The 392,430-nt window shown below is 71.5% G+C and carries 343 protein-coding genes, 3 tRNA genes, 10 pseudogenes and 1 riboswitch; of the genes and pseudogenes, 167 read left to right on the forward strand and 189 right to left on the reverse strand.

The features are described 5' to 3' along the window. From ACIQFU_RS10845 to ACIQFU_RS10865, 5 genes are all read left to right on the forward strand, one after another. Nucleotides 1–507 (forward strand): flavodoxin-dependent (E)-4-hydroxy-3-methylbut-2-enyl-diphosphate synthase (locus ACIQFU_RS10845; protein WP_402550547.1); only part of this gene is annotated, 507 nt, incomplete at its 5' end. Between the two features lie 28 nt (nt 508–535). Further along, the gene (gene dxs, locus ACIQFU_RS10850) at nt 536–2,488 is read left to right on the forward strand and encodes a 1-deoxy-D-xylulose-5-phosphate synthase (protein WP_402550548.1); all 1,953 of its coding nucleotides are present in this window, start codon (nt 536–538) and stop codon (nt 2,486–2,488) included. Beyond that, nucleotides 2,489–3,874, forward strand: a complete 1,386-nt coding sequence (locus ACIQFU_RS10855) for an aspartate aminotransferase family protein (RefSeq protein WP_402550549.1) — start codon at nt 2,489–2,491, stop codon at nt 3,872–3,874. It abuts the gene before it with no gap. Nucleotides 3,875–3,939: 65 nt separating this feature from the next. Continuing rightward, a complete protein-coding gene (locus ACIQFU_RS10860; protein WP_402550550.1) occupies nt 3,940–4,554 on the forward strand; it encodes a helix-turn-helix domain-containing protein in 615 nt (204 codons plus the stop codon). Continuing rightward, complete coding sequence (locus ACIQFU_RS10865; RefSeq protein WP_402550551.1) at nt 4,551–4,670, forward strand: DUF6126 family protein; 120 nt, start codon at nt 4,551–4,553, stop codon at nt 4,668–4,670. The genes ACIQFU_RS10860 and ACIQFU_RS10865 overlap by 4 nt, the downstream gene beginning before the upstream one ends. Before the next feature lie 25 nt (nt 4,671–4,695). On the opposite strand, the gene ACIQFU_RS10870 is transcribed toward ACIQFU_RS10865, so the two are convergent. Next, the gene (locus ACIQFU_RS10870; RefSeq protein ID WP_402550552.1) at nt 4,696–5,493 is read right to left on the reverse strand and encodes a tyrosine-protein phosphatase; all 798 of its coding nucleotides are present in this window, start codon (nt 5,491–5,493) and stop codon (nt 4,696–4,698) included. A gap of 424 nt (nt 5,494–5,917) precedes the next feature. After that, nucleotides 5,918–6,075: riboswitch (cyclic di-AMP (ydaO/yuaA leader) on the forward strand. A gap of 4 nt (nt 6,076–6,079) precedes the next feature. Between ACIQFU_RS10870 and ACIQFU_RS10875 the strand changes: the two genes are divergently transcribed. Both ACIQFU_RS10875 and ACIQFU_RS10880 read left to right on the forward strand, forming a co-directional pair. Beyond that, nucleotides 6,080–7,030 (forward strand): peptidoglycan DD-metalloendopeptidase family protein, encoded by a 951-nt coding sequence (locus ACIQFU_RS10875; RefSeq protein WP_402550553.1) that lies wholly within the window; start codon nt 6,080–6,082, stop codon nt 7,028–7,030. A gap of 234 nt (nt 7,031–7,264) precedes the next feature. Further along, complete coding sequence (locus tag ACIQFU_RS10880; protein WP_402550914.1) at nt 7,265–8,050, forward strand: SGNH/GDSL hydrolase family protein; 786 nt, start codon at nt 7,265–7,267, stop codon at nt 8,048–8,050. A 30-nt stretch (nt 8,051–8,080) separates the two neighbouring features. Here the strand turns inward: ACIQFU_RS10880 and ACIQFU_RS10885 are convergent, their stop codons facing one another. Next, a complete protein-coding gene (locus tag ACIQFU_RS10885; protein ID WP_402550554.1) occupies nt 8,081–8,707 on the reverse strand; it encodes a TetR/AcrR family transcriptional regulator in 627 nt (208 codons plus the stop codon). Nucleotides 8,708–8,855: 148 nt separating this feature from the next. Here ACIQFU_RS10885 and ACIQFU_RS10890 point away from each other — a divergent pair, with 148 nt between their 5' ends. After that, nucleotides 8,856–10,049 carry an MBL fold metallo-hydrolase gene (locus tag ACIQFU_RS10890; RefSeq protein ID WP_402550555.1) on the forward strand — a complete coding sequence of 398 codons (1,194 nt, stop codon included), beginning with the start codon at nt 8,856–8,858 and terminating at the stop codon, nt 10,047–10,049. 144 nt (nt 10,050–10,193) lie between these two features. Here ACIQFU_RS10890 and ACIQFU_RS10895 read toward each other — a convergent pair whose 3' ends face one another. Both ACIQFU_RS10895 and ACIQFU_RS10900 read right to left on the reverse strand, forming a co-directional pair. Continuing rightward, the gene (locus ACIQFU_RS10895; RefSeq protein ID WP_402550556.1) at nt 10,194–10,874 is read right to left on the reverse strand and encodes a DUF6338 family protein; all 681 of its coding nucleotides are present in this window, start codon (nt 10,872–10,874) and stop codon (nt 10,194–10,196) included. A gap of 41 nt (nt 10,875–10,915) precedes the next feature. Then, nucleotides 10,916–11,362, reverse strand: a complete 447-nt coding sequence (locus ACIQFU_RS10900; RefSeq protein ID WP_402550557.1) for a hypothetical protein — start codon at nt 11,360–11,362, stop codon at nt 10,916–10,918. A 196-nt stretch (nt 11,363–11,558) separates the two neighbouring features. Here ACIQFU_RS10900 and ACIQFU_RS10905 point away from each other — a divergent pair, with 196 nt between their 5' ends. The 3 genes from ACIQFU_RS10905 to ACIQFU_RS10915 all read left to right on the forward strand — a co-directional run bounded on the left by ACIQFU_RS10905 (nt 11,559) and on the right by ACIQFU_RS10915 (nt 26,471). Beyond that, on the forward strand, nt 11,559–14,351 hold the full coding sequence (locus ACIQFU_RS10905) for a CHAT domain-containing protein (RefSeq protein WP_402550558.1): 2,793 nt from the start codon (nt 11,559–11,561) through the stop codon (nt 14,349–14,351). A 116-nt stretch (nt 14,352–14,467) separates the two neighbouring features. Then, the gene (locus tag ACIQFU_RS10910; RefSeq protein WP_402550559.1) at nt 14,468–23,956 is read left to right on the forward strand and encodes a hypothetical protein; all 9,489 of its coding nucleotides are present in this window, start codon (nt 14,468–14,470) and stop codon (nt 23,954–23,956) included. Between the two features lie 1,309 nt (nt 23,957–25,265). Next, a complete protein-coding gene (locus tag ACIQFU_RS10915; protein ID WP_402550560.1) occupies nt 25,266–26,471 on the forward strand; it encodes an oxygenase MpaB family protein in 1,206 nt (401 codons plus the stop codon). A gap of 30 nt (nt 26,472–26,501) precedes the next feature. On the opposite strand, the gene ACIQFU_RS10920 is transcribed toward ACIQFU_RS10915, so the two are convergent. The 4 genes from ACIQFU_RS10920 to ACIQFU_RS10935 are packed head-to-tail and all read right to left on the reverse strand — an operon-like array spanning nt 26,502 to nt 30,069. Further along, a complete protein-coding gene (locus ACIQFU_RS10920; protein WP_402550561.1) occupies nt 26,502–27,665 on the reverse strand; it encodes a TetR/AcrR family transcriptional regulator in 1,164 nt (387 codons plus the stop codon). 45 nt (nt 27,666–27,710) lie between these two features. Then, nucleotides 27,711–28,871 (reverse strand): NAD(P)-dependent alcohol dehydrogenase, encoded by a 1,161-nt coding sequence (locus ACIQFU_RS10925; RefSeq protein WP_402550562.1) that lies wholly within the window; start codon nt 28,869–28,871, stop codon nt 27,711–27,713. Next, on the reverse strand, nt 28,868–29,377 hold the full coding sequence (locus ACIQFU_RS10930; protein WP_402550563.1) for a DUF4334 domain-containing protein: 510 nt from the start codon (nt 29,375–29,377) through the stop codon (nt 28,868–28,870). Before ACIQFU_RS10930 ends, ACIQFU_RS10925 begins: the two co-directional genes overlap by 4 nt. 20 nt (nt 29,378–29,397) lie before the next feature. Then, nucleotides 29,398–30,069, reverse strand: coding sequence for a TetR/AcrR family transcriptional regulator (locus tag ACIQFU_RS10935; protein WP_402550564.1), 672 nt, complete (start codon nt 30,067–30,069; stop codon nt 29,398–29,400). Nucleotides 30,070–30,372: 303 nt separating this feature from the next. Between ACIQFU_RS10935 and ACIQFU_RS10940 the strand changes: the two genes are divergently transcribed. The 3 genes from ACIQFU_RS10940 to ACIQFU_RS10950 are packed head-to-tail and all read left to right on the forward strand — an operon-like array spanning nt 30,373 to nt 34,418. Beyond that, entirely contained in the window at nt 30,373–31,398 is a 1,026-nt protein-coding gene (locus ACIQFU_RS10940) for an LLM class F420-dependent oxidoreductase (protein WP_402550565.1), read from the forward strand. Then, the gene (locus ACIQFU_RS10945) at nt 31,395–32,543 is read left to right on the forward strand and encodes a long-chain specific acyl-CoA dehydrogenase (RefSeq protein ID WP_402550566.1); all 1,149 of its coding nucleotides are present in this window, start codon (nt 31,395–31,397) and stop codon (nt 32,541–32,543) included. Before ACIQFU_RS10940 ends, ACIQFU_RS10945 begins: the two co-directional genes overlap by 4 nt. Before the next feature lie 39 nt (nt 32,544–32,582). Continuing rightward, complete coding sequence (locus tag ACIQFU_RS10950) at nt 32,583–34,418, forward strand: AMP-dependent synthetase/ligase (RefSeq protein WP_402550567.1); 1,836 nt, start codon at nt 32,583–32,585, stop codon at nt 34,416–34,418. 84 nt (nt 34,419–34,502) lie between these two features. Here ACIQFU_RS10950 and ACIQFU_RS10955 read toward each other — a convergent pair whose 3' ends face one another. Continuing rightward, nucleotides 34,503–35,642, reverse strand: coding sequence for an acyl-CoA dehydrogenase family protein (locus ACIQFU_RS10955; RefSeq protein ID WP_402550568.1), 1,140 nt, complete (start codon nt 35,640–35,642; stop codon nt 34,503–34,505). A 74-nt stretch (nt 35,643–35,716) separates the two neighbouring features. Here ACIQFU_RS10955 and ACIQFU_RS10960 point away from each other — a divergent pair, with 74 nt between their 5' ends. Further along, nucleotides 35,717–36,313, forward strand: a complete 597-nt coding sequence (locus ACIQFU_RS10960; RefSeq protein ID WP_402550569.1) for a TetR/AcrR family transcriptional regulator — start codon at nt 35,717–35,719, stop codon at nt 36,311–36,313. Between the two features lie 23 nt (nt 36,314–36,336). Here ACIQFU_RS10960 and ACIQFU_RS10965 read toward each other — a convergent pair whose 3' ends face one another. After that, the gene (locus ACIQFU_RS10965) at nt 36,337–37,842 is read right to left on the reverse strand and encodes an aldehyde dehydrogenase family protein (RefSeq protein WP_402550570.1); all 1,506 of its coding nucleotides are present in this window, start codon (nt 37,840–37,842) and stop codon (nt 36,337–36,339) included. 440 nt (nt 37,843–38,282) lie between these two features. Here ACIQFU_RS10965 and ACIQFU_RS10970 point away from each other — a divergent pair, with 440 nt between their 5' ends. From ACIQFU_RS10970 to mnhG, 17 genes are all read left to right on the forward strand, one after another. Further along, nucleotides 38,283–40,199, forward strand: a complete 1,917-nt coding sequence (locus ACIQFU_RS10970) for an ATP-binding protein (RefSeq protein WP_402550571.1) — start codon at nt 38,283–38,285, stop codon at nt 40,197–40,199. A 113-nt stretch (nt 40,200–40,312) separates the two neighbouring features. Further along, nucleotides 40,313–40,747, forward strand: coding sequence for a roadblock/LC7 domain-containing protein (locus ACIQFU_RS10975; RefSeq protein ID WP_402550572.1), 435 nt, complete (start codon nt 40,313–40,315; stop codon nt 40,745–40,747). A gap of 2 nt (nt 40,748–40,749) precedes the next feature. Then, on the forward strand, nt 40,750–41,124 hold the full coding sequence (locus ACIQFU_RS10980) for a DUF742 domain-containing protein (RefSeq protein ID WP_402550915.1): 375 nt from the start codon (nt 40,750–40,752) through the stop codon (nt 41,122–41,124). Then, the gene (locus tag ACIQFU_RS10985) at nt 41,102–41,731 is read left to right on the forward strand and encodes a GTP-binding protein (protein ID WP_402550573.1); all 630 of its coding nucleotides are present in this window, start codon (nt 41,102–41,104) and stop codon (nt 41,729–41,731) included. Before ACIQFU_RS10980 ends, ACIQFU_RS10985 begins: the two co-directional genes overlap by 23 nt. After that, nucleotides 41,728–42,303: a GAF domain-containing protein gene (locus ACIQFU_RS10990; RefSeq protein WP_402550574.1), complete on the forward strand. Its 576-nt coding sequence runs from the start codon at nt 41,728–41,730 to the stop codon at nt 42,301–42,303. Before ACIQFU_RS10985 ends, ACIQFU_RS10990 begins: the two co-directional genes overlap by 4 nt. A gap of 188 nt (nt 42,304–42,491) precedes the next feature. Continuing rightward, nucleotides 42,492–43,520, forward strand: a complete 1,029-nt coding sequence (tdh, locus tag ACIQFU_RS10995; protein ID WP_402550575.1) for an L-threonine 3-dehydrogenase — start codon at nt 42,492–42,494, stop codon at nt 43,518–43,520. A gap of 39 nt (nt 43,521–43,559) precedes the next feature. After that, nucleotides 43,560–44,753 carry a glycine C-acetyltransferase gene (locus tag ACIQFU_RS11000; protein WP_402550576.1) on the forward strand — a complete coding sequence of 398 codons (1,194 nt, stop codon included), beginning with the start codon at nt 43,560–43,562 and terminating at the stop codon, nt 44,751–44,753. A 30-nt stretch (nt 44,754–44,783) separates the two neighbouring features. Further along, a complete protein-coding gene (locus ACIQFU_RS11005) occupies nt 44,784–45,686 on the forward strand; it encodes a LysR family transcriptional regulator (RefSeq protein WP_402550577.1) in 903 nt (300 codons plus the stop codon). Nucleotides 45,687–45,760: 74 nt separating this feature from the next. Then, nucleotides 45,761–46,120, forward strand: coding sequence for an MmcQ/YjbR family DNA-binding protein (locus tag ACIQFU_RS11010; RefSeq protein ID WP_271321574.1), 360 nt, complete (start codon nt 45,761–45,763; stop codon nt 46,118–46,120). A gap of 165 nt (nt 46,121–46,285) precedes the next feature. Beyond that, complete coding sequence (locus ACIQFU_RS11015) at nt 46,286–47,626, forward strand: MFS transporter (protein ID WP_402550578.1); 1,341 nt, start codon at nt 46,286–46,288, stop codon at nt 47,624–47,626. A gap of 105 nt (nt 47,627–47,731) precedes the next feature. Continuing rightward, nucleotides 47,732–47,805 (forward strand) — tRNA-Pro (locus tag ACIQFU_RS11020). Between the two features lie 116 nt (nt 47,806–47,921). Beyond that, complete coding sequence (locus tag ACIQFU_RS11025) at nt 47,922–50,825, forward strand: Na+/H+ antiporter subunit A (RefSeq protein WP_402550579.1); 2,904 nt, start codon at nt 47,922–47,924, stop codon at nt 50,823–50,825. After that, a complete protein-coding gene (locus ACIQFU_RS11030; protein WP_402550580.1) occupies nt 50,822–51,586 on the forward strand; it encodes a Na(+)/H(+) antiporter subunit C in 765 nt (254 codons plus the stop codon). The genes ACIQFU_RS11025 and ACIQFU_RS11030 overlap by 4 nt, the downstream gene beginning before the upstream one ends. Continuing rightward, the gene (locus ACIQFU_RS11035; protein WP_402550581.1) at nt 51,583–53,289 is read left to right on the forward strand and encodes a Na+/H+ antiporter subunit D; all 1,707 of its coding nucleotides are present in this window, start codon (nt 51,583–51,585) and stop codon (nt 53,287–53,289) included. Before ACIQFU_RS11030 ends, ACIQFU_RS11035 begins: the two co-directional genes overlap by 4 nt. Continuing rightward, on the forward strand, nt 53,286–53,885 hold the full coding sequence (locus ACIQFU_RS11040; protein ID WP_402550582.1) for a Na+/H+ antiporter subunit E: 600 nt from the start codon (nt 53,286–53,288) through the stop codon (nt 53,883–53,885). Before ACIQFU_RS11035 ends, ACIQFU_RS11040 begins: the two co-directional genes overlap by 4 nt. Nucleotides 53,886–53,911: 26 nt before the next feature. After that, nucleotides 53,912–54,199: a monovalent cation/H+ antiporter complex subunit F gene (locus tag ACIQFU_RS11045; protein WP_402550916.1), complete on the forward strand. Its 288-nt coding sequence runs from the start codon at nt 53,912–53,914 to the stop codon at nt 54,197–54,199. Continuing rightward, nucleotides 54,196–54,561: a monovalent cation/H(+) antiporter subunit G gene (mnhG, locus tag ACIQFU_RS11050; RefSeq protein WP_402550583.1), complete on the forward strand. Its 366-nt coding sequence runs from the start codon at nt 54,196–54,198 to the stop codon at nt 54,559–54,561. Before ACIQFU_RS11045 ends, mnhG begins: the two co-directional genes overlap by 4 nt. Nucleotides 54,562–54,574: 13 nt before the next feature. Here the strand turns inward: mnhG and ACIQFU_RS11055 are convergent, their stop codons facing one another. The 8 genes from ACIQFU_RS11055 to ACIQFU_RS11090 form a co-directional block, all read right to left on the reverse strand. Then, a complete protein-coding gene (locus ACIQFU_RS11055; RefSeq protein ID WP_164713147.1) occupies nt 54,575–55,102 on the reverse strand; it encodes an NUDIX hydrolase family protein in 528 nt (175 codons plus the stop codon). 80 nt (nt 55,103–55,182) lie between these two features. Then, nucleotides 55,183–56,331 (reverse strand): amidohydrolase family protein, encoded by a 1,149-nt coding sequence (locus ACIQFU_RS11060; RefSeq protein WP_402550584.1) that lies wholly within the window; start codon nt 56,329–56,331, stop codon nt 55,183–55,185. Between the two features lies 1 nt (nt 56,332). Then, a complete protein-coding gene (locus ACIQFU_RS11065; protein ID WP_402550585.1) occupies nt 56,333–57,733 on the reverse strand; it encodes a glutamine synthetase in 1,401 nt (466 codons plus the stop codon). Between the two features lie 112 nt (nt 57,734–57,845). Next, nucleotides 57,846–58,727 (reverse strand): hypothetical protein, encoded by an 882-nt coding sequence (locus tag ACIQFU_RS11070; RefSeq protein WP_402550586.1) that lies wholly within the window; start codon nt 58,725–58,727, stop codon nt 57,846–57,848. Nucleotides 58,728–58,833: 106 nt separating this feature from the next. After that, entirely contained in the window at nt 58,834–59,484 is a 651-nt protein-coding gene (locus tag ACIQFU_RS11075) for an endonuclease (protein WP_402550587.1), read from the reverse strand. A 2-nt stretch (nt 59,485–59,486) separates the two neighbouring features. Then, the gene (locus ACIQFU_RS11080) at nt 59,487–59,819 is read right to left on the reverse strand and encodes a DUF3140 domain-containing protein (protein ID WP_402550588.1); all 333 of its coding nucleotides are present in this window, start codon (nt 59,817–59,819) and stop codon (nt 59,487–59,489) included. Continuing rightward, a complete protein-coding gene (locus ACIQFU_RS11085; RefSeq protein ID WP_402550589.1) occupies nt 59,765–60,085 on the reverse strand; it encodes a WhiB family transcriptional regulator in 321 nt (106 codons plus the stop codon). The genes ACIQFU_RS11080 and ACIQFU_RS11085 overlap by 55 nt, the downstream gene beginning before the upstream one ends. A gap of 63 nt (nt 60,086–60,148) precedes the next feature. After that, the gene (locus ACIQFU_RS11090; RefSeq protein ID WP_402550590.1) at nt 60,149–60,958 is read right to left on the reverse strand and encodes a lysophospholipase; all 810 of its coding nucleotides are present in this window, start codon (nt 60,956–60,958) and stop codon (nt 60,149–60,151) included. Between the two features lie 179 nt (nt 60,959–61,137). Here ACIQFU_RS11090 and ACIQFU_RS11095 point away from each other — a divergent pair, with 179 nt between their 5' ends. From ACIQFU_RS11095 to ACIQFU_RS11105, 3 genes are all read left to right on the forward strand, one after another. Then, entirely contained in the window at nt 61,138–62,325 is a 1,188-nt protein-coding gene (locus ACIQFU_RS11095; protein ID WP_402550591.1) for a thiolase family protein, read from the forward strand. Between the two features lie 90 nt (nt 62,326–62,415). After that, the gene (locus ACIQFU_RS11100; protein ID WP_402550592.1) at nt 62,416–63,939 is read left to right on the forward strand and encodes a long-chain fatty acid--CoA ligase; all 1,524 of its coding nucleotides are present in this window, start codon (nt 62,416–62,418) and stop codon (nt 63,937–63,939) included. A 62-nt stretch (nt 63,940–64,001) separates the two neighbouring features. After that, on the forward strand, nt 64,002–64,775 hold the full coding sequence (locus ACIQFU_RS11105) for a sulfite exporter TauE/SafE family protein (RefSeq protein ID WP_402550593.1): 774 nt from the start codon (nt 64,002–64,004) through the stop codon (nt 64,773–64,775). On the opposite strand, the gene ACIQFU_RS11110 is transcribed toward ACIQFU_RS11105, so the two are convergent. The 3 genes from ACIQFU_RS11110 to ACIQFU_RS11120 form a co-directional block, all read right to left on the reverse strand. After that, nucleotides 64,702–66,822 carry an MDR family MFS transporter gene (locus tag ACIQFU_RS11110; protein ID WP_402550594.1) on the reverse strand — a complete coding sequence of 707 codons (2,121 nt, stop codon included), beginning with the start codon at nt 66,820–66,822 and terminating at the stop codon, nt 64,702–64,704. The two genes, ACIQFU_RS11105 and ACIQFU_RS11110, sit on opposite strands and share 74 nt — an antisense overlap. A 109-nt stretch (nt 66,823–66,931) precedes the next feature. Next, the gene (cobF, locus tag ACIQFU_RS11115) at nt 66,932–67,705 is read right to left on the reverse strand and encodes a precorrin-6A synthase (deacetylating) (protein WP_402550595.1); all 774 of its coding nucleotides are present in this window, start codon (nt 67,703–67,705) and stop codon (nt 66,932–66,934) included. A 57-nt stretch (nt 67,706–67,762) separates the two neighbouring features. Beyond that, nucleotides 67,763–68,302, reverse strand: a complete 540-nt coding sequence (locus ACIQFU_RS11120) for a DUF309 domain-containing protein (RefSeq protein ID WP_402550596.1) — start codon at nt 68,300–68,302, stop codon at nt 67,763–67,765. A gap of 100 nt (nt 68,303–68,402) precedes the next feature. Here ACIQFU_RS11120 and ACIQFU_RS11125 point away from each other — a divergent pair. Beyond that, nucleotides 68,403–68,476 (forward strand) — tRNA-Pro (locus tag ACIQFU_RS11125). A 483-nt stretch (nt 68,477–68,959) separates the two neighbouring features. Further along, nucleotides 68,960–69,388 (forward strand): hypothetical protein, encoded by a 429-nt coding sequence (locus tag ACIQFU_RS11130; protein ID WP_402550597.1) that lies wholly within the window; start codon nt 68,960–68,962, stop codon nt 69,386–69,388. A 305-nt stretch (nt 69,389–69,693) separates the two neighbouring features. Here ACIQFU_RS11130 and ACIQFU_RS11135 read toward each other — a convergent pair. Next, a pseudogene (locus tag ACIQFU_RS11135) lies at nt 69,694–69,792 on the reverse strand (IS5/IS1182 family transposase); the annotation flags it as partial. Between the two features lie 7 nt (nt 69,793–69,799). Here ACIQFU_RS11135 and ACIQFU_RS11140 point away from each other — a divergent pair. Beyond that, nucleotides 69,800–70,114 (forward strand): annotated as a pseudogene (locus ACIQFU_RS11140) (aldo/keto reductase); the annotation flags it as partial. Nucleotides 70,115–70,133: 19 nt separating this feature from the next. Here ACIQFU_RS11140 and ACIQFU_RS11145 read toward each other — a convergent pair. Genes ACIQFU_RS11145 through iolC form a run of 5 tightly spaced genes read right to left on the reverse strand, consistent with a single transcriptional unit; the run spans nt 70,134 to nt 75,671 of the window. Then, nucleotides 70,134–70,919 carry a GntR family transcriptional regulator gene (locus ACIQFU_RS11145; RefSeq protein ID WP_402550598.1) on the reverse strand — a complete coding sequence of 262 codons (786 nt, stop codon included), beginning with the start codon at nt 70,917–70,919 and terminating at the stop codon, nt 70,134–70,136. Between the two features lie 59 nt (nt 70,920–70,978). Next, a complete protein-coding gene (iolD, locus tag ACIQFU_RS11150; protein WP_402550599.1) occupies nt 70,979–72,850 on the reverse strand; it encodes a 3D-(3,5/4)-trihydroxycyclohexane-1,2-dione acylhydrolase (decyclizing) in 1,872 nt (623 codons plus the stop codon). After that, complete coding sequence (iolB, locus tag ACIQFU_RS11155) at nt 72,847–73,743, reverse strand: 5-deoxy-glucuronate isomerase (RefSeq protein WP_402550600.1); 897 nt, start codon at nt 73,741–73,743, stop codon at nt 72,847–72,849. The genes iolD and iolB overlap by 4 nt, the downstream gene beginning before the upstream one ends. Nucleotides 73,744–73,798: 55 nt before the next feature. Continuing rightward, entirely contained in the window at nt 73,799–74,695 is an 897-nt protein-coding gene (locus tag ACIQFU_RS11160) for a deoxyribose-phosphate aldolase (protein WP_402550601.1), read from the reverse strand. Nucleotides 74,696–74,708: 13 nt separating this feature from the next. After that, entirely contained in the window at nt 74,709–75,671 is a 963-nt protein-coding gene (gene iolC, locus ACIQFU_RS11165) for a 5-dehydro-2-deoxygluconokinase (protein ID WP_402550602.1), read from the reverse strand. A 252-nt stretch (nt 75,672–75,923) separates the two neighbouring features. On the opposite strand from iolC, the gene ACIQFU_RS11170 reads away from it, so the two are divergent. The 5 genes from ACIQFU_RS11170 (at nt 75,924) to ACIQFU_RS11190 (ending at nt 80,497) form a co-directional block, all read left to right on the forward strand. Continuing rightward, nucleotides 75,924–76,946 carry a sugar ABC transporter substrate-binding protein gene (locus ACIQFU_RS11170; RefSeq protein ID WP_402550603.1) on the forward strand — a complete coding sequence of 341 codons (1,023 nt, stop codon included), beginning with the start codon at nt 75,924–75,926 and terminating at the stop codon, nt 76,944–76,946. Continuing rightward, nucleotides 76,946–78,022: an ABC transporter permease gene (locus ACIQFU_RS11175; RefSeq protein WP_402550604.1), complete on the forward strand. Its 1,077-nt coding sequence runs from the start codon at nt 76,946–76,948 to the stop codon at nt 78,020–78,022. Before ACIQFU_RS11170 ends, ACIQFU_RS11175 begins: the two co-directional genes overlap by 1 nt. 6 nt (nt 78,023–78,028) lie before the next feature. Next, nucleotides 78,029–79,057, forward strand: a complete 1,029-nt coding sequence (locus tag ACIQFU_RS11180) for an ATP-binding cassette domain-containing protein (protein WP_402550605.1) — start codon at nt 78,029–78,031, stop codon at nt 79,055–79,057. Nucleotides 79,058–79,059: 2 nt separating this feature from the next. Next, nucleotides 79,060–79,962: a sugar phosphate isomerase/epimerase family protein gene (locus ACIQFU_RS11185; RefSeq protein WP_402550606.1), complete on the forward strand. Its 903-nt coding sequence runs from the start codon at nt 79,060–79,062 to the stop codon at nt 79,960–79,962. Between the two features lie 121 nt (nt 79,963–80,083). Next, a complete protein-coding gene (locus ACIQFU_RS11190) occupies nt 80,084–80,497 on the forward strand; it encodes a VOC family protein (RefSeq protein ID WP_402550607.1) in 414 nt (137 codons plus the stop codon). Between the two features lie 30 nt (nt 80,498–80,527). Here ACIQFU_RS11190 and ACIQFU_RS11195 read toward each other — a convergent pair whose 3' ends face one another. Beyond that, on the reverse strand, nt 80,528–81,532 hold the full coding sequence (locus ACIQFU_RS11195; protein WP_402550608.1) for a Gfo/Idh/MocA family oxidoreductase: 1,005 nt from the start codon (nt 81,530–81,532) through the stop codon (nt 80,528–80,530). 71 nt (nt 81,533–81,603) lie between these two features. Next, nucleotides 81,604–82,767, reverse strand: a complete 1,164-nt coding sequence (locus tag ACIQFU_RS11200) for a phytanoyl-CoA dioxygenase family protein (protein ID WP_402550609.1) — start codon at nt 82,765–82,767, stop codon at nt 81,604–81,606. A 130-nt stretch (nt 82,768–82,897) separates the two neighbouring features. Between ACIQFU_RS11200 and ACIQFU_RS11205 the strand changes: the two genes are divergently transcribed. After that, nucleotides 82,898–83,932 (forward strand): LacI family DNA-binding transcriptional regulator, encoded by a 1,035-nt coding sequence (locus tag ACIQFU_RS11205; protein ID WP_402550610.1) that lies wholly within the window; start codon nt 82,898–82,900, stop codon nt 83,930–83,932. 63 nt (nt 83,933–83,995) lie between these two features. Next, the gene (locus ACIQFU_RS11210) at nt 83,996–84,640 is read left to right on the forward strand and encodes a TMEM175 family protein (RefSeq protein ID WP_402550611.1); all 645 of its coding nucleotides are present in this window, start codon (nt 83,996–83,998) and stop codon (nt 84,638–84,640) included. Here the strand turns inward: ACIQFU_RS11210 and ACIQFU_RS11215 are convergent. Both ACIQFU_RS11215 and ACIQFU_RS11220 read right to left on the reverse strand, forming a co-directional pair. After that, a complete protein-coding gene (locus ACIQFU_RS11215) occupies nt 84,618–85,781 on the reverse strand; it encodes a Gfo/Idh/MocA family protein (protein WP_402550612.1) in 1,164 nt (387 codons plus the stop codon). The two genes, ACIQFU_RS11210 and ACIQFU_RS11215, sit on opposite strands and share 23 nt — an antisense overlap. 153 nt (nt 85,782–85,934) lie before the next feature. After that, nucleotides 85,935–86,287: pseudogene (locus tag ACIQFU_RS11220) on the reverse strand (cupin domain-containing protein). A 75-nt stretch (nt 86,288–86,362) separates the two neighbouring features. Here ACIQFU_RS11220 and ACIQFU_RS11225 point away from each other — a divergent pair. The 6 genes from ACIQFU_RS11225 (at nt 86,363) to ACIQFU_RS11250 (ending at nt 92,070) form a co-directional block, all read left to right on the forward strand. Continuing rightward, nucleotides 86,363–87,013 (forward strand): GntR family transcriptional regulator, encoded by a 651-nt coding sequence (locus ACIQFU_RS11225; RefSeq protein WP_402550613.1) that lies wholly within the window; start codon nt 86,363–86,365, stop codon nt 87,011–87,013. A gap of 48 nt (nt 87,014–87,061) precedes the next feature. Next, nucleotides 87,062–87,814, forward strand: a complete 753-nt coding sequence (locus tag ACIQFU_RS11230; protein WP_402550614.1) for a PIG-L deacetylase family protein — start codon at nt 87,062–87,064, stop codon at nt 87,812–87,814. Continuing rightward, on the forward strand, nt 87,811–88,518 hold the full coding sequence (locus ACIQFU_RS11235; RefSeq protein ID WP_402550615.1) for a 4-carboxy-4-hydroxy-2-oxoadipate aldolase/oxaloacetate decarboxylase: 708 nt from the start codon (nt 87,811–87,813) through the stop codon (nt 88,516–88,518). Before ACIQFU_RS11230 ends, ACIQFU_RS11235 begins: the two co-directional genes overlap by 4 nt. After that, nucleotides 88,515–89,654 (forward strand): 4-oxalomesaconate tautomerase, encoded by a 1,140-nt coding sequence (locus ACIQFU_RS11240; protein ID WP_402550616.1) that lies wholly within the window; start codon nt 88,515–88,517, stop codon nt 89,652–89,654. Before ACIQFU_RS11235 ends, ACIQFU_RS11240 begins: the two co-directional genes overlap by 4 nt. Beyond that, the gene (locus tag ACIQFU_RS11245) at nt 89,635–90,585 is read left to right on the forward strand and encodes a VOC family protein (protein ID WP_402550617.1); all 951 of its coding nucleotides are present in this window, start codon (nt 89,635–89,637) and stop codon (nt 90,583–90,585) included. Before ACIQFU_RS11240 ends, ACIQFU_RS11245 begins: the two co-directional genes overlap by 20 nt. 177 nt (nt 90,586–90,762) lie before the next feature. Continuing rightward, complete coding sequence (locus ACIQFU_RS11250) at nt 90,763–92,070, forward strand: MFS transporter (protein WP_402550618.1); 1,308 nt, start codon at nt 90,763–90,765, stop codon at nt 92,068–92,070. A gap of 162 nt (nt 92,071–92,232) precedes the next feature. On the opposite strand, the gene ACIQFU_RS11255 is transcribed toward ACIQFU_RS11250, so the two are convergent. Next, nucleotides 92,233–93,210, reverse strand: coding sequence for a bile acid:sodium symporter family protein (locus ACIQFU_RS11255; RefSeq protein ID WP_402550619.1), 978 nt, complete (start codon nt 93,208–93,210; stop codon nt 92,233–92,235). A gap of 351 nt (nt 93,211–93,561) precedes the next feature. Between ACIQFU_RS11255 and ACIQFU_RS11260 the strand changes: the two genes are divergently transcribed. After that, nucleotides 93,562–93,635 (forward strand) — tRNA-Pro (locus ACIQFU_RS11260). A gap of 223 nt (nt 93,636–93,858) precedes the next feature. On the opposite strand, the gene ACIQFU_RS11265 is transcribed toward ACIQFU_RS11260, so the two are convergent. After that, nucleotides 93,859–94,938 (reverse strand): hypothetical protein, encoded by a 1,080-nt coding sequence (locus ACIQFU_RS11265; protein ID WP_402550620.1) that lies wholly within the window; start codon nt 94,936–94,938, stop codon nt 93,859–93,861. Nucleotides 94,939–95,010: 72 nt separating this feature from the next. Between ACIQFU_RS11265 and ACIQFU_RS11270 the strand changes: the two genes are divergently transcribed. Further along, complete coding sequence (locus ACIQFU_RS11270; protein WP_402550621.1) at nt 95,011–96,834, forward strand: LuxR C-terminal-related transcriptional regulator; 1,824 nt, start codon at nt 95,011–95,013, stop codon at nt 96,832–96,834. A gap of 24 nt (nt 96,835–96,858) precedes the next feature. Here the strand turns inward: ACIQFU_RS11270 and ACIQFU_RS11275 are convergent, their stop codons facing one another. Then, a complete protein-coding gene (locus ACIQFU_RS11275) occupies nt 96,859–100,248 on the reverse strand; it encodes a CHAT domain-containing protein (RefSeq protein ID WP_402550918.1) in 3,390 nt (1,129 codons plus the stop codon). A 193-nt stretch (nt 100,249–100,441) separates the two neighbouring features. On the opposite strand from ACIQFU_RS11275, the gene ACIQFU_RS11280 reads away from it, so the two are divergent. The 3 genes from ACIQFU_RS11280 to ACIQFU_RS11290 are packed head-to-tail and all read left to right on the forward strand — an operon-like array spanning nt 100,442 to nt 103,037. Then, nucleotides 100,442–101,875 carry a S8/S53 family peptidase gene (locus ACIQFU_RS11280; RefSeq protein WP_402550622.1) on the forward strand — a complete coding sequence of 478 codons (1,434 nt, stop codon included), beginning with the start codon at nt 100,442–100,444 and terminating at the stop codon, nt 101,873–101,875. 8 nt (nt 101,876–101,883) lie between these two features. Further along, nucleotides 101,884–102,522, forward strand: a complete 639-nt coding sequence (locus tag ACIQFU_RS11285) for an RNA polymerase sigma factor (RefSeq protein ID WP_402550623.1) — start codon at nt 101,884–101,886, stop codon at nt 102,520–102,522. Further along, nucleotides 102,519–103,037, forward strand: a complete 519-nt coding sequence (locus tag ACIQFU_RS11290) for a hypothetical protein (RefSeq protein WP_402550624.1) — start codon at nt 102,519–102,521, stop codon at nt 103,035–103,037. Before ACIQFU_RS11285 ends, ACIQFU_RS11290 begins: the two co-directional genes overlap by 4 nt. Nucleotides 103,038–103,061: 24 nt before the next feature. Here the strand turns inward: ACIQFU_RS11290 and ACIQFU_RS11295 are convergent, their stop codons facing one another. The 4 genes from ACIQFU_RS11295 to ACIQFU_RS11310 form a co-directional block, all read right to left on the reverse strand. Further along, entirely contained in the window at nt 103,062–104,285 is a 1,224-nt protein-coding gene (locus ACIQFU_RS11295) for a cytochrome P450 (protein WP_402550625.1), read from the reverse strand. An 80-nt stretch (nt 104,286–104,365) separates the two neighbouring features. Further along, nucleotides 104,366–105,163, reverse strand: a complete 798-nt coding sequence (locus ACIQFU_RS11300; protein WP_402550626.1) for an N-formylglutamate amidohydrolase — start codon at nt 105,161–105,163, stop codon at nt 104,366–104,368. A 151-nt stretch (nt 105,164–105,314) separates the two neighbouring features. Beyond that, nucleotides 105,315–107,534, reverse strand: a complete 2,220-nt coding sequence (locus ACIQFU_RS11305) for an NADP-dependent isocitrate dehydrogenase (protein ID WP_402550627.1) — start codon at nt 107,532–107,534, stop codon at nt 105,315–105,317. Between the two features lie 143 nt (nt 107,535–107,677). Continuing rightward, nucleotides 107,678–108,757 carry a mechanosensitive ion channel family protein gene (locus ACIQFU_RS11310; protein ID WP_402550628.1) on the reverse strand — a complete coding sequence of 360 codons (1,080 nt, stop codon included), beginning with the start codon at nt 108,755–108,757 and terminating at the stop codon, nt 107,678–107,680. A 544-nt stretch (nt 108,758–109,301) separates the two neighbouring features. Here ACIQFU_RS11310 and ACIQFU_RS11315 point away from each other — a divergent pair. From ACIQFU_RS11315 to ACIQFU_RS11325, 3 genes and pseudogenes are all read left to right on the forward strand, one after another. Next, a pseudogene (locus ACIQFU_RS11315) lies at nt 109,302–110,743 on the forward strand (FGGY family carbohydrate kinase). Between the two features lie 481 nt (nt 110,744–111,224). Beyond that, a pseudogene (locus ACIQFU_RS11320) lies at nt 111,225–112,633 on the forward strand (FAD-dependent oxidoreductase). Continuing rightward, nucleotides 112,630–113,898, forward strand: a complete 1,269-nt coding sequence (locus ACIQFU_RS11325) for an NAD(P)/FAD-dependent oxidoreductase (RefSeq protein ID WP_402550629.1) — start codon at nt 112,630–112,632, stop codon at nt 113,896–113,898. The pseudogene ACIQFU_RS11320 and the gene ACIQFU_RS11325 overlap by 4 nt, the downstream one beginning before the upstream one ends. Nucleotides 113,899–113,927: 29 nt before the next feature. Here the strand turns inward: ACIQFU_RS11325 and ACIQFU_RS11330 are convergent, their stop codons facing one another. After that, on the reverse strand, nt 113,928–114,827 hold the full coding sequence (locus ACIQFU_RS11330; RefSeq protein ID WP_402550919.1) for a YbhN family protein: 900 nt from the start codon (nt 114,825–114,827) through the stop codon (nt 113,928–113,930). Between the two features lie 189 nt (nt 114,828–115,016). Here ACIQFU_RS11330 and ACIQFU_RS11335 point away from each other — a divergent pair, with 189 nt between their 5' ends. Continuing rightward, a complete protein-coding gene (locus ACIQFU_RS11335) occupies nt 115,017–116,897 on the forward strand; it encodes an ABC transporter ATP-binding protein (RefSeq protein ID WP_402550630.1) in 1,881 nt (626 codons plus the stop codon). Nucleotides 116,898–116,912: 15 nt separating this feature from the next. Here the strand turns inward: ACIQFU_RS11335 and ACIQFU_RS11340 are convergent, their stop codons facing one another. The 9 genes from ACIQFU_RS11340 to ACIQFU_RS11380 all read right to left on the reverse strand — a co-directional run bounded on the left by ACIQFU_RS11340 (nt 116,913) and on the right by ACIQFU_RS11380 (nt 131,704). Then, complete coding sequence (locus tag ACIQFU_RS11340; protein ID WP_402550631.1) at nt 116,913–118,694, reverse strand: SpoIIE family protein phosphatase; 1,782 nt, start codon at nt 118,692–118,694, stop codon at nt 116,913–116,915. 116 nt (nt 118,695–118,810) lie between these two features. Continuing rightward, on the reverse strand, nt 118,811–120,415 hold the full coding sequence (locus ACIQFU_RS11345; protein WP_402550632.1) for a glycoside hydrolase family 13 protein: 1,605 nt from the start codon (nt 120,413–120,415) through the stop codon (nt 118,811–118,813). 146 nt (nt 120,416–120,561) lie between these two features. Continuing rightward, entirely contained in the window at nt 120,562–121,437 is an 876-nt protein-coding gene (locus ACIQFU_RS11350) for a carbohydrate ABC transporter permease (RefSeq protein ID WP_402550633.1), read from the reverse strand. Nucleotides 121,438–121,455: 18 nt separating this feature from the next. Next, on the reverse strand, nt 121,456–122,415 hold the full coding sequence (locus ACIQFU_RS11355) for a carbohydrate ABC transporter permease (protein ID WP_402550634.1): 960 nt from the start codon (nt 122,413–122,415) through the stop codon (nt 121,456–121,458). Nucleotides 122,416–122,482: 67 nt separating this feature from the next. Then, nucleotides 122,483–123,898 (reverse strand): extracellular solute-binding protein, encoded by a 1,416-nt coding sequence (locus ACIQFU_RS11360; protein WP_402550635.1) that lies wholly within the window; start codon nt 123,896–123,898, stop codon nt 122,483–122,485. Between the two features lie 151 nt (nt 123,899–124,049). Further along, on the reverse strand, nt 124,050–125,063 hold the full coding sequence (locus ACIQFU_RS11365) for a LacI family DNA-binding transcriptional regulator (RefSeq protein ID WP_402550636.1): 1,014 nt from the start codon (nt 125,061–125,063) through the stop codon (nt 124,050–124,052). A 99-nt stretch (nt 125,064–125,162) separates the two neighbouring features. Beyond that, nucleotides 125,163–129,449 carry a discoidin domain-containing protein gene (locus tag ACIQFU_RS11370; protein ID WP_402550637.1) on the reverse strand — a complete coding sequence of 1,429 codons (4,287 nt, stop codon included), beginning with the start codon at nt 129,447–129,449 and terminating at the stop codon, nt 125,163–125,165. Between the two features lie 261 nt (nt 129,450–129,710). Continuing rightward, nucleotides 129,711–130,721 carry a LacI family DNA-binding transcriptional regulator gene (locus ACIQFU_RS11375; RefSeq protein ID WP_402550638.1) on the reverse strand — a complete coding sequence of 337 codons (1,011 nt, stop codon included), beginning with the start codon at nt 130,719–130,721 and terminating at the stop codon, nt 129,711–129,713. Between the two features lie 38 nt (nt 130,722–130,759). Beyond that, a complete protein-coding gene (locus ACIQFU_RS11380) occupies nt 130,760–131,704 on the reverse strand; it encodes an endonuclease/exonuclease/phosphatase family protein (protein WP_402550639.1) in 945 nt (314 codons plus the stop codon). 424 nt (nt 131,705–132,128) lie between these two features. On the opposite strand from ACIQFU_RS11380, the gene ACIQFU_RS11385 reads away from it, so the two are divergent. From ACIQFU_RS11385 to ACIQFU_RS11395, 3 genes are all read left to right on the forward strand, one after another. Continuing rightward, on the forward strand, nt 132,129–133,853 hold the full coding sequence (locus tag ACIQFU_RS11385; RefSeq protein ID WP_402550640.1) for a carbohydrate-binding module family 20 domain-containing protein: 1,725 nt from the start codon (nt 132,129–132,131) through the stop codon (nt 133,851–133,853). A 180-nt stretch (nt 133,854–134,033) separates the two neighbouring features. After that, a complete protein-coding gene (locus tag ACIQFU_RS11390; protein ID WP_402550641.1) occupies nt 134,034–135,137 on the forward strand; it encodes an NlpC/P60 family protein in 1,104 nt (367 codons plus the stop codon). Nucleotides 135,138–135,141: 4 nt separating this feature from the next. Continuing rightward, a complete protein-coding gene (locus ACIQFU_RS11395) occupies nt 135,142–136,074 on the forward strand; it encodes a hypothetical protein (protein WP_402550642.1) in 933 nt (310 codons plus the stop codon). 64 nt (nt 136,075–136,138) lie between these two features. On the opposite strand, the gene ACIQFU_RS11400 is transcribed toward ACIQFU_RS11395, so the two are convergent. Beyond that, nucleotides 136,139–136,648 carry an SRPBCC family protein gene (locus tag ACIQFU_RS11400; protein ID WP_402550643.1) on the reverse strand — a complete coding sequence of 170 codons (510 nt, stop codon included), beginning with the start codon at nt 136,646–136,648 and terminating at the stop codon, nt 136,139–136,141. Nucleotides 136,649–137,221: 573 nt separating this feature from the next. On the opposite strand from ACIQFU_RS11400, the gene ACIQFU_RS11405 reads away from it, so the two are divergent. From ACIQFU_RS11405 to ACIQFU_RS11415, 3 genes are read left to right on the forward strand one after another with little or no spacing between them, the layout of a single operon-like run. Further along, a complete protein-coding gene (locus tag ACIQFU_RS11405) occupies nt 137,222–138,568 on the forward strand; it encodes a uracil-xanthine permease family protein (RefSeq protein WP_402550921.1) in 1,347 nt (448 codons plus the stop codon). Continuing rightward, nucleotides 138,565–139,992, forward strand: coding sequence for an amidohydrolase family protein (locus ACIQFU_RS11410; RefSeq protein ID WP_402550644.1), 1,428 nt, complete (start codon nt 138,565–138,567; stop codon nt 139,990–139,992). The genes ACIQFU_RS11405 and ACIQFU_RS11410 overlap by 4 nt, the downstream gene beginning before the upstream one ends. Further along, complete coding sequence (locus ACIQFU_RS11415) at nt 139,989–140,699, forward strand: sulfite exporter TauE/SafE family protein (protein WP_402550645.1); 711 nt, start codon at nt 139,989–139,991, stop codon at nt 140,697–140,699. The genes ACIQFU_RS11410 and ACIQFU_RS11415 overlap by 4 nt, the downstream gene beginning before the upstream one ends. A gap of 48 nt (nt 140,700–140,747) precedes the next feature. Here ACIQFU_RS11415 and ACIQFU_RS11420 read toward each other — a convergent pair whose 3' ends face one another. The 3 genes from ACIQFU_RS11420 to ACIQFU_RS11430 all read right to left on the reverse strand — a co-directional run bounded on the left by ACIQFU_RS11420 (nt 140,748) and on the right by ACIQFU_RS11430 (nt 143,175). Further along, entirely contained in the window at nt 140,748–140,939 is a 192-nt protein-coding gene (locus tag ACIQFU_RS11420) for a hypothetical protein (RefSeq protein ID WP_402550646.1), read from the reverse strand. A 220-nt stretch (nt 140,940–141,159) separates the two neighbouring features. Continuing rightward, complete coding sequence (locus tag ACIQFU_RS11425; protein ID WP_402550647.1) at nt 141,160–142,200, reverse strand: substrate-binding domain-containing protein; 1,041 nt, start codon at nt 142,198–142,200, stop codon at nt 141,160–141,162. An 84-nt stretch (nt 142,201–142,284) separates the two neighbouring features. Further along, entirely contained in the window at nt 142,285–143,175 is an 891-nt protein-coding gene (locus ACIQFU_RS11430) for a LysR family transcriptional regulator (RefSeq protein WP_402550648.1), read from the reverse strand. A gap of 290 nt (nt 143,176–143,465) precedes the next feature. Here ACIQFU_RS11430 and ACIQFU_RS11435 point away from each other — a divergent pair, with 290 nt between their 5' ends. Continuing rightward, entirely contained in the window at nt 143,466–144,698 is a 1,233-nt protein-coding gene (locus ACIQFU_RS11435; RefSeq protein ID WP_402550649.1) for a hypothetical protein, read from the forward strand. Nucleotides 144,699–144,756: 58 nt separating this feature from the next. Here ACIQFU_RS11435 and ACIQFU_RS11440 read toward each other — a convergent pair whose 3' ends face one another. After that, nucleotides 144,757–145,542: a hypothetical protein gene (locus ACIQFU_RS11440; protein WP_402550650.1), complete on the reverse strand. Its 786-nt coding sequence runs from the start codon at nt 145,540–145,542 to the stop codon at nt 144,757–144,759. Between the two features lie 159 nt (nt 145,543–145,701). Further along, entirely contained in the window at nt 145,702–146,823 is a 1,122-nt protein-coding gene (locus tag ACIQFU_RS11445) for an FAD-dependent oxidoreductase (protein ID WP_402550651.1), read from the reverse strand. An 837-nt stretch (nt 146,824–147,660) separates the two neighbouring features. On the opposite strand from ACIQFU_RS11445, the gene ACIQFU_RS11450 reads away from it, so the two are divergent. From ACIQFU_RS11450 to ACIQFU_RS11465, 4 genes are all read left to right on the forward strand, one after another. Further along, nucleotides 147,661–148,077: a hypothetical protein gene (locus ACIQFU_RS11450; protein WP_402550652.1), complete on the forward strand. Its 417-nt coding sequence runs from the start codon at nt 147,661–147,663 to the stop codon at nt 148,075–148,077. A gap of 248 nt (nt 148,078–148,325) precedes the next feature. Next, complete coding sequence (gene panD / locus ACIQFU_RS11455) at nt 148,326–148,745, forward strand: aspartate 1-decarboxylase (protein ID WP_030186950.1); 420 nt, start codon at nt 148,326–148,328, stop codon at nt 148,743–148,745. A 48-nt stretch (nt 148,746–148,793) separates the two neighbouring features. Continuing rightward, nucleotides 148,794–149,138 carry a GNAT family N-acetyltransferase gene (locus ACIQFU_RS11460; protein WP_402550653.1) on the forward strand — a complete coding sequence of 115 codons (345 nt, stop codon included), beginning with the start codon at nt 148,794–148,796 and terminating at the stop codon, nt 149,136–149,138. Between the two features lie 24 nt (nt 149,139–149,162). Then, a complete protein-coding gene (locus tag ACIQFU_RS11465; protein ID WP_402550654.1) occupies nt 149,163–149,813 on the forward strand; it encodes an aspartate/glutamate racemase family protein in 651 nt (216 codons plus the stop codon). Nucleotides 149,814–150,348: 535 nt separating this feature from the next. Here the strand turns inward: ACIQFU_RS11465 and gndA are convergent. Next, complete coding sequence (gene gndA, locus ACIQFU_RS11470) at nt 150,349–151,788, reverse strand: NADP-dependent phosphogluconate dehydrogenase (protein ID WP_402550655.1); 1,440 nt, start codon at nt 151,786–151,788, stop codon at nt 150,349–150,351. Between the two features lie 304 nt (nt 151,789–152,092). On the opposite strand from gndA, the gene ACIQFU_RS11475 reads away from it, so the two are divergent. Then, nucleotides 152,093–153,358 carry a transglycosylase family protein gene (locus ACIQFU_RS11475; RefSeq protein ID WP_402550656.1) on the forward strand — a complete coding sequence of 422 codons (1,266 nt, stop codon included), beginning with the start codon at nt 152,093–152,095 and terminating at the stop codon, nt 153,356–153,358. On the opposite strand, the gene ACIQFU_RS11480 is transcribed toward ACIQFU_RS11475, so the two are convergent. Continuing rightward, nucleotides 153,348–154,484 carry a DMT family transporter gene (locus ACIQFU_RS11480; RefSeq protein WP_402550657.1) on the reverse strand — a complete coding sequence of 379 codons (1,137 nt, stop codon included), beginning with the start codon at nt 154,482–154,484 and terminating at the stop codon, nt 153,348–153,350. The genes ACIQFU_RS11475 and ACIQFU_RS11480 overlap by 11 nt on opposite strands. Nucleotides 154,485–154,712: 228 nt before the next feature. Here ACIQFU_RS11480 and ACIQFU_RS11485 point away from each other — a divergent pair, with 228 nt between their 5' ends. The 8 genes from ACIQFU_RS11485 to ACIQFU_RS11520 all read left to right on the forward strand — a co-directional run bounded on the left by ACIQFU_RS11485 (nt 154,713) and on the right by ACIQFU_RS11520 (nt 168,908). Beyond that, entirely contained in the window at nt 154,713–155,474 is a 762-nt protein-coding gene (locus ACIQFU_RS11485) for a (2Fe-2S)-binding protein (RefSeq protein ID WP_402550658.1), read from the forward strand. 130 nt (nt 155,475–155,604) lie between these two features. Then, nucleotides 155,605–156,768, forward strand: a complete 1,164-nt coding sequence (glgA, locus tag ACIQFU_RS11490) for a glycogen synthase (RefSeq protein WP_402550659.1) — start codon at nt 155,605–155,607, stop codon at nt 156,766–156,768. A 50-nt stretch (nt 156,769–156,818) separates the two neighbouring features. After that, a complete protein-coding gene (gene glgC, locus ACIQFU_RS11495; protein ID WP_402550660.1) occupies nt 156,819–158,039 on the forward strand; it encodes a glucose-1-phosphate adenylyltransferase in 1,221 nt (406 codons plus the stop codon). A gap of 187 nt (nt 158,040–158,226) precedes the next feature. Beyond that, complete coding sequence (locus tag ACIQFU_RS11500; RefSeq protein WP_402550661.1) at nt 158,227–160,851, forward strand: PA14 domain-containing protein; 2,625 nt, start codon at nt 158,227–158,229, stop codon at nt 160,849–160,851. A 149-nt stretch (nt 160,852–161,000) separates the two neighbouring features. Beyond that, nucleotides 161,001–163,391 carry an RICIN domain-containing protein gene (locus tag ACIQFU_RS11505; protein ID WP_402550662.1) on the forward strand — a complete coding sequence of 797 codons (2,391 nt, stop codon included), beginning with the start codon at nt 161,001–161,003 and terminating at the stop codon, nt 163,389–163,391. 40 nt (nt 163,392–163,431) lie between these two features. Further along, complete coding sequence (locus tag ACIQFU_RS11510) at nt 163,432–165,753, forward strand: GH92 family glycosyl hydrolase (protein WP_402550663.1); 2,322 nt, start codon at nt 163,432–163,434, stop codon at nt 165,751–165,753. A 209-nt stretch (nt 165,754–165,962) separates the two neighbouring features. Next, a complete protein-coding gene (locus tag ACIQFU_RS11515) occupies nt 165,963–167,303 on the forward strand; it encodes a wax ester/triacylglycerol synthase family O-acyltransferase (RefSeq protein WP_402550664.1) in 1,341 nt (446 codons plus the stop codon). 102 nt (nt 167,304–167,405) lie between these two features. Beyond that, nucleotides 167,406–168,908 (forward strand): SDR family NAD(P)-dependent oxidoreductase, encoded by a 1,503-nt coding sequence (locus tag ACIQFU_RS11520; protein WP_402550665.1) that lies wholly within the window; start codon nt 167,406–167,408, stop codon nt 168,906–168,908. 7 nt (nt 168,909–168,915) lie between these two features. On the opposite strand, the gene ACIQFU_RS11525 is transcribed toward ACIQFU_RS11520, so the two are convergent. Next, a complete protein-coding gene (locus ACIQFU_RS11525; protein ID WP_402550666.1) occupies nt 168,916–169,359 on the reverse strand; it encodes a hypothetical protein in 444 nt (147 codons plus the stop codon). Between the two features lie 477 nt (nt 169,360–169,836). Between ACIQFU_RS11525 and ACIQFU_RS11530 the strand changes: the two genes are divergently transcribed. Together ACIQFU_RS11530 and ACIQFU_RS11535 are read left to right on the forward strand one after the other, a co-directional pair. Next, on the forward strand, nt 169,837–170,013 hold the full coding sequence (locus ACIQFU_RS11530; protein WP_115740673.1) for a hypothetical protein: 177 nt from the start codon (nt 169,837–169,839) through the stop codon (nt 170,011–170,013). A 55-nt stretch (nt 170,014–170,068) separates the two neighbouring features. Further along, nucleotides 170,069–170,551, forward strand: a complete 483-nt coding sequence (locus ACIQFU_RS11535; RefSeq protein ID WP_402550667.1) for a GNAT family N-acetyltransferase — start codon at nt 170,069–170,071, stop codon at nt 170,549–170,551. A gap of 5 nt (nt 170,552–170,556) precedes the next feature. Here ACIQFU_RS11535 and ACIQFU_RS11540 read toward each other — a convergent pair whose 3' ends face one another. Both ACIQFU_RS11540 and ACIQFU_RS11545 read right to left on the reverse strand, forming a co-directional pair. After that, entirely contained in the window at nt 170,557–171,900 is a 1,344-nt protein-coding gene (locus ACIQFU_RS11540; RefSeq protein WP_402550668.1) for an amidase, read from the reverse strand. A 112-nt stretch (nt 171,901–172,012) separates the two neighbouring features. After that, nucleotides 172,013–173,059, reverse strand: coding sequence for a LacI family DNA-binding transcriptional regulator (locus ACIQFU_RS11545; RefSeq protein WP_402550669.1), 1,047 nt, complete (start codon nt 173,057–173,059; stop codon nt 172,013–172,015). 255 nt (nt 173,060–173,314) lie between these two features. Here ACIQFU_RS11545 and ACIQFU_RS11550 point away from each other — a divergent pair, with 255 nt between their 5' ends. The 5 genes from ACIQFU_RS11550 (at nt 173,315) to ACIQFU_RS11570 (ending at nt 180,953) form a co-directional block, all read left to right on the forward strand. Continuing rightward, on the forward strand, nt 173,315–174,607 hold the full coding sequence (locus tag ACIQFU_RS11550) for an ABC transporter substrate-binding protein (protein ID WP_402550670.1): 1,293 nt from the start codon (nt 173,315–173,317) through the stop codon (nt 174,605–174,607). A gap of 6 nt (nt 174,608–174,613) precedes the next feature. Then, complete coding sequence (locus tag ACIQFU_RS11555) at nt 174,614–175,549, forward strand: carbohydrate ABC transporter permease (RefSeq protein WP_402550671.1); 936 nt, start codon at nt 174,614–174,616, stop codon at nt 175,547–175,549. Beyond that, entirely contained in the window at nt 175,546–176,475 is a 930-nt protein-coding gene (locus ACIQFU_RS11560; protein ID WP_402550672.1) for a carbohydrate ABC transporter permease, read from the forward strand. The genes ACIQFU_RS11555 and ACIQFU_RS11560 overlap by 4 nt, the downstream gene beginning before the upstream one ends. A 66-nt stretch (nt 176,476–176,541) precedes the next feature. Beyond that, on the forward strand, nt 176,542–177,789 hold the full coding sequence (locus tag ACIQFU_RS11565) for a glycosyl hydrolase (protein WP_402550673.1): 1,248 nt from the start codon (nt 176,542–176,544) through the stop codon (nt 177,787–177,789). Between the two features lie 140 nt (nt 177,790–177,929). Beyond that, nucleotides 177,930–180,953 (forward strand): alpha-mannosidase, encoded by a 3,024-nt coding sequence (locus ACIQFU_RS11570; RefSeq protein ID WP_402550674.1) that lies wholly within the window; start codon nt 177,930–177,932, stop codon nt 180,951–180,953. A 19-nt stretch (nt 180,954–180,972) separates the two neighbouring features. On the opposite strand, the gene ACIQFU_RS11575 is transcribed toward ACIQFU_RS11570, so the two are convergent. After that, nucleotides 180,973–182,385, reverse strand: a complete 1,413-nt coding sequence (locus ACIQFU_RS11575) for a lipase maturation factor family protein (RefSeq protein ID WP_402550675.1) — start codon at nt 182,383–182,385, stop codon at nt 180,973–180,975. 116 nt (nt 182,386–182,501) lie between these two features. Between ACIQFU_RS11575 and ACIQFU_RS11580 the strand changes: the two genes are divergently transcribed. Together ACIQFU_RS11580 and ACIQFU_RS11585 are read left to right on the forward strand one after the other, a co-directional pair. Further along, nucleotides 182,502–184,592, forward strand: a complete 2,091-nt coding sequence (locus ACIQFU_RS11580; RefSeq protein WP_402550676.1) for a SpoIIE family protein phosphatase — start codon at nt 182,502–182,504, stop codon at nt 184,590–184,592. 40 nt (nt 184,593–184,632) lie between these two features. Continuing rightward, nucleotides 184,633–185,496 (forward strand): Fpg/Nei family DNA glycosylase, encoded by an 864-nt coding sequence (locus ACIQFU_RS11585; RefSeq protein WP_402550677.1) that lies wholly within the window; start codon nt 184,633–184,635, stop codon nt 185,494–185,496. Nucleotides 185,497–185,601: 105 nt separating this feature from the next. Here the strand turns inward: ACIQFU_RS11585 and ACIQFU_RS11590 are convergent, their stop codons facing one another. The 3 genes from ACIQFU_RS11590 to ACIQFU_RS11600 all read right to left on the reverse strand — a co-directional run bounded on the left by ACIQFU_RS11590 (nt 185,602) and on the right by ACIQFU_RS11600 (nt 187,635). Then, a complete protein-coding gene (locus tag ACIQFU_RS11590; protein ID WP_402550678.1) occupies nt 185,602–186,252 on the reverse strand; it encodes a zf-HC2 domain-containing protein in 651 nt (216 codons plus the stop codon). Nucleotides 186,253–186,423: 171 nt separating this feature from the next. Continuing rightward, nucleotides 186,424–186,939: a hypothetical protein gene (locus tag ACIQFU_RS11595; protein WP_402550679.1), complete on the reverse strand. Its 516-nt coding sequence runs from the start codon at nt 186,937–186,939 to the stop codon at nt 186,424–186,426. A 141-nt stretch (nt 186,940–187,080) separates the two neighbouring features. Next, nucleotides 187,081–187,635 carry a sigma-70 family RNA polymerase sigma factor gene (locus ACIQFU_RS11600; RefSeq protein ID WP_007389266.1) on the reverse strand — a complete coding sequence of 185 codons (555 nt, stop codon included), beginning with the start codon at nt 187,633–187,635 and terminating at the stop codon, nt 187,081–187,083. A 253-nt stretch (nt 187,636–187,888) separates the two neighbouring features. Here ACIQFU_RS11600 and ACIQFU_RS11605 point away from each other — a divergent pair, with 253 nt between their 5' ends. Continuing rightward, nucleotides 187,889–189,043 carry a CapA family protein gene (locus ACIQFU_RS11605; protein ID WP_402550680.1) on the forward strand — a complete coding sequence of 385 codons (1,155 nt, stop codon included), beginning with the start codon at nt 187,889–187,891 and terminating at the stop codon, nt 189,041–189,043. Between the two features lie 79 nt (nt 189,044–189,122). On the opposite strand, the gene ACIQFU_RS11610 is transcribed toward ACIQFU_RS11605, so the two are convergent. Both ACIQFU_RS11610 and ACIQFU_RS11615 read right to left on the reverse strand, forming a co-directional pair. Next, the gene (locus ACIQFU_RS11610) at nt 189,123–190,529 is read right to left on the reverse strand and encodes an amino acid permease (RefSeq protein WP_402550681.1); all 1,407 of its coding nucleotides are present in this window, start codon (nt 190,527–190,529) and stop codon (nt 189,123–189,125) included. 147 nt (nt 190,530–190,676) lie between these two features. After that, entirely contained in the window at nt 190,677–191,138 is a 462-nt protein-coding gene (locus tag ACIQFU_RS11615) for a universal stress protein (RefSeq protein WP_402550682.1), read from the reverse strand. Nucleotides 191,139–191,248: 110 nt separating this feature from the next. On the opposite strand from ACIQFU_RS11615, the gene ACIQFU_RS11620 reads away from it, so the two are divergent. After that, a complete protein-coding gene (locus tag ACIQFU_RS11620) occupies nt 191,249–192,088 on the forward strand; it encodes a polysaccharide deacetylase family protein (RefSeq protein ID WP_402550683.1) in 840 nt (279 codons plus the stop codon). A 33-nt stretch (nt 192,089–192,121) separates the two neighbouring features. On the opposite strand, the gene ACIQFU_RS11625 is transcribed toward ACIQFU_RS11620, so the two are convergent. Then, nucleotides 192,122–192,790 carry a class F sortase gene (locus tag ACIQFU_RS11625; protein ID WP_402550684.1) on the reverse strand — a complete coding sequence of 223 codons (669 nt, stop codon included), beginning with the start codon at nt 192,788–192,790 and terminating at the stop codon, nt 192,122–192,124. Nucleotides 192,791–193,121: 331 nt separating this feature from the next. Here ACIQFU_RS11625 and ACIQFU_RS11630 point away from each other — a divergent pair, with 331 nt between their 5' ends. Next, nucleotides 193,122–193,616, forward strand: coding sequence for a hypothetical protein (locus ACIQFU_RS11630; protein WP_402550685.1), 495 nt, complete (start codon nt 193,122–193,124; stop codon nt 193,614–193,616). Nucleotides 193,617–193,698: 82 nt separating this feature from the next. Here ACIQFU_RS11630 and ACIQFU_RS11635 read toward each other — a convergent pair whose 3' ends face one another. The 3 genes from ACIQFU_RS11635 to ACIQFU_RS11645 all read right to left on the reverse strand — a co-directional run bounded on the left by ACIQFU_RS11635 (nt 193,699) and on the right by ACIQFU_RS11645 (nt 195,331). After that, nucleotides 193,699–194,217, reverse strand: coding sequence for a hypothetical protein (locus ACIQFU_RS11635; RefSeq protein WP_402550686.1), 519 nt, complete (start codon nt 194,215–194,217; stop codon nt 193,699–193,701). A gap of 201 nt (nt 194,218–194,418) precedes the next feature. Further along, entirely contained in the window at nt 194,419–195,183 is a 765-nt protein-coding gene (locus ACIQFU_RS11640) for a hypothetical protein (protein ID WP_402550687.1), read from the reverse strand. Between the two features lie 16 nt (nt 195,184–195,199). Beyond that, nucleotides 195,200–195,331, reverse strand: coding sequence for a hypothetical protein (locus ACIQFU_RS11645; protein ID WP_402550688.1), 132 nt, complete (start codon nt 195,329–195,331; stop codon nt 195,200–195,202). A 756-nt stretch (nt 195,332–196,087) separates the two neighbouring features. Between ACIQFU_RS11645 and ACIQFU_RS11650 the strand changes: the two genes are divergently transcribed. The 3 genes from ACIQFU_RS11650 (at nt 196,088) to rmdA (ending at nt 200,203) form a co-directional block, all read left to right on the forward strand. Further along, a complete protein-coding gene (locus ACIQFU_RS11650) occupies nt 196,088–197,023 on the forward strand; it encodes an SCO0930 family lipoprotein (protein WP_402550923.1) in 936 nt (311 codons plus the stop codon). A 226-nt stretch (nt 197,024–197,249) separates the two neighbouring features. Then, nucleotides 197,250–198,062: an SAM-dependent methyltransferase gene (locus ACIQFU_RS11655; RefSeq protein WP_402550689.1), complete on the forward strand. Its 813-nt coding sequence runs from the start codon at nt 197,250–197,252 to the stop codon at nt 198,060–198,062. Beyond that, complete coding sequence (rmdA, locus tag ACIQFU_RS11660; protein WP_402550690.1) at nt 198,059–200,203, forward strand: cyclic Di-GMP phosphodiesterase RmdA; 2,145 nt, start codon at nt 198,059–198,061, stop codon at nt 200,201–200,203. The genes ACIQFU_RS11655 and rmdA overlap by 4 nt, the downstream gene beginning before the upstream one ends. 231 nt (nt 200,204–200,434) lie before the next feature. On the opposite strand, the gene ACIQFU_RS11665 is transcribed toward rmdA, so the two are convergent. Beyond that, nucleotides 200,435–201,295 (reverse strand): LysR family transcriptional regulator, encoded by an 861-nt coding sequence (locus ACIQFU_RS11665; protein ID WP_402550691.1) that lies wholly within the window; start codon nt 201,293–201,295, stop codon nt 200,435–200,437. 187 nt (nt 201,296–201,482) lie between these two features. Between ACIQFU_RS11665 and ACIQFU_RS11670 the strand changes: the two genes are divergently transcribed. Further along, nucleotides 201,483–202,382 (forward strand): NAD(P)H-binding protein, encoded by a 900-nt coding sequence (locus ACIQFU_RS11670; RefSeq protein ID WP_402550692.1) that lies wholly within the window; start codon nt 201,483–201,485, stop codon nt 202,380–202,382. A 13-nt stretch (nt 202,383–202,395) separates the two neighbouring features. Here the strand turns inward: ACIQFU_RS11670 and ACIQFU_RS11675 are convergent, their stop codons facing one another. Further along, entirely contained in the window at nt 202,396–203,280 is an 885-nt protein-coding gene (locus ACIQFU_RS11675) for a LysR family transcriptional regulator (protein WP_402550693.1), read from the reverse strand. Between the two features lie 131 nt (nt 203,281–203,411). On the opposite strand from ACIQFU_RS11675, the gene ACIQFU_RS11680 reads away from it, so the two are divergent. The 6 genes from ACIQFU_RS11680 to ACIQFU_RS11705 all read left to right on the forward strand — a co-directional run bounded on the left by ACIQFU_RS11680 (nt 203,412) and on the right by ACIQFU_RS11705 (nt 209,655). Beyond that, the gene (locus ACIQFU_RS11680) at nt 203,412–204,083 is read left to right on the forward strand and encodes a succinate dehydrogenase (RefSeq protein WP_402550925.1); all 672 of its coding nucleotides are present in this window, start codon (nt 203,412–203,414) and stop codon (nt 204,081–204,083) included. A gap of 1 nt (nt 204,084) precedes the next feature. Next, entirely contained in the window at nt 204,085–206,034 is a 1,950-nt protein-coding gene (locus ACIQFU_RS11685; RefSeq protein ID WP_402550694.1) for a fumarate reductase/succinate dehydrogenase flavoprotein subunit, read from the forward strand. Continuing rightward, on the forward strand, nt 206,031–206,780 hold the full coding sequence (locus ACIQFU_RS11690; protein WP_402550695.1) for a succinate dehydrogenase/fumarate reductase iron-sulfur subunit: 750 nt from the start codon (nt 206,031–206,033) through the stop codon (nt 206,778–206,780). Before ACIQFU_RS11685 ends, ACIQFU_RS11690 begins: the two co-directional genes overlap by 4 nt. Before the next feature lie 218 nt (nt 206,781–206,998). Beyond that, nucleotides 206,999–207,772 (forward strand): GNAT family N-acetyltransferase, encoded by a 774-nt coding sequence (locus tag ACIQFU_RS11695; protein WP_402550696.1) that lies wholly within the window; start codon nt 206,999–207,001, stop codon nt 207,770–207,772. Beyond that, nucleotides 207,769–208,644, forward strand: a complete 876-nt coding sequence (locus ACIQFU_RS11700) for a lysophospholipid acyltransferase family protein (RefSeq protein ID WP_402550697.1) — start codon at nt 207,769–207,771, stop codon at nt 208,642–208,644. Before ACIQFU_RS11695 ends, ACIQFU_RS11700 begins: the two co-directional genes overlap by 4 nt. Before the next feature lie 72 nt (nt 208,645–208,716). Then, nucleotides 208,717–209,655, forward strand: coding sequence for a DUF2382 domain-containing protein (locus tag ACIQFU_RS11705; RefSeq protein WP_402550698.1), 939 nt, complete (start codon nt 208,717–208,719; stop codon nt 209,653–209,655). Nucleotides 209,656–209,700: 45 nt separating this feature from the next. Here ACIQFU_RS11705 and ACIQFU_RS11710 read toward each other — a convergent pair whose 3' ends face one another. Together ACIQFU_RS11710 and ACIQFU_RS11715 are read right to left on the reverse strand one after the other, a co-directional pair. Next, a complete protein-coding gene (locus tag ACIQFU_RS11710) occupies nt 209,701–212,046 on the reverse strand; it encodes an ATP-binding cassette domain-containing protein (RefSeq protein ID WP_402550699.1) in 2,346 nt (781 codons plus the stop codon). Nucleotides 212,047–212,090: 44 nt separating this feature from the next. After that, complete coding sequence (locus ACIQFU_RS11715; protein ID WP_402550700.1) at nt 212,091–213,110, reverse strand: LLM class flavin-dependent oxidoreductase; 1,020 nt, start codon at nt 213,108–213,110, stop codon at nt 212,091–212,093. Between the two features lie 122 nt (nt 213,111–213,232). Between ACIQFU_RS11715 and ACIQFU_RS11720 the strand changes: the two genes are divergently transcribed. Then, nucleotides 213,233–213,724, forward strand: coding sequence for a hypothetical protein (locus ACIQFU_RS11720; protein ID WP_402550701.1), 492 nt, complete (start codon nt 213,233–213,235; stop codon nt 213,722–213,724). A gap of 40 nt (nt 213,725–213,764) precedes the next feature. Here ACIQFU_RS11720 and ACIQFU_RS11725 read toward each other — a convergent pair whose 3' ends face one another. Beyond that, nucleotides 213,765–213,980, reverse strand: coding sequence for a dodecin (locus ACIQFU_RS11725; RefSeq protein ID WP_402550702.1), 216 nt, complete (start codon nt 213,978–213,980; stop codon nt 213,765–213,767). 249 nt (nt 213,981–214,229) lie between these two features. Here ACIQFU_RS11725 and ACIQFU_RS11730 point away from each other — a divergent pair, with 249 nt between their 5' ends. Continuing rightward, on the forward strand, nt 214,230–215,498 hold the full coding sequence (locus tag ACIQFU_RS11730) for an extracellular solute-binding protein (RefSeq protein WP_402550703.1): 1,269 nt from the start codon (nt 214,230–214,232) through the stop codon (nt 215,496–215,498). A gap of 45 nt (nt 215,499–215,543) precedes the next feature. Here ACIQFU_RS11730 and egtD read toward each other — a convergent pair whose 3' ends face one another. From egtD to egtA, 4 genes are read right to left on the reverse strand one after another with little or no spacing between them, the layout of a single operon-like run. Then, nucleotides 215,544–216,515, reverse strand: a complete 972-nt coding sequence (gene egtD / locus ACIQFU_RS11735) for an L-histidine N(alpha)-methyltransferase (RefSeq protein ID WP_402550704.1) — start codon at nt 216,513–216,515, stop codon at nt 215,544–215,546. Further along, nucleotides 216,512–217,312 (reverse strand): ergothioneine biosynthesis protein EgtC, encoded by an 801-nt coding sequence (gene egtC / locus ACIQFU_RS11740; protein ID WP_402550705.1) that lies wholly within the window; start codon nt 217,310–217,312, stop codon nt 216,512–216,514. The genes egtD and egtC overlap by 4 nt, the downstream gene beginning before the upstream one ends. Continuing rightward, complete coding sequence (gene egtB, locus ACIQFU_RS11745; RefSeq protein ID WP_402550706.1) at nt 217,312–218,646, reverse strand: ergothioneine biosynthesis protein EgtB; 1,335 nt, start codon at nt 218,644–218,646, stop codon at nt 217,312–217,314. The genes egtC and egtB overlap by 1 nt, the downstream gene beginning before the upstream one ends. Beyond that, on the reverse strand, nt 218,643–219,944 hold the full coding sequence (gene egtA, locus ACIQFU_RS11750) for an ergothioneine biosynthesis glutamate--cysteine ligase EgtA (protein WP_402550707.1): 1,302 nt from the start codon (nt 219,942–219,944) through the stop codon (nt 218,643–218,645). The genes egtB and egtA overlap by 4 nt, the downstream gene beginning before the upstream one ends. Before the next feature lie 286 nt (nt 219,945–220,230). On the opposite strand from egtA, the gene ACIQFU_RS11755 reads away from it, so the two are divergent. Continuing rightward, nucleotides 220,231–221,070, forward strand: coding sequence for a TIGR02452 family protein (locus ACIQFU_RS11755; protein WP_402550708.1), 840 nt, complete (start codon nt 220,231–220,233; stop codon nt 221,068–221,070). On the opposite strand, the gene ACIQFU_RS11760 is transcribed toward ACIQFU_RS11755, so the two are convergent. Beyond that, complete coding sequence (locus ACIQFU_RS11760) at nt 221,055–221,519, reverse strand: type II toxin-antitoxin system PemK/MazF family toxin (protein WP_402550709.1); 465 nt, start codon at nt 221,517–221,519, stop codon at nt 221,055–221,057. The genes ACIQFU_RS11755 and ACIQFU_RS11760 overlap by 16 nt on opposite strands. A gap of 100 nt (nt 221,520–221,619) precedes the next feature. On the opposite strand from ACIQFU_RS11760, the gene ACIQFU_RS11765 reads away from it, so the two are divergent. The 3 genes from ACIQFU_RS11765 to ACIQFU_RS11775 all read left to right on the forward strand — a co-directional run bounded on the left by ACIQFU_RS11765 (nt 221,620) and on the right by ACIQFU_RS11775 (nt 223,562). Beyond that, nucleotides 221,620–222,510, forward strand: a complete 891-nt coding sequence (locus ACIQFU_RS11765) for an NAD(P)-dependent oxidoreductase (protein ID WP_402550710.1) — start codon at nt 221,620–221,622, stop codon at nt 222,508–222,510. An 88-nt stretch (nt 222,511–222,598) separates the two neighbouring features. Further along, nucleotides 222,599–223,021 (forward strand): PPOX class F420-dependent oxidoreductase, encoded by a 423-nt coding sequence (locus ACIQFU_RS11770; RefSeq protein WP_402550711.1) that lies wholly within the window; start codon nt 222,599–222,601, stop codon nt 223,019–223,021. A 112-nt stretch (nt 223,022–223,133) separates the two neighbouring features. Further along, entirely contained in the window at nt 223,134–223,562 is a 429-nt protein-coding gene (locus ACIQFU_RS11775) for a VOC family protein (RefSeq protein ID WP_402550712.1), read from the forward strand. Nucleotides 223,563–223,602: 40 nt separating this feature from the next. Here ACIQFU_RS11775 and ACIQFU_RS11780 read toward each other — a convergent pair whose 3' ends face one another. Both ACIQFU_RS11780 and ACIQFU_RS11785 read right to left on the reverse strand, forming a co-directional pair. Further along, nucleotides 223,603–224,886, reverse strand: a complete 1,284-nt coding sequence (locus ACIQFU_RS11780; RefSeq protein WP_402550713.1) for an MFS transporter — start codon at nt 224,884–224,886, stop codon at nt 223,603–223,605. Between the two features lie 84 nt (nt 224,887–224,970). After that, nucleotides 224,971–225,849, reverse strand: a complete 879-nt coding sequence (locus ACIQFU_RS11785) for an alpha/beta fold hydrolase (protein ID WP_402550714.1) — start codon at nt 225,847–225,849, stop codon at nt 224,971–224,973. Between the two features lie 175 nt (nt 225,850–226,024). Between ACIQFU_RS11785 and ACIQFU_RS11790 the strand changes: the two genes are divergently transcribed. Continuing rightward, a complete protein-coding gene (locus tag ACIQFU_RS11790; RefSeq protein WP_402550715.1) occupies nt 226,025–228,001 on the forward strand; it encodes a BTAD domain-containing putative transcriptional regulator in 1,977 nt (658 codons plus the stop codon). A 33-nt stretch (nt 228,002–228,034) separates the two neighbouring features. On the opposite strand, the pseudogene ACIQFU_RS11795 reads toward ACIQFU_RS11790, so the two are convergent. Continuing rightward, nucleotides 228,035–228,415 (reverse strand): annotated as a pseudogene (locus ACIQFU_RS11795) (3-hydroxybenzoate 6-hydroxylase); the annotation flags it as partial. A 76-nt stretch (nt 228,416–228,491) separates the two neighbouring features. On the opposite strand from ACIQFU_RS11795, the gene ACIQFU_RS11800 reads away from it, so the two are divergent. From ACIQFU_RS11800 to ACIQFU_RS11815, 4 genes are all read left to right on the forward strand, one after another. After that, nucleotides 228,492–228,926 (forward strand): PPC domain-containing DNA-binding protein, encoded by a 435-nt coding sequence (locus tag ACIQFU_RS11800; protein ID WP_402550716.1) that lies wholly within the window; start codon nt 228,492–228,494, stop codon nt 228,924–228,926. A gap of 107 nt (nt 228,927–229,033) precedes the next feature. Further along, a complete protein-coding gene (locus tag ACIQFU_RS11805) occupies nt 229,034–229,459 on the forward strand; it encodes a CBS domain-containing protein (RefSeq protein ID WP_402550717.1) in 426 nt (141 codons plus the stop codon). A gap of 53 nt (nt 229,460–229,512) precedes the next feature. Continuing rightward, complete coding sequence (locus tag ACIQFU_RS11810; RefSeq protein ID WP_402550718.1) at nt 229,513–229,857, forward strand: DUF6343 family protein; 345 nt, start codon at nt 229,513–229,515, stop codon at nt 229,855–229,857. Nucleotides 229,858–229,931: 74 nt separating this feature from the next. Beyond that, nucleotides 229,932–230,951, forward strand: coding sequence for an RNA polymerase sigma factor RpoD/SigA (locus tag ACIQFU_RS11815; RefSeq protein ID WP_402550719.1), 1,020 nt, complete (start codon nt 229,932–229,934; stop codon nt 230,949–230,951). Nucleotides 230,952–230,979: 28 nt separating this feature from the next. Here ACIQFU_RS11815 and ACIQFU_RS11820 read toward each other — a convergent pair whose 3' ends face one another. Further along, nucleotides 230,980–232,419, reverse strand: a complete 1,440-nt coding sequence (locus ACIQFU_RS11820) for an FAD-dependent oxidoreductase (RefSeq protein ID WP_402550720.1) — start codon at nt 232,417–232,419, stop codon at nt 230,980–230,982. Between the two features lie 14 nt (nt 232,420–232,433). Continuing rightward, nucleotides 232,434–233,687 carry a polysaccharide pyruvyl transferase family protein gene (locus ACIQFU_RS11825; RefSeq protein WP_402550721.1) on the reverse strand — a complete coding sequence of 418 codons (1,254 nt, stop codon included), beginning with the start codon at nt 233,685–233,687 and terminating at the stop codon, nt 232,434–232,436. 152 nt (nt 233,688–233,839) lie between these two features. Between ACIQFU_RS11825 and ACIQFU_RS11830 the strand changes: the two genes are divergently transcribed. Further along, nucleotides 233,840–234,793, forward strand: a complete 954-nt coding sequence (locus tag ACIQFU_RS11830; protein WP_402550722.1) for a TerC family protein — start codon at nt 233,840–233,842, stop codon at nt 234,791–234,793. A gap of 22 nt (nt 234,794–234,815) precedes the next feature. On the opposite strand, the gene ACIQFU_RS11835 is transcribed toward ACIQFU_RS11830, so the two are convergent. Next, complete coding sequence (locus ACIQFU_RS11835) at nt 234,816–235,655, reverse strand: helix-turn-helix transcriptional regulator (RefSeq protein WP_402550723.1); 840 nt, start codon at nt 235,653–235,655, stop codon at nt 234,816–234,818. A 102-nt stretch (nt 235,656–235,757) separates the two neighbouring features. On the opposite strand from ACIQFU_RS11835, the gene ACIQFU_RS11840 reads away from it, so the two are divergent. After that, entirely contained in the window at nt 235,758–236,465 is a 708-nt protein-coding gene (locus ACIQFU_RS11840) for an SDR family NAD(P)-dependent oxidoreductase (RefSeq protein ID WP_402550724.1), read from the forward strand. 5 nt (nt 236,466–236,470) lie between these two features. On the opposite strand, the gene ACIQFU_RS11845 is transcribed toward ACIQFU_RS11840, so the two are convergent. Beyond that, nucleotides 236,471–236,674, reverse strand: coding sequence for a hypothetical protein (locus tag ACIQFU_RS11845; protein ID WP_402550725.1), 204 nt, complete (start codon nt 236,672–236,674; stop codon nt 236,471–236,473). A gap of 142 nt (nt 236,675–236,816) precedes the next feature. On the opposite strand from ACIQFU_RS11845, the gene ACIQFU_RS11850 reads away from it, so the two are divergent. Next, complete coding sequence (locus ACIQFU_RS11850) at nt 236,817–237,722, forward strand: LysR family transcriptional regulator (RefSeq protein ID WP_402550726.1); 906 nt, start codon at nt 236,817–236,819, stop codon at nt 237,720–237,722. A 58-nt stretch (nt 237,723–237,780) separates the two neighbouring features. On the opposite strand, the gene ACIQFU_RS11855 is transcribed toward ACIQFU_RS11850, so the two are convergent. Further along, nucleotides 237,781–238,344, reverse strand: coding sequence for an NAD(P)H-dependent oxidoreductase (locus ACIQFU_RS11855; RefSeq protein WP_402550727.1), 564 nt, complete (start codon nt 238,342–238,344; stop codon nt 237,781–237,783). A 139-nt stretch (nt 238,345–238,483) separates the two neighbouring features. On the opposite strand from ACIQFU_RS11855, the gene ACIQFU_RS11860 reads away from it, so the two are divergent. Continuing rightward, nucleotides 238,484–239,164: a TetR/AcrR family transcriptional regulator gene (locus ACIQFU_RS11860; RefSeq protein WP_402550728.1), complete on the forward strand. Its 681-nt coding sequence runs from the start codon at nt 238,484–238,486 to the stop codon at nt 239,162–239,164. A 96-nt stretch (nt 239,165–239,260) separates the two neighbouring features. After that, nucleotides 239,261–240,295: a LacI family DNA-binding transcriptional regulator gene (locus ACIQFU_RS11865; RefSeq protein ID WP_402550729.1), complete on the forward strand. Its 1,035-nt coding sequence runs from the start codon at nt 239,261–239,263 to the stop codon at nt 240,293–240,295. Between the two features lie 21 nt (nt 240,296–240,316). Here the strand turns inward: ACIQFU_RS11865 and trxA are convergent, their stop codons facing one another. Beyond that, the gene (gene trxA, locus ACIQFU_RS11870; RefSeq protein WP_402550730.1) at nt 240,317–240,745 is read right to left on the reverse strand and encodes a thioredoxin; all 429 of its coding nucleotides are present in this window, start codon (nt 240,743–240,745) and stop codon (nt 240,317–240,319) included. Between the two features lie 87 nt (nt 240,746–240,832). Between trxA and ACIQFU_RS11875 the strand changes: the two genes are divergently transcribed. Then, nucleotides 240,833–242,266: a dihydrolipoyl dehydrogenase family protein gene (locus ACIQFU_RS11875; protein WP_402550731.1), complete on the forward strand. Its 1,434-nt coding sequence runs from the start codon at nt 240,833–240,835 to the stop codon at nt 242,264–242,266. Between the two features lie 107 nt (nt 242,267–242,373). On the opposite strand, the gene ACIQFU_RS11880 is transcribed toward ACIQFU_RS11875, so the two are convergent. Both ACIQFU_RS11880 and ACIQFU_RS11885 read right to left on the reverse strand, forming a co-directional pair. After that, nucleotides 242,374–243,030: a peptide deformylase gene (locus ACIQFU_RS11880; RefSeq protein WP_402550732.1), complete on the reverse strand. Its 657-nt coding sequence runs from the start codon at nt 243,028–243,030 to the stop codon at nt 242,374–242,376. Nucleotides 243,031–243,135: 105 nt separating this feature from the next. Beyond that, complete coding sequence (locus tag ACIQFU_RS11885) at nt 243,136–243,483, reverse strand: tetratricopeptide repeat protein (RefSeq protein WP_402550733.1); 348 nt, start codon at nt 243,481–243,483, stop codon at nt 243,136–243,138. Nucleotides 243,484–243,622: 139 nt separating this feature from the next. On the opposite strand from ACIQFU_RS11885, the gene ACIQFU_RS11890 reads away from it, so the two are divergent. Then, entirely contained in the window at nt 243,623–244,588 is a 966-nt protein-coding gene (locus ACIQFU_RS11890) for a pirin family protein (RefSeq protein WP_402550734.1), read from the forward strand. A 491-nt stretch (nt 244,589–245,079) separates the two neighbouring features. On the opposite strand, the gene ACIQFU_RS11895 is transcribed toward ACIQFU_RS11890, so the two are convergent. The 4 genes from ACIQFU_RS11895 to ACIQFU_RS11910 all read right to left on the reverse strand — a co-directional run bounded on the left by ACIQFU_RS11895 (nt 245,080) and on the right by ACIQFU_RS11910 (nt 248,733). Further along, a complete protein-coding gene (locus ACIQFU_RS11895; RefSeq protein ID WP_042799867.1) occupies nt 245,080–245,442 on the reverse strand; it encodes a helix-turn-helix transcriptional regulator in 363 nt (120 codons plus the stop codon). A gap of 137 nt (nt 245,443–245,579) precedes the next feature. Further along, the gene (locus ACIQFU_RS11900) at nt 245,580–246,803 is read right to left on the reverse strand and encodes an MFS transporter (RefSeq protein WP_402550735.1); all 1,224 of its coding nucleotides are present in this window, start codon (nt 246,801–246,803) and stop codon (nt 245,580–245,582) included. A 7-nt stretch (nt 246,804–246,810) separates the two neighbouring features. Continuing rightward, the gene (locus ACIQFU_RS11905) at nt 246,811–247,269 is read right to left on the reverse strand and encodes an ArsI/CadI family heavy metal resistance metalloenzyme (protein WP_016325517.1); all 459 of its coding nucleotides are present in this window, start codon (nt 247,267–247,269) and stop codon (nt 246,811–246,813) included. A gap of 69 nt (nt 247,270–247,338) precedes the next feature. Next, the gene (locus ACIQFU_RS11910; RefSeq protein WP_402550736.1) at nt 247,339–248,733 is read right to left on the reverse strand and encodes an NAD(P)-binding domain-containing protein; all 1,395 of its coding nucleotides are present in this window, start codon (nt 248,731–248,733) and stop codon (nt 247,339–247,341) included. A gap of 156 nt (nt 248,734–248,889) precedes the next feature. Between ACIQFU_RS11910 and ACIQFU_RS11915 the strand changes: the two genes are divergently transcribed. Beyond that, the gene (locus ACIQFU_RS11915; protein WP_007445854.1) at nt 248,890–249,249 is read left to right on the forward strand and encodes a helix-turn-helix transcriptional regulator; all 360 of its coding nucleotides are present in this window, start codon (nt 248,890–248,892) and stop codon (nt 249,247–249,249) included. A gap of 117 nt (nt 249,250–249,366) precedes the next feature. Beyond that, entirely contained in the window at nt 249,367–249,708 is a 342-nt protein-coding gene (locus ACIQFU_RS11920) for an ArsR/SmtB family transcription factor (protein ID WP_402550737.1), read from the forward strand. A gap of 125 nt (nt 249,709–249,833) precedes the next feature. Here the strand turns inward: ACIQFU_RS11920 and ACIQFU_RS11925 are convergent, their stop codons facing one another. The 8 genes from ACIQFU_RS11925 to ACIQFU_RS11960 all read right to left on the reverse strand — a co-directional run bounded on the left by ACIQFU_RS11925 (nt 249,834) and on the right by ACIQFU_RS11960 (nt 260,136). Further along, complete coding sequence (locus ACIQFU_RS11925) at nt 249,834–250,523, reverse strand: ATP-binding cassette domain-containing protein (protein ID WP_402550738.1); 690 nt, start codon at nt 250,521–250,523, stop codon at nt 249,834–249,836. Beyond that, a complete protein-coding gene (gene pstC / locus ACIQFU_RS11930) occupies nt 250,511–252,322 on the reverse strand; it encodes a phosphate ABC transporter permease subunit PstC (protein ID WP_402550739.1) in 1,812 nt (603 codons plus the stop codon). Before pstC ends, ACIQFU_RS11925 begins: the two co-directional genes overlap by 13 nt. Before the next feature lie 3 nt (nt 252,323–252,325). Then, the gene (locus ACIQFU_RS11935) at nt 252,326–253,198 is read right to left on the reverse strand and encodes a phosphate ABC transporter substrate-binding protein (protein ID WP_087805141.1); all 873 of its coding nucleotides are present in this window, start codon (nt 253,196–253,198) and stop codon (nt 252,326–252,328) included. 319 nt (nt 253,199–253,517) lie between these two features. Next, nucleotides 253,518–253,808 (reverse strand): hypothetical protein, encoded by a 291-nt coding sequence (locus ACIQFU_RS11940; RefSeq protein ID WP_402550740.1) that lies wholly within the window; start codon nt 253,806–253,808, stop codon nt 253,518–253,520. Nucleotides 253,809–253,870: 62 nt separating this feature from the next. After that, nucleotides 253,871–255,406, reverse strand: a complete 1,536-nt coding sequence (gpmI, locus tag ACIQFU_RS11945) for a 2,3-bisphosphoglycerate-independent phosphoglycerate mutase (protein ID WP_402550741.1) — start codon at nt 255,404–255,406, stop codon at nt 253,871–253,873. After that, nucleotides 255,403–256,725, reverse strand: a complete 1,323-nt coding sequence (aroA, locus tag ACIQFU_RS11950; RefSeq protein ID WP_402550742.1) for a 3-phosphoshikimate 1-carboxyvinyltransferase — start codon at nt 256,723–256,725, stop codon at nt 255,403–255,405. Before aroA ends, gpmI begins: the two co-directional genes overlap by 4 nt. A gap of 55 nt (nt 256,726–256,780) precedes the next feature. Beyond that, nucleotides 256,781–259,303 carry a molybdopterin-dependent oxidoreductase gene (locus tag ACIQFU_RS11955; protein WP_402550743.1) on the reverse strand — a complete coding sequence of 841 codons (2,523 nt, stop codon included), beginning with the start codon at nt 259,301–259,303 and terminating at the stop codon, nt 256,781–256,783. Nucleotides 259,304–259,413: 110 nt separating this feature from the next. Continuing rightward, nucleotides 259,414–260,136 (reverse strand): CTP synthase, encoded by a 723-nt coding sequence (locus ACIQFU_RS11960; RefSeq protein ID WP_042799411.1) that lies wholly within the window; start codon nt 260,134–260,136, stop codon nt 259,414–259,416. Between the two features lie 744 nt (nt 260,137–260,880). Between ACIQFU_RS11960 and ACIQFU_RS11965 the strand changes: the two genes are divergently transcribed. Together ACIQFU_RS11965 and ACIQFU_RS11970 are read left to right on the forward strand one after the other, a co-directional pair. Beyond that, nucleotides 260,881–262,446, forward strand: a complete 1,566-nt coding sequence (locus tag ACIQFU_RS11965; RefSeq protein ID WP_402550744.1) for an MFS transporter — start codon at nt 260,881–260,883, stop codon at nt 262,444–262,446. A 68-nt stretch (nt 262,447–262,514) separates the two neighbouring features. Next, nucleotides 262,515–262,916, forward strand: a complete 402-nt coding sequence (locus ACIQFU_RS11970) for a helix-turn-helix transcriptional regulator (protein WP_161270343.1) — start codon at nt 262,515–262,517, stop codon at nt 262,914–262,916. Between the two features lie 75 nt (nt 262,917–262,991). Here ACIQFU_RS11970 and aepY read toward each other — a convergent pair whose 3' ends face one another. The 4 genes from aepY to ACIQFU_RS11990 all read right to left on the reverse strand — a co-directional run bounded on the left by aepY (nt 262,992) and on the right by ACIQFU_RS11990 (nt 273,011). After that, nucleotides 262,992–264,095 (reverse strand): phosphonopyruvate decarboxylase, encoded by a 1,104-nt coding sequence (aepY, locus tag ACIQFU_RS11975; RefSeq protein WP_402550745.1) that lies wholly within the window; start codon nt 264,093–264,095, stop codon nt 262,992–262,994. After that, entirely contained in the window at nt 264,092–264,787 is a 696-nt protein-coding gene (locus ACIQFU_RS11980) for a DedA family protein (protein WP_153176562.1), read from the reverse strand. Before ACIQFU_RS11980 ends, aepY begins: the two co-directional genes overlap by 4 nt. A gap of 83 nt (nt 264,788–264,870) precedes the next feature. Further along, on the reverse strand, nt 264,871–265,911 hold the full coding sequence (locus tag ACIQFU_RS11985; protein WP_402550746.1) for a ketoacyl-ACP synthase III family protein: 1,041 nt from the start codon (nt 265,909–265,911) through the stop codon (nt 264,871–264,873). Nucleotides 265,912–265,937: 26 nt separating this feature from the next. Then, nucleotides 265,938–273,011 (reverse strand): SDR family NAD(P)-dependent oxidoreductase, encoded by a 7,074-nt coding sequence (locus tag ACIQFU_RS11990; RefSeq protein ID WP_402550747.1) that lies wholly within the window; start codon nt 273,009–273,011, stop codon nt 265,938–265,940. Nucleotides 273,012–273,509: 498 nt separating this feature from the next. On the opposite strand from ACIQFU_RS11990, the gene ACIQFU_RS11995 reads away from it, so the two are divergent. After that, nucleotides 273,510–273,671, forward strand: a complete 162-nt coding sequence (locus ACIQFU_RS11995) for a hypothetical protein (protein ID WP_402550748.1) — start codon at nt 273,510–273,512, stop codon at nt 273,669–273,671. 35 nt (nt 273,672–273,706) lie between these two features. After that, nucleotides 273,707–275,188: an NAD(P)-binding domain-containing protein gene (locus tag ACIQFU_RS12000; protein ID WP_402550749.1), complete on the forward strand. Its 1,482-nt coding sequence runs from the start codon at nt 273,707–273,709 to the stop codon at nt 275,186–275,188. 58 nt (nt 275,189–275,246) lie between these two features. Here ACIQFU_RS12000 and ACIQFU_RS12005 read toward each other — a convergent pair whose 3' ends face one another. Beyond that, nucleotides 275,247–276,026, reverse strand: coding sequence for an SDR family NAD(P)-dependent oxidoreductase (locus ACIQFU_RS12005; protein WP_402550750.1), 780 nt, complete (start codon nt 276,024–276,026; stop codon nt 275,247–275,249). Between the two features lie 84 nt (nt 276,027–276,110). On the opposite strand from ACIQFU_RS12005, the gene ACIQFU_RS12010 reads away from it, so the two are divergent. From ACIQFU_RS12010 to ACIQFU_RS12025, 4 genes are all read left to right on the forward strand, one after another. After that, the gene (locus tag ACIQFU_RS12010) at nt 276,111–276,464 is read left to right on the forward strand and encodes an ArsR/SmtB family transcription factor (RefSeq protein ID WP_402550751.1); all 354 of its coding nucleotides are present in this window, start codon (nt 276,111–276,113) and stop codon (nt 276,462–276,464) included. A gap of 492 nt (nt 276,465–276,956) precedes the next feature. Next, the gene (locus ACIQFU_RS12015) at nt 276,957–277,232 is read left to right on the forward strand and encodes a DUF5988 family protein (protein WP_016325497.1); all 276 of its coding nucleotides are present in this window, start codon (nt 276,957–276,959) and stop codon (nt 277,230–277,232) included. 55 nt (nt 277,233–277,287) lie between these two features. Beyond that, entirely contained in the window at nt 277,288–278,883 is a 1,596-nt protein-coding gene (locus tag ACIQFU_RS12020) for a methylmalonyl-CoA mutase (protein WP_402550752.1), read from the forward strand. A gap of 42 nt (nt 278,884–278,925) precedes the next feature. Further along, nucleotides 278,926–279,348, forward strand: a complete 423-nt coding sequence (locus ACIQFU_RS12025; protein ID WP_359734383.1) for a cobalamin B12-binding domain-containing protein — start codon at nt 278,926–278,928, stop codon at nt 279,346–279,348. A gap of 89 nt (nt 279,349–279,437) precedes the next feature. On the opposite strand, the gene trxB is transcribed toward ACIQFU_RS12025, so the two are convergent. Further along, nucleotides 279,438–280,430: a thioredoxin-disulfide reductase gene (gene trxB / locus ACIQFU_RS12030; protein ID WP_402550753.1), complete on the reverse strand. Its 993-nt coding sequence runs from the start codon at nt 280,428–280,430 to the stop codon at nt 279,438–279,440. Further along, entirely contained in the window at nt 280,427–280,840 is a 414-nt protein-coding gene (locus ACIQFU_RS12035) for an arsenate reductase ArsC (protein ID WP_402550754.1), read from the reverse strand. The genes trxB and ACIQFU_RS12035 overlap by 4 nt, the downstream gene beginning before the upstream one ends. A 92-nt stretch (nt 280,841–280,932) precedes the next feature. Here ACIQFU_RS12035 and ACIQFU_RS12040 point away from each other — a divergent pair, with 92 nt between their 5' ends. Genes ACIQFU_RS12040 through ACIQFU_RS12050 form a run of 3 tightly spaced genes read left to right on the forward strand, consistent with a single transcriptional unit; the run spans nt 280,933 to nt 283,470 of the window. Beyond that, entirely contained in the window at nt 280,933–281,241 is a 309-nt protein-coding gene (locus tag ACIQFU_RS12040) for an ArsR/SmtB family transcription factor (RefSeq protein ID WP_402550755.1), read from the forward strand. Then, the gene (gene arsB, locus ACIQFU_RS12045) at nt 281,238–282,347 is read left to right on the forward strand and encodes an ACR3 family arsenite efflux transporter (protein WP_402550756.1); all 1,110 of its coding nucleotides are present in this window, start codon (nt 281,238–281,240) and stop codon (nt 282,345–282,347) included. Before ACIQFU_RS12040 ends, arsB begins: the two co-directional genes overlap by 4 nt. A gap of 58 nt (nt 282,348–282,405) precedes the next feature. Beyond that, complete coding sequence (locus ACIQFU_RS12050) at nt 282,406–283,470, forward strand: ArsO family NAD(P)H-dependent flavin-containing monooxygenase (RefSeq protein WP_402550757.1); 1,065 nt, start codon at nt 282,406–282,408, stop codon at nt 283,468–283,470. A 172-nt stretch (nt 283,471–283,642) separates the two neighbouring features. On the opposite strand, the gene ACIQFU_RS12055 is transcribed toward ACIQFU_RS12050, so the two are convergent. Together ACIQFU_RS12055 and ACIQFU_RS12060 are read right to left on the reverse strand one after the other, a co-directional pair. Beyond that, a complete protein-coding gene (locus ACIQFU_RS12055; protein ID WP_402550758.1) occupies nt 283,643–284,959 on the reverse strand; it encodes a hypothetical protein in 1,317 nt (438 codons plus the stop codon). Next, the gene (locus tag ACIQFU_RS12060; RefSeq protein ID WP_402550760.1) at nt 284,956–287,259 is read right to left on the reverse strand and encodes a Piwi domain-containing protein; all 2,304 of its coding nucleotides are present in this window, start codon (nt 287,257–287,259) and stop codon (nt 284,956–284,958) included. Before ACIQFU_RS12060 ends, ACIQFU_RS12055 begins: the two co-directional genes overlap by 4 nt. A 706-nt stretch (nt 287,260–287,965) precedes the next feature. Here ACIQFU_RS12060 and ACIQFU_RS12065 point away from each other — a divergent pair. The 4 genes and pseudogenes from ACIQFU_RS12065 to ACIQFU_RS12080 form a co-directional block, all read left to right on the forward strand. After that, nucleotides 287,966–288,196 (forward strand): annotated as a pseudogene (locus tag ACIQFU_RS12065) (transporter); the annotation flags it as partial. Nucleotides 288,197–288,316: 120 nt separating this feature from the next. Continuing rightward, the gene (locus ACIQFU_RS12070) at nt 288,317–289,495 is read left to right on the forward strand and encodes a tyrosine-type recombinase/integrase (RefSeq protein WP_402550761.1); all 1,179 of its coding nucleotides are present in this window, start codon (nt 288,317–288,319) and stop codon (nt 289,493–289,495) included. Continuing rightward, entirely contained in the window at nt 289,492–292,122 is a 2,631-nt protein-coding gene (locus ACIQFU_RS12075; protein ID WP_402550762.1) for a tyrosine-type recombinase/integrase, read from the forward strand. Before ACIQFU_RS12070 ends, ACIQFU_RS12075 begins: the two co-directional genes overlap by 4 nt. Further along, nucleotides 292,119–292,700 (forward strand): DUF6262 family protein, encoded by a 582-nt coding sequence (locus ACIQFU_RS12080; RefSeq protein ID WP_402550764.1) that lies wholly within the window; start codon nt 292,119–292,121, stop codon nt 292,698–292,700. The genes ACIQFU_RS12075 and ACIQFU_RS12080 overlap by 4 nt, the downstream gene beginning before the upstream one ends. Before the next feature lie 76 nt (nt 292,701–292,776). Here ACIQFU_RS12080 and ACIQFU_RS12085 read toward each other — a convergent pair whose 3' ends face one another. Next, a complete protein-coding gene (locus tag ACIQFU_RS12085) occupies nt 292,777–293,346 on the reverse strand; it encodes a hypothetical protein (protein WP_252103532.1) in 570 nt (189 codons plus the stop codon). 149 nt (nt 293,347–293,495) lie between these two features. Beyond that, nucleotides 293,496–294,503 carry a hypothetical protein gene (locus tag ACIQFU_RS12090; protein WP_402550766.1) on the reverse strand — a complete coding sequence of 336 codons (1,008 nt, stop codon included), beginning with the start codon at nt 294,501–294,503 and terminating at the stop codon, nt 293,496–293,498. A gap of 529 nt (nt 294,504–295,032) precedes the next feature. Here ACIQFU_RS12090 and ACIQFU_RS12095 point away from each other — a divergent pair. The 3 genes from ACIQFU_RS12095 to ACIQFU_RS12105 all read left to right on the forward strand — a co-directional run bounded on the left by ACIQFU_RS12095 (nt 295,033) and on the right by ACIQFU_RS12105 (nt 298,093). Further along, nucleotides 295,033–295,719: a DUF5655 domain-containing protein gene (locus ACIQFU_RS12095; protein WP_402550768.1), complete on the forward strand. Its 687-nt coding sequence runs from the start codon at nt 295,033–295,035 to the stop codon at nt 295,717–295,719. Between the two features lie 470 nt (nt 295,720–296,189). Further along, nucleotides 296,190–297,370, forward strand: a protein-coding gene (locus tag ACIQFU_RS12100) for an IS3 family transposase (RefSeq protein WP_402550769.1) whose coding sequence is annotated in 2 segments (ribosomal slippage) — nt 296,190–296,474 and nt 296,477–297,370 — 1,179 coding nt in all. Because the reading frame shifts where the segments join, the coding sequence is not laid out codon by codon here. Nucleotides 297,371–297,520: 150 nt separating this feature from the next. After that, entirely contained in the window at nt 297,521–298,093 is a 573-nt protein-coding gene (locus ACIQFU_RS12105) for a hypothetical protein (protein ID WP_252105426.1), read from the forward strand. Between the two features lie 356 nt (nt 298,094–298,449). Here ACIQFU_RS12105 and ACIQFU_RS12110 read toward each other — a convergent pair whose 3' ends face one another. The 15 genes from ACIQFU_RS12110 to ACIQFU_RS12180 form a co-directional block, all read right to left on the reverse strand. Next, the gene (locus tag ACIQFU_RS12110) at nt 298,450–299,562 is read right to left on the reverse strand and encodes a DnaB-like helicase N-terminal domain-containing protein (RefSeq protein ID WP_402550771.1); all 1,113 of its coding nucleotides are present in this window, start codon (nt 299,560–299,562) and stop codon (nt 298,450–298,452) included. Beyond that, entirely contained in the window at nt 299,562–300,806 is a 1,245-nt protein-coding gene (locus ACIQFU_RS12115; protein WP_402550773.1) for a DNA cytosine methyltransferase, read from the reverse strand. Before ACIQFU_RS12115 ends, ACIQFU_RS12110 begins: the two co-directional genes overlap by 1 nt. Further along, a complete protein-coding gene (locus ACIQFU_RS12120; RefSeq protein WP_402550927.1) occupies nt 300,803–301,699 on the reverse strand; it encodes a hypothetical protein in 897 nt (298 codons plus the stop codon). Before ACIQFU_RS12120 ends, ACIQFU_RS12115 begins: the two co-directional genes overlap by 4 nt. Before the next feature lie 260 nt (nt 301,700–301,959). Next, nucleotides 301,960–302,469, reverse strand: coding sequence for a hypothetical protein (locus ACIQFU_RS12125; RefSeq protein WP_402550774.1), 510 nt, complete (start codon nt 302,467–302,469; stop codon nt 301,960–301,962). A 489-nt stretch (nt 302,470–302,958) separates the two neighbouring features. Continuing rightward, nucleotides 302,959–303,420, reverse strand: a complete 462-nt coding sequence (locus tag ACIQFU_RS12130; protein ID WP_402550776.1) for a hypothetical protein — start codon at nt 303,418–303,420, stop codon at nt 302,959–302,961. A gap of 493 nt (nt 303,421–303,913) precedes the next feature. Then, entirely contained in the window at nt 303,914–304,387 is a 474-nt protein-coding gene (locus tag ACIQFU_RS12135) for a hypothetical protein (protein WP_402550778.1), read from the reverse strand. A gap of 59 nt (nt 304,388–304,446) precedes the next feature. Beyond that, nucleotides 304,447–304,974, reverse strand: a complete 528-nt coding sequence (locus ACIQFU_RS12140) for an XF1762 family protein (protein ID WP_402550780.1) — start codon at nt 304,972–304,974, stop codon at nt 304,447–304,449. Continuing rightward, the gene (locus ACIQFU_RS12145; RefSeq protein ID WP_402550781.1) at nt 304,971–306,761 is read right to left on the reverse strand and encodes a type IV secretory system conjugative DNA transfer family protein; all 1,791 of its coding nucleotides are present in this window, start codon (nt 306,759–306,761) and stop codon (nt 304,971–304,973) included. The genes ACIQFU_RS12140 and ACIQFU_RS12145 overlap by 4 nt, the downstream gene beginning before the upstream one ends. Nucleotides 306,762–306,793: 32 nt before the next feature. Continuing rightward, nucleotides 306,794–307,579: a DUF317 domain-containing protein gene (locus ACIQFU_RS12150; protein ID WP_402550783.1), complete on the reverse strand. Its 786-nt coding sequence runs from the start codon at nt 307,577–307,579 to the stop codon at nt 306,794–306,796. Between the two features lie 2 nt (nt 307,580–307,581). After that, the gene (locus ACIQFU_RS12155) at nt 307,582–308,148 is read right to left on the reverse strand and encodes a hypothetical protein (RefSeq protein WP_402550784.1); all 567 of its coding nucleotides are present in this window, start codon (nt 308,146–308,148) and stop codon (nt 307,582–307,584) included. A 32-nt stretch (nt 308,149–308,180) separates the two neighbouring features. Further along, nucleotides 308,181–309,008, reverse strand: coding sequence for a DUF317 domain-containing protein (locus ACIQFU_RS12160; protein ID WP_402550786.1), 828 nt, complete (start codon nt 309,006–309,008; stop codon nt 308,181–308,183). After that, nucleotides 308,999–309,352 (reverse strand): hypothetical protein, encoded by a 354-nt coding sequence (locus tag ACIQFU_RS12165; RefSeq protein WP_402550788.1) that lies wholly within the window; start codon nt 309,350–309,352, stop codon nt 308,999–309,001. Before ACIQFU_RS12165 ends, ACIQFU_RS12160 begins: the two co-directional genes overlap by 10 nt. A 27-nt stretch (nt 309,353–309,379) precedes the next feature. Continuing rightward, the gene (locus ACIQFU_RS12170; RefSeq protein ID WP_402550789.1) at nt 309,380–310,183 is read right to left on the reverse strand and encodes a DUF317 domain-containing protein; all 804 of its coding nucleotides are present in this window, start codon (nt 310,181–310,183) and stop codon (nt 309,380–309,382) included. Further along, on the reverse strand, nt 310,180–310,566 hold the full coding sequence (locus tag ACIQFU_RS12175; protein ID WP_402550791.1) for a hypothetical protein: 387 nt from the start codon (nt 310,564–310,566) through the stop codon (nt 310,180–310,182). The genes ACIQFU_RS12170 and ACIQFU_RS12175 overlap by 4 nt, the downstream gene beginning before the upstream one ends. A gap of 278 nt (nt 310,567–310,844) precedes the next feature. After that, a complete protein-coding gene (locus ACIQFU_RS12180) occupies nt 310,845–311,606 on the reverse strand; it encodes a hypothetical protein (protein WP_402550793.1) in 762 nt (253 codons plus the stop codon). A 292-nt stretch (nt 311,607–311,898) separates the two neighbouring features. Here ACIQFU_RS12180 and ACIQFU_RS12185 point away from each other — a divergent pair, with 292 nt between their 5' ends. Beyond that, the gene (locus ACIQFU_RS12185; protein ID WP_402550795.1) at nt 311,899–312,255 is read left to right on the forward strand and encodes a hypothetical protein; all 357 of its coding nucleotides are present in this window, start codon (nt 311,899–311,901) and stop codon (nt 312,253–312,255) included. Between the two features lie 32 nt (nt 312,256–312,287). On the opposite strand, the gene ACIQFU_RS12190 is transcribed toward ACIQFU_RS12185, so the two are convergent. The 4 genes from ACIQFU_RS12190 to ACIQFU_RS12205 all read right to left on the reverse strand — a co-directional run bounded on the left by ACIQFU_RS12190 (nt 312,288) and on the right by ACIQFU_RS12205 (nt 314,037). Continuing rightward, the gene (locus tag ACIQFU_RS12190) at nt 312,288–312,749 is read right to left on the reverse strand and encodes a hypothetical protein (protein ID WP_402550796.1); all 462 of its coding nucleotides are present in this window, start codon (nt 312,747–312,749) and stop codon (nt 312,288–312,290) included. Further along, nucleotides 312,709–313,119, reverse strand: coding sequence for a hypothetical protein (locus ACIQFU_RS12195; RefSeq protein ID WP_402550797.1), 411 nt, complete (start codon nt 313,117–313,119; stop codon nt 312,709–312,711). The genes ACIQFU_RS12190 and ACIQFU_RS12195 overlap by 41 nt, the downstream gene beginning before the upstream one ends. Next, a complete protein-coding gene (locus ACIQFU_RS12200; protein WP_402550798.1) occupies nt 313,116–313,553 on the reverse strand; it encodes a hypothetical protein in 438 nt (145 codons plus the stop codon). The genes ACIQFU_RS12195 and ACIQFU_RS12200 overlap by 4 nt, the downstream gene beginning before the upstream one ends. A gap of 97 nt (nt 313,554–313,650) precedes the next feature. Beyond that, nucleotides 313,651–314,037, reverse strand: coding sequence for a hypothetical protein (locus ACIQFU_RS12205; RefSeq protein ID WP_402550799.1), 387 nt, complete (start codon nt 314,035–314,037; stop codon nt 313,651–313,653). Between the two features lie 114 nt (nt 314,038–314,151). Between ACIQFU_RS12205 and ACIQFU_RS12210 the strand changes: the two genes are divergently transcribed. Continuing rightward, a complete protein-coding gene (locus ACIQFU_RS12210) occupies nt 314,152–314,703 on the forward strand; it encodes an AAA family ATPase (protein WP_402550801.1) in 552 nt (183 codons plus the stop codon). A gap of 203 nt (nt 314,704–314,906) precedes the next feature. Here ACIQFU_RS12210 and ACIQFU_RS12215 read toward each other — a convergent pair whose 3' ends face one another. The 4 genes and pseudogenes from ACIQFU_RS12215 to ACIQFU_RS12230 form a co-directional block, all read right to left on the reverse strand. Next, entirely contained in the window at nt 314,907–317,336 is a 2,430-nt protein-coding gene (locus tag ACIQFU_RS12215) for a tyrosine-type recombinase/integrase (RefSeq protein ID WP_402550802.1), read from the reverse strand. Next, nucleotides 317,329–318,525 carry a tyrosine-type recombinase/integrase gene (locus ACIQFU_RS12220; RefSeq protein ID WP_402550803.1) on the reverse strand — a complete coding sequence of 399 codons (1,197 nt, stop codon included), beginning with the start codon at nt 318,523–318,525 and terminating at the stop codon, nt 317,329–317,331. The genes ACIQFU_RS12215 and ACIQFU_RS12220 overlap by 8 nt, the downstream gene beginning before the upstream one ends. Nucleotides 318,526–318,748: 223 nt before the next feature. Then, nucleotides 318,749–320,548 (reverse strand): hypothetical protein, encoded by a 1,800-nt coding sequence (locus tag ACIQFU_RS12225; protein WP_402550805.1) that lies wholly within the window; start codon nt 320,546–320,548, stop codon nt 318,749–318,751. Continuing rightward, nucleotides 320,545–321,288: pseudogene (locus tag ACIQFU_RS12230) on the reverse strand (AAA family ATPase); the annotation flags it as partial. The gene ACIQFU_RS12225 and the pseudogene ACIQFU_RS12230, both read right to left, overlap by 4 nt. A gap of 71 nt (nt 321,289–321,359) precedes the next feature. Here ACIQFU_RS12230 and ACIQFU_RS12235 point away from each other — a divergent pair. Then, nucleotides 321,360–322,189 (forward strand): IS5 family transposase gene (locus ACIQFU_RS12235; protein WP_402550928.1). Its coding sequence is split into 2 segments (ribosomal slippage): nt 321,360–321,687 and nt 321,687–322,189, totalling 831 coding nucleotides; the frame shifts between segments, so codons are not numbered across the junction. 24 nt (nt 322,190–322,213) lie between these two features. On the opposite strand, the gene ACIQFU_RS12240 is transcribed toward ACIQFU_RS12235, so the two are convergent. From ACIQFU_RS12240 to ACIQFU_RS12340, 21 genes and pseudogenes are all read right to left on the reverse strand, one after another. Further along, a complete protein-coding gene (locus ACIQFU_RS12240; RefSeq protein ID WP_402550807.1) occupies nt 322,214–322,426 on the reverse strand; it encodes a DUF4287 domain-containing protein in 213 nt (70 codons plus the stop codon). A gap of 178 nt (nt 322,427–322,604) precedes the next feature. Then, nucleotides 322,605–323,000, reverse strand: a pseudogene (locus ACIQFU_RS12245) (hypothetical protein); the annotation flags it as partial. Between the two features lie 193 nt (nt 323,001–323,193). After that, a complete protein-coding gene (locus tag ACIQFU_RS12250; RefSeq protein WP_402550930.1) occupies nt 323,194–323,415 on the reverse strand; it encodes a hypothetical protein in 222 nt (73 codons plus the stop codon). After that, the gene (locus tag ACIQFU_RS12255; protein WP_402550809.1) at nt 323,412–324,713 is read right to left on the reverse strand and encodes an MFS transporter; all 1,302 of its coding nucleotides are present in this window, start codon (nt 324,711–324,713) and stop codon (nt 323,412–323,414) included. The genes ACIQFU_RS12250 and ACIQFU_RS12255 overlap by 4 nt, the downstream gene beginning before the upstream one ends. A gap of 19 nt (nt 324,714–324,732) precedes the next feature. Then, entirely contained in the window at nt 324,733–325,917 is a 1,185-nt protein-coding gene (locus ACIQFU_RS12260; protein ID WP_402550810.1) for a hypothetical protein, read from the reverse strand. Beyond that, a complete protein-coding gene (locus ACIQFU_RS12265; protein WP_402550811.1) occupies nt 325,914–326,372 on the reverse strand; it encodes a hypothetical protein in 459 nt (152 codons plus the stop codon). The genes ACIQFU_RS12260 and ACIQFU_RS12265 overlap by 4 nt, the downstream gene beginning before the upstream one ends. A 38-nt stretch (nt 326,373–326,410) precedes the next feature. Continuing rightward, a complete protein-coding gene (locus tag ACIQFU_RS12270) occupies nt 326,411–327,517 on the reverse strand; it encodes a hypothetical protein (RefSeq protein WP_402550813.1) in 1,107 nt (368 codons plus the stop codon). Next, a complete protein-coding gene (locus ACIQFU_RS12275) occupies nt 327,510–328,250 on the reverse strand; it encodes a glycosyltransferase family 2 protein (protein WP_402550931.1) in 741 nt (246 codons plus the stop codon). Before ACIQFU_RS12275 ends, ACIQFU_RS12270 begins: the two co-directional genes overlap by 8 nt. Before the next feature lie 46 nt (nt 328,251–328,296). Then, nucleotides 328,297–328,731, reverse strand: a complete 435-nt coding sequence (locus tag ACIQFU_RS12280) for a hypothetical protein (RefSeq protein ID WP_402550814.1) — start codon at nt 328,729–328,731, stop codon at nt 328,297–328,299. 216 nt (nt 328,732–328,947) lie between these two features. Continuing rightward, nucleotides 328,948–330,009 (reverse strand): hypothetical protein, encoded by a 1,062-nt coding sequence (locus tag ACIQFU_RS12285; protein WP_402550815.1) that lies wholly within the window; start codon nt 330,007–330,009, stop codon nt 328,948–328,950. A gap of 23 nt (nt 330,010–330,032) precedes the next feature. Beyond that, a complete protein-coding gene (locus ACIQFU_RS12290; protein ID WP_402550817.1) occupies nt 330,033–330,947 on the reverse strand; it encodes a hypothetical protein in 915 nt (304 codons plus the stop codon). A gap of 339 nt (nt 330,948–331,286) precedes the next feature. After that, nucleotides 331,287–331,712, reverse strand: a complete 426-nt coding sequence (locus ACIQFU_RS12295; protein ID WP_402550818.1) for a hypothetical protein — start codon at nt 331,710–331,712, stop codon at nt 331,287–331,289. A gap of 74 nt (nt 331,713–331,786) precedes the next feature. Continuing rightward, entirely contained in the window at nt 331,787–332,281 is a 495-nt protein-coding gene (locus tag ACIQFU_RS12300) for a hypothetical protein (protein WP_402550820.1), read from the reverse strand. Then, a complete protein-coding gene (locus ACIQFU_RS12305) occupies nt 332,278–333,060 on the reverse strand; it encodes a ParB N-terminal domain-containing protein (RefSeq protein ID WP_402550822.1) in 783 nt (260 codons plus the stop codon). The genes ACIQFU_RS12300 and ACIQFU_RS12305 overlap by 4 nt, the downstream gene beginning before the upstream one ends. A gap of 83 nt (nt 333,061–333,143) precedes the next feature. Beyond that, nucleotides 333,144–334,658: a VirB4 family type IV secretion system protein gene (locus ACIQFU_RS12310; RefSeq protein WP_402550824.1), complete on the reverse strand. Its 1,515-nt coding sequence runs from the start codon at nt 334,656–334,658 to the stop codon at nt 333,144–333,146. 28 nt (nt 334,659–334,686) lie between these two features. Beyond that, nucleotides 334,687–335,148, reverse strand: a complete 462-nt coding sequence (locus ACIQFU_RS12315) for a DUF6238 family protein (RefSeq protein WP_402550825.1) — start codon at nt 335,146–335,148, stop codon at nt 334,687–334,689. 104 nt (nt 335,149–335,252) lie between these two features. Then, on the reverse strand, nt 335,253–336,725 hold the full coding sequence (locus ACIQFU_RS12320; RefSeq protein ID WP_402550827.1) for an SCO6880 family protein: 1,473 nt from the start codon (nt 336,723–336,725) through the stop codon (nt 335,253–335,255). Nucleotides 336,726–336,806: 81 nt separating this feature from the next. Beyond that, a complete protein-coding gene (locus ACIQFU_RS12325) occupies nt 336,807–338,180 on the reverse strand; it encodes an ATP-binding protein (RefSeq protein ID WP_402550829.1) in 1,374 nt (457 codons plus the stop codon). A 38-nt stretch (nt 338,181–338,218) separates the two neighbouring features. Next, nucleotides 338,219–338,911, reverse strand: coding sequence for a hypothetical protein (locus tag ACIQFU_RS12330; RefSeq protein WP_402550830.1), 693 nt, complete (start codon nt 338,909–338,911; stop codon nt 338,219–338,221). Beyond that, a complete protein-coding gene (locus tag ACIQFU_RS12335; RefSeq protein WP_359911876.1) occupies nt 338,911–339,225 on the reverse strand; it encodes a DUF6112 family protein in 315 nt (104 codons plus the stop codon). Before ACIQFU_RS12335 ends, ACIQFU_RS12330 begins: the two co-directional genes overlap by 1 nt. 120 nt (nt 339,226–339,345) lie before the next feature. Then, nucleotides 339,346–340,470, reverse strand: coding sequence for a C40 family peptidase (locus ACIQFU_RS12340; RefSeq protein WP_402550832.1), 1,125 nt, complete (start codon nt 340,468–340,470; stop codon nt 339,346–339,348). A gap of 472 nt (nt 340,471–340,942) precedes the next feature. Between ACIQFU_RS12340 and ACIQFU_RS12345 the strand changes: the two genes are divergently transcribed. The 16 genes and pseudogenes from ACIQFU_RS12345 (at nt 340,943) to ACIQFU_RS12420 (ending at nt 352,417) form a co-directional block, all read left to right on the forward strand. Further along, on the forward strand, nt 340,943–341,698 hold the full coding sequence (locus ACIQFU_RS12345; RefSeq protein WP_402550834.1) for a DNA-methyltransferase: 756 nt from the start codon (nt 340,943–340,945) through the stop codon (nt 341,696–341,698). A 244-nt stretch (nt 341,699–341,942) separates the two neighbouring features. After that, entirely contained in the window at nt 341,943–342,494 is a 552-nt protein-coding gene (locus ACIQFU_RS12350) for a DUF4913 domain-containing protein (RefSeq protein WP_402550933.1), read from the forward strand. Continuing rightward, the gene (locus ACIQFU_RS12355; protein WP_402550835.1) at nt 342,491–342,976 is read left to right on the forward strand and encodes a hypothetical protein; all 486 of its coding nucleotides are present in this window, start codon (nt 342,491–342,493) and stop codon (nt 342,974–342,976) included. Before ACIQFU_RS12350 ends, ACIQFU_RS12355 begins: the two co-directional genes overlap by 4 nt. A 19-nt stretch (nt 342,977–342,995) precedes the next feature. Then, the gene (locus ACIQFU_RS12360) at nt 342,996–343,742 is read left to right on the forward strand and encodes a hypothetical protein (RefSeq protein ID WP_402550836.1); all 747 of its coding nucleotides are present in this window, start codon (nt 342,996–342,998) and stop codon (nt 343,740–343,742) included. 149 nt (nt 343,743–343,891) lie between these two features. After that, entirely contained in the window at nt 343,892–344,245 is a 354-nt protein-coding gene (locus ACIQFU_RS12365; protein WP_402550838.1) for an SH3 domain-containing protein, read from the forward strand. A gap of 93 nt (nt 344,246–344,338) precedes the next feature. Then, complete coding sequence (locus tag ACIQFU_RS12370) at nt 344,339–344,821, forward strand: hypothetical protein (protein WP_402550840.1); 483 nt, start codon at nt 344,339–344,341, stop codon at nt 344,819–344,821. Then, a pseudogene (locus ACIQFU_RS12375) lies at nt 344,818–345,268 on the forward strand (hypothetical protein). Before ACIQFU_RS12370 ends, ACIQFU_RS12375 begins: the two are co-directional and overlap by 4 nt. Further along, nucleotides 345,265–345,678, forward strand: a complete 414-nt coding sequence (locus ACIQFU_RS12380; protein WP_402550842.1) for a hypothetical protein — start codon at nt 345,265–345,267, stop codon at nt 345,676–345,678. The pseudogene ACIQFU_RS12375 and the gene ACIQFU_RS12380 overlap by 4 nt, the downstream one beginning before the upstream one ends. 40 nt (nt 345,679–345,718) lie before the next feature. After that, nucleotides 345,719–346,564, forward strand: a complete 846-nt coding sequence (locus tag ACIQFU_RS12385; RefSeq protein ID WP_402550843.1) for a winged helix-turn-helix transcriptional regulator — start codon at nt 345,719–345,721, stop codon at nt 346,562–346,564. Further along, nucleotides 346,561–347,079, forward strand: coding sequence for a regulator (locus tag ACIQFU_RS12390; RefSeq protein WP_402550845.1), 519 nt, complete (start codon nt 346,561–346,563; stop codon nt 347,077–347,079). Before ACIQFU_RS12385 ends, ACIQFU_RS12390 begins: the two co-directional genes overlap by 4 nt. Continuing rightward, nucleotides 347,076–348,311: an MFS transporter gene (locus tag ACIQFU_RS12395; protein ID WP_402550847.1), complete on the forward strand. Its 1,236-nt coding sequence runs from the start codon at nt 347,076–347,078 to the stop codon at nt 348,309–348,311. Before ACIQFU_RS12390 ends, ACIQFU_RS12395 begins: the two co-directional genes overlap by 4 nt. 31 nt (nt 348,312–348,342) lie before the next feature. After that, nucleotides 348,343–348,645, forward strand: coding sequence for a hypothetical protein (locus ACIQFU_RS12400; RefSeq protein WP_402550848.1), 303 nt, complete (start codon nt 348,343–348,345; stop codon nt 348,643–348,645). Between the two features lie 46 nt (nt 348,646–348,691). After that, nucleotides 348,692–349,915 (forward strand): ATP-grasp domain-containing protein, encoded by a 1,224-nt coding sequence (locus tag ACIQFU_RS12405; RefSeq protein ID WP_402550850.1) that lies wholly within the window; start codon nt 348,692–348,694, stop codon nt 349,913–349,915. Continuing rightward, complete coding sequence (locus ACIQFU_RS12410; RefSeq protein ID WP_402550852.1) at nt 349,912–350,784, forward strand: DUF317 domain-containing protein; 873 nt, start codon at nt 349,912–349,914, stop codon at nt 350,782–350,784. The genes ACIQFU_RS12405 and ACIQFU_RS12410 overlap by 4 nt, the downstream gene beginning before the upstream one ends. Before the next feature lie 26 nt (nt 350,785–350,810). Further along, on the forward strand, nt 350,811–351,299 hold the full coding sequence (locus tag ACIQFU_RS12415; protein ID WP_402550934.1) for a hypothetical protein: 489 nt from the start codon (nt 350,811–350,813) through the stop codon (nt 351,297–351,299). 77 nt (nt 351,300–351,376) lie between these two features. Further along, nucleotides 351,377–352,417, forward strand: coding sequence for a SpaA isopeptide-forming pilin-related protein (locus ACIQFU_RS12420; RefSeq protein WP_402550853.1), 1,041 nt, complete (start codon nt 351,377–351,379; stop codon nt 352,415–352,417). Nucleotides 352,418–352,551: 134 nt separating this feature from the next. Here the strand turns inward: ACIQFU_RS12420 and ACIQFU_RS12425 are convergent, their stop codons facing one another. Continuing rightward, nucleotides 352,552–354,075, reverse strand: coding sequence for a gamma-glutamyltransferase (locus ACIQFU_RS12425; RefSeq protein ID WP_402550855.1), 1,524 nt, complete (start codon nt 354,073–354,075; stop codon nt 352,552–352,554). Between the two features lie 228 nt (nt 354,076–354,303). Between ACIQFU_RS12425 and ACIQFU_RS12430 the strand changes: the two genes are divergently transcribed. From ACIQFU_RS12430 to ACIQFU_RS12440, 3 genes are all read left to right on the forward strand, one after another. Continuing rightward, nucleotides 354,304–354,657, forward strand: coding sequence for a DUF317 domain-containing protein (locus tag ACIQFU_RS12430; RefSeq protein WP_402550857.1), 354 nt, complete (start codon nt 354,304–354,306; stop codon nt 354,655–354,657). A gap of 92 nt (nt 354,658–354,749) precedes the next feature. Beyond that, entirely contained in the window at nt 354,750–355,040 is a 291-nt protein-coding gene (locus ACIQFU_RS12435; RefSeq protein ID WP_402550858.1) for a hypothetical protein, read from the forward strand. 15 nt (nt 355,041–355,055) lie between these two features. Beyond that, nucleotides 355,056–355,862 carry a DUF317 domain-containing protein gene (locus ACIQFU_RS12440; protein WP_402550860.1) on the forward strand — a complete coding sequence of 269 codons (807 nt, stop codon included), beginning with the start codon at nt 355,056–355,058 and terminating at the stop codon, nt 355,860–355,862. A 158-nt stretch (nt 355,863–356,020) separates the two neighbouring features. Here the strand turns inward: ACIQFU_RS12440 and ACIQFU_RS12445 are convergent, their stop codons facing one another. From ACIQFU_RS12445 to ACIQFU_RS12485, 9 genes are all read right to left on the reverse strand, one after another. Then, nucleotides 356,021–356,716 carry a hypothetical protein gene (locus ACIQFU_RS12445; protein WP_402550862.1) on the reverse strand — a complete coding sequence of 232 codons (696 nt, stop codon included), beginning with the start codon at nt 356,714–356,716 and terminating at the stop codon, nt 356,021–356,023. A gap of 79 nt (nt 356,717–356,795) precedes the next feature. Then, on the reverse strand, nt 356,796–357,236 hold the full coding sequence (locus ACIQFU_RS12450; RefSeq protein ID WP_402550864.1) for a hypothetical protein: 441 nt from the start codon (nt 357,234–357,236) through the stop codon (nt 356,796–356,798). 136 nt (nt 357,237–357,372) lie between these two features. Next, nucleotides 357,373–359,106 (reverse strand): relaxase/mobilization nuclease domain-containing protein, encoded by a 1,734-nt coding sequence (locus tag ACIQFU_RS12455; RefSeq protein ID WP_402550866.1) that lies wholly within the window; start codon nt 359,104–359,106, stop codon nt 357,373–357,375. Next, the gene (locus tag ACIQFU_RS12460) at nt 359,103–359,729 is read right to left on the reverse strand and encodes a plasmid mobilization protein (protein WP_402550868.1); all 627 of its coding nucleotides are present in this window, start codon (nt 359,727–359,729) and stop codon (nt 359,103–359,105) included. Before ACIQFU_RS12460 ends, ACIQFU_RS12455 begins: the two co-directional genes overlap by 4 nt. A 318-nt stretch (nt 359,730–360,047) precedes the next feature. Continuing rightward, on the reverse strand, nt 360,048–360,239 hold the full coding sequence (locus tag ACIQFU_RS12465; protein WP_402550870.1) for a hypothetical protein: 192 nt from the start codon (nt 360,237–360,239) through the stop codon (nt 360,048–360,050). Further along, nucleotides 360,236–361,822, reverse strand: coding sequence for a hypothetical protein (locus tag ACIQFU_RS12470; protein ID WP_402550871.1), 1,587 nt, complete (start codon nt 361,820–361,822; stop codon nt 360,236–360,238). Before ACIQFU_RS12470 ends, ACIQFU_RS12465 begins: the two co-directional genes overlap by 4 nt. Then, a complete protein-coding gene (locus ACIQFU_RS12475; protein WP_402550873.1) occupies nt 361,819–362,460 on the reverse strand; it encodes a WhiB family transcriptional regulator in 642 nt (213 codons plus the stop codon). Before ACIQFU_RS12475 ends, ACIQFU_RS12470 begins: the two co-directional genes overlap by 4 nt. A gap of 160 nt (nt 362,461–362,620) precedes the next feature. Beyond that, nucleotides 362,621–363,337: a hypothetical protein gene (locus ACIQFU_RS12480; protein WP_402550874.1), complete on the reverse strand. Its 717-nt coding sequence runs from the start codon at nt 363,335–363,337 to the stop codon at nt 362,621–362,623. Nucleotides 363,338–363,339: 2 nt separating this feature from the next. Beyond that, complete coding sequence (locus tag ACIQFU_RS12485; protein WP_402550875.1) at nt 363,340–364,236, reverse strand: helix-turn-helix domain-containing protein; 897 nt, start codon at nt 364,234–364,236, stop codon at nt 363,340–363,342. Between the two features lie 1,439 nt (nt 364,237–365,675). Between ACIQFU_RS12485 and ACIQFU_RS12490 the strand changes: the two genes are divergently transcribed. Both ACIQFU_RS12490 and ACIQFU_RS12495 read left to right on the forward strand, forming a co-directional pair. Further along, nucleotides 365,676–366,500: a helix-turn-helix transcriptional regulator gene (locus tag ACIQFU_RS12490; protein WP_402550877.1), complete on the forward strand. Its 825-nt coding sequence runs from the start codon at nt 365,676–365,678 to the stop codon at nt 366,498–366,500. Between the two features lie 720 nt (nt 366,501–367,220). Beyond that, nucleotides 367,221–367,676 (forward strand): DUF6228 family protein, encoded by a 456-nt coding sequence (locus tag ACIQFU_RS12495; RefSeq protein ID WP_402550879.1) that lies wholly within the window; start codon nt 367,221–367,223, stop codon nt 367,674–367,676. A 217-nt stretch (nt 367,677–367,893) separates the two neighbouring features. Here ACIQFU_RS12495 and ACIQFU_RS12500 read toward each other — a convergent pair whose 3' ends face one another. The 19 genes from ACIQFU_RS12500 to ACIQFU_RS12590 all read right to left on the reverse strand — a co-directional run bounded on the left by ACIQFU_RS12500 (nt 367,894) and on the right by ACIQFU_RS12590 (nt 386,443). After that, the gene (locus ACIQFU_RS12500) at nt 367,894–369,033 is read right to left on the reverse strand and encodes a hypothetical protein (RefSeq protein ID WP_402550880.1); all 1,140 of its coding nucleotides are present in this window, start codon (nt 369,031–369,033) and stop codon (nt 367,894–367,896) included. A gap of 1 nt (nt 369,034) precedes the next feature. Further along, the gene (gene fxlM / locus ACIQFU_RS12505; protein WP_402550881.1) at nt 369,035–371,131 is read right to left on the reverse strand and encodes a methyltransferase, FxLD system; all 2,097 of its coding nucleotides are present in this window, start codon (nt 371,129–371,131) and stop codon (nt 369,035–369,037) included. A gap of 18 nt (nt 371,132–371,149) precedes the next feature. Next, a complete protein-coding gene (locus ACIQFU_RS12510; RefSeq protein ID WP_402550883.1) occupies nt 371,150–372,409 on the reverse strand; it encodes a lanthionine synthetase C family protein in 1,260 nt (419 codons plus the stop codon). Next, nucleotides 372,396–375,497: a lantibiotic dehydratase gene (locus ACIQFU_RS12515; RefSeq protein ID WP_402550884.1), complete on the reverse strand. Its 3,102-nt coding sequence runs from the start codon at nt 375,495–375,497 to the stop codon at nt 372,396–372,398. Before ACIQFU_RS12515 ends, ACIQFU_RS12510 begins: the two co-directional genes overlap by 14 nt. A gap of 86 nt (nt 375,498–375,583) precedes the next feature. After that, nucleotides 375,584–375,763 carry an FxLD family lanthipeptide gene (locus ACIQFU_RS12520; protein WP_402550886.1) on the reverse strand — a complete coding sequence of 60 codons (180 nt, stop codon included), beginning with the start codon at nt 375,761–375,763 and terminating at the stop codon, nt 375,584–375,586. 37 nt (nt 375,764–375,800) lie between these two features. Beyond that, nucleotides 375,801–375,932 carry an FxLD family lanthipeptide gene (locus tag ACIQFU_RS12525; RefSeq protein WP_402550887.1) on the reverse strand — a complete coding sequence of 44 codons (132 nt, stop codon included), beginning with the start codon at nt 375,930–375,932 and terminating at the stop codon, nt 375,801–375,803. A gap of 106 nt (nt 375,933–376,038) precedes the next feature. Then, nucleotides 376,039–376,218: an FxLD family lanthipeptide gene (locus ACIQFU_RS12530; RefSeq protein WP_402550888.1), complete on the reverse strand. Its 180-nt coding sequence runs from the start codon at nt 376,216–376,218 to the stop codon at nt 376,039–376,041. A gap of 204 nt (nt 376,219–376,422) precedes the next feature. Then, entirely contained in the window at nt 376,423–376,890 is a 468-nt protein-coding gene (locus ACIQFU_RS12535; protein WP_402550889.1) for a DUF6082 family protein, read from the reverse strand. Between the two features lie 74 nt (nt 376,891–376,964). Next, complete coding sequence (locus ACIQFU_RS12540; protein WP_402550890.1) at nt 376,965–377,540, reverse strand: DUF6624 domain-containing protein; 576 nt, start codon at nt 377,538–377,540, stop codon at nt 376,965–376,967. Beyond that, nucleotides 377,537–378,052: a hypothetical protein gene (locus ACIQFU_RS12545; RefSeq protein WP_402550891.1), complete on the reverse strand. Its 516-nt coding sequence runs from the start codon at nt 378,050–378,052 to the stop codon at nt 377,537–377,539. Before ACIQFU_RS12545 ends, ACIQFU_RS12540 begins: the two co-directional genes overlap by 4 nt. Nucleotides 378,053–378,183: 131 nt before the next feature. After that, nucleotides 378,184–378,657: a LuxR C-terminal-related transcriptional regulator gene (locus tag ACIQFU_RS12550; RefSeq protein WP_402550892.1), complete on the reverse strand. Its 474-nt coding sequence runs from the start codon at nt 378,655–378,657 to the stop codon at nt 378,184–378,186. 138 nt (nt 378,658–378,795) lie between these two features. Further along, a complete protein-coding gene (locus ACIQFU_RS12555) occupies nt 378,796–380,049 on the reverse strand; it encodes an acyl-CoA dehydrogenase family protein (protein WP_402550894.1) in 1,254 nt (417 codons plus the stop codon). Nucleotides 380,050–380,132: 83 nt separating this feature from the next. Further along, entirely contained in the window at nt 380,133–380,774 is a 642-nt protein-coding gene (locus tag ACIQFU_RS12560) for a GAF domain-containing protein (protein ID WP_402550895.1), read from the reverse strand. After that, on the reverse strand, nt 380,774–381,364 hold the full coding sequence (locus tag ACIQFU_RS12565) for a GTP-binding protein (RefSeq protein ID WP_402550896.1): 591 nt from the start codon (nt 381,362–381,364) through the stop codon (nt 380,774–380,776). Before ACIQFU_RS12565 ends, ACIQFU_RS12560 begins: the two co-directional genes overlap by 1 nt. Before the next feature lie 43 nt (nt 381,365–381,407). Further along, entirely contained in the window at nt 381,408–381,815 is a 408-nt protein-coding gene (locus ACIQFU_RS12570) for a DUF742 domain-containing protein (RefSeq protein ID WP_402550897.1), read from the reverse strand. Continuing rightward, entirely contained in the window at nt 381,812–382,327 is a 516-nt protein-coding gene (locus ACIQFU_RS12575; RefSeq protein ID WP_402550899.1) for a roadblock/LC7 domain-containing protein, read from the reverse strand. Before ACIQFU_RS12575 ends, ACIQFU_RS12570 begins: the two co-directional genes overlap by 4 nt. 61 nt (nt 382,328–382,388) lie before the next feature. Continuing rightward, a complete protein-coding gene (locus ACIQFU_RS12580; RefSeq protein WP_402550901.1) occupies nt 382,389–383,906 on the reverse strand; it encodes a sensor histidine kinase in 1,518 nt (505 codons plus the stop codon). Nucleotides 383,907–383,932: 26 nt separating this feature from the next. Continuing rightward, the gene (locus ACIQFU_RS12585) at nt 383,933–385,834 is read right to left on the reverse strand and encodes a glycoside hydrolase family 15 protein (protein WP_402550902.1); all 1,902 of its coding nucleotides are present in this window, start codon (nt 385,832–385,834) and stop codon (nt 383,933–383,935) included. Between the two features lie 234 nt (nt 385,835–386,068). After that, on the reverse strand, nt 386,069–386,443 hold the full coding sequence (locus ACIQFU_RS12590) for a DUF6415 family natural product biosynthesis protein (protein ID WP_402550903.1): 375 nt from the start codon (nt 386,441–386,443) through the stop codon (nt 386,069–386,071). A gap of 303 nt (nt 386,444–386,746) precedes the next feature. On the opposite strand from ACIQFU_RS12590, the gene ACIQFU_RS12595 reads away from it, so the two are divergent. After that, entirely contained in the window at nt 386,747–388,135 is a 1,389-nt protein-coding gene (locus tag ACIQFU_RS12595; RefSeq protein ID WP_402550904.1) for a Tat pathway signal protein, read from the forward strand. A 66-nt stretch (nt 388,136–388,201) separates the two neighbouring features. Continuing rightward, nucleotides 388,202–388,684: an SAM-dependent methyltransferase gene (locus ACIQFU_RS12600; RefSeq protein WP_402550906.1), complete on the forward strand. Its 483-nt coding sequence runs from the start codon at nt 388,202–388,204 to the stop codon at nt 388,682–388,684. Nucleotides 388,685–389,157: 473 nt separating this feature from the next. On the opposite strand, the gene ACIQFU_RS12605 is transcribed toward ACIQFU_RS12600, so the two are convergent. From ACIQFU_RS12605 to ACIQFU_RS12615, 3 genes are all read right to left on the reverse strand, one after another. Further along, a complete protein-coding gene (locus ACIQFU_RS12605) occupies nt 389,158–389,529 on the reverse strand; it encodes a DUF6415 family natural product biosynthesis protein (RefSeq protein ID WP_402550908.1) in 372 nt (123 codons plus the stop codon). A gap of 246 nt (nt 389,530–389,775) precedes the next feature. After that, on the reverse strand, nt 389,776–390,957 hold the full coding sequence (locus tag ACIQFU_RS12610; RefSeq protein WP_402550909.1) for a helix-turn-helix domain-containing protein: 1,182 nt from the start codon (nt 390,955–390,957) through the stop codon (nt 389,776–389,778). A 56-nt stretch (nt 390,958–391,013) separates the two neighbouring features. Next, nucleotides 391,014–391,655 (reverse strand): HAD family hydrolase, encoded by a 642-nt coding sequence (locus ACIQFU_RS12615; RefSeq protein WP_402550911.1) that lies wholly within the window; start codon nt 391,653–391,655, stop codon nt 391,014–391,016. Nucleotides 391,656–392,027: 372 nt separating this feature from the next. Here ACIQFU_RS12615 and ACIQFU_RS12620 point away from each other — a divergent pair, with 372 nt between their 5' ends. Continuing rightward, nucleotides 392,028–392,225: a helix-turn-helix transcriptional regulator gene (locus ACIQFU_RS12620; RefSeq protein ID WP_402550913.1), complete on the forward strand. Its 198-nt coding sequence runs from the start codon at nt 392,028–392,030 to the stop codon at nt 392,223–392,225. Nucleotides 392,226–392,430 lie beyond the last annotated feature (205 nt).

Here is a 392,430-nt window from a genome sequence, read left to right on the forward strand (position 1 = left end):
GGCGTCACCGAGGCGGGCCCGGCCTTCCAGGGCACCATCAAGTCGGCGGTCGCCTTCGGCGCGCTCCTCTCCCAGGGCATCGGCGACACCATCCGGGTCTCGCTCTCGGCCCCGCCGGTGGAGGAGATCAAGGTCGGTATCCAGATCCTGGAGTCGCTGAACCTGCGCCGACGTGGCCTGGAGATCGTCTCCTGCCCGTCCTGCGGGCGTGCCCAGGTCGACGTGTACAAGCTGGCCGAGGAGGTCACGGCCGGTCTGGAGGGCATGGAGGTGCCGCTGCGCGTCGCCGTCATGGGCTGCGTCGTCAACGGCCCCGGCGAGGCCCGCGAGGCCGACCTCGGCGTCGCCTCCGGCAACGGCAAGGGGCAGATCTTCGTCAAGGGCGAGGTCGTCAAGACCGTCCCCGAGTCCAAGATCGTGGAGACCCTGATCGAGGAGGCGATGAGGATCGCCGAGCAGATGGAGAAGGACGGCGCGTCGGGGGAGCCGGCCGTCACCGTGAGCTGACACACCACGGACCGAAGGGGGCCCGAGCGTGACGATTCTGGAGAACATCCGGGGACCACGCGACCTGAAGGCGCTGTCCGAGGCGGAACTCGGTGAACTGTCCGACGAGATACGTGACTTCCTGGTGCACGCGGTCGCCCGCACCGGTGGTCACCTCGGACCCAACCTCGGCGTGGTGGAACTCACCGTCGCCCTGCACCGGGTCTTCGAGTCGCCGGACGACCGCATCCTGTGGGACACCGGCCACCAGAGCTATGTGCACAAGCTCCTGACCGGCCGTCAGGACTTCTCCAAGCTGCGCAGCAAGGGCGGCCTGTCCGGCTACCCCTCGCGCGAGGAGTCCGAGCACGACGTCATCGAGAACAGCCACGCCTCCACCGTCCTCGGCTGGGCCGACGGCCTCGCCAAGGCCCGCCAGGTCCAGGGGGAGCGCAGCCACGTCGTCGCCGTCATCGGTGACGGCGCGCTCACCGGCGGCATGGCCTGGGAGGCCCTGAACAACATCGCGGCGGCCAGGGACCGGCCGCTGATCATCGTCGTCAACGACAACGAACGCTCGTACGCCCCGACCATCGGCGGCCTCGCCAACCACCTCGCGACCCTGCGCACCACCGACAGTTACGAGCGGGCCCTGGCCTGGGGCAAGGACGTGCTCCAGCGCACGCCCGTGGTCGGGAACACCGTCTACGAGGCCCTGCACGGAGCCAAGAAGGGATTCAAGGACGCCTTCGCCCCGCAGGGGCTCTTCGAGGACCTGGGACTGAAGTACCTCGGCCCGATCGACGGGCACGACATCGGCGCCGTCGAGTCGGCGCTGCGCCGCGCCAAACGCTTCCACGGTCCGGTGCTGGTGCACTGCCTCACGGAGAAGGGCCGCGGCTACGAACCCGCTCTGCGCGACGAGGAGGACCACTTCCACACCGTCGGAGTGATGGACCCGCTCACCTGCGAGCCGCTGAGCCCCGCGGGCGGCCCGTCCTGGACCTCCGTCTTCGGCGAGGAGATCGTCCGGATCGGCGAGGAACGCGCGGACGTCGTGGCGGTCACCGCGGCCATGCTGCACCCGGTCGGGCTCGCGCCCTTCGCCGAACGGTTCCCGGACCGGGTCTGGGACGTCGGCATCGCCGAGCAGCACGCCGCCGTGTCCGCCGCCGGTCTCGCCACCGGCGGACTGCACCCGGTCGTCGCCGTGTACGCGACCTTCCTCAACCGTGCCTTCGACCAGCTCCTGATGGACGTGGCGCTGCACCGCTGCGGCGTCACCTTCGTCCTGGACCGGGCCGGCGTCACCGGTGTCGACGGGGCCTCGCACAACGGCATGTGGGACATGTCCGTCCTCCAGGTCGTCCCCGGACTGCGCATCGCCGCCCCGCGCGACGCCGACCAGCTGCGCGCCCAGCTGCGCGAGGCGGTCGCCGTGGACGACGCGCCGACGCTGCTGCGCTTCCCGAAGGAGTCCGTCGGCCCCGCCGTACCCGCCGTCGACCGGATCGGCGGCCTGGACGTCCTGCACGCCGCGGACCGGCCCGAGGTGCTGCTCGTCGCCGTCGGCGTGATGGCGCCCGTCTGCCTTGGTGCCGCCGAGCTGCTGGAGGCCCGCGGCATCGGCTGCACCGTCGTCGACCCGCGCTGGGTCAAGCCCGTCGACCCGGCGCTCGCCCCCCTCGCGGCCCGGCACCGGCTGGTGGCCGTCGTCGAGGACAACAGCCGCGCCGCCGGGGTCGGCTCCGCGGTGGCCCTGGCGCTCGGCGACGCCGAGATCGACGTCCCCGTACGCCGCTTCGGCATCCCCGAGCAGTTCCTCGCGCACGCCAAGCGCGCGGAGGTGCTCGCGGACATCGGCCTCACCCCCGTCGACGTCGCCGGCCGGATCAGCGCGAGCCTGGCCCTCGCCGAACCGGCCGGCACGCAGTCGGGGGAACCGGCAGTGGAACAGTCCGGCGACGGACGGATCGTCATGCCAGCGCAAGGAGAGAACTGAATGACCAAGGAGTTCGACCTCGCCGCGCTCTTGGCCGAGCGCGGAGCCGAGCGGTACGAGCTGCACGCCAAGCACCTCAACCACCAGCTGCCGCGCATGCTGCACACCATCGGCTTCGACAAGGTCTACGAGCGGGCCGAGGGCGCGCACTTCTGGGACGCGGACGGCAACGACTACCTGGACATGCTCGCCGGGTTCGCGGTCATGGGCCTGGGCCGCCACCACCCCGTCGTCCGCAAGGCGCTGCACGACGTCCTCGACGCCTCGCTGGCCGACCTCACCCGCTTCGACTGCCCGCCGCTGCCCGGCCTGCTGGCGGAGAGGCTGCTCTCCTACAGCCCCCACCTGGACCGCGTCTTCTTCGGCAACAGCGGCACCGAGGCCGTCGAGACCGCCCTGAAGTTCGCCCGCTACGCCACCGGAAGACGGAGGATCCTGTACTGCTCGCACGCCTTCCACGGGCTGACCGCCGGCTCCCTCTCCGTCAACGGCGAGGACGGGTTCCGCAAGGGCTTCGCCCCGCTGCTGCCCGACACCGCCGTCCCGCTCGGCGACCTGGACACCCTGGCGCGGGAGCTGAAGAAGGGCGACGTGGCCGCGCTGATCGTGGAACCGGTCCAGGGCAAGGGCGTGCACGAGGCCCCGCCCGGCTACCTGCGCGCCGCGCAGGAGCTGCTGCACCGGCACAAGGCGCTGCTGATCGCCGACGAGGTGCAGACGGGGCTCGGCCGCACCGGCAAGTTCTACGCCTACCAGCACGACGACGGCGTCGAACCGGACCTGGTCTGCGTCGCCAAGGCGCTGTCCGGCGGATACGTGCCGGTGGGGGCCACCCTGGGCAAGGACTGGATCTTCCAGAAGGTGTACTCCTCGATGGACCGCGTGCAGGTCCACTCGGCGAGCTTCGGGTCCAACGCACAGGCCATGGCCGCCGGGCTCGCCGTGCTGTCGGTCATGGACAACGAGGAGATCGTGGCGAACGCCGCCGCGGTGGGGGAGCGGCTGAAGTCCCGGCTGGCCGCGCTGGTGGACCGCTACGAACTGCTCGCCGACGTCCGGGGCCGCGGACTGATGATCGGCATCGAGTTCGGCCGGCCCAGCTCCCTGAGGCTGCGCAGCCGCTGGACGATGCTGCAGGCCGCGCGGAAGGGGCTGTTCGCGCAGATGGTGGTCGTGCCGCTGCTGCAGCGTCACCGGATCCTGACCCAGGTGTCCGGCGACCACCTGGAGGTGATCAAGCTGATCCCGCCGCTGATCATCGACACCGACGACGCCGACCGGTTCGTCGACGCCTTCACCGAGGTGATGGAGGACGCGCACAGTGGCGGTGGCCTGATGTGGGACTTCGGCAAGACCCTGGTCAAGCAGGCGGTGGCCAACCGATGAGTGGGTCCGTTTGCCTCTGAGGCAAGGAATTTGCCTCGCGGGCAAGGATCGGGCTGAATGGACGCATGAGCTCCTCCGAGACCGGCCCCGCCGAGGGGGCGGTCGCCGCCGTCGCGCCCCAGCTGCGTGAGCTGCGGCGGCGGGCCGCCCTCACCCTCGAGGCGGCGGCCCGTGCCGCGGGGCTGTCACCCGCCCACCTCTCCCGTCTGGAGACCGGGCAGCGCCAGCCCTCACTGCCGATGCTGCTCGCCCTCGCCCGCATCTACGGTACGACCGTCGCCGAGCTGCTGGGCGAGACGGCCGCCGACCGTGACGCCGTCGTGCGCGGCGCCGGCATGGAGCCCACCACCGCGGGCGGCTGGACGTACTGGCAGGCGGGCGCGCCGGGCCGCGGCATGCAGGCCCTGCGCGTCCAGGTGCCCCACGGCTCCCAGGGCGACGTCGTGCGGGTGCACCCCGGCGAGGAGTGGCTGCACGTCCTCAGGGGGCGGCTGCGGCTGCGTCTCGGGGACACCGAGCACCGGCTCACCGCGGGGGACAGTGCCCACTTCGACTCCATGACCCCGCACCGGATCGCGGCCGAGGACCCCGACGGGGTCGAGCTGCTCTTCGTCCACACCCTGCTGCAGAGCCCGACGGCCGCGCTGTGCCTCGGCCCGACCCCTGGAGAGACGCCATGAGTGCCATCGAGGACAAGTTCCCGCGCGCCCTGTGGGTGCGGCTGGTCATCTACATCGCCCTGGGGCACGTCTTCGGCGGCTTCCTCTACCTGCTGTTCGAGGTGGGCGGCAAGTAGAGCCGTCCGCGAGCGGGTGGCTCAGTCAGTCCACCATCCGCTCGCGCAGCCGCTCCCGGGTGCCCGGAGAGAGCCGCAGCCCCTGCTCCAAGTAGGCGTCGACGCCGCCCCACGTGTCCTCGATCGTCTCGAAGGCCGCGGCCAGGTACTCGGCGCGCGCGTCGAACAGGGGGCTGAGCAGCTCCATGACCTCGGGGGAGTAGGCGGAGGCGGCGGAGCCGCTGCGGCGCACCTTGTAGCGCCGGTGCGTGGCGTTCGACTTCAGGTAGTCCTCGACGACGGCCTCGCGCTCGACGCCCAGCGCGAGCAGGGTGACCGCGACCGACAGACCCGCCCGGTCCTTGCCGGCCGCGCAGTGCATCAGCGCGGGGACGCTGTCCTCGGCGAGCGCGTGCAGGACCCGGGAGTGCTCGGCCGTGCGCTCCGTCATGATCAGTCGGTAGGAGCCGACCATCCGGTCGACACCCTTGCCGTCGGCCAGGATGTCCCGCAGCTGGTCGAGGTCTCCGTCGCGGACCATCTTCCAGAACTCGGCGCCGTCGGCCGGGTCGCTCAGCGGCAGATTCACATTGCGCACGCCCGGCAGCTCGACGTCCGGGCCGTCGAGCTTCTGGTCGGCCGCGTTGCGGAAGTCGAAGATCGTGTGCAGGCCCAGCGAGGTCAGGAACGCGGCGTCCTCCCCCGTGGCGTGTGCCAGGTGGCCGCTGCGGAACAGCACCCCCTGTCGCACCCGCCGACCGTCCACGGTCGGCAGTCCGCCCACGTCCCGGAAGTTGCGCACCCCGGTCAGCTCGGGTTCGGTCGACGGGACCTGCTGCGTCACGGGGACTCCTCCCACTCCGCCCCGCCGTCGCTGCTCGCCGGCGGGCACCACTCGACGATACGGCATGACCGATGCGCGAAACCGTTCGAGGAGGGGCATTGTGGGCCGGTAAAGGCATTCTGTCCGAATTGGCGGCTTGGTTATAACTGGCCCTGAAATGGCGGAGGGTGGGAAAGGGGCGCGTGAGCAGCGTCATATCCGTGACCGAGCGTTGTCCGTCATGTTCACGTAATTCGACTGCTTCTCAAGGGCATTCAGAGAAAGCGGTGCGACGGAAATCGACGCAGGGTTACCGGTTGTTCCCGTAAAGGATCAATCGAAACGCCCGTCGCGGGAACCTCTCGCTTGTCCCTGCGCGTCCTGGTCCCTTACGTTCACCACCGATCCGGACGGACGCCTAATCCTGCCGCCGACCGGAGCCCGCACTCATCCACCACCCGTACACGGCAGGAGCGGGGGACCCACAGGTAGAACTGCCTGTTCCGGTTCCCGGAACGGCTTGGGGTAAAGCCGCGTTTCGGCGCGGCCGGGCATCTCCAGCCCGCACCCGACAGCTCACCTCGCAGGCGCCGGAGAGGAATTCGCCATGCCCGCGAAGGGTAAGCACCGCCGTACCAGGGCCATGCGCCTGACCCGCACCATCGCCGTCGCCGGAACCGGTGGCGCCGCGCTCGCACTCCCGCTGATGGGCGCCGCCTCCGCCAACGCCGCCCCCGCGCACTCGGTTTCCGAGCAGGCCGTGCAGTCCATCGCGACGTCGGCCAAGAAGTCCGCCGCCGGCGGTACCGAGAAGAACTCGGATTCCCGGACGTACACCGTGAAGAGCGGTGACTACCTTTCGAAGATCGCCGACGACCAGCACGTCGACGGCGGCTGGAAGAAGCTCTACGCGGACAACCGCGAGGCCGTCGGGTCCGACCCGTCGCTGATCCACCCCGGCCTCGAACTGTCGATCGCCGGCCAGGCCGCCAAGTCGTCGGCGCCGTCCTCCGCGCAGTCGCAGAAGCCCGCCGAGAAGCCCGCCGCCGAGAAGCCGGCCCAGAAGTCGACGGACGCGGCGAAGACCTCCTCGGACGCCTCCGGCTCCTCGGAGTCCTCGAACACCGGCACCCAGTCCACGGGCACCACCAGCGGCTACACCTCCCCCGTCGCGGGCGGCACCGTCGGTACCCCGTACCACCAGTCCGGCAGCATGTGGTCCAGCGGCTACCACACCGGCACCGACTTCGTCGTTCCGACCGGCACCTCGCTGAAGGCCGTCGGCGCGGGCACCGTCGTCTCGGCCGGCTGGGGTGGCGCGTACGGCAACCAGGTCGTCATCAAGCTCGACGAGGGCCACTACGCCCAGTACGCCCACCTCTCCTCGCTCTCCGTCTCCGCCGGTCAGTCGGTGACGGCGGGTCAGCAGGTCGGCCTCTCGGGCGCCACCGGCAACGTGACCGGCCCGCACCTGCACTTCGAGATCCGCACCACGCCGGACTACGGCTCGGACATCGACCCGGTCGCTTTCCTGCGCTCGCACGGCGTCTCCGTCTGACGACCGGCTGACGCAGCCTCCGCGCCCCGAAGGGCGGACCCCGATCCCCGGGTCCGGCCTTCGGTGTGTCCGGAGACCGGTACCTGCGGACCCCGTCGTATTCCGGAATTGACGAACACTTTAGGCGTGGCCTTTCTCACCGCCCGTCAATCCCTTCCTACGGTCGCGTAGGTCACATTCCAAGGTGAATCATGGGCCGACGTGGCAGACGATTCGAAGAGTGACAGCAGAGCAGTGATCGGGTCGTACGTGGCGGTGGGGGACAGCTTCACCGAAGGCGTCGGCGACCCCGGCCCCGACGGGGCGTTCGTCGGCTGGGCCGACCGACTGGCCGTACTGCTCGCGGACCGGCGCCCCGAGGGCGACTTCACGTACACGAACCTCGCCGTGCGCGGCAGGCTCCTCGACCAGATCGTGGCGGAACAGGTCCCGCGGGTCGACGCCCTCGCGCCCGACCTGGTCTCGTTCGTGGCGGGCGGCAACGACATCATCCGGCCCGGCACCGACCCCGACGAGGTCGCCGAGCGGTTCGAGCAGGCGGTGGCCGCGCTGACCGCCGCGGCCGGCACCGTCCTGGTGAGCACGGGCTTCGACACTCGTGGGGTGCCCGTCCTCAAACATCTGCGCGGCAAGATCGCCACGTACAACGGGCACGTCCGTGCCATCGCCGACCGCTACGGCTGCCCGGTGCTCGACCTGTGGTCGCTGCGCAGCGTCCAGGACCGCAGGGCGTGGGACGCCGACCGGCTGCACCTGTCGCCGGAGGGCCACACCCGCGTGGCGCTCCGCGCCGGACAGGCCCTCGGCCTGCGCGTCCCGGCCGACCCGGACCAGCTCTGGCCGCCCCTGCCGCCCCGCGGCACGCTGGACGTGCGGCGCGACGACGTGCACTGGGCGCGCGAGTACCTGGTCCCGTGGATCGGGCGCCGGCTGCGCGGCGAGTCGTCGGGCGACCATGTGACGGCCAAGGGAACGCTGTCGCCGGACGACATCAAGACGCGGATCGCCGCGGTGGCCTGAAGCGGGGGCGGGCGGCCGGCGCCCGTGCGGTCATCCCGGACGTCGCGCGGCTGTCAGGGCCGCCCGCTCCAGGCCCAGTTCCCGGGCCAGCGCCTCGTCCACCCACTCCTGCGCCCGGGCCCGCGACACCGTGCCCGCGTACGACGTGAGCTGTACCGCCAGCCCGTCCAGCAGCGCCGTGAGACGCAGGGCGGCGGCGTCCGGCTCGGGGCAGGAGAACTCACCGGCGGCCGCGCCCTCAGCGATGACCTCGGCGATCGCCGTCTTCCACTGGCGGTCCAGCTCGCGCGTGACCTCCCGCAGCGCGGGTTCGCGCGGCGCCGCCGCCCACCCCTCGATCCACAGCCGCCAGCCCTTGGCCTGACCGGTCGGCGCGTACCACCGCACGGCCGCCCGCAGGCGCCGAAGCGCCGTCGTACGACGGACGAGCAGCCTGCGGAGATGGGCGAGATCGGCCTCGGCGGCGTGGGTGAACGCGGCGGCGACGAGCCGCTCCTTCGTGGAGAAGTGATAGAGCACCAGGGCGTTGCTGACACCGAGCGCGGCGGCCACGTCGGCGATCCGCAACGCCGCCACGCCCCGCGCCGATATCTGTTCGATGGCCGCGCGCAGCAGCTCCTCGCGCCGCTCCGCCACGCTCAACCGGACTCTCCCCACGCACGTCACCCTATACAGGCCCCGTACGTGCGGTGACGCCCTGCCGGTCCGTCGTGAACCGGGAACACGGATGTGACATCCGTCGTTCGAGGTGACGTAGGACGAGACGAACATGATGAGAGCCTGAACCACTCCACCTGGAGGTACCGTGGCCGCTTTCCGTTTCCCGAGTCCCGGGTTCAGCGTGCCGCGGCCCGCGGCCTTCGGCGCGGACCCGGGCGGCGAGCGCATGGCGCGCATCCGCAGATCGCCGCATTTCCGCGACGGGGTCTTCCAGAACCCCGGGGGCACCGCCCGGACCCGGCCCTCCGGCTCGGCCGCCGAGTTCGCCAAGATCTACTTCAACAAGGAGGCGCGGCTCCTGCGTGCACCGGCGGGCCCGATCCCGGTGCACGCCACCACCCTCGCCGACCTCGCCCGGCCGCCCGCCACCGGACTCCGGCTGACCTGGATGGGCCACTCCAGTGTGCTCGCCGAGATCGACGGTCAGCGGGTGCTCTTCGACCCCGTGTGGGGCGAGCGCTGCTCCCCGTTCCCCTTCGCCGGCCCCAAACGCCTGCACCCGGCCCCGCTGCCGCTGGCTGCCCTCGGCCCCGTCGACGTCGTCGTCATCTCGCACGACCACTACGACCACCTGGACATGTCGACCGTCAAGGCGCTGGCCGGCACGGACACCGTGTTCGCCGTGCCGCTGGGTGTCGGCGCCCACCTCGAACACTGGGGCGTCCCCGCCGACCGGCTGCGCGAGCTGGACTGGCACGAGGCGACCCGCGTCGGCGGCCTCACCCTCACCGCCACCCCGGCCCGGCACTTCTGCGGACGGGGGCTGCGCAACACCCAGCACACCCTCTGGGCGTCCTGGGTCGTCGCCGGGGAGGAACACCGCGTCTACCACAGCGGGGACACCGGCTACTTCGACGGCTTCCGGGAGATCGGCGCCGCGCACGGCCCGTTCGACGCGACGATGATCCAGCTCGGGGCGTACGCCGAGTTCTGGCCGGACATCCACATGACGCCCGAGGAGGGTGTCCGCGCCCACCTCGACCTCCAGGGCGGTGGGCCGCACGGTGCCCTGCTGCCGATCCACTGGGGCACCTTCAACCTGGCGCCGCACGCGTGGGCGGAGCCGGGGGAGTGGACGAAGGACGCGGCGCAGGAGGCCGGGCAGGCGGTGGCGTTCCCGCGGCCGGGGGAGCCGTTCGAGCCGGCGGGGGAGCTGCCGGTCGAACCGTGGTGGCGGGCGGTGTCACCGCCGATCGCGCACCCCTGGCGGCGCCCCCGGGTCGTCGAGGGCGTGGCCGGGACGAGCAAGGGGGACCTCGACCTCGCGGGGGAGCGGTGAGGTCCGTCAAGCGCGAACCGGGCCCCACAGGTGTGGCCGTGGCCTGAGGGCGCTGCTGTGCCGACGGACTGGGCCGGTCGTCTCAGCCGCCTGCTCACGCGCGGCTCGGTGTTCTGCCCATGGGAGTCGGTGAGGCCCAGTGCATCATGGGGAGCGCCGAGCGGCGGTCGGGTGCGGTGCGGGGGAGGCGGGCGTGGGTGCGAGGTCGGTTCCGTAGACGACGGCGATCTGCGCGCCGGGTATGACGACGAACCGCGCCGGATGGCGGAACCTGCCCTGCCCGGGCTGAGTGATCGCCAGCGGCCACTGGAGGACGAGGTCGCCCTCGCCGAGCAGTTCGCGCTCGCCGTCCAGACTCAGCAGCTTCCCCTCCCAGAGCCGACCGTCGGTCAACTGGACGGCGAGCCAGAGGGAATGACCCGGTGGGGTCAGCTCGACGGCCCTACGCATCGGTGAGTACGGGGTGTGCCGGATTGCCGTGCCGCGGTGCCGGGCCAGGGCCAGTCCTCCCACCGCCGTGCAGAGCACCCCCACCGAGAGCGCGAGGACGCCCGAGGAGACGGCCTGCCAGGGGTGACCGCTGAGGTACGAGGCCCCCGTGAGTAGCCCTTCGAGCGGCAGCAGCGCTGTCCAGCGCGTGGCCAGCAGCAAGGCCGCCAAGGTCCCGACGGCGCTGCCCATGGTTCCCACGCACACCAGGTCGACGAGTTCCAGGAGAGGGTTCCGCCGGCGCCGGGGCAGCCGCACCTCGACGATGCGGATGTAGACGTAGCCGGGTGCGGCCGAGAAGAGCAGTACGACGAGCGCGACGAAACTGGTCGGCATCTCCGGTACCTGGCCTCTCTGCCGGACGCAGCGCCGGCTGGTCAGTTCGCGCTGCCTCCGGAAGCGGCGTGGCCGTCACCGGCGGTCTGTCCGTCGCCGCTCTGCCGCGGTTGCCGCAGGAGTTGTGCGTCCGGGGTGCGGAAGGGGTCCGGGAGCCCGGCAGGGCCCGGGTCCTCCTCGGCCGGCATGTCGACACCTCTCGGCTCCCTCCCCGTGTCGTCGCTCAACTCACTCTGATGCACCAGGTCCTGGAGATCCTCATGGGTGTCGACGAGTTGCCCGAGCCGCTCGTCGAAGTCCTGGTCGTCCAAGTCGGCGGAGCCGCCGTAGAACTCGGTCAGCGCGACTCGGGTCGACGCCGCCAGGCGGTACGGGCCGAAGCGGTGGACGGCGGACCGGACCTGCGCGTCGGTGACGGTCCGCGCAGGACCGGGAAAGGGCGGGTCGGGAAGGAAGGGATCAGGGGAGTCGGAACGGCCGGATCGCACTGGTGCTGACACCTCCACGGGAACGGGCACACGGTCGTCCGGTCATCCTGCCAGTAACGACTGCCGAGTTGACCGTCTTTTTCGTGCTTTCCCGGGCACGAATCATTCACTGTTACGTAATGTGGAAGGTGAGAACGCGACTGGATCCGGCCGTCCGGAGACATCACCAGGCGCGCCGACCGGGCGGAGGAGCACGGTGGTCGGGGAGAGATTGCCCGGTGAATACCGGGACTTCACCATACGCCTGGAGGAGACGCGGAGAGAGGCGGACAAGGTCCACTTCGACGTCTGTGCGGAGGAGGTCCGGGATCCGTCGTGGATCTCGGTCGACATGGCCCGGCAGCTGGCCGGGGAGTTCGCCCAGCGTGCGTCCAAGGGACGCGGTCTGGCGTCCGCAGTGGGGGACAAGCTGCTTCCCGGCGCGGTGGGGAACCTCTTCCAGTGCGCCCTCGCCGACACCGTGACCGGGCGGTCCGGGCTCCGGTTGTGCATCGAGACCGACAGTCCGGAACTGGCCGCGGTTGCCTGGGAGGTCAGCTGTGTGCGCACCGGGGGACGGGAAATCCCGGAGGAATGGGAATACCTCTTCCTCGTGCCAGGGGTCTCCGTCGTACGCCGCCCCCTCGTCCAGACCGGTGAGGTGTTCGCGGACCGGCCTGCCGGTGCGGTGCTCCTGAGTACCGCCCTGGACCTGTCCGACCCGCACGAGACGTTCGGCCTGCCGGTCCGGGACGCGAACCCCCAGGGGCACGGCTCGGTGATCAGGCTCAGGGACGCGGGCAGACAACTGGCGGAGCTGGGACTCGAGGTCATACCGCCCAGGGACCCGATCAGCGCCGACGAACTGCGCGCCGAACTCGATTCGCCCACCTCGGTGTTCTGCTTCGGGGGCCACGGGACACCGGATGGGATCGTGCTCGCCGGGCCCGGGCCCGGGGGCCGGGCGGACCCGACGCTGATGCCCGCGGGGGAACTCGCCGGACTGCTCCGGGAATCGGGTGTGGGGGTCGCCGTACTCATCGCCTGTCACACGGCCACCGAGCTGGCGGCGGGCTCTTCGGCCGCGCGCGAGGGCTGGGCGAGCGTCGCGGCGACCCTGGTGCGCGGTGGAGTGCCCTGGGTCGTCGGCATACGGGGCCTGATCATGGAGAACACCGCGGCCGAACTCACCCGCGAGTTCGTGCACGGGCTCGCCGTGGACGGTTCCGTCGACAACGCGCTCGCGCGGGCCCGGCGCGGGATGTCGACGGGCGGATGGCTGCCCGTGCTGTACACCTCCGTTCAGGAGGAGCAAGAGCCGGAGACCCGGGCTCGGCGACGACCGCCGGGCCAGGAGGCGGGACCGCGCGTGCTCCGGGCGTTCCCGGTCGTGCCGGGGAGTTCGGGCGACGCCCGGCGGCTCGTCTGCGACAACGGACCGTGCCGTCTCGACGTGCTGTGGGGGCTGGACCGGGGGCCCTTCCGCGGGGTGCTGGCCGACCACCCGGGAGCCGATCTCGTCGATGAGCTCAAACGCCTGGAGGAGGAGACGCTGTGGTGGGCCACCCGGCGGTCCCAGGACGGGCCCGCCCTGGGGCAGGCGACGAAGGCTCACCCCCCGTTGCCGAGGCGGAGGTGGTACGAGGTGTCGTGCGAGGGCGTCGAGACGCCTCGGTCCCTGGAAGCGCTCAGAGCCCTGGTCACGCACAGCCACGGGTGGACGACCCGCCTCGGGTGGGACCCGAGTGGCTCCGCGATGGGGTTCGTGGTGCGCTGCGCGGTGCCGGTCCACGCTCCGGCCGGCGAGCAGCGGAACGAAACCGCCGTCGACCACCCGCGTCGGGCGGCGGAACTCGCGGGAGCGATCGGTGCGCTGCTGCCCGGTGCCGCGCTGATACTCCAGGTGACCGCGCGGGGCGAGGACGCCGAACCGAGCCGCGGGGAGCAGCGCCTGCTGAGAACCGCTGAAGCGGCGGGCCGGCTGCTGCCCCCGCGCAACGACGGCTCGGGCATCGAGCCGGCGGTGATGACCCGTGTGCGGTGGGGGGATGCCGCCTGGCAGAACGCCACGGAGCCGGAACAGGGGGAGGGCGGCGCCGCCCAGGACCCCCCGGGCTCCGAGGCTTCCGCACTGCTGCGGCGCTACGTCCGGGAGGAGAACCGACGGAGCGCGGTGGAGGAGCTGTGGGAGGACGCCGGGCGCCTGCTCCGGCAGATCGCCGCGGAGGGGCCCGGTTTCCTGAACGACCCGTACTTCCTGGCCCAGTTGTTCCGGTCGGACACGCGTGCCGACGTACGGGCACGGATCAGCCTTCTGGCCAGGTGGCGGGACGACGCGACGCGGTACGCCTCCCTTGCCGCGGCGACCACGAGGGAGGAACACCTGGCAGTCTGGCTGGAGGCCGCGGAAGGGCTCCCCGCACCGGCGGGCGAGCCGACGGCACGTCCGGCCCCGGCGGGTGGCCCAGTCGCGGACACCTGCCCGGTCGACCCCGGTCGGCTGCCGCCCGCCCTGTTCCCCCCGCCCGTCGTGACCTGTGTGGCGCTCGGGCTCCTCCGGCGCGGGGACGACCCCGCGCGTGCCGTGCCGTCGCCGGACTGGGACGAGCTGGTCCTCCCGGACCTGCGCCGGGTCTTCGAGTACCTGCGGTTCGCCCCCGAAGCGCCGGACACGTACGCCCGCCGCGAGGCCGACCGGGAGTTCCTGCTCGGCCTCGGCACCTATACGGCATCGGTGACCGCGGTCCGGTCCGGGATCGGCCGCTCCGTGCCGGTCGGTGAACTGGCTCCCGGGGGACGGCTCTCTCCGGCGGGCTGGGCCGCCCTCACGTCGCGCCCGCTGGACACCGAGTCGGTACGGCTGCTGAGCGAGGAACCCGCGGACTGGATGCGGCGCCTCGTCGGCTTCCACCACGCACGAGCCGAACCCGACGGCACCATGCTCCGTTCCGTCGAGGGCCTGCGCCGTGAGCTCCTCAACCCGCGCCCTCCGCTCATACCCGCACTCTGACTGACCGGTCGTCGAGGGGCACCTGACCGCGCACGGCCCCGGTCCGGCCTCCCCTCACCCGCCCCCGTTGATCCGCTTTTCCGCAGTCGCTCCGCTCCGCAATGCAAGGAGAGCCCGTGCTTGCCGCCTGGTACTTCTGTTCCTGCCGTGGTCTCACCATCCGGCAGAGCGCCGACTACCTGGACATCGTCGAGATCCTGCGCTCGAAGAAGAGCCGCCCGGACCAGCTGGCCGCCGCCGTCGAGAAACTGGCGGAGTGCGAGCCCGCCCTGCGGCTGCACGGACTCGTGCACATCTTCACGGCGCCCCGGCGCGCGGAGTTCGGCCCCGACGCGCTGACCGCCGCGGCCCAGCTCTGCGACGGGCTCGCCGAGTGGGCCGTACCCGCCGAGTCGGTGGCCCGACGGGCGTTGGGCGCCCTGCTCAAGGAAGCCCTTGGCGCCTCCCAGGACCAGGGGTTCGTCGAACGGGTCGAGGGAGCGCTGCGAGACTGCCGGCCACGGTCCGCCGTCGCCCGGGAAACCGTCCCCTACCAGAACCTCGACGACACCGTGCGGGAGATCCTCGCGCTCACCCTCCTGGTGGCAGCTGTCCAGGAGAGGGCGGCGGACGTCGCCACGCTCTGGACGGACGGAGACCGCCCCGACGTCGTCACCCACGCGCTGGCGAACCAACTGGGCCGGCTGCCCCTACTGCTCGCGGTCGACGCCGTACTCGCCTCGTCCCACGAGGAGGCGGACGACATGGTCCGCGCGGCGCTGCGGCGCGCGGGCCGGGGCTCGGCCGACCTCGAACCCGATCTCCTGACGGCTCTTGCCCGGTCCTGGTTCCCCCTTTCCCCTCTCCGCCAGGACGTCTCGGCCACCGCCGACCAGGAGGACTGGATCGTGCCGGGCCCGCAGGACCTCGCGGAACGTTTCGAGGACGAGCTGGGCACCGGACTGCTCCTGCGAGGCTGGACCAGAACCGGTGGCGGGACCAGACCGGGACACTCCACACGCGCTGAGGCGCTCGTCCGCCTGGGCTGCGAGCCCGACCGCACCGCCGCCGAGCGGGTGCCCGCCGCGCTGTGGCAACACACCCTGTGGGAGCTGTTCGCCGAACACGATCCGGTGCGGGCGCTGGAGTCCGCGGCGCGATGGTGGGGCGCACCCGCGAGGCACGAGAAGCGGACGCTGTCCGACGGCGGCGCCCTCGCGGTCCTCGCGTCCACCGCGGTGACCGACTCCGGGCGGCAGGCGGCCGTCGAGTGGATCACTACCATGGTCGGCGGAGGGTTCCGGCCGGGAGCGGAACCCCCGGTCACCGGACGGAACGATCCGAACGGCCTACCGCCGTACACGGTCTGCTCGCCGTGGATGTGGCGCAGCGACAACCGTTACTCGCTGAGCCGTTACCAAGGGTCCCCGGACAGATTCCCGACCTGGTACGAACGGCTGGACGATCTCGACCTGCTGCGTGTCACGGCGCTGGCCCCGGTGGCGGTGCGGCTCCTGCGCGAGGCCGACGCCCCCGCTTCCGGGCCGCTGACGGACCCCGCCGTCGCCTTCCTGTTCCACGCCAAGGACGTGTTCACCGACCCGCGCCGGCGCCACTTCCTCTCCTCGCTGCGCACCGAGTCGCACCCCGACAACCTCACGGTCCGCCCACCGCTGGCGGCCCTGATCCTGCACGCCCACCTCACCGTGGGACGCGCCGGCCGCGGCAGGTATGCGGAGATTCCCGTGTCGAGGTTCGCGGCCTTCCTGGTCGGCGGTCCCGGCGACACCAGCGGGACCCTCGACGACGGGCAGTGGAACCGGCTGTTCTCGCGTCCCGCCCTCAACGCCGCGCGTGACTGGATAACGGACTCCGCGTCCGGCGCCCGGCGCGACGCCGACGTGGAGCACGACGGAGCCGGCTGGTTCGACGGCGGTGTCCCCCACGCGCGCCGGGTGCTGACGGCCGCCGTCCGGCGGCTTCTCCCCCTGGACCGGGAGGAGGACGCGAAGTACCTGAAGGAGGCACAGGGCCAGGGCCGCACCGCGCCCCGCACGTACATGTCCACCACGCCCTTCCTGATGTCCCTCGCGGGGGACTTCTCCCTGGACCTCGTGCCGGAGGCCCGCGACGAGATCGACCGGGACTGGATGACCCCCGCCCGGCTGGAACAGCTGCTCACGCACCACCGCGGCACCAGGAAGAAGAACGAGAGCCAGGGCAGGACGACGGGGCCGGGAATCATCTCGGAGACCCTGCTCGTCGCCGACCGCTACCCCGTACAGCGGTGGCGGAGGCACCAGGAGGCGATCGCCGAACTCGTTCCCGACCCTTACGACCCGCGGCAGTGGCGGCCTGGCCGGGAGACGTTCGACAAGTTGCTGGAGACGATGGGCGCGACCCCGCTGACCATGCACACGCTGCGGCTGGCCGCGCTGCTGGAGGCGGGAAGCCTGGTCGACGTCCCCGAGAGCGAGGAGTGGATTGCCTCCTGGCGGCGGATGATGGACGCCGTCACCCACCGCAGGTACCTGAGCCGCGTCGTCCGCGGGGTGGCGCTGGAGATGTTCCGCACCCCCGACCACGGCATCGACGCCCAGGACCGGGTCATGGGCGTGCTGGAGCGTGTCGTCGACAGCATCGTGGCCTTCAGCGCCGAAGCCCCGCGCTATTACCAACTGCTCCTGTCCGAAGAGGCGTTGAGGCCCTCCGAGGCAGCGGTGCAACCGCTGCCGCCGGAAGGCATGAACCGGTTGCGCACGCGGGCCGTGGAGGCCGTCCGGCGCCGCCAGTGGCACGCGGCCCGTACGCTCGAGCCGACGACCGGTCCGTGGGAGGTCATCGATCGGCGACTGGCCCGCGCCGAGATCGACGCCGAGGTCCGCGCCTTCGTCGCCGCCTCGGCCGTCAGGAGCTTGACCTCCGACCCGGGGCAGACCCTGGGGCACGTCTTCGTCCGGGCGTGGGAGCAGCACGCGCTGAGCCCCGCACAGCTCCCCGGTGACGAGCGGTCGGATCCCCGGCTGGTCGTCTCGAAGGGCCTGCGGCACTGGACCGGGGAGTCGTGGGCCGGCCTCGCGCCGTGGAGACTGAGCCCCGCGTCGGGCGTACGGCCCACCGACCTCGTCCCGCTCTCCCCGGACGAACGGCACGAACTCCTCGCCGCCTGGCGGGCGAACCCGCTGCCGCGTCCGGTCCTCGGCATGGTCGCCGCCCGCGACGACGCGCACGCCGGCGTACAGGTCAACTGGGGTGCCGGGGCCCCGGTGACCGCCGATGACCACGGGCGGCTGCGGATCGGCGACCCCTGCGTGGTCCAGGTGCGGTGGGACGAGGAGGACCTGACCTGGCGGCAGGCGCGGGGTGACACGGCGGTGCCCGCGGGCCGCGCCGACCCGGTGGACGGCGAGGTGCGTGCCGCCCGGGTGACGTACCGGGGCGGCCGGCCGCAGGTCGTGGTGGACGGGGTCGTGGGCGATGTACTCGACGGCGATCCCGTCGCCGTCGTGCGGTGGGAACCGGACCTCTCGCAGATGGTCCACGGACGCACGGCCCCGCCCCACCCGGACGCGCCGTCGGAGACCCTCGCCCGGTGGGACGCCCCGACAGGGCGCTGGCTGCCCGTCGACCGCTCGCTGACGGAACTCGTCGCGGACGACCTCCCCTACCGGGCACCGGAGCAACGGCCCGCCGGGGTCCTGGTCTACGCCGGCGAGGGAGAGCCGGACCACCGGAAGGAATACGGCACGCGGCGCTTCTCGACCGTCGCCGGCCGCACCTACCTGCTGCGGAGCGACGACTGGCAGGACCCCGAAGCGCTCGCGGCCGCACTCGTCCCGCCGGGACGCGATGCGGACGCCGCCGGCCTGGAGGCGGCGCAGGAGCAGGAGTCGGCGCCGGCCCCCGGCATGCTCGTCTACGTGGCGCTGGGAAAGGACCCCGATCAACGCCTGATGCTGCTCCAGGACCCGCCCGGCGAAGCGCGGTCGCGCTGGCCGGGTCTCGCCAAGGGCGCCTGCCGCGACACCCGGAACCTGGACTGGCTGGGGCTGTTCGACGAACCGGAGCCCCGGCTGTGGCGGGCCACCCTCGGCACCGAGGACGGCGGCGCCCCTGCTCCCGGTACGACCCTCCACTGGCGGGTCAGGGTCGACGACGCCACCGGTTATCCGGCGGATGCGGGCTTCCCGTCCTCCGTGGTCGTCGAGGGATTAGAGGAAGGCGAGGGCGGGGAACGGCTGTTCCGGCCGCGTCCCTGGGACGAACGGGCCGCCCGAGCAGCGACGGTGACCGGCGACCCGGTCCGGGTCGAGCACCTCGACGACGCGGACCGTCCTCCGAGCGGAGATCGCTTCGACGAGTTCTGGCGTGTCCGGCACGGCGACGTGCTCCCCGTCCGGTCGCTGGGCCGCTCCGGCTCCCGCGGGCCGAGGATCGAGGCCCTCGCGGGCGCCGGCCTCCCCGTCCGGCTGGACCGCTCCGGGCTCCTCCAGGAGGGGGCGTCGGCCGCCGGACTCGTGGTCCGCGTCGAGGAGGTCGGCCCCGCACCGGAACGGTCCGGCCGGGACGCGTCGCCCTTCCCGGAGGAGGAGCTGGCCGCCCGCGCCGGGGCCGACGCGTTTCCCGACGGCGAGGCCGAGGGCGTCGTCGTCAGGCTGGCACGCCCCGCCGACGGGACCATCGCCTCGTACGGCGTCTGGCTGCGCGCACCGGGGGAGCGGCCGCGGCTCTGCGAGCTGCCCGCCACGGCCTTCCGGACGCAGGTGACCGACCTCGGCACCACGTTCCGCGGGACACGCTCGAAGGACGGCTGGCTCTTCACCCCGCGCCAGGTGTCCGGCGCCCCGCTCTACCGGGTGAGCGAGGCGGCGGCGGAGCCCGGGGAGCCATGGCGGTTCCACGCGCTCGTCCGCCGCCGGGGGGACACGGACCTCGCCCTGTACACCCGGGGCGACACGGGCGACGTCCTCATGGCCCCGGCCCCGGCACGGCCTCCCCAGGCCCGGATCACCGTCCGCACCGCCCTCGGCACGCGCTCCGTCGAGGCCGGCGAGGTGTCCCTGCCACTCGTACTCGCCCGTGTCGACGCCGCCTACTCGGTGGGCACACTGCCCGCCTTCCTCACCGGGAAGAGCGCCGTCACCGGCAAGACCGCGGTGACCGGCACCCACTTCGTCCTCACCTCCGACGGCCGGCCCCGGGACGGGGCGGCCGCTACAGGCCTGACCGGGTTCCGCCGGTGCTTCGACGTGGGCCCAGGCCCCCGGCCCGTCCCGCGCAACGCCCCGGCCCGGCCGCGGACCCGGGAGGATCTCTGGCGTCAGGCGGCCGCGGAGGGCAGGCCCCGCACCGAAAGGGGGGAGCTCCGCGACGGCGCGCTGCACGTGGGAGGGCACCGCATCCCGCTGCTCCCGGGGGACGCTCCCCTGGTCAGGGCCGTCCGGTATCCCTACGACGAGGTCAGGGCACGGATCGTCGTGGAGGACGGCGTCCTGGCGGCGTCGACCGAGCAGGCGCCGCCCTTCGACGCCGAGGGCTTCGCCCAGTACCTGACCGACACGGCGTCCGTGCGGTACGGACGCACCTACTCGCTGAGGCGTCTGCACTACGTGAAGGCCGACCGGCGGGACGGCGGGACGAAGTACCTCTTCGAGTGGGGACGGGGCTACACGGTCCTGCTGCGCGCGTCGGAACTCACCTGCGACGGTCGGCCCTGCGGCGAGCCGTTCCCGCTCTACCACGGCGACCGCCTGGCGGCCGTGCGGGTCCGCCGCACCTCCGGCCCGTCCGGGGTCGCACTGGACTTCCGCAGGGACGACATCCGCATCCAGTCGGGCACCCGGGCCCACGACGAGGCACGGGACGCCCGTCTCATCCACCAGATCACCGTCATCGCCGATCCCCGCACGGGCGTGGTCCGGGTCAGGCGCATCCGGCTGACGCCGCGTTACGAACCGCGGGCCGAAGAGTCGTTCCAGGACGCGCCGATCGCGGCCCACCTCACCAGGGCCGACAAGGAGAAGATGCTGCGGCTGCTGGGCGACAGCGCCGCGGCGACGGAACTGAGCGTGCTGGCCGAATTCGACCAGCAGGCGTTCGGCGGAAGTGAGGGCAGGCGGCGCGTCTTCCGCTACAAGGAGCCCGGGTTCATCGGGGCAGGGGACTCCGGCGACCGGATCTTCATGGTCGCCACCGGCATCACGCGCGCCGCCGACGGCACCTATCTCACCCTGAGACTGCCGGACTCGGTACGGCAGGCCGAGGGCACCGAGCTGATTGTGCGCGTGTACCCGCGGGACTTCTCCGTACGGCCCGACCTGCTCGACCGGATCTACGACGAGACGCGTTCAGCCGGCGCGGACGACGGGACCGACCCGTTGCCCGGGTACGAGGGAGCCGTGTTCCTCGTCCAGGTGTGGCAGGGCAAGACGCCCGGCAGCTGGCGGGGCCGGCTCACCTCCGTCCCGGCCAGGGAAGAGAGGGCGCTGGTCAGCGCGGTGCGGCACGCCGGAGGCTCACTGCTCGCCGTGGTCGCCCACCCCGAGGGGAGCACGGTCGAGGTCGTCCCCGGAGTCGTCTTCGAGCTGCCCGAGGAGTCCCGCGTGCACGCGCGGAAGGCGGGAACGGGGGCTGTGGTCCGGCTCTCCTCGCGGGGCGGAAGGGGGCTGCACGTCGGCCTGGCACAGAAGACGGATCACGCCTACCTGCCCCGTGCCGCGCTCGTCGGGAAGACCCGCGGCCGACGGGACGACACCGGGGGCCCCTTCCGCGCCGGCGGCCTGCCCACCCTGCCCGTCACGGCGACGAAGCACCTCGCGGGCCGTCTGCGGAAAATCGAACACCCCCAGATCGCCCGCCTTCTGCCGGACCGGGCCGTGAAGGGTGCGGCGCTGGCATCGAGCCCCAACGGGGTGCGGGCCGGAAAGGTCGATGTCCGGGGCGCGACGCCGCGCCTGAGGCCCGTCGCGCTCGAGGCGAGCGACGCGCCGGAGGAGGGGCCCGTTCCCTGGTCCCGGCTCAGCTTCGCCGACGGCACCGCGGAGGACATCGCCGCGCGGTGGAGGGACGGACGGCGCCATCACGACCTGGAGACCGCTGCCACGCGCCACGCCCGGTGGCAGGCCCCCACGTTCTTCGACGTCGACGACAACGGAGACTGGACGCTCCGATACCGGTCCGACGAGCTGCGGAAGAACTTCGTCCTGCCCCCGACCGCGCTGACGGAGGCACCGCGACCGTCCGGCCCCGCCTGGTACACCGTGGCCGGGCCGGCCCGGTACGCCTCGGGCACCGCCCACGGTCTGTGGCTGGAACTCGGCCCCGGCCGGGTCGTCGAGGTGAGCAGGTACCTGGTCACGGGAATGCACGGACACCCCTTGGCCGACCTCGCCTGGGACCGGTTCGGCCCGGGTGACCAAGTGCGCCTGGAAGTGGTCCGCAGCGCCTTCGCCGCGCCCCGGGGGCTCCGGCTGCTGGACTGGCGTCCGGGCGCCCGCGCCGCCTGGTCGGCTGCCTCGGACCGCCGGGTGTGGCTGCCCGTCCGCCGCGTGAGAGACAGGAACGGAGTCGATCTGGGAGCGGGGCACTTCCGCTGCCGGTACCCGCTGGCCGACGTCACGTCCTGCTTCGACCCGGGCGGCTTTCTGCACTCGGCCACCACGGCTGTCCTGGACTGTTCCACCAACACCTTGACCGCCGCCCCCGACACCGGGCCGGCCGCCGGCGACTGCGCGCTGCTCGGCCTCGGCCCGGACGGAGCGCTGACCCTCCTCGGGCTGGAACACGGTCGTGTCGAGCTGGACGAGGCACCCGAGGGGTGGCCCGGCGGCGACTGGCTGCGCGGCCTGCTGGCGCGACGGCCGGCCGCGGTGCTGGACGGGCTCGGCTGTCTCCCGGTGACCGTGGAACACTGGTCGCGGGAGTCCGTCACCGTGTCACGACGGCTCCAGCCCGACGGGACCCTCCACGAGCGGGCGATCATGCTCTGTATCGGACTGACCGAGGTCGACGGAGACCTCCTGGTGCGCTGCGGCGGAGCGCTGCACCGACTCCCCCTGAGCGAGGCGGTCCCCGGGCTGCCGGAGGAACTGGCCCCCGAGGCCGCCGCGTTCCTGGGCGATGCGGTACGGCGCGGCCGAGGGGAGGGAGCGCGCGGCCGGCGGCTGTGGTGCCGAACGCAGGCGCCCAGCGGCGGCGACCGGGAGTCCGGCACCGGCCCGGTGCTCCGCGTCGGTCTGTCGGTGCCGGACGTCCCGTCTCTCGGGGACGAGCCGCTCGTGAGACCGAGGGGTGTGCTGGCCCCGCTGGACGGACCGCCGCACGGCCTGCTGGTCGAGGACGAGCAGGCCGGCGGCTGGTCCTGGCTGCCCGCCGAGCGGGCATCGTGGCTGCCGGACCCCACGGCCGGGGAACTGCGCGCCGCGCTCGTGGACGACGCGCGACCCCTCCGGGTCCGGCGCATGCAGGACGGCACTGTGTCGGTGACGGACGTACGGGAGGTGGAGCGCACCCGGCTCGGCCTGCGGCCGGGCTCCCGGATCCGGGCCCAGGCGGACGGCCACCGCGAGCTCACGGGACGGGGACCGCGGGCGAGGGTAGCCCGCGTACTGCCCACGGGCGTCCTCGTGCAGTTGCGTCCCCAAGCGCACGACGAGAAGGGCAACAGGAAGAAGGACGGCAGGGGAAGTGAGCGGGGGCGGGCGAAGGAGCTGCTGTACTGCGAGGTGGAGCAGCTGGAGGCCGGGCCGGACCGTTGCGCGGTCAAGGTCGTACGGGTCGGTGGCCGCCGCCTCAGGGTGGACCTTCCCCAGCGCCTCGCCCAGCTCTCCGCGACCGCTGTGGCGGCCGAACAGGCGTCCCTCGCCGCACGGTACGCCGGCCTGCCGCTCGTGACCACCGCGGTGCGTCTGTCCCAGGACCCCGACCTGCCGCTCGCGCCCGAGGCCCGGCAGGAACTGCGACGCTGGCTGACGGACCACGGCGAGGCCGCCTACCACCTCCGGCCCGATCCGGACACGCCCGGGGCACACTCGGATCTGGAACTGACGGAAGTCCTGGCCGTCCTCCTGCTGATGGAGCGGCACGGGCGCGACAGCGCGCCGCATGCCCGGGGCGCGGTTCTGCTTGCGCACCACCTGGGGCTGCGTGCCACCCGCTCCCTCCATGTCGAGCCACTGGTGAGGACCTGGGCCTCGCACGAGCGGCTCCAGGCCGACGCCCGCCTGAGGACCCTTCAGTTCCCCGCCGAGATGACCGACAAGCAGCTCGCCGCCGCCCGCGCCTTCGGGAACGGCCTGCTCGGCCGGACCGACGGCAGGGCGGGGGCGCACCCCGACGCTCCCGTGGCCCGGGCCGTACTGGCCGCCGTGGGGGAACTTCCACCGGGAGAGGATCTGACCGAAGGCGCCACGACGCTCGCCTCGCTCGCGGCTCTGGGCAGGGCCCTGCACCCTCCGCAGGGAGAGGCCACGGCCCAGACCGAGCTCACCCCCGGGCAGAGAAGCGTGCTGCGGAGCGCGCTGCGCAGTGCCTTCGGCGTCCCCGTCCCGCTCCTCGCCCCCGCCGTGCCGCTGGCCGAGACCCAGTTCCGCCTTGCTCGTGCGGTTCTGGAGGCCGACATCGAGTGAAGTGGGAGCGCAGCGTGATGGCGGCCGGTCTCCGAGCCGGCAACCGTGCCGTGCCGCGGAAGCGGTGGCGAAGGCCGTCAGCCGATGCGCGTCCTCGTCGGCGACACTGCCGCGCACCTCCTTCTCGGCGTTCGGCCTCAGGAACTCTTCGAACTTGAATAGGCCGTCCCCAGGCTGCCCCGGAGTCGTGCGACCGCGTGACGGCGCCCTTCACGCTGCCCGGGTAGTGCCGGTCCAGGTATGTCTCCCGCTGCGCGGAGGGGGCCGTAGTAGGCGGTCAGTCGAGTGTCGTGGTCCTTGGCCGACAGTGTCAGGGAGCACTTCTCTGTGAGCGCGCGTCCGGCCGGCTTCTCCGACACGGTCGTGAGCCGCAGCCGGGCCACCTCCTGCGCGCCAACGACGCCGCGGCAGGTACCCTCCGCGCGGGCGGCAGGGCGCTTTTGCCATGCGGTGCGGTCGACGCTCGAGGGCCGCGCTCCCAGCGCCCCCTCGCATCACGAGCGCGCTGCCGCGCGCCGGGCCGACTCGGTGGTGAACCGGGCCACTTGAAGCACCTGGGCGTCGGAGAGCTCCCTGACGTCCTCGCACGTATGGGCCAGGACGAGGAGGCTCTTGCCGGGCAGCGGCGCGCAGTCGACGAGGACTCCGGCCTCGGGCCGGTCGGTGACGGCGAAGAAACCGTTCCAGCCGAACCCGATCGGGGCCGCCGAGGTGTTCTCCGCCGAGCCGCTGCGGGACGGATGTTCAGCATGAGCTGCACGCCACTGAATTCCCCGTCACCGGCCCACGTCGCGCAGTACTCGGTCTCGTGACCCACCCACTGAGCCGTGTGACCCCGAATTCCAGGTCGGCGCCGCCGAAGGACTCCCTGCCCTCCTCCACCGCCGGCGCGCCCCGAAAGGTGTCGGCGGGGACCTCGCCCGAACCGTGGCTCCGCGGGCCGAACCACCAGAACAACCCGCCGGGCGCCAGGGCCAGCGCTCCGCTTGCCGCCCTGCCTCGTCGACGCCCTCGTATGCCGCGCACGTCTCGCCCTTTCCCCGTTGATCATCCGGTCGGGGACGCTACCGGGGGCGTCGGCAGGTGTTCGCCACTCGCTGCCACGCGTACCACCGGGCCGAGCCGGGAAGCCCCCGTCCCCCGGCCGGTCATGAACCCTCCGTCACCCCCATTGCTCATGGTGAACCGCCTCGCTATGTTAATGGAGAATCACATCACTGCGCATCATTTCGGAGCGTGGTGGGCATCTAACTGCCCCACAAAAATGACTCAGAGCACCGTCTGACCCTCAGGGAAGCGGGTTAAGTCAATGGAGAATCTCAGCAGGCGAGGAGTCCTGTCGCTCGGTGTCGCGCTCGGGCTCGTGGGCGTGGCGGACAGTGCCAAGGCATGGGCGTGGCCGGCGGCCGGCTCGGTGGCCGGCACCGGAACGGGCGCCGACCCGGAGTACGTCTGGGACGACGCGACCGACCCCCTGATGGCCGCGCTGATCAAGAACGGCAGCGTCCCGGCGATCAACACCGCGATGGAGGGCTGGGTGAACAACGGCGACCCGCTGCCCGGCGGCCTGCCGCCCGCTCTCACCGCGCATCTGCGCCAGGTCAACAAGCTGCCCTCCTGGGCCGACCCGGCCAAGCTGACCCGCGCGGCCGACTTCAACCGGCGCCGGGACACGTACCTGTTCATGCTGTACGGCCTCGGCAGCGGCATCATGAGCACCGTGATCCCGCGCGAGGCCAGGAGCGTCTACTGGTCGGCGGGCGGCGCCGACATGCAGGACCGGGCGGCCAAGACGTTCACCTTCGGCTACGACCTCTCCCAGCTCAAGGCCTTCGAGCCGACGGGGCAGTTCGTGGTCACCGCCAACAAGACCCGGCTGGTGCACGCCGCGGTGCGGCACCTGCTGCCCCAGTCGCCGCACTGGACGTCCGGCGCCGACCAGGACATCCCGATCAGCGCCGCCGACATCCTCGTCACCTTCCACAGCCTGGGCACCTACGTGCACAGCAAGCTCACCGAGTGGAAGATCCCCTTTTCGGCCGAGGACCAGGAGGCGTTCCTGCACTCCTGGCAGGTCGCCGTCCATCTGCTCGGTGTGCCGGACGAGTACATCCCCAAGACCTGGGCGGCCGCGCACGCGCAGTCGGAGCAGGTGCTCACCCCGATCCTCACCCCGACCACCGAGGGCATCGAGCTGGCCGAGGACCTGCTCGGCCTGACCGCGCAGATCGACCTCGGTGTCACCCGGGGGTTCCTGAACGAGTTCGTGCGTTACGTCCTCAGCGACGAGGTCGGCGACTGGCTGGGACTGCGCCGCGACTACGTGGCGGCGGCCCTGGTCCGCACCGCGTGGCCGGCGTACGTCAGGTTCCGCGAGGGGCTGTCGCCGGTCCTGCCCGGCACCTTCTACATGGTCGACCAGTTCATCCGCGCCCTGGCCATGCTGTTCCTCAACAAGGGGGCCTCGGGCAGCACCACCCCGATCACCATTCCCACCGGAAACAGGCCCGGCTGAGCCGGCGGCCCGTACGGCACCGGTGCCCGCTCACAGCCCCAGGGCGCCGACGACGAGAGCGGTCACCGCGTCACGGTGGTCGAGGCCGTCCCGCCACCGCAGTCCGCGCCCGGCCTCGACCACCACACCGAACCCCGCGTGCACCAGCACCCGCGCCTGCCGCGGGTCCAACCCGGGGCGGGCCAGCCGCAACTGCTGTTCCCAGACGGCGACGTGCTCCCGCTGGGCGAGGACCAGAGGCCGCCGCAGATCAGCCGGCAGACCGGCCAACTCGGCCTCGGCGACGCTGTTGAGCGCGGTGTACTCGAAGCAGTAGGCCACGTACGTCGCCGCCAGCGCGACCACGGCCTCGCGCGGGTCGTCCACCTCCCGCAGGCTCCGCTCCACCCACTGGGCCAGCAGTCCCGCCGCCTGGAGACACGCCGCCGCCAGGATGTCGACCTTGCCGGGGTAGTGGCGGTAGAGCGCGGACGGGGCCAGTCCCACCTCCCGGGCGATCTGGCCGTTCGTGACGTTCGCGAACCCGTCCCGGGCGAACAGCGGGACGGCGGCGGCGAGGATCTCCGCACGCCGGGTGCGCGGCACGGGCTGGGCGGGCGGCTCCACCGGGCGCGCGCCCTCGTGGACGGCGGCGGGATCGGTGGCGGCCACGCGCAGCGCGGAATCCGTCAGCAGACGCTCGGCCCGGCGCCCGGCGATCGAGGTGCGGTGCATCGTGATGGAACCGATCGCACCGAGGGCGGCCACTGCGCGCAACCGCTCGTCGGCCAGGGGATGTTCGCGCTGCACCGCCTCGTCCACCCGCCCGACGACCCGCCCGAACTTCTCTCCGAGGTGCCGGCGGTCCTCGCGGTTGAGGTAGCGGGCCTCCCACCGGTACACACCGCCCGACGCGCGACGCGCGACGGTGACCCGGGCGACGGCGAGGAGCACGTCCGCCAGGGGCGCGCCGGGCGGCACCTCGTCGAGCGCGGCGACCAGTCCGTCCGCCATGACGTCGGCGCACTCGGCGAAGAGCGCGTACTTGTTCGGGAAGTGCCGGTACAGGGCCGCCGCGGTGATGCCCACGCCGGCGGCGATCTCCTCCATGGACGCCCTGTGGTACCCGCGTTCGCTGAAGACCCGGCCCGCCGCCTCGACGATGAGCTGCTTGCGGTTGCGGGGCCGGGCGGCCGTGGCCGGATCGGCGGTCACCGGCGTACGGGCGGATGCGGAGGCGGGACCATGCGGTTCAGTCAATCACACCCCGCCCGGGCGGCCCGGGGCCTTGCGGGCCCTTGTCCCGACCGGCCCGGGGGCGTCGGCCGGGTCGGGGAAGGTGAGGACCGGCTTGACCGCGCTGCCGTCCCGCATGGCGGCCACGGCGGCGCCGATCTCCTCGAAGGCGAACGGGGTGACCAGCCGGTCCAGCGGGAAGAGGCCGCGCCGGTGCAGAGCGATCAGCTCGGGGATGAAACGGGCGGGGTCGGAGTCGCCCTCCATCACGCCGTGGAGGCGGATCCCCTTGGTCATCAGGCGCATCATGTCGAACGTCACCTCGCCGCCGAGGCCGAGGAGGGCGAGTTCTCCGCGCGGACGCAGCGCGGCGACGGCGCGGTCGATCATCTCCGGCCGGCCCGTGGTGTCCACGACGTGGTGCGCCCCGCCGTCGGTCAGCTCGCGCACCGCGGCGGCCAGACCGTCGCCCGGGGGCAGGGCGGCCCGGGCGCCGAGTGCGACGGCCAGGTCCCGCCGGGAGGCCACCGGGTCGACGGCCACCACCGGATCGCAGCCCACGGCCACCGCGGCCATCAGCGCACTCAGCCCGACCCCGCCGGCCCCGAGGACCACGAGAGAGGTCCCCGGTCCGGGACGCAGCCGGTTGAGTACGGTCCCCGCACCCGTCTGGCCCCCGCAGCCCAGCGGCGCGGCGAACGTGGCCGGCAGGTCGGAGGGCACCTTGACCACCCCGCGCTCGTGGACCACGGCGCGCGTGGCGAAGCTGGACTGGCCGAAGAATCCGCCGTGCAGAGGGGCGCCGTCGAGCCGGAGCGGGGTCGTGCCGTCGCCGCGCCCGCCGGAGAGGTTCAGGTCCCGCGCCGAGTCGCAGTACGCCGGATGCCCCGCCGCGCAGCGCGGGCACGCGCCGCAACTGGCGAACGTGAGACAGACGGTGTCCCCCGGCACGACACCGGTCACCTCGGTGCCCACCACCTCGACCCGGCCGGCGCCCTCGTGACCGAAGACCATGGGGGTGAGTCGCCGCGGCCAGCGTGCCTGGATCCCCAGGTCCGTGTGGCACACCCCCACCGCCGTCATCCCGACCAGCACCTCGCGCGGACGCGGTTCCTCCAGCTCCACCTCCCGCAGGTCGAAGGGCTCGCCCGGCTCCCGGACGACCGCGGCGCGGGCACGCCTCACGCGTCCTCTCCGGACCGCCGTCCGGCGGAGGCGGCACCGGCGACGCGCTCCAGGAAGAAGTAGTAGTAGGGGCCGTCGGCGGGAACGCCCTTGCCGTTCATGATGCCCATGAGGGTGGCGTCGTCGACCCGTTTGAAGTGGTCGAGGACCGGCCGGCCGTCGTAGACCATCGTGGCCGTCGACTCGCCCCGGAACTCCACGGTCCACAGGCTGGCCTCGCCCTTGCCCAGCTCCAGGTCGGAGTACAGCCCGCCCGCCGGGTCACGGCACATCAGCGGCTTGGCGTCGTGCACGGACTCGAACGTCTTGCCGTACCAACCGGCCTTCGCCAGCTCGCCGTTGAGGGGGTGGCCGGTGTCGAACTCGCCGCCCTTCCACTCGCCGAGGATCTCCTCGGGCCGGACGGTGTCCAGTGCGGCCCAGACGGCGTCCAGTGCGGCCGCCTCGACCCGGTCCCGCGTCTCACGGAGCGCCTGGAAGCGGGTACGGGCCTGGTGCCGGTCCATGCGGTGTCCTCTCGTCGATGTCATCGGGAGCTGTACGGCGCCGGGTCCCGGAGGGCGGGGGAGCCGACGGGGTGGCCCACCGTGCCCAGACTCAGCAGGACGTGGCGTTCGGCGACCTCTTCCGCGGTGAGCGGGCCGTCGGGACGGAACCAGTTGGCGACGCCCTGGCACATGATGAGGACCGCACGCACGGCGTCGGCCGGGATCGTGGTGGTGAACACGCCCTCGGCGCGGCCCGCTTCGACCGTGTCGAGCAGCATGTGCTGGAGATAGTCGCGCAGCGCCACGTAGCGGGCCCGGTTGGCGGGCTCCAGACTCCGTATCTCGGTGTCCAGGAACGCCAGCGACCTGCGGTGCGCCATGTAGAGCACGATCGACTCGACCATGCCGCAGAACCGTGCCAGCGGTGCGGGCCCGGCCTCCGCGGCCGCCGCGCGGCAACGGTCCAGGACGTCCCTGATGGAGGTCTCCAGCAGGGTCGCCAGCAGGGCCTGCTTGTTCTCGTAGTGGTAGTACAGCGCGGGCACGGTGACGCCGACCCGGCCGGCGATGTTCCGCACTGAAGTGCCGTGGTAACCGTGCTCGTTGAAGGCCTCCATGGCGTGAACCAGGATCGGGTGCAGGTCGAGCGGCCCGTAGGAGCGCCAGTGCTGCGCTGGGGCCTTGGTGTCCTGGCTCGGCTCGGTGTTCAACGACTCTCCTCGGGCTCACTACCTTCCTCGGCAGCTTAGCGATCGATAAGTGACTGCGGCAGATGTGTGCCGGTTTCGTGGGACCAGTGTGCGGCGACGGTTCGGTGACTCGTCAAGTGCCAGGGAAAATCCTGTCGTTCAGGACGTTGACCGATCGGCGGCGCGCTTCTACGTTCTTAGCGAACGCTCAGTAGGGTACCGGTCGCGCACACCGCCGACGTGACCCGCGACCGGGGTCTGCCGGACCTGCCCGGCCTGTATGGAGCCTTCCGACCTGTCCGCACTGCCGAAGGGCCGCTGCTGATGGAACTGTCCTCACCGCTGGCCTACTCGGGCGATCCGCGCGAGGCCGCGGACCGGGCCGCCGCCCTGGAGTCCGCGGGTCTCGACGCCGTCTGGGTGGCCGAGGCGTACGGCTTCGACTCCCCGACGATCATGGGCTACCTGGCCGCGAAGACCGACCGCATGCGCATCGGCTCGGCCATCCTCAACGTCTACTCGCGCACCCCCGCCCTCATCGCCCAGACCGCCGCCGGACTCGACGCCCTCTCCGGCGGCCGGGCCGTCCTCGGCATCGGTGCCTCCGGACCCCAGGTCGTCGAGGGCTGGCACGGCCGCCGCTACGACCGCCCACTGGGCCGCACCCGTGAGGTGATCGAGTTGTCGCGGCGGATCTGGCGGCGCGAGGTGATCGAGCACCACGGCATCACCGACCTGCCCCTGCCGCCCGAGAAGGGCGGCACCCTCGGCAAGCCCCTGAAGCTGCTCACCCACCCGGTCCGCGACACCATCCCCGTGTACGTCGCCGCACTCGGCCCGGCCAACGTCCGGAAGACCGCCGAACTCGCCGACGGCTGGCTGCCGTTCCTCTACGCCCCGGAACACGCCGCGAAGGTGTGGGGCCCGGCACTGGCCGAGGGCACCGGGCGGCGCGACCCCGCGCTCGGGCCGCTCGCCGTCGTCGCGGGCGGCCTGCTCGCCATCGGCGACGACGCCGCGGCGGTCCGCGACCTGATGCGTCCCACCGTCGCCCTGTACGTCGGCGGCATGGGCGCCCCGGGCCGCAACTTCTACCACGACCTGATCTGCGCCTACGGCTACGAGGCCGCCGCGTCCGCCGTCCAGGAGCACTTTCTCGCGGGCCGCAAGAAGGAGGCGGAGGCCGCCGTCCCCGCCGAACTGCTGGAGCGGATCTGCCTGGCCGGTCCCGAGGGCCACGTCCGCGAACGCGTCGAGGCGTTCCGCGAGTCGGGCGTGACGATGCTCAACGGCACGCCCGTCGGGGCGGAACCGGCCCGGCTGATCGAGCGAGTGAGGAGCTGGCTGTGACACTGCGCCGAGACCTGTACGGCCCCGACCACGAGGCCTTCCGCGAGACGGTGCGGACCTTCCTCGCCAAAGAGGTGACCCCGCACCACGAACGATGGGAGCGCAACGGCCTCGTCGACCGCGAGGTGTGGTGCTCGGCGGGCCGCCAGGGCCTGCTGGGCCTGGCCGTCGGCGAGGAGTACGGCGGCGGTGGCACCGACGACTTCCGCTACAGCGCCGTGCTCATCGAGGAGTTCGCCCGCGCCGGTGCCTCCGGACTGGCGCTGAGCCTGCACAACGACATCGTCGGCCCCTACCTGACCCGGCTCGCCACCGAGGAGCAGAAGCGGCGCTGGCTGCCGGGCTTCGTCTCCGGCGACATCGTCACCGCCGTCGCCATGACGGAACCCGGCGCCGGCTCCGACCTCCAGGGCATCCGCACCACCGCCACCGACCAGGGCGACCACTACCTGCTCAACGGCTCGAAGACCTTCATCTCCAACGGCATCCTCGCCGACCTCGTCGTCGTGGTCGCCCGCACCACCCCCGAGGGCGGCAGCGCGGGACAGAGCCTGCTCGTCGTCGAACGCGGCACGGAGGGCTTCGAACGCGGCCGCAACCTCGCGAAGATCGGCCAGAAGGCCCAGGACACCGCCGAGTTGTTCTTCGACGACGTACGCGTCCCCAAGGAGAACCTGCTGGGGGAGGAGAACCGCGCCTTCACCCACCTCATGGACAACCTCGCCCAGGAGCGGCTGGCCATCGCGGTCGGCGCCGCCGCGGCGGCCGAGGAGATCCTGGACGTCACCACGCGGTACGTGAAGGAGCGCGAGGCCTTCGGACGGCCGCTGGCCGGGCTCCAGCACATCCGCTTCGAGATCGCCGAGATGGCCACCGAGGCGGCGGTCACCCGCACCTTCCTCGACCGCTGCGTCACCGAGCACAACGAGGGCCGGCTCGACGCCGTGCACGCCTCGATGGCCAAGTGGTGGGCCACCGAGTTCCAGAAGCGGGTCGCCGACCGCTGCCTGCAACTCCACGGCGGCTACGGCTACATGAGCGAGTACCGGGTGGCCAGGGCGTTCCTCGACGGGCGCGTCCAGACCATCTACGGCGGCACCACCGAGATCATGAAGGAGATCATCGGCCGCTCCCTCCTCGGCTGAGCCGCCGGCCGTCCCCGTCCGACCCCCAAGGAGGCCCCGATGACTCCAGAGCCCCGTACCACCGGCGAACCCCCGGACACACCGGACCGGCCGGCGACCCTGCCCCGGCTGCTGGCCCGCAACGCCCGGGACCACCCCGCGCTTCCCGGGCTCTCCTGGCAGCCGGCGGACGGGGACGGCGGCTGGACGACGCTCACCTGGGCGGCGATCCACGAGCACACCGAGCGCCTGGCCGCCGGATACGCGGCACTCGGCGTCGGCCGCGGCGACCACGTGCTCCTGATGATGGCCAACCGGCCCGAACACTGGCTGTCCGACCTGGCACTGGTCCGCCTGGGTGCCGTGCCGGTCAGCGTCTACGGCACCGCGGCCCCCGAGCAGATCACCCACATCGCCCGCAACTGCCGGGCCCGCCTCGCCGTAGTGGAAGGGGCGGCGCAGGCGGCGCTGTGGGAGCCGCTCCTGACCGACGCGGACACCCCCCTTGAACGGCTGGTGGTGGCCGAGGTGGGCGCCGAGGGCGGCCACACCCCGTACGAGACCCTGCTCGGGGAACCGGCGACCGAGCCGTTCGTCAAGGAACTGGACGCGGCGAGCCCCGGGGACCCGCTGACCGTCGTCTACACCTCCGGCACCACCGGCGAGCCCAAGGGCGTCGTCCTGACCCACCGCCAGGTGATGGCCAACGCCCTGGCGCTGGACGCCGTGGTGGAGCTGCCGCCGCACGTCGAGCACATCTGCTACCTGCCGTTCGCCCACATCGCGGAGCGCATGCTGGGCATCTACCTGCCCTGTCACCGGGCCTCGCACGTCCACCTCTGCGCCGACCCGGCCGCCGTGGGCACGGTCGTGCGCAAGGTGCGCCCCGCGCAGTTCTTCGGCGTGCCGCGGATCTGGGAGAAACTGTGCGCCGCCGTGCGGGCCGTCCTCTCCCTGATGCCGGCCGAGCAGCGGGAGGCCATCGACGCGGCGTCCGCGGTGGCCCGGGAGCACGTCGGGTACCGCGAGCGGGGCGAGTCGCCGCCCGCCGAACTGGAGGAGCGCTACGCCCGCGCCCGAGAGGAGGTGCTGCTGCCGCTGCTGGCGGCGGGCGGCCTCGACCGGGTGACCTGGGCGGCCAGCGCCTCGGCGCCGATGCCGTTCGACGTGGTCGACTTCTGGGCCGGGTTCGGCGTCGTGATCATGGATGCCTGGGGGCTGACCGAGACCACCGGCGTGGCCACCACCAACAGCCCCCGGACCGGATTCCGGCTCGGCTCGGTGGGACGCCCCGTGGAGTCCGTGGAGGTACGGCTCGCCGCGGACGGCGAGATCGAGGTGCGGGGAGAGTCCGTCTTCTCCGGCTACCTCCGGCCGGACGGATCGGTGCGGTCGGCCCTGGACGCGGACGGCTGGCTGGCCACCGGCGACATCGGGCGGACGGACGAGGACGGCTACCTCTGGCTCACCGACCGGAAGAAGGAGATGATCGTCACCTCGACCGGCAAGAACGTCTCCCCGGCCCTGGTGGAGAACGCGCTCAAGGAGCACCCGCTGATCGGTCAGGCCCTGGTGCACGGCGACCGGCGCTCCTACCTCGTCGCCCTGCTGGTGCTGGACGCGGAGGCCGCCCCCGCCTGGGCCGCCGCCAACGGCGTCGAGGCGGACGGCACGGTCGCCGGGCTGGTGGGGCACCCGGCCGTCAGGGCGGAGGTGGACCGGGCGGTGGCCGCGGCCAACTCCCGGCTCAGCCGCACCGAGCAGGTGAAGCGGTACGAGCTGCTGGCCGGGGAGTGGGGCCCGGCGACCGGCGAGCTGACACCCTCGCTGAAGATGCGGCGCCGGGTCATCCGGGACAAGTACGCCGAGACGCTGTCCGGTCTGTACGGCGACTGAGCGCGGCCCACCGCGGGAACCCGACGGCGTCGCCCGCCCCCCCCCGGACGGAGGGCGGGCGACGCCGCTCGTTCACCGGCCGGCTCAGAGACCGTACGTCTTGCCGATCACGTCCCGCTGGATCTCGCTGGTTCCGCCGTAGACCGTGGAGACGACCGCGGCCCGCAGATGGCGTTCCATGTCGAACTCGGTCGTGTAGCCGTAGCCGCCCATCATCTGCATGCCCTCCAGGGCCGCCCGCTTGGCGACCTCCGTGGCCTTCAGCTTGGCCATCGACGCCTCCCGCGGGAACAGCCTGTCCGGCTCGGCGTCGCAGTCCAGGGCCACCTCGCGCACCAGCAGCCGGGTGCACTCGATCTCGGTGGCGAGGTCGGCCACCCGGTGCCGCAGCGCCTGGAAGGAACCGACGGGCCGCCCGAACTGCTCGCGCTCGCGGACGTAGCCGAGCGCGTCGTCGAACGCCCGGCGGGCCAGGCCCAGCATGTTCGAGGCCAGGAGCAGGCGCTCGTGGTTCAGTCCGGCCATCAGCTGCCGCCAGCCGTCGTTCACCCGGCCCACCACGGCGTCGGCGGGAAGCCGGACGTCGGTGAGGAACACGTCGTTCACCTCCCGGCCGCCCATGGTGTCGATGCCCCGCACCTCCACGCCCGGGGTGCCGGAGGGCAGGTGGAACATGGTCAGTCCGCCGTGCTTGTCCTCGCCGGTGCGGGCCACCAGCAGGATGCCCTCGGCACAGTGGGCGTTGGAGATCCAGGTCTTCTGCCCCTCGATCAGCCAGGTGCCGTCCGCCGCCTGCCGGGCCCGGCAGCGAAGGGCACCGACGTCGGAACCCGCCTCCGGCTCCGACATGGCGATCGACAGGACGTCGCCGCGCACGACGCCGGACAGCACCTCGTGGCGCTGCCGCTCGCTGCCGAACCGCTCGTACGCCTTGGCGGCGATGACGGTGGTGACGAAACCGCCGGCCGGGACCATCCCGTAGGAGGTCTCCTCCAGGAAGAGGCAGGCGTCGGCCAGCCCGCCGCCGGCACCCCCGTACTCCTCGGGCAGGCACACCCCGAGCCAGCCCAGTTCCGCGAGCCTGCCGTACAGCCCGGGATGGTGGGCGCCCCGGCCCTCGCCGGTCAGTGCGTCGCGCTGCTGCCGGGTGCCGCACTCGCGCTCGGCGAAATCTCTGACGGCCGCGACGAACGCGGACTGCTCCTCGGTGAGACGGCTTCCCATCAGGTCCTCCAGAAGTCGTGTGACAAAGTGCGGGTAGTTGTTTCTCGTTCTCTCGGGACGGAGGTGTCGGATTCGTGAGTACGGTCCTGGCGGCCGGGACGGAGGACCCGACGGCGCGACGCATCCTCGACGCCGCGCTGGAGCAGTTCACCGTCTTCGGCCTGCGCCGTTCCTCCATGGACGACGTCGCCAGACGGGCCGGTGTCTCCCGGGTCACCGTCTACCGGCGCTTCCAGAACAAGGACACGCTGGTCGAGCAGACGCTGCTGCGCGAGAACAGGCGGTTCTTCCAGCGGCTGGACGCGGCGGTGGCCGCCCTGCCGACCATGGAGGAACGGGTCGTCGAGGGATTCGTGGTCGCCCTGCGCCACACCCGCGCGCACCCGCTCTTCGGGGGCCTGCTGCGCCTTGAGCCCGAGGTGGTGCTGCCGTACCTCACCGTGCAGGGCGGCTCCTCGCTCGCCGCCACCGTCGACTACCTGACGGGCCACCTGCGCCGTGCCCAGCAGGCCGAGGGCCGGCCCGGCGACGATCCGCGGCCCGTCGCCGAACTCATGGTGCGGGTGGCGGTCTCCTTCCTGCTCAACCCCGCCGGCTGCATCGAGATGGAGGACGAGGACCAGGCCCGCGCCTTCGCCCGTCGCTACCTGGCCCCCCTCCTCAACGCCTGAACGGCCGGGCGCCGACCGGTGGTTCAGTGCCGCAGGTGCAGTGCCCGGGCCAGCCGCACCGCGCGCTCCCGGGTGGCGGCCGGCACCTCGAACGAGGTCAGCGCGACCGGCGGGGTGAACCGCTGCACGGTCGTCGACTGCACCGCCGTGAACGCCCGCAGTCCCTCCGCCCCGTGGATCCGCCCGAAGCCGGAGTCCCGCGAACCGCCGAACGGCAGCGCCGGTACGGCCGCGAAGCCCAGCACCGAGTTCACCGACACCGCCCCCGCGCGCAGCCGCGCCGCGATCGCGGCCCCGGTGCGCCGGCTGCCGCAGAAGACCGCGGCTCCCAGGGCGTACCGCGAGTCGTTGGCGCGGGCCACCGCCTCGTCCACGTCGGCCACCGCGTCGACGGCGACGACCGGCCCGAAGGTCTCCTCCGTCATCGCGGACGACTCCTGCGGCACCCCGGTCAGGACGACGGGCGCGACATACGGCGCCCGGCCCGACCCGGGGCCGCCCAGCAGGGCCCGCGCGCCCGACGACACCGCCGAGGCCACGTGCCGCTCCACGGTCGCGATCTGGCCCGGCAGGGTCATCGGCCCGTAGTCCGCGTCCCCGTCCGAGCCCGGCCGCAGCGCGCCGGCGCGCCGCACCACCCGTTCGCACAGCGCCTCGTGGATCTCGCGCACGGCGTAGACGCGCTCCACACCCGCACAGGTCTGCCCGGCGTTGCTGAACGCGCCCCACACGATCGCGTCCGCGGCGGCGTCCAGGTCAGCGTCCGCGGTGACGATCACTGCGTCCTTGCCGCCGCACTCGGCGAGGAACGGCGTCAGCGTCCGCGCGCACACCGCCATCACCTCGCGCGCCGTCCCGGGCGACCCGGTGAACGCCAGCTTGTCGACCCCGGAGCGGGCCAGCGCCTCCCCGGTGGCCGCGGCGCCGGTCACGGTGGCGAGCAGCCCGGCGTGCGCGGGCACGGCCCGGTCGAACAACTCGGCGAGCAGGACGCCGGTGCCCGGGGTCAGTTCGGAGGGCTTGAGGACCACGGCGTTCCCGGCCGCCAGGGCGTACCCGACGGAGCCCATCGGGGTGTAGCAGGGGTAGTTCCACGGGCCGATCACACCGACCACGCCCAGCGGCCGGTGCACCAGCGACGCCCGTTGGTGGACGGTGAACAGCCCGGTGCGCACCCGCCGCCGGCGCAGCACGCGATCGGCGTTGCGAGCGGCCCACCCCAGGTGCTCCAGCGTGAGGACGACCTCCAGCTCGGCGTCCCCGGCCGGCTTGCCGGTCTCCTCGGCGACGGTCCGGGCGACGGTGTCCAGTTCGGCGGCGAGCGTCCGCTTCCAGCGCAGCAGTTGCTCACGGCGCCGGGCCGCAGGCAGCGCGGCCCACCCCGCCTGCGCCTGCCGGGCCCGCGCCACGGCCCGGGCCACCTCCTCGGGGCCGTCGACCGGATGCTCGGCGAGAGGTTCGCCGGTCGCCGGGGAGCGGGTGGTGAACGTCGCGGCACGGGGTGCGGCGTCCGGGCTGGTGTCGGTCATCGGGCCCCCAGTGAGTCGAAGATACAAAATCCATATACTTGTTTCACGGGGGTGTGGGGGCGTCAATGGGTTCGTCGATACGGGTTCGTCGATACTCGCGGCAGGCCGTCGTGGGCATCGCCCGGTTCGCCCCCTGCCGGCGCCTGGCGTCCGAGGGGTCCCGTACCCGCCCGTGTGCCTCAACCGGGGTGCTCCGGCTTCCGGTTTCCGGTCACCGACGGTGACCGTTTCTGATCGAGTCGGACCGGTTCCCCGTCATGGTCGAACGGTTGCGTATCCGGCTTATCGGTCTGTCGTACGAGGCCTCATACCAGAGCGGGACGTTGGCCGAGGGACTTTGGCAACTGCCCACCGCACATGAGGGCCAGGCGACTACTGTCAGTGTCCGTCGGGCGACGTAGGGCCGACCAACCAGTACACGGACCAGTACGAGGACACCGATGTCTCACCTCCGCGCACCGGCCGCGCGCGCAGACCGCCGCGAGGGCGGGCGGCACGGCCGGCCGGCCCCACGTACCACCGCCGCGCCGCCCGAGACCCAGATACGGCCCCAACTACTGCGGCTCGCCGTCCTGCCGCCGGTCGCGGTCGCCCTCAGCGCCAGCGCGGTCGTCCTGTTCACCGTCCGGTCCACCGGCGCCCGGCCCGGCCCCGTCCTGTGGGGCTTACTGGCCGGGGCCCTCTCGGTGACCGTCGCGGCCGTCGTCATCGCCGCCGTCGCCGCCGGCCGCGCGGCGCGGTCGGTGCACGACCGCGTCGGCGCCCTGCGCCGCGGCACCGCACGCCACGAGGGGGAACTGCGGGCCGTCGTCGAGGCGTTGCGCCGGGGCGAGACCCCGTCCCCGCGCACACCGCGCGGTGGCCCGCCGGACGACGCCGACGACTTCGAACTGCTCGCCGCCGACCTCTCCCGCGCCCACGACGGGGCCGTCACCGCCGTCGTCCGGGCCGCCCAGCTCTCCAGCCAGGCGGGCAGCGAACAGAAGCTTGAGGTCTTCGTCAACCTCGCCCGGCGCCTACAGTCCCTGGTGCACCGGGAGATCTCCATCCTGGACGAGCTGGAGAACGAGATCGAGGACCCCGACCTCCTCAAGGGCCTCTTCCACGTCGACCACCTCGCCACCCGCATCCGCCGCCACGCGGAGAACCTCGCCGTGCTCGGCGGCGCCGTCTCCCGCCGGCAGTGGAGCAACCCGGTGGACATGACCGAGGTGCTGCGCTCTGCCATCGCCGAGGTCGAGCAGTACTCCCGGGTCCGGCTGGTCCCGCCGATCGACGGCACCCTGCGCGGCCACGCCGTCGCCGACGTCATCCACCTGCTCGCCGAACTCGTCGAGAACGCCACCCTGTTCTCAGCCCCGCAGACCCAGGTGCTGATGCGCGCCAACCTCGTCACCTCGGGCCTCGCCGTCGAGGTCGAGGACCGCGGACTCGGCATGCCCGTCGGCGAGCAGGACCGGATGAACGCCCTGCTCGCCGACCCCGACCAGGTCAACGTCGCCCGCCTGCTCGCGGACGGGCGCATCGGACTGTTCGTCGTCTCCCAGCTCGCCAAGCGGCACGGGATCACCGTCCGGCTGCAGACCAACATCTACGGCGGTGTCCAGGCCGTACTGGTCGTGCCGCAGGCGCTGCTGGGCACGGAGCCGGGCGCGCTTCCCGCCGGTGCCGCCCGTCCGGCCGAGGTCACCAGCGCCGGCCCGGTGCACGTGGCGCCGCCCCGGCAGCAGGTGCGGGCCGTGTCTCCCGCGGTGCCGCAGGCCCCGGACATGTCCGTCACCGGGCACATGCCGACCCCGGACGTGCCGGCCTTCGACGCGCCCCCTCCGGCCGCACCGACGCCGCTGCCCGCGGTACCGGATCCGGCCGCACCTCCGCCTGCCCCCGCGTTCACTCCCGCTCCTGTCCCCGCTCCTGTCCCCGCTCCTGCTCCCGCCCCCGCTCCCGAGGCGCCCGGCCCCGTCGAGGCCCGCAGGGCCGCCGGCGAACCAGCGCCGCTGCCCGTGCGCGGCACGCACCGGAACCGGCCCACCCCGGCCGCCGCCGTGCCCGGTGTGCGGCCCGAGGACCGGGGCGTCGTCGCCGAACACGCGGCCACCCCGCCCGTCCCGAGGCACAGCGCGGTGCGCGGCACCATGGGAAAGCCCCAACTGCCGCGCCGCCGCGCCCAGGAGCACATCGTCCCCCAGCTGCGCGGCGGTCCCGTACCCCGCCAGGAGCCCGAGCAGTACACCGGGCACGACCCGGGCCTGATGGCCGCCTTCCAGCGCGGCATCGGCCTCGCGGAGGGCCGGCAGCCCACCGGACGGGCGCCCCTGACAGCGACCCACGGCGACCCGGGTGCGCCCTCCGAATGACCACCCGCACCCCCACTTCCCACCCCGCCCGCACGACCACCCCACCCATGACCACCCCCACTCACACGACCCGCGCTCCCGCAGACCTTCGTACCCCAAGGAGTCGATCCACCATGGCGAGCGATGCGCCGACCGGCCAAGTGTCCGACCTCGACTGGCTGATGAGCGGCCTCGTCCAGCGCGTGCCGCACACGAGAAGCGCGGTTCTGCTGTCCGCCGACGGGCTGGTGAAGTCCGTCCACGGACTCGACGCCGACAGCGCCGACCACATGGCGGCCCTGGCCTCCGGCCTGTACTCCCTCGGCCGCAGTGCCGGTGTCCGCTTCGGCGACGGCGGTGACGTGCGGCAGGTCGTCGTCGAGCTCGACTCGACCCTGCTCTTCGTCACCACCGCGGGCTCCGGAACCTGCCTCGCCGTGCTGGCCGGACGCGAGGCCGACGCGGCCGTGCTCGGCTACGAGATGGCGATGCTGGTCAAGAGCGTCCGCCCCTACCTGGTCACCGCACCCCGGCAGCACACCGTCGAACCCCCGGCGATGAGGCCTTGACGGTGGCCGCGGCCGGCGACGGGCCCTGGCTCGACGACGCGGCCGGACGGCTGGTGCGGCCCTTCACCGTCAGCAACGGCCGTACCCGGCCCACCGTCGCGCTCGATCTGATGTCCCAGGTCATGGCCACCGGGGCGACCCCCCTCGGCTACCTCGGACCCGAGCACACGCAGGCACTCGACCTGTGCCCGGCGCCCCTCCCGGTCGCCGAACTCGCCGCCCGTCTGCGGCTTCCGGTGGCGGTCACCAAGGTGCTGCTCTCGGACCTCGTCGACTGCGGCGCGCTGACCACCAAACCCCCCGCCGCGTTCCACCACAATCCCACGGACCGGGCCCTTCTGGAGGCAGTGCTCGATGGACTACGACGACAGCTCTGACCACGCACACGGCGAAGGCGCCGACCCGTTCCCCACCGCCCTGAAGATCCTGGTGGCGGGCGGATTCGGCGTCGGAAAGACGACCTTCGTCGGCGCGGTCAGCGAGATCGCGCCGCTGAGCACGGAGGAACTGCTCACCACGGTCAGCGCCGCGACCGACAACCTCGACGGAATCGAGAACAAACTCGAAACAACCGTGGCCATGGACTTCGGCCGCCTCACCCTCGATGCCGAACACGTCCTGTACCTCTTCGGAACGCCCGGCCAGGAACGCTTCTGGTTCATGTGGGACGAGCTGTGCGAAGGCGCGCTCGGTGCGGTGATCCTCGCCGACACCCGGCGCCTGGAGGAGTCCTTCGCCGCCGTCGACTTCTTCGAGGAGCGCGGCCTCGGCTTCGTCGTCGCGATCAACCAGTTCGACGGCGCCCACCGCTACGACCCCGAGGAGGTGCGCGCGGCCATGGACCTGCACCCCGAGATCCCGATCGTGCGCTGCGACGCCCGGATCTCCAGCTCCGGCGTCCAGACGCTGCTCACCCTCGTACGCCATCTCATCGCCCACACCCCGGCCCCCGCCTCGGGGTTCGGGGCCGGAGTCCGCCCATGAGCTACGACCCGCCGCGCCCGGCCGGACGCCTGCTGCTCACCCCCGAGGACCGCGAGGCCCCCGCCCGGGTGCGGCGGCTGCGCCGGCTGGGCCTGGCGGAACGCGCCGATCCCGCCCTCGACGCGTTCGCCGCGCATCTCGCCGGCCTCGCCGAGGCGCCGTACGCGATGGTCAACTTCCTGGTGGAGGGCGGGCAGTTCTTCGCGGGCCTGCGGGTGCCGGACGTCCCCCCGGTGACGCGCGGGGACGGGACCAGTCCCGAGTTCGGCCGGGTCCAGCCCCGTGACCACGGCTTCTGCCCCCATGTGGTGGTCCGACGCAAGGCGCTGGTGCTGGAGGACGTGCGCGACTACCCGCGCTTCGCGGGCAACCCCGTCGTCGACGCCTTCGGGATCCGCTCCTACCTGGGTGCCCCGCTCATCGACAGCACGGGGACGGTCCTCGGCACCGTCTCAGCCGCCGACGTGCGGCCCCGCACCTGGGGGACCGCGGGCCTGGCGGCGATCAAGTCCGCGGCGGCCGACCTCGTACGGCGCATCGAACGCAGCGCTGAGGACGGGCTCCCGCTGTGAATCGCAGGACAACGGGGTGCTTGGGGCGTGCGGCGTGAAGGAAAGCTGCGGCCGGGCTTAAGAAAGGCTCGATGGACCGGGGGCGGTCCCGTACGGCAGATTGCTGTGCGATTCCCCTCCCCTTCCCGGACGCGGGCCGCCTCGGCATGCCCCGCGCCGGGACCTCACCCCCGTCAGGAGCCGTAGCGTTGAAGGCGCTGGTCAAGGAGAAGGCGGAGCCCGGGCTGTGGCTCAGCGACGTCCCGGAGCCCACCGTCGGACCCGGTGACGTACTCATCAAGGTGCTGCGCACCGGCATCTGCGGCACCGACCTGCACATCAGGGCCTGGGACGGCTGGGCGCAGCAGGCCATCCGCACCCCGCTCGTCGTCGGCCACGAGTTCGTCGGCGAGGTCGTCGGGACCGGGCGCGACGTCACCGACGTCAAGACCGGCGACCGGGTCAGCGGCGAGGGCCACCTGGTCTGCGGCAAGTGCCGCAACTGCCTGGCCGGACGGCGCCACCTGTGCCGCGCCACCGTCGGCCTCGGCGTCGGCCGCGACGGGGCGTTCGCCGAGTACGTCGCCCTGCCCGCCGGAAACGTCTGGGTGCACCGCGTCCCCGTCGACCTCGACGTCGCCGCGATCTTCGACCCGTTCGGCAACGCCGTGCACACCGCGCTGTCCTTCCCGCTGGTCGGCGAGGACGTCCTCATCACCGGCGCCGGACCGATCGGCCTGATGGCCGCCGCCGTGGCCCGGCACGCGGGCGCCCGCAACGTCGTCGTCACCGACGTGAGCGAGGAGCGGCTGGAACTGGCCCGCAAGGTCGGCGTCAGCCTCGCCCTGAACGTCTCGGCCGCGACCATCGCCGACGGGCAGCGGGAGCTGGGCCTGCGCGAGGGCTTCGACATCGGCCTGGAGATGTCCGGCCGCCCCGAGGCCATGCGCGACATGATCGCCAACATGACGCACGGCGGCCGGATCGCCATGCTCGGCCTGCCCGCCGAGGAGTTCCCGGTCGACTGGGCCCGGATCGTCACCTCCATGATCACCGTCAAGGGCATCTACGGCCGCGAGATGTTCGAGACCTGGTACGCCATGTCCGTGCTGCTCGAAGGCGGCCTCGACCTCGCCCCCGTGATCACCGGCCGGTACTCCCACCGCGACTTCGAGGCCGCCTTCGCCGACGCGGCGAGCGGTCGCGGCGGCAAGGTCATCCTCGACTGGACCGCGTAAGCCACCCCCGCAACTCCCGTATATCCAGGAGCTTCTGAGATGTTCGACTCCGTACGCGACGACCTGCGCGCCACCCTCGACGAGATCCGCGCCGCCGGCCTGCACAAGCCCGAGCGCGTCATCGGCACCCCGCAGTCCGCGACCGTCGAGGTCACCGCCGGCGGTCGCCCAGGCGAGGTCCTCAACTTCTGCGCCAACAACTACCTCGGCCTCGCCGACCACCCCGAGGTCGTCGCCGCCGCCCACGAGGCGCTGGACCGCTGGGGCTACGGCATGGCCTCCGTCCGCTTCATCTGCGGCACCCAGGAGGTGCACAAGGAACTGGAGGCCCGCCTCTCCGCGTTCCTCGGCCAGGAGGACACGATCCTCTACTCCTCCTGCTTCGACGCCAACGGCGGCGTCTTCGAGACCCTCCTCGGCCCCGAGGACGCGGTGATCTCCGACGCCCTCAACCACGCCTCCATCATCGACGGCATCCGCCTCAGCAAGGCGCAGCGTTTGCGCTACGCCAACCGCGACATGGCCGACCTGGAGGCGCAGCTCAAGGCCGCGGGCGAGGCCCGCCGCAAGCTGATCGTCACCGACGGCGTCTTCTCCATGGACGGCTACGTCGCCCCGCTCGACGATATCTGCGACCTCGCCGAACGCTACGACGCCATGGTCATGGTCGACGACTCGCACGCCGTCGGCTTCGTCGGCCCCGGCGGGCGCGGCACCCCCGAGCTGCACGGCGTCATGGACCGCGTCGACATCATCACCGGCACCCTGGGCAAGGCGCTGGGCGGCGCCTCCGGCGGCTACGTCGCCGCCCGCGCCGAGATCGTCGCCCTGCTGCGCCAGCGCTCCCGGCCCTACCTCTTCTCCAACACCCTCGCCCCGGTGATCGCCGCCGCCTCCCTCAAGGTGCTCGACCTGCTGGAGTCCGCCGACGACCTGCGCGTACGCCTGGCCGAGAACACCGCCCTGTTCCGCCGCCGGATGACCGAGGAGGGCTTCGACATCCTCCCCGGCGACCACGCCATCGCGCCCGTCATGATCGGCGACGCGTCGAAGGCGGGCCGCATGGCGGAGCTGCTCCTGGACCGCGGCGTGTACGTGATCGGCTTCTCCTACCCGGTCGTCCCGCAGGACAAGGCCCGCATCCGCGTGCAGCTGTCCGCCGCCCACTCCACGGACGACGTGAACCGCGCGGTGGACGCCTTCGTGGCGGCCCGGAAGCAGCTCGCGGCCTGACACCCCCGGTGACCTGAGAGAATCGATCCCATGATCGAGGCGCGGCGGCTGCACATCCTGCGAGCGGTGGCGGACCACCGCACCGTGACGGCGGCTGCCGCCGCGCTGTACCTCACCCCCTCGGCGGTCTCCCAGCAGCTGGCCGCCCTGGAGCAGGAGACCGGCCACCGCCTGGTCGAGCGCGGCGCCAAGGGCGTACGGCTGACCCCGGCCGGGGAGATCCTGCTCAGCCACACCAACGCCGTCCTCGCCCAGCTGGAGCGGGCCGAGGCCGAGCTGGCGGCCTACGGCTCGGGCGAGGCCGGCACGGTCACGGTCGCCTCCTTCGCCACCGGCATCGCACTCGTCGTCGCGCCCGCCCTGGCCCGCCTCGCCGCGTCGGCGCCCGGCATCCGCATCCGCGTCCAGGACGCCGAGGGCGACGCCAGCCTGCCGATGGTCCTCGACCGGCAGGTCGACGTGGCCGTCGCCGTCGAGTACCGCGGGGCGCCGCCCGCCGACGACCCGCGCCTGACCCACGTCTTCCTGTACGCCGAGCCCTTCGACGCGGTCGTGCCGGTCGCCCACCGTCTCGCCGACGCCGAGGAGGTCCCGCTGGCCGAGCTGGCCAAGGACACCTGGATCGGTCCCTACCCGGGCAACCCCTGCCACGACGTGGTCGTGCTGGCCTGCGAGAGCGCCGGGTTCCAGCCCCGCCTCGAACACTCCTCGGACGACTTCCGCGCCGTGGTGTCGCTCGCCGCGGCCGACGCCGGCGTGGCGCTCGTCCCGCGCTCGGCGCTGCACGGCACCGACCTCACCGGGGTGGTCGTCCGCCCCGTCGACGGAGTCGCGCCCACCCGCCGCGTCTTCGCGGCCGTACGCCGGGGCGCGGAGGAACATCCGCTGATCCGCCCGGTCCTCGACGCGCTCGGCGAGGCGGCCCGGGCCTGAGGGTCGGCGGTCCGCTGTACGGGGCCCTCGCGGTCACCGGGTGGTTGTCAGTGGCCGCCGATAGCGTGCCTGTCATGCCGGACGCAGAAGACGTACGCCGTATCGCCCTGTCCCTGCCGGACACGACGGAGAAGACGGCCTGGAGCATGCCCACCTTCCGGGTCGCGGGGAAGATGTTCGCGACGCTGCCCGAGGAGGAGACCTCCCTCGCGGTGCGCTGCCCGAAGGAGGAACGCGACGAACTGGTGCTGGCGGAACCGGAGAAGTTCTGGATCGCCGGCCACGAGGCGCAGTTCGCCTGGGTACGGGCCCGGCTGGCCGCCCTTGAGGGCGAGGACGAGCTGCGCGACATCCTCGCCGACTCCTGGCGGCAGGCGGCCCCGACCCGGCTGCTGGAGGCGCACCCCCGGCTGGGGCTGCCCGCCGGGGGCTGAAAACCCCTCGGGCGTTGTCAGAGCCCCGTGGCATGATCCGAAGACGTGCGTGACAGCCGGGACCGGAGGGGGGTTCCGGCTGCCGGACGCATGGTGCGAGCGGGATCGACGGGGGTGCACGGGGCGGTTCGCCGGCGGAACCGGCGGGGGAGGGGAGAGCGCACGATGGCCGGTACGTCGTCACAGACCGGGCACGGGAGCGGGGCCGCGGGCGGGAGTCCGACGGCGGCGCGAGCCGTCTGGTCGCGGGACTTCGCGCTGTTCTTCACTGCCCGGGCCGTGGCCCGGCTGGGCGACACCATGCTGCCCGTCGCACTCGCCGCCGGCCTGCTCCAGCACGGGTACGGGGCGGGCGCGGTCGGCCTCGCCATGGCGGCGACGGCCGCCGCCTTCGCCGGTCTGGTCGTCTTCGGGGGAGTCCTCGCCGACCGCTTCAGCACCCGCAAACTGATGATCGGCGCCGACCTGGTACGGCTCGGCACCCAGGCCCTGGCCGCCGCGCTGTTCTTCTCCGGTCACGTCGTGCTCTGGCAGATCTGCGCCATCGGATTCGCCAACGGCGTCGCGGGCGCCGTCTTCCAGCCCGGCGTCGCCAGCACCGTCCCCCGGCTCGCCACCGACGTCCAGGGCGCCAACGGCGCGATACGCGTCGCCGAGTCCGCCGCCCAGCTCGCCGGCCCCGCCGTGGCGGGTCTGCTGGTCGGTTTCGCCTCCCCCGGCGGGGTCTTCGCCGCGCACGCCACCACGTACGCGATCAGCGCCCTGTGCCTGCTGCTGCTCCGGCTGACCCCGCTCGCGCCGGGGAGCCGGGCGGTGTCCGGCCGCGGGAGCAGGGCCTTCCGTGCCGACCTGGTCCAGGGCTGGCGGGAGTTCCGTGCGCGCAGGTGGCTGTGGAGCGTCATCGCCGTCTGGTGCGTCTACATGATCGCCGTCTGGGGCCCGACCGTGCCGCTGGTCGCCACCGAGGTCGTCCAGGAACACGGACCGCGCGCCTACGGACTGGTCAACTCCGCCCTGGGTGCCGGCACCGTCGTCGGCGGCCTCCTCGCCCTGCGGCTCAGGCCGGTGCGCATGCTCCGGGCCGGCGCGATCGCCCTCGTCGGCTTCGCCGCCTTCCCCGCGAGCGTCGGTGCCGGGCTCGGCCTGCCCGCCATGGCGGCCGGAGCCGCCGTCGCCGGGGCCGGTATGTCCTTCTGGGGCGTGATGTGGGCGACCAGCGTGCAGACCCAGGTCCCGCCGGACGTCCTCAACCGCATCCACTCCTACGACGTGGCGGGATCCCTCGCGATGATGCCGGTCGGGCAGGCGCTCGCGGGCCCGGCCGCCTCCGCCCTCGGCGCCGACCATGTACTGCTCGTCGCGGGTGCGGCCAGCTTCGCCGTGTGCGCGGCCCTGCTCCTGATACCGGCGGTGCGCGGACTGGTGCGGGTGGACGCGGCTGCGGCGGGATCGGGTGTGACGCCGGCCGGGGCGGTGCGGGCGCCGTCCAGCACGCAGAAGTGCTGACGCGGCCGGACCACGCCCCGGAAAAGCGATGCGCGACCACCGGCCCGAGTGCGGTATGGTTTTCCTGCGCGTTCGGCCGGGGGAAACCCCAGGTCAGGCGGGCAACGGGACGTGGCGCAGCTTGGTAGCGCACTTGACTGGGGGTCAAGGGGTCGCAGGTTCAAATCCTGTCGTCCCGACTGGAGACAGTCTTTGATCGAGGGGCGGTTTCGGAGAGATCCGAAACCGCCCCTCGATTGTTCTCCCTGCGGCGTGCCTGGGCGCTCAGGCGAGATGCCCGATATATCACTGTCGGGTGTCCGTGCTCATCCTCTGCCACTTCGCGCTCGCGCTGTTCGCCGCGCCGTTGGTGAGATGGTGCGGAACCCGTGCCTTCCTCGTGCTGGCCCTGCCGCCCGCCGCGGCGACCGTCTGGGCCGCCACCCGGTGGAGCGCGGCGGCAGCGGGCGGCACCGACACCGTCGACTGGCGCTGGCTGCCCGCCTATGGCGTGGACTGGGCGCTGAGACTGGACGCCCTCGCCGAACTGATGGTGCTGCTCGCCGCGGGCGTCGGCACCCTCGTCCTGGTCTACTGCGCCTCCTACTTCGACGACCGCTCACGGCAGCTCGGCAGGTTCGCCGGGAACCTCCTCGCCTTCGCCGGGGCGATGCTCGGCCTCGTCCTCGCCGACGACCTGGTCCTGCTCTACATCTTCTGGGAACTGACGACCGTCTTCTCCTACCTGCTGATCGGCCAGACCAGCGACCACAAGCGCAACCGGCGCAGCGCCCTGCAGGCCCTGACCGTCACCACGCTCGGCGGCCTGACCATGCTCGTCGGCCTCCTGCTCCTCGGTCACGAGGCGGGCACCTACCGCATCTCCGGGATCCTCGCCGACCCGCCGTCCCCGTCGGCGGCACTGTCCACGGCGATCGTGCTGATCCTCGTCGGCGCCCTCTCCAAGTCCGCGATCTGGCCCTTCAGCCTCTGGCTGCCCAACGCCATGGCCGCCCCCACCCCGGTCAGCGCCTACCTGCACGCCGCCGCCATGGTCAAAGCGGGGGTCTACCTCATCGCCCGGCTCGCCCCCGCCTTCGCCGACGTCACACCCTGGCGCCCGCTCCTGCTCGTCCTCGGCTCGGTGACGATGCTCTTCGGCGGCTGGCGGGCGCTCAGACTGCACGACCTGAAACTCGTCCTCGCCTACGGCACCGTCAGCCAGCTCGGCTTCCTCACCGTCCTCACCGGCGCGGGCCGCCACGACACCGGCCTCGCCGCCACCGCCATGATCCTCGGGCACGCCCTGTTCAAGGCGCCGCTCTTCCTGGTCACCGGCATCGTCGACCACGCCACCGGCACCCGCGACCTGCGGGGGCTCTCCGGACTCGGACGCCGGCTGCCCGCCGTGTGCGCCGTGGCCGTGGTCGCCGGGCTGTCCATGGCCGCCGTGCCACCCCTGCTGGGCTTCACCGCCAAGGAGGCCGCATTCCAGGCGCTCCTGGACGGGAGCACCGGCGACCGCTGGGCGCTGGCCGCGACCGTCCTCGGCTCCGCCCTGACCACCGCCTACACGCTGCGCTACCTGTGGGGCGCCTTCGCCCGCAAGCCCGGCCTCCCCGACACCGACGCGCACCCCGTCCCGGCGGCCTTCCTGGCGCCGCCCGTCGTACTGGCCCTGGCCTGCCTCGTCCTCGGCCCCGGCGTGCCCTGGCTCCAGGGCCTGCTGGGCACCTACGCCGGGCAGTTCCCCACCCCCGCACACCCCTACCACCTGGCGCTGTGGCACGGAGCGGGCCTCGCCCTCGGCCTGTCCGGCGCCGCCTGGGCGGGCGGGATCCTGCTGTTCCTCGCCGCGACCCCCGTCGCGCGGGCCGGGCAGCGGCTCGCCTGGCGCTCCGCCGACCTCGTCTTCGGACGGATACTGCTCGCCCTGGAACGCACCGCCCTGCAGTGCACCGGGCTCGTCCAGCGCGGCTCGCTGTCGGTGTACCTGGTGACGACCATGAGCGTGGTCCTCGCCGGCCAGATCGCCGTGCTCGTCGTCGACGAGCCCTGGACCGGTGTCCCCGCCCCGAGGCTCTGGGACCATCCCTCCCAGGCCGGTGTCGCCCTGCTGACCTGTGCCGCGGCCCTGCTGTGCCTGCGCGTACGGCGCCGGATGAAGGCCGTCGTCTTCGCCGGTCTCACCGGCTACGGCACCGCCCTGCTCTTCGTCGCCCAGGGCGCGCCCGACCTCGCGCTCACCCAGTTCTGCGTGGAGACCGTCTCCATGATCGTCTTCGTGCTGGTGCTGCGCCGCATGCCGGTGCGCTTCGAGGAGACCTTCAGCCGGTGGCGGCGGCTGCTGCGCATGCCGGTGGCGCTCGCGGGCGGCGCCGCCGTCGCCGTGGTCGTCTGGATCATGGCGGGCCACCGCCGGGCCGACAGCGCGGGCGCCGCGATGGTCGAGGAGACCGCGCACCACGGGCTGAAGGACGTCGTCGCCACCATCCTCGTCGACCTGCGGGCCTGGGACACGATGGGGGAGTCCGCGGTGCTCGCCGCCGCCGCGATCGGCGTCACCAGCCTCATCTACCTGCACCGCCGCGCCGACGGCGCCGAGCAGCCCGTACTGCCGCTGCCCGGCGACCACCCGCACGCCGGACTGCACACCGCCTGGCGGGCGAGCCGCTACGAGTCGGCGGGCCTGCCCAGCGGCGACGAAGGGGCCCCGGAGCGGAACTGGCTCGCCGCCAGCGCCACCCTCGCCCCCGAGCGCCGCTCCCTCGTCCTGGAAGTGGTCGCCCGCCTCATCTTCCACCCCGTCCTCGTCCTCTCCGTCTACCTGCTGCTGTGCGCGGAGAACCTGCCGGGCGGCGGCTTCGTCGCGGGCCTGACCGCCGGCGTCGCCTTCATCGCCCGCTACCTCGCCGGCGGACGGCACGAACTCGCCGACGCCATGCCCTTCAAACCGGGCCTGTTCACCGGCCTCGGCCTCTTCCTGTCCACCGGCGTCGCGCTGGGCGGCCTCGGCGAGGGCACCGTGCTGCACGGCTGGACCTGGCACGGGCACGTGCCCGTGTGGGGCGACGTCCACATGTCCACCGCCGTCCTCTTCGACTGCGGGGTCTACCTGCTCGTGCTCGGCGTGGTCCAGGACATCGTGCGGGCCCTCGGCGCCCGGATCGACCGCCAGATCGAACGGGCCGCCCCGCGCCCGGAGCCGGGCCGCGCATGACCGTCAGCCTCTCCCTGCTGGTGGCCGCCGCCGTCCTCAACGCCGTCGGCGCCACCCTGCTGCTGACCCGGTCCCTGACCCGGATCCTGCTCGGCGCCGTCGTCCTCGGCAACGGCGTCAACCTGCTGGTCCTCGCCGCCACCGGCAGCGCGGGCGACGCACCGCTGCTCTACCCGCACATCATCCGCAACCGCGTCACCGACCCGCTGCCCCAGGCCATCGCCCTCACCGCCATCGTCATCACCCTCGCCACCACCGCCTTCCTGCTCGCCATGGCCTACCGCAGCCACCAGGTCACCGGCTCCGACGAGATCAGCGACGACACCGAGGACCGGCTGGTCGCCCTGCGCGCCGAGTTCCTCGACCGGCGCGGCGAACTGCGCGACCGGTACCGCGAGGCCCGCGCCGGGGACGGCGGCGCCGACGCCGAGCAGCGCGCCCGCTACCGCGAGGCACGCAAGCGGCTGCGCCGGCGGGTCCGCGAGGAACGCGCCTACCAGGCCCGCGCCAACGACGTCTCCGGCAACCTCTGGAACGACATCCTCGGCGCCGACCCCGAGGACTACCGGGAAGGCCGGGAGCTGGGATCCACCGACGCCGCCGGCCGCCCCGGACCGGCCCCGGCCCGCATCGTCGGGCCCTCCAACGACCCCGAGGAGACCGGCCGCGAACCCGACTCCCGCCCCGGCGAGGACGCCGGCCACCCGCCGCCCGAGCAGCCCGACGACCCGGGCGGCGCCGGCACGGAAGGAACCACGTGAACGCGCTCGTCCCGCTCCCCGTCCTGCTGCCCCTGTGCGTCACGGGCCTGAAGCTGGCCATCGGGCCCCGGCTGCACCGGTTCCAGCGCTTCATCAGCATCGCCGTGCTCGGCGCGGTCCTGGTGCTCTCCGTGGTACTCATGGTCGCCGCCGACCGGCACGGCCCGCTCAGCGTGCACCTGGGCGACTTCGCGCCGCCGGTCGGCATCACCCTCGTCGCCGACCGGCTGGCGGGACTGATGCTCACCGTCTCCAGCGCCGTCACCCTCCTCGTCCTCGTGTACTCCCTGGGGCAGGGCATGGCCGACCGCGACGACCAGGCGCCGGTCGGCGTCTTCCACCCCGCCTACCTCATCCTCGTGGCCGGCGTCTCCTGCACCTTCCTGGCCGGGGACCTCGTCAACCTCTACGTCGGCTTCGAGATCATGCTGGTCGCCAGCTTCGTACTGCTCACCATCGGCGGCACCGCGACCCGGATCCGGGCCGGGTCGACGTACGTGATCATCTCGCTGTTCTCCTCCGTGCTCTTCCTGGTCGCCATCGCCATGACCTACGCCGTCGCGGGCACCGTGAACTTCGCTCAGCTCGCCCAGCGGCTGCAGGAGGCGCCCGTCGGGGTGCGCACCCTGCTGGAGGCGATGCTGCTGACGGTCTTCGCGATCAAGGCGGCGGTGTTCCCGCTGGCGGCCTGGCTGCCCGACTCCTACCCGACCGCGCCGGCCCCGGTCACCGCGGTCTTCGCCGGACTGCTGACCAAGGTCGGCGTGTACTCGATGCTGCGCACCCAGACCCTGCTCTTCCCCGGCCACCGCCTGAGCGACGTGCTGATGCTCGCCGCGCTCGCCTCCATGGTCGTCGGCATCCTCGGGGCCGTCGCCCAGACCGACCTGAAGCGGGTGCTGTCCTTCACGCTCATCAGCCACATCGGCTACATGGTCTTCGGCATCGCGCTCGCGGGCGGGGGCGGGATCAGCGGGGCGATCGTGTACGTGGCCCACCACATCACCGTGCAGACCACCCTGTTCCTCGTCGCCGGACTCATCGAGCGGCGCGACGGCACCACGGAACTCACCCGCCTCGGCGGCCTGGCGAAGGCGGCACCACTGCTCGCCGTGCTGTTCTTCGTGCCCGCCATGAACCTCGCCGGCATCCCGCCGCTGTCCGGGTTCATCGGCAAACTCGGCCTGATGCGGGCCGGTATCGACGCCGGCGGCGCCTGGGCCTGGGCGCTGGTCGCCGGGTCCGCCGCCACCAGCCTGCTCACCCTGTACGTCATGGCGAAGGTCTGGAACCTCGCGTTCTGGCGCGACGCGCCCCCCGGCGCCGAGGAGGAGGGCGTGGTGCTGGAGTCCGCCGAGGACGACGACTCGGGCGACGACGAGGAGGGTGACGAGCGGGAAGGGGGAGCGGCGGGCTCCGGCAAGGCGGCGGGTTCCGGCGGGGTGGCCGGCTCCGGCGGGGTGGCGGGCTCCGGGGGCGATCTGCCGGTGCCGGCGGGCGCCGTGGTCGCCGCGGGCTTCCTGGGCCAGTCCATCACCACCACCAAGCGCCTGCCCTGGCCCATGCTCGCGGCCACCGGGGTCGCCGTCGCCCTCGGCCTGTCGTACACGGTGCTCGGCGGCCCCCTCACCACCTTCACCCAGGCCGCCGCCACCGAACTCCTCGCCCGCACCCCCTACATCGAGGCGGTGCTCGGCCGGTGAGCAACCTCTTCCGCGACCGTTCGCCCTACAGCTGGTCCTTCCGCGTGGGCCGCGGCCGGCGCGTGCTCGACCTGCCGCTCGTCGGCTGGCTCACCGTCATCTGGATCCTGCTGTGGGGCACCCCGTCCTGGGCCAACCTCGTCAACGGCGTCCTCGTCGCGGTCTGTCTGTGCCTGGCCTTCCCGCTGCCGGTCGTGGACATCGGCCTGCGGCTGCACCCGCTGGGCATCCTGCGACTGGCCGCCTACCTGCTCTACGACATGTTCTCCTCCAGCGTCGAGGTCACCCGGCAGATCTTCGCCAAGGGCCCCTACCACGCCGCGGTCGTGGCCGTCCCGCTGCGGGTGCGCAGCGACCTCATGCTCACGGCCACCGCCGTCGCCGTCTCCAACGTCCCCGGCGGCTCCGTGATCGAGCTGCGCCGGGAGACGGCCACCCTGTTCCTGCACGTCCTCGACGCGGCCAACCCCGGTGAGATCGAGGGCGCCCAGCGGCAGGTGTGGCGCATGGAGGAACTCGTCGCCCGCGCCTTCGGCACCGCCGAGGACATCGCCGACTCCGCCCGCCCCGTACCGGAAGGTGACCCCTCCCCGTGACCACCCTGCACGCCGTCGAGGACGCCATGCTCGCCGCCTCGCTCGCGATGATCCTCGTCGCCGGCGCCCTGCTGCTGTACCGGATCTGGTACGGCCCCTCCATGCTGGACCGTGCCGTCGCCCTCGACGTGCTCGCGGCGCTCATCATCGCCGGCATCGGCGTCAAGGCCGCCCACGACCGGGACTCCTTCTACTTCCCCGTGATGCTGGTGCTCGCCTTCCTCGGCTTCAGCGGCTCGGTGGGCATCGCACGCTTCATCGCCGTACGCGACCGGCCCTCGGTGCGGCCGGACGGCAGGCAGGACCACCGGTGAACGCCTGGGCGGACGCCGCCGACCTGGTGGGCACCCTCCTGCTGCTCCTCGGCTGCCTGCAGTGCCTGCTCGGTGTGATCGGCATGCTCCGCTTCCCCGACGTGCTCTCCCGCAGCCACGCGGCGACCAAACCGCAGACGCTGGGGATGCTCCTCGTGCTCGCCGGGGTGGGACTGCGCCTGCGTCACGGCACCGACGTGGGCACGCTCGCGCTCATCGTCTTCTTCCAGTTCCTCACCAGCCCGGTCGCCTCCCACCTGGTGGCCCGCTCCGCCTACCGCACCGGCCAGACTGGCTCCCGGGGCCTGCTCCGTGACGACCTGGACCCGCAGCTGAGCGACGGGGACCGGCGGGAGGAGTAGCCCCGGGGAGCGGTCAGCCCACGCAGCCCACGTGCGCCAGCGCCTGCTTCAGCAGCACCCCGTGCCCGCCCGGCATCTCGCTCCGCACCGCCTCGGACAGGGCCTCGCGCGGATCGAACCAGACCAGGTCGAGGGCGTCCTGGCGGGGGCGGCAGTCGCCGGTCACCGGCACCACGTAGGCGAGCGAGACCGCGTGCTGCCGGGGGTCGTGGTAGGGGGTGACACCGTGCGTCGGGAAGTACTCGGCCACCGTGAACGGCTGGAGCGAGGACGGCACCCGGGGCAGCGCCACCGGACCGAGGTCCTTCTCCAGGTGGCGCAGCAGGGCGTCCCTGACCCGCTCGTGGTGCAGCACCCGGCCGGAGACCAGCGTCCGGCTGACCGTCCCGTCGGGTCCGATGCGCAGGAGCAGGCCCACACTGGTGACTTCGCCGCTGTCGTCCACGCGTACGGGCACGGCCTCGACGTACAGGATCGGCATGCGGGCGCGTGCCATCTCCAGCTCGTCCGTCGTCAGCCAGCCCGGCGTGGTCTCGGTCATGTCAGACATCGCTTGATCATACTTTCAGCCGTTCGTGAGTCCCGGGCGGCGCTCCGGGACTGTGACCCGTCCCACGCCGCTCAGCCGTCGTCCGCCGGACCGCCGGGGAGCCCGTAGACCCGGCGGGCATTGTCCCGCCCGGCCCAGCGGACCAGGCGCAGCGCGTCCGGCAGGGACAGTTCGTCGGCGTCCAGCCGCTCCTGCAGCAGTCCCGCCAGCCCCTGGCGGAAGGCGAGCGCTCCCAAGTGGTGGAACTCGGCCACCCCGTAGGCGTCGGAGCTGTACAGCAGCTTGCGGAACGGGGTGATCTCCAGCGCCTCCGCGAGAATCGCGCCCGCCCGCGCCGGACCGACGTGGTGCAGGGTGAGACCCACGTCCAGGTGCACCCGCTCGAAGACCGCCGCCAGATAGGCCGCCTGGCGCTGGTAGGGCCAGCAGTGCAGCAGCAGGACGGGGATCGTGCCGGCGGTCAGGTGCAGCCAGTCGGTCAGCAGGGTGGGGTCCACGCGGTGCATGCGGATGTCGGCGTCCCCGAACCCCGTGTGCAGTTGCAGCGGCCGCCCGAGGTCCACGGCGGTCCACAGCAGGTCCCGCACGAGCACCGGGTCGTCGAGCCGGCCGCCGCCGCGCGCGAGCCAGCGCCGGGCTGCCTCGGTGATCTCGGCCGGCGAGGGACGGGCCGGGTCCAGGTCGAAGCCGGTGCGGTAGGCCGCGACCGACTTGACGCCCACCACGCCCGGCCGCCGCACCGCCTCCCACGCCGCCGTACGGAACGCCCCCGCGTACGCGTCCGGCTCGACTCCGCCCTCCGCCACCGACTCCGCGACACCCTCCAGCCGGACCACCTCGTACGCCGTCGCGCCCGCCGCCGCGGCCAGCTCGGCCGGATCCGTCACCGGGTGCGGGGCGTACCCCGTGTCCACGCAGAACACGCCGGTGCCCGCGGCCCGCAGGAACCTCCGGTTGACCTCGGCGGCGCCCAACTCCGCGCGCCGCGCCAGGTAGGCGTCGGCGGGGGCGTGGCGCGGCAGGTCCAGCAGCGGCGCGCAGTGCCGGCGTACGGCGAGACCGACGGGGCTGTCGAAGGGGGAGACGCCGGGCCACGCCTCGCCCTCGGTGAGCAGGGACTCGAAGCCCGCGCGGTCCAGGTCGCCGGTGACCGCGCCGTGGCAGTGGTGGTCCACCAGCTCCAGCCCGGCGAGCCGCTCCTGCACCGGTCCGGCGGCCATCTCAGTACTTCCAGCGGTAGGCCGCCGCCACGCCGTCGTCGTCCAGCCCCTCGACCGCCCCGGCCTCGCCCAGCCGTACGGCGGTCACCGCGTCGGCCAGCACCGGGCCCAGCGCGGTCCTGAGCACCTCGTCCGTGCGGAACGCCGCCACCGACTCCGCGAGCGTGACCGGCAGCCGCCGCACGCCCCGGGCCGCCGCCTCGGCGGGGTCGAGCCGGGCCGGGTCGCCGGTGATCTCCTCGGGCAGCGGCGCGGTCGAGGCCAGCCCGTCCAGGCCGGCGGCGATCACCGAGGCGAGGGCGAGGTAGGGGTTGGCGGCCAGGTCGACCGGCTTGACCTCCAGGTTCGCCGCGCGGTCGCGGACCCCGGCGGTGCCGGTGACGATCCGCAGCGCGGCCTCGCGGGTCTCCCGGCCCCAGGCGGTGAACACCCCCGCCCACTGCGAGGGGCGCAGCCGCAGGGCGCTGGCCGGACTCGGCGCGGTCATCGCGGTGAGCGCCGGGAGCCGGCCGAGTACCCCGGCCACGAAGGACTCGGCCTCGGCGGTCATGCCGTACCGGCCCGGGCCGCCCGCGTGCAGGTTCGTCCCGTCGCGCCAGGCGGACAGATGGAGATGCCCGCCGTTGCCGACGCCCTGCCCGAGGACCGCCGGGGCGAAGGAGACGCGCAGTCCGTGCCGCCGGGCCACCGCCCGGATCGTCTGCCGCACCAGCATGCTGTGGTCGGCCGCCGCCACCGGGTCGAGCGCGCCCACCGAGATCTCGAACTGCCCCGCCGCGTACTCGGGATGGAACTGCTCCACGTCCACGCCCTGCGCCGCGAGCGCGGCCAGCAGGTCGGCGGCGCAGTCGCTCAGCTCGATCTGCCGGGTGGCCCCGTACGCCGGTCCGGACACCGCCGGGACGAACGCGTCGCCGTCCGCGTCGCCCCGGCCCACGACCCACTCGATCTCGACGGCGGCCTTGAACGTGACGCCGTGCCGCCCGGCCGCCCCGGCCGCGGTCCGGCGGAGCACGGTGCGCCCGCACGCCGGATGCGGTGCGCCCTCCTGCGTGATCCGGTCGACCGGAGCCCACGCCCAGCCGGGCTGCGCCGCCAGCACGGTCAGGCGGTCCAGGTCGGGGTAGAGGCGCAGGTCGCCGTCGGGGGAGCCGAGGACGTCGGTGGTGACGATCGAGTCGTCGGCGAGGAAGGTGTCGAACACCGGTGACATGCCGACGCCCCAGGCCGCGGCGGAGGCGAGCTTCGCGGTGGGCACGGTCTTCACCCGGGTGATCCCGGCCGTGTCGACGTAGGCCAGTACGACGCCGTGCACGCCCTGCCCGGTCAGCTCGCCGCTCAGCGCGGTGGCCCGCTCGACCTCGCCGGGGCGCCCGCCGGGCACGGGGTCGCTCTCGCTCACGTCTCGGCTCCTTCGCGCGTGCGCCGTCCGTCGCGGACCATTGTGCCGTCCGGTGATCACGCTGTCCGGGTTTCGCCGGATGTGCGCACGACGCGGTGGAGGCCGCCCGGGGTCAGTCCAGGTTGGTGGGCTGCGGCGAGGGGGTCCCGCCGTCCAGGACGGTCTGCAGGCGCTCGGTGCCCTGGCGCACGCCCCGCTCGACGGAGGAGCTCTGACCGCCGTCCGGGCCGCCGGCCGTGACGGTCAGGGCGGAGGTGTCGACGCGTACGGCGGCGACGTCCAGGGTGAGCGTGACCGGGGTGCCGTCGGTGTCGCCCTGCACGGTCACGTGCAGGCCCTCGCGGGCGTCGCCCACGTCGGGCACCGAGGCCTCGGTCACCTGGACCGTGCGCTTGGCGCCGCCGGAGTCGGTCGCGGTGAACTCGTCGCACTTCTGCGGCAGGGAGTGCATCCACTTCAGGCGGTCGTCGAGACCGGCGCGGTCGTAGCCGGCGACCTGCTCCAGGAGCCGCGAGTCGCCCTGCTCGAAGCCGGTGAGCGCCGACGGCCCCGACGGCTCGCCCAGGAAGTTGTCGCGGTAGAGCCCGTCGAGCAGCTGCTGGCAGTCCGCCGCGTCGGCCTTGGCGGTGAGGAAGTCGGCCACGTCGACCTTGCCGACGAGCAGCCGGTCGCGCCACTTGTCCGCGTCCTCGACCTGGTTCCAGTCGTCCTCCAGGTCGGCCTCGGTGAGCAGGGCGGCCTTGGCGCCGGACTCGGTGAGGGCGCCCGCAGAGGCACTGGGGGAGGCGCTGGGCGAGCCGGTCGGGGAGGTCGTGGGGGAGCCGCTAGGGGTCTGCCGCGCCGCGTTCTGCTCGGCGATCCCGGCCTGTTCGGCGGCGGTGTCCGAGGCGCCGTCCGAACCCCCGCCGTCCGAGCAGGCGGCTGTGGTCAGCAGCGCGCCCGCCGCCAGGGCGGAGGCCAGGAGACGGGCGGGGTGGGACGGACGACGGCTCATCGCGGGATGCCTCCTGGGACGGGAAACGGTGTCCTCAGCGCATCACCGGGGCCGGGGGCGCACCAGCGCAGGGGGCTGTCCGGGTGACGGCGGCCCGGCCGCTCGCTCAGGCCGCGTGGTGGAGGGTGTCCTCGGCCACTTCCTTGTCCACCGCGGCGCGGACGAGCGCCGCCGCGAGGACGGCCGGTTCCGTCTTCCCGGCCAGCTCGACGAGCCGGTCCCGGTTCCCGGGCAGGCCGAGGCGCTCCGCGCCCTGGAGGGCCTTGCGGTCCAGGTAGGGCGCCGCCTCGGGCCACACCAGCTGGGCCTCCCGCAGGAAGATGTCCGCGCCGGTCGGTCCCACTCCGGGGAACTCCTGGAGCAGTCGCCGTACCGCGGAGACGTCGCCGTCCGCCTCGTCGCGCAGCCTGCGCAGGTCCCCGCCCCACCGCTCGGTCACCAGTTCGGCGGCGTCGCCGAGCTGGGTGGCGGTGCGCTCGTCGTAGCGCCGGTATCCGCCCCGGCCGAGCGCGTCCACCCGTTCCTGCCAGGTGGCGCCGGCCATGCGGCGCGGGTCGCGCAGCCCCGCCTCGCTCAGGGCGCGGGCGGTGGCGACCGCGATGGAGGCGCTGATGCGGGCGCTGAGCAGGTGCGCGAGGACCAGCAGCCGGTACAGGGGCTGCGGGGTGTCCTTCAGCCGGATGCCCGCCTCGTCGGCGTAGGTCTGCCCGTGCGCGTCGACGAGTTCGCGCACGATCCGCCGTTGGTCGCGGCTCACGGCTACGGCTTCAGCGGGTCGTGACCGACCGTCATGAGCTGGTGCCGCAGACGGGTGTCGTCGGACGCGGGCTCGTTCTCCACGTCGGCCCGCGAGGTCACGGTGTCCACGACCTTGCGCATCGCGCGCAGGTCGTCCTCCGTCAGGTCGGTGCGCCGCTTCTGGAGGATGGCGAGGACGTGCTGCCCGAGGGGCGGCCCGGCGTCGTCGGGCAGCGGTTCGGTCAACTCGCCGGAGTCGCGCACCCGGAGCCAGTCCGCGAGTTCCGCGGAGGTCATGTTCACCACGCGGTGGAAGTCCTCCCACAGTGCGTCGAGTTCGAGGGCGTCGGCCATGAGGGGTCCCTCATTTCGTCGTGCGTACGTGCGTGTTGCGCGGTCAGCCGGAGCAGTGCGACGCGCTCCGCCTCGTCGGTGCCGCCCCACACGCCCGACGTCTGCCCCGACTCCAGGGCGAAGGCCAGGCACTCGGGGGTCACCGGGCATCTGGCGCAGACCCGCTTGGCGGCCGCCGTGTCCCGCAGGGCGGGCCCGGCGGTGCCCACCGGGAAGAACAGATCGGGGTCCTCATCCACGCAGGCGGCGCGGCGCAACCACTCCATGCGGGCGCGGGTGCCCATGGGGCGCGGGGGGCAAACTCCCGGCGCGGTCCGGGGGCGCCCCGGTCAGCGGGCGAGTGCGCCGTCCAGGAAGCGGGTGACGTCCGCGAACACCGCGTCCCGGTTGGTCTCGTTGAAGAGCTCGTGCCGGCCGCCCGGGTAGATCCGCTCGGTCAGGTCGCCGCCGCTCAGCGGCTCGACGCCGACGCGGCTGCCGGGCAGCGGCACCAGCCGGTCGTCGTCCCCGTGCACCCACAGCAGCGGCAGCCGGCCGACGTCGCCGCCCTCGGCCACGGTCTCCAGCGTCCGCACGAACGCCTGAAGCGTCGGCCGCTTCATCGGCCCGTGCCACACCAGCGGGTCCGCCGCGTACGCCGCCCCGATGGCCGGGTCGCGGGAGAGCGAGGCCGGGCTGATCGGGGTGTCCGGGATCTCCTCCAGGGCGAGCAGCCGGCGCGGCAGCTCCCAGTCCCCGATGACGGGCCCGGACAGCACCAGCGCCGTCAGCTCGCCGGGGTGCCGCTGGGCGTAGCGGGAGGCGATGAGACCGCCCATGGAGTGTCCGACCATCACGAGGGGCAGGTCAGGGTGGGCGGCGCGGGCGAGACCGGCCGCGGCGCGCACGTCCGTGACCACGTCCTCGAAGTCCTCGATGACCACCCGCTCGCCGTCCGAGCGCCCGTGCCCCATGTGGTCCGGGGCGTAGACGGCGGCGCCGTGGCCGGTGAGGACGCCGGCCACCTCTTCGTAGCGGCCGGAGTGCTCGCCGTAGCCGTGGACCAGCAGCGTGACGTACCGGGGGCGCGCCGCGGACCACTCGCGGACGGTGATCCGTCCCCGTGTTCCGGTCAGGGTGTGCTCGCGGGCCTCGGCCATGTCTCCTCCGGCGGCGTCGGTGACGGTCCTCCGGAGGATCTTCCCAGGACGGCGTCCGGCGGTCTATAGTCGAAAACTAGCAGTGCTAATTAAGGGTAGTGCTCATCAAGGTTCGCGGTGGTCGGCGCGGCGGCGGTGCGCCGTGCGGTGACCGCGCGACGACGGTCAGGAGTCCCCACGTGCGTCCCGTCCACTTCGCGGCCGCCCGCCGCACCCCGATCGGCAAGCTGCGCGGTTCCCTGTCGACCGTGCGGCCCGACGACCTCGCCGCCGCCGTGATCCGGGGCCTGGTCGCCGGCGTGCCCGCACTCGACCCGGCCCGGGTCGACGACGTGTACTGGGGCGCCGCCAACCAGGCCGGCGAGGACAACCGCAACGTCGCCCGGATGGCCGCCCTGCTCGCGGGCCTGCCCGAGACCGTGCCCGGCGCCACCGTCAACCGGCTGTGCGCGTCCGGACTCGAGGCCATCACCACCGCCGCCCGCACCATCGCCGCAGGCGAGGCCGACATCGTGCTCGCGGGCGGCTCCGAGTCCATGAGCCGCGCCCCCTTCGTGCTGCCCCGCCCCGACGAGGCGCTGCCGCACCGCATCGAGACCGCCGACACCCGGCTCGGCTGGCGCCTGGTCAACCCGGCGATGAAGGACCTGCACGGCCTGCTGGCCATGGGGGAGACGGCCGAGGAGGTCGCCGAGCGGTACGGCGTCCCGCGCGGGCGCCAGGACGCGTTCGCCCTGCGCAGCCACCGTCTCGCCGCCGAGGCCCGCAAGAACGGCCACTTCGACGACGAGATCCTCCCCGTGGAGCGCCCCGACGGCGTGGTCGTCGACACCGACGAGTGCGTCCGCGAGGACACCTCCCTGGAGAAGCTGGGGCGCCTGAAGCCCGTCTTCCGCCCCGGCGGCACGGTCACCGCGGGCAACGCCTCCCCGATGAACGACGGCGCCGCCGGCCTGCTCCTGGTCAGCGAGGAAGCCCTGAACGACCTGGGCCTGGAGTCGCTGGGCCGCTATGTCGCGGGCGGCTCGGCCGGCGTCCACCCGGACGTCATGGGCATCGGCCCGGTCCCCGCCACCCGCAAGGTCCTCGCCCGGGCCGGCTGGAGCGTCGGCGACCTCGCGGAGGCCGAGTTCAACGAGGCCTTCGCCGCCCAGGCCCTCGCCTGCGTCGACCGGCTCGGCATCGACCCCGACCTGGTCAACCCCACCGGCGGCGCCATCGCACTGGGCCACCCGCTCGGCTGCTCCGGCGCCCGCATCCTCACCACCCTGCTCCACCGCATGCGCCGCACGGGGGCCGGCCGCGGGCTGGCCACGATGTGCGTGGGCGTGGGGCAGGGCAGCGCGGTCCTCGTCGAACGCCACTAGGACCGTCCCAGCCGTAGAGCCACCCTCCTTGAGCCACCCCCCTCAGCCACCCCCTCTGCAGAGCCGCAGCAAGGAACGGAGCAACACCCCATGGCAACCCTCTCCGTCGCCGCCGTCCTCGCCGAGAACGCCCGGCGCCGTCCCGACAAGGAGGCGCTGGTCGAGGGCGACCTGCGGCTGACCTTCGCCGAGGTGTGGCGGCGGGCCCGCGCCCAGGCCGGTGCCCTCGTCGGCCTGGACGTCCGGCCGGGGGACCGGGTGGCGCTGATGGCGCCGAACACCGCCGACTTCCCGCAGGCCTACTACGCCGTCGCCGCGGCCGGCGCCGTCGTCGTCCCCGTGCACCTGCTGCTGTCGGCGGCCGAGGTCGAGCACGTCCTGCGCGACAGCGGTGCCACCCTGCTGCTGTGCCACCCGGCGCAGGCGGAGACCGGGGCCGCCGCCGCGCGGGCGACCGGCGTACGGATGATCACGCTCGGCGAGGAGTTCGGCAAGCTCGCCGCGGACGCCGAGCCGCTGCCCTCGTACGTCACCCGCAACGCCGACGACCCGGCCGTGGTCTTCTACACCAGCGGCACGACCGGCGTCCCCAAGGGCGCCGTGCTCAGCCACTTCAACCTGGTGATGAACGCGACGGTCAACGCCTTCGACGCCAACGACATCCGCCCCGACGACGTGGCGCTCGGCGCACTGCCCCTCTTCCACGCCTTCGGCCAGACCGTCTCCCTGAACTCCACCTGGCGTGCGGGCGCGACCCTCGTCCTGCTGCCGCGCTTCGACGCGGCGCGCGCGATCGAGCTGATGGTGAAGGAGGGGGTCAACACCTTCCACGGGGTGCCCACCATGTTCGTCGCCCTCGCCGCCGCGGCGGCCGGTGCCGAGGCCCTGCCGCGACTGCGGGTGTGCGTCTCCGGCGGCGCCTCGCTCCCGGTGGCCGTCCTCGAACGGTTCGAGGAGGCGTTCGGGGCGAAGATCTACGAGGGGTACGGACTGTCCGAGACCTCGCCCGCGGCGTCCGTGAACCAGCCGGTGTTCGGCGCCAGGCCCGGCACCATCGGCCACCCGCTGTGGGGCGTGGACGTGGAGATAGCCCGCGCCGAGGTCGAGCACACGGTGGAACTGCTGCCGGCCGGTGAACTGGGCGAGGTCGTCGTCCGCGGCCACAACGTCTTCTCCGGCTACCTCGGCCGCCCCGAGGCCACCGCCGAGGCACTGGTCGACGGCTGGTTCCGCACCGGGGACCTGGGCACCAAGGACCAGGACGGGTTCCTCAGGATCGTCGACCGCAAGAAGGACGTCATCATCCGGGGCGGCTACAACGTCTACCCGCGGGAGGTCGAGGAGGTGCTGATGCGCCACCCCGGCATCGCCCAGGTCGCCGTCGTCGGACTCCCGGACGAACTGCACGGCGAGGAGATCTGCGCGGTGGTCGTACGCGCCCCCGGCGCCGAGCCCGGAACGGCGCCGGACGCCGGCGAGGTCACCGAGTGGTCCAAGCAGCACCTCGGGCGGCACAAGTACCCGCGCCGGGTGGAGTTCGCGGACGAACTTCCCCTCGGACCGAGCATGAAGGTACTGAAGCGGGAGCTGCGCGTGCGGTACACCGACCGCTAAGGATCAATGGGCGAGACGGTGCTTACGGCACCGGGTGGGTGCGCATAGCATCGATCCCCGCAATGGACACCATGACGCTCTGGCACCTCACCGGTTGGGAATTCGCCGCCCTCGCCTTCGCCGCCCTGCTCGTCGGCTTCTCCAAGACCGCGGTGAGCGGGGCCAACACGGTCAGCCTCGCGATCTTCGCCGCGGTCCTGCCGGCCCGCGCCTCCACCGGCATCCTGCTGCCGGTGCTGATCGCCGGTGACGTACTCGCCGTCCTCACCTACCGGCGCCACGCGCACTGGCCCACCCTGTGGCGGCTGTTCCCGGCGGTGGGCGTGGGCGTGGTCGTCGGCACCGTCTTCCTGGTGTGGGCCGACGACGCGGTCGTGCGCACGTCGATCGGCGTGATCCTGCTGCTCATGGCCGCGGTGACGGTGTGGCGCCGGCGGCAGGCCGACGCCGCCCAGCGGCCGGAGGAGGTCGCCTCGCGCACCGGCCGCGTCAAGGCCCGCTCGTACGGCGTCCTGGGCGGGTTCACCACGATGGTCGCCAACGCCGGCGGCCCGGTGATGTCGATGTACCTGCTGTCCGCGGGGTTCAGGAAGCTCGGCTTCCTGGGCACGTCGGCGTTCTTCTTCCTGATCGTCAACGTCTCCAAGCTGCCCTTCAGCGCGGGCCTCGGCCTGATCGACGGCCACTCGCTGCTGCTCGACGCGGCGCTGGTCGTGTTCGTCGTGCCCGGCGCGTTCCTCGGCAAGTGGGCAGTGGACCGGATCAACCAACGCCTGTTCGAGCGTCTGGTGATCGCGGCGACGGTTGTGGGCGGTCTGCAACTCCTGCTCGCCTGACCCGCTGCGGGAGACCGTTGGAGAGATCCTCCACCAGCAGGCGCTTGGCGATGGCGTCGACGGCGGCGCGCAGCTCCGCGTCCGTGGGGCGGCCGATGTCCCGCTCCACCCGGTCCTCCAGCCAGGTCGCCCACGCCCGGCCGATCACCAGCGCCTCGCGCGCGCCCGCCTCGGTGTGCGAGAGCAGGGAGCCGTGGCGGGTCAGGAACCCCTCCTCCACCATCCGGTCGAAGACCGGCAGCAGTACCTCCGGCGGCATCCGGCGGCGGGCCGCGATCAGACCGAGGCTGGCGTGCCCGACCAGCCGCGTGAACAGGTCCACCTGCATCACCGCCCAGGCGCCGGCGACATCCAGCCGGGTGTCGCTGTCCGCGACGATCCGGCGCGCGGTGTCCAGCTCCGTGCCGCCGACGATCTTCCCTACGGAGGCCTCCAGCGTCCGCCTGCTGCTCGCGTCGTGCGGTGAGGCGAAGCCCTCGCCCATGTCCGTGGAGCCCGCGCGGGCGCTGTCGCGCAGCGGGACCTGCTTGAGGAACAGGGCGACGACGAAGCCCAGGACGGCGACCGGCACCGTCCACAGGAACACGGTCGAGATGGTGTCCGCGTACGCGCCGACGATCGGCACCGAAGCCGGGGACGGCAGCCGGTGCACACCTTCGGGGCTGGTCGCCGCCCGGCCGATCACCGACGGGTCGGCGGCCCCGGTGCGGGCCGCCGCCGCGACGCCGTCGCGCAGGTTGGGGCCGAGCGCGTTGGCGTAGATGGTGCCGAACACGGCGGTGCCGAAGGAACTGCCCAGTGTGCGGAAGAAGGTGACGCCGGAGGTCGCGGTCCCGAGGTCGGTGTAGTCGACGGTGTTCTGCACCGCGATGGTCAGCACCTGCATGGACAGCCCGATGCCCGTGCCGAGGACGAACATGTACAGCGACTCCAGCCCCGCGCCCGTGGCCGGACCCATCAGCGACATCAGGTACAGGCCGAGGCCCATCACCAGCGTGCCCGCGACGGGGAACAGCCGGTACCGTCCCGTCTTGCTGACCACGTTGCCGCTGAACACCGAGGCGATCAGCAGCCCCGCCACCATCGGCAGCGTCCGCACCCCGGAGACCGTGGCCGAATCCCCGTCGACGTACTGCAGATACGTCGGCAGATACGTCAGCGCGCCCAGCATCGCGAAGCCGACGATGAAGCTGAGGACCGAGCAGACCGTGAACACCGGGTTGGAGAACAGCCGCATCGGCAGCATCGGTTCGGCCGCCCGGGCCTCCACCCGGCAGAACAGGCCGAGCGCGACCAGCCCGCCCGCGAACAGACCGATGATCACGGCCGAGCCCCACGCGTACTCGTTGCCGCCCCAGCTCGTCGCCAGGATCAGCGCGCTCGCGCCCACCGCGACCAGCGCGATTCCCAGGTAGTCGATGACGGGACGGGCGGCCGACTTCACCACCGGGATGGTGCGGGCCGCGGCGATCACCACGGCGACCGCGATCGGCACGTTGACGTAGAACGCCCAGCGCCAGGACAGGTGGTCGGTGAACAACCCGCCAAGGAGCGGACCGATGACGGTCGCGACCCCGAACACCGCGCCGATCGCGCCCTGGTACTTGCCCCGCTCCCGCAGCGGGACGACGTCCGCGATCAGCGCCATCGCCGTCACCATCAGGCCGCCCGCCCCGACGCCCTGCACCGCCCGCCAGATGATCAGCAGTGGCATGTTCGTCGCCAGCCCGCACAGGAAGGAGCCGGTGATGAACACGACCGCGGACACCTGGAAGACGACCTTGCGGCCGAACAGGTCGCCGAACTTGCCGACCAGGACCGTCGCCACGGTCTCCGCGAGCAGGTACGAGGTCACCACCCACGACATGTGCTCGGCACCGCCCAGGTCCGACACGATGGTGGGCAGCGCGGTGCCCACGATCGTCTGGTCCAGGGCCGCGAGCAGCACCCCGAGCATGATCGTGACGAAGACGACGTTGCGGCGCCGCCGGTCCAGCACGGGCGGCTGGGCGGCGGCGGTCCGCGGCGCTTCCTCGGCGACTGTCACGCGGCCACGATCACACCGGTGCACCGGCCACGCATGCGGGGACGGTCCGCCCGGGTACGCCCGAGGGCCCGGTCAGGAACCGGCAGGGACCGGGTCGGGGCCGGTCGAGTCAGCGGTCCCCGGGATTGCGCCGCAGCAGATACGTGTCCATGATCCAGCCCTTGCGCTCCCGCGCCTCGGCGCGCAGCCGCTCGATGCGGGGCGCGGCCTCGGCGATCGGACCGGAGTCGAGGATCTCGTCCGGGGTGCCCAGGTAGGCACCCCAGTAGATGTCGATGTCCTGGTCCGCGTACCGCCGGAAGGTCTGGTGGGCGTCCAGCATCACGACGACGTCGTCCGCGTCCTCGGGGAAGCCCTCCGCGAGCCGTCGCCCGGTGGTGATCTGCACCGGGCGAGCCACCCGGTTCAGCCCGGTCCGGTGCCGCGCGACCAGCGAGGAGACGCTGCTGATGCCGGGCACCACGTCGTACTCGAACGCCACCGAGCCGCGCTCCAGGATCTCCTCCAGGATGCCCAGCGTGCTGTCGTACAGCGCGGGGTCGCCCCACACCAGGAACGCGCCGCTCTCGTCCTCGCGCAGCTCCTCGGCGATCAACCGCTCGTAGACGCCGGCGCGGGCACTGCGCCAGTCCCCGACGGCGGGGGAGTACGCCGCGCCGCCCGCGCTCCGGTCCCGCTCGGGGTCGCGCGCCTCGACGATCCGGTACGTCCCCTCCGGCACGTGCGTCTCCAGCATGTCCCGGCGCAGCCGCACCAGGTCGGCCTTCGCCTCGCCCTTGTCCAGGACGAAGAACACGTCCGTGCTCCGCAGCGCCCCGACCGCCTGGAGCGTCAGCTGGTCGGGGTCGCCCGCGCCGATACCGATCACATGAATAGTCCGCACGCCCCGAGTCTGCCGTACGCCGCCGACAACGCCCCGGCCGGGCCGCCCCGGCGGGCTTCAGCCCCGCAGCCGGGGCGCCCGCGCCGCCGCGTCCACCGACAACCCGCCCTCCACGTCCCCCGCCAGCTCCCGGGCCCACCCGGCGACCGAGCCGAGCTCCATCCCGTACGGCCGCTCCCGCCCGGCTCCCGACGCCGCCCACTGCGTCACGGCCCCCGCCCCGCGCCGCAGCAGCCTGGCCCCACCGGTGACATTGCCGCGCGCCGCGTGCGTGAGCCCCACGGCCAGCTGCGCCATCCCCCGCCAGAGCTCGCGCTCCTCGTCGGGGCCCGACTTCCAGGCGTCCTCGAACACCTCGTGCGCGTGGAACGGCTTGCCGTCGTCCAGCAGCCGCTGCGCCTCGGCGACCGTCTCGTCCGGCGCCCGTACGATCCCCTCGGGCTGGCGGGCCACACCGTCGGCGCCGTACGGCAGGGGCCGCCCGAGCCCGTCCCGCGGCCGGGCATTGCGCGCCCGCCCCTCGTCGTCGCGGTCCCGCCCGTCGGCCGGGCGGTCCGGGGCGGTGCTGTCCATGGGGCTGTCGGCAGGGCTGTCCATGGCACCGATTGTCCCCCGCCCGAGCCCGCTTAGGCGTGGCCGGGTGTGTGGGGTAAAGTGCTGTCCGCGTGATCGCGCGGTGCACCGTGCGTGAGCACACCGGGACGTGGCGCAGCTTGGTAGCGCACTTGACTGGGGGTCAAGGGGTCGCAGGTTCAAATCCTGTCGTCCCGACTGGGGACAGTCGCAGATCAGGGCCGGTTTCGGAGACATCTGAAACCGGCTCTTGGTCGTTTTTGGGGACCAGGTGGGGACCAGCGTTCCTTGACCGGTCTCAGCGAGTGAGGACAGTCGTCGTGGGAAGTGCGCGCGGGGCGCGCAGCACCCTGAGATGTGCGGAGAGCTCCGACCCAGCGGCTGTGATCTTGTTGGTATCCGGGTCGAGGTGGCGCTGAGTGGTGATCACTGAACCGTGGCCGGTGGGCCGGTGAAGAGGCATGCGTCGGCGTCAGGGCTGACCCGGGCGGGGTTGACTTGGATGATGCCGTGGCGTGCGGCCTGTTCCATGACGCGGACTGGTGCTGTGACCGCATGGGTTCGCCGGGTTGGCCGTGTACTGCTCAACTCCTCGTCGATCCGGTGCTGATGACGCGTGGAGATCGGTGCAAGGTGACACCTTCCTGATCCATACTCTGTGGTGGCAGCTTCGGGGAGGGCATGTCCTTGCAGCACAGCAGTGCGATTACACGAGCAGTCGGGCGAGCAGCGGTCGTTGCCGTTGCCGCTGTCCTGATGAGCAGTTGTTCGTCGGACGATCCAGCGCAGGCCAAGGAGCGACAACGGGATTTCTGCACCAAGCTGGGGACCTGGCAGGACACGGCGCACGCCCCGGCAACCGGCGCGTCAGACGCCGATGCCGGTGACGGACAGAGTGTCCGGTCGCGCGAGTTCGACAACATCGAATTGGCAGGGCATGCGGTCATCGAGGCCTCGAAAAGGCTTGACCGGGCAAGCCTGGAACACGGTGGTGCCGACATCGTGGATGACACCGTCAACGCGGTTGGCGGCGACATCGGGGCTGAGGGTCGTGCAGTGTCTTACTGCGACAGCTCAGGCTTCGAGACCTTGGTCGGTTCGGCTGGCTAGTGCTGCCATCGTGTCGGACGAGTGATCCGGCCTTCTCCAAAGGGGTCGTTCACCGTCACGCCTGCTGCTGGTCGCCAGACTTCGACGGAGCGTAGCCAAAGATATCGTTGGGTCCGCGGTAGTGGACCTCCGGACATCGTCGGCGGCCGACAAGCGTTGAGGAGGCGCGTCCTGCCGTGAAGTCGAGCAGTGGACTCATGATCCGTCGACCGTGGATTCGAGTCCCATCCGCCCCACCTGGCCAAGAACCATGGGCCGTACAAGGCGTGATCCCGCAGGTCGGAGTGGTGTTCCGCCGTGGGTGATCATGCGGCTAGGGCAAGGCTGTGCATGCGGGCGACGGCGTGGTGGAGGCCGACGCCGTGCTGCCGACAGACGCGGAGGATCTTGTAGTTCTTCGTGCGGGAGAACCTGCGGGCCGAGCCGGGCCTCACCCCGGTCGCCTACTCGCCGCTGCTGGCGGGCACCTGCATTCGCGAGGACAAGCCGCCGCGCCCGGACTACGACCACCCGAGAACCCCGGCCCGGCCCGCGGTGCTCCGCGAGGTCGCCCGGGAGGCCGGGGCCACCGTCAACCAGGTCGTCCTCGCCTGGCAGATCGGCGCCGAACTGCCGATCGTGCCGCTGGCCGGGGCCTAGTCGGTGGCACAGTTGGAGGAGAACCTGGCGGCCGTGGACCTGGAGCTGGCGGCGGATCAGCGGGCCCGCCTGGACGTGGCCCACTGAATCCGGCCGGACGAACCCCTCAGTTCCTGACCAGGAGCTGGAAGTCGAACGCGTACCGGGACGCGCGGTAGACGTGCGTCCCGTACTCGACCGCGCGGCCGGTGTCGTCGTACGCGGTGCGTTGCATCGTGAGCAGCGCGGCGCCCTCGGGTTCGCCCAGCAGTTCGGCCTCCTCGCGGGAGGCGAGGCGGGCGCCGACGGTCTGGCGGGCGCTGTGCAGGGTGACGGCGGACGCGCGCATCAACCGGTACAGGCCGGTCGACTCCAGCCGGGCGTCGTCGAGTTCCAGCAGGTCCGCCGGAAGGTGGTTGCACAGCATCGCCACCGGCTGGCCGTGGGTGAGGCGCAGACGCTCCAGGACGGTGACCTCGGTGCCCTCCGCGACGCCGAGGGCCGCCGCGACCTCGGCGGCGGCCGGGACCCGCTCGTTGCGCACCACCCGGGTGCCCGGTCCCTGCCCGGCCGCCTCCAGGTCGTCGTAGAGACTGCTCAGTTCCAGCGGGCGCTTGACCTGGCTGTGCACCACCTGGGTGCCGACCCCGCGCCGGCGCACCAGGAGCCCTTTGTCGACCAGGGACTGGATGGCCTGCCGGACGGTCGGCCGGGACAGGCCGAGACGGACGGAGAGGTCGACCTCGTTGCCCAGCAGGTTCCCCGGCGCGAGCGCGCCGTGTTCGATCGCCGCCTCCAGCTGCTGGGCCAGCTGGTAGTAGAGCGGCACCGGACTGCTCCGGTCCAGGGCGAAGTCGAGGGCGCCGGTCGCGGGGGCGGTCACGGCACGTGCGGGGTCGCCGGGCTTCGCCATGGACGTACCTCCCTGGGGTGGGTGACTGGCTGTCGGGGCGGGGCGGGGCGACGGCGAGGTCAGAGGTGGTGGCGGCGGTCGGCGACCGCGCGCTCGTAGGTCTTCCGCGCGTCGGTCGCGGCCTCGCGGGCGGACACCTCGGCCACCGGCACGTCCCACCAGGCCTCGGCCGGGAGCGCGGCCGACGCGGGCGCCGTCTCGACGTACACGCAGGTCGGGCGGGTCGCCGCGCGGGCCGTCGCCAGTGCCTCGCGCAGCTCCCGCACCGTCTTGGCGCGCAGGACGTCCATGCCGAGGCTGGCCGCGTTGGCGGCGAGGTCGACGGGGAGCGGGGCACCGGTGAAGGAGCCGTCGGCGACGCGGTGGCGGTAGTCGGTGCCGAAGCGCTCAGCGCCCACCGACTCGGACAGGCCGCCGATGGACGCGTAGCCGTGGTTCTGGACCAGGACCAGCTTCACCGGCAGGTTCTCCTGGACGGCCGTGACGATCTCCGTCGGGTTCATCAGATACGTCCCGTCGCCGACCAGCGCCCACACGGGGGTGCCCGGCGCGGCCTGCTGGACGCCGAGCGCGGCCGGGATCTCGTAGCCCATGCAGGAGTAGCCGTACTCCAGGTGGTACTGGCGCGGGGAGCGGGCCCGCCACAGCTTGTGCAGGTCGCCGGGGAGCGAGCCGGCCGCGTTGATCACCACGTCCTCGTCGCCGACGACCGTGTCCAGCGCACCCAGCACCTGTGTCTGGGTCGGTACCGCGCCGTCGTCGGCGGCGTGGAAGGCCGCCTGGACGGTCTGCTCCCAACGGGCCTTGCCCGCGCGGTACTCCGACTCGTACGCCGCGTCCACGCGGTGGCCGGACAGCGCCTCCGTTAGCGCCGTGAGCCCTGCCCGCGCGTCGCACACCAGGGTGCCGGCGGCGAGCTTGTGGGCGTCGAAGGCGGTGATGTTCAGGTTCAGGAAGCGGACGTCCGGGCGCTGGAAGAGGGTGCCGGAGGCGGTGGTGAAGTCCGAGTAGCGGGTGCCCACGCCGATCACCAGGTCGGCGGTGCGGGCGAGTTCGTCGCTCACGGCGGTCCCGGTGTGGCCGATGCCACCGAGGTCGGCCGGGTGGTCGTGGCGCAGGGCGCCCTTGCCGGCCTGGGTGGAGGCGACCGGGATGCCGGTGGCGTCCACCAGTGCCCGCAGAGCCTGCTCGGCCTCGCTGTGGTGGACGCCGCCGCCCGCGACGACCAGCGGGCGGGCGGCGGAGCGGACCAGCCCGACGGCCTCGGCCAGTTCCGCCGGGTCGGGCGCGGGGCGGCGCACCCGCCAGACGCGGTCGGCGAAGAACTCCTCCGGCCAGTCGTACGCCTCCGCCTGCACGTCCTGCGGCAGCGCGAGGGTGACCGCGCCGGTCTCCGCCGGGTCGGCCAGCACGCGCACGGCCTTCAGGGCGGAGGAGAGGAGCGCTTCGGGGCGGGTGATCCGGTCGAAGTACCGGGAGACGGGCCGCAGGGCGTCGTTCACGGACGCGTCGGCCTCGACGGGGTGTTCCAGCTGCTGGAGCAGCGGGTCGGCGGCGTGCGAGGCGAAGTAGTCGCCGGGCAGGAGCAGGACCGGCAGGCGGTTGACCGTGGCCAGGGCGGCGCCGGTGACCAGGTTGGTGGCGCCGGGTCCGATGGACGTCGTCACGGCCTGCGCGGACAGGCGGTTGAGCTGCCGGGCGTGACCGACGGCCGCGTGGACCATGGCCTGTTCGTTGCGGCCCTGGTGGTACGGCATCACGTCCGCGTACTCGACGAGGGCCTGGCCGAGGCCGGCCACGTTGCCGTGGCCGAAGATGCCCCAGGTTCCGGTGATCAGACGGTGCCGTACGCCGTCGCGTTCGGTGTACTGCGCGGCCAGGAAGCGCACCAGGGCCTGGGCGGTGGTCAGTCGGCGGGTGGCGGCGCTCATGCGGACCTCTCCGGTGCGGTGTAGAGGGGGAGCCGGGGGTCGACCGGCTGCTCGGGCCAGGTGTCCCGGATCCAGGCGTGGTCGGGGTGGTCGCAGATCAGCCAGGCGCGCTCGGGCTCGGGACCGGCCATGACGTTGAGGTAGTACATGTGGTGGCCGGGGACCGCCATCGACGGTCCGTGCCAGCCGTCGGGGATCAGTACGACGTCCCCGTCGCGCACCTCCGCCAGCACGTCCGTGCCCTGCCCCCGCCCGGAGGGGGAGACGCGCTGGTAGCCGAGCCCCGGGGTGCCGTCGTGGTCCGCGAACTCGAAGTAGTAGATCTCCTCCAGCACCGACTCCTCGCCCGGGCGGTGCTCGTCGTGCTTGTGCGGCGGGAAGGAGGACCAGTTGCCGCCCGGCGTGACGACCTCGACCGCGATCAGCTTGTCGCACTCGAACGTCCCCGCCGCACCGAAGTTGTTGACCTGCCGCGAGCAGTTCCCGGTGCCGCGCAGCTCCACCGGCACCGACGACGCCGGGCCGTAGCGGGCGGGCAGGCGGCGGGTGCAGCGGGCACCGGTCAGGGCGAACCGGCCGCCCCCGGTGGACGTCACCGTCGTACGGGCCTCGCGCGGTACGTACGCGAAGTCGGTGACGCCGGTGAACACGCTGTCGCGTCCGGTGAGTTCGAAGGTGTCCTTGCCGAAGTCGTCGGCGACCGCGACCGTGCAGCCGCCGCTCAGCGGCAGGACGATCCACTCGCTCTCGCCGCTGTCGAAGGTGTGGCCGCCGCCGGGAGGCAGGTGCACCACACGCAGGCTGCTGTGGCCCCAGCCGGCGCTCTCGGGCGTCACGTCCACGGCGTACGGGCCGTTCGCCGTCGCCTTGCCCGCGGGAAGGTGATACGTCATCGTCCGCTCCTCCGCCTCTCCTCGGTCACCAAACGCCTGCTCACGGCAGTACCGGTCACAGCAGCCCCACGGCCGTGTCCACCGCCTCCTCCACGCTGCCCCCGGCCGGGTAGAGCAGCGAGCGGCCCACGACCATGCCCTGCACGGTGGGCAGTCTCAGGGCCTTGCGCCAGCGTTCGTAGGCCGCGGTCTGGTCCGCGGGGGAGCCCCCTATGTCGCCGCCGAGCAGGACGGCGGGCAGCGTGGAGGTCTCCAGGACCTCGGCCATGTCGTCGGGGTCGTGGGTGACGGGCAGTTTCAGCCAGGAGTAGGCGGAGGTGCCGCCGAGGCCCGAGGCGATGGCGACGGACCGCGTGACGGCCTCGGCGGACAGGTCGTTGCGGACCCGGCCCTCGACCCGGCGGGAAATGAACGGCTCTATGAACAGAGGCAGTTCGCGGGCGGCCATGGCGTCCACCGCGCGGGCGCTCGCCTCCATGGTGGCCAGCGAGCCGGGGTCGTCGTAGTCGATGCGCAGCAGCAGCTTGCCCGCGTCGAAGCGCAGCCGGGCGATGTCCTCGGCGCGGTGGCCGGTGAAGCGGTCGTCCATCTCGAAGGCGGCACCCGCGAGGCCGCCGCGGTTCATCGAACCCATGACGACCTTGTTCTCCAGCACCCCGAGCAGCAGCAGGTCCTCCAGCACGTCGGCGGTGGCGAGCACCCCGTCGACGCCGGGCCGGGACAGCGCGGTGCACAGGCGTTCCAGCAGGTCGGCCCGGTTGGCCATGGCGAGCCCGCGGTCGCCGACGCCGAGCGCGCCGCGCGCCGGATGGTCGGCGGCCACGATCATCAGGCGGCCGGAGTCGCCGATCAGCGGGCGGCGCTCCCGGCGCGCCGCGGCCTCGGCGATCGCCTCCGGGTGCCGGGCTCGGACCGCGGTGAGGTCCGGGATGCTGGAGATGCTCAGGGACAAGACGAAGCTCCGTTCAGGGGGTGGCTCGCGCGAGGAGGTCGTCGACCTCGGCCTCGGTGGGCATCGCGGAGGAGCAGGCGAGACGGGAGGCGACGAGGGCGCCGGCCGCGTTGGCGTACCGCATGATCCGCTCCAGGTCCCAGCCGGAGAGCAGACCGTGGCACAGGGAGCCGCCGAACGCGTCGCCCGCGCCGAGGCCGTTGACCACCTCGACCGGGACCGGCGGCACCTCGGCGGACCGGCCGTCGCGGTGCACGGCGAGGACGCCCTTCGGGCCCTGCTTGACCACGGCCAGCTCCACCCCGGCAGCCAGCAGCGCCTCGGCGCAGGCGCGGGGTTCGCGCACGCCGGTGGCGATCTCGCACTCGTCCAGGTTGCCGACCGCGACGGTCGCGTGCCGGAGCGCCTCGGCGTAGTGGGGGCGGGCCTGGTCCGGGTCGGCCCAGAACATGGGGCGCCAGTCCAGGTCGAAGACCGTGGTGCCGGACTTCGCGCGGTGGGCGAGGGCGGCCAGCGTCGCCGTACGGCTCGGCTCCTCGCTCAGTCCGGTGCCGGTCATCCAGAAGATCGAGGCCGCGCGGATCGCGTCGAGATCCAGCTCCTCCGGATGGATCTCCAGGTCGGGCGCCTTGGGGAGGCGGTAGAAGTACAGCGGGAAGTCGTCCGGCGGGAAGATCTCGCAGAACGTCACGGGGGTCGGGTACGCGGCGACCGGGGTGACCCACCGGTCGTCGACGCCGAACTCCTTCAGCGCGCCGTGCAGATAGCCGCCGAAGGGGTCGTCGCCCGTGCGGGTGACGACGGCCGTGGTGCGGCCGAGCCGGGCGGCGGCGACCGCCACGTTGGAGGCCGAACCGCCGAGAAACTTGCCGAAGGTCTCAACCTCCGCCAGGGGTACGCCCGTCTGCAGAGGATAGAGATCGACCCCGATGCGGCCCATCGTGATCAGATCGAAACGCGGGACTGACTCGGCCATGTGCGACGCTCCTCGGGCTGGGCGGGGGCCTGCCGCCTCCCAGGTGTATGACTCCTGGACGACGCTGTCAAGACTTTGTACTTACATTCGGACCTGTGAGTGAAATGATGTCTTGACAAAGTATTGACAGTGGGCGTCTCAAGGACTTGTATCCGGTCCCAGCGCAGCAACAGCCATTCTTCTCGGGTCTGGCACTCGGGTCTGGCACACGGCTCTCCCGTCGCACAGTCGCACAGTGAGGTGCAGGAAAAGATGGACCGCTCTTCGCACGCCCGCTCCCGCAGATTCGCCCCCGCCGTGGCCCTCGCCGCCGCCGCGGCCCTGACCCTCGCCGGCTGCTCCAGCAGCTCGGGCGGGAAGGAGGCCGACGACGAGGGCGACTCGGGGGCCTCCGCGGGCAAGGCGAACACCCCGCGCATGACCATCGCCCTGGTCACCCACCAGGCGCCCGGCGACACGTTCTGGGACATCGTCCGCAAGGGCGCCCAGACCGCCGCCGACAAGGACAACGTCAAGCTCGTCTACTCCGCCGACCCGAACGCCGGCAACCAGGCCAACCTGGTGCAGAACGCGATCGACCAGAAGGTCGACGGCATCGCCGTCACCCTGGCCAAGCCGGACGCCCTCAAGGGCGTCCTCGCCAAGGCCGAGAAGGCCGGCATACCCGTGGTCGGGCTCAACTCCGGTCTGGCGGACTGGAAGAAGCTCGGCCTGATGGAGTTCTTCGGCCAGGACGAGAGCGTGGCGGGCGAGGCGTTCGGCAAGAAGCTGAACGAGGTGGGCTCCAAGAAGGCCCTCTGCGTCATCCACGAGCAGGGCAACGTCGGCCTGACCCAGCGCTGCGACGGCCTGAAGAAGACGTTCGAGGGCTCGGTGGAGAACCTGTACGTCAACGGCGCCGACAAGCCCTCGGTCAAGGCGACGGTCACGGCCAAGCTGCAGCAGGACAGCGCCATCGACCACGTCGTCACGCTGGGCGCCCCGTTCGCCATGACGGCCGTGCAGTCCGTGGACGAGTCCGGCAGCAAGGCCGAGGTCGCCACCTTCGACCTCAACAAGGAGCTGACCGGCGCCATCGACAAGGGCGACATCGAGTTCGCCGTCGACCAGCAGCCCTACCTCCAGGGCTACCTCGCCGTCGACGGACTGTGGCTCTACAAGAACAACGGCAACTACAGCGGCGGCGGGGAGCAGCCGGTGCTGACCGGCCCGGCCTTCGTCGACAAGTCCAACGTCAAGGCCGTCGCCGAGTTCGCCTCGAAGGGCACCCGGTGATGAGCATGGCCCCACAGGCTGAGCCGGCGGTGGTCACGCCGCCGGCCCCCGGCCCGAAGGAGACCGACGGGCGGACCCGTGAGCGTCCCGTGGCGCTGCGGCTGCTCGCCCGGCCCGAGGTCGGGGTCTTCCTCGGCGCCGTCGCCGTGTTCGTCTTCTTCCTGATCGCCGCCCCCACGCTCCGCGACGGCGCCTCCATGGCGACGGTCCTGTACCAGTCGTCCACCATCGGCATCATGGCGCTGCCCGTCGCGCTGCTGATGATCGGCGGCGAGTTCGACCTGTCGGCCGGTGTCGCCGTGGTCACCTCGGCGCTCACCGCGGGCATGCTCAGCTACCAGCTGACGATGAACGTCTGGATGGGCGTGGTCGTCGCCCTCGTGGTCTCGCTCGCCGTCGGCGCCTTCAACGGCTGGGTGCTGGTGAAGACCGGACTGCCGAGCTTCCTGGTGACGCTGGCGACCTTCCTGGTCCTCCAGGGCGTCAACCTCGCCGTCACCAAGCTCGTCACCGGCAACGTCGCCACCGACGACATCAGCGACATGGACGGCTTCGACCAGGCCAAGGCACTGTTCGCCTCGTCCTTCGACGTGGGCGGCGTCGAGGTGAAGATCACGGTCGTGTGGTGGCTGGTCTTCGCCGCCCTGGCCACCTGGGTGCTGCTGCGCACCAAGTACGGCAACTGGATCTTCGCCGTCGGCGGCAGCCAGGAGTCCGCCCGCGCGGTCGGCGTGCCGGTCACCTTCACCAAGATCACGCTGTTCATGCTGGTCGGCTTCGGCGCCTGGTTCGTCGGCATGCACCAGCTGTTCTCCTTCAACACCGTGCAGTCGGGTGAGGGCGTCGGCCAGGAGCTGATCTACATCGCCGCGGCGGTCATCGGCGGCTGCCTGCTCACCGGCGGCTACGGCTCCGCCATCGGCCCCGTCTTCGGCGCCTTCATGTTCGGCATGGTGAACCAGGGCATCGTCTTCGCGGGCTGGAACCCGGACTGGTTCAAGGCCTTCCTCGGTGTGATGCTCCTCGGCGCCGTCCTCATCAACCTGTACGTCCGCCGCGCCGCGACCCGGAGGTGATCGGAAATGACCAGCAAGACCCCCGCCGCCCCCGGCACCCACGGCGCCGTCCTCGCCGACCCCGCGCCCGAGCAGGACCGCCCGCTCGTCGAACTGCGCCGCGCGGGCAAGGCCTACGGCAACGTCCGCGCCCTGCACGGAGTCGACCTCGCCGTCCACTCCGGCAGGGTGACCTGCGTGCTCGGTGACAACGGCGCCGGCAAGTCCACCCTCATCAAGATCATCTCCGGGCTGCACCAGCACACGGAGGGCGAGTTCCTCGTCGACGGCGAGGCCGTGCGCTTCAGCACCCCGCGCGACGCCCTCGACCGCGGCATCGCCACGGTCTACCAGGACCTCGCGACCGTTCCGCTGATGCCGGTGTGGCGCAACTTCTTCCTCGGCTCCGAGATGACCAAGGGCCCCTGGCCCGTGCGCCGCCTCGACATCGCCCGCATGAAGCGCACGGCCGACGAGGAACTGCGCAACATGGGCATCGTCCTGGACGACCTCGAACAGCCCATCGGCACCCTTTCCGGCGGCCAGCGCCAGTCCGTCGCCATCGCCCGCGCCGTCTACTTCGGTGCCCGCGTCCTCATCCTCGACGAGCCCACCGCCGCCCTCGGCGTCAAGCAGTCGGGCGTGGTCCTCAAGTACATCGCCGCCGCCCGCGAACGCGGCCTCGGCGTCGTCTTCATCACCCACAACCCCCACCACGCCTACATGGTCGGCGACCACTTCAGCGTGCTGCGCCTGGGCACCCTCGAACTCAGCGCCGCCCGCGCCGACATCACCCTGGAGGAACTCACCAACCACATGGCCGGCGGGGCCGAACTCGCCGCCCTCAAGCACGAGCTGGCCCAGGTCGGCGGCGTCGACGTGGCGGCGCTCCCCGACGACGCGGGCGATGCGGCGAAGGCCCCCGCGCCGGATACTGCCGACAGGACCGACACCACCGACACCACCGACAGGACCGACACCACCGACGGGACCGACAGGACCGAGAGCACCGCACCCGACAGCACCGCATCCGGTACCGCCGAAGGGAAGGCCTGAGCATGTCCTCTGCCCTCGACCGCATCCGCGTCGGCTCGGCCCCCGACTCCTGGGGCGTCTGGTTCCCCGACGACCCGCAGCAGGTGCCGTGGGAACGCTTCCTGGACGAGGTCACCGAGGCCGGCTACGACTGGATCGAACTGGGCCCCTACGGCTACCTCCCCACCGACCCGGCCCGGCTCACCGACGAGGTGACCCGGCGCGGGCTCAAGGTCTCGGCGGGCACCATCTTCTGCGGGCTGCACCGCGGTCCCTCCGAGTGGGACGCCACCTGGGAGCAGGTCGGCCGCGTCGCCGCCCTCACCAAAGCGATGGACGCGAAGCACCTCGTCGTCATCCCGTCCTTCTGGCGCGACGACAAGACCGCCGAGATCCTGGAGCCGCCAGAGCTGACCGGCGAGCAGTGGACCCACCTCACCCGGGGCATGGAACGCCTCGGCCGCGAGGTGCGGGAGACCTACGGCCTGGACATCGTCGTCCACCCGCACGCCGACACCCACATCGACACCGAGGAACACGTCGAGCGCTTCCTCGACGCCACCGACTCCGACCTCGTCAACCTCTGCCTGGACACCGGTCACTACGCCTACTGCGGCGGCGACAGCGTCAAGCTGATCGAGACCTACGGCGAGCGCATCGGCTACCTCCACCTCAAGCAGGTCGACCCGGAGATCCTCGCCGGGGTGCGGGAGGGCGGGGTGCCCTTCGGGCCGGCCGTGCAGCGCGGCGTGATGTGCGAGCCGCCGGGCGGTGTGCCGGAGCTGGGCCCGGTGCTCACGGCGGCCCAGGAACTGGGCGTGGACCTGTTCGCCATCGTCGAGCAGGACATGTACCCCTGCGAGCCGGACAAGCCGCTGCCCATCGCGGTGCGCACCCGGAAGTTCCTGCGGTCCTGCGGAGCCTGAGCCGGGTCCCGCCGGCGGGGGAGGGCCCCGCCGGCGTACCGCTCGGCGGGCCGTTGTCAGTGCTGCGCGCTAGCGTGCGCAGCACTGACACCTACACCTCGGCCCGTTCCGGGAGGCAGCCATGACCTCGCGTCTCAACCCGTACCTCAGCTTCGACGGCGACGCCCGACAGGCGATGGAGTTCTACGAGCAGGTGTTCGGCGGCACCCTGGCGCTGAGCACGTTCGGCGAGTCCGGCATGCCGGACCCCGCCTACGCCGACCAGGTCATGCACGCCATGCTGGAGACGCCGGGCGGCTTCACCCTCATGGCCGCCGACACCCCTCCCGGAATGGAGTACCGGCCGGGGAGCAACTTCTCGGTCAGCCTCAGCGGCGACGACGCGGCCGAGCTGCGCGGCTACTGGGAGAAGCTGTCCGCCGGCGGTTCCGTCGCCGTGCCCCTGGAGAAGCAGATGTGGGGCGACGTCTTCGGCATGTGCACCGACCGTTTCGGCGTCCCCTGGATGGTGAACATCAGCGAGCCGGCGAGCTGACCCCGCCGGCCCCGGCACCCTGTGCCCCGCTCAGCCCCGCCGCACCTCCGCGATCGTCACCGGACGGTGCTCGTGCAGCGACAGGGTGCACGCCTCGGCGATCCAGCCCGCCTCCAGCGCGTCCTCGACCGTGCAGGGGGAGGTGCGGACACCGGCGACGACCTCGGTGAACGCGGTCAGCTCGGCGCGGTAGGCGGCGGTGAAGCGGTCCATGAAGAAGTCGTGCGGAGTGCCGGCCGGGAAGGTCGTGCCCGGCTCCACCGAGCGCAGCGGCAGCTTGTCCTCCAGGCCGACGGCGATCGAGTCGTCGAAGCCGTGGATCTCCATGCGGACGTCGTAACCGCGGGCGTTGTGGCGGCTGTTGGAGACCACGGCGATGGTGCCGTCGTCCAGGGTGAGGATCGCGCCGGTGGTGTCCGCGTCGCCCGCCTCCCTGATGAAGTCGGCGCCGCGGTTGCCGCCGACGGCGTACACCTCGCTCACCTCCCGGCCGGTCACCCAGCGGATGATGTCGAAGTCGTGCACCGAGCAGTCCCGGAAGATGCCCCCGGAGGCGGCGATGTACGCGGCGGGCGGCGGCGCCGGGTCCAGCGTGGTCGACCGTACGGTGTGCAGCGTGCCCAGCTCACCGCCGAGCACCGCGGCCCGTGCGGCGGCGAACCCGGCGTCGAAGCGGCGGTTGTAGCCGATCTGGACCGGCACGTCGTGGCCCGCGAGCGCCTTGAGCACTTCGACGCCCTCCGCCATGGTGCGGGCGACGGGCTTCTCGCAGAAGACCGGCACGCCCGCATCCACGGCGGCGAGGATCAGGTCCGGGTGGGCGTCGGTCGCCGCCGCGACCACCACGCCGTCCACGCCCGCCGCCAGCACCGCCTCGGGGGAGTCCGCGACCTCGGCGCCGAACCGCTCGGCGGCGGCCCGCGCCGCGTCCGCGAAGGGGTCGGCGACGACCAGCGAGCCGACGGCGTCGAGTCCGGCGAGGGTCTCGGCGTGGAAGGCGCCGATGCGGCCGAGGCCGAGGATTCCGATACGCATGGGCTTCGCTGCTCCTTGTGTGGGGTGGTGAGGGGCGTCCGCGCCGGGTCCCGGGCCCCGCACGGCCCCGTTCACCGGCTCTCTCGTCGTTCGCGGCCCGCCCGCAGCTGCGCACGGAGCGCGTCGGGCGTCCACTCCTCGCGCAGCGCCAGCCGCACGAGGTCCGCCTGGGAGGGCGGGGCCAGTCCGTCGACCGGCGGATCCCGGTCGAGGTTCGTGGGGAAGGGGTACCCCTCCGCGCTCGCGGCGATCACCTGTTCCAGCCACCGCTCGCCCACGCCCTCGGCCTTCCGCCTCAGCAGCACCGGGTAGACGGCGTTCACCACCGCCTCCCGGTCCACCGTCTCCATGGCGCGGCCGAACGGCGAGGAGATCTGGAGCAGGTTGGCCATGCGGCGGACGTCCGCCGAGCGGTTGGTGCCCGCCGCGTGGAACAGCGCCGGGTTGAAGAACACGGCGTCGCCCTTGGCCAGCGGCAGCTGCACGTGGTGCGCCTCGAAGTACGCCCGGAACTCCGGCAGCCGCCAGGCCAGGTAGCCCGGCTCGTACTTCTGGGAGTGCGGCAGATACATGGTGGGGCCCGACTCCACGGGCATGTCGCGGTGCGCGACGGCGCCCTGGAGCGTGAGCACGGGGGAGAGGCGGTGCACGTGCGCCGGGTAGGCCGCGGCGGCCTCGGCGGACAGGAAACCGAGGTGGTAGTCGCGGTGCACCGTCTGGGCCGCGCCGCCCGGGTTGACCACGTTGATCTGCGAGGTGACCTGGTGGCCGGGACCGAGCCAGGCCCGGGCGACCAGGGACAGGGCGTCGTTGGCGTAGTAGTCGGCGAACGCCTCGGGGTCGTGCAGGGCCGCCTTCTCCAGAGCGTTCCACACCCGGTCGTTGGCCCCCGGCGCGGCGAAGTGGTCCCCGGCTGCCGCGCCCGAGGCGCGCTGCTCGGCGATCAGCGCGTCGAACACCTCGGTGGCCCGGTCGACCACCGCCGGGTCGGGGAAGGCACCCTCGAGGACGACGATGCCGGGTCCGTCGGCGAGGGCGTGGACGAGTTCGGCCGCCGTCTCGGGGTCGTCGCGCAGCCCTCCGGCGGCGTACACGGGCACGTTCTGCCGCACGGCCACGGCCCGCGGGCAGGCGGCCGGGTCGGTCGGCTGCTCGACGAGCGTGCGGAAGGCGCCGAGATCGCAGTCGTCCTCGGACAGCCGGACACGGTGGGCGTTGACGGGCGCTGGGGACATCGTCGTCCTTTCGCTGACAGGGGCGACGCGGTGCTGTCATTCTTGTCCTGACAAACGCGTCGAACAACCAGCAGGCGGCCATCAAAAACCCCTCAGGACGCGCCGCGCCGACGAAGCCGAGGAGCCGGTCATGGGGCACCCCTTCCCGATCCGGGAGATCGCACGTCAGGCGGGCCTGAGCGAGGCCACCGTCGACCGGGTGCTCAACGGCCGCGGCGGGGTGCGCGAGAGCACCGCGTACGAGGTGCGCCGGGCCATCGCCGACCTGGACCGCCAGCGCACCCAGGTCCGGCTGGTCGGCCGCACGTTCATGTGCGACATCGTGATGCAGGCGCCGGAACGCTTCTCCACCGCCGTGCGGACCGCGCTCGAGGCCGAACTGCCCGCCCTGCACCCGGCCGTGGTGCGCTGCCGTTTCCACTTCAGGGAGACGGGTCCGGTGGGCGAACTGACCGACACCCTGGACCGGATCGCCCGGCGCGGATCCCAGGGAGTGGTCCTCAAGGCCCCGGACGTCCCCGAGGTGTCCGCGGCCGTGGAGCGGCTGACCGCCGCCGGCGTCCCCGTCGTCACCCTGGCGACGGACCTGCCGGCCAGTCCCCGGGTGGCCTACGTCGGCATCGACGACCGGGCGGCCGGCGCGACCGCCGCCTACCTCACGGGGCAGTGGCTCGGCGACCGCCCGGGCAACATCCTCACCAGCCTCAGCAGCGGCTTCTTCCGCAACGAGGAAGAGCGTGAGATGGGCTTCCGCGGCGTCATGAGGGCTCGCCACCCAGGGCGGAGACTCGTCGAGATCGCCGAGGGGCAGGGCCTGGACGCCACCCAGTACGACCTGGTCCGGGCCGCGCTGGAACGCGATCCGGGCATTCGTGCGGTCTACTCGATGGGCGGCGGCAACATCGCCACCCTGCGCGCCTTCGCGGACCTCGGCCGCCCCTGCGACGTGTTCGTCGCCCACGACCTCGACCAGGACAACACCCGTCTGCTGCGCGAGCGGCGCCTGTCCGTGGTCCTCCACCACGACCTGCGCCAGGACCTGCGCGAGGCCTGCCGCCACGTGATGCGGGCCCACGGCGCCCTGCCGCCCGCCGGTCCGGCGCGGCCGTCGGTCATCCAGGTCGTCACACCGCACAACATGCCGCCCGACACCGCGACCGTGTGACGCGCGCCGCCGCCCCGGGCGTGTGACGCGGCCGTCCGGGCCCCCGCTCCTACCGTCGGGGGCATGTGGAAATCGACTCCGGCCGGCGGCCCCGAGCGGGTGGTGGCGCTGGCCGACGGCGTCTTCGCGATCGCCATCACCCTGCTCGTCCTGGACTTCTCCGTGCCCCGCGACCTGGACTCCGCGGCCTACCACGCCGAACTGCGCGACCTGGCGCCCAACTTCGGGGCGTACGTCCTCAGTCTGCTGGTGCTCGGGCTCTTCTGGCGCGACCACCGCCGGATCTTCGGCTTCGTCGAGCGGGTCGACGGCCAGCTGATCACCCTGTCCCTGGTCGGCCTGGGCGTCGCGGCCCTCGTCCCCTTCCCCACCAAGCTCATCTCCGAGTACGGACGGGACCCGGTCTCCGTCGCCGCCTACGCGGCGGCGGTCGCCGCCCTCGGCGCCGCCCACCTCGCGCTGCTCGCCGTGCTGGCGGGCCGGCCCTGGCTGCGCGGCGACGCCGCACCCGAGGAAGGGTTCCTGCTGTACGGCGCCGACATCGCGGCGTCGGTGGTGGTCTTCGCGCTGAGCATCCCGCTCGCCCTGGCGATCGGTCCCGCCGCCATGTGGAGCTGGCTCGTACTGGTCCCGGTCAAGGGCCTGCTGGGCCGGTGGGCGACGCGGGCCCGCCGCCGCGCCGCCGTCAGCCGGACACCTCGGGACTGACCCAGGTGCCGCGCTCCGCCGACCGCGTCATCGCGTCCAGTACGGCCGCGCTGTGCACGGCGTCCGTCAGGGTCGCGCCGTACGGCGTGCCCTCCGCGACCGAGCGCAGGAACCGGTGCGCCTCGACCACCTTCAGGTCGTCGTACCCCATGGCGTTGGCGGCGCCCGGCTGGAAGGCCGCGAACTCGCCGTGTCCGGGGCCGACGTGGACGGTGCTGACCGGCTGGTCCTGGTACGCGGTGCCGCGGCTGACGCCCAGTTCGTTCATGCGGCGGAAGTCCCAGTACACCGCGCCCGTGGTGCCGTGCACCTCGAAGCCGTAGTTGTTCTGCTCGGCGACCGATACCCGGCAGGCCTCCAGGACTCCGCGGGCCCCGGAGGCGAAGCGGAGCAGGCAGCCGACGTAGTCCTCGTTCTCGACCGGACCCGGCGCGCCGCCCGCAGCCCGGGAGTGGCCCGCCGTGGCGGCGGTCGGCCGGGCCCGTTCGGGCACGAAGACGGCCGTGTCGGCGGTCAGGGACGCGATCTCGCCGAGCAGGAACCGGGCGAGGTCGGCGCCGTGCGAGGCCAGGTCGCCGAGCACCCCGCTGCCGCCGCGCTCCCGCTCGAACCGCCAGGTGAGGGCACCCTCGGGATGGGCCGCATAGTCGCTGAAGAGGCGGATGCGGACATGGGTGACGGTGCCGATCTCCCCGGCGGCGATCAGGTCGCGGGCGGCCTCGACGGCGGGCGCGTTGCGGTAGTTGAAGCCGACCGCGCCCTGCACACCGGCCTCGGCCACCGCGTCCGCCACCGCGCGGGCGTCCTGGACGGTCAGTCCCACCGGCTTCTCGATCCAGATGTGCTTGCCCGCCCCGGCCATCGCCACGGCGATCTCGCGGTGCAGGAAGTTCGGGGCCGTGATGCTGACCGCCTGGATCCGCGGATCCGCGGCCACTTCGCGCCAGTCGCGGGTGGTCGAGGCGAAGCCGAACTGCGCGGCGGCCTCCTCGGCCCGCCCCGGCACCTCCTCGGCGACCGTCACCAGTTCGGGACGCAGCGCGAGGTGCGGGTAGTGGTGCCGGACGCGGGCGTACGCCTGGGTGTGCACCCGGCCCATCCAGCCGAAACCGACGACGGCGACACCGAGCGCGTCCACCATGAGAGCCCCTCTGCGAACCGGTCCCTGCTCTGTCCCGCCCACCCTCTGCGGAGCGTCGGCATCATGTCAACCTTTTGACAGGACAAAGGTCCGCGCCCGGATCCGGGCTGTCCAGCGCCGGGAACGCCCGGCGCGCGCACCTGGTCCGGCGCATCACCCGGTCCGGGGTGCCTGGCCGAGGTCGATCGCGTACGCCTTGCGCAGCGTCTCGTGCACCGTCCACGTCGTACGGTCGCCCGCGCGCAGCACGGCCAGGTCGCCCGGTCCGACGGTGAGGGTCGGGCCGTCCGCCACCTCGATGGTGGCCGAGCCGCTCAGCACGACGAACATCTCGTCCGCCTCGGTGTCGGTGACGACGCCCGGCGTGATCTGCCAGACACCCCGCACCCGGCGCCCGTCCGACGACTCCCAGACCACCCCGCCGGCCACCTCGGGCGTGCCGGACACGATCTGGCCGGGGGAGAGCGGCTCGGGTCGAGCTCGGCGTCGGGGATGTGGACGCGAATAACGAAAACAAAATTGTTGACAATCTTGTTTGGCTAGATTTACGTTCGACAGGCACTCACTCAGGGAGGGCAACCATGCCGAACCAAGCCCGTCCGGGCACCGGGGAGCAGGCGAAACAGCTTGCGCTCGGTCAGCTGCGGCAGGCGATCCTGCGCGGCGACATGGCACCCGCGCAGCGGCTGGTGGAGAACGAACTCGCCGAGCAGTTCGGCGTGACCCGGGCCAGCATCCGGGCCGCGCTGATCGACCTGGAGTCCCAGGGGCTCGTCGAGCGCATCCGCAACCGAGGTTCACGGGTGCGGGTGGTGACCGTGGAGGAGGCCGTCGCCATCACCGAGTGCCGACTGGTCCTCGAAGGGCTCTGCGCGGCCAAGGCCGCCGCCGCCGTCGACGACGGGCAGATCGCCCAGCTGAAGGACCTGGGCACGGCGATGCGCAAGGCCGTGGCCGGCGGGGAACCGCTGACCTACTCGGACCTCAACCACGAACTCCACGCCCGCATCCGGGAGTTCTCCGGCCAGCTGACGGCCGTGGAACTGCTGGAGCGGCTCAACGCCCAACTGGTGCGGCACCGCTTCCAGCTGGCGCTGCGCCCGGGACGTCCGCAGCAGTCCCTGAACGAGCACCTGGCCATGATCGAGGCGATCGGGGCCAGGGACCCACAGGCCGCCGAGGCGGCCGTCCGGGCCCACCTCACCAGCGTGATCGAGGCGCTGCGCGACTGACACACGCACCGAGGCGGGCGCCCCCTGTCCACCAAGGAGAAGTCACCCATGACGTACGGCAACGCGCCCGCCGCCGTCCCCCGCTCGACCCTCGTCGTCACCGCGCACGCCGGGGACTTCGTGTGGCGGGCGGGCGGCGCCGTCGCACTGGCCGCATCCCGCGGGGAGAAGGTCACCATCGCGTGCCTGACCTTCGGCGAGCGCGGCGAGTCGGCCAAGGCCTGGCGCGAGGGGAAGAAGCTGGCCGAGATCAAGGCGCTGCGCCGGGAGGAGGCCGAGAGGGCCGCCGCCGTCCTGGGCGCCGAGGTCCGCTTCTTCGACGCCGGCGACTACCCGCTGGCCGTCACCCCGGAACTGACCGACCGGCTCGTGGAGCTCTACCGGGCCACCCAGCCCGACGTCGTGCTCACCCACCCGGTCGAGGACCCGTACAACGGCGACCACCCGGCCGCCAACCGCATGGCCCTGGAGGCGCGGGTCCTCGCGCAGGCCATCGGCTACCCCGGCGAGGGCGAGATCATCGGCGCCCCGCCCGTCTTCTACTTCGAACCGCACCAGCCCGAGATGAGCGGCTTCCGGCCCGAGGTGCTGCTCGACATCACCGAGGTCTGGGAGACCAAGCGCAAGGCGATGGAGTGCCTCGCCGCCCAGCAGCATCTGTGGGACTACTACACCGACCTGGCCGTCCGCCGGGGTGTCCAGCTCAAGCGCAACGCGGGCCCCAACCTGGGGCTGGCGCACAAGACCATGGCCGAGGCGTACATGCGGCCGTACCCGCAGATCGCGAAGGAACTGGCATGAGCGGCGTCGTCGTCACCAACCCCCCGAAGGCCGCGGCCGAGGACGTCACGGCGCTCGCCGGGTACGGCGTGGCCACGGTCGGCGAGGCCATGGGCCGTGCCGGACTGCTCGGCCCGGAGATCCGCCCCGTCCAGCAGGGCGTACGGATCGCGGGCACCGCGGTCACCGTGCTCAGCTGGCCCGGCGACAACCTGATGATCCACGCCGCCGTGGAGCAGTGCGGCGAGGGTGACGTCCTCGTGGTCACCACCACCTCGCCGTCCACCGACGGCATGTTCGGCGAACTGTTCGCCACCGCCCTCCGGCGGCGCGGCGTACGCGGACTCGTCATCAACGCGGGCATCCGCGACACCCAGGAGCTGCGGGACATGGGCTTCGCCGCCTGGTCCCGGGCCGTCTGTGCGCAGGGCACGGTCAAGGCCACCGGCGGCTCGGTCAACGTGCCGGTCGCCGTCGACGGCCAGGTGATCCGCCCCGGCGACGTGGTCGTCGCCGACGACGACGGCGTGGTGGTCGTCCCCCGCGAGCGCGCCCGGCAGGTGGCCGAGGCGTCCGGGGCCCGCGAGAAGAAGGAGGCCGCCGCCCGCGCCGCCTTCCTCGAAGGCCAACTCGGCCTCGACCGCTACGGACTGCGCGAGAAGCTCGAGCAACTCGGCGTCACCTACCGGTCGTACGACGAGTACACCGCCGGAGAACAGCGGTGACCGGCACCGGCACGGGCACCGGCACCGGCACCGAGGGGGTGCGCTGCACGCTGATGCGCGGCGGCACCTCCAAGGGTGCCTACTTCCTCGCCGGCGACCTGCCCGCCGACCCCGGCGCCCGCGACGACCTGCTGCTGCGCGTCATGGGCAGCCCCGACCCGGGCCAGATCGACGGCCTTGGCGGCGCGCACCCGCTGACCAGCAAGGTCGCCGTGGTCTCCCGCTCGGCGGATTTGGCGGCGGACGTCGACTACCTGTTCCTCCAGGTCGCCGTGGACGCCCCCGAGGTCACCGATCGGCAGAACTGCGGCAACATCCTCGCCGGCGTGGGCCCGTTCGCCGTCGAGCGCGGCCTCGTACCGGCCGGCGAGGCCGAGACCTCCGTCCGCATCCGCATGCTCAACACCGGCGAACTGGCCGTCGCGACCTTCCCGACCCCCGGCGGGCGCGTCGACCACACCGGGGACACCGCGATATCCGGCGTCCCCGGCACCGCCGCGGCCGTCGTCATCGAGTTCCCGCAGGGCGCCGGCCCCCTCCTGCCCACCGGCAACGTCCGCGACACCGTCGCCGGTACGGAGGTGACCTGCGTCGACAACGGCATGCCGGTCGTCCTGATCCCGGCCGCCGCGCTGCAGGTCACCGGGTACGAGGCACCGGCCGACCTGGAGGAGGACACGGCGCTCGCCGACCGGCTCCGCGAGATCCGGCTGGCCGCCGGGCACCTGATGGGCCTCGGCGACGTCGAGGGCGCCACCGTGCCCAAGCCGACCCTGCTCGCACCGCCCCGGCACGGCGGCGCGGTCACCACCCGCACCTTCGTCCCCGTGCGCTGCCACACCTCCATCGGCGTCCTGGGAGCCGCGAGCGTGGCGGCCGGGCTGCGCGTTCCCGGCGGCGTGGGGGAGGGGATCGCCCGGCTCCCCGAATCCGGCGACCGCGTACGCGTGGAGCACCCCACCGGCTTCCTGGAGGTCGGGCTCGAACTCGACCCCGGGCCGCTCGTGGTCCGTCGTACCGCCGTCGTACGCACCGCGCGCAAGATCTTCGACGGCACCGTCTTCCCCCGGTCCGCCGCGACGGCACCGATTCCCGCACAACGCCCTGGAGGCCACCATGACTCCGCCGCTCGGTGACATCGCCCATGTCGGGCACGCCCAGCTCTTCACGCCCGACCTGGACGCGAGCGTCGCCTTCTTCACGGACTACCTGGGCCTGACCGTCAACGGGCAGGACGGCGACACCGTCTACCTGCGCACCTACGACGACTACGAGCACCACAGCCTCGTCCTCACCGCCCGTGCGCAGCCCGGCCTCGGCCGCCTCGCGCTGCGCACCTCCGGCGAGGACGCGCTGCGGCGCAGGGTGGCTGCGCTGGAGGCGGCGGGGCGGCCCGGCAAGTGGGTCGAGGACGAGCCCGGCATCGGCGAGCTGTACCTCACCACCGACCCCGACGGGCACGAACACGCCCTGTACTGGGAGAGCGAGCACTACCGGGCGCCGGACGGACTGAGGCCGGCCCTCAAGAACCAGCCGCAGGCCAAGCCCAACCGGGGCGTCGGCGTACGCCGCCTGGACCACGTCAACTTCCTCGCCGCCGACGTGCTCGCGAGTGCCGAGTTCCAGGAACGGCTCCTCGGCGCCCGGCCCACCGAGCAGATCCGGCTCGACTCCGGGAAGATCGCCGCCCGTTGGCTGACCTTCACCAACAAGTCCTACGACGTCGTCTACACCGAGGACTGGACGGGCTCCTCGGGACGCCTGCACCACATCGCCTTCGCCGCCGACACCCGTGAGGACATCCTGCGCGCCGCCGACCTCGCCGTCGACACCGGCGTGTTCATCGAGACGGGCCCGCACAAGCACGCCATCCAGCAGACGTTCTTCCTCTACGTCTACGAGCCCGGCGGCAACCGCGTCGAACTGTGCAACCCGCTCACCCGCTTGGTGCTGGCGCCCGACTGGCCGCTCATCACCTGGACCGAGGCCGAGCGTGCCAAGGGGCAGGCCTGGGGCCTGAAGACCATCGAGTCCTTCCACACCCACGGCACTCCGCCGGTCGCCTGACACCTTCCCGACCAGGTTCCACACAGGGGGTGGGCCGCGCACGTCCGCGCGCGGCCCACCCCCAAATCGTTGCTGAGATTGTTAACAAAAGCGTTGACACTCATGGAGCGCGGTCCTTAGCTTCGCCCCATCACACGTCCCCTCCAGGCACCGCCTCCTGGACGAGAGGAAACAACGATGTCCTCCTCACCCGCGCTGTCCGCCCGGGGCAGCAGACTCGCCCTGCTGGTCGTCGGCCTCTGCTGGCTGGCCGTCCTCTTCGACGGCCTGGACATGTTCATCTACGGCTCCGTGCTGCCCCACATGCTTCAGGAGAAGGCCCTCGGCATCACCTCGGGCCAGGCCGGCGACCTCGGCAGCTACGCCACCTTCGGCATGCTGGTCGGCGCGCTGGCCGCGGGCACGGTCGCCGACCGGATCGGCCGCAAGAAGCTGATGGTCTCCTGCGTCGCGCTCTTCTCACTGGCCTCCGGCCTGTGCGCGATCGCCGGGAGCGTCGCCGTCTTCGGCCTCGGCCGGACCCTCGCCGGCGTCGGTCTGGGCGGACTGCTGCCGACCGCGATCAGCATGGTCTCCGACTACGCCCCGCGGGGCCGCGCCGCGATCACCATCGGCCTGCTGATGACCGCCCACCACGCCGGCGGCATCCTCTCCGCCTACGTCGCCCTGTGGATCGTCGAACCGCTCGGCTGGCGCTCCGCCTTCTGGGTCTGCGTGGTCCCGCTGCTCTTCGTCCCGGTGCTCCTGAGGTTCCTGCCCGAGTCGCTCAGCTTCCTCGTCGCCCGGGGCCGCACCGAGGAGGCCGGCACGCTGGCCGGCCGCTACGACGTCGAACTGCCCGCCGCCCCTGCCGGCGAGCCCGCCGCCGCCCGCTGGGAGAGCCTCGCGGGTCTCTTCCGCGGCCGCGAGTGGAGCCAGACCCTGCTGTACTGGCTGGCCTCCTTCGGCGGACTGCTCCTCGTCTACGGCGTCGCCACCTGGCTGCCCACCCTGATGCGCGGCGAGGGCTACGAACTGGGCTCCGCGCTGACCTTCGTCGTGCTGTTCAACCTCGGCGGCATAGTCGGCATGCTGGTCGCGGGGCGCGCCTCCGACCGGTTCGGCGCCCCGCGCATCTCGGCGATCTGGTTCGCGCTGACCGCCTGCGGGGTCTTCCTGCTCAGCGTCCACATGCCGCTGGCGCTGACCTTCGCGGTGGTCTTCCTCACCGGCGTCTTCCTCAACAGCGCCCAGACCATGATCTACGCGACCGTCTCCATCGGCTCCGCCCCGGCCAACCGCGCCACCGCCGTCGGCTGGACCTCCGGCATGGGCCGCTTCGGAGCCGTCTTCGGACCCTGGCTCGGCGGCCAACTGCTCGCCGCGGACAAGGGCGACTGGGGCTTCACCGCCTTCGCGATCGCCGGCTTCTCGTCCATGGTCTTCATCGGCATCGCGGCCCTGCGCACGAGGACCACCGGCCCCCAGCCGGCCCCGGCCCACTGAAGCGCCCCCGAGGGGGCGCGGGGCTGTGACATTGTGCGGCTCCACCGCGCGAGCGCGACCGGCCACAACGCACCCGCGGCCGGCCACGCGCCCCCGGTGAAACGGTGCTGAGCCGTAAGCCGACCGCAGGTCACCGTGCCCCACCGCGCAGCCGACCGCAGGTCACCGCCCCCGCCGGGACAGCCACGCGGCAACCACCGCGCCGGAGACGTTGTGCCAGACGGAGAACACCGCGGCAGGCAGCGCCGCCAGGGGGCTGAAATGGGCGGTGGCCAGCGACGCGGCGAGGCCGGAGTTCTGCATGCCGACCTCGAAGGCCATGGCACGGCTGCCGGGCTCGCCCAGCCGGCCGAGGCGCCCCGCGCCGTAACCGAGGGCGAGTCCGAGCCCGTTGTGCAGCACGACGGCGACGAAGACCAGCCCCGCGGCCGACTTGATGGCGTCCGCACTGCCTGCCACGACGACGGCCACGATCACGGCGATCGTCAGCGCGGACAGCCAGGGCAGCGCCGGCAGCGCCCGCCGCACGAACCGTCCCGCGAGCACCCGTACGACGACGCCGGCGAGGACGGGCAGCAGCACCGTCTTGAGGATGTCCGTGACCATGGACCCGGCGTCCACCGGGAGGTACTCGCCGGCCAGCAGCAGCGTCAGCGGCGGGGTCACCAGCGGGGCGACCAGCGTGGAGACGGTCGCGACGGAGACCGACAGGGCGACGTCGCCGCGGGCCAGGTAGGTCACCACGTTGGACGCCGTCCCGCTGGGGGCGCAGCCGACCAGGATCACGCCCGCGGCGAGCTGGGGCGGGAGGTCGAGCAGGTGGGCGACCGCCCAGCCGAGCCCCGGCATGATGACGTAGTGCGCGACCAGCCCGAGCGCCACCGCCCAGGGGCGCCTGGCGACCCCGCGGAAGTCCTCCGGGGTCATGGTGATGCCCATGCAGAACATCACGACACCCAGCAGGTACGGCACCGCCTCGCTCCACCCGGTGAAACTCCCGGGGAGCAGCAGGCCGAGGGCGCCGGCCAGGAGGACGAGGACCGGGAAGACGGTCACAGCACGCCGCGCGGAACGGTCGCCGGTCGCGTCGTCGCCGAGGTGTTCGGTTCGTTCTGTTCGTTCGGTTCTTTCGGTACGCACCGTGCGAGACAACGCCTGGTGGGCGGCCCGACGCAACGCCGTCTCGCGATGTGATCAGCCCATCCGGTCCTCCGCGGCCGGCCGCGAACACCGCCGGAACGCCCTGTTCGTCGCCGTCGATCCCGCGTCCTCCGGTGGCAGAGCCGCGGACGGGGTACCGGTGGCACCGAAGGTGTGGCGCGACCTCACCGAGCGGGCGGCGGCGTCCGGTGTCACCCCACCCGGAACCGTGTAGCGGCCCCTGTACGTCGCCGGCCGCCCCGGAGGGGAGGGGCCGGCCGGCGACTCCGCCCCGCCGCCCGGATGAGGTAGGCTTGACCAGCGCGATCACGGAAATAACGGGTCGCACATCGGGACGTGGCGCAGCTTGGTAGCGCACTTGACTGGGGGTCAAGGGGTCGCAGGTTCAAATCCTGTCGTCCCGACGGTGTGCGAAGGGTCTTCGCGGGCGAAAGCTCGCGGAGACCCTTTTCGCCGGGGCACGGGCCGTCCCGCAGGTCACCTCGAACGAATGGCCGTGTCCGCCGCCCCCCAGCGGCGGACACGGCGTGGGCCGCGGAACGTCTGCCCTCCCCCGAAGGAGACGTTCCGCGGCCGGCCCCCGGCGCCGGTCCGTGGCCACGGCGCCCGGGCGTCTGCGGGACGCGGTCACCAGTACATGACCGCCGTCTCGCCCGCACCCCACGAGGAGTACAGGCGCACCCGGACGACATAGCGGCGGCCCTTGACGAAACGGGCCCTGATCGTGGCGTTGCGGGGGCTTCCGCCGTCGTCCTGTCCGGCGAAGTAGCGGGGCACGCCGTCCCGCTCCTCGAAGACGACGACGACGGCGTCGCTGTCGCCGAAGGTGCCCACGGTGTACTCGCGGGTCTCCGGCGGATCCACCCGGAAGTCCGCCTGCTCGCCGGGCCCGAGACCCAGCGGCACCGAGCGGAAGGGCACCAGCGGACCGGGCCGGCCGGTGGGCGGGTACCAGCGCAGGGCGAACTCCTTGTCGGCGGCGGAGAGAACACCGGGCGGGTGCAGACCGGAACGGTAGTGCTCGGGCTCCAGTATCAGACCCGACGGGAAGGGGTACTCCATGATCGACTGCGGGTCCCAGACCGGGCCGTTGGCCTCGTCGCCGTCGAGCTTGCGCAGGATGTTGTGGAAGGTCCGCTCCCGGCTCCAGTGGTTGGGCGGGCCCGCCAGCTCGGCGTAGACGGCCTCGTCGTCCCAGAGGATGCCGGCGAACGGGCTCTGGTGCTCGTGCAGCATGCCGAGCGCGTGCCCGATCTGGTGCAGGGCCGTCGCACGCTCACCCGGCGCGGTCAGGTCCCAGCCGAAGTTCATCGTACGGTCGTTGAGCCCCACCCGGAGCGCGTCCTTGCCCACCGCCGACCAGGATCCGTCGCCGGGCTGGAAGCCGATGCGCAGCTCCGCCTCCGACCGGTCGTGGACCTCTGTGAGACCGAGCCCGATGCCGAGGTCGCGCCATTCCCGGAAGCAGTCGCGCACCACGTCCCGCTGCTCCTCGGTCCCCACCCACGACCCGCGCCGCGGTCGGCCGGTACCCGGCATCGGGACCACCGAGGTGTCGATGTCGCCGCCGAGGAAGCAGTAGTGCAGCACGGTCGAGTTGACCCACATCCGCTGCCCGCCGACGAGCGCGGCGGCCCGCTCGGCGGCCAGCCCCGGCGCGATCACGGGGGCGGGCTGCCGCGCGAGCGAGCAGTAGCGTGCGGTCATGGCCGCCAGGGTGCCGTCCGGCCCGCCCCCGGCGCCTGAGTCGAGGGGTACTCAAGTCGCCCTGTATCAGGGATGAGTAGGCCGACTCATGTTCCCGTGACGACTTATCTGCGGGACGCGAAGAGGCTGGACGCCCCCTGGCCGTTCACCGGGCGGGCGGACGAACTGGAGCTGGTGCGCAGGTCGGTGGCGGCCGGACGGGGCGGCCTGGTGGTGACGGGCCCGGCGGGTGCGGGCAAGACCAGGCTCGTGACGGAGGCCGTGCGCGGCTCGGACTGCGCCCGGGCCGCCGGGACGCCCGAGACCCGGGACATCCCCTTCGCCGCCTTCGCCCACCTGCTGCCCGAGAGCGTCACCCTGCACCGGGCGGTGCACCTCCTGTCCGGCGTACGGCTGCTGCTGGTCGACGACGCCCACCTGCTCGACGGCTCCTCCGCCGCCCTCCTGCACCAGCTCGCCGTGCACGGCCGCACCCGCCTCCTGGTCGTCGCCACCGACGACGTCCCCGTACCGAGCGCCGTGTCCCGGCTGTGGTCCGGGGAACTGCTGCCGCGCCTCGCCCTGGAGGCGCTGCCCCGTGAGGAGACCGCGGAACTCCTCACGGCAGGCGCGGACACCGCCCTGGAGCCGCTCACCGTCGACCGGCTGCACCGCCTGTGCCGGGGCGACCTGCGCCTGCTGCGCGAGCTGCTGGGCGCCGCGCGCGAGGAGGGCCTGCTCGTGCCGGTGCCCGGCACGGACCGGCACGCGTGGCGGGGGCCCGTACCGATCACCCGTGCGGTACGGGAACGCACCGCACGGATCCTCGACCGCGTGCGCACCGAGGAGCGGGAGACCCTTGACCGGCTCGCCTTCGCCGAGCCCCTGCCCCTGGACCTGGACCTCGATGCCCTGGATCTGCGGACCCTGGAGAAGCTGGAGGCCGAGGGCCTGGTCACCGTCGACGACGACGGCGCCACCCGTCTCGCGCACCCGCTGCACGGCCCGGTGCTGCGCGCCGCCGCGGGCCGGCTGCGGGCCCGGCGCCTGGCCCGCACCTCCGACCGGACCGGGCCCGCCCTGGAGGCGGAGCGGTCGGCACTCGCCCTGCGCGTCGAACAGGCGGACGTACGGCCGGTCGAGACCCCGGTGGGGGACTGGCTGGCCGCCGAGGGAGCACCGCTGCCGGGCGCCTACGCGGCGCTGCGCGCCCGGTACGCACGGCTGCGCGGCCGGCTGCGCGACGCCGAGGCCTGGGCCCGCGCGGGCCTGCGGGACGCGCACGACGACGCGGCCTGCCGCGACGAACTCGCCCTGGCCGTCGCACAGTCCGGCGACGACCCCGCGAATTGCGGCGGTACGGCGGGCGCCTGGGCCGCCGCCGCCCGCGGCGACCTGGACGAGGCGGTCCGGACAGCCGCCGCGGGCGACCCGTACGACGCCGTCCGGTTCGGCGCGCCCGAGCGGGTGACCGGCAGGCTGGCCGGCGTCTTCGCCGCCCACGCCGACGCCCTCGCACACCAGGACGGCCCGGCGCTCGACCGGGTCGCCGGGGAACTGGAACGGCGCGGCTTCCTGCTCTTCGCGGCCGAGGCGAACGCCCAGGCGGTAGGCGCCCACCGCGACCCCCGGGCCGCCCGCACCGCCCGTACCCGTGCCGTCGCGCTCGCCCGGCGCTGCCAGGGCGCCCGCACCCCCGCGCTGTCCGGCCTGGTGCTCGGCGAACTCACCGCCCGCCAGCGGCAGATCGTCACGCTCGCCGCAGCGGGCCTGAGCAACCGGCAGATCGCCGAGCGGCTCACCCTCTCCGTCCGCACCGTCGGCAACCACCTCTACGGCGCCTACACCCGCCTCGGCGCGGGCGACCGCGCCGCCCTGCCCTGGCTGACGGAACTGCCCGAGCCGCTGCCCGCCTGACCCGGCGGCCGGGGCACCGGCCCCTCAGGCCGCCCCGAACGCCGTGAACGCCCACCCCGTCGCCTGGTGCACCGCGTCGTCGGGCAGCGAGGCCCGCGCGTCACGCAGCGCCTCCGCCAGGGACAGTCCCGCGTCCAGCCCCTTGTGCAGCGCGAGCATCAGCGGCACCACGGCGGCGTCGTTGACCGGCGCGGTGCACGCCACCACCCCGGCCGTCCCCAGCGGCAGCAGCGCGGTGACGAGGCCGAGCAGCTCGTCGGCGCCGACCGAGGCGAAGCGCGCGGTGTCGCAGCAGGGCAGGATGATCCGGTACGGGCTGCGGTCGAGCCGCTCGAAGTCGTGCACGATCAGCGGCCCGTCCGCCATCCGCAGCGAAGAGAACAACGGGCTGTCCGCCCGGAAGGTGCCGTGCGCCGCGATGTGCGCCAACGCGGCCCCGTCCAGCTCCCGCAACACCCGCGGCACCCGCGCCGCGTCCCCCTCCAGCACGGTGGGCCCACCGCGCGGGACCGGGGCGCCGGGGGCCCGGGCCGGGCGTACGCGCGGTGAACGGCCGTCCGCGGCACGCGCGTCGGCCCACGGCTCGGAACCCGGCACACCCTCCCCGCCCACCGCGGACGGCTGCCCCGGACCGGCCGCCGTGGCCGGACCGTCTCGGCCGGCCGTCACGAACACCTTCCCCTCGCCCACCACCGTGGCAGGAACTGCACCACCGGCCGCCCGGGGCCGGGCACGGTGATCGGCAGTCCCTGGCGGGGACCCGTCGTCGGGCCGTCGGGGTCGGGTGGCGGGGTCGGGTGCCGTGGTTTCTGTTTCGTTGCCGGCCGGTCCGGTCTGGGTCCGGTGGTCGTGTTGTCGGGGTGGGGTCCGGTGGCCGGTCGTTCCGGGCCGGGTTTCGTCGTTGGGTTGCCGGGGTCGGGTGGTGGGGTCGGGTGCTGTGGTTTCTGTTTCGTTGCCGGCCGGTCCGGTCTGGGTCCGGTGGTCGTGTTGTCGGGGTGGGGTCCGGTGGCCGGTCGTTCCGGGCCGGGCTCCGTCGTCGGGCTGCCGGGGCCGGGGCCGGGGTGTGGGGTCGGGCGCCGCGGCCGGGGTTGTGTCGCCGGTCGGTTCGGTTCGGGGACCGGCGTCGGTCGTTCCGGGGCGCCTCCCGTCGGTGGTCGTCCCGAGCGGTGAGTCGCCGTCGGTCGCGCGGCCTCCAAGCACGGCGTCGGCCGGCCCGTGTGGGGCCCCGTACCCGCCCCCGGTCGGCCCGTGTGGGGGCCAGTACCCGCCCTCGGCCGGCGGGGGCCACGTCTCCCCGTGCTCGGGCGCGCGCACCGCCCCGTACCGTTGCGCGAGTTCCGTGATCTCGGCGCCGCCGGTCGCCAGGCCCGGGCCGCGGACCAGGACCTGAAGGCCGCCGGGCGGGGGAGCGGTGTCCCTCGCGCGCAGCCAGCTGCTCGCCGACGGCGACACGCTCAGGACCCGGTCGCGCAGGACGGGCAGCAGGGCCCACGGCACCCGGTGCAGCCGGCCGGGCGGGACCACGACGACCGGACCGGAGCCGAGGTGTGCCGCGGCGGGGCCCAGCAGCAGGTGCTGAAGCCGTGCGCCCGCCGCCTCCACCAGCGGCAGCCGCGCCTCGGCGCCCGGATGGGCCAGCCGCCGCAGACCGGCCTGCACGTGCTCCGCCTCCGCCTCCGCATCGGCCAGCGGCCCGGCCTCGAACCGCCGTACCCGGCCCTGTCCGCACAGCAGCACCTGCACACGCCCGTCCAGCACCGCCAGCTCCACCAGCCGCACGTCGTCGCCCAGCCGTCGCAGCAGCCGACGGACGTCGAACCGGTCGCCGTCGCCCGGTGCCTCGCCCCGCATGTGCAGGGTGCGGGAGCGGATCTCCCGTTCCAGGCGCCGCTGTTCGCGCTCCAGCGCGGGCGCGGGCCGGCCGCCGTCCGACCGAGCCTCCTCCGCACGGGCCGCGAGCTCCCGGAACGCCGTCATGGCGGTCAGCAGGACCGGATCGGCCGGCGGCCGGGTCGGCGGCGCCGACAGCACGGTCGCCCGCCAGCGCTCGCTCCAGCCCAGCAGCCGCCGCGGCCCGCCCGAGACCAGCGACGCCCGCTGCGCCAGCGCCGCCAGTTCCGCGCCCTGCGCGGTGGCCCGGGCCCGCAGCTCCGAGGCGCCCAGCGTCATCCGGTGGTCGTCGAGTACGTCGAGACCGCGCCGGCAGGCCTCGAGTACGCCCCGCGGCGACCCGGCCGCCCGCGCCCGCAGTGCCTGTGCCGCCCAACCAGTCATCCGCGCCAGCGGCGGCCCGCTGTGCCGGCTGCGCGCGGCCACCGCCAGGTGCCGTTCCGCGTCGGCCGTCCAGCCGAGGTCCAGCGCGATCCGGCCCGCGAGCAGCGAGGCCTCCGGCGCCGCCGGAGCCCCGAAGTCCGCCAGCCGCTCCGCCACCGCCGCGGCGTCCGCGACCAGCCGGCCAGAACCGCGCCCCGTGGCGACCCGCGCCTCGATCAGCACCAGCCGGGCGTGCGTCTCGTACCAGGTGCGCCGCTGCCCGGCGAAGAGACGTACGGCGACGGCCGCGCGCGCCAGCGAGGTCTGCGGCTCTCCCGCGAGCCGGGCCGCCCGCGCGGCCACCAGCAGCAACTCCGCCTTGCGGGTGGACTGTCCGCCCATCCCGTCCAGCGCCGCGATCGCCCCGTCCGCCTCCGCCAGCGCCTCCGTGGCCAGACCCGCCGCCATCAGCACCTCGCAGCGCCGGATCGTGAGCATGAACGTCGGCGTGCCCAGCTTCGCGTACCGCTCCTCCGCCTCGTCGAGCAGCCGCAGCGCCGCCGGCACGTCACCCGACCGGAACGCCGCGAGACCCCTGCTCTCCACCGCGTCGGCCTTGTCGTGCTCCTGGCCCGTGGTGTCCCACAACGCCTCCGCCGCCGTGAAGTCGGCGTCGGCCCGCTCGACCGAGCCCTGCGCCAGATGCACCGTCGCCCTGAGCGTCAGCGCCCGCGCCGTCCAGATCACGTCGTCCACCTGACGCAGCACCGGGATCGCCCGCCGCACGTCCTCCAGCGCCTCGCCGTGCCGGCCGAGCACCCACCACACGTACGCCCGCCGGAACAGCACCCGCGCGCGCGTGTGCCCGCTCCCGCGCGCCACGCCCCGCTCGAACGCCTCCAGCCCCGCCCGCGTACGCCCGGCGTGCACCAGCGCGACCCCGAGCGTGGCCAGGACGTCCGCCTCCCGCTCGGCCGAGTCTGCGCGGGCGGCCAGGTCGCGGGCACGCCGCAGATGGGCCAGGGCCCGCCGGGTGTCGCCGAAGTCCCGCTGCCAGATGCCGATCACCTGATGGGCAACCGAGGCGTGCAGCGGCGAGGGATCGGCGCCGAGTACCTCCTCCGCCCGCGTCAGCGCTTCGCCCGGGGCGGCGAACACCATCGGCAGCAGTTCGAGAACCGAGTCGTTTCGCGCTGTCACCCCACGGATGGTAGTGCTCCGGAACCACGCCACACAGGTTCGAGTCTGTATCAATCGGCCACTCCGGGACTCTGATTGACGACCGCAGCCATCACCGTGGTCACGACCGCGGCCCAGACCGTCGTCACCGCCGCCGCCTCAGTGGAGGACAAGAATGGCACCACAGCGTTTCCGTGAGCAGTTCCACCAGATCCAGCGCTCGATGCCGGACGTCCCGCTGGCGATGGGCCCGGACGACTCCGCCGAGTTCCTCTACGAGAAGGGCGTCGTCCTCGCCCGCGACGGCGAGGAGGCCCGCATCGTCGAGGACACCGTGCGCGACCACTTCACCACCATGGCCGATCTCACCCCGGACCACGTCCGCCGCGCGAGCCCCGAGACCAACCGCACCGGCATCACCCGCATCCGGGTCGGCGACCCCGGCGAGGGCGCCCGCGACGGCGACCCACTCGTCGCCCACGCCCTGCGCTCCCTGCGGACCATGGAGGGCCGCGCGGGCCGCCGGCTGATCAGCCGCAACCACGTGGTCTCCATCGCCGTCAACGCCTGCCCCGGCGACGAGCCCGTGCCGGTCCCGCTGAGCGAGCCGCCCAACCCGGCCGCCGACGGGACGCCGTACGACGCCGCAACCGCCGTCGGCGTCCTCGTCGTCGACACCGGCCTCATGCGCGACTACCGGTCCTACCCGCTGCTGGTCCACACCGAGGGCGACGCCCAGATCAGGGAGTGCGACGACGACGGCGTCCTGTGCCAGTACGTCGGCCACGGCACCTTCATCGCCGGGCTCGTCGCCGCCGTCGCGCCCAACACCGACGTGACCGTGCGCAACACCCTCAACGACGCGGGCGCGATCCTGGAGTCCGAGCTGGGCGAGAGGCTCTTCGAGGCCGTCGACCGCGACGGCTGGCCCGAGGTCCTCAGCCTCTCCGCCGGCACCTCCAACGGACGCACCGACGGCCTGCTCGGCGTCCATGCCTTCATGGAGGAACTCCGCGACCAGCGCACCCTGCTGGTCGCCGCCGCGGGCAACAACGCCAGCGCCACGCCCTTCTGGCCCGCCGCCTACGCCACCCTGCCCGGCTGGGAGGACTCGGTGCTGTCGATCGGGGCGCTGCGCTCCGACGGCGAGTTCGGCGCCTGCTTCAGCAACCACGGCGGCTGGGTGCGGGCCTACGCCCCCGGCGAGCGCCTCACCAGCGCCCTCACCGGCTTCGGGACACCCGTGCCGTACGTCTACCAGCACTCCACCTACGACGCCTGCCGGTTCGGTTTCGGCTACGCCTGCACTTGCCAGTACCCCCGCCACAACGGGGTGCTGAGCGAGCCGGGCGAGGCGCCCGCCAAACCGGACCAGGTGATGTTCGAGGGGCACGCACAGTGGAGCGGCACCTCCTTCGCCACCCCGGTGGTCGCGGGCCTGGTCGCCTCCCGCATGACGGCGCACGGGGAGACCGACCCGCGCGCGGCCGGCCGGCATCTGCTCGCGGCCAACACCGAGTACGCCGAGGTGCGCGGGGCGCACGTGCCCGCACTGCTGCCGCCCACCTGGCACCCGGTCCCCGTGGACCCGTCGGCCGGTGGGTCGTGAACGGTCTGATGCCGGTCGGAACCACCCGCTCCACGGCGTACGATGGCACGTCGTACACGAGGGGTGGGACCGTGGACCGTGCAGATGTCGGGGCGCTCGTCCAGTCGGCGGCCGACGGGGACGCGGCGGCCTGGAAGTCACTGGTGGACGGGCTCGGCCCGCTCGTGTGGTCCGTGGCCAGGTCGCACGGGCTGTCCGACGCCGACGCGCACGAGGTGTACCAGACCGCCTGGTTCCGGTTCGCCCAGAACCTGGGGCGGATCCGGGAACCGGAGAAGACCGGCTCCTGGCTGGCGAGCACGGCACGGCACGAGTGCCTGAAGCTGCTCAGGGCCTCGAAGAGGTGGACGCCGACCGACGATCCGCAGCTGCTCGACGGGCCGAGCGAGGACCGCACGCCGGAGGAGTCGGTGCTCGACTCCGAGGAGGCCGCCGCGCAGACCGAGCGCGTACGGCTGCTGTGGCAGGAGTTCGAGGAACTGGGCGAGCGCTGCCGCCAGTTGCTGCGGGTGCTGATCTCCTCGCCACCGCCCAGTTATCAGGAGGTGTCCGCCGCGCTGGGTATCGCGGTGGGCAGCATCGGGCCGATGCGCCAGCGCTGTCTGCGCCGGCTGCGGGCCCGGTTGGAGGCACGGGGGACGAAATGAGCGGCCTGAGCGACGAGTACGACGAGCGCGACGCATACGACGAACGCGACGAACGCGGAGCGTCCGACGAGCGCGACGGGGAGCTGCACGACGGTCTGCTGGAGGAGGAACTGCGGCAGGCCGCCGCGATCCTGGACCCGGTCCCGGCCGAGCTGCGGCGCCTCGCGGTCGACGCCTTCGCCCTGCACGACCTGGATGCCCGCGTCGCCGAGCTGACCTTCGACTCGCTGGTGGACGGCATCCCCGTCAGGGGCGAGACGGACCCGCCGCGGATGCTGACCTTCAGTACGGACGGGGTGACCGTCGACGTGGAGGTGACCGCGGACGGCATGATCGGCCAGCTGCTGCCGCCCGGTCCGGCCGGCATCGAGGTACTGAGCGGCCCACGGGCGCACGCGCGGCTCACGGCCGACGACATGGGCCGCTTCACCGGTGAGGCCCCGCCCGCCGGCCCGTTCGCGCTGCGGCTGCGCACCGGCCGGGAGGTGGTCGTCACGGAGTGGCTGCGGGCCTGAGCCCACGGTCCGCCGGGCCGGGGGCTACCAGACGCAGGGCAGCGTGCGCGGTCCCCTGATCATGGTCTTGCGGCGCCAGGCCACCTGGTCGGCGGGGACCGCCAGGCGCAGCCCCGGCAGCCGCTCCAGGAGCGTGTCGACGAGCAGCTCGGTCTGCATCCGGGCGAGCACGGCACCCGTGCAGAAGTGGTGCCCGTTGCCGTACGCCAGGTGCGGGTTGGGGTCGCGGTCCAGGTCGATGCGGTCCGGGTCCGGGAAGACGTCCGGGTCGCGGTTGGCGGCCAGGTACGAGACGTACACCGGGTCACCGGCGGCGATGCGCGTCCCGTGCACCTCGACGTCCTCCAGGGCGATGCGGGCGAGGCCCACCGAGGTGCGGTGCGAGATCCAGCGCAGCAGCTCGTCCAGGGCCGGGCCGCGTGCCTCGGGCCGCTCCCGCATCCGCGCCATCAGCTCCGGGCGGGTGAGCAGCAGGTACAGCATCTGGCCGACGTTGTGCGTGACGGCCTCGCCGCCGATCTGCAGCGGCCCCGCGAGCCCGACGGCCTCCGTCTCGCCGACCTCGCCGCGGCCCACGGCGGCGCCGAGCATCGAGTACACGTCGTCGCCGTCGCTGCCGGCCCGGGCGCGGACGGTCTCGGTGATCCACCCGTACAGGCCCTGTTTGGCCCGCTCGGCGGCCTCGGCGCCCCCGGAGGTGGAGATGATCTGGCGGGTCCAGGAGTGCACGCGGTCCCGGTCGGCGGCGGGTACGCCCATCACCTCGCTGACGACGGTGATCGGGAAGGGTTCCAGCACCCGTTCGACCAGGTCCGCCGGCGGCCCCTCGGCGACGATCCCGTCCACCAGGCCGTCGAGGATCTCCTGCGCCCGGGGCCGCAGCCGCCTCGTCGCGCCCACGGTGAACGCGCCCGCGACGGCCCGCCGCAGCCGGTTGTGGTCGGGCTGGTCGGCGAAGGCGAGGGAACCGGGGCGCGGCTTGAAGTGCGGGGCGAGGCGCGTAATCTGACGCTTCGTCACCTCGCTGCGTCCGAAGCGCGGATCGTTGGTGACGGCCTTCACGTCGTCGTACCGCGTCGCGAGCCAGGCCCAGCCCTCGCCGTGCGGGAGCCGGACGCGGGTCAGCGGACCCTCGCGCATCAGCTCGGTGAGGACCGGGTCGAACTCGGGGCCGTCCAGGTCGAGGGCGGGCCAGTCCCGTACCGGGGGCGGCGACTGGCCGGTGAGCGTGGTGGTCTCCTGCGTCATCCCCCCACCCTCGCCGCGCACCCGCCCGGCTGTCGCGCGGGAGTGCTCCAGCCGGTGGTGGCCGGACCGGCTCGCGCCCCTCAGCCCGACACCGCGTCGACGAGCGCCGCCAGCGACTCGGCGAGCCGCGACAGCCCGGGCCCGGCCGGACCGCCCGGCTCCGTCATGTAGGTGTCCCGGCGGATCTCCACCATCAGCGCGCCGACCTCGGCCCGTTTCCCGTAGAAGTCCAGCGGTACGTACGTCCCGCCGAACGGGCTGTCCAGGCCGGTCTCCGCGCACGGGGCGAACGCCTTGCGGGCCGCGGCGAGCAGCCAGGGCGGCGTGTGGAAGCCGTCGGTGCCCAGGCAGACGGGCGGGCGCGGGCCCTCGCCGTGCAGTTCATAGGGGAGCGGCACGGCCGGGTAGGAGTGCACGTCGATGATCAGGGCCCGTCCGGTGGCCGCGAGCCGGTCGGCGACCGCCCCGGTCATGGCCCGCGCGTACGGCCGGAAGTAACGCTCGATCAGCGGCTCGGGGTCCGTGTCGTCCGGGCGCATCACCCGGCGGTGCGAGGTCCGGGTGTACACGGCGCCCATCCCGACGGCCGTCATCTCCTCCCGCTCGTCCGGGAACCGCTCCGGGTCGACCACCAGCCGCGACGTCCGGTTCACGAACCGCCACGGCGTGAGCCCGGCCAGTTCGGCGGCCCGCCCGGCGAGCTCGGCCGTGTGCGCGTCGGTCATGTGGTCCAGCTCCCGCTCCAGCTCCGCGTCGGACAGCACGATGCCGGGCCGGACACCGGCGGGGATCTGGCGGGAGGAGTGCGGCACGTGCAGCAGCACGGGGGAGTGCGGGGCACCGGACAGCAGCTCGAAGGCGGACGGGGTGTCGGTCACGGGGCGGCTCCGGGAGCGTTGTCGGTGGGGGTGCGGCGGGGGCGCGGACCCGGCGGAGCCGATCGTGCCACGGGACCGGTGAAGCGGCGGCACCCCGCCTCCGAGGGGACGGAGACGGGGTGCGCGGGGATCCGTGCGGGCCCGGTGAGGATCAGGCGAGGGACGCCAGCGCCTCGTTCCAGGTGGCCGACGGGCGCATGACCTCGGCGGCCTTGGCCGGGTCGGGCTGGTAGTAGCCGCCGATCTCGGCCGGCTTGCCCTGGACGGCGTTCAGCTCCTCGACGATCTTCTGCTCGCTCGCGGTGAGCGTCTCGGCGAGCGGGGCGAAGGCCTTGGCCAGGTCCGCGTCGTCGGTCTGCCCGGCCAGCTCCTGCGCCCAGTACAGGGACAGGTAGAAGTGGCTGCCGCGGTTGTCGATGCCGCCGACGCGACGGGTCGGGGACTTGTCCTCGTTGAGGAAGGTCGCCGTGGCACGGTCGAGCGTGTCGGCGAGGACCTTGGCGCGGGTGTTGCCGGTGGCCTCGGCGTACTGCTCAAGGGACGGCACCAGGGCGAAGAACTCACCCAGGGAGTCCCAGCGCAGGTAGTCCTCCTTGACCAGCTGCTGCACGTGCTTTGGGGCCGAGCCGCCGGCACCGGTCTCGAACAGGCCGCCGCCCGCCATCAGCGGGACGACCGACAGCATCTTGGCGCTGGTGCCCAGCTCCAGGATCGGGAAGAGGTCGGTCAGGTAGTCGCGCAGCACGTTGCCGGTGACCGAGATGGTGTTCTCGCCGCGGCGGATGCGCTCCACCGACAGCTTGGTCGCCTCGACCGGGTTGAGGATCCGGATGTCCAGGCCCTCGGTGTCGTGCTCCGTCAGGTACTGCTGGACCTTGGCGATCAGGTTGGCGTCGTGGGCGCGGCCCTCGTCCAGCCAGAACACGGCCGGGTCGCCGGTGGCGCGGGCGCGGGTGACGGCCAGCTTCACCCAGTCGCGGATCGGCGCGTCCTTGGTCTGGCAGGCGCGGAAGATGTCGCCGGCGGAGACCGTCTGCTCCAGCACCGCGTTGCCCGCGGCGTCCACCAGGCGGACCGTGCCGGTGGTGGGGATCTCGAAGGTCTTGTCGTGGCTGCCGTACTCCTCGGCCTTCTGCGCCATGAGTCCGACGTTCGGGACCGAGCCCATGGTGGAGGGGTCGTAGGCGCCGTTGGCGCGGCAGTCCTCGATGACGGCCTGGTACACGCCGGCGTAGGAGGAGTCCGGGATGACGGCGAGGGCGTCGTGCTCGCCGCCGTCCGCGCCCCACATGTGACCGGAGGTGCGGATCATGGCGGGCATGGACGCGTCGATGATGACGTCCGAGGGCACGTGCAGGTTGGTGATGCCCTTGTCGGAGTCGACCATGGCCAGCTCCGGGCCCTCGGCCAGCTCGGCGTCGAAGGACGCCTTGATCCCGGCCCCCTCGGGCAGCGACTCCAGGCCCTTGTAGATGCCGCCCAGGCCGTCGTTCGGGGTGAGGCCGGCCTTGGCGAGCACGTCACCGTACTGGGCGAAGGTCTTCGGGAAGAAGGCGCGGACCACGTGGCCGAAGATGATCGGGTCGGAGACCTTCATCATCGTGGCCTTCAGGTGCACCGAGTACAGGATGCCCTCGGCCTTGGCGCGGGCGACCTGCGCGGTGAGGAACTCGCGCAGCGCGGCGACGCGCAGCACGGAGGCGTCGACGACCTCGTCCTTCTTCACCGGCACCGACTCGCGCAGCACCGTGGTGGTGCCGTCGTCGCCGACCAGCTCGATCCGCAGGGTGCCGTCCTCGGCGATCACCGCGGACTTCTCGGTGGAACGGAAGTCGTTCTCACCCATGGTCGCCACGTTGGTCTTGGACTCGCCGGTCCAGGCGCCCATGCGGTGCGGGTGGGTCTTGGCGTAGTTCTTCACCGACGCCGGGGCGCGGCGGTCGGAGTTGCCCTCGCGCAGGACCGGGTTGACCGCGGAGCCCTTGACCTTGTCGTAGCGGGCGCGGACGTCGCGCTCCTCGTCGGTCTTCGGGTCGTCCGGGTAGGCCGGCAGTGCGTAGCCCTGGCCCTGCAGCTCGGCGACGGCCGCCTTGAGCTGCGGGATGGACGCCGAGATGTTCGGCAGCTTGATGATGTTGGCGGCGGGCGTCTTGGCCAGCTCGCCGAGCTCCGCGAGGGCGTCCGGGATGCGCTGGTCCTCGGTCAGGTACTCCGGGAACAGGGCGATGATGCGGCCGGCCAGCGAGATGTCGCGGGTCTCGACCGCGACACCCGCCTGCGAGGCGTACGCCCGGACCACCGGCAGGAACGAATACGTCGCCAGGGCCGGGGCCTCGTCAGTGTGTGTATAGATGATGGTCGAGTCAGTCACCGGGTGCTCCGCTCCACGTCTGCAACATTGCTCGACATCAAGATATCTCGTGACCGACCTCGGCTCGACAGGGGTGGCGCGGAGATTCCGGCCAGCCGGCCACGCGACCCCGGTGTCGAACGTGCGTGCGACACCGTGAGTGTTCAGGCGAGCGGGACGGCGTCCTCGCCCGCGCGCTGCTGGGGAAGCACCACGGCCCCCTGCTGGAGCGCGACCGTCCGGGCGGGCGACGGAATCCGGATGCCCTCGGCCCGGTAGCGCTTGTGCAGGCGCTTGATGAACTCGTGCTTGATCCGGTACTGGTCGCTGAACTCGCCCACGCCCAGGATCACCGTGAATCCGATCCGCGAGTCGCCGAAGGTGTGGAAGCGGATCGCCGGCTCGTGCTCCGGCACCGCGCCGCCGACCTCCGTCATCACCTCGGCGATCACCTCGGCCGTCACCCGCTCCACGTGCTCCAGGTCGCTGTCGTAGGACACCCCGACCTGGACCAGGACCGTGAGCCGCTGCTCGGGCCGCATGAAGTTGGTCATGTTCGACTTCGCGAGCTGCCCGTTCGGGATCACGACCAGGTTGTTGGACAGTTCGCGGACGGTGGTCTGGCGCCAGTTGATGTCCTCCACGTAGCCCTCCTCGCCGCTGCTGAGCCGGATGTAGTCACCCGGCTGCACGGTCTTCGAGGCGAGGATGTGGATGCCGGCGAAGAGGTTGGCCAGCGTGTCCTGGAGGGCCAGCGCGACCGCCAGACCGCCCACGCCCAGGGCGGTGAGCATCGGCGCGATCGAGACGCCCAGTGTCTGCAGCATCACCAGGAAACCGATGGCCAGCACCAGGACCCGGGTGATGTTGACGAAGATCGTGGCCGACCCGGCGACCCCGGAGCGCGACATCGTGACCGTCCGCACCAGACCGGCGACCACCCGGGCCGCCGTCACCGTCGCCACGAAGATCAGCAGCACCTGCAGTACCTGGTTGACGCTGTGCTGCACCGTCCGCGTCAGGGGCAGGGCGGCCGCCGCGCCGGCCACCCCGCCCGCGACCGCCGCCCACGGCGCCACCGTGCGCAGCGCGGCCACGATCACGTCGTCGCCGCTCCAACGGGTGCGCCCGGCGTGGACCGCCAGCCACCGCAGCAGCAGGCGCAGCAGGAACGCCCCCAGCAGACCCGCCCCCAGGGCGATGCCGGCGGGCACCAGGTGGTCCATGGTCAGGTCGTCGGTCACCGGCCGCCTCCAACGGAATGACTACGGGATGTCGGGGACACGCGATCCGGCCCTGGTCGCAAGACAGTTCGACCGGCGCGCGGGCTCATCCTGCCGTATCCCGGGCGTTCTCCGAACCGCGCCGGGGAGCGGACCGGGGCGTCTCAGACGATGCCCTCGGCCAGTTCCGCCTGTTCACGGTCGTCGCCGTAGTCCGCGGTGGTCGGGGTGCCGTACGAGTGGCGGGCGACGAACCACCACACCGTGGCCGTGCTCCGTCTCTGGCCATCACGCGTCCGCTGTCGGGAGCGGAACGGGCCGGACGGCAGCATGGAGTAACAACAGCCCTCCCCGGGGGCGGCGGTGGTGCGTCGGTCGTGCGGTCGGCGCACACTATAGAGGCGGAGGTTCCGCCTCTTTTCCGTTTTGGCACAGCGAGGCGCATGCGTTGTCACCAGCGTCAACTGACCGTCAGTCAGTCCTACTTGACGCGTTGTGTGCGCGGAGGCAGGCTGGCGCGCAGTGATCGCCGAGACCGTCGGCGCCGGAGCCGGGAGGTTGCGCGATGCCGGACGCGGTGCTCGCCGTCGACCAGGGCACGTCCGGCACCAAGGCCCTGGTGATCTGCCCCGAACGCGGCGTCGTCGGCACCGGGTTCGCCGAGGTCCGCCCCCGGTACCTGCCCGGCGGCCTGGTGGAGGCGGACCCGGAGGAGCTGTACGGCTCGGTGGTCGACGCCGGGCGCCGGGCGCTCGCCGCCGCGGACGAGCCGGTCACCGCGCTCGGCCTGGCCAACCAGGGCGAGACGGTGCTCGCCTGGGACCCCGGTACCGGCCGCGCCCGCTCACCGACGCACTGGTCTGGCAGGACCGCCGGGCGGAACCGCTCTGCGCCGAACTCGCCCATCACTCGGACGAGTTACGGGACCTGACCGGCCTGCCCCTGGACCCCTACTTCGCCGCGCCGAAAATGGCCTGGATACGACGGCACCTCACCCGCGCCGGCCACGTCACCACCTCCGACACCTGGCTGGTCCACCGTCTCACCGGCGCCCACGTCACGGACGCCGCGACCGCCTCCCGCACCCAGCTCCTCGACCTCGACCGCGCCGAGTGGTCGCCCCGCGCCCTGGAGCTCCACGGTCTCACCGGCGAACGGCTCCCGGACATCGTGGACAACGCCGCCCACGTCGGCACGACGAAGGCCTTCGGTCCCGAACTGCCGCTCACCGGCCTCGCCGTCGACCAGCAGGCCGCACTGCTCGCCCAGCGCGTCACCGAACCCGGCACGGCCAAGTGCACCTACGGCACCGGCGCGTTCCTCCTCGCCCACACCGGCGGCGCACCGCGGCGGGGTGCCTCGGGACTCGCCGCCTGCGTGGCCTGGCGGCTCGGCGGACGCACCGACCACTGCCTGGACGGCCAGGTGTACACGGCCGCCTCCGCCGTACGCTGGCTCACCGATCTGGGCGTCATCACCGGCGCCGCCGACCTCGACCCCGTGGGCGCCGCGGTCCCCGACACCGGCGGCGTCACCTTCGTCCCGGCGCTGGCCGGGCTCGCCGCCCCCTGGTGGCGCGGTGACCTGCGCGGCTCGCTCACCGGTCTCGGCCTGGACACCGCCCCCGGTCACCTGGTGCGCGCCCTGTGCGAGGGCCTCGCCGCCCAGGTCGCCGAACTCGCCGACGCCGCGGCCGCCGACCTCGGTGCCCCACTGACCGCACTGCGCGCCGACGGCGGCCTCACCCGCTCCGCGCTTCTCATGCAGACCCAGGCGGACCTGCTGCAGTGCCCGGTCGAGGTGTCCGCGCTGCCGGACGCCACCGCGCTCGGCGTCGGCGCCCTCGCCCGGCTCGGCGCGGACCCGGCTCTCACCCTCACCGAGGCACTCCCCGCCATCGGCCCCACCACGGTGTACGAGCCCCGCGTCACCGCCGACGAGGCCACCGAGCGCCGCACCCGGTTCCGCACGGCGGTCACGGCGCTGATCGCCGGGGGGTCGGTGTGACGGGTGGTCGCGGTGCCGGTTGTCCGGGCGCCGGTGTGACGCCGTACGGCCACCACCCTGCCCGCCGCCCCGCCTGCACGTCACGGCCCACGCCCGCCGCACCCGCGCCGGACGCTGCGGGAGCCGGGTCCCGGCCCGGCAACACCCGGCGCCCGTCCCGGCCCGCCGCGCAGCATGCCGCCGTGCCGCTTCCGGCACCGCACCCGTTGACGGCGACCGGCACCGAAGGCTCGACGGGGCGGGATCGTGCGGGGTTCCGGTCTGTCGTGGAGCGGCATGCCGGACCGTCTTCGGCGTCCGTGCCGCGCGGGCACGGGCGCCGGTCCGGGCGACGACCCCGCGCGGCGGCTCCCGGCGCCGGGAGCGTCGACGGGCGGGGTGCCTCCGGAGGTTCGCGTACCGGTCGGTCGTCGGGAACGCCGCTCCCGGGGGCGGGCACACGCGGTGGCCCGAGCGGCGCGTCGCGCGCAGGGAGTCCCGCATGACCGTCACCGCGTCGGGTGCCCTGCCCGTCGGCCCGTACGACGTGGTGGTCGTCGGTGCCGGGGTCGTCGGGTGCGCCATCGCACGGAGGCTCGCGCACCACCCGGGGCTGCGGGTCGCCCTCGTCGAGGCGCAGGACGACGTCGGGCAGGGCACCTCAAAGGCCAACACCGCCATCCTGCACACCGGGTTCGACGCCGCGCCCGGATCGCTGGAGGCCCGGCTCGTGCGGGAGGGCGCCCGCGAACTCGCCGCTTACGCCGTCGAGTCGGGCATTCCCGTCGAACGCGTCGGCGCCCTGCTGGTCGCCTGGGACGAGGAACAGCTCGCGGAGCTTCCCCGCCTGGCCGAGAAGGCGCGCGCAACGACTGCCACGACACCCGCCTCCTCGGCCCCGCCGACCTCTACGCCCGCGAACCCCACCTCGGCCCCGGCGCACTCGGCGCCCTGCACGTGCCCGGCGAGAGCGTCATCTGCCCGTGGACGACGACCCTGGCGTACGCCGTCCAGGCGGTCCGCGCCGGAGTTGACCTGCACCTGAACGCGCCGGTCACGCACGCCGGACGCGCGGACGGCATGCACCGACTCGACACCCCGCGCGGCCCGCTGCACGCCCGGCGGCTGGTCAACGCCGCCGGACTGCACGCCGACACCCTCGACCGGAACCTCGGCCACGAAGACTTCACCGTCACCCCGCGCCGGGGCCAACTCGTCGTCCACGACAAGTTCGCCCGCGCCCTCGTCCGCCACATCCTCCTGCCCGTCCCCACCGCCCTCGGCAAGGGCGTCCTGGTCGCCCCGACCGTCTACGGCAACGTCCTGCTCGGTCCCACCGCCGAGGACCTGGACGACAAGCGCGACACCGGCTCCACCGCCGAGGGCCTGAGCCGCCTGCGCGAACAGTGCCGCCGCATCCTGCCCGCCCTGCTGGACGAGGAGGTCACCGCCGTCTACGCGGGCCTGCGCGCCGCCACCGAGTACGACGACTACCGGATCGCCGCCCACCCCGGCCAGGGATACGTCACCGTCGGCGGCATCCGCTCCACCGGCCTCACCGCCTCCCTCGCCATCGCCGACCACGTCACCGGGCTGCTCGCCGGCACCGGCCTCGACCTCGGCCCCCGGCGCCCGCTCGAACCGGTCCGCATGCCCAACCTCGGCGAGGCCTTCCCCCGCCCCCACCAGCGGCCCGAACTGGTCGCCGCGGACCCGGAGTACGGCACCCTGGTCTGCCACTGCGAACGCGTCTCCCGCGGCGAGATCCGCGACGCCCTCGCCGGCCCGGTACCGCCCCGCTCACTGGACGGACTGCGCCGCCGCACCCGGGCCCGGGCGGGGCGCTGCCAGGGCTTCTACTGCGGGGCTGCGGTAAGGGCGTTGTTCGAGGAGGGGCGGCGGCAGGGGTGACAAGTCGACAGGTCGACGTACTGGTGGTGGGAGCCGGGCCCGCCGGACTCACGACCGCCGCCCGGCTCGCCCGGACCGGCGTCCGCGTCGAGGTCCTGGAACGCGAGCAGTCACCCGGAGGAGTACCGAGGCACTGCGCGCACCGGGGCTTCGGCAGTTGGCCGCACGCACTGACCGGCCCGGTCCACGCCCGTCTCCTCGCCGAATCGGCCGTGCGCGCCGGGGCGGACGTACGCACCGGCGTCACCGCCCTCGACTGGGCGGGCCCCCGCACCCTCACCACCGTCGGACCGCGGGGTGCCGAGACCCTCGCCGCCCGCGCCGTCGTCCTGGCCACCGGCGCCCGCGAACGCCCCCGCGCCGCCCGCCTCGTCCCCGGCACCCGGCCCGCCGGCGTGTACACCACCGGCGAACTCCAGCAGGCCGTCCACCTCCACGGACAGCACATCGGCACCCGCGCGGTGATCGTCGGAGCCGAGGACGTCTCGCACGCCGCCGCCGACACCGTACGGGCCGCCGGAGCCGAGGTCGCCGCGCTGCTCACGGAGCTGCCCCGGGCCCCCGCCGGCCGCATCCGGACCCTGGACGCGCGCCTCGGACACGGCACCCCCGTCCTCACCGGCACCACCGTCACCGAACTCCTCGGCCGCGGCCGCCTGACGGGTGTGCGCGTACGCCACCGCGACGGCCGCACGGCCACGCTGCGCTGCGACACCGCCGTGTTCACCGGCGACTTCGTCCCCGACCACGAACTCGCCCGGCGCGGCGCGCTGACCCTGGACCCCGCCACCCGCGGCCCCGCGGTGGACGGCTCCCTGCGGACCTCACGACCCGGCGTGTTCGCGGTCGGCAGCGTGCTGCACGCCGTCGAGAGCGCGGCCACGGCGGCCCGCGAGGGCGCGCACACCGCGACCGCCGTACGCGACTGGTTCACGGACGGCACGACTGCGGACCCGACAGACCCGACCCACCGCACACACCCCACGCACCCGTACTGGCCCGCCGGCGTCCCCCTGGTCGTCGGCCCGCCCCTGCTGCGCGTCGCACCGAACCGGGTCACCCCGGCCGACCGCCTCCCGTACCTCCTGCGCACGGCGGTCCCGCTGACCCGCCCCGTCCTGTACGTCACCCAGGACGGCCGCCTGCTGCACCGCGAGCGGTTCCACCTCACCACGGCCGTCCCGCACCGCCCGCTGACGCTGACGGCGCGCTGGACGCACCGCGTCGACCCCGGGGGCGGGCCGGTGCACGTCACCGTCGCCTGAACCACCCGACCCGCCTGGCCTGGGGTCCCTCAGATCACCCGCATCCGGACCAGTGCCGCCAGTGTCAGCGCCCCCGGCAGCAGCGGCAGCCACACCGTCAGCAGCCTGAACGCCAGCACCACCGCCGTGGCGACGGCCGCCGGCCCGCCCGCGGCCACCAGCGCCACGACCAGCGCCGCCTCGACCGAGCCGATGCCACCCGGCGTGGGCACCAGCGCCACCGCCACCGTCGCCGCGAGATACGCCACCGCCATGTGCCCGGCCGGCACCCCCAGTCCGAGCGACCGCCCCACCAGGACCAGCGCCGAGGCCTGCAGGGCGGGGAAGGCCAGCGCACCGCCCCACAGTGCCAGCGCCCGCGCCGGGCGGGCGTGCACCGACCGGGCCTCGCCCAGCGCCGTCCGCAGGAAGGAGACCAGCGCCCCGCGCAGCCGCGGCAGCAGCGCCAGCGCCACCGCCGCCATCACCGGGACCGTGCACGCGACGGCCAGCAGCGGCCCCACCGCGCCCTCCGGCAGCAGCGTGCCGAGCCGCAGCGCGCCGGGGAACGCGAGCAGCAGGGCGCCGAGCAGGGCGAGCCGGCCGACGCTCTCCGCCAGCAGATACAGCGCGAGCGCGGCCGAGGAACGGGCCAGCGGCAGCCCGCACACCGTCATGAACCGCAGATTCACCGCGCTCGCGCCCAGCCCGGTAGGCAGCAGGTGGTTGGCCGCGCCCGCAGCGAACTGCGCGGCCAGCAGCCGCCGCCGGGGCAGCCGCTCCACCACCGCGCCCTGCCGGGTGCACGCGGCGGCGACCCAGGTCAGACAGGTCGCGGCGGCCGCCGCCAGCAGCCAGGGCCAGCGGGCCGTGGCGAGATGGCCGAAGCCGTCGGCCAGCACCGACCGGTGCCGCACCGCGACCACGCCCACCAGGAGCAGCGGAAGCACACACAGCACCCGGCGGACCGGGACGCGGTGCAGGAGTGGCTTCTCGGAGACTCGAACCGCTGTCGTCACACCACAAGACATTCCCCCAGCCGCGCCAACTACGGATGGCCGACGCGCGGACACGGGCTTACGTACCGGGGGATGCGCCTCCTTGACCTCAAGGAAGGTCGAGGTTCTACGGTCATCCGCATGAGTATGGAGACCACGGCCTGGACGCAGCTGTACAGCGTCATGAACGCCAAAGACGAGCGCCGCCCCTTCGCCCGCGCCACGCTGCGCCGCATCGGCGCGTTCGCCCGCCCGCACCGCCGCCGCATCGTCCGCTTCGTGCTGCTCGGGATGGCGACCGCACTGCTCGCCGTCGCCACCCCCGTCCTCGCCGGAAAGGTCGTCGACGCGATCGTGTCGGACGGCGACGAGGGCACGGTCGTGCGCCTCGCCCTGCTCATCGCGCTCATCGCCCTCGCCGAGGCGGTGCTCGGCATCCTCTCCCGCAGGCTCTCGGCGACGCTCGGGGAGGGACTCATCCTCGATCTGCGCACGGCCGTGTTCGATCATGTGCAGCGCATGCCGGTCGCGTTCTTCACACGCACTCGTACGGGAGCGCTCGTCTCCCGTCTCAACAACGACGTCATCGGCGCCCAACGCGCCTTCAGCAACACCCTGTCCGGCGTGGTCAGCAACGTGGTCACGCTGCTGCTCACCCTCGCCGTGATGCTGACCCTGTCCTGGCAGATCACCCTGCTCGCCCTGGTACTGCTCCCGGTGTTCGTGCTCCCGGCACGGCACATGGGCAGCCGCATGGCCCGCATGCAGCGCGAGGCCGCCGCGCTCAACGCCGACATGGGCACCCGTATGACCGAGCGCTTCTCGGCGCCCGGCGCCACCCTGATCAAGCTGTTCGGCCGCCCGGAGGAGGAGTCCGCCCAGTTCGCCGACCGCGCCCGCCGCGTCGCCGACATCGGCGTGCGCACCGCCACCGCCCAGGCCGCCTTCATCACCGCGCTCACCCTGGTCTCCGCGCTCGCCCTGGCCCTCGTCTACGGCCTCGGCGGATGGTTCGCCCTGCGCGGCACCCTGGACCCCGGCGCCGTCGTGGCGCTGGCCCTGCTGCTGACCCGCCTGTACGCGCCGCTGACCGCGCTCGCCGGGGCCCGGGTCGAGGTCATGAGCGCCCTCGTCAGCTTCGAGCGGGTCTTCGAGGTCCTGGACCTGACCCCGCTCATCGACGAGAAGCCCGACGCGCGCCCGGTCCCCGACGGCCCCGTCGCCGTCGAGTTCGACGACGTCCGCTTCGGCTACCCGTCCGCCGACAAGGTCTCCCTCGCTTCGCTCGAAGAGGTCGCCTCCCTGGACACCCGCGGCGGTGAAGAGGTCCTGCACGGACTCTCCTTCCGCGCGGAACCGGGACAGACGATCGCGCTCGTCGGCTCGTCCGGCGCCGGCAAGTCCACCATCGCCCAGCTCCTGCCGCGCCTGTACGACACCGACGCCGGCACCGTCCGCGTCGGCGGCGTCGACGTGCGCGAACTGAGCGCGCGCTCGCTGCGCGGCACCGTCGGCATGGTCACCCAGGACGGCCACCTCTTCCACGACACCGTCCGGGCCAACCTGCTGCTCGCCCGGCCGGGCGCCGCCGAGGACGAACTGTGGGAGGCGCTGCGCCGCGCCCGCCTCGCCGACCTCGTACGGTCCCTGCCCGACGGGCTCGACACCGTGGTCGGCGAGCGCGGCTACCGGCTCTCCGGCGGCGAACGCCAGCGCATGACCATCGCCCGGCTGCTCCTGGCCTGCCAGCGCGTCGTCATCCTCGACGAGGCCACCGCCCACCTCGACAACACCTCCGAGGCGGCCGTCCAGGAGGCCCTGACCGAGGCCCTGCAGGGCAGGACGGCCGTCGTCATCGCGCACCGGCTGTCCACGGTCCGGGCGGCCGACCGGATCCTCGTGGTCGAGTCCGGCCGCATCGTGGAGAGCGGCACCCACGAGGAACTCCTCGCGGCCGACGGCCGCTACGCCCAACTGCACCGCACCCAGTTCGAGCGGCCCGCGCCGGCCCGGGCCGCGTAGGCGGGCCGCGGAGAGCTACTGCGGGCCGGGCGTCCCGGCCCGCACCGGCAGGTCCTGCTCGGCCCAGACGACCTTCCCGCCGGGTGTGCGGCACGAGCCCCAGCGCCGGCACATCATGTTGATCAGCTGCAGCCCGCGCCCGCTCTCGTCGCTCACGTCCGCGTGCTGGATCTGCGGCAGGTCGGGACCGGAGTCGGAGACCTCCACGGACAGCCGCTCGTGCCGCAGCAGCCGCAGCTCCCCGGGGGCGTTCCCGTAGCGCAGGGCGTTGCCGACCAGCTCGCTGACCACCAGCTCCGTGGTGTCGACCAGCTCGTCGAGGCCCCACCGCTCCAACTGCTCGCGCACCGCGCTACGGGCCTGCCCGGCGGCCTTGCCGTCCGGCGGGAGCGCCCGCACGTACACGTCGCAGTCCGGACCGAGCGGCCGGGCGAAGGCGACCAGGACGATCGCGTCGTCCGACCGGTCGCCACCGACCCGCTCGGCCACCGCACGGCACTCCGTGCCGTCCTCGGGCACGCCGTCGCCGACCGCCTCGCGCAGCCGCTCCAGCTGGGTGCCCAGGTCGGCCGTGCGCGACCTGATCAGGCCGTCCGTGTACAGCGTCAGCCGGCTCCGCTCGGGCACCGGCAGCTCGACCCGGTCGTACGGGATCACCCCCGTCCCCAGCGGCGCCCCCGTGGGCACCTCCAGGAACGAGACCGCACCGTCGGGCCCGGTCAGCAGCGGCGGCGGGTGCCCGGCGCTGGCGATGCGGAAGGTGCTGCCGTACGGGTCGTAGACCGCGCACAGACAGGTGGCGACCTGGTCCTCCTCCAGGTCGCGGGCGGCCAGGTCGAGCCGGGCCAGCAGCCGCTCGGGCGCGATGTCCAGTGCCATCAGGGTCCGGGCCACCGTGCGCAGCCGCCCCATGGTCGCGGCGGCGGCCAGACCGCGCCCCATCACGTCGCCCACCATCAGCGCGGTACGGCCGCTGGGCAGCGCGACCACGTCGAACCAGTCGCCGCCCACGGCGGCCGGATCGGCAGCCGGGTCGTAGCAGGAGGACACGTCCAGGCCGGGGGTGCTCGGGCTGGACCGGGGGAGCAGCGCCCGCTGGAGAGTGACCACGTGGTCGCGCTCGCGCCCGTAGAGCCGGGCGTTGTCGATGCAGACGGCGGCCTTGGACGCCAGCTCCATGGCGAGGGCCACGTCGGTCCGGTTGAACGGCGCCCGGTGACCGGCCCGGACGAAGTCGGCGAGACCCAGCAGCACCCCGCGGGCGATCAGGGGCACCGCCAGGTAGGAGTGGACGCCCGCCCGGCGCATGATCTCCGACGACTCGCGCGAGGGGGCGATCACGGCGAAGTCCGACCGCGTCATCCGGGACACCAGCACCGGCCGGCGGGTGGTGAGGCACCGCTGCCCCAGCCGGTCGGCGGTGTGCACCGACAGCTCGCCCACGGGATCGGGCGCGAGGTTCAGGCCCTCGACCTCCGACACCGCCATGGCCCTGAGCCGCGGCGCGCCCCCTCCCGGGACCCGGTCGCCCTCCTGGAAGCGCAGTACCGAGTCGAGCAGGTCCACCGCGGAGCCGTCGGCCAGCTCCGGCACGGTGTAGTCGGCCAGCTCCTCCGCCGTCCGCCGCACGTCGAGCGTGGTCCCGATACTCAGGTCCGCCGCGTTGAGCCAGGCCAGGCGGCGGCGGGCGCCCAGCGACTCCGACACCGACCGCAGCACGCCCCGCGCCGCCCGGTGCCCGCTCACGAGGGGATTCGGGGGGCGGCGCAGCCCGTCCAGCCACGGTCGTACCCGCACGCGTCGCCTCCTCCCACGGCCTCCGGTCCTGATTCTGCCCTGCCACGGGACGACCGGCGACGGCGGCACCCCCGTCGGAGCCCGCGCTCCGGCGGAAGGTGCCGTTCCGGTGTGGCTCAGGCGCGCAGCCACACCGCCGTGTCGCACGGCAGCCGGCCGGCCTCGTCCAGAGGCCCGCTGACGAGCAGTACGGCACCGTGCGCGGGCAGCTCCACCGGCGCGGGGGACAGGTTGACGACGCACGTCGTGCCGTCCGCGCGCCGGAACGCGAGGACGCCGTCCGGCGCGGGCAGCCACTCCAGCGGACCGGCGCCGAAATCCGCGGTGGAGCGGCGCAGGCGCAGGGCCTCGCGGTACAGCGACAGCATCGAGTCCGGGTCCGCGGCCTGACGGTCCGCCGCGTACGCCGGCCAGCCCGCCGGCTGCGGCAGCCAGGGCTCGGTCTCCGCGCCGAACCCGCAGTACGGCGCGTCGGCGACCCACGGGAGGGGGACGCGGCAGCCGTCGCGGCCCGGATCCACGCCGCCGGAGCGGAAGTGCATCGGGTCCTGGATCCGCCCGCGCGGGATGTCGGCCTCGGGCAGGCCGAGTTCCTCCCCCTGGTACAGATAGACGGAGCCGGGCAGGGCCAGCGTCAGCAGCGCGGCGGCCCGGGCCCGCCGGGTGCCCAGGGCCAGGTCGGTCGGGGTGCCGAAGGCCTTCTTGGCGAAGTCGAAGCCGGTGTCCGCGCGGCCGTACCGGGTCACCGTGCGGGTCACGTCGTGGTTGCAGAGCACCCAGGTGGCCGGGGCGCCGACGGGGGCGTGCTCGGCCAGGGTGTCGTCGATGGTGCGGCGCAGCCGCTCCGCCTCCCAGGGGCAGGACAGGAAGTTGAAGTTGAAGGCGGTGTGCAGTTCGTCGGGGCGCAGATAGCGGGCGAAGCGCTCGGCGTCGGGCAGCCACACCTCCCCGACGAAGACGCCCCCGTACTCGTCGGCGACCCGCCGCCAGGAGCGGTAGATGTCGTGCAGCTCGTCCTGGTCGATGTACGGGTGCGGGTCGACGCCCTCCACGAAGTCCGCGAGCGCGGGGTCCTTCGCGAGCAGGGCCGCGGAGTCGATGCGTACTCCGGCCACCCCGCGCTCGAACCAGAAGCGCAGCACGTCCTCGTGCTCGCGGCGCACCTCGGGATGGGCCCAGTTGAGGTCCGGCTGCTCCGGGGTGAACAGGTGCAGGTACCACTCGCCGTCCTCGACCCTGGTCCAGGTGCGGCCGGAGAACTGCGAGGGCCAGTCGTTGGGCGGCAGTTCGCCGTGCTCACCGCGGCCGGGACGGAAGTGGAACCGCTCCCGCTCCGCGCTGCCCGGACCCGCCGCCAGCGCCGCACGGAACCAGACGTGCTGGTCGGAGACGTGATTGGGGACGATGTCGACGATGGTGCGGATGCCCAGCTCCCGCGCCTCGGCGATCAGCTTCTCGGCCTCGCCCAGGGTGCCGAAGGCCGGGTCGATGGTGCGGTAGTCGGCGACGTCGTAGCCGCCGTCGACGAGCGGCGAGACGTACCAGGGGGTGAACCAGACGGCGTCCACGCCGAGTCCGGCGAGGTGGGGCAGTCTCGCCCGCACGCCCGCGAGGTCACCGGTGCCGTCGCCGTCGCCGTCGGCGAAGCTGCGGGGATACACCTGGTAGATGACGGCGTCGCGCCACCAGTCTTCGGCGCGGTGCGAGTTGGGGGCTGCCACGTGACGGTCCTTTCGGGCAGAGTGGATCTTCGCCGCCGGCCCGGACAGAGCGGGGCGTCGGACGGGCCGACGGCGAAGGCTGACGGGACGTGCTGCCGGGAGGCGGGGCGGACGGCGGCCGGCGCGAGCGCCGCGGCCATCGGTTCTCAGCCCTTGAGTCCTCCGGCGGTGAGTCCGCTCATGATGTTGCGCTGGAAGATCAGGAAGATGATGAGCGTCGGCAGTGAGGCCATGGTGAGCGCGGCGATCAGCACGTTCACGGGCACCCCGTTGGACAGGGAGTAGATCCCGACGTTCAGGGTCTGCTTGGCCGGGTCGGGCAGGGTCAGCATGGGCCAGAGGAAGTCCTTCCAGACGCCCACGATCGCGAAGATGGACACCACGCCCAGGATGGGCCGCGAGATCGGCAGCACGACCGACCACAGCGTGCGCATCGGCGAGGCACCGTCCATGGAGGCGGCGTCGAGCAGTTCCCGGGGTATCGAGTCGAAGAACCGCTTCAGCAGGAAGATGTTGAAGGCGTTGGTCACCGACGGCAGCCAGATCGCCCACGGCGTGTTGAGCAGGTTGCGTTCGAAGACCGGCACGTCCAGCACCGTCAGGTACTGCGGCACGACCAGCACGGTCGCCGGGATCATCAGCGTCGCCAGCATCAGACCGAGGACGGCCTTGCCGAAGACCGGCCGGAGCTTGGACAGCGAGTAGGCCGCCGCCACGTCGAACACCAACTGGAAGGCGAGCGCGCCGAACGCGTAGAACAGGGTGTTCCCCAGCAGGCTCGCCAGGTCCATGACGTTCCACGCCTGCGAGTAGTTGTCGGGCTGGAAGGACTCGGGGACCAGCGTCGGCGGAGTCTGCACGGCTTCCTGGGTGTTCTTGAAACCGCTGGAGACCATCCAGTACATCGGGCCGAGGAAGACCACCGTGAACAGGGCGACGACCAGGCCGAACACCACCCAGTACAGCGCCTTCCCGCGCGGGCGGGCGAGCTGGGCCGGTGAGACGAGAGTGCGTGTGGACATCTGTGGTTTCCCCCGGCTCTACGCGTCCTCGGCGCGGCTGAGCTTCACGTACGCCGCCGAGAACCCGGCAAGCAGTACGAGGAGCAGCAGGCCGAGGGCCGCCGCGGCACCGTAGTTGTTGAAGTTGAAGGCGTACTGGTAGATGAGGTAGACGACCGTGGTGGTCGAACCCTCGGGGCCGGCGCCGCCGGTGAGCAGGAAGGGCTCCACGAACACCTGCATGGTGGCGATGACCTGCATCAGCAGCATCAGCGAGAGGATGAGCCGCGTCTGCGGGATCGTCACGTGCCAGATCTTGCGCAGCAGCCCGGCACCGTCCAGCTCCGCCGCCTCGTACAGCTCGCCGGGGATGCCCTGGAGCGCGGCCAGGTAGATGAGCGCCGCGCCGCCCATGTTCATCCAGGTCGACGCGATGACCACGGACAGCATCGAGAGGTCGGGATCCTGCAGCCACTGCTGCTCGGGCAGTCCGAAGAAGCCGAACACCTCGTTGAGCAGGCCGTAACCGGGGTCGTACAGGTACTTGAACAGCAGCACCGAGGCGACCGGGGGCAGCATCACCGGCAGGTAGACGAGCAGACGCAAGTAGCCCTTGCCGTGCCTGAGTTCGTTGATGACGATCGCGACGACGAACGGCACGGCGAAGCCGAGAACCAGGGCCAGCACCGTGAACAGCGCGGTGTTGCGCCACGCCTGCCAGAAGGCCGGGTCGTTGAAGACCGTCTCCAGGTTCTCCAGGCCGACCCAGGAGACCTCGCCCTGGTCCGTCTTCTGGAAGGCGAGGAAGAACTCCCGGACCATCGGGTACCAGGAGAAGAAAGCGAAGCAGAGCACCGCTCCGATCAGGAAGCCGTGTGCGGTGAGATTGCGCTTCAGGCTCCTGGTGAACGCCCCGCCGCGCCGGGGCGGGCCGTCCACCGGCGGCTGGGCGTGGCGTGCTCTGGCCGCCTTGGTCGGGGTCAGGCTGGGGGCCGACATCGTCGCTCCTTGGGGCTGATCTCATGGGCCCCGGGGGGCGGTGCGGCCCGCCCCCCGAGGGAGCCGGTCACTGCGTGGCCAGAACCTGGTTGACCTGCTGCTCCGCGGTGGAGAGCAGCTTGTCGATGTCGGCGTCCTCGTTGGTGAGGATGCCGGACATCACGTTGTCCAGGACCTTGTAGACCTCCTGGGCCTTCGGCGGCTCGGCCAGGCCCGGAACCGGGTTGTCCATGAAGGTCTTGAAGTTCTCGACCGGCATGGTGGCGTGCGTCAGGCGGGCCGCGTCGTCCTTCTTCTTCGACTCGTTCAGCCAGAAGTTGGGCTGCGGGAGGCCGACCGGCAGCTTGTCCGTCTTCTTGCGGGCCCAGTTGAACTGCCCCTCACCGACGGTGAGCGTCTGGAAGTTCAGCCAGGCGATCCCCGCCTTGATCTTGTCGGACGAGATGCCCTTCTTGATCATGTAGTTGTTGCCGCCGGCGAGGGTGTTCTTCTCGCCCGGGATCGGTCCCATGCCGAAGTTCTCGTAGTCGGCGCCGAGTTGCTGGACCATGTACGTGATGTCGTCCGGCGCGGCGAGGAACATGCCGAGCTTGTCGGTGGCGATCTGCTTCTGCAGGTCGCCCCACTTGAGCAGCTGGGTCTTGCCCATGCTCTCGTCCTCCCAGCGCATGGCGTGGAGGTTCTCGGCCACCTCCTTGCCCACCTCGTTGTTGAAGGTCGCCTTCTTGCCGCTCTGGTCCACGACATCGGCGCCACGGCTGTACATCTGGGCGGTGAAGTGCCAGCCGCCGGTGTTGCCCGCGCTGTACTCCCCGAAGCCGGCGATGCCGTCGCCCAGGCCGGCGATCTTCTTCGCGGCGGTACGGACCTCGTCCCAGGTGCGCGGCGGTGAGTCCGGGTCGAGCCCGGCCTGCTCGAAGAGCTTGCGGTTGATCAGCAGGCCCATCGTGTAGTTGCTGGTGGGCAGGCCGTAGAGCTTGTTCTCGTGCTTGAGCGAGCCGAGGACGTTCGGGTCGATGTCCTTGAGGGCCGGGACGCTCTTGTCGTTGACGTACGCGGTGATGTCCTCGGCGCCGTCGTTGTCCAGTACCTGGGGCAGGTCGGTGAAGTACGTGTAGAAGACGTCGGGCTGCGACTTGGCCTTGAGCATCGCCGTGAAGCGCGGCGGCTCCAGACACTGGCCCGGGGTGGAGCGGCCCTCGACGGTGACGTTCGGGTAGGTCTTGTTGAACTCCTCGACGTCCTCCTGCCACTCCTTGAGCTCGGCCGCCTTCGCCTTCGGCGGCATGCAGTCGATGGTGATCGTCACCTTGGTCTTCGGGTCCAGCGGGGCGGCCGGGTCGGAGGACCCGCTGCCGCCTTCGGAACCGCCGCCGTCGTCACTGCTGCTCGTGCCGCAGGCGGCAAGAGCGGTCAGGGTGAGAGCGGAGACGAGCGTGATGGCGCCGGCACGGCGAGTACGGCGGAACCGAGCACTTCTCATGGGTGGTCCCCTTCGGGCATGAACGTGGAAGGCGCCCCACCGCCGATGCGTTGTGGGGCGCCGCTCACTCAACCACCGCGAACAAGTGAGCGCAATATCTCGCGCTCACTTCGTAATTGTTTGACAGTCCGTTGTAGAAGTTGAGGTTCCGCTACCGGGCGGAAACCTGTGCGGTGGAGCCCCGGACCACGAGTTCCGGTTCGAAGAGCAGCTCGCCGTGGGGGACTTCGGTGCCTTGGATTTGTGCGCAGAGGAGGTCGACGGCGGCGCGTCCCATGGCTTCGATGGGTTGGCGGACGGTGGTGAGGGGTGGTTCGGTGCAGGTCATGAAGGCGGAGTCGTCGTAGCCGACGACGGAGACGTCGTGGGGTACGCGGTGTCCGTGGCGGCGGGCGGCGCGGACGGCGCCGAGGGCGAGGGGGTCGCTGGCGCAGATGATGCCGGTGACGCCGCGGTCCAGGAGGCGGGTGGCGGCTGCCTGGCCGCCTTCCAGGGAGAACATGGCCCGTTCCACGTAGGCGTCGGGCAGGGTGCCCTTCGCCGCCTCCGCGGCCTGTTGGGCGGCGGCCAGCTTGCGGCGGGACGGGATGTGGTCGGAGGGGCCGAGGACGAGGCCGATCCGCTTGTGTCCCAGCGACGCGAGATGCCGCCAGGACTGGCCCACGGCCACCGCGTCGTCGCAGGCGATGCAGGGGAATCCGAGGTCGGCTATGGAGGCGTTGACCAGCACCACGGGGATGTTGCGCTCGGCGAGCAGCCGGTAGTGGTCGTGCGGGGCGTCCGCCTGCGCGAACAGCCCGCCGCCGGCGAAGACGACCCCGGAGACCTGCTGCTGCAACAGCAGCTCGACGTAGTCGGCCTCGGAGACGCCGCCCTTGGTCTGGGTGCACAGCACCGGGGTCAGCCCCTGCTGTGCCAGCGCGCCGCCGATGACCTCGGCGAACGCGGGGAAGATGGGGTTCTGCAGCTCCGGCAGGACCAGTCCGACCAGGCGGGCGCGCTCGCCCCGCAGCTGGGTGGGCCGCTCGTAGCCCAGGACGTCCAGCGCGCTGAGCACGGACTGCCGGGTGGCCGCCGAGACCCCCGGCTTGCCGTTGAGCACCCGGCTGACCGTGGCCTCGCTGACCCCAACCTTCTTCGCCACCTGAGCAAGTCGTCGCGTCACAAACGCAAGACTAGCGCAAGTCTCGCAAGAGACTTGCGCCAGTCGGTGACCTGTCCGACAAGGAACACTGTCGGACCCCGGTATGGACCGGGTACGGGTCTACGGGTTGCGAGTGATCTTGAAGGTGGACGTCGTGTTGCGGATGTCCACGGCGTTGTCGCCGAGCCTCAGTCCGTTGAAGGTGACCTCACCGACCGCCGGTCCCTGCCCGGCCTCGGGCATCTCGTTGGCCCACAGGCCGAAGCCGGACTTGGCGTCGAACTCGTCACCGCTCCTGTGCGCGCCCGTGACGGAGACGTCGGTGAAGACCGTGTCCTTGATCGGGAACTGCGGCTGGCCTCCCACGTAGTTCGTCTGGAACATGATGCCGCTGTAGGTCGGATCGACGATGTCGACGTTGTTCACCCTGATCCCCTGGAACACCTTGGACGCCGAGAACACCCAGATGCCGGGGAAGGTCTGTCCGCCCCAGAAGTGTCCGCCGGCCCGGACGATCGACACGTTCTCGAAGCTCGTCGGATCGGTCCCGAAGCCGTTCATCGGGTAGCCGAAGTCCAGCGAGCTGATGGTGATGCCCGAGTAGACCAGGGTGTCCGCGATGTGGATGTTCCGGAAGGTGTTGTTGTAGCCGCCGTAGACCGCGAGACCCGCGGCACGCCAGGTCAGCGTCGTCGTGAGGTTTTCGTACAGGTTGTTCTTCATGTCCGCGCCGCCCGCGTCGATCGCCGAGAAGAGCGCGAAGCTGTCGTCGCCGGTGGCCCTGGCGTCGTTGTTGGAGACCAGGTTGTCGGTCGAGCCGTTGGTCATGTTGACGCCGTCGGCGAACATGTTGCGGATCCGGGAGTTCCTGATCGTCATCCGGTCGGTGTTGGCGCCCCAGTACAGGCACACCATGTGCTCGTTCCAGATGTTGTCGATCACGATGTCCGAGGTGTTGGAGAAGTCGAACACCTTGCCCGGCCCGTCGATACGGCTCGTGTAGTTGCCGAAGTAGGCGAAGTTCGCGAACGTCGAGCCCTTCGCGCTCGCCTCGGCCCGGAACCCGATGTCGGTGTTGTCCTGCGTCGACGGCGCGTTGAACCGGGTGAACCAGGGCCCGGCGCCGACCACCTTCACCGCCTTGCCGTACACCTGGAACTTGCTCGACGTCTGGTAGTCGCCGGGCGGCAGGTACACCCCGACCAGCTTGCCCGAGGTGTCCATGCGGACCTGGTCGAGCGCGTTCTGCACGTCCTGGTGCGTGAAGCCGGCGGGCACCGCGTACGCCGCCGGATCGGGGTTCGCCAGCGCGGAGACCTGCTCCAGGTCGACGAAGTCGATCGCGTAGTCGGAGGTGTTCGACGCGTCCTTCTGCAGCCGGATCCTGCTGCCCGCCGGGACGGTCTCGCCCAGCATGAGGTGCGCCTCGTCGTAGATGTGCCGCGGGGCGCCCGCGCCGGGGGAGTTGCCCGGCGAGGCCTCGGCGCCGTACAGCCAGGCGTACTTCGAGGTCAGTGGCAGCGCCTTCTTCAGGACGCCGTCCACGTACACGTTGAGCGTCGCGTCGATGCCGCCGCCGCCCGGAGCGTCCGGGATCGAGAAGCGGGTCACCAGGGTGTTGGTGTCCGCTTTGGTGGTGAACTCGACGTACTCGCCGGTCTTGTCCAGGTGGACGGCCCTGCGGCCGGACGCCTCGCCCGCGATGTCGCCGATGGTGCGGTTGGGCCCGACCACGGTGGCACCGCCGCCGACCGTGCCGTCCTCCGCCTCGTACGTGTCGTACGGCATGTTCGCGCCGCGCCCGACGAACAGCGGCTGGGTGGAGGTGTTGTTCTCCCGCTTGACCGGCAGCTCGTTGGCGTCGTCGCCGACCGTGACCTTCAGGCTGTAGGAGCCGTTGGCCGCCTTCCAGGGGCCGAGGCTCACGGCCGGGGCCGTCGAGCCGGCGGCGATGACACCGGAGTGCGTGCCGGTCAGGGTCTTGACCGTGCCGCCCTCGGCGTCGACCAGGGTGAGTGTCACCGGGTGGCTGCCGCCCGCGGAGTCCTGGGTGCCCTGGTTCTTCAGCGCGAACTTGAAGGTCACGTCGTCACCGGCGGCCGGACTGGACGGCGAGGTGGTGACGGCGGCGACCAGGTCGGAGCTCTGCACCGGCTTGACCACCAGCGGATCGGGCCGCGTGTAGGTGTTGTTGGTCTCGTTCTGCTCGATGATCTCGTTCGCCTCGTCGGCGACCGCGCTCAGTTCGTACGAACCGGCGTCGCGGGCCCCGACGGACGCGCTGACCGTGGTCTGCGCACCCGCCTCCAGGGCGGGGACGTCGGCGGTGGCGACCTTGGTGTCTCCGAGCCTGATGGCGACCTTCCCGGCCGGGGCCTTCGCGGCGCCGCTGTTGCGGACCGTCGCCGACACCGTGATCTCGTCCGACTCGACGGGGGAGTCGGGCGACGTGGTCAGCTTCGTCACCTCGAGGTCCGGGTTGGGCGCCGGGGTGCCGACGACCTGGAACTCGGCGATCTGCCCGGCCGTCGCCCCGGTGTTGGAGGTGAACCTCAGCCGGACGTCCGCGACCCGGTCGCCGACGGGTATCGTCACGCTGTTGCCGCCGCTCGCCGGGTCGAAGACGTAGTCCTCGGCGTCCACCAGCGAGGTGAAGCCGGACGCGTCCTGGGCCCGGCCGAGCACCTGGATGTTCTGGGTGCGCTTCGACCAGCTGTTGTCCGGGTTGAGCTTGAGGACGACGCTGTCGACGTCCGCGTTCGCGCCCAGCTTCAGGGTCAGCGTGTTCGGGTAGCTGCCCGCCGCGCCCTCCCAGTAGGTCGACGTGCTGTTGTCGTTGGCGTTCTCGGCCACGTAGGTGTGGATGAAGGACGAGGCGCTGATCGGCTTGCCGACGGCCAGGTTCGAACCGTCCCTGGTGCCGTTGCGGATCACGGAGTTGCTGTCGCCCGACTCGTTGCCTGCCGCGTCCTTGGCCCGCACGAAGTAGGTCACGTTGGCCGACGCCGGCTGGCTGTCGGTGTAGGTGGTGACGTCTCCGGCGACGCTCTTGCGGAGCTGGTTGTTGGCGTAGATGTCGTACCCGGTGACACCCTTGTTGTCGGTGGAGGCGTCCCAAGTCAGCTTGATCCGACCCGCGTCCGGTTCGGTGAGGGTCAGGTTCGAGGGCGCGGTGGGTGCCTGGGTGTCGCCGGCCGAGGCGCGGCGGGTGACCGAGTTGCTGTTGCCCGACTGGTTGCCTGCCGCGTCCCTGGCGCGCACGTAGTAGGTGACCGTCGTGTCGGCCGGCCGGGTGTCGGTGTACGTGGTGACGTCGCCCGCGACCGAGGTCAGCAGGTCGCCGTCGGCGTAGACGTCGTACCCCGTGACGGCCGTGTCGTCCGAGGACGCGTTCCAGGTCAGCCTGATCTGCCCGGTGGCCGGCTCGGTGAACGCGAGGTTCGCGGGGGTGGACGGGGCCTGTGTGTCGCCCGTCTGCGGACCGTAGACCTCCAGCTCGGAGACCTGGGCCGCGGGCTGACCGGTGTTGGCGCTCACCAGAACCCGCACGTAGCGCGCGGTGGCCGCGTCGAAGGTGACCGTCGCCGACTGACCGCCGGCCGCGTCGAAGGTGTACGCCTTGGCCGCGGTCAGGTCGGTGAAGTCCGTGCCGTTCTCACTGGCCTGGATCTTCAGGGTCTGGCTGCGGTTCGGCCAGCCGTCCGGCAGCCGCAGGACGACGCGGTCGACGCGGCGGGAGGAGCCGAGGTCGGCCTGGAGCCACTGCGGCAGGGCGTTGTTGGCGCTCTCCCAGTAGGTGGCCTTGTTGCCGTCGTTGCCGTTGCCCGGGGTGTACGCGCCCGTGGAGCTGCTCGCCGTCAGACGCCGGCCGGCCGCGAGGTTGGTGGAGGACTCCCCGGCCGCGTGCACCTCCAGCTCGGAGAGCTGGGCCGCCTGCCACCCGGTGTTCGCCGTGATGTTCACCCGCACGAACCGCGTCTGCGTGGCGGGGAAGGACACGGTGACCGTGTTGCCCGAACCCGGGTCGAAGGCGTAGGTGGCGGACGTCTTCAGCGTGCTGAAGCTCGTGCCGTCGGCGCTGCCCTGGACGGAGAGCGTCTGGTCGCGGCTCTCCCAGCCGGCCGGCAGTCTCAGCACGACCTCGTCGATCCGCTCGGTGGCACCGAGGTCGGTCTGGACCCACTGGGGCAGGCTGCCGCCGCCGCTCTGCCAGTACGTGCCCTGGTTGCCGTCGGTGATGTTGGCGGCGCCGTACTCACCGTGCGAGCTGCTCGCCGCGGTGGCGTCTCCCACGGCGATGTTGGGGCCACCGGCGGCCGTGGCCGACAGCAGCGGTCCTCCCAACGCCAGGAGACTGGTCGCGACCACGGTGCACACGGCCCGCGATCTCCAGTTCCGGTTTCTCATCTGTCCCCACATCAGGTAGACACTCAATGTTCTCTGACATTTACGCGGAGCGCTCGCAGAGTTGCAGAGAAATGTTGAGTCGTCTACAGGATGGGCAGCGCGAAGTGGGCCCGCGGCAGGGCTCGGTGGTGCCGGTGAGGGCCGGAGAGGCGTCGGGGCACGGCTCGGATCAGCGGCTTTCACGAGCTACGTCGGATAGCCGCAAGCCACTGCCATTTCCCGCAAGAGACTTGCGGTCACAGGGCGGTGCTGAGAGGTCCCCTAGTCGGCGGCCGGCTGCGCCGTGGAGCCCCGGACCACGAGTTCCGGTTCGAAGAGCAGCTCGCCGTGGGGGACTTCGGTGCCTTGGATTTGTGCGCAGAGGAGGTCGACGGCGGCGCGTCCCATGGCTTCGATGGGTTGGCGGACGGTGGTGAGGGGTGGTTCGGTGCAGGTCATGAAGGCGGAGTCGTCGTAGCCGACGACGGAGACGTCGTGGGGTACGCGGTGTCCGTGGCGGCGGGCGGCGCGGACGGCGCCGAGGGCGAGGGGGTCGCTGGCGCAGATGATGCCGGTGATGCCGCGTTCCAGGAGGCGGGTGGCGGCTGCCTGGCCGCCTTCCAGGGAGAACATGGCCCGCTCGACGAACTCCCCGGGCAGCTCCGTGCCCGCGGCCCGGGCCGCGTCGCGGGCGGCGGCCAGCTTCCGGCGGGAGGGGATGTGGTCGGAGGGGCCGAGGACGAGGCCGATCCGCTCGTGGCCCAGCGACGCCAGGTGCCGCCAGGACTGCTCGACGGCGACGGCGTCGTCGCAGGCGATGCACGGGAAGTCGAGGTTCTCGATCGACGCGTTGATCAGCACCACCGGGATGTTGCGCTCGGCGAGCAGCCGGTAGTGGTCGTGCGGGGCGTCGGCCTGCGCGAACAGACCGCCCGCGAACACCACTCCGGAGACCTGCTGTTGCAGCAGCAGCTCGACGTAGTCGGCCTCGGAGACGCCGCCCTTGGTCTGGGTGCACAGCACCGGGGTCAGCCCCTGCTGGGCGAGGGCACCGCCGATGACCTCGGCGAACGCGGGGAAGATGGGGTTCTGCAGCTCCGGCAGGACCAGTCCGACCAGGCGGGCGCGCTCGCCCCGCAGCTGGGTGGGCCGCTCGTAGCCCAGGACGTCCAGCGCGCTCAGTACGGACTGCCGGGTCGTCTCCGAGACTCCCGGTTTGCCGTTGAGCACCCGGCTGACCGTGGCCTCGCTGACCCCAACCTTCTTCGCCACCTGAGCAAGTCGTCGCGTCACAGACGCAAGGCTAACGCAAACACCGCAAGCCGCTTGCTTCAGTCCCAGGAGATCTGGGCGACGACAGGAAGGTGATCGCTGCCGGTGGCGGGCAGGGTGCGCAGAGCGCCGACGGTCCCGGCGCGGGCCATCACCTGGTCGATCCGGGCCAGCGGCAGACCGGCGGGAAAGCTGAGCGCGAGGCCCCGCACGGCCACGTTCAGCGAGTCGGTCAGGGGACGCAGCGCCCGGTCGTCGACCGTGCCGTTGAGATCGCCCAGCAGGACCACCCGCCGCAGCTCCTCCGCGTCGAGGGCGTCGCCCAGCCGTCCTGCGCTGTCGTCCCGCCAGGCCGACGCGAGACCGCCCGCCCCTACCCGGACCGACGGCAGGTGCGCGACATAGACGGCGACTTCGCCCTGCGGCGTGTGCGCCACCGTCCGCAGCCCGCGTTCCCACTCCTCCTCGATGCCGCGAGGCTTGATGTCCAGTGGACGTGAACCGGAGAGCGGGTACTTCGACCAGAGGCCGACGGTGCCCCGGACCGTCCGGTACGGATAGTCCGGCGCGAGTGCCGTCGCGTACGCCTCCAGCGCCGGCGGCACCAGTTCCTCCAGGGCGACGAGGTCGGGCCCGGCTCCGGCGAGCGCGCGGGCCGTGCCCGCCGGGTCGGTGTTCTCGTCGCTGACGTTGTGCTGCACCACCACCAGGTCGTCGGCGCCGGGCTCCGGCGCGGGCAGGAGCAGCCCGCCGAAGAGGTACGTCCAGGCGGCCGCCGGCAGAAGCAGTGCCACCAGGGCGAGCGCCGAGCGGCGCACCAGCGACAGGACGAGCAGCACCACGACGACCACGCCGAGCCACGGCAGGAAGGACTCCAGCAGACTCCCCAGGCCGCCCACGCGGTTGGGCACCGAACGGTGGAACGAGAGCAGGAGAGCGGTGCACACCGCCACCCCGGCGAGTACCCGCCCCCGCCCTCCCGTCCAGGCAGCCCAGTCGGTCATCGCACCCCGTTCCCTCGTCCTCGCCGCCAGGTTCACCAGTCAGGACGAGGGAACGGCGGCGCGAGTTCCGGCGGCTGCGGGGGCGCTGTCACTCCTTGCGCTCCTTCCACGCGCGGAACTGCGCAGAGTGGTGGACCGAACCGCGGGCGGCCGGACCCCCAGATCTTGAAAGAGGGGACGGAAAGTTGCAGAAAGCTCTTACGGCAGCCCGAAGCTACCCGTACGCGGCGGCTTCGTAAAGAGGTCCTGCTTCAACTTTCCGGCGTGCGGGAAGGGTTGACCATCGTTGAACGTCGCCCTTACGGTCACGACCGCAACTCCTTGCAGTCTTCTTCTGCAACGTATTGCAAGGCGGGCGTCGACTCCCCAGACACCCGTCGGCACCCTGCCCCCGAGACACCCGCATCCTCACACGGGAGACTCCATGCACGGGAACACCAGCCCAGCGCGAAGAATCACCGCCACCGCGCTCGCCCTCACCGCCGGCGTGGCCGGCAGCCTCCTCGCCACCACGGCACCGGCCCAGGCGTCCCCACCCGGCGACAAGGACGTCACCGCGGTGATGTTCGAGTGGAAGTTCACCTCCGTCGCCCAGGCGTGCACCGACACCCTCGGCCCGGCCGGCTACGGCTACGTCCAGGTCTCGCCGCCCCAGGAGCACATCCAGGGCGGACAGTGGTGGACCTCGTACCAGCCGGTGAGCTACCGGATCGCGGGACGCCTCGGTGACCGCGCCCAGTTCAAGAGCATGGTCGACACCTGTCACGCGGCGGGCGTGAAGGTCGTCGCCGACTCGGTGATCAACCACATGTCGGCCGGCAGCGGCACGGGCACCGGCGGCTCGTCGTACACCAAGTACGACTACCCCGGCCTCTACTCGTCGAGCGACCTCGACAACTGCACCTCGCAGATCAGCGACTACGGCGACCGCTTCAACGTCCAGGAGTGCGAGCTGGTCGGTCTCGCGGACCTGGACACCGGCGAGGAGTACGTACGGGGGAAGATCGCCGGCTACCTCGACGACCTGCTGTCCCTCGGCGTCGACGGCTTCCGGATCGACGCCGCCAAGCACATGGCCGCCGCCGACCTCGCCGACATCAAGTCCCGGCTGAGCAACCTCGGCGTGTACTGGAAGCACGAGGCGATCTACGGCGCCGGCGAGGCCGTCTCGCCGACCGAGTACCTCGGCAGCGGCGACGTACAGGAGTTCCGCTACGCACGCGACCTCAAGCGGATCTTCAACAGCGAGAACCTCGCGTACCTGAAGGACTTCGGCGAGAACTGGGGCTACATGCCCTCGGACCGGTCCGCCGTCTTCGTCACCAACCACGACACCGAGCGCAACGGCGAGACCCTCACCTACAAGGACGGCGCCGACTACACCCTGGCGCACGTCTTCATGCTGGCCTGGCCCTACGGCAGCCCCGACGTCCACTCCGGCTACGAGTTCACCGACCAGGACGCGGGCCCGCCCAACGGCGGACAGGTGAACGCCTGTTACAGCGACGGCTGGAAGTGCCAGCACGCCTGGCGCGAGATATCCTCCATGGTCGCCCTCCGCAACACCGCGCGCGGCCAGGCCGTGACCGACTGGTGGGACGACGGTGGCGACCGGATCGCCTTCGGGCGCGGCTCCAGGGCGTATGTCGCCATCAACCACGAGGGCACCTCGCTGACCCGGACGTTCCAGACGTCGCTGCCCGCGGGGGACTACTGCGACGTCCAGTCGGGCAAGGGTGTCACGGTCGACGGGGCAGGCCGGTTCACCGCCACCCTGGGCGCCGACACGGCCGTCGCCCTGCACGTGGGCGCCCGCACGTGCGAGGGCGGAGGCGATTCCGGCAACCCCGAACCGGTGGCCTCCGGCGCCTCCTTCGCGGTCGACGCCACCACCAGCTGGGGCCAGAACGTCTACGTGACTGGAAACCGGCCGGAACTCGGCAACTGGAACCCGGGCAACGCCCTCGAACTCGACCCGGCCGCCTACCCGGTGTGGAAGCGGGACGTGGAACTCCCCGAAGGTACCTCCTTCGAGTACAAGTACATCCGCAAGGACGAGTCGGGCAAAGTCACTTGGGAGAGCGGCGCCAACCGCACGGCCACCGTCGGCAGCACCAGGACTGCCCTCAATGACACTTGGCGTGACTGACCGCCGCTGGTAGGGGAGTCGCGTGTGAGCAAACCGACACACGCGGGGAGACCGGGGTGGGCCGTTCGGGGGAAGGTAGCCTGTTCAAGGCTCGAACGGCCCACCGCGTGACCCGCGGTGCGACCGCGGCGGCGGCCGTCCGCCCGGGCCGCCCGCACGCGACCTCTGAGAGTGGAGTTCATGAACGTGTCGACCGGCGGCAGACGGTTACGGAGCCGGGGTGCCACCGCAGCCCTCGTCTGCGCGATCGTCCTGTTGCCCGGCCCCGGATACGCGGCCCCGGGCGAACCCGACCCGCACACCGACAAGTCGATCGAGGACATCCGCGCCGAACTGGACGGACTCTACCGCGAGGCGGAGGTGGCCACCGAGGAGTACAACGCGGCCAACGAGAAGGCGGCCAAGCAGGAGAAACGGCTGACGGCCCTCCGCAAGGACCTGACCAGTGCCGAGAAGCGGGTGAAGGACCTGCACGACCTCGCCGGTGCGGCCGCCCGCACCCAGTACCGCGGGGGCGATCTCGCCGCGACCGGCATCCAGTTGCTGCTCGGCGACCACCCGGAAGGGGCGCTGGACGAGGCGTCCCAGGCCCGCCAGGCCATGCGCGGCCTGGTCAACGTCTCCGAGACCCAGAAGGCCGCCCGGGAGGACCTGAGCGAGCAGACCGAGGCCGCCACGAAGGAACTGCGGGACCTGAGGGGCAGCCGCGCGGACAAGGCCGCGGCCAAGCAGAGGATCGAGAAGAAGATCGCCACGGCCGAGCGGATCGAGGCGGGACTCGAAGAGGAACAGACCCGCAGACTGGCCCAGTTGGAGAAGGAGCGGGCCAAGGAGGCGGAGGCCAGGTGGACGGAGTCCGGCGGCTCGTCCGGCGGCTCTGCGGGCAAGGACAAGGGCAAGGGGGGAGGCCCCGGCGGCGGCACGCAGGTGAGCGGAGCGGCCGGCCGGGCCGTCGACTTCGCCATGGCGCAGATAGGCAAACCGTACGTGTGGGGCGCGGTGGGCCCGTCCTCCTACGACTGCTCCGGACTCACCTCCGCGGCCTGGGCGGCGGCCGGACACCCCATTCCCCGTACCTCGCAGGCCCAGTGGGGCGGCCTGACCCGCGTCGGCCTGTCCTCGGCCCGCCCCGGCGACCTGATCATCTACTACAACGACGCCACCCACGTCGGCATGTACATCGGAGGCGGACGGATCGTCCACGCCCCGCGGCCGGGCCGCGGCATCACGACCGCACCGGCCGCCTCCATGCCCGTCCTCGGCGTCGTACGCCCCGGAGTCTGAGCGGATGACCCACTCGCTGACCCCCCGTGACAAGGGGAACCTGCCCGCGCTCGGTGCCGCGCCGCTGATCCGCCTCGACGCCTATGTCGCCGAGGACGGTTCGACGGTGGTCAACGGTCACCTGCTGGAGATGGGCGGCATGCGGCAGCCCAACGAGGCGATCCTCGACGCCGTCGCCATGTTCGCCCGCACCCTGGGGGCCCCGGTCGCGGCCACCGTCATCGACCGCACCGTGCAACAGGTGGCACGCCTGCGGGTGCACCCCGACGGCTCGAGCCGAACCATCGCCGACGAGGACGACCTGCCGCCAGGGCGCGAGCGCACCGCGGCGGAGGAGGCCGCGTTCCCCCCGCTCGCCCGCGTCGAGCGCATCATCCAGCACGCGCAGCGCGAGGAACTGCACGCCGCGTTCGTCCTCGCCAGCGCGCTGCGGGAGCACCTGACCCTGCGGCGCGGCGCCGAGGACGAACTCTCCCTGGAGGCCAGGGCGATCGAGGCCTACCTCGCGTATCTGCGCGGCGACCACATGCTCTCCACCGTCCTCGCGCTGACCGTTGCCCGGATCCGCTGCCGCACCGACCTGAACCGGGCCGCCCCCGACGTGGCCCGCGCCACCGCGGCGTGGCAACGCCTGTGGGACGAGGGCCAGGTGGCCACCCGCGGACAGGAACTCCTCCACATGTGGGAACGGCTGTCCGAGGCGGGCCTGCTGCAGGAACCGTCCCACCACGCCATGGCCCAGGCCGTACGGACCCGGCTGGAGCAGGGTGGCCGCTCCGTACCGCCCCAGTCCGCGCCCGTGGCGGCGGCCCTTTCCGCCGGCCCCGGCCAGGACCCGGCACCGGTCGCCCCCGAGGACAAACCCCTCAAGCCCGCCCGGCGCGGTCTGCGGCGTTTCACCCGGCGGGCCGGCCGGTCACCCGGACCGGCCTCCTGAGGACGGGACGCCCAGGATGCCGTCGGTGAGTGCGGAGGCGCGGCGGCCCGGGGCCCGCGTCCGGTCAGGCGCGCCGGGCCGCCTCCAGCTCCCGCTTGAGGTTGCGCAGGGTCCGGTCGATGTTGCCGACCTGGAACTCGGCGAACGTCCGGCCGCCGGTGACCACCCGGTCGAAGGCGGCGGCGACGGCGTCGGGCCAGGCGCGCCGGTCGTCGGTCCACGTCTCCGTCACCCGGGTGCCGTTCCCCTCCGGGGCGAAGCGGTACTCCCAGGTGGCGATCGGACCGCGCAGCCACGGCCGCCGCACCCCGATGGCGTGCACCCGGAAGGAGAACCGGAGCCCGGGGTCGGCCGCGGTGACCGTGCACCGGGTCACCCACCGGAACGCCCCGCGCTTGTTGCGCCCCACGAAGCCGGCGCCCTGCGTCGCGGGCCCCTCCGGCGTGCCCGCCGCGGTCCCGAGGTTCTCCGGGCTCCACCGGCCCATGTCGCCGGGACGGGACACCGCCGCGTAGGCCTCCTCGGGCGGGACCTCGACGAGAATGCTGCGGGACACGCTGAGAACGCGGGGCACGGCGACACCTTCCGGGAGAGAGGAACGGCGGAGCTACTGGCAAGTAGCCTCATGGTACGGCGGCCGGCGCGGACGGCCGGCCGGACGGTGCCGGCACCCTCCGGCCGACCGCAAGGAGGCCGGGACGTTCCGCGCCGAACAGGGCGCGGACTGGGTGCGGGCGGAGTGGGCGGCCGATCTGGGCCTCGCCGCCGTCGACGCGTCGCGTCGGCCGCCGCGTCCGGGCCCGCCGGGCGGTGCGGAACGCGCCGCCCCCGCCTTCGCCGCACCCGACGTCCGGTGCCGCCGGTCTTGACGTTGCGTCCGAGGGCTCCGCATACTGGCGGCCAAATCGATTTGGCCAAATCGATTTGGCTCTCCGTCCAGGGCCGGATCGCGGCTGAGAATCCGAACGTGCCCGTATGCCCGAACGGAGCCCGAAACGTGTCCAGTGCCCGTCAGAACCGTCCCCCGGCCGGTCCGGTGCCGATCACCGGTCCCACCCCGCACGACCCTCCGTCTCCGTCCGACCGGTCGCCGTCCAACCCGTCTCCGGCCGACGCCGGTCCTCTGTCCCCGCCCGCAGGCGCCGAGATGCGGGCCGGAGTGCATCCCGTGGACGAGGCACGTCCGTTCGGCCGGATCCTGCTCTTCGGCATCCAGCACGTCCTCGTCATGGCCGCGACCCCCATCTCGGCGATCTTCCTGATGAGCGCCACTCTCGGGCTCGACTCCGGTCTCACCGTGGACCTGCTCTCGGCGGCCTTCGTGCTCTCCGGCGTCGGATCCCTCGTCCAGTCGCTCGGCGTCTGGAAGTTCGGGCCCCGGCTGCCGTTCGTGATGCTGCCCGGCGGGGCGCCGCTCATCCTCTTCCTCGCCATCGCCGAACAGCACGGCCTGCGCACCGCCACCGGCGCGGTGATCCTCACGGCGGTGTTCACCTTCGTCGTCCTGCCGCTCTTCTCCCGGCTCCTCGCCTACTTCCCCGCCCTGGTCATCGGCACCATGATCGTCATCGTCGGCGTCAACCTGGTGAAGGTCGGTGCCGTGCTGGTCACCGGTCAGCCGGGATCGCCGGGCTTCGCCGACCCCGGCAACCTCGGCCTCGGCATGGCGACGATCGGGTTCACGGTCGCCTTCTACCTGTTCTTCACCGGCGTCCTGCGTCAACTCGCCGTCATGCTCGGCCTGCTGGCCGGCGCCGTCCTCGCGGCCGCGACCGGCGCGATCGACGGGGCGGGCGCCGACGCCCTGGGCGGCGGCCTGGTGAACCTGCCGCACCTGATGCCCTTCGGCTCACCCCGGTTCAGCCTCGTCGCCGCGCTGCCCCTGATGCTCTACACCCTGGCCTCCATGGCCGAGGCCACCGGTCAGACCGTCATCAACGCCGAGGCCGTCGGCAAGCGGATCGACACCCGCACCGACGTACCCAAGACCGTCCGTGGCGACGCGCTCACCTCGCTCTTCGGCGGCTTCTTCGGCCTGCCGCTCATGGTCACGAGCGGCGAGAACATCGGCATCGTCCGCGTCACCGGAGTGCGCAGCCGCTTCGTCACCGCCGCCGCGGGCGTCGTACTCGTCGCCATCGGCATCCTCGCCCCCGTCACCCGAGCCATCAGCGTGATCCCCACCCCGGTAGTCGGCGGCACCGCCATGGTCGTCTTCGGCGTCATCACCGTGCTCGGCATCCAGATGCTCGGCCGGTCCGACCTCGACAAGCACACCAGCACGTTCGTCTGCGCCGTCGCCCTCTCCCTCGGGCTGCTGCCCATCCTCGTCCCCGGCGTGTACGGGGGCTTCCCGCCCAACGTCCGCATCCTCCTCGAAAGCGGCGTGGCCGTCGGCACGTTCACGGCCGTCGTCCTCAACGTCCTCTTCCACCACGTCAGGCCCGGCGTCGTCGCCCGCCTGACCACACCGCGCACAGAAAGCGACCGATGAACCGACCCGACCGAGACGCCCTCGCCCACCCCGGCCCGCTCCTTGTCGTACCGGGCTCGGTGCTGTTGCCCGAAGGCCCCGTCGACGACTGGGCGGTCGTGGTCGACGACGGCCGCTTCACCGCCGTCGGCCCGGCGGACGAACTGACGCGCACCCACCCGCACCTGAACGCCGTCCGGGCGCCCGGGCACCTGCTGATGCCCGGCTTCGTCGACACCCACCACCACCTCACCCAGAGTTTCGGCGCGGCACTCGCCTTCGGCGAACCCTCCGAGATCTTCCGCCGCGTCTGGGTCCCGCTGGAGGGCGCGCTGGACGAGGAGTCGGCCTACACGGCGGCCAAACTGGCGGCGCTCGAGGCACTGCGCGGCGGCTTCACCACCGTCACCGACGCCGGCACCCGCGCCGGCGTCGACGTGGACGTGGTCGCCTCGGCCGCGCGGGACGCCGGTGTCCGCTGCGTACTCGGACTGATCTGCAACGACGCGGACGGCACGGGCGGCCAGGACGGCCCCGGAGACCCGGCCGTCCTGGAACACGCGGAGAAACACCTCGCCCGCTACGCCGACGACCCCCTCGTGCATCCCTCCCTGGCCGTGTCGATCCCCGAGGCGGCCACCGAGCACACCCTGCGTGCGACGGCCCGCATGGCCGCGGAAGCGGGTGCCGTCGTCCAGATCCACGTCAACGAACACCTCGCCGCCGTGGAACGCTCCCTCGTACGGCACGGACTGCGGCCCCTGGAACACCTGCACGGCGTAGGCGCGCTGGGGCCCCAGTTGCTCGCCGCGCACGCCACGCTCCTCACCCCGCGCGAGCTGACCCTGCTCGCCGACACGGGAACCGCCGTCAGCTACAACCCCGTCGCGAGTGCCTGGAAGGGCAACGCGGTCGCGCCCGCCACGGCCATGGCCGAGCGCGGCGTGCGCTTCGGCATCGGAACCGACGGCACCCGAGGCGACGGCTTCCGGCTCGCCGACGCCGCCGAGTTCGCCCAGCGGCTCGCGTACGGGCTGGCGACCGGCGACTCGTCGTGCGGCGCAGGCTGGACCTGGCTGGAGCGCGGCGCCCGCGGGGGAGCGGACGCCGTCGGCCTCGGCGCCCTCACCGGCACCGTGGAACGGGGAAAGGCGGCGGACTTCCTCCTCGTCGACATCGACACCCCTGAGCTGGCACTCTCGTGGGACCTGCCGTGGGAACTCGTCAGGCGTGGCAACCGGGACCAGATCACCGCGGTGTTCGTCGCCGGACACCTGCGGATGTGGCAGGGCCGGCCCACCGGCTGGGACGGGCCCGCGCTGGTGAGCCGGGCGGCCGAACTGGCCCGCGCCGCCGTCGCCGGGGCCGGCGTCACCCGGGTGCACCCGACGTCGACTGCGGCCCGGGCGCTGGGCGAGGAGCAGAAGGGGAGTGCACGGCGTTGAGCGCGCAGATGCTGGCGGTTCTCGCCGTCGCGGTGGCCGTCGCCGCGTTCGTCCAGGGCAGCAGCGGGCTGGGGTTCGCGCTGATCGTCGCGCCCGTCGCCGGGATCGTCGACCCCGGCCTGGTCCCCGTGTTCGTCCTGGCGTCGATGATCCCGCTCAACCTGTACGTCGCCTGGCGGGAACGGGCCTCGCTCGACCTGCGCGGCGCCGGCTGGATCACCGCGGCGAGACTCGCCGCCACGCCGGCCGGGCTTGCCCTGCTCTGGCTGATCCCGGAACGCAGTCTCGGCCTCTTCGTGGGCGTCGCCACGGTGCTCGCGGCCGTGGTCAGCCTGACGGCGCCCACGTTCGCGCCGGGGCGGGCGGCGTACGTCGGCGCGGGCGCGGTCACCGGACTGACGGAGACCGCGACCGGTGTGGGCGGCCCGCCACTCGCGCTGGTCTACCAGCACCGGCCGCCCGCCGAACTGCGCTCGACGGTCGCCGCCTGCTTCCTCGTCGGCGAGGTCGCCTCCCTGATCCTGCTCTTCGCGACGGGGAAGGCCGCACCCGCGGAACTGGGCCAGGCCGCTCTGCTCCTCCCGGCGATCGCCGTCGGAGCCTGGCTCAGCCGCCTGGTGCACCACCGCCTGGACGCCCGCAGGATGCGGCTGTTCGTCCTCGTCTTCGCGCTGGTGTCGGGGCTGGTGCTGATGCTGGGGGTCTGAGAGGACGGTTCGTCAGGCTCGTCCGGGTGCGCGTGCGTCGCGCCCGGCTCAGTCCCCCCGCGGCACCTCGATGTCGTAGACCAGCGCGTACACGATGTCCCGGGCCTGGCGCAGGTCGTAGCCCGTCGCGTCCACGATCACCTTGAGCGCCCGGATCGTGTCGCCGCCCAGCATGAACATGCGCGCATCGGCCTGCGCCTCGGCCGGAACCGCCAGGGCACGGGCTCGCCTTGGGTCCACGCTCCGCGGGATCCTCGGCAGCCCGCCGTCCCTTTTCCGGCCCCCCAACACCATCAGTCCCCCGTCCCTCATCCGTACGACCAGTTTCGTGGAGCGCATCCTATGCGGCCGGGAGCCGTCCTCCGAGGCCCTGTGGCCCGGCCCGGCCCGGCCCCGGTCTGGTCTGGTACTGGTCCGGTCCTGGCCCGTCCTGTCCTGGTCCGGCCAGGTCCCGGTCCGGTCAGGTCCCGGTCGACCGCGCCGACGAAGCGCGGGCGACCACCCGCGGCGGCGGGGACACCGTCACCGGCGCGCTGACGGTGTCCCCGCGGAGCCGGGCCAGGAGCAGTTCCACCGCGTCGGACGCGGCCCGGTCCAGGTGCAGGTCGACCGCCGTCAGCGGTGGCTCACAGGTGCGGGCGCGCAGGCCGTCGTAGCGGGTGACGACCATGACGTCGTCCGGCACGGTCCGCCCGCTGTCCCGGATCGCCCGGACCGCGCCCACCGCGAAGGCGTCGACGAGCGCGCAGACCGCGTCGGTCTCCGGGTGCTCGGCGAGCAGGGCGGCACAGGCGTCGTACCCGGCCTGCTCGCCGCCCGACTCCACGACGCGTGCCACGACCTGCTCCCAGCCGTACCGGTCGGCGGCCCGCTCGTAAGCGGTCAGCGCGTCGACGGACGAGTGCCGGGAACCGGAGCCCACGATCAGCGCCGGCCGCTCCGCCCCCTGCTCGTGCAGATGCCCGAGCAGCAGTTCCGCCACCAGGCCGCCGCGCAGGTCGACGTAAGGGGCGTCCTCGTCGGGCGAGACGGGCCGGCCCAGTGCCACGTAGGGCAGCCCGCGTTCGCGCAGCTGGGCCGCCGCCGCGTCGTCCACCTCCGGCTCGACGACGATGGCTCCGTCGATGTCCACCGAGTACAGCGCGGAACCGGACTGCACGGGCGGCACGAGCACGAGGGCGTAGCCGTGCAGCAGGGCGCTCTCCGCCGCGGCGGCCGCGACCTCCATGTAGAACCCGAGCCGAGAGGGCCCGCCCGCCACCGCGAACGGCATGGAGGAAGCCAGCGCGATGGCCTTAGCCTGTCCCCGCCGCAGGCGCTGCGCCCGCAGATTGGGGCGGTAGCCCAGCTCCGCCGCGGCCTGCCGGACCCGCTCCCGGGTCCGGGGATCGACCTTGCCCAGTCCGTTCAGGGCGTGCGACACCGTCGTGCGCGAGACACCGGCGAGGCGCGCGACGTCGGCGATCGTCGGCGGCCTCGGACCGGGTGCGGAAGTGACCATCTGCGCGAAGACTCCTCGCCGGTGTGGACGGTGGACGTCACCATCTTCGCCGACGCACGACCATCCGGAGGACACCGCCGGGCGTCACCCGGTACGTGGCCCCGCGTCCGAGACGGCGCGCGCGAGTTCGCGGACCGGCTCGGTCTCGCCCGCCGCCGGCCAGATGAGGGCCCAGCTCACCGTCGGCGCATCGTACGGGCGCAGGTAGCGCAGGCCCGGCCAGGGGTAGTAGCGAGCCGCGACTTCGTGGACGAGGGAGACCGCCGTGCCCGACGCGACCACGGCGGCGACTTCCTGGAACGTCGACACCTTCGGCCCGCGCCGGATCGGTCGGCCGCCGGGGGTGTGTGAAGGCACGAGTGTCTGCTGCCAGTACTCAGGGATGGGTGCCGCGCACTGCGGCAGGGTCCACTCGGCGAGGTCCTCCATGCCGACCGAGTCCTGGGCGGCGAGGGCATGTTCGGCCGCGACCATGAGAAGCGCGGGCGCGGTGACCACGACCGGGCCGACGGTGATGTCCGGCTCGCGGACGGGCAGCCAGGCGGTCGCCACGTCGACCGATCCGTCGCGAAGCGGTCCGAACGGGTTCGCGAAGGTCATCTCCTTGATACGGAGTTCCGTCTGGGGGTGCCGGGCACGGAACAGCTCCAGGATGTGTGCCTGGTCCTGCGCCTGGGGCCCGTGCAGACCGAGTGACAGCGTCTTCCTGTCCGCGGCGGCCGAGGCGGCGGCCGCACGGGTGCCGTCGAGTATCCGTCGGTACCCCGCGCCGAGATCCCCGCGCAACTGGGCGCCGATTCGGGTCAGTTCGACGCGGCGGCTGTTGCGCACGAAGAGGCGCGCGCCGATCTGCCGCTCCTGCTTGGCGATCGACTGGCTCACGCGCGCCTGTGACACGTGCAGCCGCTTCGCGGTCCGGCCGAAGTGCAGTTCCTCGGCCAGTGTCAGAAAGATCTCGATGTCCCGCAGCTCCATGTGCGCCCCCCCAGCTTCCACCGATAACCCTGGGCTTATCTGATCACGCGAAACCGGCCGTTGTTCGTGCCTTTGGCCTACGGCATCCTGAGATGCGGGTTGGCCGGGGGCGAGCGGTTCCGGGCAGAAGAGGGTTGACGGCGGATGAAGCCGGAACGGGGACGGGGGCTCTTTCGGTGCGCAGGGTGAGGGCGGCCACGGGCGTGACGAGTGTCGCGGCGGCGCTGACGATGGTGCTCGCGGGATGCGCGGGGGATGGTTCGGCGGACGACGGGGGTGGCACACGTCCGGTGCGTGAGGAGACTTCGGCCGCTCCCGCGCCCAAGGCGTACGATCCGCCGCGCAAGTTCACCGGGGGCGGGGTGCGGCTGTCCGCCACGGAGGCCGAGCACACGGAGACCACGCTGTGGAAGACCAAGGCGTTCGTCCTGACCGAGACCGGCCTGACCGCGTACGACACCCGGGGCAGCGGTGGTCCCGCCTGGTCGGTGAGGAAACCCAAGGGCATGTCCACGGGCGTGGACGAGCGTGCCAGGGTGTGGGAGAGCGCCCAGCCGTACGTGGTCCGGCAGGACGGGCGGACATGGGTGCTCTTCGCGTACCAGAAGTCCACGGAGGGCCGGGGCACGGCCAGGGGGACGTCGACGGTGAGCCTGCAGGCCGTCGACGCGGAGAGCGGCGAGCCGGCCTGGACGCTGGCAGTGCCCACCCCGGAGGCGATGAGCTTCGGTGACGACGCCGGTGCGGCCGTGGTCGGGGTCGAAGACGGCACGGCTGTGCTCACTGCCCGCACCACGCCCGACTTCGACGACGTGTACGACGACCCCAGGAGCATGGTCACCTACGGCGTCGACCTCGCTACGCGGCACGTCGACTGGCAGGAGACCGGTTTCGGCGCGCGAGTGGTCTCCGGCGGTGTGATCGCCGGTGAGCAGCTGCCCGAGAAGGCGGAGATCGGCCACGTGGACTGGACCGCTCCCGACGGCGGCATGCGGCTCGTGGGCCGGTCGGTCAGCGACGGGACGGTGCGCTGGAGGGACCCCCGCAACCTGTTCGGCCTGAAGATCGAGGGCATGGGGGCCGGCCTGATGTCGGCCGAAATGGTCCTGGAATTCGAGGAGAACCGCCAGACGTATGCGCTGCTCGACGCGGCCACCGGCCGGCGCCCGGCGGGGATGACCCAGGACAGTGCGGCCGACTTCGCCTACCAGGGCCGTTCGTGCGTCTACGACCAGCGGTCGGTCATCGTCTGCGAGTTCCCGTACGCCAGTATCGCCGCGCTGGACGCCCGCTCGCACAAGGTGCTGTGGAAGATCACGAAAGACGACCCGTCCAGGGAACTGCCGTCGATGACCACCGCCTGGCACGGGGCGGTCTACGCCGGAGTCGCCGGCCCCGACGGCGTCATTCTGGACGCGAGAACCGGCGAGGACGACGGAACCCACTCGGCCGGACACCTGACCCTCGTGAACGAGTACGGCGGTCTCGACCAGGACCTGACGGTGTACGAGGCCGTCGGCTGACACGGCGCGAAGCCGTGAACGGTCAGCGGTGCTCGGTCAGCGGTGCTCGGTCGGGTCCTCAGCGGCCTGGAGGCTGGTGTTGTGCTTCGTGGCCCGATCGGATCGAGAAGACGGGTGTACAGCGAGCTGAGCAGCACGTTCGGCTGATCGCGGCGATGGCGGCGGGCAGGCGCCAGTCGGCGTGGACGAAGGCGACGGGATCCGCGGCCTCGACGGCATGGTCCATCTTCACCGTGACCGGGCCACGTGCCTGCAGCGGGCGCAGTGCCTCGTTGAAGGTGCCCCTCGAGCCGGGCACCGGTCCGCCGGCCTTCGTGACTCCGTGCAGCCACCGGGCCGGCGGAACCGAGCAGTGGACGTTTCGGGCCGTCACGAGCCCCGGCCGCGACCCGTCCCAGGCCGCGGCGCGCGGTCCGCCGCACCCGAGCCCATGAGCTTCCCGGACCTGGTCGACGGCCTGCCCGCCCGGGGCGCCGACGCCGGCCGGGGACAGCTGTCGGTGCAGGGCGTCGTCGACGACGGCACCCGCCGCGACCGCCTCGACCAGGTCGTGGGCGCCGGCTTCCACCTGCTCGTCGGCGAAGACCACCTGGCCGCGCCGGAGAACGGCCGGCTGCTCGACGACCTCACCGCGGCGGGCGTCCGCATCGTCGTCTGCGGTGAGCGAGCCGCCGAGCACCCGGGAGCGGCCGTCGTCCAGGACGTGGACGGCACCTACCGCGCCTGGTTCACCGAGCCGGGCTGCTCGGCCGTCATGATCCGCCCCGACTTCTACGTGTACGGCGCGGCGAGCGGCTCCGACGCGGTGGCCGGGCTCGCGACCGAGCTGCTGGACGCGGTCCACGGCGGCGTGAGCGCGCCCAGGAGGCGCAGGCGGAGGCGGACGCCTGATGCCCCCCTTCTTGCGAGGACGGCTCCGGCGAGCCGGGCCCCCTGCCGGGTCCTCACATGTGGGGCCGGCCTTTCGTCGGGGCAGCTCGGTGGCGGCCGGCGGTGCGGCGGATCACAGACCGTTCTCGGTGAACAGGCTGATCAGACCCTGCGCCGTGTTGTCGGCGGAGTCCAGGCCGGGCATCTCGTCGGTGGCCGACTCGGCGCTGCGGGGGAACATGACCCGCTCGTACTCGGTCAGCGCCGCCTCGATGTCGCCGGGGTGCGCGGCGAGCGCCGCGCCCAGCTCCGCGCCGTCGAGCATCGCCAGGTTGGCGCCCTCGCCGTTGGGAGCGAAGAGGTGAGCGGCATCGCCCAGCAGGGTCACGCCCGGCACCCGGTCCCACCGGTGTCCGGCCGGCAGAGCGTGGAGGGTGCGCAGGGCCGGAGCGGCATCGCTGTCGGTGATCAGCGCGGTGAGCTCCGTCGCCCAGCCGTCGAATTCCCGGGCGATCCGTGCGGTGGCCGCGGCGGCATCGGTGAAGTCGATCGCGGCGAACCAGTCCCGCGGCCGGGACAGCCCCACGTAGGCATGCAGGGTGTCGTTCTTCTCCCGGTGGGCGAAGATCTCCTTGCCCGGTGAAGGGGCGATCAGCATGCCACCGCCGACGGCCTTCGCGGCGGCCGGGTGGCGTGTGTCTGCCTCGAACAGGTAGGTCTCGACGACCGATTTGCCGATGTACCCGGGTGTGGCCGAGGACAGCAAGGGCCGGACGAGTGACCACGCGCCGTCGGCGCCGACCAACAGGCGGGTGACGACGGCGCCTCCATCGGCGAACGTCACCTCGTGGCGGCCGTCGCCGAGGGAACGGGCACGGCTGACCTTGTGGCCCCACCGCACGGTGCCTGCCGGGAGTGAGTCGAGCAGGACCTGCCGCAGGTCACCGCGCTGCACCTCCGGGCGCCCGCCGGTCCCGTCGTCCGGTTGGTCGAGCAGGACGGTTCCGTCCTGGCCGAGCACCCGCAGCGCCTGTCGGCCTTCGAGGACGACGGCCCGGAACTCGTCGGTCAACCCGGCTTCCTCGATGGCGAGTTGACCGTTGTAGTCGTGGATGTCCAGCAGCCCGCCCTGTGCGCGCGCCGAAGGGGAGGAGTCGGCCTCGTAGACGGTGACCGGGATCGAGTGGACGTGCAGGACACGGGCCAGGGTCAGTCCGCCGAGCCCGGCGCCGACGATCGTGACAGGGGTGTGCATGGTGGCTCCTTCGGGTTCGGGCCGCCCGGTTCGCTCCGGCCGGCCACCTCTCGAAAGGTGCCGCCTCCCGCCGACGAGACACCGACATCCGACCGACAGCACCGACAGCGCTCCTGCAGGGCACCGACAGAACACCGACACCGGCGGGGCCGGCCCGGCCGATCGCGACGGCGTCCTGCCGGTCCTCGGGCAGGGTGCCGACTTGCGGTGGTGCAGACGGACATGAGGAACCTGTCTCAGCTGGCGCCAACTCGAAGGGCGCGATCATCGAGTGCGAGGGGACGTGGCACTGAACCTGTGGGATGCCAACCGTGATACGTGCCGGGCGCCCGGCACCCACGGTCGGCGACCACACAGCGGTGCCGCCTGCCCCGGCGCGAGAGTGCGCTCGGGAGGGCGGGACCGCCCGCAGTATCCGAGTCGGACTCGCCTACATCTACGGCGCTGGCACTTACACCGACGACTGGGGTGACGAAGGCGTCACGGACGCCGGGCGTCGCGTCTGCCGACGGAAGCGCCGGCTATGACTACCGGGCCTGCGGCTTCTGACGTCAGGCGCTCTCCGGCCCGACGGGGACGCATCCTCCCCTCCCGCCCACTGGCCCGCAGCCACCCGACTGCGGGCCTCACCCATGCCCGTTCCCCGAGGGCGAGCCGGTCCGGAAGTACCAAGGTGTCTACGCGATACGACCGGTCCGGCTGCCGGTTCAGAGTCGCTGGGACTGGGCCGTTTCGTTCGGATCACCGAACCCGTGACATGTGAGCGCGCTCAACGGGCGCGGCGCCTCCGACGGCCTCTGTAGCCTGGCGTCGCCGTTACGTCGGGGGGAGCTGACCGTGGAGAACGTGGTGTCCGTGGCCATCGGGGCCGCTGTCGGCCTCGTAGGGGTCGTGTTCGGGTCGTGGTTCACCGCGCGCCGACAGGACCGCATGTGGATCCGCGAACAGAAACTCAAAGCCGGGACCGGCTTCAACACGGCCGTAGTTCAGCTGCTGGACTACCTGAAGGAAGCACGGCTGAGTGACGACGGCCCGGGAGCCAACGAGTTGGCGAACCGGCTGCAGGAAGCACGCTCAGCCCTCTACCTGCTCTGCTCGAACGACACCGTCGATCTCGCCGATGCCCTCGCGCGTCGGGTCTGGAGCACCCGGCCCACCGAAGGCAGGGACGACCGCCGGGCCGAGTTCCGGGAGACGTTGGACCTCCTGCGTCGCTTCACTCACCAGCTCCGGCAAGAGATCGCCAGATCGTAGACCCCACTGGATCACCGGGCGGACCAGGGGAGGATGCCTGCGATGTGGGGCCTGCTTGCCTGGCGCATCGTCAGGCAAGTCAGCGTCTGGCGGGCAGGAGTGCTCGCAGATTCCGGGGCAAGGGACCTTCTCGTCCGAGTGGGATCGACGTTCCTCGGAATCTTCGAGTCCGACGAGTGCCGGTGTAAAGTGAACAACGCCCTTGACCTGCACAAAGCAGGCAGGGAGCCGTCTTCCAGGAGTCCAACATGCTGCGCACCATGTTCAAGTCCAAGATCCACCGCGCCACCGTCACCCAGGCCGATCTGCACTACGTCGGCTCGGTGACCATCGACGCCGATCTGCTGGACGCCGCCGATCTGCTGCCCGGTGAGCTCGTGCACATCGTGGACATCACCAACGGGGCCCGGCTCGAGACGTACGTCATCGAGGGCGAGCGAGGGTCCGGGGTCATCGGGATCAACGGGGCCGCGGCCCACCTCGTGCACCCCGGCGACCTGGTCATCCTCATCAGCTACGCGCAGGTCACCGACGCCGAGGCGCGGTCGTTGCGGCCCCGGGTCGTGCATGTGGACGGCGACAACCGTATCGTCGCCCTGGGGGCCGACGCGTCCGAGCCGGTGCCGGGGTCGGACCAGGAACGCAGCCCTCAGGCCGTGTCGGCCTGACGTACCGGTGTACTGAACTGCTGACCCGTGGGGACGAGGAGCGTGGCCGTGAGTGACATCGAGATCCGTGACGACCGGGCCGCCGGGCGGCTGGAGGCGGTCGCGGCCGGAGAGGTCGTCGGCCGGGTCGAGTACTTCGTGCTCGACGCGCCCGAGCGGGCCCTCGTCCCCGTCCACACCGTCGTCGAGCCGGCCCACGAGGGCAAGGGCATCGCCGGATCGCTTGCACGTGAGCTGTACGGGATCGCGCGGCGGGAGGGCGTCACGGTCGCCCCGCTGTGCCCGTACGTCGTGAAGTGGGCCGAGCGGCACCCGGACGAGGCGCCCGCCGCCGATCCCGAGTCGCTGCGCGCGGCCAAGGAGTGGCTCGTGGCGCACCCCGGGCTGTTCTGATCCCGCGACGGGGAGATCTTGCGCGTGCTGGCGCTCTTGCACACCTCACCCGTGCACGTCCCGGTCTTCGACGCGCTGCGTGACCTGGCGCATCCGGGGCTGGAACTGCGGCATCACGTCGACGCCGCACTGCTGGAGCGGGCGCGGAGCGAAGGACCCGACGCGGTGGCCGACGCCGTCACGGCCGTGCTGACGCGGGTGGTGGAGGAAGGGGCGCGTGCCGTTCTGTGCACCTGCTCCACCATCGGCGGCGTCGCCGAGACCGCCGTCGGGGTCGGCGTGCCCGTGCTGCGCGTCGACCGGCCGATGGCCGCCGCCGCGGTGGCCGTCGGTCCGCGTGTGCTCGTCCTCGCCGCCTTGGAGAGCACGCTCGCTCCGACGGCGGCGCTGATCGAGGAGGAGGCGCGGCGTGCGGGCCGTCCCGTGACGGTGCGTACCCGGCTGGTCGGCGGCGCCTGGTCGCGGTTCGAGGCCGGCGACACCGAGGGCTACCTGCGGCGGGTGACCGAGGCGGCCGACTCCGTGACCGGCGCTGACGTGATCGTCCTGGCCCAGGCATCCATGGCGGCGGCCGGGGAGCGGGCGTCCGTCCGCGTCCCCGTGCTGGCCGGCCCGGCGTCCGGACTGGCCGCGGCAGCGGCGGTGGCGGCACGACCGGGCACCCGGGCTCGTTGAATCCGTTCGGAGCGTTCGGAGCGTTCGGAGCGTTGGGCCCGGCCCGGCTGGCTCCCCGGGCGCCGCGGTTCGTACGGCCGGGTGAGTGGGGAGGCGGCCCTCGGGTAGGCGGGGGACAAGTCCAGAGAGCCGACGTCGACCGACTGGCCGGAGGACAGCGCCATGACAAACCCGTATCCGGATCCCGTCCCGCCCGGGCCCACCCCGGGACCCGCTCCCGGCCCGGACCCGGAGCCCCCACAGCCGCACCCCGATCCGGCGACGCCGCCGGTCCCCGGTCCGGAACCGACTCCTCCGCCTCCGCCTCCGGGCCCGGGTCCGCAACCCACGCCCCAGCCTCCCGGCCCCGGTCCGCAGCCGACGCCTCCGCCTCCCGGCCCCGGTCCGCAGCCGCCGCCCGATCCCCCGGGACCGCCCGGGCCCTCGCCGTCGCCGATCCCGCCGGGGCCAGAGCCCGTGCCCAGTCCCGAGCCGGGGCCGCCGCTCACCTGAGCGACGAGCGGGAGGCGCCCGCCCGTCGGACCCGGGCGAGGTACTACGCGGTGACCTCCGACCGGTCGCCGCCCCACAGCGTGTGGAACGCGCCGTCCCGGTCCGTCCTGCGGTACGTGTGTGCCCCGAAGAAGTCCCGCTGCCCCTGGGTCAGCGCGGCGGGGAGCCGCTCGGCGCGCAGGGCGTCGTAGTAGGCGAGGGCGGCGGCGAAGCCTGGGGTCGGTACGCCCTGGCGGGTCGCGGCGACCAGGACCTCGCGCCAGTCGTCCTGCGCGGCGGCGATCTCCTGGGCGAAGGTCTCGTCCGACAGCAGGCTCGGCAGGTCCGGCCGGGCGTCGTACGCGGCCCGGATGCGGTCGAGGAACGCCGCCCGGATGATGCAGCCGCCGCGCCAGATCGCGGAGACCGCGCCCAGGTCGATGTCCCAGTCGTACTCCTCACTGCCCGCCGCGATCTCGTGGAAGCCCTGCGTGTACGACACGATCTTCGACGCGTACAGCGCCTGCTCGACGCGGTCGGCGAAGGCGGCCGCCTCCGACTCGCCGAGCGGCGCCGCCTTCGGGCCCGCCAGGCCGCGCGAGGCGTCCCGCAGCGCCGCGTGCCCGGACAGGGAACGCGCGAAGACGGCCTCCGCGATGCCCGACACCGGCACACCCAGGTCCAGCGCGATCTGCACCGTCCAGCGGCCGGTGCCCTTCTGCTCCGCCTGGTCGACCACCACGTCCACGAACGGCTTGCCCGTCGCCGCGTCCACGTGCGACAGCACCTCCGCCGTGATCTCGATCAGGTACGAGTCCAGGCGTCCGGTGTTCCAGGTGCGGAAGATCTCCGCGATCTGCGCGGGGGAGTACCCGGCGACGTCGCGCAGCAGCTGGTACGCCTCGCCGATCAGCTGCATGTCGGCGTACTCGATGCCGTTGTGCACCATCTTCACGAAGTGTCCGGCGCCGTCGGGACCGACGTGCGTCACACAGGGCGCCCCGTCCGCGGCCTTCGCCGAGATCTTCTCCAGCATCGGGCCCAGCGACTCGTACGACTCCTTCGAGCCGCCCGGCATGATGCTCGGGCCGTGCAGCGCGCCCTCCTCGCCGCCCGAGATTCCGGTGCCCACGAAATGGATGCCCTGCTCGCGCAGTTCGCGTTCCCGGCGCCGGGTGTCCGCGAAGTGCGCGTTGCCCCCGTCGATGATCATGTCCCCGGGTTCGAGGAGCGGGGCGAACTCCCGGATCACCGCGTCGGTGGGGTCTCCGGCCTTCACCATGATCACCAGGCGGCGCGGCCGCTCCAGCGCCGCGACGAACTCCTTCGCGGTCTCGGTCGCGACGAAGTCGCCTTCGCTCCCGAACTCCTCCACCAGCGCGTGCGTGCGCGACGCCGTCCGGTTGTGCACCGCGACCGTGTAGCCGTTGCGGGCGAAGTTGCGGGCGAGGTTGCGGCCCATGACCGCGAGACCCGTGACGCCGATCTGCGCTGTAGTGCTCATTGGGTTGGCTCCTAGTGACCTTGGTGTCTGTGCTGCCCTGTGTCCGTGGTGCCGGTGCCCGCCAGTATGGCCGGTTCGCCGCTCGACCATGCTGACGTGCCGGTACGTCGGACGCACTTTCTGCTTCGCGGACTCCAGTACGGGCGGAAGGGGCCGGGTGCCTCAGCGGGCCGCCCCCTCGTCCGGCCAACGGCCGCCGGGTCCCGGCCATTCGGCGCGGCCAACCGGCCGGTTGCCGTCTTGTCATGGCCTGTTCGCGGCGCTTACTTTTGCCGCTCCTGACGCAATGTCGAGGGGGACCTCCATGGCCGTACGCGGCCGGCACCGCCGGTATCAGCCGAACAGGATCAACCGCGCCTCACTGACCGTCACCGCGGGGGGCGCGGGACTGGCCCTCCCCCTCGTGGGCACCGGCACGGCCCACGCGGCCGACGTGGCGACCTGGGACAAGGTCGCCGCCTGCGAGTCCACCGACGACTGGGACATCAACACCGGAAACGGCTACTACGGTGGCCTGCAGTTCACCCAGTCCACCTGGGAGGCCTTCGGCGGCACGCGGTACGCCCCGCGCGCCGACCTGGCCACCAAGGAACAGCAGATCGCCGTTGCCGAGAAGGTGCTCGACGCACAGGGCCCCGGCGCCTGGCCGGCGTGCTCGAAGCGGGCCGGGCTGACCCGCGGGGGCGACACGCCCGACATCCGGCCGGCCGGGGGAGCAGGGCCCGAAGAGGCGGGCGAGAAGTCCGCCGGCAAGCCCGCGGTCGGCCCCGCGAAGAAGGCCGGCTCTGTCAGGGACGTCCAGCCGCAGACCACGCCGCAGTCCCGGGCGGGCAAGGCCCGGATGTACACGGTGGTCACCGGCGACACCCTCTCCGGCATCGCCGACGTCCACGAGGTCCGGGGCGGCTGGCAGCGCCTGTACGAGTCCAACCGCGGCGCGATCGGCTCCGACCCCGACCTCATCCTGCCCGGCCAGCGGCTCTCGCTGCGCGGCGAGGGGGCCACCAAGACGTCCGGCGCCCGGACCGGGAAACAGGACGATCGGCAGAAGCAGGAGAAGCAGCAGGAGAAGCAGCAGGAAAAGAAGCAGACGGAGCAGAAGCGGGAGCCGAAGCGGCAGGAGCAGCAGAAGGCGCCGAAGAAGTCGTCCTCCGCCACCACCCACCACGCCGTCGTGGCCCCGGTCGACGCCGCCACCGGCACGCCCTATCACCAGGCGGGCTCCTCCTGGTCCAAGGGCTACCACACCGGTGTGGACTTCCCCGTCCCCACCGGCACCTCCGTCAAGTCGGTCGCGGCCGGGCGGGTCGTCAGTTCCGGGTGGGGCGGTTCGTACGGCTACCAGGTGGTCGTCCGGCACGGCGACGGGCGGTACTCCCAGTACGCGCACCTCTCGGCGATCTCCGTGAAGGCTGGGCAGTCGGTGGGCGCCGGCCAGCGTCTCGGCCGCTCCGGCGCCACGGGCAATGTCACGGGCCCGCATCTGCACTTCGAGGTGCGGACGGGGCCCGGCTTCGGTTCGGACGTCGACCCGCTGGCGTATCTGCGGGCCGGCGGCGTCAGGATCTGATCCGTACCCGCCGGCGGCCGAGCATGGACGGCGGGACGAACGGACCGCCGTAGAAGGGGCCGTAGGAGAGCGTCGTGTCGTCGCTCTCCGCCGGTGCCCGCACGTCGTACGCCTCCTCGGCTGCCGCGGTGTCCGAAACCGGCGACGGCACCGGGGAGGGCACGAACACCTTGGCGGACAACGGGGCAGCCACAGCCGCCGGAGCAGCCGCTGCCGCAGGGACCGCAGTCGCGGTCGCGGAACTGGCGTGCTGCCCCCGCTCCCCGATCCCGTCGCCGCCCTGGGCCACGGCGCCCTCCCGGGCGATCCGCTCCGTCGTCAGCATGATCAGCCCGCCCGCGGCCACCACGCCGCAGCTCAGGGCGAGCGCCGTGCCGGTCGTGCCGTAGCGGAACGTCTCGCCGAACATCGTGATGCCGACCACGGCGGCCACCACCGGGTTCACGACCGTCAGCGTGGCCAGTGGGGCGGCGAGGCCGGCGCCCCGGTAGGAGGCCTGCGAGAGGACCATGCCGGCCGTGGCCAGTACGCCGATCACGGCCAGCGCGGGCAGGTCGGCGGCGGACACCCCGCCGGTCCAGTCGACCGCGACCGTCTTGGTGAAGACCGAGGACATGCCGAAGGCTATGCCGGACGCGGTCGCCAGCAGGATGCTGCGGACCGCGGGATGCCGGTGCGCGGCCCGGCCGGCGATCATCAGCGCGACGATCGCACCGCCGGTGACCAGCGCCGCCCCGACCCGCTGCGCGGTGTCCAGCGACTGCGCGTCCGAGGCACCGACCAGGGACAGCAGACCGGCGAGACCGACCGTGGCCATCAGCGCGCCCCGCCAGGCCGTCGCACCGGCCCGGCGGCCCACGAAGAACGCCGCCATGGGCAGCGCGAAGACGATGGTGAGCGCTCCCAGCGGCTGCACCAGGCTGAGCGGGCCGAGCGCGAGGGCGACCACGTGCAGCAGACCGCCCAGGCCGTTGAGCGACACCGCCGCCCACCAGGCGGGCCGGCGCAAAGGAGCGTACTGGGCATCGGGGGACGACGTCGCGACCTGCTCCTGCACGATCGCTCCGCCCGCGTACGCCACCGCCGAGACGAGCGACAGCAGTACGGAGAACGCGAGGGCGCTCATCGGCTGCTCCTCTGCGTGAGGCGGGGGCGCTGGGCCCGTCGCGGCGAACGGTCGTCATCCATGGACAACACGATGCCGCCTCAGGGTCTTCCCGTCGTCGTCCCTGAGCATTCTTCGGGTCCTACTACCGATGGAGTACGGCGGCGCCGCCGTCCTCCCCAGGGTGGGCGACTTCCGGGCCCTGACCCCGGGAACAGCGCCTTGAGAGCCCTGATACTACTTCTCTGCGTGGATCTCGACCCCGGCCTCTCCGCCCTCCGCCCGCTCGGCGGCTTCTCCGTCCTGCGCGTCGCGGAGCCCGCGCCGTCACGGCGGACCGGCGCCCTCGCGCCCCTCGCACACGCCTACACACCGGGACACGCGGACGAGTCGACGGACGTTCATGTTCAGGTTCGGCGCCCCGACCCGCTGGGCCACCGCGTCCGCAAGGTCGCCGCCGCGCTCGGCGCCCCCGAGACCCGGGTCGCCGCCTCAGTGGCCCAGCAAGGGCTCGCGGCCCGCCTCTGGTCCGTGACCCTGGCCTGCGCCGCCCTCTACGGGCAGGTCCCCGACCTCGACCCCCGCCTGCTGCACTGGGACCCCGACGCCACCGCCCCCGACGACCTGTGGCTCGGCGAGGTGCGTGCCCTGCCGGCGGACGCCGCCACCGTCGCGGACGTCGTGCTCACCACCCACCTCGCGCCCCTCGCCGAGGCCGTGCGCGCCCGCTACGGCGTCGCCGCCGGGCTGCTGCGCGGCAACGCCGCCTCCGCCCTGGCCGGCGCCGGACGCGAACTGGAGCGCTGGGCCCGCCGCGAGAATCGCACGGAGACCGCCGCCCGCGTCCGGGAGCTCACCGCCGGCCTGCTGGCCCACCCGCTGCTCGCCGGGACCGGCACGCTCACCGGCACGTCCTTCCGGCGCCGCAGCTGCTGCCTCTACTACCGGGTGCCGGGCGGGGGTGTCTGCGGCGACTGCTGCTTCCCGAGTCCGCCCGGATCCTCTCGCTGACCGAGTCGCCCGCACCCGCCCGCTCCCGCGTTCTCCGTACCCGCCCGCTCCCCGCGCCCGCCGCGCTCTTCCCCCGGCGCCCGCTCTGGGTGACCATGAGGGAACCAGCCGCCGAGACGGGAGGTTCCGGGTGCGCGTGGGACTGCTGACCCGTGAGTTCCCGCCGGACGTGTACGGCGGAGCCGGAGTCCACGTCGAGTTCCTCGCCCGGGAACTCGCCCGCCTCGTCGACCTGGACGTGCACAGCTGGGGCGAGGGGCACGCCGACGGCGTGCTGCGCCACCGCCCCTGGTCCGCGCTCGACGGCGCCAACGACGCGCTGCGCACCTTCTCCGTGGACCTCGCCATGACCGCCGCCCTCGAAGGGCGCCAACTGGTGCACTCCCACACCTGGTACGCCAACCTCGGCGGCCACCTCGCCAAGCTCCTGTACGGCGTCCCGCACGTGATGACGGCCCATTCCCTGGAGCCCCTGCGTCCCTGGAAGGCCGAGCAGCTGGGCGGCGGCTACACCCTGTCCGGGTGGGCCGAGCGCACCGCGGCCGAGGCGGCGGACGCGGTGATCGCCGTGTCCGCGGCGATGCGCGAGGACGTACTCGGCTGCTACCCGGCCCTCGACGCCTCCCGGGTCCACGTCGTGCACAACGGCATAGACACCCGGCTCTACCGGCCCGACCACGCCACCGGCGCGCTGGACCGGATCGGTCTCGACCGCTCCCGCCCGTACGTGCTGTTCGTCGGCCGCATCACCCGCCAGAAGGGCGTGCCCCACCTGCTGCGCGCGGTACGGGACATCGACCCGGCCGCGCAGGTCGTGCTGTGCGCCGGCGCCCCGGACACCCCCGAGATCGACCAGGAGTTCCGCGAGCTCTTCGCCGCACTGAGCCGCGCCCGCGAGGGCGTGCACTGGATTCCGCGCATGCTGCCGCGCCCGGAGGTGATCCAGCTCCTGACGCACGCCGCCGTCTTCGTCTGCCCCTCCGTCTACGAGCCCCTCGGCATCGTCAACCTGGAGGCGATGGCCTGCGGCACTCCCGTGGTGGCCTCCCGGGTGGGCGGCATCCCCGAGGTCGTGGCCGACGGCGAAACGGGGGTACTCGTGCCGAGAGCGGAGGTCGCGGACGACGACTTCGAGGCGGGTCTGGCGCGCGCACTGGACTCCGTCCTCGGCGACCCGGCCGCCGCCCGGCGGATGGGAGAGGCCGGCCGGGCGCGCGCGGTCGAGGAGTTCGGCTGGGACGCGGTCGCGCGCCGCACGGTCCGGCTCTACGAGGAGATCCTCAAGCGGGCTTGAGCCGCCCCGACCGGGGCGGCCGAGGGTGAACGAGGGTGAGGGGAGCGGCCATGCGTCGTGGAGGTCCTTCGGTGCTCGGCATCGTGCTGGCGGGCGGAGAGGGCAAACGCCTGATGCCCCTGACCGCGGACCGCGCCAAACCCGCGGTCACCTTCGGCGGCACCTACCGGCTCGTCGACTTCGTCCTGTCCAACCTGGTCAACGGCGACATCCTGCGGATCTGCGTGCTCACCCAGTACAAGTCGCACTCCCTGGACCGGCACATCACCACCACCTGGCGGATGTCCAGTCTGCTCGGCAACTACGTCACCCCCGTCCCCGCCCAGCAGCGCCTCGGACCGCGCTGGTTCCTCGGCAGCGCGGACGCGATCCTGCAGTCCCTGAACCTGGTGTACGACGAACAGCCCGAGTACGTCGCCGTGTTCGGCGCCGACCACGTGTACCGGATGGACCCGCGCCAGATGCTCGCCCAGCACATCGAGTCCGGCGCGGGCGTCACCGTCGCCGGAATACGGGTCCCGCGCGCCGAGTCGCCGTCCTTCGGCGTGATCACCCCGGGCTCCGACGGGCAGACCGTCACCGGCTTCCTGGAGAAGCCCGCCGATCCACCCGGTCTCGCCGACGACCCCGGGTGCGTCTTCGCCTCGATGGGCAACTACGTCTTCACCACCAAGGCCCTCGTCGAGGCCCTGCACCGGGACGCCGAGGACGAGAACTCCGTGCACGACATGGGCGGTTCGATCCTGCCCCAGCTCACCGACCGGGGCGAGGCCGCGCTGTACGACTTCAGCGACAACCACGTGCCGGGGGAGACCTCCCGCGACCAGGGCTACTGGCGGGACGTGGGCACGCTGGACGCGTACTACGACGCGCACATGGACCTGATCGCCGAGCGGCCCGCGTTCAACCTCTACAACCGCGACTGGCCGGTCTACACCCACTCCACCCAGCTCTCGCCCGCCCGCTTCAACGGCGGTGGCATCGCCGGCGAGTCGATCATCAGCGCGGGCTGCCTGATCCGGGGGCAGGTCACCCGTTCCGTGCTCTCGCCGGGCGTGGTGGTCGACCCGGGGGCGGTCGTGCAGGGCTCGGTGCTGCACGACAACGTGCACATCGGCCGGGGCGCGGTGGTGCGCGGGGCGGTGCTGGACAAGAACGTCCAGGTGCCGCCGGGCGCGACGATCGGCGTCAACCCGCAGCGGGACGGCGAGTTGTACACGGTCTCCAAGGGCGGCGTGATCGCGCTGGGCAAGGGGCAGCGGGTGCCGTGACGGAAGGACGACGGACGGACCGCGGCCCCGGGCCGGGCGACACGCGCGCCGAGCCCGGGGCCGTTGTCATGTCCCTGGACGTCAAGCGGAATCCGTGCTGTCATGCCTCTGCACCTCTGCCGTTACATCGTTGTACGACATCGATGTCTGCGCCACCAGCCACCACCCGTTCTCGAGGAGAGGGTCAGTGCGCACCAAACGACTCAGAGACAGACTCGCGCTGCTGCTAGCCGCCGCACTGGGCGTCGCGGGACTCGCCGCCGTCCCGGCCGCAGGCGCCGCCGACACGGCCGGTGCCGACGGCACCGCGGAGATCCACGGCCTGAAGGGCGAGTACTACACCCAGTCCGCCCCCGGTGCCTTCGACTTCCACGAGCTCAAGGCCACCGGCTTCGACCCGCAGCTCGACTTCGACACCCTGGAGCCGCGACTCGCCTTCGCCACCGGGCAGTCGGACGACGTGAGCGTCCGCTGGACCGGCAAACTGGTCCCGGAGAAGTCCGGCGCCCACACCTTCTCGATCACCGGCGACAACGGCTTCCGCCTCTGGGTCGGCGGCGAACTCGCCATCGACCACTGGGTCGACGACTGGGACGTCGAACAGACCTCCCGGCCCGTCGAGCTGACGGCCGGCCGGTCCTACGACATCAAACTGGAGTACTTCGAGCACTACGGCGGCTCCAACCTCCACCTGCGCTGGACCGAGCCCGGCGGCGGCAAGGAGGCGGTCCCGCAGTCGGCGTTCCGTCTGCCCGACGGCTTCGACTACAACGGCGCGACGGCGACCACCGTCGAGTCCACCGGCCGCACCCTCAGGCTGGACTTCGCGAGCCCCCTCGCCGCACCCCCGGCCGGACTCACCGACCACCTCGAAGCGGTGATCGGCGGCACCACCTGGCCGCTCGGCGAGACCAGGCTCGACCCCGCCGACCCCAGCGCCCTGCTCGTCGCCCTCGATCAGCCCGTCGTCGGCGACAAGGACGGCGACGCGCCGGGCACGGCCGACGTCCGCTACGACGGGGAAGGCGGCCTCACCGACGCCGAAGGCAACGTTGTCAACGCCTTCTGGAGCAGCGGCGGCAACAAGTCCACCTACGAGCTGCGCACCGAGTGGGCCGACGAGGTCGGGCCGGACAACGCCCTTCCGGAGTACCCGCGCCCGCAGCTGACCCGCGACGACTGGCAGAACCTCAACGGCCGCTGGCAGTTCGCCGCCGCCGAGGCCGGCGAGCAGCCGCCGGCCGGCAAGAACCTCAAGGAGCGCATCCTCGTCCCCTACCCGGTGGAGTCGCAGCTCTCCGGCATCCAGCGGCACGAGGACCGCATGTGGTACCGCCGTACCTTCACCGTCCCGAAGAACTGGCACATCGGCCACGGCCAACGGCTGAAGCTCAACTTCGGCGCCGTCGACTGGCAGTCCGAGGTGTACGTCAACGGCGTCAAGGTCGCCGACCACAAGGGCGGTTACGACAAGTTCAGCGCCGACGTCACCGACGCGCTGAAGCCCGGCCGCACCCAGGAGCTGATCGTCGGCGTCTACGACCCGACCGACGCGGCGAACGGCGAGAACCCGCCGCTCGGCAAGCAGCGCCTGGATCCGAGCGGCATCTGGTACACCCCGAGCTCCGGCATCTGGCAGACCGTCTGGATGGAACCGGTCGCCCGGGACCACGTGGACTCGCTGAAGCTCACCCCGCACGTCGACGGGGCGGCGAGCACCCTGACCGTCGAGCCGAAGGGCGTGCGCGACGGCGTACGCGTCGAGGCCACGGCGTACGCGGGGCACCGCAAGGTCGCCACGGTCAGCGGACGCACCGGTGAGCCGCTGACCCTCAGGATCCGCGACCCGCGACTGTGGTCGCCCGACGACCCGTTCCTGTACGACCTGAAGGTCACCGTGGGCCGCGACCATGTCGAGAGCTACTTCGGGATGCGCTCCGTCACCGTCGAGAAGGTCAACGGCGTCCCGCGCACCCTGCTCAACGGTGAGCCCACGTTCCTGATGGCCACCCTCGACCAGGGCTTCTGGCCCGACGGCCTGCACACCGCACCCACCGACGAGGCCCTCGCGTACGACCTGAAGGCGCACAAGGAGATGGGCTTCAACTCGGTCCGCAAGCACATCAAGGTCGAACCCGACCGCTGGTTCTACTGGGCGGACCGGCTGGGCCTGCTGGTCTGGCAGGACATGCCGGCCATGACGGCGGGCGTGAACCCGTCCACCGCCGCCCGCGCCGAGTACGAGCGGGAGATGAAGGAGATCATCGACGAGCACGTCAGCAGTCCCTCGGTGGTCATGTGGGTCACCTTCAACGAGGGCTGGGGCCAGTACGACATCGGCCGCGTCGCCGAGCAGGCCAAGGCCTGGGACCCGACCCGCCTGGTGAACAACCAGTCCGGACTCAACCTCGGCGCCGACGGCCACGCCGGCGACATCATGGACGAACACGGCTACCCGAGCCCCGCCCTGCCACCGTCGCCCGACGGCGAACGCGCCCTGGTCAGCGGCGAGTACGGCGGCCTGGGCCTGGCCGTGCCCGGCCACGCCTGGTCGGTGCAGCAGTCCTACGTCGACGTCGACCCGGCGACGTACACCGACGACTACCTCACCAAGCTCGACGAGGTACACGCCCTCGCCTGCAAGGGCGGCAACGGCGCGGTCTACACGCAGATCACGGACGTCGAGGGCGAGCTGAACGGGCTGCTGACGTACGACCGCAAGGTCGTCAAGCCCGATGTGCGGCGCCTCAAGGCGGCGCACGAGCAACTGATCGACGACATCTCCCGGGCCACCCCGGCGAACTGCGCCTGATCACGCGAGAACCCCGGCGGGGCGCCTCCGCGCGCCCCGCCTCCCGCACTTCGGCTCCCCGCACCCGCACCCTCCGCACTTCGGCTCCCCGCTCCCGCGCTCAGGCACCCGTCAAGCACCCCGCCACCTCCCGTCCCGTCTGGAGCCCCATGACTCTCGACCGACGCCGCTTCCTGCACCGCGGCTCCCTCGTCGTCGGCGCGCTCGCCGTCGGTGTGCCCGCACTGGGCCGGCCCGCCGCCGCGGCAGGCCCTCTCGCCCCCGACGCCTTCACCCGGCTGGCGCCCGGCAGCGTCACCGCACGCGGCTGGCTCGCCGGACAACTCCGTCTCCAGCTCGACGGGTTGTGCGGCCGCTACGCCGAGCGCTCCCACTTCCTCGACTTCGCCACCACCGGCTGGGTCCACCCCGAGAACGCGGGGTGGGAGGAACTGCCGTACTGGCTGCGCGGATACGTCCCGCTCGCCGTCGCCACCGGTGACGCCGAGGCGCTCGCCCAGTCCCGGCGCTGGATCGACGCGATCCTCGCCACCCGCCAGGAAGACGGCTTCTTCGGCCCCCGGGCGCTGCGCACCTCGCTCAACGGCGGCCCCGACTTCTGGCCGTTCCTGCCCCTGCTCCAGGCGCTGCGCACCTGGGAGGAGTACACGGGCGACCAGCGGATCGTGCCCCTGTTCACCGGATTCCTGCGCTACATGAACGCCCAGGGCAAGGGCGCCTTCGACTCCAGCTGGGTCTCACTGCGCTGGGGCGACGGCATCGGCCTCGCGCTGTGGCTGCACCGCCGCACCGCCGACGCCTTCCTGCTCGACCTCGTCGAGAAGATGCACGCCTGGGGCGCCGACTGGACCGGCCCGCTGCCCAGCCCGCACAACGTCAACATCGCCCAGGGCTTCCGCGAACCCGCCCAGTACGCCCAGCTCTCCGGCTCCGCCGCCGACACCGGCGCCACCTACGACACCTACGAGCAGGTCATGGGCGGGTACGGGCAGTTCCCCGGGGGCGGCCTCGCCGGGGACGAGAACATCCGGCCCGGGTTCGGCGACCCCCGGCAGGGCTTCGAGACCTGCGGCGTCGTCGAGTTCATGGCCGCCCACGAACTGCTGGTCCGGATCACCGGCGATCCGGTCTGGGCCGACCGCTGCGAGGATCTCGCCTTCAACGCGCTGCCCGCGGCCCTCGACCCCGAGGGCCGCGCCGTCCACTACGTCACCAGCGCCAACAGCGTCGACCTGGACGACGTCCGCAAGACCCAGGGACAGTTCCAGAACGGCTTCGCCATGCAGGCGTACCAGCCCGGCGTCGACAACTACCGCTGCTGCCCGCACAACTACGGCATGGGCTGGCCCTACTTCACCGAGGAACTGTGGCTCGGCACGCCCGACCGGGGCCTGGCCGCCGCGATGTACGCCCCGTCCGAGGTCACGGCGGCCGTGGGCGCCGACGGCACCCGGGTGACCGTCACCGAGGACACCGACTACCCCTTCGGCGACACGATCACCCTCACCGTGTCGGCCCCGCGCCGCGTCGCCTTCCCCCTCAGCCTGCGCGTCCCGGGCTGGTGCGAGGGGCCGCGGCTGCGGGTCAACGGCCGGCCCGTGGACGCGGCCGACGGCCCGGCCTTCGTCCGCGTCGAGCGCACCTGGTCCGACGGCGACCGCGTCACCCTGCGCCTGCCGCAGCGCACCGCCCTGCGCTCCTGGCCCGGCAACCACGGCTCGGTCAGTGTCGACCGGGGGCCGCTGACGTACGCTCTGAAGATCGGTGAGCGCTACGTCCGGTACGCGGGCGACGACACCTTCCCCGAGTACGAGGTCCATGCGACCACTGCCTGGAACTACGGTCTCGTGCCCGGCGCCGCGCCCGCCTTCAGCCGTACCCGCGCCCGGGTCGCGGACAACCCGTTCACCCACGACACCGTGCCCGTCTCGCTGACCGCCGAGGCCCGCCGCATCCCCGAGTGGGTCGCCGACGACGAACACGTGGTCGCCCCGCTCCAGCCGAGCCCGGCCCGCTCCACCGCGCCGGTCGAGCAGGTCACCCTGATCCCGATGGCCGCCGCCCGGCTGCGCATCGCCTCCTTCCCGACCGCCGCCCCGGACGGCACCCCCTGGGTCCCCGAGCCGCCCTTCCGGCGCCTCCGGAACAAGCACAGCGGCAAGGTGCTCGCGGTCGACGGGATGTCCACCGCCAACAGCGCCCGGGTCGTGCAGTTCGCCGACACCCGCACCGGCGACCACACCTGGCAGCGGATCGACAAGGGCGACGGCTGGTTCCTGGTCCGCAACGGCCACAGCGGCAAGGTCCTCGGCGTCGACGGGATGTCCACCGCCAACAGTGCCCGCGTCGTGCAGTACGAGGACAACGGCACCGACGACCACCTGTGGACCTTCGCCGACCAGGGCGACGGCTGGTTCCTGATCCGCAACAGGCACAGCGGCAAGGTCCTCGGCGTCGACGGCATGTCGACCGCCGACAGCGCCCAGGTCGTCCAGTTCGACGACAACGGCACCGACGACCACCTCTGGCGCTTCGCCTGAGGAAGCAGGAGAAGGCCCAAGAAAGACGGAGGCACCTTCCATGAGCTGGACCCAACGGCTGCGCGGCGCGGCGACGGCCGCCGCCGCCGCGGCGCTCCTCGCGGGCGCCGTCGCCGTACCCGCCGCCCAGGCGGCCCCCGACGGACCGCTGACCGACCTCGTGAACCCCTTCATCGGGACCGAGAACGAGGGCAACACCTACCCCGGCGCCGCCGTGCCCTTCGGCATGGTGCAGTTCTCGCCGGACACCGGCCACAACACCGGCTACGACCACTCCGACACCCACATCCGCGGCTTCTCCCTGGTCCACCTCTCCGGCGTCGGCTGCGGACTCGGCGGCGACCTGCCGGTCCTGCCGACCACCGGCGACGTCACGGAGACGGACTACGCGAAGTACGCCGCCTCCTTCAGCCACGACGACGAGGAGGCGAGCCCCGGCTACTACCGCGTCGGCCTCGACTCCGGCATCGACGCGGAGCTGACCGCCACCGAACGCACCGGTGTGCAGCGCTACACCTTCCCGGCCACCGGCAAGGCCAACGTCCTGCTCAACGCCGGCCAGTCGCTGCACAAGAACATCTCGACCGAGGTCGAGGTCCTCGACAGCCGCACCGTGCGCACCGCGATCACCGGCAGCGGCTTCTGCCAGGACACCGAGCCGTACACCGTCTACACGATCACCCGCTTCGACCGCCCCTTCGCCTCCTACGGCACCTGGGACGACGGCACCGTGACCGCGGGCGCGAAGACCGGCGGCGACGGCGCCTACGTCCGCTTCGACACCACGAAGGACCGCACCGTCGAGGCCACCACCGCCCTGTCCTACGTGGACGCGCGCGGCGCCGCGCTCAACCTGCGCGCCGAGGGCGGGCACTCGTTCGACTCCGTGCGCCGGGGCGCACAGCGCACCTGGGAGAAGCGGCTGGACGACGTCCGGGTCCGGGGCGGCGACGACACCCTGCGCCGCACCTTCTACTCGTCCCTGTACCGGTCCTTCCTCGCACCCAACGTCGGCAGCGACGCCGACGGCCGCTACACCGGCTGGGACCAGGAGATCCACCGGGCCAAGGGCTTCACGTACTACCAGAACTGGTCCCTGTGGGACACCTACCGCACCCAGTCCCAGCTCCTGTCCCTGCTCGCGCCCCGCGAGGCCCGCGACATGGCGATCTCCGTGATCAAGATCGACGAGGAGAGCGGCTGGCTGCCCAAGTGGGGTTACGGCACCGTCGAGACCAACATCATGACGGGCGACCCGGTGACCCCCTTCCTCACCAACGCCTACCAGCAGGGCCTGCTGCACGGCTGGGAGGAGCGGGCCTACCGGGCGCTCAAGAAGAACGCCGACGGCGTGCCGCCCACCGAATCGCCCGCCGTCGGCCGGGAGGCCAACCGCGAGTACCTGACCGACGGCTTCGCCCCGTACGTCAAGGGCCGCCCGCACGCCAAGCCGGGCGACTCCGACTACGACCACGGCGCCTCCGCCACCCTGGAGTACGCCCTGTCCGACGCCATGCTCTCCCGCATGGCCCGCGACCTCGGCCACGGCGCGGACGCGCGGCGGTACGCCGAGCGGGCCCAGAGCTACCGCCACGTCTTCGACGCCGCCACCGGCTTCTTCCGCGCCCGCGACGCAGAGGGCGCCTTCACCGGCCCGGCCGACCCGGCGCAGAGCGAGGGCTTCCACGAGGGCACGTCCTGGCAGTACCAGTGGCTGGTGCCGCAGGACCTGCCCGGCATGATCGACCTCATCGGCGGCACCGAGGCGGCGAACGAGCGGCTCGACTCCTTCTTCGCCTACGACCAGCTCCTCGCCGACCCGGCGAAGACCGCCCGCGAGGTGTGGGTGAACGGGCCGTACGACTACTACAACGCCGACAAGTACAACCCGCAGAACGAACCCGACCTCATCGCCCCGTACACCTACCTGTCGACCGGGCATCCCTGGAAGACGACCGACGTGGTGCACGCGGCGCTCACCCTGTTCACCGACACGCCGACCGGCATGACCGGCAACGACGACCTCGGGACCATGTCCGCCTGGAACGTGCTGTCCTCGATCGGGATCTTCCCGATCCAGCCGGGCTACGACACCTGGGGCCTGTCCACCCCGGTCTTCGAGCGCGTCGACCTCACCCTCGACCGGCGCTACTACCCGCGCGGTGCCCTGACGATCACCGCGCCCGGCACCTCGGACACCGACCGGTACGTCCAGTCGGCCCGTACCGACGGATCGGCCTACGCCCGCACCTGGCTGACGACGGACACCCTGCGCTCCGTGCGGTCGCTCGCGTTCACGGTCGGCCCGCAGCCGTCCGGGTGGGGAACCTCGGCAGAGGCGGTGCCGCCGCCGCTGACGTGAGCCGACGTCGGCGCAGATGCCCCATGAGTCACAGCAGTCCCGCCCCTGCCGAAAGGGGCGGGACTTTTACCTGCTGTTAACTGTGCGTAGCTTGATCGTACTTGACCGTAATCGGCGGAAGGCGATTGACTGCTTGTCCACCCGATACTCACCCGGCACCCGACCGCTGCCCACCCGCCGTCCGTGCGTCGTCCTTGCGAGGCCAGCCCTTGACTCCCGATCCGCTCGCTCCCCTCGACCTGGCGTTCTGGAACATCGAGTCCGCCGAGCACCCCATGCACCTGGGCGCGCTCGGCGTCTTCGAGGCCGACTCGCCCACCGCGGGAGCCCACGCCGCGGACCTGCTCGCGGCCCGCGCCCCGGCGGTGCCCGGACTGCGCATGAGGATCCGGGACACCTGGCAGCCGGAGCCGGGCCTGCGGGCCCCGCTCTCCTTCGGCGGCGCGACCCGCGAGCCCGACCCCCGCTTCGACCCGCTCGACCACGTCCGGCTGCACGCTCCGACCACGGACTTCCACGCCCGGGCCGGCCGCCTCATGGAACGCCCCCTGGAACGCGGGCGGCCGCCGTGGGAGGCGCACGTGCTGCCGGGCGCGGACGGCGGGACCTTCGCCGTGCTCTTCAAGTTCCACCACGCCCTGGCCGACGGCCTGCGCGCCCTGACCCTCGCCGCCGGGGTCCTCGACCCGATGGACCTCCCCGCCCCCCGGCCCCGCCCCGCACGGCCGCACCGCGGGCTCCTGCCCGACGTGCGCACGCTGCCGGGCAGGCTGCGCGACGCCCTGTCGGACGTCGGCCGCGCCCTGGACATCGGCGCCGCCGCGGCCCTGTCCACCCTGGACGTGCGCTCCTCGCCCGCGCTGACCGCCGAGTCCTCCGGCACCCGCCGGATCGCGGGCGTGGCCGTCGACCTCGACGACGTGCACCACGTCCGCAAGACCACCGGCGGCACCGTCAACGACGTACTGATCGCGGTCGTCGCAGGCGCCCTGCGCCGCTGGCTGGACGAGCGCGGCGACGGCAGCGAGGGCGTCGCGCCCCGTGCCCTCGTCCCTGTCTCCAAGCGCCGCCCCCGCAGCGCCCACCCCCAGGGAAACCGGCTCTCCGGGTACCTGATGCGGCTTCCGGTCGGCGACCCCGACCCGCTCTCCCGCCTCGGCACGGTCCGCGCCGCCATGGACCGCAACAAGGACGCCGGTCCCGGCCGCGGGGCCGGAGCCGTCGCCCTCCTCGCCGACCACGTGCCGGCGCTCGGTCACCGGCTCGGCGGACCGCTGGTCTCCGGGGCCGCCCGGCTCTGGTTCGACGTCCTGGTCACCAGCGTGCCCCTGCCCAGCCTCGGCCTGCGGCTCGGCGGGCACCCGCTCACCGAGGTCTATCCGCTGGCGCCGTTGGCCCGGGGCCACTCCCTGGCGGTGGCCGTCTCGACCTACCGCGGGCAGGTCCACTACGGCCTGGTCGCCGACGGCAAGGCGGTGCCCGACCTCGACCGGCTCGCCCTGGCGGTGGCCGAGGAGGTGGAGACGTTGCTCACGGCCTGCCGTCCCTGACGCCGGCGGGTTTGGATCCGCGCCGCGCGCTGAATAAAATCCGCTGTTCGACAGCGGTCGCCCCCGAAGCGCCGCAACGGCGACCAGGGAACGGCAACGGCGATGACGGTGACACAGGACGGCTCGGCGACCACGGACGAGGTGGCCGCCACGGCGTACGGCCCAGGCATCGACCCGGAACGGCTCGCCGTCTGCCTCGACGTGCTCGGGGAACTCGACGGGCTGGACATCGACCACCCCGACGCGGTCGCGGTCCGCCGTGCCACCTCGCACATCTACCGCATGGTCAAGCAGCGCCGCCGCCAGGAGCGCCGGGCCGCCAAGACCGCCCACGACAAGGCGGTCACCGAGGCCACCGCAACCGGCTCCGCCGAGCGCATCGACGACGAGACCGAGGGACTGCTGCCCTCCTCGCGCACCGAGGAGGGCACGATCGCGGGGATACTCCAGCGCCCCCGCTCCTGCTACATCTGCAAGCAGCGCTACGTCGAGGTCGACTACTTCTACCACCAGCTCTGCCAGGACTGCGCCGCCGAGAACCGGACCCGCCGCGAGGCCCGCGCCGACCTCACCGGAAAGCGCGCGCTGCTCACCGGCGGCCGGGCCAAGATCGGCATGTACATCGCGCTCAGGCTGCTGCGCGACGGCGCGCACACCACCATCACCACCCGCTTCCCCAAGGACGCCATCCGCCGCTTCAAGGCGATGGACGACTCCGGGGACTGGATGCACCGCCTGGAGGTCGTGGGCATCGACCTGCGCGACCCCGCCCAGGCCGTGGCCCTCGCCGAGCAGGTCACCGCGCGGGGGCCGCTCGACATCCTGATCAACAACGCCACACAGACCGTGCGGCGCCTGCCCTCCGCGTACGCCGCGCTGGTCGACGGCGAGAGCGCCCCGCTGCCCGCCGGTGAACTGCCCGCCCACCACGTCATCGGCGCCTTCGACTCCGGTGCGGTGGACGGTCTGGCCGCGCTGCCGCTGGGCGCCTCGGGGCTCGACGCGCAGAAGGTGGCCGACCTCGCCCTGGTCGCCGGGAACGCCAGCGTCGTGCGGCACCGCGAGGGGACCGCCATCGACGCGGGCGGACTGGTCCCCGACGTGGTCGACTCCAACACCTGGGTGCAGACCATCGAGCAGATCTCGCCGGTGGAACTGCTCGAGACCCAGCTGTGCAACTACACGTCGCCGTTCATCCTCATCAGCGCGCTGCGCGTCTCGATGGCCGAGGCCGCGCGCAAGGCCCCGGCGGGGCGCGCCTACGTCGTCAACGTCTCGGCCATGGAGGGCGTGTTCGCCCGCGGCTACAAGGGCGCCGGCCACCCGAACACCAACGCGGCCAAGGCCGCCATGAACATGGTGACCCGGACCAGCGCCCAGGAGATGTTCGACACCGACAAGATCCTGATGACCTCCGTCGACACCGGCTGGATCACCGACGAGCGCCCCCACTACGACAAGCTGCGGCTGGCCGAGGCCGGCTTCCACGCCCCGCTCGACCTGATCGACGGCGCCGCCCGCGTCTACGACCCGATTGTGCGCGGCGAGGCGGGCGAGGACCTCTACGGCGTCTTCCTCAAGGACTACGCGCCCGGCAAGTGGTGAAAGGGCCTCAGTCCACGAGGCCCAGCCGCGAGTTCCGTGCCGCCGTCAGCTCCAGCACCGGACGCCAGTCCTCCAGGACCCCGGCGTCGAAGACGGCGGTGCGGGCCTCCTCGTCCGCCTGACGCAGGCTGACCAGGTCGTCGTCGTGGGCCCGGGCGCCGGGGCGGGCCTGACGGCGCACCAGGCGGGCGACGCGCGCGCCGAGCAGAGGCCGCACCGCGTCGGCGGCCCGGGCCGCCGGGTCGACCGGCCACAGCAGCCGGCCCACGGGCGAGACCAGTCCGGCGACCTGGAGCTCCTTGTCGGCCGGGCGGCGCCGGCGCAGCAGCGCGGCCGTCCGCAGGGCGTGCCCGTACGGATCCCCGGGCCCGCCGCCGGGCCCGGCGGGCGACCGCTCGCCCCGGCAGGCGTACAGCAGGTCCATCAGCTCCTCGACGCTGCGCAGTTCCATGCCTCGGTCCTCCCACGAGACAGCCGTCGCCGACCGGCACAGCAGACCATGGCGAGCTTGCGGGGCGGACAACGGCAACTTAACGGCGTCCGCGCCCTCCGCCGGCATTCGAAGGTGCGAACGTCGGTGTAGGCCGAACGAGTGAGTTGCGCGCGGTGCGGAAGCGGCGGAACCGGTGCACACTTGGGCCAACTGGGCGCGAGGCGAAGGGCAATGGTTCTCCCATCTTTTGAGCCCCATAGAGCGCACCCCCGCTCATTTGGTTAATCTGGACCGGACGGACGGCAGCACAGGGCACTACCCACACCCGAGGTCCGTCATGGGACGAGCCGGTTCACAACGGCCTGCTTCCGTACGAGATACCGGCGCCACCGCGTCCGAACTGCATTCGACCCACACTCGAGCGGGCGCCGGGTGCCGGACAGGAGACCGGCGTCGGCAGGCCCCGAGGGTGACCCGACACATAAGGAGTGCGCGGTGACACCGGAGACGACGACGAACCCAGAACAACGCACCGAGGAACGCACCGGACGAGCGGGCCGCCGGCCCGGCGAGATCGGCAGCCTCGACGTGTGGGCACGCTCCGCCCCGATCCGCCTCGCGGGCTACGAGGAGGACCTCGCCGAGCCGCACATCCTGCCGAGCGTGGACTGACCCGCCCGCCACCCGCCGAGCACCCCGAGCGCATGGGCGTGCCAGACTCACGCCCATGCTGATCAGGGAAGCCGCGCCCGGCGACTGGGCGCACATCTGGCCCTTCTGGCACCGCATCGTCGCCGCCGGCGAGACCTACGCCTGGGACCCGGACACCTCCGAGGAGGACGCCCGGGCCCTGTGGATGAACCCCGCCAAGCGCGTCTACGTCGCCGAGGACGACACCGGCGCCGTCGTCGGCTCCGCCTACGTCACCCCCAACTACGGCGGACCCGCCGCGCGCATCGCCAACGCCGGCTTCATGGTCGACCCCGGCCGGGCGGGACGCGGCACCGGCCGGGCCCTCGCCGAGTACGTCCTGGTGGCGGCCGAGGCCGACGGGTACCGGGGCATGGTCTTCAACGCCGTCGTCGAGACCAATCCGGCCGTGCGGCTGTGGACCTCGCTCGGCTTCACGATCCTGGGCACGGTGCCGGACGCCTTCGACCACCCCCGGCACGGGCGGGTCGGCCTGCACATCATGCACCGCGCCCTGTAGGCGCCTCAGCCGAGCGGCGCCGTCCGGCGCCAGGGCCGCAGCGCCTCGATCCGCTCCGCCAGCTCCAGCAGCGTCGTCTCCGTCCCCGGGCGCCCCACCAGCTGCACGGCGCAGGGCGCGCCCGAGTCCAGCGTGCCGAACGGCACCGACATCGCGGGCCAGCCGGTCAGGTTCCACGGCGGCGTGAACGGCGAGTACGCGGAGTTCGCCACCACGTTGCGCAGCCAGCCCCGCTCGTGCCAGGGGCCGGCCTCGGGGGAGCGGCGGGCCAGTGCCGGGGTGAGCAGGACGTCGTACTCGGCGAAGAACGGCTCCAGGCGCCCGCGCAGCCGCTCCCGCCCCGCGCCGTCCGCCACCCGGCCGACGAAGCGCCGCCCGAGGGCCGCGTGCACCCGTGTACGCCTGGTCAGCAGCCGCCGGTCCAGGTCACGCGCGTCCACCGACGTACCGGCCGTCCAGTGGGCCAAGGCCGTCACACCCAGTGACGCCGGGTAGGGCGGGTCGGCCCGCCGCACCTGGTGCCCCGCCTTCGTCAGAACCCCGGCCGCCTCGCGCACGGCCCGCGCGTACGGCCGGGAGACGGGGATGCCGGCCAGCGGGCTGCGCAGCGAGGCGGCGACGCGGAGGGCGCCGGAGTCCTCGCGGCCCGGCAGGGCGCGGTCGGCGAGGACCGACAGGAGCAGCCGGGTGTCCGCGACCGTCGTGGCCAGCGGCCCGTTCTCGGACATGCCGAACCAGTCGCCCTCGCCGATGCCGGCCGGTACGACGCCGTGGCCCGGCTTGAGCGTGACCAGACCGCAGTTGGCCGCGGGGATGCGCAGCGAGCCCATGCCGTCGTTGCCGAGGGCTAGGGGCACCATCCCGGCGGCGACCGCGGCCGCGCTGCCGCCCGACGAGCCGCCCGCCGAGCGGGCCGGGTCCCACGGGTTGCGGGCCGTCCCGAGCACCCCCTCGGTGGTGCCGAACACGCACAGTTCCGGAACGTTCGTCAGGCCCACGACCACCGCGCCGGCCGCCCGCAGCCGGGCCACGGTGACGTGGTCGGCGTCCGCGGGCGTGTGTGGTGTGGCGGCCGAGCCCACCCGTGTGGACTCCCCGCGTACCGCGAGATTGTCCTTGACCGCCACCGGTACACCCGCCAGCGGCAGTTCGCCCAGGTCACCTCGTGCGCCCACCTCCTCGGCCTCGGCGAGCGCCGCCTCGGCCCGCACCGCGCGGAAGGCGCCGACGCGGCCGTCCAGCCGCCCGATCCGGTCCAGGTGCTCCGCCACCACCTCGCGGGGCGTGGCCCGCTTCTCCCGTACGGCGGCGGCGATCTCGACGGCGGTCCGGCCGGCCCAGTCGGTCACGGAGGGCTCCTAGGGGTGCGGTGACGGGTTCGGGACTACTGGTGAGTACGCAGGACAGCACTCTGCCCGCCCGAGGCGCGCACGTCGAGAGCACGGGCCCGCCCGGCCGCGTTCAGATCCTCCGGGCCGGTCCCGTGCTGTCCCGCTCGATCAGTCTCGGCACCGGCACGCGCACCGTGCGGGCCGGACCGCCGTCGAGCAGGGCGGTCAGCTCCGTGGCCGCCGTGCGGCCGAACTCCACGCTGTCCCGGGACAGGGCGGACAGCCACGGCTTGACCATGCGGCACAGAGCCGAGTCCTCCCAGGCCACCACGGACACGTCCACCGGTACCGAGAAGCCGAGTTCGGCCGCGGCGGCGACCCCGGCGACGGCCATCACGTCGTTGTCGTAGATCAGGGCGGTCGGGGGAGTGGGCGCCTCCAGCACACGGCGGGTGACGGCCGCGCCCTCGGCGTCCGAGTAGTCGGTGGTCACCGACTCGACCTCGCCGAGACCGCGCCGCCCGGCCTCCGCGCGCAGGGCCCGCACGCGGCGCTCGGTGTGGGCGAGGCCCGCCAGCCCGGCGATGTGCACGATCCGCCGGTGCCCGAGCGCGTACAACCCGTCCACCAGCGCGGCCATCGCGCCCGCGTCGTCCGCCCACACCGTCGACAGCCCCGGATGACGCTCGTCCGGTGCCCCGCCGATCACCACGGCGGGCAGACCGAGCTCGTCCAGCAGGTCCGGGCGCGGGTCGTCGGTGCGCGGGTCCACCACGAGGACGCCGTCCACGCGGTGTTCGGCCCACCAGCGCCGGTACACCGCGCACTCGTCCTCGACGTCCTGCGCCACCTGGAACAGCAGCCCCAGGTGCCGGCCCGCGAGCACCTCCTGGATGCCCGAGACCAGTTGCAGGAAGAAGGAGTCGACGCCGAGGGTGTGCGCGGGCCGCGCCAGCACGAAGCCGACCGTCGCCGCGCCCTCCCCGGACAGGGCGCGCGCCGCCGTACTGGGCCGCCAGCCCAGTTGCTCGGCGACCCGGCGCACCCGGTCCCGGGTGATCTCGGAGACCCCGGGCCGGTCGTTCAGCGCGAACGACACCGCGCTCTCGGAGACCCCGGCCCGCCGTGCGATGTCCTTCATCGTCGGCCGGCGCGCGACGGGCCGCTTGGCCGGCATGCGCGCTCCTTTCCTCGCTGAGATCTGGTGAGCCAGTGAGCTGGCGGGCTGGTGAGTCGGTGAGCTAAAGCGCTTGAGTGCCAAGATCCTAAAGCGCATTAGTAGTTCGTGGCAAGTGCTCGCTCACACCGCTCTGACCTGGACTAATGCTGTGCCTTCTGCTTTAGTTGGCCGGAATCCATTGACTTTCCGCGGAATCGCCGTGCATGGTCGCTGGCATCCCACCGCCGACGTCCTTCAGGGAGACGTGTCACCGTGCCCACCTCGCGCAGAACATTCGCCGTCGCCGCCGTAGCCGCCCTCGTCCTGCCGCTCAGCGCCTGCGGCTCCGGAGGCGACGGCGGTGGCTCCACCGACGCCTCGGGCAGGGTCGAGGGCGACATCACCTTCCAGACCTGGAACCTGCGGGCCAACTTCAAGGACTACTTCGAGGGCCTGATCGCGGACTTCGAGAAGAAGTACCCCGGCACCCACGTCAAGTGGGTCGACCAGCCCGGCGAGGGCTACGCCGACAAGATCAGCGCCGACGCCGCCGGCGGCACCCTGCCCGACGTCGTCAACGTCTCCCCGGACCTCGTCGCCCCGCTGGCCAAGGCCGGCCTCGCCCTCGACCTGGACAAGGCCGCGGGCCAGTACGAGAAGGAGTACCTGGAAGGCGCCTGGGCCAGTCACCGGATACCGGGCACGGACGGCACGTACGCCTTCCCCTGGTACCTCAACACCGGCCCGCTCTTCTACAACAAGTCCCTCTTCAAGAAGGCCGGACTCGATCCCGAGCAGCCGCCGAAGACGTACGACGAGGTCTTCGACGCCGCCCTGCGGATCGCCGACAGGACCGACGGCGAGGTCGCCACGCTCGCCAACGTGCCCACCATCGAGGACTTCGGCCGGTACGGCGCGTCGCTCATGAACAAGGAGGGCACGGCCTTCGCGTTCAACGACGCCAAGGGTGTCGAACTCCTCACCCACTACAAGAAGCTGTTCGACGCCAAGGCCCTCGACCCGCAGGCGCTGACGGCCACCCCGGAGTCCACCGGCAAGAAGTTCCTCACCGGCGCCGTCGCCATGAACCCGGGCAGCGCGCTCGACCTGACCACCTTCAAGAACCAGGCGCCGAGCCTGTACAAGAACATCGGCATCACCGACCAGATCACCAGCACCGGTCACGTCAACATGTACGTGATGGGCCTGATGGTCAACGCGCAGAGCCAGCGCAAGCCCGCAGCGGTCGCCTTCGCGCACTACGTCACCGACGCGGCGCACCAGATGTCGTTCGCCAAGCAGGTCGCGATCTTCCCGAGCACCGACGGTTCGCTGGACGACCCGTACTTCACCAAGGAGGACGGCACCGACGAGACCCGCGTCCGGGTCGCCGCCGCCAAGTCGCTGGGGGACGCCGTCAACTACACGCCCGTGCTGTTCAGCGAGCAGATGAAGACCGAGCTGCGCAACGAGGTCGCCAAGGCGCTCCAGGGCAAGCAGAGCCCGAAGGAAGCCCTCGACAACGCTGTCAAGGCGTGCGACCGGCTCCTCCAGCAGCAGGGCTGAGACACCATGGCGAGTCCCACCACCCTCACCACCGGCACACCGGACGCCCGCAAGGGCGGCGGCGCCCGGCGTGTACGACGGCAACTGCCCGCCAGTCCCTGGCTGTTCGCCGCGCCCGGCCTGCTGATCACCGGCGCGTTCATCCTGTACCCGTTCGTCTCCACACTCGTCAACTCCTTCACCGACCGCCGCACGCTGGTCCCGGGCGAGTTCGTGGGCCTCGCCAACTTCCGCGAGCTGCTCCACGACGACATGTTCTGGATCGGCCTGCGCAACAGCTCCCTGTACGTCCTCGGGGTCGTCCCCGCGCTCGTGCTGCTGCCGCTGCTGCTCGCCCTGCTGGTGCAGAAGAATCTCCCCGGCATCACCTTCTTCCGCTCGGCGTTCTACACCCCCGTCGTCGCCTCGATCGTCGTGGTCGGTCTGATCTGGGTCTGGCTGCTCGACGAGCGCGGCCTGGTCAACTCCCTGCTGGAGACGCTGGGCGCCGGCCCCGTCGGGTTCCTCAGCGACCAGTGGCTGATCCTGATCAGCGCGATGGGCGTCACGGTCTGGAAGGGCCTCGGCTACTACATGATCATTTACCTGGCGGCGCTGGCCAACGTGCCCCGTGAACTGCACGAGGCCGCCGCCGTCGACGGCGCCGGAGCGGTCCGCCGCTTCCTCACCGTCACCGTGCCCGCGGTCCGCTCCACCATGGTCCTGGTCGCGGCGCTCTCCTCGGTCGCCGCCTTCAAGGTCTTCTCCGAGGTGTACCTGATGGCGGGGCCCAACGGCGGCCCGGCCGGCGAGGACACCACGCTCGTCATGCTGGTCCAGCGCACCGGCACCGGCCTCACCGGCCGGGTCGGCTACGCCTCCGCCATCTCCGTCGTCGTCTTCGTCGTCACCGTCGTCCTGATGCTGCTCGTCCTGCGCGCCGACCGGAAGGAGGAGTCGTGAGCCTCACCGAGAACACCACCCGGCCCGCGGAGAATGCCCCGGCCACCGGCCCGGCCCGGAAGCGGGAACGCGAACCCCGGATCACCGACGAGCACGGCCGCCGCATCCGAGGGTGGGAACTGGCCCTGCGCTACCTGCTCCTGCTCGGTGTCCTGGCCCTGACCATCGGCCCGTTCCTGTGGCAGCTGTCGACCTCGCTCAAGGGCCCCACCGAGGACATCTTCAGCTCCCCGCCGAAGTTCCTGCCCTCCGATCCCACCCTGCACAACTACGAGCGGGTCGCCGACACCATCCCCGTCTGGGACTACGCGCTGAACTCGCTGAAGGTCGCCGCGGCCAACGTCGTCACCAACTGCGTCGGCGCCGCCCTCGCCGGCTACGCCCTGGCCCGCCTGCGCTACCGCGGCCGGCGCGTCGCCACCCTGGTGTTCATCCTGGCCATGCTCGTGCCCGTGGAGGGCATCATCATCGCCCAGTTCACCACCATGCGGGAGCTGGGCCTGAACAACACCCTCGTCGGCGTACTGCTGCCCGGCTGCGTCAGCGCCCTCAACGTGCTCCTCATGCGCAACGCCTTCCTCAACCTCCCCTACGAGATCGAGGAGGCCGCCTTCGTCGACGGCGCCAACGTCTGGCAGCGGTTCTGCCGGATCGCGCTGCCGGCGGTGAAGGGCACCCTCGCCGTCGTCGCGATCTTCGCCTTCATGGGCGCCTGGGACGACTTCCTGTGGCCCCTGATCGTGCTGAGCGACCCGTCCAAGTTCACCCTGACCATCGGCCTGAACTACCTGCACGGCACCTTCGCCAACGACGAACGCCTCGTCGCCGCGGGCACGATCATCGCCGTGGCGCCGCTCATCGTCCTCTTCGCCTGTCTCCAGCGGTACTTCTTCCGCGGTGTCGGCGAAGGCGCCGTCAAGGGCTGACCGGCGCCCGCCGTCTCCGCCGCCCCGTCAAGGGCCCCCGTACTTCCCCCGCAACAAGGACACCGCATGCCTTCTGCCGTGCGCTTCGGCGTCAACTACACCCCGAGCGAGGGGTGGTTCCACCACTGGCTCGACTTCGACCTCGACTCCGTACGCGCCGACCTGGACTCCGTCGCCGCACTGGAGGTGGACCACGTCCGCGTCTTCCCGCTGTGGCCCTACTTCCAGCCCAACCGCTCCCTCGTCCGCGAGCGCGCGGTCGAGCACCTGGTGGCGCTGGTCGACGCGGCCGGCGAACGCGGCCTCGACGTCAACGTGGACGGCCTCCAGGGCCACCTGAGCAGCTTCGACTTCGTGCCGGCCTGGACCCGCACCTGGCACCGCCGCAACCTGTTCACCGACCCCGACGTCATCGACGGCCAGGCCACCTACCTGCGCACCCTCGCCGCCGCCCTGGCCGGCCGGTCCAACTTCCTCGGCATGACCCTCGGCAACGAGGTCAACCAGTTCTCCGCCGGGCCCCACCCCGACCCGGACCGCGCCACCAGCGCCCAGATCGACGCCTGGCTGGAGCGGATGCTGGCCGCCTGCGAGGAGGGCGCCCCGGGCCGGATGCACCTGCACGCCGAGTACGACGCCACCTGGTACCAGGACGACCAGCCCTTCACCGCCGCCCAGGCCGCCCGGCGGGGCGCCGTCACGGCCGTGCACTCCTGGGTCTTCAACGGCACCGCCCAGCGCCACGGCCGCACCTCCGTGCCCAGCGAGCACCACGCCGCCTACCTGATCGAGCTGAGCAAGGCCTGGGCCGACGACCCGCGCCGCCCGGTCTGGCTCCAGGAGGTGGGCGCCCCCGCGCCCCTGGTCCCCGCCGAGCACGCGGCGGCCTTCACCGAGGCGACCGTCGAGAACGCCCTGGACTGCCCCGACCTCTGGGGCGTCACCTGGTGGTGCTCCCACGACGTGTCCCGGACGCTGGCCGACTTCCCGGAGCTGGAGTACGGGCTCGGACTCCTCACCAACGACCGCCGGCCCAAGGACACGGCACGGGTCCTCGCGCGCGCGGCCCGTGCCGCCCGGGACGGCGCCCGCCCCGCCCCCGCCCCGCGCACCACGGCCCTCGCCGTGCCCGCCGACCCGGCCGCACGCTCGGCCTGCGCCCCCGGCGGTACCGTGTTCGACGCCTTCTTCCGGCTGGTCGCCGACGGCGCCCGCCCCACCACCGTCCTCGACACGCGCGCCACGGACACCGCACACCTCGCGGCCCGCGGCATCACCGAGGTCGTCACGCCCGACCAGGTGAACACCCCGTGACCGCCGCCCCGCGCGGCAGAACGAGGACGCCGCACGATTCGAAGCGCGTGCCGCTGGGGAGCTGTACCTGACGTCGGCCCCCACCACCGTGCCCCACCCACCCCCGGCAACCACTCGCCCCCCGACCCCGGAGCACCCGCATGCATGACGACCGCAACCTGGTCGAAGCCCGCCTCAAGCGCGTCCTCGACGAGCGCGTCCGCCCCGCCCTCCACCCCGAGTCCGTGCCACTGGACGTGGCGGTCTGGAACGCGCCCGGCGAGCCCGTCCCGGTCGAGGAGGGACTGGCGGCCGAACCGCAGCCCATCGAGGTCGGCGCCCGCTGGGGCGCGCCCTGGGGCACCAGCTGGTTCCGCGTCACCGGCACCGTGCCGAAGGAGTGGGCCGGGAAGACCGTCGAAGCGATCCTCGACCTCGGCTTCGACGAGAACATGCCCGGCTTCCAGTGCGAGGGGCTGGTCTACCGCCCCGACGGCACCCCGGTGAAGGGCCTCAACCCGCGCAACCAGTGGGTGCGGATCGGAGCCCCCGTCGAGGGCGGCGAGGAGGTCCGCCTGCACGTCGAGGCCGCCTCCAACCCCGTCATCCTCGACTACCACCCCTTCGTGCCCACCCAGCTCGGCGACAAGGACACCGCGGGCGACGAACCGCAGTACACCCTCGCCCGCATGGACCTCGCCGTCCTCGACGAGACGGTGTGGAACCTGGTGCTCGACCTGGAGGTGCTCGGCGAGCTGATGGCCGAGCTGCCGGTGGAGTCGCCGCGCCGCTGGGAGATCCTGCGCGCGGTCGACCGGGCCCTGGACGCCATCGACCTCCAGGACGTGAACGGCACGGCCGAGGCGGCCCGTTCCCGCCTCACCGAGGTGCTGTCCGCCCCCGCCGTGCCCTCCGCGCACCGCATCAGCGCCGTCGGCCACGCGCACATCGACTCGGCGTGGCTGTGGCCGCTGCGCGAGACCGTGCGCAAGGTGGCCCGCACCACCTCCAACATGACCGCCCTCCTGGAGGACGAGCCGGACTTCGTCTTCGCCATGTCCCAGGCCCAGCAGTGGGCGTGGGTGCGCGACCACCGGCCCGAGGTGTGGGCGCGGGTCAAGAAGGCGGTCGCGGACGGCCGGTTCGTGCCGGCCGGCGGCATGTGGGTGGAGTCGGACACCAACATGCCCGGCTCGGAGGCGATGGCCCGGCAGTTCGTGCACGGCAAGCGCTTCTTCCTCGACGAGTTCGGGGTCGAGAACGACGAGGCGTGGCTGCCGGACACCTTCGGCTTCGCGGCGGGCCTCCCGCAGATCATCAAGGCGGCGGGTGCCAAGTACCTGCTGACGCAGAAGATCTCCTGGTCCCAGACGAACAAGTTCCCGCACCACACCTTCCGCTGGGAGGGCATCGACGGCACCCGGATCTTCACCCACTTCCCGCCCGTCGACACCTACAACTGCTCGATGAAGGGCAGCGAGATCGCCCACGCGGCGAAGAACTTCAAGGACAAGGGCGTCGCCCGGCACTCCCTCGCCCCCACCGGCTGGGGCGACGGAGGCGGCGGCACCACCCGGGAGATGGTCGCCAAGGCGGCCCGGCTGCGCGACCTCGAAGGCTCGGCGACGGTCGAGTGGGAGACCCCGCACGCCTTCTTCGAGAAGGCCGAGGCAGAGAATCCCGAGCCGCCGGTCTGGGTCGGCGAGCTGTACCTCGAACTGCACCGCGCCACCCTCACCAGCCAGGCCAAGACCAAACAGGGCAACCGCCGCAGCGAACACCTCCTGCGCGAGGCCGAGCTGTGGGCGGCCACGGCGGCCGTGCGCGCGGGGTTCCCCTACCCGTACGAGGACCTGGACCGGATCTGGAAGACGGTCCTGCTGCACCAGTTCCACGACATCCTGCCCGGCTCCTCCATCGCCTGGGTGCACCGCGAGGCCCGCGCCACCTACGACCGCGTCGCCGAGGAGCTGAACGGCATCGTCGACGCCGCCCAGCGCGCCCTGGCCGGCGAGGGCGGCACCCCGCTGGTCTTCAACTCCGCGCCGCACACACGGGCCGGCGTCCCCGCGGGCGCCGCCGCGTCCCCCGCCACCGAGGGCCGGACCGCCCTGACCCCCCGCCCCGGGGGCGGCCACGTCCTCGACAACGGTCTGCTGCGCGTCGAGGTCGACGACCGCGGCCTGGTCGTCTCCGCGTACGACATCGCCGCCGACCGCGAGACCGTCGCACCGGGCGGGGCGGGCAACCTGCTCCAGCTCCACCCGGACTTCCCGAACATGTGGGACGCCTGGGACGTCGACGCGTTCTACCGCCACACGGTCACCGACCTCACCGACGCCGACGAGGTCGCCCCCGGCGACGACGGCAGCTCGGTGCGGATCGTCCGCTCCTTCGGTTCCTCCCGCGTGACCCAGGTGCTGACGCTGGCGCCGGGGGAGCGGCGGCTGGACGTGGACACCGAGGTCGACTGGCACGAGACGGAGAAGTTCCTCAAGCTCGCCTTCCCGCTCGACGTGCACGCCGAACGGTACGCGTCGGAGACCCAGTTCGGGCACTTCCACCGGCCCACCCACACCAACACCAGCTGGGAGGCGGCCAAGTTCGAGGCCTGCAACCACCGGTTCGTGCAGCTGGAGGAGCCCGGCTGGGGCGTCGCCGTCGTCAACGACTCGACGTACGGCCACGACGTCACCCGCACCGTCCGCACCGACGGCGACGGCGGTACGACCACCACGGTACGGGTCTCCCTGCTGCGCGCCCCGCGCTTCCCCGACCCCGAGACCGACCAGGGCGTGCACCGGTTCCGGCACGCGCTGGTGCCCGGCGCGGGCATCGGCGACGCCGTGCGCGAGGGCTGGCGGATCAACGTGCCGGAGCGGCACCTCACGGGCGGCGCCGGGGAGGTCGCGCCGCTCGTCACGGTGGACCGGGACGCGGTCGTCGTCACGGCCGTCAAGCTCGCCGACGACGGCAGCGGTGACGTCGTGGTCCGCTTCCACGAGGCCCACGGCGGCCGGGCCCGCGCCACGCTCACCACCGGGTTCACGGCCACCGACGTCCAGGTGACCGACCTGCTGGAGCGCCCGCTGGCGGACGCCGAGGCCCCCCAGTGGGACGGCGACCGGATCACCGTACGGCTGCGTCCCTTCCAGTTGACGACCCTGCGGCTGAAGCGCGCGTAGCGCCCTCGGCGGGCCCGGCTCACCCGGAAGGGGTGAGCCGGGTCGGCGGCAGGTACTCCCGCACGTACGTCCGCTCCCAGCACGCGCCCGTCTCCCGCAGCTCCCGCCAGGTCGTGTACCGGTACCGGAACAGCCGCGCGCGTACGAAGCGGGGCGGCGCGTCGGGCGGGAACGGGGAGCTGCGCAGCAGCCCCAGCGTGGCGCGGTCGTTCTCCAGCAGCCGCTCCACGAACGTGCCGAACCACGACCCGGCGTAGGAGGGCGACAGCGCGGCGAACCACATCAGCCAGTCCAGGCGCAGGTGGTACGGCGCGAACTGGCGCGGCCAGCGGTGTGGATCACCGGGTTTGCCCTTGAACTCGTACTCCCGCCAGTCCCCGTCCCCGCGGGCCACCTCGTCGGCGGTGCCCTCGACCACCACCTCGTAGCGCACCCGGCTGACCGAGCCGAAGGCACCGTAGGTGTTGACCAGGTGGAGCGAGTCGAAGGAGCGGTTCATCACCTGGCGGCGGGAGATCATGTTGCGCACCGGCCGGTGGCTCAGGAACACCAGCAGCGCCGCCACCGCCAGGACCACCACCTCGTACCAGAGCGGCGCGGCGGCCACGGCCGGGGGATCGGCCGGAAACCGGACCACCGACAGGGCCAGCACGACGGTGATCCAGTTGAGCCAGGAGAAGTTGCCCGAGAGCACCAGCCACAGCTGGGTCGCGATCATCACGGCCGCGGCGGCCGTCGACACGGGGTGCGGGGCGAACAGCAGGAAGGGCACCACCAGCTGGGTGACGTGGTTCGCGGCGACCTCGACGCGGTGCAGCGGCCGGGGCAGGTGGTGGAAGAACCAGCTCAGCGGGCCCGGCATCGGCTGGGTCTCGTGGTGGTGGTCCAGGCAGGTCAGCTTCCGCCAGCACTCGTCGCCGCGCATCTTGATCAGCCCAGCCCCGAACTCCACCCGGAACAGCAGCCAGCGCAGCAGGAACAGCACCACGAGGGGCGGAGCCACCTCGTCGTTGCCGAGGAACACGGCGACGAAACCGGTCTCCAGCAGCAGCGACTCCCAGCCGAACGAGTACCAGGTCTGTCCGACGTTGACGATCGACAGGTACAGCGCCCACGGCACCAGCCACAGCAGCATCGCGCCCCACAGCGGCAGCAGCGAGTCGAGGCCCGCCGCCAGTGCCGCCGACACCGCGCAGCCCGCCCAGGCGCAGCCCGCGAAGAGCCGGTCCGAGTAGCGCCACTGGAACAGGCTGGGCGCCCGCCCGAAGGGCACCCGCTCGACGAAGCGGGGCACGGGCGTCAGGCCCCGCTCGCCGAGCAGCGCCCTGAACTGCAGGGCGGCCGTCAGGAACGCGACCAGGTACATCACGGCCAGGGCCCGCTGGAAGACCAGCCGGGTCAGCCAGTAGTCGGGTGCGGTGAACCACTCCACGGCCGGGCTCCTCTCGTACCCGCTCCGTGTACCCGCCCGGCGGCCCGGACCTCCTTCTGCTCTGATCGGCGGACCAGGACTCGAAGATTCCGACAAATCCTGGCAAGGTGGGGTCCATGTCTGATCGGGGAGCGAGCGCCCCGTCACTCCCGGACGACTGGCCCGCCCACCCGGACCCGATCCTGGCGCTCAACCGCATGGGCAGCTTCGACTGGGACCTGGACGCCGGACTGTTCCACATGGACGCCCAGGCCCACGAGGTGTTCGACCTGCGCCCCGAGGAGTACGACGGGCGGGCCGAGTCGCTGGCGCTGCGGGTGCCCACGGCGGAGAGCCGCCGCATGGACACCATCGTCGCCCGGGCCATGAAGGACGGCAGCGAGAACTACGGCACCTACTTCCGGCTGCGCCGCCGCGACGGCACCCTGCGCTGGACCCACACCCAGGGCTACATCCGCCGCGACGAGACCGGCCGGCCCCGCCGCATCATCGGCATCGTCCGCGACGCCACCCAGGAGATGGCCGACATCGCGGTCAACCGCGAGCAGGCCGCGCTGGACGAGGCCCGACGGCGGCTCACCAACGTCGTCCAGCTCGCCACGGCCGCCCTCGCGCACGCCCGCACCGTGGACGACGTCATCGAGGTGCTGCGCGACACCCACGGCCTCACCCGGCTGGGCGCCACCAGCCTGGTGATGGGCCTGGTCGAGGCCGGCCGTATCCGGCTGGTCGCCGACGGCCCCGAGAACAGCTTCATCCCCGGCACCCGCGTCACCCGGATCGACGAGCCGTACCCGATGAGCGAGGCCGTACGGACCCTCAGTCCCCGCTTCATCGAGTCGCCCGAGGAGTTCGCGGAGCGCTACCCCCTGCTGTGGAACGACATCACCCACCTCAACATCACCGCGGCCGCCTACCTGCCCCTGATCGCCCAGGCCCGGCCGATCGGCGCCATCGGACTGCTCTACAGCGACCGGCACGGCTTCTCCCCGGAGGACCGCAACGTGCTGGTCGCCCTCGGCAGCGGCATCGCCCAGAGCCTGCAGCGGGCCATGCTCTACGAGCAGGAGATGGACCTCGCCGAAGGCCTCCAGCAGGCCATGCTGCCGCGCACCATCCCCAGCGTGCCCGGCTGCGACGTCGCCGTCCGCTACCGCGCGGCCTCCATCGGGGGCACCCTCGGCCGTGACATCGGCGGCGACTGGTACGACCTGATTCCGCTGCCCGGCGGCCGCGTCGGCGCCGTCATCGGCGACGTCCAGGGCCACGACACGCATGCCGCCGCCGTCATGGGCCAGCTGCGCATCGTGCTGCGCGCCTACGCCGCCGAGGGCCACCCGCCGGCCACGGTGATGGCGCGGGCCTCCGTCTTCCTGTACGAACTGGACACCGACCGCTTCGCGACCTGCCTGTACGCCGAGGCCGACCTGGGCACCGGAGTGGTCCAGGTGGTCCGTGCCGGACACATCGACCCGCTGCTGCGCTTCGGCGACGGCAGCTGCCGCCTCGTCCGCGTCGAGGGCGGGCTGCCGCTCGGCCTGTCCGCCGAGTTCGGGCGCCTCGCCTACCCGGTGGCCACTTTGGAGCTGGACCCGGGCAACACCCTGCTGCTGTGCACCGACGGCCTGGTCGAGCAGCCCGGCGCCGACCTCGACGAGGGCATGGACGTCCTCACGGCCCTGATCAGCTCCGGACCCCAGGACGTGCGGGATCTCGCCGACCGGCTCATCGACGTGGCCGACGAGCGCCGCGGCGACGACGACGTCGCGCTGCTCCTGCTGCGCCGCCACGGCCTCGGCGCCCCCAGGACCTTCGGCCGGGTCCAGCAGCACGTCTCGCCGGGCGACCCGGAGGGCCTCACCGAGGCCCGGCACATGGTCCGTGCCGCGGTCCGCTCCTGGGGCGCCAGGGCCCACAGCGACGAGATCGAGCTGGTCGCCGACGAGCTGATGACCAACGCCCTCATGCACACCGAGGGCTCCGCGATCGTCACCCTGCGGCTGCTCACCGGAACCGACCGGCGGCTGCGGGTCGAGGTCGAGGACTCCTCCAGCGCCCTGCCGCGCCGTCGCGAGGCCGGGGAGGACGGGGTCTCCGGGCGGGGGCTGCTCCTGGTGGACACGCTCGCCGACGCGTGGGGCGTGGAGGCACGCGGCGGCGGCAAGGTCGTCTGGGCGGAGTTCGTGGTGGCACACGGCGCGGGCTGACCCCACTGGCACTGTCGGCGGCCGGTGGCACTCTGGACGTATGCCTGAACTGCCCGAGGTCGAGGCGCTCCGCGACTTCCTGACCGAGCACCTCACCGGCCGCGAGATCGTCCGGGTCCTGCCCGTGGCGATCAGCGTCCTCAAGACGTACGACCCACCGCTGACGGCGCTGGAGGGCCACCGGGTGGCGGGCGTGCACCGCCGCGGCAAGTTCCTCGACGTCGAGACCGCGGGCGGACCGCATCTGGTGACCCATCTGGCCCGGGCCGGCTGGCTGCACTGGAAGGACAGCCTGCCCAGCGGCATGCCCAGGCCGGGCAAGGGCCCGCTGGCGCTGCGGGTCGCCCTGGAGACCGGCGCGGGCTTCGACCTGACGGAGGCGGGCACACAGAAGCGGCTCGCGGTGTACGTCGTGGCCGACCCGCGGCAGGTGCCCGGCGTGGCCCGGCTCGGTCCCGACCCGCTCGCCGACGACTTCGACGAGGCGCGCTTCGCCGGCCTCCTCGCCGGTGAGCGGCGGCAGCTCAAGGGAGCCCTGCGCGACCAGAGCCTGGTCGCGGGCGTGGGCAACGCGTACAGCGACGAGATCCTGCACGCCGCGAAGATGTCCCCGTTCAAACTGGCCGCCTCGCTGACCGGCGAGGAGACCGCCCGGCTGTACGCGGCCCTGCGCGACACGCTCACCGAGGCCGTGGAGCGCTCACGGGGCGTCGCCGCCGGACGCCTGAAGGCCGAGAAGAAGAGCGGGCTGCGGGTCCACGGGCGTACCGGGGAGCCCTGCCCGGTGTGCGGCGACACCGTCCGTGAGGTCTCCTTCAGCGACTCCTCGCTCCAGTACTGCCCGACCTGCCAGACCGGCGGCAAACCGCTGGCCGACCGCAGGATGTCCCGGCTGCTGAAGTGACGGCCCGAAGAACGGCGGCCCGAAGGACGGCGACCCGAAGGGCGGCGGTCGGAAGAACGGCGGCCCGGAGGACGGCGGCCCGCAGGGAGGCGGCCGCGGTGGCGGTCATCCGGCCGGGAGCGTCACCAGGTGCTCGCCGTCCGCCGTCCGCACCTCGTAGCGGTCGATCTGGTCCGGATGCAGCGCGGCCCCGCCACGCACGGTGTGCTGCCGGTCCCCGTCCCCCGGGACCATCCAGCTGGTGATCGTCTGCTCGGACCCGTCGCTGCCGACGGCCACGAGCCGGCACGAGCGCGGGCCGGCCCCGTCCTTGACCTCGAGTCGCACGCCCGTGCCCCAGGTCTCGTCCTCGGCCGTGATCCGCGCCCACACCCCGGACCGGGCGTCGGTCGCGGTGAGCGGCGCCGCCGGGTCGCCCTGGCTCGCGTACAGCACGGCGCCGGGCCCGGCCACGGCGCACACGACGGCGGCGGCCACGGCGTACAGCACCCGCCTGCGGCCCGCGCGGTGGCGCGTGGCCACCTCGGACAGCAGCCGGTCGAGCAGTCGCGGCCCCGGTTCGGTCAGGGGGTGGACGAAACGGGGTGTCGCCTGCCGGTACAGCATCAACTGGCGGGTGGCGGGACCGAATTCGGTCACCTGGACCGCGCACCGGGGGCACTCCATGAGGTGGTCCTCGAAGCGGAACGCTTCCGCCTCGTCCAGCACGCCGAGCGCGTAGGCGCCGACGTCACCATGCCTTTCCAGGGACCTCATGCCGAATCCTCGTACCGTTGGGTGCGGGTGGGGTTACTCCTTGCTCCCACCCGTACGCACCCGACAGCCGAATCACTCAAGCCGCGATCGAATCGCAACCTAGGTGTTCGGAGCGGTCCGGGGCGCGGATTGGTCCGTCTTCGGGGTGGGCCGGCGAGCCGGCCGGGACGGCTAGAACAGGTGGATGGCGAGGTGCCCGAGCGGCAGCCCGAGCTGCCAGGCCGGCGTCCACACCTTCGGTCCCTCGTCCTCCCCGGTCACCGCCGCACCGCCGGGGACCGCGTTCAGGTCCGGGGCGAGCAGTTCGGTGTCCTGGAGCCAGCGCCAGGCCGCCCGGGCCAGCTCCACGTCCGGCGAGTGGCGGCCGGCGGCGACCGCGTCGGCCGTGACCTCGGCCAGCCGCCCGTGCACCCACTCGTGCCACGGCTGGTCGTACGCCGTCAGGGACAGCCAGGTCTCCAAGTGGGTGACGACGCGGATGCCGCTCAGCTCGCCGTCCGTGTCGGACAGGAAGACGGTGAGCGCCAGCGCGTCGCGTCCGGCGCGGAACTCGAAGGACGTCGGCGGCATCAGATCGCCGGTCCGCAGCAGCTCGTCGGCGATGTACTCGGCGTACAACCACGCCATGGGGATGCTCAGTTCGCCCCCGCCGGTGCCGTCCGTGCTCTCTTGACCTCTGTGCAGCATCCCTTCCTGCCTTCCTCCGGTGCGTGCGCGTCGCCCGACCCGGGTCATGGGCCCCCGTCCGGAACACGGATGAGGACAGCCGACTGCTCAACCGGGGTCCTGGGCAAGGCGCTTTACGGAGGCTTGACCAAAGGGTCGGTTTCACCGCAGGTCGGCGGCGTATCCCGGTAGCACCCTGCGCATGGCGCGCAGCGCGTAGTACGCGCGGGACTTCACGGTACCGGGTGGGATGCCGAGGGCCGTCGCGGCTTCCGCCACACTCGCCCCCTGGAAATACACCAGCACCAGGACTTCACGGTGCTCCGGAGTGAGTGTCTTCACAGCCTCGCGCACGTCCAGGGCGGCGGCGGCCCGTTCGGCGTGGTCCGCGCAGACCCGCGCGTTCTCCAGGACGGCGTCGCCGACCTCCGGCGGGCGCGCCTGGCGGGCGCGGCGCGCGTCGATCGCGAGCCGCCGGGCCACGGTGAGCAGCCAGGGGCGTACGGAGTCGAAGTCGTCGGCGCGCAGGGCCTCGGGGTGCTGCCAGGCGCGGACCAGGGTCTCCTGCACGAGGTCCTCGGCGCGTTGCCGGTCGCCGTCGCTGAGCCGCAGCAGCAGCGCGAAGAGCGGCCGGCCGTGCTCGCGCTGCAGTGCGGCGAGCTCGTGCTCGGCGGTCGTCCCGTTCGCTGTGTCCGTGAGGGTGATTCCGGCCGTCATGGCCGTATGGCACCGCAGGGGCCCGGACGGGGACAGGGCGCACGCACGGGTGTGCGGCGGACGGTCGATCGCGTCGACGAACGGTTCGACGAACGGTCGGTGCCCGGTCGGCCGGGGTCCCCGCGCCCCCGTTCGCGCACGCCGGACGGGCTAATGGGCGTGTCGGAGCCGCCTGTGACGGGCCGTCACTCTTTACCTGTTTATAAGTAAATGTGACTTTTCATCGGTGTGTGCGACCCAGCGGAGTGAACGGATGATCACACGCAGTCGGCAGGTGGCCCTGGCCCTGACCGCCCTCCTCACCGCGGGCGCGGCCTGCCAGGCCCGCGACCACGAGCCGCCGAAACCGCCGGCGCCGGCCCCGCCCGCCGCCGTCGAGGGCGCCTTCACCCTGGTTGCCTCCGGTGACGTGCTCCCGCACGACTCGATCATCGAGCGGGCCCGCTTCGACGCCGGCGGCAGCGGCTACGACTTCCGCCCCATGCTCGCCGGCGCGCAGCCCCTCGTCTCGCGCGCCGACCTCGCCCTGTGCCACATGGAGACCGTCTACGGTGCGAACGGCGACTACAGCGGCTATCCCCTCTTCAAGTCCCCGCCCGAGGTGGCGAAGGCGCTGGCCGCCACCGGCTACGACGGCTGCTCCACCGCCTCCAACCACAGCGTCGACGACGGCGCGGACGGCATCCGGCGCACCCTGGACGCGCTCGACCGCGCCGGTGTGCGGCACGCCGGGACCGCGCGTACCGAGGCCGAGGCGGACACCCCGACGGTCCTGCGCGCGGGCCGTGCCCAGGTGGCCCACCTCGCCTACACCCTCCACACCAACGGCCACCCCCTTCCCGACGGGCAGCCATGGGCGGTCGGCCTGCTCGACGAGGCACGCGTCGTCGAGGACGCGAGGGCCGCGCGGAAGGCGGGCGCCGACGTCGTCGTCGTGTCGCTGCACTGGGGCACCGAATGGCAGGACGCGCCGGACCGGGACCAGCTGGCCCTGGCCCGCAGCCTGACCGCCGCCCGCACCGGGGACCGCCCCGACATCGACCTGATCCTCGGCACCCACGCCCACGTCCCGCAGGCCTACGAGAAGGTCAACGGCACCTGGGTGGTCTACGGCATGGGGGACCAGATCGCGGGCGAGATGGTCGACGACCAGGGTGCCCGCGACCCGCGCGGCAACCAGTCGACCATCGGCCGCTTCACGTTCGCCCCGCCCGGCCGGGCCGGCGAGCGCTGGAAGGTGACCAAGGCGGAGTTCGTCCCGCAGTTGTTCGACGTCGACGCCGGCCGGGTGGTGAACCTCAACCGGGCGCTGGAGAAGGGCGCCGAACTGCGGGGCGTGCGCGACCGCATCCGCGACGTGGTGCTCAGCCGGGGCGCCGCCGGGGACGGGCTGGTGATGGGCGAGTAGCCGGTGGCGGCGGAGCGGGTCGGCGACGACCGCCGGTGCGCGGGGTCCGGATGCTCTCGGCCGGGGCCCCGCGCGTCCTCTAACGGCGGGCCAGCTCCGACTTCCGGTACGAGTACGTGAAGTAGATCACCAGGCCGACCACGAACCACACGGCGAACCGCACCCAGGTCTGCCACTGCAGGAACGTGATCAGCCAGATCGAGAAGACGATGCCGAGTGCCGGCACGAACGGCATCCACGGCGTGCGGAAAGAGCGCGGCAGGTCCGGCTGCCGGTAGCGCAGCACGATCACCGCCGCGCACACCACCACGAACGCCAGCAGGATGCCGATGTTGGTCAGCTCCGCCGCCTCGCCGATCGGCAGGAACCCGGCGATCACGGCGGACGCGCACCCGACGATCCAGGTGACCCGGGTCGGCACGTGCCGCGTCGGATGCGTCTTGGCGAACCACTTGGGCAGCAGCCCGTCGCGCGACATGGAGAACCACACACGGGTGACGCCCAGCATGAACGTGAACATCACCGTGAGGATGCCGATGATGGCGCCGACCGCGATGATGTCGGCCAGCGAGCTGAGCCCCACGGACTTGAACGCCGTCGAGAAGCCGCTCTCCGGGTCGATGTCCTTGTAGTTCTGCATGCCGGTCAGCACCAGACAGGCCGCCACGTACAGGACCATCGAGATGATCAGGGAGTAGATGATCGCCTTCGGCATGTGCCGCTGGGCGTCCTTCGACTCCTCGGCAGCCGTCGACATGGCGTCGTAGCCGAAGACCGCGAAGAACACGGTGGCCGCACCCGTGAACGCCCCGCCGACCCCGAACGGGAAGAACGGGTGGTAGTTCGAGCTGTTGATGTGGAAGACGCCGACGCCGATGACCAGAAGCACCACCAGCACCTTCAGGACGACCACGACCATCTCGAAGCGGGCCGCGTTCCTGATGCCCAGGGTCAGCAGATACGCGATCAGCAGGCACAGCACGGCCGCGAACAGGTCGACCCTGTGCCCGTCGCCGGTGCCCGGCGCGCCCAGCATCCAGTTCGGCAGGTCGGCGCCCATCTCACCGACCAGGAAGCTGAAGTAGCCCGAGATGCCGATCGCGACCACCGCCACGATCGCCGTGTACTCCAGGAGCAGGTCCCAGCCGATGAACCAGCCGACCAGTTCGCCGAGGACCGCGTAGCCGTAGGTGTAGGCGGAGCCCGCCTTCGGGATCAGCCCGGCGAACTCGGCGTACGACAGGGCGGCCGCCGCGCTCGCGACGCCGGCGATGAGGAAGGAGACGAGGACGGCGGGCCCTGCCGTACCGTTGGCGACCGTGCCGGCCAGTGTGAAGATGCCGGCCCCGATGATGCCGCCGACGCCGATCGCGGTCAGCTGCCACAGCCCCAGCGAGCGCACCAGGCCCCCGCCGCTCTCCGTCTCCTCGATGTGCTCGATGGGTTTGCGGCGGAGAACACCCTCACCCATGCGGACCCGGGCCATGCGCCTCACCTCTTCGTGAACGGCAAACGGCTGACGGTGGATCATGATGACTCACACACGACCGCGACGGAAGTCACGACGCACAAAGGACCCGAGAAGCACACACCGTCCCGACGGATGCTCGCGGCACCACCGGCCCCACGGCTGCTACGGCACCACCGTCACCGGCCAGCGTCCCGACTTCACCAGCCGCACCGCCACCGAGCCGACGAACCGGTGACCGGCCTGCTCGGAGGCGCCCACCACCACCGCGTCCGCCTTCAGCTCGTCGGCCGTCTGCACCAGGCCGCTGTACGGGTCGCCGCGGAACGTGTGGAACTCCCAGCGGATGTCGAATATCCCCTTGACCTGCTCGGTCGCCTCCCGGATCTGGGTCACCAGCTCCTCGGCGATCTCGTCGGTGGTCTCCGCCACCGACACCCCGAGCGCGGCACCCCCCGCCAGCACCGGCTGCACGTACACCACCGCCAGCAGGGCGCCCTGCCGCCTGGCCAGCCCCCCGGCGTAGGCGGCGGCCCGCAGCGAGGAGTCGGAGCCGTCCACACCGACGACGATGACCTTCGGTCCGTCCGTGCCGCGTTCGAACTGATGGGAGTGCTGTTCCGTCACGCGGCGAGGTTATCCGAGTCTTCCGTGATCTTGAGCCGGGCGGGTGGTTTCATGCCGCCGCACCGGTGTTGCTCAGGTGCGGCGCACCCTCGCCGGGCGACTGATGAGACATGGAGAAGGATCAGTTGCTCACCCGCCGAAACCTGCTCACCGGCGTCGCGGCCCTGGGTGCGGCCGGCGCCGGTGGCGCACTCGCCATGGGCCTGGGAAACGGCCCGTCCCGGCCGCCCGCCCCCGTACCCGCTCCCGGCCCACCGCAGCGCAGCCCGCTCAAGCCCTCCGCCTACCGCCTCCAGCCCCTGACCGGATACGGGGCGCCGCGTGCCGCGCCCCGCCGGCCCCCGGTGCGCAGCGAGCCGATCCTGCAGATGTCCGGCCGGGGCCGCACCATGCTGCTCACCTTCGACGACGGCCCCCATCCCGAGTACACCCCCGAGATCCTGGACACCCTCGCGAAGTACGAGGTGCACGCGACGTTCTTCGTGTGCGGGGAGATGGCGGACTGGAACCGGGACCTGCTGACGCGGATGGCGGACGAGGGGCACGTGGTCGGCAACCACACCTGGTCCCACCCGCTGCTGACCAAGCTCAGCCGGAGCCGGGTCCGCTCCGAGATGGAGCGCACGAGCGAGGTCGTCGAGAAGGCGTACGGCGAGGCTCCCCGCTGGTTCCGGGCCCCGTACGGAGCGTGGAACCGTGCCGTCTTCCAGCTCGGCGCGGAACTCGGCATGGAGCCGCTCGCCTGGACCGTGGACACCCTGGACTGGACGACACCCGGCACCGGCACCATCGTCGACCGCGTCGAGGAAGGCGCGGCCCCCGGCGTCGTGGTGCTCTCGCACGACGCCGGGGGCAACCGCTCGCAGAGCGTCGGCGCCCTGCGGCGCTATCTGCCCGAGCTGCTGGGCTCCGGCTACCACCTCACCGTCCCCCGGCCGCGCCTGATCTGACCGCCGGCGGCGCACCCGCCCGGCCGGGGCCGCTCAGCGGACCTCGACCAGGCGGGCGAACGCGACGACGTTCCCGTCGTATCCGTTCTGCTTGGTGAAACCGCCGCCGCAGGTGATGACCCGCAATTCCGGGGTGCCCTTCGAGCCGTAGACCCGGTCGCCCGGGAAATTGTTCTTCTCGAACACTTCGATGCCGTAGATCTCGAAGACCGCCGTCTTTCCGTCCTGGCGGTGCACTTCCACCTTGTTTCCCTTTTTCAGGGCGCCGAGCCCGTAGAAGACGGCGGGGCCCTGCTGGTTGTCGACGTGACCGACCACGACCGAGGTGCCCTTCTCCCCGGGGGAGACCGCGCCGGTGAACCAGCCGGCCAGGTTCGGGTCCTCGGGCGGCGGCGCGTCGACCCAGCCGTCCGCGTCCAGGCCGACCCCCATGACCGGCGCGTCGACCTGGATGGCGGGGACGGAGACCCGGTCGGGCACGGAGTACGGCAGGGGCGTGACGCCGGAGGCGGGGGCGTCACCGGCGGCCGCGCGGGTGTCCGGAGCGGCGGCGGCCGACGCCGGCTGGGGCGGGCCCACGTCGAACTCGCCCGAGCCGTTGCGGATGAGCGCGAGACCGGTCAGCAGAACAAGCGCTATCACGCCCCAGGGAGCGCGCTTCCTCCGCCGCTCCTCCTCTTCGGCCAACTCGGAGTCGTACATTCGCCTTCCCCTCTCGACCCGGCCGTCGCCGGATCATCCGCGCATACGAGCACGCTAAGCGGCGTGCGGGGGACCGGCGACGGGGCGGCGGCGAACGGGTGGTGCGCGCGTCCTTCCGTGCGCCATCCGGGAGATGCCCGGCGGAGATTTTCTGACGGTGCGTGACCTGCGGCGATATCCACTCGCGCGGTTTCCGCCGGTCACCCCTCTCACCAGGACGGACCATTCCCGAAATGCGGGTGCGCGCAGGTCAACTGAGGGTCTTTCTGGGAGGCGCTTTCTCGCCGATCGACCGGGGACGGGACCCGGGGCGTCTTCCGCGGAGGATCACATGCGCAACACTCGTGCCCTCGCGGCAGCCGGCGCCGCGGTCGCTGTCCTCGGTCTGGCCGCCCCCGCGGCCACCGCCGGAGGGGACCACAACCAGCCGAGCAACATCGTCGCCCTGCCCAGCGTGATCGCCCGCGGCGGTCAGATGACCGTCACGGTCGACGGCTGCCCCCAGGGCGGCACGATGACCTCGGACGCCTTCCGCACCACCCACCTGACCCCCGTCCGGGGAGCCAACGAGACGTCCAAGGGCACCGCCACCATCAAGGAGGACGCCCGGCCGGGCTCGTACGACATCACCGTCAACTGCTCGGGCCGGCGGCTGACCCGGCCGGCGGCCTTCACCGTCATCGGCGGTGTCCGCGGCGGCCTCGGCGGCAGCAGCTCCAGCGGGGCGACCTCGACCGACATCGCGATCGGCGGCGGGCTGGTCGCCGCGGCCGTCGCCGGTGGCGGCCTGTTCTGGCTGCGCCGCCGGTCCGAGCGGCGGATCTGACCGCACGGCGGAGGACGGCAGCAGCACTTCGCCCCGGATCCGGTGGGATCCGGGGCGAAGTGCTGCGCGCGGTGCGGGTGGGTCAGGCCCGGTCCTCGCCGGTACGGCGGCGCGAGAGGTGGTACGCCGTGCCCACCGCACCCGCGATGAGCGCCGCGCCGAGCCCGATCTGCTTCAGGTCGAATCCCGCGACGCTGCCGCCCTGACCGGCGTGCACGCCCTTGTCGTGCCAGGGCTCGTCGGACGGGTGGTGCGAGCCGCCGCCGGCGATGGTCAGGTCCACGGTGCCGGTCTTGTCCCGGCAGGCGAACGTCACCCGGTAGACCGCCCCGCGCCGGGCGTCCCGGTCGACGCGGGCCGTCGCGGACGACTCGTCCCGGGGGATGGTGACCGTGTCGAAGACCGGCGAGGTGACCGTGACCCGCCCGTGGCAGCCCGCGGCGGTCCGGCCCACCCCCAGCGTGACCTCGCCGCCCGGCGCCACGGTGGCGGGGGAGACGGTGAAGCCGTACGTGTTCGAGCCCACGGCCCCGGCCGGCACGCAGGCGGAGAGGGCGGCGGCGCCCAGCAGTGCGACCGAGGCGACGGGTATCGCGCGCATGGTGAATCCTCCGGGTCCCCGAGGAGCAGCGGCGGACCTGTTCCGCTCGCGCCAGGAATGCACCTCGATGTCCGAAACGCTAGGAAGCCATGCACGTCGCCGCGATCGCTGTAGCGCGAATGGGGCAAGAGTGTGGGCCGCTCAGGGGACGGTGACGGCGTGTCGGCCGTCGCCGTCCCCGGGCGTGGTGTGGGTGCCCGGTCAGTCCCCGGCGCCGGGGAACAGGCTCAGGAACGGGTCGGTCGACGCCGAGACGCCCCTGCTGAAGGGTGCGTCGAAGTCCCAGATCAGGAAGAGCAGGAAGGCGATCAGCGCGGAGAACAGCCCCGCCAGGACCAGTTCGCGGGGTGTGCGCCGGATCTGCAGCGCGAAGACCATCCCGATGGTGATGACGGCCCCGGCGATCAGCCCGAACCACACCACCCCCGGCATGGTCGCCCCGGTCGACTGCGCCCGGGAGTTCCGGGCCTGGTCCGCGACGGCCACCTGGTCGACGAGGGGCTGGTACGCCTGGGCCTCGAAGTCCGACCTCGGCTCGTAGTCCGTGACGTCGGCGCGGACCCGGTCGAGCAGCTCGGCGCCGCGGTCGGTCAACTCGTCGTGGTCGGCCATGGCCTTCCACTCCGTGGTGACGACGTGTCCGACATAGGCGTTGACATCCGCACGGATGCGGTCACGGACCTCGGGCGGATAGACCCGGGCCCGTTCCGAGATCTCGTGCAGCGCGACGGCCTCCGTCTGCACGTCGGCCTCGGCGGCGCTGCGCGCCTCCCAGACACCGGCGATGGCCAGGCCCAGGACGATGGCGTACACCACGCCGATCCACATCGTCATGTACTCGATGACGTCGGGGGTCTCCGTGATGTCCTCGTCGTCGGACGCCGTGCGGTGCCGTAGGAGGGTGACGACGACCACCACGGCACAGGCGGCCAGCATCGCGAGGGTGAGAACAAGCCATTCCGGCAAGAGAGGCCTCCAGGAATCAGCGCGCACGGAGCGCGGCGACGGCGACCACCGCGGGCACCGTGATGAGCAGGACGAAGACGAGCGGCGACGTGGCCCCGCGAGAGGAACGCCGGGGCGGCCGGGCGGCGTGGTGGCGCGGGTAGTGCACCGGGCTGAGCGACGGCCGGGGCGTGGACGTGGGCGTCGGTGTGACCGACGGAGCGGGCGCGGGCGCCTCGGGCCGAACCGGCGGCGGACTCGGACGGGGCGTCGGCGCCGGGGTGGGCGCGGGCCGGGGCGGTGCCGGGCGCGGGGCCGGGGGAGGCGGTTCGGGTTTCGGCTTCGGCGGCGTGGGCGCGGGAGGCTTCGGTGCGGGCGGAGGCGGAGGCAGGGGGGTGGGCTCGGGCGGGGGCGGCTCGGGCGTCGGCGGAGGCGGAGGCGTCGGTGTCGGTGTCGGCTCGGAGCACGGCGGGAAGGTGGGCCAGGAAAGGCTCCCGGCGACCGCCACCGCGTCGGTGCCGTCCGGTCCGGTCGAGGCGTACGCACAGGCGTCGGCCTGCGCCGGGCCGACCGGTATGCCGACGAGGGTGAACGTCAGCGTCACCAGGGCCAACACCCGTCCGGCGGCAGCGGATCGGGTCGGTTCGGGTCCATGCACGACGCAGATCATGAAGCCTGGCGCACCGCCCCACGCCCGAGTGCCCGGCGAATGCCCCGAAGGAGGGACACGGCCCCACCAGGGGTTTGACGACGGCGGACCCGCATTCGCCGGAGCCCGGAAGCCTGTACGAGGGGCCGCGCGCCGGGGTCGGCCGGAAAGAAACCCCGCGCCCCGTTGAACACAACGGGCTCCTTCGTGCGTACCCAGTGTCGTGCGGCGGCCGGCAGGACGCCCCAACACCTTCGTGACGATCGGGGATTGACGATGAAGACCTCCTGGCGGAGCGCCTCACTCGTGGCGAGCGCCGCGGTGGTGCTGGCGCTGACGACGGCGTGCGGTCAGGACGGCGGCGGCGCGGCCGGCAGCCAGAACGTGGGCGCGACGGCCGCGCCCGGCGACGTCGGCGACCTCGGCGCCGGCGACGGAGTGGGCGCCGGTGCCGGACAGGCGTCGGCGAGCGCGCCGGAACCCGCGGGCAAGCTGTCGGTCACCGCCAACGCCGAGATCGGCGCGCTGGTGACCGACGGAGCGGGCCGGACCCTCTACCGTTTCGACGCCGACACCGCCGAGCCGCCCAAGACGACCTGCGAGAACGACTGCGCCACCAAGTGGCCGCCGGTGGCCGCCGACGACGCCATCGCCGGCGAGGGCATCGACGAGGACCTCCTCGGCGAGGTCACCCGCCCCGACGGCACCAAGCAGCTGACGATCGGCGGCTGGCCCGCGTACCGCTACGCCAAGGACACCGCCGCCGGAGAGGTCAAGGGCCAGGGCGTCGGCAAGAAGTGGTACGCGCTGGCCGCCGACGGCAAGAAGGCCAAGGCCGAGCCGGCCGCCGGGCTGTCCACCCGCAAAGACCCGAAACTCGGCGAGATCGTCGTCGACAAGAACGGCATGACCGTCTACCGCTTCATGAAGGACGAGGCCTGGCCGAAGCCGGTGTCGGCCTGCACCGGCGCGTGCCTGGAGAAGTGGCCGGCCGTGGCGCCCGTCGAGGCGAACGACACCAAGGGCGTCGAGAAGAAGGGGCTGATGAGCTTCACCCGGCCCGACGGCGCCGCCCAGCAGACGATCGACTGCTGGCCCATCTACACCTTCGCCGGTGACAAGAAGGCCGGCGACACCAACGGTCAGGGCGTCGGCGGCACCTGGTACGCCGTCAAGCCCGACGGAAAGCCGGTCGGCGCGCCGAAGAAGTAGCGACCTCCCGCCCGCCCGCCTTCGGCGCACGACCCCCGGGCCGTCCCCTCCGCACCCAGACGGAGGGGACGGTCCCGTTCGTGCGCTTTGGCATGCCTTCGCCCACGGCACGTGCCCGGGGCAGTGACCGGGAACGGACGGTCAATTTCCGTTTGGGCTCGCCCCTTTGGCGGGCGATCAGTAGCCTCAGCTCGAACACCGGATCGCCTATGCCTTGGAGAGCTAGATGGAGCGTCCCGCCTGGGCCCCACGCAGCATCGACATCTCGGTGCCCAGCGTGTCCCGGATCTACGACTTCTACCTGGGCGGTTCGCACAACTTCGAGGTCGACCGGGAAGCGGCCCGCAGGGCCATGGAGTTCATGCCGGGGCTCCCCAAGATCATGCAGGCCAACCGGGCGTTCATGCGCCGGGCCGTGCGTTTCGCGGCCGACCAGGGCATCGACCAGTTCCTGGACATCGGTTCCGGCATCCCCACCTTCGGCAACGTCCACGAGGTGGCCGCACGCAGCCGCCCCGGCGCCCGCGTGGTGTACGTGGACCACGACCCGGTCGCGGTCGCGCACAGCGAGGCCGTCCTGGCGGGCAACGACGACGCGGACGTCATGGCCGGCGACCTCCTCAAGCCGGCCGAGATCCTGGCCGGCCCCCAGGTGGAGCGGCTGATCGACCTGAATCGACCGGTCGCCCTGCTGCTGGTTGCCATACTGCACTTCGTGGAAGACGAGGACGACCCGTACGCGGCGGTGGCCGAGCTGAGCGACGCGCTCGCCCCCGGCAGCCTGCTGGTCCTCACGCACGCCTCGTACGAGAACATCCCGCTGCCCGCCGAGCGGGCCGGGGGCGCGGTGGACGTGTACAAGGGCATCCGCAATCCGCTGATCATGCGTTCGCGCGAGGAAATCGCGCGGTTCTTCGAGGGGTACGACATGGTGGAGCCCGGACTGGTCCCGATGCCGCGCTGGAGGCCGCTGGGGGAGCCCGAGGAAGAGGACCCGTACGCGTTCTCCGGGTTCGCCGGCGTGGGGCGTACGGCGTGAGCGCGGAGCCGGACGGGCCGGAGGACAGACTGCGCCGGTTCGCGACCATCTGGAGCCGGGCGGTCTTCCCGGTGACCTCGACCTCGTCCACGCGGCCCGAGTTCGAGGCGCAACTGCTGCCGCTGGCCCGCCGGCTGAGCGGGGTGCTGCGCGCGCGGAGCTTCGAGGCGGCCGACGCCAGGGAGGTCGGCGCCGCCCTCGTCGACTCGCACTGCACCGACCCGGAGGCGCTCTCCCGGACGCTGGACTGCGTCGACGCCTACCTGGTGCTCTACTGCGGCGAGGACGGCGACCCGGAGGACCTGCGGGCCCGTTCGGCGCGGCTGCAGCACGCGATGGCGGCCGGGTTCGCCGGGGCGCTGCGCGCCCGCACCCTCGCCGAACAGGAGGCCATCGCGCAGGCCGCCCTGAAGGCGCAGGGCGTGGTGGCCGAGGCCCTGCACGCCAGCGAGGCCCGCTTCCGCGCGGTCTTCGAGGGCGCCGCCATAGGCATCGGCATCGCCGACCTGGACGGCAACGTCCTCCAGGTCAACGACGCGTTGATGCGGATGTTCGGCATCGCCGACCCCACGCTGGGCGGCCGCCGGGCCACCGAGTGGACGCACCCCGACGACGCACCGCAGACCTGGCGGCTCTACGACGAACTGGTGCGCGGGGAGCGCGAGCACTACCACGTGGAGAAGGCCTTCTACCGGCCCGACGGCACCGTCCTGTGGACCAACCTCACCGTCTCCCTGCTGCGCGACGCCGACGGCACCCCGCAGTACCAGCTCGCGCTGATGGAGGACACCACCGAGCGGCGGCTGCTCAACCTGCGGCTGCGCTACGAGGCCACGCACGACGCGCTCACCGGCCTGCCCAACCGCAGCTTCTTCTTCGAACGCCTGGAGAAGGCCCTGAACGCGGGCCGGGGCCAGCGCTTCGGCCTGTGCTACCTCGACCTCGACGGGTTCAAGACCGTCAACGACAGCCTCGGCCACGCGGCCGGCGACCGGCTGCTCGTGGAGGTCGCCGACCGGCTCCAGGCCTGCGCCACGGCGCCCGGCGAGATGGTGGCCCGGCTCGGCGGCGACGAGTTCGTGGCGCTGACCACGGGACCCGACACCCGGCACGAGGTCGACGAACTGGCCGGGCGCATCATGAACGCGCTGCTCGCCCCGGTCAGCGTGGACGGCCGCGAACTGACCGTGCGCGGCAGCATCGGCATCGTCGAGGGCCCGGCGGGGGAGCGCAGCCCCGCGGAGGTGCTGCGCAGCGCCGACATCACCATGTACCGGGCCAAGTCGGCGGGCGGCAACCGCTTCGAGCTGGCCGACCCGGAGGCAGACGCCCGCGTCATCACCCGGCACGGACTGACCACCGCGCTGCCGGCCGCCCTGGAGCGCGGCGAGTTCTTCATCGAGTACCAGCCGCTGGTCCACCTCGGCGACGGCAGCGTGCGCGGCGCCGAGGCGCTGGTGCGCTGGCTGCATCCGCAGCACGGTGTGCTCGGCCCGGACCGGTTCATCCCGCTGGCCGAGCACACGGGACTGATCGTGCCGCTGGGCCGCTGGGTCCTGGAGCAGTCCGTACGGCAGGCCCGCCTGTGGCGCGAGCGGTACGGCGAGAGCGGTGCCGCGGGCCCGCTGCGCATCAACGTCAACCTCTCGCCCTGCCAGCTCACCCACCCCGGGCTGGTCCAGGACACCGTGGAGATCCTGGAGCGGACCGGCGTCACGCCCGACGCGCTGTGCCTGGAGGTGACCGAGTCGGCGCTGATCGGCGCCGACGACGATCTGCTGAAACCGTTGCGCCGGCTGGCCGAGATGGGCGTGGACATCGCTCTGGACGACTTCGGCACCGGCTACTCCAACCTCGCCAACCTGCGCCGGCTGCCGGTGAGCGTCCTCAAGCTGGACCGCTCGTTCACGCAGAGCATGCAGCAGTTCCCGGCGGACCCCGTCGACCTGAAGATCGTCGAGGGCATCGTCGCCCTCGCCCACAGCCTGGACCTCGCGGTCACCGTGGAGGGCGTGGAGACCGGCGCCCAGGCCGAGCAGTTGCGCATACTGGGCTGCGACACGGCCCAGGGCTGGTACTACGCCCGTCCGGGCCCGCCGGAGCGGCTGCACGAACTGGCCCTGGTCGACGCCACGGGCTGACCGGGGCCGCCGGCCCGCCCGCGCTCCGTCACGAGCGCCCGGGCCCCGCCCTGGACGGCCCGGCTCCCGCCGTGAGGGGCGCCCCGGCGTGCGGCTGGCCTCGGCGACCTCCGAGGGTGTTCGGGTGGCGTTCCGGGAGTGGGTGGTGGGCCTTGCCGTCGGGGTGGGTGTGGGGCGGCGGGGTCGTGCGGTGTCGCCGTCCGTTTGATGCGCCGTCAGGTAGGGCTCGGTTCACGCCTTGTCCGGGTGGGTCGGCTCATGCTCGGTGTGGGTGGCTTCGGCGACCTCTGTTGCCGTGCGGACGAGGGCCGCGGTGGCCGTGGAGTGGGACTGCTGGGGCCAGGCGAGGGACAGGACGACCGGTGGGGCGTCCAGGACCGGGCGGTAGGCGACGCCCGGGCGTGGGTAGCGCGCGGTGATCGACGCGGGCAGCAGGGTGACGACCTTTCCGAGGGAGACGGCCGTGAGCACCTGGGCCAGGTCGCCGTGGCCGCGCCGGGCCTCGTCGACGTGCCGCTCCACGCTGCCGGCGTCCAGGCCGAGGTCGGCGAGCTCCAGCCGGTCGCGGGCGGCGAGCGGGTGGTCCGCGGCGAGCACGGCGACGCGTGGTTCGGCGGCCAGCGTCTCCGTGTCCAGGCCGGTCCCGTCGAACGGCGTGTGGACCAGGGCGACGTCCGCCTCGCCGCTGCGCAGCAGTCCCGGCTGCTCCTGCCACCCGCACAGCCGGACGGCGACCGGTACGGAACCGGGCTCGGACGCGTAGCGCGCCAGGATCGGCTCCAGCAGCCCGGCGTCCCCGTCGGCCTTCACGGCCAGCACCAGCTTCCGTTCCCCGGCCGCGCGCCTGGCCCGCCGTCCGGCGGCGTCCAGGGCGTCCAGCGCTACGTGGGCCTCGGTGAGCAGGACGTCCCCGGCCGGGGTCCGGGTGACACTGTGGGTGGTCCGCTCGAACAGGGTGACGCCCAGCTCGGCCTCGAGGCGGCGGATCGCCCGGGACAGGGGCGGCGGGGAGATGCCCAGCCGCTCGGCCGCCCGCGCGAAGTTCAGCTCCTCGGCGACCGCCACGAAGTACCGCAGGGAACGCGACTCCATGCTCCGCCTCCCTCCGACTTGCGATGCCGCCCGGCATTGCCTTCAGGGTAACAAGCGGGACCCGGACGATCCTTCAGTTCCGCCGGGCCGGCGAACAGGATGGGAGGGCGCCGGGAAGCGACGGAACGGGCTTCCCGCCCCGGCGCGGACCCTCTCTCCTCCCCTCTCCCGAACCGGAGTTGTGCTCGTGATCGTCATCACCACCCCGACCGGCGGCATCGGCCGGCAGGTCCTCGACAACGTCCTGGACGGCCTCGGCACCCGGCGCGACGGGACCGCCCTGCGCGTCGTCGCCCGTGATCCAGGCCGTCTTCCGGCCCGGGCCCGGGAGCGGGCCGAGGTGTTCCAGGGCTCGCACGCCGACCCCGAGGTCCTGGGCGCGGCCTGCGCGGGTGCCGACCAGGTGTTCTGGCTGGTGCCGCCCGCGCCCGGCGCCGACAGCGTCGAGGGCCACTTCCGCGACTTCACGCTGCCGCTGTGCGACGTGATCGCGCGCCAGGGCGTCGCACGGGTCGTCGCCGTCTCCAGCCTGGGACGCGGAGTGGCGAAGGACGCCGGGCCGATCTCCGCCTCGCTCGCCATGGACGACCGGATCGCGGCCACCGGCGTGCACTACCGCGCCCTGTGCCCGCCCTTCCTGATGGAGAACCTGCTCGGGCAGGCGACCGCCCTGCGCGAGACGGGCGAGTTCCGCATGGCGTACGCCCCGGACCGGGTCCTGCGGACCTGTGCCACCGCCGACATCGCCGCCACGGCCGCGCGCCTGCTGCTCGACGACTCCTGGACCGGCCGCGCCGACGTCCCCCTGGTCGGTCCCGACGAGCTGACCCCCGCAGGCATGGCGGAGGTCCTGTCCGAGGTACTGGACCGCCCGGTGCGGGTACGGGAGACCACCCCGGAGGCGTACCGGGCGTCCGCCCTGCGGTTCGGGGCGAGCGAGGCGGGCGCCCAGGGGCTGGCCGACATGGCCTCGGCGATGGACGCCCAGGGCTTCTACGGCGTGGCCGAGCCCAGCACCCCGGACACCGCGACCACGAGCTTCCGCCGCTGGTGCGAGGAGGTCCTCAGGCCGGCCACGTTCGCCTGACAGGCTGGGACCGTCACCGCTCCAACAGCATCCGCTGCAGTTCCCGTGCCGCCCTCGGCGGAGCCACGTCGCTGCGGTGGGCCAGGGCGATGGTCCGGTGCAGCCCGGGCCGGGCCAGCGGGGTCACCCGCAGCCCGCGCCCGGAGCGGGCGGCCACCATCCGCGGGACGACCGCCATGCCGAGCCCGGCCCGCACGAAGCCCAGCACCGCGTCCATCTCGCCGCCCTCCACCGCGAAGTCCGGTTCGAACCCGGCCGAGCGGCACGCGGCCACGGTCAGCTCCCGCAGGTCGTAGCCGTGCCGGAACATCACGAGACGCTCGCCCTCCAGGTCGGTGATGCGCACGGCACGGCGCCCGCCGCCCGGCGGGGACGACTCCGGGGACGACACCACCACCAGGTCCTCCCGCAGCAGCTCCACCGTGGTCAGCGCCGGCGACGCGGTGGGCAGCGGCAGCACCACCAGGGCGAGGTCCAGCGCACCGCGCGCCAGCTCGCGCACCAGGTCGTGCGAGCCGCCCTCCTCGATCAGCAGCTGGATGCCGGGATAGCGGTCGTGGAAGGCGCGCAGCACATCGGGGAGCAGGCCGGTGCACAGGCTGGGGGTGGCGCCCAGCCGTACCCGCCCGCGACGCAGCTGCGCCAGCTCCAGCACCTCGTGCCGGGCGGTGTCCGCGTCGGCGAGGATGCGCCGGGCCAGCGGCAGTAGTGCCTCCCCGGCGTCGGTGAGGGTGATGTTCCCGCGCGCCCGCAGGAACAGGTCGGCGCCCAGCTCCCGCTCCAGCGCCTTGATCTGCTGCGACAGCGAGGGCTGCGCCACGTGGACCACCTCGGCGGCGCGGGTGAAGTGCCGGGTCTCGGCGACCGCCACGAAGTACTGGAGTTGTTGCAACTGCATACCGGGAGCATACGGCTTCGATAGGCAAGACCTATGGAATCCAGGCGTTCCATGTCTTGGACCGATGAGGCCTGGTCCCCGTAACGTCCTGTGACATGGCTCTGGCAACGCGGACGGACCGACGGCCGTCCATGGCGCGCACCGTGTGGGACTCGACCGTCGGCAAGAAGACAGTGATGGCGGTCAGCGGTCTCGTCATGCTGCTCTACCTGGTCGCCCACATGATCGGAAACCTGAAGATCTTCTTCGGGACCGAGGAGTTCAACCACTACGCCCACTGGCTGCGCACGGTGGGCGAGCCGTTCATGCACTATGAGTGGACGCTCTGGCTGATCCGCGTCGTGCTGGTGGTCGCCGTCGTCGCCCACGCCGTCTCCGCGTACCAGCTCAGCCGCCGCGACATCAAGGCGCGGCCCAGCAAGTACGTGCACAGGAAGCCGCGCTCCAGCTACGCGACGCGCACCATGCGCTGGGGCGGGATCATCCTCGGCCTCTTCATCGTCTGGCACCTCCTCGACCTGACCACCGGCACCGTGCACTCCGGCGGCTTCGAGACCGGCAAGCCCTACCAGAACGTCGTGGACACCTTCTCCACCTGGTACGGCAACGTCATCTACATCGTCGCGATGCTCGCCCTCGGCCTGCACATCCGGCACGGTTTCTGGAGCGCCGCCCAGACCCTCGGCGCGGGCAGCCGTACCCGCGACCGCGCCCTGAAGACGACCGCGAACGTCCTCGCGCTGCTGCTCACGGCCGGCTTCGTCGCCGTACCCGTGGGCGTCATGACCGGAGTGGTGAGCTGACATGACTACCTACGCCGACTACACGACCGGCGAGCCGGTCGCCGACACCAAGGCCCCCGCCGGACCGGTCAACGAGCGCTGGGACACGCGCCGTTTCGAGGCGAAGCTGGTCAACCCCGCCAACCGGCGCGGCAAGACCGTCATCGTCGTCGGCACCGGTCTCGCGGGCGGCTCCGCCGGCGCGACGCTGGCCGAACAGGGCTACCACGTCGTCCAGTTCTGCTACCAGGACTCGCCGCGCCGCGCCCACTCCATCGCCGCGCAGGGCGGCATCAACGCCGCGAAGAACTACCGCAACGACGGCGACTCGATCCACCGCCTGTTCTACGACACCGTCAAGGGCGGCGACTTCCGCTCCCGCGAGTCCAACGTGCACCGGCTCGCGCAGATCTCCGTCGAGATCATCGACCAGTGCGTGGCCCAGGGCGTGCCCTTCGCCCGCGAGTACGGCGGTCTGCTCGACACCCGCTCCTTCGGCGGCGTGCAGGTCTCCCGCACGTTCTACGCCCGCGGCCAGACGGGCCAGCAGCTGCTGCTCGGCGCCTACCAGGCCCTCAGCCGGCAGATCGCGGCCGGGAACATCGAGATGCACGCCCGCACCGAGATGCTCGACCTGATCGTCGTGGACGGCCGGGCCCGCGGGATCGTCGCCCGGGACCTGATCACCGGGAAGATCGACACGTACTTCGCGGACGCCGTCGTCCTGGCCAGCGGGGGCTACGGCAACGTCTTCTACCTCTCCACCAACGCCATGAACTCCAACGCGACCGCGATCTGGCGGGCGCACCGGCGCGGCGCCTACTTCGCCAACCCCTGCTTCACGCAGATCCACCCGACCTGCATCCCGCGCACCGGCGACCACCAGTCGAAGCTGACCCTGATGAGCGAGTCGCTGCGCAACGACGGCCGGATCTGGGTGCCGAAGGCCAAGGGCGACGACCGGCCCCCGAACAGGATCCCCGAGGACGAGCGCGACTACTACCTGGAGCGCATCTACCCGTCCTTCGGCAACCTCGTGCCCCGCGACATCGCCTCCCGCGCCGCGAAGAACGTCTGCGACGAGGGCAGGGGAGTGGGCCCCGGCGGCCAGGGCGTCTACCTGGACTTCGCCGACGCCATCGAGCGCATGGGGCGCAAGGCCGTCGAGGCCAAGTACGGCAACCTCTTCGACATGTACCAGCGGATCACCGACGAGGACCCGTACCGGGTGCCCATGCGGATCTACCCCGCCGTGCACTACACGATGGGCGGACTGTGGGTCGACTACGACCTCCAGACCACGATCCCCGGCCTGTTCGCCGTCGGCGAGGCCAACTTCTCCGACCACGGGGCCAACCGGCTCGGCGCCTCCGCGCTGATGCAGGGCCTGGCCGACGGCTACTTCGTGCTGCCGGCCACCATCAACGACTACCTCGCCCGCAACCCCCACAAGGACGACGTGGACGACGACCACCCGGTGGTGCAGGAGGTGCTGGCCGAGACCGAGGACCGGCTCAACCTGCTGCTGTCCGTGGACGGCGACCGCACCCCGGACTCCTTCCACCGGGAACTGGGCGAGCTGATGTGGGAGTTCTGCGGCATGGCCCGCACCGACTCCGGTCTGCGCAAGGCGCTGGAGCGCATCCCGCAGATCCGCGAGGAGTTCTGGCGGCGCATCAAGGTCCCCGGCACCGGCGAGGAGTTCAACCAGTCGCTGGAGAAGGCCAACCGCATCGTCGACTACCTGGAACTCGCCGAGCTGATGTGCCTCGACGCGCTGCACCGCGCCGAGTCCTGCGGCGGCCACTTCCGCGAGGAGTCCCAGACCCCCGACGGCGAGGCCGCCCGCAGGGACGACGAGTTCGGCTACGCCGCCGCCTGGGAGTTCACCAACGCCGGCGAGGCCCCCACCCTGCACAAGGAAGACCTGGTCTTCGAGTACGTCCACCCCACCCAGCGGAGCTACGCATGAAGCTCACCCTGCGCGTCTGGCGGCAGAAGAACGCCGACGCCGACGGCGCCATGTCCACGTACCAGGTGGACGGAATCTCCAGCGACATGTCCTTCCTGGAGATGCTCGACACCCTCAACGAGGAGCTCATCCTCAAGGGCGAGGACCCGGTCGCCTTCGACCACGACTGCCGCGAGGGCATCTGCGGCGCCTGCTCGCTGGTCATCAACGGCGACGCCCACGGCCCCGAGCGCACCACCACCTGCCAGCTGCACATGCGGTCCTTCGAGGACGGCGACACCATCGACATCGAGCCCTGGCGGGCCTCCGCCTTCCCGGTCGTCAAGGACCTGGTCGTCGACCGCTCGGCCTTCGACCGGATCATCCAGGCCGGCGGCTACATCACCGCCCCCACCGGCGCCGCGCCGGAGGCACACGCCACGCCGGTGCCCAAGCCGGACGCCGACCTCGCCTTCGAGCACGCGGAGTGCATCGGCTGCGGCGCGTGCGTGGCGGCCTGCCCGAACGGGGCGGCGACGCTGTTCACCTCCGCGAAGGTGAACCACCTGAACGTCCTGCCGCAGGGCGCGCCCGAGCGCGAGACGCGGGTGCTGGACATGGTGGGGCAGATGGACGCGGAGGGGTTCGGCGGCTGCACGCTGGCCGGCGAGTGCGCGACGGCCTGCCCCAAGGGCATCCCGCTGGTCTCCATCACCAGCATGAACAGGGAATGGCTGCGGGCCACGCGCAAGGTGGCGAAGAAGTAGCCCCCACGACGTTCGCCGACAGGTGCGGACGGACGGGGCCGGGAGAGGTGCTCCTCCCGGCCCCGTTTCGCTTGTTGGGGCCCCCGGACGGGGAGCCCGGCATTCAGGAAGCGCACATCCGCGCTCCCGGCCCTCGTCATGTGCAGTACAGCCGGCGTCGGAAGAACTGTGGCGGAGCCGTCCCCACGACCACCGTTCTCACGACCAGGAGAGCACCCATGACCGGCGTACTGACCGCGAACCGTCCCCCGAAGCCCGCCGCTCCCCGCCGCTACACCGTCGCCCTAGCCCGGGACGAGGAGGACGTGCGGGCCGCGCAGCGGCTGCGGCACGACGTCTTCGCCGGGGAGCTGGGGGCGCTGCTGGTGAGCCCCCAGCCTGGGTACGACGTCGACCCGTTCGACGCGTACTGCGACCACCTGCTCGTGCGCGAGGAGACGACCGGGCAGGTCGTCGGGACCTACCGGCTGCTGCCGCCGGAGCGTGCGGCCGTCGCCGGGCGACTGTACGCGGAGACCGAGTTCGACCTCGCGGCGCTGGACTCGATCCGGCCCTCGCTGGTCGAGGTCGGCCGGTCCTGTGTGCACCCCGACCACCGCGACGGCGCCGTCGTCGGCCTCGTCTGGGCCGGGCTGGCCCGCTACATGACCGACCGGGGCCACGAGTGGCTGGCGGGCTGCTGCTCGCTCCCGCTCGCCGACGGCGGGGCCCTCGCCGCCGGCACCTGGGACCGGGTGCGGGCCAAGCACCTGGCCCCCGAGGAGTACCGGGTACGGCCACTGCTGCCGTGGGTCCCGCGCCCCGCGGCGCCCGCCCCGCGCACCGAGCTGCCGGCGCTGCTGCGCGGCTACCTCCGGCTCGGTGCCTGGGTCTGCGGGGAGCCCGCCCACGACGCGGACTTCGGCGTGGCGGACCTGTACGTGCTGCTGCGGATGAGCCGGGTCGACCCGCGCTACCTGCGCCACTTCCTCTCGCCGGCCCCGGCCCGGTGAGCGGCTGGCTGCCCGTCGCGCCCTGCACCCCCGGGGCGTGCGTGGAACCGCCCCGTGCCGCGGCGTCCGTGCCGCGCGCCGTGCTGCGGCTCGCCGCCCTCGGCGTGCTGCTCCTGGCCGGGCTCGCCGCCGTGCTCGGGCCGCCCGGCCTGCGGCGCGGGCTGCCCCCGGCCCTGGTGCGGTGCTGGTGCCGGTGGGTGGTGCGGGCCGCCGGGGTCCGGGTCCGCGTCACGGGCACGGCCCCCGCCGAGGGCGGGCTGCTCCTCGTCGCCAACCACGTCTCCTGGCTGGACATACCGCTGCTCGCCGCCGTGCGCCCCGCCAGGATGCTGGCCAAGAGCGAGATCCGGCGCTGGCCGGTGGCGGGCGGACCGGCCGCACGCGCCGGGGTGCTGTTCATCGAACGGGACCGGCTGCGGGCCCTGCCGGACACGGTCGACACGATCGCGCGGGCGCTGGCCGCGGGCGCCGCGGTGGCCGTCTTCCCCGAGGGCAGCACCTGGTGCGGACGCGCCCGGGGCGTCTTCAGCCGGGCGGTGTTCCAGGCCGCCCTGGACGCCGGAGTGCCGGTCCAGCCGGTCCGGATCCGCTACCGCTCCGGAGGGCGGGCGGTGAGCACGACGCCCGCGTTCGTCGGCTTGGACACCCTGCTCGCCTCGCTGTGGCGAGTGGTGTCGGCGCGGGGGCTGACGGCCGAGGTGGAGGTGTGTCCGGCCCTGCCGCCCGGACGCCACCGTGACCGCCGCCGGCTCGCCGAGGCCGCTGAACACGCGGTCCACGGCCGGGCCGACGGTCGGGCGCACCGCCACGTCCACGATCACGCTCACGGTGACCGGGGGAAAGCACCTTCGAAAAGTATGTGTGGTTTGTGATGTTTGTGCCGTTTCCTCACCGCTGGATGCGGACAATCGGAAAGCAGGCACCCGAAAGGAGGGTGATGGCAGATGATCACCCGTGAAGAGATCGCCAACGTCCTGGACCAACCGGTCTACGACGGGGACGGCAACAAGATCGGCGACGCGAAGCATGTCTTCTTCGACGACATGACCGGGCGCCCCGAGTGGGTGAGCGTCAAGACGGGCATGTTCGGCACCGCCGAGTCCTTCGTGCCCATCCGCGACGCCGCGCTGGTCCAGGACCACCTCGAGGTTCCCTACGGCAAGGACCAGGTCAAGGGCGCGCCCTCGGTCGACGTCGACGCGGGCGGCCATCTGTCGGAGACAGAGGAGCACCGGCTCTACGACTACTACGGCATCAACTGGGACAGCGTGCTGTCCGAGGCCGAGCGCACCGACGACGGCCGCTGGGCCGCGGGCCCCGGCACGGCGGGCACGGCCGGAGCCGCCGGAGCGGCGGGCGCCGCGGGCGCGGCCGGTACGGCGGGCGGCATGACCGACCGCGAGGACGCCATGCGCCGCGAGGGCATGCGCGGCGACGAGGCCATGCGTGGCGACGAGGCCATGCGTGGCGACGAGGCCATGACTCGCTCCGAGGAGCAGATGCACGTCGGTGTCGAACGGCACGAGTCGGGCCGGGCCAGGCTCCGCAAGTACGTGGTCACGGAAGAGGTCCAGCAGACCGTTCCGGTGACCCACGAGGAAGTGCGCGTGGTGCGCGAGCCCATCACGGAAGCCAACCGTGACGAGGCCCTGGCCGGACCGGAGATCAGCGAGGCCGAGCACGAGGTCACGCTGCACGCGGAACGTCCCGTCGTGGAGACGGAGACGGTGCCGGTCGAGCGCGTCCGGATGACCACGGAGGAGCACACCGAGAACGAGACGGTGCGCGGCCAGGTCCGCAAGGAGCGCATCGAGGCCGAGACCGAGTCCTTCACGGAGGACGAGACCCGGCGGGGCGGCGACAAGCGGCGGGGCCGCGAGTGACCGTCCCCCGACGTCAGTGCGGGACCGTGCGCCGGTGAAATCCCTTCACCGGCGCTTCCCGCCGTCCAGGGCCCGGGCCAGATAGGGCGCCGTGGCGCTCCCCGCCGCCCGCGCCACCTCCGGCGGCCGCCCCTCGGCCACGATCCGGCCCCCGGCGTCGCCGCCGCCCGGCCCGAGGTCGATCACGTGGTCGGCGCCCGCGACCACACTCATGTCGTGCTCGACCACCACCACCGTGTGCCCGGCGTCGACGAGACCGTGCAACTGGCGCATCAGCACCTCGACGTCGGCCGGGTGCAGACCGGTCGTCGGTTCGTCGAGGAGATACAGGGTGTGGCCACGGCGCCCCCGCTGCAGCTCGTTCGCCAGCTTGATCCGCTGCGCCTCCCCGCCGGACAGCTCCGTGGCCGGCTGGCCGAGCCGCAGATAGCCGAGGCCGACGTCCAGCAGCGCGGTCAGAGCGCGGGCCGCCGCCGGTGTGTCCGCGAAGAACTCCGCCGCGCTCTCCACCGTCAGGTCCAGCACCTCGGCGATGTTCCGCCCCCGGTACGTCACTTCGAGCGTCCCGGGGTTGTAGCGCGCCCCGCCGCAGTCGGGGCACGGCGCGTACGTGCTCGGCAGGAACAGCAGCTCGACGCTGACGAAACCCTCGCCCTGGCAGGTCTCGCAGCGCCCTCCCGGCACGTTGAAGGAGAACCTGCTCACGCCGTAACCCCTCTCCCGTGCCTGGTCGGTGGCGGCGAAGACCTTGCGCACGACGTCGAACAGGCCGGTGTACGTGGCCAGGTTGGAGCGCGGGGTGCGGCCGATCGGCCGCTGGTCGACGGAGACCAGCCGGTCCACCCCCGCCGGTTCCCCGGTGATCTCACCGACCAGCGTCGACTTGCCCGAGCCCGACACGCCCGTCACCGCGGTGAGCACCCCGAGCGGGAACCGCGCGGTCACCCCGCGCAGGTTGTGCCGGGTCACCGGACCGACCGTCACCGTGCCCCGCGGGGCACGCGCCTCGCGCACGGGCGAGGGCGAACGGCCGAAGAGGTGACGGGCGGTGGCGGACCCGGCGACCTCGGCCAGCCCGTCGACCGGGCCGCTGTACAGCACCCGGCCACCGTGCTCGCCGGCCAGCGGCCCGACGTCCACGATCCAGTCGGCGCCGCGCATCACGCCCAGGTGGTGTTCCACCACGAACACCGAGTTGCCGGCCGCCTTCAGCCGCTCCAGCACCGTCAGGAGCGCTTCGGTGTCCGCCGGGTGCAGACCCGCGGAGGGCTCGTCCAGGACGTACACGACGCCGAACAGTCCGGACCGCAGCTGGGTCGCCAGCCGCAGCCGCTGCAACTCGCCCGCGGACAGGGTGGGGGTGGGCCGGTCGAGGCTCAGATAGCCGAGACCCAGCTCGACGACGGGTGCGATCCTGGAGGTGAGGTCCTCGGTCAGGACCTTGGCCGTCTCGCCCTCGGTCGGCAGCAGGGCGGCCAGCTCGGTGAGCGGCAGCGCGGCCAGCTCGGCCACGCTGCGGCCGCCGACGGTCACCGCGAGCGACTCGGCCCGCAGCCTGCCGCCGCCGCACACCGGGCAGGGCTCGCTGGTCAGGAAGCGCTCGGCCTTCGCCCGCAGCGTGGCGCTCTTGGAGTCCGCGAACGTCTTCATCACATAACGCCGGGCGCTCATGTACGTGCCCTGGTACGGCCGCTGGATGCGGCCCGCGTCCCGCACCGGGTGCACGGTGACCACCGGCTGCTCCTCGGTGAACAGGATCCACTCCCGCGCCTCGGCGGGCAGTTCGCGCCAGGGCCGGTCCACGTCGTAGCCGAGCGCGTCCAGGACGTCGCGCAGGTTCTTGCCCTGCCAGGCGCCCGGCCACGCGGCGATCGCACCGTCCCGGATCGACAGCGAGGGATCGGGGACCAGCAGTTCCTCGGTCGTGCGGTGCACCCGGCCGAGCCCGTGGCACTCCGGGCAGGCGCCGGCGGCGGTGTTGGGCGAGAAGGCGTCGGAGTCCAGCCGCTCGGCGCCCGGCGGGTAGTCGCCCGCGCGGGAGAAGAGCATCCGCAGGGAGTTGGAGAGGTTGGTGACCGTCCCCACCGAGGAACGGGACGTCGGGGCCGCCCGCCGCTGCTGGAGGGAGACTGCGGGCGGCAGCCCGGTGATCTCGCCCACCTTCGGGGCGCCCACCTGGTGGATCAGCCGTCGGGCGTACGGGGCGACCGACTCGAAGTAGCGCCGCTGGGCCTCCGCGTAGACCGTCCCGAACGCCAGCGAGGACTTCCCCGACCCCGAGACGCCGGTGAACACCGCCACCACATCCCTGGGGACGTCCACGTCGACGCCCTTGAGATTGTGCTCACGGGCGTCGCGCACCCGGACGTACCGGTCGTGGGGGCTGTGCATCGCGGGGGACTCCGTACGGTGGGGGAGGGACAAACCCCGCGATTCTATGCCGGGGCGGCGAGCGGTCCGATGCCGGTGACACGGGCGAGCCGCCGGTAGGAGCCGAGCAGTGCCGCACGGTCGTACGTGCTGGTGGTGACCAGGACCTCCTGCGCGCCCGTCTCCTTCACCAGCGTCTCCAGCGCGTCGGCGACCTGTTCCTCCGTGCCGGCGACGTGGCCCGCGAGTCCGGCGTCGTACAGGTCCCGCTCCTTGCCGGTCATCGTCCGGGCCTCGATCTCCTCGGCCGGGGGCAGCGGCGGGAAGGAGCCCTGCGTGCGGGCGTGGGCCATGGACCACGCCTCCGGGACCAGGAGCCGCCGGGCCGCCTCGGGGGTGGCGGCCACCGCGACGGTGCCGGAGACGACGACGTACGGCTCCGCGCCCCACTCGGAGGGGCGGAATCCGGCGCGGTAGCGGTCGATGCCGCGGCGCATCCGGTCCCGGTCGCGGAGGTCCCCGATGACCATGGGCAGGCCCGCACGGGCGGCGACGGCCGCGCCCTCGCCCATGGCCAGCACGAACGGCGGTACGGTCAGCCCCTCGGCGGGTCGGGCGTGCACACCCGTGGGCGAGGTGCCCCGGAACCAGCCGAGCAGCTCGGCCAGTTGCGCGTCGAAGTCCTCGGCGTCGTCCTTCTGCCGGCCCAGCGCCCTGCGGACGCCGTCGGTGAAGCCCACCGAGCGGCCGAGTCCCATGTCGATCCGGCCGGGGTGCAGCGACTCCAGCACGCCGAACTGCTCCGCGACGACCAGCGGCCGGTGGTTGGGCAGCATCACACCCCCGGTGCCGACGCGGATGCGGTGGGTGGCCCCGGCCACGGCGGCCGCGAGCACGGTCGGCGCGGAACCGGCCACTCCGGGTACGCCGTGGTGCTCCGCCACCCAGAACCGGTGGTAGCCGAGCCGCTCCGCCTCCCGGGCCAGCTCCACGGTGTCGCGGAGCGCCTCCCCGGCATCGCGGCCGGCGCGGATGCGGGAGCGGTCGAGGACGGAGAAGCGGGTGGTGGCGAGGCTGGAGGTCACATGGTGTTCAACGCCCGCACGCCGCACAGATTCCCGCAGCCGCGCGCCGCACGGATTCCCGGACCCCCGGACTGCGGGCATTCCCCGGCGCCCGTCCCCGCGGTGCGCTCTAGAGTGGACGCGTGAGCGACAGCAGCAGGCTCCCGGTGGCCGTGTTCGACCTGGACAACACCCTCGCCGACACCGTGCACCGGCAGCGGTTCCTGAAGCGCGGGCCCCGCGACTGGGACGCCTTCTTCGCCGCCGCGCCGCACGATCCGCCGCTCGCGGAGGGCATCGCCCTGGTGCGCGAGAGCGCGAAGGAGTGCGAGATCGTCTACCTGACCGGGCGGCCCGAGCGCTGCCGGCGCGACACGCTCGACTGGCTCGCCGCGCAGGGGCTGCCGGAGGGCGCCGTGCACATGCGCGGCGACGCCGACTGCAGGCCCGCCCGGCGCACCAAGCTGGAGATCCTGCGGCGCCTCGCACGACACCGCGAGGTCCGGGTCCTGGTGGACGACGACGAGCTGGTCTGCGACGACGCCGAACGGGCCGGTTTCCCCGTGCTCCGGGCGCGCTGGGCGGCCCGGTCGGCCGAACTGCGCGTGGCGCAGGAGCGCGAGGGGCGTACCTGACGGACGTGGGCGTCCGGGCGGCCCGAGGGCCCGTGGGGCGTCAGTCCGACTCCTCCAGGCGGAACCCGAGCTTCAGGCCGACCTGCCAGTGCGCGACCTGCCCGTCCTCGATCTGGCCGCGCACCTGCGTCACCTCGAACCAGTCCAGTTTGCGCAGGGTCCGGGAGGCGCGGGTGACGGCGTTGCGGACCGCCTGGTCGACGCCGTCGGGCGAGGTCCCGACGACCTCGGTGACCCGGTAGGTGTGGTTCGACATCGGGTGCTCCTTCCACGGGGCGGCGGTGTGCCGTGCGTCACTCCACCGTGCCCCAAGTCGGGACGGAGCGCGAGGCATCGGCCTTCGGGGTGGAAACCCTCCGGTACCCCCCTTGACCTTTGTATTGGTCCATACCAAAATCCCAGACACCCGTTCGAGCCTCGGGCTCGTCCCCCACGTCGGGTCTCCCTTCGCGTGTGCAGGACGCACCTGCCTCCGCCCTCTGTCCGTCAGTCAGAAGGACCCCTCGTGAGACGTCGCCTCCTCGCCCTTGTCTGTGTGTCCGCCTCCGTGCTCAGCGGCTGCGGCCTGATCTCGCAGGACGGCGGGAGCGGGCGCCGCACCGTCACCGTGTGGCTCATGAAGGACAGTGCCTCCCAGGACTTCCTCAAGCGCTTCACCGAGGGCTTCGAGGCCGACCACCCCGACCTCGACCTGGACATCCGCATCCAGGAGTGGACCGGGATCGGCGACAAGGTGCAGGCCGCGCTGAAGGCCGACGGGTCGGACGGACCCGACGTCATCGAGGTCGGCAACACCCAGGTCCCGCAGTACGCGGAGGGCGGGCGGCTGCATGACCTGACCCTGGAGTCGATGCGCGACTGGGGCATCCGCGACTGGCTTCCCGGCCTCGCCGAACCCGGGCTGTGGATGTCCCAGCAGTTCGGCGTCCCCTGGTACGCCGCCAACCGCGTCGTCATCTACCGCAAGGACCTCTTCGAACAGGCCGGCGTCAACGAGCCGCCCCGCACCCGCGAGGAGTGGATCGCCGCCACGGAGAAGCTCGACAGGAACGGCGACCAGGGCATCTACCTGGCCGGCCAGGACTGGTACACGCTCTCCGGATTCATCTGGGACGAGGGCGGCGAGCTGGCCACCCAGGCGGGCGAGGGCGGTGTCTGGACGGGCGCCCTCGACTCCGAGGCGGCCCTGCGCGGCATGGACTTCTACCGCGAACTGCAGGCCCTCGGCGACGGTCCGGTCGGCGCCGACGAGGAACACCCGCCGCAGGCCGGGGTCTTCGCCAAGGGACAGGTCGCGCAGATCATCGCGGTGCCGGGCCAGGCCCAGTCCGTCCTGCGCGAGAACCCCGGCCTCAAGGGCAAGATCGGCTTCTTCCCCGTGCCCGGCAAGAGCGCCGACAAGCCCGGTGCCGTCTTCACCGGCGGCTCCGACCTCGTCGTTCCGAAGAACACCGACCAGGAGGACGGCGCCCTCGCCGTGGTCGCGGCGCTCGCGGGCGAGAAGTGGAACACCGACCTGGCCCGCACCATGAACTACGTCCCCAACAAGACGACGCTCGCCAAGGCCGTCTCCGGCGAGGAGGGGGCCGAGGCCATGGCGGCCGGCGCCGCACAGGGCCGGGCGACCCCCGGCACGCCCCAGTGGGGCGCCGTCGAGGCGGACAATCCGATCAAGGAGTACATGACGAAGGTGCTCAAGGGGGCGGACGCGAAGTCGGAGGCCCGCAAGGCCTCCGACCGCATCACCGAACTGCTGGACGCCAACGCGCGCTGACCGCCACCGAGACCGGGCGGGCCCGTCCGGCTCGGCGGGGCCCGCTCAGCGCGCCACGCTCAGCGACAGGGCGAAACGCCCCTCCGCGTCCGTCCACCAGTGGGCCAGATCGAGCCCGGCCGCGTCCAGTTCGGACCGCACACCCTCCCGCCGGAACTTCGCGGACACCTCGGTACGCAGCTCCTCCCCGGCCGCGAAGTCCACGGCCAGGTCGAGCGCCTGGACCTTGACGGTCTGCGCGGTGCGCGAGCGCAGCCGCATCTCGATCCACTCCCGTTCGGCGTTCCACAGCGCCACGTGCTCGAAGGCCGCGGGCACGAAGTCGGCCTCCAGTTCGCGGTTCATCACGGCGAGCACGTTCTTGTTGAACTCGGCCGTCACCCCGGCCGCGTCGTCGTACGCGCGGACCAGCACCCCCTCGTCCTTGACCAGGTCCGTGCCCAGCAACAGGGCGTCGCCCGGGGAGAGCAGGGCGCGGACGGAGGCCAGGAACGCGGCGCGCTCCCCGGGCAGCAGGTTGCCGATGGTGCCGCCGAGGAACGCCACCAGCCGGGGGCCCGGAGTGTCGGGCAGAGTCAGACCTCCCGTGAAGTCGGCGATCAGCGCGTGCACCTGGAGGCCGGGACGCTCCGCGACGAGCGCCTGCCCGGCCCGGGTGAGGGCGCTCCCACTCACGTCGACGGGCACGTAGGCGCGCAGCCCGGTCCGCTCCGTCAGCGCGTCGAGCAGCACGCGGGTCTTCTCCGAGGAGCCGGAACCCAGCTCCACCAGGGTGCGGGCGCCGGTCGCCGCCGCGATCTCCCCGGCCCGGTCGACGAGGATCTCCCGCTCGGCCCGGGTGGGGTAGTACTCGGCCAGCGCGGTGATCGCCTCGAACAGCTCGCTGCCCCGCGCGTCGTAGAACCACTTCGGCGGCAGCCACTTGGGCGTGCTCGTCAGGCCCGCCAGGACGTCGGCGCGCAGGGCGGAGTCCGTGGCGTCCTCGGGCAGCGTCCGGGTCAGACGGAACTGGCTCACGTGCGGGGCTCCTTCGAAGAGACGAATGCGTCTGCGGGGGCGGTTTCGCCCGGGTCCTTGAGCGGAGTGAGCCGCACGTCCGTGCGGCTCGCCGCGAGCAGGGTGCGGTCGGGGACCTCCTGCCAGTGCGGGTCGTCGTCGTAGGGCTCCGAGGCGACGACCGTGCCGCCTCCTGGACGGGACCGGTACCACAGGGTGTCGCCCCAGGTGGTGGCGGTGACGGTGGAGCCGTTGGTGAGGAGCAGGTTGAGCCGGGAGGCGGGGGCCGCCGCGGCGACCTCCAGCACCGTCTCGGCCAGCGCCCGGCCCTCGTCGTCCCCGGCCCGCAGCCGGGCCAGGACCAGTGCCCACACGAGCGCCGAGTCGTTGCGCGCCTCCAGCGACAGCAGTTCCCCGGGCGGCAGTGCCGCGGCCACCGGCGCCAGCGAGTCCGGCCAGCCCGCCACGGCTCCGTTGTGGCTGAACAGCCAGGTTCCCGCGGCGAACGGCGCGGCGGCCGCCTCCGCGTCGGCGCCGGCCAGCGTCGCGTCCCGTACGGCGGCCAGCAGCGCGCCGGTCCGCACGACCCGGGCGAGGTCGGCGAAGGACTGGTCCGCCCAGATCGGGCCGGCCCGGCGGTACCGGGCGGGCACCGGGTCGCCCTCGGCGTACCAGCCGACGCCGAACCCGTCGGCGTTGACCGTGCCGTACCGCTGGTGCCGCGGCGCCCACGACTGTCGGTACAGACCGTGCGGCGGTGCCACCAGGAGGTCGCCGAGCGGCTCCGCGGGGCCCACATAGGCCAGGTGACGGCACATCAGGCGGCCTCCGCCGAACGGGCGGTGCGGAACCCGGAGAAGATCTGCCGCCGGATCGGGTAGTCCCAGTTGCGGAACGTGCCCCGGCAGGCCACCGCGTCCACGGCGAAGGACCCGCCGCGCAGCACCTTGTACCCGGGCCCGAAGAAGACCTCCGAGTACTCCTTGTACGGGAAGGCCCGGAAGCCCGGGTACGGGGCGAAGTCGCTCGACGTCCACTCCCACACGTCGCCGATCAACTGCCGTACCCCGAGCGGCGACTCACCGGCCGGGTAGCTGCCCGCGGGCGCCGGACGCAGGTGCCGCTGCCCCAGGTTGGCGTGCTCGGGGCCCGGGTCGGCGTCGCCCCACGGATAGCGCATGGCGCGGTCGCCGGCCGGGTCGTACCGGGCGGCCTTCTCCCACTCGGCCTCGGTGGGCAGCCGGCGCCCGGCCCAGCGGGCGTAGGCGTCGGCCTCGTACCAGGACACGTGCAGCACCGGCTCGTCGGCCGGCACCACCTCGGTCACCCCGAAGCGGCGCCGCAGCCACTGCCCGCCGTCCCGGCGCCAGAACAGCGGGGCGGTGACGGCGTGCCGGCGGATGTGGTCCCAGCCCTCGGGGGTCCACCAGCGCGGGTCGTCGTACCCGCCGTCGTCGACGAACGCCCGGTAGGCGCCGTTGGTCACCGGGACCGTGTCGATGAAGTACGGCGCCACCTCGCGCCGGTGCGCGGGGCGTTCGTTGTCCAGCGCCCACGGCTCGGCCGACGTGCCCATCGTGAACGGGCCGCCCGGCACCAGGACCTCGGCCGGTCCGGTGAACAGCCCCGCCGGCTCGGGGTCGGGCGCGGTCAGCGCCTGCGGCCCCTTGCGCAACTGGTGCGTGATCAGCATGGTCTCGTCGTGCTGCTGCTCGTGCTGGGCGATCATCCCGAAGGCGAAGCCCGCCTCCGTCAGCCGCGTCCCGTCGAACGCGGTGCGCTCCAGCACGTCCAGGGCCCGGCCGCGCACGTCGGCCGCGTACCGGCGGGCCTCGGCGGGCGACAGCAGCGGCAGGCTCGGGCGCTCGGAGCGGGGATGCTCGAAGGCGTCGTACAGGCTGTCGATCTCCGGGCGTATCGCCTCCTGCCCGGCGACCGCGCGCAGCAGCCACTGCTCCTCCTGGTTGCCGATGTGCGCCAGGTCCCACACCAGCGGGGACATCAGCGGCGACACCTGGGCGGTCAGGTCGGGGCCCTCCACACAGCTGGTCAGCAGCGTGGTGCGCTCGCGGGCCGTGACGAGCGTGGTCAGGGCCCGCTCCCGCAGGGCCTCGACGGTGGTGGTCGCGGGCGCGTCGGTGGGGTCGGTCATGAGCGGGTCTCCCTCCCGTACGGGCCACGGCCTGCGCCGCCCGGCATGTCCAGCAGATCGTCGGCGGGGCAGCGGCCCCTGAGCACGTAGCGCTCCAGGTACCCGGCGACGGCGTCCGTCACCTCGGTGCCCGCCCCGAGCCGGGGCAGCGCGGCGAGCGCCGCCCTGAAGCAGGTGACGGCCGCCTCGCACAGCTCGGGATCGGTCAGGGCGGCACGGGCCGCGTCCTCGTACAGCGGGTTGTGCGGCGCGGGCAGCCCCAGCGTGCGCTCGGCCAGGGGCTTGACGGCCCGGTAGGCGGTCTCGGTGGCCTCCGGGTCGTCGAACAGCGCGGCGGTCACCGCCAGCGGCACGATCCAGCCGTCGTCCCCGGGCTGCGCGTCGATCATCCGCAGCTCCAGATGGCCGCGCGGCCGAACCGGCGGGAAAAGCGTGGTCAGGTGGTAGTCCAGGTCCTCCCGGGTCGGCGGCCGCGGCACCAGCTCGCGGGTCCACTCCCGCAGCGTCAGCCCCTCCGGCACGTCCCACGGACCGCCGTCGCGGCGGACGCACATCACCGGGGCGTCCAGCACGTGCCGCGTCCAGGCACCGCGCGGGTCGGTGTTCAGCGGGGGGCCGCCCGCCCGGCCGGCGCCGATCTGCGTCCAGCGCAGCTGCCGGGTGGACCGCCAGCCGGTGGGCCGTCCGCCGGACAGCGGCGAGTTGGCGAACGCGGCCAGCAGGACCGCGCCCAGGTGATGGGCCAGCCACCACCTCCGCACGTGGCCCAGCGGCCCGGGCTCCTCGTGCCCGGCGTCCACGCACACCTGCACGGAGGCGGAGGCGCACATCATGAAGCGGCCACCGGGACCGGTGCGGTCGAGACATGCCTCCATGGCGTCGTAGCGCGGCTGCCGCAGGTAGCGGCGCGGCTCCTGCCAGGGATCGTGGCCGAGGCCCACCAGGGCGAGACCGTCCTCGCGCAGTACGGCGCGGACGGCGTCGAGGTCGGCGCAGACGGAGCGGACGCACTCCGACAGCGAGGCGGCGGGGAGCGAACTCAGCTCCAGCTGGCCGCCGGGCTCGACACTCAGCGCCGACCTCAGGGGCACGGCCCGCAGCGCGGTGTACACCGCGCGGAGCCGTTCGGGTGACACGGGGAGCCGCGGCGCGCGCAGCTCGTGGACGAGCCATTCCACCTCGACGCCGAGGAGTCTGGGCGGGCCGGTCTTGAAGCAGATGCCGTGGACCAGTGCCTCGACCTCGGCCTCACTGACGGCGGTACGTGGCCTGACACAGCCACCAACCGAATCGGACATGTCGGGATCCTCCTGAGATTCCACCATGCCGCCGGCCCTTCTGTGGTGGGCCGGGCCGGCACACTCGTCCCACCCAAGACCCTCGTGCCGCTCCGCACAAGGGTGCATATCGGGACGTTCCCGCTCGGTAATCTCCGCGATCCGCCCGTTCCCGGCGGATTTGCCCGTCGTTCGCCGGTCGGGAAACTCCGTTGCACCGCATCCCCAGCATCACCCAGGATTCCCGCATGAGCACGACGGGGGAGACCGCGCGGCACGCGGTCACGGCGTCCACGGGGGTGACGCCGTGAGCGCGCGCCTGCGGGGCATCGCACAGCAGACCGAACAGATCGTCGCCGCCGGGGCCTACCGCACGTCCGACGGCCGCGAGGTGTCCGTCGCGGCGGCGGTCGGGGCGGCCCGGGACGGTACCCGGATGCACGGACCGGGACCCGTCGAGGTGACCGCCCCGGCTCCGGTGCGCACGGTCTTCGAGGTCACGGGCGAGAGCAGCCTGGAGGCAGCCCGCCGCCTCGGCGGCGAGGTCGCCGTGCTCAACTTCGCCTCCGCGCGCAACCCGGGCGGCGGCTACCTCAACGGCGCCCAGGCCCAGGAGGAGGCCCTGTGCCGGGCCTCCGCCCTGTACACCTGTCTGCTGCGGGCGCGCGAGTTCTACGACCACCACCGCGCCCACCGCGACCCGTTCTACACGGACCGCGTCGTCCACTCGCCCGGCGTGCCCGTCTTCCGCGACGACCGCGGCCGCCTGCTGGACGAGCCGTACACGGCCGGATTCCTCACCTCCGCCGCGCCCAACGCCGGCGTGGTGCTGCGCACCGCCCCCGAACGCGCGGCGGAACTGCCCGCCGCCCTCGCCGTGCGCGCCGAGCGGGTGCTGGAGACCGCCGTGGCCCACGGATACCGGCGGCTGGTGCTGGGCGCCTGGGGCTGCGGGGTGTTCCGCAACGACCCCGTCCAGGTGGCGGGCGCCTTCCGGCAACTGCTCGGGCCCGGCGGACGGTTCGACGGTGTCTTCGAACGGGTGGCGTTCGGCATCCTGGACCGCGCACCGGGCGGCACCGTCCGGGCGGCGTTCGACCGCGCCTTCCCCGAGGGCGCGGCCCGCCCCGGTCAGCTCCAGCCGTAGCGCTCCCGCAGCCGCTGCCGTACGAGGCCGAAGCGCATCCGGTCCAGGGCGCACGCCTCGCGGCGCATCCCCGCGTCGTGCAGGCGCAGCACCCGGTCCACGTCGACCCAGGAGTCACGTCCGGACCGGTCCCACGGCCCGCTGCCGATCGGCACCCACTCCCGGTCCCCGTCGTGCCGCTTGCTGGACAGCTGCACGGCCAGCACCGTCCCGGCCGCCTCCCGGGCGACGACGAGGACGGGCCGGTCCTTGCCCCGCCCGTCCGCCTCCTCGAAGGGCACCCACGTCCAGACGATCTCGCCGGGATCGGGGTCGCCGTCGTGCGCGGGGGAGTACTCGGTGCGCACCTGGCCCACCTCCCGCGGGTCGGCCTCGGTGGTGGCGGAGGGACCGTAACGGCCGGGGACGGTCTCGCCGTTGCTGTCGATGTCGTCGGTGAAGGCGCTCACGGCCGTACCGTACGCGACGTTGCCGTGCGGACGCGCGGGGACCCGCGCCGAGTGGCAGGCTGGCCCCGGTACGAGTCAGTTCGAGGCAGAAGGCGACGTCATGACCGACCAGCTCACCGTGAGCGTCCTGGGCACCGGCATCATGGGTGCCGCGATGGCCCGCAACCTCGCCCGCGCCGGACACACCGTCCGCGTCTGGAACCGCAGCCGGGGCAAGGCCGAACCGCTGGCCGCCGACGGCGCGCACGTCGCCGACAGCCCGGCCGAGGCCGTACACGGCGCCGACGTCGTCCTCACGATGCTGTACGACGGCCCGGCCGCCCTCGACGTCATGCGCCGGGCCGAGCCCGGCCTGCGTCCCGGCACCGTGTGGGCGCAGTCCACCACCGCGGGCGTCGACGCGGTCGCCGACCTGGCCGCCTTCGCCCACGAGCAGGGCCTCGTCTTCTTCGACGCCCCCGTCCTGGGCACCCGCCAGCCCGCCGAGGCCGGCCTGCTGCTGGTGCTGGCGGCGGGGCCCGGCGAGGCCCGGGACACCGTGGCGCCCGTGTTCGACGCCGTCGGCTCCCGCACCGTGTGGACCGGAGAGGACGGTGCGGCCGGCAGCGCGACCCGGCTGAAGCTCGTGGCCAACAGCTGGGTCCTGGCCGCCACCAACGCGGTCGGCGAGGTCCTGTCGCTCGCCAAGGCGCTGGGCGTGGACCCGGACGGCTTCTTCGACGCCATCGAGGGCGGCCCGCTCGACATGGGCTACCTGCGTGCCAAGGCCCGACTGATCCGCGACGGCGCGCTCACGCCCGCCCAGTTCGCCGTCGCCACCGCCGAGAAGGACGCCCGCCTGATCGTCGAGGCCGGCGAGGCGAACGGAGTCCGCCTCGACCTCGCCGCGGCCGGTGCGCAGCGGTTCGCCCGGGCCGCCGCCCAGGGCCACGGCGACGAGGACATGGCGGCGGCCTACTTCGCCAGTTTCGAGGAGAAGGCGACCGACTGAGCCCGCCCGGGGTACCGGGTGCACGAGAGCACACCAAGACCGGCGACCGGACCCGGTGCCGGACCACACCGCATCCCGAGGAGCCCGCATGTCCAAGCCGCCGCTGCCGTCCGAGGCCGTCGAACTGCTGCGCCGCCCCAACCCGTGCGTCATGGCCACCCTGCGTTCGGACGGCGCCCCCGTCTCCACGCCCACCTGGTACGCCTGGGACGACGACGGCCGCGTGCTGATCAACCTCGACGCGGGCCGCGTACGCCTCGGACACCTGCGCCGCGACCCGCGCGTCACCCTCACCGTCCTCGCGGGCGACGACTGGTACACGCACGTCACCCTCATCGGCCGCGTCGCCGAGATGAGCGACGACGAGGACCTCTCCGGCATCGACCGGCTCGCCCGGCACTACACCGGCAACCCGTACCCGGACCGGGAGCGCCCCAGGGTCAGCGCCCGGATCGAGGTGGAGCGCTGGCACGGATGGGGCGAGATGAAGGACACCGACCAGCCCGGCTGAGCCTGGGCAAGGGGCGGGCACGGACGTATGATCGCCGCGCGGCATCGCGTGCCGGTCACCGTCCGGGTGAGGCATGGAGGCGCCGCGGAGATGCCCGTGGAGGCATTGACCCGTGTCAGTCGAGTTCAACCACACCATCGTTCTCTCCCGCAGCCGGGAGAAGTCCGCCCACTTCCTCGCCGGAATCCTGGATCTCGAGGTCGGCGAGCCGGCCGGGATGTTCCTGCCCGTGACGACCGCCAACGGCGTCACCCTCGATTTCGCCACCGTCGACATCGACATCCCCGTGCAGCACTACGCGTTCCTCGTCTCCGAGGACGAGTTCGACGGCGTCCTCGCCCGGCTCGTCGAGGGCGGCACCCCCATCCAGGCCGACCCGCACGGCCGGCACCCGCGCCGGATCAACCGCAACGACGGCGGCCGGGGCGTGTACTTCACCGACCCGTCCGGGCACGGCATGGAGGCCTTCACCCGCCCCTACGGCAGTGACCCGTCCTCGCCGCTGAACGGCGTCACCCAGGACGTGCGCGGGGCCCGCTGACGGCGTCCGTCCGCCGCGTCCGGAACCCGGCCCCGGGACCTCACCCGTCACCGGCGGGCCGAGCCGGGGCCGGACCGGACGCCTGCCGGCGCCGCGGCAGCAGGAGCGGGGTCGCCAGCATCAGCACCCCCGCGAGCGCGACCGCCGTACGCGTTCCGGTCAGCCCCGCCAGCAGACCCCACACCGCGGTCAGGGCCGCGGTCGTCAGCTTCCCGCTGATCGTCCAGGCGGACAGGGTGCGCGCCACCCTGTCCGCGGGCGTCAGCTCCAGCCGCCGGGTCGCGAGCACCGGGTTGTACACGCCCACGGAGGTGATCAGCCCGAACTCGACCACCATCACCAGGACCAGACCCGCCGTCCCCGGCCCGACGAAGGCCAGGCCGGCCGGCCAGCACACCCGCAGCACCCCGCTGACGACCAGCACCCGGTGCTCCCCGAAACGCGCCACGAGCGGGCGGGCCAGCCGCGAGCCGACCAGCCCGCCCACGCAGGGCACGGCGAAGGCGAGACCGTACTGCCAGGGCGCGAAGCCCAGCTCACCCAGCATGAGCACGGCGAGCAGCGGCGCGGTCGCCATGATCAGCGCGTTGACCAGGACCGTGTTGAGGAACAGCGGGCGCAGCACCGGCGAGGCGAGCACGAACCGCCAGCCCTCCAGCAGGTCACCGGCGCGCAAGCGGGCTGCTTCCGCGCGTCGCGGGTGCGGCTCCCCGCCGCCGATCGCACGGATCCCCAGCGCGGAGAGGAGATGGCTGACCGCGTCGGCCGCCACCGTCACCACCGGACCGAAGAGCCCGATCGCGGCCCCGCCGACCGGGGGACCGAGCATGGTGGCGGTCCAGGTCGTCGCCTCGAACCGGCCGTTGGCCTTCAGCAGCTCCCGCGGCGGCACCAGCGCCTTGAGACAGGAACCGGCGGCGGCCCGGAACGTGATGTCGGCCGCGGCGACGACGACCGACACGACCAGCAGCTGGGCGAAGCCGAGCCGCCCGAAGGCGTACGCGAGCGGCACGCTCAGCAGCACCGCGCACCGGACCAGGTCCGTCGCGATCATCACCGGCCGCTTGCGCCGGAACTCCACCCACGGCCCCAGCGGCACCGCCGCCACCGCGCCCACCGCGAGACCCGCCGCCGCGAGCGCCGCCACCCGCCCCGGACCGGCGTCCAGCACCAGGACCGCGATCAACGGAAAGGCGTCGAACGCGAGCCGTGTACCGAAGGTGCTGACCGCGTACGCGGCCCACAGCCACCCGAACCCCCGCCCCGACGCCCCGCCGCCCACCACGTCCGACTCGACCACACCCGACTCCGTCACGCCCGACATCAAAGCGAGCCGGGCCGGGCGGATCAAACAACCGGACGGGCGGACCCTACAACCGTTGGTTGTGCGAGTGCGGGCCCGGTGTCCCTAACGGGTCAGCAGCTCGCGCAGCGCCCCGGTGACCTCGTCCGGCGCCTCCTCCGCCATGAAGTGCCCGCAGTCCACGGTCTCGTGCCGCAGGCCCGGCGCCCACGCCCGCCACAGCGCGGCGGCGTCGTAGCCGAGAGCGGCGCCCCAGTCCTGCTGGAGGACGGTCACCGGCATCGCCAGCCGACTGCCGCGCTCCCGGTCCGCCCGGTCGTGGTCCACGTCGATGCCGGCCGAGGCCCGGTAGTCGGCCACGATCGAGGGCACCGCCTCGCGCGACGCCTTCAGATAGGCGGCGCGGACGTCGGCGGGCAGGGCGTCCGGGTCCCGGGTCCAGAGGTCGAGGAAGTGACCGAAGAACGCGTCCGGCGCGGCGCCGATCAGCTGCTCCGGCAGCCCGGGCGGCTGCGCCATCAGGTACAGGTGGAAGCCCACCGCCGCCGTCGTGCCGTGCAGGACGTCCCACATGTCGAGCGTCGGCAGCACGTCCAGCGCGGCCAGGTGCGTCACCGCGTCCGGGTGGTCGAGCCCGGCACGCACCGCGACCAGCGCGCCCCGGTCGTGACCGGCCAGCGCGAACCGTTCGTGCCCCAGCTCCCGCGCCAGGGCGACCACGTCGGCGGCCATCGTCCGCTTGGCGTACGCGGTGCCGTCCGGGTCGGCGGGCTTGTCGCTGGCGCCGTAGCCGCGCAGGTCGGGGCAGACGACCGTGTGGTCGGCCGCCAGGTCGGCGGCGACGTGCCGCCACATCAGATGGGTCTGCGGGAAACCGTGCAGCAGCACGACGGGGCTGCCGGTGCCGCCGACGGCCACATGCAGGCCGATGCCGTCGGCGACCGTCACACGGTCGTGGGTGAAGCCGGGGATGGTCGGTTCCATGGCTGGTCGTGCCCTTCTCTTTCGCGGTTCTCCGCGCTCCGTGCCCACGGCGCGCGGGCGACGTCCCCGAGCCTGGCGCGCGCGAATCAGCAACCGGTCAGCAACCGGCCGGGGCCCCTCCCGCACGCGTACCGTGGTGACCGCACGAACGGTGGCGGAGCGGAGCGGACGGAACATGGAAGCGGAAGCGGTCACGTTCGGTGTGCTCGGAGCGGTCACCGCCGGGCGCGGCCCCGAAGCGCTGGCCCTCAAGGGCCCCCGGCACCGGGCCGTGCTGGCCCGGCTGATCCTGGCCCGGCGGCGGGTCGTCCCGGTCGCCCGGATGGTCGAGGACCTGTGGGAGGCGCCGCCGCCGCGGGCCGTGGGCGCGGTCCGCACCTTCGTCGGCGACCTGCGCCGCGTCCTGGAACCCGACCGTCCGCCGCGCGCCCCGGCGCGGCTGCTGGTCACCGAGGGCCCCGGGTACGCCCTGCGCGCCGCGCCGGACGCCGTGGACGCGTGGCGCTTCGAGGCCGCCGTCGCCGAGGCCGACCTGCTCCCGGCGGCGCAGGCGCCCGACCGGTTGCGGGCGGCCCTGGGGGAGTGGCGGGGGCCCGCCTACGCCGAGTCCGGCACGGCGGACTGGGCCCGCGGCGAACGCTCCCGCCTGACCGAACTGCGGCTGCGCGCCGTCGAACGCCGGGCGGAACTGCTGGTGGAACTCGGCCGTGCCGCCGAGGCGGTGCCCGACCTCGACGCGCACCTCGCCGAACACCCCTGGCGCGAGGAGTCCTGGCGGCTGCTCGCGCTCGCCCTGTACCGGACCGGACGGCAGGCGGACGCCCTCGCCGTGCTGCGCCGCGCCCGCACCCTGCTGGCCGGACGGCTGGGCATCGACCCCGGACCCCGGCTGCGCCGCCTGGAGGCCGGCATCCTCGCCCAGGACCCCGACCTGGACCCGCCGGACGAACCGGCGGACGCGGCGGCCCGGCTGTGGGCCCGCACGACCGAGGCGTACGACCGCACGGTGGCAGCCGGTGCCCGGGCCCGCCTGGAATCCACCGTCGGCCTGCTGCGGAGCCTCGCGGTCACCGGCGGCGGTGGCCTCGAAGCCGCCCGGGAGCACCGGATGACGGCGGTCCAGGCCGCGGAGGAGACGGGCGACGCGGAACTCACGGCCCGGGTGATCGGCGCCTACGACGTCCCCGCCAACTGGACCCGCAGCGACGATCCCGAACTGGCCCGGCGGATCGTCGACGCGGCCGAACGCACCCTGGTCGCCCTGCCCGGGGACCCCGCCGCCGACGCGGCACGCTGCCGGCTGCTGGCCACCGTCGCCCTGGAATCGCGGGGCGTGCGCTCCCCGCGCGGACCGCGGGCGGCCGCCGAGGCCGAGCGGATCGCGCGGCGCCTGGACGACCCGGCGCTGCTCGCCTTCGCCCTCAACGGCGTGTTCATGCAGTCCTGCACCCGTGCCGGCCTGGCACCGCGCCGCGACGCGATCGGCGCCGAACTGACCGCCCTCGGCATCCGGCACGGCCTGGTCAACCACGAGGTGCTCGGCCACCTGATCCGGCTCCAGGCCCGCGCGGCCCTCGCCGACCTCACCGCCGCCGACGAGCACGCGAGGGCCGTGGACCGCCTCGCCGAACGGCACGAACGTCCCCTCGCGGCCGTCTTCACCGCCTGGTACCTGGCCCTGCGCGAGGCCGCCACGGGCAGCCCGTACGACAGCGCCGAAGCCGCCTACCGGACGGCCGCCGCGCGGCTCGACGGCGCCGGGATGCCGGGTCTGGAACGCGGGCTGCTGCCCCTCGCCCTGCTGGGCCTGCGCCTGGCCCGCGGCCGTCCCGCCCGGGTGGACCGGCACGCCGACTGGGGGCCGTACCGGCCCTGGGCCGAGCCGTTCGCCCTCCTCGCCGAAGGCCGTGACACCGAGGCCCGCGGCGCCCTGCGCGCCCTGTCCGAACCACCGCCCGACCTCCTCTACGAGGCCCTGTGCTGCGCCGAGGCCGCGCTCGCCCTCGACCTCGGCGACCGCCCGGCCCTGCGGCGGACGTACGACAGGCTGCTGCCCGCGTCCGGTGAACTCGCGGGCGCGGGCAGCGGGCTGCTCACCTTCGGACCGGTCGACGGATGGCTCACCGCGATCCGCCGGGCACTCGAGGCGTGAGGGCGGGCGAGCAGCGCGAGGAGACCGTCGTCGTCACGCGTTCTCCGGCACCGCCGCCGGTCCCTCGACACGCGCCGAGGCCGGCGGGACCGCTGTGAACATCGCCGGCTCCTCGTCGGGGGTGAGCGCGGTGGGGCCGTACACCCAGTCCGTGAAGCCGTAGTCGTGGACGTCCCGGTCGCGCATGACCGCGTTCCGCCGCAGCCGCCGGTCGCCGTCCAGGTGCCACAGCTCGCCCCGGGCGCGGGCGGTGGACTGCACCCGGCGGCAGTGCTCGACGCGGACCGCCTCGTACGCGGTGAGCACCGCGTCCCAGTCCGGACCGCCGGCCGTGCCCGCGCCGTGGCGGGCCAGGTGCCGGGCGAGCACCCAGCCGTCCTCGATCGCCATGATCGCGCCCTGCGCCATGTACTGGGCGGACCTCGTGGCGGGACCCGCGCCGGGGCGCTGACCGGGGTTGCCCGCGCCCGCCGCGGGTACCCGCCGGGCCATGAAGTGGCAGCAGGTCCAGGACGGTCCGTCCGCGGTGTACGTGGTGGTGCTCGACCAGGGCGAGGACGCGGTCGCCGATCTGACCGCCTTCGCCCGCGAACGGTCACTGGGAGCCTCCCAGGTGACCGCCGTGGGTGCCTTCTCCGAAGCGGTCGTCGGCTGGTTCGACCGGCAGGCCAAGGACTACCGGCCCATCCCGGTCCGGGAGCAGTGCGAGGTGCTGTCCCTGATCGGGGACATCGCCGTCGCCGACGACGGACCCACCCCTCACCTGCACGCCGTACTGGGCCTGTCCGACGGCTCCACCCGCGGCGGCCACCTGCTGTCCGGGCGGGTCTGGCCGACACTGGAGATCGTCGTGCGGGACAGTCCGGCCGAGCTGGCCAAGACCCACCGCCCCGACATCGGCCTGGCTCTGATCGACCTGGGCTGAACCGGGCGGCGCACAGCCGAACCGGGCGGCGCACAGCGGTTTACCGGCCCGGGTGCGGGCTACGCGGCCCGCAGGCAATCCCGTACCGACACCCCGGGAGGCGCGAGATGACACGGCGCATCCGAGACGTGATGTCACCGGCCGCGGTGGCCGTCGAGCCCATGACGACGGTGGCGCGAGCGGCCCGGCTGATGCGCGAGGAGGACGTCGGCGACGTCCTGGTGACCTACGACTGCGATCTGTTCGGCGTGCTGACCGACCGCGACATCGTGCTCCGCGGCGTCGCCGACGGACGGGACCCGGACACCACCACGGTCGGAGCGGTGTGCACACCTCCGCCCGTCGTCACCCTCGAACCCGAGGACACCACCGACCGCGCCGCCGAGCTGATGCGCCGCCACGCGGTGCGCCGGCTCCCGGTCGTGGAGCACGGCGGCGTCCCGGTCGGCGTGGTCACCCTCGGCGACCTCGCCGCCACCGACGACCCGCACTCCGCGCTCGCGGACATCAGCCGGGCCGCACCCGGCCACTGACGCACGGCGGGCGGCACCCGCCACCGAGTCCCCGACCACCGGGGAGGAACGGCATGAGTGACAGACACAGTCCGCACCGGGCCGAGGAACCCGTCCCCCGTTCCCGCTCCGGCGCCCTCGGCCGCCGCTCCCCGCGTACCGGCACCGAACCGGTCCGCGCGCAGAGCCCCCTGGGGCTGAGACTGCTGCTGTCGGCGGTCTTCCTGCCGCTGTTCCTCGCGGGGGCCGCGTACTTCGGCCAGTGGGCGGCCGACACCGCCGCCGGCGACAGCCCGGGCCGCGGCATGCTCGTGGTCGTCGCTGTGGTCTGCGGAGCACTCGCCCTCCTCGCGGCGGCCGACCTGCTGGTGGTGATCCGCCGCCTGCGGAGCGAACGCGGCACGCCCGGACCGCACTGACCCCAGGACCCGAGAAGGCCCGAGAAGGCCCAAGAAGGTCTGACGAGACCCGAGGAGGGGACGGAGGAAGCGACATGGCGCCCACGGCACGCACACCCGCGGCCCGCACCCGGGACGACCGCCGCGCCGCCACCCGCACCGCGCGGCTGCGCGACCGGATCCCCGAACCCGACGAGGAACCCGACCTGCTCGGCCAGTACCTGACCCAGATCGGGGCCACCCCGCTCCTGACCGCGCAGGACGAGGTCCGCCTCGCCACCCGCATCGAGGCCGGTGTCCGGGCCAGGGAGGAACTGGAGGCGGCCGGCACAGGCGAACCCGCCCCCGCGCCGGGGCGGCGCCGCGCACTGGAGGAGACCGTCCACGACGGGCAGGAGGCCAAGGACCACATGGTGCGGGCCAACCTGCGCCTCGTGGTGTCGATGGCCAAGCGCCACGCCCACCGCGGGCTGCCCCTCCTGGACGTCATCCAGGAGGGCAACCTCGGACTGATCCGGGCCGTGGAGAAGTTCGACCACACCAAGGGCTTCAAGTTCTCCACGTACGCCACTTGGTGGATCCGCCAGGCCATCGAGCGCGGCCTGGCCACCCACGCGCGCACGGTACGGCTGCCGGTCCACGTCGTGGAGCAGCTACAGAAGCTCGCCAAGGTCGAACGGAAGCTCCGCGCGAGCCTGGACCGCGAGCCGGACGTCGAGGAGGTCGCCGCCGAGAGCGGCATCGACGCGGACAAGGTCGTCTGGCTGCGCAGGGTCGGACGGGACGCCGTCAGCCTGGACACCCCCGTCGACGAGACCGGCGACACCGTCGTCGGCGACCTCATCCCCGACACCGAGGTGCTGCGCGCCCCCGAGGTCGCCGAGTTCCAGGCGCTCGCGGCGGAACTGCGGGAGGCCGTCGGCACCCTCGCCCCCCGCGAGTCCCTGATCCTCAGCCTGCGCTACGGCCTGCACGACGGGCGCCCCCGCACCCTGCAGCAGGTCGCCCGGCACGTGGGCCTCACCCGCGAACGCGTGCGCCAGCTGGAGAAGGCCTCCCTGGCCCACCTGCGCGCCCCCGAGCACCGGGAACGCCTGCTCGACTGGGCGAGCTGAGCCGGACCCGGAGCGGGTCCGGGGGGCGTCAGCCGGGCGGCTCCGTCCGCAACCGGGCCCCCTGCCGCAGCAGTTCGCGCTGGACCAGCCGGTAGGGCAGCCCGCGCGGTCCGCGCCCGTGCCGGACGGTCAGCGCCGCGCACACCCCGGCCGCGTGACCGGTCGCCATGGCGATGGGCATCACCCGGTACGACGAGTGCGCCACGTGCGTCCCGGAGATGCAGCGCCCCGCGACCAGCAGCCGGTCGGTGTCCCGGGGCAGCAGACAGCGCAGCGGGATGTCGTAGAAGCTGCCCCGCGGCACCCGCTTGAGCACGGTGCCGGAACCGCGCGGGTTGTGGATGTCGACCGGATAGGCGCCGTGCGCGATCACGTCCGGGAAGGTGCGCGCCGCCAGGATGTCGTGGCCGGTCAGCTGGTAGTCGCCGAGCACCCGCCGGCTCTCCCGCACGCCGACGTGGGTGCCGCTCTGCACGACGTACGACTCCTCGAAGCCCGGCACCCGGGTGCGCAGGAAGCGGTCGATCTGCGCCAGTTGGTGCCGGGCCGTGTACTCGGCGCGGGTGAGGTCCCACACGCTGGTGCCGAGGACCCGGTTCACCCGCGTGCTGTTGACGGCGATCTCACGCGGGTGCGGGGTCGCGAAGAACAGGATGTCCTCGCGCGGCAGCCGCAGCTCCCCGTTGGCCCTGGCCTCCTCGATCAGGTCCCACAGCCCGTGCACGCCCCGCCACTGGTCGGGGTGCTCGCGCACGTAGGCGGCGAAGTCCGGCCGGGCGAAGTCGGCGACGCGGAACATCAGCGTCATGGGCTGCACCAGCCCGTCCTCGGGCCGCCCGATCTCGTACGGAGCCCCGCAGGCCGCCGCCACGTCGCCGTCGCCGGTGCCGTCCACGACCACACCCGCGTCGATCACCACCGGTCCCGACTTGGTCTCGAACACCACCCGCCGGCCCGAGCCGTCGTCCAGTGGCAGGGCTCCTGAGGCGAACGCGTGGAACAGCGTCCGCACCCCCGACTCGTCCATCATCTCCAGCAGGCACAGCTTGAACAGCTCCGGGTCGAAGGGGACCGTGTACCCGGTCTTCGCGGAGGGCGGCAGACAGCCGCCGCGCCCCATGAGCCGGTCGAGCAGCTGCCACAGGACGCCCGCGACCACCGGCTCGCCCTCGCCGTGGTCCGTGGGCAGCAGCCGCGAGGTGTCCCCGGCCTCGGTGAACGCGGCCTGCCTGTGCTCGTTGTGGAAGGACATCAGCGGCATGACCAGCGCCGCCGTCGCGTTGCCGCCGAGGAACCCGTACCGCTCCACCAGCACGACGTCGGCCCCGGCGTCGGCCGCGCCGACCGCGGCCGCGAACCCGGCGGGGCCGCCGCCCACCACCAGGACGTCGCAGCGGCCCCCGTGCCGGGCGGTCCGGGGCGGCAGCGTGACGGTACGGGAGCCGCGGGGCTCTTCCAGGATCGGCATCGCTCACCTCCGGGTCAGGCGTTCAGCGGCCGTGCCTCGGCGCGGTACGGTTCGGCACCCCCCGGCCCGCCGCCGGCCGGCCCGGCGTCCGCCGCGGGGGCGCCGTCCGAACCGCGCGGCGCGGCGATGCCGTCCAGCAGGGACCCGCACCGCTCACAGGTCTCCCGCGCCGACGCGGACAGCTCCGCCACCCGGGACATCAGGTCGTCCCGGCGCTGCGGATACTCGTCCCACAGCCGGTCCACCTCGGCCAGCAGCAGACCGGCCTGCTCCCGAGCCACCCCCACCAGCGCCGGGGCGCCCAGCCGGCGCGCGAAGTCGAAGACCTTGCCGGAGTACGGCAGCGGCAGCACCGGCACGCCGGTGAGCGCGGCGAAGACCACGAAGTGCAGCCGCATGCCCACGGCCACGTCGAGGTGGCGCATGAAGCCGAGGACCTGCCCCGGGCTGTAGTCGCCGTGCAGGATGCGGCCCTGGTCCGGGGCGGTCATGTGGGACAGAACCGCGTGCGCGTGCCGCACGTCGTGCCGCTCCATCGGCAGGAACACCACCCGCGCGTCCAGCCGGCGCACCAGGAAGTCCGCGACGTCGGCGAGCAGGGCGTGGTAGTCGCCCTCGGCCAGCTTCTCCGCCGCCCGTCCCGGCTCGCGCACCGACATGCCCACCAGCCGGGCGCCGGACGGTAGGCCCTCGTCGCGCATCATCGCCCCGGTGAACGGCTCCGGCGCCAGCAGCAGCGCCGGGTCCGCGGTGACCGCGACCTCGCGCTCCAGGCCGACCTCCTCGAGGACCAGCCGCGACTCCTCGTCGCGCACCACGACGTCGTCCATCTCCGCCAGCACCGTGCGCACCGCGTCCCGGTCCTCGGCGTCCGTCAGCGGGCCGGCGCCGACGGCGTAGGCGAAGGTGGGCACGTGCCGGATCTGCGCGGCGCGCACCAGCCGCAGATAGCGGCGCGCCTCGCCGTCGTAGAGGATGCCGCCGCCGCCCAGCACCAGCAGGTCGAGGCGGGGCAGCACGTCCACGACGTGGTTGCGGCTGACCCCCTCCCACGGGACGACCTCGTCGGCGTCGGGGTGGTGGGAGCGGGTGTGCTCCGCGTCCCGGCTCAGCACGACGAGGTGCGCGTCCGGCCGCCGGGCGCGCAGACAGCTCAGCACGCACGTCAGGATCGCCTCGTCGCCGACGTTGAAGCCGCCGTAGGAACCCAGCACGCCGATGCGCGGGCCCGGCCGGGCGGGATGCGGATGCGAGGGCCGAGCAGTCATCCGGAGCTCCCGTCACGTCGGCGGAGTCGGCCGGTGCGCGCCGGTCTCGGTGCGCGGGGCCGCGCACGGTGCCGGGTTGCCTGCCCGGCATCCCGGAAACACCCTGATCAGGAGCAACCCCGAACGCGGCCCGTTCCGCACGAGGAGCACCGGTGAACGTCTCCCTCAGCGTCTGGTCGCTGACCGTCGTGGGCCTGTGCGTCCTCGTCGCCGCCGACTTCTTCGTCGGCCGCAAGCCGCACGACGTGTCCCTGCGGGAGGCCGGGATCTGGACGGCCGTCTGGGTGGCGCTGGCCTGTCTGTTCGGGGTGGGACTGATCGTGTTCGGCGGCGGCGGGCCGGGCGGCGAGTTCTTCGCCGGCTACATCACCGAGAAGTCGCTCAGCGTCGACAACCTCTTCGTCTTCGTCCTGATCATGACGAAGTTCGCGGTGCCCTCGCAGTACCAGCAGCGGGTGCTGATGGTCGGCGTCCTGGTGGCGCTGGTGCTGCGCGCCGCTTTCATCGCGGCCGGCGCCGCGATGATCTCCGCCTTCTCCTGGGTGTTCTACCTCTTCGGCGCCTTCCTGATCTGGACCGCCTGGAAGCTGGTCCAGGACGCCCGCAGGGGCGGGCACGAGCAGGAGGAGTACGAGGAGAACAAGCTGCTGAAGTCGGTCGAGCGCCGTTTCGGCGTCGCCGACCGCTACCACGGCACCAGACTGTGGGTCGAGGAGAACGGCAGGCGGGTCATGACCCCGATGCTGGTCGTGATGCTCGCCATCGGGTTCACCGACGTCCTGTTCGCCCTCGACTCCATCCCCGCCATCTACGGTCTGACGCAGGACCCGTACATCGTGTTCACGGCCAACGCGTTCGCCCTGATGGGCCTGCGCCAGCTCTACTTCCTCATCGGCGGCCTGCTGAAGAAGCTCGTCCACCTCTCCTACGGCCTGTCGGTCATCCTCGGCTTCATCGGCGTCAAGCTGGTGCTGCACGCCCTGCACGAGTCCGGCGTCCACGTGCCCGAGATCGGCATCCCCTTCTCGCTCGGGTTCATCGTGCTGGTCCTCGCCCTCACCACGGCGTCGAGCCTGTGGGTCACCAGGGGAGAGGAGCGGACCTGACACCTGCCTGCGGGCCCGGCGGCTACTCCACGAGCTCCTGGGTGCCCAGGACGGTCAGCAGGGCGAGCCGCTCCGCGTCGGCGGTGTCCGGTTCGGCCGTGTAGACCATGATCCGCAGGTCGCCGCCGGCCACGCCGAGCACGTCGCAGTCCAGGGTGACCGGCCCGACCCGCGGATGGTCGACGGTCTTGCGCGCCGCCTCGTGCCGGCCCACCGCGTCCGCCCGCCACAGCTCGGCGAACCGCTCGCTGCCGGCGCACAGCTCGCCGACCAGCCGGGTGAGCCCGCGGTCCGCGGGATAGCGGGCCGCGGTGGCGCGCAGGTCCGCGACGAGCGCCGCCTCGAAGGCGCGCCGTTCCCCGGGCGTGTACCGGGTCCGGCTGCCCGGGCCGACGAAGTTGCGCCACACGCCGTTGCGCTCCAGGCCGCGCCACCGGGAGGGGTCGCCCATGAGCGCCGCGTAGGGCGGGTTGGCGAGCAGCAGCGTCCACGCCGCGTCGTACACGGCCACCGGAGTGCCGGCCAGGCGGTCCAGGAGCCGGTGGACGCTCGGCGGGATGTACGCGGGCACCGTCTCGGGCCCCGGCGGCACCAGCCCGGCCAGCCGGAACAGGTGCGCGCGCTCCTCGGCCGGCAGCCGCAGCGCCCGTACGAGGGCCTCGACGACCTGTGCCGACGGGTGGGCCGCCCGGCCCTGTTCCAGGCGGGTCACGTAGTCGACGGAGACACCGGCCAGCAGGGCCAGCTCCTCGCGCCGCAGCCCCGCCGCCCGCCGGTGGCCGCCCGGGGGCAGCCCGGCCGCCTCGGGCGGGACCCGGTCCCTGCGCAGTCGCAGCGCCCGCCCGAACTCCGTAGCCGTCATGCCTCCAGTGAACACCGCGGGCGTCCGGTCTTCCTGGTACCCGCGGTCCCAGGAAGACCGGACGCCTGGCTGCCCGCACCGGCGCGGCACAGGCTTGAGGTCATGACGACCACACTGATCACCGGAGCCAACAAGGGCCTCGGCCTCGAGACGGCCCGCCGCCTCGTCGCCGCCGGTCACACCGTCTACGCCGCCGCCCGCGACCCCGAGCGCGGCCGCCGCGCCGCCGCGGAACTGGGCGCGCGTCCCCTCGTCCTGGACGTCACCGACGACGCGTCGGTGGCCGCCGCCGCGGAGACCGTGGCTGCCGACGGCGGCCTCGACGTCCTGGTCAACAACGCCGGCGTCGAGCAGCGCGGCGAACACAACACCGTGACCGGCGCGCCGGACACGACCGCCGACCTGCTGCGCACCGTCTTCGAGACCAACGTCTTCGGGCTGGTGCGCGTGACCCACGCCTTCCTGCCGCTGCTGCTCCGCTCCACCGCGCCCGTCGTGGTCAACGTGAGCAGCGGGCTGGCCTCACTGGCCGGACTCGGCTCGCCCGAGAGCCCGGGGTACGGCTACCCGGGCCTCGCCTATCCGGCGTCGAAGACCGCGGTGAACGCCCTGACCGTGCAGTACGCGAAGGCGTTCCCGGGGATGCGGATCAACGCGGTCGAGCCCGGCTTCACCGCGACCGACCTGAACGGCAACACCGGCACGCAGAGCGTGGCGGAGGGCGCCGAGGTCATCGTCCGCACGGCGCGGCTGGGCCCGGACGGACCCACCGGGGGTTTCTTCGACGCGGCGGGTCCGCTGCCCTGGTAGCAGCGTCAGCAGCCCGCCGGGGTGGGCCTGCCGCGCGAGACCACACGGGTGCCGTGGGCGTCGACGACGCGGGCCTGGAGCGAACCGCAGGCGCACCGGGTCCACAGGGTGCCGCCCGCCCCGGTGGGGTGGGCGGAGAGCACCCGGAAGGGCTCGGCACCGTCGGGCCACCCGCAGTGCGGGCAGACGACACCGGTCGTGCTGGGCATGGCGACTCCTCGTGCGTCAGTGGTACGTGGGGATGCCGGTGTGGGAGTTCGGTCCCACCGTGGCGCCACTGACAAGGGTGCGGCCACCGATCCGTTCACGTCCAGGTTGACTTTACGGACTCCACCGTGAAGCGTGTACTTCATGATTGATCTGCGCAGGCTGCACGTGCTACGGGCCGTCGCCCACTACGGCACCGTCACCGCGGCGGCCCGAGCCCTGCACTTCACCCCGTCGGCCGCCTCGCAGCAGATCCGGCAGCTCGCCCGGGACCTGGACGTCGACCTGCTGGAGCCGCAGGGGCGCGGGGTCCGGCTCACGGCGGCCGCCGAGAGCCTGCTCGAACACGCGGACGCGATCGAGGCCCGCTGGGACGAGGCCGAGCAGGATCTGCGGGCGGGGGAGGGCGCACCCGCGGGACCGCTGCGGGTCACCGGGTTCCCGGTAGCCGTCGCCGTCCTGCTGGCCCCGATGGCGGCGCGGCTGCGGGAGCGGCATTCCCGGCTGTCGGTGCGGATCCGGGAGGTCGAGGTGGCGGAGAGCTTCGACCTGCTCTTCGAGGGGGAGAGCGACCTGGCGGTGGTGGAGGCGACCCCGGCGAGTCCGCCCTCGGCCGACGCGCGCTTCGACCAGCGGCCCCTCCTGGACGAACCGTTCGACCTGGTCGTCCCCGCGGACCATCCGCTGGCCGGACGGGACGGGGCCGACCTCGCCGACGCGGCGCACGAGGCCTGGATCGCGCCCCTTCCGCAGAGCCCCTGCCGGACGCACGTGATGTCGGCGTGCGGTGCCGCCGGGTTCACCCCCGACGTGGTCCATCACGCGGTGGACTGGAACGTCACCGCTCACCTGGTCGCCCACGGGCTCGGCGTCGCCCTGGTGCCCCGGCTCGCCCGGCTGACCCCCGAGCTGCCCATCGTCCGCGTCTCCTGCGCGAACCGGCCGCACCGCAAGCTGCTGACCTGCACGCGCAGCGGCGGTCACCGCCGTGCCGCGGTCGCGGCCGCCCTCGAAGAGCTGCGCACCCTGGCCGCCGACGCGGTGGCCTGACACACGTCGGGACCGGAGCTCGGGCGAGCTCCGGTCCCGACGTGTCCCCGCCCGGCGGTCAGGCGGCGAGGGTCTCGTCCGCGTGGCCGTGCAGCCGGGCGACGACCTCGGTCAGCTGCGCGGCGACCTCGGCGTCGTCCGCGGGGTGGGTCTCGGCGAAGCGGGTCACCGAGCCGGGGATGGACAGCTTGATGTCCTCGATCACCTTGCCGCCGGCGATGCCCACGGCCTTGCGGGCCTCGTCCTGCGCCCACACGCCGCCGTACTGGCCGAAGGCGGTGCCGACCACGGCGACCGGCTTGCCGGTGAAGGCCCCGGCGCCGAACGGGCGGGACAGCCAGTCGATGGCGTTCTTCAGGACGGCCGGGATGGTGCCGTTGTACTCGGGAGAGAAGAGCAGGAAGGCCTGCGCGCCCTGGGCGGCCTCGCGCAGCTTCGCGGCGGCGGCCGGGACGCCGCCCTCGACGTCGATGTCCTCGTTGTAGAAGGGGATCTCGGCGAGCCCCTCGAACAGCTGCACCTCGGCGCCCTCCGGCGCGAACTTGACGGCCGCCTCGGCGAGCTGGCGGTTGTGCGAACCGGCGCGAAGGCTGCCGACGAGCGCAAGGATGCGGACAGACATGAGTACTCCCAGTACTGGAACAGAGGGTGACGGGCGGGCCGAAACACTGCGGTTACGATCCGGACCGAGGTCCGTTTAATTTCTAACACCTCAAACGGACCGCGGTCCAGTTTTCATCCCGATGCTTTACGCTGGCTTCATGTGCGCCGTCCCGCCGCCCGTCCCGCAGCCTCAGGAGAACGCCGGCTCGCCCGAGTTGCTGCAACTCGGCACCGGGTTCGACGAGGACGAGCCCTGCCTGCGCGCCGACGCCGCGCGCAACCGCGCCCGGCTCCTGGAGGCCGCCGAGCGCCTGGTCGCCGAGCACGGCGCGGCCGCCCTCACCATGGAGGCGGTGGCCACCGCGGCCTGCGTGGGCAAAGGCACGGTCTTCCGCCGTTTCGGCGACCGCACCGGGCTGCTCGCGGCGATGGTCGACCACTCCGAGCGCAAGTTCCAGGCCGCGCTCCTGAGCGGTCCGCCGCCGCTGGGCCCCGGCGCGCCACCGGTCGAGCGGCTGCGGGCCTTCGGCTGCGCGCTGCTGAGCCGCTCCGTCGACCAGCTCGACCTGCTCCTGGCCGGGGAACCCAGCGCCGAACGGCGCCACACCTTCCCCCCGCGCCGCTTCCTGCGCCAGCATGTGGCGCTGCTGCTGCGGGAGGCCGTGCCGGACGCCGACAGCGAACTGCTCTCGCACACTCTGATGGCCTACCTCGACGCGGCCCTGATCCACCACCTCACCCAGCAGTGCGGGCTGCCCGCCGAACGGGTGCGGGCGGGCTGGATCGACCTCGTGGCGCGGATGACCCGCACCGAGCCCCCGGCCCCCGGGAGCGAGTGACCCGGCGCCGCCCCGACGGCCTGAACCCGCCCCGTCACGCCCCGGGTCGCCCCGCCCGCCGCCCCGCGTCCGGCTTCTGCCAGGATGCCGTACGTCATGGTGCAGATACCGAATCAGCCGGCCCCCGAGCCTCCCGCACCGCGCTCCGCCCCCACGAGCACCGATGTGGCCCGCCTGGCCGGCGTCTCGCGCGCGACCGTCTCCTACGTCCTCAACAACGCCGACGCCGTACGGATCAGCGAACCCACCCGCCGCCGCGTCCGCGAGGCCGCCCGGGAACTCGGGTACGTCCCGCACGCCGCGGCCCGCTCACTGCGTACCGGACACAGCCGCATGGTCCTGATGCCGGCGCCGTCCTTCCCCGCCGGCCCGCTCTACAGCCGCTTCCTCGCCGAACTCCAGTGGGCCCTGGGGTGCCTCGACTACACCGTCGTGCAGTACGGCACCGTCGGCGTGCACGGCGACGAGGCCGCCCGTGCCTGGGCCGAACTGCGGCCGGTCGCCGTCCTCGCCCCCGGCTCCGACCTCGGCCCGAGAGGCGTGGAGATCCTCAAACGCTCCGGCGCCCGGGCGGTCCTCACCCTCGGCCCCGAGGCCGTCGACGGAGCCCACGCCCTGCTCACGGACCAGGAGGGCGTCGGCCGCGGCGCGACCCGCCACCTGTACGACCGCGGACGCCGCGGCATCGGCGTCGTCGTTCCCGCGGAACACGGCCTGGACGTCTTCTCGGCACCGCGCCTCGTGGGCGCCCGCCACGCCGTCGCCGGCACCGACGCCACCGTCACCGAACTGCCCCTCGCCTACGACGAAGAGGACGCCGCCCGCCTCGCGGCGCGCTGGCGCCTTCTGGGGCTCGACGCGGTCTTCGCGTACAACGACGAGTACGCGATGCTGCTGATGCGGGCCCTCCAGGACGAGGGCCTCGCCGTCCCCGGCGACACGGCCGTCATCGGCGCCGACGACCTGATGCTGGGCCGGCTGCTGCGGCCCCGGCTGAGCACCGTCCACCTGGAGTTGCCCGCCGGCCGCGACCTGGCCGCACTCGTCGACCGGGCCGTGCACGACCCCGGCGCCGCGCCCGAGCGCCACAAGGTGCTGGGCGCCACGGTGGTGCACCGGGAGTCGAGCTGACCGGCGGGGCCGGACCGCCCGCTACTGGGCCTCCTGGCCGTTCTGCCCGGCCTGCGCCTGCTGCTCGGCGACCGCCTTGCGGACCTCGTCCATGTCCAGCTTCCTGGCCTGGCCGATCACATCCGTCAGGGCCTCCTCCGGCAGCGCGCCCGGCTGCGCGAACACGGCCACCTGGTCCCGCACGATCATCAGCGTCGGAATCGACTGGATGCCGAAGGCCTGCGCCAGCTCGGGCTGCGCCTCGGTGTCCACCTTGCCGAACACCAGGTCCGGATTGGCCTCGGCGGCCTTCTCGTACACCGGGGCGAACTGACGGCACGGACCGCACCACGACGCCCAGAAATCGATCAGCACGAACTCGTTGCCCGTGACCGTCTCGTCGAAGTTCTCCTTGGTGAGTTCCACGGTGCTGGTCATGAGGTGATACCTCTTCCTGGTTTCGGGGGACAAGCCGTCGGCACAACACTGCCGACCTGGTCGGTATTCCGCGCACGTACCCATGTGGCCACCTCGCACACCACCCACCAGACTGACCCCATGACGCAATCGGATTCCCTCACGTACGACGTCGTCGTGATCGGCGCCGGCCCCGTCGGCGAGAACGTCGCCGACCGCACCCGAGCGGCCGGACTGTCCACCGCGATCGTGGAGAGCGAACTGGTCGGCGGCGAATGCTCCTACTGGGCGTGCATGCCCAGCAAGGCCCTGCTGCGCCCGGTCCTCGCCCGCGCGGACGCCCGCCGCCTGCCCGGCCTCGCCGGGGCGGTCCGGGAACCCCTCGACGCCGCGGCCGTCCTCGCCCGCCGCGACGAGTTCACCTCGCACTGGAAGGACGACGGCCAGGTCCAGTGGGTCGAGGGCATCGGCGCCGACCTGTACCGCGGCCAGGGGCGGCTGGCCGGGCCGCGCACGGTGGAGGTGGCCGCTCCCGACGGCACCCGCCGGACCCTGACCGCCCGGCACGCGGTCGCCGTGTGCACCGGCAGCGCCGCCTCGCTGCCCCCGCTGCCCGGACTCGCCGAGGTGCGCCCCTGGACCAGCCGCGAGGCCACCAGCGCGAAGAGCCCGCCCGGCCGGCTGATCGTGGTCGGTGGCGGAGTCGTCGCCGTCGAGATGGCCACCGCCTGGCAGGCCCTCGGCTCCCGGGTGACCATGCTGGTGCGCGGCGACGGCGGCCTGCTCGCCCGGATGGAGCCGTTCGCCGGGGAACTGGTCGCCGAGGCGCTCACCGAGGCCGGCGCGGACATCCGCACCGGCGTCTCCGTCGAGTCCGTCACTCGCGAGAACGGCACCGTCGTCGCCGTCACCGACACCGGTGACCGCCTGGAGGCCGACGAGATCCTCTTCGCCACCGGCCGGACGCCGCGCACCGGCGACATCGGCCTGGAGACCGTCGGACTGGAGCCGGGTTCCTGGCTGCCGGTCGACGACAGCCTCCGGGTGGAGGGCAGCGACTGGCTCTACGCCGTCGGCGACGTCAACCACCGCGCCCTCCTCACCCACCAGGGCAAGTACCAGGCGCGGATCGCGGGCGCCGCCATCGCCGCCCGCGCCTCGGGGGTGCCGATCCTGGAGTCCGACCCGTGGGGCGCGCACGCCGCGACCGCCGACCACGACGCCATCCCCCAGGTGGTCTTCACCGACCCCGAGGCCGCGTCCGTCGGCCTGACCCTGGCCGAGGCCGAGCAGGCCGGACACCGCGTCCGGGCCGTCGACGTGCCCATCGCGGTGGCGGGTTCGAGCCTGTACGGCGACGGCTACAAGGGCCGGGCCCGCATGGTGGTCGACCTGGAGGACGAGATCGTCCGCGGCGTCACCTTCGTCGGTCCCGGCGTCGGCGAGATGATCCACTCCGCGACCGTCGCCGTCGCCGGCCGGGTGCCGGTCAGCCGCCTGTGGCACGCGGTTCCGTCGTACCCGACGATCAGCGAGGTGTGGCTGAGGCTCCTGGAGACCTACCGGGACAACTGACGGGGCCGGGACCGACGGGACCCGTCGCGTGGGCGTGAGCCCGGTGGCCGACCGGACCACCGGGCTCGGACGGCCGGGCGCTGACCACCGGGCTCCGACTTCCGGGCTCAGACGGCCGGGCCGGGCAGCTCGAACCCCAGTGCCGCCGCCGCCCGCTCCGGCGTCGGCTGGGACCACAGGTCGGCCATCGCGGCGTTGGACGCCAGTGAACGCGGCTCGGCCCGGTCCAGGTAGAGCGTGCCGTCGAGATGGTCCGTCTCGTGCTGCACGATCCGGGCCGGCCAGCCCGCGAACACCTCGTCCACCGTCCGCCCGTGCTCGTCCAGCGCCAGCAGCCGCACCTCGGCATGGCGCGCCACCACCGCCTGCCACCCCGGCACGCTCAGACAGCCCTCGAAGAACGCGGCACGCCCGGCGCCGACGGCTTCGTACGACGGATTGACCAGCACGCGGAACGGCTGGGGCACCCGCCCGCGCGCCACGCGCACCTCGTCCGGTACCGGCGCCGGATCTTCGATCACCGCGATCCCGAGCCCCACCCCCACCTGCGGCGCGGCCAGCCCGACACCCGGCGCCGCGTGCATGGTCAGGCGCAGCGCCTCGACGAACCGGGCGAGCAGCGCGGGCTCCAACTGCCCGTCGAACGGCTCGGCCGCGCGCCGCAGCACCGGATCCCCGGCCGCGACGATCGGCAACGGTCCGCCGACGGCGAGCAGTTCCTCGACCCGCTCGGCAAGCGGGGTACGTTCACGCGGAGTTCCCATCGCGCCAGCATGCCACGGGGTGACGGGCCCGCCACCCCGTGGCATGGCGCGACGGGCCCGCCGCCGCGGACCGGGCGGGCACGGGCACAGGGGCACCGGCCTCGCTCAGAGCCCGGCGAAGTCGCCGGCGAGGGCGGAGGCGATCCGCAGCTGGGCGTCGGCCTCCTCCTGCCGTCCCTGCCGTTCCAGGGTGCGGCCAAGCATCAGCCGGGCGTACTGCTCGACGGGGTCGCGCTCGACGACGATCCGCAGCTCGGCCTCCGCCCGCCGCAGCTGGGCCGAGTGGTAGTAGGAGCGGGCCAGCAGCAGCCGCGGCCCGGTCTGCCCGGGCACCTCGGCGACCAGTCCGTCCAGGACGCGGGCCGCGGCGGCGTAGTCCTTGGCGTCGAAGAACATCCGCGCCCGCTCCCAGCGCTCCGCCGGCGTTCCGTGGTCGTAGTACGTCGTGTCCACTCAAAACCTCCTTCGGTCTCCTGCAACCACGCCATACGGTTGAACATTCCACTACCGCCCGGCGCCGCCGTCGCCCGCCACGGTGACGCCCCGAGGACCGGCCCACGCGGAGCACCGGCCGGGGGCTAGGTTGGGCGGCATGAGCAACCTTGACCGGGACGCGGTCCCCAGCCTGTGCGGCGGCCGTGGCTTCGTGGTGACGGAGCCCGTGCGCGAACTCCTCAGCCCCCGCAACGTCAAGCTCGGCGAGTCGACCGAGGTCCGCCGCCTGCTGCCCAACCTGGGACGGCGCATGGTGGGCGCCTGGTGCTTCGTCGACCACTACGGTCCCGACGACATCGCCGACGAGCCCGGCATGCAGGTGCCGCCCCACCCGCACATGGGCCTGCAGACGGTGAGCTGGCTGCACGAGGGCGAGGTACTGCACCGCGACTCCACCGGCAGCCTGCAGACCATCCGCCCGCGCCAGCTGGGCCTGATGACCTCCGGCCGCGCGATCAGCCACTCCGAGGAGAGCCCGCGTGCGCACGCCCGCCTGCTGCACGGCGCGCAGCTGTGGGTGGCCCTCCCGGACACTGACCGCCACACCGACGCGCACTTCGAGTTCCACGCCGAGCTGCCCCGGGTCACGGCCCCGGGGCTGGCGGCCACCGTGCTGCTCGGCACCCTCGACAGCGCGACCTCGCCCGGCACGACGTACACGCCCCTCGTCGGCGCCGACCTCGCCCTCACCGGCGGCACGGACGTACGCCTGCCGCTGGAACGGGACTTCGAGTACGCCGTACTGGCCATGAGCGGCGAGGCCCACGTCGACGGCGTCCCCCTGGTGCCGGGCTCGATGCTCTACCTCGGCTGCGGCCGCGACGAACTCCCCCTGCGGGCCGACTCGGACGCCGGCCTGATGCTCCTGGGCGGCGAGCCCTTCGAGGAGGAGCTGATCATGTTCTGGAACTGGATCGGACGGTCGCAGGAGGAGATCGTACAGGCCCGCCGGGACTGGATGGAAGGGACACGGTTCGGTGAGGTCAAGGGGTATGACGGCGTCCCGCTGCCTGCCCCTGCGCTGCCGACGGTGCCACTGAAGCCGCGCGGAAGGGAACGCTGACCTGCGAGAATGGCTGATGAGCTGGTGCCGGCCAGTCGGCCGGCCGTCCTCCGTCGTCACTCATGGGTGCCTTGCGGGCGAGGGGCGGCAGGGCGTGCTGTTAGCTCGATGCGCTGCGCCATGCCTGCTGAGGGTGTCGCCATCTGTGGGTGGCTGTGGCAGGACACTTGCTAACCTTTTGCTCACTCTACTGACGCGTCATCATGTTCCGGTGGCCTTCGTGGCTGACCTCTGGGCGCGGTGGCGTCGTCAGCGTGGCTGGATGACCACCGGGTGGATAGCGAGCCTGTGGGCGACGGGTACACGCTCTGCCGCACGGACTCGCTGCTTGGCCCATCGTATTGTGGGGGTTCTACAAGCGGCGTCAATGGCTGTGACGGTGAGGCTTGTGGTGCTGCCTTGTTGGAGGAGAGCCGTATCGGAGCGCTCGTAGCAGGCTTCTCGGCGGCTGGTCGTACCGCGTACATGAGCCTCTGAGAGGGATCAGTGAATCACGGCCCTGTCGTGGCCTGGGGAGCTGGGTCCAGAATGGAGCGGATCCGGCGCAGTCCTTCGTGGTTGACGGAGAACCAGGCCCAAGTACCGCGCCGTTCGCGGTCCAGGAGCCCTGCCTCAGTCATGATCTTCAAATGGTGACTGACTGTGGACTGCCGCAGCCCCAGGCTGTCGGCCAGATCGCACACGCAGGCCTCGCCATCGGGGGCCCGTTCCAGGAGTCGGAACAATTGCAGGCGGGTGGGGTCGGCGATGGATCTCAGTATCGTGGACAGCTGTTCGGCTTCTGATCGCTCCAGGGGCTGGCAGTTCAGCCCGGGCCCGCATGAGCCGCCTTCGAAGAACCCGTCATCCGACATCTGCAGATCTATGACAGTCACCCGTCAACCATAGACGCAGTGTGATCACCTTGACACGATCGAATACGGCCGGACTGCGAGTTCACCTGATGTTGGGCAGATGCTAGGGCAGGCCCCTCCGTTTCGGTCCTTGGTGGCTATGGCCTTGTGGCAGCCGTAGTTGGTGCCGTGTACCAGGCGATGAGCGCAGCGGCGGACGAGGTCAACGCGAGAACGGCGAACAGGTGAGGGTAGCCGCCGAGAGGGGCGGCCAGGGCGGTGCCGGCGAACGGAGCGAGTGCGGAGGCGGTCGTCGTGGGGGCGGCGAGGATGCCGGAGAGGCGGCCGTAGCGATTGGCGCCCCATCGGTCTGTGATGGCGGTGGCCTGCAGCAGGGTCAGGTTGCCGCGGACGGTGCCGGCGATTACAGCCAGCGCCGCAAGCACCCCGTAAGGGCCGGGAATGAGCGCGAAGGCCGCGGTGGTCAGTCCTCCCATGCCGATCAGCACTGCTGCGCGTAGAGCGGGGGAGCTGCGGCGGGCCAGTGAGGCGTAGAGGGTGCGGCCGAGGGTCTGGCCGGCTCCGCCCAGCCCCAGGGCCCAGGCGGCTTCGGCAGCGGTGTAGCCGCGGTCGAGCAGCAGGGGGACGAGGGTGATGACGACGGCGTACGCTGCGAACGCCGACAGGGTCAGAGCCGTTGCCAGAAGAAGGAAGGGACGGCTACGCGTGATGACGACTGTAGATGCGGTCTCACCTGTTGTGCTCGGGGATGGGGCGGGGGGCCATGGGCCGCGCAGGGCATAGGCGTGTAGGGGCACCGTCACTGTGGCCAGGACGAGAGCCAGAAGCAGGTAGGTGTGCCGCCAACTGAAGTGGCTGGCCAACTCGGCGGTGAGTGGTGCGAAGACGGTCGATGCCAGGCCGCCGGCAAGAGTGACGATCGTCAGCGCACGTACGTGGTTGGGGGCCCACCAGCGGGTAAGCGCCGCGAACGCGGGTTGGTAGAAGGTGGAGGCCATGGCGAAACCGGCCAGTAGCCATCCGGCGGTGAACAGGGTCAGGTTGGGGGCGCTGGCGATGATGACCAAGCTGACTGTGCCGACCACCGATCCGACGGTCATGACGGTGCGAGGGCCTCGGGCATCGAGGATACGGCCGATGCTGATGCCCGCAACAGCCGACATCAGCAGGGCAGCGGAGAACGCGGCCGTGGTTGCGGTGGCGCTCCAGCCGGTGGCCATGGTGATCTGTGGGTTGAGGACCGGAAAGGCGTAGTAGACGATGCCCCAGCTGGTGATCTGAGTCAGGCACAGGGCGGGGAGAGCCGCCCCCGGCCGCGCCGGCCGGTCGAGGGCGGTGGTCGCGGGGGAGCGGTAGCTCATGCGCCGGTCAGCAACAACTGGTTGTGGTGGTCTGCGGCCCGGTCTGGACGGCATCGGTGGACGCGCAACAGGTGCTGCTGGGTTGCTTGGCCAGGGTGTCGGCGTCCGCCTTCACGACGTACACCTCCCACGCCTCCTGGCCGGGGCCGTGTACCCACACCTTGTCCTGCAGGGCGTAGCAGCAGGTGGTGTCGTTCTCTTCGCGGGTGCTCAGCCCGGCCTGGTTCAGCCGGGCGGTGGCTGTCGCAACGTCCTCGGTGGATGCCACCTCGACACCGAGGTGGTCCAGGCGGGTGTCCGCACCTCCTTCTCCCTCGATCAGAACCAGCTTGAGCGGCGGCTCGGTGACGGCGAAGTTCGCATAGCCATCACGTAGTTTGGCCGGTTCAGTGTCGAACAGCCTGCTGTAAAAGGCGATGGCTGACTGCAAATCGGGTACTCGCAGGGCGAGTTGTATCCGGGACATGGGGACATTGCTCCTGCCGGTTCAGTGGGGCGCTTTTCCCGTGGCCGCAACGGCTGCGGGTGGGGACGATCAGGCGTTGCTGCTGCTGTCGGGTGTCGTGGCAGGTCCGGGGGAGATGGTGGACAACTGGACCAACTGAGGAGCCGAGGGAGAGCAGCAGCCTTGCGTGTCGGGCTCGGCGGCGTAGTCCGTGTCGAAGAGTCCCGAGCCTCCGCAGACGCCGGTTTCCGGCAGGACCAGCTCGACGCGGTCGGCCGCTTCGGTTTCGCCCGCCAGGGCGGCCGCGATGGAGCGGACCTGCTCGTAGCCGGTCATCGCCAGGAACGTGGGAGCGCGTCCGTAGCTCTTCATGCCGACCAGGTAGACACCGGAGTCCGGGTGGGACAGTTCTCGATGGCCGTGCGGGTAGACGGTGCCGCACGAGTGCTGGTTGGGGTCGATCAGTGGAGCGAGCTCGACCGGTGCCTGCAGGCGTTCGTCCAGGCGCAGGCGGACCTCGGAGAGGAAGGACAGGTCGGGGCGGAAGCCGGTCAGGACGATGACCTCGTCCACTGCCTGGAGCCGCCGACCGTCTTCCGCGACGAGGATCAGCCGGCCCTCGGCACCGCGTTCCACGGCCTCGGTGCGAAAGCCCGTGACCGCCTCTGCGTGGCCCTCGTCGACGGCGGCCTTGGCAGCCAGACCGAGGGCACCGCGCGCGGGCAGCTGGTCCGCTTCGCCGCCGCCGTAGGTGGAGCCCGAGAGGCCGCGGCGCAGTACCCACACCGTCTTTGTCGTCGCGCTGTTCTGGGACCGCGCGAGTTCGGCCAGTGAGGCGAGCGCGGTGAATGCCGAGGCGCCCGAGCCGATGACCGCTGTGCGCCTTCCCGCGTAGCGTGCGCGCACCGCCGGGTCCGTGAGATCGGGGACGCGGTAGGTGACATGCTCGGAGGCCATGTGCTCACCGAGGGCGGGCAGACCGCTGCTGCCGGCGGGGGAGGGCAGGGACCAGGTGCCGGAGGCATCGATCACTGCGGAGGCGGTGATCCTCTCTTCCCGGCCGTCCGCGTGCTTCACCTGGACGACGTACGGCTGTGCGTCGCGGTCGGCGTCCACGACGCGGTCCCGGCCGGCCTTCGAGACGCCGGTGACTCGGGCTCCGTAGCGGACCCGGTCGCCGAGGGTGTCGGCAAGCGGCTGCAGATAGTGCTGCACCCAATCACCGCCGCTGGGGTAGGTGCTGCTGTCGGGCCTGCTCCACCCGGTGAGGGAGAGGAGCTTTTCGGCGGTGGGGTCCACGACCTCGCCCCATGTGGAGAACAGGCGGACGTGGGCCCACTCGCTGACGGCGCTGCCGGCGGTGGGGCCTGCTTCCAGTACGAGCGGAGGGAGCCCTTGTTCCAGCAGATGAGCTGCGGCAGCCAGCCCGATGGGTCCGGCGCCGATGACGACTACGGGTGTGGTGGGAACGGCGGGCGCATTCACGACGGCTCCTCGGCTTCGATGTTTATCGATGCCGCCAGGATGCATCCGGAATCGACGTTCGTCAACATAGAAGTTCATCTAAGCTGTGCCCGTTCGGGCGCAGAGGGGTTCCGCTTGCCGCTTGGCAAATGATTAGATGCCTGTCAACATAGAGGTATGTCGAATCTGGCTCTGGACTCCACCAACGTGAACGCCACCGCGTCCTGGTGCTGCCAGCCGCTGGGCAAGGAAGAGCTGTCCGCTGCGGACTCGGAAAAGATCGCCGTGATGTTCAAGGCGCTGTCCGATCCCGTCCGGCTGCGGCTGTTCTCGAAGATCGCCGCTCGGCCGGGTGGAGAGGCCTGTGTCTGTGACATTCAGGATGTCGGAGTCTCTCAGCCCACGGTCAGCCACCACCTGCGCAAGCTGCGAGAGGCCGGACTTCTCGAGTCGGAGCGCCGCGCCAGCTGGGTGTACTACCGGGTTGCGCCCGGCGTTCTGTCGGCCATGGCGGGACTGCTGTCGCAGACCACCTGAACCGGTCGGCTCCGCCCGTCCGCAGGTGCACGCTCGGACCGTATGCTGCGGTCCCCTGGGTGCCAGGACATGCCCACCGGTAACGGATCCCAGAAGGGACGCTGGGAGGGAGATGTCATGTGTCAGAAGGGGGCGGGCTCCGCTTGTGACGGGACGTGTCTGGAGCTGAGCACGGCCGACATGGTCTGGTGGTCCAATGTCTTCAAGACCCTGGGAGACCCCGTTCGTCTGCAGTTGCTGATGAAGCTCGCGGAGCGGTCAGGAGGTGAAGCCGCGGTACATGAACTGGCGGACGTCGGCGTGTCCGCTGCCACGGTCAGCCATCACTTGAAACGACTGCGCTGCATAGGTCTGATCGAGAGCAGACGTGAGGGTCGCCTCGTCTACTACAGGCTGGGTGCCGGTGTGCGCGCTGCGCTGATGCAGATCCTGCATCAGCGCAGCCAGGTCGGTGCGTAGGCATCGTCGGTCGGGACCGACGCTCCGCCCCTACCGTTGCGGTCAGGTGCTGCGACGATACGACACGAGGCTTGAGTCGAGGACCTGTGGGGGCGGCGGTCGGACCTTCACTCCCATACTGACGATCAGGCCACGGCGGCAGCCGTCGATGGCGTCGCGGGTTGGTCCAGGTGGACGGTCGTATCGCACAGGCGCTCCACCTGCGCCGGGTCGTGGGAGACCAGGAGGACGGCACGGCTTCCGCGCAGCGCCGCGATGGACTGTTCGACCTTGTCCCTGCTGCGTTCGTCAAGGGCGCTGGTGGGCTCGTCGAGCAGCAGCGCGGCCGGCTCCAGAGCAAGGGCCCGGGCAAGGCAGAGCCGTTGGCGCTGCCCCGCGGACAGGTTCTGCGCGGGTGAGTCGAGCCGGTCGGCGACCTCCTTCCACAGTCCGGCTTCCTCCAGCGCCTTCTCCGCGCGCTCGCGCAGGACTTCCTGGGAGGCCCGGAGAAGATGACGGAGCCCGAACAGGGCGTTGTCGAGGATGCTGCCCCCGAAGACGACAGGCGTCTGAGGGACAAGGACGATCTTCGCCCTCAGGTCGGCGTCTCCCTTGCCGGGTGCGATCGTGCGGTCCAGCACCTGGAGTTCCCCGTCGCGGGTCAGCCCGTTCGGGAGCAGTTCCACCAGGGCGCGCAGAACCGTGGATTTGCCGACGCCGGACGGTCCGCACAGGCCCGTGGTCGACCCGTGCTGGAGATTGAAGGAGACGGGGCCGACCAGAGTTTTGTCCTTGCTGCGTACGCGTAGCTGGCGCACGGTGATCACGTTGTCCATCGTTCCCCCTCGGAGCGGTTGCGCAGCGCCACCGCCGCGCTGAGAAGTACGGCTGTGATGACGACCAGCACCATGGCGCTTCCCCATGCCTGGGTGACGGCCTGTGGGTCGCCCGAGTCCTGTGAGAGCGTGAAGATGTGGGTCGGTAGTGCCTGCACCGGCGCTTCCACGATGCCGCTCGGTAGGGCGGGTGCGCCGAAGAAGACCGTCGCGGTGAAGATCAGCGGGGCGGTCTCGCCGGCCGCGCGGGCCAGTCCGAGCAGCAGTCCGGTGATCGTTGCGGGCCAGGTGTACGGAACGACGACGGAGCGGACGAACTGTGCGCGCGTCAGGCCGAGGGACATGGCGCTTTCCTTGAGCTCTGGAGGGATGCTTCTGACGCGGGCGGAGGTCGTCAGGGCTATCACCGGCACCACGACGGGGACGAGTACGATCGCGCCGGCCAACCACGACCGGCCCCAGCCCATGGTGGTGGAGAGGATCACGAATCCGGCCAGGCCCAGCAGGATGGTCGGAGCCCCTCCGAGGACGACCGTGAAGGTCTGCAGCACTCGCGCCGTGCGCTGGGATGCGTGGACACCGATCAGGATTCCCGCCCCGAATCCGAGGGGCAGGGCCAGGATGCCGGTGGCGGTGACAAGGAGCACGGTACCGACGATCTGGTCGCGGACTCCGCCTCCCGCAGCGCCCGTCGCTGAGGAGAACCAGAAGGACGGGTTGAAGGCCGAACTCCCGCGCGTCACCAGTAGAGCGAGCATGCCGAGGAGGAGTGCACTGGGTAGGAGCAGGGCGCCCATTCGGAGCGTCATGACCAGCCGGTCCCGCTGCAACCGCATCCGCGGTGTCCCCCGGAAGCGTGGAGTGCGGTCCGCCGTGTTCTTGCGGGTGCGGCTTCGTGTGCCCCAGATGGTTGCGGCGGCCACCAGCGCCAGGAGGATGAGGCCCAGTGCGCAAAGCGCGGCGAAGTAGGGGCCAGAGGTCCCGGCGAGGACGGGTTCCGGTCCGGCGAGTTTCGTCGTCAGTGTCTGTCCGGGGTGGGTCAGCGAGTCGAGGAACCCCCCGAAGCTGGTGGGCAATCGTCCGTCTGCCCGGCCTACGACCAGGAAGACGGCGATGGCTTCGCCCAGCGCTCGGGCCAGTCCGAGCAGTACAGCCGCTCGCATGCCGGATCGGGCCAGCGGCAGTACTGCCGAGCGGACCACTTCCCGGCGGGTCAGGCCGAGGGAGTACGCGGACTCGCGGACGCGGTCCGGCACAGCGGCGAGTGCGTCGACACTGACCGCCACGATCGTCGGAGTGATCATGACGGCGAGGACGATGCCGGCGGCGGCGAGACTGTCCCCACCCGGTACGTCGCCGATCTGCGCGATGACCGGGCGGACGACCATGATGCCGATGAGGCCGTAGACGATGGACGGTACGGCTGCGAGCAACTCCACGCACATGCGCAGCGGCCGGGACAGACGGGGCGGGAGGTACTCCGACAGTGCGACGGCCGCGGCCCAGCTGATCGGCACGGCGATGACCAGTGCGAGGGCGGACACCACGGCGGTTCCGTAGATCATTGCCAGGCCGCCGTACACGGAGCTCGTCGGGGCCCATGCCTTCTCGGTCAGCAGTTTCAGCCAGTCGACGTGCCCGCTGGCCAGTCCCGCGCCGAGGTATCCGATGACGGTCAGGAGCAGGGCCGCCACGGCGAAGGCCCCGCCGTACAGCCAGCTCCAGATCCATGTGGAGGGGCGGGGGCGGCTGCCGATGTCGGGTGCGTCGGGAGGCCGTGTCAGGGTCTTGGTGGTCATCGACTACTTCCCGATTTCCTTGAGGGTCAGGTAGTCGTGCTTGGTCATCAAGGCCTGGCCCTTGGCGGAGAGTACGTAGTCGATGAACTTCTTGGCGGTTCCCTCCGGCTTGCCGTTGGTGATCAAGTAGAGGGGACGGGACATGGGGTACTTGCCGGTGGCGATGTTCTCGGGTGACGCCTCTATGCCGTCCAGCGTGACCGCGGCCAGGCGGTCGCGTCCCTCGACGAAGCTGGTGGACAGAGGTGCCACGGCCCCAGGCGTGGACTCCAGCTTGTTGCGGGTTTCCAGGTTGCCGCCGACGATGGCGAAGTTGCCGGACTCGGGCGGCGGCGGGGCCTTCTCGTCCCCGTAGATGTACTTGTCGAGGACCTCTCGGGTGCCTCGCCCCGGTTCCTTGTCGTAGACGAAGACGTCGAGATCCGGGCCGCCGACTTCGGACCAGTTCTTGATCTTGCCCTCGAACAGGTCACGCACCTGGTCGGCGGTGAGGTTCTTGACTCCGGCGTCGGCGACCTGCTTGGTGACGATGATGCCGACGGCGTCGGCGCCGATCTGTGTGGAGACGAAGTCGGTGTTGGGGTTGGCGGCCTTGTCCTCGTCGGACAGGGGCTTCGAGCTCAGGGCGACGGTGATCTGCCCGGAGGCGAGCTGCGAGATGCCACCGGCCGAGCCGCCCTGGGTGGCGACGGTGATGTCGAGTCCGTCGGCCTTGAGTGCTTCGGCCGCGTCGGCGGCGACCGGAGCCACGGTGGTGGATCCGCTGACCTGCAGGGCGCCACTCTTTCCGGCTCCGCCGTCGGCGCAACCGGCCAGGGATACGACCGCCAGTGCCGAAGTTACGAGGCATGCGAGGCGGCGCTTCTTGCTGAACATTTCTGAGGCCCTTCCTTTGCGCGTGACCGTGGTACCTGGGGTGTAGGGGGACGGGGCGCGATGCGACGCCCTCTGGACGGTCACCGGTGTGACAGACGAGGAAGGACCGGGCTGGTAGGTGGTCTGCCCCAGTCAGTTGTGCCGACGGCAGACGGACGGGTGTTCCGTCGGCTGATTGGGGCGTGATCGAACGCTGAGTGTGTGCAGGCGTGCATGTCAGATCCTTCGGGGTTGGCGGTGCCCTGAAAGAGAACGCGAGGAATCTCCCGTGGGAGGCCGCTCGCGCAGGCTGCGGGGGGATCTGGTGGCGCGGCCCTCGCTACGTGATGGTGAGCCAGACAGTGTCGGACGCGGCCAAATGGATGTGCAGACCGTCGGCTGCGTCACTGGTGTGCATGGAGCCGCTGAGGAAGTGCCAGGTGCAGTCGGTGCGCTCGGGCAGCAGGGTGCGGAGATTGACGCGGCTCTCCGTCGCGGAGGGGTTGTGCAGGCCCAGCACCGCTCGCGAGCGGTCGGCGGGCTCGTGCAGTACTGCCTCGACGCCGTCGGCCGCCAGCTCGCGAATGGAAGCGTCCTCGGCGAAGGCGGCCGCGATGTGAGGCAGCGTCATGCAGTCGGACAGAGCGGGAGTTCGATGCCACAGGGCGTGGGCGGGTGTGGGGGTGAGTGGACTCACAGCAGGGGCCTTCCTGTCATGGCGGGTCCGGGTTTGTGTCCCAGCAGGTGCAGGACTGTGGGGGCCACGTCGGCCAACGTGGCCGTGGCCGGCAGCGTGGGTGCCGGCGTGTCGGTCCGGTTGGGGACGATCACCAGCGGGACCGGGTTGGTCGTGTGGCCGCCGTAGGGCCGCACGCTTCCGTCCGGAGCCTGCTTGGTCATGCGCTCTGCATTGCCGTGGTCTCCGACGGCCACTACCCACCGGCCGCTGTTGCGGGCCGCCTGCAGAATCCGGACCACGGCGGAGTCGGCCGCCTCGCAGGCCGCGACGGTGGCGGCGAGGTTGCCCGTGTGCCCGACCACGTCGATGTTGGCTAGATTGGCGATGACGAGGTCGACATCGACGCGACCGGCCGCTTCGACCACCGCCTCCGTCACGCGGTCGAGGTTCATGTGGGGACGGGCGACGTAGTCGGCCTTGCCCTCACCTGTGATCCGCACATGCTCCTCGCCGTCGCGGACGGTCGCGTCCCGGCCGTTGATGTAGTACGTGACGTGCTCGAACTTCTCGGTCTCCGCGATGCGGACACTGCGCAATCCGGCTTCCTGGAGCTCATCGGCCAGACCGCCGGAGGCGTCCGCGCGCTCCACGAGTGCGGGAATCGCGGTGTGGGTGTCGTACTGGGCCAGGCTCACCATGTTCACCGTGCGGCCGGTGGCTGCGAGGTGCTCATGGAGCCTGTCCGCGAACTGCTGGATACGGTCGCTGCGGAAGTTGAACCACAGCACCGCGTCCCCGTGGGCGACCCTCGCGTCACCCGCCTCCGTGAGCACGGAGGCGGGGACCCACTCGTCGCCGCGTTCGCTCGAGTGGACCGCCGAGCGGGCACTGTCAGCCGGGGAGCCGCGCCCGTCGGCGACCAGGGCGACCGCATGCTCGGTCAGGTCGAGATCACCGGCCTTGTCCATCGCGTAACCGCGGCCCACGACTGTGGCGATCTGCCCGGTCCCGGCCGCGGCGGTCAACTCGGCCACCCGCGTCAGATACGTCTCGCCCGTGTGGTCGGCGACATCCCGGCCGTCGGTGATCGCATGGATGAAGACGCGCTCCACCTGGTGCGCGGCCGCGGCGGCCAGCAGCTCGCTCAGGTGCTCGACGTGGGCGTGGATCTGCCCGTCCGAACACAGACCGATCAGATGCAGCGCGCCTGCGGTGTCGGCGATTTCGTTCAGCAGGGCGTCCAGCCGCGGATGGCTGCGCAGGGCGCCGCTGTCGATGGCCTGCTGGACCAGGAGGCTGTCGTAGGGGAGAGGCCTTCCGGCTCCGATGACCATGTGGCCGATCTCGGAGTTGCCGACCGTTCCGGGGAGCAGACCGACCGCTTCGCCGGAAGCCTCGGCCAGCGTGCTCGGCTGCTGGGCCACGAGTTCGTCCAGCACCGGGGTGCGGGCGAGGCTCAGGGCGTTGTCGTCGGCTGCGTCCGCGGAGCCCCAGCCGTCGAGGACCAGGAGAATCCCCGGGCCGGCGAGCACCGGGTCGGGTGTGCTCACTTGGTGCTCTCCAGGTTCGGGTGCAGGGTGTCGAGGGTCTGCCAGAAGGCGGGGAAGGACTTGGCGACGCATCCCGGGTCCTTGATGACCACGCCCTCGGTGCGCAGACCGGCGATGGCGAAGGTCATGGCGATGCGGTGGTCGTCGTAGGTGTCGATGACCGCGCCGTGCGGTGTGCCGCCGGTGATGTACATCGCGTCGGCGTGTTCCTCGACGTCGATGCCCATCTTGCGCAGCTCGGTGGTGACGGCGGCGATGCGGTCGCACTCCTTGACGCGCAGGGAGGCGATGTTGGTGATGCGGGTGGTGCCCTCGGCGTACGCGGCGGCGATGGCCAGGGAGGGCACGACGTCGGGCATGGCCTCCATGTCGATGTCGATGCCGCGCAGGGGACCGCCGGTGACCGTGATCGAGTCGTCGCCGACCTCGGTGCGACAGCCCATCCGCTCCAGGGCCTGGACGAGGTGGACGTCTCCCTGGTGGGAGCCGGCGCCGATGCCCGGGATGACGACACGCGACTGGAGGACGGCGGCGGCCGCCAGGAAATAGGACATGCCGGAGGCGTCCGGCTCGACGGTGACCTGCCCGCCGCGGGCCTGCTGACCGGACGGGACGGTGAAGCGCCGGTAGCCGTCCCGGTCGACGCTCACGCCCATCTCCGCCAGCGCGGCGAGCGTCATCTCCACGTAGGGCTTGGAGACCAGGTCGTCGCTGATGGTGATCTCGGTGTCGGTCTGCGCGCGCAGCGCGTTGATGATCAGGCTGGAGGTGAACTGGCTGGACACGGCTCCGCTGATGGAGGTGGAGCCGCCCTTGAAGGAGCCGCCGACGACGCGGATGGGCGGGCTGCCGTTGCCGCGTACCGCGGTGGCGTCCACACCGAGTGCCGGCAATGCCTTGAGCAGGTCGCCCATGGGGCGCTCCTGCATGCGGGAGTTGCCGGTGATGATCGTCGTGCCTTCAGCGTGACCGGCCATGGAGATCAGGAACCGTAGGGGCGTGCCCGCGCCGCCGACGAAGATGTCCTCGCTCGGGGCGCGCATTGGCTTGCCCGTGGGGGTGACGCGTATGCGGGCGGTGGCGTGGTCGATGTCGCAGGTGACGTGGCCGAAGGTTTCGATGGCGCGGGAGAAGTAGACGGTGTCGTCGGACAACAGGGCGTTGTCGATGACCGTTTCCTGCCCGGACAGCGAGGCGATGGCGAGGTATCGGTTGGTGTAGCTCTTGGAGCCCAGGACGCGGACGGTCTCGTCGAAAGCGGTGAGGGTCCGGATCGTGAGGGTCTCGGCCTTGAGCCGTGGGTCGGGCGTTGCGGACATGCGTTACCTCCTGCGGTGGGGACGGGTGAGGTGATGTCTGTGCTCGGTGATGAGTTCAGGCTTTGACGACCCGGCACGCGAAGCACTTGAAGGCCTGCTGGCCGGACAGGTTGTCGTAGAAGCGGTCGTCGGGCAGGGTGTTGGCCGCCTCGTAGCGGGGGTCGTCGAAGAGGTCACCCTGCTTTTGGGCCGGCCCGAAGGTGTTGGGGACGAACACGGTGTCCGCTCTGATCCCCTCCCAGAGGAGTGCGGTACCGGTGACCGATCCGCGAGGGCTCTCGACGGTCACCTCGTCGCCGTCGGCGATGCCGGAACGGCGTGCCGTGTCGGGGTGGATCTGGATGAAGCGGATGCCGTTGAGCTGCTTGCCGGTGGGTGTCCAGTGGGTCACCTCGGCGAAGTGGACGACGCTGGGCCTCCCCGTCATGCCCATGAGCGGGAAGTCACGGTGCACCGCGTCGCTTCCGGGGACGCCCAGGCGTACGGGATGGGTGACTGCCTGGGGATTGATGGGGTTGGTGACGAACTTGCGGCCGTAGGACAGGGTGGGGTTCTTGCCGGTGACCTCGGGGTGTGTGTAGAAGATCGGCAGGGCGCTGTGCCCGGTGACGGTCAGTTTCTTCTCCAGGGCCGGTGTCGAGATCTCGACTTTGCCGCTGGGGGTGAGGAAGCGTTTGCCGCGGTTGGCCGGGTCGAGTGACTCGGCCGCCTGGTACCAGCTGGGGTGGTCCAGGTAGAGGGTGCTCACGCCGGGGTGGTCCTCGGTGGGGCACGGCCAGCGCAGCGGCTCGGTGCGCTGTCGCATCCTTGCGCGGGTCATTCCGCCCACGCCGGGGGTGTGGGTGACGAAGTCGTCCCACAGTTCCCGGTAGTTCATCCACCGCTCGGGAAACGCCGTACGCCACTCGGCGGCCGGCCGACGGCTGTCGAGTTCGGCCAGCGCGTGCGCGAGCCCGACCCAGATCTCCCAGTCCGGCCGGGACTCGCCCACCCGCTCGACGGCCTGGTCCTGCCAGCGAATGGCCCGGTCGTCGCGGCGCATGTAGACGCCTTCCATCTCCAGACCACTGCAGACCGGCAGGATGATGTCGGCGTAGTACGCGGCCTCTTCCATGAACAGGCCGGTGTAGACGTAGAAGTCGAGTTGCTCGAAGGCCTTCTTGACCTTGGTCGTGTTGGCCGAGGACACCAGCGGATTGCCCTGGGTCACCACCGCGCGCAGTCGGTAGGGGTTGTCCGTGAGGATGGACTCGGCGAAGTAGTCCGGGCCGACTGGCAGCGCCGCGCGCCGCTCGGGTACGTCGGCGTCCAGGGGCGGCAGGTGCAGGTCGCCGGGCCACGTGTTGTGCATAAAGTTGCAGCCGCCGCCCGGCTGCCCGATGTTGCCCGTCACCGCAGCCAGGAACGTGGCCACCCGGTAGGTGTCGAAGGCCCCGAGCTGGTGGGAGATACCCGCGTTGCAGAAGATCGCCGCCGGTTTCGCCGTCGCGTACTCCACCGCCATCTTGGTGATGACATCGGCCTTGACTCCGGTTACCTTTGCCGCCCACTCGGGGGTGTACTGGTGCTTCGCGAGATGCTCGCGCAGCTCGTCAAAACCTGCTACCCATCGTTTGACGAACGTCTTGTCGTACAGCTTCTCCTGCACGATGTGGTGGAGCATGGCGAGCAGGAGCGCGAGGTCCGTGTGCGGCTTCGGCGCCACCCAGCGGTCGGCGGCGGCTCCTGTGGGCGTCAGGCGCGGGTCCACGACCGTCAGGGTCGCGTTGTTCTTCTTGCGGCCGCGCAGGAGGTAGTCGAAGGTGACCGGGTGGGTCTCGGCCTGGTTGGTGCCCAGGAACAGGTAATGGCGTGCCGAGCCGAGGTCGTCCTTGCCGGTCGCGCCGTCGGTCCCGTACCCGTTGGTGAAATTGCCGAGTCCGAAGGTCATCGCAAGGGCGTTGCCGCCGGCGTCGTTGCAGACCGGGCCGACGTCCGTGTTGTTGGGGCTGCCCAGCATCGCGAACATGCGGGCCACGAGAGATCCGGTGCCTCGGGGCATCCGGCCGGTGGTGCGGTTGGCGATGGTGTGGGCCTGGCCGGCGTCCCGCAGCGCCAGGAACTTCCTGGCGATGGTGTTCAGGGCCTCCTCCCAGCTCACCGCCTCGAACTTGGAGTGCGGGGAGCCCTTCGCACCGGAGACGCGGCGAAGTGGACGGGTCAGCCGCTCGGTGTTGTAGACGAGCTGCGGCATCAGCTCGGCTTTGACACACACCTGTCCCTGCTGGACCGGGTCACCGTCCTCACCTCGCACGGCCAGTACACGGCCTGCTTTGAGGTCGACGTTGAGCCGGCAGTTGGAATTGCAGAACTGGCAGGCGGTGGCGACTGTCTTGTCAGGGGTCAAGGCGGCGGACTGGTCGGTGAAATCCGCGCCGGACCGGCCGCCCGTACCGGAAGGTTCTCCCGGGGAGCCTGCGGCATCGGCCGCGTGTGCAGAGACCACCGGAAGCAGGACGGGCGTTCCAAGGCCTGCACCGCCGACGACGCTCCCGCGGACGAAACCGCGCCGGGACAGGCCGTGCTGATCGTGCTTCATGAAGACGTGGGGATCCTTCCGCCTGGTGTGGGGTACGAGGCGGGCATGGCGGTGCCCGGGCCGTGCGGGTACGCCGCACGGCCTTGTCTGATGCGGATGTGCCGTGGTGATCAGGGTGTGGGCATCGGCAGGGCGCCGGCGTCGGCCTTCGCCCGTACGGCGGCCAGAAACGCCTTGAGGATCTTGTGTTCGCTGCCCGGGGCCGACGAGAGCTCGGGCTGGAAGAGGCTGCCCAGGAAGAAGGGGTGCCCGGTGATCTCCAGGGCCCGGGGCGCGCCGTCGCCGTCCCAGGCGCTCAGCTTCAGTGAGCCCTGGTTGGCCGCGTTCATGAAGGTGTCGGTCAGCCCGTAGTCGCAGTGGAAGATCTCCTCGACCTCGGTCGTGCCGTAGATGCCGGCGAGCCGGGAGTTCTCCTTGACAGTCAATGGAGCCTTCTCTCCGCGGAAGGAGCACTTCAGCGGCGTGACGAGAGGCATCAGCTTCTCGGGGTCCTCGTCGACGCCCTCTGCCTCCGGGAGGTGGAGCACGTTCTGGGCGTGTTCGATCAGGGCGCTGAAGAATCCGCCGCAGGTGCCCAGGAAGGGCAGCCCGTTCTCACGGGCGTGGCGCACGGCGACGTGCACGCCCTTCTGGTTGAAGTACGGGGCTCCCGGCACGACCCATATGCCGTCGAAGCCGTCGACAACCGAGGCGTCGTGTATGTCGGTGGTCGGTATCCATTCGGTGGTCAGGTCCCATTGCTCACGCATCGCGTCGATCCTGGGGTGGGACGGCTCGTCGTGATTGCCGCGGTCTCCCACCAGGGCAAGGCGTGGCTGTGCAGAGACTGACATCGTTTTCCCTTCAACGGTTCAGGAGGGCGAATCCGTCTCGCCTGTGACGGTTCCAGCCCAAGTGGCGCGGCAGAACGCGTGCCGTGCGTTCCGCTGCGCGGGTGTGGTCGTGCCTGGGGTGATGTCAGGACCGTGCCGCCACGCACGGGTCCCGTGAGGAAGGAAAGGTGGGGAACTACCGCCGTGTGGACGGCTGGGCTGTGAGTTGTTGCCTACTGGATGTGCGCATGTCTGCCAGCCCCCTGGTGTGCCCCGTGTGGGAGCCCTCTGCAGGCCCCCCGTGCTGCTTCTCGCTCAATTTATCGATGGCGGTCAAAGTATTCGAGGGTTTCCGGGTCGGCCTGGAAACGATCACGCCATCTCTGTCGTTCGACGGGACTGCCGCTGCGCCGGCTGTCAGCGGCGGTAAGGAGGCGCTCTGACCAGCCGTGTCGGTGGCACTCCGGTGCCTGTGGATCGGAGGGGGTGGGGGAGTCCCGCTCGACGGTGATCCGTCACCGTGAGTACTGCCGTGCACGCCAGTGCGGTGAACGGAACCTCGCGTACCGGATCGTTGGAGGCCGTATGAGTTGGCCGGATCCGGCGCACAAACCCGGCCGTTATTAACAGTGATGACTGTTGATAGCGATGAATGCTGTTTAGTTTGGGCTTGGCTGATGGCCGGCCTGCTCGTCATTCCCCCGTACGACGGCCGGCCACAGCCGCTCCCCGGGACTCCAACCAGTTGCGTTTGAGGAGAAGCAAGTGAACAGCTCCGCCGGCCATCCGCGCCGATGGCAGATCCTGAACATCCTGTGCCTGAGTCTCGTGTTGATCGGCCTGGACACCCTGATCCTGAACCTGGCGCTGCCCAGTATCCAGAAGGACCTGGATGCCACGAGCAGCCAACTGCAGTGGATGGTGGACTCCTACGCACTGGCATTCGGCGGACTGCTGCTCATGGCCGGCGGCTTGTCGGACCGGTTCGGCCGCAAGAGGCTTCTCTCCGTCGGTCTGGGTGCCTTCGCCCTGACCAGCCTGGGCGCCGCGTTCGCCTCCAACGCCGAGATGCTGATCACTTTCCGGGCCCTCATGGGCATCTCGGCGGCGCTGATGATGCCCGCCACCCTTGCCATCATCAAGGATGTCTTCCCGCGCGAGGAGCAGGGCAAGGCGATCGGCATCTGGTCGGGCGCAGCCGCGGTCGGCGTGCCGCTGGGCCCGCTCGTCAGTGGTTTGCTGCTCGAACACTTCTGGTGGGGATCGATGTTCCTCATCAACGTCCCCCTCGCGGCCATCGCCCTGATCGGCGGAGCCAAGCTCATCCCCGAGTCCAAGGCCGAAGGCCACCCCGGACTGGACCTCGTCGGCGCCCTTCTCTCGGTGGCGGGGCTGGTCGCAATCGTCTACGGCCTGGTCGAAGCCCCGCACAACGGGTGGGGCGACATCATCACCCTCGGCTCGCTGTTCCTCGGCGTGGTGCTGATGGTCGCCTTCGTTCTGTGGGAACGGAAGACGGCCCATCCGATGCTCGACGTCGGCCTGTTCCTGAACGCTCGCTACGGCGGGGGCGCCCTGGCCATCGCTTGCACCTCCTTCGGCCTCTACAGCGGCCTGTATCTCCTCACCCAGTACCTGCAGTCGGTGCTCGAACTCGACCCCCTGGGCGCGGGCCTGCGCATGCTCGCCATCGGCACGATGATGGTCGGCGCGCCGCTGTCCGCGAAGCTGGTGGAGCGCACAGGGTTGAAGACGACGGTGGTGGTCGGCCTGCTGCTGTGTGCTGCAGGACTCGGTGTCCTGGCCGGGCTCAGCGTCGACGACGAGGCGCAGGCACTGATCGGCTTGGCCGTGTTCGGCCTGGGCATGGGTATCGCGCTGCCCGCCGCCGTGGATGCCATTCTGGTGGTCTCCGCCGCCCGTCAGGCGGGCGCCGGGTCGGCCGTCGCCGATGTCGGTATGCAGGTGGGCGGTGCGCTGGGCATCGCGATCAGCGGCAGTGTGATCGCCACGCTGTACCGTGGCGACCTGCCGCAGGCGGCTCAGCTGCCTGGTGAGGCCGGAGAAGCGGTACACGAATCCCTGGCCGGTGCTTCCGCGGTGGCCCAGCAACTCGGCGGCGACACGGGCCGGCGCGTGCTGGACGCGGCGCAGCAGTCCTTCGTGGGCGGGTTCACCGGCACGCTGCTGATCGCCGTGGGTGTCGCGGCGGTCGGTGCTCTGGCCGCCGCGTTCATTCTGCCCCGAGCCCGAGTTGCCGACGAGGACGGCACAGCCGAGTCCGAAGCCGCCGCCCCCAGTGACAGCGCCGACGCCGCCGCCACGTCCTGACGACCGGGGAGCGGACAGTGCGTAGGATCGACTCCACAGCCCGGCCCGCGGGTGAGAGGGAGGTGGCGATGGCCCGGCCATCGAAGCTCAGGGTAGCGGTCAGTGATCCTGACCAGTGGCTCAGCGAACGCGAGCGGGCACAGATGCTGGCACCGAAGCTGCGGGCCTTGGCTGACGAGACGCGACTGACGCTGATCCTGCTCATCGCGCAACGTCCCCGCACCGTCAAGGAACTGCAGGAGGCCACCGGCTTGAGCCAGACGCTGGTCAGCCATCACCTGGCCCCGCTGCGTGAACAGAACCTCGTAGAGGCGATTCCCAAGGGCCGCAGCAATCAGTACGTGATGTGCTGTCAGACGTTGGCCGAGCCGTTGCGCATGTTCGCCAGCCTTGCCGCCATGGATCCTGAGACGGTTGCGGCTTGCCTTCAGACGGGGGCCGGACAGCCGGCTGCGGCGCAGGGCGCCTGAGCCCGCCTCTCGCCACAGGGGGCCGTGTTCCACGCGTCTGCGTGGAACACGGCCCCCTGTGGCGTGCCGCCCCTGCTACTGCTGCAGATCGTTCTGGAAGCGGTCCCGGATGTCGAGCGTGCTGAGGGCGTTGGTCGCGCGGGGCGGGATCGCGCCCGTGCGAGGCAGCGTCTTGATACAGATCAGGTGCGGGCCGGGAGCGGCCTGGGCTCGCAGCATCGCGGCCCGCACGTCCTCCTCCCGGTCACAGACGGCCGCGTCGGTGTATCCGGCGGCCTTCGCCATCTCGGGGAACGAGGTCGTCGCCGAGGTTGTCGCCTGTCCGCCCGTCGACTCGTGCACCCGGTTGTCGAGTACGACATGGATCAGGTTGGCAGGCGCCTCGCTGCCGATCATCGACAGGGCGCCCAGGTGCATCAGCAGGGCTCCGTCTCCGTCCAGGACCACCACGGTCCGCTCCGGTTGGGTCAGCGCCACGCCGAGGCCGATGGAGGAGGCGTGGCCCATGGAGCCCTGCATGTAGAAGGTGCTGGGCGTGTCGGCCACGGCGAAGGTGTCACGGCCGGTGAATCCGGTGGTGGCGACGACGGCCGCCTGCGGCGCGGCAGAGGTGACGATGCGGATGGCTTCCGCGGCGGGCAGTCCCTCGGTGTGAGGGGAGTTGGCCGCCGCGGCCTTGCCGATGGCGCCGCGTTCAACCAGCACGAACGGCGCCCGCTGCTCGGCGAGGTCCTTTTCCGCCTTCTCCAGGACCGCGGAGAACTCCTCGACCCCGTCCTGCGCGTACAAGGTGTGGTGCGGGGTGTCGACGCTGTCGAGAAGGCCGGGAGTCGCCGGCCCCATCACGGCGTGCTGGGGTTCGTCCGTTGCGGGGTCGGGCCAGCCCCGCAGGCTGGTGAAGGTCAGGATCGGCAGCTGGTAGGTCATCACCAGGGAAGTGAGCGGATTGATGAGGTTGCCCAGACCGGAGTTCTGCAGCATCACGTAGGCGCGCTGCCCGCCCAGGGCGGCGCCGGCGGCCACGGCGAGCGCGCTGCCCTCGTTCGGGGCGGGTACGTAGCGACCGGGCTCGGTGCTCAGGTGCGCGATCGGTCCACCGAAGTGGGAACAGGGAACGCCGCTGGCGAGGGTGAAGCCGCGGTCGGCCAGGAGGTCGCAGAATTCTTGTGCCGTGATCATGGACGGGGCAGCTCCGTTTCGGGGGTGGTGGACGGCGTGACGGGCATCTCCTGGCCCGCTGCGGGCGCGCTGCGGGCGCGGCGTCGCATCTTGATGCCCTCGATGATGATGGGAATGCCGGAGATGAGCACGATGCCGATGACGATGCCTTCGATGTTGTCGCGGACGAAGGCGACTTGGCCCAGGTAGTAGCCGACGAGAGTCAGGCTGACCGACCACAGCACCGCACCGATCACGTTGAACAGGAAGAACGTGCGGTACGTCATGCGCCCGATGCCGGCGGTGATGGGGATGAAGGTACGGAAGACCGGTATGAAGCGGGCCATCACCAGGGCCTTGGGACCGTGCTTGAGCATGAACTGCTGGGCCCGCTCGGCATTTTCCTGTTTGAAGAAGCGGGAGTTGGGGCGGCGGAAGAGAGCCCCGCCCACTTTGCGGCCGAAGGCGTAGCCGAACTGGTCGCCCAGGACGGCGGCTGCGGCGATGGCGAGCATGACCAGCCACAGGGGCTGGTGGAGGAACTGGTCGTTGGCCACAAGCAGCCCCGCCGTGAACAGCAGCGAGTCGCCGGGCAGGAAGAAGCAGACGATCAGGCCGGATTCGGCGAAGACGGTGGCCATGATGCCCAGCAGACCGAAGCCGGAGATCAGGGCCTCGGCGTCGAGCAAGGGTGATGAGGCGAGGTTTTGCACGCGTGCCCCCAGGACGGTGGTGCGAATGAGCGGACATGCCGCCTGCCGGCCCCGTCGCGGGACCGGCAGGCGGGCGGGGTTGATCAGCCGGCGGCCCAGTCGGGCCGCTGGTCGATGCGTACGACGGCGCAAGTGATGGACACCCCGCCGCCATGGGCGACGATCAATACGTGGTCGCCCGGGCCGACCTGCCCGGTCTCCACCAGGTGCGTCAGGCCTACGATCTGGTCGTTGACCGTCATGTGGCCCAGGTTGCGACCGAAGTCGAGCAGGCCCTGGTCGGGGGAGAGGCCCATGGGGTCGAGGATGACCTTCAGGTAGCTCTCCTGGCCGGTGAACACGTGGCAGACCCTGGTGACGTCGCCCGGTTCCAGGCCGGCTTCGGCCAGGGTGCGCAGGGCGATCTCCGTGCGCAGCTCGCCCTGACGGCGCACGACCTCGGCGACGGTCTCCTCCAGCCCGCCGGCGGCGGCCAGACGCTCCTTGAAGTCCATGCCGCGGCCGACCGTCAGCGACGGGGGGAAGAGCGGTTCCGTACCACGGTACTGCTCCTCGACCTCCGCCGTGGAGCCGGTGTTGATGGACAGGAGGCTCGCGAAGCCCTCGGACTTCGACAGCAGGATCGCACTGCCCCCGTCACCGAGCACCCCGTTCTGGATGCCGAAGGCCCACCGGTTGAAGTTGGGGGTTCCGACGTTGTCGGCGCCGGTGAGCAGAGCGGCGCTGCGTTCGGGTACGGCCTGGAGGTAGCAGGCGGCCAGCTCCAGTGAGCCGATCAGTCCGCTGCACGCCTGCCAGACACGGAAGGAGGGCACGTCGCGGTCGGTCAGGTGACGCAGGATGTAGTGCTGTGGGGACCAGCCTTCGGGGCCCTGTTCGTGCCCGCAGGCGTGGATGTGGAAGTCGATGTCGTGCGGGTGCAGCGCGGAGCGTTCCATGGCCTGCCGGGCAGCGGCGACCGCCATGTCCGGAGCGGGCATGTCGTCGGCGACGGCGGCGCCGGTCCATCCGTAGAACTCGTAGTCGTCGGCGTCGTACAGACCCAGCGCGACGGCCTTTCGGGCGTCGACGATCTCGGGGATGTACGTGCCCAGCCCGGCGATGCGGATGTCAGTGGTCTTCATGAAGTCGGTCCTCGTCCCTCGCTCGGTCAGGCCGAGGCGTCTGCGGAGTTCAGTTCGTTGGCCAGGGCTTGGGCGACGGTGGTGATGGTGCCGTCCTTGAGGAGTTGCACCATGGGGAGTTTGACCTGGTAGCGGCGTTCGACGCGGTTGCGGAGTTCGACGGCCATGAGGGAGTCCATGCCGAGCCGGTTCAGCGGCCGGTTGATGTTGACCCGTTCGGGCCGCAGCCCCATCACGACGGCGACCTCATGCTTGAGGAAGTCGAGGAGCTCGTCCGTGGGAGGCGTCTGCGCTGCTTCGGAGGCTTGTGAGGTGTCGGCATCGGGCAGGGACGGTTCAGCGGCCGCCGGGGCCGTGCTTTCGTGGCTGGCCTCGACGGATGCGACCTCGGCCACCGGAGGTGCACTGCCCGCCGCCGCAGCTACCGCGGAGTCGTCCGCCTTGGTGCCGGACTCCTCCTCGACCGGCTCCAGCTCGTTGGCCAGGGCTTGGGCGACGGTGGTGATGGTGCCGTCCTTGAGGAGTTGCACCATGGGGAGTTTGACCTGGTAGCGGCGTTCGACGCGGTTGCGGAGTTCGACGGCCATGAGGGAGTCCATGCCGAGCCGGTTCAGCGGCCGGTTGACGTTGACCCGTTCGGGCCGCAGTCCCATCACGACCGCAACCTCCTGCTTGAGGAAGTCGAGCAGTTCGCTGCTGGGTGCTGCTTGTACAGGAGCAGTGGCCTGCGGTGCGATCTGGGCAGTAGCTGGGGGCGCGGCGAGCGCCGCAGAGGCGGGCGGAGCCCCGGCTGGCGCGGATGCGACACGACGGGACACGTCAGGATCGGCGACCTGGGACGACGGGCGGGGTTTGGCGTCCTGCTTCTCAGAAGCGGGAGCCGGATACGCCGACTGATCGCTGTTGGTGAGGTGCTGCACCAGAGGGGCAGCAGCGGCGCTCGGGTAGGCGTGGGCCCAAGCCCGCCAGTCCGCTGGCAACACCGCCGTGTGGAGCCTGCCTTCGGCCAGGATCCTGCCCAGCATCGATAGGCCGTCGTCCGGGCTGAACGAGGTCATGCCGTGCGGCAGCAGCGTGCGCTCCTCCTCCTGTTCCTTGCGCGCCACCATTCCGACGCTGTCCCAGAATCCCCAGTTGACGACTGTGCCGGAGAGGCCCTGGGCGTGCCGGTGGTGCGCCAGCGCATCGAGGAACGCATTCCCTGCCGCGTACCCGCCCAGCATCGGGGAGCTGAGGAGTGCGGAGCCGGAAGAGAACAGGACGAACGCCTCGACCGACTCCTCGCGCAGCAGCCGGTGCAGATTCCACGCCCCAGAGACCTTCGCCGCCAGGACTCGATCCATCTCGGCGCCGCTCATGTCACTGAGCAGGGTGTAGTCGATGACCCCGGCCGCGTGGAACACCCCACGCACAGGCGGCATCCCCGCGCGGCGTCGCGACTCCAGCATCGCCCGCATGGCCGGGGCGTCGGCGACGTCCACAGCCTTGTACGCCACGTTCACCCCGCGCTCGCGCAGTTGCCGGAGCACGGCGACGGCGGCGGCCTGCGGATGAGATTCGTTCACTACCGCGTGCTGCTCGGGCAGGGCACTGCGGCCGGTGAGCAGCAGGTGGCGGGCGCCCTGGTCGGCCAGCCACAGAGCCAGCTGTCCGCCGATGCCGCCCGCACCTCCGGTGACCAGGTAGGTACCGTCGGCGTGAACGGTGACTGAGCGGCCGCGTGGGCCGTCGGCCGTGACGGATGGCTGGCCGAAGGACAGCACGATCTTGCCGGTGTGCCGGGCCTGGGCGATCAACCGGAAGGCGTCGGCGGCCTTCTCGACCGGGTACACGGTGTGCGGCAGTGCCTCCAGCGCGCCCTCGTCGACCAGGGCGGCAGCGGCCCGCAGCACACGTCCAGCGCGTTCAGGCGCGTGTTGGATCATGTGCACGACGTCGATGGCGTGGAAGGAAAGGTTGCGGGCGAAGGCGCCCAGCGGCAAAGCGTTGTTGTCGAGGATGTCGCGTTTGCTGAGTTCCAGGTAGTGCCCGTACGGGGCCATCAGGGACAGGTTCGCCTCGATGGCGTCCCCGGCCAGGGTGTTGCAGATGACGTCGAAGCCCTCTGCGACAGCCGGCTTGAAGGCGTCGGCGAAGGCAAGGCTTCGGGAGTCGGCGACCTGTTCGACACCGAGCTCGGTCAGCAGCTGCCGCTTGGCGTCACTGCCGGCGGTGGCGAAGACGCGGGCTCCCTTCCAGCGGGCGACGTTCAGCGCGGCCCGGCCGGTGCCGCCGGTGGCGGTGTGGATGAGTATCTTCTGGCCCCGTTCGAGGCCGGCCATGTCGTGCAGTGCGTGATAGGCGGTGAGGTATGCGGCCGGCAGTGTCGCGGCCTCGGCTGCGGTCAGCCTGGCCGGCTTGGGTGCCGTGAGGCAGGCGCGGGTGACGACCTCGGAGGCCAAGGCCCCTTCGGCGAAGGCGATGACCTCGTCGCCCACGGCGATGTCGGTCACGCCGGAGCCGGTCTCGCTGACCGTGCCGGCGCACTCCCAGCCCATCACGGGCGGCCTGTCGTCCTGTCCGGGATACATGCCCAGGCTCAGGAGCACGTCGCGGTAGTTGACCCCGGCGTGGCTGACCTGGATACGGACTTCGTCCGTGGCGAGGCCGCGCCCGGGCGCCGCGGTCAGCTGCAGGTCGTCGATGACGCCGGGTGCGGGCAGTGACAGCGCCTGCGGCGGAGGGGCGGCGGCCGCCGCGGGGCGCAGCCGGGCTGCCAGGCGCCGGCCGTTGCGCCACGCGACCTGATTCTCCTGGTCGGGGTGGAGCAGTTGCTCCACCAAGGCGGGCAGACTGGCCGGGGAACGATCGAGGTCGACCAGGCGAGGGTTCAGTGCGGGTGCCTCGGCAGCCAGCGTGCGGCCCAGCCCCCACGGCATGGCCTGGAAGGGATGGCTTACCCGCTCCCCCGTTCCGGTGGCCTGGGCGAGTTGGGTGACCAGCCACAGCGGGGGGTGGCCGAGCGGTTCCTTCTCCAGGGACCTGGTCAGGTGCAGGATGCTGTGCGCGGCGAGCACCTGGGTGCGGTGGATCTCGGTGGGTGTGGCGTCCAGGCCGGTCTGGGCGTCAAGGGCCCACAGGTGGATGATGCCGCGGCAGGCACCGTAGCGGGCGACATCGGCCAGGACCTCGCGGTAGTGCTCTACCTTGGCGGGGTCGATGCGGTAGCGGTCGCCGCCCCCGGCCAGCTGGCCCGCGCCGGCGGTGACGGCGACGACGCGCTGGCCGCGGCCGTTCAGTTCACGCACCAGGGCGCGCCCGGTGGGCCCACTGTCGGTCAACAGCAACCAGAAGCCGTCGGGGTCAGTGGTGCCCGTGGCCGGGGTGGGAAGGGGAGCTTCGTCCCAGGTGAGTGTGTGCAGCCAGGTGTCGTGGTCGCCGCCGGCCGGGACGGCCGGGGAGCCGGGGGTGCGGGATGGCGTCACGGAATCCTCGGGACGGGGGTTGAGCAGGGCGGGAGCGTGGCCGGCCAGGTATTGCAGGCGCAGTCCGCGCATCTGGGCGATCAGACGGCCGTCGTTGGCGCGGATGTCGATGTCGGCGGTGAACGAGTCCTCGCGCGGGGACGGCAGCAGCCTGGCGTGGCTGAACAAGGAGGCGGGCGGCTGCTGGTAGAAGCGGACCTCGTCGATGCCGCCGAGGACGAAGACGCCTTCGTCACCGGGGGCAGTCAGCTCACGGGCAGCGGCCATGGCGTGTCCGCTCGCGTCCAGGAGAGCCGGGTGGAAGTGGTGGTGGGCGAGTCCGTCGACGAGCGCGGCCGGGCAGGACAGCTGAGCGAGGACCTCGCCGTCGGCGCGCCACAGTTCGGTGATGCCCTGGAAGGTGCCGTTCCACTGGTTGCCGCGGGCGGCGTTCCACGCGTAGAAGTCGCCGGCGTCCTGGTGCTGGGGCAGGCGGGCACGAATGGACTGGAGCGACTCGCCCGGTCGGGGAGTGTCGCCGGCCACCGCGCGAGCAGTGGCTTCGGTGTGCAACACCCAGTCGTCGGTGGCGGATTCCCGGCTGAGGATGCGGCAGTGCAGTGAGGAGTCCGGGCGCGCAGTGACAGTGACCTGGACCTCTGGTGCGGGCCCGTCCTCGTCGAGGAAGAGGGCCCGGTGGTAGTGCACCTCGCTCACCGACAGCGCTCCGGATCCCAGTTCGGTGCGTGCGGCGGCGCTGACGAGCTCCAGGTGGGCGGTCCCCGGCAGGATGATGGTGTCCTGGATGCAGTGGTCGCGCAGGTAGGGGTGGTCAGCGAGCCGCAGTGCGCCTTGCCAGATACGGGTCGTGCCCTCGGTGGGTGACGGCTTGCCGAGCAGCGGGTGCGTCGCGTGCTCCCTACTCGTGGCGGGCTCGGCAGGCGCCGCGGTGGCGGCCGCGGGACGGGCTGGGGCGGGGCTGATCCAGTGGCGGGTGCGCTGCCAGGGATACGTGGGCAAGGCCACGTAGCTCCCGTCGGCGGTCAGCTTGCCGAGGTCGAGACGGGCACCGGCTGTGTGCAGGGCGGCCGCGGAGGTGAGCAGGGAGCCGCGTTCGTCCGAGTGCCTGCGCAGGCTGCCGACCGCGGTGGTGTCGGCGCCGGTGGCCATGCGGCTGGTCTCGCGGATTCCTGACACGAGCAGCGGATGAGGACTGACTTCGACGAACACGGTGTCGCCGAGGTCGAGCTGCCCCTGTACCGCGCCGACGAAGTCGACCGGTTGGCGGATGTTGCGCACCCAGTACTCGGCGTTCATGCCGGAGCCGTCGATGACCTCGTTCAGCAGGGTGGAGTGCAAGGGGATGGTGCCTGCCCGCGGTGTGAGGTGGGACAGCTCGGAGAGCAGGTCCTCCTGAAGAGCGTCCATCTGCGGGCAGTGCGACGCGAAGTCCACGTTGACCCGCCGGTTGTCGACACCGCGCGCGTCGAGGCCGGCCAGTACCTGGTCGAGAGCCTCACCATCACCGGACAGGAGGGTGGAGGTGGGGCTGTTGATGGCGGCTACGGCCACCGTGTCCTCGTGACCGACCAGCGCTGCCGCTGCCTCGTCGGAGGGAAGAGCGACCCAGGCCATGGTGCCACGGCCGGACAGGCGCTTGGCCAGTCGGCTGCGGCGGCAGATCACCGCGGCGGCGTCAGCGAGCGACAGAGCGCCGGCGATGTAAGCGGCGGCGGACTCACCCATGCTGTGGCCGATGACCACGTCCGGTTCGATGCCCCAGGAGCGCCAGAGTTCGGCCAGGGCGATCTCCATGGCCCAGAGGGTGGGCTGGATGACGTCGAGTTCCTTGAGCCGCTTTTCGTCCGCCGAGCGCAGCAGCTCGATGACCGACCAGCCGTTCTCCGTCCTGATGGCGTCGTCGCAGTCCCGCATGGCCTGGTGGAAGACCGGCTCGGTGTCCAGGAGCTCGCGGCCCATGCCTGGCCACTGCGAGCCCTGTCCGGGGAACACGAACGCGACCCGTGGCGTCGCGTCGGAGTCGGTGTAGTCGCTGAAGGACAGGCCGGGCTCGTTGTCGCCGTCGGCGAACCCCCGCAACGCGGCGGCGGCCTCGGCGTGGCTCTCGACGGGAAGGGCGAGGCGGGCATCGTGAGCGGTACGGCGCAGCGCCGCGGAGTGGGCGATGTCCCGCAGCTTCTGGCGCGCGCCGGGGCCTTCGAGGTGGTCGGCCATGCTGCGGGCTGCTTCGGACAGGGCTTCGGGGCTGAGCGCGGACAACACCAGCAGCTCGCTGGGCGCGTCCGGCTCTGTGTCCCGGGCGGTGGTGCGCGGCTCGGGGGCGGCTTCGAGGACAAGGTGGGCGTTGGTTCCGGAGAAGCCGAAGCTGGAGACCCCGGCGATGGCGGGCCGGTCCCGCTGCGGCAGAGGGGTGGCGTGGGTGGGTACGGCGAGTGGCAGGTTGGCCCAGTCGACGGCGGGGTTGGGGTTCTTCAGGTGCAGGTTGGGCGGGATCGTCTTGTTTTCCAGGCACAGCACGGCCTTGATGAGACCGGCGATTCCGGCGGCTGCCTCGGCGTGGCCGATGTTGGTCTTCACTGAGCCGACCAGGCAGCGATCGTCCGAGGCCCGGGTGCCGACGATGTCGGCCAGGGCCTGCAGTTCGACCGGGTCGCCGACGCTGGTGCCGGTGCCGTGGGCCTCGATGTAGTCGATGTCGGCCGGGTCCACGGCGGCGTTGGCGTAGGCGCGGCGCAGCACGTCACGTTGGCCCTCGACGGCGGGCGTGACCAGGTAGCCACTGCTCTGGCCGTCGTTGCCGACGGCGGACCCGCGGATGACCGCCCGGATGCGGTCGCCGTCGGCGAGAGCGGCCGACAGCGGCTTGAGGATGACGGCCCCGATGCCGTCGCTGCGGACGAAGCCGTCGCCCGAGGCGTCGGCGAACTTGCAGCGGCCGTCGGAGGCGAGCATGCCGGCGCCCGAGTAGACGACCCCCTCTTCCGGCAGGAGTACGAGGTTGACCCCGCCGGCGATCGCCAGGGGGCACTCGCCGAGCCGGATTGCCTGGACGGCGTTGTGGACGGCCACGAGCGCGGAGGAGCAGGCGGTGTCGACGGTGAAGCTGGGTCCCCGCAGGTCGAATGCGTAGGACAGACGGCCGGAGGTGATGGCGCGGGCGGCCGCACCGGTCATGGCATACAGGTCGAGCTGATCGCGGTCGTCGTACTGCAGATGCCAGTAGTCACCGCCCAGCTGGCCGATGAAAACGCCCGTGTCGGTGCCCGCGATGCGGGGCAGGGGCTGACCCGCGTCTTCGAGGGCTTCATAGGCGACCTCCAGGAGGAGCCGCTGCTGGGGGTCCATGCGGTCGGCCTCCCGGGGGGAGATGCCGAAGAATTCCGCGTCGAAGGCGTCGATGTCGTGGAGCAAGCCGCCCCACCGGCTCACCGTGCGGCCGGGCGTGCGGGGCGTGGGGTCGTAGACGGCGTCGACGTCGTAGCGGTCCGGCGGGATGTCCGTGATGGCGTCGCGGCCCTGGAGCAGCATGTCCCAGAGTTGTTCAAGGCTGGTGGCGTCGGCGAACCGTCCGGCCATGCCGATGATGGCGATCGGTTCACTGGCAGTCCCAGCCGCGCGGGTGGAGTCGTGAGGCATGAATGTCCTTCCGGGCATGACGAAGCCGTTCACTGGTGAAGCAGCACGGAAGGATCTGCGGTGCGGGCGCGGCAGACCGGCAGCTGGGCCGGTCCGGTGGCGGGCGATCGCACCGAGGACAGAACGAGAGTGAGGCGGGAAGGATCCGGTCCGTCGGCTGAGCGGTCATGTGCGGGGCGAGCGCACTTGACCGTTCACGGGCCGGGCGCGGCTATCGGCACAGCCGCTGCTTCCCGATGCCGCTGTGGCACTGGGCGGTTGCCCTGGTGCCGCTACCCCCGCTGTTTCGACATGTATCGAGATTGACCCGGCGTGGGTCGCCCGCGCAACGCGGCGCGAGGTGACGCTCGTCACACCGCGGCAGGCTGTGGCGTGAGGTTGACATTCATCGAAGCAGGAGTGAAGGTGGAACTCTGATTCGTTGTTTATCTATATAGGCGGTTGTGATGCGCTTGCTTCGCGTCGCCCTCCGAGCCGCCGCGACAGGAGCCGCTTGCGATGAGTGATTCCATCGGCCTCGACGCTGAGCAGACCGGCTCTTGCTGTGCCGCGATCGCTGAATTTCGGCGGCGGGCTGCGGAGCGCAGCGAACAAGACAAGCAGGCGGACACCGCAGAGGATCTCGCGGCTTCCTCGTCCGATCCCACGCGAGATGCCTGACTGCCGCCCTTCCCTTCGTGAAAGGACACCGCACAGTGGTTGACCTCGGCTCCGACCGCCTCCCAGTCGCCGTGATCGGCGCCGGCCCCGTCGGGCTGGCTGCTGCCGCGCACCTGGCCGAACGCAGCGTCCCCTTCGTCGTCCTGGAAGCCGGAGACGCTGCGGCGACAGCCGTGCAGGCCTGGTCCCACATCCAGCTCTTCAGCCCATGGGAGTTCAACACCGATCCCGCTGCCCGCCGACTGCTCGCGGCCGCCGGCTGGGAGGAGCCTGACGCGTCTGCCCTGCCTACGGGCGGGGATCTCGTCAAGCAGTACCTCCAGCCGCTGGCCGAGCTTCCCGCGCTGGCTTCCCACATCCGCTACGACGCCGAGGTCACCGCCATCAGCAGGCTGGGCATCGACCGTCTGCGCACCGCCGACCGGGACACGGCCCCGTTCGTCCTGCGCCTGGCCGACGGTGAGGAAGTGCTGGCGCGCGCCGTCATCGACGCCTCGGGCACCTGGCGTCAGCCGAACCACATCGGCGCGAACGGCCTGCCCGCCCACGGCGAGCAGGACGCCGCCGCCTGGATCAACCACGGCCTGCCCGACGTGTTCGGAGCGGACCGCGACCAGCACGCCGGCCGTCACACCGTCGTGGTCGGCGCCGGCCACTCGGCAGCCAACACTCTGCTGGCCCTGGCCGAGCTGGCCGACACCGCACCGGGCACCACCATCACCTGGGCCATCCGCGGCGCCGACCCGGCCGGCTCCTTCGGCGGTGGCAGTGACGACGAGCTGCCCGCACGAGGCGCCATCGGCTCCGGCCTGAAGATGCTCGTGGAAACCGGCCGCGTGACTCTTGCCGCCAACTTCCGCACCCACGCCGTCCGCCGCCTGGGCGACGACCCCTCGCGCGACCAGGTGGAGCTCGTCTCCCGGGACCTGGACGGCACCGAGCGAAGCCTTACCGCCGACCGGGTCGTCGCGGCCACCGGCTTCAGGCCCGACTACCGCATCGTCGACGAGCTGCGCCTGGAGCTCGACCCGATCATGTCCGCGCCCCGCGCCCTCGCCCCGCTCATCGACCCCAACCAGCACTCCTGCGGAACCGTCACCCCGCACGGCTACCGCGAACTGGCCCACTCCGAACCGGGCTACTACACCGTCGGCATGAAGAGCTACGGCCGGGCTCCGACCTTCCTCATGCTCACCGGTTACGAGCAGGTTCGCTCCATCGCCGCCGCGCTGGCCGGTGACTTCGAAGCGGCTCAGTCGGTCGAACTGCAGCTGCCCGAGACCGGAGTGTGCTCGGTGACTGCCGGGGGAGAGGCCCTCGCCCTGCGTCTCGGGTTGACCAAGGATCAGCACGAGCAGCTTCTCCACGTCACAGCGAAGCATCTGGGCACGTCGGCCACGGCTTCGGACGCCGTGCTGTCCGCCGCGACGGAACTCGGCATCGACCACACCGCGGCCCTGCAGCTGGCCGCCTACGCCGCCGACATGTTCGACGCGCCCGGCGCCCAAGGCTGCTGAACCGCCCCGACGGGTCGCCCCTCCCCGTCTTGGGGAGAGGCGACCCGTCGGCAGTCGGTCAGGTGGTGCGGTGAACCTTGTGCTGCGCCGCCTGTGCTCTGGGGCGGACCACCAGGAGGTCGATATTCACGTGCGGCGGCCGGGTCACCGCCCACGTCACCACGTCGGCGACATCATCGGCGACCAGCGGGTCCGGAACACCCGCGTAGACGGCGTCCGCCCTGTCCAGGTCACCGCGGTAGCGATTCAGGGAGAACTCCTCGGTGTGGACCATCCCCGGAGCGATCTCGACCACCCGCAAGGCCTCCCCGCACACCTCCAGACGCAGAGTCTCGGCCAGTACGTGGGCGCCGTGCTTGGCGGCGCTGTAACCGCCCCCTCCTTCGTAGCAGGTGAACGACGCGGTGGACGAGATCACGACCACCACCCCGTCACCAGAGGCTCTCAGAGCCGGCAGCAGGGCCTGGGTCATGTGCAGGGCGCCGACGACATTCACCTCGTACATCGACCGCCAGTCACCAGGATCGGCGTTCTCGATGTGCTCCGTTCCGTAGGCCCCACCCGCATTGTTGACCAGCACGTCACACGCCCGAAACTGGGCGGCGAAGGCGAGGACGGCCTCCCGGTCGGTCACGTCCAGGGGAAACACCTGGACCGTTCCCCCGTCGTTTCTGATCTCCTTGGCGACGGCCTCCAGGCGGTCGGCCCGGCGGGCTGTCAGGACGACCTCGAATCCCTCGCGAGCCAGCGCCCGCGCCGTTGCCGCCCCGATGCCGCTACTGGCTCCGGTGACGACGGCCGTCCTCGTGCGAGCTGCCCGTGTATCGGCGGTACGCATGCTTGTCGTGCCCCCAGTGCTGATTAGATGCTCATCGAATCAATCGATCTTGGCAGGAGAGGAAACGAGTGTCAACATAGATGCATGTCGAAGCTAGCGCAGTTGGCGGCCACCGCCTCCGCTCCACCGTGCTGCCCGTCCCTCACGGACCGGGAGCTCACCGATGAGGAGGCCGAGGTCACCGCCGTCATGTTCAAGGCGCTGGGTGATCCGGTGAGGCTGCGGCTGTTCTCCAAGGTTGCTTCCCACCCTGACGGGGAGGCCTGTGTGTGCGACATCGCCGACGTCGGCGTTTCCCAGCCCACGGTCAGCCATCACCTGAAGAAGCTCCGTGAGGCCGGCCTGCTCCTGTCAGAGCGGCGCGGCACCTGGGTCTACTACCGGCTGGCTCCGTCGGTGCTCGCTGCCCTGTCCGGAATTCTTACCGCCCGCGACTGATCCGCGTCTCGGCGTGTCCGTCGCACCTGGTCTGTGCGGCTGAGGTCTGCCGCGCCATGTGATTTCTGCGTGCTGTGCATGCCCCGGCCCGAAGTGGCGCCCCATGCGGCCGGCGGTCCGTCGAGGGAGGTGGCTCACTCTTCGTGCTGCCTGCTCCTGCGTCTGCCCCGGCTGCGCTTCGAGGCGTGTTGGCGTGCCTTGAATCTCCTGAAGGCACCATCAGTAGTCCCCAAGAACTCGCTGCACTTGGGCCCTGGCAAGTGGTTGACACCCGCCATAGATCGACGCCAAGCTAATCCTTAATTCGGCAACAGTCGATATAGCCTAGTCGCGGCCGGCTCCATGCGGCGCCCTCGTGGCCACCACGTTCCCTGGCGCACTGATGCGCCCGGGACCTCCGCACCCTCCAATTCGGCAGTGCCACCTGTCGGGCTGCCCGCTCCCCCCGCCGGTACGGCTGTTCACAGTGCCCTTGCATGAGAGGACTCGCACATGACCAGCACCATCCTCACGACTGCTCAGGCCCACTCCAACAACATCCTGCGAAGCGACGGCGACCGTGCTGCGGAGCCCAACATCTTCCTGGCAGGCGGGAAAGATATTCCCGAGGACCAGCGGATGCACGAGGTGGAACCGCTCACGGATCGGGTCAAACTCAACGTCGAGAACCGCTACGAGCACTTCGAGGCCACGTCAGAAGTGCGAGAGGTCGACGGGCGCTCCCTGCGTGTCTACGGCTGGATCTATCGGACGTACGTAGCCGAGTAGCAGGCCAGTCACGTGAAGGGCGGGGCGAATGTCTTCCAGGAAGGATCCCCTCAGAATGGCGCGCGAGTCGGCCAGTGCTCGGACCAGCGAGTCCGGGCTGCCCATCGAACCGGTCTACGGGCCCGACGCCCTGACGGACTGGGACGCGGCCGACAAACTGGGCGAGCCCGGGACGTACCCCTTCACCCGGGGCGTGTACCCGTCGATGTACACCGGCCGGCCGTGGACGATGCGCCAGTACGCCGGTTTCGGTACGGCGACCGAGTCCAACGCCCGGTACAAGCAGCTGATCGCCAACGGCACCATGGGCCTGTCGGTCGCCTTCGACCTGCCCACCCAGATGGGCCACGACTCCGACGCGCCGATCGCGAGCGGCGAGGTCGGCAAGGTCGGCGTCGCCATCGACTCCATCGACGACATGCGCGTGCTGTTCGGCGGCATCCCGCTGGACAAGGTCTCCACGTCGATGACGATCAACGCCCCGGCCGCCCTGCTGCTCCTGCTCTACCAACTCGTCGCCGAGGAGCAGGGCGTGAGCGCGGACAAGCTCACCGGCACGATCCAGAACGACGTGCTGAAGGAGTACATCGCGCGCGGGACGTACATCTTCCCGCCGAAGCCCTCGCTGCGGCTGATCGCGGACATCTTCAAGTACTGCAGGGCCGAGATCCCGAAGTGGAACACCATCTCGATCTCCGGCTACCACATGGCCGAGGCGGGCGCCTCGCCCGCGCAGGAGATCGCGTTCACCCTCGCGGACGGCATCGAGTACGTGCGCACGGCGGTCGCGGCCGGCATGGACGTGGACGACTTCGCGCCCCGCCTGTCCTTCTTCTTCGTGGCCCGTACGACGATCCTGGAGGAGGTCGCCAAGTTCCGCGCGGCCCGCCGGATCTGGGCACGGGTGATGAGGGAGGAGTTCGGCGCGAAGAACCCCAAGTCGCTGATGCTGCGCTTCCACACCCAGACGGCGGGCGTGCAGCTGACCGCCCAGCAGCCCGAGGTGAACCTGGTCCGGGTCGCCGTGCAGGGCCTGGGCGCGGTCCTCGGCGGCACGCAGTCGCTGCACACCAACTCCTTCGACGAGGCCATCGCGCTGCCGACCGACAAGTCCGCGCGCCTGGCCCTGCGCACCCAGCAGGTGCTCGCCTACGAGACGGACGTGACGGCGACCGTCGACCCCTTCGCCGGCTCCTACGTCGTGGAGAGGATGACCGACGACGTCGAGGCGGCGGCGCTGGAGCTGATGGGCAAGGTCGAGGACCTCGGCGGCGCGGTCAACGCCATCGAGCACGGCTTCCAGAAGAGCGAGATCGAGCGCTCCGCCTACCGGATCGCCCAGGAGACCGACTCCGGCGAGCGGGTCGTGGTCGGCGTCAACCGCTTCCAGCTCGACGCGGAGGAGCCCTACGAGCCGCTGCGCGTCGACCCGGCCATCGAGGCCCAGCAGGCGGAGCGCCTGGCCGGGCTCCGCGCGGAGCGCGACCAGCCGGCGGTGGACTCGGCACTGGCGGCCCTGAAGAAGGCGGCCGAGGGCGAGGACAACGTCCTGTACCCGATGAAGGACGCGCTGCGCGCCCGCGCGACGGTCGGCGAGGTGTGCAACGCGCTGCGGGAGGTCTGGGGAACCTACACGCCTTCCGATGGTTAGGACGGGCGGCCCAATCCGTGCCTCAGTGTTAGGAGTTCATTGATGCGGTTGTTACCGCTGCGGGTTGTCGTGGCCAAACCCGGCCTCGACGGTCACGATCGGGGGGCGAAGGTTGTCGCACGAGCTCTGCGCGATGCCGGTGTGGAAGTCATCTACACGGGTTTGCACCAGACGCCGGCGCAGATCGTCGCCACGGCAGTCCAGGAAGACGCTGATGGCATCGGACTGTCCGTACTGTCCGGAGCACACATGACCGCGTTTCCGGAAGTCGTGAAGCTGCTCCGGAAGGAGGAGGCATCGAACATTGTCGTCTTCGGGGGCGGCATCATTCCCGAGGACGATGTTGCGAGCCTCCTTGGAGGGGGCGTCGCGGCGCTGTTCACGCCGGGGACTTCGATGGCGACGGTCGTGGACTGGGTGACGAATCATGTGGGCGCGGGCAGACTTCGAGCCGACCGGGTTTGACGCCACCTGCTCCCGCCGGCGGGTAGGCCGGGCTTGCTGAGGCCCCTCTTCCAGCGGAGGGGCCGGCGAAGCTTGCTGAATGCAGGAGTTCAGCTACTGACGACTGCGAGAGCCCTGTCCGGTTCGGCCCGCTCGGCGCGCCCTTGCGCGGCAAGATGGCGCGCGGCGTCCAGGGCCGCCGCGCAGCCGGAGCCGGCGGCGGTGATTGCCTGACGGTACGTGTGATCAACCACGTCTCCGGCACCGAACACACCGGGGATGTTCGTCCTGGTGGAGGGAGAGGCGACCCTCAGGTAGCCCGAGGGGTCCAGCTCCAGCTGTCCGCGGAAGATATCGGTGCGCGGGTCGTGGCCGATGGCGATGAAGAGGCCGGTCGCGGTCAGCTCACGCTTCTCGTTGGTAAGGGTGTCGCGCAGGGTCATGCCGGACAGCATGCCGTTTTCCTCGTGGAGCGCAGCGACCTCGCTGTCGAAGGCGAAGGAGATCTTGTCGTCGGAGACGGCGCGGGTCTGCATGACCTGGGAGGCGCGCAGGGTGGAGCGCCGGTGTACGACGGTGACCGAGCGGGCGAAGCGGGTGAGGAAGGTGGCCTCTTCCATGGCGGTGTCGCCGCCGCCGACGACCACGATGTCGCGGTCCCGGAAGAAGAAGCCATCACAGGTCGCGCACCAGGAGACGCCCCGCCCGGACAGCTCGACCTCCTTGGGTAGGCCGAGCTTGCGGTATCCGGAGCCCGTGGCGACGATCACCGTCCTTGCACGGTGGACGGTACCGGCGGTGTCGGTAACGGACTTGATGTCACCGGCAAAGTCGACGGCGACGATGTCGTCGTCGAGCATGTCGGCGCCGAACCTTTCGGCTTGGGCCCGCATGTTCTCCATGAGCTCGGGGCCTTGGACACCGTCGGGGAATCCGGGGAAGTTCTCGACCTCTGTCGTGGTCGTGAGCGAGCCGCCGACGAAAATCGCACCACCGAAGACCAGGGGCTTGAGGCTGGCGCGGGCAGTGTAGAGCGCGGCGGTGTAGCCGGCCGGGCCCGAGCCGATGATGATGACGTCGCGCACGCTTGTGGTGGTGCTCATGACCGCGGCTCCGGGGCGATCTCCTTGATCAGGCCCTCGACCAGCACCTTGATCTCGTCGCGGATCGGGCGGACGGCCTCGACGCCTTGGCCGGCGGGGTCGTCCAGCGTCCAGTCGAGGTAGCGCTTGCCGGGGAAGACCGGGCAGGTGTCGCCGCATCCCATGGTGATACAGACGTCGGACTCCTGGACCGCGTCCACGGTCAGCATCTTGGGCACCTCGGCGGAGATGTCGATGCCGACCTCACGCATGGCCTCGACGGCGGCCGGGTTGACGCTCTCGCCCGGGTTGGATCCGGCGGAACGGACCTCGACGCGGTCCCCGGCCAGGTGGGTCAGCCACGCGGCCGCCATCTGGGATCGGCCGGTGTTGTGGACACAGACGAACAACACGGAGGGGTTGTCGGACATCAGGGCGTCTCACTTGTCTCGCAACGACATCAGGCGCGAATGACTTCAGCGCCCGGTGGTGTCAGTCACCACTGATGTGAGAGTATCAGTACATGATGACGTCAGTCGACACTGACCTGATTCGGGTTCTGGCGGACCCGCTCAGGCTTCGGATCGTGACCCTGCTCGCCCAGGAGACGCTGTGCACCACCCACCTCGTGGAGGAGACCGGCGCCCGGCAGACCAACCTCTCCAACCACCTGAAAGTGCTGCGTGAGGCCGGGGTCGTGGAGACCGAGCCGTGCGGCCGCTACACGTACTACAAGCTCCGCCCCGACGTCATCGCCTCGCTCGCCGGCCAGTTCGCCGACCTGGCCGAGTCCGCCCGCACCGCCGCCGAGAACAAGAGGGCCTGTCCGTGACCCGCACCGAAGCCCCCGCAACGACCGCGGAGGAGTCTTCCGTCGTCGCGAAGCTGTCGACGCTCGACCGCTTCCTCGCCGTCTGGATTCTCATCGCCATGGCGGTCGGCCTCGGCCTGGGCCGAGCCATCCCGGGCCTGAACGACGCCCTCGCCAAGGTCGAGATCGGCGGCATCTCCCTGCCCATCGCCCTCGGCCTGCTGATCATGATGTATCCGGTCCTGGCCAAGGTCCGCTACGACAAGCTCGACGCCGTCACCGGCGACCGCAGGCTCATGGCCTCGTCTCTGGTAATCAACTGGATCGTCGGCCCGGCGGTGATGTTCGCGCTCGCGTGGATCTTCCTGCCGGACCTGCCCGAGTACCGCACCGGCCTGATCATCGTCGGCCTGGCCCGCTGCATCGCCATGGTCATCATCTGGAACGACCTGGCCTGCGGTGACCGCGAAGCGGCGGCCGTCTTGGTCGCACTGAACTCGGTCTTCCAGGTTCTGGCTTTCGGCCTGCTCGGCTGGTTCTATCTCGACCTGCTGCCCGGCTGGCTCGGCCTGGGCGACGGCGAACACCTGGACATCTCCATGTGGAAGATCGCCCTGAACGTCGTCATCTTCCTCGGCGTTCCACTGCTGGCCGGCTTCCTCACCCGGCGCATCGGCGAGAAGAAACTCGGCCGAGAGAAGTACGAGTCCAACTTCCTGCCGAAGGCCGGTCCGTGGGCGCTCTACGGCCTGCTGTTCACGATCGTCATCCTCTTCGCCCTGCAGGGCAAGAGCATCACTTCGCAGCCGCTCGACGTCGCCCGCATAGCGCTTCCCCTGCTGGTGTACTTCGCCGTGATGTGGGCGGGGACCTTCCTGCTGGGCAAGACGATCGGTCTCGCCTACGACCGGACGGCCACCCTCGCCTTCACCGCCGCCGGCAACAACTTCGAACTGGCCATCGCCGTCGCCATCGCCACCTTCGGCGTCACCTCCGGCCAGGCCCTGTCCGGCGTGGTGGGACCGCTGATTGAGGTGCCCGTCCTGATCGGCCTCGTCTATGTCTCGCTGGCCTGGCGCAAGAAGTTCACTCCGTCCGCTCCGACCACCGCGGGCAGGGGCTATTGATGCATTGCCTCACATCCCGCACCGTCCGGTCCACCACGTGCGCGGCGGCACAGGCGGCATGACACAGCACATCGACGTGGTGGTGATCGGCGGCGGCCAGGCAGGACTCGCCGCCGGCTACCACCTGCGTCGCCAGGGCCTTGACTTCGTCGTCCTCGACGCCCAGGCCGCCCCGGGCGGAGCCTGGCAGCACACCTGGGACTCCCTGCACCTGTTCTCCCCGGCCGCCTTCTCCTCCCTTCCCGGACGGCTCATGCCGCCGCAGCCAGGCAAGGAGTACCCAAATGCCGGGCACGTGGTGGCCTACCTGAGCGACTACGAGAAGCGGTACGACCTCCCTGTACAGCGAGCGGTCCGGGTGATCGGCGTGCACGATGACGCCCGGCTGCTGCGAGTGGAGACCGACTCGGGCACGTGGCGCGCACGCGCGGTGATCAGCGCGACCGGCATGTGGTGGCGTCCCTTCCTCCCCGCCGTCCCCGGCCGAGGGGACTTCGAGGGCCGTCAACTGCACACCGTCTCCTACCGCAGGTCGCAGGACTTCGCGGGCCAACGCGTGATCGTCGTCGGAGGCGGCAACTCCGGCGCACAGATCGCCGCCGACCTCGCTCACGACACCGAACTGACCTGGGTTACCCAGCGTCCACCCCGCTACCTTGCCGACGACATCGACGGCCGCGCCCTGTTCGACGCGGCCACCGCCCGCCGCCGCGCCCTCGACGAGGGCCGTACCGACACCGGCGGCGTCGCCTCGCTGGGAGACATCGTCGCCGTACCGCCCGTGCGCGAGGCCCGGGACGCCGGGCGGCTCAAGGCGTCACCCATGTTCGCCCGCCTCGTCCGTGACGGCGTCGTCTGGGAGGACGGCACGCGGGCGCTCGCCGACGCGGTCATCTGGTGCACCGGCTTCCGGCCCGCCCTCTCGCACCTGTCACCCCTCGGCCTGCGCGGCCCGCGCGGCCACATCGACACGGTAGGCACGCGCGCTGCGGCGGACCCACGGCTGCACCTCCTCGGATACGGAGACTGGACGGGCCCCGCCTCCGCCACGCTCATCGGCGTCGGACGGCTGGCCCGGGACGCGGCCCGCGAGATCGCCGAATTCCTTGGCGGGGAAGGGTGAGCCGTGGACGGTGACCAGCAGGGCGGTCCGGATGGAGGCGCAGCGTCGACTCACCGAGGGATTTTGAGGCCAAGGGCCTCGCGATCACCCGACGTGCGCTCAGGCGTGGCTGTGGAGTAGTGAGCCAACTCGTCCCTGAGGCTTTGGCAGGGTTCTACTGCAGACGTCGGGGTCAGTTGCTGGAGGCGTCGTCAGTGCCTTGGCCTGAGCCGCGGCGCCGCCTCGGTGTTCGGCCGGGGACCGGGATGTGGCTCGGTCGGCTGACGATGATCACATCGGTTATGCCGGAGAGCCTCAGGAGCGCGTTGCGGGTGGTGTCGTGCTCCTGGCCGGAGCAGGACTCGTCGTAGATGAAGACGGTCATGTGGCGATATGCGGTGTTGTCGGAGAGGTAGCCGATGTAGTCCTCGAAGATCTCCTTCTCGAAGGACTTGAAGTCGGCGGCCTTGCGTGCGTATTTGACCTCGATCAACAGTTCCAGTGAAGGGATCCCGAAATCTGCTCGGTAGGTGCTGTGGCCGATCCTGGGGAGGGTTTCTTCGTCGACGAGGTCGTCGAACACAGGCCGGAGCATGAGCCAGAGAATGTTCTGAATCTCGCGCTCAGAGGTAATGGGCCACTTGATGGGATTCTCAAGGTCATCTCCGTCGTGGCGCCATTGGCGCATCGCAGTTTCGAATCGACGTAGGAGGACCGAGACATGATCGCGGCTGAGAAGCATGTCGTCGACGCTGGCGGTGACAATGCGTGTGACTGCGTCGAGGAGCAGTGCCGCCCGAGGCGCTGGCAGCTGGCCGGTGTCGGTCAGGATGATTCCGCTGAGCAGTCGGGATCGCAGCTGCCGTAGCTCGTCGTGGTCCGTTCGCAGAGGGCTCTTCGCCGTGGCTGTCAGCCAGTGAAAGCAAGCAGCATCCACGAGGTCATGGACGGCTCGGGGGTCCACCCTCAAGTCAGGCGCAATGCCGACGATTTGCCGAGCATGTTCATGGAACAGGCCGAGCAGGGTGTTGGCGGCACGCAACCTTGGATCTTGGAGTACCTCCACCAGCCAGTCGTGGGCCCGCGGAACGTCGTCGCGGGCCGCGTCGACAGCCAGGGCGAGACCGATGACTTGCCGGGCATCGTTGACGAAAGCGACTCCATCGGGTGGGAAAGGATTTCTCCGGGTGAGGGCAGGCAGGCCGGCGGCCAGATGTTCACGGGCGGTCCGGGAAGCGGTCGAGGGAAACGAGGCGAGGCCGTAGCCGAGGCCGGCGAGACCATGGGGATGAGCAAAGCGGTCCTTGTTGTCCGCGAGCCACGTCGGCGTCATGGGATTGACTTCCCAGTCGAAGCTCAAGCGGCGTCCGCCCAGGACGTAGTGGGCGAGTAGACCGTCAAGGTTGCCGGGTGAGTTCGCCCGCCGGATGAGCTCTTCTAGATAGGAGGTCTGGGCAGTCAGGAGTTGTCCCGTAGGAGCGGCTGCGCCGGGTTCTTCCAACGAGGTCACAGGAACCACCTACTGGAACGCAGTTTGGTGGTGACGGCGTCGGCGTTCCAGTTCCGTACGTGGCGCAGGTGCCCGAGAAGCTCGGCGATCAGATCCGAATACAAAATCGTCACCGGGTTGCGCGATGGGTACATGTTTCGCCAGGACATCGAAGTGAACCGGAATGCCTGCCGCCCCAAGTACTCGATGTCGGTGAAGGTCGACTGGGGGTGGAGTTTGAGCAGGAGCGGTTTGGGAACACCGTGCAGCGCACTTTTGAGATCCATGGGGCCGCCCACGGCCACGAGCAGCTCACGTTTCCCCATGGGCACGGCGTGGCCGCGCTCCGGGACGTAGTGACCCTTGGTTCTGCTGTCGGCCCCCCAGCCCCGGATCCCCGCGCTGGTGCGGTCGAACATCACCCAATCGTGGTCGGTACTCACGTGCACGAACGCGAACTCGACTTTGGCATACGTCTGAGTGAGACCTTCGACCAACTTCTTGACCGCGGTGGCCTCGACGTCCTTGAGGGGCTTAAAGACGTGGAAAACAAGGCGCAGTTCGTCACCCGCCTGCCAGGCGTTGCGGTTCTTGATCGTGTCGATGCAGTCCGTCAGGGACAGCAGAAGTTCGCGTGGGTAGTCGTCGTAGTCGGCCTCGCGGGACGTGTTCGAAAGCAGGTAGTTGCCGTCCGCGCTGAATACGGTGGTGATGCCCACCACCCGTTCGGGCTCCGTGAGTCGGCTCTCCTTGACGTGCGCGCTCCCGATCCCGATGACCAACTCGTGTGCAAGGGTGCGCGGGGCGGCGATAACGAAAGGAATTCCGCCGAGCTTGGCGTAGCAGGCCAGCGCGATGCTGTTGAGCGGGTAGGCGAGCTTGCTCTGCCGGACCGTTTCAATCCGCACCTCCTGTACGGGTACCCCCTGTCCCATGAAGGCTGATTTCGCCACAAGATACGGACTGCTGTCGCCTGTGAGATGGGTCTGGGCTTCGCTGGTGATGACGATGGCCAGATCGATGTCTCCCCTGCTCAACGCAGCCCGGCACGCCTCACGGTAGGCCCCGGCATCAGTCGCTGTGCCGTCGAAAGCGTGCATGGCGATATCGCATCCGGAGAGATGGTACTTGCGGATGAACCCGAGACCGAAAACCCTTGCACCCTGGATCCCGTAGAGAAATTTGGTGAGGAAGTTCTCGACGACGCCCTTGTGCGCACGAGGCGTGACGACGGCGATCCGGGGTCTCTTCCTGGCGAAGAACTCTACGTCGAAGGGTCCGAATTCATCCAGACCGCGGTCGGCGGACCGGCTTGTCTTGTCGCCAGCCTGGTCGAACTGGAACGTCGGGGACTCGTAACGGGTCCCAGTCACCTTCCGACCGTTGCTCGAACCGACCGGTGGGTCGATGGTCACGGACAGGTCGTCAGCGACCGGGAGGGCGCCGTTCCGCCCCAGGCGCGTACCGATGCGGACCGCTCCCTCGTAGCGCCCGAAGGCCCCGAGCAGATCGAAAGTGGCCTGCTCCAACTCCCGGAGGATCTGTCCGCTGTCTGCTCCGGCCAAGGTGGAGACCACGTCGTTGAGCGTCTCTCGTCGGCTCTCCAACCACGCGTGACCAGCGGCTACACGTGTGATTCCTGGGGCGTCACGCAGAACGAGGTCGGGGCCGTCGATGTGGTCGATGGCACCGACTGCATGCCTGGCAGCGTGACGATCCATCGTAGGGTCGGCTTCTACTGTCACGTCCTCGCTCAATACGTAGAGCCCGCGCACATCGACGCCGTGGTGGATCAGTTCCTCCACCGTCATGTCGATCTCGTAGCGGCTCTTCACCCCGACGATTACTCCAGGGTGGTTCGATGGGCCGATGGCTCTGCTGTCGAGACGGAACTCCGGGTAGACGTGGAGTTTGCCGAGGGCTCCCTGTCGCCGTCCGCGCACCGAGGGCTCCAGCAGGTCCTTCCCGGGCAGTCGAGAGACAAAGACCGGTGGCACGCGTCGACGCAGCTTGTACCCCCAGCCCAGCACCGACCGGAGCAAAGCCTCCTGCACGAGACGCATGGCGAGCGACTGGTGATCGCGTGTCCGGAACGTGGTAGGGGTACCGCGAAGATCGGCGTCAGCCTGCAAAGGAACGCAGGCGATTCCCGAGCGTGTCCTCGCCACCACATGGGTGCCGGCCAGTTCCGTTCGAAGCTGGATCAACTGCTCTGGTGACTCGAAGTCGATCAGGCCACCCTTGAACTCCTCCGCCGAGAAACGGACTGGTAGGAAGTTGAAAGCCAGCAGTGGCGAATACATCCTGCTTCTTGCCTCCACCCGTTGTTCCCTCCTCAACTCCCGGACATCAAGACGCTGCAGCCCCCGTGAGGCATCGCTCAGCTGACAGCAGTGTCGCACCGGGCACTGACAACCCGGGTAGAGCGCACGCTGCAAGCGGCTGCGGAAGACGAGTGAGGATACGGGCCTCTCCCGGAGAGGAGCCGGCGCCTCGCTTCGGAGTATGAGTTGGAACGAAAAATTCCGTACCGAGCACTGGGCATGTGAGACGAGACCAGCAACGGCTCGCGGAATGGGACATGTCCCGGCGCCCGCCTGCGATTGGGGTGGTTCTGATCTGCTGATCCGGCTACGTTGCGGTACGAGCTGCCGGATTCTCCGCCGACCAACACGGTCAGGACCCTTGACAGCGATGCGTCCAGGGTCGGCCGCGAGGGCGGTGATGGTCAGAGAAGGCACCGGCGGGCTGCCACCAGAGGAACCAATAGAGCAGGCGCTTAGAAGGCACGTGCTCTATCCACTGAGCTACGGGGGCTGACCTGCGTAAACGCAGCTTCCGGGCGCTGTCCCTCGGGTCGCGGGGGACACATGGGGGAATCGCGGATTCCCGGTCACCGGGGGACGCGAGCGCTCCCCGGTTAGGCCGTACGTAGGGTCTCACATCATCTTCACGCCTCCGAAGCCCCTCGTGGAAACAATCCCGCGCCTTCTCGGCGTTGATGATCTCCGAGCCGAGGAGGGGAAGGTGTCGGGCCTGAAGCTGTTCCGCACGGACACGACGAATAGCGGCATGACGGAGGTCATGCCGCGTCTTGCTGAGGTCGAGGCCGATGTGCAGGGTCTCGTCGAGAGGCACATGGACACGTTGTTGGGGGTCCGGTTCCTGGCGAGCGAGTACAGCACCGGATCGGTTCACGGGGGCCGGGTCGACTCGCTCGGGCTGGACGAGAACGGGTCGCCGGTCATCGTCGAATTTACCGACCGCCCGTAGTCATGCCCGTGATGTCCGTCTGGGACTGTGACCAGCACGTCCTGGGCTTGTTTACCGACCGTGTCCGGGACGTCTGTCATGTTCTGGAGTCGGCACGGAGGACGAGTGGCACGGCATGTGGTGGTCGGGGACTTGCGGGTCCAGCAGATCGAGCGGAAGGACGGGCGGCGGTCATGGACGATCATGTGGCCCGAGGGGACGGTCCATGCGGCGGCGGACCGGTTCCTGCGTCTGCATGATGGTTCGGGAACACAAAGGACGTACGCGTATCTGCTGGTGGACCACCTGCGGTGGCTGGAGCGGGAGTGCCTGGCCTTCACCACAGTCCAACTGCGGGATCTGGAACGGTACATGGGCATGGTCGGTGCCGATGTCCGCATGCCGCTCGGCGAGCCGTGGCGGGTCGGCAAGCGCCCCTACGGTCGTTCCGCGTTGTCGACCGCGGCGGCTTGTCTGAAGGGCTTCTACCTGCATCAGTCTTCCCTCGGCATCAACGGGGAGCTCGGCAGGAAGCTCGATAAGTCGCGGCTGCCGTCGCGGGTGGACCGGCGCCGTTCGTTCCTCGGGCATGTGAAGAACGCGCTGCCCAGCAACCCGCTGGCGCCGAAGGGGCCGCACCGCCGGCATCCGAAGATGCTTCCGGACGGTGCCCGGGAGAGGCTGCTGGGGACGGTGAACGCTGCCCGGGACCGGCTGGTTGTCACCTGGCTCGCCGACGGCGGGCTTCGTATCGGCGAGCTGTGCGGACTGCACCTGGTCGACTTGCACCTGCGGGAGAACGCGGCCTGCGGCGAGTGCCGCGCCCCTCACCTGCACGTCTGTCACCGGCCCGGCAATCCGAACCGGGCCGAGGCCAAGACCAGGCACCCCTGGCGGGTCGAGCGGGGCATCGTGACCGGCGGGCTGATCAAGCGGGTCAGCCCGGCGATGGTGCACACCTACTTCGAGTACGTCACCACCGAGTACCCGCGCGGCGTCGGGCACGGCATGCTCCTGGTCAAGCTACACGGCGCAGCTACCGGACAGCCGTGGGCACCGGTCGGGGCCCGGCGGATGCTCGGCCGGGCCGGGAAGCGCGCCGGACTCGGGGTGGTGAAACCCCATGCTTTCCGGCATTCCTTCACTTCTGCGGTTCTCGACGCTGCCGAAGGCAACTCGTTGATCGCCCGGGATGCCGGCGGCTGGGCTTCGGCCGCGATGGTGGATGAGGTCTACGGGCACGTCGATGTCCACGACCCGGTCTTCGACGCCGCGCTGCGCACGGTCTGGGGTGAGACGAAGTGACGTTGCCGTCGCTGCTGCCGCAGCAGGATGCCCGCACGCGACGGGACCGGCTGGAGGTGCTCACCGCGCTTATCGGCGGGCCCGAGTTCGACCCGGCGCTGCGCGGTGGGGTGCTGAAGATTGCGCCGACGCACCCGGTCTATCCGTGGAGCTGCACGGTCGTCGACTGCGTGCGGCCCCGCTGGCGGCGCTACGCGATGTGCTCGGTGCACGCCGAGCAGTGGCGGGAGGCGGAGGCGCGCGGGGTGAGCCGGGCTGAGTTCCTGCGCGCTGCGGGGCCGCTGCCGGCCACGGAGTTGCCGGAGGCGGTGATGTGCCGGATCTGCCCGCAGCGGCCGGCGTTCAGCCTGCAGCTGGTTTTGTGCTTCCGGCATCGCAACCGGTGGCTGAGCCATCTGAAGCGGCACCGCGGTGCGAGCGGGGATGAGGAGGAGTTCGAGCGGTGGTTGGCCGACCAGCCGGCGCTGCCGGGTTACCGTGAGTGTCGCGCGGAGGTGTGCGACGAACTGGCCGCTTCACCGCTGGGGTTGTGCGGCGCGCACGAGCGCGGCTACATCCGGGCCGGGCGGCCGGGCGGGGCGAGCCTGCCGAAGAACTTCTTCGCCACCTACGAGCGCCGTGATCACCCTGTCCCGGTGACCTGCGAGGACCAGGTCGCTTTCCGTGCTTGGTGCCGTGCACAGTTGCCGGTGCACCGCACCGGAACGGTCAACCTGCGCGGGCTGCGACCCTTGCTGAGGGCGGAGTTTCAGTGGGGCATGTATGTCCACGGCCTGCAGCCAGTCGCCGTGTGGCATCTGACGTGGGTGCAGTCCCTCGCGGACGAGTGCCAGCGCCGCGACGTGGACTCCCTGGCCAGTCTGGAGCCGTCCGTCTTCCACCGCGCCTACCACCAGCGAATGGTCCAGGAGATGAAGCAGGCCCTGCGGAAGATCTACTTCACCCCCTCCGACACCCGGGATGCCGGTTATATCGAGACCGAGCACTTCGGGGTGCGCTTCCCGGGCCGCTCCAGCTACGTCGACCTGACCTGCATCTCCCAGCGATGGCTGCGCGACCTCTTGTGGGATCACATCGCCGATGTGCTGCGCTCGCCCACCTGTCCGCGCAGCGCCCAGCCGGTGGACTTCGTACGCCGCGCAGGCGCCGAACTGTCCGCGTTCTTGGAGGCGGAGGCGCCGGGTGGCGGCCACGATCCGTTCACTCTGCGCCGCGAGCACGCACACCGCTTCGTCGCGGACCTGCGCAACCGCGAACGCCTCGGCCTCACCTTCCGCGGGCAGGCCCGCCTGGACGGCAAGAGGGGGAAGGTCACCGAGAACTCGCGCCGCATGGTGTTCAACTACGGTCGCGCCCTGCTGCGCGGCGCGTTGGACAGCGGCAGCGCCGACCAGATCGGGCTGGACCGCGCCTTCATCGCCGCCATGCCGGTCGGCGGCCCGGGCACGCCCCGCAGCCGCAACCCTTTCCCCGACGAAGTCGCCCGGGCGCTTGCGGACGAGGCCAACCTGCAGCAGCTCGCCGACGGCTACGACCCGCACGATCGCGGCCTGCGGGATATGTGGGAGACCATCATCGTCACCGGCCGGCGCGCCAGCGAGGTCATCCAGCTCCGTCTGGACTGCGTCGGCCGCTACGGCGGGCTGCCCCTGCTCTGGCACGACCAGACCAAGGTCGGCAACCTGAACGCGGCCGTCCGCATCCCCGACCATCTCCTTCACCGGCTCGAAGAACGCCGCCAAAAGACCCTGACTCACTACGCCGACCGGCACGCCGGCCGCCCGCCTACTGACGCCGAGCGCGCCCGCCTGGCCCTGTTCCCCACCGACATCCTCAACCCCGACGGCCGCCGTGCTTTGTCCTACACCTGGTTCCACACCGGCTTCCGCAGCTGGGTCGCCGAGCTTGACCTCGGCGGGCGCTACGTCGCCCACCAGGCCCGGCACACGCTGGCCACGCGGCTGCTTCGGCAAGGCGCGAGCCTGACGCACATCCGCCGTTATCTTGGCCAGGTCTCCGACCGCATGGCCGAGCACTACGTCCACCTGACCCAGTCGGATCTGGACAACGTCCTCCAGAACGTCTGGGTCGCTGGCCCCGGCGCCGCCCACCCCGGCGAACCCCTCACCAGCGACATCATCCCACTCACCCGCGAGCAGGCCCAGGCCCTGGCCATCGACCTCTCCCGCCGCAGCACCCCCGCAGAGGGCGGGTTCTGCACCTTCCAGCCCGTCGTGAACGGCGGCGCCTGCCCCTTCAACCTGGACTGCCATAACTGCGACAAGTTCGTCCTGTCCGGCGCCGACCTGCTCTACTGGCGTCGCAAGCGCGAGCAGTGGCGACTGCTGGCCGAGGGCGCCCCCGACGACGCCACCGCCGACTACCTCCACCGCTACTTCGAGCCCACCGCCCGCGCCATCGACGGCCTGGAAAAGGCCCTGGCCGGTCTCGGCCTCCTCGACGACGCCCTCGCCTTGGACCTGCGTAAACCCCAGGACTACTTCCACCGCGTGTGGTCCACCGTCTTCCGTGCCACCGACCTCGCTGATGCGGGCAACGAGGAGCCGGACGAGATCAGCGATACACATACAGCCGAGGACAACGACCCCGAACAGGACATCGCATGAACACCGCCGCTGTCCCTGCACCGCGCACGGCTGCGGCACTGGCGGCTCGCCGTCAGCGGACCGAAGCGGCCCTCCACCGCGTCCACGCGGCCATCGCCCGGCTGCGGCGCGAGAAGGCCCAGGTCAGCGTTGCCGCCGTCGCCCGCCGCGCAGACGTCTCCCGCACCTTCCTCTATGACAACCTGGAAGCCAGAGCCACCGTCGCCACCGCCATGGCCGACGACGGCGACCGCCGCGTCCGGACGCTCACCGAGCAGGACAACGAGCGCGAGACGAGCTGGCGCGAACGCGCGCTGAACGCCGAGGAGGGCCTCAAGGCCGCCCAGGCCGAGATCCTTGCTCAGCGGACCCGCATCGGTGAACTTCTGGGGCAGATCAGCGACTTGGAGGCCGAATGGATCGAAGAGACCATCCAACGGATGAGCACCGAAAACACCACACTCAAGCAGAGGGTCCGCCAGCTCACCGCCGACAACCGCACCCTCGACGAACGACTAAAGGCCGCCCGTTCCAACCTCCGCTTCCAGGACCGGCGCATCGCTGACCTCGAAGCCGGCCTCGCCGACCCGCTCAGTTGAAACCCGCCCGATCTCCACAGCCCGGTGACGCACGGCGAGGTCGCCGCCACGTCAGGGGACCCGCTGCCCCGGAGGGCTATCCCCGCAGAAGGCGCCGGCGGAGCGCCTCCTGTTCCTTGCTCCGTGAGGGAGCGGGCGGTTGCGGCTGGGGCGCGCTGGCCGCGTGAGCGAGGTCGTATTCCAGGCGGCCGCTCGTGCGCAGAATGTCCGCGTCGGCCCACGGCGCGGGCCAGGCCATCACCAGGTAGTCCTCCACCGGTTCGGGACTGGTCTTGTCCGGGAGGGCGCCGCGGCCTCGCGCGTGAACGCGGAGCCGGTACCAGCCCGGTCCCGCCGGGCTGAGGGGGGCAAGTCCGTCGACCGGACCCTGCTCAAGGGATTCGACCCGCAGGCCGCCCGTGGGAGCATGCACGCTGACTTCCACGATCTCTTCCCAGAGGTCATCTGCGAGTCCGGGTGGTGGGCCGGTCGTAGGGGTTGCGGTTGCCCGGATCTCGCCGGTATGGATTCCCGTGACGATGAGAGCCCCGTGTGACATAGGGACGGCGAGTCCGTTGCTCCAGTCCGCCGTCTGAACAGGGATCTCTCCGGCGTCAAGAACACCGAAAGTGCCTTCGGGGACGTACACGTTGTGTGCGGCGCTCATGGGAACCTCCCGGCTGGTACGGCATCACTCCGGGTGAAAGCCTGCCACGGTTTGCACAAGTACCGGCAAAGCGCGGACTCATCCGGAGCGACACCGCGGTTCTCCACGGGTGCGGGTGCCGTGGTTTCCCTCGGCACCCGCACGGTGCATCAGGAAGCGGTGACTCTGAAGGGGTCTCCGTCGAGGACGCGCTCAGCTCGGAAGAACTGGGTGTTCAGACCGCCCTGAGCTCTGTTCTCCGATTCCGTGATCATGCAGACGCTGACGCCCGTCGGGCCGGTCCCAGAGGACACGTGGGACATCTGGCAACCATCGAAGGTGCGCCGTGTACCACCAGAGGACAGCCCTTCACGCGAGCGCGCGATGGGGTATTCATCGCAGCTCAGGCCCGCAATACTGGGGGCGTCTCCGCACGCCAGTCTACGGTTCGTATCGACTATCGTGTCATCTTCTGTCCTGGTCAGCGGGTTCTCGAACGTAGCACCGGGGAGACCCGACGCCTGGGCGCGCTCCACGTGCGAGGCGAGGGAGGGGTAGGACGCCTTGCTGTAGATGAGTTCCGAGGCGTACCAGGGCACCACGCAGCCGACCGTGGCTCGTCCGACAGTGGCGTTGTCGCAGCGGAATTCGTTGAGCTGGTAGTCGACGACAGCCGGCGAGTACTGAGCGTTGGTGAAGGTGAGATACCAGTAGGTGGTGCAGTTGCCGATGGCGCCGGCCGCGGTGGCAGTGGTGTCGAAGAACGCCTCACCCGATCGCCAGGAGTTCAGAGGCGTCAGGGTCTGTGCAGGGAACGAGGCGCTCTCGCGCGTGCAGGACCCGCTCATGGTCGCCTGCCCGTCGACGGATGCCTTCAGGGCATCGCCCCATCCGCTGTATGCAGAAACTTCGAGCTGGTGGGCGAACGTGGGCAGTCCCGTGTCGCTGTAGCTGTAGTTGATGGCGATCATGTTGGCCTGACCCGTTACCGTTGTCTGCCCGTTGACAGTCTGCCGGGTGGTGTACGTGAGGCCGGTCACCTGGCAGATCTGCGTGCGGGTGCCGAGGATTCCGCCGTTTGAGTCCTCACACCACTGGGGCGGGTCCACGGCGGCCAGGGTGGCGCGCGAGTTCTGCGGAAGGCGCGCAGGAAGATCGGACGGCTTGGTCTCCTGCACGCACACCGAGTCACCCTCGGCGTTCGGCTCAGTACACGTCTCCCGCTCGGAGAGCCGCGCCAGCTTCTGCCCAGGCGCGGCGGTGGGGCGGTCAGACCCAGGAGTCGCGCGCGAAGTTAACTGCCGCTGCACGCTCTCGTCGGTCTCGGTCTGGGCCGCGGTGCTTCGTAGCGCTGCAGGTGCTGCGGCGTCGGCAGGTGCCACACCGATGAGTGTCGTAAGAAGCGCGGCTATCACCGCTGCGGGTATCAGGCGTATCGCTCGGGATCTTTCCCGGCGCTGCGACATCAGATCACTCCCGTCTCAAATCGACGATGTCGTCACATAGCCGATCGGGACGGTACTTCATGCAACGGCCACTCATTGGCGTGTGCACGTAAGGAGATTGGATGCAAGATCCTATTTAAGACGTAGTGCGCGAAGAGCGCCATCGGGCACGGCTGGCACGAGCGCCGCAGCAGCCCCAACTCGTCGTCACGGACATGTAGTCTATGAGTCGTCGCAGTTCAGAGCTGGTTCACGAGTTCCTGTGGTCGGTAAAATTGAGTACAAGCGCGGTACGGATGCCGGCGTGATCAACCAGGGCTTGTTCTACTTGGCCTGGTTGCTGGATCACCGCCCTGAGTTCGAGTACCTGGTTCGCGACCGGCTCGGGGTGACGGCCGTGTCTCAGGTCCTGTGGAGCGGACCGCGCCTGATCTGCATCGCCGGCGACTTCACCCGCTACGACGTGCATGCCGTGCGCGAGCACCGGAGGTCGATCGACCTGGTCCGCTACCGACTCTTCGGCAGCGACCTGCTCGGCCTTGAGACCGTGGCCTCCGTGAGCGGCGGCATGCAGGTGGCCCGCCGGGCACGGCGCCAGGCGGTTGCCAAGGCGGCGGCTGATGTCCAGGGCGCGTCAATGCGCGAGTTGGCGGGTGCGGTCGACGAGGTTCTGCTCGGGCTCGGGGACGGCGTGAACCGGGTGGAGCGCAAGACCTACCGGGCCTATCAGCGGCTGCGGAACTTCGCCTGCGTGTGCCCGCCGCAGCGCAGCAAGCTGCTGGTCTACCTGAAGGTCGACCCGCAGGACGTCGACCTCGTTCAGGGCTTCACCCGGGACGTCTCCGGTCTCGGCCACCACGGCACGGGTGATCTGGAGGTCCAGGTCCGTACGCTCGGGGACGTGGAGCGGGCGCAGGACCTGTTCCGGGCAAGCTACGCGGCGGCGTGATCGCCTGCTGTTGCCGGCCTTGTGGCGAGCTGCGCTACGTGTGGTGTCTGCGGTCGTGGGAGAAGCCTGTCGACGGGCGGGCAGGGCGTGGCGGTGGACTATCTATGGTGCGCGGGATTGCCGGTTTGGCCAACCGGCGATCCCGCGCTATGCAGCCCCGCTCATTGCGCCAATGATCAGCGTGAACGGCTGGTGGCCACCGCGCCGTGACCACCGCCGGAGCCGTCACACAAGGGCGACAACAAGGCGCGCCGTGATCGGAGGCAGTGGAGGTTCCTGCCCCACCGGACTCCGAGTACGCCGCACTCATGATTGAAGGGTGCTGGCTTCTGCCGGTTCACCAGTCAGCTGTCCCGTATGGTTCGGTGCTGTCGCATGCTGGCCTGTCCGTGGGATCAGGGGAGGGACTGCTGCAGGGTTGGGTGACACCTGACCTGGCTCGCTGAGATGCGGCCTGGAAGGATGTTGCAGTGCCCAAGCCGTATCCGAAGGAGTTCCGCGAAGACGTCGTGCGGGTCGCACGCAACCGCGAGCCCGGCGTCACGCTGGAACAGATCGCCGCCGACTTCGGCGTCCACCCGATCACGCTGTCGAAGTGGCTGCGCCGCGCCGACACCGACGAGGGCGCCAGGCCCGCGACGACGTCGGGCGAGTCCGCCGAGCTGCGCGAGGCCCGCAAGCGCATCCGGCTGCTGGAGCAGGAGAACGAGGTGCTCAGGAGGGCTGCGGCGTATCTGTCGCAGGCGAACCTGCCGGCAAAATGATGTACCCGCTCGTCCGCGAGCTGGCCGCCGCCGATGCCCCTCACCGGGTGCCGGTGGCGGTGACGTGCCGGGTGCTCGGGCTGGCCCGCCAGCCCTACTACCGGTGGCTGGAGCGGCCGGTCACCGATACCGAGCTGTCCGAGGCATACCGGGCCAACGCCCTGTTCGACGCGCACCGCGACGATCCCGAGTTCGGGCACCGCTTCCTTCACGACGAGGCCCGCGCCGTCGGTGAGCCGATGGCCGAGCGGACTGCCTGGCGGATCTGCCGGGACAACGGCTGGTGGAGTGCCTTCGGCAAACGCAGCGGCCGCGGGAAGAACGCCAAAGCCGGGCCGCCGGTCCACGATGACCTGGTGCGGCGGAACTTCACCGCAGACGGGCCGAATCGGTTGTGGCTCACGGACATCACCGAGCACGCGACCGGCGAGGGCAAGCTGTATCTGTGCGCCGTCAAGGACGTGTACTCCGGCCGTGTCGTGGGCTATTCCATCGACGCCCGGATGAAGTCCCGCCTCGCGGTGGCCGCGCTGGAGTCGGCCGTCGCCCGCCGCAGTCCCGCTGCGGGATGCATCGTGCACTCCGACCGCGGATCGCAATTCCGGTCCCGCAAGGTCGCCGCCGTCCTCAGCCGGCACGGCCTAGTCGGCTCAATGGGCCGGGTCGGGGCCGCCGGCGACAACGCCGCCATGGAGAGCTTCTTCGCACTGCTGCAGAAGAACGTCCTCGACCGCCGCGTCTGGGCCACCCGCCAGGAATTGCGGATCGCGATCGTTACCTGGATCGAGCGGACCTACCACCGGCGCCGACGGCAACGACGCCTGGGCCGATTGACCCCCGTCGAGTACGAGACCATCATGACCCCACCCGCAGCTCTGGCTGCATAAACCGCCGCTGTCACCCGATCATGCAGCAGTCCCATCTGCGTCCGTTCTATAACGCAAACCGCGTCCTCGAAAAGGATGCGTTCTACGTGTGGATCGTCGACTAACGGTCCTCACTAGCATGGTCGTATGACGGAGCCAGCATCTACCCCCGTGTCCGGCACGGTGCGAGTGGACTACCACACGTTCGAATTGACGGACTCGCAGCAAAGCGCACCTATGGGGTTCACCCCGCAGAACGGACTGGTCTTCTCTCAACCAGGGCAGGCCGCGATCTGCACCGGCATCAGCATGGGGTGGGTCAACGTCAGCGTCCAAGCACGTCGGCATCCACCGTCGCACGTGGATGCCGACGACTGGGAAGAGGTCGTCGACCACACCGTAACTACCACGACCGGGACTCTTCGCGTCACCAGCACCATGGACGATGCCCCCGACCTGCCGCCGCTGACCGAGCACGGCCCAGGAACCTACCGCCTTCGTGTGCATGCACGAGGGCGCGACACCGACCCGGACGGCGCTCCTGAAGACGCCGTCGAGGACTACCTGCTCGTTGCTTGGCCGGCCGAGGCCCAGCCGGACCAGATTCACAAGCGAACAGATCACTATGGTGCCGAGCTGCGAGCTGCTCCGAGTGTGCCAGCGCCTCCGCAGCCTGCTGTCACCGCTGAGCACGCCGCAGATCAGCGCCTTTTCGAACGGCTCAACCGCCGCCGCGACAAGTAGTCCTCAAGTAGAGCCCTTGCCTCTCTGACTCGCAGGGCACCAGTTCGGGACTGTAAATCGTTCGGCTCTGTTTCACATTCGGTGGTGACGGTGAGTCGTGGTGGCGACGGGCAGACCATTGGACACGAAACCGCAGCTCGGTGCCTCCCAGGCGCCCTTCCCGGATCCGGCCGATCCCTTGGCGTCTGGTCGTGAGAGCTCGGCGCGGTAAGGCTGGCGCCCCGGCGCGATGGTGTCTTGCTCGAAACAATCGAGGTCGGAGCGCCAGCCGTACTCTCCGCGACGTAGGCATGCTCAACGTGCGCGATCCGTCACCACCGGATGTGAGACAGAGCCGCTCGTTTGACAGACTCGTACTAGCGGGAGGTGGGGGCGGTTCGGGCGGCCGTGGTGGTCGGGGGGCCGGCGCGGGTGGCGGGCCTCGGGTGTGAGCGCTGGGGCCGGTCCGGTGTGGTGGCGTGCTGCCAGCGGGTGCGGACGGCGCCGAGGTCGGCGAGGGAGCGGCGGGCGGCGGCGACGAGCTGGAACGGTGTGGTGGCCGGGTCGTCGGTGTACGCCTGAATACGGCGGCCGGTGTGCTCGGCGGTGGCGAGGAGGGAGCGCTGCAGAGTCCGTTCGGCCCAGTGGGTTAGGGACACTTGCGGTCCGGTGAGGAACTGCAGGACTTCGCCCGGCTCGGTGCCGTGGGTGAGCAGTCCGCGCTGTTGGGCTTCCCAGAGGATGGTGACGGGGTCGACGGGGTCTTGGCGGTGGTCCAGGGCGGTCAGGCACCGCCACAGCCCGGCGTGCAGGGGGACGGTGAAGTCCTCGGGAACCAGCCACCGGACCGACTCGACGTCCGCGGGGTGGGCGGCGGCGGTCGCGAGCAGCACCTGCTCCTCCTCCAGTGTTTCGCGCGGGGGCGGGGAGGCCGGCGGAGGGGGCGGAGTGCGGGGGAGGACGCCGGCGCGGGGAGGAAAGCGGGTGGCGATGTCGTCGATGAGCGCGGCGAGTGTGTCGGCCTCGGTGAGCACGGTGCCGACAGGGTGCGGGAGGGAGGCATCGCGTGCGGTGGTGAGGAGGTGATCGGTGGCGGCACGCAGGCGTCGGCGGGCGTGTTCGGCCTCGACCATGCGCGCGTAGGCCGGGGCGTGCCGGGGCCAGGGGCAGACCTGGATGAGGGTATGCAGGTAGGGCGCGGTCAGCCCGCGAACCTGCCTGCCGGCCGTGGCGAGAACGAGACCGAGCCAGTCGGCGCTCTGGGCATGCTCGGCCGGGTCGGGAGCGGGGAGCGCGCTGATTGCGGCGAACACGGCGCTGTGCGCGGCGGTGGAGAACGAGCCGGCGTTGATGCCGGTGAGGTCGGCGAGCCGGTGCGGGTCGAGGAGGAGGGCGCCGAGGAGAGCCTGCTCGACGTGGAACACCGGCTGGGGCGCTGGGACGGTGTCGAGGTCGTCTTCGTCGGATTCGGGTTCTGAGGTGTGGGGCATCAGGCAGCGAGGGTGAAGTCGTCGGGGTCGAGAGTGACGCCGAGGTGCGGGGCGAGGAGGTGGCCGGCGAGCAGCGGGGGAACGGCGTTGCCGATCTGAGAAAACCTTTGGCCCTTGTTGCCAGCCCAGGGGTAGTCGGCGGGGAAGGTCTGCAGGAGGCCGGCCTCGCGGGCGGTGATCCGGACCGGCTCGGGCACGGACGCCGCATCGGTGTCTGGTGTCGAAGGGGTGGCGGGTTCGGCGACCCAGGTGCACTCGTTCGCGCGGTGCCCGAAAAACAGCGTGCCGGCCGGCTCGTCCAGCGGACGGACGGTGGCATTGGCCTGGTTGTTGCTGCGCAGAGACCACGACCAACGGTGAGCCTCGGCGGGCCGGTTGTCGCGGGTGCTGTGCCGGGCCGCCCACCCCGCGCTCTCACGGCGGGAAGGCAGCGCCACTCCGTCTGGCCGAGGCATCCAGAAGCCGCGTTCCCGGGCGTCGGACAGCGTCTTGCGGGAGCCCGACGGGAACGGTTCGGGTCCGCCGCCGGGTCCGCCGCCGGCACAGACAGTGGGAACGGGACGGTCGGTAGCTCCCCACCCCAGCGCCTCGGCCATGCTCACCCAGCGGGCCCGTCCCGGGCCGAAAAGCGACTCGGGCTCGGCGAGTTGGGCGTGTGTGGGCGCGGGCGGCTGCGCCGTCCGGACGCGGGAGGCCAGGAGGATCGCTCGTCTCCTGGTCTGCGGGACACCGAAATCGGCCGCGTTGAGGATCCCGCACCAGGCGGAGAACCCCCACCCTCGCAGGACGGCCGCGTACTGCTTCCACAGGCCCAGCACGCCCGGTACTTCCTCCATGGCGACCCAGTCGGGTTCGCCTACCGTGTTCAGCGCGTACAGGTAACGCATCGGCTCGGCGGCGAGCAGGGAGCGCTCGTCACGGCAGGCGGCCAGGAGACGTGTGCGAGTGTCCCGGCCGGCGGCCAAGTCGGCGACCGCCGCGTGCACCAGCGGCTGGTCGAGCAGGCCGAGGCGCTTGCCGGCCATGCTCCACGCCTGACACGGAGGCGAGCCGATCACACCACGGGTGCGGCCGACGAACGGCCAGACCGGATACCTCGCCACATCGCATCGGATGGTCAAATGCCCAGCCATCGCTCGGGTCTTGCACGCCCACGGGTCCCATTCCAGCCCGACGTCGCGCACGCCCATGACGTGCAGTGCCCTGCTCCAGCCGCCCGGCCCCGCGAAGAGGTCGAGTATCACGTGGCCAGCCCGAAGCCGTCCCGCGTCAGCGCCTTGGCGTCACCGCGGCACGCCCAGGGCGAGCAGCCGTCCTCGACACCGTTCTCCAGGACGTCGGCTTCATCTGCGCTGATCCGCTGGGCGGCCCGCTCGGCGGCGGTGACGTGGTCGATCGGGGCTTGGCTGAGGGGGACGCGGGAGCGGTGCAGGAACGCCTCGCCGAGCAGTCGGCTGCCCGACGCATTGGCACGGGCATTGCCCTGCCGGATGGCCGCGTCGAATTCTACGACGTCCGCCCACTCGGACGGCGAGGTGTCCCGGATATGCCGCCACTGCGCATTTCCGTGGAACGGGCATCCCAGGCAACTCGACTTCGGGGTGTCGGCGAGACCGAGTGACGTCAGATAGCGCACGCAGTCGGCCCTGCTCCAGGACATGTCCAGAAGGGGATGCCGGTTATGCATGTACTTGACGTCCGCGTCCTTCGCGCGATGGAATTCGTCCGTGGAGATTCCGACCCACTGCTCGACGAAAACCCCCTTCGGGATGCGGGCCGGATGGGGGTAGCCGAGTAGGTCGCGCACCATCTTCTTGATTGGCTTTACCTTGTATTCCCCGGTGCACTGCCGCCGTGTCATCCCAGGCCGCCCGTCCTCGTTGAGGATATGGAGCGGCATAGACGCGAACCGGTGCTCCGGGTTCAGGGCGTCGTCGCGGATATTTCCTGACGCTACGCGAAGTACAGGTATGCCGGCGGGTGCGGCTATCTCCTCTTCCAGTCGGTCCAGGTGGGCGTAAACGGCGCCGGGTTCCCATCCGGTGTCCGCGAAAATCGCGTAGTCGACCTTGGGGAGAACGCCCTCGGCTGACAGGGCGAGGAGGGTGCTGGATTGAACTCCGGCACCAAGAGAGATGGCGCGAAAAGCGGGGGTAGTAATAGGGATTCCTCGTGGCGGTGTGTGAATGACGGATTTTTTCCCTGAGGCAGGCCAGCGCCGGGGCGATGTGATCCGCGGCGGTGATCGTCGGCAGCGGGGGCGCTGGCGCCTACTGGTGCGGAGCGATGGCCCAGGCCCGCTCGTCAGGGACGGTGGCGGGCATGACTTCGTCGATCGGATGCGTTACGAATTCCCGAAGACCTGCGTCTTTGGGGTGAGCCGAGGGTGGATTTCGGTCAGCGGGTGCGCGGCGTAGCCGCGGTGGTGTTGGCGGGCGACGATTTGGCCGGCATCGTCGTACTGCGAGTACGTGCGGGGCCGCCGCGCAGGACTTCGAGTTGGGCGCCGGTTTCGGCAAGGCGCCAGAACGTCCATCCGGGGCGGATGGGTGAGACCTGTGGGCGTAGTGCAGCGATGACAGCACGAGCGGCACCGCTAGGAGTTTTGTACTCCCCTGCTGCAGGACCTGAAGGGATGTTCAGAGCACCGGTAGCGCTGTCGAAGTGCCCCTCGATGCGCTTGCGCTGATAGATGGCGTAGACGGGGGTGAGTGTGCTTGTGCGAGCTGGGGTTTCGGGCGAGGGCTGAACGTAGAGGCGGAGCAGGTAAGAGATGCACTCGCTCGCGGTCATCCCCAAGGCGTGCGCGAGGAGATTCACTTGCTGGTGAACTTCGGTCTCTACCTGAAGGTGCTGGGGCGCGGATGTCAGGTTGCTCTCCTCGATGATTGTGGAGATGGCGGGCAACCAGCGGTGTTGTACGTCCGAGACCGTTCTGAGGCGGATGGCACGAGTCGCTTCGGTGACCGGGATTGCGCTGGCGTGTACTGGTGGAGGCGGCGCAAGCCGCGTGCAACACGCTGAACTTGGTACAGACCGAGTCCGAGGGAGAGAGCGCGGAACTGGGGCTGTTCGGAAATGGGTCTGTCCTGGGGTAGGGGATGGAGCGGTATGCGCCGTGGACCGGAGGAATGCTCAGCGACCGGGGTGGGCAGGCGCGGGGCTCTTTGGGTGGGAGTGGGGGCCTGGGCGAACGCGGCGAAGAGCAGAGCAGTGGGGCCTGCGCGGGGGCGCTGCCCGGAGCGCGGACGACGGGATGCCGTTGGCAACGGCGTCCACCAGAGGTGCGTCGTGCGCTGCGAGGGCCGGGGGGAAGAATCCAACGGGGTCGGTTGAGCAGGGTGTCCGGGCGAGGGGGCCACGGGCGGGGCGCTTTCCCGGCGGGGCGTGGTGGGGTCAGCGCCGCTGTCGGGCCGGTGGCGCCGGCGGTACTGCCGGCTGGACGGTCTGGGGCAGGCTGGTCGGTGTGGTGGGGAGTGTGCTGCTGAAGGCGGGGGCGACGCGGTCGAGGGCGGTGGCGATCTGCTGGGCCTGGTCGTGCGCGGTACGCAGGTGCGTGGCGACGTCTTCGGGGAGCCGGTCCCACTGGGCGCGGTGCTGGTAGAGCTGGAGGATGTCGGCGGCGTTGCGCAGTTGGTCTGCGAGCTGGCGCAGGATCGCGGTCTTCTGCTCGGGCTTCTTCGCGGTGTGGGTGGCCTGCAGGAGTGCGTCCAGGGCGGTGGGCAGCGGCGCGTTGTCCTCGGGCAGGCCGTACAGGGAGGCGTGCAGGGCTTGGGCGTAGCCGGTCACCGGGCCGCTGACGGAGGTGTGGTCGTACTGCGCTGCCGCTTGCCGTCGGGCGTGGAGGCTGATGGCCACGTCGCGGGGAGCGGCGCCCGGGAGCAGGAGGGAGGCCAGAGCGAGAGCCAGGTCATGGGCGGTCGGAATGTCGGAGGACGTGGGTGTTCTCCCATCGGAGTGGTGGACTGCACCGTCGGCTCGCCGGTCCGGCTGTTGGGGTGGAGGGGGTGGCTGCCGGCGTGGCGGGCGGTCGGCTGGTGCGCATGCAGTGCTGGGCCAGGGCGCGGTGTCCCTCGGCGGGCACGGTGATCTTCCGTCCCTGGTAGAGGGGGACGGAGGTGTCGAGGTGAACCAAGGCGTGCTTGTCCAGGGACTGGAACGTAGCGATGGCGATGCGGGTGCGACGGGTGGCGGGTGTGATCCCGCGCTCTGTTGGGCAGGGCACGGCAGCTGCCTGCCCGGCGGCCGTGGGTACGGCGGGCGGCCTGTCGGCCCGCGCCGCTGCGGGTGATCGGCGGCCTTCCGGTCGGTCGCGAGTCTCTGTTTGGGGGCGGCGTCCGCGAGAGCGGATTCAGCGGCGTCGCGCCGGGGGAGTCAGCGGTACCGGGTTGGTTTGGGGCGGGCCGTGCTGCGGGCCCTCGGCGGGTGTCGTGAGGGATGCGAGGCGGCGCGAGAGGCGTTGTGTCACGGCGCGATAGGTGGTGGATGCTCGCTGCATCTCCTTTCCGGCGCGGTGGAGTTGATCGATGCTGGTCGCGGGGGTTGGGTCGGCGTCCTCGTAGAGGTAGATCTCGGTGCGGTGGTGGATCGCGAGGTTGCACAGGGTGGCGGCGAGCGAGATCTGTGCGCAGGCGCCCACGAGGTGCGCGAGGTCTTCGGCGCCGTCCTCCGTCTGGGGGTACTGGCTGACGGACAGGTCGTGGACCTGGCGGGTGCACTGCATCGCCAGTTCCTGCACCCGCAGGCTGAGGGGAGCGATTTCGCGGACGGGCTTGTCGATCTCACCCTTCTGGATGCGCGCCGCCTCGGCGCGCAGCTCCTTCAAGGAGACGTAGACCTCGCCGAGCAGGCGGGTGTGTTCACTCAGGTCGACGGTGCGCAGGGCTACTCCGGTGGGTTCGGTGACGCGAGGGGCGCCGTGCAGGGGGCCTGTTCGTCGCCGGCGCGGTGGTCGGCGGGGGCTTGCCACAGCAGGCGGGTGACGTGGTTGTTGCCGTGGTCGGCGCGTGGGCGGGAGGCGGTGTGCCATCCGGCCCGGGGCGGCCGGCTGGCGATGACGCGCCACCCGGCGCCGCGCAGGGAGGCGCCGCTCTCGCCGTCCTGCGTGTAGGTGACCATCCGCCGGTAGCCGAGCGCCTTCGCCGCCCGCCACGCCGCGCCGTAGAGCAGGGAGTTGGCGTTGCGGGCGCCGTCGCTGGCGGTCCGGGTGACTTCGAGGGTGGCGTCGTCGTCGAGGTGACGGGCGACGGGCCGGCCGACGATGGCCACGGCGCGCAGGATGCCGGTCTCGTCGGCGGCGCCGACGGCGAAGATCTGTCCAGCGGGCGGCGGGTGATGGCGGTGCCAGGTCCGCACGAAGTCCTTCGCCTGGCGGGAGCGGACCGGCACCAGGTGCAGCAGAGCAGTGTTCACGCGGCCGTTCCGAAGTCGGATTGTGTCGGTGCGTGCTTGGCGACGGCGCGGGTGGTGATCGCCTTCGACGCGCGGGCGGAGGCCGCGGACAACTCCTTGGCTCCCGGCTCGCGGTACCAGGGCCGCAGGTCGAGCATGGCGGCGCGCATGCCGGTGGCGAAGCAGAGGGCGGTGCCCTTGGGCAGGGCGCGGATCGCGTCGGCGGGCAGGATCCGCTCCTGGCGCATGCTGACCGACGTCGACTTGCCGGATTCCGAGTGCGAGGTGGAGGTGGTCTGCACGTCGTGGTCGCCGATCAGGCGGGAGAGCTTGTCGGCGAAGTCCGGGTCGTCGATACCGGAACCGATGACCTTGACGGTGGAGGCGGACCACATGGCGTCCATGCCGGCGTCTCCCCAGACTTTCTGGCCCTGGCGGTAGGACTGCAGGATCGTGATCGGGATGATCCCGCGGGAGCCGAGGTGGGAGTACAGGTCCGGCAGGTCGCTGATCTTGCACACGTTGGCGGCCTCGTCGAGGATCGCCAGCATCGGCGGGTCGAGACGTCCGCCGGCACGCTCGGCCTGCGCGGTCGCGGCCCGCATCACGGAGTCCGCGCACGCGGCGATCAGCGCCGAAGCTCCGCCTCCGCCGTCCTTGCTGAGCAGGAACAGCGTGGCGGTGGAGGTGACGAACTGCTCCGGCCGGAACTCCGCGATGTCCTTCTGCGGGGTCACCCAGGCGGCGATCTCCGCGTTGAGGAGGGCGGCGGCGTACTGGCGGGCGGTTTCGTAGATGCCGTCGCGGGTCTCCGGCGGTCCTTCGACGGTGCCCTTGAGCTGGGCGGCCACCGCGGCGAAGTCGTGGTCGCGCAGTATGTCGAGTGGGGTGCGGTCGGCGGGGAAGGCGAGCCAGGCCATGATGTCGGTGATCGGGCGCTCGTCGAGCGCTGCGGCCAGCAGCAGTTGGGAGAGGATGTTGCTGCCGGCCTTGGACCAGAAGTCGCCCTGCTGGGAGGCGTCCACCGAGGCGGCGAGGAAGTGTCCGGCGAGCCGGTTCGCCCCGTCCAGTGTCTTCGCGGAGGCGAGGGGGTTCCACCACATCTCGCGGTCGGCGTGCGCGATCTGCTGCGGGTCCATGGTCCACACCGCCCCGGTCTGGGCCCGCGCTTCGTGGGCGGTGGTGAAGGCGTCGCCGGCGGCCTTGTTCGACGTGAGGAGGACCGGGCCGGGTGCGTTGAGCATGGAGGGGATCGCGAGGGAGGTGGTCTTGCCCGAGCGCGGGGCCATGATCGCGACGGCGACGTCCTCGAACCCCATCCGGACCTCGTGCCTGGTGCCCTGCAGGTTGCCCAGGAGGATGCCGGTGTCCCGGGCGTCGATGTGCCTGGCGTCCTTCAGGCTCGGTCGCAGGGAGCGGGCCTTGTCGGTGATGGCCTTGGCCATCAGAGGCTCGATGTCCCGGGCCTTGGCCATGTCGGTGATCTTCTTCTTCCGGCCACCGCCCGAGCTCTTGTACCGGGCCCACAGGAGGCCGACCGCGGCGGCGAGGGCCAGGAGCAGGACGACGGGCACGATGCGGGCGCCGACCAGCAGGGACGTTTCTCCAGCGGTGGGCCAGACCTGCTCGGGGTGGAGCAGGGCGGTGGTGGGCTGGTAGGGCGCCCAGGCGGATCCGGTGAGGTGGGCGGTGATGTTGCCGCACAGCCAGGCGAGGTGGGCGAGGGGGATGGCGAGGGCCGCCAGGCCGAGCAGGAGGCGCAGGGCGAGGTCGTACCCGTCGGTGTTGCTCGTGGAGGAGGGTGCCAAGGGTTGGATGCTTCCGGGCGGGGACGGGAGGGTTAGCGGTTGTGGCCGCGCTGGGGCGGCGAGTGCCGTGCGGGGATGGGGGTGGTCGGCGTGCCGGCGGGCCGGGTGGCGAGGGAGCGGACGCGGTCCTCCAGCGCGGCGGCGACGTGGACCGCGGGCACGTCGACGTACTTGCGGGCGACGAGGTGGGGGTTGAGGGTCGGCAGCCTCTGCTCGCCGGCGGTGCGGTACACGGGGTCCGGGTCGGCGAGTGCGGTGGTGAACGCGGTAACGAGGTGGGGCGGGGTGTGGGCGCCGAAGCGCGCCTGCCACACGGGCGGGCGGTTCGGGGCGAGGGTGGCGGTGACGAACCAGGAGCCCGGGTCTTCTGCGCTGCCCAGCCGCTGGACGTAGGCGGTGCCGTCGGGCGAGACGAGGCCGTCGGCGCCGATGGCAGGGGGAGACCAGGCGACGTGCCGGAGCGGTCCGAACGGGTCGTGGGACTCAGCTGCCGGCCCGACCGGGTCGGTGAGGGTGTCGGTGAAGGCGGCGATGAGTTCGACGGGGGTGCGGGCGCCGAAGCTGGCGTACCAGGCGGGCCGGCCGGGCTCGGCCGTGTGCTGCAGGGTCCACCACGGGCCGTCGGGGTCCGGTTCCAGGCGCAGGAGGGCCTTCTGGTCGGGGCTGGAGAGCAGGACACGCGGCATCAGCGGGTCATCGCCGTGGCTCCAACCGCTGGCGCGGTGGAGGGGGACGGTGATCCAGGCGGGGTCGCCGCCGCCGGCGAGGTGGCGCGGGGTGATGAAGTCGACCTCGACGGTGCCAGCTGTGGAAGGCATGGTCACCGCCTCGTCACGCGGTAGCCGCCGTGCCGGGGTTTCACGGCTGGGAGATGCGGACGCTTCGGCTGGGGTGCTGCACGGCGGGTGGCGGCCTGGATGTCGAGGACGACGGGGCCGTGGCAGGCCCAGTCGTCCAGGTAGCTCCAGCACTCGGCGTGGTGCTCGTCCAGCGCATCGTCGTACGCTTCGCTGCCCGGACCGGCGTCGGCTGGGAGTTGGGCGCGGGTCTGCTGCCACTGGGCGTCCATGGCGTCGAGCCCGGACAGGGCTTCTTCCAGGATGGTCAGTCGCCCGGGCCAGCTCTTGCGCGTGAGGTGGGCGGGCAGGTGGTGGAGCTGGAACCGGGCGGTGGCCAGCAGTTGGCGGGTGTCGGAGCGGATGCCGGCGAACGCCGCAGCGGTGTCTGCGTCGCGGACGGCGGCCCGGCGGCCGTAGGCGTCCTGGTCGAGGGGCCAGCCGTCCAGGTCGGTGTTGAACTCCGTGTAGGCGTCCCACGAGGCCAGGATCCGGTCGCTGTGGCGCAGGTAGCGGTTGAGGCGCCGCAGCGAGGCGCGGCGGTGGTTCACGGTGGGGGAGATGGGCAGGTCCTTCTAGATCATCAGCGGCGTGCGGCCGGCTGGGCGGCGGCGGTGGTGGTGGGCGTCGGGGGCGTCGCGGGGGCGGTCTGCTGACGGCGCACGGCACGGACCTTCGCCCGGATCGCCTTCACCCGGGCTGCGTGTGCGTCGGCCACCTGCTGCGGGCGCATCGGGCTCGACTCCTTGACGGCGCTGGAGTGGGCGGTGCGGTCGAACATGGCGCGCTGCAGCGGGCGGAGGTCGCACAGGGCGCCGAAGAAGGCGCCGGCAAGGTGATCGGGAACGTGCTCGTCGAGGAAGGCGTGCCAGACCCGCGGGCCCGGGAACTCTGCGTCGGCGTTTTCCCGGACCTCCACGTGCCAGGACGGCCGCTCGCGGAACTCACTCAGCGGCCGGTGTTCGATGCGGCACAGCAAGTCCGGCGAGCGGGCCGCCCCGGCGTCGTGGCGCTGCCAGCCTGCGCTGGTCACCGGCTGCCAGAGGTCTGGCTGCGGCGAAGCGGGGGCGATGAGGGCGTCGGTGAAACCGGCGAGGACCTCGGCCGGCACAAGTTCACCGAACTCGGCATACCAGCCAGGTTCGGTGCCGCTGGGAGTGGCCTGCAGCCGCCACCAGGCGGAGGTGTGGGACTGCGGGTCGAACTGGAGGCGGTGACGGTGGTCGGGGCTGGCCATCACGATCTCGGCGTCGAGGGGGTCGGAGAGGCTGGTCCATCCGGCGGCGGCCAGGCCATGAGTGACGTGGCGGGCGTCTCCGGGGCCGGCGAGGTGGCGGGGGCTGGTGTCGAAGGGGATCTGCCCGGCGTGCTTGTCGGCGAAGGCAGCGAGCTGTCGTTCGCTCAACGGCACCGGCTGCACCCCTGCTCGCTCTCGGCGTCGTCGTGGAGCGCGCGCAGCTCGTCCAGGACGTAGTGGAGGGTGTGCTGGTCGGTCTGTTCCCAGGCGGCGGTGCGCAGCTCGGCGAGCAGGAGGGTGACGTGCGCGGTGCGCGGGATGGCCTGGTGTTCCTGGACGGTGCGGGCGAGGGCGCGCAGGGTGTCGGCGAGCTGGACGGGCAGGCCCGTGTACTCGTCCAGGAGCGGCTCGACGAGGGCGAGGGCCTCGGCGGGATCGGGGTTCTCGCGCAGGTACTCGGTGACGTCCGACAGCGTTTCGGTCAGGGTGCGCAGGGCGTCCGGGGTGGGGGCGGGCATCGGGCTCCTCGGGAGAAGGGACGGCGGTCAGCGGCGGGTTCGGGCGCCGCCGGATGGGGTGTGAGGGCGGGCCTTGGTGTGGGGGCGGGCGTTGTGGACGCTGCTGCGGGCCCAGGTGGCGGCGCGAGCGGCGGTGATCCGGGCTTGCTGCCAGGCGCCGAGCTGAGAGGGCGTGACGGAGACCGACCAGGTACGAATCTGCGCACTGCTCGGCACGCGCCCGCGCGGGCGCATGACGGGCTCGGGGTTGGCGAGTTCGGCGGCGAAGGCTTGCACCAGCTGCATCGGGGTGTTCGGCGTGAAGCTGGCCGTCCAGCCGGTGTTCTGCGTGTCCTTCGCTCCGGCCCACCACGTCGCCGAACCGTCGGGGCTGCGCTGGTAGTGCAGGCTCGCGCTGCCGTCCGGGCTAGTGGCCACGTAGTGCTCGCCCACGGAGCGGGTCTGCCAGTGCTGCTCCTGCAGCGGCGCCCAGACGTTGGGCGCGTGAGCGGAGCGGGGCCGGGTGAGGGTGTCGGTCAGGCCCGCGACGATCTCCACCGGCGTCTGACGGCCCAGGTGCGCCGACCACTCACCGTTGAGCGCGTCGGCTTTGCCGTGGATGGTCCATCCACCGGGGATGACGTAGGGGTCGTAGGCGACACGAAGCGCGCGGCTGGGGCTCTCCATGAGCAGCGGGCCGCCCGTTTTGGACTTCTCCCGCCACCCGCACGCGCGCAGGAACTCCGAGATGTGCCGGACGTCGCCGCCGCCGGCCAGGGCACGGGGCTGGACGAGGTAGTGCTGCTCCGCCCGCTCGCCCGGTCCCCAGCTCTGCCATTGCTTGTTGCTCACCGGTGCCGCCGGGCGACGAGCGGTGCAGGAGCCGGAGGCGTCGCCGCCGCTGTGGTGGCCGGCCGAGCGCCGAGGTCCTGGAGGAGGCCCTGGTGCTCGTCCAGGTCCAGGCTGATGTCGTGCAGTTCGTTGGCGGCTCGGCCGAGCGCGAGCCAGACCTCCGCGGGCAGAGCGCCGCGTTCGGCCGCGTCCTTGGCGAAGTTGCTTGCGGTGATGACGAGGTGGGTGACACCGCCGAGGACCCTGGCCTCCGGGGCGAGGACGCGGGCGATGACCCGAGCGGCCTGCGGCGCGGGGAGCTGGGAGAGGTGGTCGGCGAGCTGACCGAGCTGACGGGTGATGTCGTCGGCGAGCTTCACCGGCTGAGGGACGGGGCGGGACATGCTCCTCCTGGTGGGTGAACGGTCAGTGGTGGGGGCGGTAGCCGATGCGCGGGCTCCCCACAAGGACGGTCTCGGACCGGGCGCCGGCTAGCGAGGAGGGGCGGTCGGCGCCGGTCGGAGTGCCGGCGCGCAGATAGCGGCGGAAGAGGGCCGTGGCCAGTCGCGGCTTGCGCCGGGCACTGATGGGCGGGGGCGTGCGCTTTGCTACGCGGTGCTCCAGGTATCGGGCGGTCGGATGGAGTGGTGTCCCGGCGCGGTGCCGGGACCACCCGGGCTCCCTACCGAGAACGGACGGCCTGCGACCGGGAACCGGCCGGAACGGGCGGTGGCGAAGTGGACGCGGCGGTGGGCGCACCGCGGCCCGCGGGGTGCTGGAGAACGGTGCGGATGCCGAGCACGTCGAGAGGCGGGCCGACCGCGCGCAGGGCTCGGGCCTGGGCCCGGGTGTCGTCACCACTGAGGCGGTAGAGGCCGCTGGGCGGGTCCTGGACGAAGCCGTGGGCGGTGAGGACAGCGCCGGCGCGGTCGTCGGCGGGGACGGTGGCGACGCTGCCGTCCAGCTGCCAGGTCAGAACGACCCGGTCCGGCTCGGAGGATCGAACGCCGGACAGGGCGTTGCGGCGGGCCTGGGCGAGGGCGCGGTCGTAGCGGGCGAGGAGGTCGCCGGCGATCTGCTCCGCGCCGAGGAACGGGTCGTCCCCCAGGGCGATGCCGTTGGGTTCGGGGACGGCGCGGAACGCCTCGTCGGGCAGGGCGTGCGGGGCGAGGGCAGCGATCAGGAACCCGTTGCGGCTGTCGTGCCGGTCTAGGAGGGCGAACTGCGCGCCGTCCGGGCGGCTGAGGACGGCGGCCTCGGTCAGCGGGTGCTCGGCGAGATGGGCGGCGACCAGGTCCAGGTCCCAGATCCGCTCGGCCAACTCGGCGAGGTCGTCCTTGGCGTCGGAGGGGAGCTGAGCGCTGGTCCAGGTGTCGGGGAGTTCGCCGGCGAGGACGTCGGCGTAGGAGGCGAGGCGCTCGGAGGCGTCGTGATGGTCGTGCATGGTGTCCTTGAACGAGGTGGGAGTCAGCGGCGCAGCCCCGCAGCCCCGCGGCCACCGGGGGCGGCGGGGCGGGGAGCGTGCCTGGCGGGGGCGGGCAGGCGCACACGGCGGAGCGCTCCCGGTCGGCGAGAGCGTTACGGTTGTCGGCGAGGTCGGTGCGGATGGTGCGGAGGTACTCGTCGGTGAGGTAGCGCAGCCGCCGGGCGATGTGCGGGTCGGCCGGGTCGTCGAGCCCGTCGTAGAAGTCGGCGGTGGCGGTGAGGATGTCTGCGTCCATGGCGAGGATGCCGTCGTGGGCAGCGGTCAGCCCGGTCAGTGCCTCGGCCACTTTGTCCGTGGTGGTGGCTTCGCGAATGCGTTCGGCGAGGTGGGCGACGGACGAGCCCAAGGTCGGGTAGATCGCCGGGCGGGCGTCGGTGTCGAAGTCTGCGTCGCAGTCGACGTGGTATCCCCTGGCTCGGAGACGGGCGACGGCGCCTGTGGCAAGACGTTCCTCGTCCCGGTCGGACAAGCCGGTGGGGACGCGGTCGTAGGTCTCATGGACGCGCACGACGGAAATGAATCCGACTCGCTGCAGGACGCTGTGTGCCTCGCCGTCACCGCCGCTGGCGAGGAGTTCCTCGGAGCGCGGGTCACGGCGGATCTCTAGAACGCGGTCGATAGTGGGCAGAGTCGTTTCTCCTACAGTGATCGGTGGGCGGAGCGCCGGGCTGATGGCGCCATCGCCGCGGTGCGGGGCTGCGCCAAGCGCCCTGCGGTGGTCTCCAGGTCCTGCTGGATGCCGTGCAGACGGCGGGCGATCAGCTTCAGGCCGTGCGCTGCCTCGGCCCCCACGGACCCTGGTTGTCGATCGAGGCGATGCGCGGTGTGCTCGATGAGCCCGCGGACCGTGGCCAGGGGACCGGCCTGCTCGTCGGCGAGCTGGGTGAGTACGCGCGCGAGCTGAGCGGATGCCGTGGGCGCGGCAGGGATGGCGCTGTGGCCGGTGCGCGGGGGAATCAGGTTCAGGTCCTGTTCGATGCTGCGAGCCTGGTCCGAGAGACGGCGCAGGATGTCGGCGGGCGGAGTGTGCCAGGCGCCGTCGAGGTGGATCGGTTGGCGATCAGGTCGAGGCGCCCGGGCTGGGCCTGGACGGAGATCCACCGGCAGCCTCCTTGCCGGGGATCTCGATGTCGGCGGCCCGCGCGAGCCGGTGAGCGACCTCCGACCACTCCGGTCCCGTCAGGTGCCGGTCCTGCGGGTGCAGGCGGACGTCGACGTGGAGGACCGCATGCCGGTCGTCATCCGGGCCGACGGCGAACGGATGCTCCACGTACGGGTCTTCCAGGTGCTCGGCCCACTGTGTGGCCGTCCAGCACTTGTGCTCGTCGTCCAGGGTGAAGTGGTCCAGGCCGGGCCAGTGGGCGACGACCGTGTCCTCCGTCAGGCCCTCGTTGGGGGAGACCGGCCGACCCAGCGCCTCTTCGAGGGGCCCGTGGGAGCGGTGGGTGCGCTCGTTCAGGCGGGGGATCACCGGCCGCCCCGTGCGTCGGCGAGGTGGACGAGCTGGCCCAGGGCGGTGGTGGTGTACCAGCCGCAGTCGATCACTTCCTCGCGGCCGGCGAAGCGCGGCAGGAAGGTGTCCTCCATGGCCCGCAGGTGGATCAGGCAGTCGGGGCAGCGGCGCGAGAGGTGCACGAGGTAGCGGGGGTGGGCGGTGGTGTAGGTCTGGGCGCCGCCGGTCGGGTCGCGTAGCCGCCACCCGTCCTCGTCGGTGGGGGTGTGCCAGGAGGGGGCGATGGTGCGCACCGCGTCTCCCCACAGCTCCCCGTCGGCAACTCCCTTGAGGACGGCGACCGTCTCGCCGGCTTGGAAGTGGGCGTGGGTGATGTCCCGGGTGGGGGTGAGCGGATCGGGCGTGAGAACGAGGACTGGTGGGGGCGGCGGGGGCCAGGACGGGGTGAGCAAGCGGATTCCTTCCACGCGGGGGAACGGCGGGAGGATCAATGGTCCGCAGGAACACCGGTTTGGCTCACCGGCGTTTCCCGGCTATGTTGCCCCGGCCTCAGCGGAAGGGGTTCTGCGTGCCGTGGTCGTCCTCGCCTGCGGCTTCCAGGAGTTCGAGCAGGTCAGTGCCTTCGGAGTCGCGCTGGTCGATCCACCAGCCGGCCCGGGAGACGACGCGGGCCTTCTCCTCCAGCTCCGCCCAGTCCGCCTCGTCCCAGGTCCCCTCTGCGACCAGCGTCGTGTGCGCGTCGGTCATCAGCTGGTGGCGGGAGCGCTCGCCCCAGTCCAGGGCCTTCTCGGGTCCCTCCAGAGGCGGCATGTCGAACCGCTTCGCCCACGCTCGGGCTGCCTCCAGCTCGGCGGCGCGACGGGCGGCCAGCCACTCCCCCTTGGACTCGGAGTCGGCGTCGCGCGCCGCCTTCCAGCAGTCGGTGCTTATCTGCACTTCACTCGGATGAGTGCGTGTCGGTATCCGTGTACTTGCCGGAGCGGACAGCGCAAGCACCGCGCGTTGGAAATACGATTGCCGACCAATAGGCAGGCTGACACGATTGCGGGCGTGACCACTGCCGGAGCGCCACCCTGCCTGATCGTCACGGGAATGCCGGGCGCCGGTAAGTCGACTGTGACCAGGCTGATTGCCGAGCGCCTGCCGCGCTCCGCCCGGCTCGACGGCGACGAGCTCAACAGGATGATCATCCGTGGCCGAGTCTGGGCTCTGGGTGAGCCCGCCGACGAAGCTGCTCGGCAAGTGGAGCTGTGCAACCGCAATCTGTGCATGTTGGCGAACAACTTCGTCGATGCCGGTTTCACGGCCGTGATCGACTGGGTGATCCCTTCCCGCGAGCAGTTGGATTTCTTCGTTGCTCTCCTCGCGCCTCGGCCGGTTTCGTTCGTCGTTCTCGCACCGGGCATTGAGGTCTGTCAGTACCGCAACACGATCAGGGATCCCCGCGAACGGTTCGACTTCGACGGCTATGAGGCCCTCGACGCCGACATGAAGCGCGAGCTTGGTGACGTCGGCTGGTGGTTCGACACTGCGGTTCTCACGGCCGATCAAACTGTCGATCGCATCATCGGTGAGGCCCACCGCCGTGGCCGCGTGAACTGACGGCAGTCCGGCTTCGGACGGAACCGGTCGACTTTTGGTGAGCCTGGCAGAGGTTCGCACGAAGCTGTGGGCTTCGCTGACGTTTTGGTCGAGACCGGCCAAATGGCAGGGTGTCATGCAACAGACTTGGCTGCCCCGACAGGGGCCCCACTTCATCCGCATGTGACTGGGGACGCTTACGGGTATGCCGGCGATCGGTGCTGTCATGGGGCTCCTGCGGTTCTTGGGGTGGGGATCCCGAGGTCGACGGTGGGGCGTTGGGTGCGGCGTTGGGTGTCGTCGCGCTTGGCGCGGAGGAGTTGGAGGGTGAGATCGAGACCTTCGATCTCTCCGGCCCAGCCCTCGGCTTGGGCGCGGGCTCTGCGGGTGATGAGGTCGGCTTCGAGGTCGTCAAGCCGGCTGATCATCTTCGGGCTGACCTGGAGCATGGGACACCGGATGCACGCGTGTTCATGCTGGCAGGGAGTGCCGTAAGGACGCCCGCAGGCGCCGAGTTCGACCTTGCGCTTGTCGAAGTGCTCTTCGAACTCGTCCCACTCGTCGCTGGTGACGTCGCGATATTCGTCGTCGGGGCGGAGCTGGCGGCGTTCGTTGAGATGGGCGAGGTAATGGCGGATGACATCTTCGTCGAACACGGCGACGTAACCGCGGGTGGTCTGGATATTGAGGTGGCCGAGCAGGGCCGCGCCGATGTGGATAGGCAGTCCGCTGTTGACGAGCTCGGTGGTGAAGATGCGGCGGAAGTCGTGCGGGGTGAACTTGACCGAGCGGAAAGCGGGGTGGTGTTCAGCGAGGTCCGTGCAGCGTCGCGCGAGCATGTTGAGGACGGTCACGGGACTGATCACGCTGCGGGTGGAGCCGATCTTGCGCTGGAACAGGAACGGCGTCGGTGGGCTCCAGACCTTGTCGTGAGGGTCGAAGCGCCGCAGGATCGGGACCGGGCTGCCGTCGCGGGTGTGCCGGCGGATCACGGACGCGATGACGTGGAACAGTTCGGCGGACATCGGGATGACGCGCTCGCGGTCGGTCTTGGACGGGCTGATGACCAGGAGGGCGACCATCTCGCCGTTGTTGCGCTGGTAGTGCCGGATGCTGAGGTGGCTGACCTCGCACATCTCCTCGATGCGGGCGCCTGAGTGACGCAGGGTTTCGATGGTGGCCCAGTCCCAGAAGGCTGTCTCTTCCTCTGCTTCGATGTGGATCAACTGCCCGGCGTCGTCGCGGACGCGGACGGGTGTGCGGTGACCGGCACGGGCGAGTGTGCGGTCTTCCTCGGTCAGGACGCGGCGGTAAGTGCGGCCGCCGTGGGTGAAGGGCGTGTCGGTGACGGCTGCTGAGGCGTGTTCCAGGAGCGTGCGGGTGTGGTCGTAGCGCTCCTCGACATGTCGGACGAGTAGCGGCAGGAGTGGTTGGCGCAGGCGGGTTCGGTCGGCGGAGCGTTCGTTGCTCCGGCGGCGACGCTTGGCCAGGCCACGTAGTTCGCTGGGCGGGACAGGGCATGGGGCGACCCAGGGAGCCCATCGTTCGGGTTCGTCGGCGGCCCAGGTGTGCAGGTCGTAGTAGAAGCTGCGGACGGCGATGACGATGGTGTCGACACCGATGCGGGGCTTGCCGTCGCGGCGGATGCCGATCTTCTGGCGCCAGGCGCTGTAGAGGTCGGCCGGGATGTTCAGATCTGCTTGCCCGGGGTTGATCTCTTCGATGCGGGCCCAGAAGTTGTGGGCGATGTGGCGGACGAGGTGGACCAGGGAGGCATAGTCGGTGTCGGACTTGCGGCGTTGGAAGTAGTCGAGCAGGAGCCGGCGGACGCTCTGGTTACGGATGGCGTGGCGGTCAACGAGTTCCTCGAGAGTGAGCTGGCCGCGGTGCAGGGCCTGACGCAGTGTGGCGGGTGTGCTGGGCGGGAAGTGGCTCATGGCGTGCAGGACGTTCCAGGCAGCGTGACCGGCGAACACGTGGGCGTCCTTCGTGCCGGGGCGCAGGGCAGCCTTGGCCGTACGCGAGGCGTGGGCGTGGTGGAGCAGGGCCGCCGGGGTGAGGTCGGCGAAGCCGATGCCCTGGACCGCGAGCAGGCAGCACACGTCGAAGAGCGCTTCGCGTTTGTGTGGCCAAGAGAAGTCATGGTGAGCGACCTGGGCGGCGAACCTCTCCAGCAGAGGATCGTCCTGGGCGGCGATGAACTGGGCGGGGAATCCGTTGAAGTTGTGCTTCTTCATCACCAGCAGCGTGGGCTGGACGACGCGGAGGCAGAACAGAGCCCTGACGCCGACGCTGTACTTCTGCCCGGCCCGGTTGGTGCCCAGATCAACGGCAGTGATCTCGCCGCGGCCCAGGGGACTGGCATCCCAGCGCTGTTGCCAGGTGCCGCCCTCGAACCGGCTCAGGTAGGCCAGGACGCGCCGGGTGGAGGCCCGGTGCTGTTCGGCGGTCCGCGCGGAGGCTGCCGGCGAGGCGTCGTAGGCGAGTTGGCCGATGAGCTGCGGTGTGGCGGCGGACAGATCCCCGAAGGGGCGCGGCGCGATAGTCGCCGAGGCCGGTCGGGCCTCGATCTGGCTGGAGGTGAAGGCTGGCTCGTCGCCGGTGTGGGCGTGGCGGCGGCTGACTCCGGTGGTGGGACGGGCGAGGTCAGGCACCGAACACCGCCTCGATGTCCGCCGCGGCGTAGCCTGCGGGGTAGTGCCGGGCCGGGCGGGGCGTGGCGTAGTGCTCGGTGAGCTTGTCGAAGAGTTCCTCGATATGGACGGCCAGATAGCGGTTGGTGGTCTGGATGCCGGCGTGCCGCATGATCGTCTGGACCTCGGGGAGCGTGAGCTTCCCACCATTGGCCATGCGGTAGGCGGCGGTGTGCCGTAGATCGTGCAGGGACCAGTTCGTTCCCAGCAGGGTGTTCGCCCGCTGCATGACTCGACGCATGGCCCAGTAGGTCAGCGGACGGTCGGGGCCTCGGCGGGCCCTCCACAAGGGTCCGCCATCGGCGGGTGTGCCGGCCGCGTCAAGGTAGAGGGCCAGACGGAACAGGCCCTGCGGGGAGACCGGGACCGCTTCCCGGGCCCGGGTTCCCTTGGTGATCACATAGATCCGCTGGCCGGACCAGTCGATGTCGCCGACGGCGATGCCGAGGAGTTCCTTGGCGCGTGCGCCGCTGGAGACGAAAATCTCCAGCAGTGCCCGGTCCCGGTCGCAGTTCATCGCGGTGAACAGTTCGTCCCACAACCGGTCGGGAATCGACCGCGGCGACCGGTCGGACACTCGCTGCCGCAGACGGGCTCGGCCCACCACCGGCGCGGGCTCCAGCGGACTGCGGTGCCCCAGCGCGCGGCGCCGCTGAGCCGAGTGCGGCACCGGGTTGACTACCGGGCCGCGGCCGTGATGGGCATGGAACTCGTAGAACCCGCTGATCACCGTCAGAGCGTGGTTGATGGTGCGCGGCGCGTATCCGGCCCCCAGGGATGCTTTGCCCGTGCGGAGATTGACCGTCCCGGCCACCGGAGCATCGACCAGGTGCCGCTGACGCTGCGGGTTGGCGGCCGATCGCAACCAACCCGTCAGCACCGCGACCTCCGCCTCCGTCGCCCGCTCCCACCCGGTGCCCAGCAGCCACAGTACGCGGAACCACCGCAACATGCCGTAGCCATAGCTGCGGCAGGTCAGCGGGCTGGAATCTCCAAGGGCGAGGTCCCGCAGAAACGCGGTGACCGGCTCGACCTCGGCCCCCGCCGCATCGAGCATTGCGTATGGCGGATGTGCCCGGTTCACTTCGACCACTCGGCCGAGGCGCGGGATGGCCCTCCGGCCCTCCAGCAACTCATCGCGTAGATCCATCACTTGCTCCTTGATCGCGGCCTGTTACGCCGTGACCAACGAGGTGAAGATGGTGCAGTTAACAGAGCAGTCCTTCGTCGCGAGCCAGCGGGCGAATCCGGCGCGCCGGTCGGCAGGACGGTTGGACAGGTCATGCGTCACTTCGTGTCCACAGTGGTGGACGATCTTCCAGGTCGTACGGACTGCCACGTGGTTGTTCCTGCTTTCTGTCTTTTGTCGTGTCTCAGCGTGTTCTGCGGATGGCGTCTGTGGCCGCCTTGGCGATGGCCACGGGAGCGCTGGACGGCTGCGGAAGGTGCAGCAGGGTGGTCCCCGGCAGGTGCTGGGACCGGGCGGTGAGGGTGAGTTGGAGTACGGCGCAGCCGGCGGTGGTGAGCTGCTTGACGCGGGTGACGGCCTGCGCGGTCTCGTCGGCGGTGTAGATGGCGTCGGTGACGATCACGAGGAGGCGCCCGGCGCCGGGGCGGCTGAGTTCGAGGCCGTGGTCGAGCGCGTCCAGGGCGTTGGCGAGGTTGTGACTGCTGCCCTTAGCACCGAACGTGGTCACCCGCTCCGGTGCACGGTGGGTGGGTCGGGTCAGTGCGGTCAGATGCGTGTCGTAGGCGATGGTGGCGGTGCGGGAGTCGGGGTCGGTCAGGGCTGCTGCGCGTGCCACGATCCAGGCGGCGGACGCGACGGGCGCGCAGGCGGCACGCATGGAGCCGGAGACGTCCACCGCGATCCCCACCCGCAGTGGTGGGCTGGCGGCATTGCGGCGGCGGGTGTGGGTGAACGGTTCCGCGGTGGGGACCGACCCGGCCGCGCGCTGAGCGTCGCGGGCGAGGGCCGCTCGCATGTTGAGGCGGCCGGGCGGGGTGGGACTGGTGGTCCGCTCCTCGGTCCGCTCGCGGTAGGCGGCGGCTCGCAGGGCGCGGCTCAGGCGGGCGGCGGCGCTTTTCTCGGCGGCGGTGGGCCTGCGGGTGCCGGTGACCGGGTTGCTGCGGGGCGCTGGTGTGCCGTCGGGGGTGACGGTGGCGCCGACGGAGTTGAAGACGGAACTCGCGGTGGCGGCGGCCTGGCGTCGCCTACTGGCCTGCTGGACTCGGTCGTTGGCCTGTTGCCTCGACCGGTTGTCCAGGGCGTTGGTCGCTGCGGCCTGTGCCACGAGGTCGGCGGCGTCGGTGGCCGCCGTGCTGTCCATGACGACCCCCACGGCGCCGGACAGCAGGTCGGTGAGGTTATCCGGCACGGGCAGGTCGGGAGCCGCGGCATCCAGGGCGTCACACCACTTCTGGCCGTGCACGAGCATCGTCGTGGCGTCGTGGTCGGCGCACTGCTGGGCTGCGGTCCAGATGCGGGTGAGGGTGGCCAGCAGGTCTGCACCGAGCACCTTTCCGCACAGACCGGCGACGGCCTGGGTCTCGCCCGCGTCCAGGATGCCGACGTCACGGCGGCCGAGGATCAGGGCCGCCGTGGCGGCGGCGTGCTCGATGCCCTGGAGGGTGGGGTGGGCGATGTCGGGCATGACCAGGGTTCGGGCACTGGTGCGCAGGTACGTGCGGTCCGTGGGCCGCTTAATCAGGTGTGCGCCTTCGACGCGGCTCTCCTCCAGCAGGAGCGCGGCCTCGACGACACGGGGGTCTGCTCCAGCAGGCTGCGTCCAGACGGAGTGAGCCGCGTGCGCGGCCTCGTGGACGAACACGCCCCAGGCGGCGGGATAGCGTTCCTCGTCGCCAATGGTCCGCGGATGGATCTCGTGGGGCTTCAGCGGCGCGAACAAGCGGGCGTCGAACTCGACCTCGCCCAGCGTGGGGAAGAACGCGGCTGGTGCGCCGCTGCGCGTGCCGGGGCGGCAGGTGACGAGGAGGTCCTGGCGGCCGGAGAGGGCGACCAGCCGGTCGCCGAGTTCGGCTCCCACGCGCAGCCACGCGTCCGGGGAGGTACGGGGTTGTGCGGGCGGGGCGCCGTCGTCGTCCCAGCGCGCGAGGTCGGCCTCGTCGTCCCGGGTGGTGGCGGGTGACTGGACGTGCTGGTGGGCGCTCATCGCGAGCGGCCCCGGTGTGCGGAGCCGACGCTGCCCGGGGGCTGGCGGGCGGCAGAGGAGTGGAGCTGCTTGCCGAGGGTGAGGGGGGCGATCTTCTTGATGCCGACGGCCTTGGTGACGGCGTCTGCGACGGCGTCGCGGTCCTCTTCAGGGGCGATGCCGACGAGGTTCGCGAGGGCGGCTTTGGTGCCGAGGACGGCCTCGGTCTTCTGGTAGCTGAGCAGCTCTCGCAGTTGGGGGGCCCAGCCCAGCTCGCCGAGTTCGACCTGGTGGGCGAGGTGTCGGGCGACCCGGACCACCCGGGCATCGATCCTCAGCGCCAGGGCGAGGTCGTAGTCTGTGCCGATCTGGATCTGCACACTGAACCGGCTCGCGAGGGCCTCCGTCAACACCGCGCCGTGGACGCCGGGGTTGTGGCCCGCCACCACGTAGAAGCCCGGCTCGGCCTTGATGGTTTCGCCCTTGTGGGCCTTGACCTGGATCTGCCGGCGCCCGTCCATCGCGGGATACAGCGCCGCCAACACCTTCGGTGAGATCAGGGTGGCATCGTCGATCAGGAGGGCGCGGCCCTCGGTCATCGCGGTGACCAGCGGACCGTACTGGAACACGTAGCCTCCGCCGTCGGCCTGCGTCCAATCGCCGATCAAGTCGCCGACCTGGGTGTCGCCATCACCGGCGACGGTGAGCAGGTCCGGGAACGCCGCCTCGACCAGACTCGTCTTGCCGGTGCCGGGAGGGCCCTAGAGCGTGTCTCTTTGATCGGTTTGTCAGTTGATCGGATGTGCCTGTCCGATTAGTGATCACTGATGCGATGTGGGACCGGATCGAGCCGCTGATGCCGGCCGATCCGGTCCGCGGCCGACGATGGGCCGATCACCGCCGAACCTTGGAGGCCATTGCGTGGAAGTACCGCACCTGCTCTCCCTGGCGGGACCTTCCGGACGAGCTCGGCTCGTTCCAGACCGCTCACAAACGCCTGATCAGGTGGGCCGTGGACGGCACCTGGGAACGCATCCTCGCCGCAGTTCTGGCAGCAGCCGACGCTGATGCCGACATCGGCTGGACCGTCTCGGTGGACTCCACCGTCTGCCGGGCTCACCAACATGCTGCCGGTGCCAGGAAAAAGGGGCGCCAGGCCGAGCCGAACCTGACAACCACGCCCTCGGACGTTCCCGTGGCGGCCTGAGCACGAAAGTTCACCTCGCCAGCGACAGCCGTGCACGGCCTCTGGCCCTTCGCGTCACCGCAGGCCAGGCGGGCGACGCCCCGGCCTTCGAGACCGTCATGGCAGGCATCCGCGTTCCGCGAAGCGGACCCGGTCGACCGAGAACCCGACCCGATGCCGTCCTGGCGGACCGCGCGTACTCCTCCCGCGCGATCCGCAATCACCTCCGGCGGCGCGGAATCCGCACAGTCATCCCCCAGCCGTCTGACCAGGTCGGCCACCGGCTGAAGCGAGGCCGCGACGGAGGCCGCCCACCGGCCTTCGACGCCGAGGCATACAAGCAGCGCAACTCGGTCGAACGATGCATCAACCGACTCAAGCAGTGGCGCGGCCTGGCCATGCGCACCGACAAACTGGCCATCGCCTATCAGGCCGCACTCCACCTCGCCGCCATCCTGATCTGGGCCTGCCGCTGAACGCAGACCCGGGTTCCAGAAGTTCTACTTACCGCTGGCCTCCGCGAGGGTGTGGGCGACAAGGGCATTGGCGTGGCCGTGGCCCAGGCCATGTTCGGTCTTGAGCCAGCCGACCAGCTCCATGTGCTTGGTCAGCGGTGAAGTACGAATGAGGTCCTTCCACTCGGCTATCGACCGGCCGTACTTCTTCTCAATCGACGGAAAGTAGCTGGCGGGGCCCTTCACAGTGTCAGTCATGCCCGCAGTCTGGCACCCGCCACTGACAACGCAACCTGCCCGAGCCCGCTCCTGCAGAGCCGCGGTCTGCCGGTGAGCAGCAAACGGCGTAGAAGGCGTCACGGACGGCCTTGATCCCGGCGACTCCTGTAGCCATGGCCGACGGATCGGCAGCGCCAGCTCAAAGAGACAGGCCCTAGAGCAGCACTGGCACGTCGGCGTCGCGCAGGCGATTCAGCGCCTCGACGTCGGGCAGATCGGCCAGTTCCCGGGGGTGGTAGAGCTGGCCGCCCGCGCGGCGGATCGGTCCGGTCTGCCTGGGGGTGGCTGCGGCGGGAGTGGCCGTGCGGGCCGTGGCGGCTTGGGCGCGTGGAGAGTGGGTGCCCGGTGGGCTGATCACAGCGGTCTGCGCGGCTGCAGCGGTTTTCGCGTTCGCGCGGAACTCCGGTTGTCCGGTGCCACTTTGAGCGGCTTCGCCGCGTCGGACCAGGGTGAGGGCGGCGTTGCGGACGGCGCCGTGGGAGTGGCCCAGCTGTCTGGCCATGTCCCCGATGGTGAGCCTGTCCGTCGGCCGGTCGGCCAGTAGCCGGGCCACCTTGGCTCGCAGTTCGCCGCCCTTGGTGCGCGCTGGACTGGCGGGCGTAACGGGTGTGGTCAAACGAGCCTCCTTGAACGGGTGGGGGTGCGGGCGGGTTGGCGATGCGCTGGAGAGGCTGGCCGCTCGCGGAGCGGAGCACGGGCTGTGGCGACATCGGCGACCGGGCCAGCTGAGGGATTGCCGGCAACGTTCACCGGTCGGCCGAGGGCTTGGTGCAGGTGCACGGGATGGTCGGCGACGGGCAGCGTGCTGGTTGCCGAGCAGGCCCGTGTGTCCGTTCCGTACCGGGTTCCGTCGTTCGGCAGGCGCAGTCGGGCGTCTCTTCGAAGCCGTCCTGGAGGAGGATCTGCCGGGCGGCGGCGTTGTAGCCGGTGGTGGTGATCTCGCCGGTGATGGCGTGCCGGATCGTCAGGAACGGCTCTGCTGGTGTGTCGGGCAAGGCGGATCTCCTATCGGTGTTGGCGGCAACGGGGAGGGTCGCGGGCTGCTTGTCGGCTGCCGTGGCGGTACGAGTCGGCGTCGTGCGGCGAGTAGAACGGCGAGCGCGAAGGCGGCGCCGGCGGCGGGGAGCACGGCGCTCGCCAGGGGCTGCTCGGCGAGGCGTCCGGACAGGGCGGTGCCGGCGGACTGTCCGAGGCCGATCGAGAGGATCAGCCAGGCGTACGCCTCGCTGGTGCGGGCCGCGGGTGCGAGGGTGTCGGTGGTGACGTAGGCGCAGGCGACCACGACGGTCAGGAACGCGCCGGGTACCGCGACCGCGATGGTGGCCGCGTACGGGCCGGGGAGGAACAGGAGTGGCAGCCACCCGGCCACGAACGCAGCGGCGGCGGTGACCAGTCGGCTGGTGGTGGTGCTGTTCCAGTGCCGGCGGCCGTAGAGGAGGCCGCCCAGGAAGCTGCCGGTGGAGAACGCGGCGGGGAGGATCCCGGAGAGCATCTCCTGCCGGTGTTGTTCGGCCATGGAGACCGCCCAGACGTTCATGGCACCGATCGCGAAGCCGATGCCGACCAGTGAAGCGAAGAGCAGTACCAGCGAGGGACTGGCCAGTCGCGGTGTCTCGGGTGCCGGTTCCTGAGCAGGCGGGACCGGACGCCAGCGTCGTGACGGTGGCGCGAGAGCCACTGCGGCGGTACCGGCCATGCCGAGTACGGCGGTGACCGCGAGCGCGGTGGTGGGGCTGTGCGTGGAGGCGAGCGCCGCCACGAGCAGGGGGCCGACGATGTAGAGCAGGCCCTGCGTGCCGGTGTCCAGGGCGAGGGCAGCGTGGCGGAGGCGGGGGTCGGGCAGCACGCTGGGCCACAGGGCCCGTAGGCCGGCCTCCAGGGGAGGCGTGCTCAGGCCGCCGGCTACGACGATGGTTGTGGCCAGGCCCGCTCCGCCGTACGGGCCGGTCAGCGGCAGGGCGACCAGGAGAGCGGAGTTGATCAGGGCGGCCGGCAGGTGTACCGCTGTCTGGCCGTGGCGGTCGATGAGGCGTCCCTTGACCGGCTGGGCCAGCGCGGAGGACAGCCCGTACAGGGCGCTGAGCAGTCCGCCGAAGGCGATGCCGTGGCCGTTTGCGGTGGCCCACAGGACGATGGCGACCAGTGCCATGCCGTTAGGGAGTCGACCGGTGAGGGTGCCTGCGAGGAGACGGGTGACGTACGGGCTGCCCAGCACCGCGCCGTAGGTGGGGCGCGGTGCCGGGGTGGGGGATGCGGTCAGGGACAACGAGGGGCTTTCTCGGTGGTCAGCGGTGGTGGGTGCTCGTGCTGGCGCGCGGTGGTGGTGCGGGCGGGGTGGTGTCCACGGCCGGGCGCGGGCGCATACGCAGGACGGGGGTGCGGTGCGGGGGCAGGACGGCGACGGTCGCGCCCAGGTCCTCGGCGGCGTCTTCGACTTCGCGGGCGAGGAACTCGATCTGCCGGCCGAGCGCGGACAGGCGGGCGGCGATCTGGCGTCCGTGCACGGTCTCCAGCGCGCTGGCGAACTGGCCGCTGGTCTCCAGTAGTTCCTGGAGGCGGACCATGGGGCCGGCGTGGTAGCCGCGCTGGACGGCGCTCAGGAGCGCGTTGGATGCGTCACCGGCACTGTGGCCTTCGACGACGTCGCGGTTGAGTTCCTGCAGGGACACCTCCGGGACCGGCACAGGACGGGCAAAACGGGAGATGTCCGGGCGCAGCACGCCGGGCGGGACTGCGGGGGGCAGGGCCTTGCCCGCCTCCCACTCGTGGGCGTGGTGCCCGATCACCTTCCAGCCTGGTGCGCCCGGGTCGCCGTGGAGCGCGACCACCGTCGAGTCGTCGTCCTCGACGAGGTAGGCGAGGGTGATGGGCTGGCCGTCGGCGGCGTACCAGGACTCGATCAGGTCCAGTTCGCCGCGCTGCTGCGCGGCCTGGGCCTTCTCGGTCCACGACTGCTGTTCCTCCATCGTCAGCGAGGGCCGGTGATGATGGGTGCTGTGTTGGTCGGCGAGGTTGCTGGCGATGGAGCCGTGGTCGGCCCACGCGGTCAGGTGGGGCCACAGCGCCGCGCGCCCAGCGCGTTCGGCCGAGGGGCCGGTGACCGGCCGGTCGAGGGCACGGCGGATCTCGGCGGTGGTGGCGGACAAGCCGTCCAGAACGGCCCGCCACCCGGCCAGGTGCCGCGCGGGCGGCAGTTCGTCGAGCGCGCGACGGGCGGCGCCGAGGAGGTCTTCGGCGTGCGGGGCGAGGTGGGTGGCGTACGCCTCGACCGCCGCTTCGTCGCGGTGGGCTCGTGCGGCTGCCGCTGCGCCTGCGTGGACGGTGCGGCCGAAGCGGTCGCGGGTGGTGTCGAGCGCGACCTCGTACTCGTGGTCGATGACCGCCATCCGCAGCCGGAAGGTACGGGCGCTCTCGACGACGTTCTTCGCCACCGGCGGGGGGCCATCTGGGAGGGAGCTTGGCTCTGTCATCGGGATCGCCCTGTTCCAGCGGCGGTCAGGTGAACGGTCGGTGCGTAGGTGGGCTTCGGCGGGATCGGCCGGGCAGAGGGGAGCGAGGTGGTGGGCGCGGTGGCGCGCTGGGTGGTCCGGCCGGCGGCAGCCTGAGCGAGACGTGCGCGGCGCTCCTGGAGGCCGTTGGGCCGCACTGGGCGCGCGGCCGCGGCGGACTGCATGGGGTCCACGCGGATGTCGGCCTGCACGGTGTAGCCGCGGCTGCGCAGGTCGTGGACGGCTTGGCGGGTGCGGCGGGTTCCGTCCCGTTCGGGCTCGCTGAGCCGGTAGAGCCCCGGCTCGTCGGGGACGGGCTCGAACTGCTCGCGCTCGAGGAACCAGTGGGCGAGGTGCGCGGGTATCGAGGCGGTGGAGGAGGCGACGAAGCCGTGCTGGGGGTGGGTGCCGAAGGCGAAGTGGGTGCCGGGCTGCAAGGGGGCGTGCTTCTCCTGACGTGGTCGGGGCGGGGCGGTCAGTGGGCGTGTGGGGCGGGGCGGGCCCCGGCGGTGAGGGAGCGGGCCGGGGCGGTGACGGGGAGTACCGGGCGGCGGTGGGGCGCACTCAGGCGGGCTTGGCGCAGGAAGCGCTCGCCGTCGGTGAGCCAGGTCTGGACGGCTGGCCACACCCGGGCCCGGCGCTCCTGGGGGGCCACGGAACCTTGGATGACGCCCTCCAGCACTGCCCCGGCCTGAAGGGCGGCGTCCGTCAGGCGGGAGAGGGCCGCAGCATCCTCGGGCCACGGACTGAGGGCGGGGCGGCACTCGTTGAGCAGGGTGGGGGCGTGGTCGAGGACCGGAAGGAAGCGGTGCCAGGACTGGTCGAGGAACTCCTCGACCGCAGTGCCGAGGGCGGCGGCGTCCAGCGGGGTGGCGTCGCTGTAGCGGCCGGAGGCGACCATGGCCTGCCAGGTCTCGTACTCGCTGCGGATCTCGACGAGGGCGGCGGCGATGGCCGCCGTCCGACGGGCGTGGACGGCCCGGTCGTAGGCGGGCAGGTACCGGTCGGTGAGAGCTTGCGCCGCACGCCCGGGAAGAGGCGGGAGGACGATGCTGTGCGGAGCGTGGGGGTCGCCGTAGCCCTCTTCGAACCCCTCGGGTGCGAACGCGCCCACCAGGTAGTCGAGGTGGCTGCCGGGGCGCTCGGCGAACAGAAGGGTGGTGTCGTGGACGGTGTCGGTGAGGATCGCGGCGTAGGGGATCCGTTCGTTCTGCAGCGCGCGGCCGAGCTCACCGCCGTCCCAGATCCAGGGCACGACGTCTTCCTGCCAGGCGGGGTGGGAGTAGAGCTCCACCGACGCCTCCCAGCGGCCCGGGAGCTGACGGGCGAGGTCGCTCGCGGCGTCGCCGATGAAGCGTCGGCTGCTGGTGTGCACGCTGGTGCGGTGCCGCTGCGCGCAACGGACCAGGTCCAGCACCGTGGTCCCGGTGTCGCCGGCGGGCAGGTGCCACGCGCCCGCCTCACCGCGCTGGAAGCCACTCTCGGCGAGGGCGGTGTGCGCCCACTTGTACTGCTCCCCCGAAGCGAGGCCGACGATCCCGAACTCCCGGCTGTGCGAGAGGATGATCTGCGCCTCAGCCATGGAAGTGGTTCCCGCCATCGCCCACCAGGGCACGCAGACTGCGTCCGTAGGCCCACGCGTGCTCGCGGGCAGCCGCCTCCAGCTGGTCGTATCCGACCTGGACCGTCATCTGCCCCGGGTGCTTGCGGTACCGGTACACCGGGACCGGAAGCAGGATCCCGGGCGCCAGCGAGGTCACGCCGAGGGCCGCGCAGTAGTCCTCGCCCTGGACGAGCCCGCCCATGGGGGCGGCGCGCACGAGGTCGGTGCGAGCGAGGATCGTGGTCGGCCCGATGGGGATGGTGTCCGCCGGCGACTTCCAGTACGTCCACACCTCCCCGGCTTGGTGCCGGCCGGGCGGCGTGGGGCAGCGCCAGAGGGTGGTCGAGCCGTCGGGGTGCTGGTCCTGGCTCCAGCCGGCGCACCAGCCGACGCCGGTCGACTCCAGGATGTCTTGCCGCACGGACATGGCGTCGTCCGTGAACTCGTCATCGTCGTCCGCCCAGTTGACGTAGCGGGTACGGACGTGGGTGAGAGCGAGGTTGCGGGCGCAGGCGGCGCCGACCGGCCGGGGCAGGGCCAGTGTGCGGACCCGGGGATCCTGCGCGAGCGGGGCCGGCAGGCGGTCCGGGGAGGCGCCGTCGAGCGCGATCACGGCCTCCCACGGCACGGACTGCCGGGTGAGGCTGGCATGCATGGCGCTCAGGTAGTCGAGGCGGTCGTCGCGCAGGCGGGTGGCGATGACGACGGTAATGAGGGGAGCGGACAGGGAGGTCTCCGGCAATGAGGGGAGGTTAGGGTCAGCGGCGGACAGTCGTGCGGGAACCGGTCGGCGCTGCACGGGCGGTGGGCCGCGGCGGCGTGCGCAGCGCAGTTGGAGTCCGGCGGGTGGTGATGGCGGGCCAGTGGGCCGGGTGGTCGCTGAAGGGGGTGCTGGCGTCGGTGTCCCAGGTGACGAGGGGGCCCGTGCCGGTGTGAGCCATGCTGATCACTTCGATGCCCTGCGGATGCAGGACGTAGCCCCACTGCACGTCCATATCGCCGGCGGTGTCGTCGGTGACAGCCATGCGCACCAGCGGGGAGCCGTCCGGGGTGACCAGGTGGTCCAGGGTGCGGCTGGGCCACCGCTCGCCGCCGGTCAGCGCGTGTATGAGGGCGGGCGGGGCGTCGTCGAGGAGGTCGGTGCCCAGCTCGTTCCAGCCGACGGTGACGTCGTCGATGAGGTGGCGGGACATGGCCTCCAGGTCGCGGCCGAAGCGGTGCTGGTAGGCGGCCAGGAGGAGCGGGAGGTGGTGGCTGGGCAGTCCGTCGAACTGGACGTGGATGCCGCTGTACCCGGTGCCGGTGGTGGGGCGGGCGATGAAGGAATGGGTGGACAGGGGTACTCCGGGGGACGTGCGGGAGAGGCTGCGCTGCCGCGAGGACGGGAACGATCGGCCCGCTCGGCGGTCCTACGCGCGATGCAACTGGGTGGGAACCGGCGGGCCGGAGGCGTTGGTGCGGGCGCAGGTGTAGCCGATCAGGCGGGAGGGCTCGGCCTTCGCGGGGACGGTAACGGCGTCGTTGCACACGAACGTGGAGCGGATGGAGGTGCGGGGCACGTCGTGGAGCCAGGCCCGGTCGTCCTTGCCGGGGTTGAGCTGCAGGCCGGAGTTCGCGACGGTATCGGTCTGGGTGTGCGTGTGGGAAAAGAGGACCAAGGCGCCGCCGTCCATGGTCTTCAAGGCGTAGGCGTCCTCGTAGCGGTTCGGGGCTGCCTCGAAGACGGTGCTGGCCTGGTTCCCGAAGCGGCTGCCCGTCTCGTCGTGTACCTTGATCTGCCGCTTGCTCGCCTCGGTCGGCGAGAAGACCTTCGTCCCGGTGTTCGTGCCTCCGGTGGCGAAGTTGTCGAGCACGGCCGTGCGCAGCAGGTCGGCGCCGGCTGCCAGCTTCTTGTTGCCGTCGGCGGCCGTGGCGTACCCGTCGCGGTCGAGGGCGATCTTGGGCAGCTTCGGGCTGTCCAGGTCGACGACCGAGACCATCTCCCACCGCTTGTGCTGCGGGCGTTCGGCGAACACAGCCAGTCGGGAGGGGGCCTTGCCCTGGCGGTCCGAGAGCGCGGTGGCGAACCAGCGCTCCTGGCCCGAGGGCAGGCGGGGAATGTACAGCTTGGCGCTGGTGACGTCGTAGGACCACGCCTTGTACGGCTCGCGGTCCTTGGCGGGAAGTCCTTCGGTCTCGGTGTAGTCCGAGAGGGACATCGCATACAGGGGGCCGTCTTCGACCGTGTCGAGCAGGCGCCGGTCGCGGTCGGCGTTGGCCTCGTTGTTGATCTTCGAATAGCGAGTGATGACGTCGCGGGCCTGAACGGCGCTGAGAGCCGGCGCCGGCTTCGGGGAGGTGCTGGCGCTGGGCGTCTTCCGAGCCTGGGCGGGGCCGTCTTCGCCCGCGCACCCAGTGAGGGCCAGGGCGAGGCAGGCGGTCGCGGTGAGCAGAGGGACGGTACGGAGAGCGGTGCGGATCAGGGGCTCCAAGGGATCTGCTGGAGGGTACGGGGTCAGCGAGTGCGGCGGATCGTGGGGGCTGCCGGGGGTGATGCCGGGGGAAGGGACGATGCCCGGGCGGGGGCGGCCCGCGGTGGCGGCGGGAGCGGGGTGAGCGCCCGCATCCGGTCCTCGGCCACGTGCAGGACCTCGCCGAGCTGGCGGATCTCGGCGGCGGCGTCGGCGAGGTCGTAGGACAGGTCGAAGCCGTCGTCCTCTTCGGCTTCCTTGGCCTTCTCGCCGGCTGCTTCGAAGAACTCGCCGAGCTGCGTCAGCAGACCGTCGGTGGGCTCCAGGACCTGGTGCAGCAGGGCAGCGGCATCCGCGTGCGACCCGGCTCTGTTGAGCCGGTCGGTCAGCTCGCGCATCGCGTCACCGTAGACGTAGGCAGCGCCACGCTCTGGTGTGCCGGGGGCGTCCTGGGCCGGAGACGCCGGCCGGCCGGGGGCGGGGTGAGCGCTTGCGTGGCGGGTGGCGAGGGCCGGGAGGAGTCCGAGCTGGCCGAGGCGGTGGTCGATCGCCGCAAGCAGGGGTTCGGCCCTGCCGCCGTGGCGGGCTTCGGGTCGCGGGCTGGCGCCGGGGTCGTCGCAGGGAACCGAGTCGTAGAGAACCTCGTACTGCATCACGATGTCGGGGACCTCACGGGTGACGATCCAGCCCTCGGGGTCTCCGGGACGGCGTTCGGAGGGGGGCTCCTGCGGCGGACTGATGGTCAGGTAGCTGTCGTCGGGGAGCGAGACGCGCACGATGTAGGCGCTTATGCCGAACTCGATGTCGCAGGGCAGTCCGCGGGCCCGGAGCGGTGTCGTGATGTGCGTGTGGCGACGCCACAGCTCCTGCCACCATCGTTCTCCCACGTTGCGGTGATCGGGAAGCGGCGCGAGCGGGCTCGTGCGGGAGTCCGGGGGGTTCGGCTCGTCAGCGGCCACGGCTCCTCCTTCGCGGCGCCGGCCGCTGTCGCGGAGCCGGCGGGGGGGTGAGGCCGCTCACCGGCTCCGGCGCCGGATGGGAGCCGAGTGCGCAGTCGTCGCAGGCAGCGATCAGGTCGTGCCCCCTCTCGGCTTCGCAGTCGGCGAGCTGCGCCGTGAGGGCGTCGTGGTCGACTTGCTGGCGTTGGGCTTCGGCCCATTCAGTGGTGTTCACGTGCGGTGGATGGGTCAAGAGGGCTCCGGGTGAGGGCGGGCTCGGCAGCTCGCCCGGGATCGGGTTCTGGAATGTGGTGGTGGGCGCGCGCCGGCCGTTACCGGCAGGGCGCATGGGCATCGCAGTCATCGGCGAGTGCGGCGAGCAGCTGTGGACGGCGCGGGCGTTGCCCGTGGGCTGGCAGGGGCTGTGGGCTTGTCTGCCGTCAACTGGCGGTAGGCGGCGATGGCCTCCTTGAGGCGGTCGACAGCGTCAGCCCTACGTGCGGCGAGGATGTCGACCTGAATCGCGGAGTACTGCAGGACTCCCAAGGAGTTGATCGACTTCGTGCCAGCTACGGCGCTCGTGAGCGCGGTGGCCGCCTGCTGAGCGGTATCGGTGAATTGACGGTGCACGTCGTCCAGGTGACGTGCGGCTCTGGTCACAAGGACGGCCATCACCAGCTCGGTGCCTTCATGGAGGAACCTGAGTTCCGACGGCGTCTTACCAAGGGTCTGGTGCACCATCTGGGAACCGGGTGCGGCGGGCGGCCGGGTGTCGGAGGTGTCCATCAGGGGTCCGTTCCGGAGTAGCAGGTGTTGCTGCGGAGGCGGTAGAGCCGCGGAGGGCGGGGAGGTAGGGCCGTTTACGCAGTGTTGAGATGGTCGAAGGCGTCTTGTCGGTAGCCGAAGACGGACTCTTCGAGCACGGAGAGCCGCTCGCAGTGGGGGTGCTGCCGGTAGGCGTCGCTTCGGCTGCTGACGTAGTCCTGTTTGTGGGCTTCTGCCGTGGCGGTTCGGACGAAGTTGCGCGAAGAGATACGGCCCCACTCGGTCATGTCGGTGGCGGTGCTGTCTCTCATCCACACCCAGATGCCGTTGCCGAGCTTCATGATGCTCTTGGGGTGATACAGGCCGTCGGTGGTGCGGTGACGGCGAGGACTATGGCGTTCCCCGAGGTCGCGCATCATGGCCTGGCCAGCCTTCTTGATCACCAGGCCGAGCAGTTCCTTACGCGGTGCGAGTCGCTCGCAGAGCGCTTCGAGAAGCTCGTCCTGGTAGATGCGGCCGGTGTCGGTGGTGACCTGTTGGGCGGCCTCCAGTGCGATCTTCCGCAGGACGGGGTCGGCGGTGAAGTTCACGGAAGGTCACGCTCCTCCCACACCGAAGCCATCTCGGCCACGGCCGTGGCCGCATGCGCGATGATCTCTCGGGTCACGGCCCGGCCGGGCGGCGCGAACTCGGGGTCGTACAGGTCGAAGGTGCGGCTGCCTCGGACCTGGGCGAGTGAGGGCAGGACCTCGCACAACAGCTGCGTGGCGACGCGGCGCTGGCGTATGTCCTCTTCTATCCGAGCTCTTCGCTCGGCCCAGGCGCCTTGGAGGGTCAGCTCGCCGTCGGCGACGCGGGAGGCGAGGGCAGGGTCCTCGTCCCGGAGCCGCGCGAGCTGCGCTTCTGCCGAGTCGGCCTGCGCCTTCTTATCCCGAGCCGTTTGGTATGCCTCGTCGATGCCCATGGCGCCGGCGATCACGGAGTCGACGAGATCGGGGGTGTAGCGCAGGACGATGTTCGCCTGGCCGATGCGTCCCAGGGAGACCCCGGCCTGTTCAGAGACTGAACGGGCGGACCGTTCAGTCTCTGAACGGAGGTCGTGTTCAGAGACTGAACACGCCTTGGCGGCGATCATCGCGGCCTGGCCCTTCGACAGGCTGCGGCGGCGGAGATTGACGGACAGGGTGTAGGCGCTCGGGTTGTCGCCGCTGTAGGTGACGTACTCGGGTTCGACTTGGGCGAGTTCGCAGGCGCGGAGCCTGTTTCTGCCGTCGAGGATCCGGCCGGTGGAGTCCAGGACGATGGGCTGGAGCTGACCGAGGTCGCGGATGTCGTCGGCGAGGGCGCGGAGTTCGTCCTCGTCGAGCATGGGGAACAGGGCGGTGGTCGGATGGGCTTCTATGGTGATTCCTTGCGGGATTGTCGTCAGAATTCGTGAACTCGGCGCCGTGGTCAGTGCATGCGGGCGTCGGTGTCGAAGAGCGCCAGTTCGTGGCTGTGCAGCAGGTGCTGCACGATGAAGCTCCGACCTGCGACTTTCCACAGACCGCGCCCCCGGTTGAGGTGGGCGATGGCATCCATCTCGACGGAGGTCAGGCCGAGGAGGGTGGCGGCGGCGTGGAGCTGGTCGGTCTCCTGGCGGTAGATGATCCGGGTGGAGCAGTCGGCGAGGAGGCCCTCGGCCAGGGCGCGTCCCTGTGATCCGGCGTCGCCGGCGGTGAGCAGGTCCGACAGCCGGTGGATCACCATGAGGTTCGCGATGCCCAGACCCCGGGAGAGTTTCCACTGGGCCTGCATGCGCTGGAGCAGGCCGACGTGGCGCATCAGGCGCCAAGCTTCGTCGTAGACGATCCAGCGTCTGCCGCCGTCGGGGTCGGAGAGGGCGGACTCCATCCAGGCGGAGGCGCAGGTCATGGCCAGGACCAGCGCGGTGTCGTCGCCGGAGCCGCCGAGGCCGGAGAGGTCGATGGAGAGCATCGGCGCGCTGGGGTCGAAGTCGACGGTGGAGGGCGCGTCGAACATGCCCGCCAGGTCGCCGAAGACGAGGCGGCGCATGGCGTGGGCGAGGTCGCGGGCGGCCTCGCCGAGCCGTCCCGACATCATCCCGGCGGCCTCGTCGAGGGCTGCGGGGTTGTTGAGGGTGGCGGCGATGTCGCCGAGGAGCGGGGTGCGGCCGGTGGTGTCGGCGTGGGTGACGACGGCGTCGAGCGCGACGTCGAGGGCGGTGTGTTCCATGGGCAGCAGGTCCCGGCCCAGGACGGTGCGGGCCAGGGAGCCGAGCAGGAGCAGGCGCCGCTTGCGGATCTCGCCGGCCCAGTCCGCTTCGGAGACGCTCGCCGGTCGGGGGGCTGCATCCAGGGGGTTCAGCCGTCCGGGCAGGCCGGGCCCCAGGGCGACGGACCGGCCGCCGAGGGCTTGGGCCACCGGCGTCCACTCACCCTTGGGGTCGCAGGGCACGTAAACGCGGTAGCCGAAGGCGATCGAGCGCAGCGCGAAGGACTTGGCGAGCGCGCTCTTGCCCTGTCCGATGACGCCGGCGAGCAGAAGGTTGGGGTTGGTGAAGCCCTCGACCTTGCCGTACAGGGCGAAGGGGTCGAAGACGAAGGATGCCTCGGCGTGGACGTCGCGGCCGATGTAGATGCCTTCGGCGCCGAGGCCGCCTTCGGCGAGGAAGGGGTACGCGCCAGCGGCGACGGCGGTGGTCATGCGGTGGGCGGGGAGCTTGAGCTGGTTCCCGCGGGCGGAGGCGGGGCCGGGACGTCCGCCGGCCGGGTGGAGCGCGGCGGGCATCTCGTGCTCGTCGCTTGTGACCGCGTCGGGGCGGGTGCCGGCTTCGGCGCGGGCCTTGGCGGCGGCTTCGGCGAGCTGGCGGCGGGCGGCCTTGCGGCCGGCGCGGTCGACGCCGTGCGGGGTGAACAGCGGGGAGGCGGAGGCGCGGCGTGCGCGGCGGGCGGGCCGGTGGCTCATCGGGGGCCCTCGATTCTGCGGGTGGTGCTCATCGCACGCAGGTGGTGGTGTGCGGGCGGAGGTCGCTGGGGGTGGTCTTGCGGCGGACGACGTGTCCGGCGGCGAGGTGGCGCTGGCAGATCGTCAGTACCGGCGGGCCTTCGGGCAGCCGGTCGGGGCGGCATGCGCTGTTCTCGGCGTCCGCCGCGGTGCTGGCAGGCAGCAGGTGAAAGGCGTTGTGGACGTTGCTGGTGGCCTGCCAGAGGCGGGTGTGTGCGGTGGCCAGGAGTCGGCCGGCGGCCGGGTGGGGCGGTCGGGTGCTCTCGGCGAGGCGGTCCAGCAGGTGGAGCAGGGCGGTGAGGTGGCCGTGAAGTGCGTCCAGGTGCTGCCGGTCGGCCGGCCGAGGCGGTAGGGCGTCCGGCGGGCGGAGGGCGCGGGTGTGGTGGCGGACTCCGGCGCTTGCGGCGCGCAGGTAGGGGTGCGCGTCCTGCGGGGATGCGGGGGAGGTCAAAGGTGGTGGTCCTTCCTGCCGGGCGGCAGGGGCGGCGACGGGTGCTCGTGTCGCGGATGAGCGAAGGGATGTGGGCAGGGGTGCCGGCCGGTGAACAGGGGGGTTCACAGAGCGGTGCGGGCGAGGGGCAGGGCGCTGAGGGTGAAGGCGTCGGGTTGCTGGTAGTTGAGCCTGCGGAGGTCGACGCCGGAGGTGACGGCATGGGTTTCGATCTGTGCGCAGGCGGCGTCCAGGAGGGCGTCGGTGTCGGCGGTGACGGTGACCAGGCCGGTCAGGGCCACGTCCGCGTGCCCGGCGATGAGCTGGCGCTCACGCTGCTTGACGTCGGCGTACTCGACGGAGTCTTCCTCGCTGTCGACCTGTCCGCGGCGGGAGCGTTCGTTGGCGTCGGCGATGATCGCGGCCTTCCGCCGCTGGACATCGCGCAGCGCGGACTCCAGGGCCTGCGGCACGTAGATCAGGGAGAGGCTGCGGCGCACGCCTGCGGTGAACATGATCCCGTGCAGGAATCCGGCGCCCATCTCGGTGCGGGGCCAGTTCTCCACCCAGTACGTGGCGTGGCGGGCGCTGTCGGTGGCCAGGCGGTCGTACTCCTCGACCTGGACGACGGGGCCTGCGGCGGCGGGGTCGGCCTCGGCGCGGCCGGTCTCGGACCACTGCTGGAGGGCGGCGAGGGCGGCCGGGTCGTAGGCGGTGCGGATGACGGCGGCGATCTCCCTCGCGGTCAGCCACCCGGTGACCGTCAGGCCGGCGTTGCGGGCTGCCTGGGCGATGGAGGCGGTGGTCTGCTCCATGACGGTGAACGCCCCCGGCAGCCCGCCGCCGGCCTGGCTGATCAGTCGCCGGGCGGCCTTGAGGTCCAGGGAGATGGCGAGGTAGGTCTCGTGCGGTGCGGCGGCGGGTCCGGCGGAGGCGACCAGCTCGGAGTAGATCTGTCCGGCGACGGGGGTCTGGGGCTGGCCGTGGTGGGTCCAGTGGCGGGTGAGGGTGTCGCCGCTGTCGGGGACGGTGCGTTCCAGCACCTGCACGGTGGCGATGTGCCCGGTGCGGGCGATGCCCGCCAGCGCGCGGCCCCAGCTCGAGACGTTGTGGTTCTGCGTGGCGGGGTCCAGGAGGGCGAAGGCGCGGGAGCTGACGCGGGCGATGGCGGTCAGGGTCTGCTGGTGCGGGTCGTGGACGGCCGCGGCGCCGTTGGCGGAGTCGCCGGGGGTGACCACCTTGAGGGAGGCGGTGGTGCCGGGCAGGTGCAGGATGCCGTCCTGCCGGGGCCGAGTGAGGGGCCGGGCGAGCCAGAGCGTCTGACCGGTGCGGCGGCGGTGCGCGTAGCGGGTGACGATCGGCGCCCAGTCGATCAGGGATCGTCCGTGCCGGCGGATGGCGACGAGCGCGCCGGACGCCGCCCACAGAGGGGCCAGGGCGACGGCGCCGAGCAGCCCGGTGGAGATCACGGTCAGCAGCAGCACTGCCAGCGTGGCGGAGACGAGGAGGAGTTGGGGCAGGGAGAGGCCGAGGAGGATGCCGCGGCGGGAGCGGTGCGGGAACTTCACCGTGACCGGGGCGACGGACAGATCAGTCATGAAGGGGGTCCTGGAGGCGCGGGTGGAGGCCGGGGGCGGGAGGCGCGGGGCACGTCCCACCCCCGGTGTTCGGGCAGGAGGTCAGAGGCCGGCCGGAGGCGGCGGTGTGCTTGACCCGCTGGACGGGGCGTTCTGCGATCCGGAGGACGGGGGCGCGCCCTGGGGCGGCGGGGTGGTGGTCGGCGGCGTGGACTGCCACCCACCTCCCTGTCCGGAGGCGGCGTTCGTCCCGGCTCCACCCGGCCCGGGGCTGCCGCCCACCTGGCCGCTGGTGTCGTCGGACACGCTGGTCGGCGCGGGCTGGACGGCTTTCTCCAGTCCGGCCTTGAGGGCGTCGCCACCGGGTGAGGCGCCTGTTCCGCCTCCCTGCGGTCCGTCCTTGCCTGCTTCGCCACCGCCGCCGGTCGGGTTGGCCGCGATGTCGCCGGGGAAGCCTCCGCCGGCGTCGGGCCCCTGCGGGGCGGCGCCCGCTCCGGCGGCTGCGCCACCGGTTCCGGCGGTGGCTGCGGCTGCGGCGGCCTTGCGGGCGGCCTTCTCGGCGTGCGCCTTCGCGATCTGCGCTCCGGCGCCTCCCGCCCGGTGGATGGACTCCCCGTCGGTGCCGTCCGCGGCCCAGTGCACGAACTTGAACACGGCGTACGGGCACAGCAGGACCAGCACCATGATCACGATGCCGGACATGACGTCGGCGAGGGCGGCGATTCCGTCCTTGGCTTCGGTCTTGCCCATGGCGGCGATGCCGAGGACGAAGATCACGGTCATCAGGAGCTTGGAGACCACGAGGGTGGCGGTTGCTTCGATCCAGCCCTTGCGCCAGCGCTGGGCGGCCTCCCAGCCGCCGCCCGCGGAGGCGAAGACGGCGAGAGTGACCATGACGAGGATGCCGACCTTGCGGACCATCATCACGCACCAGTAGAGGAACGCACCGATGGCGGCGCCGAGGCCGGCGACGACGGGCACGAGCCAGCCCAGGCCGGAGAGCGCGCCGATCTGGTTGACCTTGACGATGCGGCGCACGGCCGACTCGATGTTCAGGTGTGCGGTCTTGAACAGTCCGTCGCTGATCGCGTCGACGACTTCGATGGCGACCGTGGTCAGGGAGATGGCGCAGAAGGCGAACAGGACGCCTGACATGGTGCCGGTGAAGGCTTGAGTGAGGGCCTGCCCGTCGCGCCGGACGGCGGCGCGGACCAGCTGTGCGGAGAAGGACGCGACCAGCAGGACCAGGCCCAGGGGCAGCAGCATCTCGTAGTTGTCGACGAACCATCCGGCGTTCAGGTCGACCTTGGTGGTGGTGTTGACCGCCTCGGCGGCGAGGTCGGCCGCGGCGGCGACCAGTTCGCCGGCGGACTTCGCCATCCAGTCACCGATGGCCTTGCCCGGGTCGGTGGCGAAGTCCACCGCGTCGCCGACAGCGCACAGCTTGTCGGCCAAGGGGAAGTCACAGAAACCCACGGGGCGCTGCTCCTCCTTTCGTGTCGGTCAGGTGCGGGTCACTGCGTGACGCTCGGGGCGATGGCGGCCAAGGCGCAGTCCTGGTTCGGGCGGCACTGCACCGCGAGGGTCACGGCCCGTTCCTCAGTTCCGCCGCCGCCCTTCTTCCAGGCGATCTGCTGCTTGCCGTTGACGGTGACGACGTAGATGTACGCCTCGGTGATCGCGGACGGATCGTCGGCCAGGGCCTGCTTGAACGCGGAGGGGTAGTGGCCCTCGGTCACGCTGGCGGCGGCGTGCTGGTCCTGGTCGGCCATCCGTGACCACAGCACCGGATCGGGGACCTGCCCGGAGACCGAGGCCCAGTCGGCGTACTTGGTCTCGGTGGTCATCCAGGTGTGCATGCCGGCCAGCTGCTGGTCGCGGCTGGTGTCGCGGGTGTCGTAGGACCACAGCATCTGGGCTGCTGCCTTGGCGTAGGCGACCGGTTCGGAGATCTGCGGCGGCTTGGGCACCGATCCTGACCCGGAGGCGGAGGAGTGCTCGGGGGCGGCCTCGGTCGCGGTCGGGCTGCCCGTCGGAGCAGGGGCGGTGGTCGCCGGAGCTTGGTGGTCCTCCCCGCTGCCGGTCACGACGGCGACGACGCCGGCGAGGACCAGCAGCGCGGCGACGACCCCAGCGACGATGGCGATGCGACGGTTCGCTGACCAGCCCGCACCGTAGGAGGAGAGGGAGGGGAGTCGGTTCTTCATCACTGGATCTGCGATCCGAGGTTGGAGAAGAAGGCGACCAGGCCGTTGGCGGCGCCCAGACCGAGGGCGGCGCCGGCGGAGACCATGGCGCCCTTCTTGCCGTTGGCCTCGGCCTGGTGGCCGCCGGTGTGGTGGCCCCAGGCCCACACACCGAGGGAGACGGCCAAGGCGCCGACGACGGCCACGATGCCGAAGAGGTTGATCGAGCTGACGACGGTCTTCAGCACGCTCAGGCCGGGAAGGCCGCCGCCCTTGGGCGTGATGCCGGGGTCGTAGGCGAGCTGTATGACGCGGTCGGCGAGGGGGACATGCATAGGGGTGAGGAGGCTCCTTGCGTACGCGGGCCGGGCGAGGGCCGGTGAATGGGGAAGCGGAGGGGCGCGGAACGGGGCCGCGAGGTGGCCTCGCCCGATCGCAGCGGGCGGGCGGCGGCGTCAGAGGACGCGGCGGGCGGCGAGGATCGTCCAGTCCTTGATCGGCGTGATCCGGACCGGCTTGGTGGTGCGCGGCGCCTCGATGACCAGACCCTCGCCCATGTACATGCCGACGTGCTCGGGTCGCGCGGCGCTGCCGCGGCTGAAGATCAGGTCACCGGGCTGCAGCTTCGACGGCGATACCGCCTTGCCCTCGCCGACCTGCGTGTATGTGGTGCTGGTGAGCTGGATGCCGGCGTGGGCGTATGCCTGCTGCATCAGGGAGCTGCAGTCGCAGCGGGCCATGGGGTCGGGGCCGTGGGCGTTCGTGCAGGAGCCGCCCCACTGGTAGAGCGTTCCGAGCTGCTGCATCGCCCAGGCGATGGCCTTGCGGGCCTTCGGGTCGGCGTCCTTGGGGATCGTGTAGCCCTTTGGGACGCTGCCCTCGGGGATGCGGCCGAACCCGGAACCGTCCTGGCCCGGCGTGCAGCCGGTGGAGGTCGAGGGTTTCTTGTCCTCGTCGGCGTCCGCGCCCTCCGTGTCACCGCCCGGGAAGGTTTTGACGATGGCGTACTGCAGTGCGGTGGCCAGGTTCTCCCACTGCGCATACGCGTCCGGCAGGCCGGATCGCTGGACGGCTTGGGCGGCCTGGGTGACGGTCATCTGCTGCCACCCGTTCACCTTGAGCAGGTGCTTGTAGAACTGCTCGGAGGCGTAGGTGGGGTCGCGGATCTGCTCGGCACTGCCCCAGCCCTGGGAGGGGCGCTGCTGGAAGAGGCCGAGACTGTCGCGGTCGCCGTAGTTCAGGTTGCGCAGCCGGCTCTCCTGCATCGCCGTGGCGAGCGCGATGATCTGCCCCTTCTTCGGGACGTCGAGGGAGAGGCCGGCGGCCACGATGGTCTGGGCGTTGGGGACCTGCTCAGCGGGCAGGTCCAGGCCCTCAATGTGCACCTCCTCACTGGAGGCGCCATCCAGGAGCTTGGAGACCTGGTCGGCGATCTCGCTGGAATCCAGGTCCGTCAGGCAGTTGCTGAGGGTGCCGTTGCTTTGCACAGCGTCGGCGGAGGAGGCCAGCATCATGCCGGTGCCGGCCAGGAGGATCGGGGAGAGGAAGACGACGCCGATGCCGGCGGCGAGGGCCTTCAACCCGAGCGGACCGCTCGCCGGCCAGCGAGGTTGGGCAGGGGTGGGTAACGAGAAGTCATGCAGGTCCTTCGGTGGTGTCCGGCACACCGCGTACGCAGGGCGTGGTGGAAGGGCGCGGCGGGCCGGGGCGATCGGAGGCAGGGCCAGCGGGGCGAGCTGCCGCTCGCTTCGCGTGGCCCGAGTGATGAGCTAGGTGGGACGGGAGCAGCGAACGGCGGTGTGCGCCGGGCAGTTCAAAAACAGTAGGTGCGGATCGGCGGTTGACCAAAAAGTCAGCGCGGGGTGCCGGAATCCGACCCCTCGGCGGGCACTTCTTGGTCGTCGGCTAATTCGGCCCTACAGTTTTTGGACTCCCCTCGCCCTCCTCGGTCCGCGGCCCTGGGCTTCTGCATGCCCTTACTCGGCCCGCGAGGACTCCTGTGCGAGGCGGCAGTCTCCTTCCGCGAATCCGCACCCGAATTGGGGTTCCTCTTTGCCTTTTTCCCTCCACCAGGGCGACGCTCTGGCTGTCCTCACCGGCCTGCCGGACGGCTGCGTCGACTCCGTCATCACCGACCCGCCGTACAACTCCGGCGGGCGCACCGCGAAGGAACGCACGACCCGCTCCGCCAAGCAGAAGTACACCTCCGCCGATGCGAAGAATGAACTTCCCGATTTCACCGGCGAGAACATGGATCAGCGCAGCTACGGCTTCTGGCTGACGCAGATCATGACCGAAGCTCACCGCCTGACCAAGACCGGCGGCACGAGTCTGCTGTTCACCGACTGGCGCCAGCTGCCGACCACGACGGACGCGATCCAGGCGGCCGGATGGCTGTGGCGCGGGGTGCTGGCCTGGCACAAGCCCGCCGCACGGCCCCAGAAGGGCCGCTTCACGCAGAACTGCGAGTTCATCGTCTGGGCCTCCAAGGGGCCGATCGACGGCTCACGCAACCCGGTCTACCTGCCGGGCCTGTACTCGGCCTCGCAGCCCTCCGGTACGAAGCGGCAGCACATCACGCAGAAGCCGGTGGAGGTGATGCGTGAGCTGGTCAAGATCAGCCCCGAGGGAGGCACCGTCCTCGACTTCTGTGCCGGCTCCGGATCCACCGGCGTGGCCGCCCTGCTGGAGGGCCGCGATTTCATCGGCGTCGAGAAGACCGAGCACTATGCGTCGATCGCTGCCGACCGGCTCACCGAGACGATCCGCGCCACCCTCACCCAGGACGACATGGTCCTCACCGGATAGGCGGCTGCGGCGTACCCCATTCCGGAGACGGCACAGCCATCAAATGCCGAACGGTCGTCGATGTGACCGGTACTTCGCCATCCGCGTGTACGCCGCTGCTTTCGCCCACCATCACTTCGCGTCTCGTAGGAGGCCGTACTCTTTCATGCCCGAATCCGCAGAACCCGCAGCAAGCGGGGAATTGGAGCCGATCCGCGTCCCGGACCCTCATCTGGAGGGAATCGAGGCGAGCGTGCGACGGCTCATGGAGCAGTCGGCGCAACAGGCCCAGCAACTGGACCATCTCGCCTCCGCTCCACCGCCGAGTGAATCCCCGTTCGCGGCGTTCGGCATGCCGGGCTTCGGTGGTCCGGCTCCCGCCGCTCCGCCGGAGCCCCGGCCGATCCTGGAACTGGACGGGGAGGAACGCGAAGACGAACTCGACGCCCTCAGCGACTGGGTGGACGACTTCTTCCTTCCCGTCTACGCAGCGGAGGTCACCACCGCGGCCCCCTGGTGCCTGCAGTGGCAGGAGCACGACGACGTCGTGGCCTGGCTTCACGCCCTCTGGCTCGCCTATCAGCAGCACAAGGACCCCGAATCGGGGCTGAGCGGCCTGTTCGTGTGGCACCGGGACTTCCTCACCCACGCGGTCGCTGCCATCCGCGCGCCGGGTGGCCCGCTCTCGGCGTGCATGACCTCGCCCGAGCGGCCTGCGCACCGCCTGCTGCCCGGCCCGCCGCCGTCCATACGCACCGAGGCGGCGTCCGCCGCCGAAGCCGTCGGCACCACCGAGCCGGACGAGCTGACGTCATGAGCGGGGGAGCAGGAGAGGCCGCCTTCGGCCTGAGCTTCGACCCTCGCGCGCTGACAGACCTCCTCCAGGCCCCCAGCCACATCCGCGACATCACCCTCGCCTACCTCCAGGAGGTCGTGAACGCCCAACGCTTCGGGCTGCGCCTGGACGGCGACCTGGAGGGATACCGGAAGCTGTTCGTCGACGCTCGCAAGGACTGGCGCGTCGTCTACGGAGTCCGCCAGGCACCCGCGGACTCCGCGCACCACAAGGAGATCCACGTCGTGGCCCTCCGGCCGCGGGCAGGCAACGACGTCTACGACGAGGTCGGCCGGCGGCTGGGGATGACCCGCCGGCCGGTAAGCGCCCGTACCCACGCGGCACGCTCCCGCTCCCCCCAGTTGACCACCCGCGGGCCCGCACCCCGGCCCGGCCCGGCTCCCAGCCCGGTACCGGGTCTGCCCCGGCCCGCGCACTCGCCCGCCTCCCGGCACACCCGCTGACCCCGCGCGAAAGGCCCTCTTGTCGTCCAGCGAACCGGCGCCCGACCGAGCGTCCACCCCTGAATCTGTCGCCTTCGATGTAGATCACCTCGACGCCGACGAGAACGTCCTTCTCGACTTCTACCAGCAGGTCGGCGACGCCGAGATGCTGGTGCCGCTCGCCGAACACCACACAGCGAACGGCGTGCACAGCTACTTCGTCCTCTTCGACCGAACCGCCACCTTCGACCATCCCGGCACCGCGGCCTACCGTGCCGTGTACCTTCGACGGGACCTGGAGCAGCGCACGTTCGCCTTCGAGCACGCCGTCCTGCCGCTGCCGGCCCTGGCGCAGTCCTGGCTCATCCACCGCGGCTGCCGCCTCGACGCCATCACCCTCAACCCCGACCTCGGCACCCCGGCGGCCGACGAAACGACCCGGTCGCTGGAGCGGCGCCTGGCCGGCGACGGCGACCACTACGCGATGGGCTACTCGTACACCCGCGACGATCCCGAGGACATGGTCACCATCGTCGTGCTGCGGGCCCTGGACGAGCACGCGCCCAGCCCCTTTCGCGTGGTGGTCGAAGAGGTCGACAGCAACGCATGGACCTACACGCTGCGCGAGGGCGGATTCTCCTCTGTCGGTGAAGCCCTGCAATGGGGCGAAGACCGCCTCGCTGGAAATGCCGGCCCGCTGCCGCCCGTCCGCCGGTCAACCACGCCCGCACGGCCGTCTGCTGTACCGAAGGCTTCTCCAGTGCGCGCACCCGGACGTCTCTTCTGACGCCGGCAACTGGCAACGGCGGGCGCAACATAGCCGACGATCGCCGGTTAGCCAAACCGGCAATTCTCCGGATTCTTGATGCAGCCGCCGGGACAACCGGCAGCGCCCTTTCTCGCAACCCCCGTTTGCCTCATGGAGGTTCCTTCCGCATGCGTTCCACCCGAATCGCCGTGTCGGCCGCTCTGCTCGGCACGCTGGCCCTGCCGGTGCTTTCCGCCACCAGCGCGAGTGCGGCGGCCGTACCCACGGCGGCGACCGCCGCCCCCGCGGTCAGCTGCCAGTACCTGCCGCCGCTGCCGTACGAGGTGCACACCAGCGCTGTGACCATCCGGTCCAAGGCCAGCGCCTCGTCCACCGCCCTGGGCGTGCTCTACAAGAGCCACAAGTTCAGCGTTTCCAAGAAGAGCGGCAATTGGCTCTACATCACTGACAAGACCACCGGCGTCAAGGGCTGGGTCTCCGGCACGTACGTCTACCGCGACGTCCGCATGTGCCTCGACTGACAGGCTCATCGGTTCCCGTACGCCCAAGTCGTCGGGGCCCGCCATTTCCTCGCCCGGTCCTACGTCCGTCCTCTCCAGAATTGGAGCTTCCCTTTGCCCGAGCGCATATCCAATGACGCTGAAGATGTCGTGGGCGTGCTCACCGAACGGATCGAAGCGCGTTTCGGTATGGATCTGGACCAGCTGAAGGCCGCGGTCGCCGCCGCGCCGACCGCCAATCCGGATGCCACCGACGTCGTCAAATGGCACGGTCTTCTCGTCGAGGCCCAGTCGGTGCTCGACCGAACGGAGGACGACCTCCTCGCCGCGCTCCAGACCCAGCCCAGCGAGGTCGACGACCCGACGATGGACCTTGCCCATCGGGTGAACGCTGCCGTCACGACTCGCGACGGCCGGGCCATGGTCGTGAAGTGGTTCCTCGATCCCGATGCGCCGGGGCGGAAGGATCTGGCCGCCGAACGGCTGGCCCGCCTGCGCCCCCGAACAGGGCCGGCGGTGCAGACCAGAGCTCCCCACCAATCCGGTGCAGTGCCCGCGCCCGCCTCGGCCGTGCGAGCGGGAAGGCCGGCCCGATGAGCCCGACCAAGGCCAGCACCATGGACATGGACCTCCAGCAGGTCTTCGGGAGCCCGGTCCCCGAACTCCACGAGGCCGCTGTCGCGCGCGACGCCTCTCCCGCCCTCACCCGAGCCCTGGAACTGCGCTCTTTTCTCGCGCTGACCGAGGAACAGGTCGCCCGTGTCCGTGACCGCGTGCACGCGGACATGCACCCCGACCGCGACATGGGCGAGCTGTCGGCGGACAAGCTCCGCTTCGACGCCCAGTGGCTGGAGGCCGCGCTGGACGCCCGCGACGGCTACCGCGCCGCCCTCGGCGAACTGCTGCGCACCATGCCCCCGCCCGGCCAGCCGGCCCGTGCGCATGACACAACCCCGGGCCACCGTCACCCTGCCCACCTCGGCCGCCCCCGCACCGCCGCGTGCGGGGGCGGCACGGGGCCCCCGATCCGGAAAGCCTGCTTGACCCACCTCACGTCCACCGAGATCGCCGGACGAATCGAGGACCTGTACGGCGCCCCGCTCACCGACCTCCGCGCCCACGCCCAGGACCAGCCGCCCGGCATGCTCTGCGCCCTCCTCGGCATGCACGAGCACCTCGTCGGTGCCGAACGCAGCATCGCCTTCCACCGCGAGCAACTCACCCGGCTTCTCCATCCCGAGCGGCCGATCGACCGGCACGAGGTGTCCCACCTCCTGGACGGTGCGCGCCGGCTCGCCGAAGCCGTTGCCGTCCGCGACGTGCAGGCCACGTCGGTGACTGCCGTCCTGCGCAGCCTCGCCCCCGTCCCGGTCCCGGCGCCGCCTCCGCCGCCTGCCGCGGCCCCTGCAGCCGCTCCGCCCTGTGCGGTGCCGAGCGCGGCACACAGCCGCTGACCCGGCGGCGCTTTCCCTTACTGACCCAGGAGTTCTTGTCTTGGCCATCACCGCCCTGCCCCCTGACACCGCGACCGACATCGCCCGGGTCACCGAAGCACTCGGCATGATCACCCCGCGGTGGAACGTGCGGATCCTGCTGGCCCTCTCCGCCCGCCCGATGCGTTACAGCGATCTGGCCGCCAAGGTGTCCTGGCTCCACGACGGGCAGCTCCACCCCAAGGTGAAGGCCCTGTGCGACGCCAGCTTGGTGGAGCGCACCGAGCACAGCGCGCGACACGTGACCTACGGGAACACCGAGCGCGGCACCGCCCTGCTGCCGGTCCTGCCGGTGATCGTCACCTGGGCCGAGGAGCACCTGGAGAAGGCGGATCACCCGCTGATGGCGATCGAACACATCGAGGACAGCCTCACACTCCTCACCCGCCGCCACGCCGCCGCGATCCTGTGGGTGCTCAAGACCCACCAGGAGGTCAGCGGGCGCACCCTGGCCCGGCTCGTGATGCCCAACAGCGACTGGACCAACATCTACCCACCGCTGCGGCAGCTCGTCGACGACGCCCTGGTCAACACCGAGGGCAAGGGCCGGCCCTACCGGTTGTCCGCGGCCGGCAACGGGCTGGGCCCCGTCTTCAGCGCCCTGTCCGCGTGGGCCGCCGGACAGCCCCTCAACGAGGCGGCGTCCCACCCGGTCTGGGGTTCCCCGAGCGCCGGAGTGGCGTCCAAGCCATGGGTCAGCAGCCTGTCCCGGACGGCTCCCGGAACGCCCCTCCCGACGCGGGCACCGGAGGTGGCTCCGGCCACCTGGCAGAGCCGCGAACTCTTCTCCCATGCCACGACCACCGGCCCGAAGACGGCCCTGCCGGCAGGGGGGCCGCGCCGATGACTGCGTCCTTCACCACAGCTGAGATACGCACCGCGGTCGAGGTGCTGGCGTCGCGCCCCCTGATCCGCCTGATCACCGAGATCGACGACAACGGAGCGATACCGCCCAGGCGGCTGGCTGCCACCCTCCCCGACCTCTCCACCCATCACCTGCGGATCGCAACCGAGACGGCCCGCACCCACGGTCTCGTCCGCACCGCGCCGGGCACCGGCCTGGAACTCACCCACCGCGGCCAGGAGCTGGCCGACGTCTACGACGCGGCAGCGCGTTGGTCCCGCCGCCACACCTCACCGGCGGAGGTCTACGAGTTCACCCACCGCGTCCGTCACGTCATGGGACTGCTGGCACTCCAGATCTCCAGCGAGAGCGCACAGGATTCGGCACGCCCTTCCGCCGCGAGCTGGGCCGGCACCGACCCCAAGGCCGACCCGGCCCACGTTCGGGTTCTCCTGCTTCAGTGGCTGGCCGAAAACCCGCAGCTCACCTGCTTGTCCACGTACGAGCCGGTCGCGTGAGCCACGTCGCGGACTCCAAGGACCTGCGCCCCGCCGATTCGCTGCTGCCCACCATTTACCTGCCGCGCACGGCCGACGCCCTGGCTTTCGCGATGTGCACCTACGGCATCCCGCTGCTCGTTCTGGCCACCACGAACTCGGCCGCGCTGACGGGGGCCGCGTTCGCCCTGGAGTGGATGCCGCGGCTGGCGGCCTTCGGATGGGCAGGATCGATCGTCGACAGGCGAGGGGCGGCCATCGTGTTCCACCTTGCCTCCCTGGGGCGCGCGGTGGCCCTCGCCGCCGGCGCGACCCTGCTGTGGCTGCACCCCTCGGGGGCCGTGGCGAGCGTCACCGTGATGGCGCTGGCGGCGACCACCGGCGTGCTCACCGAGTTCAGTTACATCGCAGCCGAGACCGCCGGCACTGCCGCGGGCCGCCGGGCGGGATCTCGAGCCCATCGGGTCCAAGCGGTACTCATTGGCATCGACCAGACAGCCACCCTGGCCGGTCCGGCCCTCGCCGGGGTGCTCCTGCTGGCCGGACCGCCCGCCATGCTCGCGGTGATCACCGCGCTCTCGGTGCTCGCCGCGCTGCTCGCCCTGCGCACCCCACCCTCGCCCACGGCCTCGGAGCATCGCCGCAAGGGGCGGCCGGGCGCCGGGCTCCTCACAGGGTGGCGCACCATCCGCTCGCTGCCAGCGCTCGGCTGGCTGGTCACGGGTCTGACCGTGTCCAACCTGGCCATCGGCATTCTGCAGGCAGCCGGTCCGGTGATCGTCGTCAAGCACTTCGGCCAGTCCACCACCGCCGTCGGCCTGGTGTGGTCCGCCGCCGCAGCGGCCACGCTCCTGGCCGTCACCATCTGCCGGTTCGCGCTGGACCGCCTGGGCCTGTGGCCCGTCGGCGCCGTCTGCGCCGTCTTCGCCTCGTTGGCCTGCCTCGCCGCCGCCCAGGCCCCCGACTACCTGTCCTACCTGGTGCTGGTCGGGATCCTCATGGCCGCCGACGGCGGCCTGGCGGTAGTCCTGCGCACCCTGCGGTCCCACCTCATCCCCCCGGAGAAGTTCGGCAGCACGCTGTCCGCAACCATCCTCATCCTCCTCCTGCCCTTCCCCGTCGCCGGCCTGCTCACCGCCCTCACACCCCCCAACGCTCTGGGCCACGTCATCACCGTCTGCGCCGTCCTGCAGGCCCTCGGCCTGCTCTGCGCCTTCGCCCGCCTGCGCCGCGACCCCGCCCTTCGCCCCTGACCCTGCTGCACCCCAGTCTGTGGAGTACGTCATGCCTACCGTCGTCCGCGGGTCACACCGCACGACCGGGCACACCATCACCGAGCAGTTCCACGCCTTCGATGCGCGCACCCCTCACGTCTACTGCGCGCTCGAACGTCTGGCCGCTCTCCGTCTGGCGGCCGGTGCCACCCGTGACGGCATGAACGACCTCTTCGAGGACCTCCGCCGCGAACTCCCCCACGGCGTTGCCGGATTGAACAACAACTTCACCGCGCTGTACGTCCGGAAGTTGATCGACGGCCATCCCCCTTGGGCTGGTGCGTTCGAGCTGCGTCGCCGCCGCGCCGCCTGAGAGCCCTCCTCCTGAACCTGCCCTTACCGATACGGAGACCACCTTCTTGTCTGACCGCCCCGTCGTGCTCGTCGTCGCTCCCGGAGACGCGAATTACCGCGGCTACTGCCTTGAGCAAGTCGCCTACTCCTACGATGTCGTGCTGCTCACTGCTGCCGAACCCTCCTGGGAAGAGGCGCACATCATCGACCACGTCGTCGCGGACCTCGACGATCCCGCCGCCCTGCTGGCAGGGGGTCGGGCCCTGGCCGCACGCCACGACCTGGCCGGAGTCATGACCTGGGACGAGTGGTGCCTCGTCCCGACCGCCCGTCTCGCCCGCGCCCTCGGACTTCCCGCCAACTCCGTCGAGGTGACACGTGCGTGCCGCAACAAGGCCACCGCACGCTCCCTGTTCGCCCGTCACGGTGTACCGTCCGCTGTTTCGTTGAGCGTGCGCAGCCTGCCAGAAGCCCAGGCCGCTGCCGACCAGATCGGCTACCCGGTCGTCCTCAAGCCCGCTGCCCACGCCGGCGCCATGGGCGTACAGCGCGTGGACACCCCAGAGCAGCTCGCCGCCGCACATCATGTCGCGCAGTTGACGGCCGAGCCGGCAGCAGAGAACAACCAGGTGCTCGTCGAAGAGTTCCTCGACGGTCCCGAGATCAGCGTCGAGTGCGTCACCTACCGCGGAACGACCACGGTGGTCGCGGTCAACCGCAAGACCATCAGCCCGCCACCCCACTTCGAACAGCTCGCGCACCGTGTCGACGCTGCCGATCCACTCCTCGGCATCGTCACGCCCGCCGCGCGGGCCGCCATCCGAGCACTGGGGATCACCAACGGCGTCAGCCACATCGAGATGCGTCTCGTCGACGGCCGACCGCGCCTGATCGAGGTCAACGGCCGACTCGCCGGCGACATGATCGGCCACCTCGTCCGCCTCACCACCGGAATCGACCTTCCGCGCGCTGCCGCCGACCTGGCCAGCGGTCAAGCCCCCGACCTCACGCCCAGCCGCGTCGGCGCCGCTGCCATCGGGATGATCTACCCCCACACTTCCGGCACCCTCACCCACCTCGGCTACACAGGCACTCGCCCGCCGTGGCTGGACCGGCTGTGCTTCCAGCGCCGTCCCGGAGACCGCCTCCTGCTCCCGCAGGACGGCGGCACCCTGTTCACCGCCCGCGCCGGGTTCTACATCGTGACCGGCAGCACCCCCGCCCAGGTCAACGAACGCCTCAGCACCGTCGCGGATGAGATCACCGTCGCCGTGAAGGCGGACCGATGAGCCCGCAGCCCGCTACGCAGGACGACCTCGATGGCGACGTCTACGTCTTCCCCCGGCACCTGGCCCGCTCGACCACGGTCGGCGACCCGGCCCTCGACCCGCTGCGCGACCTCGGCTGGGACCTGCATCACGACGACCTCGGCAACACCTACCTCACGGCCCCCGACGGCCGGGTGCGCCTGGGTTACCTCCCCGAGGGCGAGGACGACGGCCTCTGGCGCATCAACGCCTACCGCGACGCCTTCGGCCCGCCGGTCTGGGGCGTCTGCTTCAACGCCGACGCACCGACGGAGTTCGTCACCGCCTTCACCACCGCCCTCGCCACCGCGTACCGCGACGGCCCGGACCGCTACCTTGCCCGCCCGGTCGTCGGCAGCCTGGAGCGCGACCCGTTCCTCGCCGTCGACCCGCTCATCGCCCACGGCTGGCAGTTCGACCGACCCAGCCCGGACACCTTCGCCATCACCTCACCCGACGGCCTCGCCACCCTGGAGTACGCCGTTGGCCCCCTCGACGCGAAGAGCGAGCTGGACTCACGCAGCGCCCGCTGGCACCTGTGGTCCGGCACCAACGTCGACCGGCCCTTCTGGTACGCGACCGCCAGCACCGACACCCCGGCCGCCCTCCTGCGCGCCGTCACCGAGTCCGTAGCCGACCCCGCGCCGCTGCTGCGGTGGCGGCAGGCGACCCACAGCTACGTCAAGGGCCGCGCCCAGATCACCCCCGTCCTCCCGCCCTCCCCGCCGCGCCCGACTCCGCTCGATGTCCAGCGGGCCCTCGGCGGTCGCCGTCCGACCGCGGTGCCGGCGGCCAGCGTCCCGCGCTGGAGCACCACCAGCCGACCAGCCCTGCCCGGCCCTCGCCGCTGACACGGCCCAACCCGCCGGAGTCCACCCTGTCCCTCCAGGCTCCCGAGTTCTTCGCCGAGCTCTGCCTTCCCTTCGCCGACCACGCCGTTGTCGGCAACACCTACTACGCCGCCCCGACCCCGGGGAGCCCTCTGCGGCTGCGCATCGACTTCAAGGGCGCTCTCTACGCGGGCACCTACGGCGGCCTGCGCCTGTCGGTCCTCCACCCCGACCGCGGCGAGATCGGCGCCGTCGTCCTCAGCTTTCTCGATCACGGCACCTTCCACCGCCGCGACGAAGCCCACGGCACCCAGCCAGGCACCTCGCGGTACGCCACCTTCGACGGGCACCACCAACCCGGACGCCCTCCCTGGGACGGCGTCGTCACCACCGGGCTGCGCGACGCCATCGAGCAGTACACCGCCGTCTGGTTCCCCGGCGCCCGGACCGCGAACAAGCCCCGCCGCACTACGGGCCGCACCGCGCAGCCCGCTCCGGCCGAGTCGGCTGCCCGCAACGGCTCGCGCAACCGCTGAGCCTGCTCCTGTCCGCCTCGATGCCCCGGCCACATCCGACGAACGCCCTCATCCCCGCCCCTAGGAGCCTCTTCCTCGTGCACGCACGCCTCATCCGATCCGCTGCTGCTGTCGCCGTCGCGGCGGCCGGGACCCTGACCTGGGCACCGGCCGCCAGCGCCGAGCCCGCCGAACCGTCCCCCTCGGCGTCCGCCACTCCCACCGAGACTCCGGCTCCGGACGCAGGCAGCGTCGAGATCACTGCGAAGGACGCAGCCGGAGACGTCCTGCCCGCCGCCACGTTCCTGCTGCTCGACTCCGCCGGCCAGGAAGCCGGACGCGGACAGACTGACGCTCAGGGGAAGGCGACCTTCCCCGACCTCGCACCGGGCGTCTACCGGCTCAAGCAGACGACGACCGGCAGCCCGATCCACGAGGTCGTCGCCGACCAGGACGTCATCGTCACCCCGGGCGCGACCACCCGGCTGACGATCACCGACCCGTTCAAGGCCGCCAAGGTCCTCCTGCAGGCCAAGGACGACAAAACCGGCAAGCTCCTGCCCGGCGCGACCGTGAACATCGGCACCGGCACCTCCACGCTGCTCACCCTGACCACGGGCACCAAGGGCACCGCCGCCGGTGACCTGCCCGTGGCGAGCCGAAGCACGGAGTTCTGGGTCAAGGAGATCAAGGCGCCCGCCGGTTACGACCTCTACAAGCCGACGAAGACGTTCACTGCGGGCCCCGGCGCCCCGGTCACCGTGACAGTCACCAACACCAAGACCCACACCGACCCGAAGCCCGACCCCTCAGACAAGCCGACGCACAAGCCCACCCCTTCCCCGTCCAGCCCCGGCAAGCCGAGCAGCGGCAACGGAGGGACGGCCCCCTCGGCCGCGGACAGGCCCACGCCGGAAGCCGACTCCTCGCCTGACGCCGCCTCTTCGTCCGTGGCCGTGGCCCCGGTCAAGAACTCCACGCCGAAGGCGCCGACGGGATCCCTCGCCCACACGGGAGCTGACGCCACGCCGTGGCTGATCGGCGGCGCGACGGCACTGATCGCAGCCGGTGGAGGCGCCTTCCTCCTGGCACGCCGCAGTCGCACCGGTAGCCACGCCGACGACTCCACCGAGAGCTGACCCCTCTCCCCACTCCACAACTTCGAGCCCCCGGATTCCACTGACTGGAGTCCGGGGGCTTCGTCGTTCGCTGTGGCACTTTCGCCGCATTCTTCAGCTGGCTACCGATGAGGTGGCGCGGTTGTTTCGAGACGCTAGGCGCGCGCTGCGGGTAGGTCGTATCGGCTGACAGCGACGTAGGTTTCTGGCGTCGCTGCTTCGAGGAGGCTCTCGTCTCCCCGCAGGTCGATCCTCGGCTCCTGGGGGCGCCGGAGGAGATCACTCCAGTTGCTTGTCGTGCCGCGCTCGTAGGCGTCTCGAAGCAGGGGACGCAGCCGTGGGCGGGCTTCCTCCTGCTGTTCGCGGAATATGCGCCGCTGGGTGAGGCGCTGCTCTTCCTGGGCCTCGTCGCTGATCTCTAGGTCGACGGGGGGCTGATCCTCGGCTCGCAGCCCCGGGGTGCGCTGGGCGATGGCGAGATCTTCCTCATGGAGGCGCTCGCAGGCGGCGAACAGGCTTCGGGACATGCCAAGGTGGACCTCCGTGCCGGGGATGCGGCAGCTGAGGAAGTCGTCGAGTCCTCGGGCGTGGAGTCCGGCGCGAAGGATGTGCTGCTCGGTGTCGGCCACCTCTCCGCGAGCCTCGTCGCGCATGGCGAGAGTGAACGGGTCGTCTTCCAGGGGCGTAATCAACCCGGAGCGCCGGCGGCGGGAGGAGCGGTCGGCGGCCACAGGTACGGTGCGTAGCTGTGTGGCGGGGACGGAGCGCAGTGCGAGGTAGGTCAGCATCTGGGCGCGTGCGGCCCCGATGAGGGCGTCGTCGTTGTCCCCGAGACGGTCTTCCACGTTGGCCGGGCCCACTGCCTCGTCGCCGGTACTTGATTCGGCAGGGGCAAGCGGCGGCAGGCCGGGGTGGAGTTCGTGGTCGATCGTGAGGAACAGGTCGTCTTCGAACCTCACGGATGCTCCGACCAGCACGGTGCGGTGTGCATACGCGCCGAGCACCTGGCTGCCGGCCGCGAGCTGCTCCCACCCTTCGCGGAGCTTCTTGAGCCCCACGTCGCCGCCCTTTGCCTCGATGAGCCAGTACAGCTTCTCCGTCTCGTGGCGTCCCCACAGATCGGGCAGCTTCTTCTTAGGGTCCTTGAATGTCTTGAGCAAGGCGGGTACGGGGCCGCCGAGTTCGAGGTGCTCGGTCTGGCCGAGGCCCAGCAGGGAGCGGCAGGCCCACTCGGTCATCGTCATGCCCAGCCGGTAGCCGGCGGCGACCTTGGCGCTGCGCTCGGTGCCGTGCGCGTACACCGGGTTCCAGGTCAGGCGCCGCCCTTTCGCGCCGTCCACGGGGTGCCGGGGCGTCACAGGGTGCGCGCCGAGGTAGGCGTACAAAGGGGAGACTCGGGCGACGAGCTCCCCGTGGGCATAGCGCGGCTGGTTCTGCAGGTGCGGGGTGACGTCGCGGCCGACTTCGGTGGCTGCCTTGATGATCTCCCGCCAAGTGGTGGTCGGCGCGTACCAGCCGTCGACGGGAGGGAACCCGTCCGATCCGGTCCACGCCGTGTGCTTGGCCGTCCGCCACTGCCGCCGGGGCTTCCTCGCAGGTCCACTGCGGAACAGGACCGGTACGTCGAAGCTGTCGGCGTACGTCAGCGGAGGCGCGTCGGGGACTTCTGCAGGGATCATGCGGCTCACTCTGGCACGGCCTCTGGCCGCCACCGGAACTGGGCACCTAGCCGGGGTGTGGGTCCGGCGGGGCCGACCGGCATGAACCCGTCTCCGGGCCCGAGGAGGAGGATGAGCAGTTCGCCGGGGGCAGACAGGAAAGATCGCGGAAGGACTGGCCAACGCGCGCGGGAGCATGTCAACGTAGACGATCTCGCAAGAAACCCCAGGTCAGAGAGGTGATAGCCCGTGACCGTAGCCCCCGTGAGTCCCGGTTTCTCCACCACCGTCGAAGCGCTTCGACTACGGCAGTGGCAGCTCGGTCCCGGCCAGCCGACGCTGGTCATGGACCAGTTCTCTGCCGAGAATTTCCACCTGGTCGTCGATGACCGTGCGGACGTACACGTCAGCAGCAAGGACGGCCGCTTCTACCTCGGCTGGTTCCCGCTCGGCCGTCCCGGCACGGACCGCGAAGGGTGGAAGATCGCGGTCACCGGAACCGCCAAGACGCCCGGATACCAGGTCTCCTTCGACGTCGAGACGCCGGCCGACATCGTTGCTGCAGCCGTAGCCCGCGTACTGGAGACCTCACGCCTCCTCTGACCTTGCGAGGACTGCCCGCTCGCAAGCCGCCGGCCTAACCGAGCGCCGGCCCCTCTCCCTTCCCTCGTTCTCTCGCCCCAAGGAGGATGCTCGTGGCGTCTTCGGAAATCACCGTCGCCGACCTCATCGAACTGCTCGCAGCCTGCGACCCAAGTGCTCCGGTGCGCCAGGCCATGAACCCCTTCTTTCCGATGGCCCATCGCTTGGCACAGGTCCTGCAATCGGTCGACGAGACCGGCCGGACCGTCGTCTACCTCGCCGAAGGCCTCGAGGAGGACGCACAGCTCGGTCACCTGCCACCCGAAGTCGCCATCGAGCTGACGTGGCAGGGCCCCGTCCAGGCGCCCCCGCGCCGCCCCCGCCGCCGCGCCGGCGGCAACTAGACAAGCACCGAGCCTTTGGAGGCGCCCCTGTACTCCCACCTTCAGCCCGACCCGTCGGCCCCACTCGCGTTCTGGGTCGGCCCCCGTCACCTGGCAGGTGACGACGGGCGCCCGTACGACGCCGTCGCCGATGCTCTTGCGGGCCTGGGCTGGACAAGCCTGACGATCGTCCGCGGACGGCACGAGCCGGACGAGGCAGAGCAGGACCGTCAGGTCCTGCGCAGCACCGTCCTGCACATCAGTCCCGACGGCCTGCGCTGGGCCCAGTGGTGCTTGGCCGACGAGCCGTTCCACCTGGGTGAACTGCCGATCGCCTGGCAGATCTCCGCCCGTGAAGAGACGACCAGCCTCGCTGGTTGGTCGGCCTACTTCACCCGCGACGTCCCCGGCGAGGCCATTGCCGACTTCCTCCTCGCCCTCGACACCCACGAACAGCCCACCGTGCCTCTGACTGGCGCCGAGGTGGTCTTGGACGCCGTCGCCACCCAGGGATGGTTCCGCGACATCGACGAGCCCCAAGCCGCGGCGATGGATCCGACGGGGGCCTCGCACATCAGCCTCGGCGAGGTGCCGCCCCTTATCCAGGACGGCGACCCGCGCGTCCTGGTCACCGAAGCTGACGAGGTGGGCCCGGCCGGATGGCAGGCATGGTCCGAGCCCGTGCTCGGCGCGCCCTACCTGTGGGTGGCCTCGTTCGCCGCCGGCGTGCCGCACGATCTCGTCGCCGCCTTCGCCACCTCCCTCAGCTCGACCGCACCGGTCCTGCGCCGGGTGCTGCCCGAAGCCACCCAGGAGCGGCTTCTGCGCGCGCCGGCCACCTGACCGTCTCGCCGTACCGGAATGAAAGAAGCCCGGCGCCCTCCCCGGTGGAGGGTGCCGGGCCTTCGTGCTTCCCGAACACCGTCGTCCCATCTGCCCCGTAAACCACTGCTGCCTCCGACCTTCCCGGGTCGGAGGCAGCAGTGGTTTACGGGAGCAGATCAGGGCGTTGCGGTGGCCTTGGCGAGGGCCCGATCGAGGTGGCGGTCGACGAGGGCCGGAGAGCCAGAGACGACGAGCAGCAAGCTGCCGTCGCGGATCGCGGTCTGCTTGAGGACCGTGCTTCGTCCCTCGGCGGTGAAGGTCAGGAGCTGGCTCCACTGCTCATCACCGCGGTCGTGGGGTGCGGGCAGCTTCTGGGTGGCGATGTCGATCGGGGCGCTGCCCGCGAGGACCTGATAGTTCGGGCAGCCGGTCATGGCGTCGAAGATCCGGTTGGTGCCGTCGGACAGCTTCGTCGGGCTGTCGCTGTAGAGCTCCTCGGAGATCTCCGAGGAGCTGCTGCCGTAGGTGAAGTCGGCCTTCGCTTTGTGCGGGAAGGTGAGCGTGCCGCCGGTCGCCGCGTCGCCGCCCAGCTCGCTCAGTGCGGGGCAGCCGAGGACGGTGACATCGTCGTGCTGAGCCGCACGCTGCGGCTTGGGCAGGTAGCCGCTGCCGAGGTCAGCCTCGGTGAGCAGACGGGACACCAGCGCTGCCGAGGTAAGCGTGGCCGGTTTGCGGTGAGCGTCGGCCGGCTTACCGGTTCGGCTGGAGGAGGCGGTCTGCTGGTCGGCTCCGCCGTTCTCGGGAGAGCAGGCGGGAAGGGCGAGGAGGGCGGCGGTGAGGCCGAGGGCGGTGGTGGCGACGCGAACGCGCATGACGGAACTGACCCCTTGGTACTAGGCGACGGGTGGTCAGTGCGGGCCCGGGGGCCCTATGGGGTCGTAGGGGTGGTGGTCAGTGCCCGAGGTGGCGCAGGCAGTCCTCGAACGTTTCGTGCGTCGCGTCCGCCGGTCCGCTGTTGCGGTTGTACCAAGCGGTGTCCAGGCGGGTCTCCCGCTGCTGGTGGCCGGCCCGGCATCGCAGCCAGATCTGGTCGCGGGTGGAGAGGATGAGCCAGTCCCGGTAAGCCCCGCACTTAGCGCAGGCGGTCATCTCGCCATCGATGACCAAGGGCTGCTTCCAGGGCATCATCTTGCCCTCGACCTGATCGTGGCTCGGCACGCGCAGCTCCGGCGGAAGGAAGTCCGGTGCCGCAGCGGTCGGCTCGTCGTTCTGCGGTGCGGCCGTCGGCGCCCCGTTCCACGGCGACATCTGGTGGTGTCGTGCGACCAGCTCGGCGAGCTGCCGCTCCACTTCGCTCGGCCCCTTGGCCCGGCGGCGTATTCGGTGAAACACCCTGGCGTCCTCCTCTGCCTCGTCACCTCGTCCTGCGCGCTTGATGATCGTGCCCCACGCCCCCGCTGGTTTCAATTCACAAAGTCCACAGTCTCCTTCGACCAGGTCAGCGGGTGCTTGGGCGCATCGAGCGGGCCTAACGGCCCGGGCGGGCGGCGTCTTCGCCGCTCCGTCGCTTGCCGGGCGCGGGGCGGCTCGTCGTCGTCCCGCGCTTCGTGGACCGGGTGGTTGTGGTGCCGGTCTCGGGCAGACGGGAGGCGTCGGCGGGCAAGTTCGCAGCTCGTCGCATCCGCCACACGAGCACGTCGCTGAGGGACTCCGCGGTGCCGAGTTCACGCCCAGCGGCAACCTCTCGGAGCAGGGCGGCCGGGTCGCCGCCGGCGGCATCGGCTTCCGCGACGGTGGCGGCCAGGGCGTACCAGCCGGGCTCGGCGAGGATCTGCTCGGCCAGATCCGGCAGGGCCTCGCGCAGCAGCACGGTCTGGCGTTGAAGCATCGGCCGGCTCAGGCCCCGACCGCGCTCGTAGAGGACCCCGAGGGGCTGCGCGGCGGCGGTCCGGTAGGCGGCGCGCAGGTGATGAGCGGCTCGGGTGGCTGCCTCGGCCTGCTGGGCGTGGCCCTTGCGAGCGTGCCAGTGCGCTGCGGCGGTGATCAGGAAGAACAGCATGTCGATCGCCATCGCCGTGGTGGCGCCGTCCTCACCGCGGCCGAGCACCGGGCCGCCTTGGATGAGGTCGCGAGCGGCCTGCCGTAGAGCGCGATCGTGGCCCCGTACGGCGCGGACGTGGGAGCGCGAGGCTCGCTCGAAAGCTGTTGCCGCGTCGCGAAGTTGGCGGCGGGTGTGGGCGGCGGACGTCTTCGCGAGGGCGTCCAGGACCTCGCCGGCAGCGGCGATGTGGGCGGCGGCGACCGCGTCCTGGTCGTGCTCGAAGACGAGCACGGCTTGCCACGCGGCCGAGGCCGTTGCGCGGCGTGCAGCGGCCGGACCGTCCGGCCCCGGACGGATCGCGTGGTCCTTGGGGGGAGCCGGGGCGTCGGCGGACCAGCGTTCGCGGATGCGGGGCAGCGACAGGTCGGGAGCCAGACGGGCGCCAGGGTAGAAGACCGGCTCGTCGTTTTTGTTCAGGTCGTCGGGTAGCGCGACCTTGTATCCGAGCAGGTCGCCGGAGGGAGCGGCGCGCTTGCGGATCAGGAGGCCGGCGGAGGCGAGCCGGTCGAAGAACTCTTCGTCGCTGCGCGCGCCGCTCACCGCGCGTCGTACGGCTTCGCGCAGTTCCTCGCGGGCGGTGCGCTCGCGGCCCTGGCGTTCGGCCTTGTGGCGTTCGGCGCTGGTGGGACGCTTTGCTGCGGTGCCGTCGCCGGGGGCGACCTGGTGGAGGCCGAGTTCCTTCTCGATGAGGCGGGCTTCGGCTTGGGCACGGGCGCCGGAGCGGAAGTCGTCGGGGCGGTGGCCGTCCTCGGTGACGAGGGTGGCGACGATGTGGATGTGGTCCTCCGCGTGGCGCACGGCGGCCCAGCGGCAGCCGGACTGTCCCTCACCCGGGTCGATGCCCGTGGCGGCGACGATGCGGCGGGCGATGCCGGCCCATTCCTCGTCGGTCAGGATCCGGTCGCCCGGGTCGGCTCGTACGGAGGTGTGCCAGACGTGCTTGGCCGGGCGGGCGTGCTTGGCCAGGGCCATCATCGGCTGGTCCAGGAGCCGCTGGAGGTCGGTGAGGGTGGCGTTCGGGTCGCGGCCGGGGTCCGGGGACATGCCGTCGAAGGAGGCGACGAGGTAGGGGTCGGTGTGGTCCTCGTGCTTACCGGTGTCGTAGAGGTAGTAGAGGAGACCTCGGGTGTCCGACCCGGAGGGGTTGACGCTGGGGATCATGAGCCGTGGTGCTCGATCAGCCGCGTGGCGGCCTGGTGGGCGGTGTCGGCGGCACGCCGTACGGCGGCGATGGCCGCTTCGAGGTGAGGAACGTCCGCGCCGGAGTTGAGTGCCTTGACTGCCTGGTTGAGGTTGCTGCCGGCCCAGCCGAGCCGCCGCCGGCTGTCGAACAGGGCGGTGATCACCTCGCGTTCGTCGGCGATCGCGGCGCTGGTACGGCTGAGGTCGCGGGCGGCGGCGAGCGCGGAGCGGGCGAGGAACCCGGCGACGGACAGATTGCACTGGGCGGCGGCGGACTTGATCAGGGCGTACTCGTCGTCGTTGAATCGTGCGTTGGGCTGGTGCAGGCGCTTCTTCTCGGGCGACTGACGCGGACGCTGACGGGCGCGAGGAGCGCGCTGTCGGGGCGCGCGCGGATCGGTCGGCTTCTCCTCCTGCCCCGGCTTCGATCCGCCCTCGGTCGAAGCCCGAAGGACCTGCGCCCCCCGGTGCAGGTCCTCTCCCGCCCCCTCGGGGGCGGGTTCGGCGGAAGCTACGCTTCCGCCCCAACTTGCTCGCCCCGAGACCGAGTTGGAGCCGGGATCAGGCTCCGCGGTGGTGCCGTTCTTGGGTGCGGTTGTCATCGGGATTCGGACCTCGTAGAGCGGGTGCGCTGCTGGATGGTTGCGGCCAGCGCAAGGACTTCGGCGGGGCTGGCAAGGACGCGGACCGGTTTGTTGGGAAGGTCCTGGACGAGCCATTGCCTGGTCGGCATGAGGACGACGGCGTGGAGGAGGTGTCGGCGGACGAGGACCTCCGCCCAGGCATCGGCCTCGGCGGTGGTGGGCCCGGAAAAGCGCGGGGGACGAGGAATCATGGCGTACCTCCTAAGAGGGGCGGTGGCCGCGGCTTGAGCCGGGCCACCTTTACGGATGCGGGCCTTGAGCTGGGGCTTTGCCGGTTCAGCCGCACTCGGGGCAGCGCACGACATGGCTATTGAGCGCGCGGGCCATCCGCCGCTTCGCGGAGGCAGCTTGCTTCGCACTGGACTTCGCCGCCGGCCTGCCCGCGTGCCGCTCGGAGTGAGCGAGCATGAACCCGATCTCTCGCTCGTACTCCGCATGGACGGTGTTGAACTGGTGGCAGGTCTTCATGTGCTCCTCGTCGTCGTGTTGTCCTCGTTGCGCAGCTCCTGGAGGACCAGGCCGAGTCGGTCGTTACCGACTCCCGTCAGGCCCTGGCGGCGGATGATTTCGCGCAGTTGCACTCGAGTGATCGCTCCGTTGCCGTCCCGTTCGAGCAGGGCGGGAACATGGGGGCGCACCTCACGGACAAGCTGGCGCTCGGACTCACCCAGCTCGCGTGCCTGGCGCTCCGTCTGCGGAGAGCGGGACCCGGCCAGCTTGTCCTTGTTCTTCGTCCGGGACGTCCTGGTCGGCTTCCGTCGAAGCGGGACCTTGTGTCCTCGGTCCTGGGTGGTCTCGGTCCCGGACTGTGGGGCGGTCGGTCCCCGGTCCTCGGTGGCCTCGGTCCCCGTCTTCGCGATGCCCGGTCCTCGATGAGGCGGGTCCTGAGCTGCTACTTCTCGTGTGCTGTGGTCGGTCCTCATGGCCGCTGCGTCCCGCGCTGCGGCTTCCGGTCCCGCGAGCTCGGTCCCGGGGACCGCACCGTCTTCAGACGGTTCGGTTCCCGCGGCCGTCCCCGTTGCGTCGCTCTTGGTCCTTGTGTCGACCTCGGATTCCTGGTCCGCCTCCTCGGGGACCGGTCCCCGAGGAGCCCTCGGCCCTCGGTCCCGGACCGGCTCGTTGGAACCGTCGGGACCGGGGACGGAGACCGGCACATTCGATGTCGGCTGTGCGGGGACCATAGCCGCCGACGCGCTGCTGTGCGCCGGGGACCAGGGAGAAGGGAGCGGGACCGTGGCGAGCGTGAGTGCGTGTCGCCGGGCGGCGAGCTGGTCGAGCAGCTGCGCCCGCTGGAGAAGGTCGGTGCCGACCGAAGCCCTGCCGACCGCCTTTGACAGGCGTCGCGTCAGCCGCCGGCCGCGACGGCTCTGCTGCTGCTCGGGTGTGCGCTCGGCGAGGCGGGCGGCGAGGGTGACCGCACGGGCGGTGGCCCGGTCCCGGGTGATCTGCGCGGCGTCGCGGTCTCGCGCGGCGATGCTCAGGCGGGAGAGCAGCCGCTCGCGTGCCTCCCGGCCCAGGACGGCGAGCAGTGCGTTCGAGGCGGCACCCGGGGTGCGCAGGCGCAGTTCGATGCCCATGGCCAGGTGCCACAGCATCGCCGCCATGACCGGTCCGACGAAGGCGCGGACCGTGCCGCCGACGGGGCCGCTCTCGGCGTAGGCGGGGATCACCTGCACCGTGGTGATCACCCAAACCAGCGTGCCTGGCAGGCCGGGGGCGCCCTGGACGGCGAGGTTCTGCCGTGCCATCAGCGCGGTGGCGAATAGGGCGAGTTCGGCGGCGGCGAACATTCCGGCGCGCTCGGCGGTGCCGGCCATGTCGAGGTAGTCGGCGGCGAAGCGCCAGCTGGTGTCGGCGCTGTAGGCGGTGCAGCCCAGGGCGGCGACGGCGGCGACCCTGACTGCCGGGCCGCCGAGACGTTTCTGCGAGCGAGTTCCTCGGCGCCGGATCGCCCAGGCGGTCAGCACGAGCGCGAGGGCGGCGGGCACGACGGCGGCGAGGAGGAGAGGGAGGTCCGAAGTTGCACCGAAGGCGAGGACAGGATGGGTCATGCTGCCTTTCCGAGAGGGGCGTGCGCCGGGGTCGACGCCGCCAGGTGGCCTGTCGGCTGCTGGGTACCGGGTGCTGCGGGCGCGGGGGTGCCCTTGGCCTTGGGGGTCTTCCTCCGCTTCTTCCTGGAGCGGGGCACGCCGTAATTGCGGTCGCGGTCGAAGACCTTGTTGGCCGCTTGCCGGAGCAGGTCGCGGGCGTGCTTGCGACTGATGCGCAGGGCGGCGGCGAGCCGGTCGGACTGCCAGCCCCGGACGTAGGCGTGGTCGATGACCACCTGCCGCTCGGCTTCCGTCAGGTGCACGTCGCGTCCCTGGAAGAACGCGGTCACACGCCGGTAGTCCAGACGCTGGTGCAGGTTGTCGTGCAGCGGGCGCCGCTCGGCTTCGGTGAGCCCGCCCCAGACGCCCTCCTTGAGGACGTTCTCCAGAGCGAAGTCCAGGCACTCGCGACGTACGGGGCACCAGCCGCACAGCTCCTTCGCCTCCGCGATCTCCTCGTGATCCCGGGGCCCGGGGAAGAACACGGCGTCGGCGTCCTCGACGTCCATGCCGTGGCACGGTCCGTGGACATGCCAGCTGGTGTCTGCGATGCCGCGCAGGCCGGTGGCCGGCGCGGCATGGGTGGTGATGTGGCGCAAGGCGAGTCTCCGATGTGCTGTCACACCGGCCGATTAGCGTGGTGCTCGGCGGGTGCGGCGTCGGGTGCCAGCCGCGGCGCGTGGGCGTGCGCCGCATCCGGTGCGGGACGGTGAGGTTACGGCGGTGCAGCGGACGGGATGCACGCTCTGGAAGCGGCGGTCAAGCCAAGGCGGGCTGCTGTGCCTGCTCGGTGCGCTGTGCCTGCTGGGAGGCGGCGAGATCGTAGCGGCCGGGGTGCGGGTCGGCGCGCGGTGTGATGGCGCGTACCCCGTCGTTGGGGCCGATCCGGCGGCGCCGGCACGGCTCGCCAACCGGGGCCAGGCACCACTCGCATCGCACGCTCAGGGCGTCGGGCAGCCCTTGCGCGACCGCGGCTTCGCGTGCAGCCCGGGCGGGCCGGAATGGTGCGAGAGCGGCTCGGGCGGCGGGCGGTATGCAGGAGCCGATCTGGTCCAGTCGAGCCTGCAGCCTCGGGTTGATTTCCTCCTGGCTGCCGGTGATGGCCCGGGCCTGCGCGGGCTGCGCCATGCCGGTGGCGACGGCGTGGCGGGTGCCGACCAGCTCGGCGGTCCAGGCGGCATGGTCGTCCGGGTCCGCCGACGGTGTGGGGTCGCAGTGGAGAGCCAGCCGGTTGCGCCGGTAGCTCTCCCAGGGGCGGACCACATCGGCGGGCTGGATCTGGTACGGCGAGGCGCGGTAGTGCTGGCGGGCGGCGACGCGGGCGTCCCAGCCGTGCGGGGTGGCCATCGGCACGTCACCGAGCAGCTCGTGCCACTGGGCAAGCTGGTCGCGGGCCTCGCCCTCGTCGGTGCGGATGCTGCGGGGGTCGAGTCGGCCGATGTAGGCCAGCAGGGCGGCGATTTCGCGGCGGTCCACGCTCAGCCCTCCGTTCCGGTCGGCTCGTCCAGGGCGGCGAGAAGGGCGGCGGTGTGCTTCTCGGCCCGCGTCATGCCACCGGGCGCGGCGGAGTTCTTACCGGGCACGGCGTAGAGGTTCGGGCGGCTGGGGGAGTGCTCCCGGGCGACCCAGGAGCGCCAGTCGGCCGCCCAGGCTTCCGCCGGCCTCGGAGCATGGTCTGCCCGGTGTGCACGCCACTTCGCGTCGGCGGCCTGCAGGCCCTGCTCGCCGAGGCGGTTGAGGTGTCCCTGCTGGCGGGCCCAGGTGTGGGTGGCGGGGTCGACCTGCCACTCGGCAGCCGAGGTGACCGCAGCACCACCACTGCTGTACCTCCGGTTCAAATCAGGTTCACTACGGTTCTGTGTGCCGGTGGCCGGTACATCCCTGTGCCGGTTTCCGGCACGTCGGTGTGCCGGTTTCCGCCTGGACCTGCCGGTTTCCGGTACTGCCGGTTTCCGGACCCTCGCGGGGGATTCCGGCACCTCACGCGGGCGGATCCCGTACCGTCGCAGGACCGAGAGCCGGAGCTTGGCAGGGGCGGCCGGCTCGTCCGCCACCGCCGTATCGCCGTCTGCCTCCTGCTGCTCTCGCAGCGCCTGCGCGAGGGCTTCGGCGGCGAGAGGCAGACGGTAGACCGTGCTGCGCTGCGGACCCACCAGGTCGTCGAGCTGCTCCAGTTCGCCGGCCAGGCGCAGCCGCTCGATGGCTTCGCGCACCGTGGACACCGAGGCGCGGGTCCGCTTGGCCAGGCTGGACAGTGAGGCCCAGGAGACGCACTGCTCATCCGCTACCCGGTCGGCGATCGACAGCAGGACCAGACGCGCGGCCCCTCGGCTGGAACTGTGCTCCCACACCCAGTCACGGGCTTCGCTGCTCATCGGCCACCCCCGACGAGCGTGCGGGACCGGAGGCTCGGCTCGGAGCGCTGAGGCACCGAGGCGAGGGTGGCTGCCGCGCAGGTCAGGCGGAAGGGCCTTATGCGCAGGGCAGGAGACATGCGATACTCCCTTTTGCAGTGTTGCCACGCTGATGCGCCCCTCGGAAGGACTCAGCGTGGTGATGGTGGGCAGTCTCCGCCCTTGCCGGGGCGGTCATGCCGCTTAGCGTTCGGCGTCCGTGAGTTACCGCTCTCGGGCGCCGTCGCTGGTTCATGGACCTTCGGGGTCCGGTTCGTGGTCTCCTCACGTTCGTTGCCGTGGGCGGGCTGCCCAGGGACGACGAACATACGCACGGACCTGCGTCAAGATCCAGACTTGGTTCTTAAACTCTGTACTAGTTGCAGATAGTCACCGAATGATCGCGCTCCCGTTCTAGGGGGTGGACGGCAGGTCGACGGAGTTCGGTCCGGCTCTGGGGGGGGGGCGGGGGCGGCTGCCGCGCCGACCGGGTGCGCCATCCCGTTACCCGGGGCGGCGGGCATGTAAGGCGTGCCTCCCGGTGAAGCCGCGCTTATGCGCCTAGAGGAGAGAATGCCGACGCGGGAGAGGTGGTGAGAATTTCTCCCCAGAGACCGGCTCACCATGTAGCGTCCGACGTCCGGGAGTTGAATCTTCCTTGAGCGTCGGATCTGAATGTGCGGCCCTCTGTCAGCCCAGCCATTCGCGCCCTCCGTGTAACACTCGTCCTGCCAAGGGTCCGGCCGGACGCCGGGCCGAGGGCGGCGAACACATGCGGGAAATGCGCCAAGATCCAGATCTCGCTGAAGTACCCTCTGTCGAACGCCGGGGCACCCAATACGTGGCTCTCGTGGTAGGGGCAGTAAACGGAGAGACGGGCGGCGGCTCGGCTGCCCCGACGTTCTTGCAGATGATCTTCACTGCACCCTCCCTCGTGTCGCATGCTGCAGCGGCTTCTTCAACCGCCCGATCAGAGTGATCCAAGTCATGTCTGACCAGTAGCGCTCACGCTGATCCAGCGGGGGCATGGCTTATGCCCCCGCGACTCACCCCGTGACCTGCGGTGCACTGTATGGACGAACAGATCTTGGGCTTGGTCCGGATCATTCGTCAATGCACGGTAAAGATCACAGCAGGGTCACGGGATGCCTGCTAAGGAAATGCTCGTTGCGCGTCAGCACTACTCAACTTGCCTATGTATACGCGCACTTCGCCAGACCTGGGCGGCGCGGCTATCAATGACTCTCTGCGCCCCCAGGGGACAAGTCGGTCAAAATGCGGTGACCGGCAATCTTCTGCCGGTCGCGCAGGGTCGCCATCGCTCTATCATGTAGCGCAGGGAACGGCGTCTGCTCGATATAGCCTTGAGGAACGCGCGATTTGATCAGGACTAGGCAGACGAGAAGTGCGAGGAACGTGGCATGTGCGGGGCCATGAAGGATGGCGGCGGTGAAGGAGGATCCACCGAGATCGGTGCCCTGCTGCGTGTTTTCCGGGCCGCTGCCAGCACCACGCTCGGCCGCCCGATCCTCCAGAGAGAAGTGGCCGACGCCCTGCACAGGAGCGAGCGCTGGTACAGGGACCTTGAAGGCGGAGTGATCACCCGCCCCCTCACCCGCCACGAACTCGACACCATCGGCACGCTACTCGGACTCGACCGCGTCCAGCGACGTGCACTGTTCCTCGTCAGCAACGGCGGGGGACTCTCCAGCACGGAAACCCAGGAAGCACCACGCATCAGCGAAGAACTGCGCCTCCTGCTGGACCAGCAGCCTTTCCCCGCCTACGTCATCGATGCCACCTGGAACGTCCTGGCCGTCAACACGTCGATGGCCGCTCTGTTCCCGTGGTCGACCACTCCCGGGGCCAACCTCATGCGGTGGCTGCTCCTCAGCGCCGAAGCGCGGGACCAGCACCTGAACTGGGAGGCCGACGCGGAGGTGTGCGTGCGCATGCTCCGCGACGCGGCCGTCGACCGCCCCCACGACCTAAACCTTCAGCAGCTCATCAGTGACACCCGTCAGAACCCCGCCGTACGCGACCTGTGGACCCGTGGCGCAGCCGACTTCGCCGACCACTATGACGGCCACGTACTGCAGATGACGCTTCCGCTCTTCGACGGTCAAGTGACCGAACTGGTCACGCACGTGCTGCAACCCGCTGGTCTTCCTGGCTGCCGCATGACGATCCTGACCCAGCGAGCACCCCAGGAGCCAGCAGGCCGACAACCCGTCGAAGCAAAGTGACGGGCCCCGCTGGCACTCGGCTTTCCGCGGCCTGGCCGGGTAATCCCTGGCATGTGGCCCCCCTTCGCCGCCACTGCCAACCGGCTGCCGAGGCAACCGTGGCGACGTTCCCTCCGAGCGCCGACTGGCGTTGCACGGGACGCTGGTCTCAGCCACCCCCGTACCAGTCCGTCTACGGCGTGAGCTGCGTGCCCTTGGTGGCCGACGAACGGCAGGAAGTCGACGCCGCCAAGGCCAACGGCCACGAATGAGACGGCGGACAGAGCCACCAACGCCGCCGCCTGTTGCCGGATCGTTCCCGCGGCAGGGGCAGGGCGTTGCTTCTCGACGCGTCGAGGCTGCACCCGGTCGAGGCAAGGCTCTCCCCCTAGGTCTGTTCGGCAGCCTGAGGGCTCAGATCCGGCTGGTATGGCATGACTGACCCAGGTCCGGCATTCGCCCGTTTGTCCGCGTCGGCGGAGCTGTCCGCTCCTCGTGCATTCAAGGGTGCCAACTCCAGCGGCTGCTCCGGCCCGTTGAACTGTCCCAACGCTCGGCGTTGCATTCAACTTGCAAGCTCATAGCGTGACTTCTGCAGAATCCCGTCAGAGTGACAGCAATCGCAAAAATAGCACACCGTTACAGAAGAGGGGAGCTCTTGTTGCGGGCCGGCGAGGGAAGCAATGCTGCGTGGTAAGCGTCACCCTTCAGGGAAGGAGGGGAAGGCAATAGAATGGGCCAATGATCATTCGCGATGCGCGCGGCGGACAAATCCTCCGCGTAGGAGACCCGGGGCAAGGGGTCCACCTGCTGTTCTCCATGCCGACGCGGCCGTACGGGGACGACCCTGCGCTTGATATGACCGTACGGGCCAAGGGCGCGTGGGTGGACGTCAGCGAGTTGGTCCGGACGCTGGACGGTGACGGACTGGTGGAATTCATTTCATCACTGGCTGACGCATCGGGCAGCTGGAGTGAACCTCGCACTTGGCAGTCCAGTGAGGGGCAACTGAAGATATCGGCACAGTGTTCGGATGGGCGCATCGTCCTGACGTGGGGGATATGGCGAGGGGTGACCGAGTCCGATAGTGCGTGGTACTTCGAGACTGTGACATCGCACAGGGGTGAGGGTGAGATGCGGGGATTTTCCGAAGCGTTTCAGGCTCTATTTGATGGGAAGTCAGAGGCGGTTGCCTAGATCGCTACCGGCGCCCCAGGTGTGCTTCCACTGGAAGTGCTTGCAGCGGCAAGACCGCTAGGCTGGCCCATCAACCTCTTCCCAGCCATCTTGCGTTCTGACGCAGTCCCTTCCACCGGCAGGGGCCCTATGGCCGGGCGGTCAGAAGTTCGTGGATCTACCGCGGCGGACCGGGACACCGAGGAGACCTATCGACGCGCCTCATGGCCGTGGGCGGTCAGGGCGCCGGCTCCCGGTCCGGCCTTGAGGACGCCGATGAGGCGTTTGCTTGGCGGTTGGCGTGGCGTTCCCAGACTCCCACTGCGACTGTCGAAGCGTCCCGCATGGCCTGCGCCAGAGGGGCGGGGATGGTGCCCAGTCCGAGGCCGGCGGAGGTGACGGCGGCGGCGAGTGTTCTGCGCTCGTCCTGGCTCAGCCCTTCGCGGCCCACCGGGTGGGCCAGAACGTCTCGTGCGATGTACCCGTCGGGACGCGCCGTCGCTTCGCTGGCGAGGCGGTGCATTGCTTCGGACCGTCGGCTCCTTGGGGAGAGATCGAGCACGACCAGTCCCACACGGGACCGGAACACGGCAAGTTCGGGGGCCGAGCCGAGAGCCAAATAGCGCTGCACCATCTTGGCGATCAGCTCAACCGGTTGCTCGTCTGCTGCCCTGCGGCAGAGGACGGTGAGGACTGCCGCGACGGAGTGCTCCCATGGCTCCACCAGGGTGCTTTCGTGCAGGAACTTCAGCGCATCACTGGGTTGCTCGCCAAGACAGCGGGCGAGCACTTCCACTTGACGCCCGTCGAAGAGGCGCTGGCCTATGCCGCGGTGCTGCTTGCTGTGTGTTAGTGCGCGATCCCATTCACCTGCTGCGACAAGGGCACGGGTTCCATCGCCGAGGAGGACGGTCCACAGCCACTGGCACACCTGTTGATGGTCGGCTGCCGACGTCGTGAGGTGCTGGAAGGATGTGGTGCGGCCGTCGATGACCGTTTCACTTTGCGATCTCACCGCTCGGTTTAAGGAGTCGAGCAGGTGGTACGCGCCGGGCCCGTCGCCATCGCGGATACGGAGTCGGGCCAGGTTGACCAGGGGTTCCAGGGCGTGCTGGGCTTCCTGCGCGCCCAGAGGCTGGGCGCGCAGGATGGCCTCGGCGTGGCGCCAGCACAGAGTGCGCGCCAGGTCCGGCATGCCGCAGTCGCTCGCGATCAGCGCCGCCTTGTTCAGGGCGACGGTCGCGGAGGTCACGTTGCCGTCGCGCTCGGCGGCGGCTACGAGGTCGGTGATCTCGCGGACCCGTTCAGCGAGGGGCGGGCACGCTGGACGTGGACGGGCAACGAGCGGGAACCGCTTCGCTATCTGGCTGACGTCCATGTCACTGCCATTCGATCGCGATGCGGTTCAGCGGGTTGTCGAAGGCGAAGCGGCCGGGCTTCGGCGCGAGCGGGGCCGCGTCGAGCGGCTGGATCTCGAACCTGACTTCGAGTGTCCGGAAGCCCTGGTTCCAGGTGCGGATCCGGTCCGCGATGTCTCCGGCAAGGGCTTGGGCGTCGGGGCCGTGGCCGATGACGCCGAACTCGTACAGGGTGGCGCCGTCGGGGGCCTTCTTCGCGTACGGGCGCCGGGTGAGGTAGGCGAGCGTGCCGCCCTCGAAGACAGCGGTCGAGGACGGGTAGGGCGCGGTGACCAGTCCCTTCTCGGTGGCCTCGTTGTTGGCGGGCATCCGGCTCAGGCCGTTCGGCATGGCGCAGGCGAGCCACAGCTCCAGGTACTCCGCCGATTCCGGGCCCCGGAGGGTGACGTCCGTCCACACCTCGGTACGCGGCTGGCGGAAGATGTCGCTCAGGGCGTCCGCGTCGACCTTCTGGTCTCCGTTGGTGACGAGGGTGACGGTGTGGTCGGGGTCCAGGGGAACGAAGACGCGCGGGTCGTCAGCGATGCCCCGGCGCAGCGGCATGAACGTGTTCATCTGGCTGCCGACGCTGCGCCAGGCACCGCCCTGGTTCTCGAACGCGATCGAGCGGGAGACGCTGCCGCGCAGGCGTAGTGGCGTGAGGAGCCGCCCGCCGGGGGCGAGCTGGTCGAGCCAGGCGTGTGGAACGCCGTGGGCGCCGACGGTGGCTTCGATCCGGTCGTACGGCGCGTTGGGGGCGTGGCCGAGTGCTCCGTCTCCGAGGATCACCTCCACGTTGTGGATGCCAGCGGCAGCCAGTCCGCCGCGCGCTCCGGCCACGATGTCCTCGTCCACGTCAATCGTGGTGACGTGTCCCGTCTCGCCGACGAGGTAGCCGAGGAGTCCGGCGTTGAAGCCGGTGCCGGCCCCCAGCTCCAGGATCTTCTGGCCGGGCTGGACGTCGAGCTGTTCCAGCATCATGGCGACGATGTCGGGCTGGGAGGCGCAGCTGATGGAGCGGCCGGATCCGTCGAACTTCGTGTCCACGGGTGTGTTGCCGTACGCCTTCACCAGCGGGGCGTTCGGGACGAAGAGGTGGCGGGGTACGGTCCGCATGGCCTCCTCCACCCGGGGCGTGCGCACGCATCCCGTCTCGACCAGGTGGTCGATCAACTGGGCGCGCAGACGGTCGGCGGAAGGGGCTTCGATGGTGTCACTGTTCACCCCGTTGACCGTAGTGCTCGGCGTCCCCTCGGTTCGGGTGGACGCTGCGTTGTCGCTCGTTCCCATGACTGCCTCTTTCGCGAGTGTTGACAAGGTGTGCTGGTCCTGGGCGGGGAGGCCCAGTCGGTTGAAGTGGAAGATGCCGTGGTGAGCGATCACGGCGCGCAGCCCTCGTTCCAGGCGGCCCTGGCGGTTGAGATCGGCGAGCTGCTGGCCGAGCCACTCAAACGTGGCTATCCACTCGGCCAGCGGAGCGAGTCGGCCCTGGGTGACGCTGCGGCTGGTGGTGCTGACGTCGACGGTCATCAACCGGTGGACAGCGGCCCGGTGCCGTTGCGGGCTGTGGACCTCGTCGCCTGGGCGTTCGACCGCGATCTTCGCCCAGACGTCGCCCTGCTCGTACCAGTCGAGTCCCGCCGCGCGCATCGCCACGCTGAGCAGGAGGACTGCCAGCTCGCGGCGGCCGAGCTGGGGACCCGGGCCGCTGAGTGCCTGCTGGCGGGCCACCTCCTCCAGCAGGTGACGGCTGTCGCAGTGGAACAGGGTGTGCGCTATTTTCATCGCGGCGGGGCCGCCGAAGGCTGTCTCTTCCGGCTCGTAGATACCTCGCGTCCAGGAAGCGAGGACGTCGGCGTCGACCAGCTCGTCCAGGGCAGCGTCGAGGACCTTCGCCGAGTCCGGGACCGCGGCCCGGTATCGCAACCGCCACCAGGGGTACTTCCGCAGGAACGACCACTGGGCCAGTTCCGCCTCCTGGGCGATCAGCACCGGGAGCAGATGCTCCACGGCGGTGGCCTCCGCACGGCTCCAGTCGGTGAACCGGATAAGGCGTTGCAACCATTCGTCCGCAGCCATGGTCCCTCTTCTCGTCGGCTAGTTGATCAGGAAGCAGGTGTCCCACCCGGACGCGGACGGCGTTCCGGTGTGGAAGGCGTTCAGGGCGAGTGCGGTGCCTGCGGCACCTTCGAGGACTCCGATGTCTCCGCCGCCGGGCGGGGCGATCAGGGAGTCCGCCAGGGTGCCGGGCGCGGTGTCGGTGATCGGGGCCAGGAGCCGGGGCAGGCACTCGGCGAGGCCGGGAGCGAGGGCGTCGGCGGCAGCGAGTTGCGTGACGCGCATCAAACCCGCGAAGCCATGGCACAGGGAGACATCCACGGTCGCGTCGAGTTGGCCCGGGTCGGTCATGGCGCGCAGGAGGGCGAATTCGGCAGCGTGTTGGCGGGCGGGATCCTTGAGGGCCAGGGCAGCGAGCTGCTGGGTGCGGGCGAATCCTGCGGTCCCGTAGCACCAGGACGGCCGGGAGGGACCAGGGCCGGTCGTGCCGGAGCGCAGCTGCTCGCGGGTGATCCAGTACGGCCACCACGGGCCGGCGGGACCGTCCTGCTGCCAGTGGTCGAGCCAGGCCAGGATGCGCGTAATCGCGTCGAGTTGGCCGTCGACAGTGACGCCGCGGCGGGCCGCGAGGGAGAGCACGGCGAGGGGGCCGCCGATGCCGTGGGCGACGCCGTTGTTGGCGTGCCCCTCCGGATACTGGGAGGAGATCGTCCCGGAGGGGGCGAGGTGGCTCCACCAGCCGGGCAGAACTTCCCCGTCGTGCTTGACCGGCTCGGCCAACCGGACCAGGTAGGTCAGAATCTCGCGGAGGACGTCGGCGTGGACGTCGCGGTGCAGCAGGAGCCCGCCCATCCCGCTCAGGCCGCGGATCGCGTCGAACTCCGCCAGCACGGGCAACTCGCCGCGGTCCATGCGTGCGTGGGCGTCCGCGAGCCGGTCCCGGACCGCCGTCGTGACGTACCGGTCAAGGGTGTCCAGGGCGCGGGCGTAGCGTCCGGGGCGGTCGGAGGCGGCGTGGAGAGCGAAGGCGAGCGCCGGCGCCCCGTAGTAGAGGTGGCTGTCCGGGCCGCCGACGGCAGGTTCGGATGCGGCGCAGGCGAGCCAGTCGTGGGCGCGCTGCCACGGCCCTTGACCGGTGCGGGCCCGCTCGATGTGCAGCAGCGCGACACCAACCGCGCCGTGCGCGAGCGACTGCGGCCACCAGCCCTGGCGGTGAGGCAGCCCACGAACGTCCTCCGGCGAGGCGAGCCGCGCGGCGATCGTGTCGGCGGCGACCCGCGCGCTGTCACGCAGGTTCATGGTGATCTCCTCGGTGAGTCCAGGCCATCGCGGCGGCGTGGGCCAGCCGTACGCACATCCGCTCGTCCTCCTTGCCGATGCCGACGGCGCGGATGTGGTGGGCGTGCAGCAACGAGTCGAGAACGAGGTCCGGGTCGATGCCCCCACCGGACGCGTCCAGCTCCTGCCGGTAGCGGGCCAGGGCCTCGTCGCGCTCGCTCCAGGCGCTGGCGATGGCCGCGCCGCCGGGGGCCGCGCGCAGGGCCGCCCAGCCGTCAGTCGGATCGGCCAGGCGAACCGCCTGACCGAGCACTGCCCGGTCCATCGGGCGCGGGTCGGCGATCCGGCCGTGGGCGATCAGCCAGTCCATGCCGGCCGAGATGCTGCCCGTGAAGGCGGCGGCGAGGGACACGAAGTTGGCGGCGGCGAGGACCTGTCGGTGCGGACGGGTGCTCTGGGCGAACTGGACGGCCAGTGCTCGGGAGTCAGCGGCGAACACGTCCTCGGCCAGCCTCATCAGCGGCCCGGCGCCCCACCGGCCTGTCTCCGGGTAGGAGGTCGCGAACTGCATGTCGGCGAGGATCCCAGCACGGCGCAGTCCGTTCGCCCAGGCACACACGCGCTGCACGGTGAGCGCGAAGTCCTGCTGGCTGGGGACCGCGATGCGCAGGCGCAGGTGCCAGCGAGGGTCCCGGTAGCGCATGTACCACCAGGTCAGCGGCGAGTCCCACTGGCCGAGCAGCGCGGGAAGGTGGTCGGCAAGGATCTCGGACTGTCGTTCGATGTGCCCGTACAGCTTGACCAGCAGCCAGGAGGCGATGCCCGGAAGGTGCCCGTGCTCGCGGGTGACGAGCCGGTCCACGGTGATGGGCGGGACGCTCGGCCACTGCGGCGGGCGGACGGCCGCCATCGGGGCGATGATCTCGTGAGCCTGGCCGTCGAACCAGCCCCCGTCGGATTCCGCTTCCGTCAAGATCGCCGATTCGTGGGTATCCAGGTGGGCGCGCAGCAGCGCGAGGTGCGCACGTTCGGAGAGGTCCAGCGGCAGGAGCTGGTCGCCCTCGGCCAGCGCGACGTGGTCAGGAACTCGGCGGCGTGCGCGCCACCCGTCGGCCGCCTTATGCCACTCCTCCCAGGAGGCCCGGCGGGCGGGCAGCTCCGACCGCTCCAGTCGCCACCGTGCCGGAGAGAGGATCGCGCGGCCGTAGCGCACACGCGGCAGATACGGCAGGGCTGTGGCGGACGCCCAAGGGAACATGGTCAGGACGGCGGTCTGGGAGCGGCTGATCTCGGTGAGGAAGCGCGCCAGCGGCGGCGTGTGCCCTCGCAGATCCAGAGCGTGCAGCGTCATGGGATCCAGCAGGCACGCCCGGGAGAGGGAGACGAGATAGAGCCTGCGGCGGTCGCAGCCCACGGCAAGGTCGTCGAGCCTGATCGTGCGCGCATCCACCTCACGGTGCTCCGCCAGGCTGATGACGGCCGGCAGGAGTTCGGCAACGCGGGTGACGTTGGTGTCTCCCCGGTCGAGTGGAGCGAAGGAGACCTGCGTGGGAATCGAGCCGGTCGTGTTGACCGGCAGCTCCTTCAACAAGGCGCCTACGCGGGCCTGATCGTCTGGTGCGAGCAACCCGAGGCTGCGGCCGATCGTGGTGCCGATTCCGCGGGAAGGGGCGAGGCCGTGAAGAACGAAGTCTCCACTGTCCAGAGCTTCTTGCGAAGCGGCACGGATCTTGAAGCGCAGCTCCGTGTGGGCCGGTACCTGCGGGGCGTTACGGTCTCCGACCGTCAACGTGCGGATCAGGTCCTCGTCCAGGCTGATCTCGTCGCGGCCGTCGAGGACTGCCGCCTGGGCGAGGGAGAGCAGCTGCTGTTCACGAGAGGTCAGGGCCTCACCCTGCTCAGGTTGCGCATCGCGGTATCCGACCGGGAACCCGAGGCCGACGTCCGGGTCCACCAGGTCCCGGACCGGGACCAGCGAGTTGATGCCGTACCGCTCGAAGAACCGGTTGTGGAAGTCCTTCCACGCCGGAGTGCCGAAGGGGTACGCACTCAGCCGGGCCAGCACCGTGGCGGCCTGCTCCGCCTCGCGGGCAACCTGTGGGGGCAGAGTGAGGGAGCAGTCCATGCGCAGGTCCAGCGTGAACGGCTGAGCCTTGACGCTACTCAAGGCGGTCATCTTCTGACGTAAAGCGGTACGCAGGCGCCGACCGTCCGCCGGGGCCAGGACCTGGTTGTGCCGGGCGATGGCGTCGCGGACCGGCCGCAGGTCGGCCACGAGGCCCGTGGCCGATGGGGCGGCGGCTGCTTCGGCCTGCTCGATCAGGTGACCCAGGGCGTCGAGGGTGGCAGAGGGCGCGTGCAGGCTGCTGATGAGCACACCGCGTTCGACGAGGCTGCTGACGAGCCCTTCCACCCGGTCAGCGGGAACGTTGGGGAACTCGCTCCTCATCCGTGCGATTACCGCATGGACGGGGACGGGCGAGGCGGCGGCGTCAACGGCGATACGAACGGCGCCGGTGTACCGGAGGGACACTTCGGCCGCCGGGCTGCCGTCGGTGCGGCGTGAGCGGGGCGGGTAGGGCACGATGAGCCGATCTCCCCGTATGAAGATGGTGTTGTTGGCCATCACATGCAGGTGCCGCAGGAGTTCAGGATTTGCTTCCAGGCGGGCGACAAGGTCCGCGATCCAGTCGCCGTCGGCACGGATGACGGGTCGGTGCCGCTCACCCCAGGACCATCCCGGTCGTTCCCCGAACGAGGCGGGCGCGATGCCGGCGAACAGACCGTTCGGGGTCGCCCGGCCCGTCATACGCAGCAGGTACCGCATGACCGACACCACTGCGCGGCGTAACTGACGGGTCTCGGGACTGGCCACCGAGCACAGGGTCTGAACCTGCTGCGCGAGCAGAGGGCTTGCCTGCTCGATGGAGTCGGCGGCCTCGGACAGCGACCAGATGTCGCGCAGCCACGTCTGCCACCGCACCTCACGGTCCGGGGCCTCGTCAGTGAGGTCCGGCCATGCGGGAAGCGGCAGCCTCGAGAAACGGGCGGCGCGCACCAGCGCAGCGTCCGCGCACCGGTACAGCGGACCGTCCTTCCGGGAACCCATGCACCCTCCCTAGTTGTGGTGTGTTGGGGTGGGTGCCAGCCCGCGCGGCGCAAGGCCGCGCGGGCTGGCAGATCGAAGCGCCGAGGTCAGGCCACGTTGGTGGCGCAGGACCCCTGGCAGCTCGGCTTGCAGCCGTCGTCCGTCAGGTTGATCACCGTGGCGGAGCCGTCGCCCGACTCCAGGACGGTGATGTCCAGGTCGAACGCGTCACCGCCCGGCGTGGCGGCCGGGGACTGCGCCTGGCCCTTGATCGTGTTCGCGTTCATGCGGGCTTCTCCCTACTCGTGGTGCGGTGGAAGATGATCAGGCCACGTTGGTGGCGCACGGGCTGGAGCAGGTGCTGCCGCAGCCGTCGTCGGTGAGGTTGATCAGCGTGGCGGAGCCGTCGTCGGACTCCAGGACGGTGATGTCGAGGTCGAATTCGTCGTTCTGCATGTGGTGATTCCTCCGTTGTCGTGCGCGGCTGCGATCAAGCCGCAAGGGACGTGCCGCGTGGGCGGCGCCGGCACGACATGGGCGTCGTGCCGGTGGTCTGGTGAGGTCAGGAGCCGCTGGAGATGCAGGCGTTGCCACCGCATGTCGAGCCGCAGCCGCCGTCGGAGGCGATACTCGCCCCGACCGTGCCGCCCGATTCGATGACGCTGATGTCGAGGTCGAACGGGCCCTGCGCGGCAGAGGCCGAGGCGGTCCTCACACGCTGGCCGGTCACCTTGGGAGTCACGGCTATCCTCCTGATCGGTGTGGTGAGACACTTCATTTCGGTGTGTTGCTGTACGGCCGGCTCTGTCCGACGGGCGGCAGCTGTGCGGCCTGGGCCGGTCGGGCCTCCTCGGCCACCTCGCCGGATACGAGAACTGCTGTCCGGCTGAGGAGTTGGGGACAGACACGGAGTCCGAAAAGGGTGACGGGGCCCCGAGATACGCCGTCAGGCTGCCTCGGGCTGCGCCTGCGGATGGTTCTTCGCGGCCTGGTCGAGTACGCGGGTGAAGTGCTCGGCCCGCTCGTCGCCCTCGGCCTCCTGGGTCCGGAGGTCGCCGAAGCGCTGCCAGTAGCGCCGGCAGACATCGCTGCTCATGACCATCGCGGCATAGAACGGCAGCTGTCCGTCGTGGACGCGGCCGAGGCAGTGTCGGAGGCTGAGGGCGCAGATGAGTCGGTTGGCCGACATGAGCTGCATGTACTCCTCGGCCTTCATGTCCTCGGGCTTCCACAGCTCGGCGAGGTCGGCGTTGGTGGACACCCGGTTCAGCCAGTCGAGCTGGTTGCCCGCTAGGAGCACCTCGTGCCGCTCGGTCTGGTGCCGTGCGTTCTGCCTGAGCCGGGCGGCTCCGACCACGGCGGTCGTGAGGGACAGGGCAGCACCGGCAGCGAGGACGGCGGTGGGGAGCTTCATCGGTCAACGAACCTTTCGCAGATCGGAGATGAGGCCAGTGGGCCGACTGAGGGAAAACTTGGAGGTCCGCCTGTTCACGCGGCCCCCGCGAGGACGACGGTCGGGGCTTCGTCGGCGGAGCTGTCCGGCGTGTACCGGCGGCGCACCGCGTTGAGCGCGACGGCTAGCGGCGGCAGACCCACAGTGGCCCTGCGTGCGTCGACGGACGCAGGCGCGCGCAGCGGGCACAGCTCGATCCCATTGGCGGTCAGCAGGAGCTGGGTGCCGTACTCCTGGGCGCACCCGCCGGTAATGAGGGCGCGGTCGTGAAGGTGCGCCCAGTGCTCGACGAGCGCGTCGCCGGCCTCGACCGCACGCCCGAGCAGGATGGTGGCGGCGCGCTGGAGGGTGAGATCGTGGTCGCTGTGCAGGGCGATGCTCCAGGCGGCGCGGGCAGCAGCAGGGCCGACGAGGCGGTAGCCGGGCCACTCGTATTCACCCAGGATCCGGCGCAGGAACTTGGTGTTGGCGTGGTCGGTGTGCCGGCCCTGCCCGAGTTGGACTGCGTCGAGCTCGTCGCGCACGCGCTTGGCTCGGTGCACGGCCGATTCCGTTGCGCGGACGATCAGCTCGCGGGCAAGGTCGGGTCGCTGCGGTTCGTCGGTTGTCACGCGGTGCTCCGATCGTCCGCGGCCAGATGAGGTGCATGGGTCTGGCAGCTGATCAATGCGCTGAGCCTTGGGCGGTGCTCTGCGGCCAGTTCGAGGCGGGCGACGCGGTCCCCCTCCCGTCCCGGGCCGGAACCCCGCACGTCCCAGCCCATGTCCGTGAGCCGGCGCAGCAGAGCGGCGATGGGCTCGGCTTGGAGGGCGTGACGGGCCAGGTTTTCGGCCCGTACGAGCGGGAGGCCCTGCCGGGCGGCGAGGTCGGAGGCCCACAGGGTGATCAGCCGGGTGATGTCGTCGGGCTGGTCGGGCAGGGTGTGGACGCGTCCCAGGCGGAGGCAGGGGCCTTCGCCCCAGCTGAGGCCGGGGTCGCGCGCGGGGACCATGCAGGCGAGCAGCTTTCCGTCCTCGAACAGACCGGCCGACCTCGTCTGCCGGTCGCGGAACAGGGCCGGAACGTCGGCTTGAGCGGGCACGGGGAGACCGCGCAGGGTGAGCCAGTGCTGCCGGTCCTGCACGAGAGCAGCGGCTTCCGCGCGCTCAGCGTCCGTACGTAACGTGCGCACCGCGTATACGGCGCCCGGGTACTGCGACGCGACCGAGGTAGCAGCTGGAGGCTCTTCGTTGGCCAGGGGAGTGGGGGGCTTGTTCACTGGCTCGCTCCGCTCCGCGCCGCCGGGTCGGTCGGCAGCAGCTTCCAGCCGTGGGCAAGGATCACCAGGTGGGTGGTGTCCCGCGCGCCTGTGTCGGCGAGGAGTTGGTCGAGTGCGGCGCGCTGGTCGGCGGGGGCGAGTTTGGCGGCGACGGCGATATCGTGGGGGTCGCTGTGCTCGGCGACGGCCCGGAGCAGCAGCAGTTGATTCCGGCTGAGCGTCGGTGCCGGCCCGTCCGCCGTGGGCGAGGCCACCTGCCGGGTGGCGAACAGGCGGTGCACGATCACTGGGGGCTTGCAGCGGGGCGCGCAGTGCAGGCTCTCGCGGATGTCGCGGAGGTACTGGCGGACGGTCACGGGTGACAGGACGCTCTGCGTGGCGATCTCTTGGGCCGTGAGGCCGTTCGCGAGGTGCTGGGCGACGCGCTGCAGGGTCGGCGTCAGTGGTGTGATCGGTGCGCTGGTCGTCACGGGCAGGGTCACGGTGTCTCTCTCGGCTGGGTGGATGGTCACTGGGAGGGTGCGCCGCCGGTCCCCGCGGGGGACGGGGGCCGGCGGCACGGGCCCGTGCGCGGCGATGGGGAGTCACGGGGTACCGCGCACGGGGGCTTATGCGGCGGTCGGGTCGGGTCGTGCCCAGGCGGCTTCGGCGGCGAGGCGTTCGGACCACTGGATGCGGTCTTCGTCGAGGGCGCTGTCGGCGAGGCGGATGCGCTGGACTTCGCCGGTTCCGGCCGGTGGGTAGGTGTGCTGGATGTCGCGCCACAGGCGCTGGAGGATGTAGTCGCCATCGAGGGCGTGGGCGCCGTGCAGTTCCATGGCGTCCTGGGCGGACTGCATGGCCCACTTGTGGCCGAGGTATTTCGAGTTGATCAGTTCGGCGTCGCAGGGCAGGCCCTGGTCGAGGAGGTGCACGGACTGGTAGGCGAGTATTCGTGCGGCGCGCAGGCGGGCCTCCATGTCGCCGACGCGGTCCCGCAGGACGGGCAGGTCGGAGAGGACGCCCTGGTAGCGGGGGCGGGCCTTGAGCCGGGCGGTGGTGGTGTCCACGACGGCTTCGTGGATGCCGAGGCTGACGGCGGCCAGGTTGGGGCGGCCGTAGAGGATGCTGCTGCTCTGGGCCACGGCCAGTCCCTGGCCGACCTCGCCGACCACGTTGTCGTCGGGGACGCGGACGTGATCGAGGTCTAGGCGGCCGGCGGAGAAGCCGTGCAGACCGAGGCCGGCACGGTGGTCGGAGACGGAAAGTCCGGGGCGGTCGGCTTCGACCACGAACGCGGTCAGCGCCTGGGAGGTGCTCACTCCGGCCGCGGCGGTGCGGGCGACGACGAGGTGTGCCCCGGCGAGGTGGCTGTTGCCGATATGGATCTTGCTGCCGGTGATCACCCAGTCGATGCCGGCGCGTTCGGCAGCGGTCTCGATGCCGCCGATGTGTCCGCCGGCGAGCGGTTCGGTCACGGCGATCGACAGCAGCAGGGAACCGTCCGCCACCCTGGGAAGCCAGCGGCCCTTCTGCTCGTAGGTGGCGAAGTGCAGCAGGGCGCCCACGGGGATCAATGTGGCCTGCAGGATGGCCGCGGCAGCCGCCGAGACCCGTGCGATGCGGTGGACCAAGACGGTCCTGGCCACGTGTCCGGCGCCCAGCCCGCCGAAGACGGCCGGGACGGTGACGGTGAACCAAGCCCGGGCGGCCATCAGGTCGGCGACCTTGCTTTCCACCCGGCCCGGAGCGGCCTCCATCCGCGCGACGCGCGGAGCGACGTGCTCGGCCACGAAGGCGTCCGCCTCCTGCCACAGCAGATCGTGGCGGGCGGTGAGGTAGGGACGCAGCGCCGGTGGAGGCGTGGTGGGCGTGGCGGACATGGTCTCCCTCTCCCTGGATTAAGGGCGCAACGCGGAGCGGCCGGGGATCGCCTACGGCTCCCGGGCGGGGGTTGTGGAACGGCTTAGCGGACGGGGGCGCGGGTGAGGTGGCCCATCACCTGCGCACTGGCGTTGATGACGATGTCCCGCAGACGGCGTGCCTCCGCCAGCGGTCGCTTCTCGGGGTCGATGACGCACACCGTGCCCAGCACCGTGCCGCTGTCGTGAATCAGCGGGGCGCCGAAGTAGGAGCGGATCCCGACGGCGTCGACCACCGCGTTGCCGCTGAAGCGCGGGCTGGCGTGCACGTCGTGCAGCGGGAGGGCCCTTTTCCGGGCCATGACTTCCGGGCACCAGCCGTGGTCTCGGCTCATAGTGCGGCCGACGATCACGAACCCGCTGTCTGCGGGCGGCTGGTGCAGCCCGACGAAGGTCTGCTCCTCCAGGAACAGGTTGACGAACCCGTACAGGAACCCGGCTTGTGTGGCCATGTCGCGGGCCAGGTCGTCGAAGTCCTCGTTGGCCACTGGGGGCACGCTCAGGCGGTTGAGCAGCTCGTAACGCTGAGCCAGCTCCAGCGACTGCTGAGGTCGCTGGCTGGTGAGGGCGGTGGCGGGCGGGGTGAACGGGCCACGGTTGGTGTCCCGCATGTCGCGCCGAGGCAAGGACCGGGCGGGCGGGGCAGTCTGCGGCGTGCGGTAGGGGTCGCTGGGGTGCTGTGGCATCAGGCGTCCTGGAGGGTGGTAGAAGGGGTGTGACCAGCGCGATTGGTGGTGTCGGCGCAATTCACGGCGTGGTCGACGAGGGCCTGCAGAACGCCGGCGACGTGATTCGTGTCGCGGGCGTCGCAGGTGACCACCGGCACGGCAGCGGGGAGTTCGAGAGCGGCGCGGACCTGCTCGGGGTGGTAGCGGTGCGCCCCGTCGAACTGGTTGACCGCGACGACGAAGGGCAGGCCGATGTCCTCGAAGAAGCTGACGGGGGTGAAGCTGCTTTCCAAGCGGCGGGTGTCGACCAGGACGACCGCGCCGACGGCGCCGCGGGAGAGGTCGTACCAGAGGTCGACGAACCGGTCCTGGCCTGGAGTGCCGAACAGGAACAGCTCCAAAGGCATCGGCGCGTCGGGCAGGCTCAGTCGGCCGAAGTCGAAGGCGACCGTCGTGGTCTCCTTCGCCTCGACGCCCGCCAGGCTGTCGACGTCCGCGCTCGCCTCGGTCAGGTACTCCTCCGTACTCAGCGGCGTGATCTCGCTGACGGCGCCCACGGCGGTGGTCTTTCCCGCGCCGAAACCGCCGGCGATCACGATCTTCAGCACAGCCGGAGCACCGGCCCGCGGGTGCGGCGAAACCGTGGTCGGGTCATCCGGCCTGGGGATAGGCGACGGCATCAGGCCACTTCCTCTTCAAGCCGGCAGAAACGGCTGCCAGCATTTGGGTAGACGGACCGGACCCTGCGCCGGTATCGGCATAGGACTGGGTCAGGGGGACGACGAGGGCGTCTGCGTCCAGGAGGTCGGAGACGAGCACTTTGACGGCGGTCACGGGCCGGCCGAGGCGGCCCGCCAGTTCGACCACCGACCGTCGGCGCTCCCGGCACAGGGCGAGAATTTCCTCGCACTCCTCGGCTTGCGCCGGGCCTGGCCTTCCCTGCCCGGCCTCCAGGGCGGTTTCCAGAGCGAGCAGGTGCCACGGCTTGGTACGCCCGCGCGTCACGGCGTAGGTCCGTACGAACGCCGACTCTTCGGCCGCGCGGCCGTACGTGGTCACCGGACCTCTCCGCCCGTGCCGCCACGGACGGGGATCACCATGTACGGGGCGAACTTCTGGACCAGGCGCCCCATCTCAAAGCCGACGGTGCCCACGTCGGCGTCCCGGGTGGCGATGACGGCGAGGATCGTGTCCACCTCACCGCGTTCGTTACCGGGGTGGTTGTCGAAGGCCGCGCTGCGCCCGGCGCTCTGGACGAAGAACAGGCAGTCGGATCGCTCGATGATGACCTGGCCCGCCGGCCTCTTCTTCCCGCGCGGACCGGTGATGTTCGTCGCGAGGGAGGCCACCCCGCTGAAGGCGGCCGACAGCTCGTCCGCCCAGTCCTTGTCGACGTCACTGTCCAGCAGCCGCAGTCCGTCGCGCGAGATCAGCACGGCGTGCGTGACACCCAGCGTCTCGGAGGCGAACTGACGCAGCAGCCAGACCATGCTGTCCCGCTGTCCGCTTGTGGTCGTCGCGGATGCGGGCATGTCGCCGGTCATGTTGTTCATCGCGGGGTGGGTGCTCATAGGGATCGCTCCAGAAGAGGGAAGGGCCAGTGGATGTGCCGGGCCACCGGGAACGGACGGGTCAGGGGGTGGGGTGTTCTGCCGAGGCGGGAGGGGGATCGGCGGTGCCGCCGGCCTGGAGGCCGTTACGGAAGGCGGCTGCGAGCCCGGGCGTCGCCGCGGCCACGGGGGCTTGCTCCCGCTCGTGCGGTGGACGGAAAGGTTCCGTCCGGCGTGTGCGCGTCGGCAGAGCGGGCGCGTCAGCCGATTGACCTGCCTCTGCGGTCGGCGCCCCAGTGGCGCCCGGGCGTGCGGCTTGACTCGCCCCCGGTGCGGCTGGAGCCGCGGCCACCTGCTGCGGCTGCCGCCCGGACGTTCGGGCTTCCTGGGGCAGCGGCGCGCCCGCATCCTCGACCGATGGCGTTGCTACCAGGAGCCGTGCCGGTATGACGACCAGAGCGGTGGTGCCTCCCGTCGCGTTCTCCTGCAGGAGGACGGACAACCCGTGTGACTGGGCGATCTTCGCGGCGACCAGAAGGCCGAGCTGTCCAGCCCGGACCTGGCCGCTGACGTCGACCTCGTCCGGGGCTTTGAGTAGGTGGTTCATCTGTGCCCGCGTCTGCGGGTGCATGGGAATGGCGCGGTCCTCGACCTCGATGGCCAGCCCGTGTGGCACCCGCTGCGCGCGCACCATCACCCGCGTCGCTGGATCCGAGCACTCGCAGGCGTTCTCGATCAGCTCGGCCAGCAGGTGCGTCAGGTCCGGCCCCACATGGCCGGGCAACCCCAGCTCGGCACCCACGGATCCGGCCGCGACGGCCACCCGCGGATACTGCACGACCTCGGAGACAGCGCCACGCAGGGCCGTCGTGACGGGAACGGGCCGGCGCACACTGCGCAGGGACTGCCCGCCCAGGACCGCCGTGCTCTCGACCTGGCGGCGCATCCGCGTCACAAGGTGATCGATCTCGAAGATCTTGGCCAGCAGCTCCGGGTCGTCGGTCAGCATCTCCAGCCGGCTCAGTGCCTGGAGTGCCTTGCTGACCAAGGCGTGCTCGCGCATGGCCAGGCGGCGAAGCACCTCCAGGAGGACCACGGACTGGGACTCGTCGTGCACGCGGATCAGCGACATGATGGCCTGCGTCTGGAGGGCACTCAGCGCGTTGTCGATCCCGGCGTTCGGAGTGGGCGACTGCGCGGTCTGCGGGTCCGGCAACGCTGGACGTTTTCCGCGGCACAGCTCGTCCGCCGACCACTGCACTGACTTCTCAACGGCTGCCGCTGCCCCTGTGACCGCTGTCAGCGCTGCTGCCTGGGACTCCTCCACTGCCGACTGCACGGCACTGGCGATGGTGCGTGTTCCGTGTGCCGCCACCGCGACGACCGCCGCCAGTCCGCAGACCAGGCCGGCCAGGACCCAGCCGGGGCCTACGACGGACCCCGACCGGAGGGCGAAAGCGGCGAGCAGCAGCGCGCCTAGGAGTGCCAGGGGCAGTGCCACGGCGCGACGGGCGAGGTACAGCGTGGTCGCGTCGACCGGGGGCCGCCGTCTGCGGTGGCCGGTAGCGGCTGGCCGTGCCGGGAAGGCGCTGTCAGGCATGGGAATCCTCGTCAGGGGTGGGATGGCTACGCGTGCTGCGGCGTCAGGTCTGCGGTGGACTGGCGCGTGCTGCGGGAGCTCGAGCGGGGCGCTGGAACCGCGAGCGCGGCGTGGCGGGGGGAGGACTGCGTCGCCATCTGCTGAAGGAGCAGGGCGCTCTGGATCAGGCCCATGTGGCTGAACGCCTGCGGGAAGTTGCCGAGCTGGCGCTGCTGGACGGGGTCGTACTCCTCCGCCAGGAGCCCGAGGTCGTTGCGCAGAGCCAGGAGGCGTTCGAACAAGGCGCGCGCCTCATCGAGGCGGCCGGTCAGGGCGAGGCCGTCGACGAGCCAGAAGTTGCACAGGAAGAAGGCCCCCTCGTCGCCGGCCAAGCCGTCCACCCCGACGTCCTCACCGCAGGTCGGGTACCGGTACACGAGCCCGTCGTCCGTGGAGAGTTCACGACGGACCGCATCCACGGTGCCGATGACGCGCGGGTCGTCGGGCGGCAGAAAGCCGGTGCGAGGGATGAGCAGCGTGGCGGCGTCCAGTTCCTGCGAGCCGTAGGACTGGGTGAAGGTATTCCGCACCGGGTCGAAGCCCTTGTCACAGACCTCCCGGTGGATCGCCGCCCGCAGCTCGACCAGCGGGGCCACGTCGATGTTGAGGGCGCCGGCCTCGACCAGGCGGATGGTGCGGTCGACCGCCACCCAGGCCATCACCTTGGAATGGACGAAATGCCGGCGGGCCCCGCGGATCTCCCAGATGCCCTCGTCGGGCTCCCGCCAGCGCTGGACCAGGTGCTCGATGAGCCGCTGGTGCAGGACCGCGGTGTCGGCGCAGTGGGCGACTCCGCTCCCGTGCGCGAGGTACAGGGTGTCGATCACCTCGCCGTACACGTCCAGCTGCAGCTGGTGCGCAGCCCCGTTCCCGACCCGTACCGGAGCCGATCCCTCGTACCCGGGAAGCCAGGGAAGCTCCCGCTCCCGCAGGTCACGCTCCCCGGTGATCCCGTACATGATCTGCAGGTTCTCCGGGTCCCCGGCCACAGCGCGCAGCAGCCATCGCCGCCATGCCTGTGCCTCCTGCCGGTATCCGGTCCCCAGCAGCGCGGCAAGCGTCGTGGCGGCGTCGCGCAGCCAGGTGAAGCGGTAGTCCCAGTTCCGGTCGCCGCCGATCTCCTCCGGCAGCGAGGTGGTCGGCGCCGCCACGATCCCGCCGCTCGGCCCGTAGGTCATGGCCTTCAGCGCGATCGAGGACCGGACCACGGCCTCGCGATACGGCCCGTCGTAGGTGCACTCCTGTGTCCAGTCCTGCCAGAAGGCGAGCGTCTCGGCGAGCGCGGCCTCCGGGTCGGGTACGTCGGGCGCGGCTGCATGGGACGGGCACCAGCTGAGCACGAACGCCACACTCTGGTCGGCGGCGATGGTGAAGGCGCTGACGACGACGCCGTCCTTCTCCACCTGCGGGACGCAGGTGTCGAGCCACAGAGCGTCCGCGCCGGCCTCCGCGACCATGCGCCCACCGCACTCGTGGATCCACGGGCTGACGCTGCCGTACCCCGGCCGAGGACGCATGGCCGAGACCATCTCCACTTCGCCAGTCAGGCCCTCAGCGATCCGGATCACCTGCGGGGCCCCGTCGCGCGGCGGCATGAAATCCAGGACCCGGACCGAACCAGTCGGGGTACGCCACAGCGATTCGAGAACGAGTGAGTCACTGCGGTACCGGCGCTCAGCCACTCTTCCGGAGCCTGACCGGCCTGCGGACGAGGCCGGGGCAATCTGCCAGGTGCCGTGCTTCTGTGTGCCGAGCAGGCCGGCGAACGCGGCCGGTGAGTCGAAGCGGGGCAGGCATAGCCAGTCCATCGAACCGTCGTCACAGACGTGGGCGCTGGTCTGCATGTCGCCGATCAGGCCGTACTGCTCGATACGCGGAAGGCGTTTCATCGTGTGGGGATCTCCGTTAAGCCCCGCTGGTCTAGCGGGTGTTATCGGGGCCGCCGAAGCGGCCGGGGACAGGCCGGGAGTCAAGGAGTCAGCGGTCACTGCGGGGACGCAGGCTCGCTCGGGGGTGGTGTAGAGGTCCTGTCTGCGCGATCGAGGCCAGTCGCACGAGTCCTCGGCAAACCAGCCACGCCATCGGGACGAGGATCAGTCCGATGAGGAGCGCTCCGGTGAGGGTCATGTCCGGGGCGCCGAAGCGGCCCACACCAGGCAGGTGAGGGCGACAGCGAAGACCGCACCGCGCAGCACGTTGATCTGCGGCTTCCATCGAGCCAACCTCCGTGCCGGTCGACTCGCTCCGACGTCGTCCAGCCGGATCTTCGCGATGAGTTCCTGCGTTGCCTCGGCGAGTCTGACGAGGTGCACCCGGCTGGGCAGGTAGCCCTCCGGGAGCCCGTCCGAGCAGAGTTGCTGCGCACGGAGCAAAGCCGGCTCTTGCGAAGGCATCAGGGATCCGAGCTGGTTGACGTGCCCTCGCAGTTGCAGGACGAGGTCCTCCACATCGGCGGCGGTCTCAGGCACCGGCGAGTCCTCGCCCAGCACGAGCGTCACCGTCTCCGTCGCGGACACCGCTTGGTCACGCCCGGCACCCGGCTCACCGAGGACTCTCCGGTCCTGACCACTGCGTTGGTACAACGCCCGGCGAGGGGCCAGCGAGAGACGCATGACACAACTCCTATGTAGATCAGGCCAAGTTGGGTGAGAAACGCCGTGCACCGCAGTCGGTCGGCGTGCAAGGTGAGTGATCCGGCCGCTACGTTGAGCGAACCGCGAATCCCCGCTGAGGGGTATGCCTGCGCGGCCCTCAAGGCCGTCAAAGGCGTCAAAGATCATTTCGGACCCGAGGGGTAGCCCATGGCCCGTGAGCGAAACGTCGCCCTCGCCGCACTCCTGCGCGAAGCGGGCTGGTCCCAGCCCCAAGCAGCCGCCGCCGTCGCTCGTGTCGCCGCGGAGAGCGGTGCACGCGAATTGGAGGCCATCTCGCGCTCGCACATCGCCATGTGGGTCCAGGGCACCAAGCCCAGCGGACGAGCGCCCCATATCCTGCGTGAGACGCTGTCCCGCAGGCTCAGCCGCCGCCTCACCCTCGCTGACCTCGGGCTGGAAGACGGACCGACAGGCTCGCCCGACAGCAGTTCCGACTGGAGCGTCGACCCTCTGACCGTGCTGGCCGAGCTGGGAAGCGACGACCTGGACATGCACCGACGCAAGCTGCTGGCGACCGCCGCGTACTCGGCCGCCGGCCTCACTCTGCCCGCGAGTTCGTGGTGGACAACCGCCCCAGCCGCTGCAGCATCGCGGCCAGCAGTCTCCCCACGGCTGGTGACCCAGGCCGACATCGATGACGTCCGCAACCTGACAGCCTTCTACTCCGCGCGGGACCAGCAGCGTGGTGGAGCCTCGGGGCGCTCGGCTCTGGCCGGCCACCTTCGCGACGAAGCGGTGCCACTGCTGGGCAGCAGGTTTCGAACGGAACGGCACCGCCGGGACACGTACTCGGCCGTCGCAGAGATGACCTACATCGCCGGCTGGATGGCGTTCGACGCCTCCGAGCACCGCACCGCCCAGCGCTACCTCACCCTCGCCGCGCGCATAGCGGCTGAAGCCGGAGACGGACCGCTGGGCGGCCACATCCTGCGTGCCCTCGCCCATCAGGCAGTCGACCTCGGGCACCCACGCAGGGCCCTGGATCTGGCCGACGCCTCCATGGCCCGCACTCACTACGGCCAGGCCAGCTCGCGCGAGAAGGCTCTGCTCTCCATCGTCCACGCCCGAGCCCTGGCCGCCGACGGCGACCGCCCCGGCACCCTCGCTGCCATCAGCCGAGCAGAGCGGGACCTCGGCCGCGCCGACAACGAGGGCGGCCCCGACCGCGTCGGCTTCTTCCAGGAAGCCTCCCTCGCCCACGAAACTGCCTGCGCCCTGCGCGACCTGGGCAACCCAGTCGAAGCAGAGATCCACTTCCAGCGCAGCGTCCGCACCCGACGGCGGCAGCAGTACGCCCGCACCCACAGCGTGACCCTCGGCTACCTGGGCGCCGTCCAGGTCCAGCAAGGACGTCTCGACGAGGCATGCGGCACTTGGGGACAGGCTCTCGATGCCATGGCCGGCGTACAGTCCGGCCGCGCCCGCGACGTCATCGTCCGCATGCAGAGCGACCTGTCGCCCGTCCGGCAACGCGGAGGCCGCCACGTCGCTGAACTGGACCGACGGGCACGGGAAATGCTGCGCGCCATAGGCTGACCACAGGGCAGGACCGCGGCCGGCGGCTGCCGCACACGCGACTCCACGGGAGAGGAACGAGCACTGATGGCAAGGTACGAGATCGAATCGATCGCAACGGTCATCGAGGGGCACACTCGCGTCCAGGACGACTACCAAGGCGGGATTGAGTCGATCATTCGACTGAACGATGCCTTCCCGCTCGAAACGCTGCAGGGGATCGAAGAGTTCTCTCATCTGACGGTAACCTGGCATTTCCATCTGGCGCGTCCCGAAGACGTTCAGCTCCACGCGCGCAGCCCTCGCGGGAACCCGATCTGGCCGGCGACCGGTACGTTCGTCCACCGCAACCACCGGCGTCCCAATCAACTTGCGATCAGCTACCCGCGGTTGATCAAGGTGGATGGCCGGGACCTCGTCGTCACGGACTTGGATGCTGTCGTCGGCTCTCCCGTCCTTGATGTAGCGCCGTACTTCACACAAATGGGGCCCCGCGGTCCAGTTCATCAGCCAACCTGGCCGACCGAGATGCTGGCCACCTATTGGCTGAATGCCTCGGAACGCCCTTAAGTCGACTGGCTGTAGCCACGCGTTGCTCGCATGAGCGTTCATTGGCGCCTCTTTCCGAAAATGTGCAAGCTCACCAAGTAATCCAGCCGTCCTTGCTTGCACCCCACTCGCAGGACCGGGCTTCGATCAAGTCGAGAACCCATATGTCATTCCCTATAACCGAATGCCGAGTTCGGTGGAGCAGGGTGCGCCGGATCAGGCCCCTGTGGTTGAACGCTTGGGGGAAGCGCCCAAGGTGCGAAGCAAGCTGTCTTCGTTGCCGGCCACGCCGTTCATCCCGGTGGGCTTGTGTCGACCGTCCACGGCCCGGTGGGTGGGGGTACGTGGCCGTGTCCAGGCAACGCGAGCAGTCTGCCGAGGCACCGCAGGCCTGCACGATGAAGTTGCGCATGCTGGTTGAGGACGGTGCCGGTAGGCGAGCCGGCCGCGATCACAGGGGGTTCGCCAACGATGCCCTCGTGGCAGCGGTCGGATCACTGACCCACCACCACAACCCCGCGCAGTTCCTGCACGCGGCGGGCGAGTTCAGCGACGTGGATCGCGCCGGATAGTGGGGCTGTGCCTATCTGAAAGTTCAGGGTGCCTTGGGCCCGTTCGGCGGTCTGGATGAGCCTGTACCAGGCGCGGGACTGCAGCGGCTCATCGTCTGCCTGTCGATGGACAAGCGGTGCGAGCCGCGCAACCTCGGCTCGCAGCACCCTGTTGAGCTCTTCGAGCCGGGACATGGGCGGGAGGACGCCGGTAGCGCCGAGGGCTGCGGCGATCAGCTGGGAGATCTCGTCTGCGTCGACGGGCTGATGCGTCCTACACATCACGCCGCCCCCATCTTCGCGTGGCAGCCGCACGAGACGACCGTCCACACACGAGCCCCGGCCGACAATTGCACGCGTCCGACTATTGACAGCCCTCGTGCTACGGCGCCGCAGTACCAGCACGCCCGGCCGTGCAGCCGCGCAGTGCTCACCGGCCCCTCGACCTGCAGTAACTTGCCGATGCCCCTCTGCATCCTCGCCTCCGATCTGCCTCATCGATAGGGACAGACAGAGCATGGACTGATATATGGGGTGCAAGGGATACACCGTGTATCCCCTTCAAACTGCGCCGATCCACTCGGCGAAACTCGTCAGCGATTCCGCGTCCGCCCGCTTAAGCCGGCGGATCGTCGAGGCAGCTTCACGAGCCCACGGATGTTCCCGTGTGTGCTGCGAGGCGATGAAACGGGCGACCTTCAGCGACTCGAAGGCGTCGTCCGCGCGGCCGGCCCACACTTGCGCGCGGGCGAGTTCGATCCAGAAGCCGGATTGCCGCTCCTCGGGCAGGCTGTCAGGCGGCGTCCACTCGTCGGCGATGTCGAGAGCCCGCTGCAGGTGCTCTTGCCCGAGGCTGACGGCCACAGAGACTTCGTGCGCGCGGACTGACTCCGGACCGAACTGCGTGCCGTCGTAGGCGGCTTCTGGCACCTTGTCGCCGAGCATCCGGGCTTCGTCGAGGTGGAGGGCAACGGCGTCCGCGTCTCCGCTTCGGCCGGCGATGACGGCGGCGCGCATGTGCAGGGCGCCGCGGGCAGCGGTTGACGCTGTGCCGAGCGGGTACGGACTCGCGTCGATGGCCTGCTCCAACGCCCGTAGCCCTTGAGCGTGGGCCCGCGCGGCGAAGAACGTCTCGGTGCGCACGTAGGCCGCAGAGGCTTGCACGACGCGGTCCTCGGTTAGGTCGGCCGCCCACCGCATGAGTTCCACCAGTCGCGCGGACAGATCGAGGGCACCGAACTTATACGCCACGGCGTCTGCGGAGCGCGCAGCGGTGGCAAGGAGGTGCGCGGAGCGGAGCTGCTCTGCCCCGCCCGTGTGGTGGAGCGCCGCGAGCGACTCGGTGAGCAGATGGGGGGCGTGCTCGGCGATGCGGGCGTACTGAGCGGCGAGACGCCACTGCACGAGCTTGCCGATGTCCTCGCGGAGTTCGTCGAGTGGGCGGGGCGTGGTGTCGGCAACAATGTCGTAGGTGGCAATGGCTGCAGAGATGTTGGGCAGGACTGCGTGCACGCGGCTGTCGGTGCGGGTGCTGCCTACGACGATGCGGCTCGGGTCGACGTTGAGCGCTGCGGCAATCGAGTCGAGGGTGTCGTCGCTCGGCGAGCGGGCGCCCCGCTCGATTCCCTTCACGGTGGCGAGCGAGACGTAGGCGGCTCGGGCGAGATCGGCCTGCGTCATCCGGCGTGCGCGGCGGATAGTCGCGATGTGTTGGCCGACGTCGCGCCTACTGGCGATGGGCATACACGCACCGTACCCAGTTGTATGCGCTTTCCGAGAGGTAACGGCCCTTGGAACTGCTACATAGCCAACAGAGAGGGCAGGTCGGCGAGAGTACTGATTCTCCAGTCGGCGACCTCGGTCACCTCTGGACTGTCGGCCCACAACTTGCCCCACGGGCCGCGTCGAAGATGCGCCGTGCGGAGTCCAGCTGCGGCGGCCGGGGTGACGTCGTTGGACGGATGGTCACCGACGTACAGCGTCTCGGCGGGTGCCGCCTGTGCCGCCTCGACCGCCTTACGGAAGAACTCCGGGGCAGGCTTGGCCACACCCCACTCGCCGGATGTGACGACCAGGTCAGCCGGAAGGTTTAGGGCACGGAGCAGTTCACCCGCACGGGCGGTTTGATTCCCGGCGACGACGACCCGTAGGCCGAGGTCGCGTAGTTCGGAGAGCGCCGGGCGTACGTCGTCGTACAAGTCTGTCTCGTCGAGGACCTCGCCGTGGCCGGCTGCATCGCGGGCCGCGTACTCGGCGGCGACGTCGATGCCGGGCCGAATGAGGCGGAGGGCATCAGCGTTGTCGCGTCCCTGAGCGACGACAGCGCCGACGAGCGCTGACACAGTGTGTCGGGGGGTGTTGAGCCAGTCGGCCCAGGCTGCCCAGTGCCGGTCATCCCGTACGAGCGTCTCGCCGACATCGAAGATCACTGCGCGAATCATGCGGGCAGGGTATCGGCCGTGCCCGCGCCCGCTGAGGGTAGCGCGCTTCGGAGGGGTAGACCAGCCCGCCTCTGCAGTGGGTTCGCCGCCGTGCTGTCCACCCACCAGGCGGTTCTCGACAAGATCGACTTTCCGTTGAGTCGAAACGATGTTGGACGGCTCGGGTTGAGGGCTATCTGGTAGGTGAGCAGGCCCTAGAAGGCTGCTGCAGACGTCTGGCGTGAGCGGAACATAGCCGACGATTGCCGGTTGGGCAAACCGGCGATGCTCCGGACTATTGGTTGCAGAGCCAGCGATGAGGCATCAGATCCCGGGTGTGGATTTCGAGGTGCCTGCGCGGCTACAGGCAGAAGTGGTGGAGGAGATTTGGGCGTGAGTGTGTCTGACCGGTTCATGAATGTCAAGGAAACCGCCGATTATTTGAACGTGTCCGTTTCCTGGCTGTACAAGAATGCTGCCCGCTCGGGATTGGTGATGTACAGGTTTGGAATAGGGGTGAATTCCAAGATCCGTTTCAAGGTGTCAGAGGTTGAAGCCTGGGTGAAGCAGCAGCGAATAATGGGTGTTTAGGGCGTATCCGTTGTTACGCCTGAAGGGCCGCTGCTGGTGCAGCGGATACTGACACGCAGAATTATGTGAAGCGTGACAGTTGGGCAGAAAGTCGATCATTGACGGTTTCGTTGGTTCGTGGGATGGGTTCGTTTTTCAAGGAGTGTGAGCATCCGCGGTCGCGGTGGTCGAAGTGCCCGCACGCGTACAAGGTGCGGTATCGGTC

Origin of the sequence: Streptomyces sp. NPDC093065 (assembly GCF_044754585.1) — a bacterium.
In the GTDB taxonomy this organism is placed as follows: domain Bacteria; phylum Actinomycetota; class Actinomycetes; order Streptomycetales; family Streptomycetaceae; genus Streptomyces.

What these genes read in the sequence shown, in the direction of transcription:
- ACIQFU_RS12020 (WP_402550752.1), top strand. Translation starts at nt 277,288, where the DNA reads ATGGCGCGCGAGTCGGCCAGTGCTCGGACCAGCGAGTCCGGGCTGCCC.
- ACIQFU_RS12510 (WP_402550883.1), bottom strand. Translation starts at nt 372,409, where the DNA reads ATGAACCTGCGTGACAGCGCGCGGGTCGCCGCCGACACGATCGCCGCG.
- ACIQFU_RS12295 (WP_402550818.1), bottom strand. Translation starts at nt 331,712, where the DNA reads ATGGACACCTCCGACACCCGGCCGCCCGCCGCACCCGGTTCCCAGATG.
- ACIQFU_RS11895 (WP_042799867.1), bottom strand. Translation starts at nt 245,442, where the DNA reads ATGTCGGATGACGGGTTCTTCGAAGGCGGCTCATGCGGGCCCGGGCTG.
- ACIQFU_RS10855 (WP_402550549.1), top strand. Translation starts at nt 2,489, where the DNA reads ATGACCAAGGAGTTCGACCTCGCCGCGCTCTTGGCCGAGCGCGGAGCC.
- ACIQFU_RS12610 (WP_402550909.1), bottom strand. Translation starts at nt 390,957, where the DNA reads ATGCCCATCGCCAGTAGGCGCGACGTCGGCCAACACATCGCGACTATC.
- panD (WP_030186950.1), top strand. Translation starts at nt 148,326, where the DNA reads ATGCTGCGCACCATGTTCAAGTCCAAGATCCACCGCGCCACCGTCACC.
- ACIQFU_RS12365 (WP_402550838.1), top strand. Translation starts at nt 343,892, where the DNA reads ATGCGTTCCACCCGAATCGCCGTGTCGGCCGCTCTGCTCGGCACGCTG.
- ACIQFU_RS11680 (WP_402550925.1), top strand. Translation starts at nt 203,412, where the DNA reads ATGGCGCGCACCGTGTGGGACTCGACCGTCGGCAAGAAGACAGTGATG.
- ACIQFU_RS11985 (WP_402550746.1), bottom strand. Translation starts at nt 265,911, where the DNA reads ATGAAGACCACTGACATCCGCATCGCCGGGCTGGGCACGTACATCCCC.
- ACIQFU_RS12495 (WP_402550879.1), top strand. Translation starts at nt 367,221, where the DNA reads ATGATCATTCGCGATGCGCGCGGCGGACAAATCCTCCGCGTAGGAGAC.
- ACIQFU_RS10975 (WP_402550572.1), top strand. Translation starts at nt 40,313, where the DNA reads ATGGCGAGCGATGCGCCGACCGGCCAAGTGTCCGACCTCGACTGGCTG.
- ACIQFU_RS11905 (WP_016325517.1), bottom strand. Translation starts at nt 247,269, where the DNA reads ATGTCCCGGATACAACTCGCCCTGCGAGTACCCGATTTGCAGTCAGCC.
- ACIQFU_RS10930 (WP_402550563.1), bottom strand. Translation starts at nt 29,377, where the DNA reads ATGGACCGGCACCAGGCCCGTACCCGCTTCCAGGCGCTCCGTGAGACG.
- ACIQFU_RS11285 (WP_402550623.1), top strand. Translation starts at nt 101,884, where the DNA reads ATGCCGGTCGGAACCACCCGCTCCACGGCGTACGATGGCACGTCGTAC.
- ACIQFU_RS11900 (WP_402550735.1), bottom strand. Translation starts at nt 246,803, where the DNA reads ATGAGCTACCGCTCCCCCGCGACCACCGCCCTCGACCGGCCGGCGCGG.
- ACIQFU_RS12330 (WP_402550830.1), bottom strand. Translation starts at nt 338,911, where the DNA reads ATGAAGAACCGACTCCCCTCCCTCTCCTCCTACGGTGCGGGCTGGTCA.
- ACIQFU_RS11200 (WP_402550609.1), bottom strand. Translation starts at nt 82,767, where the DNA reads ATGTCCCCAGCGCCCGTCAACGCCCACCGTGTCCGGCTGTCCGAGGAC.
- ACIQFU_RS12585 (WP_402550902.1), bottom strand. Translation starts at nt 385,834, where the DNA reads ATGAAACGCCTTCCGCGTATCGAGCAGTACGGCCTGATCGGCGACATG.
- ACIQFU_RS12490 (WP_402550877.1), top strand. Translation starts at nt 365,676, where the DNA reads ATGTGCGGGGCCATGAAGGATGGCGGCGGTGAAGGAGGATCCACCGAG.
- ACIQFU_RS11410 (WP_402550644.1), top strand. Translation starts at nt 138,565, where the DNA reads ATGAACCGACCCGACCGAGACGCCCTCGCCCACCCCGGCCCGCTCCTT.
- ACIQFU_RS11385 (WP_402550640.1), top strand. Translation starts at nt 132,129, where the DNA reads ATGCACGGGAACACCAGCCCAGCGCGAAGAATCACCGCCACCGCGCTC.
- ACIQFU_RS12310 (WP_402550824.1), bottom strand. Translation starts at nt 334,658, where the DNA reads ATGAGCCACCGGCCCGCCCGCCGCGCACGCCGCGCCTCCGCCTCCCCG.
- ACIQFU_RS11655 (WP_402550689.1), top strand. Translation starts at nt 197,250, where the DNA reads ATGGAGCGTCCCGCCTGGGCCCCACGCAGCATCGACATCTCGGTGCCC.
- ACIQFU_RS11570 (WP_402550674.1), top strand. Translation starts at nt 177,930, where the DNA reads ATGCATGACGACCGCAACCTGGTCGAAGCCCGCCTCAAGCGCGTCCTC.
- ACIQFU_RS11810 (WP_402550718.1), top strand. Translation starts at nt 229,513, where the DNA reads ATGAGTGACAGACACAGTCCGCACCGGGCCGAGGAACCCGTCCCCCGT.
- ACIQFU_RS11430 (WP_402550648.1), bottom strand. Translation starts at nt 143,175, where the DNA reads ATGGAGCTGCGGGACATCGAGATCTTTCTGACACTGGCCGAGGAACTG.
- ACIQFU_RS12005 (WP_402550750.1), bottom strand. Translation starts at nt 276,026, where the DNA reads ATGCGTACCGCCGATACACGGGCAGCTCGCACGAGGACGGCCGTCGTC.
- ACIQFU_RS11710 (WP_402550699.1), bottom strand. Translation starts at nt 212,046, where the DNA reads ATGCACAGCCCCCACGACCGGTACGTCCGGGTGCGCGACGCCCGTGAG.
- ACIQFU_RS11675 (WP_402550693.1), bottom strand. Translation starts at nt 203,280, where the DNA reads ATGCAGTTGCAACAACTCCAGTACTTCGTGGCGGTCGCCGAGACCCGG.
- ACIQFU_RS11585 (WP_402550677.1), top strand. Translation starts at nt 184,633, where the DNA reads ATGCCTGAACTGCCCGAGGTCGAGGCGCTCCGCGACTTCCTGACCGAG.
- ACIQFU_RS10950 (WP_402550567.1), top strand. Translation starts at nt 32,583, where the DNA reads ATGACTCCAGAGCCCCGTACCACCGGCGAACCCCCGGACACACCGGAC.
- ACIQFU_RS12225 (WP_402550805.1), bottom strand. Translation starts at nt 320,548, where the DNA reads ATGAGCGCCCACCAGCACGTCCAGTCACCCGCCACCACCCGGGACGAC.
- ACIQFU_RS11805 (WP_402550717.1), top strand. Translation starts at nt 229,034, where the DNA reads ATGACACGGCGCATCCGAGACGTGATGTCACCGGCCGCGGTGGCCGTC.
- ACIQFU_RS11055 (WP_164713147.1), bottom strand. Translation starts at nt 55,102, where the DNA reads ATGACCGAGACCACGCCGGGCTGGCTGACGACGGACGAGCTGGAGATG.
- ACIQFU_RS11425 (WP_402550647.1), bottom strand. Translation starts at nt 142,200, where the DNA reads ATGGTCACTTCCGCACCCGGTCCGAGGCCGCCGACGATCGCCGACGTC.
- ACIQFU_RS11170 (WP_402550603.1), top strand. Translation starts at nt 75,924, where the DNA reads ATGGACCGCTCTTCGCACGCCCGCTCCCGCAGATTCGCCCCCGCCGTG.
- ACIQFU_RS12595 (WP_402550904.1), top strand. Translation starts at nt 386,747, where the DNA reads ATGGCCCGTGAGCGAAACGTCGCCCTCGCCGCACTCCTGCGCGAAGCG.
- ACIQFU_RS11180 (WP_402550605.1), top strand. Translation starts at nt 78,029, where the DNA reads ATGACCAGCAAGACCCCCGCCGCCCCCGGCACCCACGGCGCCGTCCTC.
- ACIQFU_RS12400 (WP_402550848.1), top strand. Translation starts at nt 348,343, where the DNA reads ATGCCTACCGTCGTCCGCGGGTCACACCGCACGACCGGGCACACCATC.
- ACIQFU_RS12085 (WP_252103532.1), bottom strand. Translation starts at nt 293,346, where the DNA reads ATGAGCGCCGCACACAACGTGTACGTCCCCGAAGGCACTTTCGGTGTT.
- ACIQFU_RS11780 (WP_402550713.1), bottom strand. Translation starts at nt 224,886, where the DNA reads ATGTCGGGCGTGACGGAGTCGGGTGTGGTCGAGTCGGACGTGGTGGGC.
- ACIQFU_RS11790 (WP_402550715.1), top strand. Translation starts at nt 226,025, where the DNA reads ATGGAAGCGGAAGCGGTCACGTTCGGTGTGCTCGGAGCGGTCACCGCC.
- ACIQFU_RS11280 (WP_402550622.1), top strand. Translation starts at nt 100,442, where the DNA reads ATGGCACCACAGCGTTTCCGTGAGCAGTTCCACCAGATCCAGCGCTCG.
- ACIQFU_RS11545 (WP_402550669.1), bottom strand. Translation starts at nt 173,059, where the DNA reads ATGCCGGCCAAGCGGCCCGTCGCGCGCCGGCCGACGATGAAGGACATC.
- ACIQFU_RS12515 (WP_402550884.1), bottom strand. Translation starts at nt 375,497, where the DNA reads ATGGGTTCCCGGAAGGACGGTCCGCTGTACCGGTGCGCGGACGCTGCG.
- ACIQFU_RS11695 (WP_402550696.1), top strand. Translation starts at nt 206,999, where the DNA reads ATGACCGGCGTACTGACCGCGAACCGTCCCCCGAAGCCCGCCGCTCCC.
- ACIQFU_RS10940 (WP_402550565.1), top strand. Translation starts at nt 30,373, where the DNA reads ATGGAACTGTCCTCACCGCTGGCCTACTCGGGCGATCCGCGCGAGGCC.
- ACIQFU_RS11000 (WP_402550576.1), top strand. Translation starts at nt 43,560, where the DNA reads ATGTTCGACTCCGTACGCGACGACCTGCGCGCCACCCTCGACGAGATC.
- ACIQFU_RS12025 (WP_359734383.1), top strand. Translation starts at nt 278,926, where the DNA reads ATGCGGTTGTTACCGCTGCGGGTTGTCGTGGCCAAACCCGGCCTCGAC.
- egtA (WP_402550707.1), bottom strand. Translation starts at nt 219,944, where the DNA reads ATGTCCGATTCGGTTGGTGGCTGTGTCAGGCCACGTACCGCCGTCAGT.
- ACIQFU_RS11935 (WP_087805141.1), bottom strand. Translation starts at nt 253,198, where the DNA reads ATGTTCAGCAAGAAGCGCCGCCTCGCATGCCTCGTAACTTCGGCACTG.
- trxB (WP_402550753.1), bottom strand. Translation starts at nt 280,430, where the DNA reads ATGAGCACCACCACAAGCGTGCGCGACGTCATCATCATCGGCTCGGGC.
- ACIQFU_RS11085 (WP_402550589.1), bottom strand. Translation starts at nt 60,085, where the DNA reads ATGGAGTGGTTGCGCCGCGCCGCCTGCGTGGATGAGGACCCCGATCTG.
- ACIQFU_RS11145 (WP_402550598.1), bottom strand. Translation starts at nt 70,919, where the DNA reads ATGGCGAAGCCCGGCGACCCCGCACGTGCCGTGACCGCCCCCGCGACC.
- aroA (WP_402550742.1), bottom strand. Translation starts at nt 256,725, where the DNA reads ATGTCCGCAACGCCCGACCCACGGCTCAAGGCCGAGACCCTCACGATC.
- ACIQFU_RS10865 (WP_402550551.1), top strand. Translation starts at nt 4,551, where the DNA reads ATGAGTGCCATCGAGGACAAGTTCCCGCGCGCCCTGTGGGTGCGGCTG.
- iolB (WP_402550600.1), bottom strand. Translation starts at nt 73,743, where the DNA reads ATGACGTATCACCTTCCCGCGGGCAAGGCGACGGCGAACGGCCCGTAC.
- ACIQFU_RS12560 (WP_402550895.1), bottom strand. Translation starts at nt 380,774, where the DNA reads ATGCCACAGCACCCCAGCGACCCCTACCGCACGCCGCAGACTGCCCCG.
- ACIQFU_RS12260 (WP_402550810.1), bottom strand. Translation starts at nt 325,917, where the DNA reads ATGACAGAGCCAAGCTCCCTCCCAGATGGCCCCCCGCCGGTGGCGAAG.
- ACIQFU_RS12445 (WP_402550862.1), bottom strand. Translation starts at nt 356,716, where the DNA reads ATGCGCGTTCGCGTCGCCACCACCGCCCTCGGCCTCACCGCCGCCCTC.
- ACIQFU_RS11295 (WP_402550625.1), bottom strand. Translation starts at nt 104,285, where the DNA reads ATGACGCAGGAGACCACCACGCTCACCGGCCAGTCGCCGCCCCCGGTA.
- ACIQFU_RS12525 (WP_402550887.1), bottom strand. Translation starts at nt 375,932, where the DNA reads ATGCAGAACGACGAATTCGACCTCGACATCACCGTCCTGGAGTCCGAC.
- ACIQFU_RS11635 (WP_402550686.1), bottom strand. Translation starts at nt 194,217, where the DNA reads ATGCGCGCGATACCCGTCGCCTCGGTCGCACTGCTGGGCGCCGCCGCC.
- ACIQFU_RS11120 (WP_402550596.1), bottom strand. Translation starts at nt 68,302, where the DNA reads ATGGACAGCCCTGCCGACAGCCCCATGGACAGCACCGCCCCGGACCGC.
- iolD (WP_402550599.1), bottom strand. Translation starts at nt 72,850, where the DNA reads ATGAGCGCCGCCACCCGCCGACTGACCACCGCCCAGGCCCTGGTGCGC.
- ACIQFU_RS11955 (WP_402550743.1), bottom strand. Translation starts at nt 259,303, where the DNA reads ATGAAGCACGATCAGCACGGCCTGTCCCGGCGCGGTTTCGTCCGCGGG.
- ACIQFU_RS10955 (WP_402550568.1), bottom strand. Translation starts at nt 35,642, where the DNA reads ATGGGAAGCCGTCTCACCGAGGAGCAGTCCGCGTTCGTCGCGGCCGTC.
- ACIQFU_RS11995 (WP_402550748.1), top strand. Translation starts at nt 273,510, where the DNA reads ATGAGTGATTCCATCGGCCTCGACGCTGAGCAGACCGGCTCTTGCTGT.
- ACIQFU_RS11845 (WP_402550725.1), bottom strand. Translation starts at nt 236,674, where the DNA reads ATGCCCAGCACGACCGGTGTCGTCTGCCCGCACTGCGGGTGGCCCGAC.
- ACIQFU_RS11105 (WP_402550593.1), top strand. Translation starts at nt 64,002, where the DNA reads ATGGACACCATGACGCTCTGGCACCTCACCGGTTGGGAATTCGCCGCC.
- ACIQFU_RS11630 (WP_402550685.1), top strand. Translation starts at nt 193,122, where the DNA reads ATGCGCAACACTCGTGCCCTCGCGGCAGCCGGCGCCGCGGTCGCTGTC.
- ACIQFU_RS12460 (WP_402550868.1), bottom strand. Translation starts at nt 359,729, where the DNA reads ATGACAACCGCACCCAAGAACGGCACCACCGCGGAGCCTGATCCCGGC.
- ACIQFU_RS11230 (WP_402550614.1), top strand. Translation starts at nt 87,062, where the DNA reads ATGACGTACGGCAACGCGCCCGCCGCCGTCCCCCGCTCGACCCTCGTC.
- ACIQFU_RS12355 (WP_402550835.1), top strand. Translation starts at nt 342,491, where the DNA reads ATGAGCGGGGGAGCAGGAGAGGCCGCCTTCGGCCTGAGCTTCGACCCT.
- ACIQFU_RS12455 (WP_402550866.1), bottom strand. Translation starts at nt 359,106, where the DNA reads ATGATCCCCAGCGTCAACCCCTCCGGGTCGGACACCCGAGGTCTCCTC.
- ACIQFU_RS11840 (WP_402550724.1), top strand. Translation starts at nt 235,758, where the DNA reads ATGACGACCACACTGATCACCGGAGCCAACAAGGGCCTCGGCCTCGAG.
- ACIQFU_RS11815 (WP_402550719.1), top strand. Translation starts at nt 229,932, where the DNA reads ATGGCGCCCACGGCACGCACACCCGCGGCCCGCACCCGGGACGACCGC.
- ACIQFU_RS11880 (WP_402550732.1), bottom strand. Translation starts at nt 243,030, where the DNA reads ATGGGAACTCCGCGTGAACGTACCCCGCTTGCCGAGCGGGTCGAGGAA.
- ACIQFU_RS11850 (WP_402550726.1), top strand. Translation starts at nt 236,817, where the DNA reads ATGATTGATCTGCGCAGGCTGCACGTGCTACGGGCCGTCGCCCACTAC.
- ACIQFU_RS11600 (WP_007389266.1), bottom strand. Translation starts at nt 187,635, where the DNA reads ATGACGGCCGGAATCACCCTCACGGACACAGCGAACGGGACGACCGCC.
- ACIQFU_RS11445 (WP_402550651.1), bottom strand. Translation starts at nt 146,823, where the DNA reads ATGCACACCCCTGTCACGATCGTCGGCGCCGGGCTCGGCGGACTGACC.
- ACIQFU_RS11690 (WP_402550695.1), top strand. Translation starts at nt 206,031, where the DNA reads ATGAAGCTCACCCTGCGCGTCTGGCGGCAGAAGAACGCCGACGCCGAC.
- ACIQFU_RS11390 (WP_402550641.1), top strand. Translation starts at nt 134,034, where the DNA reads ATGAACGTGTCGACCGGCGGCAGACGGTTACGGAGCCGGGGTGCCACC.
- ACIQFU_RS12580 (WP_402550901.1), bottom strand. Translation starts at nt 383,906, where the DNA reads ATGCCTGACAGCGCCTTCCCGGCACGGCCAGCCGCTACCGGCCACCGC.
- ACIQFU_RS11510 (WP_402550663.1), top strand. Translation starts at nt 163,432, where the DNA reads ATGAGCTGGACCCAACGGCTGCGCGGCGCGGCGACGGCCGCCGCCGCC.
- gndA (WP_402550655.1), bottom strand. Translation starts at nt 151,788, where the DNA reads ATGAGCACTACAGCGCAGATCGGCGTCACGGGTCTCGCGGTCATGGGC.
- ACIQFU_RS11205 (WP_402550610.1), top strand. Translation starts at nt 82,898, where the DNA reads ATGGGGCACCCCTTCCCGATCCGGGAGATCGCACGTCAGGCGGGCCTG.
- ACIQFU_RS11275 (WP_402550918.1), bottom strand. Translation starts at nt 100,248, where the DNA reads ATGGTGTTCGCCGCCCCGGGCGAAGCGCTGACGCGGGCGGAGGAGGTA.
- ACIQFU_RS11595 (WP_402550679.1), bottom strand. Translation starts at nt 186,939, where the DNA reads ATGCTGCACAGAGGTCAAGAGAGCACGGACGGCACCGGCGGGGGCGAA.
- ACIQFU_RS12470 (WP_402550871.1), bottom strand. Translation starts at nt 361,822, where the DNA reads ATGACCCATCCTGTCCTCGCCTTCGGTGCAACTTCGGACCTCCCTCTC.
- ACIQFU_RS11580 (WP_402550676.1), top strand. Translation starts at nt 182,502, where the DNA reads ATGTCTGATCGGGGAGCGAGCGCCCCGTCACTCCCGGACGACTGGCCC.
- ACIQFU_RS11335 (WP_402550630.1), top strand. Translation starts at nt 115,017, where the DNA reads ATGAGTATGGAGACCACGGCCTGGACGCAGCTGTACAGCGTCATGAAC.
- ACIQFU_RS11350 (WP_402550633.1), bottom strand. Translation starts at nt 121,437, where the DNA reads ATGTCCACACGCACTCTCGTCTCACCGGCCCAGCTCGCCCGCCCGCGC.
- ACIQFU_RS12390 (WP_402550845.1), top strand. Translation starts at nt 346,561, where the DNA reads ATGACTGCGTCCTTCACCACAGCTGAGATACGCACCGCGGTCGAGGTG.
- ACIQFU_RS12270 (WP_402550813.1), bottom strand. Translation starts at nt 327,517, where the DNA reads ATGGCTGAGGCGCAGATCATCCTCTCGCACAGCCGGGAGTTCGGGATC.
- ACIQFU_RS10990 (WP_402550574.1), top strand. Translation starts at nt 41,728, where the DNA reads ATGAGCTACGACCCGCCGCGCCCGGCCGGACGCCTGCTGCTCACCCCC.
- ACIQFU_RS10860 (WP_402550550.1), top strand. Translation starts at nt 3,940, where the DNA reads ATGAGCTCCTCCGAGACCGGCCCCGCCGAGGGGGCGGTCGCCGCCGTC.
- ACIQFU_RS11990 (WP_402550747.1), bottom strand. Translation starts at nt 273,011, where the DNA reads ATGCCTCACGACTCCACCCGCGCGGCTGGGACTGCCAGTGAACCGATC.
- ACIQFU_RS11080 (WP_402550588.1), bottom strand. Translation starts at nt 59,819, where the DNA reads ATGGCCGACGCCCTCGAACTCGACGCACTGTGGGAGGACTTCCACCGC.
- ACIQFU_RS11925 (WP_402550738.1), bottom strand. Translation starts at nt 250,523, where the DNA reads ATGGACAACGTGATCACCGTGCGCCAGCTACGCGTACGCAGCAAGGAC.
- ACIQFU_RS12615 (WP_402550911.1), bottom strand. Translation starts at nt 391,655, where the DNA reads ATGATTCGCGCAGTGATCTTCGATGTCGGCGAGACGCTCGTACGGGAT.
- ACIQFU_RS11785 (WP_402550714.1), bottom strand. Translation starts at nt 225,849, where the DNA reads ATGGAACCGACCATCCCCGGCTTCACCCACGACCGTGTGACGGTCGCC.
- ACIQFU_RS11705 (WP_402550698.1), top strand. Translation starts at nt 208,717, where the DNA reads ATGATCACCCGTGAAGAGATCGCCAACGTCCTGGACCAACCGGTCTAC.
- ACIQFU_RS11725 (WP_402550702.1), bottom strand. Translation starts at nt 213,980, where the DNA reads ATGTCGAACCACACCTACCGGGTCACCGAGGTCGTCGGGACCTCGCCC.
- ACIQFU_RS11835 (WP_402550723.1), bottom strand. Translation starts at nt 235,655, where the DNA reads ATGACGGCTACGGAGTTCGGGCGGGCGCTGCGACTGCGCAGGGACCGG.
- ACIQFU_RS11060 (WP_402550584.1), bottom strand. Translation starts at nt 56,331, where the DNA reads ATGGCCGCCGGACCGGTGCAGGAGCGGCTCGCCGGGCTGGAGCTGGTG.
- ACIQFU_RS11610 (WP_402550681.1), bottom strand. Translation starts at nt 190,529, where the DNA reads ATGGCCCGGGTCCGCATGGGTGAGGGTGTTCTCCGCCGCAAACCCATC.
- ACIQFU_RS11770 (WP_402550711.1), top strand. Translation starts at nt 222,599, where the DNA reads ATGTCCAAGCCGCCGCTGCCGTCCGAGGCCGTCGAACTGCTGCGCCGC.
- ACIQFU_RS11175 (WP_402550604.1), top strand. Translation starts at nt 76,946, where the DNA reads ATGAGCATGGCCCCACAGGCTGAGCCGGCGGTGGTCACGCCGCCGGCC.
- ACIQFU_RS11250 (WP_402550618.1), top strand. Translation starts at nt 90,763, where the DNA reads ATGTCCTCCTCACCCGCGCTGTCCGCCCGGGGCAGCAGACTCGCCCTG.
- ACIQFU_RS10985 (WP_402550573.1), top strand. Translation starts at nt 41,102, where the DNA reads ATGGACTACGACGACAGCTCTGACCACGCACACGGCGAAGGCGCCGAC.
- ACIQFU_RS11525 (WP_402550666.1), bottom strand. Translation starts at nt 169,359, where the DNA reads ATGGAACTGCGCAGCGTCGAGGAGCTGATGGACCTGCTGTACGCCTGC.
- ACIQFU_RS11005 (WP_402550577.1), top strand. Translation starts at nt 44,784, where the DNA reads ATGATCGAGGCGCGGCGGCTGCACATCCTGCGAGCGGTGGCGGACCAC.
- ACIQFU_RS11225 (WP_402550613.1), top strand. Translation starts at nt 86,363, where the DNA reads ATGCCGAACCAAGCCCGTCCGGGCACCGGGGAGCAGGCGAAACAGCTT.
- glgC (WP_402550660.1), top strand. Translation starts at nt 156,819, where the DNA reads ATGCGTCGTGGAGGTCCTTCGGTGCTCGGCATCGTGCTGGCGGGCGGA.
- ACIQFU_RS12040 (WP_402550755.1), top strand. Translation starts at nt 280,933, where the DNA reads ATGATGACGTCAGTCGACACTGACCTGATTCGGGTTCTGGCGGACCCG.
- ACIQFU_RS11920 (WP_402550737.1), top strand. Translation starts at nt 249,367, where the DNA reads ATGTGTCAGAAGGGGGCGGGCTCCGCTTGTGACGGGACGTGTCTGGAG.
- ACIQFU_RS11875 (WP_402550731.1), top strand. Translation starts at nt 240,833, where the DNA reads ATGACGCAATCGGATTCCCTCACGTACGACGTCGTCGTGATCGGCGCC.
- ACIQFU_RS11820 (WP_402550720.1), bottom strand. Translation starts at nt 232,419, where the DNA reads ATGCCGATCCTGGAAGAGCCCCGCGGCTCCCGTACCGTCACGCTGCCG.
- ACIQFU_RS12410 (WP_402550852.1), top strand. Translation starts at nt 349,912, where the DNA reads ATGAGCCCGCAGCCCGCTACGCAGGACGACCTCGATGGCGACGTCTAC.
- ACIQFU_RS11505 (WP_402550662.1), top strand. Translation starts at nt 161,001, where the DNA reads ATGACTCTCGACCGACGCCGCTTCCTGCACCGCGGCTCCCTCGTCGTC.
- ACIQFU_RS11535 (WP_402550667.1), top strand. Translation starts at nt 170,069, where the DNA reads ATGCTGATCAGGGAAGCCGCGCCCGGCGACTGGGCGCACATCTGGCCC.
- ACIQFU_RS11235 (WP_402550615.1), top strand. Translation starts at nt 87,811, where the DNA reads ATGAGCGGCGTCGTCGTCACCAACCCCCCGAAGGCCGCGGCCGAGGAC.
- ACIQFU_RS11215 (WP_402550612.1), bottom strand. Translation starts at nt 85,781, where the DNA reads ATGGTGGACGCGCTCGGTGTCGCCGTCGTCGGTTTCGGCTGGATGGGC.
- ACIQFU_RS12500 (WP_402550880.1), bottom strand. Translation starts at nt 369,033, where the DNA reads ATGGACGTCAGCCAGATAGCGAAGCGGTTCCCGCTCGTTGCCCGTCCA.
- ACIQFU_RS11860 (WP_402550728.1), top strand. Translation starts at nt 238,484, where the DNA reads ATGTGCGCCGTCCCGCCGCCCGTCCCGCAGCCTCAGGAGAACGCCGGC.
- ACIQFU_RS11765 (WP_402550710.1), top strand. Translation starts at nt 221,620, where the DNA reads ATGACCGACCAGCTCACCGTGAGCGTCCTGGGCACCGGCATCATGGGT.
- ACIQFU_RS11685 (WP_402550694.1), top strand. Translation starts at nt 204,085, where the DNA reads ATGACTACCTACGCCGACTACACGACCGGCGAGCCGGTCGCCGACACC.
- ACIQFU_RS12350 (WP_402550933.1), top strand. Translation starts at nt 341,943, where the DNA reads ATGGAGCAGTCGGCGCAACAGGCCCAGCAACTGGACCATCTCGCCTCC.
- ACIQFU_RS12010 (WP_402550751.1), top strand. Translation starts at nt 276,111, where the DNA reads ATGTCGAAGCTAGCGCAGTTGGCGGCCACCGCCTCCGCTCCACCGTGC.
- ACIQFU_RS12555 (WP_402550894.1), bottom strand. Translation starts at nt 380,049, where the DNA reads ATGTCCGCCACGCCCACCACGCCTCCACCGGCGCTGCGTCCCTACCTC.
- ACIQFU_RS10965 (WP_402550570.1), bottom strand. Translation starts at nt 37,842, where the DNA reads ATGACCGACACCAGCCCGGACGCCGCACCCCGTGCCGCGACGTTCACC.
- ACIQFU_RS11070 (WP_402550586.1), bottom strand. Translation starts at nt 58,727, where the DNA reads ATGAGCCGTCGTCCGTCCCACCCCGCCCGTCTCCTGGCCTCCGCCCTG.
- ACIQFU_RS11290 (WP_402550624.1), top strand. Translation starts at nt 102,519, where the DNA reads ATGAGCGGCCTGAGCGACGAGTACGACGAGCGCGACGCATACGACGAA.
- ACIQFU_RS11270 (WP_402550621.1), top strand. Translation starts at nt 95,011, where the DNA reads ATGAGTAGGCCGACTCATGTTCCCGTGACGACTTATCTGCGGGACGCG.
- ACIQFU_RS12485 (WP_402550875.1), bottom strand. Translation starts at nt 364,236, where the DNA reads ATGAGCAGCGAAGCCCGTGACTGGGTGTGGGAGCACAGTTCCAGCCGA.
- ACIQFU_RS11565 (WP_402550673.1), top strand. Translation starts at nt 176,542, where the DNA reads ATGCCTTCTGCCGTGCGCTTCGGCGTCAACTACACCCCGAGCGAGGGG.
- ACIQFU_RS11940 (WP_402550740.1), bottom strand. Translation starts at nt 253,808, where the DNA reads ATGACGCTGCCTCACATCGCGGCCGCCTTCGCCGAGGACGCTTCCATT.
- ACIQFU_RS11970 (WP_161270343.1), top strand. Translation starts at nt 262,515, where the DNA reads ATGGCCCGGCCATCGAAGCTCAGGGTAGCGGTCAGTGATCCTGACCAG.
- egtB (WP_402550706.1), bottom strand. Translation starts at nt 218,646, where the DNA reads ATGACCGACCCCACCGACGCGCCCGCGACCACCACCGTCGAGGCCCTG.
- ACIQFU_RS11590 (WP_402550678.1), bottom strand. Translation starts at nt 186,252, where the DNA reads ATGAGGTCCCTGGAAAGGCATGGTGACGTCGGCGCCTACGCGCTCGGC.
- ACIQFU_RS11625 (WP_402550684.1), bottom strand. Translation starts at nt 192,790, where the DNA reads ATGTACGACTCCGAGTTGGCCGAAGAGGAGGAGCGGCGGAGGAAGCGC.
- egtC (WP_402550705.1), bottom strand. Translation starts at nt 217,312, where the DNA reads ATGTGCCGTCACCTGGCCTATGTGGGCCCCGCGGAGCCGCTCGGCGAC.
- ACIQFU_RS11380 (WP_402550639.1), bottom strand. Translation starts at nt 131,704, where the DNA reads ATGACCGACTGGGCTGCCTGGACGGGAGGGCGGGGGCGGGTACTCGCC.
- ACIQFU_RS10875 (WP_402550553.1), top strand. Translation starts at nt 6,080, where the DNA reads ATGCCCGCGAAGGGTAAGCACCGCCGTACCAGGGCCATGCGCCTGACC.
- ACIQFU_RS11665 (WP_402550691.1), bottom strand. Translation starts at nt 201,295, where the DNA reads ATGGAGTCGCGTTCCCTGCGGTACTTCGTGGCGGTCGCCGAGGAGCTG.
- ACIQFU_RS10895 (WP_402550556.1), bottom strand. Translation starts at nt 10,874, where the DNA reads ATGCCGACCAGTTTCGTCGCGCTCGTCGTACTGCTCTTCTCGGCCGCA.
- ACIQFU_RS10970 (WP_402550571.1), top strand. Translation starts at nt 38,283, where the DNA reads ATGTCTCACCTCCGCGCACCGGCCGCGCGCGCAGACCGCCGCGAGGGC.
- ACIQFU_RS11480 (WP_402550657.1), bottom strand. Translation starts at nt 154,484, where the DNA reads ATGAGCGCCCTCGCGTTCTCCGTACTGCTGTCGCTCGTCTCGGCGGTG.
- ACIQFU_RS12240 (WP_402550807.1), bottom strand. Translation starts at nt 322,426, where the DNA reads ATGACTGACACTGTGAAGGGCCCCGCCAGCTACTTTCCGTCGATTGAG.
- ACIQFU_RS11100 (WP_402550592.1), top strand. Translation starts at nt 62,416, where the DNA reads ATGGCAACCCTCTCCGTCGCCGCCGTCCTCGCCGAGAACGCCCGGCGC.
- ACIQFU_RS12425 (WP_402550855.1), bottom strand. Translation starts at nt 354,075, where the DNA reads ATGATCCCTGCAGAAGTCCCCGACGCGCCTCCGCTGACGTACGCCGAC.
- ACIQFU_RS11475 (WP_402550656.1), top strand. Translation starts at nt 152,093, where the DNA reads ATGGCCGTACGCGGCCGGCACCGCCGGTATCAGCCGAACAGGATCAAC.
- ACIQFU_RS11015 (WP_402550578.1), top strand. Translation starts at nt 46,286, where the DNA reads ATGGCCGGTACGTCGTCACAGACCGGGCACGGGAGCGGGGCCGCGGGC.
- aepY (WP_402550745.1), bottom strand. Translation starts at nt 264,095, where the DNA reads ATGATCACGGCACAAGAATTCTGCGACCTCCTGGCCGACCGCGGCTTC.
- ACIQFU_RS12165 (WP_402550788.1), bottom strand. Translation starts at nt 309,352, where the DNA reads ATGCCCGCCCCCACCCCGGACGCCCTGCGCACCCTGACCGAAACGCTG.
- ACIQFU_RS12035 (WP_402550754.1), bottom strand. Translation starts at nt 280,840, where the DNA reads ATGTCCGACAACCCCTCCGTGTTGTTCGTCTGTGTCCACAACACCGGC.
- ACIQFU_RS11190 (WP_402550607.1), top strand. Translation starts at nt 80,084, where the DNA reads ATGACCTCGCGTCTCAACCCGTACCTCAGCTTCGACGGCGACGCCCGA.
- ACIQFU_RS11890 (WP_402550734.1), top strand. Translation starts at nt 243,623, where the DNA reads ATGAGCAACCTTGACCGGGACGCGGTCCCCAGCCTGTGCGGCGGCCGT.
- ACIQFU_RS11960 (WP_042799411.1), bottom strand. Translation starts at nt 260,136, where the DNA reads ATGTCAGTCTCTGCACAGCCACGCCTTGCCCTGGTGGGAGACCGCGGC.
- ACIQFU_RS12520 (WP_402550886.1), bottom strand. Translation starts at nt 375,763, where the DNA reads ATGAACGCGAACACGATCAAGGGCCAGGCGCAGTCCCCGGCCGCCACG.
- ACIQFU_RS12050 (WP_402550757.1), top strand. Translation starts at nt 282,406, where the DNA reads ATGACACAGCACATCGACGTGGTGGTGATCGGCGGCGGCCAGGCAGGA.
- ACIQFU_RS11800 (WP_402550716.1), top strand. Translation starts at nt 228,492, where the DNA reads ATGAAGTGGCAGCAGGTCCAGGACGGTCCGTCCGCGGTGTACGTGGTG.
- ACIQFU_RS10915 (WP_402550560.1), top strand. Translation starts at nt 25,266, where the DNA reads ATGGAGAATCTCAGCAGGCGAGGAGTCCTGTCGCTCGGTGTCGCGCTC.
- ACIQFU_RS12080 (WP_402550764.1), top strand. Translation starts at nt 292,119, where the DNA reads ATGAACACCGCCGCTGTCCCTGCACCGCGCACGGCTGCGGCACTGGCG.
- ACIQFU_RS11045 (WP_402550916.1), top strand. Translation starts at nt 53,912, where the DNA reads ATGCTCGCCGCCTCGCTCGCGATGATCCTCGTCGCCGGCGCCCTGCTG.
- ACIQFU_RS12465 (WP_402550870.1), bottom strand. Translation starts at nt 360,239, where the DNA reads ATGAAGACCTGCCACCAGTTCAACACCGTCCATGCGGAGTACGAGCGA.
- ACIQFU_RS11355 (WP_402550634.1), bottom strand. Translation starts at nt 122,415, where the DNA reads ATGTCGGCCCCCAGCCTGACCCCGACCAAGGCGGCCAGAGCACGCCAC.
- ACIQFU_RS12600 (WP_402550906.1), top strand. Translation starts at nt 388,202, where the DNA reads ATGGCAAGGTACGAGATCGAATCGATCGCAACGGTCATCGAGGGGCAC.
- ACIQFU_RS12280 (WP_402550814.1), bottom strand. Translation starts at nt 328,731, where the DNA reads ATGTCCCGCCACCTCATCGACGACGTCACCGTCGGCTGGAACGAGCTG.
- ACIQFU_RS12320 (WP_402550827.1), bottom strand. Translation starts at nt 336,725, where the DNA reads ATGACTGATCTGTCCGTCGCCCCGGTCACGGTGAAGTTCCCGCACCGC.
- ACIQFU_RS11405 (WP_402550921.1), top strand. Translation starts at nt 137,222, where the DNA reads ATGCGGGCCGGAGTGCATCCCGTGGACGAGGCACGTCCGTTCGGCCGG.
- ACIQFU_RS12335 (WP_359911876.1), bottom strand. Translation starts at nt 339,225, where the DNA reads ATGCATGTCCCCCTCGCCGACCGCGTCATACAGCTCGCCTACGACCCC.
- ACIQFU_RS11825 (WP_402550721.1), bottom strand. Translation starts at nt 233,687, where the DNA reads ATGACTGCTCGGCCCTCGCATCCGCATCCCGCCCGGCCGGGCCCGCGC.
- ACIQFU_RS11395 (WP_402550642.1), top strand. Translation starts at nt 135,142, where the DNA reads ATGACCCACTCGCTGACCCCCCGTGACAAGGGGAACCTGCCCGCGCTC.
- ACIQFU_RS11010 (WP_271321574.1), top strand. Translation starts at nt 45,761, where the DNA reads ATGCCGGACGCAGAAGACGTACGCCGTATCGCCCTGTCCCTGCCGGAC.
- ACIQFU_RS12220 (WP_402550803.1), bottom strand. Translation starts at nt 318,525, where the DNA reads ATGGATCTACGCGATGAGTTGCTGGAGGGCCGGAGGGCCATCCCGCGC.
- ACIQFU_RS12180 (WP_402550793.1), bottom strand. Translation starts at nt 311,606, where the DNA reads ATGCACGACCATCACGACGCCTCCGAGCGCCTCGCCTCCTACGCCGAC.
- ACIQFU_RS12535 (WP_402550889.1), bottom strand. Translation starts at nt 376,890, where the DNA reads ATGAAGCTCCCCACCGCCGTCCTCGCTGCCGGTGCTGCCCTGTCCCTC.
- ACIQFU_RS11555 (WP_402550671.1), top strand. Translation starts at nt 174,614, where the DNA reads ATGGCGAGTCCCACCACCCTCACCACCGGCACACCGGACGCCCGCAAG.
- pstC (WP_402550739.1), bottom strand. Translation starts at nt 252,322, where the DNA reads ATGACCACCAAGACCCTGACACGGCCTCCCGACGCACCCGACATCGGC.
- ACIQFU_RS11030 (WP_402550580.1), top strand. Translation starts at nt 50,822, where the DNA reads ATGACCGTCAGCCTCTCCCTGCTGGTGGCCGCCGCCGTCCTCAACGCC.
- ACIQFU_RS11265 (WP_402550620.1), bottom strand. Translation starts at nt 94,938, where the DNA reads ATGACCGCACGCTACTGCTCGCTCGCGCGGCAGCCCGCCCCCGTGATC.
- ACIQFU_RS12575 (WP_402550899.1), bottom strand. Translation starts at nt 382,327, where the DNA reads ATGAGCACCCACCCCGCGATGAACAACATGACCGGCGACATGCCCGCA.
- ACIQFU_RS12110 (WP_402550771.1), bottom strand. Translation starts at nt 299,562, where the DNA reads ATGCCCCACACCTCAGAACCCGAATCCGACGAAGACGACCTCGACACC.
- ACIQFU_RS11185 (WP_402550606.1), top strand. Translation starts at nt 79,060, where the DNA reads ATGTCCTCTGCCCTCGACCGCATCCGCGTCGGCTCGGCCCCCGACTCC.
- iolC (WP_402550602.1), bottom strand. Translation starts at nt 75,671, where the DNA reads ATGGCCGAGTCAGTCCCGCGTTTCGATCTGATCACGATGGGCCGCATC.
- ACIQFU_RS11915 (WP_007445854.1), top strand. Translation starts at nt 248,890, where the DNA reads ATGTCGAATCTGGCTCTGGACTCCACCAACGTGAACGCCACCGCGTCC.
- ACIQFU_RS11520 (WP_402550665.1), top strand. Translation starts at nt 167,406, where the DNA reads ATGACGGTGACACAGGACGGCTCGGCGACCACGGACGAGGTGGCCGCC.
- ACIQFU_RS11855 (WP_402550727.1), bottom strand. Translation starts at nt 238,344, where the DNA reads ATGTCTGTCCGCATCCTTGCGCTCGTCGGCAGCCTTCGCGCCGGTTCG.
- ACIQFU_RS11210 (WP_402550611.1), top strand. Translation starts at nt 83,996, where the DNA reads ATGTGGAAATCGACTCCGGCCGGCGGCCCCGAGCGGGTGGTGGCGCTG.
- ACIQFU_RS11370 (WP_402550637.1), bottom strand. Translation starts at nt 129,449, where the DNA reads ATGAGAAACCGGAACTGGAGATCGCGGGCCGTGTGCACCGTGGTCGCG.
- ACIQFU_RS12015 (WP_016325497.1), top strand. Translation starts at nt 276,957, where the DNA reads ATGACCAGCACCATCCTCACGACTGCTCAGGCCCACTCCAACAACATC.
- ACIQFU_RS11360 (WP_402550635.1), bottom strand. Translation starts at nt 123,898, where the DNA reads ATGAGAAGTGCTCGGTTCCGCCGTACTCGCCGTGCCGGCGCCATCACG.
- ACIQFU_RS12150 (WP_402550783.1), bottom strand. Translation starts at nt 307,579, where the DNA reads ATGCCTTCCACAGCTGGCACCGTCGAGGTCGACTTCATCACCCCGCGC.
- ACIQFU_RS11195 (WP_402550608.1), bottom strand. Translation starts at nt 81,532, where the DNA reads ATGCGTATCGGAATCCTCGGCCTCGGCCGCATCGGCGCCTTCCACGCC.
- ACIQFU_RS11605 (WP_402550680.1), top strand. Translation starts at nt 187,889, where the DNA reads ATGATCACACGCAGTCGGCAGGTGGCCCTGGCCCTGACCGCCCTCCTC.
- fxlM (WP_402550881.1), bottom strand. Translation starts at nt 371,131, where the DNA reads ATGGCTGCGGACGAATGGTTGCAACGCCTTATCCGGTTCACCGACTGG.
- ACIQFU_RS12305 (WP_402550822.1), bottom strand. Translation starts at nt 333,060, where the DNA reads ATGCTCGACGAGGACGAACTCCGCGCCCTCGCCGACGACATCCGCGAC.
- ACIQFU_RS11865 (WP_402550729.1), top strand. Translation starts at nt 239,261, where the DNA reads ATGGTGCAGATACCGAATCAGCCGGCCCCCGAGCCTCCCGCACCGCGC.
- ACIQFU_RS11130 (WP_402550597.1), top strand. Translation starts at nt 68,960, where the DNA reads ATGTCCTTGCAGCACAGCAGTGCGATTACACGAGCAGTCGGGCGAGCA.
- ACIQFU_RS11245 (WP_402550617.1), top strand. Translation starts at nt 89,635, where the DNA reads ATGACTCCGCCGCTCGGTGACATCGCCCATGTCGGGCACGCCCAGCTC.
- ACIQFU_RS11090 (WP_402550590.1), bottom strand. Translation starts at nt 60,958, where the DNA reads ATGGCCGAGGCCCGCGAGCACACCCTGACCGGAACACGGGGACGGATC.
- ACIQFU_RS11620 (WP_402550683.1), top strand. Translation starts at nt 191,249, where the DNA reads ATGGAGAAGGATCAGTTGCTCACCCGCCGAAACCTGCTCACCGGCGTC.
- ACIQFU_RS12175 (WP_402550791.1), bottom strand. Translation starts at nt 310,566, where the DNA reads ATGTCCCGCCCCGTCCCTCAGCCGGTGAAGCTCGCCGACGACATCACC.
- ACIQFU_RS11650 (WP_402550923.1), top strand. Translation starts at nt 196,088, where the DNA reads ATGAAGACCTCCTGGCGGAGCGCCTCACTCGTGGCGAGCGCCGCGGTG.